This window comes from Pectobacterium versatile, assembly GCF_003932035.1.
In the GTDB taxonomy this organism is placed as follows: Bacteria; Pseudomonadota; Gammaproteobacteria; order Enterobacterales; family Enterobacteriaceae; genus Pectobacterium; species Pectobacterium versatile.
The window spans coordinates 3,456,737-3,918,109 of sequence record NZ_CP034276.1; the positions used below are offsets into that span (position 1 = coordinate 3,456,737).

General features: G+C 52.1%; 387 protein-coding genes, 17 tRNA genes, 7 rRNA genes, 10 pseudogenes, 1 riboswitch and 1 other annotated feature (1 of these 423 running past the window's edge). Of the genes and pseudogenes, 168 read left to right on the top strand and 253 right to left on the bottom strand.

Annotated features, from left to right (window positions below; all coding sequences use genetic code 11):
• Window positions 1-522: 522 nt before the first annotated feature.
• From pstB to EIP93_RS15730, 3 genes are read right to left on the bottom strand one after another with little or no spacing between them, the layout of a single operon-like run.
• Complete coding sequence (gene pstB / locus EIP93_RS15720) at window positions 523-1,338, bottom strand: phosphate ABC transporter ATP-binding protein PstB (RefSeq protein WP_010300948.1); 816 nt, start codon at window positions 1,336-1,338, stop codon at window positions 523-525.
• Between the two features lie 15 nt (window positions 1,339-1,353).
• On the bottom strand, window positions 1,354-3,000 hold the full coding sequence (gene pstA / locus EIP93_RS15725) for a phosphate ABC transporter permease PstA (protein WP_125232952.1): 1,647 nt from the start codon (window positions 2,998-3,000) through the stop codon (window positions 1,354-1,356).
• Entirely contained in the window at window positions 2,997-5,165 is a 2,169-nt protein-coding gene (locus EIP93_RS15730; protein WP_125232953.1) for an ABC transporter permease subunit, read from the bottom strand. Before EIP93_RS15730 ends, pstA begins: the two co-directional genes overlap by 4 nt.
• Before the next feature lie 340 nt (window positions 5,166-5,505).
• Between EIP93_RS15730 and ppk1 the strand changes: the two genes are divergently transcribed.
• The 4 genes from ppk1 to EIP93_RS15750 all read left to right on the top strand — a co-directional run bounded on the left by ppk1 (window position 5,506) and on the right by EIP93_RS15750 (window position 9,967).
• On the top strand, window positions 5,506-7,578 hold the full coding sequence (gene ppk1, locus EIP93_RS15735) for a polyphosphate kinase 1 (protein WP_103862471.1): 2,073 nt from the start codon (window positions 5,506-5,508) through the stop codon (window positions 7,576-7,578).
• A complete protein-coding gene (gene ppx / locus EIP93_RS15740) occupies window positions 7,578-9,113 on the top strand; it encodes an exopolyphosphatase (protein WP_125232954.1) in 1,536 nt (511 codons plus the stop codon). Before ppk1 ends, ppx begins: the two co-directional genes overlap by 1 nt.
• Before the next feature lie 230 nt (window positions 9,114-9,343).
• Window positions 9,344-9,532 (top strand): YjfB family protein, encoded by a 189-nt coding sequence (locus EIP93_RS15745; protein WP_102118896.1) that lies wholly within the window; start codon window positions 9,344-9,346, stop codon window positions 9,530-9,532.
• Window positions 9,533-9,751: 219 nt separating this feature from the next.
• Window positions 9,752-9,967 (top strand): YfgG family protein, encoded by a 216-nt coding sequence (locus EIP93_RS15750; protein WP_103862474.1) that lies wholly within the window; start codon window positions 9,752-9,754, stop codon window positions 9,965-9,967.
• A gap of 295 nt (window positions 9,968-10,262) precedes the next feature.
• Here EIP93_RS15750 and EIP93_RS15755 read toward each other — a convergent pair whose 3' ends face one another.
• Together EIP93_RS15755 and EIP93_RS15760 are read right to left on the bottom strand one after the other, a co-directional pair.
• Entirely contained in the window at window positions 10,263-10,688 is a 426-nt protein-coding gene (locus EIP93_RS15755; protein WP_039486432.1) for an organic hydroperoxide resistance protein, read from the bottom strand.
• 188 nt (window positions 10,689-10,876) lie between these two features.
• Window positions 10,877-11,314 carry a MarR family winged helix-turn-helix transcriptional regulator gene (locus EIP93_RS15760; protein ID WP_170310009.1) on the bottom strand — a complete coding sequence of 146 codons (438 nt, stop codon included), beginning with the start codon at window positions 11,312-11,314 and terminating at the stop codon, window positions 10,877-10,879.
• A gap of 231 nt (window positions 11,315-11,545) precedes the next feature.
• Between EIP93_RS15760 and mgtE the strand changes: the two genes are divergently transcribed.
• The 3 genes from mgtE to EIP93_RS15775 all read left to right on the top strand — a co-directional run bounded on the left by mgtE (window position 11,546) and on the right by EIP93_RS15775 (window position 13,924).
• Window positions 11,546-13,024 (top strand): magnesium transporter, encoded by a 1,479-nt coding sequence (gene mgtE, locus EIP93_RS15765; protein WP_103940895.1) that lies wholly within the window; start codon window positions 11,546-11,548, stop codon window positions 13,022-13,024.
• A gap of 115 nt (window positions 13,025-13,139) precedes the next feature.
• A complete protein-coding gene (locus EIP93_RS15770; protein WP_039515475.1) occupies window positions 13,140-13,322 on the top strand; it encodes a type II toxin-antitoxin system HicA family toxin in 183 nt (60 codons plus the stop codon).
• A 164-nt stretch (window positions 13,323-13,486) separates the two neighbouring features.
• Window positions 13,487-13,924: a type II toxin-antitoxin system HicB family antitoxin gene (locus EIP93_RS15775; RefSeq protein ID WP_102118900.1), complete on the top strand. Its 438-nt coding sequence runs from the start codon at window positions 13,487-13,489 to the stop codon at window positions 13,922-13,924.
• A 41-nt stretch (window positions 13,925-13,965) separates the two neighbouring features.
• On the opposite strand, the gene galK is transcribed toward EIP93_RS15775, so the two are convergent.
• Together galK and galT are read right to left on the bottom strand one after the other, a co-directional pair.
• A complete protein-coding gene (galK, locus tag EIP93_RS15780; protein ID WP_103862477.1) occupies window positions 13,966-15,129 on the bottom strand; it encodes a galactokinase in 1,164 nt (387 codons plus the stop codon).
• 9 nt (window positions 15,130-15,138) lie between these two features.
• Window positions 15,139-16,179 carry a galactose-1-phosphate uridylyltransferase gene (gene galT, locus EIP93_RS15785; protein WP_103971606.1) on the bottom strand — a complete coding sequence of 347 codons (1,041 nt, stop codon included), beginning with the start codon at window positions 16,177-16,179 and terminating at the stop codon, window positions 15,139-15,141.
• 464 nt (window positions 16,180-16,643) lie between these two features.
• Between galT and galR the strand changes: the two genes are divergently transcribed.
• Both galR and EIP93_RS15795 read left to right on the top strand, forming a co-directional pair.
• Window positions 16,644-17,654 carry an HTH-type transcriptional regulator GalR gene (gene galR / locus EIP93_RS15790; protein WP_040031480.1) on the top strand — a complete coding sequence of 337 codons (1,011 nt, stop codon included), beginning with the start codon at window positions 16,644-16,646 and terminating at the stop codon, window positions 17,652-17,654.
• Between the two features lie 484 nt (window positions 17,655-18,138).
• Window positions 18,139-19,446, top strand: a complete 1,308-nt coding sequence (locus EIP93_RS15795; protein WP_103940891.1) for a maltoporin — start codon at window positions 18,139-18,141, stop codon at window positions 19,444-19,446.
• A 511-nt stretch (window positions 19,447-19,957) separates the two neighbouring features.
• Here the strand turns inward: EIP93_RS15795 and EIP93_RS15800 are convergent.
• Window positions 19,958-21,040 carry an ABC transporter ATP-binding protein gene (locus tag EIP93_RS15800; RefSeq protein WP_103862480.1) on the bottom strand — a complete coding sequence of 361 codons (1,083 nt, stop codon included), beginning with the start codon at window positions 21,038-21,040 and terminating at the stop codon, window positions 19,958-19,960.
• Between the two features lie 494 nt (window positions 21,041-21,534).
• Between EIP93_RS15800 and EIP93_RS15805 the strand changes: the two genes are divergently transcribed.
• The 6 genes from EIP93_RS15805 to EIP93_RS15830 all read left to right on the top strand — a co-directional run bounded on the left by EIP93_RS15805 (window position 21,535) and on the right by EIP93_RS15830 (window position 28,882).
• Window positions 21,535-22,767: an extracellular solute-binding protein gene (locus tag EIP93_RS15805; RefSeq protein WP_039486443.1), complete on the top strand. Its 1,233-nt coding sequence runs from the start codon at window positions 21,535-21,537 to the stop codon at window positions 22,765-22,767.
• Between the two features lie 87 nt (window positions 22,768-22,854).
• Window positions 22,855-24,171 carry a carbohydrate ABC transporter permease gene (locus EIP93_RS15810; protein ID WP_052237766.1) on the top strand — a complete coding sequence of 439 codons (1,317 nt, stop codon included), beginning with the start codon at window positions 22,855-22,857 and terminating at the stop codon, window positions 24,169-24,171.
• A 12-nt stretch (window positions 24,172-24,183) separates the two neighbouring features.
• Entirely contained in the window at window positions 24,184-25,032 is an 849-nt protein-coding gene (locus EIP93_RS15815; protein ID WP_039474975.1) for a sugar ABC transporter permease, read from the top strand.
• Between the two features lie 35 nt (window positions 25,033-25,067).
• Window positions 25,068-26,282 (top strand): glycoside hydrolase family 53 protein, encoded by a 1,215-nt coding sequence (locus EIP93_RS15820; protein WP_103160315.1) that lies wholly within the window; start codon window positions 25,068-25,070, stop codon window positions 26,280-26,282.
• A gap of 46 nt (window positions 26,283-26,328) precedes the next feature.
• Entirely contained in the window at window positions 26,329-28,389 is a 2,061-nt protein-coding gene (locus EIP93_RS15825; RefSeq protein ID WP_125232955.1) for a beta-galactosidase, read from the top strand.
• 151 nt (window positions 28,390-28,540) lie between these two features.
• Window positions 28,541-28,882, top strand: a complete 342-nt coding sequence (locus EIP93_RS15830; RefSeq protein ID WP_010301002.1) for a glucose PTS transporter subunit EIIB — start codon at window positions 28,541-28,543, stop codon at window positions 28,880-28,882.
• Window positions 28,883-29,270: 388 nt separating this feature from the next.
• Here EIP93_RS15830 and EIP93_RS15835 read toward each other — a convergent pair whose 3' ends face one another.
• On the bottom strand, window positions 29,271-30,236 hold the full coding sequence (locus EIP93_RS15835; RefSeq protein WP_125232956.1) for an aldo/keto reductase: 966 nt from the start codon (window positions 30,234-30,236) through the stop codon (window positions 29,271-29,273).
• A 264-nt stretch (window positions 30,237-30,500) separates the two neighbouring features.
• Between EIP93_RS15835 and EIP93_RS15840 the strand changes: the two genes are divergently transcribed.
• The 12 genes from EIP93_RS15840 to yegS all read left to right on the top strand — a co-directional run bounded on the left by EIP93_RS15840 (window position 30,501) and on the right by yegS (window position 48,475).
• Window positions 30,501-31,691: a NupC/NupG family nucleoside CNT transporter gene (locus EIP93_RS15840; RefSeq protein ID WP_029368774.1), complete on the top strand. Its 1,191-nt coding sequence runs from the start codon at window positions 30,501-30,503 to the stop codon at window positions 31,689-31,691.
• Window positions 31,692-31,936: 245 nt separating this feature from the next.
• On the top strand, window positions 31,937-33,172 hold the full coding sequence (locus EIP93_RS15845) for an MdtA/MuxA family multidrug efflux RND transporter periplasmic adaptor subunit (RefSeq protein WP_125232957.1): 1,236 nt from the start codon (window positions 31,937-31,939) through the stop codon (window positions 33,170-33,172).
• Window positions 33,172-36,294: an MdtB/MuxB family multidrug efflux RND transporter permease subunit gene (locus EIP93_RS15850; protein WP_125232958.1), complete on the top strand. Its 3,123-nt coding sequence runs from the start codon at window positions 33,172-33,174 to the stop codon at window positions 36,292-36,294. Before EIP93_RS15845 ends, EIP93_RS15850 begins: the two co-directional genes overlap by 1 nt.
• Window positions 36,291-39,371: a multidrug efflux RND transporter permease subunit MdtC gene (gene mdtC / locus EIP93_RS15855; protein ID WP_125232959.1), complete on the top strand. Its 3,081-nt coding sequence runs from the start codon at window positions 36,291-36,293 to the stop codon at window positions 39,369-39,371. The genes EIP93_RS15850 and mdtC overlap by 4 nt, the downstream gene beginning before the upstream one ends.
• Before the next feature lie 283 nt (window positions 39,372-39,654).
• Window positions 39,655-41,055, top strand: a complete 1,401-nt coding sequence (gene mdtD, locus EIP93_RS15860; protein WP_125232960.1) for an MFS transporter — start codon at window positions 39,655-39,657, stop codon at window positions 41,053-41,055.
• Window positions 41,056-41,062: 7 nt separating this feature from the next.
• Entirely contained in the window at window positions 41,063-42,430 is a 1,368-nt protein-coding gene (baeS, locus tag EIP93_RS15865; protein ID WP_125232961.1) for an envelope stress sensor histidine kinase BaeS, read from the top strand.
• Between the two features lie 33 nt (window positions 42,431-42,463).
• A complete protein-coding gene (gene baeR / locus EIP93_RS15870; RefSeq protein WP_116362382.1) occupies window positions 42,464-43,192 on the top strand; it encodes an envelope stress response regulator BaeR in 729 nt (242 codons plus the stop codon).
• Window positions 43,193-43,222: 30 nt separating this feature from the next.
• Window positions 43,223-43,867: a Vat family streptogramin A O-acetyltransferase gene (locus EIP93_RS15875; RefSeq protein ID WP_404826223.1), complete on the top strand. Its 645-nt coding sequence runs from the start codon at window positions 43,223-43,225 to the stop codon at window positions 43,865-43,867.
• A gap of 53 nt (window positions 43,868-43,920) precedes the next feature.
• A complete protein-coding gene (locus EIP93_RS15880) occupies window positions 43,921-44,472 on the top strand; it encodes a GNAT family N-acetyltransferase (RefSeq protein WP_103862490.1) in 552 nt (183 codons plus the stop codon).
• A gap of 171 nt (window positions 44,473-44,643) precedes the next feature.
• Window positions 44,644-45,603: a glutathione S-transferase family protein gene (locus tag EIP93_RS15885; RefSeq protein WP_103862491.1), complete on the top strand. Its 960-nt coding sequence runs from the start codon at window positions 44,644-44,646 to the stop codon at window positions 45,601-45,603.
• A 195-nt stretch (window positions 45,604-45,798) separates the two neighbouring features.
• A complete protein-coding gene (gene trhP / locus EIP93_RS15890; protein WP_103940871.1) occupies window positions 45,799-47,160 on the top strand; it encodes a prephenate-dependent tRNA uridine(34) hydroxylase TrhP in 1,362 nt (453 codons plus the stop codon).
• A gap of 415 nt (window positions 47,161-47,575) precedes the next feature.
• Window positions 47,576-48,475 carry a lipid kinase YegS gene (gene yegS, locus EIP93_RS15895; RefSeq protein ID WP_103940869.1) on the top strand — a complete coding sequence of 300 codons (900 nt, stop codon included), beginning with the start codon at window positions 47,576-47,578 and terminating at the stop codon, window positions 48,473-48,475.
• 28 nt (window positions 48,476-48,503) lie between these two features.
• Here the strand turns inward: yegS and psiE are convergent, their stop codons facing one another.
• The 3 genes from psiE to thiM all read right to left on the bottom strand — a co-directional run bounded on the left by psiE (window position 48,504) and on the right by thiM (window position 50,684).
• On the bottom strand, window positions 48,504-48,911 hold the full coding sequence (gene psiE / locus EIP93_RS15900; protein WP_125232962.1) for a phosphate-starvation-inducible protein PsiE: 408 nt from the start codon (window positions 48,909-48,911) through the stop codon (window positions 48,504-48,506).
• A 178-nt stretch (window positions 48,912-49,089) separates the two neighbouring features.
• Window positions 49,090-49,893, bottom strand: a complete 804-nt coding sequence (thiD, locus tag EIP93_RS15905; RefSeq protein ID WP_103940867.1) for a bifunctional hydroxymethylpyrimidine kinase/phosphomethylpyrimidine kinase — start codon at window positions 49,891-49,893, stop codon at window positions 49,090-49,092.
• Window positions 49,890-50,684 carry a hydroxyethylthiazole kinase gene (gene thiM / locus EIP93_RS15910; RefSeq protein WP_105879448.1) on the bottom strand — a complete coding sequence of 265 codons (795 nt, stop codon included), beginning with the start codon at window positions 50,682-50,684 and terminating at the stop codon, window positions 49,890-49,892. The genes thiD and thiM overlap by 4 nt, the downstream gene beginning before the upstream one ends.
• Before the next feature lie 37 nt (window positions 50,685-50,721).
• Window positions 50,722-50,818: riboswitch (TPP riboswitch) on the bottom strand.
• A gap of 147 nt (window positions 50,819-50,965) precedes the next feature.
• On the opposite strand from thiM, the gene ahr reads away from it, so the two are divergent.
• The 3 genes and pseudogenes from ahr to EIP93_RS23035 all read left to right on the top strand — a co-directional run.
• Window positions 50,966-51,985: an NADPH-dependent aldehyde reductase Ahr gene (ahr, locus tag EIP93_RS15915; RefSeq protein WP_039475016.1), complete on the top strand. Its 1,020-nt coding sequence runs from the start codon at window positions 50,966-50,968 to the stop codon at window positions 51,983-51,985.
• Between the two features lie 153 nt (window positions 51,986-52,138).
• Window positions 52,139-53,062 (top strand): GGDEF domain-containing protein, encoded by a 924-nt coding sequence (locus tag EIP93_RS15920; protein WP_103940861.1) that lies wholly within the window; start codon window positions 52,139-52,141, stop codon window positions 53,060-53,062.
• A gap of 35 nt (window positions 53,063-53,097) precedes the next feature.
• Window positions 53,098-53,190, top strand: a pseudogene (locus EIP93_RS23035) (zinc-binding dehydrogenase); the annotation flags it as partial.
• A gap of 62 nt (window positions 53,191-53,252) precedes the next feature.
• Here EIP93_RS23035 and EIP93_RS15930 read toward each other — a convergent pair.
• The 3 genes from EIP93_RS15930 to EIP93_RS15940 form a co-directional block, all read right to left on the bottom strand.
• On the bottom strand, window positions 53,253-54,071 hold the full coding sequence (locus EIP93_RS15930) for a hypothetical protein (RefSeq protein ID WP_103862500.1): 819 nt from the start codon (window positions 54,069-54,071) through the stop codon (window positions 53,253-53,255).
• A 195-nt stretch (window positions 54,072-54,266) separates the two neighbouring features.
• Window positions 54,267-55,034 (bottom strand): sulfite exporter TauE/SafE family protein, encoded by a 768-nt coding sequence (locus EIP93_RS15935; RefSeq protein WP_164496800.1) that lies wholly within the window; start codon window positions 55,032-55,034, stop codon window positions 54,267-54,269.
• A 73-nt stretch (window positions 55,035-55,107) separates the two neighbouring features.
• Window positions 55,108-55,494 carry a VOC family protein gene (locus tag EIP93_RS15940; RefSeq protein WP_010305519.1) on the bottom strand — a complete coding sequence of 129 codons (387 nt, stop codon included), beginning with the start codon at window positions 55,492-55,494 and terminating at the stop codon, window positions 55,108-55,110.
• 144 nt (window positions 55,495-55,638) lie between these two features.
• Between EIP93_RS15940 and EIP93_RS15945 the strand changes: the two genes are divergently transcribed.
• A complete protein-coding gene (locus EIP93_RS15945) occupies window positions 55,639-56,610 on the top strand; it encodes a LysR family transcriptional regulator (RefSeq protein WP_241229557.1) in 972 nt (323 codons plus the stop codon).
• A gap of 16 nt (window positions 56,611-56,626) precedes the next feature.
• Here the strand turns inward: EIP93_RS15945 and EIP93_RS15950 are convergent, their stop codons facing one another.
• A complete protein-coding gene (locus EIP93_RS15950) occupies window positions 56,627-57,400 on the bottom strand; it encodes a DUF3750 domain-containing protein (RefSeq protein WP_103940855.1) in 774 nt (257 codons plus the stop codon).
• Between the two features lie 409 nt (window positions 57,401-57,809).
• Here EIP93_RS15950 and EIP93_RS15955 point away from each other — a divergent pair, with 409 nt between their 5' ends.
• The gene (locus EIP93_RS15955; protein ID WP_103971620.1) at window positions 57,810-58,940 is read left to right on the top strand and encodes a linear amide C-N hydrolase; all 1,131 of its coding nucleotides are present in this window, start codon (window positions 57,810-57,812) and stop codon (window positions 58,938-58,940) included.
• A 109-nt stretch (window positions 58,941-59,049) separates the two neighbouring features.
• Here the strand turns inward: EIP93_RS15955 and EIP93_RS15960 are convergent, their stop codons facing one another.
• The 3 genes from EIP93_RS15960 to EIP93_RS15970 are packed head-to-tail and all read right to left on the bottom strand — an operon-like array spanning window position 59,050 to window position 60,826.
• Window positions 59,050-59,358, bottom strand: a complete 309-nt coding sequence (locus EIP93_RS15960; RefSeq protein WP_103940851.1) for a YciI family protein — start codon at window positions 59,356-59,358, stop codon at window positions 59,050-59,052.
• Between the two features lie 39 nt (window positions 59,359-59,397).
• Entirely contained in the window at window positions 59,398-60,018 is a 621-nt protein-coding gene (locus EIP93_RS15965) for an FMN-dependent NADH-azoreductase (protein ID WP_103940849.1), read from the bottom strand.
• A 34-nt stretch (window positions 60,019-60,052) separates the two neighbouring features.
• Window positions 60,053-60,826, bottom strand: coding sequence for an alpha/beta fold hydrolase (locus EIP93_RS15970; RefSeq protein ID WP_125232963.1), 774 nt, complete (start codon window positions 60,824-60,826; stop codon window positions 60,053-60,055).
• A 167-nt stretch (window positions 60,827-60,993) separates the two neighbouring features.
• On the opposite strand from EIP93_RS15970, the gene EIP93_RS15975 reads away from it, so the two are divergent.
• The 3 genes from EIP93_RS15975 to EIP93_RS15985 all read left to right on the top strand — a co-directional run bounded on the left by EIP93_RS15975 (window position 60,994) and on the right by EIP93_RS15985 (window position 62,917).
• Complete coding sequence (locus EIP93_RS15975) at window positions 60,994-62,022, top strand: GlxA family transcriptional regulator (protein ID WP_107333256.1); 1,029 nt, start codon at window positions 60,994-60,996, stop codon at window positions 62,020-62,022.
• Between the two features lie 231 nt (window positions 62,023-62,253).
• Window positions 62,254-62,598 (top strand): type II toxin-antitoxin system RelE/ParE family toxin, encoded by a 345-nt coding sequence (locus EIP93_RS15980; RefSeq protein ID WP_103940843.1) that lies wholly within the window; start codon window positions 62,254-62,256, stop codon window positions 62,596-62,598.
• 1 nt (window position 62,599) lies between these two features.
• Complete coding sequence (locus EIP93_RS15985) at window positions 62,600-62,917, top strand: helix-turn-helix domain-containing protein (protein WP_125232964.1); 318 nt, start codon at window positions 62,600-62,602, stop codon at window positions 62,915-62,917.
• A gap of 214 nt (window positions 62,918-63,131) precedes the next feature.
• Here the strand turns inward: EIP93_RS15985 and EIP93_RS15990 are convergent, their stop codons facing one another.
• Window positions 63,132-63,347, bottom strand: coding sequence for a helix-turn-helix domain-containing protein (locus EIP93_RS15990; protein WP_010279992.1), 216 nt, complete (start codon window positions 63,345-63,347; stop codon window positions 63,132-63,134).
• A 585-nt stretch (window positions 63,348-63,932) separates the two neighbouring features.
• A complete protein-coding gene (locus EIP93_RS16000) occupies window positions 63,933-64,511 on the bottom strand; it encodes a hypothetical protein (RefSeq protein ID WP_103183417.1) in 579 nt (192 codons plus the stop codon).
• A gap of 469 nt (window positions 64,512-64,980) precedes the next feature.
• Here EIP93_RS16000 and EIP93_RS16005 point away from each other — a divergent pair, with 469 nt between their 5' ends.
• Both EIP93_RS16005 and EIP93_RS16010 read left to right on the top strand, forming a co-directional pair.
• On the top strand, window positions 64,981-65,307 hold the full coding sequence (locus EIP93_RS16005) for a type II toxin-antitoxin system RelE/ParE family toxin (protein ID WP_164498029.1): 327 nt from the start codon (window positions 64,981-64,983) through the stop codon (window positions 65,305-65,307).
• A gap of 4 nt (window positions 65,308-65,311) precedes the next feature.
• A complete protein-coding gene (locus EIP93_RS16010; RefSeq protein ID WP_010279998.1) occupies window positions 65,312-65,650 on the top strand; it encodes an addiction module antidote protein in 339 nt (112 codons plus the stop codon).
• A gap of 91 nt (window positions 65,651-65,741) precedes the next feature.
• Here EIP93_RS16010 and EIP93_RS16015 read toward each other — a convergent pair whose 3' ends face one another.
• Window positions 65,742-66,344, bottom strand: a complete 603-nt coding sequence (locus EIP93_RS16015; protein ID WP_103941405.1) for a TetR/AcrR family transcriptional regulator — start codon at window positions 66,342-66,344, stop codon at window positions 65,742-65,744.
• A gap of 174 nt (window positions 66,345-66,518) precedes the next feature.
• Between EIP93_RS16015 and EIP93_RS16020 the strand changes: the two genes are divergently transcribed.
• Both EIP93_RS16020 and EIP93_RS16025 read left to right on the top strand, forming a co-directional pair.
• Entirely contained in the window at window positions 66,519-67,385 is an 867-nt protein-coding gene (locus tag EIP93_RS16020) for an NADP-dependent oxidoreductase (RefSeq protein WP_241229558.1), read from the top strand.
• A gap of 29 nt (window positions 67,386-67,414) precedes the next feature.
• Window positions 67,415-68,293, top strand: coding sequence for an aldo/keto reductase family oxidoreductase (locus tag EIP93_RS16025; protein WP_103940835.1), 879 nt, complete (start codon window positions 67,415-67,417; stop codon window positions 68,291-68,293).
• Window positions 68,294-68,429: 136 nt separating this feature from the next.
• Here EIP93_RS16025 and guaA read toward each other — a convergent pair whose 3' ends face one another.
• Both guaA and guaB read right to left on the bottom strand, forming a co-directional pair.
• The gene (gene guaA, locus EIP93_RS16030; RefSeq protein ID WP_107333267.1) at window positions 68,430-70,007 is read right to left on the bottom strand and encodes a glutamine-hydrolyzing GMP synthase; all 1,578 of its coding nucleotides are present in this window, start codon (window positions 70,005-70,007) and stop codon (window positions 68,430-68,432) included.
• 118 nt (window positions 70,008-70,125) lie between these two features.
• Window positions 70,126-71,592 (bottom strand): IMP dehydrogenase, encoded by a 1,467-nt coding sequence (gene guaB, locus EIP93_RS16035; RefSeq protein WP_005970134.1) that lies wholly within the window; start codon window positions 71,590-71,592, stop codon window positions 70,126-70,128.
• A 171-nt stretch (window positions 71,593-71,763) separates the two neighbouring features.
• Between guaB and xseA the strand changes: the two genes are divergently transcribed.
• The 3 genes from xseA to EIP93_RS16050 all read left to right on the top strand — a co-directional run bounded on the left by xseA (window position 71,764) and on the right by EIP93_RS16050 (window position 74,984).
• On the top strand, window positions 71,764-73,158 hold the full coding sequence (gene xseA, locus EIP93_RS16040) for an exodeoxyribonuclease VII large subunit (RefSeq protein WP_125232965.1): 1,395 nt from the start codon (window positions 71,764-71,766) through the stop codon (window positions 73,156-73,158).
• 426 nt (window positions 73,159-73,584) lie between these two features.
• Window positions 73,585-74,628, top strand: coding sequence for a M4 family metallopeptidase (locus EIP93_RS16045; RefSeq protein ID WP_103862528.1), 1,044 nt, complete (start codon window positions 73,585-73,587; stop codon window positions 74,626-74,628).
• Complete coding sequence (locus tag EIP93_RS16050; protein WP_103862529.1) at window positions 74,625-74,984, top strand: protealysin inhibitor emfourin; 360 nt, start codon at window positions 74,625-74,627, stop codon at window positions 74,982-74,984. The genes EIP93_RS16045 and EIP93_RS16050 overlap by 4 nt, the downstream gene beginning before the upstream one ends.
• Before the next feature lie 8 nt (window positions 74,985-74,992).
• On the opposite strand, the gene EIP93_RS16055 is transcribed toward EIP93_RS16050, so the two are convergent.
• From EIP93_RS16055 to ndk, 12 genes are all read right to left on the bottom strand, one after another.
• Window positions 74,993-75,217, bottom strand: a complete 225-nt coding sequence (locus EIP93_RS16055) for a zinc ribbon domain-containing protein (RefSeq protein ID WP_103862530.1) — start codon at window positions 75,215-75,217, stop codon at window positions 74,993-74,995.
• Between the two features lie 2 nt (window positions 75,218-75,219).
• Window positions 75,220-75,663: a cupin domain-containing protein gene (locus tag EIP93_RS16060; protein ID WP_103862531.1), complete on the bottom strand. Its 444-nt coding sequence runs from the start codon at window positions 75,661-75,663 to the stop codon at window positions 75,220-75,222.
• Window positions 75,664-75,877: 214 nt separating this feature from the next.
• A complete protein-coding gene (locus EIP93_RS16065) occupies window positions 75,878-76,837 on the bottom strand; it encodes an AEC family transporter (protein ID WP_040032484.1) in 960 nt (319 codons plus the stop codon).
• 73 nt (window positions 76,838-76,910) lie between these two features.
• Complete coding sequence (gene der / locus EIP93_RS16070; protein ID WP_039486115.1) at window positions 76,911-78,398, bottom strand: ribosome biogenesis GTPase Der; 1,488 nt, start codon at window positions 78,396-78,398, stop codon at window positions 76,911-76,913.
• A 143-nt stretch (window positions 78,399-78,541) separates the two neighbouring features.
• Window positions 78,542-79,723: an outer membrane protein assembly factor BamB gene (gene bamB, locus EIP93_RS16075; RefSeq protein ID WP_010280044.1), complete on the bottom strand. Its 1,182-nt coding sequence runs from the start codon at window positions 79,721-79,723 to the stop codon at window positions 78,542-78,544.
• 10 nt (window positions 79,724-79,733) lie between these two features.
• On the bottom strand, window positions 79,734-80,354 hold the full coding sequence (locus EIP93_RS16080) for a YfgM family protein (protein ID WP_107333271.1): 621 nt from the start codon (window positions 80,352-80,354) through the stop codon (window positions 79,734-79,736).
• A 13-nt stretch (window positions 80,355-80,367) separates the two neighbouring features.
• On the bottom strand, window positions 80,368-81,642 hold the full coding sequence (gene hisS, locus EIP93_RS16085) for a histidine--tRNA ligase (protein ID WP_125232966.1): 1,275 nt from the start codon (window positions 81,640-81,642) through the stop codon (window positions 80,368-80,370).
• A gap of 137 nt (window positions 81,643-81,779) precedes the next feature.
• Complete coding sequence (ispG, locus tag EIP93_RS16090; protein WP_039274788.1) at window positions 81,780-82,901, bottom strand: flavodoxin-dependent (E)-4-hydroxy-3-methylbut-2-enyl-diphosphate synthase; 1,122 nt, start codon at window positions 82,899-82,901, stop codon at window positions 81,780-81,782.
• Between the two features lie 40 nt (window positions 82,902-82,941).
• Window positions 82,942-83,925 (bottom strand): cytoskeleton protein RodZ, encoded by a 984-nt coding sequence (gene rodZ / locus EIP93_RS16095; RefSeq protein ID WP_103971508.1) that lies wholly within the window; start codon window positions 83,923-83,925, stop codon window positions 82,942-82,944.
• Window positions 83,915-84,694: a type IV pilus biogenesis/stability protein PilW gene (gene pilW / locus EIP93_RS16100; RefSeq protein ID WP_103971507.1), complete on the bottom strand. Its 780-nt coding sequence runs from the start codon at window positions 84,692-84,694 to the stop codon at window positions 83,915-83,917. Before pilW ends, rodZ begins: the two co-directional genes overlap by 11 nt.
• A 189-nt stretch (window positions 84,695-84,883) precedes the next feature.
• Window positions 84,884-86,140 (bottom strand): dual-specificity RNA methyltransferase RlmN, encoded by a 1,257-nt coding sequence (rlmN, locus tag EIP93_RS16105; RefSeq protein ID WP_219600596.1) that lies wholly within the window; start codon window positions 86,138-86,140, stop codon window positions 84,884-84,886.
• A 279-nt stretch (window positions 86,141-86,419) separates the two neighbouring features.
• Window positions 86,420-86,848: a nucleoside-diphosphate kinase gene (gene ndk / locus EIP93_RS16110; protein WP_048261474.1), complete on the bottom strand. Its 429-nt coding sequence runs from the start codon at window positions 86,846-86,848 to the stop codon at window positions 86,420-86,422.
• A 555-nt stretch (window positions 86,849-87,403) separates the two neighbouring features.
• Between ndk and EIP93_RS16115 the strand changes: the two genes are divergently transcribed.
• The 4 genes from EIP93_RS16115 (at window position 87,404) to EIP93_RS16130 (ending at window position 92,162) form a co-directional block, all read left to right on the top strand.
• Entirely contained in the window at window positions 87,404-88,984 is a 1,581-nt protein-coding gene (locus EIP93_RS16115) for a PTS transporter subunit EIIC (RefSeq protein ID WP_105879447.1), read from the top strand.
• Between the two features lie 13 nt (window positions 88,985-88,997).
• Complete coding sequence (locus EIP93_RS16120) at window positions 88,998-90,359, top strand: 6-phospho-alpha-glucosidase (protein WP_103862538.1); 1,362 nt, start codon at window positions 88,998-89,000, stop codon at window positions 90,357-90,359.
• Between the two features lie 103 nt (window positions 90,360-90,462).
• Complete coding sequence (gene sseA / locus EIP93_RS16125) at window positions 90,463-91,332, top strand: 3-mercaptopyruvate sulfurtransferase (protein WP_125232967.1); 870 nt, start codon at window positions 90,463-90,465, stop codon at window positions 91,330-91,332.
• A gap of 41 nt (window positions 91,333-91,373) precedes the next feature.
• A complete protein-coding gene (locus EIP93_RS16130) occupies window positions 91,374-92,162 on the top strand; it encodes a MurR/RpiR family transcriptional regulator (protein WP_039486092.1) in 789 nt (262 codons plus the stop codon).
• A 219-nt stretch (window positions 92,163-92,381) separates the two neighbouring features.
• On the opposite strand, the gene sseB is transcribed toward EIP93_RS16130, so the two are convergent.
• From sseB to trmJ, 11 genes are all read right to left on the bottom strand, one after another.
• Window positions 92,382-93,176: an enhanced serine sensitivity protein SseB gene (gene sseB / locus EIP93_RS16135; RefSeq protein ID WP_125232968.1), complete on the bottom strand. Its 795-nt coding sequence runs from the start codon at window positions 93,174-93,176 to the stop codon at window positions 92,382-92,384.
• A gap of 52 nt (window positions 93,177-93,228) precedes the next feature.
• The gene (gene pepB, locus EIP93_RS16140) at window positions 93,229-94,536 is read right to left on the bottom strand and encodes an aminopeptidase PepB (protein ID WP_125232969.1); all 1,308 of its coding nucleotides are present in this window, start codon (window positions 94,534-94,536) and stop codon (window positions 93,229-93,231) included.
• 212 nt (window positions 94,537-94,748) lie between these two features.
• Window positions 94,749-94,949 carry a Fe-S cluster assembly protein IscX gene (iscX, locus tag EIP93_RS16145; protein WP_005970169.1) on the bottom strand — a complete coding sequence of 67 codons (201 nt, stop codon included), beginning with the start codon at window positions 94,947-94,949 and terminating at the stop codon, window positions 94,749-94,751.
• Window positions 94,950-94,970: 21 nt separating this feature from the next.
• Entirely contained in the window at window positions 94,971-95,306 is a 336-nt protein-coding gene (fdx, locus tag EIP93_RS16150; protein WP_039475101.1) for an ISC system 2Fe-2S type ferredoxin, read from the bottom strand.
• A gap of 1 nt (window position 95,307) precedes the next feature.
• A complete protein-coding gene (gene hscA / locus EIP93_RS16155) occupies window positions 95,308-97,158 on the bottom strand; it encodes a Fe-S protein assembly chaperone HscA (RefSeq protein WP_125232970.1) in 1,851 nt (616 codons plus the stop codon).
• Between the two features lie 75 nt (window positions 97,159-97,233).
• Complete coding sequence (gene hscB, locus EIP93_RS16160; RefSeq protein WP_125232971.1) at window positions 97,234-97,752, bottom strand: co-chaperone HscB; 519 nt, start codon at window positions 97,750-97,752, stop codon at window positions 97,234-97,236.
• Window positions 97,753-97,823: 71 nt separating this feature from the next.
• Window positions 97,824-98,147, bottom strand: coding sequence for an iron-sulfur cluster assembly protein IscA (gene iscA, locus EIP93_RS16165; RefSeq protein WP_010307854.1), 324 nt, complete (start codon window positions 98,145-98,147; stop codon window positions 97,824-97,826).
• Window positions 98,148-98,227: 80 nt separating this feature from the next.
• The gene (gene iscU / locus EIP93_RS16170; RefSeq protein WP_005970177.1) at window positions 98,228-98,614 is read right to left on the bottom strand and encodes a Fe-S cluster assembly scaffold IscU; all 387 of its coding nucleotides are present in this window, start codon (window positions 98,612-98,614) and stop codon (window positions 98,228-98,230) included.
• A 24-nt stretch (window positions 98,615-98,638) separates the two neighbouring features.
• A complete protein-coding gene (locus EIP93_RS16175; RefSeq protein WP_039503216.1) occupies window positions 98,639-99,853 on the bottom strand; it encodes an IscS subfamily cysteine desulfurase in 1,215 nt (404 codons plus the stop codon).
• 253 nt (window positions 99,854-100,106) lie between these two features.
• Entirely contained in the window at window positions 100,107-100,601 is a 495-nt protein-coding gene (iscR, locus tag EIP93_RS16180) for a Fe-S cluster assembly transcriptional regulator IscR (RefSeq protein ID WP_039306127.1), read from the bottom strand.
• A gap of 119 nt (window positions 100,602-100,720) precedes the next feature.
• Window positions 100,721-101,446 (bottom strand): tRNA (cytosine(32)/uridine(32)-2'-O)-methyltransferase TrmJ, encoded by a 726-nt coding sequence (gene trmJ, locus EIP93_RS16185; RefSeq protein ID WP_010307858.1) that lies wholly within the window; start codon window positions 101,444-101,446, stop codon window positions 100,721-100,723.
• 135 nt (window positions 101,447-101,581) lie between these two features.
• On the opposite strand from trmJ, the gene suhB reads away from it, so the two are divergent.
• The 4 genes from suhB (at window position 101,582) to EIP93_RS16205 (ending at window position 105,545) form a co-directional block, all read left to right on the top strand.
• The gene (gene suhB, locus EIP93_RS16190; RefSeq protein WP_039486077.1) at window positions 101,582-102,385 is read left to right on the top strand and encodes an inositol-1-monophosphatase; all 804 of its coding nucleotides are present in this window, start codon (window positions 101,582-101,584) and stop codon (window positions 102,383-102,385) included.
• A 155-nt stretch (window positions 102,386-102,540) separates the two neighbouring features.
• Complete coding sequence (locus EIP93_RS16195; RefSeq protein WP_103862545.1) at window positions 102,541-103,659, top strand: ABC transporter substrate-binding protein; 1,119 nt, start codon at window positions 102,541-102,543, stop codon at window positions 103,657-103,659.
• Window positions 103,660-103,764: 105 nt separating this feature from the next.
• Entirely contained in the window at window positions 103,765-104,748 is a 984-nt protein-coding gene (locus EIP93_RS16200) for a FecCD family ABC transporter permease (RefSeq protein WP_370586400.1), read from the top strand.
• Window positions 104,745-105,545, top strand: a complete 801-nt coding sequence (locus EIP93_RS16205) for an ABC transporter ATP-binding protein (RefSeq protein ID WP_105879439.1) — start codon at window positions 104,745-104,747, stop codon at window positions 105,543-105,545. The genes EIP93_RS16200 and EIP93_RS16205 overlap by 4 nt, the downstream gene beginning before the upstream one ends.
• Before the next feature lie 133 nt (window positions 105,546-105,678).
• Here the strand turns inward: EIP93_RS16205 and EIP93_RS16210 are convergent, their stop codons facing one another.
• The 6 genes from EIP93_RS16210 to glyA all read right to left on the bottom strand — a co-directional run bounded on the left by EIP93_RS16210 (window position 105,679) and on the right by glyA (window position 113,470).
• Window positions 105,679-107,346, bottom strand: coding sequence for a methyl-accepting chemotaxis protein (locus tag EIP93_RS16210; RefSeq protein ID WP_125232972.1), 1,668 nt, complete (start codon window positions 107,344-107,346; stop codon window positions 105,679-105,681).
• Between the two features lie 446 nt (window positions 107,347-107,792).
• Window positions 107,793-108,920, bottom strand: coding sequence for an ABC transporter substrate-binding protein (locus EIP93_RS16215; protein ID WP_039493546.1), 1,128 nt, complete (start codon window positions 108,918-108,920; stop codon window positions 107,793-107,795).
• Window positions 108,921-109,038: 118 nt separating this feature from the next.
• Complete coding sequence (locus EIP93_RS16220; RefSeq protein WP_103940803.1) at window positions 109,039-110,142, bottom strand: nickel/cobalt transporter; 1,104 nt, start codon at window positions 110,140-110,142, stop codon at window positions 109,039-109,041.
• Window positions 110,133-110,792 carry a DUF1007 family protein gene (locus EIP93_RS16225; protein WP_029368353.1) on the bottom strand — a complete coding sequence of 220 codons (660 nt, stop codon included), beginning with the start codon at window positions 110,790-110,792 and terminating at the stop codon, window positions 110,133-110,135. Before EIP93_RS16225 ends, EIP93_RS16220 begins: the two co-directional genes overlap by 10 nt.
• 43 nt (window positions 110,793-110,835) lie before the next feature.
• Complete coding sequence (locus EIP93_RS16230) at window positions 110,836-111,996, bottom strand: 3-phenylpropionate MFS transporter (RefSeq protein WP_125232973.1); 1,161 nt, start codon at window positions 111,994-111,996, stop codon at window positions 110,836-110,838.
• A 220-nt stretch (window positions 111,997-112,216) separates the two neighbouring features.
• The gene (gene glyA / locus EIP93_RS16235; RefSeq protein ID WP_039508020.1) at window positions 112,217-113,470 is read right to left on the bottom strand and encodes a serine hydroxymethyltransferase; all 1,254 of its coding nucleotides are present in this window, start codon (window positions 113,468-113,470) and stop codon (window positions 112,217-112,219) included.
• Between the two features lie 360 nt (window positions 113,471-113,830).
• On the opposite strand from glyA, the gene hmpA reads away from it, so the two are divergent.
• The 3 genes from hmpA (at window position 113,831) to pemA (ending at window position 118,243) form a co-directional block, all read left to right on the top strand.
• On the top strand, window positions 113,831-115,021 hold the full coding sequence (gene hmpA / locus EIP93_RS16240; protein ID WP_125232974.1) for an NO-inducible flavohemoprotein: 1,191 nt from the start codon (window positions 113,831-113,833) through the stop codon (window positions 115,019-115,021).
• 358 nt (window positions 115,022-115,379) lie between these two features.
• Window positions 115,380-117,038, top strand: coding sequence for a pectin acetylesterase PaeY (gene paeY, locus EIP93_RS16245; RefSeq protein WP_125232975.1), 1,659 nt, complete (start codon window positions 115,380-115,382; stop codon window positions 117,036-117,038).
• 98 nt (window positions 117,039-117,136) lie between these two features.
• A complete protein-coding gene (gene pemA / locus EIP93_RS16250) occupies window positions 117,137-118,243 on the top strand; it encodes a pectinesterase PemA (RefSeq protein ID WP_109224881.1) in 1,107 nt (368 codons plus the stop codon).
• Between the two features lie 325 nt (window positions 118,244-118,568).
• Here the strand turns inward: pemA and glnB are convergent, their stop codons facing one another.
• The 5 genes from glnB to purL form a co-directional block, all read right to left on the bottom strand.
• On the bottom strand, window positions 118,569-118,907 hold the full coding sequence (glnB, locus tag EIP93_RS16255) for a nitrogen regulatory protein P-II (protein ID WP_005970202.1): 339 nt from the start codon (window positions 118,905-118,907) through the stop codon (window positions 118,569-118,571).
• 136 nt (window positions 118,908-119,043) lie between these two features.
• Complete coding sequence (glrR, locus tag EIP93_RS16260) at window positions 119,044-120,381, bottom strand: two-component system response regulator GlrR (protein ID WP_039360727.1); 1,338 nt, start codon at window positions 120,379-120,381, stop codon at window positions 119,044-119,046.
• Window positions 120,378-121,229 carry a two-component system QseEF-associated lipoprotein QseG gene (gene qseG / locus EIP93_RS16265; protein ID WP_125232976.1) on the bottom strand — a complete coding sequence of 284 codons (852 nt, stop codon included), beginning with the start codon at window positions 121,227-121,229 and terminating at the stop codon, window positions 120,378-120,380. Before qseG ends, glrR begins: the two co-directional genes overlap by 4 nt.
• Before the next feature lie 18 nt (window positions 121,230-121,247).
• Window positions 121,248-122,684: a sensor histidine kinase gene (locus EIP93_RS16270; protein ID WP_039475140.1), complete on the bottom strand. Its 1,437-nt coding sequence runs from the start codon at window positions 122,682-122,684 to the stop codon at window positions 121,248-121,250.
• 720 nt (window positions 122,685-123,404) lie between these two features.
• Window positions 123,405-127,292 carry a phosphoribosylformylglycinamidine synthase gene (gene purL / locus EIP93_RS16275; protein ID WP_125232977.1) on the bottom strand — a complete coding sequence of 1,296 codons (3,888 nt, stop codon included), beginning with the start codon at window positions 127,290-127,292 and terminating at the stop codon, window positions 123,405-123,407.
• A 216-nt stretch (window positions 127,293-127,508) separates the two neighbouring features.
• Here purL and mltF point away from each other — a divergent pair, with 216 nt between their 5' ends.
• Window positions 127,509-129,017 carry a membrane-bound lytic murein transglycosylase MltF gene (mltF, locus tag EIP93_RS16280; protein ID WP_039508032.1) on the top strand — a complete coding sequence of 503 codons (1,509 nt, stop codon included), beginning with the start codon at window positions 127,509-127,511 and terminating at the stop codon, window positions 129,015-129,017.
• 17 nt (window positions 129,018-129,034) lie between these two features.
• Here the strand turns inward: mltF and tadA are convergent, their stop codons facing one another.
• The 3 genes from tadA to murQ all read right to left on the bottom strand — a co-directional run bounded on the left by tadA (window position 129,035) and on the right by murQ (window position 131,231).
• Window positions 129,035-129,568: a tRNA adenosine(34) deaminase TadA gene (gene tadA, locus EIP93_RS16285; RefSeq protein ID WP_103971490.1), complete on the bottom strand. Its 534-nt coding sequence runs from the start codon at window positions 129,566-129,568 to the stop codon at window positions 129,035-129,037.
• A gap of 66 nt (window positions 129,569-129,634) precedes the next feature.
• Entirely contained in the window at window positions 129,635-130,273 is a 639-nt protein-coding gene (gene yfhb / locus EIP93_RS16290; RefSeq protein ID WP_125232978.1) for a phosphatidylglycerophosphatase C, read from the bottom strand.
• A 31-nt stretch (window positions 130,274-130,304) separates the two neighbouring features.
• Window positions 130,305-131,231 carry an N-acetylmuramic acid 6-phosphate etherase gene (gene murQ / locus EIP93_RS16295; RefSeq protein WP_103971489.1) on the bottom strand — a complete coding sequence of 309 codons (927 nt, stop codon included), beginning with the start codon at window positions 131,229-131,231 and terminating at the stop codon, window positions 130,305-130,307.
• Between the two features lie 297 nt (window positions 131,232-131,528).
• Between murQ and lapG the strand changes: the two genes are divergently transcribed.
• Window positions 131,529-132,197, top strand: a complete 669-nt coding sequence (gene lapG, locus EIP93_RS16300; RefSeq protein ID WP_164498030.1) for a cysteine protease LapG — start codon at window positions 131,529-131,531, stop codon at window positions 132,195-132,197.
• Window positions 132,198-132,206: 9 nt separating this feature from the next.
• Window positions 132,207-134,159 carry a cyclic di-GMP receptor LapD gene (gene lapD / locus EIP93_RS16305; protein ID WP_125232980.1) on the top strand — a complete coding sequence of 651 codons (1,953 nt, stop codon included), beginning with the start codon at window positions 132,207-132,209 and terminating at the stop codon, window positions 134,157-134,159.
• A 143-nt stretch (window positions 134,160-134,302) separates the two neighbouring features.
• Here the strand turns inward: lapD and EIP93_RS16310 are convergent, their stop codons facing one another.
• Both EIP93_RS16310 and EIP93_RS16315 read right to left on the bottom strand, forming a co-directional pair.
• Window positions 134,303-134,647, bottom strand: coding sequence for a tryptophan synthase subunit beta (locus tag EIP93_RS16310; protein ID WP_103862561.1), 345 nt, complete (start codon window positions 134,645-134,647; stop codon window positions 134,303-134,305).
• Between the two features lie 65 nt (window positions 134,648-134,712).
• Entirely contained in the window at window positions 134,713-152,778 is an 18,066-nt protein-coding gene (locus EIP93_RS16315; RefSeq protein WP_420899348.1) for an Ig-like domain-containing protein, read from the bottom strand.
• A 382-nt stretch (window positions 152,779-153,160) separates the two neighbouring features.
• On the opposite strand from EIP93_RS16315, the gene EIP93_RS16320 reads away from it, so the two are divergent.
• The 3 genes from EIP93_RS16320 to EIP93_RS16330 all read left to right on the top strand — a co-directional run bounded on the left by EIP93_RS16320 (window position 153,161) and on the right by EIP93_RS16330 (window position 158,243).
• The gene (locus tag EIP93_RS16320; RefSeq protein WP_125232981.1) at window positions 153,161-154,513 is read left to right on the top strand and encodes a TolC family outer membrane protein; all 1,353 of its coding nucleotides are present in this window, start codon (window positions 153,161-153,163) and stop codon (window positions 154,511-154,513) included.
• A 78-nt stretch (window positions 154,514-154,591) separates the two neighbouring features.
• Complete coding sequence (locus tag EIP93_RS16325) at window positions 154,592-156,895, top strand: type I secretion system permease/ATPase (RefSeq protein WP_125232982.1); 2,304 nt, start codon at window positions 154,592-154,594, stop codon at window positions 156,893-156,895.
• On the top strand, window positions 156,882-158,243 hold the full coding sequence (locus EIP93_RS16330) for an HlyD family type I secretion periplasmic adaptor subunit (RefSeq protein ID WP_095700266.1): 1,362 nt from the start codon (window positions 156,882-156,884) through the stop codon (window positions 158,241-158,243). The genes EIP93_RS16325 and EIP93_RS16330 overlap by 14 nt, the downstream gene beginning before the upstream one ends.
• Window positions 158,244-158,284: 41 nt before the next feature.
• On the opposite strand, the gene EIP93_RS16335 is transcribed toward EIP93_RS16330, so the two are convergent.
• Both EIP93_RS16335 and pdeH read right to left on the bottom strand, forming a co-directional pair.
• Window positions 158,285-159,799 carry a sensor domain-containing protein gene (locus EIP93_RS16335; protein WP_095700267.1) on the bottom strand — a complete coding sequence of 505 codons (1,515 nt, stop codon included), beginning with the start codon at window positions 159,797-159,799 and terminating at the stop codon, window positions 158,285-158,287.
• Between the two features lie 788 nt (window positions 159,800-160,587).
• The gene (pdeH, locus tag EIP93_RS16340; RefSeq protein ID WP_146192135.1) at window positions 160,588-161,379 is read right to left on the bottom strand and encodes a cyclic-guanylate-specific phosphodiesterase; all 792 of its coding nucleotides are present in this window, start codon (window positions 161,377-161,379) and stop codon (window positions 160,588-160,590) included.
• A gap of 470 nt (window positions 161,380-161,849) precedes the next feature.
• Here pdeH and EIP93_RS16345 point away from each other — a divergent pair, with 470 nt between their 5' ends.
• Entirely contained in the window at window positions 161,850-162,110 is a 261-nt protein-coding gene (locus EIP93_RS16345; RefSeq protein WP_125232983.1) for a YfhL family 4Fe-4S dicluster ferredoxin, read from the top strand.
• An 18-nt stretch (window positions 162,111-162,128) separates the two neighbouring features.
• Here the strand turns inward: EIP93_RS16345 and acpS are convergent, their stop codons facing one another.
• From acpS to rpoE, 11 genes are all read right to left on the bottom strand, one after another.
• Window positions 162,129-162,509, bottom strand: coding sequence for a holo-ACP synthase (gene acpS / locus EIP93_RS16350; RefSeq protein ID WP_014916247.1), 381 nt, complete (start codon window positions 162,507-162,509; stop codon window positions 162,129-162,131).
• The gene (gene pdxJ / locus EIP93_RS16355) at window positions 162,509-163,240 is read right to left on the bottom strand and encodes a pyridoxine 5'-phosphate synthase (RefSeq protein WP_103940777.1); all 732 of its coding nucleotides are present in this window, start codon (window positions 163,238-163,240) and stop codon (window positions 162,509-162,511) included. Before pdxJ ends, acpS begins: the two co-directional genes overlap by 1 nt.
• A gap of 80 nt (window positions 163,241-163,320) precedes the next feature.
• Window positions 163,321-164,058 (bottom strand): DNA repair protein RecO, encoded by a 738-nt coding sequence (gene recO, locus EIP93_RS16360; protein ID WP_103862567.1) that lies wholly within the window; start codon window positions 164,056-164,058, stop codon window positions 163,321-163,323.
• An 11-nt stretch (window positions 164,059-164,069) separates the two neighbouring features.
• Window positions 164,070-164,975, bottom strand: coding sequence for a GTPase Era (gene era / locus EIP93_RS16365; RefSeq protein WP_012822898.1), 906 nt, complete (start codon window positions 164,973-164,975; stop codon window positions 164,070-164,072).
• Complete coding sequence (gene rnc, locus EIP93_RS16370; RefSeq protein ID WP_010280465.1) at window positions 164,972-165,652, bottom strand: ribonuclease III; 681 nt, start codon at window positions 165,650-165,652, stop codon at window positions 164,972-164,974. The genes era and rnc overlap by 4 nt, the downstream gene beginning before the upstream one ends.
• Window positions 165,653-165,942: 290 nt before the next feature.
• Window positions 165,943-166,908, bottom strand: coding sequence for a signal peptidase I (gene lepB, locus EIP93_RS16375; protein ID WP_039486642.1), 966 nt, complete (start codon window positions 166,906-166,908; stop codon window positions 165,943-165,945).
• Window positions 166,909-166,924: 16 nt separating this feature from the next.
• Window positions 166,925-168,724 carry a translation elongation factor 4 gene (lepA, locus tag EIP93_RS16380; RefSeq protein WP_095700271.1) on the bottom strand — a complete coding sequence of 600 codons (1,800 nt, stop codon included), beginning with the start codon at window positions 168,722-168,724 and terminating at the stop codon, window positions 166,925-166,927.
• Between the two features lie 296 nt (window positions 168,725-169,020).
• Window positions 169,021-169,473 (bottom strand): SoxR-reducing system protein RseC, encoded by a 453-nt coding sequence (rseC, locus tag EIP93_RS16385; RefSeq protein WP_103862568.1) that lies wholly within the window; start codon window positions 169,471-169,473, stop codon window positions 169,021-169,023.
• Window positions 169,470-170,432, bottom strand: a complete 963-nt coding sequence (gene rseB, locus EIP93_RS16390) for a sigma-E factor regulatory protein RseB (protein ID WP_119158359.1) — start codon at window positions 170,430-170,432, stop codon at window positions 169,470-169,472. Before rseB ends, rseC begins: the two co-directional genes overlap by 4 nt.
• Entirely contained in the window at window positions 170,432-171,079 is a 648-nt protein-coding gene (gene rseA / locus EIP93_RS16395) for an anti-sigma-E factor RseA (protein ID WP_039486631.1), read from the bottom strand. The genes rseB and rseA overlap by 1 nt, the downstream gene beginning before the upstream one ends.
• Before the next feature lie 59 nt (window positions 171,080-171,138).
• Entirely contained in the window at window positions 171,139-171,714 is a 576-nt protein-coding gene (gene rpoE / locus EIP93_RS16400; RefSeq protein WP_005973561.1) for an RNA polymerase sigma factor RpoE, read from the bottom strand.
• Window positions 171,715-172,075: 361 nt separating this feature from the next.
• Here rpoE and nadB point away from each other — a divergent pair, with 361 nt between their 5' ends.
• Window positions 172,076-173,677, top strand: a complete 1,602-nt coding sequence (nadB, locus tag EIP93_RS16405; protein ID WP_039476022.1) for an L-aspartate oxidase — start codon at window positions 172,076-172,078, stop codon at window positions 173,675-173,677.
• Between the two features lie 69 nt (window positions 173,678-173,746).
• On the opposite strand, the gene trmN is transcribed toward nadB, so the two are convergent.
• A complete protein-coding gene (gene trmN / locus EIP93_RS16410; protein ID WP_103971481.1) occupies window positions 173,747-174,493 on the bottom strand; it encodes a tRNA(1)(Val) (adenine(37)-N(6))-methyltransferase TrmN in 747 nt (248 codons plus the stop codon).
• A gap of 134 nt (window positions 174,494-174,627) precedes the next feature.
• On the opposite strand from trmN, the gene srmB reads away from it, so the two are divergent.
• On the top strand, window positions 174,628-175,953 hold the full coding sequence (srmB, locus tag EIP93_RS16415; RefSeq protein ID WP_116586597.1) for an ATP-dependent RNA helicase SrmB: 1,326 nt from the start codon (window positions 174,628-174,630) through the stop codon (window positions 175,951-175,953).
• A gap of 62 nt (window positions 175,954-176,015) precedes the next feature.
• Here srmB and grcA read toward each other — a convergent pair whose 3' ends face one another.
• Window positions 176,016-176,399, bottom strand: coding sequence for an autonomous glycyl radical cofactor GrcA (gene grcA, locus EIP93_RS16420; protein ID WP_005973551.1), 384 nt, complete (start codon window positions 176,397-176,399; stop codon window positions 176,016-176,018).
• A gap of 376 nt (window positions 176,400-176,775) precedes the next feature.
• On the opposite strand from grcA, the gene ung reads away from it, so the two are divergent.
• Window positions 176,776-177,462, top strand: a complete 687-nt coding sequence (gene ung, locus EIP93_RS16425) for a uracil-DNA glycosylase (RefSeq protein ID WP_109226114.1) — start codon at window positions 176,776-176,778, stop codon at window positions 177,460-177,462.
• A 174-nt stretch (window positions 177,463-177,636) separates the two neighbouring features.
• On the opposite strand, the gene EIP93_RS16430 is transcribed toward ung, so the two are convergent.
• Window positions 177,637-177,712, bottom strand: a tRNA-Ala gene (locus EIP93_RS16430).
• A gap of 47 nt (window positions 177,713-177,759) precedes the next feature.
• A tRNA-Ala gene (locus EIP93_RS16435) sits at window positions 177,760-177,835 on the bottom strand.
• 268 nt (window positions 177,836-178,103) lie between these two features.
• Between EIP93_RS16435 and EIP93_RS16440 the strand changes: the two genes are divergently transcribed.
• Entirely contained in the window at window positions 178,104-178,973 is an 870-nt protein-coding gene (locus EIP93_RS16440) for an alpha/beta hydrolase (RefSeq protein ID WP_226310366.1), read from the top strand.
• A gap of 81 nt (window positions 178,974-179,054) precedes the next feature.
• Here EIP93_RS16440 and gltX read toward each other — a convergent pair whose 3' ends face one another.
• On the bottom strand, window positions 179,055-180,470 hold the full coding sequence (gene gltX / locus EIP93_RS16445; protein ID WP_103862573.1) for a glutamate--tRNA ligase: 1,416 nt from the start codon (window positions 180,468-180,470) through the stop codon (window positions 179,055-179,057).
• Between the two features lie 291 nt (window positions 180,471-180,761).
• Between gltX and EIP93_RS16450 the strand changes: the two genes are divergently transcribed.
• From EIP93_RS16450 to EIP93_RS16465, 4 genes are all read left to right on the top strand, one after another.
• Window positions 180,762-180,837: transfer RNA gene (locus EIP93_RS16450), tRNA-Val, on the top strand.
• Window positions 180,838-180,890: 53 nt separating this feature from the next.
• A tRNA-Val gene (locus EIP93_RS16455) sits at window positions 180,891-180,966 on the top strand.
• Window positions 180,967-181,033: 67 nt separating this feature from the next.
• Window positions 181,034-181,109, top strand: a tRNA-Val gene (locus tag EIP93_RS16460).
• 7 nt (window positions 181,110-181,116) lie between these two features.
• Window positions 181,117-181,192: transfer RNA gene (locus EIP93_RS16465), tRNA-Lys, on the top strand.
• A gap of 152 nt (window positions 181,193-181,344) precedes the next feature.
• On the opposite strand, the gene EIP93_RS16470 is transcribed toward EIP93_RS16465, so the two are convergent.
• Window positions 181,345-182,451, bottom strand: coding sequence for an NADH:flavin oxidoreductase (locus EIP93_RS16470; RefSeq protein ID WP_109226116.1), 1,107 nt, complete (start codon window positions 182,449-182,451; stop codon window positions 181,345-181,347).
• Window positions 182,452-182,645: 194 nt separating this feature from the next.
• Between EIP93_RS16470 and EIP93_RS16475 the strand changes: the two genes are divergently transcribed.
• The 3 genes from EIP93_RS16475 (at window position 182,646) to EIP93_RS16485 (ending at window position 185,140) form a co-directional block, all read left to right on the top strand.
• On the top strand, window positions 182,646-183,695 hold the full coding sequence (locus EIP93_RS16475) for an aldo/keto reductase (protein WP_107333292.1): 1,050 nt from the start codon (window positions 182,646-182,648) through the stop codon (window positions 183,693-183,695).
• An 84-nt stretch (window positions 183,696-183,779) separates the two neighbouring features.
• Complete coding sequence (locus tag EIP93_RS16480; RefSeq protein ID WP_125232985.1) at window positions 183,780-184,361, top strand: TetR/AcrR family transcriptional regulator; 582 nt, start codon at window positions 183,780-183,782, stop codon at window positions 184,359-184,361.
• A gap of 344 nt (window positions 184,362-184,705) precedes the next feature.
• Window positions 184,706-185,140, top strand: coding sequence for a DoxX family protein (locus tag EIP93_RS16485; RefSeq protein WP_039493355.1), 435 nt, complete (start codon window positions 184,706-184,708; stop codon window positions 185,138-185,140).
• A gap of 81 nt (window positions 185,141-185,221) precedes the next feature.
• Here the strand turns inward: EIP93_RS16485 and EIP93_RS16490 are convergent, their stop codons facing one another.
• The 7 genes from EIP93_RS16490 to dgt all read right to left on the bottom strand — a co-directional run bounded on the left by EIP93_RS16490 (window position 185,222) and on the right by dgt (window position 193,954).
• Window positions 185,222-186,214, bottom strand: coding sequence for a sulfate/molybdate ABC transporter ATP-binding protein (locus EIP93_RS16490; RefSeq protein ID WP_103971475.1), 993 nt, complete (start codon window positions 186,212-186,214; stop codon window positions 185,222-185,224).
• Entirely contained in the window at window positions 186,204-187,085 is an 882-nt protein-coding gene (cysW, locus tag EIP93_RS16495) for a sulfate ABC transporter permease subunit CysW (protein WP_039493359.1), read from the bottom strand. Before cysW ends, EIP93_RS16490 begins: the two co-directional genes overlap by 11 nt.
• A gap of 12 nt (window positions 187,086-187,097) precedes the next feature.
• Window positions 187,098-187,910, bottom strand: a complete 813-nt coding sequence (cysT, locus tag EIP93_RS16500) for a sulfate ABC transporter permease subunit CysT (RefSeq protein ID WP_125232986.1) — start codon at window positions 187,908-187,910, stop codon at window positions 187,098-187,100.
• A 153-nt stretch (window positions 187,911-188,063) separates the two neighbouring features.
• Window positions 188,064-189,068, bottom strand: coding sequence for a sulfate ABC transporter substrate-binding protein (locus EIP93_RS16505; RefSeq protein WP_370529552.1), 1,005 nt, complete (start codon window positions 189,066-189,068; stop codon window positions 188,064-188,066).
• 346 nt (window positions 189,069-189,414) lie between these two features.
• The gene (locus EIP93_RS16510) at window positions 189,415-190,572 is read right to left on the bottom strand and encodes a CdaR family transcriptional regulator (RefSeq protein ID WP_010299502.1); all 1,158 of its coding nucleotides are present in this window, start codon (window positions 190,570-190,572) and stop codon (window positions 189,415-189,417) included.
• A 232-nt stretch (window positions 190,573-190,804) separates the two neighbouring features.
• Window positions 190,805-192,253 (bottom strand): serine endoprotease DegP, encoded by a 1,449-nt coding sequence (gene degP / locus EIP93_RS16515; RefSeq protein WP_103940757.1) that lies wholly within the window; start codon window positions 192,251-192,253, stop codon window positions 190,805-190,807.
• Window positions 192,254-192,442: 189 nt separating this feature from the next.
• The gene (gene dgt, locus EIP93_RS16520; protein ID WP_109226119.1) at window positions 192,443-193,954 is read right to left on the bottom strand and encodes a dGTPase; all 1,512 of its coding nucleotides are present in this window, start codon (window positions 193,952-193,954) and stop codon (window positions 192,443-192,445) included.
• Between the two features lie 246 nt (window positions 193,955-194,200).
• On the opposite strand from dgt, the gene mtnN reads away from it, so the two are divergent.
• The 3 genes from mtnN to EIP93_RS16535 all read left to right on the top strand — a co-directional run bounded on the left by mtnN (window position 194,201) and on the right by EIP93_RS16535 (window position 196,242).
• Window positions 194,201-194,899, top strand: coding sequence for a 5'-methylthioadenosine/S-adenosylhomocysteine nucleosidase (mtnN, locus tag EIP93_RS16525; protein WP_105879426.1), 699 nt, complete (start codon window positions 194,201-194,203; stop codon window positions 194,897-194,899).
• A 2-nt stretch (window positions 194,900-194,901) separates the two neighbouring features.
• Entirely contained in the window at window positions 194,902-195,732 is an 831-nt protein-coding gene (gene btuF / locus EIP93_RS16530) for a vitamin B12 ABC transporter substrate-binding protein BtuF (RefSeq protein WP_107333295.1), read from the top strand.
• A 231-nt stretch (window positions 195,733-195,963) separates the two neighbouring features.
• Entirely contained in the window at window positions 195,964-196,242 is a 279-nt protein-coding gene (locus tag EIP93_RS16535; RefSeq protein WP_103862582.1) for a hypothetical protein, read from the top strand.
• Window positions 196,243-196,391: 149 nt separating this feature from the next.
• Here EIP93_RS16535 and erpA read toward each other — a convergent pair whose 3' ends face one another.
• On the bottom strand, window positions 196,392-196,739 hold the full coding sequence (gene erpA / locus EIP93_RS16540; protein WP_005969047.1) for an iron-sulfur cluster insertion protein ErpA: 348 nt from the start codon (window positions 196,737-196,739) through the stop codon (window positions 196,392-196,394).
• A 392-nt stretch (window positions 196,740-197,131) separates the two neighbouring features.
• On the opposite strand from erpA, the gene hemL reads away from it, so the two are divergent.
• Together hemL and EIP93_RS16550 are read left to right on the top strand one after the other, a co-directional pair.
• Window positions 197,132-198,412, top strand: a complete 1,281-nt coding sequence (hemL, locus tag EIP93_RS16545; RefSeq protein ID WP_103862584.1) for a glutamate-1-semialdehyde 2,1-aminomutase — start codon at window positions 197,132-197,134, stop codon at window positions 198,410-198,412.
• A 202-nt stretch (window positions 198,413-198,614) separates the two neighbouring features.
• Window positions 198,615-199,238: a glutathione S-transferase family protein gene (locus EIP93_RS16550; protein ID WP_103862585.1), complete on the top strand. Its 624-nt coding sequence runs from the start codon at window positions 198,615-198,617 to the stop codon at window positions 199,236-199,238.
• A 14-nt stretch (window positions 199,239-199,252) separates the two neighbouring features.
• Here EIP93_RS16550 and EIP93_RS16555 read toward each other — a convergent pair whose 3' ends face one another.
• Window positions 199,253-200,713, bottom strand: coding sequence for an aminotransferase-like domain-containing protein (locus tag EIP93_RS16555; RefSeq protein ID WP_103971468.1), 1,461 nt, complete (start codon window positions 200,711-200,713; stop codon window positions 199,253-199,255).
• Between the two features lie 136 nt (window positions 200,714-200,849).
• Here EIP93_RS16555 and EIP93_RS16560 point away from each other — a divergent pair, with 136 nt between their 5' ends.
• Window positions 200,850-201,440, top strand: a complete 591-nt coding sequence (locus tag EIP93_RS16560; protein ID WP_039476063.1) for a LysE family translocator — start codon at window positions 200,850-200,852, stop codon at window positions 201,438-201,440.
• 42 nt (window positions 201,441-201,482) lie between these two features.
• Here the strand turns inward: EIP93_RS16560 and fhuB are convergent, their stop codons facing one another.
• From fhuB to hrpB, 5 genes are all read right to left on the bottom strand, one after another.
• Window positions 201,483-203,501 (bottom strand): Fe(3+)-hydroxamate ABC transporter permease FhuB, encoded by a 2,019-nt coding sequence (gene fhuB, locus EIP93_RS16565; RefSeq protein ID WP_125232987.1) that lies wholly within the window; start codon window positions 203,499-203,501, stop codon window positions 201,483-201,485.
• Complete coding sequence (gene fhuD / locus EIP93_RS16570) at window positions 203,494-204,420, bottom strand: Fe(3+)-hydroxamate ABC transporter substrate-binding protein FhuD (RefSeq protein ID WP_109226217.1); 927 nt, start codon at window positions 204,418-204,420, stop codon at window positions 203,494-203,496. The genes fhuB and fhuD overlap by 8 nt, the downstream gene beginning before the upstream one ends.
• Before the next feature lie 16 nt (window positions 204,421-204,436).
• A complete protein-coding gene (gene fhuC / locus EIP93_RS16575; RefSeq protein ID WP_010299547.1) occupies window positions 204,437-205,234 on the bottom strand; it encodes a Fe3+-hydroxamate ABC transporter ATP-binding protein FhuC in 798 nt (265 codons plus the stop codon).
• Window positions 205,235-205,833: 599 nt separating this feature from the next.
• Window positions 205,834-208,314, bottom strand: a complete 2,481-nt coding sequence (gene mrcB, locus EIP93_RS16580; RefSeq protein WP_116362761.1) for a bifunctional glycosyl transferase/transpeptidase — start codon at window positions 208,312-208,314, stop codon at window positions 205,834-205,836.
• A gap of 102 nt (window positions 208,315-208,416) precedes the next feature.
• Complete coding sequence (gene hrpB, locus EIP93_RS16585; RefSeq protein WP_125232988.1) at window positions 208,417-210,879, bottom strand: ATP-dependent helicase HrpB; 2,463 nt, start codon at window positions 210,877-210,879, stop codon at window positions 208,417-208,419.
• A gap of 92 nt (window positions 210,880-210,971) precedes the next feature.
• On the opposite strand from hrpB, the gene thpR reads away from it, so the two are divergent.
• The 9 genes from thpR to panD all read left to right on the top strand — a co-directional run bounded on the left by thpR (window position 210,972) and on the right by panD (window position 218,538).
• Window positions 210,972-211,502, top strand: coding sequence for an RNA 2',3'-cyclic phosphodiesterase (gene thpR, locus EIP93_RS16590; RefSeq protein ID WP_125232989.1), 531 nt, complete (start codon window positions 210,972-210,974; stop codon window positions 211,500-211,502).
• Window positions 211,503-211,537: 35 nt separating this feature from the next.
• Window positions 211,538-212,242 carry a DNA/RNA nuclease SfsA gene (gene sfsA, locus EIP93_RS16595; protein ID WP_039538981.1) on the top strand — a complete coding sequence of 235 codons (705 nt, stop codon included), beginning with the start codon at window positions 211,538-211,540 and terminating at the stop codon, window positions 212,240-212,242.
• 468 nt (window positions 212,243-212,710) lie between these two features.
• Complete coding sequence (dksA, locus tag EIP93_RS16600; RefSeq protein WP_125232990.1) at window positions 212,711-213,160, top strand: RNA polymerase-binding protein DksA; 450 nt, start codon at window positions 212,711-212,713, stop codon at window positions 213,158-213,160.
• Window positions 213,161-213,288: 128 nt separating this feature from the next.
• Complete coding sequence (gene gluQRS, locus EIP93_RS16605; RefSeq protein ID WP_103940745.1) at window positions 213,289-214,221, top strand: tRNA glutamyl-Q(34) synthetase GluQRS; 933 nt, start codon at window positions 213,289-213,291, stop codon at window positions 214,219-214,221.
• 139 nt (window positions 214,222-214,360) lie between these two features.
• Window positions 214,361-215,773: a polynucleotide adenylyltransferase PcnB gene (gene pcnB, locus EIP93_RS16610; protein ID WP_205076422.1), complete on the top strand. Its 1,413-nt coding sequence runs from the start codon at window positions 214,361-214,363 to the stop codon at window positions 215,771-215,773.
• Window positions 215,773-216,315, top strand: coding sequence for a 2-amino-4-hydroxy-6-hydroxymethyldihydropteridine diphosphokinase (gene folK / locus EIP93_RS16615; protein WP_103862594.1), 543 nt, complete (start codon window positions 215,773-215,775; stop codon window positions 216,313-216,315). The genes pcnB and folK overlap by 1 nt, the downstream gene beginning before the upstream one ends.
• 108 nt (window positions 216,316-216,423) lie before the next feature.
• Complete coding sequence (gene panB, locus EIP93_RS16620) at window positions 216,424-217,221, top strand: 3-methyl-2-oxobutanoate hydroxymethyltransferase (RefSeq protein ID WP_103862595.1); 798 nt, start codon at window positions 216,424-216,426, stop codon at window positions 217,219-217,221.
• A gap of 64 nt (window positions 217,222-217,285) precedes the next feature.
• Window positions 217,286-218,140, top strand: coding sequence for a pantoate--beta-alanine ligase (panC, locus tag EIP93_RS16625; protein WP_103862596.1), 855 nt, complete (start codon window positions 217,286-217,288; stop codon window positions 218,138-218,140).
• Window positions 218,141-218,157: 17 nt separating this feature from the next.
• Window positions 218,158-218,538, top strand: coding sequence for an aspartate 1-decarboxylase (gene panD, locus EIP93_RS16630; protein WP_014916285.1), 381 nt, complete (start codon window positions 218,158-218,160; stop codon window positions 218,536-218,538).
• Window positions 218,539-218,598: 60 nt separating this feature from the next.
• Here panD and EIP93_RS16635 read toward each other — a convergent pair whose 3' ends face one another.
• Together EIP93_RS16635 and EIP93_RS16640 are read right to left on the bottom strand one after the other, a co-directional pair.
• On the bottom strand, window positions 218,599-219,369 hold the full coding sequence (locus EIP93_RS16635; RefSeq protein WP_039360891.1) for an ABC transporter permease: 771 nt from the start codon (window positions 219,367-219,369) through the stop codon (window positions 218,599-218,601).
• Window positions 219,366-220,304 carry an ABC transporter ATP-binding protein gene (locus EIP93_RS16640; protein ID WP_103862597.1) on the bottom strand — a complete coding sequence of 313 codons (939 nt, stop codon included), beginning with the start codon at window positions 220,302-220,304 and terminating at the stop codon, window positions 219,366-219,368. Before EIP93_RS16640 ends, EIP93_RS16635 begins: the two co-directional genes overlap by 4 nt.
• A gap of 333 nt (window positions 220,305-220,637) precedes the next feature.
• Between EIP93_RS16640 and can the strand changes: the two genes are divergently transcribed.
• Window positions 220,638-221,279, top strand: a complete 642-nt coding sequence (gene can, locus EIP93_RS16645) for a carbonate dehydratase (RefSeq protein WP_005969011.1) — start codon at window positions 220,638-220,640, stop codon at window positions 221,277-221,279.
• A 59-nt stretch (window positions 221,280-221,338) separates the two neighbouring features.
• On the opposite strand, the gene hpt is transcribed toward can, so the two are convergent.
• Window positions 221,339-221,872 carry a hypoxanthine phosphoribosyltransferase gene (hpt, locus tag EIP93_RS16650; protein ID WP_011094841.1) on the bottom strand — a complete coding sequence of 178 codons (534 nt, stop codon included), beginning with the start codon at window positions 221,870-221,872 and terminating at the stop codon, window positions 221,339-221,341.
• Between the two features lie 152 nt (window positions 221,873-222,024).
• On the opposite strand from hpt, the gene EIP93_RS16655 reads away from it, so the two are divergent.
• Window positions 222,025-222,456, top strand: a complete 432-nt coding sequence (locus EIP93_RS16655) for a GNAT family N-acetyltransferase (protein WP_039486546.1) — start codon at window positions 222,025-222,027, stop codon at window positions 222,454-222,456.
• Here EIP93_RS16655 and EIP93_RS16660 read toward each other — a convergent pair whose 3' ends face one another.
• Both EIP93_RS16660 and EIP93_RS16665 read right to left on the bottom strand, forming a co-directional pair.
• Window positions 222,457-223,542 carry an ABC transporter ATP-binding protein gene (locus tag EIP93_RS16660; protein ID WP_125232991.1) on the bottom strand — a complete coding sequence of 362 codons (1,086 nt, stop codon included), beginning with the start codon at window positions 223,540-223,542 and terminating at the stop codon, window positions 222,457-222,459.
• Between the two features lie 4 nt (window positions 223,543-223,546).
• Window positions 223,547-225,169, bottom strand: coding sequence for an ABC transporter permease (locus EIP93_RS16665; RefSeq protein WP_125232992.1), 1,623 nt, complete (start codon window positions 225,167-225,169; stop codon window positions 223,547-223,549).
• A gap of 490 nt (window positions 225,170-225,659) precedes the next feature.
• On the opposite strand from EIP93_RS16665, the gene EIP93_RS16670 reads away from it, so the two are divergent.
• From EIP93_RS16670 to nrdF, 7 genes are all read left to right on the top strand, one after another.
• Complete coding sequence (locus EIP93_RS16670) at window positions 225,660-226,007, top strand: YacC family pilotin-like protein (protein ID WP_011094845.1); 348 nt, start codon at window positions 225,660-225,662, stop codon at window positions 226,005-226,007.
• 107 nt (window positions 226,008-226,114) lie between these two features.
• Window positions 226,115-226,978 carry a polyamine aminopropyltransferase gene (gene speE / locus EIP93_RS16675; RefSeq protein ID WP_125232993.1) on the top strand — a complete coding sequence of 288 codons (864 nt, stop codon included), beginning with the start codon at window positions 226,115-226,117 and terminating at the stop codon, window positions 226,976-226,978.
• A 42-nt stretch (window positions 226,979-227,020) separates the two neighbouring features.
• Window positions 227,021-227,815 (top strand): adenosylmethionine decarboxylase, encoded by a 795-nt coding sequence (speD, locus tag EIP93_RS16680; RefSeq protein WP_125232994.1) that lies wholly within the window; start codon window positions 227,021-227,023, stop codon window positions 227,813-227,815.
• 516 nt (window positions 227,816-228,331) lie between these two features.
• Window positions 228,332-228,571 carry a glutaredoxin-like protein NrdH gene (gene nrdH, locus EIP93_RS16685; RefSeq protein ID WP_014916295.1) on the top strand — a complete coding sequence of 80 codons (240 nt, stop codon included), beginning with the start codon at window positions 228,332-228,334 and terminating at the stop codon, window positions 228,569-228,571.
• A gap of 10 nt (window positions 228,572-228,581) precedes the next feature.
• On the top strand, window positions 228,582-228,989 hold the full coding sequence (gene nrdI, locus EIP93_RS16690; RefSeq protein WP_103862601.1) for a class Ib ribonucleoside-diphosphate reductase assembly flavoprotein NrdI: 408 nt from the start codon (window positions 228,582-228,584) through the stop codon (window positions 228,987-228,989).
• On the top strand, window positions 228,986-231,148 hold the full coding sequence (nrdE, locus tag EIP93_RS16695; protein WP_161973265.1) for a class 1b ribonucleoside-diphosphate reductase subunit alpha: 2,163 nt from the start codon (window positions 228,986-228,988) through the stop codon (window positions 231,146-231,148). Before nrdI ends, nrdE begins: the two co-directional genes overlap by 4 nt.
• Window positions 231,149-231,172: 24 nt before the next feature.
• A complete protein-coding gene (gene nrdF / locus EIP93_RS16700; RefSeq protein WP_103862603.1) occupies window positions 231,173-232,135 on the top strand; it encodes a class 1b ribonucleoside-diphosphate reductase subunit beta in 963 nt (320 codons plus the stop codon).
• Between the two features lie 110 nt (window positions 232,136-232,245).
• Here nrdF and EIP93_RS16705 read toward each other — a convergent pair.
• Window positions 232,246-232,322 (bottom strand) — tRNA-Asp (locus EIP93_RS16705).
• A gap of 171 nt (window positions 232,323-232,493) precedes the next feature.
• On the bottom strand, window positions 232,494-233,231 hold the full coding sequence (gene dnaQ / locus EIP93_RS16710) for a DNA polymerase III subunit epsilon (protein ID WP_103862604.1): 738 nt from the start codon (window positions 233,229-233,231) through the stop codon (window positions 232,494-232,496).
• Here dnaQ and rnhA point away from each other — a divergent pair.
• Window positions 233,185-233,752 (top strand): annotated as a pseudogene (gene rnhA, locus EIP93_RS16715) (ribonuclease HI). The gene dnaQ and the pseudogene rnhA sit on opposite strands and share 47 nt — an antisense overlap.
• A 19-nt stretch (window positions 233,753-233,771) precedes the next feature.
• Here the strand turns inward: rnhA and EIP93_RS16720 are convergent.
• A complete protein-coding gene (locus tag EIP93_RS16720) occupies window positions 233,772-234,482 on the bottom strand; it encodes a class I SAM-dependent methyltransferase (protein ID WP_103862605.1) in 711 nt (236 codons plus the stop codon).
• Between the two features lie 43 nt (window positions 234,483-234,525).
• Between EIP93_RS16720 and gloB the strand changes: the two genes are divergently transcribed.
• Entirely contained in the window at window positions 234,526-235,281 is a 756-nt protein-coding gene (gene gloB / locus EIP93_RS16725) for a hydroxyacylglutathione hydrolase (protein ID WP_125232995.1), read from the top strand.
• A 70-nt stretch (window positions 235,282-235,351) separates the two neighbouring features.
• The gene (mltD, locus tag EIP93_RS16730; protein WP_103862607.1) at window positions 235,352-236,725 is read left to right on the top strand and encodes a murein transglycosylase D; all 1,374 of its coding nucleotides are present in this window, start codon (window positions 235,352-235,354) and stop codon (window positions 236,723-236,725) included.
• A gap of 70 nt (window positions 236,726-236,795) precedes the next feature.
• Here mltD and EIP93_RS16735 read toward each other — a convergent pair whose 3' ends face one another.
• The 9 genes from EIP93_RS16735 to rluD all read right to left on the bottom strand — a co-directional run bounded on the left by EIP93_RS16735 (window position 236,796) and on the right by rluD (window position 248,014).
• Window positions 236,796-237,584, bottom strand: coding sequence for an endonuclease/exonuclease/phosphatase family protein (locus EIP93_RS16735; RefSeq protein ID WP_103971454.1), 789 nt, complete (start codon window positions 237,582-237,584; stop codon window positions 236,796-236,798).
• 224 nt (window positions 237,585-237,808) lie between these two features.
• Window positions 237,809-237,885: transfer RNA gene (locus EIP93_RS16740), tRNA-Asp, on the bottom strand.
• A 52-nt stretch (window positions 237,886-237,937) separates the two neighbouring features.
• A 5S ribosomal RNA gene (gene rrf, locus EIP93_RS16745) occupies window positions 237,938-238,053 on the bottom strand.
• Window positions 238,054-238,178: 125 nt separating this feature from the next.
• Window positions 238,179-241,088: ribosomal RNA gene (locus tag EIP93_RS16750) — 23S ribosomal RNA — on the bottom strand.
• A 223-nt stretch (window positions 241,089-241,311) separates the two neighbouring features.
• Window positions 241,312-241,387: transfer RNA gene (locus EIP93_RS16755), tRNA-Glu, on the bottom strand.
• A 140-nt stretch (window positions 241,388-241,527) separates the two neighbouring features.
• A 16S ribosomal RNA gene (locus EIP93_RS16760) occupies window positions 241,528-243,069 on the bottom strand.
• Together the 16S, 23S and 5S rRNA genes with 2 tRNA genes alongside form the textbook arrangement of a ribosomal RNA operon.
• 488 nt (window positions 243,070-243,557) lie before the next feature.
• Entirely contained in the window at window positions 243,558-246,134 is a 2,577-nt protein-coding gene (clpB, locus tag EIP93_RS16765; RefSeq protein ID WP_103862874.1) for an ATP-dependent chaperone ClpB, read from the bottom strand.
• A gap of 133 nt (window positions 246,135-246,267) precedes the next feature.
• Window positions 246,268-246,993, bottom strand: coding sequence for a purine nucleoside phosphorylase YfiH (gene yfiH / locus EIP93_RS16770; protein WP_103862875.1), 726 nt, complete (start codon window positions 246,991-246,993; stop codon window positions 246,268-246,270).
• 43 nt (window positions 246,994-247,036) lie between these two features.
• Window positions 247,037-248,014 carry a 23S rRNA pseudouridine(1911/1915/1917) synthase RluD gene (gene rluD, locus EIP93_RS16775; protein ID WP_103943737.1) on the bottom strand — a complete coding sequence of 326 codons (978 nt, stop codon included), beginning with the start codon at window positions 248,012-248,014 and terminating at the stop codon, window positions 247,037-247,039.
• A 134-nt stretch (window positions 248,015-248,148) separates the two neighbouring features.
• On the opposite strand from rluD, the gene bamD reads away from it, so the two are divergent.
• The 3 genes from bamD (at window position 248,149) to pheA (ending at window position 251,057) form a co-directional block, all read left to right on the top strand.
• Complete coding sequence (gene bamD / locus EIP93_RS16785) at window positions 248,149-248,883, top strand: outer membrane protein assembly factor BamD (RefSeq protein ID WP_010306171.1); 735 nt, start codon at window positions 248,149-248,151, stop codon at window positions 248,881-248,883.
• A 326-nt stretch (window positions 248,884-249,209) separates the two neighbouring features.
• On the top strand, window positions 249,210-249,548 hold the full coding sequence (gene raiA / locus EIP93_RS16790) for a ribosome-associated translation inhibitor RaiA (protein WP_010306175.1): 339 nt from the start codon (window positions 249,210-249,212) through the stop codon (window positions 249,546-249,548).
• A 194-nt stretch (window positions 249,549-249,742) separates the two neighbouring features.
• Window positions 249,743-249,868: a sequence feature (Phe leader region), on the top strand.
• Window positions 249,869-249,896: 28 nt separating this feature from the next.
• On the top strand, window positions 249,897-251,057 hold the full coding sequence (gene pheA / locus EIP93_RS16795) for a bifunctional chorismate mutase/prephenate dehydratase (RefSeq protein ID WP_010306181.1): 1,161 nt from the start codon (window positions 249,897-249,899) through the stop codon (window positions 251,055-251,057).
• A gap of 81 nt (window positions 251,058-251,138) precedes the next feature.
• On the opposite strand, the gene tyrA is transcribed toward pheA, so the two are convergent.
• Both tyrA and EIP93_RS16805 read right to left on the bottom strand, forming a co-directional pair.
• Complete coding sequence (tyrA, locus tag EIP93_RS16800) at window positions 251,139-252,260, bottom strand: bifunctional chorismate mutase/prephenate dehydrogenase (protein ID WP_102118997.1); 1,122 nt, start codon at window positions 252,258-252,260, stop codon at window positions 251,139-251,141.
• 6 nt (window positions 252,261-252,266) lie between these two features.
• Entirely contained in the window at window positions 252,267-253,340 is a 1,074-nt protein-coding gene (locus EIP93_RS16805) for a 3-deoxy-7-phosphoheptulonate synthase (protein ID WP_103862877.1), read from the bottom strand.
• Window positions 253,341-253,589: 249 nt separating this feature from the next.
• Here EIP93_RS16805 and btsR point away from each other — a divergent pair, with 249 nt between their 5' ends.
• From btsR to EIP93_RS16820, 3 genes are all read left to right on the top strand, one after another.
• The gene (gene btsR, locus EIP93_RS16810; protein ID WP_103972432.1) at window positions 253,590-254,306 is read left to right on the top strand and encodes a two-component system response regulator BtsR; all 717 of its coding nucleotides are present in this window, start codon (window positions 253,590-253,592) and stop codon (window positions 254,304-254,306) included.
• Between the two features lie 46 nt (window positions 254,307-254,352).
• Window positions 254,353-254,700: a DUF2799 domain-containing protein gene (locus EIP93_RS16815; RefSeq protein WP_103943766.1), complete on the top strand. Its 348-nt coding sequence runs from the start codon at window positions 254,353-254,355 to the stop codon at window positions 254,698-254,700.
• Between the two features lie 262 nt (window positions 254,701-254,962).
• Entirely contained in the window at window positions 254,963-255,901 is a 939-nt protein-coding gene (locus EIP93_RS16820; RefSeq protein WP_125232996.1) for a class I SAM-dependent methyltransferase, read from the top strand.
• Between the two features lie 357 nt (window positions 255,902-256,258).
• Here the strand turns inward: EIP93_RS16820 and rplS are convergent, their stop codons facing one another.
• From rplS to ffh, 5 genes are all read right to left on the bottom strand, one after another.
• Window positions 256,259-256,606 carry a 50S ribosomal protein L19 gene (gene rplS / locus EIP93_RS16825; RefSeq protein WP_039483928.1) on the bottom strand — a complete coding sequence of 116 codons (348 nt, stop codon included), beginning with the start codon at window positions 256,604-256,606 and terminating at the stop codon, window positions 256,259-256,261.
• Between the two features lie 63 nt (window positions 256,607-256,669).
• The gene (gene trmD, locus EIP93_RS16830) at window positions 256,670-257,425 is read right to left on the bottom strand and encodes a tRNA (guanosine(37)-N1)-methyltransferase TrmD (protein WP_039360953.1); all 756 of its coding nucleotides are present in this window, start codon (window positions 257,423-257,425) and stop codon (window positions 256,670-256,672) included.
• A 38-nt stretch (window positions 257,426-257,463) separates the two neighbouring features.
• Window positions 257,464-258,012, bottom strand: a complete 549-nt coding sequence (rimM, locus tag EIP93_RS16835) for a ribosome maturation factor RimM (protein WP_125232997.1) — start codon at window positions 258,010-258,012, stop codon at window positions 257,464-257,466.
• A gap of 18 nt (window positions 258,013-258,030) precedes the next feature.
• The gene (gene rpsP, locus EIP93_RS16840) at window positions 258,031-258,279 is read right to left on the bottom strand and encodes a 30S ribosomal protein S16 (RefSeq protein WP_010285998.1); all 249 of its coding nucleotides are present in this window, start codon (window positions 258,277-258,279) and stop codon (window positions 258,031-258,033) included.
• A 157-nt stretch (window positions 258,280-258,436) separates the two neighbouring features.
• Window positions 258,437-259,798, bottom strand: coding sequence for a signal recognition particle protein (gene ffh / locus EIP93_RS16845; protein WP_095700327.1), 1,362 nt, complete (start codon window positions 259,796-259,798; stop codon window positions 258,437-258,439).
• Between the two features lie 170 nt (window positions 259,799-259,968).
• Between ffh and EIP93_RS16850 the strand changes: the two genes are divergently transcribed.
• Complete coding sequence (locus tag EIP93_RS16850) at window positions 259,969-260,763, top strand: cytochrome C assembly family protein (RefSeq protein ID WP_010286006.1); 795 nt, start codon at window positions 259,969-259,971, stop codon at window positions 260,761-260,763.
• A 69-nt stretch (window positions 260,764-260,832) separates the two neighbouring features.
• Here the strand turns inward: EIP93_RS16850 and luxS are convergent, their stop codons facing one another.
• The 14 genes from luxS to EIP93_RS16920 form a co-directional block, all read right to left on the bottom strand.
• Entirely contained in the window at window positions 260,833-261,348 is a 516-nt protein-coding gene (gene luxS / locus EIP93_RS16855; protein WP_125232998.1) for an S-ribosylhomocysteine lyase, read from the bottom strand.
• A 149-nt stretch (window positions 261,349-261,497) separates the two neighbouring features.
• Entirely contained in the window at window positions 261,498-263,051 is a 1,554-nt protein-coding gene (gene gshA, locus EIP93_RS16860) for a glutamate--cysteine ligase (protein ID WP_125232999.1), read from the bottom strand.
• 82 nt (window positions 263,052-263,133) lie between these two features.
• On the bottom strand, window positions 263,134-263,562 hold the full coding sequence (locus tag EIP93_RS16865) for a YqaA family protein (RefSeq protein ID WP_103862881.1): 429 nt from the start codon (window positions 263,560-263,562) through the stop codon (window positions 263,134-263,136).
• The gene (gene yqaB / locus EIP93_RS16870) at window positions 263,559-264,125 is read right to left on the bottom strand and encodes a fructose-1-phosphate/6-phosphogluconate phosphatase (RefSeq protein WP_103862882.1); all 567 of its coding nucleotides are present in this window, start codon (window positions 264,123-264,125) and stop codon (window positions 263,559-263,561) included. The genes EIP93_RS16865 and yqaB overlap by 4 nt, the downstream gene beginning before the upstream one ends.
• A 389-nt stretch (window positions 264,126-264,514) precedes the next feature.
• Window positions 264,515-264,591 (bottom strand) — tRNA-Arg (locus EIP93_RS16875).
• Between the two features lie 188 nt (window positions 264,592-264,779).
• A tRNA-Arg gene (locus tag EIP93_RS16880) sits at window positions 264,780-264,856 on the bottom strand.
• 71 nt (window positions 264,857-264,927) lie between these two features.
• Window positions 264,928-265,004 (bottom strand) — tRNA-Arg (locus tag EIP93_RS16885).
• Between the two features lie 8 nt (window positions 265,005-265,012).
• Window positions 265,013-265,105 (bottom strand) — tRNA-Ser (locus EIP93_RS16890).
• Between the two features lie 294 nt (window positions 265,106-265,399).
• The gene (gene csrA, locus EIP93_RS16895; protein WP_005972168.1) at window positions 265,400-265,585 is read right to left on the bottom strand and encodes a carbon storage regulator CsrA; all 186 of its coding nucleotides are present in this window, start codon (window positions 265,583-265,585) and stop codon (window positions 265,400-265,402) included.
• Window positions 265,586-265,909: 324 nt separating this feature from the next.
• On the bottom strand, window positions 265,910-268,537 hold the full coding sequence (gene alaS, locus EIP93_RS16900) for an alanine--tRNA ligase (RefSeq protein WP_109226147.1): 2,628 nt from the start codon (window positions 268,535-268,537) through the stop codon (window positions 265,910-265,912).
• Between the two features lie 137 nt (window positions 268,538-268,674).
• Window positions 268,675-269,169 carry a recombination regulator RecX gene (gene recX, locus EIP93_RS16905; RefSeq protein ID WP_119158327.1) on the bottom strand — a complete coding sequence of 165 codons (495 nt, stop codon included), beginning with the start codon at window positions 269,167-269,169 and terminating at the stop codon, window positions 268,675-268,677.
• A gap of 45 nt (window positions 269,170-269,214) precedes the next feature.
• Complete coding sequence (gene recA, locus EIP93_RS16910) at window positions 269,215-270,288, bottom strand: recombinase RecA (protein WP_103862885.1); 1,074 nt, start codon at window positions 270,286-270,288, stop codon at window positions 269,215-269,217.
• A 107-nt stretch (window positions 270,289-270,395) separates the two neighbouring features.
• Window positions 270,396-270,890, bottom strand: coding sequence for a nicotinamide-nucleotide amidase (gene pncC / locus EIP93_RS16915; RefSeq protein ID WP_103862886.1), 495 nt, complete (start codon window positions 270,888-270,890; stop codon window positions 270,396-270,398).
• 235 nt (window positions 270,891-271,125) lie between these two features.
• Window positions 271,126-271,461 carry a hypothetical protein gene (locus EIP93_RS16920; RefSeq protein WP_116362514.1) on the bottom strand — a complete coding sequence of 112 codons (336 nt, stop codon included), beginning with the start codon at window positions 271,459-271,461 and terminating at the stop codon, window positions 271,126-271,128.
• A gap of 481 nt (window positions 271,462-271,942) precedes the next feature.
• Here EIP93_RS16920 and EIP93_RS16925 point away from each other — a divergent pair, with 481 nt between their 5' ends.
• The 3 genes from EIP93_RS16925 (at window position 271,943) to EIP93_RS16935 (ending at window position 274,934) form a co-directional block, all read left to right on the top strand.
• A complete protein-coding gene (locus EIP93_RS16925; RefSeq protein WP_107333318.1) occupies window positions 271,943-272,431 on the top strand; it encodes an SRPBCC family protein in 489 nt (162 codons plus the stop codon).
• 82 nt (window positions 272,432-272,513) lie between these two features.
• Window positions 272,514-273,188 (top strand): MarC family NAAT transporter, encoded by a 675-nt coding sequence (locus tag EIP93_RS16930; protein WP_103972173.1) that lies wholly within the window; start codon window positions 272,514-272,516, stop codon window positions 273,186-273,188.
• 147 nt (window positions 273,189-273,335) lie between these two features.
• On the top strand, window positions 273,336-274,934 hold the full coding sequence (locus EIP93_RS16935) for a sensor domain-containing diguanylate cyclase (protein WP_125233000.1): 1,599 nt from the start codon (window positions 273,336-273,338) through the stop codon (window positions 274,932-274,934).
• A gap of 266 nt (window positions 274,935-275,200) precedes the next feature.
• On the opposite strand, the gene EIP93_RS16940 is transcribed toward EIP93_RS16935, so the two are convergent.
• Both EIP93_RS16940 and EIP93_RS16945 read right to left on the bottom strand, forming a co-directional pair.
• On the bottom strand, window positions 275,201-276,397 hold the full coding sequence (locus EIP93_RS16940; RefSeq protein ID WP_109226149.1) for an MFS transporter: 1,197 nt from the start codon (window positions 276,395-276,397) through the stop codon (window positions 275,201-275,203).
• Window positions 276,398-276,512: 115 nt separating this feature from the next.
• Window positions 276,513-277,394, bottom strand: coding sequence for a LysR family transcriptional regulator (locus EIP93_RS16945; RefSeq protein ID WP_103972170.1), 882 nt, complete (start codon window positions 277,392-277,394; stop codon window positions 276,513-276,515).
• A 216-nt stretch (window positions 277,395-277,610) separates the two neighbouring features.
• Here EIP93_RS16945 and grxB point away from each other — a divergent pair, with 216 nt between their 5' ends.
• The gene (gene grxB / locus EIP93_RS16950; protein WP_039494458.1) at window positions 277,611-278,246 is read left to right on the top strand and encodes a glutaredoxin 2; all 636 of its coding nucleotides are present in this window, start codon (window positions 277,611-277,613) and stop codon (window positions 278,244-278,246) included.
• Between the two features lie 452 nt (window positions 278,247-278,698).
• Here grxB and EIP93_RS22945 read toward each other — a convergent pair whose 3' ends face one another.
• The 3 genes and pseudogenes from EIP93_RS22945 to EIP93_RS23095 form a co-directional block, all read right to left on the bottom strand.
• Complete coding sequence (locus EIP93_RS22945; RefSeq protein ID WP_241229559.1) at window positions 278,699-278,887, bottom strand: hypothetical protein; 189 nt, start codon at window positions 278,885-278,887, stop codon at window positions 278,699-278,701.
• Window positions 278,888-279,173: 286 nt separating this feature from the next.
• Window positions 279,174-280,133: an L-tyrosine isonitrile synthase gene (pvcA, locus tag EIP93_RS16960; RefSeq protein ID WP_420899351.1), complete on the bottom strand. Its 960-nt coding sequence runs from the start codon at window positions 280,131-280,133 to the stop codon at window positions 279,174-279,176.
• Between the two features lie 266 nt (window positions 280,134-280,399).
• Window positions 280,400-280,662: pseudogene (locus EIP93_RS23095) on the bottom strand (hypothetical protein); the annotation flags it as partial.
• Window positions 280,663-280,733: 71 nt separating this feature from the next.
• Here EIP93_RS23095 and EIP93_RS23100 point away from each other — a divergent pair.
• Window positions 280,734-281,077, top strand: a pseudogene (locus tag EIP93_RS23100) (SymE family type I addiction module toxin).
• Window positions 281,078-281,138: 61 nt separating this feature from the next.
• On the opposite strand, the gene EIP93_RS16980 reads toward EIP93_RS23100, so the two are convergent.
• From EIP93_RS16980 to EIP93_RS17000, 5 genes are all read right to left on the bottom strand, one after another.
• Window positions 281,139-281,579, bottom strand: a complete 441-nt coding sequence (locus tag EIP93_RS16980) for a hypothetical protein (RefSeq protein ID WP_125233002.1) — start codon at window positions 281,577-281,579, stop codon at window positions 281,139-281,141.
• Window positions 281,580-281,581: 2 nt separating this feature from the next.
• Window positions 281,582-281,878 carry a toxin C-terminal domain-containing protein gene (locus EIP93_RS16985; RefSeq protein ID WP_206428380.1) on the bottom strand — a complete coding sequence of 99 codons (297 nt, stop codon included), beginning with the start codon at window positions 281,876-281,878 and terminating at the stop codon, window positions 281,582-281,584.
• A gap of 278 nt (window positions 281,879-282,156) precedes the next feature.
• Entirely contained in the window at window positions 282,157-282,528 is a 372-nt protein-coding gene (locus EIP93_RS16990; protein ID WP_125233004.1) for a hypothetical protein, read from the bottom strand.
• Between the two features lie 370 nt (window positions 282,529-282,898).
• Entirely contained in the window at window positions 282,899-283,942 is a 1,044-nt protein-coding gene (xerC, locus tag EIP93_RS16995) for a site-specific tyrosine recombinase XerC (RefSeq protein WP_125233005.1), read from the bottom strand.
• A gap of 33 nt (window positions 283,943-283,975) precedes the next feature.
• A complete protein-coding gene (locus tag EIP93_RS17000; protein ID WP_125233006.1) occupies window positions 283,976-286,861 on the bottom strand; it encodes a DNA primase in 2,886 nt (961 codons plus the stop codon).
• Window positions 286,862-286,973: 112 nt separating this feature from the next.
• Here EIP93_RS17000 and EIP93_RS17005 point away from each other — a divergent pair, with 112 nt between their 5' ends.
• From EIP93_RS17005 to EIP93_RS17015, 3 genes are all read left to right on the top strand, one after another.
• Window positions 286,974-287,369, top strand: coding sequence for a helix-turn-helix domain-containing protein (locus tag EIP93_RS17005; protein WP_011094922.1), 396 nt, complete (start codon window positions 286,974-286,976; stop codon window positions 287,367-287,369).
• Window positions 287,370-287,440: 71 nt separating this feature from the next.
• Window positions 287,441-287,770 (top strand): SymE family type I addiction module toxin, encoded by a 330-nt coding sequence (locus EIP93_RS17010; RefSeq protein WP_011094923.1) that lies wholly within the window; start codon window positions 287,441-287,443, stop codon window positions 287,768-287,770.
• Window positions 287,767-288,111 (top strand): SymE family type I addiction module toxin, encoded by a 345-nt coding sequence (locus tag EIP93_RS17015; RefSeq protein ID WP_011094928.1) that lies wholly within the window; start codon window positions 287,767-287,769, stop codon window positions 288,109-288,111. The genes EIP93_RS17010 and EIP93_RS17015 overlap by 4 nt, the downstream gene beginning before the upstream one ends.
• A 68-nt stretch (window positions 288,112-288,179) precedes the next feature.
• Here the strand turns inward: EIP93_RS17015 and EIP93_RS17020 are convergent, their stop codons facing one another.
• The 3 genes from EIP93_RS17020 to EIP93_RS22780 form a co-directional block, all read right to left on the bottom strand.
• Window positions 288,180-288,611 carry a hypothetical protein gene (locus EIP93_RS17020; protein ID WP_039494437.1) on the bottom strand — a complete coding sequence of 144 codons (432 nt, stop codon included), beginning with the start codon at window positions 288,609-288,611 and terminating at the stop codon, window positions 288,180-288,182.
• A 2-nt stretch (window positions 288,612-288,613) separates the two neighbouring features.
• Window positions 288,614-288,973, bottom strand: coding sequence for a hypothetical protein (locus tag EIP93_RS17025; protein WP_080735477.1), 360 nt, complete (start codon window positions 288,971-288,973; stop codon window positions 288,614-288,616).
• A 284-nt stretch (window positions 288,974-289,257) separates the two neighbouring features.
• On the bottom strand, window positions 289,258-289,629 hold the full coding sequence (locus EIP93_RS22780; RefSeq protein WP_164498002.1) for a hypothetical protein: 372 nt from the start codon (window positions 289,627-289,629) through the stop codon (window positions 289,258-289,260).
• A 233-nt stretch (window positions 289,630-289,862) separates the two neighbouring features.
• Between EIP93_RS22780 and EIP93_RS23000 the strand changes: the two genes are divergently transcribed.
• A complete protein-coding gene (locus EIP93_RS23000) occupies window positions 289,863-289,997 on the top strand; it encodes a hypothetical protein (protein ID WP_257982551.1) in 135 nt (44 codons plus the stop codon).
• Here the strand turns inward: EIP93_RS23000 and xerC (EIP93_RS17030) are convergent, their stop codons facing one another.
• Window positions 289,998-291,032: a site-specific tyrosine recombinase XerC gene (gene xerC / locus EIP93_RS17030; protein ID WP_011094920.1), complete on the bottom strand. Its 1,035-nt coding sequence runs from the start codon at window positions 291,030-291,032 to the stop codon at window positions 289,998-290,000.
• Window positions 291,033-291,065: 33 nt separating this feature from the next.
• Window positions 291,066-293,945, bottom strand: coding sequence for a DNA primase (locus EIP93_RS17035; RefSeq protein WP_125233007.1), 2,880 nt, complete (start codon window positions 293,943-293,945; stop codon window positions 291,066-291,068).
• A 112-nt stretch (window positions 293,946-294,057) separates the two neighbouring features.
• Here EIP93_RS17035 and EIP93_RS17040 point away from each other — a divergent pair, with 112 nt between their 5' ends.
• From EIP93_RS17040 to EIP93_RS17050, 3 genes and pseudogenes are all read left to right on the top strand, one after another.
• Window positions 294,058-294,453, top strand: coding sequence for a helix-turn-helix domain-containing protein (locus EIP93_RS17040; protein WP_011094922.1), 396 nt, complete (start codon window positions 294,058-294,060; stop codon window positions 294,451-294,453).
• A 71-nt stretch (window positions 294,454-294,524) separates the two neighbouring features.
• On the top strand, window positions 294,525-294,854 hold the full coding sequence (locus tag EIP93_RS17045; protein WP_011094923.1) for a SymE family type I addiction module toxin: 330 nt from the start codon (window positions 294,525-294,527) through the stop codon (window positions 294,852-294,854).
• Window positions 294,851-295,197, top strand: a pseudogene (locus EIP93_RS17050) (SymE family type I addiction module toxin). Before EIP93_RS17045 ends, EIP93_RS17050 begins: the two are co-directional and overlap by 4 nt.
• 238 nt (window positions 295,198-295,435) lie before the next feature.
• Here EIP93_RS17050 and EIP93_RS17055 read toward each other — a convergent pair.
• The gene (locus EIP93_RS17055; RefSeq protein WP_125233008.1) at window positions 295,436-295,906 is read right to left on the bottom strand and encodes a hypothetical protein; all 471 of its coding nucleotides are present in this window, start codon (window positions 295,904-295,906) and stop codon (window positions 295,436-295,438) included.
• A gap of 11 nt (window positions 295,907-295,917) precedes the next feature.
• The gene (locus EIP93_RS17060) at window positions 295,918-300,261 is read right to left on the bottom strand and encodes an RHS repeat-associated core domain-containing protein (RefSeq protein ID WP_420899352.1); all 4,344 of its coding nucleotides are present in this window, start codon (window positions 300,259-300,261) and stop codon (window positions 295,918-295,920) included.
• 194 nt (window positions 300,262-300,455) lie between these two features.
• On the opposite strand from EIP93_RS17060, the gene EIP93_RS17065 reads away from it, so the two are divergent.
• The 3 genes from EIP93_RS17065 to EIP93_RS17075 all read left to right on the top strand — a co-directional run bounded on the left by EIP93_RS17065 (window position 300,456) and on the right by EIP93_RS17075 (window position 301,616).
• On the top strand, window positions 300,456-300,869 hold the full coding sequence (locus EIP93_RS17065) for a helix-turn-helix domain-containing protein (RefSeq protein ID WP_125233009.1): 414 nt from the start codon (window positions 300,456-300,458) through the stop codon (window positions 300,867-300,869).
• Window positions 300,870-300,945: 76 nt separating this feature from the next.
• Entirely contained in the window at window positions 300,946-301,275 is a 330-nt protein-coding gene (locus tag EIP93_RS17070; protein ID WP_125233010.1) for a SymE family type I addiction module toxin, read from the top strand.
• Entirely contained in the window at window positions 301,272-301,616 is a 345-nt protein-coding gene (locus EIP93_RS17075; protein WP_125233011.1) for a SymE family type I addiction module toxin, read from the top strand. The genes EIP93_RS17070 and EIP93_RS17075 overlap by 4 nt, the downstream gene beginning before the upstream one ends.
• A 77-nt stretch (window positions 301,617-301,693) precedes the next feature.
• On the opposite strand, the gene EIP93_RS17080 is transcribed toward EIP93_RS17075, so the two are convergent.
• From EIP93_RS17080 to EIP93_RS17205, 26 genes are all read right to left on the bottom strand, one after another.
• On the bottom strand, window positions 301,694-302,158 hold the full coding sequence (locus EIP93_RS17080; RefSeq protein WP_125233012.1) for an SMI1/KNR4 family protein: 465 nt from the start codon (window positions 302,156-302,158) through the stop codon (window positions 301,694-301,696).
• Between the two features lie 9 nt (window positions 302,159-302,167).
• Window positions 302,168-307,306, bottom strand: coding sequence for an HNH/ENDO VII family nuclease (locus EIP93_RS17085; protein ID WP_125233013.1), 5,139 nt, complete (start codon window positions 307,304-307,306; stop codon window positions 302,168-302,170).
• 20 nt (window positions 307,307-307,326) lie between these two features.
• Complete coding sequence (locus EIP93_RS17090; protein WP_125233014.1) at window positions 307,327-308,244, bottom strand: DUF4123 domain-containing protein; 918 nt, start codon at window positions 308,242-308,244, stop codon at window positions 307,327-307,329.
• The gene (locus tag EIP93_RS17095) at window positions 308,241-309,197 is read right to left on the bottom strand and encodes a DUF4123 domain-containing protein (protein ID WP_125233015.1); all 957 of its coding nucleotides are present in this window, start codon (window positions 309,195-309,197) and stop codon (window positions 308,241-308,243) included. Before EIP93_RS17095 ends, EIP93_RS17090 begins: the two co-directional genes overlap by 4 nt.
• A 159-nt stretch (window positions 309,198-309,356) precedes the next feature.
• On the bottom strand, window positions 309,357-310,055 hold the full coding sequence (locus EIP93_RS17100) for an ankyrin repeat domain-containing protein (protein WP_125233356.1): 699 nt from the start codon (window positions 310,053-310,055) through the stop codon (window positions 309,357-309,359).
• An 80-nt stretch (window positions 310,056-310,135) separates the two neighbouring features.
• A complete protein-coding gene (locus EIP93_RS17105; RefSeq protein WP_125233016.1) occupies window positions 310,136-311,509 on the bottom strand; it encodes a PAAR domain-containing protein in 1,374 nt (457 codons plus the stop codon).
• A gap of 9 nt (window positions 311,510-311,518) precedes the next feature.
• Window positions 311,519-313,555, bottom strand: coding sequence for a type VI secretion system Vgr family protein (locus EIP93_RS17110; protein WP_125233017.1), 2,037 nt, complete (start codon window positions 313,553-313,555; stop codon window positions 311,519-311,521).
• Window positions 313,556-313,734: 179 nt separating this feature from the next.
• On the bottom strand, window positions 313,735-314,253 hold the full coding sequence (locus tag EIP93_RS17115; RefSeq protein ID WP_011095744.1) for an Hcp family type VI secretion system effector: 519 nt from the start codon (window positions 314,251-314,253) through the stop codon (window positions 313,735-313,737).
• A 535-nt stretch (window positions 314,254-314,788) separates the two neighbouring features.
• Window positions 314,789-316,144 (bottom strand): tetratricopeptide repeat protein, encoded by a 1,356-nt coding sequence (locus EIP93_RS17120; protein WP_125233018.1) that lies wholly within the window; start codon window positions 316,142-316,144, stop codon window positions 314,789-314,791.
• A 28-nt stretch (window positions 316,145-316,172) separates the two neighbouring features.
• Entirely contained in the window at window positions 316,173-317,606 is a 1,434-nt protein-coding gene (locus EIP93_RS17125) for a VasL domain-containing protein (RefSeq protein WP_125233019.1), read from the bottom strand.
• Window positions 317,607-317,658: 52 nt separating this feature from the next.
• Window positions 317,659-321,156 carry a type VI secretion system membrane subunit TssM gene (gene tssM / locus EIP93_RS17130; protein ID WP_125233020.1) on the bottom strand — a complete coding sequence of 1,166 codons (3,498 nt, stop codon included), beginning with the start codon at window positions 321,154-321,156 and terminating at the stop codon, window positions 317,659-317,661.
• Between the two features lie 24 nt (window positions 321,157-321,180).
• On the bottom strand, window positions 321,181-322,602 hold the full coding sequence (gene tssA / locus EIP93_RS17135; protein ID WP_103862907.1) for a type VI secretion system protein TssA: 1,422 nt from the start codon (window positions 322,600-322,602) through the stop codon (window positions 321,181-321,183).
• Window positions 322,603-322,613: 11 nt separating this feature from the next.
• Entirely contained in the window at window positions 322,614-323,174 is a 561-nt protein-coding gene (gene vasI / locus EIP93_RS17140; protein ID WP_103862908.1) for a type VI secretion system-associated protein VasI, read from the bottom strand.
• Window positions 323,174-324,712 carry a sigma-54 interaction domain-containing protein gene (locus EIP93_RS17145; RefSeq protein ID WP_103972153.1) on the bottom strand — a complete coding sequence of 513 codons (1,539 nt, stop codon included), beginning with the start codon at window positions 324,710-324,712 and terminating at the stop codon, window positions 323,174-323,176. Before EIP93_RS17145 ends, vasI begins: the two co-directional genes overlap by 1 nt.
• A 2-nt stretch (window positions 324,713-324,714) precedes the next feature.
• A complete protein-coding gene (gene tssH / locus EIP93_RS17150) occupies window positions 324,715-327,312 on the bottom strand; it encodes a type VI secretion system ATPase TssH (RefSeq protein ID WP_103943353.1) in 2,598 nt (865 codons plus the stop codon).
• Window positions 327,313-327,325: 13 nt separating this feature from the next.
• Window positions 327,326-328,102 carry a type IVB secretion system protein IcmH/DotU gene (gene icmH, locus EIP93_RS17155; RefSeq protein ID WP_010303138.1) on the bottom strand — a complete coding sequence of 259 codons (777 nt, stop codon included), beginning with the start codon at window positions 328,100-328,102 and terminating at the stop codon, window positions 327,326-327,328.
• A gap of 15 nt (window positions 328,103-328,117) precedes the next feature.
• Window positions 328,118-329,455, bottom strand: coding sequence for a type VI secretion system baseplate subunit TssK (tssK, locus tag EIP93_RS17160; RefSeq protein WP_039547059.1), 1,338 nt, complete (start codon window positions 329,453-329,455; stop codon window positions 328,118-328,120).
• Between the two features lie 2 nt (window positions 329,456-329,457).
• Entirely contained in the window at window positions 329,458-329,979 is a 522-nt protein-coding gene (tssJ, locus tag EIP93_RS17165) for a type VI secretion system lipoprotein TssJ (protein WP_010303144.1), read from the bottom strand.
• A complete protein-coding gene (gene tagH, locus EIP93_RS17170; protein ID WP_103862911.1) occupies window positions 329,979-331,199 on the bottom strand; it encodes a type VI secretion system-associated FHA domain protein TagH in 1,221 nt (406 codons plus the stop codon). The genes tssJ and tagH overlap by 1 nt, the downstream gene beginning before the upstream one ends.
• Before the next feature lie 2 nt (window positions 331,200-331,201).
• Window positions 331,202-332,200, bottom strand: coding sequence for a type VI secretion system baseplate subunit TssG (gene tssG / locus EIP93_RS17175; protein WP_103862912.1), 999 nt, complete (start codon window positions 332,198-332,200; stop codon window positions 331,202-331,204).
• Window positions 332,164-333,930, bottom strand: a complete 1,767-nt coding sequence (gene tssF, locus EIP93_RS17180; protein WP_103862913.1) for a type VI secretion system baseplate subunit TssF — start codon at window positions 333,928-333,930, stop codon at window positions 332,164-332,166. The genes tssG and tssF overlap by 37 nt, the downstream gene beginning before the upstream one ends.
• Before the next feature lie 2 nt (window positions 333,931-333,932).
• Window positions 333,933-334,364 (bottom strand): type VI secretion system baseplate subunit TssE, encoded by a 432-nt coding sequence (gene tssE / locus EIP93_RS17185; RefSeq protein ID WP_010303156.1) that lies wholly within the window; start codon window positions 334,362-334,364, stop codon window positions 333,933-333,935.
• Between the two features lie 5 nt (window positions 334,365-334,369).
• A complete protein-coding gene (gene tssC / locus EIP93_RS17190; RefSeq protein ID WP_095700369.1) occupies window positions 334,370-335,848 on the bottom strand; it encodes a type VI secretion system contractile sheath large subunit in 1,479 nt (492 codons plus the stop codon).
• 32 nt (window positions 335,849-335,880) lie between these two features.
• On the bottom strand, window positions 335,881-336,384 hold the full coding sequence (tssB, locus tag EIP93_RS17195) for a type VI secretion system contractile sheath small subunit (RefSeq protein WP_010282535.1): 504 nt from the start codon (window positions 336,382-336,384) through the stop codon (window positions 335,881-335,883).
• Between the two features lie 935 nt (window positions 336,385-337,319).
• The gene (locus EIP93_RS17200) at window positions 337,320-338,348 is read right to left on the bottom strand and encodes an alpha/beta hydrolase (protein WP_103972369.1); all 1,029 of its coding nucleotides are present in this window, start codon (window positions 338,346-338,348) and stop codon (window positions 337,320-337,322) included.
• 13 nt (window positions 338,349-338,361) lie between these two features.
• On the bottom strand, window positions 338,362-339,558 hold the full coding sequence (locus EIP93_RS17205) for an MFS transporter (protein ID WP_125233021.1): 1,197 nt from the start codon (window positions 339,556-339,558) through the stop codon (window positions 338,362-338,364).
• 236 nt (window positions 339,559-339,794) lie between these two features.
• Here EIP93_RS17205 and EIP93_RS17210 point away from each other — a divergent pair, with 236 nt between their 5' ends.
• A complete protein-coding gene (locus EIP93_RS17210; protein WP_125233022.1) occupies window positions 339,795-340,700 on the top strand; it encodes a LysR family transcriptional regulator in 906 nt (301 codons plus the stop codon).
• Window positions 340,701-340,931: 231 nt separating this feature from the next.
• Here the strand turns inward: EIP93_RS17210 and EIP93_RS17215 are convergent, their stop codons facing one another.
• From EIP93_RS17215 to EIP93_RS22955, 4 genes and pseudogenes are all read right to left on the bottom strand, one after another.
• Window positions 340,932-341,246 carry a PTS sugar transporter subunit IIB gene (locus EIP93_RS17215; RefSeq protein ID WP_039536088.1) on the bottom strand — a complete coding sequence of 105 codons (315 nt, stop codon included), beginning with the start codon at window positions 341,244-341,246 and terminating at the stop codon, window positions 340,932-340,934.
• A 330-nt stretch (window positions 341,247-341,576) separates the two neighbouring features.
• A complete protein-coding gene (locus EIP93_RS17220) occupies window positions 341,577-342,827 on the bottom strand; it encodes a vWA domain-containing protein (RefSeq protein WP_125233023.1) in 1,251 nt (416 codons plus the stop codon).
• An 88-nt stretch (window positions 342,828-342,915) separates the two neighbouring features.
• Window positions 342,916-343,186, bottom strand: a pseudogene (locus EIP93_RS22950) (IS3 family transposase); the annotation flags it as partial.
• A gap of 54 nt (window positions 343,187-343,240) precedes the next feature.
• Window positions 343,241-343,351, bottom strand: a pseudogene (locus EIP93_RS22955) (hypothetical protein); the annotation flags it as partial.
• A 165-nt stretch (window positions 343,352-343,516) separates the two neighbouring features.
• Here EIP93_RS22955 and EIP93_RS17230 point away from each other — a divergent pair.
• A complete protein-coding gene (locus EIP93_RS17230) occupies window positions 343,517-344,008 on the top strand; it encodes a YhfG family protein (protein ID WP_116586571.1) in 492 nt (163 codons plus the stop codon).
• A complete protein-coding gene (locus tag EIP93_RS17235) occupies window positions 344,001-344,585 on the top strand; it encodes a putative adenosine monophosphate-protein transferase Fic (RefSeq protein ID WP_125233024.1) in 585 nt (194 codons plus the stop codon). Before EIP93_RS17230 ends, EIP93_RS17235 begins: the two co-directional genes overlap by 8 nt.
• A 279-nt stretch (window positions 344,586-344,864) precedes the next feature.
• Here EIP93_RS17235 and EIP93_RS17245 read toward each other — a convergent pair whose 3' ends face one another.
• Both EIP93_RS17245 and yafN read right to left on the bottom strand, forming a co-directional pair.
• Window positions 344,865-345,269 carry a type II toxin-antitoxin system YafO family toxin gene (locus EIP93_RS17245; RefSeq protein ID WP_125233025.1) on the bottom strand — a complete coding sequence of 135 codons (405 nt, stop codon included), beginning with the start codon at window positions 345,267-345,269 and terminating at the stop codon, window positions 344,865-344,867.
• Window positions 345,266-345,559, bottom strand: coding sequence for a type I toxin-antitoxin system antitoxin YafN (gene yafN, locus EIP93_RS17250; RefSeq protein WP_027711146.1), 294 nt, complete (start codon window positions 345,557-345,559; stop codon window positions 345,266-345,268). The genes EIP93_RS17245 and yafN overlap by 4 nt, the downstream gene beginning before the upstream one ends.
• 239 nt (window positions 345,560-345,798) lie before the next feature.
• On the opposite strand from yafN, the gene EIP93_RS17255 reads away from it, so the two are divergent.
• Window positions 345,799-346,899, top strand: coding sequence for a hypothetical protein (locus tag EIP93_RS17255; protein ID WP_125233026.1), 1,101 nt, complete (start codon window positions 345,799-345,801; stop codon window positions 346,897-346,899).
• 324 nt (window positions 346,900-347,223) lie between these two features.
• Here the strand turns inward: EIP93_RS17255 and EIP93_RS17260 are convergent, their stop codons facing one another.
• The 5 genes and pseudogenes from EIP93_RS17260 to EIP93_RS17280 all read right to left on the bottom strand — a co-directional run bounded on the left by EIP93_RS17260 (window position 347,224) and on the right by EIP93_RS17280 (window position 351,686).
• Window positions 347,224-347,784: a type 4 pilus major pilin gene (locus EIP93_RS17260; protein ID WP_125233027.1), complete on the bottom strand. Its 561-nt coding sequence runs from the start codon at window positions 347,782-347,784 to the stop codon at window positions 347,224-347,226.
• A gap of 985 nt (window positions 347,785-348,769) precedes the next feature.
• Window positions 348,770-349,465, bottom strand: a pseudogene (locus EIP93_RS23105) (type II secretion system protein); the annotation flags it as partial.
• A 190-nt stretch (window positions 349,466-349,655) separates the two neighbouring features.
• Window positions 349,656-349,940 (bottom strand): conjugal transfer protein TraD, encoded by a 285-nt coding sequence (locus EIP93_RS17270; protein ID WP_125233028.1) that lies wholly within the window; start codon window positions 349,938-349,940, stop codon window positions 349,656-349,658.
• The gene (locus tag EIP93_RS17275) at window positions 349,940-350,194 is read right to left on the bottom strand and encodes a hypothetical protein (protein ID WP_125233029.1); all 255 of its coding nucleotides are present in this window, start codon (window positions 350,192-350,194) and stop codon (window positions 349,940-349,942) included. Before EIP93_RS17275 ends, EIP93_RS17270 begins: the two co-directional genes overlap by 1 nt.
• A gap of 274 nt (window positions 350,195-350,468) precedes the next feature.
• Window positions 350,469-351,686: a hypothetical protein gene (locus EIP93_RS17280; protein ID WP_125233030.1), complete on the bottom strand. Its 1,218-nt coding sequence runs from the start codon at window positions 351,684-351,686 to the stop codon at window positions 350,469-350,471.
• Between the two features lie 751 nt (window positions 351,687-352,437).
• On the opposite strand from EIP93_RS17280, the gene mobQ reads away from it, so the two are divergent.
• Window positions 352,438-353,835, top strand: a complete 1,398-nt coding sequence (gene mobQ / locus EIP93_RS17285; RefSeq protein ID WP_125233031.1) for a MobQ family relaxase — start codon at window positions 352,438-352,440, stop codon at window positions 353,833-353,835.
• Window positions 353,836-353,990: 155 nt separating this feature from the next.
• On the opposite strand, the gene EIP93_RS17290 is transcribed toward mobQ, so the two are convergent.
• From EIP93_RS17290 to EIP93_RS17300, 3 genes are all read right to left on the bottom strand, one after another.
• Window positions 353,991-354,608, bottom strand: coding sequence for a hypothetical protein (locus EIP93_RS17290; protein ID WP_125233032.1), 618 nt, complete (start codon window positions 354,606-354,608; stop codon window positions 353,991-353,993).
• A 162-nt stretch (window positions 354,609-354,770) separates the two neighbouring features.
• On the bottom strand, window positions 354,771-355,430 hold the full coding sequence (locus EIP93_RS17295) for a hypothetical protein (RefSeq protein ID WP_125233033.1): 660 nt from the start codon (window positions 355,428-355,430) through the stop codon (window positions 354,771-354,773).
• A 17-nt stretch (window positions 355,431-355,447) separates the two neighbouring features.
• Window positions 355,448-356,002 (bottom strand): membrane lipoprotein lipid attachment site-containing protein, encoded by a 555-nt coding sequence (locus tag EIP93_RS17300; RefSeq protein ID WP_125233034.1) that lies wholly within the window; start codon window positions 356,000-356,002, stop codon window positions 355,448-355,450.
• Window positions 356,003-356,635: 633 nt separating this feature from the next.
• On the opposite strand from EIP93_RS17300, the gene EIP93_RS17305 reads away from it, so the two are divergent.
• Window positions 356,636-357,013, top strand: coding sequence for a hypothetical protein (locus EIP93_RS17305; protein ID WP_125233035.1), 378 nt, complete (start codon window positions 356,636-356,638; stop codon window positions 357,011-357,013).
• 940 nt (window positions 357,014-357,953) lie between these two features.
• Here the strand turns inward: EIP93_RS17305 and EIP93_RS17310 are convergent.
• The 8 genes from EIP93_RS17310 to EIP93_RS17345 all read right to left on the bottom strand — a co-directional run bounded on the left by EIP93_RS17310 (window position 357,954) and on the right by EIP93_RS17345 (window position 363,158).
• Window positions 357,954-359,492: an RNA-directed DNA polymerase gene (locus EIP93_RS17310; RefSeq protein ID WP_125233036.1), complete on the bottom strand. Its 1,539-nt coding sequence runs from the start codon at window positions 359,490-359,492 to the stop codon at window positions 357,954-357,956.
• A gap of 197 nt (window positions 359,493-359,689) precedes the next feature.
• The gene (locus EIP93_RS17315) at window positions 359,690-359,941 is read right to left on the bottom strand and encodes an H-NS family histone-like protein (RefSeq protein WP_125233037.1); all 252 of its coding nucleotides are present in this window, start codon (window positions 359,939-359,941) and stop codon (window positions 359,690-359,692) included.
• Between the two features lie 63 nt (window positions 359,942-360,004).
• The gene (locus EIP93_RS17320) at window positions 360,005-360,370 is read right to left on the bottom strand and encodes a hypothetical protein (RefSeq protein WP_125233038.1); all 366 of its coding nucleotides are present in this window, start codon (window positions 360,368-360,370) and stop codon (window positions 360,005-360,007) included.
• 54 nt (window positions 360,371-360,424) lie between these two features.
• On the bottom strand, window positions 360,425-360,715 hold the full coding sequence (locus tag EIP93_RS17325; protein WP_125233039.1) for a hypothetical protein: 291 nt from the start codon (window positions 360,713-360,715) through the stop codon (window positions 360,425-360,427).
• A 74-nt stretch (window positions 360,716-360,789) separates the two neighbouring features.
• Window positions 360,790-361,026 carry a hypothetical protein gene (locus EIP93_RS17330; protein WP_125233040.1) on the bottom strand — a complete coding sequence of 79 codons (237 nt, stop codon included), beginning with the start codon at window positions 361,024-361,026 and terminating at the stop codon, window positions 360,790-360,792.
• 136 nt (window positions 361,027-361,162) lie between these two features.
• Complete coding sequence (locus EIP93_RS17335; RefSeq protein WP_037036505.1) at window positions 361,163-361,366, bottom strand: helix-turn-helix transcriptional regulator; 204 nt, start codon at window positions 361,364-361,366, stop codon at window positions 361,163-361,165.
• A gap of 326 nt (window positions 361,367-361,692) precedes the next feature.
• Window positions 361,693-362,907, bottom strand: a complete 1,215-nt coding sequence (locus EIP93_RS17340; protein ID WP_125233041.1) for a tyrosine-type recombinase/integrase — start codon at window positions 362,905-362,907, stop codon at window positions 361,693-361,695.
• Between the two features lie 175 nt (window positions 362,908-363,082).
• Window positions 363,083-363,158 (bottom strand) — tRNA-Thr (locus tag EIP93_RS17345).
• 535 nt (window positions 363,159-363,693) lie between these two features.
• Between EIP93_RS17345 and EIP93_RS17350 the strand changes: the two genes are divergently transcribed.
• The gene (locus EIP93_RS17350) at window positions 363,694-364,113 is read left to right on the top strand and encodes a hypothetical protein (protein WP_125233042.1); all 420 of its coding nucleotides are present in this window, start codon (window positions 363,694-363,696) and stop codon (window positions 364,111-364,113) included.
• 304 nt (window positions 364,114-364,417) lie between these two features.
• On the opposite strand, the gene proA is transcribed toward EIP93_RS17350, so the two are convergent.
• The 3 genes from proA to crl all read right to left on the bottom strand — a co-directional run bounded on the left by proA (window position 364,418) and on the right by crl (window position 367,283).
• On the bottom strand, window positions 364,418-365,671 hold the full coding sequence (gene proA, locus EIP93_RS17355; protein ID WP_125233043.1) for a glutamate-5-semialdehyde dehydrogenase: 1,254 nt from the start codon (window positions 365,669-365,671) through the stop codon (window positions 364,418-364,420).
• Between the two features lie 10 nt (window positions 365,672-365,681).
• Window positions 365,682-366,785 (bottom strand): glutamate 5-kinase, encoded by a 1,104-nt coding sequence (gene proB / locus EIP93_RS17360; protein ID WP_103943372.1) that lies wholly within the window; start codon window positions 366,783-366,785, stop codon window positions 365,682-365,684.
• A 123-nt stretch (window positions 366,786-366,908) separates the two neighbouring features.
• Complete coding sequence (gene crl, locus EIP93_RS17365; protein WP_103943374.1) at window positions 366,909-367,283, bottom strand: sigma factor-binding protein Crl; 375 nt, start codon at window positions 367,281-367,283, stop codon at window positions 366,909-366,911.
• 179 nt (window positions 367,284-367,462) lie between these two features.
• Here crl and EIP93_RS17370 point away from each other — a divergent pair, with 179 nt between their 5' ends.
• Entirely contained in the window at window positions 367,463-367,798 is a 336-nt protein-coding gene (locus EIP93_RS17370) for a 5-carboxymethyl-2-hydroxymuconate Delta-isomerase (RefSeq protein ID WP_125233044.1), read from the top strand.
• An 80-nt stretch (window positions 367,799-367,878) separates the two neighbouring features.
• Here the strand turns inward: EIP93_RS17370 and frsA are convergent, their stop codons facing one another.
• Together frsA and gpt are read right to left on the bottom strand one after the other, a co-directional pair.
• Window positions 367,879-369,126 (bottom strand): esterase FrsA, encoded by a 1,248-nt coding sequence (gene frsA / locus EIP93_RS17375; protein WP_116586564.1) that lies wholly within the window; start codon window positions 369,124-369,126, stop codon window positions 367,879-367,881.
• Window positions 369,127-369,347: 221 nt separating this feature from the next.
• On the bottom strand, window positions 369,348-369,806 hold the full coding sequence (gene gpt, locus EIP93_RS17380; RefSeq protein WP_005975741.1) for a xanthine phosphoribosyltransferase: 459 nt from the start codon (window positions 369,804-369,806) through the stop codon (window positions 369,348-369,350).
• Between the two features lie 331 nt (window positions 369,807-370,137).
• Between gpt and pepD the strand changes: the two genes are divergently transcribed.
• The gene (pepD, locus tag EIP93_RS17385; protein ID WP_107333358.1) at window positions 370,138-371,598 is read left to right on the top strand and encodes a beta-Ala-His dipeptidase; all 1,461 of its coding nucleotides are present in this window, start codon (window positions 370,138-370,140) and stop codon (window positions 371,596-371,598) included.
• Between the two features lie 66 nt (window positions 371,599-371,664).
• Here the strand turns inward: pepD and dinB are convergent, their stop codons facing one another.
• Both dinB and EIP93_RS17395 read right to left on the bottom strand, forming a co-directional pair.
• Entirely contained in the window at window positions 371,665-372,723 is a 1,059-nt protein-coding gene (gene dinB / locus EIP93_RS17390) for a DNA polymerase IV (protein WP_107333359.1), read from the bottom strand.
• 75 nt (window positions 372,724-372,798) lie between these two features.
• Window positions 372,799-373,599, bottom strand: a complete 801-nt coding sequence (locus EIP93_RS17395; protein ID WP_116362530.1) for a helix-turn-helix transcriptional regulator — start codon at window positions 373,597-373,599, stop codon at window positions 372,799-372,801.
• 220 nt (window positions 373,600-373,819) lie between these two features.
• Here EIP93_RS17395 and EIP93_RS17400 point away from each other — a divergent pair.
• Both EIP93_RS17400 and dpaA read left to right on the top strand, forming a co-directional pair.
• Window positions 373,820-374,602: pseudogene (locus EIP93_RS17400) on the top strand (class I SAM-dependent methyltransferase); the annotation flags it as partial.
• A gap of 256 nt (window positions 374,603-374,858) precedes the next feature.
• Complete coding sequence (dpaA, locus tag EIP93_RS17405) at window positions 374,859-375,593, top strand: peptidoglycan meso-diaminopimelic acid protein amidase (RefSeq protein WP_039495133.1); 735 nt, start codon at window positions 374,859-374,861, stop codon at window positions 375,591-375,593.
• Here dpaA and EIP93_RS17410 read toward each other — a convergent pair.
• Window positions 375,564-376,331, bottom strand: a complete 768-nt coding sequence (locus tag EIP93_RS17410) for a class II glutamine amidotransferase (protein ID WP_039361094.1) — start codon at window positions 376,329-376,331, stop codon at window positions 375,564-375,566. The genes dpaA and EIP93_RS17410 overlap by 30 nt on opposite strands.
• 156 nt (window positions 376,332-376,487) lie before the next feature.
• The gene (lpcA, locus tag EIP93_RS17415; RefSeq protein WP_005975726.1) at window positions 376,488-377,069 is read right to left on the bottom strand and encodes a D-sedoheptulose 7-phosphate isomerase; all 582 of its coding nucleotides are present in this window, start codon (window positions 377,067-377,069) and stop codon (window positions 376,488-376,490) included.
• Window positions 377,070-377,423: 354 nt separating this feature from the next.
• Between lpcA and fadE the strand changes: the two genes are divergently transcribed.
• Both fadE and yajD read left to right on the top strand, forming a co-directional pair.
• Window positions 377,424-379,871, top strand: coding sequence for an acyl-CoA dehydrogenase FadE (gene fadE, locus EIP93_RS17420; protein WP_125233045.1), 2,448 nt, complete (start codon window positions 377,424-377,426; stop codon window positions 379,869-379,871).
• 281 nt (window positions 379,872-380,152) lie between these two features.
• Window positions 380,153-380,503, top strand: a complete 351-nt coding sequence (gene yajD / locus EIP93_RS17425) for an HNH nuclease YajD (protein ID WP_010282592.1) — start codon at window positions 380,153-380,155, stop codon at window positions 380,501-380,503.
• Between the two features lie 61 nt (window positions 380,504-380,564).
• Here the strand turns inward: yajD and mtnK are convergent, their stop codons facing one another.
• Window positions 380,565-381,767, bottom strand: a complete 1,203-nt coding sequence (gene mtnK, locus EIP93_RS17430) for an S-methyl-5-thioribose kinase (protein ID WP_119158285.1) — start codon at window positions 381,765-381,767, stop codon at window positions 380,565-380,567.
• Between the two features lie 152 nt (window positions 381,768-381,919).
• Between mtnK and mtnA the strand changes: the two genes are divergently transcribed.
• Complete coding sequence (gene mtnA, locus EIP93_RS17435; RefSeq protein ID WP_125233046.1) at window positions 381,920-382,948, top strand: S-methyl-5-thioribose-1-phosphate isomerase; 1,029 nt, start codon at window positions 381,920-381,922, stop codon at window positions 382,946-382,948.
• Window positions 382,949-383,007: 59 nt separating this feature from the next.
• Here the strand turns inward: mtnA and EIP93_RS17440 are convergent, their stop codons facing one another.
• From EIP93_RS17440 to EIP93_RS17480, 9 genes are all read right to left on the bottom strand, one after another.
• Window positions 383,008-383,274, bottom strand: a complete 267-nt coding sequence (locus tag EIP93_RS17440) for a type VI secretion system PAAR protein (RefSeq protein ID WP_102119147.1) — start codon at window positions 383,272-383,274, stop codon at window positions 383,008-383,010.
• A gap of 42 nt (window positions 383,275-383,316) precedes the next feature.
• Window positions 383,317-385,029, bottom strand: coding sequence for a DUF2235 domain-containing protein (locus tag EIP93_RS17445; RefSeq protein ID WP_228925395.1), 1,713 nt, complete (start codon window positions 385,027-385,029; stop codon window positions 383,317-383,319).
• Window positions 385,030-385,034: 5 nt separating this feature from the next.
• A complete protein-coding gene (locus EIP93_RS17450; RefSeq protein ID WP_125233047.1) occupies window positions 385,035-385,553 on the bottom strand; it encodes a hypothetical protein in 519 nt (172 codons plus the stop codon).
• Between the two features lie 124 nt (window positions 385,554-385,677).
• Window positions 385,678-386,196: a hypothetical protein gene (locus tag EIP93_RS17455; protein ID WP_119158281.1), complete on the bottom strand. Its 519-nt coding sequence runs from the start codon at window positions 386,194-386,196 to the stop codon at window positions 385,678-385,680.
• The gene (locus EIP93_RS17460) at window positions 386,193-386,918 is read right to left on the bottom strand and encodes a DUF4123 domain-containing protein (RefSeq protein WP_103972234.1); all 726 of its coding nucleotides are present in this window, start codon (window positions 386,916-386,918) and stop codon (window positions 386,193-386,195) included. Before EIP93_RS17460 ends, EIP93_RS17455 begins: the two co-directional genes overlap by 4 nt.
• A 1-nt stretch (window position 386,919) precedes the next feature.
• Window positions 386,920-388,947: a type VI secretion system Vgr family protein gene (locus EIP93_RS17465; RefSeq protein WP_125233048.1), complete on the bottom strand. Its 2,028-nt coding sequence runs from the start codon at window positions 388,945-388,947 to the stop codon at window positions 386,920-386,922.
• A gap of 458 nt (window positions 388,948-389,405) precedes the next feature.
• On the bottom strand, window positions 389,406-389,951 hold the full coding sequence (locus EIP93_RS17470) for a 1,2-dihydroxy-3-keto-5-methylthiopentene dioxygenase (protein WP_103972236.1): 546 nt from the start codon (window positions 389,949-389,951) through the stop codon (window positions 389,406-389,408).
• Complete coding sequence (mtnC, locus tag EIP93_RS17475) at window positions 389,948-390,637, bottom strand: acireductone synthase (RefSeq protein ID WP_125233049.1); 690 nt, start codon at window positions 390,635-390,637, stop codon at window positions 389,948-389,950. The genes EIP93_RS17470 and mtnC overlap by 4 nt, the downstream gene beginning before the upstream one ends.
• Complete coding sequence (locus tag EIP93_RS17480; protein ID WP_103972238.1) at window positions 390,634-391,251, bottom strand: methylthioribulose 1-phosphate dehydratase; 618 nt, start codon at window positions 391,249-391,251, stop codon at window positions 390,634-390,636. Before EIP93_RS17480 ends, mtnC begins: the two co-directional genes overlap by 4 nt.
• Before the next feature lie 180 nt (window positions 391,252-391,431).
• On the opposite strand from EIP93_RS17480, the gene EIP93_RS17485 reads away from it, so the two are divergent.
• On the top strand, window positions 391,432-392,589 hold the full coding sequence (locus tag EIP93_RS17485; protein ID WP_125233050.1) for a pyridoxal phosphate-dependent aminotransferase: 1,158 nt from the start codon (window positions 391,432-391,434) through the stop codon (window positions 392,587-392,589).
• Complete coding sequence (locus tag EIP93_RS17490) at window positions 392,577-393,359, top strand: amidohydrolase (RefSeq protein WP_116227103.1); 783 nt, start codon at window positions 392,577-392,579, stop codon at window positions 393,357-393,359. The genes EIP93_RS17485 and EIP93_RS17490 overlap by 13 nt, the downstream gene beginning before the upstream one ends.
• A 35-nt stretch (window positions 393,360-393,394) precedes the next feature.
• Here the strand turns inward: EIP93_RS17490 and hpxK are convergent, their stop codons facing one another.
• The 7 genes from hpxK to EIP93_RS17525 all read right to left on the bottom strand — a co-directional run bounded on the left by hpxK (window position 393,395) and on the right by EIP93_RS17525 (window position 400,356).
• Window positions 393,395-394,657: an allantoate amidohydrolase gene (hpxK, locus tag EIP93_RS17495; RefSeq protein ID WP_125233051.1), complete on the bottom strand. Its 1,263-nt coding sequence runs from the start codon at window positions 394,655-394,657 to the stop codon at window positions 393,395-393,397.
• Window positions 394,654-395,898 (bottom strand): pyridoxal-phosphate-dependent aminotransferase family protein, encoded by a 1,245-nt coding sequence (locus EIP93_RS17500; protein ID WP_039508773.1) that lies wholly within the window; start codon window positions 395,896-395,898, stop codon window positions 394,654-394,656. Before EIP93_RS17500 ends, hpxK begins: the two co-directional genes overlap by 4 nt.
• A gap of 94 nt (window positions 395,899-395,992) precedes the next feature.
• Window positions 395,993-396,736 (bottom strand): amino acid ABC transporter ATP-binding protein, encoded by a 744-nt coding sequence (locus EIP93_RS17505; protein ID WP_103862946.1) that lies wholly within the window; start codon window positions 396,734-396,736, stop codon window positions 395,993-395,995.
• Window positions 396,717-397,370, bottom strand: coding sequence for an amino acid ABC transporter permease (locus tag EIP93_RS17510; RefSeq protein ID WP_029368898.1), 654 nt, complete (start codon window positions 397,368-397,370; stop codon window positions 396,717-396,719). Before EIP93_RS17510 ends, EIP93_RS17505 begins: the two co-directional genes overlap by 20 nt.
• On the bottom strand, window positions 397,370-398,035 hold the full coding sequence (locus tag EIP93_RS17515) for an amino acid ABC transporter permease (protein ID WP_010306971.1): 666 nt from the start codon (window positions 398,033-398,035) through the stop codon (window positions 397,370-397,372). The genes EIP93_RS17510 and EIP93_RS17515 overlap by 1 nt, the downstream gene beginning before the upstream one ends.
• Window positions 398,036-398,047: 12 nt before the next feature.
• Window positions 398,048-398,854 (bottom strand): transporter substrate-binding domain-containing protein, encoded by an 807-nt coding sequence (locus EIP93_RS17520; RefSeq protein WP_102119134.1) that lies wholly within the window; start codon window positions 398,852-398,854, stop codon window positions 398,048-398,050.
• Window positions 398,855-399,516: 662 nt separating this feature from the next.
• The gene (locus EIP93_RS17525) at window positions 399,517-400,356 is read right to left on the bottom strand and encodes a MurR/RpiR family transcriptional regulator (protein WP_125233052.1); all 840 of its coding nucleotides are present in this window, start codon (window positions 400,354-400,356) and stop codon (window positions 399,517-399,519) included.
• 197 nt (window positions 400,357-400,553) lie between these two features.
• Between EIP93_RS17525 and EIP93_RS17530 the strand changes: the two genes are divergently transcribed.
• The 4 genes from EIP93_RS17530 to hpxZ are packed head-to-tail and all read left to right on the top strand — an operon-like array spanning window position 400,554 to window position 404,157.
• Window positions 400,554-402,158, top strand: coding sequence for a gamma-glutamyltransferase family protein (locus EIP93_RS17530; RefSeq protein ID WP_039475482.1), 1,605 nt, complete (start codon window positions 400,554-400,556; stop codon window positions 402,156-402,158).
• A 25-nt stretch (window positions 402,159-402,183) separates the two neighbouring features.
• Complete coding sequence (hpxX, locus tag EIP93_RS17535) at window positions 402,184-402,381, top strand: oxalurate catabolism protein HpxX (RefSeq protein ID WP_103862949.1); 198 nt, start codon at window positions 402,184-402,186, stop codon at window positions 402,379-402,381.
• Window positions 402,378-403,781, top strand: coding sequence for an AtzE family amidohydrolase (locus EIP93_RS17540; RefSeq protein WP_125233053.1), 1,404 nt, complete (start codon window positions 402,378-402,380; stop codon window positions 403,779-403,781). The genes hpxX and EIP93_RS17540 overlap by 4 nt, the downstream gene beginning before the upstream one ends.
• Entirely contained in the window at window positions 403,771-404,157 is a 387-nt protein-coding gene (gene hpxZ / locus EIP93_RS17545; RefSeq protein WP_125233054.1) for an oxalurate catabolism protein HpxZ, read from the top strand. Before EIP93_RS17540 ends, hpxZ begins: the two co-directional genes overlap by 11 nt.
• A 47-nt stretch (window positions 404,158-404,204) precedes the next feature.
• On the opposite strand, the gene EIP93_RS17550 is transcribed toward hpxZ, so the two are convergent.
• Entirely contained in the window at window positions 404,205-404,597 is a 393-nt protein-coding gene (locus tag EIP93_RS17550; protein ID WP_103972245.1) for a VOC family protein, read from the bottom strand.
• Between the two features lie 669 nt (window positions 404,598-405,266).
• Between EIP93_RS17550 and proV the strand changes: the two genes are divergently transcribed.
• The 3 genes from proV to proX all read left to right on the top strand — a co-directional run bounded on the left by proV (window position 405,267) and on the right by proX (window position 408,822).
• Window positions 405,267-406,469 (top strand): glycine betaine/L-proline ABC transporter ATP-binding protein ProV, encoded by a 1,203-nt coding sequence (proV, locus tag EIP93_RS17555; RefSeq protein ID WP_039536056.1) that lies wholly within the window; start codon window positions 405,267-405,269, stop codon window positions 406,467-406,469.
• Entirely contained in the window at window positions 406,462-407,709 is a 1,248-nt protein-coding gene (proW, locus tag EIP93_RS17560) for a glycine betaine/L-proline ABC transporter permease ProW (protein ID WP_107333372.1), read from the top strand. Before proV ends, proW begins: the two co-directional genes overlap by 8 nt.
• A 108-nt stretch (window positions 407,710-407,817) precedes the next feature.
• Window positions 407,818-408,822 (top strand): glycine betaine/L-proline ABC transporter substrate-binding protein ProX, encoded by a 1,005-nt coding sequence (gene proX, locus EIP93_RS17565; protein ID WP_103972247.1) that lies wholly within the window; start codon window positions 407,818-407,820, stop codon window positions 408,820-408,822.
• Between the two features lie 105 nt (window positions 408,823-408,927).
• On the opposite strand, the gene EIP93_RS17570 is transcribed toward proX, so the two are convergent.
• Window positions 408,928-409,818 (bottom strand): alpha/beta fold hydrolase, encoded by an 891-nt coding sequence (locus EIP93_RS17570; RefSeq protein WP_107333373.1) that lies wholly within the window; start codon window positions 409,816-409,818, stop codon window positions 408,928-408,930.
• A gap of 89 nt (window positions 409,819-409,907) precedes the next feature.
• Here EIP93_RS17570 and EIP93_RS17575 point away from each other — a divergent pair, with 89 nt between their 5' ends.
• Complete coding sequence (locus tag EIP93_RS17575) at window positions 409,908-410,489, top strand: CGNR zinc finger domain-containing protein (RefSeq protein ID WP_039508781.1); 582 nt, start codon at window positions 409,908-409,910, stop codon at window positions 410,487-410,489.
• A 136-nt stretch (window positions 410,490-410,625) separates the two neighbouring features.
• On the opposite strand, the gene EIP93_RS17580 is transcribed toward EIP93_RS17575, so the two are convergent.
• Window positions 410,626-411,786, bottom strand: a complete 1,161-nt coding sequence (locus EIP93_RS17580; RefSeq protein WP_103972249.1) for a lactonase family protein — start codon at window positions 411,784-411,786, stop codon at window positions 410,626-410,628.
• Window positions 411,787-411,944: 158 nt separating this feature from the next.
• On the opposite strand from EIP93_RS17580, the gene EIP93_RS17585 reads away from it, so the two are divergent.
• The 7 genes from EIP93_RS17585 (at window position 411,945) to EIP93_RS17615 (ending at window position 419,518) form a co-directional block, all read left to right on the top strand.
• Complete coding sequence (locus EIP93_RS17585) at window positions 411,945-413,165, top strand: MFS transporter (RefSeq protein ID WP_125233055.1); 1,221 nt, start codon at window positions 411,945-411,947, stop codon at window positions 413,163-413,165.
• A 195-nt stretch (window positions 413,166-413,360) separates the two neighbouring features.
• Window positions 413,361-414,092, top strand: coding sequence for an AzlC family ABC transporter permease (locus tag EIP93_RS17590; protein ID WP_103972250.1), 732 nt, complete (start codon window positions 413,361-413,363; stop codon window positions 414,090-414,092).
• On the top strand, window positions 414,089-414,418 hold the full coding sequence (ygaH, locus tag EIP93_RS17595; protein ID WP_103862960.1) for an L-valine transporter subunit YgaH: 330 nt from the start codon (window positions 414,089-414,091) through the stop codon (window positions 414,416-414,418). The genes EIP93_RS17590 and ygaH overlap by 4 nt, the downstream gene beginning before the upstream one ends.
• A gap of 189 nt (window positions 414,419-414,607) precedes the next feature.
• The gene (mprA, locus tag EIP93_RS17600; protein ID WP_039487011.1) at window positions 414,608-415,123 is read left to right on the top strand and encodes a transcriptional repressor MprA; all 516 of its coding nucleotides are present in this window, start codon (window positions 414,608-414,610) and stop codon (window positions 415,121-415,123) included.
• Window positions 415,124-415,397: 274 nt separating this feature from the next.
• Window positions 415,398-416,573, top strand: a complete 1,176-nt coding sequence (emrA, locus tag EIP93_RS17605) for a multidrug efflux MFS transporter periplasmic adaptor subunit EmrA (RefSeq protein WP_103862961.1) — start codon at window positions 415,398-415,400, stop codon at window positions 416,571-416,573.
• 17 nt (window positions 416,574-416,590) lie between these two features.
• A complete protein-coding gene (gene emrB, locus EIP93_RS17610; RefSeq protein ID WP_103862962.1) occupies window positions 416,591-418,126 on the top strand; it encodes a multidrug efflux MFS transporter permease subunit EmrB in 1,536 nt (511 codons plus the stop codon).
• A gap of 207 nt (window positions 418,127-418,333) precedes the next feature.
• On the top strand, window positions 418,334-419,518 hold the full coding sequence (locus EIP93_RS17615) for a NupC/NupG family nucleoside CNT transporter (protein ID WP_103862963.1): 1,185 nt from the start codon (window positions 418,334-418,336) through the stop codon (window positions 419,516-419,518).
• A gap of 270 nt (window positions 419,519-419,788) precedes the next feature.
• On the opposite strand, the gene EIP93_RS17620 is transcribed toward EIP93_RS17615, so the two are convergent.
• Together EIP93_RS17620 and EIP93_RS17625 are read right to left on the bottom strand one after the other, a co-directional pair.
• Entirely contained in the window at window positions 419,789-420,211 is a 423-nt protein-coding gene (locus tag EIP93_RS17620; RefSeq protein WP_109225807.1) for a DUF3574 domain-containing protein, read from the bottom strand.
• A gap of 69 nt (window positions 420,212-420,280) precedes the next feature.
• Window positions 420,281-421,432 (bottom strand): tRNA/rRNA methyltransferase, encoded by a 1,152-nt coding sequence (locus EIP93_RS17625; protein WP_103862965.1) that lies wholly within the window; start codon window positions 421,430-421,432, stop codon window positions 420,281-420,283.
• Between the two features lie 248 nt (window positions 421,433-421,680).
• On the opposite strand from EIP93_RS17625, the gene trxC reads away from it, so the two are divergent.
• From trxC to pssA, 4 genes are all read left to right on the top strand, one after another.
• Window positions 421,681-422,100 (top strand): thioredoxin TrxC, encoded by a 420-nt coding sequence (trxC, locus tag EIP93_RS17630; RefSeq protein ID WP_103862966.1) that lies wholly within the window; start codon window positions 421,681-421,683, stop codon window positions 422,098-422,100.
• Window positions 422,101-422,250: 150 nt separating this feature from the next.
• Entirely contained in the window at window positions 422,251-423,000 is a 750-nt protein-coding gene (locus EIP93_RS17635; RefSeq protein ID WP_370586361.1) for a tRNA-uridine aminocarboxypropyltransferase, read from the top strand.
• 32 nt (window positions 423,001-423,032) lie between these two features.
• Window positions 423,033-425,681 carry a bifunctional acetate--CoA ligase family protein/GNAT family N-acetyltransferase gene (locus tag EIP93_RS17640; RefSeq protein WP_103943420.1) on the top strand — a complete coding sequence of 883 codons (2,649 nt, stop codon included), beginning with the start codon at window positions 423,033-423,035 and terminating at the stop codon, window positions 425,679-425,681.
• Window positions 425,682-425,881: 200 nt separating this feature from the next.
• Window positions 425,882-427,237 (top strand): CDP-diacylglycerol--serine O-phosphatidyltransferase, encoded by a 1,356-nt coding sequence (pssA, locus tag EIP93_RS17645; protein WP_116362540.1) that lies wholly within the window; start codon window positions 425,882-425,884, stop codon window positions 427,235-427,237.
• A gap of 109 nt (window positions 427,238-427,346) precedes the next feature.
• Here the strand turns inward: pssA and EIP93_RS17650 are convergent, their stop codons facing one another.
• From EIP93_RS17650 to gmhB, 9 genes are all read right to left on the bottom strand, one after another.
• Window positions 427,347-428,627 (bottom strand): MFS transporter, encoded by a 1,281-nt coding sequence (locus tag EIP93_RS17650; RefSeq protein ID WP_103862969.1) that lies wholly within the window; start codon window positions 428,625-428,627, stop codon window positions 427,347-427,349.
• A 302-nt stretch (window positions 428,628-428,929) separates the two neighbouring features.
• A 5S ribosomal RNA gene (gene rrf / locus EIP93_RS17655) occupies window positions 428,930-429,045 on the bottom strand.
• A 38-nt stretch (window positions 429,046-429,083) separates the two neighbouring features.
• Window positions 429,084-429,159: transfer RNA gene (locus EIP93_RS17660), tRNA-Thr, on the bottom strand.
• A gap of 18 nt (window positions 429,160-429,177) precedes the next feature.
• Window positions 429,178-429,293: ribosomal RNA gene (gene rrf, locus EIP93_RS17665) — 5S ribosomal RNA — on the bottom strand.
• 125 nt (window positions 429,294-429,418) lie between these two features.
• Window positions 429,419-432,328, bottom strand: a 23S ribosomal RNA gene (locus tag EIP93_RS17670).
• 211 nt (window positions 432,329-432,539) lie between these two features.
• Window positions 432,540-432,615 (bottom strand) — tRNA-Ala (locus EIP93_RS17675).
• A 42-nt stretch (window positions 432,616-432,657) separates the two neighbouring features.
• Window positions 432,658-432,734: transfer RNA gene (locus EIP93_RS17680), tRNA-Ile, on the bottom strand.
• 73 nt (window positions 432,735-432,807) lie between these two features.
• Window positions 432,808-434,349 (bottom strand): 16S ribosomal RNA (locus EIP93_RS17685).
• 382 nt (window positions 434,350-434,731) lie between these two features.
• Complete coding sequence (gmhB, locus tag EIP93_RS17690; RefSeq protein WP_039530687.1) at window positions 434,732-435,295, bottom strand: D-glycero-beta-D-manno-heptose 1,7-bisphosphate 7-phosphatase; 564 nt, start codon at window positions 435,293-435,295, stop codon at window positions 434,732-434,734.
• A gap of 179 nt (window positions 435,296-435,474) precedes the next feature.
• On the opposite strand from gmhB, the gene metN reads away from it, so the two are divergent.
• The 6 genes from metN (at window position 435,475) to proS (ending at window position 441,264) form a co-directional block, all read left to right on the top strand.
• A complete protein-coding gene (metN, locus tag EIP93_RS17695; protein WP_039506985.1) occupies window positions 435,475-436,506 on the top strand; it encodes a methionine ABC transporter ATP-binding protein MetN in 1,032 nt (343 codons plus the stop codon).
• Window positions 436,499-437,152, top strand: coding sequence for a methionine ABC transporter permease MetI (locus EIP93_RS17700; protein WP_039484824.1), 654 nt, complete (start codon window positions 436,499-436,501; stop codon window positions 437,150-437,152). Before metN ends, EIP93_RS17700 begins: the two co-directional genes overlap by 8 nt.
• A 65-nt stretch (window positions 437,153-437,217) precedes the next feature.
• On the top strand, window positions 437,218-438,033 hold the full coding sequence (locus EIP93_RS17705) for a MetQ/NlpA family lipoprotein (protein ID WP_103861707.1): 816 nt from the start codon (window positions 437,218-437,220) through the stop codon (window positions 438,031-438,033).
• 243 nt (window positions 438,034-438,276) lie between these two features.
• A complete protein-coding gene (gene rcsF, locus EIP93_RS17710) occupies window positions 438,277-438,687 on the top strand; it encodes an Rcs stress response system protein RcsF (RefSeq protein WP_103861708.1) in 411 nt (136 codons plus the stop codon).
• Window positions 438,684-439,400 (top strand): tRNA (N6-threonylcarbamoyladenosine(37)-N6)-methyltransferase TrmO, encoded by a 717-nt coding sequence (gene tsaA / locus EIP93_RS17715; RefSeq protein WP_103942467.1) that lies wholly within the window; start codon window positions 438,684-438,686, stop codon window positions 439,398-439,400. The genes rcsF and tsaA overlap by 4 nt, the downstream gene beginning before the upstream one ends.
• 145 nt (window positions 439,401-439,545) lie before the next feature.
• Window positions 439,546-441,264 carry a proline--tRNA ligase gene (gene proS, locus EIP93_RS17720; RefSeq protein WP_103942465.1) on the top strand — a complete coding sequence of 573 codons (1,719 nt, stop codon included), beginning with the start codon at window positions 439,546-439,548 and terminating at the stop codon, window positions 441,262-441,264.
• A gap of 118 nt (window positions 441,265-441,382) precedes the next feature.
• Here the strand turns inward: proS and rpoS are convergent, their stop codons facing one another.
• From rpoS to ftsB, 7 genes are all read right to left on the bottom strand, one after another.
• The gene (gene rpoS, locus EIP93_RS17725) at window positions 441,383-442,375 is read right to left on the bottom strand and encodes an RNA polymerase sigma factor RpoS (protein ID WP_010299820.1); all 993 of its coding nucleotides are present in this window, start codon (window positions 442,373-442,375) and stop codon (window positions 441,383-441,385) included.
• Window positions 442,376-442,428: 53 nt separating this feature from the next.
• On the bottom strand, window positions 442,429-443,451 hold the full coding sequence (gene nlpD, locus EIP93_RS17730; protein WP_162847991.1) for a murein hydrolase activator NlpD: 1,023 nt from the start codon (window positions 443,449-443,451) through the stop codon (window positions 442,429-442,431).
• Between the two features lie 482 nt (window positions 443,452-443,933).
• Entirely contained in the window at window positions 443,934-444,560 is a 627-nt protein-coding gene (locus EIP93_RS17735; protein ID WP_039494667.1) for a protein-L-isoaspartate(D-aspartate) O-methyltransferase, read from the bottom strand.
• 139 nt (window positions 444,561-444,699) lie between these two features.
• Window positions 444,700-445,746, bottom strand: a complete 1,047-nt coding sequence (gene truD, locus EIP93_RS17740) for a tRNA pseudouridine(13) synthase TruD (protein WP_103861712.1) — start codon at window positions 445,744-445,746, stop codon at window positions 444,700-444,702.
• 104 nt (window positions 445,747-445,850) lie between these two features.
• Window positions 445,851-446,348 carry a 2-C-methyl-D-erythritol 2,4-cyclodiphosphate synthase gene (gene ispF / locus EIP93_RS17745; protein ID WP_010299845.1) on the bottom strand — a complete coding sequence of 166 codons (498 nt, stop codon included), beginning with the start codon at window positions 446,346-446,348 and terminating at the stop codon, window positions 445,851-445,853.
• Window positions 446,349-446,401: 53 nt separating this feature from the next.
• On the bottom strand, window positions 446,402-447,115 hold the full coding sequence (gene ispD / locus EIP93_RS17750; RefSeq protein WP_103942461.1) for a 2-C-methyl-D-erythritol 4-phosphate cytidylyltransferase: 714 nt from the start codon (window positions 447,113-447,115) through the stop codon (window positions 446,402-446,404).
• A 3-nt stretch (window positions 447,116-447,118) separates the two neighbouring features.
• Window positions 447,119-447,454, bottom strand: coding sequence for a cell division protein FtsB (gene ftsB, locus EIP93_RS17755; protein WP_039361203.1), 336 nt, complete (start codon window positions 447,452-447,454; stop codon window positions 447,119-447,121).
• A 331-nt stretch (window positions 447,455-447,785) separates the two neighbouring features.
• Here ftsB and EIP93_RS17760 point away from each other — a divergent pair, with 331 nt between their 5' ends.
• The 3 genes from EIP93_RS17760 (at window position 447,786) to EIP93_RS17770 (ending at window position 450,163) form a co-directional block, all read left to right on the top strand.
• Complete coding sequence (locus EIP93_RS17760) at window positions 447,786-448,556, top strand: basic amino acid ABC transporter substrate-binding protein (protein ID WP_103861714.1); 771 nt, start codon at window positions 447,786-447,788, stop codon at window positions 448,554-448,556.
• 133 nt (window positions 448,557-448,689) lie between these two features.
• On the top strand, window positions 448,690-449,454 hold the full coding sequence (locus EIP93_RS17765) for an amino acid ABC transporter permease (RefSeq protein ID WP_005973498.1): 765 nt from the start codon (window positions 448,690-448,692) through the stop codon (window positions 449,452-449,454).
• Window positions 449,441-450,163, top strand: coding sequence for an amino acid ABC transporter ATP-binding protein (locus tag EIP93_RS17770; protein WP_039470994.1), 723 nt, complete (start codon window positions 449,441-449,443; stop codon window positions 450,161-450,163). Before EIP93_RS17765 ends, EIP93_RS17770 begins: the two co-directional genes overlap by 14 nt.
• A 60-nt stretch (window positions 450,164-450,223) precedes the next feature.
• Here EIP93_RS17770 and EIP93_RS17775 read toward each other — a convergent pair whose 3' ends face one another.
• From EIP93_RS17775 to cysG, 5 genes are all read right to left on the bottom strand, one after another.
• Complete coding sequence (locus EIP93_RS17775) at window positions 450,224-450,559, bottom strand: DUF3561 family protein (protein WP_029368162.1); 336 nt, start codon at window positions 450,557-450,559, stop codon at window positions 450,224-450,226.
• A gap of 55 nt (window positions 450,560-450,614) precedes the next feature.
• Window positions 450,615-451,295: an adenylyl-sulfate kinase gene (gene cysC / locus EIP93_RS17780; RefSeq protein ID WP_170310708.1), complete on the bottom strand. Its 681-nt coding sequence runs from the start codon at window positions 451,293-451,295 to the stop codon at window positions 450,615-450,617.
• Window positions 451,234-452,661 carry a sulfate adenylyltransferase subunit CysN gene (gene cysN / locus EIP93_RS17785; protein WP_107333735.1) on the bottom strand — a complete coding sequence of 476 codons (1,428 nt, stop codon included), beginning with the start codon at window positions 452,659-452,661 and terminating at the stop codon, window positions 451,234-451,236. Before cysN ends, cysC begins: the two co-directional genes overlap by 62 nt.
• A 74-nt stretch (window positions 452,662-452,735) precedes the next feature.
• Window positions 452,736-453,644: a sulfate adenylyltransferase subunit CysD gene (gene cysD / locus EIP93_RS17790; protein WP_103861716.1), complete on the bottom strand. Its 909-nt coding sequence runs from the start codon at window positions 453,642-453,644 to the stop codon at window positions 452,736-452,738.
• A 9-nt stretch (window positions 453,645-453,653) separates the two neighbouring features.
• Window positions 453,654-455,096, bottom strand: coding sequence for a siroheme synthase CysG (gene cysG, locus EIP93_RS17795; RefSeq protein WP_125233056.1), 1,443 nt, complete (start codon window positions 455,094-455,096; stop codon window positions 453,654-453,656).
• Between the two features lie 425 nt (window positions 455,097-455,521).
• On the opposite strand from cysG, the gene EIP93_RS17800 reads away from it, so the two are divergent.
• The 4 genes and pseudogenes from EIP93_RS17800 to EIP93_RS17815 form a co-directional block, all read left to right on the top strand.
• Complete coding sequence (locus tag EIP93_RS17800; RefSeq protein WP_119880162.1) at window positions 455,522-456,901, top strand: aldehyde dehydrogenase family protein; 1,380 nt, start codon at window positions 455,522-455,524, stop codon at window positions 456,899-456,901.
• Between the two features lie 125 nt (window positions 456,902-457,026).
• Window positions 457,027-458,067, top strand: a complete 1,041-nt coding sequence (gene eutR / locus EIP93_RS17805; RefSeq protein WP_119880161.1) for an HTH-type transcriptional regulator EutR — start codon at window positions 457,027-457,029, stop codon at window positions 458,065-458,067.
• Window positions 458,068-458,216: 149 nt separating this feature from the next.
• Entirely contained in the window at window positions 458,217-459,254 is a 1,038-nt protein-coding gene (gene adhP / locus EIP93_RS17810) for an alcohol dehydrogenase AdhP (protein WP_125233057.1), read from the top strand.
• A gap of 158 nt (window positions 459,255-459,412) precedes the next feature.
• Window positions 459,413-459,550, top strand: a pseudogene (locus EIP93_RS17815) (phosphate acyltransferase); the annotation flags it as partial.
• 41 nt (window positions 459,551-459,591) lie between these two features.
• On the opposite strand, the gene EIP93_RS17820 reads toward EIP93_RS17815, so the two are convergent.
• Complete coding sequence (locus tag EIP93_RS17820; protein WP_125233058.1) at window positions 459,592-460,326, bottom strand: phosphoadenylyl-sulfate reductase; 735 nt, start codon at window positions 460,324-460,326, stop codon at window positions 459,592-459,594.
• A gap of 12 nt (window positions 460,327-460,338) precedes the next feature.
• A protein-coding gene (gene cysI, locus EIP93_RS17825) for an assimilatory sulfite reductase (NADPH) hemoprotein subunit (protein ID WP_039494689.1) crosses the window boundary here: on the bottom strand, window positions 460,339-461,373 show its 3' portion. The gene runs 699 nt beyond the window's last position; only the last 1,035 of its 1,734 coding nucleotides appear in the window; its start codon lies off the right edge, out of view — the gene reads right to left on this strand; its stop codon occupies window positions 460,339-460,341.

Consider the following 461,373-nt stretch of genomic DNA (forward strand, 5'->3'; position numbering starts at 1 on the left):
TTCAGTGAAGTGCCAAGCGTTCGATAAATTACCATAGCCCACTGACCAACACGGCAATGCCTAGTTGTGTTCAGTTCATTGTAGGATCATATCCTGGATGGGGCGGGTAAATAATTTCATATTCCTGAGAGGAAGGCTTACTTGCAGACGTTAGATTCCCTAGGAAAGGAGCATCCAGCACAGTAATTGTTTCCACGACTGGCTCTTCCTGAGCCTGAGAATAAGCCGGAAACATCACACTAACCAACATACTGAATGCAACGCCAATATATATTTTCTTTCTCATCCTGAGTAATTCCATTTAAATACAGCCAATCGCTGCATATAAACTATGAATCAAAATTTTATTTTTTTTCAGTAAAAAAATCACAAAAAAAATAAAAACCTTTAAATTAAAAAAATAATAATTAATCGGTTATTTATTTTTATGAATAAGTTTAAAAATATTCGCAATATCATTACCATTCATAATAAAATGATACGCATAGAAATGATATTGCATTCTATTATTTAAGTACGGTTCTAACCAAAACGCCCAGTAATATAATCCTCTGTGCGGCGCTGAGTCGGAGAGGTAAATAGATCGTCCGTACGATTGTATTCGATCAGTTTGCCCTGATTGATAAACGCAGTGTAATCCGACACGCGAGCCGCCTGCTGCATGTTGTGCGTCACCAGCACCAGCGTGAAATGCTGCTTTAGCGTTCCCATCAGCTCTTCAACAACCAGCGTAGAAATGGGATCGAGTGCGGAGGTCGGCTCATCCAGCAACAACACTTCCGGCTCAATGGCGATCGCCCGGGCGATCACCAAACGCTGCTGTTGCCCGCTGGATAGCGTCAGCGCGTTGTCGCTCAATCGATCCTTTACCTCATGCCAAAGCGCCGCCGCACGTAGCGCACGCTCAACGGCATCATCCAGAAAACGGCGATCGCGTAATCCCTGTAATCTCAGGCCATAAATCACGTTTTCATAGATCGACTTGGGAAACGGATTCGGTCGTTGAAAAACCATACCCACCCGACGGCGCAATGTAGCAACATCCAGCTGCGGGTCGTTGATAAGCATCCCATTCAGCCTGATATCACCTTCGGTACGGCAGTCGTCCACCAGATCGTTCATACGATTAAAGCAGCGTAACAGCGTGGATTTGCCACAGCCTGACGGGCCAATCAGCGCCGTCACCTGATTCTTCGGAATACGAATCGAAATATCGTTCAGTGCCTGCTTGTCGCCATAGTAAAGATTCAGATGTTCCACGGTTAACGTCGTCTGCTCATCACTCAGTTGATGAACATCAGGCAGCGGTGCCATCTCCTTTTGTGTCATAAATCCCATAACTTCATCCTACTTTCAAAGTGATAACGAACGGTATTTCTCACGCAGAACATGGCGAATCCCAATCGCCGCAAGGTTCAAGCCAACCACAATCAACACCAACAGCAGTGCGGTGATGTACACCAGCGGCCTTGCCGCTTCCACATCCGGGCTTTGGAACGCCAGATCGTAGATTTGGAATCCCAGATGCATAAATTTTCGCTCAAGATGCAGATAAGGGAAAATGTCATCCACCGGTAAAACCGGCACCGACTTCACCACGCCGACCAACATCAGCGGCGCGGTTTCCCCCGCGGCACGCGCCACGGCGAGGATCAAGCCCGTCATCATCGCGGGAACCGCCATCGGCAGCACAACATGCCATAGCGTTTCGGCTTTGGTCGCTCCCAGCGCTAATGAACCGTGGCGCACGGACATTGGGATGCGCGACAGCCCTTCCTCCGTCGCCACAATCACCACTGGCAGCGTCAGCAATGCCAGCGTCAGTGACGCCCACAGCAGCCCCGGCGTCCCAAACGTCGGATTAGGCAGCGCTTCAGAATAGAACAGTTGGTCCAGCGTGCCGCCGATGAGATAAACAAAAAAGCCTAACCCGAATACGCCATAAACAATAGAAGGCACCCCCGCCAGATTGACCACGGCAATCCGCACCCAGCGCGTTAAGCTGTTTTTCCCCGCGTACTCATGCAGATAAACCGCGGCGATCACGCCCAACGGCATCACGACAATAGACATCAGCACCACCATCAGCACCGTGCCAAAAATGGCGGGGAAAAGGTGGCCAGCGCTGTTGCTGTCCGGCGAATAGTGCACCAGCATGAATTTCGCCTGCTCGCCCCAGTGGCTGACTTTTTCCCACAGGTTCATCGCATTAGGGAACCAGGCCTGTTCAATGTCCCTGAGCGGGATAAGATGAACGCTGCCGTTTGCGTCGCGTAGCTGCACGGTATCGCGATTAATCTCCAGATTGAGTGAGGTTAACTGGCGCGACAGCTCATCGAAGCGGCGTTGCAGTTCAATGCGCTCAGCCTGAAGACGGGCTAACGCCTGATTATCCAGCGTCTTGGCCTGCTGGCGCTTTTTCTCTTCCAGCCGCAGCGTCTCAAATTGCTGGTTGATCTTCGCCATCTCTCCCATGCGGATGGCCTGCGTCTTCGCCAGCAACCCCTGCACCTGCTCGACGCGATGTTGCAACGTTGCAGGGAGATCCGTCGCCACCAGCGGCTGCTCGCCCTCCAGCATGCCAGCCAAATAGCCATAGGCCGCGCCATTATTCGTCCGCTTCAACACCAGAATATCGGCAGGTTTATCAAAGCGGACAATATCGCGCGACAGCAGCGAGCGGAAACTCTGCCCATAGATTTCACGCTGACCAATTTTGATCAAATAGCGGGTTTCAGCGTCCCCGGGCGAAGAGGACAAACCGGCCTGTTCTAACTGCTGAGACGAAAGCGTCTGCTCCGCATAAATTTCCCCTATCAGCGCACGCTGCGCACCGTGTTCAGGCTGCAACGTCAGCAACCAAACGGGCTGCGGCCACAGATAGCGCATACCTTGCCCAGCCAGCAGCACGATAATTGCCAGCATCGCCAGCAGGCTAATAGAAATTGACGACGCGGTCAGCCACACCCAGGGCCTTCCCGAACGGAACCAGCGCTTCACGCGTTTTCTCCTTCATCACGATAGCGTTGGCGTAAGCGCTGTCGGATAGTTTCAGCCAGCGTGTTCACGATGAACGTGAAAACAAACAGCGTTAATGCCGTTAAGAACAGCACCCGATAGTGACCGCTGTTCGTCACCGCTTCCGGCATTTCAATGGCAATATTCGCCGCCAGCGAACGCAGCCCCTGAAGCAGACCTTCATCCATAATCGGCGTATTGCCCGTCGCCATGAGCACAATCATGGTTTCCCCCACGGCGCGACCAAAACTCAGCATCAACGCGGCGAAAATCCCAGCGCTGGCGGACGGCAGCACGACACGCCACAGGGTTTGCCACGCCGTCGCCCCCAGCGCTAACGATCCCTGACTTAAGCGAGCTGGTACGCTGAACAGCGCATCTTCCGCTAGCGAAAAAATCAGCGGGATCAGCGCGAAGCCGAGGGCAACGCCCGCTACCAGCGTATTACGTTGGACAAAATCATCGCCTAACCACTGATATAGCGGCTGCCCCAATACTGCAATTTCGATATGTGGCGCAAGCCAGCAGCCGGCCACAAATGTCAGCAAAATGGCAGGGATAAGGAAGAGTGCGTCCCAGCCAGCAGGGAAACGGGTGCGCCAGCGCGTCGGCAGGCACTCAATCAGCCAGCCGCAGCCGAGCACGGCCAGCATCCATAAAATCGGCATGACCAGAATGGCTGACAAATACGTCGCAAAATGCGGGGCCAGCCAGATGGCCGCAATCAGGCCGACAACCACCGTCGGCAGCGCACCCATGATTTCCAGCGTGGGTTTAATCCAGCGCCGCAGCGTCGGCGACATAAAGCAGGCGGTATAAATCGCGGCAGACAGCGCCAGCGGAGTCGCAAATAGCATGGCGTAAATCGCCGCTTTCATCGTGCCCAGCATCAGGGGCATCATGCTGAATTTAGCCTGATAGCTGTCATCCGCAGACGTGGATTGCCAGATATAGGCAGGCTCTGGGTAGTTCTCGTACCACAGCTTTTGCCACAGCCCGCGCCAGCCAATATCGGGATACGGGTTATCAACCTGATAGCGATGCCAGCCCTGCGCCGTTTCAACCAAGATGGCAGAACCGCGTGGCGAAAACGCCAGCGTTTGTGCATGGGCCGGTAGCGTCTGCGTCAGCAGCGCATGAGACTGTTTACTGGCAAACAGCGACAGTTCACCCTGTGCATTCAATGTGGCAAAGACTCGTCGCTGCGCCTCCGTTGCCAACAACACCGATTCGCCCACAACGTGCGGAAACTGGCGCGTCTCTGTCAGCGTCGCCCCCTTTTCGCCCGGAACCTCAAACCATTGGCTAATCCGCCCGTCAGCAGCCTGCACCAGCAGCGATCGTCCACCGGACAACAACGCCAGATGCAGCGGTTCCGCCAGTTGTAACTGTCGCTCTTCCCGCAGCGTCAGCGCGTTCGCCCCCACCTGCCATAGCGTTAATGTCTTACCGCTGAGCAAATACACTTGCTGCCCGTCGGGCGTCAGCAGCAGTTGGCTAATCGTACCCGCCGGAAGCGTAGTCTGCGCCCGTTGCCGCACGCCATTTTTATCAACATCGGCAATAATCAAGGAATTTTCCTGCCCGATCGCCGCAACAACGACATGCTTTTCACCCACCGCAGCCACTGCCAGATGACGCAGCGGCTGCGCGGGTAACCCAAGCGAATACGCCTGCTCACCCAGCGGATAATCCCAGACTGGAGAACGGTTTTCTGTACGCGATAATACAGGCTGTACGAAAATCAGACGGCCATCAGGCTGACTCAGGGCATAAATTTGTCGCTCGCCCTGACTCTGCGCCAGCAAACTCAGCGCGGGAACCAACTGAATACGCGACATAGGCTGGTTTTCCGCAAACGGAATAAACTCGCCATAGCCCTGACTGTCGATGCGAAACCCGATTTGCCCGTTGTCGCTAAGCCCCAGCGCTAGCGACGGCTCCGCACTGTGGCGTTGCACCGTTTTTTGGCCGTTAACAGTGGGGGAAAGGAACAGTGGCGTCACCACATACAGTAGATAGAAGAAGATTAACAACAGCATAGCCAGCACCAGCAGCCCACTGCCCGCAACAATGCGGTGAACCAAACGATCGATCCACGCTCGCCGACGATCCCGATACTGTGATGTGTTGCCTGTGTTTACCATTATTCTCGCCGTTAGAGTGAAGCCGCCAGAGTCGTGTTGCTAACGTATTGCGGGTAGCATATGTTGCCTTTACGCCCATAATATGACAATGGTAAGTCTGTCTATGAATTAGATTTTATACCCTAAATAGTTCCAGTCGTATGAAGGCGGCAACCGAGGGAGTCCTCAGGAGCTTACTTTAGTAAGTGACTGGGGTGAGTGAGGGTAGCCAACGTACAGACGGCTCGAAATATGACGGGTATCGTCATCAACACGCCATAATGTTGTTGTACCCTATACCCACAGAGGAAGGGTATGAATATTGGATGAACCTTCAGTACATGAGTTGAGCGGAGTGACAATGGGTCAGGACAAACTCTACATAGAGAAAGAATTAAGTTGGTTATCCTTTAATGAACGAGTACTTCAGGAAGCAGCAGATAAAAGCAATCCGTTAATCGAACGCATGCGCTTTCTTGGCATTTACTCCAGCAACCTTGATGAATTTTATAAAGTCCGTTTTGCCGATTTGAAAAGACGCATTCTGATTAACGAAGAACAAGGTCTGGACGGCAATCTGCGACACCTTTTAGGTAAAATTCAGGCGCGCGTACTAAAAACCGATCAAATCTTCGATAGCTTGTACAACGAACTGCTGCTGGAGATGGCGCGTAACCAGATTTTTCTGGTCAATGAGCGCCAGGTTTCACCTAATCAGCAAGAGTGGCTGAGGGACTACTTCCGGCAATATCTGCGCCCGCACATCACGCCAATACTCATCTTTAACGAAACCAATCTGGTGGAGTTCCTGAAGGATAACTATACCTATCTTGCCGTCGAAATTATTCGTGGCGATGAAATCAGTTATGCCCTGCTGGAAATTCCTTCGGATAAAATACCGCGCTTCGTCAACCTGCCAGCGGAAGCGCCGCGCCGCCGTAAGACCATGATCCTCATCGATAACATTCTGCGTTACTGTCTGGATGATATCTTCAAGGGCTTCTTTGATTACGATGCGCTGAACGCGTACTCCATGAAGATGACGCGCGATGCAGAATACGATCTGGTGACGGAAATGGAATCCAGCCTGTTGGAATTGATGTCTTCCAGCCTGAAGCAGCGCTTAACCGCCGAGCCGGTAAGATTTGTGTATCAGCGCGACATGCCGGACGCCATGGTTGCGATGCTACAGGAGAAACTGGGGATCTCTTCTTTTGACTCCGTTATCCCCGGTGGGCGTTATCATAATTTCAAAGACTTTATTTCTTTCCCGAACGTCGGACGCGCCAATCTGGTCAACAAGCCCTTGCCCCGCCTACGGCACACCGGGTTCAACAATTTTCGCAATGGGTTTGATGCGATCCGTGAGCGCGACGTTCTGCTCTATTACCCGTACCACACCTTCGAACACGTATTGGAACTGCTGCGACAAGCCTCTTTCGACCCTAACGTGCTGTCCATCAAAATCAATATTTACCGCGTCGCTAAAGACTCACGCATCATTACCTCAATGATCCATGCGGCGCACAACGGTAAGAAAGTGACGGTCGTGGTAGAGCTACAGGCACGCTTTGACGAGGAAGCAAACATCCATTGGGCTAAGCGCCTGACGGAAGCTGGCGTGCACGTCATTTTCTCAGTGCCTGGGCTGAAAATTCACGCCAAACTGTTCCTGATTTCCCGCCGCGAAGGGGAAAACATCGTGCGTTACGCGCACATCGGCACCGGTAACTTCAACGAGAAAACCGCCCGCCTGTATACGGATTACTCGCTGTTAACCGCCGACGAACGCATTACCAACGAAGTCCGTCGCGTTTTCAACTTCATTGAAAACCCCTACCGCCCGGTCAGCTTCGAGCACCTACTGGTGTCACCGCAAAACTCCCGCGACAAGCTCTACCAACTGATCGATACCGAGATCGAAAACGCGCTGGCGAATCGTGATGCAGGCATTACGCTTAAGGTAAATAATCTGGTGGATAAAGGGCTGGCGGAAAAGCTGTATCAGGCTTCGTCTGCGGGCGTGAAAATTAATCTGCTGGTACGCGGCATGTGTTCACTGATCCCTAATTTACCGGGGATCAGCGAAAATATTCAGGTCATCAGTATTCTTGACCGCTATCTGGAACACGATCGGGTGTATGTCTTCAACAACGGCGGAGACAAGAAAGTCTACCTCTCTTCCGCAGACTGGATGACACGCAATATTGATTATCGCATTGAAGTCGCAGTGGAAATTCTGGATCCCATTTTGAAAAACCGCGTGCTGGAAACGCTGGATATTCTGTTCAGCGATACGGTGAAAGCCCGTGTCATTGATAAAGAGTCGAGCAACCGCTATGTCTCACGCGGCAACAAGCGTAAAGTACGCGCGCAAAATGCCATTTACGACTACATCAAGGCGTTGGAGCAACCTGGAGATAAGCCTGAATAATGCCGTTAACGAACAATGAAAAAACCGAGATAAAGCCGCAAGAGTTCGCGGCTATCGACCTGGGCTCCAATAGTTTTCACATGGTGATCGCACGCGTGGTAAACGGTGCGCTTCAGGTATTGGGACGTTTAAAACAGCGGGTGCATCTGGCCGACGGGCTGGACAGCAAAAACATGCTCAGCGAAGAAGCGATTCAACGCGGCCTGAGCTGTCTGGCGCTGTTTGCTGAACGCCTACAAGGCTTCCCAGCAATGAACGTGTCCATCGTCGGAACGCACGCGCTGCGTCAGGCGGCTAACGCGCAGGAATTTTTGCGCCGCGCGGCGGATATCATTCCCTATCCGATAGAGATCATTTCCGGCCATGAAGAAGCCCGTCTGATTTTTATGGGTGTGGAACATACGCAGCCGGAAAAAGGCCGCAAGCTGGTCATCGACATCGGCGGCGGTTCTACAGAGCTGGTTATCGGTGAAGATTTCGAGCCGATGCTGGTGGAAAGCCGTCGTATGGGGTGCGTCAGCTTCGCACAGCAGTTTTTCCCGAATGGTGAAATTAGCGAAGCCAACTTCAAGCGCGCTCGGCTGGCCGCAGCGCAAAAGCTGGAGACGCTGTCCTGGGAATACCGCATATACGGCTGGAAATTCGCCCTCGGTGCGTCTGGAACGATCAAAGCCACGCATGAAATTCTGGTGGAGATGGGAGAGAAAGACGGCCTGATTACGCCCGAGCGACTGGAAATGCTACGCACGCAGATCTTGCAGTTTAAGCACTTCAAAGCGCTGAGTCTGCCGGGTCTGTCCGAAGACCGCCAGTCGGTGCTGGTGCCCGGTCTGGCTATTCTGTGCGGTATTTTCGATGCGCTGGCGATCAAAGAACTACGCCTGTCAGATGGCGCATTGCGCGAAGGCGTGCTGTACGAAATGGAAGGTCGATTCCGCCATCAGGATATTCGTATCCGTACCGCGCAGAGCCTGGCGACCCATTACAATATCGACCGCGAGCAGGCGCGACGCGTGCGGGAAACCACGCAGCAGCTTTATGCGCAGTGGGCAGAGCAAAATCCTAATCTGGTGCATCCACAGCTTGAGGCTATTTTGAACTGGGCTTCCATGTTGCATGAGGTTGGATTGGGCATTAACCATAGTGGCATGCACCGCCATTCCGCTTACATTCTGCAAAACACCAACCTGCCCGGCTTCAATCAGGAACAGCAGCTTGTGCTGTCCATGATCGTGCGGTTGCACCGTAAAGCGATCAAGCTGGAAGAGTTGCCACGTTTGAACCTGTTCAAAAAGAAACAGTATTTGCCCATGATGCAGCTCTTGCGCCTTGCCACGCTGTTGAATAACCAGCGTCAGGCAACGACAACGCCGGAATCGTTACGGCTGCACACCGATGACAACTACTGGATGCTGACGTTCCCACGTGACTTCTTTACCAACAACACGCTGGTACAGCTGGATTTGGAACGGGAACAGGAATATTGGCTGGACGTCACTGGCTGGAAGCTGATGATTGAGGAAGAGAAAGCCTGATTGATGAAAACGTTACGTTGAAAATCGAGCCTACGCCGAACAGTAAAGTAGCGAAAAATGGTGTAACTTGGCTGGCCGGTGAGATCCGGTTAACATAAAGTTTACAGAGATGGGGCCGATACCAAAATGATGGCTGGCGTGAATTTTCGCCAACATCATGCAACCTCGGCGGAAAGATGCGTTTCCTTTCATGCCGGATATCAATCCAACTCAGTATTAAGGAGAGTAAAATGGATGTATCACAGATTGCATCACTCGCTACCGATCTCAGCAACATGCGTACCAGCAGTGAGGCCAGTACACTAGTGATGAAAAAAGCGCTCGATAACCAAGAAGCTGTTGCAGCTGGTATTTTGCAGGCATTACCCCCTCTGCCAGCAAATCCGGCGATTGGGCGTAACGTCAATACCACGGCGTAATCCCCTTGCACTACACAACCCGCTTATCCGTTTTTGAGCGGGTTTTTGGTAGCCCTCTCCGTCCCCTTATTCTTCCCCCAGCTCCCCTTAATCCTTATACCGAACGTGCGAAAACCGGATCGACCATCATCTTTTTCACTGCGGTAGATTGACCTCGCCTACTGCTTGTGCCTAAATAAACAACAGCGAATGTTCGCTTTCACAGAGGATTAACTGGTAATGTCCACGCTTACCCACAAACGACGATTATCGATACGCCCACGACGAAGTGGCTCTCGGATCGCCCGTGCCGTTTTACTCATCAGCTTCATTATTCTTTTAGGCCGTTTTGCTTACTCCACTGTCACCGCGTTTGGTCATCATCAAGACAAACAGCAGCAGCGTGCTGAACAATTACTGCTTCCTGCCAACGCACTCGTCAATCAGAAAGAGTAGCGCTTAGCCAACCCGTTCCTTATATTCTCTTTTTTCTTCATCAGGTTTTGTTGCCTTCGTATTCTCGTGCCCGTCATTCACGCCCGTTGCCTATTGAGATGATGCCGCACCAATAAAAAAACGTCGGGAGCGTTTTTCAACGTTGCGTAGCAACGGCCCGAAGGGTGACGGACGAGGATGTCCGTCATAAAAAAAACGGCAGTGCGAATCTTCGCAGCCACCGTTTTTATTAATCAATTTTGTTCATTAATCAATCGTGTTCACCAATCAATCATGAACTTGCTTCAAGCCGGACTTAGACGATAGTCAGGGTCACGTCGATGTTGCCACGCGTTGCATTGGAGTATGGGCAAACGATATGGGCTTTCTGCACTAAATCTTCAGCCACGGCGCGATCCAGGCCCGGCAGGGAAATTTTCAGTTCGACTTCGATACCAAATCCTGTCGGGATGGCACCGATGCCTACGCTACCGTTTACCGTGGTATCAGCAGGGACAGCGATTTTGTCACGCGCGCCGACAAACTTCATCGCGCCAAGGAAACAGGCAGAATAGCCCGCAGCGAACAGCTGCTCTGGGTTCGTCCCTTCAGCGCCTGCACCGCCCAGCTCACGTGGGGTCGTCAATTTAATATCAACCGCTTTATCGGAAGACACCGCACGACCATCACGACCACCAGTAGCTTGAGCATGAGCAACGTATAATACTTTTTCAATAGACATAATGTGACTCCAGATAGTTAGAGAATAGCCTAAGGCAGTATAGAGGCTGCTCAGGCCTTAATTAAATAGCGAAAAATTAAATCGCGAACTACTTATTTGCGTAAAGAAAATCGCATAAAAGCATACTACTTAACAAATATAGCGCTGTCTGACAGCGCTACGGATGCACAAGGCAACCGCCAGTATTTTCAAAGATGCCCAATCAGATTCTTGCGCAGCGTCTCTAAATCTTTTTTGATCGTCTGTAGCTGGTCAAGATGGCATTCCGTCGCGCAAAACACGCTTTCAGGAATCGCTCGTGCCTGCTGCTGAAGTGCTCGCCCTGCTTCAGTTAACCCGACCAGCACCTGACGCTCATCTTCTGTTCCCCGATTACGCACCACTAAGCCTGCGCTTTGTAACCGCTTGAGCAACGGCGTTAGCGTGGCAGAATCGAGATACAGACGCTCGCCCAACTCAGACACCGTCAAACCATCACGCTCCCACAGCACCAGCATCACCAGATATTGGGGATAGGTCAGATTCAGTTCAGACAGCAAACGACGATACAGTTTATTCATCGCCAGATTGGCTGAATACAGTGCGAAGCACAGTTGTCCATCCAGTTTGTAAGCGTTGTCGTTCATCGTCTCAGCCACCGGTATCGGTTACGTTTCTGGAACTGACTATATATCGCCAAAAACTAAGTAGCAAGCGATTTAATAATCCATTAGATGATTTTTTCATAAAAAATACGTCTGGGTACACTATCGCACACCTTTCAGATGGCGATTCGCCAGTAATCCTATTCTTAATCTACTGATTTTGCGCTACGTTTAATAAAACACGGATAAAAAACAGATCGAGCATAAAACATTATGTCGAGTGTAAAAAAACTTACCGACCTCCGGCGCCGTATCTCCCTTCTGCTATTGGAAAATAAAGAACTGGTTGAAGACATTATCAACCGGCAACCGCGCGTTACAGCAGGCGATGACGCAACGTTGGGCGACAATGCTGCATTAAATAACAACATCAGGCTGCGCGAAAAAAGCATCCTGCTCGATCAAACCGCAGAAATCAGCGAGCTTATCATCGGGCTGCATGCCGCTGACCTTGCCGACCTGCTGGAATCCTTACCACAGGATGAACGGCTGGCGCTCTGGCGGCTTATTCCTGTAGAGAAGCGCGGCCGCGTGTTGATTGAGGCCTCTGATAGCATTTCTGACGATCTGATCGGCGATATGCAGGACAAGGAAATCCTAAGGGCGGCTCGGATACTGGATGTTGATGAGCAGGCTCAGCTGTCTCGCCTCGTCCCCCGTCATCTACTGGGCAGAATACTGACTTCGCTTGAGCCGAAGCAGCGCGCACAGCTACGTGCAGCCATCAATTATGATGAAGACTGCCTCGGCCACATGATGGATTTCAAACTCATCACCGTGCGCGCTGATGTCACGCTCGCGGCCGTACAGCGCTATCTGCGCTATCGCAAAAAGATCCCCAATTCCACCGATAAGCTGTTTGTTACCGATCGCAAGAACACGCTGATCGGCGAGCTATCGCTGGCCAACATTCTGCTCCATTCGCCTAATGCTCTGGTTACTGACGTCATGGACGATCAGCCGTTGCGGTTCCAGCCTGAAGATAAAGTCGAAGAAGCCGCAGGGGCTTTTGAACGTTACGATTTAATTTCCAGCGCCGTGGTCGATAGCAAAGGGAAACTCATGGGACGCCTGACGATTGAGGATATCCTCGACGTCGTGAATCGAGAAAGCGACAGCAATCTGCGGCGTTCGGGGGGCTTAACGCCTTCTGAAGACGTCTACGCGCCCGTGTATAAATCATTTCGCAATCGCTGGGCGTGGCTGGCCATCAATCTTTGTACGGCGCTCATCGCCTCGCGGGTCATCGGCCTGTTTGAGCACACGTTATCCCATTTGGTGGCGCTGGCGACGCTCATGCCGATTGTCGCCGGCATCGGCGGGAATACTGGCAACCAGACGATCACCATGATTGTGCGTGCACTGGCATTGCATCAGCTCGAACACGGCAAGAAATCGTACCTGCTGCTGAAAGAATTAGGCGTTGCGCTGGTAAACGGGGTGATATGGGGCACGATTATGGGCGTGGTGACCTTCCTGCTCTATGGTAACGCCGCGATGGGTGGCGTGATGATGCTGGCGATTCTGTTGAACCTGCTGCTCGCCGCGCTGATGGGCGTCGCTATTCCGTTGGTCATGATGAAACTCGGCCGCGACCCGGCCATCGGCTCCAGCGTAATGATTACGGCGATCACGGATACCGGCGGCTTCTTTATTTTCCTAGGATTAGCAACGCTGTTCCTGCTGCCTTGATAAAAGGGCTAGAGTCAACATTAATGATTCATTAGTTAACATATAAGTTGTCATTTTATACAAATAAGTTAGTGTGGTTATAGGGTGAAAACTGAGCAACGTGGCGGGATGCCAAATGAAATATTCTGAATTCAGACGCTGGCTTCTGCAACAAGGAGCAGAATTGACTAAAGCATCGGGAGGTGGAAGCCACCTTAAAGTTAAATTAAACGGAAAAGCATCCGTTTTGCCTTTTCATGGCGCAAAAGAAATACCTGAGCCTCTTCGTAAGAAAATCATGAAAGATTTGGGGCTATGATACTTAAGGCTTACCAGCCAATTTGGCTATCTCATATACCAAAATTTCTGTAAATTCAGCGAATTGGTTAGAAGAACCACTAATATGATTAAGTCGATACCACTATAATCTATGTAAGTGCGATTCTCGTTACATCGGGGGAAACCCCATTTAGAGGTAAAAGTATGTTCAACTATCCCGTAAAACTGGAACTCGACGAAGCAACCGGACAATACGTGGTTTCTTGCCGCGATTTGCCATTAATGAATTCGGTTGGTGACTCCGTTGACTCAGCCCTTCTGGAATCTGTTGACGGAATTGTTACCGCCATAGCCATCGAAATTGAAGAACGCCGTCCAGTTCCTTACGCTAGCGCACCAATAGCAGGAGAGCACGTTGTCACGATCCCAGTATTAGTGACGATGAAGGCTGCATTACATAATGCAATGATTGAAACAGGAACGCGTAAAGCTGAACTTGCCAGACGCTTAGGCCAAAAAGGTCCGCAAATTGATCGCCTTTTGGATGTTGAACATTCATCAAAAGTTGAAACGATAGAGTTAGCTCTGCGCCAGCTTAACCGCGACGTTAATATTTCTATTTCCCCACAGGCTCGGCAATAAATGGAAAAGGTGAGGTTTCCCTCACCTTTTCCAGCCTGAACTTAACTCACGCGACCCGCACCACCGGATGCCTGACACAGGTAGATGGACGGCTGAAGACCGGTACGCGCCGGATATTCCCGTTCAATCACCTGTTTGACTTCATCCGTCAGCGCCGAAGGGATAAGGGCGACAATGCAGCCACCGAAACCGCCTCCAGTCATACGTACACCGCCCCGCTCACCGACATACTCTTGAATCAGATCCACCAGCGCATCGATCGGTGGCACGGTAATTTCAAAGTCGTCGCGCATGGAAACATGTGATTCCGCCATCAGCGTAAACAAACGGTGCGCATCCTGACGCGCCAGCGCATCGGCCGCTTCCAGCGTACGGCGGTTCTCGGTAATAACGTGTCGCGCACGGCGTACCGCTACTGGATCCAGCCCCTCGATTCCCGCTTCAAACTGTGCGAGGGAAACATCACGCAGCGCCTTGACGTTAAAGTGACGCGCCGCGGCTTCACACTGCTGGCGTCGCGTGTTGTATTCGCTGTCCACCAGCCCACGGCGCACGTTAGAATTCACGATCAGGACGTCAACACCGTCGAGCATACGTACAGAGCGCCCTTCCAGAGAGCGGCAGTCGATCAACAGCGCCTGACCAACACGCCCTTGAGCAGAAATAAACTGATCCATAATGCCGCAGCTACAGCCAACAAAATGGTTTTCTGCCTGCTGACCGTTCAAGGCCACATCCAGCTGGCTGATGTCCAGATCATTCAGCTCCTTGAACGTCTGCCCGATAGCCACTTCCAGCGAGGCCGATGAACTTAGCCCTGCGCCAGAAGGCACGTTACCGGAGACAACCATATCCATGCCAGTGAGCGGCAGGCCACGCGCCAGCAAAAATTTCACCGTTCCACGGATATAGTTCGCCCAGGTATAGTCCGGGTGAGGCACGATCTCTTTGGCGAGATCGAATTCATCCTGCTGGTTGTCAAAGTCCACCGCCACCACCCGCACGATGCCATCCTGACGTACCGCCGCGCTGACCACCGTCTGGTAATCGATAGCACAAGGTAAGACAAAACCATCGTTATAGTCGGTGTGCTCACCAATCAGGTTGACCCGGCCGGGAGCCTGAATAGCCGCGTGCGGCGCATAGCCAAATAATCGGACAAAAACAGACTCGGTTAACTGACGTAGAGAATCAATACGGCTCATAAAATGACCTCAAATTTGCTCACGAAAATGGATATCACTCACGCTGCGTAAACGTTCAGCGGCCTGCTCTGCCGTCAGATCACGCTGTGCCTCAGCCAGCATTTCATAGCCAACCATAAATTTGCGCACGCTGGCAGAACGTAATAACGGGGGATAAAAATGGGCATGCAGCTGCCAGTGTGCGATGTCATCACCCTTGAACGGCGCGCCATGCCACCCCATCGAATAAGGGAATGAACATTGGAACAAGTTGTCGTAACGGCTGGTCAGCTTTTTCAGGAGCAGCGCCAGATCGTCACGCTGAACGTCATGTAGCTGTGGCAACCGCTGTACAGCGAACTTGGGCAGCACCAGCGTTTCAAACGGCCACGACGCCCAGTACGGGACAACCACCAACCAGTGTTCCGTTTCCACCACGATGCGCGAACCGTCAGCCTGCTCGCGGCGAACGTAGTCCAGCAGTAACGGCGAACCGTGACGGGAGAAATAGTCTCGCTGCTGCTCATCCTCACGCTGTACTTCGTTCGGTAGAAAATCATTAGCCCAAACCTGCCCGTGCGGATGGGGATTGGAGCACCCCATCATCGTCCCTTTATTCTCAAAGACCTGAACCCACGGATACCGCTTGCCCAGTTCTTCAGTCTGATCGCTCCACGTATCGATCACCGCTTTCAGCGCCGGTAATGAAAGCTGCGGCAGACTTTTACTGTGATCGGGAGAAAAACAGATGACACGGCTGACGCCACGAGCTTGCTGCACGCGGAAAAGCTCATCATCGCCCGACGGTGCCTCCGGCGTGTCCTCCATCAAAGCCGAAAAGTCATTCGTGAAAACAAAGGTGCCCTGATAGTGCGGGTTGATATCGCCAGTAATACGTTTATTACCCGCACACAGATAGCAGGTCGGATCGTAAGGCGGCGGCGTGGCGCGATCCGGTTCATCCTGCTGCCCTTGCCAGGGGCGTTTGGCGCGATGCGGAGAAACCAGAATCCACTCGCCTTTCAGCGGGTTAAAACGGCGATGCGGATGTTCAGTCGGCTCAAACTGCATAAGCTATTCCTCAATACAAAACACAAATTCGGTACAACCGCGGCACCATCCGCAACCCATTGTATGGCGCTAACAGTCCGTCAGAGATCTGAAAGAGGCATCAGCTCAGTCCGTAAACTCAGCCAGAAAAACCCCTTAATGTAATCAGTTTCACACTATGGCATGGATAAAATAGCTGTAATAATGCTAAAGAAAGATAGTCAGCTATCGTTTAGCCACCACATGAGTGTAATCGGTTACCCTAAATTTAAACCCCGAAATGGTATTTTGGAAGAGAGAAATGACCGATGATTGTTGATAGCGATCACATAAGTACGGTCTGGATCAAAAAGGAAAGGTGGTCGGATAGGTAACATCCTCCAAAAACCTGTACATTTATAAATATAAGTAATCGATTTTTTCTTTTAACGTGTGCGTTAGGCTGCGGTCCGCCTCACCACGCATTTGACCGCTCAGGAATGCCAATGGCCACAATAAAGGATGTTGCTCGTCTATCAGGTGTATCAGTCGCTACGGTTTCGCGCGTGATTAATAACTCGCCCAAAGCCAGTACTGCGTCAAGGGAAGCCGTACACAAGGCCATGGCGGAGCTGCAATATCATCCGAACGCCAATGCCAGAGCGCTCGCGCATCAAAGTGCAGAGACTATGGGGCTGGTTGTCGCGGATGTATCCGATCCCTTTTTCGGGACGATGGTTAAATCTGTCGAACAAATTGCCCAGGCAACCGGCAACTTTCTGCTGATTGGTAACGGCTATCACAATGCCGAGCAGGAAAAGAAAGCCATTGAACAGTTAATTCGCCACCGCTGTTCCGGGCTAGTCGTGCATGCAAAGATGCTTTCAGATGAAGAACTGGCAGCGCTGATGAGCCACATTCCTGACATGGTGCTCATCAATCGCACGTTACCCGGTTATGAAAACCGCTGCGTTGCGCTCGACGATCGCTATGGCTCTTGGCTGGCAACGCGTCATTTAATTCAGGAAGGGCACCAGCGGATCGGTTTTCTCTGTTCTAACCACCAAATTTCCGACTCCGCCGACCGTCTGCAAGGCTATGTGGATGCGCTGCAAGAGCACGGCATCGCACGGGATGAACGCCTCATTGCCCGCGCCTCGCCGGACGAAGTGGGCGGCGAATCTGCCATGATGGAGCTGCTGAGTCGGGGCGGCAACATGACAGCAGTCGTGTGTTACAACGATTCCATGGCCGCAGGCGCGCTTTCCGTCCTGAGTGATAACAGCATCAGCGTACCGCAGGATATGTCGGTGATTGGGTTTGATGACGTATTGATCGCTCGCTACCTTCGCCCTCGCCTGACCACCGTGCACTATCCGGTTTCCGCCATGGCAATTCAGGCCGCAGAATTAGCCATCGCGCTATCTCACGGTAAACAGCTCAGTGAAACCACGAATATGTTTAGCCCGACGCTGGTACGCCGCCATTCGGTGAGTCCCCCGGCCCGTAAGAAGTAGTCGCCTTTCACCAACGTCGCTTGCCTGACGCAATACTCATTTGCATCAGGCAGGTAGCGACATCATTGCCTTCTGACCTCCCCCCTTGTTTGCGCTTTCCTTTTAACTAACCTCCTTTCCCTCTATTCCAAAAATGTTTCCTACTCGGCATCGCATCACTCCTTTTATGTAACGCCACCGATTCTGACATAAAAAAATTTTATGCTGCATTTTAGACGCGCCAGAAAAACGTGTAACCAGTTACACATCATTACGCAGCAAATAACACCGCTCTAGTACTGATAAACAATCAAAATACCACCTGTAACATCGTTACATCAGTGTAAATATTGGTGTAACTCTTTTGTATTTTGTGAGAACAATCATGTCACGCGCCATTTTATTCCCCCATAATCCTTCGCCATGAGTGGAAACGTTTTACCTCCGTTCACGTCATGTTATTTGGAACATCCACATTCTTACCCGAATAAGCGAAAGGTATATTATGAAAAGAAAACTGCTGACGACATCCATTGCGCTGAGTTTGGCAATGCTGGCAACCCCTTCTTATTCTGTTGATTTTTCAGGATACTTCCGTTCTGGCGTGGGTGCATCAAACCACGGAAAACAACAGGCAGCCGATAAAAGTTATGTGGGAAGATTAGGTAACGAAGATGACACCTACGGCGAAATCCAATTAGGGCAGCAGCTGTATAACGAAAATGGGAAAACGTTTTACTTCGATAGCATGATTTCCATGTTCTCCAATGGCTCGAACGATAATGAAACGACAAAAAATGACGATGCCGAGTTTGGTTTGCGCCAGTTAAACCTTCAGGCAAAAGGCTTTGTACCTGGACTGCCGGATGCCACGGTCTGGGCGGGGAAACGCTACTATCAGCGTCATGACTTGCACATCATCGATACCAAATACTGGAATATCTCCGGTGCGGGGGCCGGGATCGAAAACGTCAAAGCCGGTGAAGGTGCATTCTCGTTTGCCTGGATCCGTGCCGATGCTGAAAACATGAAAATTAACTTAGGCTGCGACGCCAATACTGACGAATGTAAAAAAAGAATAGACACCTACGACGATCTGAATATCAACTATCTGGATGCGCGCTATGCAGGCTGGAAGCCGTGGGACGGCGCGTGGACGGAGTTCGGTATCTCCTACGCGATGCCGAATGAGGCGGACACGCAGAAAAATGCGTTTCTCGCAGAAGACCAAAAATTCGATCCTAAAAACTCGATGATGATCACGGGCGAACTCAGCCACTACTTCTCTGGCCTCAAATCCAGCCAGAAACTGGTGCTGCAATATGCCGACAAAGGGCTGGCGCACAACATGGTCGATCAGGGCGGCGGTTGGTATGACGTCTGGAACGTCAACGGCAGCGCCAAAGGCTACCGCGTCATTCAGACCGGTGATCTGCCGATCACGGATACTATTTCTCTTAGCCATGTTCTGACCTACGGTAAAGCGGATGAAATCAGCCGCTGGCGCGATAGCACAGAATTATTGTCTGCGGTAGGTCGCGGCCAATATGTCTGGACCAAGAACCAAAAAACCTATCTGGAAGCCGGCGCATATCAGAAAAAAGATAGCTGGAAAGCGGGTACAGAAACCAAATACAGTGGTGAGAAATACACGCTGGCACACGCCTTCACCGCCGATATTCCCATGATGACACGCCCGGAACTGCGCTTCTTCGTTTCTTACCAAAACCGTGGAAATGAAAACCGCAACACCTTCAACGACGCTCGCAGCAATGCAGTGAACTTCGGTATTCAGGCAGAAGCCTGGTGGTAATACCGCACTAACCCTCAGCCCGACGGGCCCATCATTCCCGTCGGGCGTTTCCCAAAAGGCTTTCTACCGAGAGCCTTTTTCTGTTGCGGATAGTATCCGCTGTAAAATGTTCACTGCATCCTGTGTGGTAGTGCGAAAATTTCGTGCGTGTTAACTACCGAGCAAATCTGTGATTTCATCACACGCCCGACAAGGAGCGCTCAATTGCCGCAGCTCCTTGACCACTGGCTTTTGGCGCTAATTGCGTCGCTACGCGATGCCTTCGGCGTTCGTGGCCGATATTCGGACCGGCAGTGACGCGTTCCCGACGCGGCACTGCCTTTCGCCGCATCCATGCGGCTCACCCGACGGCCACGCCCACCTCAGCGCAATTTTTTACGCCAGAGAAACCCAAAACAGCGGAATATTGAGAGACAGATGATTTTATCAGCAGCAATTAAGGTTGAGCGCCCTTCGCGGGCGCTGTTTAGTAGGGGTTTTGCTATTCAGATCAAGCGATTCAAAAACTTAACTACTCACTGATACGCAGGCCATCAGCGTTGAACACCAGACAGTTATTCGGGGAGAAGAAGACCTCAATATGTTCATAAGGCTTGAAGGCACTGTCGCCCGCCAGCAGAAGTTTGAAGTTATCGATGCCACAGCATTGTCCGAACAGGTAGGTACTGTTACCTAAACGTTCGACGACTTCACAACCGAATGACAGAGATATCCCCTTACCTTCCGGTGACACGTGTTCCGGCCGCAGCCCCAGCGTTATCGTGCTGCCAACGGTCAGTTCGCCAGTGCGAATCGGCAGCTCAAGCTGCAACTGCTCGGCAACATTCACCGTCAGGCTATCCGGCGTCCAATCGATGACCTGCGCAGGCAGGAAATTCATTTTTGGCGAGCCGATAAAGCCCGCGACAAACTGGTTAACCGGATGATAATAAAGCTCCATCGGCGATCCCACTTGCTCGACTTTGCCGTAATTCATGACCACAATTTTGTCGGCCAGCGTCATGGCTTCGACCTGATCGTGCGTCACGTAGATCATCGTCGTTTTCAATTCCTGATGCAGCTTGGCAATGTGCAATCGCATATCCACGCGCAGCTCTGCATCCAGGTTCGACAGCGGCTCATCAAACAGGAACACTTTCGGGTTACGCACGATGGCGCGCCCTATCGCTACACGCTGGCGCTGCCCACCGGATAGCTCCTTCGGCTTGCGCTCCAACAGGTGAGACAGTTGCAGCGTCTTCGCCACCATCTCGATTTGGTGCTTAATCTGGTCTTTCGGAACGCCATTCACGCGCAGGCCGTAGCCCATATTCTCAGCGACGGTCATGTGCGGGTACAGCGCATAAGACTGGAACACCATCGCCACACCACGGTGAGCGGGGGCAACATCATTCACCACTGCCTCATCAATCATGATTTCACCGCCCGTGACATCTTCCAGCCCGGCAATCATTCTCAGCAACGTCGACTTACCACAGCCAGACGGCCCAACAAAAACGGCGAACTCTCCATCCGCAATCGTCAGATTCACATCGTGAAGCGTAATCGTTTTGCCAAAATGCTTACTCACTCTATCCAACTGGATCGACGCCATAACGGTAACCTCTTGATAATTTTGCTTTTCAGGATATAAGCGCTGAGTCACAACGGCCCAGTGGTCGTCTACTCAAAATGGCTAGGTAGCCCTTCCAGACGCATTAGCATCCGGCCAGGTTTTACCTGCACGCTGGTCATAATTGCAATATAACAGCATGGTGTAACCGTTTGCACAAACAGGGGGTTACTTTTGTGCATAAGATCACAGCCTTTACATGTTTCGCTGGCAGACGTGGCGCACTCTGCTTAATGTAATCGCCATTGGTGTAACCGTTATCCTAGTTTGTGGAAAACGCGCAACAAAGCGTCAAGCGCCACACAGCGACGATCGCCAAACAACGTGTACTGTTAGATGCCTCATTCCCTTCGGTGTACTGCCGTGTGATGTAACGTTACACCAACATCGCACAGGGACAGCAAAAACGCTGAAAACGGGAAAGTACGCGACAATTTCCGACCATGATTGGCCCACCAGGGCTTTGAGGACTAATGATGAAAATGAAAACACTGACCACCGTCATTATGATTTCACTGGGTATCACCGGCGTACTCAGCAAATCAGCGCTGGCAGCCGACAAAGAACTTCTGGTGTGGGAAGATATCAAGAAATCTGATGGCATCGCCGACGCGATCAAAGCCTTTGAAAAACAGAATAATGTCAAAATCAAAGTGCTGGAAACGCCCTACGCGCAGCAGATTGAGAAACTCCGTCTGGATGGCCCAGCAGGAATTGGCCCGGATGTGATCGTGATGCCACACGATCAGGTGGGTACCGCCGTGGTTCAGGGATTGATCAGCGAACTGAAGCTGGACCAGACGTTCCTGTCGAGTTTCACCAAACCGGCACTGGAAGCACAAACCTATAACGGTAAGCTGTATGGCGTTCCGAAAGCCGTTGAAACCACCGTGCTGGTGTACAACAAAGACCTGATGCCACAGCCGCCGGAAAAATTCGACGACCTGTTCACCTTCTCCAAACAGCAACGTGCCGAAGGCCGCTATGGCCTGCTGGCGAAATTTGACGAAATTTATTACGCCTATGGCGTCATCGCTGGGATGGGTGGCTACATTTTCGGGCAGAACAGCAACGGTTCACCGAACGTAAAAGACATCGGTCTGGATAAACAAGCCACCATCGATGCCGTCAACTACATCAAGAAATTCTACGCCGATGGCCTGTTCCCGCCGGGCATCGTCGGTGAAACCGGCGCTAACGCCATCGACTCCCTGTTTACCGAGAAAAAAGCCGCTGCCGTGATTACCGGCCCGTGGGCGTTCCAGCCGTACAAAAACGCAGGCGTAAACTATGGCGTCGCCCCACTGCCGCTGCTGCCAAACGGCGAGCATCCACGTTCGCTGCTGGGCGTGAAAGGCTACAGCATCTCCACCTACTCTAAAAACAAAGAGCTAGCGCAGAAATTCATTGAGTTCATCAATCAGCCTGAGTACGCCAAAATTCGCTTCCAGTTAACTGGCGAAATCCCACCGATCGCGGCGCTGGTTGACGATCCGCTGATTAAGGATGACGAAAAATCCCGTGCTGTCGCGATCCAGTCTGGTTATGCCGTTCCTATGCCGAGCGTACCGGAAATGCAGGAAGTCTGGACGCCAGCGAACAGCGCGCTGCAACTGAGCGTAACTGGCAAGCAGGACACCAAAGCGGCGCTGGAATCTGCCGTGAAGATTATCAAAATGCAGATCGAAGCTAACCACAGTAACCAGTAATCCCCCACACCATCGTGGGTCAACATGGGATCCCTTATTTATCCCCAATTGGTTTCGGGATGTGGGGATACCCATGTTTTTAAGAAAATGGAGGTAGATGTGACCGTCAACGCCAGCGGCCTTACGCCACAAGAGAGAGGATGTCGCCACGCCAGAACGGCTGTATTGCTGGCGCTCATCCCCGGACTCGGACAGATTTATAATCGCCAGTTCGTCAAAGGCGCGCTTTTCTTTATCGTCATGGTCTGCTTCATCGGCATATTCCATGATTTCCTGCGAAACGGCGCCTGGGGGCTCATCACGCTGGGCACTGAGCTGCCGCGCGATCACTCTATTTTTCTGCTGGCAAAAGGCATTATCAGCGTGATCGTCGCCGCCTTTGGCGTCGGCGTTTACTATTTGAGCCTGCGCGATGCCTACGCGTGCGGTGCCAGACGCGATAAAGGTCTGCCGTTGAATAGCGTGAAGAAGCAATATCAGATGCTGCTGAGCGAAGGCTTCCCTTATCTGATGATCACCCCCGGCTTCATCTTGCTGGTCTTTGTCGTGGTTTTCCCGATTATTTTCGGTTTTTCCATCGCCTTTACCAATTACAACCTCTACCACACGCCGCCCGCCAAGCTGGTCGACTGGGTAGGGATGACGAACTTTATCAACATCTTCCGGCTCGATCTCTGGCGTTCGACATTCTTTGACGTGCTGCAATGGACGGTGATTTGGACGCTGATTGCGACCACACTCCAGTGCGCCGTGGGCATCCTGCTGGCGATTTTGGTGAACCAGAAAGGGCTGCGTTTCAAACCGCTGATCCGCACCATTCTGATCCTGCCGTGGGCGGTGCCGGGTTTCGTCACTATTCTGGTTTTCGCGGGGATGTTTAACGAAACGTTTGGCGTGATTAATAACGGCATTCTGGCCGCATTGGGGATTGAACCCAAGGCGTGGATGACCGATCCATTCTGGACCAAAACCGCACTGATTTTGATGCAAACCTGGTTAGGCTTCCCGTTTGTATTCGCCATGACCACCGGCGTATTGCAGGCGATTCCTGACGATTTGTACGAAGCCGCAACCATTGACGGCGCCAGCAGTTGGTACAAGCTGACCACCATCACGCTGCCGCTGGTGCTCTACTCCATTGCACCGATCATCATCACGCAGTACACGTTCAACTTTAATAATTTCAACATCATCTATCTGTTCAACAACGGCGGACCGGCGGTGATCGGCTCCAACGCGGGCGGGACGGATATTCTGGTGTCCTGGATTTATAAGCTGACCATGTCTTCTTCCCAATATGCGATCGCAGCCAGCATCACCATTCTGCTGTCGATTTTTGTCGTGGGCGTCGCGCTGTGGCAGTTCCGCGCCACTAATTCCTTCAAACAAGACAACATGGCATAGGAAAGCGCGCAGATGAAAAAGCACAGCGTTAAACGCCAGAATTTTATCAAACTCGGCCTGACCTACCTGCTGCTGACGATCGTGGCAGTCATCATTATTTATCCACTGATCTGGACGGTTGGCGCGTCGCTGAACCCCGGCAACAGCCTGCTCAACACCTCGATCATCCCAGATAACTTCTCCTTTATTCACTATGAGGAGCTGTTTAACGGCCAGATTGACTACGCGGCATGGTACTGGAACTCGATGAAAATCAGCTTCCTGACCATGATTCTGACGCTCGTCAGCGTCAGTTTCACCGCATATTCCTTCTCTCGCTTCCGCTTTCGCGGCCGCCAGAATGGGCTGATGTTGTTTCTGCTGTTGCAGATGATCCCGCAGTTCTCCGCGCTGATCGCCATCTTCGTACTGGCGCAGATGCTGGGGCTGGTGAACAGCCATATTGCGCTGGTGCTGGTTTACGTCGGCGGCATGATCCCGATGAATACCTATCTGATGAAAGGCTATCTGGATGCCATTCCGAAAGATCTGGATGAGTCCGCACGTATGGACGGTGCAGGCAACTTCCGCATCTTTATCGAGATCATCATGCCGCTGTCCAAACCGATCATCGCGGTGATCGCCTTGTTCTCGTTTACCGGCCCGCTGGGCGACTTCATTCTCTCCAGCACCATACTGCGCACGCCGGATCAGTACACGCTGCCCATCGGGCTGTACAACCTGGTCTCGCAGAAGATGGGAGCCAGCTACACCACCTACGCCGCTGGAGCCGTACTGATCGCGGTCCCGGTCGCCATTCTTTATCTTTCATTGCAAAAGTACTTTGTTTCCGGCCTGACCTCAGGCGGAACCAAAGGGTAATAACTCAACATCTGTACCTATTCCAGGAACGTAAAATGAAAATGAAAAAACGCGTACTGATGGCCGCCATGCTGGCAACTGGCCTGTTGACCTTCTCCCTGCCGCAAACCCTGTATGCCGCAGAGAATGTGACGATCAATAAGTTGACGAACGTCCCTGCCGATTTCATTAAAGGCGCGGATATTTCCATGCTGAACGAGGTGGAAAAGCACGGCGGAAAATTTTATGACGAACATGGCAAACAGAAAGATGCCATGCTGATCCTGAAAGAGAACGGCATTAACTATATCCGTCTGCGCATCTGGAACGATCCGAAAGATGCAGCGGGCAACGGTTACGGCGGCGGTAACAACGATCTGGCTACCACGCTGGCACTGGCTAAACGCGCCAAAGCGAACGGAATGAAAGTGCTGCTGGATTTCCACTACAGCGATTTCTGGACCGATCCGGCTCACCAAAACAAGCCTAAAGCCTGGTCTGGCCTAAACGCAGCGCAGCTCACGACTGCCGTACATGACTACACCAAAGCCACCATTAGCGAATTCCAGAAAGCGGGCGTCATGCCGGATATGGTGCAGATCGGTAACGAATTGAACGGCGGAATGCTGTGGCCGGAAGGAAAAAGTTGGGGTCAGGGTGGTGGCGAATTCGATCGCCTCGCGGCGATGCTGAAAGCCGGTATTCAGGGCGTGAAGGACGTACAGGGCGCGAATAACGTCAAGATCATGCTGCATCTGGCGGAAGGCACCAAAAACGACACCTTTATCTGGTGGTTCGATGAAATCGTCAAACGTAACGTCCCGTTTGATGTCATCGGTGCCTCGTTCTACACCTACTGGAACGGCCCCATCAGCGCGTTGCAGTACAACATGAACGACGTCACCAAACGCTACAATAAAGACATCATCGTGGTTGAAGCCGCCTATGCTTACACGTTGGAAAACTGCGATAACGCGGAAAACAGCTTCCAGCAAAAAGAGTTGGATGCCGGCGGTTACCCCGCTTCCGTTCAGGGTCAGGCCAATTACCTGCACGATTTGATGCAAAGCGTCATCAACGTACCCAACCAGCGCGGCAAAGGCGTCTTCTATTGGGAGCCAATCTGGCTGCCTACCCCCGGCGCAACCTGGGCCACGAAAGCGGGTATGAAATACAACAACGACGAATGGAAAGAAGGCAACGCGCGGGAAAATCAGGCGCTGTTCGACTGCAAAGGCAACGTACTACCTTCCATCAAAGCGTTTAAGTAAGTCGTAAACCGTATTCAGAGCGTGACAACCCGTTTAGGAGAGAACGATGTTCAAATTCCCCCCGCTAAGCAGCAAAGTGCCTGTTCTGCTGCACGGCGCAGACTATAACCCTGACCAATGGCTGGACGACCCAGAGGTTCTGGAAAAAGACATTGAGATGATGAAGCAGACCCAGTGCAACGTCATGTCCGTGGGCATTTTCAGCTGGTCTGGGATTGAGCCGGAAGAAGGTCGCTACGAATTTGGCTGGCTGGATGGCATCCTCGACACGCTGTATGCCAACGGTATCTTCGTTTTTCTGGCAACACCGAGCGGCGCACGCCCGGCTTGGCTATCGCAGAAATACCCAGACGTACTGCGTGTAGGCAGCAACCGCGTGCAAGCGCTGCACGGCGGTCGCCACAACCACTGCCTGAGCTCGCCGAACTATCGCGAGAAAGTAAAACAAATCAACACCCAGTTGGCAAAGCGTTACTCGCACCATCCTGCGGTGATCGGCTGGCATATTTCCAACGAATACAGCGGCGAGTGCCATTGCGATACCTGCCGCAGCACCTTCCAGAGCTGGCTGAAAGCGCGCTACGGCACGATAGACGCACTGAATAAAGCGTGGTGGAGTACCTTCTGGAGCCACACCTACACCGACTGGTCACAGTTAGAACCCCCGTCGCCCATCGGTGAAGTATCCATCCACGGCCTGAATCTGGACTGGAAACGCTTTAACACCTCACAGGTCAGCGATTTCTGTGCCGCCGAAATTGCACCGCTAAAAGCCGAAAACCCGTCTCTGCCAACGACGACGAACTTCATGGAATATTTCTATGATTACGACTACTGGCAGTTGGCGAAGGTGATCGACTTCGTATCCTGGGACAGCTACCCGCTGTGGCATAACGCGGAAGATGACTGCACGCTGGGCGCCTACACCGCGATGTATCACGATCTGATGCGTACGCTGAAAGGTGGAAAACCGTTCTACCTGATGGAGTCAACGCCAAGCCTGACCAACTGGCAGCCGATCAGCAAACTGAAAAAGCCGGGCATGCATATCCTGTCTTCGCTTCAGGCCGTCGCGCACGGGTCAGACTCCGTGCAGTATTTCCAGTGGCGTAAGAGCCGCGGTTCCGTTGAAAAATTCCACGGTGCCGTCGTCGATCATGTCGGACATATCGACACCCGCGTTGGCCGTGAAGTGCAGGAATTGGGTGACATACTCAACAAACTCGCACCGGTAGCGGGCAGTCGGGTTGACGCCAAAGTCGCCATCATTTTCGACTGGGAAAGCCGCTGGGCAATGGATAACGCCCAAGGGCCGCGCAACGCGGGGCTGTTCTACGAAAAAACTGTCACCGAGCATTATCGTACGTTCTGGGAACAGGGCGTGGCGGTGGATATCATCAACGCCGATGTCGATCTCAGCGGTTATCAGCTCGTGATCGCACCGATGCTCTACATGGTACGCGATGGCTTTGCCGAACGTGTCGATGCCTTCGTCAAACAAGGCGGTCGCTTCGTCACCACCTACTGGTCTGGCATCGTCAACGAAACCGATCTGTGTCACCAAAACGGTTTCCCTGGCCCGCTGCGTCCGATCATGGGGATCTGGGCAGAGGAAATCGATGGGCTGTACGATCATGAAAGCAACAGCATCAGCGGTCTGGACGGCAACGAGCAACGTCTGGTCGGCCCGTATCAGGTCACTCACCTGTGCGAGCTAATTCATCTGGAAGGCGCGCGGGCGCTGGCAACCTATGACAGCGATTTCTACGCGGGTCGTCCGGCCGTTACAGTCAATGATTACGGCAAAGGGCAGACCTATTACATCGCATCGCGCAACGATCTCGCCTTCCAGCGTGATTTCTTCACCACGCTGATACAGATGCTGGATCTACCGCGTGCGCTGCCGACCGACCTGCCCTACGGCATTGTCGCTCATCGCCGCGATGACGGAGAAAGCGAGTTCATCTTCGTACAGAACTACACGGCAACACCGCAACAGATCGCGCTGCCTGCCACCTACGAGGAAATGACGACGGGCAGCACGCTTTCAGGGGTGCTCGACCTGTCAGGCTACGGCTGCCGGATCCTACGCCGCGCGCTACAGTAAGGCTCATGCTTGTCGGTTAAGCATAACGATACCGGGCGAGCGCGGTGCAGAGGTTCCTACGGAACCTCATCACCGTGTGTCGCCTAACAGTAATGTTACGTGAACGGCATTATCATACGCACGCTGATAAACAAACGAAGAGGTGACTACGATGGGCAAGATTCACAATTTTCGGAAATTGTTCGCATCAATGTTGGGTAAGCAAATTACCGAGATTGAAATCGCTTCACCGCTAGACAAAGAAAACTTGCAGCAACTGGTAACCGCCTTTGGCGGCAAAGAAAATATCGTCAGTCTGGATGCCTGCATCACCCGCCTGCGGGTCGAGGTTCACAGCCTGCGGCTGGTTAACAGCGACAGTCTGCAAAAACTGGGCGCTATCGGCGTGATCATCGTCGGCCATCAGGTGCAGGCCATCTTCGGCACTCAGTCGGATAACCTGCGCCGCGAGTTAGCCGCCTGGTTTGAGGATGATGGTGCAGAAGCGCGATAGTGGTTTTAGGCATGGTCTCTTAGTCACTTTTCATGTCACTATTGAGGCAGTTTCGTGCGCGATAAATGTTGTAAATGTATGAGTATCTTGCCGTTATCTGGCGTAAAAATTATGCAGCGGTGGGCTTGACCGCCGAGTGAGCGACAGGACGTCGCGAAAACCAGTGCCGCGTCGGGAACGCGTCACTGGTGGCTCGATTAGCGGTCATGAACACCGATGGCACCGCGTAAGCGGCATAATTCCCGCCAAAAGCCGGGGTTCATAGGGGGCTGGCGTAGCCCCCTATGTCGGGCGCGTGCTACGAGGTAGCATGAAAATGGCGGTATGATGGCGCACGAAACCATCTTCACGTCCGCATACAAATCACCATTTCAAAGGTATCAATTTCCTAATAGCGACTCGCGCGATTCAACAGTTCGATATCTTCTGCTGGCAGCACTAGTCGCGTGGCACTCGCCAGTTCGGCGACCTGCTCCAGCGACGTCGCACTGGCGATTGGGGCAGTGATGCTCGGACGTGCAATCAGCCAGGCCAGCGCGACCTGCGATGGCGTCGTCTGATGCGCATTCGCCACGCTATCCAGCGCTTCCAAAATGGTGCGACCCCGCTCGTTCAGGTATTTTTCTACAACGCCCTGCCCGCGTGCGCTTTTCGACGCATCCTTCGGCTGACGATACTTGCCCGACAGAAACCCGCTAGCCAGCGAATAGTAGCTAATAACGCCAATCCCCTGCTCACGCACCAGCGGTTCTAGCGCGGCTTCATAACCCTGCCGATCGTACAAATTGTATTCCGGTTGTAGCGTTTCATAACGCGCCAGATGGTTGGCTTTACTGACTTTCAGCGCCTCAGCCAGACGCGCCGCACTGTAGTTAGACGCCCCAATCGCGCGCACTTTGCCCTCTTTAATCAGCGCATCAAACGCGGCCAGCGTTTCTTCCAGCGGTGTATCTTTGTCGTCAGTATGTGCCTGATAGAGATCGATGTAGTCAGTTTGCAAACGCTGTAACGAGGCCTCGACCGCCTGTCGAATATAGCGGGGAGACAGCCCTTTCTTGCCATCGCCTAAATCCATACCCACTTTGGTAGCGAGAATGACCTTGTCACGCTGGCCGCTTTTTTTCAGCCAGTTACCGATGATCGTTTCAGATTCACCGCCCTGATTGCCGGGAGCCCAGCGCGAATAAACATCGGCGGTATCAATGAAATTCAGCCCGTGCGCCAGCAGCGCATCCAACAGGCTGAACGACATCGATTCGTCAACCGTCCAGCCAAAGACATTACCGCCGAAAGAAAAAGGTGGAACCACGATCCCAGAACGTCCAAGCTCACGTGTGGTATCTGATACTGACATAATCACTCTCCTTTTGAATCATGCAGAAAACATCATGAAAAACCTCCGCCTACCTGCAACCTCAAGTAGGGCGACGCCACTTTCTTTGTGGAATAAGAATAATGAATGACCAGAAAAGTGCGAATAACGAGACGTAGCATTTAGTTTAGATAAAATCCCAAGGTATAATTGTTTTTTTGCGTTCTTCCTCTCATTTTTAATGCACGCGTTACATAAAATGACGTGGAAAATTAGGCCTGCCTCATATTTGGAGCACACATGTCCCTGTCCCATATCGCGCAATTTATTCTGGCGCTGGTTGTTGTTGCGGCGCTGGCACTACTCGTCTGCCGCGATCGTAAAAGTATTCGTATTCGTTTTATTATTCAGTTACTCGTCATCGAAATTTTGCTCGCTTATTTCTTCCTGTACTCCGACATTGGGTTAGGCGCAGTCAAAGGGGTCGCAGCGCTGTTCGACAAACTACTCGGATTTGCAGGTCAAGGGACGGACTTCGTATTCGGTGACATGGTTAACAGTGAGAAGAACCTGATTTCCTTCTTCTTTAAAGTGCTCTGTCCTATCGTCTTCATTTCCGCGCTGATCGGTATCCTGCAACACATTAAAGTGCTGCCCATCATCATCCGCGCGATTGGTACGGTTCTGTCCAAAGTGAACGGCATGGGTAAACTGGAATCCTTTAACGCAGTCAGTTCACTGATTCTCGGCCAGTCAGAAAACTTCATTGCCTACAAAGACATTCTGGGCAAGATGTCCGAAAAACGCATGTACACCATGTCCGCGACCGCCATGTCGACCGTTTCGATGTCTATCGTCGGTGCGTACATGTCTATGCTGGATGCCAAATTCGTGGTTGCCGCGCTGATTCTGAACATGTTCAGTACCTTCATCGTGCTGTCGCTGATTAACCCCTACAAAGTCGGTGAAGAGCAGGAATTGCAGTTGGGTAATCTGCATGAAAATCAGAGCTTCTTTGAAATGCTGGGCGAATACATTCTGGCAGGCTTCAAAGTGGCCGTTATCGTTGCAGCGATGCTGATCGGCTTCATTGCACTGATTGCCGCAGTCAACGCGATTTTCAGCGCCATTTTTGGCATCAGCTTCCAGGAAGTCCTCGGCTACGTGTTCTATCCGTTCGCCTGGATCATGGGTATCCCGTCTCACGAAGCCCTTCAGGTTGGTAGCATCATGGCAACCAAACTGGTTTCTAACGAATTTGTGGCGATGCTGGAACTGCAAAAAGTAGCAGGCGAACTGTCTCCACGCAGCGTGGGCATCCTGTCTGTGTTCCTGGTGTCCTTCGCCAACTTCTCGTCCATCGGTATTATTGCTGGCGCGATTAAAGGCCTGAACGAACAACAGGGCAACGTGGTTTCCCGTTTTGGCCTGAAACTGGTTTACGGTTCTACGCTGGTGAGCATCCTTTCCGCCGCTATCGCCGGTCTGGTGCTGTAATCCTTCATCACGTTATAAAATTTTTATCTCTATCCGGCAGCCTTGTGCTGCCGGATTCTTTTTCCTACAAACCCTGACATATCTTCCATAATTCCTTCATTTTTGTCCGGCATCCCTTGTTTAAACTAGTAAAATAAGGCCATTGGTCTAATAACGTGCTGGGTATGACAGCCAACGCACATGCAGCGTGAAGTATGCGGCTACGCCGTGCTTCCCGTGCAACCTGGAGAGAGTAATCCATCACTATGAATGCCAAACGTATCCGAGGCCTGCTGGTACTTGCCGCCGTTATCGCTATTGCCGTACTGATCTGGCGCCATTTTACCCAGACACCACCTGCCGCCTCTGGCACGAGTGAACAGCATGCCGCCCGTACGTCACATTCGGGAAGCAACAGCAATGGCGGTGGACGCCGCGCTGCTATGCGCACGTTGGCCCCTGTGCAGGCTGCGATGACGCAATCCGCTTCCGTGCCCTATTATCTGTCCGGCTTAGGCACCGTGACGGCAGCCAACACCGTGACGCTGCGCAGCCGGGTGAACGGTCAGTTGATGGCGCTCCACTTTCAGGAAGGGCAACAGGTTAAGGCTGGCGAGCTGTTGGCGGAAATCGACCCGCGTCCTTTTCAGGTTGAGCTGACGCAGGCTCAGGGACAGTTGGCAAAAGATCGGGCCGTGCTGGCTAATGCCCAACAGGATTTAGCACGCTATCAGCAACTGGTGAAAACCAACCTGATCTCCCGTCAGGAGCTGGATGCGCAGACCGCCGCCGTTCGTCAGGCGGAGGGCACGCTAAAAGCCGATGAAGGTGCCGTCGCCAGCGCACAGCTCCAGTTGGATTACAGCAAAATCACCGCCCCTATCAGCGGTCGGATCGGCTTAAAACAGGTCGATGTGGGGAATTACATCACCAGCGGCGACACCAATGGGATTGTCGTGATTACACAGACCTATCCTATCGATGTGGTCTTTACCGTACCGGAAGCGGAAATCTCCACGATTCTGAGTGCGCAGAAATCAGGTCAGCCGCCGGTGGTAGAAGCCTGGGATCGCGCTAATCAAACGAAACTCTCACAGGGCATCCTGCTGAGCATGGACAACCAGATCGACACCACCACGGGCACGATCAAGCTCAAGGCGCGTTTTGACAATCTGGACGATGCGCTGTTTCCGAACCAGTTTGTGAATATCCGCATGAAGGTCGACACGCTGAAAAATGCCGTTGTCGCGCCGTCCGCCGCCGTACAAATGGGCAATGAAGGCCGCTTTGTCTGGATTCTGAATGATAAAAATGAAGTGAGTAAGCGTCAGGTTACCACCAGCATTCAGTACGGCCAGTTGGTTGTGGTGACCGCCGGGCTGGACGCCAATGTTCAGGTTGTGACTGACGGTATCGACCGCCTGACCGAAGGCGCGAAAGTGGAAGTCATTCCCTCAGCGTTGACGGAGAAAACGCCCGCAATCGCTGGAGAGAAATCCTGATGCAGGATACCGTTCCAGCCAGCGGCGGTGGCCCGTCGCGCCTGTTTATCCTGCGTCCGGTCGCCACGACGCTGCTGATGATCGCCATTCTGCTCGCCGGTATTATCGGCTATCGGGCACTGCCAGTGTCCGCACTGCCCGAAGTCGATTATCCGACGATTCAGGTCATTACCCTGTATCCCGGTGCCAGCCCCGACGTGGTGACCTCGGCGATTACCGCGCCGCTGGAACGGCAGTTCGGCCAGATGTCTGGACTAAAACAGATGTCGACGCAGAGCGCAGGCGGCGCATCCGTTATCACGCTTCAATTCCAGCTTGAGCTATCGCTGGACGTCGCCGAACAGGATGTGCAGGCCGCTATCAATGCGGCCAGCAACCTGCTACCTAACGATCTGCCCTATCCACCGACCTACAGCAAGGTAAATCCAGCAGATCCGCCGATTATGACGCTGGCCGTCACCTCCAGCACCATGTCGATGACACAGGTGCAGGACATGGTGGACAACCGCATCGCGCAGAAAATCTCACAGGTGGCGGGCGTCGGTCTGGTGTCATTAGCCGGTGGCCAACGTCCGGCAGTGCGGGTAAGGCTGAACGCCCCTGCGCTGGCGGCGTACGGCCTAACCAGCGAAACGATCCGCACCGCCATTACCGCCGCCAACGTGAATTCCGCCAAAGGGAGTCTGGATGGTCCAACGCGCTCGGTCACGCTCTCCGCCAACGATCAAATGAAATCCGTTGATGACTACCGCAAGCTAATTGTTGCGTGGAAAAATGGCGCGCCAGTGCGGCTTCAGGATGTCGCGACTATCGAACAGGCCGCCGAGAATATTCATCTCGGTGCCTGGGCGAATCGGCAGCAGGCGATCATTATCAACGTTCAGCGCCAGCCGGGTGCCAACGTCATCACGACTACGGACAGCATTAGCAAGATGCTGCCTGCGCTAAAAGCCAGCCTGCCGAACTCTGTCGAAGTCACCACGCTGACTGATCGCACCACCAGCATTCGCGCCTCGGTGAAAGACGTCCAGTTTGAGCTGCTGCTGGCTATCGCGCTGGTCGTGATGGTGATTTACCTGTTCTTGCGTAACGCCGTCGCTACGCTGATCCCCAGCATTGCCGTGCCGCTGTCGCTGATTGGCACCTTTGCCGCCATGTACTTTCTCGGTTTCTCCATCAACAACCTGACGCTCATGGCGCTCACCATCGCCACTGGTTTCGTGGTGGATGATGCCATCGTAGTGATTGAAAACATCGCCCGCTATATCGAAAAAGGAGAGAAACCGCTTAACGCAGCGTTGAAAGGCGCGGGAGAAATTGGCTTCACCATTATCTCTCTGACCTTCTCGCTCATCGCGGTGCTGATCCCGCTGCTGTTTATGGGCGATATCGTCGGACGCTTGTTCCGCGAATTCGCCGTCACGCTGGCGGTATCTATTCTGATTTCCGCCGTCGTTTCGCTCACGCTGACGCCCATGATGTGCGCACGAATGCTGAGCCATCAGTCACTGCGTAAACAGAACCGCTTTACCCGCGCCAGCGAACGTTTCTTCACTCGCCTGATTGATGCCTACGGCGTCTGGCTGCGCAAGGTGCTGAATCATCCGTGGCTGACACTCAGCGTCGCACTCGGTACGTTGCTGCTAACAGTTTTGCTCTATATCTGGATCCCGAAAGGCTTCTTCCCGATACAGGATAACGGCATCATTCAGGGCACCGTGCAGGCACCGCAGACGGTCTCGTTCAGCAATATGGCCGACCGCCAGCAGCGCGTCGCATCCATCATCATGAAAGATCCGACGGTGGAAAGCGTGTCCTCGTTCATCGGTGTTGACGGCACAAACGCCGCGCTGAACAGCGGCCGACTGCAAATCAACCTGAAACCGCTCAGTGAACGCAGCGAACGTATTCCAGAGATCATCAGTCGTCTGCAACAGCAAACTGCCCAGATCCCCGGCATTCAGCTGTATCTGCAACCGGTGCAGGATCTCACCATCGACACCCAGATTAGCCGCACGCAATACCAGTTTACGTTGCAGGCGATGTCGCTGGACGAGCTGAGCGAGTGGGTGCCAAAGCTGATGACCGAGTTGAAAAAGCTACCGCAGCTAGAGGATGTCAGTAGCGACTGGCAAGACGGCGCAGCGGTCGCCTACGTCAACGTGAACCGCGACAGCGCCAGCCGTCTGGGTATTACAATGTCACAGGTCGATAGCGCGCTGTACAACGCCTTTGGTCAGCGACTGGTTTCCACCATCTATACGCAGGCCAGCCAGTATCGCGTGGTGCTGGAGCACGATACGACCAACAACACCGGTCTGGACGCGCTGAACGACGTGCGCCTCATCAGCAGCGACGGCGGGACCATTCCGCTCAGCAGCATTGCCACCATTGAAGAACGTCAGGGGCCGTTGGCAATCAACCATATCGATCAGTTCCCGTCGACGACAATCTCCTTCAACGTCGCTAAAGGCTATGCGCTGGGCGAAGCCATTGATGCCATCACGCAGGCCGAGCAGCAGATGAACCTGCCTGCGGATATCACCACTCGTTTTCAGGGCAGTACGCTGGCGTTCCAGTCGGCACTGAGCAGCACCGTGTGGCTCATCGTGGCGGCGATTGTCGCGATGTACATTGTGCTTGGCGTGCTATACGAGAGCTTTATTCACCCGATCACCATCTTGTCTACGCTGCCAACGGCGGGCGTCGGCGCACTACTGGCGCTCATGATGGCGGGGAATGAGCTGGATGTGATCGCCATTATCGGGATCATTTTGCTCATCGGGATCGTGAAGAAAAACGCCATCATGATGATCGACTTCGCGCTGGCGGCGGAGCGAGAACAGGGCATGAAACCGTATGACGCGATTTATCAGGCCTGTCTGCTGCGTTTCCGGCCGATTTTGATGACCACGATGGCGGCGCTGCTGAGTGCGCTGCCGCTGATGCTGAGTACTGGCGTCGGCGCAGAACTGCGCCAGCCGCTGGGGATCTGTATGGTCGGCGGCCTGATCATGAGCCAAGTCCTGACGCTGTTTACCACACCGGTGATCTACCTGCTGTTTGATCGTCTGGCGACGCGATTCCGCCGTGCGCCACGTCAGGAGGAAGAAACCGAGTGAAGTTCTTCGCCCTGTTCATCCACCGCCCCGTCGCCACCCTGCTGCTGACGCTGGCCATCGCGCTCTGTGGCGTATTAGGTTTCCGCCTGTTGCCGGTGTCGCCGCTGCCGCAGGTAGATTTTCCGGTGATCTCGGTCAGCGCCTCGCTGCCCGGTGCCTCACCGGAAACCATGGCCTCTGCCGTCGCCACGCCGCTGGAGCGGGCACTTGGCAGGATAGCGGGCGTCAGCGAAATGACCTCCACCAGCTCGCTCGGCAGCACGCGCGTTATTCTGGTATTTAATCTCGACAGGGATATCAACGGTGCGGCGCGTGATGTGCAGGCAGCCATTAACGCGGCACAGAATCTGTTGCCGTCCGGCATGTCTAGCCGCCCGACCTACCGCAAAGTCAATCCGTCCGATGCCCCCGTCATGATTCTGACGCTGACCTCGGACACCTACAGTCAGGGACAGCTGTACGACTTTGCCTCTACCCAGCTGTCGCAGAAAATTTCGCAGATGGAAGGCGTTGGCGATGTCTCCATCGGCGGGAGTTCGCTGCCTGCCGTGCGCGTCGCGCTGAATCCGGTGGCGCTGTTTAATCAGGGGATTTCCCTCGATGAGGTGCGGCAGGCTATCGCGCAGGCGAACGTGCGCCAGCCGCTAGGGAACGTGGAAAACAGCCAGAAAAGCTGGCAGATACAAACCAACGATGAACTCAAAACCGCCGATGCCTACGCGCCGCTGATTATCCACTACAACAACGGGGCCGCCGTCCGCCTGAGCGACGTCGCCACGGTAGAAGATTCGGTGCAGAACTCCCGTAACGCAGGGATGGCGAACTCGAAGCCTGCGATTCTGGTGATGATTCGCCGCGCGCCGGATGCCAACATTATCACCACGGTAGACAATATCCGCGCCGCGATGCCGGAACTGCGCGCCAGCCTGCCCGCCGAAATACAGCTGGACGTCGCACAGGATCGTTCACCCACCATTCGCGCCTCGCTGGCGGAGGTCGAGCAATCGCTGATTATCGCCGTCGCGCTGGTTATTCTGGTCGTCTTTCTGTTCCTGCGTTCAGCCCGTGCAACCGCCATTCCAGCGCTGGCCGTCCCGGTGTCGCTTATCGGCACTTTCGCGGCCATGTATCTGTGCGGTTTTAGTCTGAACAACCTGTCGCTGATGGCGCTTACCATTGCCACCGGTTTCGTGGTGGATGACGCCATCGTGGTGCTGGAGAATATTTCCCGCCACATCGAAGCCGGCATGAAGCCGCTACAGGCCTCGCTTCAGGGCGTACGCGAAGTGGGATTTACCGTCTTATCGATGAGTCTGTCGCTGGTTGCGGTGTTCATCCCGCTCCTGCTGATGGACGGGCTACCGGGGCGATTATTCCGCGAATTTGCCGTCACGCTGTCGGTAGCGATCATGATTTCGCTGCTGATCTCGCTGACGCTGACGCCGATGCTGTGCGCCCGCCTGCTACGTGCCGTTCCCAAACGCAGTCAGCCGCGCACCCGTGGTTTTAATCGTGTATTGCTCGCCATGCAGCAAGGCTACGGGCGCTCGCTGAAATGGGTGCTCAACCATGCGCGCTGGGTGTTGCTGCTCCTGCTGGGCACCATCGCGCTCAACGTCTGGCTGTACATCAGCATTCCCAAGACCTTCTTCCCAGAGCAGGACACGGGCCGATTGATGGGCTTCATTCAGGCCGACCAGAGCATTTCTTTTCAGGCTATGACGGTGAAACTCCAGAACTTCATGACCATTGTCAGCAGCGATCCTGCGGTGGATAACGTGAACGGGTTTACCGGCGGATCGCGCACCAACAGCGGGTCGATGTTTATCTCACTTAAGCCGCTGTCCGAACGTGATGTATCGGCACAGCAGGTGATCAGTCGCCTGCGCGTCAAGCTGGCAAAAGAACCCGGTGCCAACCTGTTTTTAATGCCGGTGCAGGATATTCGTATCGGCGGGCGGGAATCGAGCGCGGGATACCAGTACACGCTGCTGTCTGACGATTTGAGCGAGCTGCGCACCTGGGAACCCAAGATTCGTGCTGCTTTCAGCAAACTCCCTGAGCTGGCCGACGTGAATTCCGATCAGCAGGATAAAGGCGCGGAAATGGCGCTCACCTACGATCGTGATGCGATGGCGCAGCTCGGCATCAGCGTTTCTGCCGCTAACGCACTGCTCAATAACGCCTTCGGACAGCGTCAGATTTCAACCATTTACCAGCCGCTAAACCAATACAAGGTGGTGATGGAAGTGGACGACGCCTACACGCAGGATGTCAGTTCACTCAACAAGATGTTCGTGATCAATAACGAAGGTAAGCCCATCCCGCTCTCTTATTTCGCCAGTTGGAAGCCGATCAATGCACCGCTGTCGGTGAACCATCAGGGGCTGTCCGCCGCCTCGACGATCTCTTTTAACCTGCCGGAAGGCACCGATCTTTCCAGCGCGACGGCAGCGATAGAAAGAACCATGACGTCGCTGGGCGTGCCGTCAGCGGTACGCGGTCAATTCTCCGGTACCGCACAGGCGTTCCAGCAGTCGCAGTCTTCCCAACTGTTGCTGATTCTGGCGGCGATTATCACCGTGTATATCGTGCTGGGCGTGCTGTATGAGAGCTATGTGCACCCGCTGACGATTCTGTCTACCCTGCCCTCGGCGGGCGTAGGCGCGCTGCTGGCGCTGGAGTGGTTCGGCGCACCGTTTAGTCTGGTGGCGCTAATTGGCATCATGCTGCTGATTGGGATCGTGAAGAAGAACGCGATCATGATGGTGGATTTTGCGCTGGTGGCACAACGCAGCGGCGGGTTGAGCGCACAGGACGCCATTTTTCAGGCCTGCCTACTGCGTTTCCGCCCGATTATGATGACCACGTTAGCCGCGCTGTTTGGCGCCCTGCCGCTGGTGTTGACCAGCGGTGATGGTGCCGAGCTGCGCCAACCGCTCGGCATCACAATTGTCGGCGGGCTGGTGATGAGCCAAATCCTCACGCTGTATACCACTCCGGTGGTGTATCTGTTTTTCGACAAGCTGAGGAATATTCGGCGCAAAGCACCGGAGAAGGATTTGTCACTATCGTGACGGAACATGAGTAACGGTAAAGATCTAATAACATGCTATTTCCGGTGAGGTTTCGTGCGCTTAACTCGCAACGTACTCCCGCCAAACAGCCTGGGTTCACAGGGCGGCGGCGACTGAGCGCCCCTGTGTCGTGCGCATACGGAAAGCATGCAGAGAAAAACAAATGTTAAGCGCACGAAACCTCTCCGAGATAATAATATTCGTGCTTTGAGAGCACCATGCGAAATGTGAGGACACCACCAACTATGCCGAATATATCCAACAATCCAGAGGGTCATGAAAGATGACCCAACCAGCCTCCGTCCGCTGGCAGCTCTGGATTGTTGCCTTTGGCTTTTTTATGCAGACGCTGGATACCACCATCGTGAATACCGCGCTGCCTTCGATGGCCGCGAGTCTGAATGAAAGCCCGCTGCATATGCATTCGGTGATTGTTTCCTATGTGCTGACCGTCGCGGTGATGCTGCCCGCCAGCGGCTGGCTAGCGGACCGCATCGGCGTGAAGAACATCTTTTTCGCCGCAATTCTGCTGTTTACGCTCGGGTCGCTGCTGTGCGCCCGTTCGGAGACGCTGAACGAACTGCTGATTTCACGCGTCATTCAGGGCGTCGGCGGTGCGATGATGGTGCCGGTAGGCCGCCTGACAGTGATGAAGATCGTCCCACGCGATCAGTATATGGCGGCAATGACATTCGTGACGCTACCCGGCCAGATTGGCCCATTAATGGGGCCCGCGCTCGGCGGCTTTCTGGTGGAATATGCCAGTTGGCACTGGATTTTCCTCATCAACCTGCCAGTCGGCATTATCGGCGCGCTGGCAACCTGGTTCCTGATGCCCAATTACACCATGCGCACCCAACGCTTCGATATCAGCGGCTTCCTCTGGCTTGCCGTCGGCATGGCCACACTAACATTGGCGCTGGACGGCAACCGCAGTCTGGGGATTCCGCCGATTGCCATTTTCGCCCTGATCGCCGTCGGGCTGATCGCACTATTGAGCTATTGGCTGCACGCCCGTCACAACAAACGGGCGCTGTTTAACCTGCATCTGTTCGACACATCCACCTTTTCTATCGGCCTGACAGGCGGGCTATTGGCCCGCATCGGCAGCGGCATGTTGCCGTTTATGACGCCGCTGTTTTTACAGTTGGGAATGGGGTTTTCTCCGTTCCACGCCGGGCTGATGATGGTGCCAATGGTGCTAGGCAGCATGGGAATGAAGCGGATCGTGGTGCAGGTCGTCAACCGATTCGGCTACCGCCGCGTGCTGATTACCTCCACGCTGTTGCTGGCGCTGATCACGGCGCTGTTTGCACTGGTTGCGCTAATGAAATGGATCTGGATGATCCCGATTGTGCTGTTCTTCCTCGGCACGGTGAACGCCGTTCGCTTCTCCACCATGAACACGCTGACGTTGAAGGATCTGCCGGATACGCTCGCCAGCGGCGGCAATAGCCTGCTGTCGATGACCATGCAGCTGTCCACCAGCCTCGGCGTCAGCATCGCAGGCATTTTGCTGGGGATGTTTTCTCAGCCGCACATGGCGGCGGGAGGCGCGGAAACACATACAGTGTTTATTTACACCTATCTCAGCATGATCGTTATCATCGCCCTGCCGGTGTTGATTTTTAATCGCGTGCCAATGGACAGCGTCAAGCAGTCAACGCTGCCGCGTAAATCGTGAGGTCGTCATGAAATTCGGAATCACCGCTAAACTGTTTCTCGCGATTTTCGCCACCTGCATGCTGGTGCTGATTACCATGCACTGGGGTGTGCGCGCCAGCTTCGAGCGCGGCTTTATCGACTACATTAAGCGCGGCAACGAACAACGGGTCACGCAACTGCGCGATGCACTGGCGGAGCAATATCAGCAGCACGGCAATTGGTCATTCCTGCGTAACAATGAGCGCATGGTGTTCAAGATGCTGCACTCGATGGATCAGAACAACGATACCGACAACAGCATGCAAGGATGGCGAGTCCGCCTTTGGGTGCTGGATACCGGTAAGCGCAAGCTGTTCGGTTCTCCTGCGCCGATTCCCAATGAAGGCACCTGGCAGCCGATTGAGGTGCAAAACCAAACGGTCGGCTGGATTGTCGCCTCGCCCGTTGAACGCCTGACCCGCAACGCCGATATCAGTTTCGATCAACAGCAACAGCGCACCAGTTGGCTGATTGTCGCACTCTCGACACTGCTCGCGATTATCGCCACCTGGCTCACCGCACGTGGCCTGCTCGCGCCCGTCAAGCGACTGGTCAACGGCGTGCACAGTTTGGCATCGGGGGATTTCAGTACGCGGGTGACGGCAAGCTCGCACGACGAACTGGGCAGGCTGGCACAGGATTTCAACCAGCTTGCCATCACGCTGGAAAAAAATGAGCAGTCCCGTCGCGCGTTTATAGCCGATGTCTCTCACGAGTTGAGAACGCCGCTGGCGGTGCTGCGTGGCGAACTGGAAGCCTTGCAGGATGGCGTACGTAAACCCGACTCGAATTCTCTGCATTCGCTCCAGTCTGAAGTCGCGACGCTGACCAAACTGGTGGACGATCTGCATCAGCTCACCCTGTCCGATCGCGGGGCGCTGGCCTACCGCAAAACGGCAGTGGACGTGGTGCAAATTCTGCATATTGCTATCGCCGCGTTTCATGAGCGTTTCCAGAAAAAGCAGATTACGCTCACCACCACTTTACCGACTCAGGCTAGCGTCTTTGGTGACCCAGACCGGCTCAGCCAGCTATTTAATAACCTGCTGGAAAACAGCCTGCGCTACACGGATGAGCAGGGGCAGTTGACCATTACGGTGGTTCAGCAGCATAAACGCTGGGCGATTATCTGGCAGGACAGCGCCCCCGGCGTGACCGACGAGCAGCTCACGCTGATTTTCGAGCGTTTTTACCGTGCAGAAAGTTCGCGCAACCGCGCCAGCGGCGGCTCTGGGCTGGGGCTGGCTATCTGCAATAATATCGTTGAGGCACATAGCGGACGGCTGTATGCTGAACATTCGCCGTTAGGGGGAGTGATGATTACTATTGAGCTTCCATCTCACCTCCTGGATTAAGCGCCACTCACGACACCAAAAATAAGCAGAGCTATGACAACCGCACCCGATTTCGCTATGGCATCACCGATTCTAATCGTCGAAGATGAGCCCAAATTGGGGCAACTGCTGGTGGATTACCTTCAGGCAGCGGACTATGCCACGCACTGGCTGCCCAACGGCAACGATGTCGTCGAGTGGGTGCGGCAGCATTCTCCTTCCCTCATTTTGCTGGATTTAATGCTGCCGGGCTGCGACGGCCTGACGCTCTGTCGCACCATCCGCCAGTTCTCCAACGTGCCGATTATCATGGTCACCGCCCGCATCGAAGAGATCGATCGCCTGCTGGGTCTGGAAATTGGTGCCGACGACTACATTTGCAAACCCTTCAGTCCGCGCGAAGTGGTCGTGCGCGTCAGAACGCTGCTGCGCCGCTGCGGCTGGCAAAATGACGGGCTGAAAGCCGCAGAGAAAACCGAAACGGCCCTGTTGATTGATAAAAGCGGTTTTCAGGCCAGCTATCTGGGGCAGAATCTCGACCTCACACCAGCAGAGTTTCGCCTGCTCAAGACGCTCTCCACCGAGCCGGGCAAGGTGTTTTCTCGCGAGGCGCTGCTGGATAAGCTCTACGACGATTATCGCGTCGTGACCGACCGCACCATCGATAGCCACATCAAAAACCTGCGTCGCAAGCTGGAACAGCTGGACGAAGAGACCTCATTTATCCGCACGGTATACGGCATCGGCTATCGCTGGGAAGCCGCGCCCTGTAATGAGGTATAACACCAACCGCCTTATGATGTTATGGAGACCATGTTGAACGGACCAGACCCTGATAACCGCTACCCCATGGCCGGTTTCCCCCAAGTGTGTTTCATCAAGAATGTTGTCACCAACCCGAATATTGAAATTGGCGACTACACCTATTATGACGATCCCGATGGTGCGGAAAATTTCGAGCAAAATGTGCTCTACCACTATCCGTTTCTCGGCGATAAATTAATCATCGGTAAGTTTTGTGCTATCGCGCGTGGCGCAAAATTTATCATGAACGGGGCCAATCATCGGCTTTCCGGCTTGTCTACCTACCCGTTTCAGATTTTTGGCAACGGCTGGGAGAAAGTGACGCCCAAGCCCGGCGATCTGCCTTACAAAGGTGATACCCTCATCGGCAATGATGTCTGGATTGGCTATGACGCGCTGATCATGCCCGGCATCCGCATTGGAAATGGCGCCATCATTGCGTCACGCGCCGTGGTCACCGCCGATGTGCCCGCTTATACGGTCGTTGGCGGCAATCCGGCCCAAATCCTTAAATCCCGTTTTGCGCCGGACGTCATCGATGCACTGGAAACGCTGCGCTGGTGGGACTGGCCGATAGAAAAAATCACGCGTCATCTGGAAGCCCTCGCGGCTGGCGATATTGCGGCGCTGCAAGCTGGCCATCTGTCAGAGTAACCGTCTTCCGTTCCACATGAATCATTCCACACGAAGAAGAGGCTTTCACGCTAATGACTGCGCTATTTTCCGAAACCACCCGAATCAAGACGCCTCGCCTGCTGCTACGTCCGCTCTATCGTGATGATGCACCTGCGCTGTTCGCCTTTATGTCCGACCCGGTTGTGATGCGTTTCTGGAACCACCCGCCCTGGCAACACATCGAGCAGGCGCACGACGCGATTGACGAACACTGGAGCGCGCTGTGTGCCGGTCAATACATGAAGCTGGGTCTGGAAGTCAAAGAGAGCGGCGAGCTGATCGGCACCTGCGTGCTGTTCAACCTTGAGATTGAGTCTAAACGCGCCGAAATCGGCTACTGTCTGGCAGCGAGTGCGCAAGGCAAAGGTTATATGGCAGAGGCGCTCTCTGCGCTGCGGGATTTTGCCTTTGAAACGGCGGGCCTAAGCCGACTGGAAGCCGAAATCGATCCCCGCAATGTGGCCTCAGCCCGCTCGCTGGAACGGCTGGGATTCACGCAGGAAGGGCTGTTAAAGCAGCGGTGGATCGTGGACGGCGAGGTGTCCGACTCTGCGCTATACGGCCTGCTGGCGGCTAAGCGTTAGCGACCCCCTTCCTATGCTGGTCAAAAATACTGTCTGACTTAATGAAAATTTTGTCATTTTCTCTTTTTCCAAGGCTGTTACTCTTTTAAGCCTACAATAATAACGGGTATCACCTCGCACACAGTGCGGGACAGGGGTAACCTGCAACAGTACGGATAAGGGGAAAAGTGTATGTCAGGCTTAGTGAATGGCAAATGGGTTAACGGCGATGTCGCGGCGGAAGAGATCAAAAACGGGGCGTTCCACCGCGAAGAAACCAAATTTCGGCAAACCGAGCTGGTGCCAGAGGCCGGGCGTTACCAGCTTTTTGTCTCCTACCTCTGCCCGTGGGCATCGCGCACGCTGATTTTCCGCAAGCTGAAAGGCCTGGAGAACATTATTTCCCTCTCCGTTGCCAACCCGCGTATCGCCGATAACGGCTGGGAATTTGCCACACCACAGGATGCCGGCGAGCATGTGGGGGAGATAAACTATCTGCACCAGTTGTACACCGCCAGCGTGCCCGACTACACCGGAAAGGTATCAGTCCCTGTGCTGTGGGATCGGGTAGAAGGCCGCATCGTGAACAACGAATCGGCGGATATCATCCGTATGTTGAACAGCGAATTTAACGACCTGACCGGCAATCACCTTGATTTCTACCCGTCAGAGCTGCGTAGCGAGATCGACCGCTGGAACGAAACTGTTTACCACAACGTCAACAACGGCGTGTATAAGACCGGGTTCGCCAAAACGCAGGAACACTATAACGATGCCGTCACCACGCTCTTCGCCACGCTGGACGAACTGGACGATCATCTGGGTAGCCATCGTTATATCATCGGCGACACGCTGACCGAGGCCGACTGGCGTCTGTTTGTGACGCTGGTGCGTTTTGACGTGGCCTACCACGGCGCGTTCAAATGTAATCTGAGGCGCATTGCCGACTACCCGAACCTGTCGAACTACCTGCGTGAACTGTACCAGTGGCCGGGCGTCGCAGAAACGGTCAATATCGAGCACATCAAAGCGGGCTATTACGGTATTGCCTGGCTGAACCCGACGCAGATTGTGCCGGTTGGCCCACAGGTCGATTTATATCAGCTCCACAACCGCGAAACGTTCGGAAAATCCCGTATCGCCACGCGTTAATACAGCCTTATCTGGCCTGTTCCATTAATGGCAGGCCATTCTTTATTTAGGTCAAAAAAATTGATTTACGTCAAACAAAGGCCCCACTTTTCGTGTGTCGTCTACTGCAATTTACCCCTATTAGCGCTAGAATCCTCCGCCTTTACTGCTCCCGCCGTGGAGCAGCCTGACTTGTGATCAGAATCGAGAGATACCATGTTTAAACCGGAACTGCTTTCTCCGGCCGGTACGCTGAAAAATATGCGCTACGCCTTTGCCTATGGCGCGGACGCGATTTATGCCGGTCAACCTCGCTACAGCCTGCGCGTGCGCAATAACGAATTCAACCATCAGACGCTGGCGCAAGCCATTAACGAAGCGCATGAGCTGGGCAAGAAATTTTATGTGGTCGTTAACATCGCGCCGCACAATGCCAAACTGAAAACCTTCCTGCGTGACCTGCAACCCGTGATCGAAATGGGGCCGGATGCGTTGATCATGTCCGATCCGGGCCTGATTATGCTGGTGCGCGAAAACTTCCCGCAGATGGATGTTCACCTTTCCGTTCAGGCCAACGCGGTCAACTGGGCGACAGTGAAATTCTGGCAGCAGATGGGGCTGACGCGCGTGATTCTGTCCCGCGAACTGTCGCTGGAAGAGATTGCAGAAATCCGCCAGAACGTCCCGGATATGGAACTGGAAATCTTCGTTCACGGCGCATTGTGCATGGCCTATTCCGGTCGCTGCCTGCTGTCCGGCTACATCAACAAGCGCGATCCGAATCAGGGCACCTGCACCAACGCCTGCCGCTGGGAATATAAGGTTCAGGAAGGCAAAGAGGATGACATCGGGAATATCGTTCATCAGCACGAACCTATCGCGGTGAAAAACGTTGAGCCTGCGCTGGGCATCGGCGAACCGACCGACAAAGTCTTTATGCTGGAAGAAAACCTGCGCCCCGGCGAGTACATGAGCGCATTTGAAGACGAGCACGGCACTTACATCATGAACTCCCGCGATCTGCGTGCCATTCAGCACGTTGAACGCCTGACGCAAATGCAGGTTCATTCGCTGAAAATCGAAGGCCGCACCAAGTCATTCTATTATTGCGCCCGTACCGCACAGGTGTATCGCCGCGCCATTGACGACGCTGTCGCAGGGAAACCGTTCGATCCGACGCTGCTGGAAACGCTGGAAGGCTTGGCGCACCGTGGCTACACCGAAGGCTTCCTGCGTCGCCACGTACATGAAGATTACCAGAATTACGAATACGGCTACTCCGTTTCCGATCGTCAGCAGTTTGTCGGTGAATTCACCGGCGTGCGTCGCGATGGGCTGGCGGAAGTCAATGTGAAGAACAAATTTTCCTGCGGCGACAGCGTGGAGATGATGACGCCAAACGGCAATATTCAATTCACCATCGAATCTATGCAGAATACCAAAGGACAGCCGACCGATGTGGCACCGGGTAACGGCCATATCGTCTATCTGCCCGTGCCGGACGATGTCTCGCTGGATTACGCGCTACTGCTGCGCAATCTGCCGGGCACCACCACGCGCAATCCTAACGCGGAATAAACCGGTAATAACGCCGGATGTCGCGTACATCCGGCAATGCCTCCCACAAGGCAATCCTTCCTTGCAGTATGCTCCCCCCTTATCGACCTTCCCCAACCGCGAATCAGTACGTCAGCCGTCCGAAGGTATCGTTACAAAGCTCAGGTTTTTTTTAACGAATATTAGAAACAGATCACATCAATTAGCTGGTCTTGTGGTTAGTATTGCATCGCTGAGAAAACATAGAACGAAAAATAAGCGTAGTGATACTACTAGGAACCACCTCCTTGGCCAGCTCAATCTCCCTTGAGCTGGCTTTTCTTTTTCTCACGCCCCCCTATTTCCCTACCGCAAACATTCCCTGACTCTTCTGATTTCTACCTACCGATTTAGTGACTATTATTAATTCCACTATCCTGCTTAGGAGAAATAGGCCATGGAAAAAAATCCGGTGACGCTGCTGATTCTGAATGGGAAAAGCGCGGGTAATGAAGAACTTCGCGAGGCCATTGGTGAGCTACGCAAGGACGGCTATACGCTGCATGTCCGCGTGACCTGGGAATACGGCGATGCCAAACGCTATGTGGAAGAGGCGATTCAGCTCAGCGCGGATAACGTGATCGCCGCTGGCGGAGACGGTACCGTCAATGAAGTTGCCGCCGCATTAGCGGTACAGCCGGAAGCGGTTCGCCCATGTCTGGGGATTGTGCCGCTGGGTACAGCCAACGATTTCGCCACCAGCTGTCAGATTCCGATGGAAATGCACAACGCGTTGACGCTGGCGATCAAAGGCCGCGCCACCGCGATTGATATCGCCAAGGTGAACGACAGCCATTACTTCATCAACATGGCGACGGGCGGATTTGCCACGCGCATCACCACCGAGACACCGGCCAAGATGAAGGCCGCACTCGGGAGTGCCTCATACGTGCTGCACGCGCTCTTTCGCATGGATATGCTGCAAGCCGAGCGCTGTGAGATTCGCGGGCCGGATTTTCACTGGTCGGGGGATACGCTGGTTGTCGCGGTGGGTAATGGCCGTCAGGCTGGCGGCGGGCAGCAGCTTTGCCCGGAAGCGCTAATCAACGATGGGCTGCTGGAGCTGAGCGTGCTGTCGGCAACAGAGCTGCTGCCGAATATGCTTCAAGCCTGGTTTACCGGCAGCGAAAACCAGAACATGATTTCCGCTACACTGCCCTGGCTGGAGATCACCGCCCCGGATGACATGACGTTTAATCTGGACGGCGAGCCGCTCACCGCCAAACGTTTCCATATCGAGGTGCTTCCAGCAGCGATTCACTGCCGGCTGCCGCCCCAGTGCTCGCTGCTGGAATAGCGGCGCGTTTCGATTATTCCTGTTTCAACTATTCCCGCTTCAGGCGATTACTGTTTGCCAGATACAGCGTTACCACCAGCAGCAGAATCGCCGCGGAATAAATCAGCGTATCCGATGGGCTTTTGTGATCGACAATAATCAGGCGAATGATGGCCGTAATGCCGATGTAGATAAAATAGCGCAGCGGGAAGTGATAGCCGGACTGGAAATACTTCACGATCAGCGCAATGAACTCAAAATAAAGGAAATAGATCACAATGCCTTCTATCAACTGATAGGAGGAATCTTTCTCGTTGGAGATCAGCAGCACTTTCGCCAGATGAAACGTTTCCTTGACCAAAAAAATCACCAGAATAATTGCCAGCACCAACAGGCCGATATTGAGTATCGTCTGAAGCGCCTTGGCAGCCATCGCACTGCGAGCAGAACCTGCCATATGTTATCCCCACATCCTATTTCACATTAACGCCAAGATTTCACAGCAAAGTAACCGGATGCCCCCGCACTGTCACGCCAAAATACGCTTAATTTAGTTTGAAATTACTGGCAAATATGTCACGCAAAGTACAAGTCAATTTACTTATGCCCGTCATACTTCAGGTTACCTGTGCGTTTTACCACCAGCGGTGGAAATGATGAACAGGGCCGATTCCGTGCCCGACCTCTAGCGTGTCGGCCTGCTGTAACGCCTGCTGTAAATAGTCCTTCGCTACCTTGACCGTCTCGCCCCAGCTATCGTGACGCGGCCGCAGCGCCGCCAGCGCGGCAGACAGCGTGCAGCCGGTGCCGTGTGTATGGCGTGTATTCACGCGCGGGGAACTAAAGCGCAGTGGTTCGGCCTGCCGGCTGAACAGCCAGTCCGGGCTTTCCGCTTCACTGAGGTGACCGCCTTTCATCAGCACCGCCTGACAGCCCATCGCCAGCAGCGCCTCCCCCTGCTCACGCATTTCCCGCTCGTTGGTGGCGGGTGATGTATTCAGCAACGCGGCGGCCTCCGGCAGGTTCGGCGTAATCAGGGAAACCAGCGGCAACAGCTCACGACGGATCGACTCCACCGCCTCGGAAGCCAGTAGCGGATCGCCACTTTTCGCCAGCATCACGGTGTCCAGCACCACGAAAGGCACGGTGTAATGACGCAGGCGCTCGGCAACGGTTTCAACAATATCGGTCTGCGCCAGCATGCCAATCTTGGCGCTGTCGATACGCACATCGCTCAGTACGGAATCCAGCTGCGCCGCGACAAAATCTGGTTCAATCCGGTAGACGGACTGCACGCCGCGCGTATTTTGCGCCACCAGCGCGGTAATGACCGACGTGCCGTAAGCGCCCAGCGCGGAAAAGGCTTTTAAATCCGCCTGAATACCCGCCCCGCCGCTCGGATCGGTGCCTGCAATCGTCAACGCATTGATACGCTTCATGCCAGATCCTCCGCGCGCAGGGTATAAAGCCGATCGAGAAAGTTGGGAATAAAACTCCCCGTACCTTGCGACGCCGAAGCTGCCTGCTGCCCCGCTAACGCCATGACATAGCACGCCGCCGCTACATGGGATAAGCAATCCCCCTCTAAGGAACAGAAACCCGCGACGACCGCCGACAGCGCACAGCCCGTGCCAACCACCCGCGTCATCATGCTATCGCCGACGGTTACCGCGATATCTCGCTCACCGTCCGTGACATAATCCACCACGCCGGTCACCGCAACAATCGTCCCCACTTGCCGAGCCAGCTCGCGGGCGGCAGGGAGCGCCGCCAGCGAATCATTAGCGCTATCCACGCCACGCCCCTGTGCGGCTAAGCCCGCCAGCGCCATAATTTCAGACGCATTGCCGCGAATTGCTGCCGGTTTCCACGCCAGCAGTTCACGACAGAATTCACTCCGAAAGGTCAAACCACCTACGGCAACCGGATCGAGCACCCACGGCGTACCCGCCTGATGTGCACTGTTTACCGCCGCCCGCATCGCCTCAGCGCGCGTACGTTCCAGCGTCCCGACATTAATCAGCAGCGCATCGGCCACCACGCTGAACTGCGCGGCTTCTTCGGGATCGACCACCATTGCTGGCGACGCATTCAGCGCCAGCAGCACATTAGCGGTAAAAGATTGCACCACATCGTTGGTCAAACAGTGCACCAGCGGCGAGGCAGAACGGAATTGGGTTAGTGATGTTGCTGCCTGAGCGGCAGAAAAGTCGGCGGGTCGCGTGTTCATAAATCTCCCAACCGGCGTGGAAGAAGGCGGCAACCGGTGGGGCATACCGTGACTTCCCTACGCTGGCATTATCCAGATCAGGTGGTACGGGTATTTCTCAGCCTTCACAAAGAAGGGCACCCCGAGTCATGTACTACGCTTTGCAGAATAAGTAAGTGACGCCAGTAAAGCAAGCCATCGCCCTCCGACACAAAATGAAAAACCACTGGCACGTTGTGACATAGAGAAAAACGCCATAACCCTTTAGACTGGTTAATCAAACCCATACTGAGGAAATTGTGATGACGATGATAAAGAGTTATGCCGCACCGGAAGCAGGCGCAGCGCTGGAGTTGTATGAGTTTGATGCGGGTGAACTGCAAGCGGAAGACGTCGAAGTCGTAGTTGATTACTGCGGCGTGTGCCATTCCGATCTATCAATGATCGATAACGAATGGGGCATGTCGAGCTATCCGCTGGTTGCCGGGCATGAAGTGATTGGCCGTGTACATGCGCTAGGTGACGCGGCGAAAAGCAAAGGATTAAAGATTGGTCAGCGCGTCGGCATTGGCTGGACGGCTCGCAGCTGTGGGCACTGCGATGCCTGTATCAGCGGCAGTCAAACTAACTGCCAGCAAGGCAGCGTGCCGACCATCCTGAATAAAGGCGGTTTTGCCGATAAGATTCGCGCGAACTGGCAGTGGGCTATCCCGCTTCCTGATTCCATTGATATCGAATCTGCGGGTCCGTTGCTGTGCGGCGGCATCACCGTGTTCAAACCACTGTTAATGCACCATGTCACCGCAACCAGCCGCGTCGGCGTGATCGGTATCGGTGGTCTGGGACATATCGCAATTAAGCTCCTGCACGCGATGGGCTGTGAAGTCACAGCATTCAGTTCGAACCCAGCCAAAGAGCAGGAAGTGCTGGCGATGGGTGCCGATAAGGTCGTCAACAGCCGCGATCCGCAGGCGCTGACCGCACTGGCAGGCCAGTTCGATCTGATCATCAACACCGTGAGCGTCGATCTGGAATGGCAGCCCTACTTCAATGCGCTCGCCTATAACGGGAAGTTCCATACCGTCGGCGCGGTGATGAAGCCATTCAGCGTTCCAGCTTTCACGCTTATCGCGGGTGACCGCAGCGTTTCCGGTTCTTCTACCGGCTCACCGCATGAGCTGCGTTCTCTGATGAAGCTCGCCGCGCGTGCCAACGTGAAGCCGCAGACGGAGCTGTTCCCGATGTCGAAAATCAATGATGCCATCCAGCACGTACGTGACGGCAAAGCCCGCTACCGCGTGGTACTGAAAGCCGATTTTTAATCGGTCAAGACGCCTGAGCAATCAGGCGTCTGCTTTTGCAGAATCAGTCCGCCCTACACCATCCTCTGGAGTACACCTGCGGTTAACATAATACTGAATCTATTCAATCTATTTCATGATAGGATTAAAAGGTGATACAAGAGGAGGTGAGCGATGCCTTTTAAACAATATGATCATGATTTCATTGATAAAAATAAGAAAACGTCTTACCCGGTAAGGCTCGCCCTATTATCGTCAACGCTGATCGTTATATTTAATGTCCTGTTCTTAAAGCATCGAGATTTTCAGGAGCAGTTGCACAACAATCCTGGGTTTTATACCGATGCGATCGCACTGATTTTTCTTTTTTTTATCTTATCGTGTACCAGTAAAATATCACTTAATCACACTTCGGCCTTATCCATTCGCCTCGGGCTACACGTATGGATATGCTCCGCCACGTTTGATTTTATGGATGAGTTTGTTTATCAGACTAAATTTATTGGATACTACGTTGAGGATTTACTGAAAATTATTGGTATGTTTGGCGTCGGATTTGGTGTTTATAACCTGATACAGCAAATCAACAATAAGTATGTTGAAGCCAGGATACAGTCATTTAGCGATGAACTCACCCAGCTTCCTAATCGTCGGTTTTTTATTAACGAATTAAAAAAACTCGAAGCAAAAACACCCTATTTATTTATTATCGACATCGATAATTTCAAAGTCATCAATGACAAATATGGTCATACGAAAGGCGATGAAATATTAAGTAAATTCGGCCATATTCTTTCCCGTTTCGATAATAGTGAAGTTGTCGCAACCCGAATCGGTGGCGAAGAATTCGCGATTATTCTGTATGCCGGGACACAGGCTCGGGCAGAGAAGCTGGCAAGAGAAGTACTAAAAAATGCGAACAAAATCATCATTAAAAATATGCATCATCTTTCTGTCAGCATTGGAGCGGGTAAGAAACAGCCTCAGGAACCCACTGAACACTTTATGAAGCGCGTGGATGTTGCACTTTACCAGGCCAAAAGCACAGGTAAAGGCAAGGTTGAATGGGCTCTGGAACCGAAAGAAAAAAACCTGTAGCCCGCCCCTCTTATCCCCATAACACGGCCGCATGGACGCGCCGTCCGCTGAAAGACATCAACGCCATTTTCGCTGAAATGAAAGACGGGAAAATCACAGACCGTATGGTGATCGATCTGCCACGGTAAGCCGCGATTGATTAATATAAAACGAGATAGCACAGCGCTATCCCGTCTGTTTTCTTTATAGCTTAGCTAAGCGTTTGTGTATTACCGGGACACACGAGCTGCTTACTTTTAATATGGTAAACCTCGACGTCAGGACGCGTAAAAAAGGCAATTTCCCACGGGTTTTTAGTGACGAATTCATGGCGTACTTTTTCATAAAGCGGATTGTCACGCGCGATAATAAACGCTTCCCCTTCAATAATGGTGTAGTTCCATTCAATGGCCCGCTCGAAGGTATAATGGCTGCGTTCATCCATCGCAAAAAAGCAGTGCGGATTACGTTTGAGCAACTGAGATTTAAAGGTCTCAGGGAACGTAATCAGGAAGATATCGTTATCCACGGACGACAGGAATGCCAGCACCGTAGTATGCGGCTGTTCGGCGGCCATAGTAATTAATACACCGACCTTATTGGAGAAATCCTGCTTTTCCGTCGGTGGAAAATCAACCATTGGCGTCAAGGGCACCGGCATCGACGGGCGGTCGTCTTGTGGAAACTGATAGCCCGGTTCGCGGATATCCAGCACAGGCGTGAAACCGTGCAGGAGCTGGCACTCTCTCGGTTCCAGTACGACCCAATCGCCATCGCTGGCGATCACTCGCCCTTTGTAAGAGGCACGATAAACCTGAATATTGGCATCAAATTCATCAACCCCGGAGCGATTATCAAGGTGGATAGTTGCCAGATCGCCAACGGCAAACTCATGCCCGTGTGGGAAAAAAACGCGCAGACTGTTATCCGCATTGGGATAGACGCCGCAAATATGGATGACCATGCCACCCTGCTTATAACCCGCCAGTACACCGAGAGTTTGCTTTCCTAGATAGCTCACGAGACTCATACATCACGCCTTATTCAGATTGGGCTTCAGAGAGGATGCGACCCTGCTTCACTCGGGCCGCTCCAGCAGCGGTCAGGAAACGGAGAAATCATTCACGCTAACCGCATCACTTCCTACCTATCAACGGAGAAAGCGCTGAAAACTTTAGGCTGAATAGGTAGGAATTAAAAGCGATAAGTAGGACGTACCACCCAGTTATTTCAGCACCAGCATAGTGATTCCCACGCCGATCAGCATCAGACAAAACGCCCCACGCAGGTAAACAACTGGCAGCTTGTGTGCTAAAGCCACGCCCCAGGAAACACTAAAGATCCCGCCCAACGCCAGCGGTAAACCAATACCCCAGTCAACGTTACCCGCCTGCGAGTAGGATAGCAGCGCCGCCAGTGCGCCCGGCACAACAAGTATCAACGCCATGCCCTGCGCCTGCGTTTGCGCAAAGGCAAACAGCGTAACCAGCACTGGCACCACAACCAGACCGCCGCCGACGGTAAAAATACCGGACATAAACCCGCTCGCTACCCCAAGCAGCGGCAGGTATTTGGTCGACAGCACAACTTCCGACGTTTGGCTGCGCTTCTTGTTATACCACTGCCACATATAGAACGCCGCCAACACCAGCAGGAAAGTGGCAAAGGCGCGCTGGAGATTGTGAACATCAATCGATGAAGCGATGTGAGCCGCAAGGTAAGCAGACCCCGTCGCGAAAGCACACATGGTCAGCGCCACCCGCGTATCAATGCGGTTACGCTGGCGATAGCGTAGAAAACCAATCAGCACGTTAGGCGTAATCATCACCAGCGCGGTTCCCTGTGCCATATGTTGATCCATCCCGAAGAGCACGCCCAGAATCGGAATCGCGATCAGCCCACCGCCAATTCCCAGCATTCCTCCACAAAATCCCAGTCCAATCCCCAAAAGCAAACACAACAACATATCGCTGAACATCATTAAGCTAAACATAAAAAATGCATGACCTATATATCACAAGACTATCTGGAGAACCGCGTTTCAGGCCGTTAGACAGACAATGGCTTTAGGGTAAATATTCCGCGATTTCGATCAAATTCAGATCGGGATCGCGCAGATAGAGAGAACGGATTGGCTGCGTTGCACCGGTTCGCATCACCGGTCCTTCGCTAATTGGCCAGCGGCAGCGCGCCAGATGATCCATAACCTGTTCCAGCGGCACCGACGCAATAAAGCACAGGTCGAGCGATCCCGGAACGGGCAGATGCGCTTTCGGTTCATGTTCGGCACCGCGCAGGTGCACATTGATTTTTTGATGACCAAAATGAAAAGCAACGCGCCCATTTGCAAACGTTTCCTCCCGCATTTGCAACACATCAACATAAAAATGTCGGGTCGCCGCAAAATCAACGCAGGTCAATACAAGGTGATCGACATGATCGATAAGTGACATTGATAAGTCCTATCCTGAACGATATTTCTCACATCCTAGGAGTAACGCGGTCTTTTGATAATCCCTGAATACTCAATGACCCTTTCCTGTCAGGAAAACCATCCGCTGTGCTAAATTACAGCCTGACATAAGACATGTGCCAACATGCTGCGCGGAATCAAACTGCCAGCGCTTGTGCTGTTTTCCAGCTCTGCTGAGGACTCTCGATACGCCATGATTAACCCGACGCACTTTGACCTCCAGTCGCTCCGCATCTTTTTGCAGGTTGCCCAAACCGGTAGCCTGACCAAAGCCGCAGAAAAGTTCCACATTACGCTTTCAGCCCTGAGCAAGCGTATCGCCGAACTGGAGCCCACCGTGGACTGTGCGCTGTTTATTAGAATGCCGCGCGGCCTGACGTTAACCCCGGCAGGAAAGGAGTTGGTGAATCACGCGCGCAATGTGTTGAGCAACGTGGAGCGCATGGCGAGTGAAATGAACGACTACGCCGTTGGCGTGCGCGGCCACGTACACATGTGGGCGAACACCTCCGCGATTATTCAGTTTCTTCCGCAGGATCTGGCGTCATTCCTTCTGGCCCGTCCGCTCATTCGTATTAACCTGGAGGAAAAGCTCAGTAAGACCGTGGTGACGGCGCTCGCGATGGGAGAAGCCGATATCGGCATCTTCGCTGACAATGTCGGCTCGCAGGGGGTCGAAAAGATTCCTTATCGTCAGGACAAGCTTGTCGTACTCGTTCCGCCACAGCACCCGCTTTCCGCAAGGCCAGAAGTCAGCTTTAACGACACGCTGGGCTACGACTATGTCGGCCTCAACAACGGCAGCTCGTTGCTGAAACAACTGAAAGATGCCTCAGATGAGCTGGGGAGAGTGCTGCGCCTGCGGGTGCAGGTCAGCAGCTTTGACGGCATTTGTCGCATGATCGAAGCGGGACTGGGGATCAGCGTCTTGCCGGAAGGGGCCATTCGCCCAGGGGTGCTCGGCACCGGGTTACGCGCCATCAGTCTCACTGACGAGTGGGCCTCACGCCAGCTCTGGCTGGGCGTGAAATCCGGCGCGACATTGCAACCTGAAGTCGCCAATCTGCTGACACATCTGCGGCAATGCGGCACATAAAAGTGAAGCGCGGGCCTTAGCCTTCTTCGCTACCCGTTTTTTCATAGCCTAGGCGGCCAACAAAGGGTAAACGCAGCGCGGGCGGGTTCATATCCACGCCCATGTTCAGCCCCAGAATGTTGGCCTCAATTCCCTCTTCAATGCCCATAGTTATACCCAGCACGCCCAGCAGCGAGATCTGCACGCCGCTTCCCGATGGCGACAGCCCCACTGGGCGCGTGATCGGGCGGTAATCTTTGCCAATGGCATTAGCGGGCATATCCAGCTTGAGCGCGGGCACTTCGCGGCCAATGTGCGCCAGAAACGTATTACTGTTCGGTCCCGGCCAGGCGTGGTAAGTATTCGGCCACGGATAGCTTTTTATCGCAGCTTCAATCTGTGGGATCATCACTTCCGCCTTGTCGCCACGGTGCTCTACCAAGAGCTTCGGTTTCGCACCGTACCAATACGCATCGGCCACCGAACGGTTAAGACGGACGACGTTATCGCTCCCCCAGCTCACGACCTCATAGCGGCGATATTGGGTTTCCCCTGCTTTCTTGAAAATGATCCACGGGTGTACCGCCACCAGCCCACGCCAGCCGTACGTCGGCGCAGCATAAACCTGCACGATGGCAGTCTGGCGAAACTGCACAGGGTTCGGCGCCAAGCCGGAAGAATCACGTTTGGCAGACCACCAGCTTTGCCCATTAAACGTTTCGCCGTTACGCGTTGATTGCGCCCAGCTTTGCCAAAAAGACAGCAACAGCATACAAATAAACCCAATCCCCAAAAATTTGAGGTACGTCATAGGCCAGATAGCTCACTAAAAAGATGGAACGGAATCGATACGCATGTGAGCGAGTGCCCACAGTGAAAATCGCTCAAAAAATCATTTCGCCAGTTTACTGCCAGTTGGTAGTTAGGTTAAAGCACCAGGTGAAACATTGACCTATTTTTACGTTATGTGGGTACAACGACAACCGTCTCAAAGCGTTTTATGCAACGTTCGTTTTAATTCGAGGATCTATTGAAAATAAACCTAAAATAAACAAACCATCAAAAAATACATTCTAATTGAATAATGAGAAATAAACTAATCAGCACGCATTGTTATATTTATTTTTATAACACCTTCCTGCCATAAATAAATCCCTGACTATAATCATCGGTAAGATTAGTAAACGACTCACCTCTGAGAATAAACATGGAGAAATTAAATGATAAGAAATAATAAGCACCTTAAGTCTACGGTATGCGCATTGTCATTAGCCGCATTAACGCTAGGTTCAGCGGTTTCACTCGCCTGTACGCGGTTCGTTTATATGGATCCACAGAACCCTGATTACCCCGTTACCGCCCGTTCGATGGACTGGGCCGACGATACCGATACTAATCTCTGGATTTTCCCACGAGAATTAAAGCGCTCTGGCGCCGCGGGCCAGTATTCTCTGGAGTGGACATCAAAATACGGCAGCGTTATTGCCTCTGCTTTTGATGGCACCGAAAAAATGGCTTCCACAACCGATGGAGTAAATGAAAAAGGGTTGGCAGCTAACGTGCTCTGGCTGGCTGAGTCTGAATACCCTAAAATCAAGCCGACAGCGAAAAAACCGGGATTAAGTGTTGCCGCGTGGGCGCAATACGTGCTGGATAATTTTGCTACCGTCGATGAAGCCGTGCAATCGCTACAACAGGAAAAATTTATACTGGTTACCAAAGATGTACCGGGACAGAATCGGCTGGCCACGCTGCACCTCTCGTTATCTGATTCGTCTGGCGACAGTGCAATTATTGAATATATCGATGGCAAACAGGTTATTCACCATAATAAAAATTATCAGGTAATGACCAATTCCCCCGCTTTCGATCAGCAGTTGGCGCTGAATGCCTATTGGGATCAGATCGGTGGCAATGTGATGCTGCCGGGAACGAACCGCGCCGCCGATCGATTTGTTCGCGCCTCATTCTATGTGAAAAATGTTGCCCCCAATAAACTCATTCCTGGGGTGGCAGAAAAAAGTAAAATAGAAAAAGATAAAGCGGACTTAGCTACCGCATTTAGTATCATACGTAATGTGTCGGTCCCTTATGGTTATTCCTTACCGGGCATGCCAAATATTGCCTCAACGCGCTGGCGTACCGTTGTCGATCATAAATCGCTACAATACTTTTTTGAGTCTGCCGTATCCCCCAATATTTTTTGGGTTGATCTGAAAAAGATCGATTTTGCTCCGCGTGGAGGTAACGCAGCCAAGCTAGATTTGGGACAAAATCAAAGTACCATTTATTCTGGTCAGGCTTCAGAACACTTTAAGCCGGCTACGCCGTTTAAATTCGCGGGGCTATAAACTGGGAAGTTATTTCCCGATATTCTGTTTATTTCACGATGATGTTAAAGCGCCATGTTCGCATGGCGTTTTCGCGCAATTACAATAAATCAGGATATCTACAGACTAGTTACAATGCCTTCGCATTCCCTGCCCATTCAGCATAGAAATGGCTCGAACAAATTCCAGGTTCAATTTCCTTTATCTCTGTGTTGACTAATCCCAGATTGACAAAGGGATCGTCGGCCAGAATATCTTCCATATCAGAAAGTTCTAACCCGTAGGCTAAAATAAACCCACCTGTTCCATCCTCCAACGGGCCAGCAAAAATAATATTTCCTTTTTTAATATAATCCGCCAGCCATTTTTTGTGGGCGTCAATACTCTTTTCAAGTTCATCTTTCGGGCTGGTGTAATACAGCGTAATGGCATAGAGCATGATTGCTACCTCAATGATTATTGAACGGCTATATCTTATTTACGCTATGGATGTAACCACAGAATGGATAGAGGACTGCGCATTTTGGATTTCACGATGCTTAATTTCATCCCCTTTTGAAGCGCCTTCCGCACGGACGAAATGAATATCGGTAATACCAAGAAACCGGAAAAATCCCTGAAGATAACGTTCCTGAAAATCCATATCTAAAAAAGGCGGCGTAGTATAAAAACCACCACGGGAGGAAACCACAATAACCGTTCTTCCCCCAGATAAACCTACTGGGCCTTTTTCCGTATATTTAAAGGTCTTTCCTGCCTGCGCAAGACGGTCCAGCCACGATTTCAATTGGCTAGAGACAGAAAAGTTATACATCGGCGCGCCAATGACGATAACGTCATTGGCCAGAAATTCCGCCACCAATGCTTCAGAGAGTTGGTGTTCCCGCAGCGTTGCCTCATCCGCTGAAGAAGACGCTATTTGGCGGAAACCCGCCGCAATCGGCCCGGTTAAGTGGCGTATTTCATCTTTAACCACATCCCGATAAGCAACGACGGCATTCGGATGCTGTTTGACTAACTGTTCCACAACGTCAGCAGAAATCTGTCGGGAAACGGAACCGCTCTCAAGAATACTGGAGTCTATATGTAAAATGTTCACAATGACTTCTCCTACATTGAGTTTCAACGCTCACTTATTTAACTGCTTTAGCTGCGCTATCAATAAAATCCGCGACAGCTTCCGGGTGTGACACCAGAGACATATGGCTGGACGAAATAGACTGTGTTTTTGCGCCGATATGGCTCGCGATGTCTTTCTGAATCGATGGATTTAATGCCTTGTCCTTCCCCGTCAACAAATACCAGGTCGGTTTATTTTTCCACGCCGCCTGCTGAACACGGTCGCCAAAGGCTTTTGCCGCAATCGGTTGTTGCACCGCAGCCAGTGCCTGCGCTTTCTTTAGGGGAACATCACCCGCCATCACCTCACGGTACTGTTCGGGGTTATCCAGCCAAATTAACCCATTGGCATCAGGGGCCATGCCTGCCATCGGCGCTTTCAGGCGTTGCAATAAATCAGAGACGGATTCCCCACTGTCTGGCACCAGCGCCGACAAATAGACGATGCCGCGTACGTTAGGAGCATTGCCAGCCTGCGTCACGACGGCCCCCGCCCATGAATGCCCCACCAGCAGCACATCGCCCTGCTGCCTTTGCAGCACGCGCTCCGTCGCTTCAACGTCATCCGCTAAGGAAGTTAGCGGGTTTTGCACCGCCGTCACGTGGTATCCCATTTCCTGTAGTCGCGCTGTGACGGCAGACCAGCTGGAGCCATCGGTAAAGGCACCGTGGACCAAGACGATATTGTTAATTTTTGCCGCCTCCGCAACATTGTGAACGCTGGCAGACAGCACCAGACCTAACGCGATAGCCAGATGGCCGAGCCATTTAATGCGGTGATGCGTCATACGCTTTCCTCTGGAAGGGTGATACGGCTGCCGGTTTCCCCCCGATGCGTTTCATCAGGGGTAGCGAATGGTTGAATGTTAATCGTAGTTGATGCTTGCGGTAAGGTGGCAAACTTGACATAGTTCATGCAAAATTCGCCAAATGTTGTCTGGCAGGCAAAATCACTATGCACATCTCTATTCTGGCGCTGCCGGGCAGTATGCAGTCGGCCATATCTGGGCTTTCCGATATCTTCTGGATGGTTAATCAGACGCTCATAACACAGCCTGATAGCATCGCATCTACCGACTCGCCGCTGTCTTTTGAAACATCCATCGTCAGTGCAGACGGCAAGCCCGTGCGTGATGCTCAGGGCAGGCTGATTCACGTAGACAGTTCGTTTGACGCAGTGGGCAAATCGGATGTCGTGCTGGCAACAGGAATGATGCTCGGGCCCGATAAATTACCGATGTCGATGTCATCCGTTAATGAATCCGCGCTGTGGCTCAGGGAACAATATCGACAGGGCTCACTGATAGGCGGTGCCTGTGCGGGGGGATTTATTCTGGCCGAGGCCGGGCTGCTGGATGGGCGGTTTTGCACCACGACATGGTGGCTCTACCACACGTTCAAGCAGAAATACCCGAAGGCAAAGCCGGTGTGGGGCAAAGCGCTGGAAGAACAAGATGGCATCATTACCACCGGTGGGCCGCTGTCCTGGGTCGAACTTGCCCTGCATATTATTCGCCGCAGTGGCGGACATAAGCTCGCAAAATTAGCGGCAGATATCGCAGTAGCAGATAGCCAGCCCCTTTCTCAACGTATTTATGCTCCGCAGGGGTTCATTAATACCGTACATCCTTTGCTGCTGCGTGCCGAACAGCTCATCCGCTATGAGAACCCATCAATTACCGCGGAAGAATTAGCAAGCGCCCTGAATTTCAGTGACCGAACGCTTCACCGCAAGCTCAAAGATCTCACAGCGGAAAGCCCGAAAAACTTTATTACCCGCGTCAGGATCGAAATGGCCTGTCGACTGCTTGAAAACCCGATGACCCATATCAAGCAGGTCGCCGCCGAATGTGGCTACAGTGAAGACACCGCCTTCCGACGCGCCTTTTCCCAGCAAATGGAGATGACGCCGACCCAGTTCAGGAAATGGGCGCTGTTGAGGAATAATCAGCAGCTCGCGCTGGATCATGAGGATGATGATTAAGGCGATGGCATTTGCCAACATCGGTTATACCAACCAACATGACGAGATACCGGACTAAACTGGGCACGCGATAGCGTTACGGCTTACACAAACAAAGCGTCAGTAAACTCTGGCGCTTTCTCATTTATGTCCTCTGATCCCTGCTCTCATTTCAATCTTACCGCAGCTAGGCATCGTTCATTTCTTATGCTAAATTATACCCATATAGATATAAACGCATGGATCGCGCTAATGAAATCACTCTACTGGGTTGGCAGTAGCAAAAAGGATCTCCAGTCGCTACCTGCAGATGTGCAGGATGTGTTCGGTTATGCACTTCATCTGGCTCAAACTGGTGGTAAACACACTCAAGCTAAGCCGCTGAAAGGTTTTGGTGGTGCGGGCGTATTAGAAGTCGTTGAGGATTATATCGGCGATACTTATCGCGCAGTCTACACCGTCAAATTTGGAGAAGCAGTATACGTTCTACATGCTTTTCAGAAAAAATCGTCATCTGGAATTGCAACACAGAAACCCGATATGAACACCATTCGTGAACGCCTTAAAACCGCAGAGAATCATGCAAAAGGAGCATAATATGAGCCAGGATATTGAAGTCAGCAGCGGTAATGTATACGCCGACCTTGGTAACTTGCATGCTGAAGGTATGTTGGTTAAAGCGCAGCTTGCTACCCTGATTAGCTCAATCATCAAAAGCCGCCGTCTCACACAGGCAGAAGCAGCGAAGCTATTGGGCATGCCCCAACCAAAGCTATCCAACCTATTGCGTGGCCAATTCAGGGGAATCAGCGAAACCAAAATGCTGGAATGCCTTACAAAGCTGGGGCGCGATATACAGATCGTTGTAGGGAAGCCACGCCGCACACCGGGTAGCGTTAAAGTCGTGTTTGCATGATTTCATTGCACGATAAGATTTACGGTTTACATGAAAAAGCGCCATCCATGAATGTAATGCCGATCGTTTAAGGATCGAGATACCGGGGGCTACCACGGTGCGAGGTATCCCTACGGGAACCTCATCACCGTGTTTCCCCCTAAATCCATGTTTAAGTGAACAGCATTACATCGAGGAATAGCGCTTTCACCTTTTTCTACCCTACTCCCTGCCCTCATTTCACGCCTGAATAACGCGACGGCCAAATCTCTTCCGGCCTTTTCCCCATCGCTTCGGCAATCAAGCGTTCGCCTTTCGGCCAGTGTCTGGTGAGCGCATTCGCCAGCGTAGATGACGCCAACCCCGCCGCTCTGGAAACCGCCGCCAGCGTCGTCCCTTTCTTCCGTAATCCCGCGATGATATCCGCCGGGTGCCAGTCAGTGTGATTCATTCCATTTTCCTCCACCTATCAAAAACCCTTTTTGATTTCCGTGTGGGTAGGATCGCTTTTTGTGATGAGTAAGGCCACGGACGATGAGTCACATCTTTAAGGTGTTAGACGAGTGTTATGATTCTGACTATCTATTTATGCGAGTAGATACAAAAGTTTCGTGCGTGCTAACCGCCGTATTTCTCTGTTATTTCATCACGCACCCGACAGCGCTCAATCGCCGCAGCGCCTTGACCACTGGCTTTTTGGCGCTAATTGCGTCGCTACGCTATACCTTCGGCGTTCGTGACCGCTACTCGGACCGCCAGTGACGCGTTTACTCGCCCCATAAATGGGGCTCGCCCTTCGGGCCAGCACAAGTGCTGTTCAAAAACGTCTCGACGTTTTTGTCAGACGCGGCACTGACTTTCGCGGCGTCCATGCCGCTCATCCAGCGGCCACGATCGCCTCAGCGCAATTTTTTACGCCGAGAGGGAAAAATATATATTTACTTCACTCTGAATTTAAAAATCCACTAGGCATCTCATTCAATTTAATTGGATTTTAAAAAACCGATTAAAATTAAAAAACCATCCTTTTAATAAATCATCCCATCCCAACCAGCCATTGTAGTAAAACTATAATAATGTAGGTAGACGCACCTATTCCCATAAGAGATAGAAATATAAAAAACCTAGTAATCAATGGACTAACATATCTCTGAGGAACAATTATAACTTTATTAGCCACACACTCCTTAGACCTCACAAATAGAACATCAGGAGGATTGTCATTTATTGAAAACAACTCTATCCTGATAGAGTCCTTGGGAGATAAGCTTTTAAAAACCATTATATATCGATTATCTTTTTCAATGAATTCATCGTAATGATGGATAGGCCATATATTCAAAAACCTAGGTTTATAATTAAAAATAACACTAACATCCGTTGCACTTTCACGACCATCATTAACTAAAAAAAGAGAACGTGTAAAAACCAACTGTTTTTCTTTTACAAGATTATTACTTTCGTCATACAGTGGTTCATTTAATAGAAAAGTGAACTCATGAAGATCTCCAAAGGATAGCTTAGCCTTTCCTTTTAAATAACTATTCAAACCCCACGTCAGAAAAACGACCAATATAGAAAAAATCTCTTTACTATATGTAACAAGAAGCCCCATATAACCATCCTTTTAGAATAAATCAATACAAACTCCCAGCCCCCCGATTATTACACCAGAATTATTAATTATAAAATGCTTTTACCTTTTTCCTTCCTCAGCATCAAAATTATGCTGAGGTGAGCAAGACCGCCGAGTGAGCCGCATGAATGCTGTGAAAGTGAGTGCCGCGTCGAGAACGCGTCACTCACGGCTCGAAAAACAGGAATGAACACCGAAGGAACCACGCAGCAACATAATTTCTGCCAACAGCCTGGGTTCTCAGGGCAACGGCGACTGAGCGCCCTAAGTTGGGCTTGACACCGTTACAACAGATAAATTCATTATCTATCACGCACGAAACCTCCTCCATCCGTAAATAAAAAACTTAGTTCCAAAGCCTGATGTACCAATACGCTCGAAGGCATCCTTGCAAGGTTGTCGTTTTTAAGTTACAAATATTAAAGGACTAAGGACTTGCGAGGACGCTATCTTGTATACAGTAAAACGTTACCAAAGCAGTGACGGTAAAGTCCCTTACACTGAATGGATACAGAAACTGCGCAAGAAAGATCCTCGCGCTGCTTCAAAAGTAGATATCCGAATAGATCGCGCAGAAAAGGGAAATTTCGGCGACCATAAATTTGAAAGAGACGGTGTCTGGGAGCTCAGAGTTGATTATGGTCCAGGCTATCGAGTGTATTACGCGATAGAAGGCGATAAGATGATTTTGCTCTTCACCGGTGGCGATAAATCAAGCCAAAGCAAGGATTTAGATAAAGCGGTGCAATACTGGCGGGATTATCAAAAGAGGTAACATCATGGCAATCATCACTCAATCAACTAAATTCGAAAAAGCCATTAGCCACGATGATGCAATGGTTGCAGAACTACGAGAAAATCCTGAATACGCAGAAATATACCTCCAGACGGCACTAGAGGATATTTATGAGGAAGGTGGCATCGCTGCATTCCTGACAGCATTACGCCGTGTTGTTGAAGCGCGTGGCGGAGTGGGCGAAATAGCCAAAAAATCGGGACTGTCTCGCCAACAGCTATACAGAACATTGTCTGAAAATGGTAATCCAACGCTAACTACACTTACAGAAATCACCAGAGCCGCAGGCGTTCGGCTTATTCCCCATACTCACAATAACTAAAAATATCAGTAGCTCAAGAGCCCAAAAAGACGTAAAAAAACCCGCAGTTACGCGGGTTTAATAGGCTTTTTGCTCTGAGCTATCCTATCACTCAGCAAGCGCTCAGTTCGGATTTAAGACAAGCAAAATTCGCCTCAAGGTGCTCAACTAGTGACCTCTGACATCCTTCAGCAACCCATGCGTCGATCGAAAGCCGCATTGCACCGACACCAATCATTGCTGCAAGGCGTAGGCCGAATCGTCTCGCAACATCTGGCCAAAGCTCGCACAGAGCCTCGTAGGCGGCTTGCTCCATTCGCAGGAATTTAGCCTGATTACCCAATTGGAGCTGTTCAGTCGACTGCACAATTCTGCCAATCAATACCGCGACATCCGGACGCATATTTACCGTCTGAGTAACCAGCGCCGCTTGGATAGTCGCGATTGGCGATGCAGCCACACCCTTCTTCAGTATCTGGGCATGTAGTTCACCCGGTAGCGCATTTTGCCAAGCCAAAATGATTTCTTCCTTAGAGCGGAAGTAGTGAAAGAAGGTTCGTCGGGCGATGCCTGACGCTTCAGCAATCGCATCGAGTGTCGTGGCCTCATAGCCGTTCTCTGCAAACAACTTCAGGCCTACTTCAGTGATGCGGTGGTGCATCTCGCGGCGCTTCTTTTCGCGAACGCCGTCTTTGTTTTTCAACTCATATTCCATGGCAGGGCTCTCGCAAATTTGGGGCTTGAATATTTGCACCAAGTGCAATATTTTAATTTGCACTCGGTGCATAAATATATCATCGATACCTCATTTTCCCAACTTTGGAAATCGCATATGAGAGCCATACGCATTCACAATTTCACAGAAACGCCTCGCAGAGAGGACATCCCCATGCCTGATATCGGTCAAAACGACGTGCTCGTGCGTGTGGAGGCAACAGCCCTTAACCCTCTTGATGCACTCGTAGCATCAGGGGTCGCCCGCCAGTTCTTCGACATCACCATGCCCATCACACTCGGTACAGATTTCGCAGGGACGATTGAGCGCGTTGGTGCGAGTGTTACAAAATGGAACATCGGCGACAGGGTGATTGCCTGGGTTGATGCCGGATCAGGAGGTGGCCTTGCAGATTTTGCGGTTGCACCCGCCCACGCATGCGTGCAGTTGCCCGAAAGCCTTTCAGCCGCGCAGGGCAGCGCGATTCCGACTGCTGGGATAACCGCATGGCATGCCCTATTCTCCTGTGGCAAGCTGAAAGCTCGTGAGACGGTACTGATTCATGCGGCCGCAGGCGGCGTTGGCAGCTTTGCTGTTCAGTTCGCCCACATGGCTGGGACGCACGTCATTGCGACCGCGTCTGGCAGTGGCCTTACTCTTGCTCTAGGTCTGGGAGCAGACGAGGTCATTGATTATCGATCGCAGGACTTCACTAGCCTAGCAACAAATGTCGATATGGTTCTCGACCTCGTAGGCGGCGAGACCCAAAGCCGATCCTACAAAGTCCTCCGCACGGGAGGCCGTCTTGTTTCCACTGTCATGCCGCCCAACGAGGAAGAGGCACGGGCACACGGGGTAACAGCCAGTATCTTTTACGCCAAGCCCTTCGCCACTCGCTTAGACGATCTCGTCACAACGATCGCTAACCGAAATTTGAAAGTGATCATTGACCATGCAGTTCCCTTCGATCGCTTTGAGGAAGCGTGGGATCACCAGATCTACGGTCACGCACGTGGCAAAACCGTCATTCTTTCACAATGAAACTCACCAACGCACATTAGGATAATTTCATGAACCCCTCTAACCTTGGCGGCACGTTTACCCCTATTGGCACATCGTTGAACCTGAAGCGAATGGGCTATGGCACCATGCAATTGCCCGGCACGCACGTCTGGGGTCCACCACGCGACAAGGACGCTGCTTTGGCAGTACTGCGCGAGGTGATAGCTCTGGGAGCCAATCACATCGACACAGCCGAATTCTATGGTCCAAGCGTATCCAACCAACTCATCCATGAAGCGTTGTCACCTTATTCTGATCGCCTCACGATCGTTACCAAAGTCGGCTTCGTACGTGGTGACGATACATCTTGGGTACCCGATCTTACGCCGGATGGGCTCAAGCGTGCTGTGCATGAAAACCTCACAAGCCTCGGTTTGGAAACACTCGATGTTGTCAATTTGCGGCTAGGTGGCGCATACGGACCAGACGACCGACCGATAGCCGAATCATTGGATGCACTTGTTGAACTTCAGCGGCAAGGCCTGATTCGTCACATTGGATTGAGTAATGTCTCACCCACGCAATTCGCCGAAGCCAAGTCGATAACGACAATCGTGTGCGTCCAGAACCAATATAATTTGGTCAAGCGTGATGACGATGAATTCATCGACACTCTGGCAGCACAAGGGGTGGCCTATGTTCCCTTCTTCCCGTTGGGCGGGTTTTCGCCGCTGCAATCGTCTCTCCTTTCGCAAGTGGCTGACGAAGCCGGAGCAACACCAAAGCAGGTTGCACTAGCATGGCTACTACAGCGATCTCCTAACATTTTGGTCATTGCTGGAACATCATCTACGACGCATCTTCGAGAGAATTTCGCCGCAGCAGAACTCGTATTGTCACGCGAGCAGATCGCTAAGCTTAATAGCATTTCGCAACAGGTAGATTGATTATGCTTAACGTGGTGGGTGTCTTTAGTGAGAAACAACCATACCGATGAACTTCTTCAAAATGTGAAAAGCCCGCAATTACGCGGGCTCCTGGGCATTTCTTGCTAGATGGTGCCGGGCAATGCCGGACGCAGGCTTATTCCCACTCAATCGTCGCTGGTGGCTTGCCCGATACGTCGTAAACAACACGGGAGATACCGTCGACTTCGTTGATGATGCGGTTGGATACGCGACCGAGGAAGTCGTATGGTAGGTGTGCCCAGTGCGCGGTCATAAAGTCGATGGTTTCTACCGCGCGCAGCGCGACAACCCAATCGTATTTACGGCCATCGCCCATCACGCCCACGGAACGAACTGGCAGGAAGACGGTGAATGCCTGACTGACCTTGTTGTACAGGTCGGCTTTGTGCAGCTCTTCGATGAAGATCGCATCCGCACGACGCAGCAGGTCGCAGTATTCTTTCTTCACTTCACCCAGCACGCGCACGCCCAGACCTGGGCCTGGGAACGGGTGACGGTACAGCATGTTGTACGGCAGACCCAGTTCCAGACCGATCTTGCGCACTTCGTCTTTGAACAACTCTTTCAGCGGCTCAACCAGACCCAGCTTCATCTCTTTCGGCAGGCCACCCACGTTGTGGTGTGACTTGATCACGTGCGCTTTGCCAGTGGCAGAAGCCGCAGATTCGATCACGTCTGGGTAGATGGTGCCTTGCGCCAGCCATTTCACATTGGCTTGCTTGCTGGCTTCTTCATCAAACACTTCAACAAACACGCGGCCAATAATTTTGCGCTTGGCTTCCGGCTCATCTTCACCCGCCAGTTCGCTCAGGAAGCGCTCTTCCGCCGCCACGTGAACAATGTTCAGACCAAACTGATCGCCGAACATTTCCAGAACTTGATCGGCTTCGTTCAGGCGCAGCAGGCCGTTATCGACAAACACACAGGTCAGACGATCGCCAATCGCACGGTGCAGCAGCATCGCAGTAACGGAAGAATCCACGCCGCCAGACAGGCCCAAAATCACGTGATCGTTGCCTACCTGCTCACGAATACGGTTCACCGCATCGTCGATAATCTTGGCTGGCGTCCACAACGCTTCACACTGGCAGATATCAAGAACAAAACGCTCCAGCATGCGCTGGCCCTGACGGGTGTGCGTCACTTCAGGGTGGAACTGCACGCCGTAAAAACGCTTCTCTTCGTTAGCCATAATGGCAAACGGGCAGGTATCGGTGCTGGCAACGGTCTCAAACCCTTCTGGGATCGCCGTTACTTTATCGCCGTGGCTCATCCAGACATCCAGCAGCGGTGCGCCAGCGGCGCTCAACGCATCCTGAATATCACGCACCAGCGCGCTATCCGTTTTCACTTCTACCTGCGCATAACCAAACTCACGCTCGTTGGAACCTTCAACGTGGCCACCCAACTGCATCGCCATCGTCTGCATGCCATAGCACACGCCTAATACCGGTACGCCAGCATTGAAAACGTATTCTGGCGCACGCGGGCTGCCAAACTCGGTGGTGCTTTCCGGGCCGCCGGACAGGATGATCCCGTTCGGATTAAATCCACGAATCTGTGCTTCCGTGACATCCCATGCCCACAGTTCACAGTAAACGCCCAGTTCACGCACGCGACGTGCAACCAGTTGCGTGTACTGTGAGCCGAAATCCAGAATAAGAATGCGGTGTTGATGAATGTTTTGAGTCATGAGGAGCATGTTCCAAAAAGCAAAAGACAAAAGCGAAAAGTAAACCCAGCTAACCGCTCCGCCTTATTCAAAGGCAGAGCGGCGCAAAATAGTACAGGGTTTATGGCATTAAATCACCTTATGAACCCATACGGTAGTTCGGTGACTCTTTAGTAATGGTAACGTCGTGAACGTGGCTTTCCTGAATACCCGCGCCGCTGATGCGTACAAACTCAGCCTGCGTGCGCAGTGCATCGATAGTGGCGCAACCGGTCAGGCCCATGCAGGAGCGCAAACCGCCCATCTGCTGGTGAACGATCTCTTTCAGGCGGCCTTTATAGGCTACGCGGCCTTCGATACCTTCTGGCACCAGTTTGTCGGCAGCGTTATCGGTCTGGAAGTAACGGTCTGATGAGCCTTTGGACATTGCGCCCAGTGAACCCATGCCGCGATAAGATTTGAATGAACGGCCCTGATACAGTTCGATTTCGCCCGGGGATTCTTCCGTACCCGCCAGCATAGAACCGACCATGACACAGGCTGCGCCTGCCGCGATGGCTTTAGCGATGTCGCCAGAGAAGCGGATACCGCCGTCGGCGATGACCGGAATGCCCGTGCCTTCCAGCGCTTCAACGGCATCAGAGATAGCCGTAATCTGCGGTACGCCCACGCCAGTCACGATACGCGTCGTACAGATAGAGCCAGGGCCGATACCCACTTTCACCGCGCTCACGCCCGCTTCGACCAGCGCTTTCGCGCCAGAGCCTGTCGCAACGTTACCGCCGATGATTTCGAGGTTCGGGTATTTAGCGCGCGTTTCACGAATACGCTGCAATACGCCTTCGGAATGGCCGTGTGAGGAGTCGATCAGCAGGACGTCAACGCCTGCGGCAACCAGCGCATCAACACGCTCTTCGTTACCTGCACCCGCACCAACCGCTGCGCCTACGCGCAGACGACCGTGTTCGTCTTTACAGGCGTTTGGTTTACGTTCTGCTTTCTGGAAATCTTTTACCGTGATCATGCCGATCAGGTGGAATTGGTCGTCAATCACCAGCGCTTTTTCAACGCGTTTTTCGTGCATTTTTTGCAGCACGACATCACGCGCTTCGCCTTCTTTGACAGTGACCAGACGCTCTTTCGGCGTCATGAACGCACTAACCGGTTTTTCCAAATCGGTAACAAAACGCACGTCACGACCGGTGATGATACCGACCAGTTCGTTGTCTTTTGCCACGACAGGATAGCCAGCGAAGCCATTGCGCTCGGTCAGTTCTTTCATTTCACGCAGTGTGGTTTCTGGCGTCACGGTTTGTGGATCAACCACCACGCCGCTTTCGTGTTTTTTCACGCGGCTAACTTCTTCAGCCTGACGCTCAATGGACATATTTTTGTGAATAAAGCCCAGACCGCCTTCCTGCGCCAGCGCAATAGCCAAGCCGGATTCGGTAACGGTATCCATCGCTGCGGACAGCATAGGAATATTCAGGCGGATGTTTTTCGTCAACTGCGTGGACAGATCGGCAGTGTTAGGCAGAACAGTAGAATGAGCAGGAACCAGGAGGACGTCATCAAACGTCAGTGCTTCTTTAGCGATACGTAGCATGGGCAATATCTCACCAAGGTGGATGTAAGAATAGATAAAATATTGCCGTGGCATTATACAGAGCGTAATCGGTTGCCTCCAGCATTATTTTACTAAAATGCTTGATTACCTGTTTCAGGTAGGTAGTATCGATTAATTAAGTGACTGTTTTAAAATTTGATCTGGCTCACAATGTCTCAATTTCCCTCCTCTGCAATTTTTACCGTTAGCCGCCTGAATCAGACGGTTAGACAACTGTTGGAAATGGAAATGGGCCAGATTTGGCTCTCCGGCGAAATCTCCAACCTTTCTCAGCCCTCATCCGGCCATTGGTATTTCACGCTGAAAGACGAGCGTGCACAGGTGCGCTGCGCGATGTTTCGTACCAGCAACCGTAAAGTAACGTTCCGCCCGCACAACGGTCAGCAGGTGCTGATTCGGGCGAGTATTACGCTCTACGAACCCCGTGGTGACTATCAGTTGCTGGCAGAAAGCATGCAGCCCGCGGGCGATGGCCTGCTACAGCAGCAGTTTGAGCAGCTCAAGCAGCGTCTCGCCGCCGAAGGGCTGTTCGACCAACAGTTTAAGCAAGTACTCCCCTCTCCCGCCAAACAGGTCGGCGTGATTACGTCAGCCAGCGGTGCCGCCCTGCACGATATCTTGCAGGTGTTGCAGCGCCGCGATCCGTCACTGCCGGTGATCGTGTATCCCACGTCGGTGCAAGGTGCGGAAGCGCCGCTACAGATTGTTCGCGCTATTGAGCTGGCTAACCAGCGGGATGAGTGTGATGTGTTAATCGTCGGGCGCGGCGGCGGTTCGCTGGAAGATCTGTGGAGTTTTAATGACGAACGAGTAGCCCGTGCGATTTTCGCCAGCCGTATTCCTATCGTCAGCGCTGTCGGCCACGAAACCGATGTCACCATCGCCGATTTCGTGGGTGACCTGCGCGCGCCCACGCCGTCCGCTGCTGCCGAGTTAGTAAGTCGTAACCAACTTGAGCTATTGCGTCAGATACAGTCCCAGCGCCAGCGTCTGGAAATGGCGATGGATTATTACCTTGCCCAGCGCAATCGGGACTTTACCCGTCTGCACCACCGCTTACAGCAGCAGCATCCGCAACTGCGGCTGGCACGCCAGCAGGCACAGCTGGTTAAACTGCGTCAGCGGTTGGATGACGCCATGCAGCAGCAGCTTCGGCAGACTTCGCGCCGAAGTGAACGCTTACAACAGCGCCTGATGCAACAGCAGCCGCAGACCCGGATTCATCGTGCACAGCAGCGTTTGCAGCAGCTTAGCTATCAGATGCAAAGCGCAGTAGAACGTCAGTTGAATCAGAACAAGCAGAAGCTAGGTATCGCCTGTTCGCGACTGGAAGGCGTTAGCCCGCTGGCGACGCTGGCGCGTGGCTATAACGTCACCACCGCCCCGGACGGTAAAGTGCTGAAAAACGTCGCGCAAATTTCCCCTGGCGAAACGCTGAAAACCCGTTTGCAGGACGGCTGGGTAGAAAGTCAGGTCACGACGCTGGTTCCGAATAAAAGTTCCGTGAAAAAGCCGCGAAAACCCTCATCCTCGACGCCAAAATAACGCGAACGGCATAAAATGCATAAATGGGGATTTGTCCTAAAACAACGGCGATCCCCCATTCTTGCCCCCGGCATCTGAACTATACTCATTCCCAGCTCACTAACTTAATACCCGTTATACTTCAAGCTGCATGTGCGTTGGCAATACTCGACTCATACTTGAGCCTCGCCCTAACGGGCCGCCGCAAACGGCGTTCAAATCGACGCAGTCGATTTGTCCTCGCTCACCCCAGTCACTTACTGATGTAAGCTCCCGGGGACTCCCTGCGTCGCCGCCTTCCTGCAACTTGAATTATTTAGGGTATACATTCACCGTTTTCACTGCATGGGTTACCAGCCTCCACGTGGCGAAATGAAGTGGATAAAGACAGTGAGCTTTGTTGATCGTCTGTGTTACCCCTGATGAGCGTTTTCAAGGAGATGAGGTATGAAGTCCAGACCGATTTGTAGCGTGATCCCCCCTTACATTTTGCATCGTATTATCGCAAACGGCACAGACGAGCAGCGCCACTGCGCGCAACAGACGCTGATGCACGTTCAGTCATTAATGGTCAGCCACCATCCGCGCCCGGAACCCCATGAGAAATTACCCGCCGGGCAGGCAAATCGCAGCATTCATGATGCCGAACAGCAACAACAATTGCCCGGCAAGCTGGTGCGCGCTGAAGGTCAACCCAGCAACGGCGATATCGCCGTCGATGAGGCCTACAGCTACCTAGGCGTCACTTACGACTTCTTCTGGAAGATTTTTCAACGTAACTCACTGGACGCCGAAGGGCTGCCGCTGGCTGGCACAGTCCATTACGGTCAGGATTATCAGAATGCCTTCTGGAACGGGCAGCAGATGGTGTTTGGAGATGGCGACGGCAAAATCTTTAATCGCTTCACGATTGCGCTTGATGTGGTCGCGCATGAACTCACTCATGGCATCACCGAAAACGAAGCGGGTCTGATTTATTTCCGCCAGTCCGGTGCGCTAAATGAATCGCTGTCCGATGTCTTTGGCTCCATGGTCAAGCAGTATCATTTGGGGCAAACCACAGAGCAGGCCGATTGGCTTATCGGTGCCGAGCTTCTGGCTGACGGTATTCACGGCATGGGGCTGCGGTCGATGTCACATCCGGGCACGGCGTATGATGATGAGTTGCTCGGTATCGATCCCCAGCCCTCTCACATGAACGAGTATGTGAATACCCGTGAAGACAACGGCGGCGTACACTTGAATTCAGGCATCCCCAACCGGGCATTCTATCTGGCGGCCATCGCGCTAGGCGGCCATTCATGGGAAAAAGCGGGTCGTATCTGGTACGACACGCTGTGTGATAAAACGCTGCCGCAAAATGCGGATTTCGAAATTTTCGCGCGCCATACCATTCAACATGCCGCTAAGCGTTTTAACCACACGGTTGCTGACATTGTCCAGCAGTCGTGGGAAACCGTGGGCGTGGAGGTTCGGCAGGAGTTCCTATGAAGACGCTGCCGGCGCTCAACGACGATGCCATCATTGAGCTAGCGCGTGAAGGGGGATTTGCCTTTATCCCTAAGCTGGCGGGGCCGCGACGCTTCGCGCTCGCCAGCGTACCGCCATCCGAACGGGAGCGTATTTGTAACGCGATCCGTCATGCCTTTCCTCAGGCTCGCGAACCCAGCGAACCCGACGGCCCAGGGCGCGGCGACCAGTTCTATTACCGTATCCACATCAGCTACAGCCAACCGCAACAGAATCACTATACCGATGTCATCCTGCTAATCCCCGAAGACCGTGCGCCACCGGAGCTGACTGAACTGTGGCGCAACGGCGTACAGGAGTCACCATTGATTAAGTAATAATGGATTTAATCGGCAGGCGCGTAGCTGAACACGACTCGCCGTTTGGAAATCATCCCGTGCTGCTGGCAAAAATAATCCACCGCACCACAGGCTTTCAGTTCCTGAAGCGAGTGCTTACATTCAGGGCACGCGGCCTCACGCAGATAATCCTGCTGGCAGGCAGTACACTGAAACCGCGCACCGCTTTTCCAGGCCAGAGGATGGCCACAGCTCAGGCAATTTGCTTCCATGTTTATCCTTTCTTTTCACCACGTTCAGGGAGCACATTTCTGTCCAATTCCGGCAGCATAACCACACTTTCCTGCTCGTTGGCGTCAGTGCGGGAAATCACCAACACGGCAACCTCATCACTGGGATTATAGGGCAAATGCGGGACGTTCTCAGGGATATAGAGGAAATTGCCTTCGGGTAATTCAATCATGTTTTCAAGCTGTTCCCCGTAATACACACAGGAAATACCGCTCAGCGCATAAATCGCCGTTTCGTGATGTTCGTGCTTATGCGCCTTTCCTTGCGAACGCGGCGGAATCCACGCTAACTGCATATGAAGATGTTGGGCACCTACCGTCTCTCGTGAAATTCCAACCGAGTAAACCAATCCTTGTTTGCCCTGATACTGGGCCTGCGGGGCAATCCGCTGGCAATATACGCCCCGCTCAGAACGATTTGTTTTCATCACCGCGCCTCTGGCAAAAGACTGTTCAAGAGTACGCTAGCAAATTCATGTTCTGTGAGCCAAAAGGCAAGACGTAAGACTCTGTCACTTACTGCAACAGGAGCCACCCAAGCTGAAACATCTCAGGCAGCATGATAAAACCGGCAGGCTTTTGCTTGATTACCGCAGCTCGTCACCATAAGCACTCTCGAACAGGGCACTCTTCACTCTTGCGCTAAATCACGCCCAGTGAGCGTAAAAAATAGAGCCCCAGCGCAATCACAAAGAAAGCTCCCGCCGTCGTCAGCCCGATGATATTGGCCGCCAGCGTAGCGTTTCCGCCCATCGCCCGCGTCATCACGTAGCTACCCGATGCCGTCGGCGTTGAGGAAAACAGGAAGATAATACCGAGTTCAACGCCCCGGAAGCCCACCAGCCATCCCCCAAACGTCAACAGCCCCGGAACGACCAACAGCTTCGCCACAGAAGCAAGCATGGCGACGTTGGACGACCGAAACATACTGCGCCACTCCAGACTAGCTCCGGCGCAGAGTAACGCCAGCGGCAACGCCATTGAGGAAATAAAGCTGCCCGTTTGTTTAATCACGGCAGGCATCGGCAAATGGCTCTGCGCATACGCAGCACCGCAGAGTAAACCGATAATCAGCGGGTTGGTGGCGATTCCTCGTAATAACATGAGAACGCTGATGCGCTGATCGGGTGATTTACGCTGCAAACTGCGCGTGAGGGTAATCACCGACAGCGCGTTGAACATGATCACCGTGACAACCAGATACAGCGACCCCACCGCCACGCCCTCTTCACCATAGGCGCTCACGGCAAACGCAAGCCCCATGATGCCCGTGTTAGAGCGGAAGCCGCCCTGCACGAAGATGCCACGCTCAGTGGGTTCTTTAATGAGGCGGACGGCAGCAATTTCCAGCAGCAGGAATGTCGCCAGCGTGCCTAACGTGCCATACAGCACCAGCGGCCACTGCTCCGAGAACGACTGATGATTGCTTGCCACGCTGAAAAACAGCAGGCAAGGCAAAGAAAGATTGAACACCAAGCGCATCGCTGCATCGCAAAAGGCATCATTTAGCAGGCCGATTTTGCGCAACGCAACACCCATAAACAACATCAGCAAATTGGGCATCGTGACGTTGAACGCAAAACTCCAGGTTTCCCAGGACATGGCTTTCCTTGGTTATTATTGGTTTCTTCTCTGATAAAACGGGGCGAATATCGCTATTCGCCCCGCTAATAAATCACTTACTTTTTTTAAGATGCGACATTAGCCGCTTACGCTTGCGTAGCTGGTTTGGCGTCAGCGTGTTGCGCTTGTCCGCAAAGGGGTTTTCACCTTCTTTAAACTGAATACGAATCGGCGTACCCATCACTTCCAGCGAACGACGGTAGTAGTTCATCAGGTAGCGCTTGTAGGAATCCGGCAGGTCTTTCACCTGATTCCCGTGGATCACCACAATCGGCGGGTTATAACCACCGGCGTGCGCATATTTCAGCTTCACGCGGCGACCGCGCACCAGCGGCGGCTGGTGATCGTCTGCCGCCATTTGCATAACGCGGGTTAACATTGCCGTACTGACGCGACGAGTCGCGCAAGAATAGGCTTCAGTTACCGACTCGAACAGATTACCCACACCGCTGCCGTGTAGCGCAGAAATGAAGTGAATGCGGGCAAAATCGATAAAGCCGAGACGCAGATCCAGCATATCTTTCACCTGATCGCGCACTTCCTGTGACAGGCCATCCCACTTGTTCACCACGATCACCAGTGAGCGCCCACTATTGAGGATAAAGCCCAGTAGCGAGAGATCCTGATCGGAAATGCCTTCACGTGCATCGATAACTAGCAGGACTACGTTGGCATCTTCAATCGCCTGCAACGTCTTGATCACGGAGAATTTCTCTACCGTTTCTGTCACTTTTCCGCGCTTACGCACCCCGGCGGTATCAATCAGAACGTATTCACGTTCGTCACGCACCATCGGGATGTAGATACTGTCACGCGTCGTGCCCGGCATGTCATACACCACCACGCGCTCTTCACCCAGAATACGGTTAGTCAGCGTGGATTTGCCCACGTTAGGACGCCCGACAATCGCTAATTTGATAGGCAAATCTTCAGGATTGAAATCGTCTTCTGCTTCTTCTTCGCTGGCCTTATCTTCCGCTTCTAACGCAGCCCAGTAAGCCGCGTTCTCTTCTTCTTCGGTTAACTCGACCGGTTCTTCTATTTCATCCTGCACGAACGGCAGCAAAACCGTTTCCAGCAGTGACGTCACGCCACGGCCATGAGACGCCGCGATCGCGTACACTTCGCCCATACCGAGCGAATAGAAATCCGCCGTGACCGTATCTGGGTCGAGGCCATCAGTCTTATTGGCGACCAGCACCGTGGTTTTTTTACGGCTGCGCAAATGCTTGGCAATGCCCTCATCCGCAGGCATCAACCCCGCGCGAGCATCCACCATGAACAGCACGATATCCGCCTCTTCAATCGCTACCAGCGATTGGCCAGCCATACGCGTTTCTACACCGTCTTCTGTGCCGTCGATGCCACCGGTATCGACGATAATAAATTCATGCCCTTCCACTTCTGCACGACCATACTTGCGGTCACGAGTCAGCCCAGGAAAATCCGCCACTAATGCATCACGAGTGCGCGTTAAGCGGTTAAATAGCGTGGATTTCCCCACATTCGGGCGCCCGACCAGCGCGACGACAGGTATCATTGTTACAACCTCATTACTTATATTTCAATACGTTACAGCGAAATACTCGCTGACGATAAAAAGACGAAACGGCCCCTGATAATGTCAGGAGCCGTTATACGAGCACACCCAAAAACGCTGTGCTCCAAATCAATACGGGTTACTTAGCGAGTGAACGCGTAGACATCACCGTTTTTCGCCTGAATCAGCAGCTTATCGCTGGCAACCACAGGCTTGCTCAGGAAGCCAGAGCTATCCACTTTTTGCTGCGCCACGAAGCGACCATCCGCCGTATTCAGCCAGTGCAGATACCCTTCGGTATCGCCGACAACCAGATAACCATTATACAGCGCCGGAGCCGTTAAGTTACGGTGCAACAGATCGCTTTGACGCCACAGGCTCACGCCGCCGTTGGTATTCAATGCAACAACGCGATCGTCCTGATCGACCAGATAGATGCGGTCACCATCAATGATGAAATCATGCACTGAACCCAGTTCACGCTTCCACAGAACCTGACCAGAACGCAGATCCAGCGCGGTCATGTTGCCATTGTAACCCAGCGCGTAAACCACTTCGCCCGCGACAACTGGCGTCGTGTCGACATCGTTCAGACGATCGATTTCGGTTGCGCCACTCGGCTGTGAAATACGCTGTTGCCAAATGAGCTGGCCCTGATTGATCATCACGGCGTTTACACGACCGTTATCACCACCCACAATCGCCGCACCAAATGCAGTTGTCGGTGCAGATTCGCCGCGCAGAGACAGCGTCGGCATATCTAAGTTGACGCTCCACTTGATTGCGCCATCTGCTTCATTCAATGCCTGCAACATGCCGTTGCTGGTGTGAATCAGCACTACACCGTCGCTGACGACAGGGCGAGACAACGCTTCGCCAGCCACTTTGGTCTGCCATACTGGCGTCCCATCTTCCGCATTCAGCGCATAAACCTGCGCTCTTTCGCTGCCGACATAGACATGGTTACCAGAAACCGTTACGCCGCCGGACAGCAACGCTGGATTATTGCGGGAGAAGAAATTGGTCTTCTCTGACAGATCCGCGCGCCAAATCTCTTTGCCGTCACTCAGATCCATCGCTTTCACGGTGCCACGACGATCGGCAGCAAAAACGCGATTATCCTGCCATGCGGGGTGAAGATTGGAATAAAACTCACCAATCCCGCTCCCAACCGAGCTGTTCCACACCTTGGTTGGCGTGAACTGGTTTTCCACCTGCGGCAGTGGAGACATAGTGACAACATCTTCTTCGCTGTTAAACAGCGAGCATCCGCTCAGCAGGGCAACAGAAACCAGTCCTACCAAAAGTGTTTTACGCAATTGCATGGAATTCCTCTTAGCTGGACAGGTTATTCAGTTTCATACGCAGTAACGCTTGCTGTGCCTGCGATGGATTGGAAGACAACCCTTTGTTGTAGGCATCGCGCGCAGCCTGATGATCCCCTTTGCTCACCAGGATATCACCACGCACTTCCGCAGCCTGTGACGCCCAACCTTCCAGTTTGATGGCATCCAATGTTTTCAGCGCGTCATCCGCTTTGTTTTCCTGTAGCTGAACCCGCGCCAGACGCAGATTCACTACCGCCAGCAGGTCGGCATCTTTAGTCTGCGACTGCGCCTGTACCAGTTGCTGTGCTGCTTTAGCATAATCTTTCTGATCAACGTAATGACGAGCCAGCTCCAGAGAAGCCAGCGCACCATAGGTATTCTTATTCTCAGCCGTAAATTTCTCAGTTGAAGCAATCGCTTCAGCTTTGCCTTCGGCCAATTGATTCGTCACCTGCTGATAAGATGCCGATGCCGCCTGCACGCTGTCATTTTGATGGCTTTGCCAGAAACGCCAGCCAACCAGTGCGCCAACGCCCAGCACAACACCGACAACTAACGCCTTTCCATTCTCCGCGAGGAAACGACGTAGTGCATCAACCTGTTCATTCTCTGTGGTATAGACTTCCACGGTGTCTCTCTCCTCAATCCAGTAACGTTGCCAGCCGCGATGCGACGTCGGCCTGTGCCAATGTATCCTGCTCGCCATTGCTCAGGTTTTTAACCACAACCTGACCGGCCGCCACTTCATTTTCGCCTAATACCAATGCGACGCGTGCGCCCCATTTATCAGCACGGGCGAATTGTTTCTTAAAGTTGCCACCACCGTAGTTGGTCATCAGTTTCAACTGCGGCAGTGCGTCACGTAATTTCTCCGCCAGTTGCATTGCCGCAACCTGCGTTCCCGCACCGGAAGAAATCAGATAAGCATCTACGCCTGACTGTGCTTTGAAATCTGGATTGACAGACTGCACCAGCAGAACCAGACGCTCCAGACCCATCGCAAAACCGACTGCTGGCGTCGCGTGCCCGCCCAGTTGTTCCACCATACCATCATAACGCCCACCGGCACAGACCGTGCCCTGCGCGCCCAGACTGGTTGTCACCCATTCAAATACGGTGCGGTTATAGTAATCCAAACCACGAACCAGACGCGGATTAACGGTATATGGGATGCCGGACTGCGTTAAAAGTTCACCCAGCGCCTCAAAGTGTGTACGCGATTCATCATCCAGATAGTCCGTCAGCACTGGCGCGTCGTTCAGCAACACCTGAATCTGCGGATTTTTCGTATCCAGAACGCGCAGCGGGTTGGTGTACATCCGGCGCAGGCAGTCTTCATCCAACTGCTCTTTATGCTGTTCGAGGAACGCCACCAGCGCTTCACGATAGCGGGCACGTGCGTCCAATGAACCAATCGAGTTCAATTCCAGCTTCACGTGGTCGGCGATGCCCAGCACACGCCACCAGCGGGCGGTCATCAGGATCAGTTCGGCATCAATATCCGGCCCTTGCAGACCAAACACTTCACAGCCCAACTGATGGAACTGGCGATAGCGCCCTTTCTGCGGACGCTCGTAGCGGAACATCGGACCGACATACCACAGCCGCTGTTCCTGATTATAGAGAATACCGTGCTCAATACCGGCGCGGACGCAGCCTGCCGTCCCTTCCGGGCGCAGAGTCAGACTATCGCCATTGCGATCGTCAAAGGTATACATCTCTTTTTCGACGACATCGGTCACTTCACCGATAGCGCGCTTAAACAGCGGCGTTTGCTCGACAATCGGCAAACGAATTTCATTATAGCCGTAGGCACTGAGCACCTGTTTCAGGCTGTTTTCAATACGCTGCCACAATGCCGTTTCGGCTGGCAGGTAATCGTTCATGCCACGGATGGCTTGAATATTTTTTGCCACGTCAGTTCTCTATGCGTTTTTCAAAAAATAAACCCGATTATAGAGGGATTGTCGTCGCATCTTCAATGCGGGGCATCCCCATCGGGTTCAGGAATCGTGAATTAGGCGGGTAACGGCATACCGTCACGCCGTCAGAGTTACTTATCCACCAGATTGACAGTAATACGCTGATTTTCGTCCATCATGGAGGCTTTCGCGCGGATCTTGGCTTCTAACTGATCGATCATCTGTTCGTTATCGAAGCGCTCTCTCTGCCGCACGCCGTCTTCATAGAAGCCGCTCTTGTTGTGTCCACCCGTAACACCAATCGTCGACACCAGCGCTTCACCGGGACCATTCACCACGCAGCCGATAATCGAAACATCCATCGGCGTGATGAGATCTTCCAGCCGTTGTTCCAGCGCATTCACCGTACCGATCACGTCAAATTCCTGACGAGAGCAGGTCGGGCAAGCAATGAAGTTGATCCCTCGAGCACGAATACGCAGCGATTTCAGGATATCGAAACCGACTTTCACTTCTTCAACTGGATCGGCAGCCAGCGAGATACGCAGCGTGTCGCCAATACCTTCAGACAGCAGTAGACCGAGGCCGATAGCCGATTTCACCGCACCGCTACGTGCACCGCCCGCTTCGGTAATACCGAGGTGCAGTGGCTGATCGATACGCGCAGCCAGCAGACGATAGGATTGCACCGCGAGAAAAACATCCGACGCTTTGACGCTGACTTTAAACTGATCGAAGTTCAGGCGGTCGAGGATATCGACATGGCGCATTGCCGATTCGAGCAGCGCTTCCGGCGTTGGCTCACCGTATTTTTCCTGCAAATCTTTTTCCAACGAGCCACCGTTAACACCAATGCGGATCGGGATATTATTGTAACGCGCACAGTCGACAACCGAGCGAATGCGCTCTTCGTTACCAATATTGCCGGGGTTGATGCGCAGACAGTCGACACCGTATTCCGCGACTTTCAGTGCGATGCGGTAGTCAAAATGGATGTCGGCGACGAGCGGGACATTCACCTGCTGTTTAATAAGCTTAAAAGCTTCCGCCGCGTCCATGGTTGGCACGGAGACGCGGACGATATCGACGCCAACACGTTCCAACGCTCTGATTTGGTTAACGGTAGCTTCAACGTCGGTGGTTCGGGTGTTGGTCATGGATTGCACCGCAATCGGCGCACCATCACCAACAGGCACCTTGCCGACGTAAATCCTTGTTGATTTTCGGCGGGTTATGGGTGCAGCGTTATGCATTACTTCATCTCCAACATTGCAGTCTTACCTGAACAACACGTTATTCTGCGGTCAGCGTCAGACGTGCAACCTGACTGCTACGCACAAATTGGCTTAAATCGACCGGCTTACCTTGAAATTGAATCTGTACCGCAGCAGGCGCACCAATTTTAAGTTTATAGGGTGACTGACCATCCAGATTCAGTGTGCCGCCATTACGCTGCATACCGCTGAACAGTTTCTTACCGCTGGCATCTGTCACTTCCAGCCAGCAATCGGCCTTGAAGGTCATCACCAAGGCATGAGCCGCAGAGACCGGATTACTCTCCGCTACCGTACCCGCAGCGGGTGCAACGGCCCCAGCTCCCAACAGAACATTGCCCGCAGCTTGTGGCTGTGCGGCGTTCGCGTGTGTAGGAGATTGGCTGGACGGTGCAGTTGCAGAAGCTGGCGTTGAAGGTGTCGCCGCGACAGTAGCAGAAAGATCAACTTGCGTAGAAGGTGCCACTACAGAGTCTGGCGTCGCCGTTTCCTGCGCTGCGCTGTTGTCGATCAGTGGAACGGACTGCCCTTCTGTCTGTACCTGCATCGAACTGGCGTGATCAACCATGCTATTGATTTCCGCCTGCTGAGCCTGATGGTTTTGCCACCACCATGCGCCCGTTAGCCCCAGAACAACCAGCACGACCAACCAGGTGATTGTCATCAACCAGCCATCACGCTTTTTGCGGCTTTTTTTGAGCGAAAAACTCTGCATCGGCGAGACTGAGATCGTTTTAGGGATGGCCTGCTTATCTACGATGGGAAGCAGTTCATCTTCGGGTAAATGAACCAACTTGGCATAAGAGCGGATATAGCCGCGCAGAAAGGTCGGCGCTAAATCGGCAGGCGTCGTCCCGTCTTCAATATCGCGAACGGTGGTGACTTTAAGGCACAAACGCTCAGCAATAGTTTGCTGAGTCAGCCCAAGGCGTTCACGCGCCTCACGCAGACGTTCACCGGGTAGTTTTGCTTCTGTTTTATCTTGGGTGGCTTCAGTATTCATTAGCTAAGAAATGCTGGTACTGTTTAGATTGTGGAAAACTTCGCGCCAGCACGTTGCCATAACGTTCTTTATCGCCATCATGGCCCGCTAACGCGGCGAAACGAATCTGTAACCATAAGCTTTCGGCACTGGCCGGAAGAATATGCTGGTAAATATCAAGCAGCAGCTGCGCTTGCTCATTTTTCCCGGCAGCAAACTGTTGGTTTGCTTCCGTCAGCAAAGCACTGCCTTTCGTCGGGTCATACTTCAGCGCCCGACTCAATAAATTGCGTGCGTCTTCAGTCTGTCCGGCATTGAAAAAGCAGTATCCTGCATTTTCCAACGCATCAGCAACCTGACTGTAATCAGGAAGTTGTGCAGCCGCACTAAACTGTCGCTGAGCCGCTACATACTGCCCTAAACTACACAGAAACGCACCGTAATTATTCATGACGCTGCCATTTTCCGGCGCCATGTTCAACACATGCTGATAACGCTGTTCAGCCAGACGATTTTCACCTATCCGCTGCTCGTAAAGCGCCATCCCCAATTGTGTTCGATAATCCTGCGGAGCCATCGCTACCGCCTTCTCAAGATTCTGCCGAGCCGAATCCAGGTTATTGTGCGCCAGATAGGTCAACCCTAGCTGCAAGCGGGTTTGGGCGACCGCGGGATTTGTCGTCTCCTGAGGCGATTTCACACACCCCGCTAGCAACAGCAGCGCAAACAAGCCACTCAGCCAATACGTTCCCTGTAATAAAAAAAGTCCCTGTGATAGTGGCTTTGCCATCCCTGTTCCCTCGCCTTGCCGTCTTTGTCAGACATCCTGACCAGCGAGGTTACCTGAATATAACTAGAGTGACAGTCAGACCTAACAACAACGCGGCGCGCCTCGCAATTTGCTCGCTTTTGCCCTGCAAATTACCTCAGCGAACGACATCGGGTTAACGCTTCCGCATTAACCCGCGCCCATTTGATATCAGACTGCTTTCACCGCGATAGGTTCACCGGCCATTTTCTTCTTCAGCGTACGTTTGGTTCTGTCTACGACTTCACCAGCCAACTGACCGCAGGCAGCATCAATGTCATCCCCACGGGTCTTACGTACGATCGTCGTGAAGCCATACTCCATCAGTACCTTGGAGAAACGGTCAACGCGGCTGTTTGAGCTGCGGCCATACGGCGCGCCCGGGAACGGGTTCCACGGAATCAGGTTGATCTTGCACGGCGTATCTTTCAGGCATTCCGCCAGTTGATGCGCGTGCTCGGTGCCATCATTGATATGATCCAACATCACATACTCAACGGTAACACGTCCCTGATTCGCATTGGATTTTTCCAGATAGCGACGTACCGCGCTCAGGAACATCTCAATATTGTACTTTTTGTTGATCGGCATGATTTCGTTGCGGATGTCGTCAGTCGGCGCATGCAGAGAAATCGCCAGCGCGACATCGATCATATCGCCCAATTTATCCAACGCAGGCACTACGCCTGACGTAGACAGCGTCACACGACGCTTGGATAAACCAAAGCCGAAGTCATCCAGCATGATTTCCATCGCCGGCACCACGTTAGTCAGGTTCAGCAACGGTTCGCCCATGCCCATCATCACGACGTTGGTGATCGGGCGCTGACCGGTGACTTTAAACGCACCGATGATCTTCGCCGCACGCCACACCTGACCGATGATTTCCGATACGCGCAGGTTGCGGTTAAAGCCCTGCTGCGCCGTTGAACAGAATTTGCACTCCAGCGCACAGCCTACCTGAGACGATACACACAGCGTGGCGCGATCTTCTTCTGGAATATAAACCGTTTCAACCCGTTGACCGCCCACCAGAATCGCCCACTTGATGGTGCCGTCGGAAGATCGCTGCTCGTCCACCACTTCAGGGGCGCGAATTTCAGCGATCTCCTGCAATTTGGTGCGGAAGACTTTGTTAATATCCGTCATCTGGTTGAAGTCATCACAGCAGTAGTGATACATCCACTTCATGACCTGATCGGCGCGGAACGGTTTCTCTCCCATCGACATGAAGAGGTCACGCATTTGCTGGCGGTTAAGATCCAACAGATTGATTTTTTCCGCACTGGCTTTGACGGATTGAGAGGCATCAGCGGACGCCGGAGTGAATTCGGACACAGTTTGCTCGGATACGGTAGTTTTAGATGCGGTAGTGTTAGATGCCGTCGTTTCAGACACGACGGTTTCAGACGCGATTTGCTTAGACATTGTCAATCCTGGCCTCGTTATTACACGTTATGGCACTAAAAGAAGGTTGAATTCGATGGTAATGACCAAAGAAACGCCCCGGACAAGTGCAGGCTCATCCGGGGCGCAGCATTGTACAAATTTTAAAACAGGTAAGCTACCATCACCGCTTTTTTTCTGTGTCATTGCTTCGGTGTCGCACACTAACGCAACAAAAAGGAAGCAACATCACAGGCTGACCTGTTATCACGCACAAAAATTTATCGTGCGTAACCTTATTTCATTTACGCACGATTTCATTTACGCACGCGGGCAGATTTCGTCATCGCTGAAGAAATAAGCAATTTCACGCTGAGCAGATTCGATAGAGTCAGAACCATGTACCGCGTTCGCCGTGAAGCTGTCCGCGTAATCAGCACGCAGCGTTCCCGCCAATGCGTTTGCTGGGTTGGTGGCACCCATAATGTCGCGGTTACGTTGAACGGCGTTTTCACCTTCCAGCGCCTGCACCATGATCGGGCCAGACATCATGAATTCGACCAGGCCATCAAAGAACGGCTTGCCTTTATGCTCAGCGTAAAAGCCTTCCGCTTGCTCACGGTTCAGGCGCAGCATTTTAGCAGCAACAATGGTAAAACCAGCGCTTTCAAAGCGTGCGTAAATCGCACCGATGGCATTTTTAGCAACCGCATTAGGTTTTACGATGGAGAAGGTACGTTCTATCGTCATATTGACCTCATTAACTAAACTGTCAGATTACAGCCGGATTATAAGAATTGTATCAACCCTAAATAATTCGAGTTGCAGGCAGGCGGCAACCGCAGGACAAATTCGTCAGGAACGAATTTGACCAGCCACCGGCTGGCCTTCGGTGAGAGACAGGATGTCTCTCATTTCATCCCCGGGAGCTTACACCAGTAAGTGACTGGGGTGAGTAAGAGAAGCCAACGCACATGCAGCTTGAAGTATGACGGGTATACCCGGCCAGTGAAAGTGGCGCAGATTATAAGGGTAGCGGCCTTTGTTGCCTACCAAGGAGGTAACATTTTATTAAAAAAAATATTACCTCTCACCCTCTCTTCATTAACGATTACGCCTCGTGCTTTTTCGCTTCCCACCGCTCAGTACTGGATGTAACAAATCATCGGCGATCACAGTTCTGAAGGTTACTTGTAACGTTATAGGTTATTTGTTTTTAAAACAATAAGATAACTGGAATCTCTTTGTCATTCACTGCTAGCCTTGCTGCTGTACCCACCATAATGGCCAGTAAGAGGGCTGATAATGAAAAGAGCGGTCAATGCATTGCAAAATTTCGGCAAGTCCCTGTATGGGCCGGTGCTGATACTCCCGATTGTCGGGTTATTCATCGCATTTGGGAATGTGTTCGGTAACGGCAATTTAGCGGGCTACGTCCCTTTACTTAATCACCCCTTGATTCAGGATTTTGGTCAACTGGTTTCCAAATCTGCCGTGGCGATTCTGGCTAATTTGGCGCTGGTGTTCGCCGTCGGGATTCCGATCGGACTAGCAAAGCGCGATAAGGGCTACGCTGCGCTGATTGGTCTGGTGATGTTTATCATCTTCATTAATGCCATGAACATCACGCTGCAATTGCAGGGCAAGCTCGTGCCTGCCGCAGAAATGCGCCCTGCCGGGCAAGGCATGGTGCTGGGCGTTCAGGTGCTGGAAATGGGCGTTTTCGCGGGTATCCTGATCGGTGGATTCGCAGGCTATTTGTATAACCGCTATTCCAGTAAACAGTTTAACGGCGTGATGGCGATCTATTCCGGCCACTGCTTCGTCGCCATTCTGGTGATTCCGCTGGCGATTGCGCTGGGCTTTGCGATGAGCACCCTGTGGCCGTTTGCTCAGCACGGCATTACCTGGCTAGCCTTCGCTATCAAAGGTGCGGGCCCTGTTGGCATCGCGATATATGGCTTTCTCGAACGCGTGCTGATCCCCACTGGGCTGCATCATCTGGTCTATACCCCGTTCCTGTACACCGAACTGGGCGGAACCGCAGAGGTATGCGGCAAGCTGTATCAGGGCGCACGCAACATCTATTTTGCCGAAATGGCCTGTCAGGACGTCAAACAGCTGAGTTCCACCGTGGTCTGGGATGCGCGCGGTATCAGTAAAATGTTTGGTCTGACGGCCGCTGCGCTGGCGATGTACGTGACAGCAAAGCCAGAAAAACGGCTGGCCGCCAAAGCCATTCTGATTCCAGCCGCTTTTACCTCTTTCTTACTGGGCGTCACCGAACCGCTGGAGTTTTCCTTCCTGTTCGTCGCACCCATGCTGTTTGCCGTCCACGCCGTACTGACTGGTATAGGGATGATGCTGTTCTCCATCATGGGCGTGCATGCGATTGGTGCCAACGGCGTCATCGACTTCTTGCTTTATAACCTGCCGCTGGGCATCGAGAAATCCAACTGGCCGATGTACATCGTGGTTGGGCTGACTATGTCGGTGATTTACTTCTTCGTCTTCCGCTTCCTGATTCTGTACTTCGACATGCCAACACCAGGGCGTGAAATCGATGAGGAAGAGACGCGGCTTTATTCCAAAACCGAATATCAGTCCAAAACAGAGAATCAGGCAAAAACGCAGGACGCGGCGAAAGGCGATGCCCAACTTGTGGGTGCCACCATCATCGCCGGGTTGGGTGGTAAGCCCAATATCGAAGTGGTGGATAACTGCTACACCCGCCTGCGGGTCACGCTCATCGACCCCGCTTTGGTAGACGAACAACAGCTTAAGAACACCGGTGCGAAAGCCGTTATCCGACAGGGTAACAACGTACAGGTGGTTTACGGACTTCACGTCAAAACTATACGCGAAGCAGTTGAAAACGCGCTTTAACAGGAGACTGACCATGACGACCCCCCCATTTATTCTGACAATTGCTGGTGGCGGCAGCACCTATACCCCGGGCATCGTAAAAAGTCTGATGGTGCGTCTTGCGGATTTCCCGCTGGCAGAGATTCGTTTATATGACATCGACGGCCCGCGGCAGGACATCATCGCACCAGTGGTGGAAAAGGTGATTCGCGACCACAGTGACAGCATTGTCTTTACCGTCACAACCGACGCAGAAACCGCATTTACCGGCGCTCACTTTGTCTTTGCCCAGATGCGCGTCGGCCAGTACAAAATGCGCGAGCAGGATGAAAAAATCCCACTACGCCACGGCGTCGTCGGGCAGGAAACCTGTGGCCCCGGCGGGCTGGCCTACGGCCTGCGTACTATTCTGCCAATGGCCGAATTGATCGATCTGGTTGAGCGCTATGCTCATAAAGAAGCGTGGATCGTCAATTACTCCAACCCTGCCGCGATTGTTGCCGAAGGCGTTCGTCGTCTGCGTCCTAACGCCCGCGTGTTGAATATCTGCGACATGCCGGTTGCCGCGATGCGTAACATCGCCGCCGTGCTGGGCGTCGATCGTCACGACATCACCGTGGACTATTTCGGGCTGAATCACTTTGGCTGGTTTACCCGCGTGCTGGTCGACGGTGTCGATCGTATGCCAGAACTGCGCGAACACATCGCCCGCTACGGCCTGTTGACCGCCGATGCCGCCGATACCGATCCGCAGCACGCCGATCCGTCATGGGTGAAAACCTGGCGCAACATCAAACCGATCATGGATCATTTCCCGGAATTCGTGCCGAATCCATATTTGCAGTACTACCTGATGCCGAACCAGATCGTTGAGCATCAGGATCCTGACTACACGCGCGCCAATGAAGTGATGGACGGGCGTGAGAAGAAGCTGTTTGCGGCGGCGGCCAGCTACAAGGAAACCGGTATTCTGTCGGATGCGTTCCACGTTGGCGTGCACGGCTCGTTCATCGTTGATGTCGCCTGCTCGCTGGCGTTCGATCTCCGTCAGCGCCATCTGGTCATCGTCGAAAACCAAGGCGCTATCGCCAATCTGCCTTACGATGCGATGGTGGAAGTCCCGGCTTATATCACCGCCCAAGGGCCAGAGCCCGTGCGGATGGGGAATGTTCCGCAGTTCCATCGCGCCTTGCTGGAGCAGCAGTTAGCGTCCGAACAATTACTGGTTGAAGCCACGCTGGAAGGCAGCTACGAGAAGGCCTTGCAGGCATTTACCCTGAACCGTACCGTGCCAACCATGCAGCACGCCAAAGCCATTCTGGACGAGATGATTGAAGCCAATCAGGATTACTGGCCGCAATTAAAACAAGCATATAGAGACGGTATCGCCCAATAATCCGCTACTTGTCGGATTAGGGAAAATCGCTGACAATGAATCTATCATTGCACATCAATGATAGATTCGGGGTCGAATTCGTCGGCCCCAACGTGGAGGATCTATGTCAGCATCGTCTTCTGATTTGCCCGTTTCTCATGAACGGTTTGTCTCCGCAGACTGGCTTGCCAGCCACCTGAATGACAGCAGCATCACGCTCATCGATGCCCGCATGTTGCCTCCGGGCAACAGCACCCGTGATATTCACGCTGAATACCGCGCCGGTCATCTGCCTGGCGCGGTTTTTTTTGATATTGAAACGCTATCCGATCACAGCACCGACCTGCCACATATGATGCCAACGCGCGAAGACTTCGCACAAGCAATGGGCAAGTTGGGGATCGATAACCAGCAGCATCTGGTGATTTACGATGAAGGCAACCTCTTCTCCGCGCCGCGTGCGTGGTGGATGCTGCACACCTTCGGCGCGGCATCCCTTTCAATCCTGAGCGGTGGTCTGGCGGGCTGGACAGCACAGAACCTACCGCTGGAACAGGGCGATGTGACACCAAAGCCAACGACGTTCCACGCTACGCTGGATGAGAACGCCATTCGCTCACGCGATGACGTGCTTTCCATCTGTCGGGATAAATCAGAACAGATTGTCGATGCCCGCCCCGCTCCGCGTTTTAATGCTGAAGTGGATGAGCCGCGCCCCGGCCTGCATCGCGGCCATATTCCCAACAGCCTGAACGTGCCGTGGACCGATTTAGTGAGCCATGGTGCGCTAAAACCCAATGCCGAACTGGCAACCATTCTTCATAAGCACGGCGTGGATTTCACTCGTCCCATCGTCGCCAGCTGCGGCTCCGGCGTAACGGCATCTGTCGTCGTGCTGGCGCTGACGCAGTTAAATGTCCCGAATGTGACGCTGTACGATGGTTCGTGGAGCGATTGGGGTAGCCGCGATGATGTCCCCATTGCGCGTGATTAATCTCGCTCGGTGTTTTAGCGCCTGTTGGTCAGGAGTCGTAGGTGGATAATCGGCTGGCATCCTTAATGCAGCACGGTCAGGCGCTGACGCGCGCGGAATACCGCGTGCTGGCTTTTATCGCCGAGCATTCATCACTGATAGGCAAAATCACGGTGCGGGAGCTGGCGCAGAAGACGTATGTGTCCACGGCGACGATCATGCGGCTATGCCAGAAAATCGGCTTTAGCGGCTACAGTGAATTCATTTATCACTGCAAAACGCTGCTCACGGATAATCCGCGTCTTGCCCCCTCACCTGTCGTTACGCCCAATGACGCTTCGCTTCCTGATGCTTTCCAGCATTTTATCGACAATTATCAGCGCACGTTTGCCTACATTAGCCATCAGGATAGAGCCGCTTTCAGCGCTATCCTGCGGCAGGAAAGCCACTTTTTCCTCTATGGCGCAGGGTTTTCTCATCTGTTTGCCGAATATTTGGCGAAGAAACTGCAGGTGCTGGGGAAAGATGCCTTCTCCTCTGGGTTAGGAGACAGCCGAGGCATTTTTCTCAATAACGCGCCGAAATATCAGGTGTTTATCGCCATCTCCCGCAGTGGGGAAACCGAGCAGGTGTTGGATAAGGCGCGTATCGCCAAAAACATTGGCATGAAGGTGATCGCATTTACCCGCGCGTCGTTGAATTCGTTAGGCGAGTTAGCCGATTTGCACTTCCGGCTCTACGATGATGCGGTTCACTATGCGGCGGAAGCCGGTGAGATTAGCTCATTCGAATCGAATCTGGTGATGCTGATCGATTTACTGCTGTTGCAGGCAACAGCGGAAAAATCGTAATCCGCCGTTGCCTGTATCAAACTTATATACCCTAAATAATTCGAGTTGCGTGGCAAAACGTTAACGTTTTGAACAACGCTATGCGTTGGCCCGTTAGGGCAAGGCTCATTTATAGCCTTGTAACGCGGCAACCGCACGAATCCCCAGGAACTTACACAGGTAAGTGACTGGGGTGAGTAAGGGCAGCCAACGCACAAGCAGCTTGAAGTATGACGGGTATCAGGCGTTGCCAGTGGCCTTAAACTCCCTAAGGAAACTCCCCCACTTGCGCTCGTAAAACGGCGTGGTGTGCTTAATCATGTAGTGGCTGATGCCCGGTTCGCCTTCTTTCACCAGACACAGGTCAACAGGACGCTCGTCCGGCAACGTATCGCTGGCGACGCTGCCCGCTTCACGGATGATGGTTTCTTCATCCTGCTCGGCATCAATACCAATCAGCAGGTGCGGTTGCTCTTCACCCGGCTCCTGAATCTGCGCCAGAAACGCCCGTTTTACATGGCGATGTTTGGTAAACAGCTGCGTCAGGGAATCAATCATCTGTGCGGGCATCTCGGCTGGCTGGCTCAGTATGACCTGCATCTCTTCTTCAACAACGCGTTGCTGAACAAAGCCGTTACCTTCGCCAGACAGAATATGTTCAATTTCCTGTGGCAAAAACTCTTTGCCATACGGCAATTTAGGATTGAGGAACAGCGTGACGCCATGCGTCATTTCAAACAGCGAACGCGTCGGTAGCGCCAGAAAAGGCGCTTCTTCCGTAATCACGCTCTGTAATGCTTCCAGAGAAGAGAAGAAAGGAATAGCGGATGAGCCATCGTCTTTTTCCCAGTGTTGGATGTTCACATTACTGCCCGCGTGCAGCACCACCTCACCGGATTCATCCCCGTCATCGGTAGTGCCCAGCACAAACACCGTGGCTTCCATCAGTTCACTGAAAAACTCAGGACGATGCGCGGGTTCCGTTGCAGCCAGAATCAACACTTCTTCCAGTTTATTACGTGGCGAAAACTCCATACTTTCCTCAACATGATTACGTTAAAAACCGACGCTTTAAGACCTGAACCGACTATTTGGCGTTGCTCAGCAGGAGGTTAGCCAGCGTGCGTACGCCGAGCCCCGTTGCACCTGTCGCCCACTGCTCTACCGCGCCTTTACGGTACGTCGCGGAACAGTCAATGTGCAGCCAGCCCTGCTGGTAATTTTTCACAAAGTGCGACAGGAAAGCCGCTGCCGTGCTGGCACCAGCAGTGTGTGCACCACTGGCAATGTTGTTCAGATCCGCAAAGCTGGACGGCAGATGGCTGCGGTGGAACTCTTCCAACGGCAGACGCCAGAACGGTTCGTTTTCTTCTTTCGCACTTTCCTGCAATGCTGCCACCAGCTCATCATCGAAGCTGAACAGCGCGTGATAGTCATTGCCCAGTGCCGTTTTTGCCGCGCCCGTCAGCGTTGCGCAGTCGATGATCCACTGTGGATTCTGCTCAGAAGCATCGATCAGGCCATCCGCCAGCGCCAAACGCCCTTCCGCGTCGGTATTCATTACCTCAACCGTTTTACCGTTGCGGTAGCGAATGATGTCGCCCAGTCGGAATGCATTGCCACTCACCATGTTGTCCGCGCAGCACAGGTACAGCTTCACGCGCTGTTGCAAACCACGCGCCGCCGCCAGCGCCAGCGCGCCCGTCAGGGTGGCCGCACCGCCCATGTCCGATTTCATGGAATCCATAGAGCTGCTGGGTTTCAGGCTGTAGCCACCGGTATCAAACGTAATACCTTTACCTACCAGACAGGCGAGCACTGGCGCATCCGGGTTGCCCGTTGGGTTATAGTCCAGCGCCAGCAGCACCGGCTGACGTTCAGAGCCGCGGCCCACCGTGTGCAGACCGGCATAATTCTGTTCACGCAGATCTTCACCTTTGGTGATGCGGTAGCTAACGGCATCACAGGCTACGTCACACAGCAGATCGACTGCGCGGGTCGCCAGTTGCTCTGGCCCCAAATCCTCAGCAGGCAAGTTGATGGTGTCACGCACCCAGTCAACAATCTTCAGGCGAGCGTTCAGCTCTTTCTTGTCGGCGTCGTTCAGTTCCGCCCATTCAACCGTTCTTTGCCCTTTCGGCCCGCGATATCCCTGCCAGAATGCCCAGCTGTTTGCCAGATCCCAGCCTTCACCCGCTAACTTAACGTGTTTAATCCCCTGCCCATCAATTTTACGGGCAGCACGTTGGATCACCGCCAGTGCAGCTTTACCGTTCAGGGACGCCCCTGCATGAATGGTAAAACCCTGCTCATTCACACTCAGCGTCGCTTTTTCTCCCCAGCGCGCGTCAGCAGGTTGAGTGGAGAGTGAAATCAGCATGGTATTGTTCGTCATAGTGCTTCTCCGATAATAGGTATTCCTGCCACTTTTCATGTTTGCAGGTGATGTTCATATTTGCAGACATTCTGCTTATCAATGCGTGTTTATAAACACTCTCGCTTATAAATACCCGGTTTGCAGATAAATAAACGGTGCATCATGACATGCAAATGTTACGAATTTTGGCACGAAATAAAATGGGCCACCCAAGGCAGCCCGTCATAATGTTAGTCGGCTTCATCTAACCAGACCAGCAGGATCGCTTCCAGAATTTTTTCATTGGAAGCGTCCGGTCGATCGTCAAATTCATCCAGCTCGCAGATCCACTGGTGCATGTCCGTGAAACGCACGGTTTTCGGATCGAGATCGGGAAACTGGTCGTAAAGCGCTTCGCCGATAGCCCGGCTGTCTGTCCATTTTAATCCCATCGCGGTTTCTCCTTATTCAGATCAATGCTCGCGTGCATGGTTGATCGTGTAGCGCGGGATCTCGACAACCAAATCGTCCCCGGCAATACGCGCCTGACAGCCCAGACGGCTTTCCGGCTCCAGACCCCAGGCCTTATCCAGCATGTCGTCTTCTTCTTCCGTACTTTCCACCAACGAATCAAAGCCTTCGCGCACGATGCAGTGGCAAGTGGTGCAGGCACAGGATTTCTCGCAGGCGTGTTCAACATCAATACCGTTACGCAGGGCGACTTCCAAAATGCTTTCACCGCGTTCCGCTTCCAAAACCGCACCTTCAGGGCACAGATCCTGATGCGGTAAAAAAACTATTTTAGGCATGTTACACCTCATCCACAGAATGGCCTGCCAGCGCGCGACGGATAGAGGCATCCATGCGACGAGCGGCGAATTCCTGGGTTTGTTGATCGACTGTTTTAATCGCGGCTTCAATCGCCGCGGGATCGCTTCCCTGCATCATCGTATGCAGGTGTTCAGATGCCGCGACAATGATGCCTTTTTCGTCATGGCTCAATAATTCTGCGTCGGCCACCAGCGCACTTTGCAAGCTTTCCAGCACGCGTGCAGCCTCCACTTTTTGCTCTGCCAGCCGACGTGCGCCGACATCTTCCTTCGCATTCAGCATCGAGTCGGTGATCATCGTGGCAATTTCCGTATCGCTCAAACCGTATGACGGTTTAACCTGAATGGATGCCTCAACGCCCGTCGATTTCTCCATCGCCGTCACGCTCAGCAAGCCATCCGCATCGACCTGAAAGGTCACGCGAATGTGAGCCCCACCAGCAGGCAGCGGTGGCAAACCGCGCAGTGAGAAGCGCGCAAGCGAGCGGCAATCCGCCACCATTTCGCGCTCACCCTGCAAGACGTGGATCATCATGCCGCTCTGGCCATCTTTAAAGGTGGTGAATTCCTGTGCGCGGGCAACCGGGATCGTGGTATTGCGCGGAATGATTTTTTCCACCAGCCCGCCCATCGTCTCCAACCCCAGCGACAAGGGGATCACGTCAAGCAGCAGCATGTCGCTGTCTGGCTTGTTGCCCACCAGAATATCTGCCTGAATCGCCGCGCCGATAGCCACAACCTTGTCTGGATCGATCGACGTCAGCGGCGAGCGGCCAAAAAACGTTCCCACCTGCCCGCGCACCAGCGGAACACGCGTCGATCCGCCCACCATCACGACTTCCAGCACGTCTTCTGCCGTCAGCCCTGCATCTTTCAACGTACGACGGCAGGACAACAGTGTGCGCTTCACCAGCGGAGCAATCAGCGCATCAAGCTGTTCACGGGTGATATCGCCCTGCCAACCCGCGACATCCACGCGTACCGTCTCAGCGCTGCTTAGCGCAATCTTGGCTTTCACCGCCGCATCACGAAAGGCATGATCCAACTGGCGATCGTCGCGATCGTGAATGCCCGCCTGCTCACGCAACCACTCCGCCAGCAGATGATCGAAATCATCACCGCCCAGCGCAGAATCGCCGCCCGTCGCCAGCACTTCAAAGACGCCACGGCTCAGGCGCAGAATGGAAATATCAAAGGTACCGCCGCCCAGATCGTAAATGGCGATCACACCCTCTTTACCGGAATCCAGCCCGTAGGCAATCGCGGCCGCGGTCGGCTCGTTCAGTAGGCGTAAGACGTGTAGCCCAGCCAGACGTGCCGCATCTTTGGTGCCCTGACGCTGTGCGTCATCGAAATAGGCGGGAACGGTAATCACTACGCCATCAGGCACGCCGCCTAACGCCGCTTCCGCACGCGCAGCCAGCGCGGACAAAATATCCGCCGATACCTGTACAGGATTGAGGTTGCCAGCCGACGTCTGAATCAGCGGCAGGCCGTTATCGCTGGCATGAAAGCGATAGGGTAAATGCGGGTAACGCTGCTGAATATCGTCCAGAGAACGCCCCATCAGGCGTTTAACTGAACTGACGGTATTTTCCAGATCGTGGGCAGCATTGTCGCGCGCGTGCCAGCCGACGCTGTGACCATCGTGACGATAGTGGACAACCGACGGCAGCAGGTCGCGTCCGTCGCTATCCGCCAGCGTCTGCGCTTCGCCGCTGCGTACGGTAGCAACAAGAGAATGGGTCGTGCCTAAATCAATACCGACAGCCAGACGGCGCTGGTGCGGTGCGGCGCTAAGGCCGGGCTCACTAATTTGTAATAAGGCCATATTGAGCTTCCATCAATTGGCTGGCGAAAAAACCGATATGGTAATCACCATCGGGTTTCCCGCCGGATTAACCAGTTATCTGTCCAGCAATTGTTCTTCGAATTCTTCAACCTGTTGCTGGAGCTTGTCTAAAAAGCGTAGCTTGCGCACGGTATCCGCGGCGTCTGTCCACGTCTCATTATCGAGTTCATCACGCATATGCGAACGGCGCTTAGCGATCGTTGCCTGCAACCGCTCCGCGAAGGCCGTCAGCGCCTCATCCGCATCGGATCGCTGTGAGATCGTCTCCAACTCTTCACGCAGTTCCAGCTGTTCCATCAGGAATGCCGTGTCTTTCATCGTATGCTGTTCGTTGTTCACATCAAAACCGTGCAGCGACAGCATATACTCCGCGCGTTTCAGCGGATGCTTGAGCGCCTGATAGGCGTTATTGATCGTCGCCGCCTGCTGCACCGCCAGCATGCGCTCGCGCTCTGGGCTGGCCGCATAACGGTCTGGATGGAACTGCCGCTGCAAATCCTGAAAACGGGATGCAAGCAGGCCGCCATCCACATCATACCGAATGGGCAGCCCGAATAACGTAAAGTAATCCATAGTGGTACTCTGGGAGTTCTGGGTAGCAGCGCAGGCCATTAATCGATCGCACGCTCACTACCCAAGAGGGGTCAGACGTTGAAACTTTCGCCGCAACCACATTCGCCGGAAATGTTCGGATTATTGAACTTAAAGCCTTCGTTCAGCCCTTCTTTGACGAAATCCAATTCGGTTCCGTCAAGATAGACCAGACTTTTGCCGTCCACGATGACTTTGACGCCTTTGTCTTCAAAGACCGTATCACCGTCGTTCAAATCATCAACAAACTCCAGCACATACGCCATACCGGAACAGCCGGATGTGCGTACGCCAAGACGCAGCCCAAGGCCTTTGCCCCGGTTTGCGATGAAAGCGCTCACGCGTTGTGCCGCACTTTCGCTCAGAGAAATCGACATACTGTTACCTCGATCGTTCGCCACCTCGACGGAATCAGGCACCGAGAGAAACGGTGCCCCGACGAGTTCAGCCGCAGAGATTACTGCGCGTCGCGTTTACTTTTGTAATCCGCAATCGCTGCCTTGATAGCGTCTTCCGCCAGAATGGAGCAGTGAATCTTCACTGGCGGTAGCTCAAGCTCTTCGGCAATCTGCGTGTTCTTAATCGCTTCAGCTTCATTCAGCGATTTGCCTTTTACCCACTCGGTGACCAGCGAGCTGGAGGCAATGGCAGAACCACAACCGTATGTCTTGAAGCGGGCATCTTCGATGATACCCTCATTGTTGACTTTTATCTGCAACTTCATCACATCGCCGCACGCTGGCGCGCCGACCATGCCGCTGCCGATAGACGGATCGGCGTTGTCAAACGAACCCACATTGCGTGGATTTTCATAGTGATCAATTACTTTTTCGCTGTAAGCCATGATAGTCGTCCCCGCTCTGGTGAATTAATGATGCGCCCACTCGATGCTGCTGATATCCACGCCCTGCTTGAACATTTCCCACAGCGGAGAAAGATCGCGCAGACGACCGATGGATTTACGCACCAACTCGATGGTGTAGTCGATCTCTTCTTCGGTGGTAAAACGCCCCAGCGAGAAACGGATCGAGCTATGCGCCAGCTCATCATTCATGCCCAGCGCACGTAACACGTAGGAGGGCTCCAGACTGGCCGACGTACAGGCAGAACCGGACGATACCGCCAAATCCTTGAGCGCCATAATCAGCGATTCACCTTCAACATAGTTGAAGCTGACGTTCAGGATATTGGGGACGCCCTGCTCGATGTCACCATTCAGGTAGACTTCTTCAATATCATTAATACCGTTCCACAGACGATCGCGCAGCGCACGCAGGCGATCCATTTCTGCAGTCATCTCTTCTTTTGCGATGCGGTAGGCTTCACCCATACCGACAATTTGGTGCACAGGCAAAGTGCCAGAACGCATACCGCGCTCATGGCCGCCGCCGTGCATCTGCGCTTCGAGACGAATACGGGGTTTACGACGAACATACAGTGCCCCGATCCCTTTCGGCCCATAGATTTTATGGCCGGAGAAAGACATCAGATCCACTTTTAACTGGTTGAGATCGATAGGCAGCTTGCCTACGCTCTGCGTGGCATCAACATGGAACACGATGCCCCGGCTACGGCACATTTCACCGATAGCAGCGATATCCTGCACAACGCCGATTTCATTGTTGACGTGCATGATGGAAACCAGAATGGTGTCCTCACGCATTGCCGCTTCGAGTTCAGCCAGATCGATAATGCCGTTGCGCTGCGGGGCTAGATAAGTCACCTCAAAGCCTTCGCGTTCGAGTTGACGACAGGTATCCAGCACGGCTTTGTGTTCGGTCTTACTGGTGATGATGTGCTTACCCTTCTTCTGATAGAAGTTGGCAACACCTTTAATTGCGAGGTTATCGGCTTCGGTCGCGCCTGACGTGAAGACGATCTCACGTGGGTCGGCACCAACCAGTTCAGCAATTTGGTTACGGGCGATATCAACCGCCTCTTCCGCCTGCCAGCCAAAACGGTGGGAACGGGAAGCCGGGTTACCGAACGTACCGTCCAACGTCAAACACTGCATCATTTTCTCAGCGACGCGCGGGTCAACCGGCGTGGTAGCTGAATAATCGAGATAGATAGGTAACTTCATTGCTCATAAACTCCGTACATCACTTCAAAACGTACAATGCGTTTTGTTTTATTGACAGGTTGTTTATACCCGCAACCTCTCGGGCCAATGCAAAAAATCTGACGATGTTATCGTTGGAACAATTTATCGTCGGAACAACACCGTGACAGTCGGATTAACACCAACACCACATTGGGCAATGTGGTCAGGATTATGCGGCTATCAGAAAGGCAAAACGTGACGAGTAAGAGTTACTCGTCACGTTGAAGGTATATTAGGCGCGCAGGTTAACGTTAATCGTTTCCTGGATACGTCCATTGGCAGTGCGGCGCGTGTCAGCATCCTGACGATCCGCAACGTTCAGTACTTCCTTATTGTTCACCAGCTCATCCAGCGTGATGTTATTCAGGAAGTCGGTAATACGGTCGCTCAGATCGCGCCACAGCGTGTGCGTCAGGCAGCGATCGCCACCTTGGCAGCCTTCGCGGCCTTGGCAACGCGTTGCATCAACAGATTCATCGACAGCCGAAATGACCATACCAACAGCGATTTCATTCGCGTTTTTACCCAGCAGGTAACCACCGCCCGGGCCACGAACGCTGGCAACCAGTCCGTTCTTACGCAAGCGTGAAAACAGCTGCTCCAGATAAGACAGTGAAATACCCTGGCGTTCAGAAATATCCGCCAATGGAACCGGTCCTTCCTGGGAGTGCAGAGCCACATCGAGCATGGCGGTAACGGCGTAACGGCCTTTGGATGTCAGTCTCATGATAGTGGTACCTGTAGATAAAACATGTATTATGAAAACATGTATTGGCAGAACATACCGCGAGTCTGACATTCCCGAGTGTTTTAGTCAACTATTTAACCGAGTAAAACACTCAAGTATTATTCGTCGTGTGTTTTTTGTACCGAGCTCAGTATCCCACGCAGGATATTCAGTTCCTGACTTTCAGGCCTGGCGCGGGTAAACAGGCGACGCAGTTTGTTCATCACCTGCCCTTGATGTGCCGGTCGGATAAATCCGGTTTGCAGCAGCGTCTGTTCAAGATGCTGATAAAATCGCTCTAGATCGTCGACCAGCGGGTACGGCGATTCTTCGTGTTCCGGCTGCCCAGCCTGTAAGCGATCCAAATGCGCGATGCGCACTTCATAAGCAATGATCTGTACCGCCATCGCCAGATTGAGCGAGCTGTATTCCGGATTAGCGGGAATTGCCACGTGGTAATGGCATTTCTGAAGCTCCTCATTCGTCAGCCCCACGCGTTCACGACCAAACACCAGCGCGACCGGCGCGTGTTCCGCTTCCTGCGCGCTACGAATGCCGCACTCACGCGGTTCCAGCATCGGCCAGGGTAAGGTTCGAGAACGTGCGCTGGTGCCGACGACCAGACCACACCCTTCGAGCGCCTGATCGAACGAATCCACAATGGTGGCATTGCCGATAACATCGCTGGCACCTGCCGCCAACGCAATTGCCTGCGAATCAGGCTTCACCAATGGGTTGACCAAATAAAGTTTGCTTAATCCCATGGTTTTCATCGCCCTGGCCACTGACCCCATATTGCCAGTGTGCGACGTTTCAACCAGAACAATGCGAATATTGTCTAACATATGTACTCTATTGTGCGAAAGGAAGTCGTGCGAAAAGGAAACCGCCGTACTCTAACACAAACTTCGCTATTTGACTTTTCTCCTGCTATACTCTGCGCCGCTTTCCGTTCTTTAACATTCCAGTGGACCGATACCATGCATCCGATGCTCAACATCGCTATACGCGCTGCGCGTAAAGCCGGTAATTTAATTGCCAAAAACTATGAAACGCCAGACGCCGTCGAAGCTAGCCAGAAAGGCAGCAACGATTTTGTGACCAACGTTGATCGGGATGCAGAACGTCTGATCGTTGAAGTCATCCGTAAGTCTTACCCACAGCACACCATTATTGGTGAAGAATGTGGCGAGCTGGTTGGCGAAGATCCGGCAGTACAATGGGTTATCGATCCTCTGGATGGCACCACCAACTTCATCAAACGTTTACCCCACTTCGCTGTTTCTATCGCGGTCCGCATTAAAGGCCGTACCGAAGTTGCCGTTGTTTACGATCCTATGCGTAATGAACTGTTTACCGCGACCCGTGGTCAAGGCGCACAGCTGAACGGCTACCGTCTGCGCAGCAGCACTGCCCGCGATCTGGACGGTACCGTACTGGCAACAGGTTTCCCTTTCAAATTAAAACAACACAGCAAAAGCTATATCAACGTCATCGGCGCGCTGTTCACCCACTGTGCGGATTTCCGCCGTACGGGTTCTGCTGCACTGGATCTGGCCTATGTAGCCGCGGGTCGCGTTGACGGTTTCTTTGAAATCGGCCTGAAGCCGTGGGATTTTGCTGGTGGCGAGCTGCTGGTACGTGAAGCTGGCGGGATCGTGACAGATTTCGTTGGCGGCCATAACTATCTGGCATCCGGCAATCTGGTTGCAGGTAACCCGCGTGTGGTGAAATCCATTCTGGGCACCATCCGTGAAGAACTGAGCGACGCGCTGAAACGCTAATTCCGACCCACTCCGGCCCACCCTCATAAAAACGAAATTGGGCCGGAGTTGTTATTTTTCTTTACATATGAATCCTGTATACGCATTGTTTATCCTTATACGATAATAATTATCAAACTCATTACACCGATAAATTGTGAATTAGGATCGCCACCATGTTAAGAAAATCAGTAAGATCACTCTTTCTGACCACACTCCTCACCACCCCGCTTTTCAGCTACGCCACCCAATATCCTCTTACCGTCACCGATTTCGACGGGAGAAATGTCACCATTAAACAAGAGCCACAGCGCATCATTCTGCAAGATGGGCGCGATATTATGACGATGGCATTGCTTGACCGCGATAATCCCTTTCAGCGTCTGGTCGCCTGGAACAATCTGGCGAAAAAACAGGACACCGCAACCTGGGATATGCTGAAAGGAAAATGGCCTCAGTCCGTTGGCATTCTGGATATGGGCTTCAGTGACAAAGGCAACGTCGATCTGGAAAGCGTACTGTCAAAGCAGCCGGATCTGATGATTGCCCAGCTGCGTGCGAAAGCAGCGCTGAAGGAAAGCGGTGTGATCGACAAGCTCAGCGCGCTGAATATTCCCGTGCTGTTCGTCGATTATGAAGTGAATCCGGCTAAAGATACCGCTCCCAGCATCGACCTGTTGGGTAAAGTTCTGAACCGTGAAGCCAATGCCAAAGCGTATACCGATTTCTATCGTCAACATTTCGATGCTATTCAGCAGAAAACCGCTGCAATCACCCCGAAACCTAACGTCTTTATTGAACCGATTGCTGGCAACTCAGACTCCTGCTGCTTCACACACAGCAACAGCGGCTGGGGCGGATTGATTGAAGCGGTCGGCGCGAAAAATATTGGTTCGGATTTACTGCCGGGCGCGTCAGGCTTTGTTTCGCTGGAAAAAATTATCAGCATGAAACCTGACGTCTACATTATGACAGGCTCTAAGCGTGGTAACAGTCAGGTACTGCCGTTAGGCTATGGCGCCAGCGTAGAAGACGTTCGTAATCAGGCCACTACGCTACTAAACCGCACTGGAATCAGCCAAGTTCCGGCGGTTCAGGCGAAACACGTTTACGGCGTTTACCACCATTTCTACAACCATCCTTACAACATTGTTGGTATGGAATATCTGGCAAAGGACATTTATCCTCAGGCGTTTTCCAGCCTGAATCCTGATGACACGTATCACCATATCATTCAGAATTTTACCTCGCTGCCTGACAGTGACTTTATCTTTGCCTGGAAACAAGGTGAGTAATTTTTCATGAGTACAACCACTGAACCGGGTATCCGCAATACTGCCGCGGATGCCAACACCATTATGGACAACTATCGCGGCATTATTCGACGCCGCGTGGGTGTTATGGCGATACTGCTGTTGATCATCATCGGCTCGTTGTTGCTGGATTTCACGATGGGGCCTTCAGGGCTGACGCTTGATGTACTTTGGCAGACGCTGACCGATCCGGCCAGCGCCGATGCTGGTACGCGCGTGATCGTCTGGGATATTCGTCTGCCTTACGCGCTGATGGCTATCGTTGTCGGACTGGCGCTTGGTCTGGCCGGTGCAGAAATGCAAACTATCCTGAACAACCCGCTAGCCAGTCCGTTTACGCTCGGCGTTTCTTCCGCCGCCGCATTCGGTGCCGCGCTGGCTATCGTCCTCGGTATCGGCATCCCCGGTATTCCGGCTCAGTGGTTTATCTCTGCAAACGCCTTTATCTTTGCACTGCTGGCAGCGTTGCTGCTTGATGGCATTACGCGCTGGACGCAGGTCGCTACCTCCGGCGTCGTGCTGTTCGGTATCGCGCTGGTGTTCACCTTCAACGCGCTGGTATCCATGCTCCAGTTCATCGCCAACGAAGACACGCTGCAAGGTCTGGTATTCTGGACGATGGGCAGTCTGGCGCGTGCCTCGTGGGAAAAATTGGGCATCCTGCTGCTGGTGCTGGCTATCGTGATGCCAATTTCACTGATGAGCTCATGGAAACTGACCGCGCTGCGGTTGGGTGAAGATCGCGCCGTTAGTTTTGGTATTAACGTCCGCCGCCTGCGTCTGGCTACGCTGCTGCGCATCAGTATTTTGTCCGCCATTTCGGTCGCGTTTGTTGGCCCCATCGGCTTTATCGGTCTGGTTGCTCCGCATATCGCACGTATGATTTTCGGTGAAGACCACCGTTTCTATCTGCCTGCCAGCGCGTTAACTGGCGCGCTGGTGCTGTCGATGGCATCCGTTGCCTCGAAAAACCTCATCCCCGGCGTCATTATACCAGTCGGGATCGTCACATCACTGGTTGGCGTTCCCTTCTTCCTGAGTATCATCCTGCGCCATAGAGGAAACGTATGAACCAGCAAACCGCTTCTGGATTACGCCTTTCCCACTTTCGCGCGGGTTATCCCAAGCGTCAGGTGATTCGCGATCTGTCCGTCCCAGAGCTGCCGCGCGGGAAAATTACCGTGCTGCTCGGCCCCAACGGCAGCGGCAAATCAACGCTGTTGCGTGCAATGGCAGGTCTGAATGCTTCCGAAGGCGAGCTGTGGTTGGATGACACCAACCTGATGGCGTTGCCTTTTGCTCAGCGGGCGGAAAAAGTCGTTTATTTGCCACAATCCCTACCTGCGGGCGTTCACCTGCACGTGCTGGAATCGATTATCGTCGCACAGCGCGCGTCCGGCGGCATGCACAACGCCGAAAAGCAGGATGAAGTGATGAGCCTGCTGCGTCAATTAGGCATTGAACATCTGGCGTTGAGCTATCTCGATCAGCTCTCCGGCGGACAGAAACAGCTGGTGGGGTTAGCGCAATCGCTGATCCGTCAACCTTCGCTGCTCCTGCTGGACGAACCGCTTAGCGCACTCGATCTGAACTATCAGTTCCACGTGATGGATTTGGTACGCAAGGAAACGCGCAAGCGCAACATCATCACCGTCGTGGTAGTGCATGACATTAATATCGCGCTGCGTCATGGCGACCATGTATTGATGCTGCAAAACGGTAATTTGATTGCCAATGGCGCACCGGCCGAGGTGATTAGCCCTGAAAGCCTGTCAGCAGTCTATGGCGTACGTGGACGCATAGAGCGCTGTTCGCAGGGCGTGCCGCAGGTGATTATCGACGGGCTGGTCAGCGAACCGACCATCTAAGCTTTTCTCTGTACGACTAGACGGTGAGTTCCCTCACCGTCTCCGCTTGTTCTCATCTTACTTATAAGACAGCTCTCGATTCACCATGCCCAAAAGCCGTGCTTATCATTTATAGCGCACGCAGTGTGAAGGATTAAAAGCGTTGCCAGTCCGCTTCATCCTGAGCAACGGCACTTTTCTTCCTCACGGGAGCAAGACGCGGCGCGGATATTCCAGGTAGCGCGGATGCAGAAGCGGAAGCCAGCGCCAGAGGAGTAACCTGCCCCACAATAAACTGCCCCACCAGTTGGCTTAACGTACTTGCCTGTTCCTGCAACGACTGCGACGCCGCAGACGCCTCTTCCACCAATGAGGCATTTTGCTGAGTCACATCATCCATCTGGTTAACGGCCTGATGCACCTGGCTGATACCCTGGCTTTGTTCCTCAGTCGCCGCCGCGATTTCATTGACTAAATCCGTCACCTGCTGGATCGCATCCTTCATCGCCGACATGTTTTTCCCTACATCGCTGGCTTGATCAACGCCCGCCGACACCAGCGAGTTTGAGGCATCAATCAAATCCTTGATTTCACGCGCCGCCGTAGACGACCGCTGTGCCAGCGTGCGCACCTCTCCCGCGACCACCGCAAAACCACGCCCCTGCTCACCAGCACGAGCGGCTTCTACTGCCGCATTCAAGGCAAGGATATTGGTCTGAAACGCGATGCCTTCGATGAGCGCAATGATCTCGGTGATCTTGCCAGAGCTGGTGCGAATGTGTTCCATCGTATTCAGCATCGTATTAACGGAATCGGCGCTATTGATGGAGATCTTGCTGGCGTTGCCTGCCAGCAGGCTCGCCTGTTGCGTGTTCTCCGCGTTCTGGCGCACTGTCTCACTGATTTCCGTCATACTGGCCGCCGTTTGTTCCAGTGAAGCAGCCTGTTCCTCAGTGCGGGATGACAGATCTTCATTCCCCGCCGCAATTTGCGTCGCCGCGCTGCTCACCGACTGCGATGAAGCACTCACCGAAGCCAGCGCAGAGGATACCCGCTGCATCAAGCTGTTAAAGGCACGGGCGGTATTTCCCACTTCATCCTTGCGTCGATCGTCCGCTTGAATCGTCAGGTCAAGATGGGTACTCACGTTTTCCATCGTTTGACTCATGTTATTCAAACTTTTTCTAATGCCCAGAATAGTTCTCACCGCAAAAAAGCCGATCAACAACACGATCAGTAACGTACCGGACAACAGGCCAAACCACGTTTGTTCATAGATCTGTTTATTCACCTGACGTAGATCGTCGCCCATTTTAACATTCAGATCGAATTGCTTACGGTAATTGGCGAGCAGATCACGAACGACCTTTCCCGGACCGTCCATTCCCTGAAGCAGGCCGAGTGCGACGTCATTCTGGTTCGCTCTTGATGCGTTCAGAAAAATGGGCAGAGATGCCTGTAGTTTTTTGGTCAGGTCAATCGCCGTATTGGTCAGTTGGCGATCTTCCTCACTGGAAGCATTATTTTTCAGGTAATACTCATTGAGTGCCTGCATCTCTTCGATATTTTTACTAATGTCTTGCTCAATTGCGGGTAATTTACGGTCGTCATCAGCGGTCTGATGACGATACAAAAAAAGCACCAGCGAATTGCTTTTATCTACTAAGTTGTTCAAATCTTTAATGCTTGGAATCGCATTATCCTGAACATATTCGAAACGAGACTGGAACCCTGATAACAATGATAAAGTAACAATAACTAATGAAATAAGCGCCAGCGACATTAGCGAAAACGTCAACAGCAGGCGTTGCGTGATATTCATAACCGCTCCATTTTTTGAATTTTTATACCGTATTTTTTTCCTGATTCCGGTATGCCGAATAACCTGTATTTCCCTCCCTACGTGGCGTTTTGCATAAAAATCAGACATACCTTTACCACGTTCAATTATCGCCACAGAAGCGGACACCTTGATAGAATTGATCATTAAAATCACTTAATAATCTCAAAACAATAGTCAAAATCTATCAAAGTAAGATAATCGATCGTCATAAACATCTAACGATCCTGTAATGAGGTTGTAGGAAGGGAAACGTTTGCTTTATTTTCCGGCAGGACAAAGAATGCGGTGAAATAAACATCGCCAATGCTGCTGTTGATAGACGATAGAATCAGCGAAAAAAGCACAAAAAAAAGCACTGACCGATGAGGTTCAGTGCTTTTCTCTTATCTGGTTTACTGCATTATCTGGTTTACTGTCCGACAGAATTATTTCTTCGCTGGCAGCGTAACCCAATAGCCTGGCTGATAGGGCAGCGGTAGGAACTTCTCATGGAAGGTACGGAACGTTGCATCAGGATCGATATCCTTAAACAGCTCCGGGTGCATCCATTTTGCTAATACCTGAATCGCCACAAACTGATATGGGCTGTCATAGAATTGATGCCAGATGGCATGGGCGTTGCCATCGGTCGCTACTGGCAGCGTTTTGAATGCTGAGCGTTCCATTAGTTTTTGCAAACGTTGCAGCGCTTCCTTCTGATCGGCTCCCGGTCCAACACCAACCCAGCCATTCGCCGTGTTGTAGTTTTTCCAGTTAGCTCCGGTCACCACCACCACATCCGGACGAGAGCTGATAATCTGCTCGGGGTTCAGCGTACCAAAGGTGCCGGGGATGATGTTCTTGGCAATGTTATCACCGCCAGCGGCTTCAACCATGCGGCCAAAGTTCTCATCACCGAATGACATGCAGCACTCTTCATCATAGCCGCCCGCGCGGTCGATCATCACTTTCGGACGTGGACCCTGATAGTTCTTCAACCGATCGGTGACAAGCTCAATCTGCTCACGACGGAACTTAATAATCTCTTCCGCACGCTGTGGTTTGCCAACCAGTTGGCCCATGATGTGAATGCTTTTTTCTGCGTTCTCAAACGGCTTCTCGCGGAAATCGATGAACACCACCGGAATGCCCAGCGAACTGAGCTTCTCAATCAACTTGCCTTCATCCGTCGCCGCTTTTGATTCCAGATTCATCAACACCAAATCCGGCTTCAGCGTCAATGCCTGCTCGACGTTGAAGGTGCCGTCTTTCGCTCCGCCAAAGGTCGGCAGCTTTTTAATTTCTGGGTATTGCTTTTCGTAAGCCAAATAGCCGTCGTAATCGGCTTTCGGCAAATCGTCACGCCAGCCCACTACGCGCTGGAACGGAGCCTCGGTATCAAAGGCAGCCAGCAGATAAATCTGTCGACCTTCCCCTAAGATAATCCGCTTCACTTCGGATTTGATTTCTACCTTCCTGCCACTAACGTCTTCAATAACAATCGGGTTAGCGCTGGCGATAACGCTAGCACTCAGCCCCAACAGAGCAACGACTGAAAACAGCCATTTCTTCATTATTATTCCCTTCTGCGATTATGGTTATAAATGATAATAGTTATCATTATTGAAATAATATCCTGCCGTGATTAACAGAAGCAATGGGTTTTTAACGCAGCGTTAATAAAAGGTAAAATTAACCGGAGAATGGCCGAATGCCGCCCATCATCGCGGGCTGTGCACTGAGATAAAGCAGAACGCCGGAGCCAACTAAAATCAGCCCGCCGGCAAAAGCCAGAAGAGAAAAAGCCGCACGTTGCCACACGGGCGAGGCACGGTTTGCGCCTAAGCGCTCAACCACGCGACGGCAGTAAAAAACCAACACAGCCAGTGCCGAGATCGTAATTGCCGTTCCGGCAGCCATCACCAGCGCAGAGGCTACGCCCCACCAATACACGCCAATCACTTTAGAGAAAAGCAGCACCAGAATAGCGCCTGAGCACGGGCGCATCCCCATCGCCAGCACAATCATCAGACGCGTACGCCAGCTGCTATCGCGCTCAAGTTCCTCATTGCTCGGGAGATGGCGGTGCCCGCAGCCACAGTCGGCATCGTGCTGATGAGGAGAAGAGGAAAGCACAGGCATCGGACGAAGTACCCTACGTGTATCGGTCGGTACGTTGAGCTGGGCTACATTCAAAGAATCTACGTGCAAAGGCGTCACGCGCAAAATCGTCGCGGGCTTAGGCTGCCGAACAAGGGCGATATACAGCTGTTTCAACGCGCGGAAACAGAGCAGTAGCCCCAGCCCCGCAACGAGCACGAAGCTCCCCTTTTCCATCCAGAAACTGCTGTTATGCAACGTTCGACTCGACAGTTGCAAAATCCCTAATACCACGGTCACCAGCGCGACTGCCATCAGCCCCTGAACCAGCGACGCGGCAAGCGTCAACTTCAGGCTGCTTTTCAGCTTCGACGGGTGTGTCGCCAGATAGGTCATGATGACGACTTTACCGTGCCCCGGCCCGACGGCATGAAGCACGCCATAGACCAGGCTGAACATCATCAGACTCAGCCCCGCCTGATGTGGCTGCTGTTCCACCATCTGCAACAGATGCGACATCTGCTGATGCAGCGATTTCTGCCAGATCGCGCTTTGCAGCACGATTTGCGGCCAGTATCCGACGATGTAATGCAACGCTGAGGCCAGAAATACCAAAAACAGCCACAGCGGCCACAGATCGCGCAATCGGCTCAACAACGGGCGCTGACGCGGCAGCGAGCCGAGGTTCACTGACATTGCAACGTCACCCGCTGTGCAAACTGTTTCCCCAGCTCCATGTCTTCATCCGGCGCATCGTTCTTATCCAGCGACAGCGCATAGGATTGCAGTTCAGCGTTAGGTTCCGGCGTGACGAGCGAGGTTTTACAACGTGAAGCCAGCGCAGGTGCGAGCGTAACGGCCTTGTCATTCTGGTAGGACATATCGACAAAGTAGGTAGGATCGTAAGTAGAAATCAGCAAAGGCTTGCCCGCCAGCGGCTGTGGATGCGCCAGCGGCAGCACAAACTCCAGTACTGCCTGATTACCTTTGCGGGAAAGATGATACTCCGTTGGCATCGGTGCATATTTCACGGGCTGACCATCACGATAAATATCGGTGAAATAGTGTTGCCCTAACACATTTGCCATCACTTCCGCCGCCAGCTTTTTCCAGACTTCAGAGTCCTTCTTCGCTTTCCCTGCGTCATACAACAGATCGGCAGACGTGATGGGATCCATCGTCCACAGCATACGTAAACCGGTGATGTTGTCGTTCTTGCTCTCAACTGTCGTCTGCATATCAATAAAACTGTGTGGGTGAGCGAAAACGGGCTGGCCGAATGCCAAACCTGTCATCAGCAACGTTATCCGTCCGCACCACCGTTTCAAAGCGTTATAATGTAACATTATTTTTACCACACTACGTTATCTTGACAGTACACGCCATTTCTTACGCCTTTTCGACAGCAGTATGGTGGCTGACAGAAGGCCGAATAAACAGGGCAGGAACCGCCAGCAGCGCCATCACCCAGAACGTGCCGCCCTGTAGATGTTCAAACAAGAAACCGGACACCATTGTCATCACCGCGATACTCCCGCCCATTGCCAGCGCGGAATACACCGCCTGTAACCGCAATACGTCCCCATCGCTGCGTGCCGCGATAAAGCGCATGGCCGCCAGATGGCAGACGGTGAAGGTTCCACAGTGCAATATCTGTATCACAATCAGCCACGGCAGAGCCACCGTCGCGCCCATCAAGCCCCAGCGCACCACGCCGCATACGGCCGAGAGCAAAAGAAGCTGTCTTGCACTCCAGCGCCGGAACAGGCGCTGACTGAAAGTAAAGATGACAATTTCCGCAACTACGCCTAACGACCAGAGATAGCCGATAATCGAAGCGGAATAGCCCGAATCCTGCCAATAAATGACGCTGAAACCATAGTAAGCCGCGTGCGCACCTTGCAGCAGCGACACGCAAAGCAGGAAGCGCCATACCGCAGGTTCGGCCAGCAATCGTTTCCACGGCGTGACGCTAACCGACTGGGCTGTCGACGTTGCCGCTTGCGGCATCACACTGGGACGAAGCAGCATGCCTAATAGCATCACAACCAGCCCCGCACTGAGGATTGCCAGAATCGTCGGATGTCCCCAAATAGCGACCAATTCACCCGTTGCGGCAGAAGCGATAACAAACGCTATCGAGCCCCAGACGCGCACCTTGCCATAATCCATCACGACCTGCCGCTGCCAGGTCGCGGCTAATGCATCGGTCAGCGGCACCAGCGGTGCGAAAAACAGGTTAAATCCGATCATCACTATCATCAGCCACAGCCAGGCATTCCCCAGCCAGAAACCGATGGCCAGCGCCAGTGACAGCAACGCCAGCCCACGTAATACCGTAATCAATTTGGACGGATCTTTCACGCTGGGCGTGATGACCAGACTGCCAACGAAGCGCGCCACTAGGCCCGCTCCCAACAGCATGCCGATCGACTCAGCGGACAGCCCCTCGCCTTTCAGCCATCCGCCCCAAAACGGCAAAAAAACACCATAGCAAAAAAAGTAGGTGAAATAGCTCAGCGCCAACCAGCGCGTCGATTGCAAAACCATGATTCCTCCCTTTCGGTGACGAACTCCCCTAGCTTCGGCACTTTTTTGCCGGTTACTGTGTCAGAGTGCACACGGCGGCGCAACGCGTTATTCGTCATTAAACGCGAACGGAGATCTCGGCCCGCAGGGTGGCGGCCAGGGATGACCGCCATAAAAAACGCCAGCACTCAGGCTGGCGTTTGGGAAGTGTTCCGACAGTGATGTCAGAGAAAATGCCGAATTATGCGTAAACCGGGAAGCGGGCGCAGATATCCAGAACTTTCTGTTTCACGCGTTCAATGGTCGCTTCGTCGTTGATGTTGTCTAACACATCACAGATCCAGCCAGCCAGTTCACGCACTTCCGCTTCTTTAAAGCCACGACGAGTTGCCGCTGGCGTACCGATACGGATACCGGAAGTCACAAACGGGCTCTTCGGATCGTTAGGCACGCTGTTTTTGTTCACGGTGATGTTTGCACGGCCCAGCGCAGCATCAGCTTCTTTACCGGTCAGGTTTTTGCTCACCAGATCCAGCAGGAACAGGTGGTTGCTGGTTGCACCAGAAACGACGTTAAAACCACGTGACAGGAAAACTTCCACCATTGCTTTGGCGTTTTTCGCGACCTGCTGCTGATAAACCTTGAATTCAGGCTCCATCGCTTCTTTCAGCGCAACCGCTTTACCCGCGATAACGTGCATCAACGGGCCGCCCTGACCGCCAGGGAAAACTGCAGAGTTCAGTTTTTTGTACAGCTCTTCGTCGCCGCCTTTCGCCAGAATCAGGCCACCGCGTGGGCCAGCCAGCGTTTTGTGCGTGGTGGTGGTCACGATGTGAGCATGAGGAACCGGGTTAGGATAAACATCGGCGGCAATCAGACCAGCAACGTGTGCCATATCAACAAACAGGTAAGCACCGATGCTGTCAGCGATTTCGCGCATCTTCGCCCAGTCAACCACGCCAGAGTAAGCAGAGAAACCGCCAACGATCATTTTTGGCTTATGCGTACGCGCCAGTTCAGCCATTTCGTCGTAGTCGATCTTGCCGCTTTCGTCGATGCCGTAAGGAATGACTTTATACAGTTTACCCGACAGGTTAACCGGAGAACCGTGCGTCAGGTGACCACCGTGTGCCAGGTTCATACCCAGAATGGTGTCGCCCGGCTGCAGCAGCGCGGTGTAAACGGCAAAGTTCGCCTGAGAGCCGGAGTGCGGCTGCACGTTGGCATAATCTGCACCGAACAGCGCTTTCGCACGGTCGATCGCCAGTTGCTCAACGATATCAACATACTCACAGCCGCCGTAGTAACGTTTGCCCGGATAACCTTCAGCATACTTGTTCGTCAGCTGAGACCCTTGAGCCTGCATAACGCGTGGGCTGGTGTAGTTTTCTGACGCAATCAGTTCAATGTGCTCTTCCTGACGCACCACTTCTTGCTCCATTGCTTGCCACAGGTCGGCATCATAATCGGCAATGTTCATTTCACGCTTTAACATCCGGATCTCCTGACTCAGCTAACATAAATATACTGGGAATTAATGGCCCATTTGGGAATTGGGCTACCCTTTTGGGGAATGGCGTATAGTGTAAACCGTTTTTCCCTAATGAAGATAGGTCTTGACAGAGGTTTTTACGCAAACGATTAGCTACAGGCAGCACAAGGCTTCAGCAAACATCTGTTGCGCAGTGGTAAACGGATTTTTCTTCATTCTCAACCTGCTATTTCTTCATGTTATTCCGTTTGGCTCCGCCTAAAAACCCCTACCACCAAAAAGGTAATTTACAGCAGCGGACAAACCCAATAAGATGCATATAAAATACAACTTATAAGTCATACCAATAAATAAGGAGTCACCATGCTGGATAACCAAACTATCGCCATCGTTAAGTCAACCATTCCTCTGCTGGCAGAAACCGGTCCAAAACTGACCGCACATTTTTACGATCGCATGTTTACGCATAACCCTGAGCTCAAAGATATTTTTAACATGAGCAACCAGCGCAATGGCGATCAGCGTGAAGCGCTGTTCAATGCCATTTGTGCTTATGCAACGAATATTGAAAACCTGGCCGCGCTGCTGCCTGCGGTTGAGCGCATCGCCCAGAAGCACGCTAGCTTTAACATTCAGGCCGATCAGTATCAGATCGTGGGTAATCACTTATTGGCCACGCTGGATGAACTGTTTAGCCCAGGGCAAGAAGTACTGGATGCCTGGGGTAAAGCCTATGGCGTGCTGGCAAATGTCTTCATTCAGCGCGAAGGCGATATCTACCGCAGCACCGAAGCAAAAAACGGCGGCTGGAGCGGTGTGCGACCTTTCCGTATTGTGAACAAGCAGCCGCAAAGCTCGGTGATTACCAGCTTCACTTTGGAACCCACCGACGGCCAGCCTATTGCTGATTTTCAGCCGGGCCAATATCTGGCGGTTTACATCAAGCATGACAGTTTTGCCAATCAGGAGATTCGCCAATACTCTCTGACTCATGCGCCGAATGGAAAGTCCTACCGAATTGCGGTTAAACGCGAAGCACAAGGTACCGTTTCCGGCTATCTGCATGATACCGCTCGCGAAGGCGATATCATTCATCTGGCGGCTCCACATGGCGATTTCTTCCTTGATATCCCAACCGACACACCCGTTGCCCTGATTTCTGGCGGCGTGGGGCAAACCCCGATGCTGGGCATGCTGCATACGCTCAAACAGCAAAGTCATCAGGCGAAGGTACTATGGCTGCATGCGGCAGAAAACGGCACAGCGCATGCATTTGCGGATGAAATCGAACAAACAGGCCAATCACTACCACAGTTCCAGCATCATATTTGGTATCGCGAACCGCAGCAGGCCGATCGTCCGGGCGAAGATTATCATCACAGCGGGCTGATGCAGTTGGCCTCGTTAAAAGCGGAATTAACCACGCCTGATATGCACTATTACCTGTGCGGCCCTGTGGTTTTCATGCAGTTTATCGCACAGCAGTTGCTGGCTATGGGCATCCCCGCTGAGCAGTTGCATTACGAATGTTTTGGTCCGCATAAAGTTGTCTAACCCTCATTGATAACGGATCAAACCCAAAGGTCGCTTTTGCGGCCTTTTTTTCATCTTTCAGAAAGCCACCGCCTGTAAAACACCTTATTGATCACAAATCTCTATGCCAATACGACAGTGCTCCGCTAAAAAAGAGGTGGGTCACAAAAAATAAGACATTATTAAAATAACATTTCACTTTTAATGAATAGTTATTTCATCAAAGAGACCTCGTTTAGGCATCAGCTTGGGTGCACAATAAAAGCCCGACGTTCTCTCTAAAGGCCGTGACAAGAGCGATAAAAAACAGCGACCTTTCTTTGATAACGCCTGGGTTCATTAACCGTTTTCGACTAACCAACAAGGGATATGTCTGACCATGGCAAAACGTTTTTCAGAAAGTGTAGCTTTAGCCCTGATACTTTCCGCCCCTTTCACACTGGTACACGCTAAAACGCCCGCCGCGGCACACCAGACCGCCGCGTCGGACAGTGTTAACTTACTGCCAGGTTCAACGCTGGGTGAAAAAACCGGCTTATCCGGTCATGTCACGGTACGGGATATTCATCTGCCTGCCACCATCATTATCAGAGACCAACAGGGCCAGAAACGGCAGACACAGACCGATGAGCAAGGAAAATATCACCTTGATATCTCTGGTCTCACACCGCCATTACGTCTTTTAGCCGTCGAATCTGGCGGCAATAACTGTCTGCTGAATAATATCTCCCGTGCAATCTGCCTGTCCGCTGTCGCCCCATCATTGCATGACGGTAAAGAGAATATTGCCAATATCAACCCGCTGACTGACCGCATTACTTCCGATATCGCGGTAACAGCAGGCTACATTGGTCCACAGCAGCTAACAGACGATACGGCATCACCGAAACTGGACGCCGCAGCATGGAAAAAAGCCTACGCTGATTTTCATGCAGGCTTTAATGACGCGCTAAAGCAGGTAGGCGTCAGTGCGCCTAAGAGTTTCGATCCTCTGACTTACCCCGCGACTCAGCAGGATGCGGTCACCAAAATCGTCAGCGTCATTAACCACAACCGCAATTATCACAACAATACGGGTTACTCCGGCCACACCGTGCTGACTGACAGCGCATTTCACCCGATTGTTGGCCTGAACGACAAAGGCGACTATGAACCGCTGGATTATCGCGCTGCACGTCAGAATCTGGATGCGATTAAGAAAGCACAAACTCGAATCTTTATCGTCGGCGACTCAACTGCAGCCACCTATGAAAAGGGGCGCTTCCCACGTATGGGTTGGGGACAGGTTTTTGAACAACAGTTCAGTAAAAATAGCGGCGTAAAAGTCGTCAATGGCGCACGTTCAGGCCGTAGCTCACGCGACTATTTCTACGAAGGCTGGTTCCGCCAGATGCAGCCGCTGATGAAGGAAGGTGATTTCCTGTTTATCCAAATGGGACATAACGATCAAAACTGCAACGGGGCGAAGGCGGTACGTGGCCCAGCCGATGTCGCTAACCTCTGTACTTACCCGAACGATGCGGCAGGGAAAAAACAGGCCCCGCAGGGGAAAGCCGATATGTCGTTCCAGACATCGCTGGAGCGCTACATCACTTTTGCCCGCCAGCACAAACTCACACCGGTTCTGCTTACCCCGACCACCCGAGTGAAAACAGCTGAAGGCAAAGATGGCACGCCTGCCGTACATAGCCACTTCACCAAGCAAAATGCAGATAACGGCTACGCGTTTATCGGCGATTACAGCCAGACCATCAAGAATACGGCAGCAGATAACAAGGTGATTTTGCTGGACGTTGAGCCAGCCACTATCGCGCTGGCGAATCAGGGCAACAGCGACCACTGGAAACAGTACTGGCTGGTGATCGATCCTAAGCAATACCCTTTTTATCGCGATCAGGCGGGTAGCCTGAGCAAACCAGATACCACCCATTTTCAGAAAAAAGGCGCTATCGCCGTGGCAGGGATTGTCGCTGATGCCATTCGGCAGGAACCCGCTTTAGCGTCGCTGGCAGAAAAAACGGCCAGCAAACACAAGTAGTTATCAGTCAGGTAAAACGATAAGACCGAATCGCGCGCGGTGTACTTCACCGCCGCGCGTTATGTACCCTTCCCTATACCAATTAAAGGACTATGGACATGATAGACACTTCACACCTCTGCAAGACGCTGACCTTAGCCATGCTAATTTCCGCCCCTTTATCACTAGCACAGGCAGCCGACTACAATGCATTGGTTTCCGCCAGCTCAGGGGACGCCAAAGCCTACAAAACCATTACTGAAGCGATTGCCAGCGCCCCGGCAGACAGCTCGCCATTTGTTATCTATGTGAAAAATGGCGTCTATCATGAGCGCCTGACGATTACGCGCCCCAACATTCATCTAAAGGGCGAAAGCCGTAACGGCACTGTGATCACCGCGACCACCGCAGCAGGGACGCTCAAACCCGATGGCAGCAAATGGGGAACTTACGGCAGCAACACGGTGAAAGTCGATGCGCCTGATTTCAGTGCCCGTTCGCTGACCATCCGTAATGATTTCGATTACCCCGCCAATCAGGCTAAAGCCAGCGACGATCCGACCAAACTAAAAGACTCGCAGGCCGTTGCGCTGCTGGTTGCCGAAAATAGCGATCGTGCGTGGTTTCATGATGTCAGCCTGGTCGGGTATCAGGACACGTTATATGTGAAAAGCGGACGCAGCTTCTTCTCACAATGTCGAATCAGCGGCACCGTTGACTTCATCTTTGGCGACGGCACTGCATTATTTGACAATTGCGACATCGTCTCACGTAACCGTACCGACGTGAAAGGTCAGCCGCTTGGCTATCTCACCGCACCCAGCACGGATATTAAGCAAAAATATGGATTGGTCATCACCAATAGCCGGGTGATTAAAGAGAAAGGCGTCCCCGCGAAAAGTTATGGCCTGGGTCGACCTTGGCACCCAACAACGACCTTTCCAGATGGACGTTATGCCAACCCTAACGCCATCGGGCAAACGGTGTTCCTGAACACCAGCATGGATGATCACATCTATGGCTGGGACAAAATGTCCGGTAAAGATAAACAAGGTGCGACAATCTGGTTCTATCCACAGGATTCACGCTTTTTCGAGTATAAATCCAAAGGCGCAGGTGCAGAGAAAAACGATCAGCGCCGTCAGCTAAGCAACGCGGAAGCCGCAGAATATACGGCAGACAAGGTGTTGGCGGGTTGGGTTCCCACTGCGCCTAAAGGGAAGTAAGTGTGGAGAAGCCAGCCCTCATCAGGCTGGCTTCTATACTCGTCATATTTCAAGTTGCATGTGCGTTGGCTTCGTTCAAATACTCGGCCCGTCGTGGGCCTCGCCCTAAAGGGCCGCTGAAAGCAGCGTTCAAATCTGCTCCCGGCAGATTTGTCACCCGAATCACTTACCTGAGTAAGCTCATCGGGATTCCTTCTCTTGCCGCGTTACGATGCTCATAAATGAGCACCGCCCTAAAGGGCTAACGCTTCGCATTATTCAAAACGTTAACGTTTTGTCCTGAAACTCGAATTATTTAGAGTATAGAGCGATACTGGCGAAACGATTAAATCGCTTCTTCGTCTTCTTCGCCGGTACGGATACGGACAACGCGTGCCACATCAAAGACAAAGATTTTACCGTCGCCGATTTTACCCGTCTGCGCGGTCTGCGTGATGGTTTCCACACAGGTGTCGACGATGTCATCTGACACAACAATTTCGATTTTTACTTTTGGCAGAAAATCGACCATGTATTCTGCGCCACGATACAGCTCGGTGTGGCCTTTCTGACGACCAAAGCCTTTAACTTCCGTTACCGTCATCCCTGTGATGCCCACTTCAGCTAACGCTTCACGTACATCGTCCAGTTTGAACGGCTTAATAATCGCATCAATTTTCTTCATGGAGGAACCTTTGTGTTATCTATGTTGCGGCCAAAGCCGAGCATCAGCAAGTGAACAGCATGTCAGAACTCAGGCGGACAATCCATCCATATCCACCCGGCATCACGCGGCAGGCGTGCTACCCGCTCTCTCTGCGCTAGTCTTTAAAATCGTTGGCATCCAGCTCATGGCGGCCCAACAGTTTATAAAATTCCGTTCGGTTACGCCCAGCCATTCGCGCGGCCTGCGTCACGTTACCCTTTGCGATCTGTAATAGTTTTCGCAAATAGTTAAGCTCAAACTGATGACGTGCTTCAACAAACGTTGGCAGCGCCGTGTTTTCACCTTCCAACGCTTGTTCAACCAACGCATCGCTGATCACCGGCGCGCTGGTCAGCGCCACACACTGTTCGATGACATTCACCAATTGACGCACGTTACCCGGCCAGCTTGCCGTCATCAAGCGCTTCATCGCATCGGTTGAGAAGGTGCGAACAAAAGGCTTATGGCGATTGGCGGATTCACGCAGCAGATGGTTTGCCAGCATTGGGATATCTTCAGCACGTTCATGCAGCGCTGGCAGCTTCATATTCACCACATTGAGCCGATAATAGAGATCTTCACGAAATTCGTTCTTCTCCATCGCCTTCGGCAAATCACGGTGCGTGGCGGAAATAATCCGCACATCAATGTCCAAATCGCGGTTGCTACCCAGCGGGCGGACTTTTCGTTCCTGCAGAACGCGCAGCAGCTTAACCTGTAAAGACAACGGCATATCGCCGATTTCATCTAAAAACAGCGTGCCACCTTCCGCCGCCTGAAAAAGCCCTTCACGGCTGCTGACCGCACCGGTAAAAGCCCCTTTCGCATGGCCGAACAGCTCCGATTCCAGCAATGGCTCCGGCAGCGCGCCGCAGTTAATCGCAATAAAGGCTTTCTTCGCACGCGGGCTTGCCGCATGAATCGCCTGAGCCAGCACCTCTTTCCCGGTCCCGCTCTGACCATTAATCAGCACGCTGACGTCCGACTGCGCGACCATTCTGGCCTGCTCCAGCAAACGCAGCATAATGGGGCTGCGCGTCACGATGGTTTCACGCCAGCTTTCATCGCCCGCAGGAGCGGACAATGCCAACGCTTCGTCTATCGCTTTGTAGAGCGCATCACGGTCGACGGGCTTCGTCAGAAAGCTAAATACGCCCTGCTGCGTAGCCGCAACCGCATCGGGAATGGAGCCGTGAGCGGTTAAAATGATCACCGGCATCCCCGGCTGATAGCGCTGAATTTCGGAAAACAGCGCCATGCCATCCATTTCGTCCATTCGGAGATCGCTGATCACCAAATCGAACGTCTCGCGCGTTAACAGCCGTAGCGCCTCTTGGCCGCTCTCCGCCGTCATCACGCTAAATCCTTCACTGGTCAGACGCATACCCAACAGTTTCAGCAGGCTGGGGTCGTCATCCACGAGCAACAAACTCGCCGTTTTTCGGGCTGTCATTGTCTTGTTGACTCCTTCTTCCTCGTCGCGTTGTCCGTATGTGATTCCACCGGCGGCGTATAGGTGTCATCCGCATCAACTGGCTCATTTCTGGATTTCGTTGCCGAATTGCGCGAACCGTCTTTGTTTCCGCTACCGCTATTCGCACCGGAACTACCGCGACGATCGCCGTCGCTATCCGGCATTTCCCCCGACAGTTGCTTACGAGACGACAGTTGACGCTCAATATCCGTCAAATTTTCCAGTTTCTGCGTGGTCGTTTCTAACTGATATTGCAGGTGGCTTTGCTGCACACGCAGGGCGTCTAGCTGTTTGTCACTGGATTCTTGCAAGCGCTTATAACGCAGGCGCTCATCTGATAGCGCCAGAAACAGCGTTTGTCTGTCACGCCAGGTTTGCATCAGCGGGCGCAGCGCCGCAGGGAAAGCCAGACGGTATAAATTGATCTGTTCCAGCACCTGACGGCGCTCAGCCTGAGTAATACCAGCGTTATCCAGCAGGATGCCCTGCTTAAACACGCTGTCCCAGCTATCTCCCGCAACCTGCCCGGCTTCCTCACGGGCCTGGAACTGGGTCAAACGCCCGGCACAGTCCATCGCCCGCAGCCAATAAAGCGCGTTGTTCATGGATTCACGATCGTCTATTTGCCACAGATGCTCACATTGCGCGATACGGAAATCGGCAACCTGCTCTTTCGGCGGTGTAGCCTCTGCCTCAAGCAACGCCGTGCCGCTGCTCACATGGCTATTACACGCAGCCAAAACGAGTGGCGACGACACAATCGCCGCCGTCAAAAGGCGGGAAAATACGCTATTCGCAAGCCATCCCTTCATAAACCCTGCATTCATTATTTATTCATTCTCGGACTATTCGTTATCGGACAATAAGGGCAGCTCGATGCGGAAACACACATCAGCATAGTCCACGGTAATTAGGCTAAGCTCACCACGCATACGGCGAATGCAATCACGCGCGATGCTCAACCCCAGCCCACTTCCCTTGACGGCACCACGGCGCTGATGGCTTCCCTGATAAAAGGGCTCAAAAATCATGCTCCGCTCGGCATCGGGAATTGGCGTACCATTGTTGGCGACATCAATCTGAACACGATTGCCAATCTGACGGCTATAAATCCAAATGTTACCGGATTCCTTACCGTAGTGCACCGCATTGGAATAGAGATTATCGATCACTCGCATCAACAGCGTTGTCTCCGCCCAACAGTGCTCAACGGCCAGCGTCACATCGGTATGAATCATTTTGGCGCGGGCAGGCAAGCTGTGAGAGGCCACGACAATATCGACGATTTCTTCGATTTCCACCCGCTCCAGCTCGGTCGGCGTATCCGCCAGCTTGCGATTATAGTCCAACAGTTGATCGATCAGCTGTAGCAGATGGCGGCTGCTGCTATCAAGAATAGTGACCACCTCTTTCTGATCGGCAGTCAGCGGACCGACCACCTCATCGGCCAGCAATTCGGTGCCTTCCCGCAGGCTAGCCAGCGGTGTTTTCAGTTCGTGGGAGATATGGCGTAAAAACTCATGTCGCTGTGATTCGAGCCAGGACAGACGCTCGCTCAGCCAGATAATGCGCTGCGCCAGCGTCCGGATCTCACGCGGCCCTTTAAACGTGCTGGTGTTACCCAACGATCGCCCTTCCCCAAGGCGATTAATCATTCGCTCGACGCCATTAACGGGGCCGATAATCATCCGAGTAAAGAGAACCACCAACAGCACGCTGACCAGAAACAAGAGCAGCGCCTGCCAGCCAAAGAACTGGCCGCGTTCAGAAATAGCCTGCTGGAGCTGTTGCCCGCGGGAGAAAACGACGTCGCGCGTTACCTGTACCATTTGTCCGTTGGCACGGGAGAATCCTTCCAGCAGGCTGGACGCCGTTTGTTCCGGGCCGCTGTTATGGCAGCGAATTTCGCCGAGCTGAGTAAGGAGTTGACGTAACGTCTGGTAATAGCGGGGATCGGGCAGTACCTGCGCATGAGAATCCAGCATTTGCAAATACTGTTTACGTTGGTTCTGATAGAGCGTTGCCAGCGTCTGATCGTCCAATACGCAGTATTGCCGGTAGCTACGCTCCATCGCCAGCGCGACGCTGGTCATTGCCTCACTGCGGCGGGCATCCGTCAGCGTTGTCCGGTTAATCTCCGCAGCCTGTTCGCTCAGCATGTTCAGGCTTTGATAAGCCTGATAGGCCAGCACCAACAGCGGCAGCAACACCAGCAAGAACGCCATAATTACTAATTGCCGCAGGGAACGCGGGAATAAACGCCATCGTTTCAAAGAAATCATCTCGTTACCTATCGAATCCGCTCTGATGCTAACTGAGTCTTATAAAACTTCAACGTTTTCCCTTACGACATGCGCAACGCTTCGCAATACGGCATGAATACCCATGTAACGACGTAAAAAGTAACGTCGTAAAAAGTAGCGCCGTAAAAATCAATCAGGGGGATTCTCTGGGGGAGGTGGCGGGTATGAAACGTCACGCGGCCAGAAGAATCGCTCCCTCTGGCCGCGTAACTGAATAGGCGGTGCCTCACTCAACGTGTCGCCCGATGCTTGATAACGTTCGTTTTCACGCCCGGTTATCGGTCTGGTGGACGATAGGCACCCTTTCTTTTGGCATCATTCCAGATGTTATGAGCGAAAATATTTGCCAGTCAGCAACGCAATCATAACCAGTTGAATGAGCAACTCCAACTAAAATGCACTTAGCATGCCAAGTTTGAAAAATTCAAATCAATACACTGATTACTAATGCTTTTTAATTTAAAGATCACCAGGAAATACATAATTCAGAGTACGAATAACGAAAATACACGCCAAAAAGACGATTTATGTCGCTAAAAACAGACAGCTTTATGACGTCATCACACCACTCATATAAATCAAACAGTTAAATGTCACTAATTAGAGACAGTAAAAAGCCTGTCCGTCGCAAAAAAACGACAAACTGAGAAAGCAGGCGTAAAAAAGGGGCCGAAGCCCCTTTCTCTCACTGACCTTAACTTAGCCCAGCTGTCTACGCGCATTGCGGAACATACGCATCCACGGACCATCCTCGCCCCATTCTTCTGGGTGCCAGGAGTTACTGACGGTACGGAACACACGCTCAGGGTGCGGCATCATGACGGTTGCCCGGCCGCTGGTGCTGGTTACTGCCGTAATACCGTTTGGCGAGCCATTCGGGTTAGCCGGATAGTTCTCGGTTACCTGACCGTAGTGGTTGATATAACGCAGCGCCACCAGACCGTGCTCTTCAATCGCCGCCAGATGCGCACCATCGCGGACTTCAACTTGCCCTTCACCGTGTGAAACCGCAATCGGCATGCGCGATCCTGCCATGTCATTCATGAACAGCGACGGGCTTTTCTCCACTTCGACCAGGCTGAAGCGCGCTTCAAAGCGATCGGATTTATTGCGGACAAAACGCGGCCAGAGATCGGCACCCGGAATCAGTTCACGCAGGTTAGACATCATCTGGCAGCCGTTACACACGCCCAGCGCCAGCGTCTGTGGACGCAGGAAGAATTCAGCGAATTCATCACGCACGCGAGAGTTGAACAGAATAGATTTAGCCCAACCTTCACCCGCGCCCAGCACGTCACCATAAGAGAAGCCGCCACACGCCACCAGCGCCTGGAAATCCTGCAAGTTACGGCGATTTGCCAGCAGGTCACTCATATGGATGTCGATGGCATCAAAGCCTGCACGGTGGAACGCCGCCGCCATTTCTACGTGAGAGTTCACACCCTGCTCACGCAGGACTGCCACTTTAGGGCGGACATTCTTAGCGATATAAGGTGCGGCGATATCTTCCTGCGGCTCGAAGGTCAGAGACACGTTCAGGCCAGGATCGTTATCATCCTGTCTGGCGATGTGTTCCTGATCGGCACACTGCGGGTTATCACGCAGGCGCTGCATCTGCCAGCTGGTTTCAGCCCACCAGCGACGCAGCGTTGAACGGCTTTCCTGATAGACGGCTTTTGCACCCTGATTAATGGTGAAACGCGTGCCTTCTTCAGCATGACCGAGGTAATGCGCACAGTCCGCCAAACCGTGCAGCGCCAGAACCGCTTCCACTTCCGCACGACGGGCAGCAGGAATCTGAATGACTGCGCCAAGCTCTTCGTTAAACAGCGTCGCCAGCGTATCTTCACCCTGAGACGCGATATCAACAGTCACACCGCAATGGCCAGCAAACGCCATTTCTGCCAGCGTAACCAGCAGGCCACCGTCAGAACGGTCGTGGTAGGCCAAAAGCGCTTTGTCCGCGACCAGTTGCTGTATGGCGTTAAAGAAGCCTGCCAGTTGCTCTGGGCTATGAACATCTGCCGTCTTACGACCCAACTGACGATAAACCTGCGCCAGCGCTGTCGCGCCCAGTGCTTTATTACCAGCACCCAGATCGATGAGCAGCAGCGCATTATCCTGTCCGGTACGCAGCTGTGGCGTTACCGTGTTACGCACGTCTTCCACGCGGGCAAACGCAGAAATCACCAACGACATCGGCGAGGTTACCGCGCGATCTTCGCCCTCTTCCTGCCAGCGGGTTTTCATCGACATAGAGTCTTTACCCACCGGAATCGTCAGACCCAGCGCAGGGCACAGTTCTTCACCCACGGCTTTCACCGCATCGTACAGCCCGGCATCTTCGCCCGGGTGCCCTGCTGCTGCCATCCAGTTCGCAGACAGCTTCACGCGAGTCAGCGGGCCGATATGCGTGGCAGCAATGTTCGTCAGCGCCTCGCCCACGGCCAAACGTGCGGAGGCCGCAAAGTTACGCAGCGCAACGGGCGCACGTTCACCGATAGACATCGCCTCGCCGTAATAGCTGTCAAGGCTGGCGGTGGTCACTGCACAGTCAGCCACTGGCACCTGCCACGGACCGACCATCTGATCGCGTGCCACCATACCGGTAACAGAGCGGTCACCAATGGTGATCAGGAAGGTTTTTTCGGCGACAACAGGCAAATGCAGCACGCGCTCGACCGCTTCAGCCAGATAGATTTCATCACGCTGTAGCGGCGTACCTTCAACCTGCTTGCGCTCAACGTCACGCAGCATCTTCGGCGTTTTGCCCAGCAGCACATCCAGCGGTAAGTCGATAGGTTGGTTGTTGAAGTGACGATCGTTCATCGTCAGATGCAGTTCTTCCGTCGCCTCACCAATCACCGCATAAGGCGCACGTTCACGGCGGCAAATTTCATCAAACTGTGCCAACTGCTCTGGCGCAACGGCCAGAACATAGCGCTCTTGCGATTCGTTACACCAGACTTCCAGCGGGCTCATGCCCGGTTCGTCGTTCAGAATATCGCGCAGTTCAAAGCGACCACCGCGACCACCGTCGCTCACCAGTTCCGGCATGGCGTTGGACAGACCGCCGGCGCCAACATCGTGGATAAACAGAATCGGGTTGGCTTCACCCAATTGCCAGCAGCGGTCGATCACTTCCTGACAGCGACGTTCCATTTCCGGGTTATCGCGCTGTACAGAAGCAAAATCCAGATCCGCATCAGACTGACCCGATGCCATAGAAGAAGCTGCACCGCCACCCAGACCGATATTCATGGACGGTCCGCCCAGTACAATCAGTTTGGCACCGACGATAATTTCGCCTTTTTGGACGTGATCGGCGCGGATGTTACCAATACCGCCCGCCAGCATGATCGGTTTATGGTAGCCGCGCAGCTCTGTGCCATTGTGGCTATCAACGCGCTCTTCATAAGTACGGAAATAGCCCGTCAGTGCAGGACGACCGAATTCGTTGTTGAATGCCGCGCCGCCCAATGGGCCTTCGGTCATGATATCCAGCGCACTAACAATACGCTCTGGCTTACCGAACTCTTCTTCTTCCCACGGCTGGACAAAGCCAGGAATGCGCAGGTTCGATACAGAGAAGCCCACCAGACCCGCTTTCGGTTTGGAACCACGGCCTGTCGCGCCTTCATCACGGATTTCACCACCGGATCCTGTTGCTGCGCCCGGCCACGGTGAAATGGCGGTTGGGTGGTTATGCGTTTCAACCTTCATCAGGATATGAGCGTCTTCCTGATGGTAATCATATTGTCCGTTGGTATCGGTATAGAAACGGCCGACGGCGGAGCCTTCCATAACGGCGGCGTTATCTTTATAGGCAGAGAGAACATGATCGGGCGTGTGTTCAAAGGTATTTTTGATCATTTTGAACAGTGACTTCGGCTGAGTGACGCCGTCAATCACCCAATCAGCATTGAAAATCTTGTGCCGGCAGTGCTCAGAGTTCGCCTGTGCGAACATATACAGTTCAATATCGGTTGGATTACGGCCCAGTTTGGTGAAGGCTTCCAGCAGATAATCAATTTCATCTTCTGCCAATGCCAGCCCCAGACGGACGTTCGCCTCTTCCAGTGCCTGACGCCCTTGCAGCAGAATTTCGATGCGCTTGAAAGGTGCAGGTTGATGATGAGAGAACAGCGCTTCGGCCTGTTTCAGGTCGCTAAATACGCTTTCCATCATCCGGTCATGTAGCAGTGCCCCCAGTTGCTGCCACTGTTCATCGCTCAGCGTCGGCGCATGAATATAGAAAGCCAGACCGCGTTCCAGACGCAGTACTTTGCTTAATCCACAGTTATGGGCGATATCCGTTGCTTTGGAAGACCACGGTGAAATCGTGCCGGGACGCGGCGTGACCAGTAACAGATGGCCTTGCGGCTCGTGCTCCGCGAGAGAAGGACCATACTTCAGCAAACGTGTCAGTTTGGCCTGTTCATCGTTGTTCAGCGGGGCGCTGACATCGGCGAAATGTACGTATTCAGCATAGATATCGCTGACCGGCAAAACGTGCTCTTTGCAACGGACCAGCAATTTATTAATACGAAAAGCCGATAAAGCAGGTGAACCACGCAGTATTTCCATAATCTAAAGTTCTCTCGTCTTCGATGCACTGGCTGCGATACAGCCATTGGGCACAACAGGGGGGAAACGCGCATATTATAGAGAATCCTTCCCTCGGACGAAACCGTTTGCGTGGCGATAATTTCACTTCGCGTCCGGCGAATGATTAATCGGTGACCAAATCAATAAAAGTTGCACACTGGCGCTTTGTTAAGCAAAATGCCCCCACTCTGGGAAATGACGTATAAAAAAACTGCCGTTACAGACAGCCTGGCCACACGGCCGCCGAGAGATAACTATTTGAAGCCGTTAAAATTAAATTATTTTTTCATCGGGATTATCACGTTACTGCTGGCGTTAGCGCTATGGCCTAGTATTCCCTGGCGCAGTAGTCAGGATGTACAGCTCAGGCAGATCCTCTCACGCGGTGAGTTGCGTATCAGCACGGTCAACTCACCGCTGACTTATGCAATGAGCAACGGATCCCCGACAGGTCTGGACTATGAACTGGCAAAACGGTTCGCCGATTACCTCGGCGTCAAGCTGGTGGTCTCGTCACGCAAGAACCTTGACGAACTGTTCGACGATCTGGACGGTGACGATGCAGACCTGCTGGCTGCCGGGCTGATCTACAACCACGAGCGTCTGGAACGCTTCCGTGCCGGCCCAACCTACTATTCCATTTCACAACAGATGGTGTACCGCCTCGGTTCACCTCGCCCAAAAACGCTGGATAAACTGCAAGGCCGCCTCGTCGTGACGTCGGGTTCAGCCCATGCTGCTACCCTGCGCGATCTAAAAGCAGAAAAATACCCGCAGCTAAGCTGGGAGTCGGCTTCCGATCAGAGCACGCAGGACTTACTGAAGCAGGTTGCCGACGGCAAACTGGACTATACGTTGGGTGATTCGGTCACCATCGGCTTAATGCAGCGAATTCATCCGCAGCTCGCTGTCGCCTTCGATCTCAGCGACGAAGAACCTGTTACCTGGTATATGCGACGCTCACACGATGACAGCCTGTCCGCCGCGCTGCTGGATTTCTTCAGCCAGATTGTCGAAGACGGGACACTCGCACGTCTGGAGGAGAAGTACCTCGGCCATGTTGGCGAATTTGACTATGTCGATACCACCACGTTCTTGAGTGCGATTGATGAAACGCTGCCAGATCTGCGCCCGCTGTTTGAAAAATACGCCACCGATATCGACTGGAAGCTGCTGGCCGCCATCTCCTATCAGGAATCACACTGGAACCCGCTGGCGACTTCCCCTACCGGCGTGCGCGGGCTGATGATGCTGACGCGTAACACGGCAGAAAGTCTTAACGTCACCGATCGGGTCGACCCAGAGCAAAGTATTCGCGGCGGCGCGCAATATATGTCGCACATGATGCAGAAAATGCCGGACACCATCCCGGAAGATGAAAAAATCTGGTTTGCGCTGGCCTCCTACAACATGGGATACGCCCATCTGCTTGATGCGCGTAAATTGACCGAAAAACAGAAGGGTAACCCCGACAGCTGGGTCGATGTGAAAATGCGCCTGCCGATGCTGAGCCAAAAGCGCTATTACACTCAAACCACCTACGGCTACGCGCGCGGACATGAAGCCTATAACTACGTGGAAAACATTCGGCGTTATATGGTGAGTCTGGAAGGTTATCTGATAGAAAAAGAAACCAAAGCGCAGCAACAAACCCAGATCGCACAAGGCTATCCGGCGGTTCCTATCAATAAGGTGCCGGAATAAACCTGCATAAAACGCCGCTACTCCTGCGCAGTGTTTTTCTCGCTTTTTTCTGCGGCACGCCGGGCTTTATGCTGTTCACGGCGCAGACGGAAGAACGCGCTGAGCGTTGCAGAACATTCATCAGCCAGAATGCCCGATTCAATCACGATCTGATGATTCATGCCGGGGTGGCGCAGAATGTCCACTAGCGAGCCCGCGGCCCCCGTTTTCTCATCTGATGCACCGTAAACCAAACGGCCAATACGGCTGTGTATCATCGCACCCGCACACATGATGCACGGCTCCAGCGTGACATACAGCGTTGTCTCCAGCAGGCGGTAGTTCTGCAACACCTGCCCTCCCTGCCGTAGTGCCATAATCTCAGCATGCGCGGTAGGATCGTGATGCCCAATCGGCCGGTTCCACCCCTCGCCGATCGCTTCATTATCCAGCACCAGCACCGCTCCAACCGGTACTTCGCCTTCATCCTGAGCACGCTGAGCCAGCGTTAATGCATAGCGCATCCAGTATTCATCGTTACGCAGGCTAACCACGTTTCCTCTCTCGAACATTCATATTTTGGCGGCGCATTATACCTATATGAAGAGATGAAAAAATCAGGTGAAAGGGTGAAAAAATCATTCCAGCTGTTGCAGGCTACCTTCGGGGGTGACTCGCCAGCGGTGTTCGCAGAAATAGAGCAGCGGATTGTCCTGTTTGCTGTCGCTGTAACCGCTGTAGAGCTTGAGCGGCGCGCCCAGACGCTGCTCCATCTGCGTCACTTTTTCATGTCCCAGACAGCGCAACGTTAATACCCAGCCGCCATAGCGGTGTGTAATCTGGCTTCCCATCAGGCGCACGCCGGGCAGAAAAGGCGAATCATGATAGACCTGCTCCACCAGCCGCTGCGGCGATCCCGTCACCAGCCAGACCTGCGCCTCGCTGTCTTCAAGATAGGTTTTCAGCCGCTGCTGAACCTGCGGAAACGGTATGACATCATGACGAAACGCGCCGACAAACTGCTTTTCCAATTGAACCAGCTCGTCTTCATCACGGCCAAACGTAATCGCCCACAGCAGCCAGCTCATCGGCCATCGGGCCGCGCGACCACGAATCAATAACCCCAGCCCGATAATCGGTAATAGCGGGATAACCAGAACGAGATTTAACGGCAACCGACGAAGTAAAAAACGCAAAAAGCTGCCAAACATGTCCTGCTGATGCAACGTGCCATCCAGATCAAAAAAAACAATGCGTTGCTCTCGCTTATCACTCAAAACGTTTCTCCCGACTTACACCAAGATAATCTTATCCGCCAATTAGCGCCTCACGCAGATAACCATTGTGCTGCTTCAGACGCTCACGCGCCGCTGCCACGTCAATATTAGCCAGAAGCATCAGAATTGCAGGCTTAACCTCATTATCCGCCTGCACCAGCGCCTGCTGCGCTTGCTCCCGCTCGGCTCCCGTTGCTTCAACGACGATGCGGCAAGCCCGGTCTAACAGCTTCACGTTGGTTGCCTTCACATCCACCATCAAATTCTGGTACACCTTCCCCAGCTTAACCATTGCGCCGGTAGAAATCATATTTAGGACCAATTTTTGCGCTGTTCCTGACTTCAACCGTGTCGACCCCGTTAACGCTTCCGGGCCAACCACCGGAGAAATCGCCACCTGTGCTTCTTGTGCGATGGGAGAATGGGGATTACAGGAGATCGCCGCCGTCCGGCAGCCAACGTCATGCGCATAGCGCAACGCGCCAATCACATATGGCGTCCGGCCTGATGCCGCAAGGCCGACAACCATATCGGCAGCGGTTAAATTCAGCGCTTTTAAGTCCGCCTCACCGAGTGCGGGATCGTCTTCCGCACCTTCAACCGCCTTCAGTAGTGCGCCCGGCCCGCCAGCAATCAGGCCGATAACCAGCCCGTGCGGCACGCCAAACGTCGGCGGGCACTCTGAGGCATCCAACACGCCCAAACGGCCGCTGGTTCCCGCGCCCAGATAGATCAGCCGCCCACCTTCCTGCAACGATGCCGCAGCCAGATCGACAGCCTCGGCAATCGCGGGTAAAACCAGCGCAATGGCTTCAGGCACTTTCCGATCTTCCTGATTAAACGCGTGCATCATCTCCAACGTAGAGAGCTGATCCAGCGCCATCGTTGCTGGATTGCGCGTTTCGGAAACCAGTTTCCCTAAATTAAGATTCTCTCCATCCATCACATCTGAACGCATTCAGCTACCTCATGCTTTATATCAGCGCGCTACACGCTTATGACAAACAATCATTTTCACCACTATACCCTAAATAATTCGAGTTGCAGGAAGGCGGCAACGCAGAGAATCTCAGGAGCTTACTCCAGTAAGTGACTGGGGTGAGCGAGGAAAGCCAACGCACATGCATCTTGAAGTATGACGGGTATATACTGCTTTTGAGACCTATGAAAGTACGCTATTCTGCATCGAATTCACTCTCCACATGCATCTCGCAAGGTAAACAGAGAAACCTCAGTACGGCTCCCCGGGTTCAAAATTTCCAGTTACACGCTTTTCTTTATTAGCTGTCTGCTGTTTCTGCTGGCGGGTTCCCTACGTGCGGACTGGGATTTTATTACCATTAATCAGCGAACCGAGCAGCTTTATGGCCCGGCTACGCCTGATGCTCGCCGCCGAATAGATGAATGGCAGACGCTGTTGGTCAATTCCCGCAATAAAGAGGAAAAGGCGCTGCTGAGCAGCGTGAACCAATTTTTCAATGACCGTATGCTGTTTCGCGATGATATTGTCGTCTGGAATCAGGAAGATTACTGGGCTACGCCGATTGAAGCGCTGCGTAAAGGTGCCGGGGACTGCGAAGATTATGCGCTTGCCAAGTATTTTACGCTGCGCCATTTAGGCGTATCAGCAGACAAATTACGCATTACCTATGTTAAAGCCCTGCGTCTGAATAAAGCGCACATGGTAGTGACCTATTATCCCACGCCAACCTCGATTCCACTGGTGTTGGACAATCTGACCGACAAGATCCAACCTGCGACAGAGCGCAATGATTTAGTTCCGGTGTACGCCTTTAACGGCGGTGGTCTCTGGCTGCCGGGCGCGAGCGGCAGCAACAAACGCGTCGGTGACAGCAAACGACTTTCACGCTGGCAAGATGTATTAACCAAAATGCGTGCCGAAGGGTTTTCAATTGAGGAGTAAAGGTAGGCTATGTCTCTATACAAACAATTACTGATAGCCATCTGCCTGTTTGTGCTAATTATTTTCAGCGGGAGTTTTTTCGTCAGCCTGGAAAATTCGCGTGAACAGTACAATAACCAGCTTCACTCTCACGCGCAGGATGCCGCTACCGCATTAGGGCTTTCCCTGACGCCAAATATTGATGACCCAGCGATGGTGGAGCTGATGGTCAGCTCGATTTTCGACAGCGGCTATTTTTCCAGTATTCGCGTGCGGGATTTAAAAACCAGCAACGTCACGCTGGAACGCACCGCCTCGCCGGATATCCCTGACGTCCCGCTCTGGTTTGTCCGGTTGGTGAACCTGCAACCCGGCGCGGGCGAAGCCATCGTAATGCGCGGCTGGGAGCAGGCGGCAAAAGTGGAAGTTGTCAGCCACCCGATGTTCGCAGTCACCCGTTTGTGGCGCAGCAGCACAGCCACCTTCCTGTGGCTGCTCGGCTGTGGCACGCTGGGCGTGTTCCTCGGTGCGCTGTTCCTGCGCCGCCAGCTACGTCCGCTCGATTATATTGTCGATCAGTCGCTGGCGATTACCCGTCGTGAATTCCTCAGCCAGCCAGATTTACCCAATACGCCCGAATTTCGCCGCGTCGCGCAGGCGATGAATCTGATGGTCAGCAAGCTCAAAACGCTGTTTGAAGAGGAAGCAGAGCGGAGCGAGCGCCTGCGTCAGGAAGCCTATCAGGATCCTCAAACCGGATTGAATAACCGTCGCGCGTTTGACATGCAGTTCAACGATAAACTGGCCGATGAAGAAACCGCCCCCGGTTTTCTTATCATGATTCGCGTTCAGGATCTGGCGGGGATGAACCAACGGTTGGGCGGCCAGCGTACCGATGCGCTATTAGCCTCCGTCGGGCATATTCTGCGTAAAACGCAAAAGCAGCATACGAATGCTGAGAGCCTTCTGGCACGCATCCGTGGCGGGGAATTTGCGCTGTTCTGTCCGGGCCTGGTCGATAAAGAAGCCTATGCGCTGATTGGCGAACTGACGCGCAACATTGAAACTTTGCACCTGACAGGCGAAACCGATGTCTCCCCAGTTGCCCAATTCGGCATGGTGCCTTTCCGCCCCGGCGACACCGCGCAATCCCTGTTTATTCAGGGCGATCAGGCGCTCACGCGGGCCGAAAGCGATACCGATACCACCGCGCCTCACGCGATGCCGTCCGTCAGTGCCGAACAGGTCGAAACCGATCGCCATATGTGGTTTAACCTGCTCGATCCCATTTTGGAGCAGGAACGCTTGCAGCTTTTCCTGCAACCGGTCGTAGCGTGTGACGATCCCAGTCAGGTGCTGCATCACAAGGTACTGGCTCGTATTCAGGATGCGCAAGGGAACAGCATCGCCGCAGGCCGCTTCCTGCCGTGGATTCAACGCTTTGGCTGGGATACCCGTCTGGATCAAACGATGCTGCGTGAAGTGCTGGACTATCTCCGTCAGCACGACGGCAATCTGGCGCTGAGTCTGTCCGGCACCACGGTACTGAATCTTCATCTGCTCGCCGATCTGCTTGCCCCATTGAAGCATCAGCCTGACGTCGCCAGACGACTGATTCTGGAGCTGGATGAGAACCAATTGCCAGACAGCACCCAGTTGGAAGCCTTAATCAAGCTGCTGAATGAACATGGCTGTGCGCTGGGGCTACAACATTTTGGCGGGCGCTTTAATATGATCGGCAACCTGTCCCAATGGGGACTGGCTTACCTGAAAGTCGATGGCAGCTACATCCGCAATATCGATCAGGAAGACGATAAGCAAATGTTTATCGAAGCGCTGTATCGCGCCACCAACAGTATTGCCCTGCCACTTATTGCCGAACGTGTTGAAACCGCAGGTGAGCTGAAAGTGCTTCAGGAGATGGGATTACAGGGCGCGATGGGACGGCTGCTGGGTGAACCAGCACCAGCGGTCAGAGTCTGATGCGACATTATTTTGGCTAACCGCGTTATTTTGGCTAACCGCGTTTAACGGCCCCAGCTTCTCACTACGATATTGAGAAGCTGGGGTTGTATTGAAAAGCGGGGATCGACGTTAAGATATCATCTCTCTACAACATCATTTCTTCAAAACATCGTCTCTTCATCGTCGCCAATCAGCTTGTTTAACCCGCCATTCAGCGCTTCACGCGCCTGCGCACGGTTGATCAACTTCAGCTGTGCCGCCTGAGGGAAATCGGTAATGCTGACCACACCTTTCTGAATCAAAACCTGAATTAAATCCTCCAGCACGCGCACCATTTCCAGATCGCTTTGCCGCAATTGCTGGAGGCTGGACATCGCTGCCTGATGGCTGCGGAACCAGGCCTGCGCCTCGCGCGAATCATCCGTCAGTTCGCCATTCATTTCAGGAAAAGGACTCTTTTCTACCTTCATCAGGTGACCATCACTGTCGCGCTGGATATAAAACATGTTCGGAGACCTTTTAAGTTTTTGATAAAGAAAGGAGCCAGATCGGCTCCTTTTCCCCTTTCCTGTCAGCTAGACGATTCAGGCTTGCTGACCAGACTCTCCAGCGACGGTAATGCGCCGTTATAATGTTCCAACGTAATCGACACTGCAACCGTTCCGCCTTTATCCGCCGTAAAGTTCCCCGCTGTGCTCACTTCAATCGTCGGTGAACCATGATTATCAGTGATACGAATATAGCGGCTGATATCGGTTCCTTCCTCCAATTCGCCCACCAGATCGCTTAAATCAATCCGGTCACCCTCTTTGGCATTGAAGTCTTTGATCACATCGTTGCCGATATCGCCAGCCTGCCACTTGAAGATATCCGCGCCAGCTCCGCCAATGAGCGTATCGCCCCCAGCGCCGCCAATCAGGATGTCGTCTCCGCTACCGCCGTAGAGCAGGTCATTCCCTGCCCCGCCATAGAGGGTGTCATTTCCTCCCTGGCCGAACAGGATATCATCTCCGTCGCCGCCATTGAGTATGTCATTGCCATCTTTCGCCGACGACAGATCGAACTCCGCGCTGTGCGTGGCAATATAGCCATGCATCTCTTTCGCAGTTGGTACACCGGTTTGCATACCTAACTGCTTGCCGATGTAATTCTGCAAGGCGGTGATACCATTGCCGTCGGTATTAGGAAACGACACGACATCGCCGAACAGAATGTCATTCCCTAACCCGCCATTTAGTTGATCATTACCTGCATGCATCGACTCGCTGCTGCCCAGAATCGCTTTATTCAGGTTAGCAGGGTCAATATGATCCTGAACGACGCCGTCGGTGTCATAGTGCTTCAGTGTATCGCTATTTAAATCAGCACCAATGCCAATCGCTTCAATCGTCGACTGCTTCTTCAACAAATTGAAGGCCTGAGTCGCATTGGTGTTGCTGACATCGCGGTTGCCTGAATTATCAATCCAGTACCAATTGCCGCGGTAGTCCTGCGTCCAGTAACTACTGTTATTACCCACGCCGCCCAGAGAGGATATTTCATACGTTCCATCCCCCTGTGCGTGCACTTGTCCAATGACCGTACCTACGACTTTATTGCTCTTATCGCTCCAGGCATACTGATAGACGTTCCCCCTGCTATCAATGACTTCACGGACGGCACCGCGTACATCCATAGAGTAAGACTGCCCCGGTTTGTAGGCGATATTGTCAATATTCAGCGACTGCCACCAGTCGCTCACGCGCACTTCATTCGCTTCATTGGTCTGGTAGTAAGTTGGCTCACCGTCGGTAATGAAATATGTCAGGTTATTACCCACATTTTTTTTCACCGTGTCGCTTTGGAACCAGTTAGCCGTCGTCTTGAATACATCTTCATAGTTGGTTCCACCGCCTGCGGAAGATCCACCCACCATTGAATTTAATACGGCGGTCAGCTTGTTAAGTGCATTCGTGTCGTTCAGATTCACAGATACGGTTTTACCAACCTGCGTATCAAAGTCAGCCAGAAAAACGTTCACCGTACCAGAATTCACGCCGCCAGCACTGTTGATCAGACTTTTGAACACGTTGCTCAACGACGTGCGCGTATTGTCGATATCCGTTGACGACATACTGCCTGATGAGTCGACCATAAATGCAATGTTGTAATTCTGCCCTTCAATGATCTGCAAACCGGATACATCCGCAATCATCACATCATGGCTATGCGTACCAGACATGTTGTCATCGCCGACGGTACCAACGCTCATTCCATACTGTTCAACGCCTCCGGCAGAGTATCCGGTCGCTGTATCGTGGTTGGCGATTTCTGTCGATGTCGCCTGAGCGACCACGTTGAACTTACCGGCATCGACCGACACTTCGAGCGTAATCTTTCCAGCCAACGTCTGAGCATTGTTGGCGTTCTTGATGAGATACGATCCATCATCGCCAACGGTATACTTCACATTGTTAATGTGGTCAGTCAGCACCGTTCCTTTCGGGATTCCCGTGAGCGTAATCCCTGACAGGGTTTCACTACCGTCGCGGTCGGTCAGTGCTGCCGAAACATCAAGCGTATGCGTCTGCGTGCCAGCCTCCGTAGACGTTTTCGTCGTCGTACGACCACTGTTTGCGGCAACTACGACCCCATCGCCATAAATAACGCCATCAAGGTGATTGCTACCTTGAAGTAAAGTTGTGCCTTTATAGGTTACCGACACATTCTCTAGCGTATTGACATTGCTGCTGGCGTTATTATTGGTACCAACCGTACTACCATATCCTTGCGTTTTCGTACCTTGGATAAAGACATAATCGGAATCTGTCCCAGAAGAAATGGTATTCAGATTCCCCTGAACCGCATTGAGAGAACGCCAATTGCCGTCCTGCCAGTAACCGCTACCATCGTGTACCACAAAGATATCGGTATAGTTACCAGTTCCTTGGGGGTTACCATTCCCATTATCTTTACCATAATATTTGATTTGATCGGTAGGATGATCCGATTTCGGCGCCGTATCCCCCGGGCTTAACCAAACGCGGACATCCGAACCAATTTTGACGATTTTGCCATCCTGAACATCAAACCCGTTCGGGTTATTACTGCCCCCATTTACCTGAATAATCGTCGATGTTGGCGTAGTATCACCGGATGTCACCGAAAGCGTCACCGTCGGCGCATCAGCTACTGGCGTAATTCCAATGTGCAGCGCAGCCTTATCGCCCGTGTTCCCTGCGCTATCGACAGGTCGGTAAGCAATGTCCCCCAGCGATGAACCAGAGACATTACTCGCGGGCGTAAAGCGTAGATCGGTGTTGCCAGCCGTAAAGGTTTGGCCAGCGGTGACCGCTTTCCAACTTCCACTATCGTTAAAATAGAGCGTGCCAGCGGCAGCAGGCGGCAGAGACGAAATCACGATGCTTGTGGTATCGCTCGATACACCCAGATCGCTCCAGCCAATGTGCAGCGGTGTATCTTCTGTTCCCGACACCGTGTTGTTGTGTGCGGCTGGCGGCGTAATATCCATGATGGCCTGGCTGTTATCATGCGCCTGATTGCCTGCCGCATCGGTCGCCGTCGCCCCAGCGGTAATCTTGCCTTCCGCTAACGTGCTCAGATCGACATTCGTCTGCCATTTTCCGTTCGTCACGGGCACGTCATGCAGCGTAACCGACTTACCATTCACATCGGTAAAGACCAGATCGACCTTCTTCTCATTGCTGGTGCCGCTGACTACGGTATTTTTCGACTCGCTTTGGCTGACATACCCATCGTTACCAGCGAAATTCGTAATATCAATTTCTGGGGCAGTCGTATCCACACTGTAGGCATGATGAGTATTCGCCGTGGTGGCGTTCCCCGCGTTATCACGTGTGGTCACGCTGGCGCTAATGTCACTATTGGCCGCCAGCACGGTTCCCGGAACGTTGACACTCCAGGTTTTGCCGTCAGTATTCACCGTTGTCTGGTAGGTTTCGGTGCCAATTTTTACCGTAACGCTATCGCCCGCCCTAACCTCATTACCGACCTTGCCGGTAACAGAGATCGTCTGTCTGGATTCATTAGCGTTAATCACGTTATCCGACGTGACATTATCGATAGAGATAGAAGCAATCGGTGCAACGGTATCGACGCCGTAAGCGTGAGTCGTATTGGCGGTGGTGACATTGCCTGCGATATCGCGCGTCGTGACTGTCGCCGAGACATCACTATTCGCGGCAAGAACAGAACCCGGAACATTGACACTCCAGGTCTTGCCATCAGTATTGACGGTCGTCTGGTAGGTTTCGGTACCGACTTTCACCGTCACCGCGTCGCCCGCTTTGACTTCATTGCCGACTTTACCCGTCACGGCAATCGTCTGACCCGATTCGGCCGCGTTAATCACGTTATCGGACGTGACATTATCGATAGAAATAGAAGCGACAGGCGCGACAGTATCGACGCTGTAACCATGAGTCGTATTGGCGGTGGTGACATTACCTGCGGTATCGCGCGTGGTCACGGTGGCGCTCACATCACCGTTCGCGGCCAGAACAGAACCCGGCACATTGACGCTCCAGATCTTGCCGTCGGTATTCACCGTCGTCTGGTAGGTCTCGGTACCGACTTTCACCGTCACCGTATCACCGGCTTTCACATCATTATCGACTTTACCCGTCACCGTAATGGTCTGGCCCAACTCGCTGGCGTTAATCACGTTATCGCTGGTGACGTTATCAATTGAAATTGAAGCCACTGGCGCAACGGTATCGACACCGTAAGCGTGAGTCGTATTGGCGGTGGTGACGTTGCCTGCGGTATCGCGCGTGGTGACAGTCGCACTCACATCACCATTGGCTGCCAGCACCGATCCCGGAACGTTCACGCTCCAGGTTTTGCCATCGGTATTGACGGTCGTCTGGTAAGTCTCGGTACCGACTTTCACGGTAACCGAATCGCCCGCTTTGACTTCATTCCCGACTTTACCGGTCACGGCAATCGTCTGACCGGATTCGCTGGCGTTAATCACGTTATCAGACGTGACATTATCGATAGAAATAGAAGCAATCGGTGCAACGGTATCCACACCGTAAGCGTGGCTGGTATTGGCCGTCGTGACGTTGCCTGCGGTATCGCGCGTGGTCACGGTGGCGCTCACATCACCGTTCGCGGCCAGAACAGAACCCGGCACATTGACGCTCCAGGTCTTACCATCGGTATTCACCGTCGTCTGGTACGTCTCGGTACCGACTTTCACCGTCACCGCATCGCCCGCTTTTACCTCATTCCCGACTTTACCCGTCACGGCAATCGTCTGACCGGACTCGCTGGCGTTGATGACATTATCGGACGTGACGTTGTCGATAGAGATCGACGCCGTTGGCGCAACCGTATCCACACCGTAAGTGTGACTCGTATTCGCAGTGGTCACATTGCCCGCGGTATCGCGCGTGGTCACCGTGGCACTCACATCGCCGTTCGCAGCCAGCACCGCGCCCAGAACATTGACACTCCAGGTTTTACCATCAGTATTCACGGTGGTCTGGTAGGTCTCGGTACCGACTGTCATCGTCACCGCATCGCCTGCTTTGACTTCATTGCCGACTTTACCGGTGACTGCGATCGTCTGGCCTGACTCACTGGCGTTGATGACGTTATCCGACGTGACATTATCGATGGAGATCGACGCCGTTGGCGCAACCGTATCCACGCCGTAAGCGTGGCTGGTGTTCGCGGTGGTGACATTGCCTGCGATATCGCGTGTAGTGACCGTCGCACTCACATCGCCATTGGCGGCAAGCACGGAACCCGGAACGTTGACATTCCAGGTTTTGCCATCGGTATTAACCGTGGTCTGGTAGGTCTCGGTACCGACTGTCACCGTAACCGCATCACCCGCTTTAACTTCATTGCCAACCTGACCCGTCACCGCAATGGTCTGGCCAGACTCAGTAGCGTTAATCACGTTATCGGACGTGACATTGTCGATGGAGATCGACGCGACAGGTGCGACGGTACCCACGCCGTAAGCATGGCTGGTATTGGCGGTAGTGACGTTGCCTGCGGTATCACGAGTGGTAACGGTCGCACTCACATCACCATTTGCAGCCAGCACAGCACCCGGAACATTCACGCTCCAGGTTTTACCGTCGGTATTGACGGTGGTCTGGTAGGTCTCGGTACCGATTTTAACGGTGATGGCATCACCTGCTTTAACATCGTTATCGACGTTACCGGTGACGGCAATGGTCTGGCCGGACTCGCTGGCATTAATCACGTTATCGGACGTGACGTTGTCGATAGAGATAGACGCCGTTGGTGCAACCGTATCCACACCGTAGGCGTGATTGGTATTCGCAGTCGTGACATTTCCTGCGGTATCACGCGTAGTGACCGTCGCAGAAACATCACCATTGGCTGCCAGCACGGACCCCGGAACATTGACGCTCCAGGTCTTACCGTCGGTATTGACTGTTGTCTGGTAAGTCTCAGTGCCGACTTTGACGGTAACCGCGTCGCCTGCTTTGACTTCATTGCCGACTTTACCCGTCACCGCAATCGTCTGACCGGACTCGCTGGCGTTAATCACGTTGTCCGACGTGACGTTGTCGATAGAGATCGACGCGACAGGCGCAACGGTATCCACGCCGTAAGCATGAGAAGTATTGGCCGTGGTGACGTTGCCTGCCGTATCGCGGGTGGTCACGGTCGCACTCACATCGCCGTTTGCAGCAAGCACAGAACCTGGAACATTCACGCTCCAGGTTTTACCGTCGGTATTGACTGTCGTCTGGTAAGTCTCAGTACCAACTTTTACGGTAATCGCGTCGCCCGCTTTGACTTCATTACCGACTTTACCGGTCACTACAATCGTCTGACCGGACTCGGCTGCGTTGATGACGTTATCTGACGTAACATTATCGATAGAGATCGACGCGACTGGCGCAACCGTATCGACACCGTAAGTGTGGCTGGTATTGGCCGTCGTGACGTTGCCTGCAGTATCGCGCGTGGTCACGGTGGCACTCACATCACCATTCGCCGCCAGCACCGATCCCGGAACGTTCACGCTCCAGGTTTTGCCGTCGGTATTCACGGTGGTCTGGTAGGTCTCGGTACCGACTTTAACCGTGATCGCATCACCGGCTTTCACTTCATTACCGACTTTACCGGTAACCGCGATGGTCTGGCCGGATTCGCTGGCATTGATGACGTTATCTGACGTGACGTTATCGATAGAAATCGAAGCGACAGGCGCTACGGTATCGACGCTATAAACGTGGCTGGTGTTCGCGCTGGTGACGTTGCCTGCGGTATCGCGGGTAGTGACCGTCGCACTCACATCGCTGTTTGCAGCCAGCACGGAACCCGGAACGTTCACACTCCAGGACTTACCATCGGTATTTACGGTCGTCTGGTAGGTTTCGGTACCGACTTTCACCGTCACCGCGTCGCCAGCCTGAACTTCATTGCCAACTTTACCTGTCACCGCAATGGTCTGGCCCGATTCGCTGGCGTTGATCACATTATCTGACGTGACATCATCGATAGAGATAGAAGCTGTTGGTGCAACCGTATCCACGCTGTAAGCATGACTGGTATTGGCGGTGGTGACATTGCCTGCCGTATCGCGGGTAGTGACCGTCGCACTCACATCGCTGTTGGCCGCTAACACAGAGCCCGGAACATTAACGCTCCAGGTTTTGCCGTCAGTATTCACCGTCGTTTGATAGGTTTCGGTGCCGACTTTCACCGTCACCGCATCGCCCGCTTTAACTTCATTGCCAACTTTACCGGTCACCGTAATGGTCTGGCCCGATTCGCTAGCATTAATCACGTTGTCCGATGTGACGTTATCGATGGAGATCGAAGCGACAGGCGCTACGGTATCCACGCCGTAAGCATGAGTAGTGTTTGCAGTGGTGACGTTGCCTGCGGTATCACGGGTGGTGACGGTCGCACTCACATCACCATTCGCGGCCAGCACTGATCCCGGAACATTGACGCCCCAGGTCTTACCATCGGTATTCACCGTGGTCTGGTACGTTTCCGTGCCGACTTTAACGGTAATCGCATCCCCGGCTTTCACGTCGTTATCGACTTTACCGGTCACGGCAATCGTCTGGCCGGATTCACTGGCATTAATCACGTTATCGGACGTGACATTGTCGATAGAGATCGACGCCGTTGGCGCAACGGTATCGACACCGTAAGTGTGCGAGGTATTGGCGGTAGTGACGTTGCCTGCGGTATCGCGTGTGGTCACGCTGGCGGAGATATCGCCGTTCGCAGCCAGCACTGAACCCGGAACGCTCACGCTCCAGGTTTTGCCATCGGTATTCACCGTCGTCTGGTAGGTCTCGGTACCGACTTTAACGGTAATCGCATCGCCTGCTCTCACGTCGTTATCGACTTTACCGGTCACCACGATGGTCTGCCCGGATTCGGCGGCATTGATCACATTATCGGACGTGACATTATCGATAGAGATAGAGGCTGTCGGCGCAACCGTATCCACGCTATAAGCGTGACTGGTATTGGCGGTGGTCACGTTACCTGCGGTATCGCGCGTCGTAACAGTCGCAGAGACATCGCCATTGGCTGCCAGCACGGAACCCGGAACATTCACGCTCCAGGTCTTGCCGTCGGTATTGACGGTCGTCTGGTAGGTCTCGATGCCGACTTTTACCGTAACCGCGTCGCCCGCTTTGACTTCATTGCCGACTTTACCCGTCACGGCAATCGTCTGACCCGATTCGGCCGCGTTAATCACGTTATCGGACGTGACATTATCAATAGAGATAGAGGCTGTTGGTGCAACCGTATCCACGCCGTAAGCATGGCTGGTGTTCGCGGTGGTGACATTACCTGCGGTATCACGGGTAGTGACCGTCGCACTCACATCACCGTTTGCAGCCAGAACAGCACCCGGAACATTGACGCTCCAGGTTTTGCCGTCGGTATTCACCGTCGTCTGGTAGGTTTCCGTGCCGACTTTAACGGTAATCGCGTCACCCGCTTTCACGTCGTTATCGACTTTCCCCGTCACGGCAATCGTCTGGCCGGACTCGCTGGCATTGATCACGTTATCTGACGTGACGTTATCGATAGAGATCGAAGCGACAGGCGCTACGGTATCCACGCCGTAAGCGTGACTGGTATTGGCCGTGGTCACGTTGCCTGCCGTATCGCGCGTGGTTACTGTAGCACTCACATCGCCGTTCGCAGCCAGCACTGATCCCGGAACATTGACGCCCCAGGTCTTACCATCGGTATTCACCGTGGTCTGGTACGTTTCCGTGCCGACTTTAACGGTAATCGCATCCCCGGCTTTCACGTCGTTATCGACTTTACCGGTCACGGCAATCGTCTGGCCGGATTCACTGGCATTAATCACGTTATCGGACGTGACGTTATCGATACTGATAGACGCCGTTGGCGCAACGGTATCCACGCCGTAAGCATGAGAAGTATTGGCGGTGGTGACGTTACCTGCCGTATCGCGTGTGGTCACAGTGGCGCTGATATCGCTGTTGGCCGCTAACACGGAGCCCGGAACGCTCACGCTCCAGGTTTTGCCATCGGTATTCACCGTCGTCTGGTAGGTTTCGGTACCGACTTTTACAGTAATCGCGTCGCCTGCTTTAACTTCATTGCCGACTTTACCGGTCACCGCAATCGTCTGGCCGGATTCACTGGCGTTAATCACGTTATCGGACGTGACATTATCGATAGAGATCGACGCGGTTGGTGCAACCGTATCGACGCTATAAGCATGAGTCGTATTGGCGGTGGTAACGTTGCCTGCGGTGTCACGCGTGGTCACCGTGGCACTCACATCACCGTTTGCAGCCAGCACGGAACCCGGAACATTCACACTCCAGGTTTTGCCATCGGTATTGACTGTTGTCTGGTAAGTCTCAGTGCCGACTTTGACGGTAACCGCGTCGCCTGCTTTGACTTCATTACCGACTTTACCCGTCACCGCAATCGTCTGACCGGACTCGCTGGCGTTAATCACGTTGTCCGACGTGACGTTGTCGATAGAGATCGACGCGACAGGCGCAACGGTATCCACGCCGTAAGCATGAGAAGTATTGGCCGTGGTGACGTTGCCTGCCGTATCGCGGGTGGTCACGGTCGCACTCACATCGCCGTTCGCGGCCAGCACCGAACCGGGAACGTTGACGCTCCAGGTTTTGCCGTCGGTATTCACCGTCGTCTGGTACGTTTCGGTGCCGACTTTCACCGTAACCACATCGCCCGCTTTGACTTCATTACCAACTTTACCGGTCACCGTAATGGTCTGACCCGATTCACTGGCATTAATCACGTTATCGGACGTGACGTTGTCGACAGAGATAGAAGCCACAGGCGCGACGGTATCCACGCCATAAGCGTGGCTGGTGTTCGCCGTGGTGACATTACCGGCAGTATCGCGTGTGGTCACGGAGGCAGAGATATCGCCATTGGCTGCCAGCACAGCGCCCGGAACATTCACGCTCCAGGTCTTGCCATCGGCATTCACCGTCGTCTGGTAAGTCTCGGTACCGACTTTAACGGTAACCGCATCGCCCGCTTTCACGTCGTTATCGACTTTACCGGTGACGGCAATCGTCTGGCCGGACTCGGTCGCATTAATCACATTATCGGACGTGACATTGTCGATGGAGATCGACGCCGTTGGCGCAACCGTATCCACGCCGTAAGTGTGCGAGGTATTGGCGGTAGTGACGTTACCTGCGGTATCACGGGTGGTGACCGAAGCAGAGACATCACCGTTAGCAGCAAGTACAGAACCGGGAACATTGACACTCCAGGTCTTGCCGTCCGTATTTACCGTCGTTTGATAGGTTTCGGTGCCGACTTTCACCGTCACCGCATCGCCCGCTTTAACTTCATTGCCAACTATACCGGTCACCGCAATGGTCTGACCCGATTCACTGGCATTAATCACGTTATCGGACGTGACGTTATCGATACTGATAGAGGCCGTTGGCGCGATGGTATCGACACCGTAAGCGTGGCTGGTATTCGCCGTGGTGACGTTGCCCGCCGTATCGCGCGTCGTGACTGTCGCCGAGACATCACTATTCGCGGCCAGCACCGATCCCGGCACGTTCACGCTCCAGGTCTTGCCGTCGGTATTGACGGTCGTCTGATAGGTCTCGGTACCGACTTTCACCGTAACCGCGTCACCTGCTTTGACTTCATTGCCAACTTTACCGCTCACGGCAATGGTCTGGCCGGATTCGCTGGCATTGATCACGTTATCCGACGTGACATTATCGATAGAGATAGACGCGGTTGGCGCAACGGTATCGACACCATAAGTGTGGCTGGTATTGGCGGTGGTGGCGTTACCCGCAGCATCACGGGTGGTGACGGCCGCACTCACATCACCGTTTGCAGCAAGCACCGAACCGGGAACGTTCACGCTCCAGGTTTTACCGTCTGTATTCACCGTGGTCTGGTAGGTCTCGGTACCGACTTTCACCGTCACCGCGTCACCTGCTTTCACGTCATTACCGACTTTACCGGTCACCGCAATCGTCTGGCCCGACTCGCTGGCGTTGATCACGTTATCTGACGTGACATTGTCGATGGAGATCGAAGCCACTGGCGCGACGGTATCGACGCCGTAAGCGTGGCTGGTATTGGCCGTCGTGACGTTGCCTGCAGTATCGCGCGTGGTCACGGAGGCAGAGATATCGCCGTTCGCAGCCAGCACCGAACCCGGAACATTGACACTCCAGGTTTTGCCGTCGGTATTAACGGTCGTCTGGTAGGTTTCGGTACCGACTTTCACCGTAACTGCGTCACCCGCTTTGACTTCATTGCCGACTTTACCCGTCACGGCGATCGTCTGACCAGATTCGCTAGCGTTAATCACGTTATCGGACGTGACGTTGTCGATAGAGATAGACGCGACAGGTGCTACGGTATCCACGCCGTAAACATGAGAAGTATTGGCAGTCGTGACATTACCTGCGGTATCACGGGTGGTCACCGTTGCCGAGATATCGCCATTGGCGGCTAACACGGAGCCCGGAACGTTCACGCTCCAGGTTTTGCCGTCGGTATTCACCGTTGTCTGGTAGGTCTCAGTGCCGACTTTGACGGTAACCGCGTCGCCTGCTTTGACTTCATTACCGACTTGCCCAGTCACGGCAATCGTCTGGCCCGATTCGCTGGCGTTAATCACGTTATCGCTGGTGACATTGTCGATAGAGATCGACGCGACTGGCGCGACGGTATCAACGCCGTAAGCGTGGCTGGTATTCGCCGTGGTGGCGTTGCCCGCGGCATCACGGGTGGTCACCGTGGCACTCACATCGCCGTTCGCGGCCAGCACAGAACCGGGAACATTGACACTCCAGGTCTTGCCGTCGGTATTGACGGTCGTCTGGTACGTTTCGGTACCGACTTTCACCGTCACCGCGTCGCCCGCTTTGACTTCATTGCCGACTTTACCCGTCACGGCGATCGTCTGACCCGATTCGGCCGCGTTAATCACGTTGTCTGACGTGACATTATCGATGGAGATCGAAGCAATCGGTGCAACCGTATCGACACCATAAGCGTGGCTGGTGTTCGCCGTCGTTACGTTGCCTGCAGTATCGCGCGTGGTCACGGTGGCACTCACATCGCCATTGGCTGCCAGCACAGCGCCGGGAACATTGACGCTCCAGGTTTTGCCATCGGTATTGACGGTCGTCTGGTAAGTCTCGGTACCGACTTTAACCGTAATCGCGTCGCCCGCTTTGACTTCATTCCCTACTTTACCCGTCACAGCGATCGTCTGACTCGACTCGCTGGCGTTAATCACGTTATCTGACGTGACGTTATCGATGGAGATCGACGCCGTTGGTGCAACAGTATCAACGCTATAAGTGTGACTGGTATTGGCGGTGGTCACGTTACCTGCGGTATCGCGCGTGGTGACCGTCGCACTCACATCACCATTGGCGGCCAGCACCGATCCCGGAACATTCACGCTCCAGGTCTTGCCATCGGTATTGACGGTCGTCTGGTAGGTCTCGATGCCGACTTTTACGGTAACCGCGTCACCCGCTTTCACTTCATTGCCCACCTGACCGGTGACTGCAATGGTCTGGCCGGACTCGCTGCCGTTAATCACGTTATCTGACGTGACGTTATCAATAGAGATCGATGCGACTGGCGCAACGGTATCCACGCCGTAAGTGTGACTGGTATTCGCAGTGGTCGCATTGCCTGCGGTATCACGGGTAGTGACTGTCGCTGAAACATCGCTATTCGCCGCTAATACAGAGCCCGGAACATTCACACTCCAGGTTTTGCCGTCGGTATTCACCGTCGTCTGATAGGTTTCTGTGCCGACTTTAACGGTAATCGCATCCCCGGCTTTCACGTCGTTATCGACTTTACCGGTCACGGCAATCGTCTGGCCGGATTCACTGGCATTAATCACGTTATCGGACGTGACGTTATCGATACTGATAGACGCCGTTGGCGCAACGGTATCCACGCCGTAAGCATGAGAAGTATTGGCGGTGGTGACGTTACCTGCCGTATCGCGTGTGGTCACAGTGGCGCTGATATCGCTGTTGGCCGCTAACACGGAGCCCGGAACGCTCACGCTCCAGGTTTTGCCATCGGTATTCACCGTCGTCTGGTAGGTCTCGGTACCGACTTTAACGGTAATCGCATCGCCTGCTCTCACGTCGTTATCGACTTTACCGGTGACGGCAATGGTCTGGCCGGACTCGCTGGCATTAATCACGTTATCGGACGTGACATTATCGATAGAAATCGACGCCACAGGTGCTACGGTATCAACACCGTAAGCATGAGTCGTATTCGCGGTAGTGACGTTGCCTGCAGTATCGCGCGTGGTCACGGTGGCACTCACATCACCGTTCGCGGCCAGAACAGAACCCGGCACATTGACGCTCCAGGTCTTACCATCGGTATTCACCGTCGTCTGGTAAGTCTCGGTACCGACTTTTACGGTAATCGCGTCGCCTGCTTTAACTTCATTGCCGACTTTACCGGTCACCGCAATCGTCTGGCCGGATTCACTGGCGTTAATCACGTTATCGGACGTGACATTATCGATAGAGATCGACGCGGTTGGTGCGAAGGTATCGACGCTATAAGCATGAGTCGTATTGGCGGTGGTAACGTTGCCTGCGGTGTCACGCGTGGTCACCGTGGCACTCACATCGCCGTTCGCGGCCAGCACCGTGCCCGGAACATTGACGCTCCAGGTTTTGCCATCGGTATTCACGGTGGTCTGGTACGTCTCAGTACCGACTTTCACCGTCACCGCATCGCCCGCTTTAACTTCATTGCCAACCTGACCGGTCACCGCAATGGTCTGGCCCGATTCGCTAGCATTAATCACGTTGTCCGATGTGACGTTATCGATGGAGATCGAAGCGACAGGCGCTACGGTATCCACGCCGTAAGCATGAGTAGTGTTTGCAGTGGTGACGTTGCCTGCGGTATCACGGGTGGTGACCGTCGCACTCACATCACCATTCGCGGCCAGCACTGATCCCGGAACATTGACGCCCCAGGTCTTACCATCGGTATTCACCGTGGTCTGGTACGTTTCCGTGCCGACTTTAACGGTAATCGCATCCCCGGCTTTCACGTCGTTATCGACTTTACCGGTAACGGCAATCGTCTGGCCGGATTCACTGGCATTAATCACGTTATCGGACGTGACGTTATCGATACTGATAGACGCCACTGGCGCTACGGTATCCACGCCGTAAGCATGAGAAGTATTGGCGGTGGTGACGTTACCTGCCGTATCGCGTGTGGTCACAGTGGCGCTGATATCGCTGTTGGCCGCTAACACGGAGCCCGGAACGCTCACGCTCCAGGTTTTACCGTCGGTATTCACGGTGGTCTGGTAGGTTTCAGTACCGACTTTTACGATAACCGCATCGCCAGCCTGAACCTCATTACCAACCTGACCGGTTACGGCAATGGTCTGGCCGGACTCGCTGGCATTGATCACGTTATCGGACGTGACGTTGTCGATGGAGATCGACGCCGTTGGCGCAACCGTATCCACACCGTAAGTGTGACTGGTGTTCGCGGTAGTGACGTTACCTGCGGTATCGCGCGTGGTGACCGTCGCACTCACATCACCATTGGCGGCCAGTACAGATCCCGGAACGTTGACACTCCAGGTTTTACCGTCGGTATTCACCGTCGTCTGGTACGTTTCCGTGCCGACTTTGACGGTAACCGCATCGCCCGCTTTAACTTCATTGCCAACTTGCCCGGTCACGGCAATGGTCTGGCCGGACTCGCTGGCATTGATCACGTTATCGGACGTGACGTTGTCGATAGAGATCGAAGCGACAGGCGCTACGGTATCAACGCCGTAAGTGTGACTGGTGTTCGCGGTAGTGACGTTACCTGCGGTATCGCGCGTGGTGACCGTCGCACTCACATCACCATTGGCGGCCAGCACCGATCCCGGAACATTCACGCTCCAGGTCTTGCCGTCGGTATTCACCGTGGTCTGGTAGGTTTCCGTGCCGACGGTAACGGTGATCGCATCGCCCGCTTTGACTTCATTGCCGACCTGACCGGTGACGGCAATGGTCTGCCCAGACTCGGCAGCGTTAATGACGTTATCGCTGGTGATGTCATCGATAGAGATTGAGGCGACAGGTGCTACGGTATCCACGCCGTAAGCATGAGAAGTATTGGCAGTGGTGACGTTGCCTGCGATATCACGGGTGGTGACGGTCGCACTCACATCACCATTCGCGGCCAGCACAGAACCGGGAACATTCACGCTCCAGGTTTTGCCGTCGGTATTGACTGTTGTCTGGTACGTCTCAGTACCGACTTTTACGGTAACCGCGTCGCCTGCCTTGACCTCATTGCCGACTTTACCAGTGACCGCGATGGTCTGACCCGATTCGCTGGCATTAATCACGTTGTCTGACGTGACGTTATCGATAGAGATCGACGCAACCGGCGCAACAGTATCAACGCCGTAAGTGTGGCTGGTGTTCGCGGTAGTGACGTTACCTGCGGTATCGCGTGTAGTGACCGTCGCACTCACATCGCCATTGGCGGCAAGCACGGAACCCGGAACGTTGACACTCCAGGTTTTGCCATCGGTATTCACTGTGGTCTGATACGTCTCAGTACCCACTTTCACCGTAACCGCGTCACCTGCTTTCACGTCGTTATCGACTTTACCGGTCACGGCAATCGTCTGACCCGATTCAGTCGCATTAATCACGTTATCGCTGGTGACATTATCGATAGAGATAGAAGCTGTTGGTGCAACCGTATCGACGCCGTAAGTATGAGTCGTATTCGCGGTGGTCACGTTACCTGCCGTATCACGCGTGGTGACCGAAGCAGAGACATCACCGTTAGCAGCCAGCACCGATCCCGGAACATTGACACTCCAGGTTTTGCCATCGGTATTCACCGTCGTCTGGTAGGTTTCAGTACCGACTTTTACGATAACCGCATCGCCAGCCTGAACCTCATTACCAACCTGACCGGTTACGGCAATGGTCTGGCCGGACTCGCTGGCATTGATCACGTTATCGGACGTGACGTTGTCGATGGAGATCGAAGCGACAGGCGCTACGGTATCAACGCCGTAAGTGTGACTGGTGTTCGCGGTAGTGACGTTACCTGCGGTATCGCGCGTGGTGACCGTCGCACTCACATCACCATTGGCGGCCAGCACCGATCCCGGAACATTGACGCCCCAGGTCTTACCATCGGTATTCACCGTGGTCTGGTACGTTTCCGTGCCGACTTTAACGGTAATCGCATCCCCGGCTTTCACGTCGTTATCGACTTTACCGGTAACGGCAATCGTCTGGCCGGATTCACTGGCATTAATCACGTTATCGGACGTGACGTTATCGATACTGATAGACGCCACTGGCGCTACGGTATCCACGCCGTAAGCATGAGAAGTATTGGCGGTGGTGACGTTACCTGCCGTATCGCGTGTGGTCACAGTGGCGCTGATATCGCTGTTGGCCGCTAACACGGAGCCCGGAACGCTCACGCTCCAGGTTTTGCCATCGGTATTCACCGTCGTCTGGTAGGTCTCGGTACCGACTTTAACGGTAATCGCATCGCCTGCTCTCACGTCGTTATCGACTTTACCAGTGACGGCAATGGTCTGGCCGGACTCGCTGGCATTAATCACGTTATCGGACGTGACATTGTCGATAGAGATAGAAGCCACTGGCGCAACCGTATCCACGCTATAAGCGTGACTGGTATTGGCGGTGGTCACGTTACCTGCGGTATCGCGCGTCGTAACAGTCGCAGAGACATCGCCATTGGCTGCCAGCACGGAACCCGGCACATTCACGCTCCAGGTCTTACCATCGCTATTCACCGTCGTCTGGTACGTTTCAGTACCGACCTTAACAGTGATCGCGTCGCCAGCCTGAACTTCATTGCCGACTTTACCGGTGACAGCTATCGTCTGGCCGGATTCTGTCGCATTAATCACGTTATCGCTGGTGACAGCGTCGATGGAAATAGACGCAGTTGGTGCAACCGTATCGACGCTGTAAGCATGAGCCGTATCGGCGGTGGTGACGTTGCCTGCGGTATCGCGTGTAGTGACCGTCGCACTCACATCGCCATTGGCGGCCAGCACGGAACCTGGAACGTTCACGATCCAGGTTTTGCCGTCGGTATTCACCGTCGTCTGGTAGGTCTCGGTGCCGACTTTAACGGTCACCGCATCGCCTGCTTTGACTTCGTTGCCAACTTTACCTGTGACCGCGATGGTCTGACCCGACTCGGCAGCGTTAATGACGTTATCGCTGGTGATGTCATCGATAGAGATTGAGGCGACAGGGGGCAAAGTATCGACCGTTACCGCTTCACTTCCGCCCGTGCCAGGAATGCCCGCAGCATCGGTGTAACTGCCGTCAGCAATACTGACGCGGACTTCTCCCTCAAAATTGGCGGCTGGCGTCAATGTCGCCGTCCAGCGAGTAGGATCGTTAGGATCCTGCACCAGATTCGTTATTGAGCCATTTGTTACGCTGATATCACTGAGGTCAAAACCAATAATCGGTTTTGTGAAGACAAAACTTACGGTGCCATCACTGTTTATGACAATGGTGACAGAAGGCGGAGTGGTATCGGTGGAATCCGTTGCCGCAGCCAGCAACGTCGTGGATGAATCTACGCCATCCAGAACGGACGAGGCGCGGTCAGTAAACGATGCGCCAGCGGTATCATAGCCAATCGGGGTAGTCACGACCTCGGCCGTCAAATTCAGAACGACCGCTGGATTGAAATGCCCACCGCCGCCGTCACCCGCTTCTCCGGTGTTGTCATTACCCGCGGCAGTCGCTTCTAATACTTGCGTTGGGTCGGCACCCTGAGCGATAGCATCTTGTATCGCAGCAACATCATCGGCGACACCCGCACTTGCCTGAGAGGACGCACTGCTAACATCGCTCCAGCGGCTATCACGCCCCAAATCCAATGTTTTGCCATCCGGTAATGTGATTGAAACCGCGCCGTTAGCGCCGGTCACTACCTCTTCACCGCTGTAAACCCGATCGCCAGCAACCAGCAGTCTCTGGCTTCCATCAAGCGCGACGATAAAAACTTGTCCGATAACGAATTTAATAACACCAATCACACCGTTCAAAATACTTTCTCCTTGATATCTATAATTATTTTTATAATGAGGCGATATTGCGGCTATAGATTTTTGCTATCATCCTGATAAGGTTGATTTGCTGTGTGTCGTCCTGACATTTTATGAAAAAAAGCGTTACGATAGTGCTGTCGTTATGCGTCAAACGCTTGACTCAATGACCGATATAATAAAAAATTCGGAATATTCTTTCCAGAACTTTACTCATTTAGAGTAAGCCTTATTTTTTACCGCATTAAGGCACTTCAGGAATGAAATTAACATATTGATATAAAAGGAATAAAATCAAATCAATTCGTTAAGCGTTTATATAACACTCAAACACTTTAATAGGAATAATCACAAATAAAGTTTTTGTGAAGGAAAACTGCTGATGATGCGTAGATACCATTTTGCTTTATTATCTTTTATAACCATTTTTTCCACAGCGACGCATGCCGAGACGATTCAGGAAGCAATAAAAAGCACGCTTTATACGCATCCTGAAGTAAGCGCCTCTATTAATAGTCGTTTTTCTGCCGAACATGATTTACGTGCGGCAAAAGGCGGATATCTCCCCTCCATCACGCTAAGTGCAGGCGTTGGACGCGAAGAGACCGATAGCCCCTCAACACGCGCCAGCACCAATAAGCGCGTTGAGCTCAGCCGTCAGGAATCAAGTATCAATCTAAGCCAGACGGTGTTTGATGGTTTCGCCACTTCCAGCGAAGTGGGCAGACAACGCGCTACGGTCAATTCACGCGCCTATAAAGTATTAAATACCAGTGAGGCGACGGCGTTAGATACCGTTCAGGTCTATCTTAGTGTGCTGCAACGTCAGGAATTTGTCCGTCTGGCGGAAGCCAACCTTGCAAGCCATGAGCGCATTTACGATCAAATCAGGCTGCGCAGCGAACAAGGCGTTGGGCGATTGGCCGACTTGGATCAGGCCGAAGCACGTCTTGCACAGGCCCGTAACAATGTGCTGACAGAAAAAACCAATCTTGACGATGCCAAAATCAACTACATGAGCATTGTGGGTAAGGTACCAGAGAATTTGGTGATGCCCGATGCGTCTGTGATAAAACTCCCCGCCTCGCTGGAAGAAGCGCTGCACATCATGCTGGCTAACAGCCCAGCGCTGAAATCTGCGGAGTCAGATATTGAAGCCACTCAGCAGCAATATGAGACTTCAAAATCAACGTTTTACCCACGCCTCAACGTTGAGCTCTCTCGCACGATGGATAACAACGTTGGCGGAACGCGCGGTCAAAATAATGAGTGGCAGGCGATGCTGCGGATGCGCTACAACCTGTATGAAGGCGGTAGCAGTAAAGCCAACATGGAATCAAAAGCCTATCAGGTAAAAGAAGCACAGGATGTCCGAAATAATGCCCTGCGCCTGCTGAGCGAAGAACTCAAGTTAGCCTGGTCAGCGTTAAATAACTCGCGTCAGCAGTTACCGATTGCTGCTGAATATGCCGACCGCAGTATGAAAGTGCGTACCGCCTATCAAAAGCAATTTGGTCTGGGAGAAAGGACGTTGCTGGACCTGCTGGATAGCGAGAACGAGCTGTTCACCGCACAGCGCCGCCTGGTCGAGGTTCGCTTCACCTCCCTCTATACGGAATACCGGATCGCATCCCGCATGGGAGAGCTATTAAACCGTTTGGCGATCCCAGCGCCTGATGCCGGTACCAGCCTGACCAACGTCACCACCCAAGCAGAGTTGCCGAGCCTTAATTAATATATTTCATTGGTCAGACGGCGATAAATTATGCTTTATATGCGGGGAATTACGTTGCGTAAGGGAACGTTTAGTTAAATGAAGTTGCATTCAGTACAAGAGACAAATGGTTCTGATAAATCAGTTAACCAGGAGTCTATCGTCCAAGAGCCTGTTGTTCATGAATCGCCTGTTATTCATGAATCGACTGTTGTTCACGAATCGACGATTGTTCATGAGCCGTCGATCGTTCATGAACCTATCGTTCATGAACACAGTGACCCTCGCAGCCGCCATGACGATCCCTTATTGGATAGTTTGCTGATCCTCTGCACCTTGCAGGGGAAATCCGTCAGTCGTACCACACTCACCGCGGGGCTCCCCTTAGCCAACCAACGGTTATCGGTAAAATTGCTCCCAAGAGCCGCTGCACGCGCGGGGTTGCAAGGCCGCGTTCTCAAACGTTCTCTGAATAAAATTTCTGAGATGTCGCTCCCCGCGATGTTGCTGTTACGGGAAGGACGTGCGGCGATTCTGTTAGGCTGGAACGCTGACGGCAGCGCGCGTCTGATGCCCAGTGAAACCGAAGGCGGGGAAATTTCCGTTGAGCACAATACGCTGCAACAGAATTACCTCGGTCTGGTGATGTTTGCCCAACCTCGTCATCAGTTCGATCTGCAAAATCCGTCGCTGATCCCCCGAACCAAATCCTGGTTCAAAGATACGCTGAAGCTTTCGCGTTCGCTCTATCTCGATGCGGTCCTCGCCAGTTTGCTGGTGAACATTATCGCGCTTGCCACGCCGCTGTTCGTGATGAATGTCTATGACCGCGTTGTGCCCAATCAGGCAACAGCGACACTGTGGGTGCTGGCTATCGGCGTGACCGGCGCATTTATTTTCGATTTGATACTCAAAACGCTGCGTGGCATTTGCCTCGATATGGCGGGCAAAAAAACCGACCTGATTATTTCTGCCACGTTATTTGAACGAATCACGGGCATGTCGATGAAGGCCCGACCACCGCGGGTTGGTAGCTTTGCACAGAATATTCATGAATTTCAGTCGCTCAGAGATTTCCTTTCTTCACTAACGCTGACGACGCTGATCGATTTTCCTTTTACGCTGCTTCTGCTGCTGGTTATCGGCATCATCGGCGGCCCGCTGGTCTGGGTTTCCATACTAGCCTACCCTATCGCCCTGCTGGCAAGCTGGGCGATGCAAAAACCGCTGTCCGCAACCATTGAAAAAACGATGCACCTTGCCAGTGAACGGCAGGCTACGCTGATCGAAACCTTGAGCTGTCTGGACGCGATCAAGGTTAATAATGCGGAAAGTGAACGGCAGCATCAGTGGGAACAGACCATTGGCAGCCTGAGCAAGCTGGAAATGCGGGCCAAAGCACTATCTTCACTGGCGGTAAACCTGACGCAGTGGTTTCAGCAATTTGCTGGCGTTGCCATGATTGTCGTCGGCGTCTATATGCTGATTAATGGCAAACTCAGTATGGGTGGGCTGATTGCCTGTTATATGCTGAACGGCAGAGCGCTCATGCCGTTGGGCCAGTTGTCTGGGCTGGTCAGCCGTTACCAACAAGCGCGTTTGACGATGCAAACCACCGAACAGATGATGCAGTTACCGCAGGAGCGTAGCGATAACGAACGCCCGCTGAAACGCGAGAGCATCAGGGGCGGTATCGAGTTTCGCGATGTGACATTTAATTACCCGGAACAAAAAACCAGTTCGCTGCAAGGCATCAGCCTGACCATCGCGCCCGGTGAAAAAGTGGGCGTCATTGGCCGTAGCGGCTCGGGAAAAAGCTCGCTGCAAAAACTGATCGTAAACCTCTATCAGCCTAATACGGGCAATATTCTGATCGACGGCGTCGATGCCCGTCAGTTGGATGTCAGTGATTTACGCCACAACATTGGCTATGTTCCTCAGGATATTCAGCTATTTAGTGGTTCGCTGCGCAATAACCTGATTAGCGGCGCACGCTATGTCGAAGACGAAGCCATGTTGCGAGCCGCAGAAATTTCAGGGGTGAACGAATTTGCTCGCCTGCACCCCGATGGCTATAACCTTCAGGTTGGTGAACGTGGTCAACAACTCTCCGGCGGGCAGCGTCAGGCTGTCGCGATAGCCAGAGCGCTGCTGCTCGAACCGCCGATTCTGGTGCTAGATGAACCCACCAGTTCGATGGATAACACTAGCGAAGACCGGCTAAAGCAAGCTCTGGCCCCCGTGATTGCAGAGAAAACGCTCTTGCTGGTCACCCATCGGGTTTCCATGCTGGCGCTGGTCGATCGTTTAGTGATTGTCGACAGAGGTAAAATTATTGCTGATGGGCCGAAAGCAATCGTGATGGATGCGTTGAAGAAGGGGCAAATCAATGCGTCTCGGTAAATATATCAAACGAATCAAACGGTATTTTGTCGGCGGAGATGAAGAGAGCCTGCAAACGATGCCAGAAGTGAGTCGGGCAATGGCAGAGGATTCGCCACGTTCTATTCGCTTCACGCTGTGGGCTATTGGTGCTTTTTTCCTGTTTTTCATCCTGTGGGCCGGGCTCGCGAATATCGATGAAGTCACTCGCGGCGATGGTAAAGCAATCCCGTCTTCCCGGCTGCAAAAAATCCAAAACCTGGAAGGCGGCATTATCACGGAAGTGTTTATTCGTGAGGGACAAGTCGTCAATGCAGGCGATCCTTTGCTACGCCTTGATGATACCCGCTTTGCCTCAAACGTCGGTGAAACCGAAGCCGATCGGCTTGCGCTGCTGTCGCGAATTGAACGCCTAAACGCCGAAATCAGCGGTCAAGAGCTCGTGCTTTCCGAAGAAATCACGACGCAAGCACCTAAAATCGCGGCAGGAGAAAAAGAGCTTTATAACAGCCGCCGCCAGCAACTGCATAATGAGATATCTGGTCTGGAAGAGCAGTTGATCCAGCGCCAGCAGGAACTGCGGGATTTCTCAGCCAAGGAGATTCAGTTCCGCAACAGTCTTGGCCTGCTCCAGCAAGAAATTAAAATGTCAGAACCGCTGATCGCGGAAGGCGCAATTTCTAAAGTGGAAGTTTTACGCTTGCGCCGTGCTGAAGTCGAAACCCGTGGTCAGCTTGATTCAATCAAACTCTCCATTCCGCGGGCGGAGTCTGCGATTAAAGAGGGCGAAAATAAAATAGAGGAAACGCGTAGTCGCTACAAAAGCGAGGCGTTATCTCAACTTAGTGAAGCACAAACCAGCCTGAACAAAATTGCAGCCACGGGTAAAGCGCTCGAAGATCGGGTAAACCGAACGCTAGTCGTCTCCCCTGTTCGCGGTATCGTGCAGCAGGTTCTGGTGAATACCATCGGGGGAGTGATTCAACCGGGTAGCGATCTGGTAGAAATTGTTCCACTGGATGACAAGCTATTGGTCGAAGCTAAAATTCGCCCTCAGGATATTGCGTTTTTACACCCAGGTCAGGATGCCATCATAAAATTGACGGCCTACGACTACACCATCTATGGTGGCCTAAAAGGTCAGTTGGAACAAATCAGTCCGGACACCGTCACTGATAAAGAAGGGAACAGCTTTTATATTATTCGCTTACGGACTGATAAGAATTATTTAGGTTCAGCCGATAAACCACTTCTTATCATTCCAGGCATGGTAGCCTCTGTTGATATAATCACGGGCAAGAAAACTATCCTCAGCTATTTGCTAAAACCGATTATCCGGGCAAAAGCAGAAGCACTACGAGAAAGATAATAAAAAAGGCGCTCGATAGAGCGCCTTTTTTATTTCATTTATCAATGATCGTTCATGCTGTGATAAATCTGAGTCTGACTACGCCCCATAGCTTTAGCTTGGTACATGGCGGAATCGGCATTAATTGCCAGCGTCAGAGAATCGGAGCCATGCTCTGGATACAGCGCAATACCGATACTGCACGATATATCAAGTTTTTTCCCATTGATCTCAAATGGTTTGTTCAGTGCGTTGTGGATTTTATCTGCAACATAGAGTGTATTATCAATTTCCTTAATACCCTGAAGCAGAATAATGAATTCATCGCCGCTACGGCGATATACCGTATCCGAATCCCGAACCGCACCACGCATACGTGCAGCTGCTTCTTTTAATAGCAAATCGCCAACAGCATGCCCAAACGAGTCGTTTATCTGTTTAAATTTATCGAGATCCAAGAACATCAGCGCGATCTTTCTACCCGTTTGTTTCGATAACAGAATCGCCTGCTCCATCTGCTCAGCAAACGTCAGGCCATTAGCCAGTGACGTTAATGAGTCATAGTGCGCCAGCTGCCGATAGTGTTCCTCGCTGCGCCGCAGCATATCAATGGCATGATATCGCTCTATGGCGATCGCAATCAGCTGTGCAGATTTCTCGATAGAGAAAATTTCCTCTTCAGTCGGGACATACACTTTACGGTGGTAAACGCTTAAAACACCTAATATTTCTTTGTTCTGACCAATGATAGGTTCAGACCAGCAGGAACGCAGCCCAGCATATAATGCGAGCCCTTTATATAAAGACCAATGCGGATGAACGGAAATATCATCAGCGATTACGCGTTTTCCGGTATGGGCTGCTGTACCAAAAGAAGCTACACCGTCGGCAATTTTCACGTTGTGAATGGCATTTTTATAAAAACCTGGCAGGCTCGGCGCCGATCCAAGCGTCAAACATTTCTTTTCTTTATCAACGAGCAGTACAGAACAAACAATACGACCTGGGTTTTTTTCCTCAACGCTGAAAATGATCGCATCCAGAATATCCTTCAGCGGCGCGCCGCTTGATAACAGCTCCAACGCACGATTGTATGAATTATCATGATGTTCCTGCGATTTCCGCTCTGTAATATCTAATTTAATGCCGACATACTGGGTCGTGTTACTCGCCTTATTATATATTTTAACGATATTGGCCTTTTCCCAATACAACTGCCCATCTTTACGCCGGTTAACGAACTCACCGCTCCAAACATTACCTTTATTTATGGTAGCCCACAGATCTTCATAGACGCTGGCGTTGGTCATGCCAGAGTTTAATATATTCGTTTTTTTGCCAATAACTTCATCCGGCATATAACCAGACATGGTAATAAACTGGCGATTGACGTAAATAATTTCACAATTTTCATCTGCGATCATAATTGAGGCAGGGCTATATTCCATCGCAAAAAAAGTCATGTTGAGGAAGTCTTGTTTTTTCTGCTCGGTTTTAAACTTTTGTTTAATTTTTCTATTTTTCACAGAAGAAAACAATAACAATAACAACAGTAAGGTTATTATAATTTCATACACAATAACACTCTCCTCAGGCCCGAGTGGTCCTGATCGTACAAATCACAACGCTGATGACGAAAAATCCCGGTAACAAGCCCCTACCCCGTAGATTTTCAGGATGGGTGCATTTCCGGAGAGCAGAAAGGATGAAAGAAAAAACGCTCCATAAAGCAGGAGTGTTTAGAAACATAGCAACGTAAGCATAAAGCCCTCGCATATGGCTGTGCGCAGATAAAAACAACAAATTCAAAAGAGTATCTTAATTTAATAGTAGTAATTGTTCGGGTTATAAGCTTCTCTAATGGAATAAAAGAATATTCCTAAGGGTACATGGCGATATATTCTGAACATCAAATTTTTGTAAGCAAATCAATTATACCAATAAGTATCATTGTTTTAATCAACAAAATCTATCACAAAGTGATTTTTGATCGTTAACAGTAAACATTATATTTTTTTACCATTAAAAATCAAATAATTAAAAGAAAAAAATAAAATCATTAACGTAAGCGTCTGATTATATATGTCATAATTTGATGCAAAATCTGTAGTCCTCCTCCCCATTGTTTCATTGAAATTAAACACCGCCATAACAAATAAAACAAGAATTAAATAACAAAAATAAAACAAAATGCAGCATTATACCTTGAAAATCAGAAAGGAAAGACAGTCAGCCAGGGAGGCGATATTTTGTACAGAAATGAAATATTAGGAAATATAATGAATTACTATGAAGAAAAAAACATGGATGGGCATACAGCAATACTCTACTGTGCAAAGTGATAGCCTAAACAACGGGTTATCACCTAGAGTTCGAGCTTCAACGCCTCAAAATTCTCAAACGGCTGAGGGCGCGAGAGGTAGTATCCTTGAGCGGCATAAGCATGCGATGCCTGAACAATTGCCCACTCTTCCTGTGTTTCTATTCCCTCAATGACCACATAGTTGCAAAAACGCGATAGCAAAGCGATCAGTGCAGGGAAAACGGTTTTCCCTTCACCACTTTGTTGCAGGAGAATGAAGAGCTCACGAGCCACTTTGATACAGTCATACTGGGCCAGCATGAGTGATGAAAAATTCGCCATACCGCAACCGAAATCATCCAACCACAGTGTTTGCGCTTCTGGGAGCTTGGTTAAGATTTCTTTTGGCAACCCTCCCTGATTTTCGACCATTTCAAAACGAATCCAAGGCATTGCTGCGATCAGACGTTTGGCTTCCAGATTATTTTGCAGCGCCAGTAGCGTCATACCATCAATGTTGACTGAGGCAAAAAGATCGTCGCGAATAAATCGAAAATTCCACTGAGATAAAAGTTGCAGTTGTTCTACAATAATTAACAGGCGGGTCTCAACATCGATATTCGCGAAGTATTTTTCAGGAGAGATGAACTTTTGTGGCAGGGTAGGAGAAAAAACGGAAGTCAGTAACTCAATAGCCATTAGTTTACCTGATGTTCGGTAAATGGGCTGAAAAGTATACCGCCGTTGGCATTGAAGCCAGTAATCAGCGCCTAATGACTCCGCGTCTCCCTGTTGGAAAAATCCTACCCCAACCTGATTAAGATGACCTTCCTGCTGCACTATGAGTTCCGCCATTAAACTGACACTATTAGTTATAAAATTATATCATACGGACATGCACCGTCATCGACTCTCCAGATGCAAACGTCATCGGTAATTCCGATTAAATCAATGTCCATGATATTACAAAAATAAGTGGTTCAATATCACAACTAAATTTATTTAAATTGTAAATCAATAAATTAAAACCCAAGAAACACAGTCGCACTGGCTGATTCATACAGTTTAAAGGATAGGTATAAAACCAATTTAACGAACAGATGGTAATTTTACCCTGTAACCTCACTATTTATGCTACCAATAGGTTGCATGCTGAAGGCCTCCGAAAACACGCGAACCCCGCAGCAAACGGTCTCGGAAGAAAAGCACATTGAAGACAGGAGAAGCCGATTTGCCAGTATATTCTCCATCAATGACAGTTACGCGTGTTTAAACGAGCATCAACGGGTATAATCTGCGCCCTGTTTGTAAGGTAGAAGAACATTATGGCGTTACTCATCACCCATAAATGCATCAACTGTGACATGTGTGAGCCCGAGTGTCCTAATCAGGCTATTTCCATGGGCATGGACATTTATGAAATTGACTCAACCCTCTGTACTGAGTGCGTTGGCCACTACGACACGCCTACGTGTCAGAAAGTCTGTCCGATCGACAATACGATCGTCAAAGATCCAAACCATATTGAAGGCAATGAGCAGTTGTGGGAAAAGTACGTGCTTATGCACCATGCCGACAGGATTTAAACATCCGTTTACGAACGATCAGCTTTCGATAATCACCGTCGCACAGGCATAGCGTCTTTCGTCAGCCAGCGTCACATGGACGTGTCTAACGCCCATCTGTTCAGCTAGCTCCGCCGCTTTAGCAAAAAACCGCAGGCAAGGTTTACCCAGCTCGTCATTAAAAACTTCAAACTGGTTGAACGCGAGCCCATTACGGATTCCGGTACCGAAGGCTTTTGCTGCCGCCTCTTTCACGGCAAAGCGCTTGGCGAGGAAACGGACAGGCTGCTGATGCTGCTGATAATGCGCCCATTCAGCATCCGTCAGAATGCGGCGAGCTAATCGCTCGCCTGAACGTTCAATCACTGCGTCAATACGGGCGATTTCGACAATATCTGTTCCGAGCCCAAGAATCGCCATCAGCGGCGTGCTTCTCGCATCAGGTTCTTCATTTCGGCAACGGCATCCTTCAGACCGCTCATTACCGCACGCCCGATAATCGCATGCCCAATATTCAATTCGTGCATTTCTGGCAAGGCGGCAATCGGCAAAACGTTATGGTACGTCAGACCGTGGCCAGCATTGACCTTGAGCCCCTTCGCTGCGGCGTAAGTCGCCGCATCACGAATGCGCTCGAATTCATGCTGGCGCGCTTCATCATCTGGTGCATCGGCATACGCTCCGGTATGGATTTCGATATAGGGTGCACCGCTGGCCACGGCGGCATCAATTTGCCGCTTATCCGCATCAATGAAGAGTGAAACCAAGATGTTAGCCTGGCTAAGTCTGGCTACCGCGTTATCGATTTTTTCCTGCTGCCCTGCGACATCTAGACCGCCTTCGGTCGTCACTTCCTGGCGTTTCTCCGGTACCAGACAGCAGAAATGTGGCTTCACCTCACAGGCAATGTTTAGCATTTCTTCCGTGACAGCCATTTCCAGATTCATGCGGGTTTGGAGCGTGTCTCTCAGGATTCGCACATCACGATCCGTGATATGGCGACGATCTTCGCGCAAATGCACGGTGATGCCATCCGCCCCCGCCTGCTCAGCGATAAAAGCAGCCTGAACGGGATCGGGATACGCCGTTCCACGCGCATTACGCAACGTTGCAATGTGATCGATGTTAACGCCAAGCAGTAATTCAGCCATGATAAATCCTCGGTAAAGTCATGCACGATACGTGGCAGTTTACACCGATGTCACAGCGTCAGGGTACTGAGGAGACGGGATTATTTATCAGGAGACGTGGGTTTGGACAAATTAGCAGCAGGAACGAACTGGCGGAATAGTTCACGACTTTTCAGCGGTTTCCCCCCCAGATACGGCTTTAACGCGATACGGGTGAAACGCTTTGCCGCCTTCAATGTGCCGACATCTGGAAATTCACGCGACGCCAGCGAACGTAACTCATGCCCAGTAAAGCTTTTATTATCAACAACCAGACTGGCAATAAATCCCTTTTCCTCTCGATATTGATAAGTCATGGTATCTGCCACCGGTTCACCACTGCCAGCACAATGCAGAAAATCAACGCCGTATCCCAGGTAGCCCAGTAACGCTAATTCAAAGCGTCTCAATGCTGGTTCGGGAGAGGCGTCCTGTGCAGCAAGATGTTGTAAACAGTGGAGATAATCGAAGAAAAGAGCGGAGTAATTGGTTTCATGTTCCAGCACGCGAGATAGCAGTTCGTTAACGTATAAACCGCTATAAAGCATCGAGCCAGTCAGTGGTAGCGCGAGCGAGACAGGCTCAGCGCTGCGCAATGTTTTCACTTCTCCCCGGCCACTCCAGCGTACCAACAGCGGAGTGAAAGGCTGTAAACAACCTTTCAGGCTAGAGCGTCGGGCTCGCGCGCCTTTGGCAAGCACGCGAACTCGACCATCGCTTTCACTAAACAGATCCAGCAATAAACTCGTTTCACTATAAGGTCGCCCATGTAAGACAAATGCGCGCTGCCAGCCTTCCATCGGCGTGAACCTTACAGATCTTCGCTATAACCCAAGCTGCGCAGGGCACGTTCGTCATCTGCCCAACCGGATTTCACTTTAACCCACAGCTCAAGGTGCACCTTGGCTTCGAACATCTCTTCCATATCCTGACGAGACTCGATACCAATGGTTTTAATTTTGGCACCTTTGTTGCCAATGACCATCTTCTTCTGGCCTTCACGCTCAACCAGAATCAGGCCGTTGATGTCATAACCGCCACGCTCGTTCGTCACGAAACGCTCAATTTCAACCGTTACAGAATACGGCAGCTCTTCACCCAGGAAGCGCATCAGTTTTTCACGGATAATTTCCGATGCCATAAAACGCTGTGAGCGATCGGTGATGTAATCTTCCGGGAAGTGATGCGTTGCCTGCGGTAAGTGTTTACGCACAATGCTGGCAATCGTATCGACATTCGTCCCCTTCTCAGCCGAGATTGGAACAACATCAAGGAAGTCCATCTGTTGGCTGAGGAACTGAATATGCGGCAGCAGCTTAGTTTTATCCGTGACGTTATCGACTTTATTGATCGCCAATAACACTGGGAGTTTCTGATCGCGCAGCTTATTCAATACCATATCGTCGTCGTCGTTCCAGTGTGTACCTTCAACAACGAAAATGATCAGCTCAACGTCACCAATTGAACTGCTGGCGGCACGGTTCATCAGGCGGTTAATCGCCCGTTTTTCTTCAATGTGCAATCCCGGCGTATCCACATAAATAGCCTGATAAGGCCCTTCAGTGTGAATACCCATGATGCGGTGCCGCGTCGTCTGGGGCTTACGTGACGTAATAGAAATCTTCTGCCCCAGTAATTGATTCAGTAACGTCGATTTACCGACGTTTGGTCGACCAACAATCGCGACAAAACCGCAGTGTGTCTGTACTTCGCTCATTCAAGCTCCAGTTTTTTCAACGCTTGTTCAGCCGCAGCCTGTTCGGCTTTACGACGGCTCGATCCTGTACCAATGACCGACTCACTAAAGCCGCTCACCTGACAGTGGATAGTAAACTCCTGATCGTGTGCTTCCCCACGAACCTGCACCACCAGATAGGTCGGCAGAGGTAAGTGACGCCCTTGCAGAAATTCCTGCAACCGCGTTTTCGGATCTTTTTGCTTATCGCCGGGACTGATTTCATCCAGACGCGTCTGATACCAGTTCAGGATCAAACGTTCGATGGTCTGAATGTCGCTGTCGAGGAAAATGCCGCCAATCAGCGCTTCGACCGTATCAGCCAAGATCGATTCACGACGGAAACCACCGCTCTTTAATTCACCGGGACCGAGGCGTAAGCACTCTCCCAGTTCGAATTCACGCGCGATTTCCGCCAGCGTGTTTCCTCGCACCAGCGTCGCTCGCATCCGACTCATGTCCCCTTCATCAACCTTGGGAAAACGATGATACAGCGCATTAGCGATCACAAAACTCAGGATGGAATCACCCAGGAACTCAAGTCTTTCATTATGTTTGCTGCTGGCGCTACGGTGCGTCAACGCCTGTAACAAAAGCTCGTACTGCTGAAAAGTATAGCCCAGCTTTCTTTGTAAACGATTTATCAGAATGGGATTCATGTGTTACCAATAGATCAACGATGCGTCAAAAACAGCAGCATACGGAACAGCCCTGCTTACTAATTCGGTCAAAACTGTTTCGTTTGCATTGGCTCCCATAGGGAGCCTGCCTTTTTGCCCGTCATACTTCGCGTTGCCTGTACGTTAGCATGGTTAAAACGCTAACGTGTTGTCATGCAACTCGTACTATTTAGGGCATGTTCTTTCAAAAAGAGCGTTACAGAAAATATTCTACATCGGACAGCATCAGAATGCTGCCTGTATCTTATTTCGGTTAATGCTTACTTTGGTTAATGGATGCCACCGATGCGACTCAAACGTACGCCGGTAGGCCATTCACCTTCCTGCTTCTCGAAGCTCATCCAGATAGCGGTAGCTTTGCCGACCAGATTTCTCTCTGGTACAAAGCCCCAATAGCGACTATCCAGACTGTTGTCGCGGTTATCACCCATCATGAAGTAGTGCCCGGCAGGGACAACCCATGTCGCAAGCTGCTGCTGCGATTGCTGGTAATAACCACCGAGCTGATCCTGCTGACCCGGCACCAACAGAATATTATGCGTTACATTGCCTAATGACTCTTTTCGTGCGCCCATGCGGGTCCCTTCCACGCTGTTGTCATTAGCAGGCACCTCATAAAATCCGCTGCGCGATTCCAGTCCTGGTTGGTTGAAGGTCTGAACAAAATCGCTAGGCTGTACGTTACTGTATGTGACGGCCAATGCCGTATCGCACGCCTGCTGCCCCTGACAGGATGGACGAATCGTCACCTGCTTGGTTATCGGGTTATAGCTAACGCGATCGCCTGGTACACCAACCACGCGCTTGATGAAGTCCACTTTAGGATCGGACGGGTATTTAAATACCACCACGTCGCCACGCTTCGGGTGACCGGTTTCGATCAGCGTTTTTTGCGTGAAGGGTTCTTTAATGCCGTAGGCAAATTTCTCCACCAGAATAAAATCACCGATCAACAGCGTCGGCATCATCGAACCGGATGGAATTTGAAACGGCTCATAAATGAAGGAGCGCACAACCAATACCAAAGCCACTACTGGGAAAACGGACGCGATTGTTTCAATCCAGCCAGGTTGTTCAATGGCTTTCGATGAAACTGCACCATCGGCCAGATCGGCGCCGCTCATGGCGGCAAATTTCTTCCGGCGAGCAGGTGCCCAGACGAAACGTTCTAAACACCAGACAATCCCAGTGACCAGCGTCACCAATGCCAGAATTACGGCAAACATATTGGCCATGCCAACTCCTCAGAATTTATTTACTGTCTTTGCCGACGTGCAGGATTGCCAGAAACGCCTCTTGCGGCAGTTCAACGTTACCGACCTGCTTCATACGTTTCTTACCGTCTTTCTGTTTCTGCAACAGTTTCTTCTTACGGCTGACGTCGCCACCATAACACTTGGCCAGTACGTTTTTACGCAATTGCTTAACCGTAGAACGCGCAATAATGTGGTTACCAATGGCGGCCTGAATCGCGATATCAAACTGCTGACGCGGAATCAGTTCTTTCATCTTTTCGACGAATTCACGGCCACGGTATTGTGAATTATCACGGTGAGTAATGAGGGCCAATGCATCGACACGCTCGTTGTTGATTAATACATCAACGCGCACCATGTCTGATGTCTGGAAACGTTTGAAGCCATAATCCAGCGATGCATAACCACGAGAGGTTGATTTCAGGCGGTCAAAGAAATCGAGTACCACTTCGGCCATCGGAATCTCATACGTCAACGCAACCTGATTACCGTGGTACACCATGTTCGTCTGCACGCCGCGCTTTTCAATACAAAGCGTAATTACGTTGCCCAAATATTCCTGAGGCATCAGCATGTGACACTCGGCAATTGGTTCGCGCAGTTCCTGAATATTATTCAGCGGCGGCAGTTTAGACGGGCTATCGACATAAATGGTTTCTTTAGCCGTCGTTTCTACTTCATACACTACCGTCGGTGCCGTGGTGATCAGTTCCAGATCGTACTCACGCTCCAGACGCTCCTGAATGATCTCCATGTGCAGCAGACCCAAGAAGCCACAGCGGAAACCAAAGCCCAGCGCAGTGGAGCTTTCTGGTTCATAGAACAGGGAGGCATCATTGAGGCTCAGCTTGCCTAACGCATCACGGAATGCTTCATAGTCGTCGGAGCTAATCGGGAACAGGCCAGCGTAGACCTGAGGTTTGACTTTCTTGAAACCAGGCAACGCTTTTTCAGCTGGCTGGCGCGCCAACGTCAGGGTATCCCCTACTGGCGCACCCAAAATATCTTTGATGGCGCACACCAACCAACCTACTTCGCCGCAGTTCAATACATCACGGTCGATCTGCTTCGGCGTAAAAATACCGAGACGGTCAGCGTTATAAACCTGACCCGTACTCATCACCTTAATTTTATCGCCTTTGCGCATCGTGCCGTTTTTGATACGTACCAGCGACACAACGCCTAAGTAGTTATCAAACCAGGAGTCGATAATCAGCGCCTGCAGCGGCGCATCAGGGCTGCCTTCCGGCGGCGGAATATCACGCACCAGACGATCCAGAATATCCGTCACGCCCACCCCAGTTTTCGCGGAGCAGCGCACGGCATCGGTAGCATCAATGCCGACAATATCTTCAATTTCCTGAGCAACACGATCTGGATCGGCAGCAGGCAGGTCGATCTTATTCAGAACCGGCACCACTTCCAGATTCATATCCAGCGCGGTGTAGCAGTTAGCCAGCGTTTGAGCTTCAACCCCCTGACCAGCATCAACGACAAGCAGCGCGCCTTCACAGGCGGCGAGCGAACGGGAAACTTCATAAGAGAAGTCGACATGCCCAGGCGTATCAATGAAGTTTAACTGGTAGGTTTGGCCGTCCTGCGCTTTATAATCCAGCGTTACGCTTTGCGCTTTAATCGTTATTCCGCGTTCGCGTTCCAGATCCATGGAATCCAGAACCTGCGCAGCCATTTCACGCTCGGTTAAACCGCCGCAAATCTGGATAATACGGTCAGATAACGTCGATTTACCGTGGTCGATATGGGCAATAATGGAGAAATTTCGTATATGCTTCATTATAAAAATTTTTCTACCTTGATATTCCTGAAATTCTTGCCGATGGGCATGCGCATAGGTGAAAACAGCAGCGATGTTATTCCACCTGAATCGCAGCATTCTACATGCGAGAGGCCTGAAAACCTAGTCATGTCCAGTGCATTCCCCTTGATTATGACGGTTTTATTTGGAATAGCAGAACAACGAGAGGAAAGCAGGAAGTAAAGTGTCATTACGTGGCAAATATCGTGTCGAAAGATAACAAGCGAGTAAGCAATGTTTCCGCACCGCGCGCCGCTTACGCTCGGGTGAACAGGTCAATTTTGTAAGAGAGTACCCGGCAGTGCGATTTGCAGGATAACGGGTTCATAACGTTTATTTTTACCTAGCTGCTTCGCCCAGCGCTTCACGCCGATAAACGCCACGCCACCGCCTAACAGCGCGCCAATAACCGCGGCCAGATCGGTGCCGAACAGCGTTTGGCATATCGCTGCCCCGAACAGTAACCCAAACAGCGGGACAACATAAACCAGAGCAGCGGAAAACAATAACCGCCCTTCAGAAATACCCAGCTCCACTTTTTGTCCGACTTCCAAAGGCCGATCGTAAGGAACGTACAGCGTATTTTCGGCAGAGAGCCCAAGCTGACTTAATAAACCCGTTCCACACGACGAGCGGGATTTACAGGTGCCACAGCCCGCGCTCGGCTCACACTGCAGCTCCGCAATTCCATCCCGCCATGAAACCACTGTCGCCCACTCTTTGATCACGGTTGCGCCTTCAAAATAATGCTGTCAGCCACACGTTTAGCCGTAGAAGGGGGAATATCGCCGACAACGGTAATCTCTCGGTTGCCTTTCATGACAGTGTGGATCGAACGTCGTCCCGTGAGCACAGACTGTTCCTCGCTCACGTCAGAAGACGGGCTAATGTTAATCGAAAAGCTGAATAAACCATCGCTATACAGACGTGTTTCAATAGGAATGGACGAACCGGGCAATACTTTTTTGTTGTGCGACAGTTCTTTCATCCCAGCAGGCAGCCATTCTGGCACCCAGGTAAAATCACCTTTTTCCGCAGCAGGCGCGGGTAGCGCAGGAGGAAGTTTGATTCCTTCCAGCGGACGCATCACGCTCACCAGATCATCGTCAACAATCAATGATGTCGTTAAGAATTGCTCCAACCGTTTGTCGCCATTGCGATCCTGTAAATCAATGCGCAGTGGAAGTTTGGAGTCCGCATCAATCCACACCGTATAGCTGTAGCGTGTGCCATCGCGTGAGATGACCCGAATGCCTGATGCCAGACGATCGGCAATGCGTACCCGTCCATCAGCAGGAACAAAATCATAATAGGGCGATAGTTTCTGAAAATCAGCGAAGACCAGAGAAGGGAGAGAATCAACGATATGATCGCTGGTGAGCGTAAACGGCTCAAAACCAGGATCGAAATAGCTGATTTCATTACCACGCTGCACGATCTCGCGTCGCGGTCCGTCCATAAACAGCAACTGCGCTAAGGCACGGTTGTTGACTACAGCATGACGATACCGTACCGACTCAAAACCTTGCAGGGTAATGTTAATAAAGGAAATTTCGTAATTCAGAGAACGAGTAGCGCTATTCATCTGTTGCAGCAACGCGCTCGGCTCAACATTCTGAGCCGAGGCGAAAGTAGAATAAAACAGACTGCCAATCAGAAAACAGGCGGCGGACCAAACACGCTTCATTACCGGGGCTGTGTTCCTAATGATTGAGTACCGGGAACCTGAATTGCCGCTTGCTGATCGTCCTGCGGCAGAGCGTGCTCGGCATGCAGCCGGCGCTGTAATTCGTAGTCCTGCAAAATGGCGTTAAGGCGATTGCGCTGCATATCGGATTTTTGTTGACCGCTGTTAGGGGCAACATTTTCTGACGGCACGCCCAGACTCACTGGAGAGGCGGTGCCCATAGCAGGTAAGGTGCTGAACACGCCGGATTCCACAACATGTTCAGAAGCATTACCCTGCTGGTAATTTTGTACGCCGACAATCACCGCTAAAGATACGCAGGCTGCGACACCGACTTGCGTCAGTTGGCTGCCCCACGGGCGGATTTTGTGCCAGAAAGGCATCTTCGTCCACTCAACAGGTTGTGGCTGAGATTCAGGCTGCGCTTGTGGAACCAAACGAACAGGTTCTTTTTCGATTGCAGCGGCAACGCGAGAAGCGATGTCCAGGTGGATCACGTTTTCACTCACATCACCACGCATCACATCACGAATCAGATGATAACTTTGCCAACTTTGCTGCAACGCGTCATCCCGTGACAGTGCGCCTAACAGTTCGGAATCTACTGCTTCGCCATCCATTAAAGCGGAAAGTTTCTCTTTCTGCATACCGACACCCTTACCTTGTCAAATCCATCATTAGTCATGCGGATAGCTGAAAACGCTCGCTAGCGCTGAATAAGCGGTTGTACTTTATTATCAATCGCTTCCCGAGCCCGGAAAATACGAGAACGAACAGTGCCGACGGGACAATCCATAATCACGGCGATCTCTTCGTAGCTTAAACCGTCCAACTCACGCAGCGTAATCGCTAAACGTAAATCTTCCGGCAAAGACTCGATAGTTCGGAAAACGATGCTTCGTAATTCCTCTGACAACATTAAATTCTCAGGGTTCGATATTTCTTTCAGTGCGCCCGCATTTTCATAGTTTTCCGCGTCATTAGCATCAATGTCGCTGGACGGCGGACGGCGGCCCTGAGCTACCAAATAATTCTTGGCCGTATTCACTGCGATACGATACAGCCATGTATAGAACGCACTATCGCCGCGGAATGACTCTAACGCGCGATAGGCTTTAATAAACGATTCCTGTACCACGTCCGGCACGTCCCCTTGGGGAACATACCGCGATACCAGGCTCGCTACCTTATGCTGATAACGAACGACCAACAAGTTAAACGACTTTTGATCGCCTTTTTGGACTCGCTCGACCAGAACCTGATCTGCCAGTTGCTCGCTCATCCGAGGTAATCTCTACTCAAACCGTTCTCCACGCGTAAAATAGTACTGCCAGCTATATCAATCATATTTAGAGCAAGCTCCTAATTAGAACCAAGACATTCAATAAAGTTCCGGGTCATCATTTTTCTTTTGCTTAGCGCCGTTACTCGTCTTTGTGATGCGAACCTATGACGCATTCTCTTCATCTGAGGCTCTACGCTCCTCCGAGGATGATACGATAAATCCGGGGTCTTCGCACGATTCAGCATGCCCCTTCCTTCGCTTATTTATAGCGTAGAGATGGGGATAAAAACCAATACAGCAATCAGCCGTTGGGTGCTACCATCGGATTTCCTCTTCTTTTTGCATCCACGACACGACCATGCAAACGACCACTGAATACGTCTGTGATGTTTTAATCATTGGCAGCGGTGCTGCCGGGCTTTCACTGGCGCTGCGTCTGGCTTCACAAGCCAACGTGACGGTATTAAGCAAAGGCCCGCTCAACGAAGGCGCAACGTTTTATGCTCAAGGTGGCATCGCCGCCGTTTTCGATGAAACCGACACGATTGACTCTCATATCGAAGATACCCTGATCGCCGGCGATGGCCTGTGTGAACGGGAAGCCGTTGAGTTTATCGCCAGCAATGCCAAACACTGCGTGCAATGGCTTATCGAACAAGGCGTGCTATTCGATACCGAAACCAGCACCAGCGGCGAAGAACGTTACCATCTCACGCGCGAAGGCGGGCACAGCCATCGTCGAATTCTGCACGCGGCGGATGCAACCGGAAAAGAAGTGGAAAACACGCTGGTGCAGAAAGCGCTATCCCATCCGAATATTCGGATTATGGAACGCTGTAACGCCGTCGATTTGATTACCTCGAATAAGCTGGGTTTGCCCGGCACACGCCGCATTGTCGGTGCTTACATATGGAACCGTGAACGGGAGCGCGTAGAATCCTGCCGAGCGAAAACGGTAGTTTTAGCGACCGGTGGCGCATCCAAAGTTTATCAATACACCACGAATCCCGATATTTCCTCTGGTGATGGCATAGCCATGGCCTGGCGCGCGGGTTGCCGCGTGGCAAATCTGGAGTTCAATCAGTTTCACCCGACCTGCCTGTTCCACCCGCAGGCGCGAAATTTCCTGCTAACGGAAGCGCTGCGCGGTGAAGGCGCGTACCTTAAACGTCCTGACGGCACACGCTTTATGCCCGATTTCGATGCCAGAGGCGAATTGGCCCCGCGCGACGTGGTCGCCCGTGCGATTGACCATGAGATGAAACGGCTTGGCGCAGACTGCATGTATCTGGATATCAGCCACAAGCCCGAAGCATTCATCAAACAGCACTTCCCCACTATCGATGAAAAGCTACAGTCTCTCGGCATCGATCTGACGCGTGAACCGATACCTATCGTCCCCGCAGCACACTACACCTGCGGTGGCGTGCTGGTCGATCAGCACGGCCGTACCGATCTTGACGGCCTGTATGCGATTGGCGAAGTCAGCTATACCGGCTTGCATGGCGCAAACCGCATGGCATCCAATTCACTGCTGGAATGTCTGGTTTACGGCTGGTCAGCCGCTGAGGATATTTTGCAGCGCTTACCGCAAATCAAAGCGGTGAAAAAGCTACCAGATTGGGATGAAAGCCAGGTCGACAACTCCGACGAACAAGTGGTGATTCAGCATAACTGGCACGAGCTGCGTCTATTTATGTGGGATTATGTTGGGATCGTGCGGACGACTAAGCGACTGGAGCGGGCACAACGCCGCATCCAACTGCTTCAGCAGGAAATCAATGAATACTACTCCCACTTCCGTATTTCCAACAATTTGCTGGAACTGCGTAATCTGGTGCAGGTTGCCGAACTCATCGTCCGCTGCGCATTGGAAAGAAAAGAAAGCCGCGGGCTGCATTACACTCTGGACTACCCAGAACAGTTCGACGCCCCAACACCAACCATTCTGGTGCCGTAGTTCATAAAAAGTAGCTCATAAAAATAGTTCACTTAGCAAAGGCAGGCGCAGCAACAAGGCGTCTGCCATCTACATAAAGAGATAAAAATCTTTTGTCAGTTGCTGGAAATCCGTCGAATAACACCTTTCTGCATCACGAATTGCCAGTGAGGAATTCACACATTCTCTTTCCTGACGAGACAGCGCCAGCAAAACGCGATGCGCAGGTTTATCTTCCTGCTCCGATACGCGAAGCTGCTGGTGAACATACCAATGGTTCTGCTGCGCCAGCGGAATAAAAGACTCAGCAACCTGAACTGGCAGCACCACGCAGAAAAGACCTTCAGGCATCAGCAGTTGATGAGCACAGCGTAACAGCGCTTCATGGGTTAACAGGGTGGTATAGCGAGCCTGATCGCGCTGAGCCGATCCGCACGCGATCCCCGGCGGGAAGTAAGGCGGGTTACTGATAATCAACGAATAGTCGGCGGCTCGCGTCTCAGCAAAACCGACGATATCCTCAGCATACACCGTGATTCTGTCAGCCCATGGTGAGGCGGCAATGTTCTCCTTCGCCTGCTGGCTGGCGGCACTATCCAGCTCGACGGCATCAATCCGAACATGCGATTCAGAACGTTGCGCCAGCATCAGCGCGAGAAGACCGGAACCGCTACCGATATCCAGGATCCGCGTGGCTGAAGACACCGGTGTCCAGGCTCCCAGCAAAATGCCGTCGGTCCCCACCTTCATGGCACAGCGATCGTGCGCCACAAAGAATTGCTTGAAGGTAAAACCATCCCGACGCAATGTCAGTTTATTATCAGCCTGATGACTCATGAAAATAAGATTCCAAACGCAAACCGCAGTAGCATAGGTGAAACATCAATGCAGGAAAAGTGCCGATGTCTGCTTAAACAGGTGAAGAAACCGGCCAATCCGTCTATAATCGGCGCCCCAAATAGAGGTAGACCATGACTGTAACCAATTTTTCCGAGCTCGATCTTGATGAAAGCCTGTTAGACGCCCTGCGTGACATGGGCTACGAGCGCCCGACCGTGATTCAGGCAGAGGCGATCCCTCCGGCGATGGAAGGCCGCGACGTACTGGGCTCCGCGCCAACAGGTACAGGTAAAACCGCCGCCTATCTGCTGCCGGTTTTGCAGCATCTTATCGATTTCCCTCGTAAAAAATCGGGTCCACCTCGTATTCTGATCCTCACGCCAACCCGTGAACTCGCCATGCAGGTGGCCGATCAGGCGCGAGCGTTTGCTGCACATACGCACCTGGATATCGCCACGATCACTGGCGGCGTGGCCTACATGAACCACGCAGAAGTTTTCAGTGAAAATCAGGATATCGTCGTCGCGACGACGGGCCGTCTGCTGCAATACATTAAAGAAGAAAACTTCGATTGCCGCGCGGTAGAAACGCTGATTCTGGATGAAGCGGACAGAATGCTGGATATGGGCTTCGCCCAGGATATTGAACACATCGCCGGAGAAACCCGCTGGCGCAAGCAAACGCTGCTGTTTTCTGCGACGCTGGAAGGGGACGCGATCAAAGATTTCGCCGAGCGCTTGCTCAATGAACCTGTTGAAATCGAATCCGACCCATCGCGTCGGGAACGTAAAAAAATTCTGCAATGGTATTACCGCGCCGACGATCTCAAACACAAAACGGCGCTGCTCTGCCACCAGTTAAAACAGCCTGACGTAACGCGTTCTATCGTCTTTGTACGCAAGCGTGAGCGTGTGCATGAGCTGGTTGCCTGGCTGCGTGAAGCGGGCATTAACTCCTGCTATCTCGAAGGCGAAATGGTGCAAGCCAAACGTAATGAGGCGATCAAACGTCTCAGTGACGGGCGTGTCAACGTGCTGGTAGCAACGGATATCGCAGCGCGTGGTATTGATATTAACGATGTCAGCCACGTATTTAACTTCGATTTGCCGCGCACCTCGGACACCTATCTTCACCGTATCGGCCGTACCGGTCGCGCCGGTCGTAAAGGCTGTGCTATCTCTTTTGTCGAAGCACACGACCATCTGCTGCTGGGAAAAATCAGTCGCTACTTGAATGAACCGCTAAAACCGCGCGTCATTGATGAACTCCGCCCAGAGACGAAAGCACCAAGCGCCAAAACGACGGGGAAACCGTCGAAAAAAGTACTGGCTAAGCGACAAGAGAAAAAAGAGAAGGAAAAAGAAAAGGTTAAGGTAAAAATTCGCCAGCGCGATGCTAAAAATGTGGGTAAGCGTCGTCAACCAACGCAGAAAACCGACGAACCCTCTGCCAAATAAAATTTATATAAAATAGAGATATAAAAAAGGGAGCCTCGGCTCCCTTTTTGTTAAGACTTGAATTACAGGCTTGCGGTAAAAGTACGAGCGATAACATCGCGCTGCTGTTCTGGCGTCAGTGAGTTGAAACGCACAGCGTAGCCAGATACGCGAATGGTCAGCTGCGGATAGTTTTCCGGATGCTTAACGGCATCTTCCAGCGTCTCACGGCGCAGAACGTTTACGTTCAGGTGTTGACCGCCTTCCACACGCACTTCAGGTTTGATTTCCAGCGGAATTTCACGATACTCGATCTGACCCAGATCGCTCACCGGAACGATTTGATCTTCGCTATAACCTGATTTAGCACACACGCAACGCGCCTGTGATTTTTCTTCATCCAGCAACCAGAAGGAATTGATCAGCGCGCTGTCGTTAGCCTTGGTGATTTGAATACCAGTAACCATAATTGCCTCCGTAAAACGGCGTGTTATTGTCTTAGTTAAAAACTAACTGAGTAAAAATCGCTATCAGCAAAAAACTGCTAAATTTCGTAACGATCGTATAAAACCGTTTGTATCTGCCTCTTATATACCAGCCTGATAACCAGACATCCTTGACTTAAATCAATTTTAAAACCCCACAGCTTAGCGTGCCGATGGCAATATATTGTTTTATATCAATTTTACCAACACACCGAATTGCAAATATTTTTGTAAATTTTCAATTTTTTTTCAAAAAAAGGGCCTTTCATCCCGACAATAGCGGTTACGGTTTTACCTCGGGACGATAGATCGGTAAGCTACCGACAACACCATTCAACCTGTAAAAAAAGAGTGCATGATGGCGACCTCTCTCACCTGGCATGACGTGCTGGCACAAGAAAAGCAGCAGCCTTACTTCATTAATACCCTTGAATTCGTTGGGAAAGAACGTGCAGCGGGTAAAACTATCTATCCCCCGCAGAAGGATGTTTTCAACGCGTTCCGCTTTACTGAACTGCATCAGGTCAAAGTCGTCATTCTCGGGCAAGATCCCTACCACGGCCCGAATCAGGCGCACGGGCTGTCATTTTCTGTACGTCCGGGCGTACCCGCTCCGCCTTCTCTGGGTAACATTTATAAAGAATTGGCGAGCGACATCCCTGGATTTGAAATTCCACGACACGGTTTTCTACAAAGCTGGGCAGAGCAAGGCGTTTTACTGCTCAACACAGTATTAACCGTTGAAGCTGGACAGGCACACTCGCATGCTAATTTGGGCTGGGAAACGTTTACTGACCGCGTCATCGCGGCATTGAATGAACAACGGGAAGGTCTGGTCTTTCTGCTGTGGGGCTCTCATGCACAGAAAAAAGGCAACATCATTGACCAGCAGCGCCACCATATTCTGAAATCGCCGCACCCTTCCCCACTGTCTGCACACCGTGGTTTCTTGGGCTGTAAGCATTTTTCTCAGGCTAATCAGCTTTTGGAACAGCAAGGGCTGTCGCCAATAGACTGGACGCCAAGGCTCCCGGAAGAGGTTTAAGCGATAACAGGTTGGTTGTCTTCAAAAAACGAAGGCGGCCAACTGTCGTTTACAAAGGATGGTTTACAAGGAATTGTTTACAAGAAATAGCTGACTAATGTATTGAGCAAATAAAAACGTTTATTGAATGCAGATATATCGAGAAAGGGATAAATAAGAGTGAATTCGATGATTTGGTGGAGCTAAGCGGGATCGAACCGCTGACCTCTTGCATGCCATGCAAGCGCTCTCCCAGCTGAGCTATAGCCCCACAACGTGTGGAATGTTCGTGATAATCAACCAAACAGAGGGAGTGTTTGGTGGAGCTAAGCGGGATCGAACCGCTGACCTCTTGCATGCCATGCAAGCGCTCTCCCAGCTGAGCTATAGCCCCGTATCTTACAGCATCACCACGAAGGCAAGTACTGTGCGAACGCGTCGCATAATATGAAACCCGATTCGCAGTGTCAACGGCTAAATCCGGTTATCCGATTAACCGCTGAAAAAGACGCCAAAGGTGAGGAAAAACAGGCGGCGATTTCGATGTCATCTCATCATAAGCACAATAAAAAAGCTGCTAACGATAACGCGATTTATTATCATCATTTCACGTTACGCTTCTGCCTCTTAATTATAAGCCTCATCACATGCGCTATTTTCCTATGATTGTATTTTCTCTGATGGTATCTGCCTCTGGCATGTTGCCTGTTCGGGCGCAGCCAACCATTCCTGATATGACCGAACAAGCAAAAGCTCAATTTGAGATCAAGCACGTTGAAATGAAAAGCGATGCACAGCATGTCTATCGGCTTTTCATCGCGCAGCCCCGCCAACCCGCACCTGAAGGCGGTTATCCGGTTCTGTACATGCTGGATGGCAACGCTCAGTTTCCCGTTGCCGTAAACAGCTACAATGCAAAAAATGGCGCAGCACCACTGATTATCGCCATCGGTTATCCAATCAATAAGCCTTACGATGTTCCCGCCAGAACGCGTGACTACACGCCGCCGACAACGCTCACCGATCCAGATTTTGCCGCAGGCGGCGAAGCCGAAGCGTTTTATCAATTCCTGCAATCCACGGTAAAGCCCTGGGTTGAAGCGAACTACGCAGTAAATAAGCAAAAACAAACGCTGGCCGGGCACTCTTTCGGCGGTCTGTTTACGCTCTATACGCTGTTTAACCACACCGAATCTTTCCAGCGCTATGTTGCCGCAAGCCCGTCTATCTGGTGGGGAAATGGCGTTGTGATTCCGGCAAGAACGCCGCTGCTCGCTACACCACCGCTGTCAATAACCGTCACGGCAGGGGCAAATGAAGATGAGCCAGCCAAAACGCAGGCGGATAAACCCGTTGATGAAAAGCGGGCAGAACGGCTCAGCCAAAGAAAAATGGTGGAAAGAGCAACAGCACTGGTCGCACAGCTCAACGAACAAGGCACAAAAGCCGACTTTATTCTGTTCCCCGGTAAAGGGCACGGCGACGTGATTCCCGATGCCATCGGTAAAGCGGTTGCTATTGCTGGTCAATAATTCCCATAGCACGCCATAAAAAAATGAACCCCGGCTTCTGGCCGGGGTTCATTTTATATAACGCTATTCACGCGATAACGATTACTGCTGCGCTTCGCGCTCGGCGATGAACGCCAGTGCTTTATCAATACGCGCCAGCGAACGCTGTTGACCAATCGCGTGTACCGTAACGTCAACACCTGGAGACTGACCCGCGCCCGTTACCGCAACACGCAGCGGCATACCGACTTTACCCATGCCCTGACCCAGCTCATCCGCCGTGCCTTGAATGGCATGATGGATGTTCTCCGGCGTCCAGCTCGTAATCGCAGCCAGTTTCTCGCGAACCAGTTCAAGCGGCTGACGCGCAACCGGACGCAGGTGTTTCTTCGCAGCATCGGCGTCAAACTCAGCAAAATCTTCATAGAAATAACGACAAGAATCCGCCATTTCTTTCAGCGTCTTGCAACGTTCGCCCAGCAAACCAACCAGCTCGCTCAACTGCGGTCCGGTACGAGTATCAATCCCTGCCTGCTCGATATGCCACGACAGATGCGTTGCCACGTATTCTGCGGGTAAATGGTTAATATAGTGATGGTTCAACCATTGCAGCTTCTCGGTATTAAAAGCACTCGCCGATTTGTTCACAGCGTCCAGCGAGAACAGCGATTTCATTTCATCAATAGAGAAGATTTCCTGATCGCCAGAAGACCAGCCTAAACGCACCAGATAGTTCAGCAGTGCTTCCGGCAAATAGCCGTCATCGCGGTATTGCATTACGCCAACAGCGCCGTGACGTTTGGACAATTTCTTACCGTCGTCGCCCAGAATCATCGACACATGCGCATATTCTGGCACAGGTGCGCCCAGCGCTTTCAGGATGTTGATCTGACGCGGCGTGTTGTTGATATGGTCTTCACCACGGATAACGTGCGTGATTTCCATATCCCAGTCATCGATAACGACACAGAAATTGTAGGTCGGTGAACCGTCAGTACGGCGAATAATCAGATCATCGAGTTCCTGATTGCTGAATTCGATCGGCCCGCGAATGCGGTCATTGAAGATGACCGAGCCTTCCTGCGGGTTGAGGAAACGCACAACGTGCGGCTCATTATCAGCATGATGCGCGTGAGAACCACGGCAACAGCCGTCGTAACGTGGCTTATCACCATTTTCCATCTGCTGCTCACGCAGCGCTTCCAGACGCTCTTTAGAACAGTAGCACTTATATGCCGTACCGTTTTCCAGCATCTGGTCAATAACCGCGTTGTAACGGTCAAAGCGTTTAGTCTGGTAGTACGGGCCTTCATCCCAGTTCAGGCTCAGCCAGTTCATACCATCCATAATGGCATCAATCGCGTCCTGAGTTGAACGCTCCAGATCGGTATCTTCAATACGCAGCACAAACTCGCCGTCATGATGACGGGCAAACAACCAAGAGTACAGTGCGGTGCGAGCGCCGCCGACGTGAAGATAGCCAGTAGGACTAGGGGCGAAACGGGTTTTGATTTTCATTTGGGATTACAGCCTTATTACGCAACGGCTGTCGGCATAAACCGACATAAGCTCAGAGAACAAAAGTGGGCAACATTCTATCACTCTGCTTCGATTCCTCAACGCCGTAACATGCCGCACGTGCTTTTATTCTGCTAGCGATAGCAAGATAACAGGCTGAATTGCGCAAGGATGCAGCACCAACGGCGATAAATACGACGCCTTGACTAATTTTGCAACGAACAATCATTTTAGTTTTAAAAAGCGTTGACTCATATTCAAGGATCCCTATAATGCGACTCCACACAGCGGGGGTGATTAGCTCAGCTGGGAGAGCACCTCCCTTACAAGGAGGGGGTCGGCGGTTCGATCCCGTCATCACCCACCACTCTTTACGAAAGTAAAAGTGTCTCGCTGTGTAGAGTAAGAAGATTTGAGATTGGGTGATTAGCTCAGCTGGGAGAGCACCTCCCTTACAAGGAGGGGGTCGGCGGTTCGATCCCGTCATCACCCACCAATCTCATACCAGCTGGTCTTCTTATTAGAAGTTGAAGTAAAGCAAGAAGTAAAAGTAGTTCAGAAGTGGGTGATTAGCTCAGCTGGGAGAGCACCTCCCTTACAAGGAGGGGGTCGGCGGTTCGATCCCGTCATCACCCACCACTTCTGCGGGTCGTTAGCTCAGTCGGTAGAGCAGTTGACTTTTAATCAATTGGTCGCAGGTTCGAATCCTGCACGACCCACCACTTCCGCAAAGTGATTCCTCTCTGAAGTAAATCCACCAAAAAATTATCTATTGCACGTGTCGTGTAGATAAAATCCTGTTCGTTTGCTCTACATTAACTTTCCCAATATTCGATGAAGTACCGCAGCCTTACTCAGCTACGGCACCTAAACATCACGCCAGTACGGCTAAATCTGCTGCGTCAAAACCGCGTAATTTATCAGTCTGTCCAGAACGCACTTTTTGCACCCATTGCGCATCAGAGAGCAGTACCCGACCGACAGCGATCAAATCAAACTCTTCGCGCTCCATCCGTGCATACAGATTGTCCAGCGCTGCCGTACCTGAACCTTCACCGCCAAACGCCGCAAAGAAATCCGAGGCCAAGCCCACCGAACCAACGCTGATTGTCGCCGCACCTGTCACCTTCTTCGCCCAACCGGCGAAGTTCAGCCCTTCAGCCCCATCAATCTCAGGGAACTCCGGCTCCCAGAAACGTCGCTGGGAACAGTGGAGAATATCCACACCCGCCTCAACCAGCGGTGCCAACCAGTCCGTCATCTCCTGTGGGGAGGCGGCAAGCCGTGCGCTGTAATCCTGCTGCTTCCACTGACTCACACGCAGGATCAGCGGGAAATCCTGACCAACAGCGGCCCGAACAGCGCGGATAACTTCTGCGGCAAAGTGGGAACGCTCACGGATCGTTGCTCCACCAAAAGCATCTGTACGCTTGTTCGTCCCCGGCCAGAAGAACTGATCGATCAGGTAGCCATGTGCACCATGCAGTTCCAGCGTGTCAAATCCCAACCGTTTGGCATCGGCTGCCGCACGTGCGAAAGCCGCCACAGTATCGGCAATATCTTCTTCCGTCATCACCACGCCGCGGGGTTCATCTGGGCCAACCAGCCCTGAAGGGCTTTCAACTGGCGCATCCGGTTCCCAGCCGCGACCGCGCGTTGACCCCGTATGCCAAATTTGTGGACCAATGCGACCACCAGCGGCATGTACCGCTTTAGCCACCGCATCCCAGCCAGCCAATGCCGCCTTACCATGGAAAAACGGAATCCCTGGCGTGTTGCGCGAAGCAGGACGATCGACCACTGTCCCCTCCGTCAGAATCAGTCCTACGCCTCCCTCAGCGCGGCGGCGGTAATATTCCGCATTCGCCGGGCCGGGAATCCCCTCTTCCGCCATACTTCGTGTCATGGGTGCCATAACGATGCGATTGGGAAGGGTTAACCCTTTCAACGTGAAGGGACTAAACAGAACATCATCAGACATAAATATTTCCTTTTATGGTTTAACGTCATCGCGGCGTTGGACAATGATTAAAAACTCAATTCATGCAGTTAAGCAACCCCCGTTAGCATCGCATCCCGTAAAGCCCGTAAAGAGAGTGCCACCCTGCTTGCACTTATAGATGATGTATGACATATATAATAAATGTCAATCGACATTTAAAAATGAGGCACGGTATGAAATACACGACTTTTGGGCGCAACACCGGCTTACGCGTTTCCGAGCTGGCCCTCGGAACAGGAAATTTTGGCACCGGTTGGGGCTATGGTTCTGAAAAAGATCAGGCTAAACAGGTATTTGATCGTTATGCCAACGCGGGCGGTAACTTCATTGATACGGCGGATGCTTACCAGTTCGGTCAATCTGAGCAAATGGTTGGAGAATTCATTGCCGCCGACCGCGATCATTTTGTCGTGGCGACAAAATACACCTTAAGCGCGATGCAGGAAGCTGGGATATCTCGAACTGGCAATAGCCGTAAGAATATGATCTCATCAGTAGAAAACAGCCTTAAGAGACTGAATACCGATCGTATCGATGTGCTGTGGGCGCACTTTGATGACCAATTAACCCCGCTTGAAGAGATTGTTCGCGCTTTCGACGATCTCATTCGATCAGGAAAAATCCAGTACGCAGGTTTCTCTAATTTCCCCGCCTGGCGCATTGCCCGAGCGGACACCATAGCGGAACTGCGCGGCTGGTCGCGAATTGCCGGTATTCAGGTGGAATACAGTCTGGTGCAACGCACCGCAGAGCGAGAACTGCTGCCGATGGCAGAAGCAATGGGGCTGGCTGCAACGCTTTGGTCTCCGCTGGGTGGCGGCCTGCTAACGGGGAAATACCGCCAAAGTAAAGAAGGTCGTCTGATCGGTTTTGGCGGAAGATTAGTACACACCGAGCAAGACACAACCTTGCTGGATGAGGTATTTCGCGTTGCAAACGAGGTGAACGTCATGCCAATACAGATTGCCATCGCCTGGTTGCGACATAAATCCGCCCGCGCCAGCACCAGCCTGATCCCCATTCTGGGCTCCCGCACTCTGGCGCAGTTGGATGATACGCTGGTTGCATTAGGTGTGACGCTAAGTGACGAGCAGGTCGCACGACTGGACGAAGTCAGTGCTATTTCACTGGGAACGCCACACGATCAAATCGCAGGTACATTACCTAGGGCTCAGGGAGGTAACAGCGCTCATATCATTACGCCGTGGCCACCACGAGCCTAATCTGGCTATTGATGAAAGGCATCATCTATTGAGTCTGGTTTTTCCATACCCTAAGATGATGCCTGACAGAAAAAGGAGAACAGCATGGCCCGTGTATCAAAACAGCAGATGGAGCGTAACCGAGAGGAAATCATCCAGGTTTCTTCACAGCTCTTTCGTGAACGGGGCCTGAACGGCGTCAGCGTGAACGACTTGATGGCCGCGGCCGGATTAACCCACGGTGGCTTTTATGGTCATTTTGCTTCTAAGGATGAGCTCGCTGCCATCGCCAGCCGAAAAGCGTTTGAGGATTCCGGTGTTCGCTGGCAGGAAATCAGCCAGCGCTCAGATCAACATGACTTGCGAACGATCGTGGAACTCTATCTTTCACCCGCCCATCGTGACGGCGCGAAAGATGGCTGTGCGATCACCGCGTTAGCCAGCGACATCGCCAGAGAAAGTGAAGACAAGCCAGTGCGTGAGGTTTATCTCAGCGGTGTCAGAGCCATGCTGGACAGGCTGGAGTCCCTATCCACGATAGAAGATAAAGAACAGCGCAGGCTGCACACTCTGGCGCAATTCGCCCTGTTATCCGGTGCGCTAACGTTAGCACGCGCAACGGCTGGCAATCCTTTGTCGGACGACTTTCTTATCGCCGCCAAAAAAGCGCTGCTTGGCGAAGCATAAACATGTTAATGAAGGAGCCTATCGCATCCAAGATAGGCTCCAAACCGCCCCTTTCTTAACAATATCCCCTTTGTGCCATTCATTCCTCTGATCATCATCCATTCAGGCTAAGCCCCTTTTTCATAACATCTTGTTATTGCATTATTCCCATCCATCATTAGACCGCCGCAATTGCAGTGTTATGCTTATCTGCGTTTGCCCTGTTCACGTAATTTTTTGACAGAAAATATCAAATTTATTGGTTTTCTATTCTGTCCCTAAATCGACGACACTGCCGCACTATATAAACAAGCATTCCCAGCATTACCAATCAGCATTTTTGCTCACTTATGAGGTTGTCTATTATGATTTCTCAGTTGAATCAGTGGTTCACGCGTTTAACCGATCATCCTGATGCAGGTAAACTTTTACTGCGTTTAACCGTAGGTATTCTGCTGCTGTTTCACGGCGTAGCAAAAGTTGAGCACGGCGTAGGCTGGATCGTACAGATACTGCAAGGCGCAGGCCTGCCAGGTTTTATCGCTTATGGCGTTTATGTAGGCGAAATCGTTGCCCCAATCCTGATTATTTTAGGCGTGTTTACCCGCGTTTCTGGCCTGATTGCCGCACTGACGCTGGTTGTTGCCACGCTGATGGTTGGCACCGGTAAATTCTTCACCCTGACTAACGTGGGTGCCTGGGCGCTGGAAGTTGAAGCACTCTATTTCTTTGCGGGTATTATCATCATGCTGGTTGGCAGCGGTCGCTACTCTGTTGCTTCCAATCCCGCTTATCGCTAATCCCCGCTATCCGGCTGGTATTGACGACAAAAGCAAAAACCCGCGAAATTCGCGGGTTTTTTCATGCCTGAGAGCTGCCGATTAGATTTCCCAATCGTGGCTGTAACGCTTAGGTTTGAACTGAATCACATCGCCTTTCTGTAGCCCATGCAGGCTTGCATCATCTTTTGCGACTTCTGCTTCAATTAGCTCCGACTGCTCGCCCAGTTTCAACGACAGACGCGTTAAGGCACCGAGTGGGCGAATATCTCGCACCGTTACCGCCTGATAGCCGTCCTGAGCCTGAACGGATAACGACACCTCATGCGGACGGAACAGAATCGTCTCTTCCGTTTGCGCCACTTTTAACCGGTTACTGTCGCCAAGGAAATGGTAAACAAACTCGCTGGCCGGGTTGTTATACACCTCCGCCGGTGTGCCGATTTGTTCAATCACACCTTTGTTCATCAGCACGATGCGGTCGGCGACTTCCATCGCTTCTTCCTGATCGTGCGTCACAAATACCGATGTCAGATCGATATCTTCATGTAGCTGAGACAACCAGCGACGCAGCTCTTTACGCACCTTGGCATCCAACGCACCAAAAGGTTCATCCAGCAGCAGAATGCTTGGTTCAACGATCAACGCACGCGCCAGAGCAATACGCTGACGCTGACCGCCGGAAAGCTGTTCAGGATAGCGATCCCCCAGCCAGTCCAACTGCACCAGATTCAGCAATTCGTGCACTTTCTTTTCAATATCACTCTTCGACGGACGGCTATTTTTCGGCTTCATTCGCAGCCCAAACGCGACGTTGTCGAACACCGTCATGTGACGGAACAGCGCGTAGTGCTGGAATACGAATCCCACGTTGCGCTTGCGCACATCGTGGACGGACACATCCTGGCCGTGAAAGATAATGCTGCCGCTATCCGGCTGTTCCAGCCCGGCGATAATACGCAGCAGCGTGGTCTTACCGCAGCCCGATGGCCCCAGCAGCGCCACCAGCTCGCCGCTGTGGATCGACAAATTAATCTCGTTCAGCGCCCGGAACTGACCAAATTGTTTATTAATATTGCGAATCTCAATGCTCATTTTTGGCCAACTCCTGTTGTTTCTCTATTTGCTTCGTCAATCGGCTCTCACTCCACTGGCGCAGCAGCAGTACGACCAGTGACATAATTAGCAGCAGGATCGCCACGCTGAAAGCCGCAACGATGTTGTACTCGTTATAAAGAATTTCGATATGCAGCGGCAGCGTGTTAGTCAGGCCGCGGATATGGCCGGAAATAACGGAAACGGCACCGAATTCCCCCATCGCACGCGCGGTACACAGCACCACGCCGTAGATCAACGCCCATTTCACATTCGGCAGCGTAATGTGCCAGAACATTTGCCAACCGTTCGCCCCTAGCAACCGCGCCGCTTCTTCTTCCTGCGAGCCCTGCTCTTCCATCAGCGGAATCAGCTCACGCGCAACATAGGGCAGCGTGACGAAAATTGTCGCCAGTACGATGCCCGGCACGGCGTAAACAATTTGCAGATCGTGTTCAAGCAGAAAGGGATGGAGCGAGCTTTGTGCCCCAAACAGCAGCACATACACCAGCCCAGCAACCACGGGCGAAACGGAGAACGGCAAATCGATCAGCGCCAGCAGAAAGCTCTTGCCACGAAATTCGAATTTCGTCACGCACCACGCAGTCGCCAGCCCGAACACCACATTTAACGGCACAGAAATGACGGTCGCAAGTAGTGTCAGCTTAAGCGCAGAGATCGCATCCGGTTCGGTAATCGCATCCCAAAATGCACCGATGCCTTTATCCAGCCCCTGAGTCACCACCATCATCAACGGCAGCACCAGAATCAGGAAAAAGACGACCCACGCTAGTGAAACCAGAATGTAATAGGCTGCGGGCTGTTTTTTTCTTTTAGCCGCGCTGGCCTGAGCGGAAATAACCTGTTCCATGACGACCAGCCTTTACAGTTTCGGTTGAATGCGGCGCTGCAACACGTTAATCAGCAGCAGCATAATGAAAGAAACCAGCAGCATGAACACGCCGATCCCGGTTGCACCTTTGTAATCATACTGATCGAGTTTGGAGACGATCAGCAGCGGCAGGATTTCGGTTTTAAACGGAATATTCCCCGCGATAAACACCACGGAACCGTATTCCCCGACGCCGCGGGCAAAGGCCAGTGCAAAGCCCGTCAGCCACGCGGGTAACAGCGCAGGAAGCAGCACATGACGGAAAACCTGAAGCGGGCGTGCGCCAAGGCAGGCGGCGGCTTCTTCCACTTCTTTGGGAATATCGGCCAACACCGGTTGCAACGTTCTGACCACGAAAGGCAGCGTAACGAAGATCAGCGCTAGTGTGATACCAATGCTGGTGTAGGCAATTTTGAACGGAAACAGCGAACCAATCAGGCCATTCGGCGCGTACAACGCCGTCAACGCAATCCCCGCCACGGCGGTTGGCAGCGCGAAGGGCATGTCGATCATGGCATCGATCACTTTACGGCCGGGAAAGGTATAACGCACGAGCACCCACGCCAGCAGCGTCCCGAGAATACCGTTAATAAACGCCGCAGCCAGCACCGTACCAAACGAAAGCCGCAGGGAGAAAAGCACCTGGCGGCTGGTTATCAGATCCCAAAACTGACCGAACGTTAGTTGGCTGGCATACAAAAACATCCCCGCCAACGGAATGAGGACAATTAATCCTAAATAGCTCAGGCTAAACCCTAACGTTAGCCCGAAACCGGGAATCACTGAGGAAGAACGTTGTGACATACCGTGCCTTTAATTTTCATACTCACTATCCAGCCAACAACTGCTTGCCGACGCGCGCTACCTGACAGAATTAAGGCGGCAGGTCCTCTGCCTTCTTAACCTGAAAAAAGCCGCTATGGTGATAGCGGCCTTAATCCGTCAGACATTAGAAACTTATTTATTAATCTCTTTAAAGATGGCGTCGAACACACCGCCATCGTTAAAGTATTTTTCCTGTGCCGCTTTCCAGCCGCCGAAATCCTTATCAATCGTCACCAGATTCACTGGTGCAAACTGATCTTTAAACTCTTCAGCAATCTTGGCATTACGTGGGCGATAGAAGTTTTTACCGATAATACGCTGCGCTTCATCGCTGTAGAGGTATTGCAGATAGGCTTCAGCCTGTTTCTGCGTCCCTTTACGCTCAACCACTTTGTCGACAACGGCAACTGGCGGTTCGGCCAGAATCGACAGAGACGGTGTCACGATCTCAAGCTGATCGCCGCCCTGCTCTTGCAGAGACAGGTACGCTTCGTTTTCCCATGCCAGCAGCACATCGCCTAGCTGACGTTGCACAAAGCTGATGGTTGCCCCACGCGCACCGGTATCCAGTACTGGCGCATGGCGATACAGTTCAGTGACAAATTTCAGTGCGGTTTCATCATTACCACCCGGTTGCGCTTTGGCATAAGCCCATGCAGCCAGGAAGTTCCAACGCGCGCCGCCGGAGGTTTTCGGGTTTGGCGTGATCACTTCAACGCCCGGTTTCACCAGATCGTTCCAGTCTTTGATTTGCTTTGGATTACCTTTACGCACCAGAAAAACGATGGTGGAGGTATAAGGTGTGCTGTTGTCAGGCAAACGCGCCTGCCACTTAGGGTCAATCAGCTGTTGGTTCAGGTTTAATGCATCAATATCACCAGCCAGTGCCAGCGTCACTACGTCAGCCTGCAAGCCGTCAATCACCGAACGTGCCTGTTTTCCAGAACCGCCGTGCGAATTTTTGATGGTGATATCTTCACCCGTGGTCGCTTTCCAATGCTTGATAAACGCCGCATTGTATTGCTGATACAGTTCACGTGTCGGATCGTAAGACACGTTTAATAATTCGGTAGCCGCCGAGGCCACACCGGAAAATAACAGCGCTGCCGTAGCAACAGATAACCCCAGACGACGTATTGACATTCTTATCACTCCCTAAACTTAATGCTTGAAAGTATTTAGATAAAATAATGATGAATGTGGCTGGTTAGGCCGTTTATGCGGTTATCGAACTGACAACGACAATATGGAAGTGACAATAGTGGATATAGAGAAGGGGCAAAAATATTGTTTCGCGATAATTTATGCTATCGCGTTATATTGTTAATGGTTATGTAATAGTTTTCAATCTAAGCAATTTTGTTGCAGCGGAAATTTTTTTACGACTGGATATGAGGTAACCCTGATGCCGTGCGGCATCAGGTGAGTACGGTGGAGGATAAGCTTAGAAGGATAGGCTTAAGTAGGTAGGCACCTTTCTGCTCTACTCTTCTTCATCCAGTTGCAAAGCCACGTACAGCAGCAGGCGGTCGTCGAAATTCCCCAGATCTAACCCCGTCAGTTCAGAGATGCGGTTAAGGCGATATTCCAGCGTATTGCGGTGGATAAACAGCGCTTTTGCCGTCGCACCAGGTTGAACGTTGTTACGAAACCAGGCACCCAGCGTCCGACGCAGCAGGCCATTGCCGTCCATTGCTTTAAGCTTCGAGAGCGGGCGCACCAGCTCGTTTGCCTGCCAGCCACCGCGCAGGCTATCCAGCAGCACGGGCAACATCAAATCCTGATAGTAATAACAGCGCTGAGCGGGCATACGCTGTTTGCCTACGCTCATGGTCGTTCGCGCCGTGCGGTAAGAACGCGCGATGCTGCCGGAGCCCGCAAAATAGTTCCCCAGCGCCAGCCGTACCCGCAGCCGACTGCTTTCCGCCATACGCGACATCAGCGTATCCACACGACGCCGGTGTTCCTCTGCATCCCAGCGCCCGTGGCTGTTCAGCGCCGGTTTTAGCACCACCATTTCCGTCAGGGAAACGATAGCGATCAGGTTGTCACGCTCCGGCGTGGTCAGCAACGTCTGCAACTGCTGTAGCTCTGCCATGGCGGAGTCGACACCGAGCTGCCCGCTGTCGACTTCGATCACCGCAGCGACGCGGGGCTTATTCATATCGATGCCTAAGCGCTGCGCCCACTCCATGAGAGCGGGAGACAGATCGTCGGTGCGAATCAGGTTCAGAACCAGCTCTTCACGCAGGCGGCTATCCTGCGCCAACATATGCAGCAGCCTCGCCTGCTCCAGCATCATTTCCGCCGTCATGCAGACAAGCTCACCATATTGTCGCAGCTGGCTGGGATTCCCCGTCAGACCAATAACACCAACAATTTCGCCATCAATGCGCAGGGGTAAATTGATGCCCGGACGCACGCCGTGCAGGTGACGCGCGACGGCATCATCAATATCGACGACTCGCCCCTGCGAAAGTGCCAGCAGCGCGCCTTCGTGCAGTTCCCCCAATCGTTCCTGATCGCCACTGCCGATAATCTTACCGCGAGCATCCATCACGTTGATATTGCTATCAATGATCTGCATGGTCCGCGCGACAATATCCTGTGCCATCTTGGCATTGAGATGATACGACGCCATTTTTACCTCTGAGAGGAACATTGACAATTGCACCAGCATACCGCCACTCGGTGCGCCACACATTGTGCAAATTAACAAAGAAACGGGAATTAGGTTAAATCTGTGGAAGAACTCACAAAAGCACTTTCAGGAAGAAGCGAGAGGTAGCCGGGCACCCGCGTGCCCGGCCAAAAGACTAACGTAACAAATTGTCTTAAAAGATAATTATTAACTTACGCGCTAAACAGCTCGATTACTGAGCCAGCAGGTAAATCGTGCTGTCACCGCGACGCACATTCAAGGCCAATACAGCCGGTTTGCTGTCCAGAATTTTACGCAACTCGCCAATATTCTGTACCGTCTGTTGGTTAACCCCCAGAATAATGTCATCTTTCTTCAGGCCAATTTTAGCCGCCGCGGAACCGGGTTTAACGTTATCCACCTTGACGCCTTTTTTATCGTCCACCTGAGTATTGCTTAGCTCGGCACCTTCAATGCCAGAGTAGAGATTACCGGAAGCCACCTGAGCCTGATTACTCTGTTGCAGCGTCACCTCAACCGTCAGCGGTTTGCCCTCACGCAGCAGCCCCAGCGCCACTTTACTGCCCACCGGCAGCGACCCAACCTGCGCACGCAGCGCAGAGAAGCTGCTGACCGCTTTACCATTCAGCGTGACAATCACATCGCCCGCCTTGATGCCCGCCTCATCTGCCGCCGACTTCGGCCGCACCTGGCTCACAAACGCACCGCGCTGTGCATCAACTTTCATCGCCTGTGCCAGTTCGGAGTTCAGCTCCGTCCCGGTGATGCCCAGCTCACCGCGCTTTACTTCACCAAATTCGACAATCTGTGCAACGACGCTTTTCACCATATTGCTGGGGATAGCGAAACCAATCCCGATATTGCCGCCATCTGGAGCAAGAATCGCGGTATTCAACCCAACCAGCTCTCCGTTCAGGTTGACCAGCGCACCACCGGAATTCCCCCGGTTGATCGCTGCATCGGTCTGAATAAAGTTCTCATAGTTTTCAATATTCAACCCGCTACGCCCCAGCGCGGACACAATACCCGATGTCGCCGTTTCGCCCAGACCATACGGGTTACCAATCGCTACCGTATAATCACCGACCCGTAGTTGGTCGGAATCCGCGACCTTAATCGCCGTCAGATTTTTAAAATCTTTCAACTGCACCAGCGCGATATCGGAACGTGTGTCTTTGCCTAACACTTTGCCGTCATACTTGCGGCCATCGCTGAGTCGAACCTGAATCTTGTCAGCGTTATCCACCACATGGCTGTTGGTCACCACATAGCCTTTCTCTGCATTAATCACGACGCCCGCGCCCAGCGCCTGGAAATTTTCCTGCTGCGCTGGCTGGCCGTCGTCGTCACCTTCTCCCTGACACATTGGCGATGACTGGAACGGCGATCCCTCCTGACAGAAAGGCGAGTTTTCACCAAAAAACGGCTGAAGCTGCGGTGGGATACCTTCTTTTCCCTCATTGCCCGCATGGGTGGTATGCCCTTCCACGTAGATGCTCACCACAGAAGGCATGACGTTTTCCAGCATCGGGGCCAGGCTGGGTAATTGACCCGATGACGCGGCAGACGCCGCTGACTCTGCGGCATTCGCCGTGGTAGAACCCATCGCCATCGCCAGACTTAACGCCAGCGCACTCAGAACCAGTGATTTTCTTTTCATAGGAGGTTATCTCATAGTAATCAACACGCGAGTCTTACGGCCCGTGTACCCGACACCGGGTACACTCAGTGGTCGTGCTGTATGAGATAAATATGGACCAACAAGGTTCCAAAGGGGAAGATCGTGAAGCGTAAGGAAATATTGAACGGCTTTACAAAAGTCGTGATTTCCGTTGCTGCCTGTTCATCGCTAATCTGCCGCCATCAGCTTACGGTATTCGTCGTAGGCGTACAAATCCGTCATACCGCTGATGTAATCCTGAATCAGGCGCGCCCGATAATAATATTCACGGATGACACGCTCGGTTTCGGGTAATCCCTCCAACTCGGTGACCGCTTCGCAATAGGCCAGACAGTGCTTGCTGGATAGCTTGTGGTAAAGCCGCGTTTCAATCGGATAGCGCTTGTGCGTATCGTCGCTTACAAGCTGGCTGAAATCCTGATAGGGCATTTCTAGCAGCGGGCTATAAATATCCAGCAAGCCGCGAATCACGCGGTCACCCTGTAGCTCCAACTGTTCAACTTCATGATGGTTAAAAACGTGCTTTAAGGCGACGCGTTTGAAAATGCCTAACAGGCGGTTCTGCGGGCTGTCGTCCTCAAGCAATGCCTGATTAAACGATCCAGCATAGACCTCCGGCAGGTTATCGATAAAACGCTTCGCGGCATGCGGCACCATCTGCGCCACGGTATTCACGCGAAGATTCATGAAGAACTGATCGTCGTGGCTGCGCCATTTTAAACGTTCACGTCCTTTGTAGGCATGTTCAATCGTTTTAGCGAAAATGTCTTTCTCTGTTCCTTCACCCCAATTTTCACGTAAAAGGTCGTAAAGTTCTTCGATCGTGAGAATATCTTTCTCGACAGCATCCTCGAGATCGGCGATGCAGTAAGACACATCATCGGCCGCTTCCATAATGTAGCTCAGCGGATGACGATGAAATTCGCCCATATCCAGCTCTTCACGCAGTTTAGCGACAAACGCTTCCTCTGCCAGATAGTAGCCCGGCTTCTTCATCAAATAATGGTAATCAGCCGGAAGCTCGCCGTGCCAATACGCAGGGCGGGTATATTTCAGGATACAAGCGACCTGCCCGTAGGTCAGATTAAGCTTCAGCAACGTATGCACCAGACGGATCGCCTGTGCGTTGCCTTCAAAATGGCTCAGATCCTGCCGGATCTGCCCGCGCAATTCGTCCAGTCCATCTTGCTGCATCCGCAGCGTAGGGACTCTACAGTCATCGACGCGCTCCGGGGATTCACTGTCCAGATAGTGGCTATCCAGCAATTTTCTGAACCATTGATTAATCGCGGATTCGCCAAAATGCCCAAACGGTGGATTGCCGATGTCATGCATCAGACACGCCATTTCAACTAGGCTTTCAAACGGCGTTTCTCTGTCGTTCAGCCCTAGCGATGCCAGCCGCCCGTCGACTTGCAGGCGGTGTAAAATCTCTTTGGCGATATAGCGGCCAACCTGCTGAACTTCCATAGAATGGGTCAGACGGGAGCGGACGGCCGCATTACGTTCTAGCGGAAAGACCTGAGTTTTTTGCTGTAAACGGCGGATGGCAGCGGAGTTAATAATACGACCCCGATCGCTTTCAAACTGGCGCACTATCGTATATTCATCCTCAGCCGTTTTAGTCCGACTGAAATGGCGCTGAAAGCTCATTTTTTTGGCGAAATCGATACCAGACATACGGTTCTCCATGTCATCCCGCTACAGCACAATGATGGACACTCCATCTCATCCCGCTAGCCATGATAGACTAACGTCCGCGATATACACCTAATGCTGGTCATTTAACGATCGAGATACACGGTGCGACCACAGGGGTGAGGCATCCCTGCGGGAACCTCCCCCTGTGTTTCCCCTAAAATGGGACTTCAGTGACCAGCATTAGGTATACGCCTTCCATTTATAACAGAATTTGCGGGGAACCTTATGAAAGTCGGTATTATCGGTGCGATGGAACAAGAAGTAACGCTGCTGCGCGATCGGATTGAAAACCGTCAGACCTTCCAGCGTGCGGGTTGCGAAATCTACACCGGACAAATCAACGGTGTAGAAGTCGCGCTGCTGAAATCCGGTATCGGTAAAGTCTCCGCCGCACTGGGCACCACGCTGCTGCTAGAACACAGCAAGCCAGACGTGGTGATTAACACCGGTTCTGCTGGCGGACTGGCACCCACATTGAACGTCGGTGATATCGTGGTTTCCGATGAAGTGCGCTACCACGATGCTGACGTCACGGCCTTTGGCTATGAACCCGGCCAGATGGCAGGCTGCCCTGCGGCTTTCCTTGCCGATGAAAAACTCATCGCGCTGGCGCAGGAAGCGATTGCCGAGTTACAGCTGAACGCCGTGCGCGGTCTGGTTGTCAGCGGTGATGCCTTTATTAACGGCGCAGAGCCGTTAGCTCGTATCCGCACCACGTTCCCGAAGGCGATTGCCGTAGAAATGGAAGCGACTGCGATCGCCCATGTTTGCCACCAGTTCGCCGTCCCGTTTGTGGTGGTGCGCGCGATTTCTGATGTGGCCGATAAAGCCTCACACCTGAGTTTCGATGAGTTCCTGAGCGTTGCGGCACAGCAATCAACGCGGATGGTAGAAGCGATTCTGGCCAAGCTGGCCGCACGCTAACTGTGACAGTCAGGTTCCTCTGCTGGCTAACTGGGCTACTGCTCTGCACCGCCGCTTATGCCATTCCGCAGCGTGTGATCAGTCTCGCACCACACGCGACGGAAATGGCCTATGCGGCAGGCATGGGTGAACAGCTGATTGCGGTTAGCGCTTGGTCAGATTACCCGCCAGAAGCAAAAAAGCTGGAACAGGTTGCCTCCTGGCAGGGAATCAATCTGGAGCGCATCCTCGCCCTCAAGCCCGATCTGATTCTGGCGTGGCGCGAGGGTAACTCACAGCGTCCGCTGGAACAGCTCGCCAACTTCTCGATTCCCATCGTTTATCTGGATGCGAAGACAGTAGACGATATCCCGGCGTCACTACGACAGTTGGCGACCTATAGCCGCCACCCTGAACAAGCCGAACGAGCAGCAACAAATTTTCAGCAGGAAATAGACAAACTCCAGCACGCTGGCGAGAGGCATAACGCCACGCCATTGCGGGTATTCATTCAATTCGGCACTCAGCCGCTGTTTACCTCGTCGAAAGCAACGCTGCAAAGCCAGATCGTTTCACTGTGTGGTGCCGAAAATGTCTTTAGCGACAGTCCGGTGCCCTGGCCGCAGGTCAGTCGTGAACAGGTGTTAAGACGCCAACCGCAGGCCATTATTGTCGGCGGTGCGCCAGAGAGGATTTCCAGTGTGCAAGCGTTTTGGCAGCCGCAATTAGCGGTTCCGGTAATTACCGTCAATGAAGACTGGTTTAGCCGCAGCGGCCCTCGTTTACTATTGGCAGCCCAGCAAATTTGTTCTCAGTTAGCAGAGTTAAGACCCACGCTTTCGTCAGCGAAGTGATTGTTAATTAACAGAGTGAAACCATTCCGCTAACAATAGCTTCATTAGTATACAAGTTGTAACACTAACAGGCTTTTATTTCGCCAATAGTTGCCGATAATCTGAACGCAACGATGGAATCATAAACAGCATTCATGGTTTTGATTACCATCTGGCGATAAAGCCAAAGCAAGACGAAATGAGAAAACTTTGAACCGATATCGGTTCCTTTGACACCAGGTAGCTTTAAATATGAAAAATGCGTTGCTTTACGCGGGCTTACTTATGGCGGCCTGTAGCACGGCATATGCAGGAAATCAGGGCGGGCAAATTAACGCTCAACTGACGATACTACCGGCGTGCGGCGTAACGCCTCAATCCGGTCAATATCAAATGAATTGTAACGTAGCCTCTGTACCACAACCTAAAATTACTGAGTCACGTATTCAGGTCGATCAGGCAAAATTTTCGACTTCTGCGGCAAAAACCGCACAGGGTACGGAAATGCGTTTGATTACGGTCGAATGGTAATCACAGTAAAAACAGGGGGCGTGTTTTTTTAACGCTTCCTATCATTGGCTTATTGTCTGCGATAAAAAATGTCTGCTATAAAAAAACCGTGTCTCGGCAACAAGACACGGTTTTTATTTTTTTAGTCGGTGAATAACCGCAATGCAGGATCAGACGCTGAAAGAGGAACCACAGCCGCAGGTGGATTTCGCGTTCGGATTCGTCACGATAAAGCGAGAACCTTCCAGCCCTTCGGTATAGTCCACCGCACCGCCAACCAGATATTGCAGGCTCATCGGATCAACCACCAGCGCCACACCTTGTTTCTCAATGGTCATATCGCCGTCGTTGATTTGATCATCAAAGGTAAAACCATACTGGAAACCGCTACAGCCGCCGCCCGTGATGTACACGCGCAGTTTCAGCTCTGGGTTTTCTTCATCAGCAATCAGGTTTTTCACCTTGCTTGCCGCCGCATCGGTAAATTGCAGAGGCAGTGCTGCTATATCATCGCTCATATTTTTACTCCCAACTCAGGGCTTATCAGGTGATAGACCCATATTCATACGCTTATTATCCGGCAGTAAGCGAAAACGTTCAAGATTTGACAGCCCTACCCTAAATAATTCGAGTTTCAGGAAGGCGGCAACCGCACGAATCCCCAGGAGCTTACTCAAGTAAGTGACTGGGGTGAGTAAGGAAAGCCAACACACATGCAACTTGAATTATGACGGGTGGATTGTTGAAATAATCGCCGCATTATGCCGTCTCATACACCACACAGCCAGTACTCTCAGTGGGTATGATGCGGCGCGTTTTCAAGTGAAAACCCGCACAGCGATTTCATAACGGCGGTCAGTTCATTAGAATACCCCTACATTTTACGATCAAGACCAGTCAGGACCGCGTAATGAACAAATCTGAAAGCCTGTATGCTGCGGCACAGCAACTTATTCCCGGCGGAGTGAACTCACCCGTTCGTGCTTTTAACGGCGTCGGCGGTACTCCGCTGTTCATCGAACGGGCTGATGGCGCTTATCTCTACGACGCTGACGAGCAAGCGTACATTGATTACGTGGGATCGTGGGGCCCGATGGTGCTGGGTCACAATCATCCGGCAATTCGTGATGCAGTGATCGCGGCAGCAGAACGCGGCCTGAGCTTTGGCGCACCGACAGAAATGGAAGTGCAGATGGCGCGTCTGGTCACCTCGTTGGTGCCGAGTATGGATATGGTGCGGATGGTCAACTCCGGTACGGAAGCCACCATGAGCGCGATCCGTCTGGCACGTGGTTACACGGGCCGCGATAAAATCATCAAATTTGAAGGCTGCTACCACGGCCACGCCGACTGCCTGCTGGTGAAAGCTGGTTCTGGCGCACTGACGCTGGGCCAACCTAATTCCCCCGGCGTTCCAGCCGATTTCGCCCGCCACACGCTGACCTGTGTCTATAACGATCTGTCATCCGTTCGCGCTGCATTTGAACAATATCCTGACGAGATCGCCGCGATCATTGTCGAACCTGTTGCGGGCAACATGAACTGCGTTCCACCGCTGCCAGATTTCCTTCCCGGCCTGCGTGCCCTCTGCGATGAGTTTGGCGCCCTGTTCATCATCGATGAAGTGATGACCGGCTTCCGTGTCGCACTGGCGGGGGCACAGTCGCACTACGGCGTGGTGCCGGATCTGACCTGCCTGGGGAAAATCATCGGCGGCGGCATGCCAGTCGGCGCATTCGGCGGCAAGCGTGAAGTCATGCAGGCGCTGGCACCGACCGGCCCGGTTTATCAGGCGGGAACGCTGTCCGGCAACCCGATTGCCATGGCTGCAGGCTTTGCCTGTTTGACAGAAGTGGCAAAACCCGGCGTACACCAAAAACTCACCGAGTTGACCAATCAGCTGGCTAATGGCCTGCTGGCTGCCGCGAAAGCCGAAAATATTCCGCTGGTGGTGAATCAGGCGGGCGGTATGTTCGGTCTGTTCTTCACGGATGCCGAGAGCGTCACCTGCTATCAGGATGTGATGAAGTGCGACGTCGAGCGCTTTAAGCTGTTCTTCCACATGATGCTGGAAGAAGGGATTTACCTCGCGCCGTCCGCATTTGAAGCGGGCTTTATGTCTTTGGCACACACACCACAGGACATCGATCGCACTATAGAAGCCGCACAGCTCTGCTTCTCACGGTTGTAAAAGCGAATTTAGTACGCTAAATAACTCAATTACACGGCAGCGTCACTCACCTGACGCTGTCGCTATTTCCTCTGCCGTTTCTGTCTTCATCATCCCCTCTGCTCCGCCTCCAACTTTTTCACCAAGTCTATCGTTCGAGAATGACAAGCCCTCTTAAATTGGTTATGAGTAAGTCTATTTTCCTGAAAATAGCGGAGAGGTCATGTTAAAGGTTCTAGGACGCACGTCGTCGATCAACGTTCGGAAAGTGCTGTGGCTGTGCGATGAGTTGGCGATTCCCTTTCACCGCGAAGACTGGGGCGAAGGCTATAAATCACCGCAGTCACCGGAATTTTTGGCGCTCAATCCCAATGCCATGATACCGGTTATTCAGGACGAGGATTTTGTCATGTGGGAATCGAACGCAATTATACGTTACCTCGCCAACGCGAAGGACGGAGCCTGGCTCTACCCGCAAGATCCGCGTAGCCGTGCTTCGATCGACCAATGGATCGACTGGCAGGCCAACGAGCTCAATCCCTCATGGCGTTACGCCTTTATGTCGCTGGTGCGCCAGTCTCCCGCACATCAGGATCCGACGCTCTTGGCAGCATCCTGCAATCTTTGGTCACGCACCATGGGCATTTTGAATCAGCAGTTGGAGCGAACCGGTCACTACGTTACAGGACAGGCGTTTACGCTGGCCGATATTCCCATCGGGCTATCGGTGAACCGCTGGTATGAAACGCCGCTGGAACACACGGACTATCCCGCCGTCCGCGCCTACTATGAGCGCTTAAGCGCACGCGCGGGCTACCTGACCTGGGGACGCAACGGCACGCCATAAGGCTACTCATAATACTACTCTGCGCTACCCGGTTCGATACCGCTCATCTCACAGGCCAGCGCCCCCGCGCGCTTAAGCGCATACGTGTAGCGTTCATCAAACGGGTAGCAGCACGATAGCCGAAGCGCGTGCTTACAGCGGCCGCTTAGCGTATAGAGCTCACCGGGTGTGACGCAAATTTTCTCTTGCAGCAGACGATGGAATAATTCCACCCCATCGACATTACCCGGCAACTCCAGCCAGAAGACAAAACCGCCCTGCGGCTGCGTCGCACGTGTCCCCTGCGGAAAATGTCGGGCAATCAACCCGCGCGCCTCATCCATCTGCACGGCATAGCGACGACGCAGCGTGCGCAGATGGTGATCGTAACCACCAGACTCCAGAAACTGCGCCAGTGTTTCCGATAGCAGCGCCGATTCCGCCATTGACGAGACCGCTTTCAGCCGCGCCACTTTGGCGCGGAAACGGCCTGACGCCATCCAGCCGATGCGAAAATCGGGCGCCAGCGTTTTCGTGAAGCTGGAGCAGTAAATCACCCAGCCTTCGCGGTCGAAGGCTTTCACCGTCGGCGACAGCGGCCAGGTAAACTGAAGCTCGCTGTATAACCCATCCTCGATCAGCGGCACCTGATAATCGTTCACCAGCTTTGCCAGCCGCTTTTTATCCGCCAGCGTCATGCTGCACCCTAACGGATTTTGCGCGTTCGGCATGGCGATAATCGCCTGTAATCGCTGTTCTGACAGCAGCAGCTCCAGCGCATCCAGCGCGAGACCGCGTTGCGGGTCGGTGGGAATCTCCACCGTTTTCAGTCCCAGACTGGCTAGCAGGGGAAAGAGATAAAAATAGGTTGGCGTTTCCAAACCCACACAGTCGCCCGGCTGCGTGACCGTGCGTAGCGCCAGCTGTAGCGCTTCCATACAGCCGTGGGTGATCGTGATGTCCTCGCGGGTCAATGACATACCCAAATCCATCGCTCGCCGCGCCACTTCACGCCGCAACCGTTCACTGCCTGGCGGCAACGCATAGCGACCAATCAGTTCAGGCTGCCGCCGCAGCAAAGAAGCGGCAATACGGCTGATCTTTTCGGTCGGATAGAAATCGGCATGCTGCGGGCACGCCAGAGAAATGTTGATGTAATCCGGGTGCGTCTGAGCAGCAAAAACGGTATCAATCAGATCCAGTTTCTCACTTCCCGGCACAATCACCTGCGCACGGTGAGGCTTGCTCTCCGTCAGCGACGGCAGACGCCCTCGCACAAAATAGCCGGACTGCGGCCGTGCTTCGATCAACCCACGATCTTCGAGAATACGCCAGGCGTTTAATACCGTGTTCACACTCACCTGGTGCGATCCGGCGACGCGACGAATAGAAGGCAGGCGACTTCCCGGCGCTAACGTCCCTTGATGAATGGCTGTGGCGAAGGTTTCCGCGAGCTGTTGATAGAGCGTACTTTCTTGTGAGTCGATGATGGACACAGTTCCCCCGCCAGCCAATGAGTACAGTTAACGATTAATGCAGTTTGTACCCATTACAATAATCATTTTGTGTATCTGTAACCATTTCTTTTTTCTGCCTACCATAGTGTTCTCACCCCATCATCAGGATAACACCATGCTCGACCCTTCTTTTTTCAGCTACGTCACCGTCATGTCGATCACGCCGGGGCCCAATAATTTGCTGCTGGCGACGTCAGGCGTCAATTTTGGCCTGCGTCGCACCTTGCCGATGCTGATGGGTATTTTAATTGGCTGTGCGCTACAAACGGCGCTGATGGGCGTGGCACTGGAGCTGTTGCTGAGCTGGCTGAGCATGATCCGCCTGCCCCTCACTGTGCTGGGGTGCGTCTATCTACTGTGGCTATCGTGGAAAATCGTGCGTTCATCAGCACCGGAATTACAAGGGCGAGTACAGCCAATGACTGTACTGCAAGGGACGTTATTTCAGGCAGTAAACCCAAAAGCCTGGCTGATGTCCAGCAACATCGCGCTGCTGTATACCGCCAGCAACGGTATTTTCCCCACAATGTTCGCCTTTATGGCGCTCAATCTGCCCTGTATTCTCGTTTGGGCCGTGCTCGGCGATCGCATCGGCAAACATCTTCAGGAACCGTGGAAACTGAAAGCCTTCAACGGCATCATGGCGCTTTCTCTGGTGCTTACTACGTTCTGGATGCTGGCCGAAGCCATCAACGTCACGGGTTAATTACACAACTTCGGCGGGCTAATCTACCCGCCGAAGTTCGCGTTATCTCACCTGCTTGCGTAGCAGATAAACAAAGTAAGGTGCGCCGATAAACGTCGCGAGCAGCCCTGCAGGGATCTGCGCCGGAAAGAGGATCATCCGGCCAAACCAGTCAGCAATCACCATCAGTGCCCCACCAATCAATGCCGAGCTGGCGATTTGCGGCAACACGCGGCTAAAGCCCAGCATCCGCGCCATATGTGGTGCCATTAAGCCCACAAAGCTCATCGGCCCAACCATCAGGGTTGCCATCGCGGTCAGTACCGATGCCAGCAGCAACACCAGCAGACGAACCGGTGTGACAGCTACGCCAAGCGATCTGGCCGTTGTCGTACCCAGTGGCAAAATACGCAGCCAACGCTGACAGAGCGGGACGATCAACAACAGCAGAACCGCAATCACCGCCGTGCGTATCGCGTCAGTCGGTTCAACCGCATAGGTTGAGCCCGACAGCCAGGTCAGCACCGTTCCCATACGCGGATCGCCACTGGCTAACAGCAGCGCTATGACGGTGGTGAACGCCATACTGAGCGCAATCCCCGCCAACAGCATACGCTGCGTGGAGAACCCACCGCGACCAGCGATAATCACCATGACCAGCAGCGTTAACGCCGCGCCCGCGCTACCGGCCGGAAGCAGCCACACCAACGCATTGCCGGGAATAAAAAACAGCAAAATAATGACGCCAAACGAGGCACCGGAGCTAATCCCCAGCACTTCCGGGCTTCCCATCGGGTTGCCCGTCAGCTTTTGTATTAGCGTTCCCGCCACCGCCAGTATCACTCCGGCAGTTAGCGCCGCCAGCACCCGAGGCCAGCGCCATGAGAGCAACTGCGCTAACACATCACCACCGCCCCACTGCCAGCCTTCCGCATCTTTCCCCAACATCAGCGCCGCGATCACCACCATTCCCAGCAGCGTGATACCGAGCACCAGCCACGTTCCCCACAGTCGACGTTCAACCGTCGGCGTGCTATTGCTGTCGACCAGAGCGGGCTGACCACTATTACGCAGACGCGGCAGCAGCCACAGTAGCAGCGGCGCACCAATCAGCGCCGTCGCGGCCCCCGTTGGGACGTCAAGCCACACGCCACTCAGCCAGATAACGCCTTGATCGGCAACGCCGAGCAGCAACGCCCCGAGCAACGGCGCTAATAAAAGACGGTGAAGTAACCGCCGTGCGCCCAGCATTTTCGCCAGCAGCGGCGCAAACAGGCCGATAAAACCGATAATACCTGCCGCATTCACCAACTGGGCACACAGGAAAATACCAAGCCCAAGCGCGCTCAGACGTGCCAGCGACAGCCCAAGCCCCAGATTACGTGCAACGCCGTCATCCAGCCCCAGCAGGGTTAGCGGGCGAATCAACAACAGCGCCAGACAGAAACACACCAGAAGACGCGGGAGAACAAACTGCACATTGCTCCAGTCCTGTTGGTTCAGCACGCCGCTGCTCCACAGGAACAAGCCCTGAAGCTGCTCATGATGGAAAAGCACCAGCAGCTGATTGACCGCGCTACAGTAGAAACTCAGCACCAGCCCCGCCAGTATCAGCGTCACCGGCGATAACCGCTTGCCCCAGGCGACGCCAAACACCAGCGCGCCAACCACCAGCGCCCCAATCATCGCAGCAGCCTGCTGGAGCCATTCGCCACCGGGCAGCGCCCACAGCGTGACCACCGTGATGCCGAGCTGTGCGCCCGTGGCGATCCCCAGCGTTGATGGCTCAGCCAATGGATTACGCAAGACCTGTTGGAACAACACGCCACACAATCCCAGCCCCGCGCCAATCAGCAGCGCCAGTACCATGCGCGGCAACAGGCTGTAGTGAAACAGAAGCTGCTGCATATTGTTCAAGGCGGGCTGTGTCAGCCCCTGAAGCCACTGCGACGCAGGCAATTGCTGCTGCAAGTTGTAGCTGCCCATTCCCAGAATCACGAACAGCAGAAAACCGATTAAAACAACAGGCAGCACCAGCGGGTGCACAGCACGCTTGTGCGCGGCAGACAGAGAATTAGGCATGTGTTCTCGCCTCCAATGCCTGATTCAATACGCGACAGAAGCGCATTGCCGAGAGCGTTCCGCCGTACAGCCAGACGGCTGGCACACGTTGCAAACGCTGGTTACGCACAAACGGCATGGCCTGCCAAAGCGGATTATTATCAAGCTGAGCGCTGATGGCGCTATCACCATGTTCAAAACAGAGTACGTTGGCATCACCGATTTCTGCCAGGCTCTCAATGCCCACAATCGTACTGCCCCAAAAGCTGGTTTCGCTGCGCCAGGCATTCTCTATTCCGATGTGATCCATCACTTCCTGAAAAAGGCTGTTCTTGCCGATCACCAACACATGGCGGCTGTCGACCAGCGTGATGAGCAACAGAGGCCGCTGGGTATAAGGCTGGAGTGTGATTTTTTCCTGCTGGAGAAACTGCGCCAGCTCCGTCAGGTGCCGTTCTCCAGCCGCTTTCATATTTAGCGCATCGGCCAGTTTCATGACCGAGGCCTGTGCCGACGTCAGCGGTTTTCCCTGTTCGTTGCTGAAGCCAAAGCCCAGCAGCGGAGAAATACGGGACATTTTCGCGACCGAAGGGCCGTAGCCTTCAGAGTAAAGAATCAGGGACGGGCGAATCTGCGTGAGCAATTCCAGATTGGGCTCGGTACGCAGCCCCACATCAATCACCGATTCAGGCAGCGCTGGCTCTTTCACCCACAGGTTATAGTTATGTTTATCGGCAATCGCGAAGGGCGTGATGCCCAACGCCAGAAGCAGTTCAACAGGCAACCACTCCAGCGCCACAATGCGGTTTACATCGGGAAATGTGGCAGTGGCTCCCTTGCTCGCCGCTGAATAAACCAGCGGGGACAATAGCAGCGCCGTCAGCAAACGACGGCGTAGCGGATCGGGGGAGGATGGAGAAGAAAAACGTTCAGGCATCATGAGCAGGAAAACCGAGTTAACAAACGAAGCTGACCGGCGCGCCACCCGCCGGATGAGGCAAAATACCCATGGGAATGCCGTAGATATTTTCCAGCACGTCCCCTTGCATGAGCGCGACAGGCTCACCCTGCGCAATCATTTTGCCGCCGCGCAACGCTACCAGATGATCGCAGTAGCGCGCAGCCATGTTGATATCATGCAACACAGCAATAACGGTGATGCCGCGCTCGCGGCTCATGCGCTGAATCAGCGCCAGCACCTCAACCTGATGCGCAATATCCAGTGCGGAGGTCGGTTCATCCAGCAGCAGGCAGCGGCTATCCTGTGCCACCGTCATCGCCAGCCAGGCTCGCTGCCGTTCACCGCCGGACAGGCTATCCACCAGACGGTTAGCAAACGGCTTTAATCCCACCAGCGTGATGGCTTCTTCGACCTTTTCCCGATCGGCGCTGCCGAAACGGCCTAATGCGCCATGCCACGGGTAGCGCCCCACAGCAACCAGCTCACGCACGGTCATCCCTTCGGCAGCGGGAAGCTGCTGCGGTAAATAAGCCACCTGACGGGCGAACAATTTGCTGTCCCAGCTTCCGGTCGCCTGTTCACCCAGCAATGCGGTTCCGCTGCTGGCGGACTGATGGCGACCCAGAATTTTCAGCAATGTCGATTTGCCTGAGCCGTTGTGCCCGATCAGCCCACACACTTTCCCCACGGGAAACGTGATAGATAACGGATGTAGCAGCGTGCGCCCGGCGACGGAAAAGCTGACGTCGTCCAGTCTGAAGGTAGTGTCAGGCAGTACAGTTTGATTTTGCATAGCGCTTTTGGTTTTTTAATGTCACCGAAGGAAAGGGGTGAGCAGAATTCACTATTTCCGTAACCGTCAGTCTAAAAGAGAACGATAATGATTACGATAAAGGCAGCATGATAGGCGCAACGGAATGCCAATCGCAAGACTTTTACCTGTCAGCGCCAGAGTGCTCCGGCAGGAAAAGTGGTATCAGGCAGGATGTGACCATTACCCAAAATAGCAGGTGCAAAAAAATGCCCAGATTAACTCAGCCTCTTAGTCACATTCTTATGCCGACTAAGAGACAGTTTCGTGCGCGATAATGTCGTTATTTTCATGCTACTTCGTAGCACGCGCCCGACATAGGGGGCTACGCCAGCCCCCTATGAACCCCGGCTTTTGGCGGAAATTATGCCGCTAAAGCGGTGCCTTCGTCGGTATCAGGCTTAGAGGACCGCTTGCGACACGTTCCTGACGTGGCGCAAGCTTTCGCCGCGTCCATGCGGCTCATCCTAAGCCTGCTATCTCCTCAGCATAATTTTTTACGCCGGATAACGACAAAACACGTGATACCCCTGTCTTTGTCTATAAGAGACAATAGATTAACCGGGGGCAGTGAGAAGCGTTTATTGACCAAACATTTCTTTGATCCAGTCAGCGACGCCTTCTCCGTTTTGCTGGTCCTGCTGTGCTGAAGGCTGCGGCTGGCTAGCCTGACACAGTGCCTGCGGATTATCCGTCCAGACTGGCAATACGCGTCCGGCGCTGCTGCCGTTGCAGATAAAGTTACCGCTGGCATCCACCGTCATGGTCGTAATGCCTTCCGGCGGCGTCAGCATTAACGGCAGCGGCGTTTGGTTCTCCAGATAGCGACGATAAATCGTCAGCGCACCGTTCGCCCCAGTCAGCTTGGCCGGGCCGTTGTTATCGCGCCCTACCCAGCTAATCGCCACTTCTTTACCGTCGATCCCAGCAAACCAGCTGTCACGCAGGTCGTTAGTCGTACCGGTTTTCGCTGCCAGATGATAATTCGGGAATTTCACCGCCAGCGAACGCGACGTACCGCGTTCAACAACCTGCTGCATGCCATACAGCGTCAGATAGGCAGCCTGCGCCGGAACCGCGCGTTCCGCCTGCGGGAAGCTCTGATAAAGCACCGTGCCATCTTCAGCAATCACCGAACGCAGTGAGGAAAGCGGCGCGCGATTGCCGCCGCTGGCGATCGTCTGATACTCCTGCGCCACTTCCATCGGCGTCAGACTGATCGCTCCCAGTAGCATCGCCGGTACAGGCTGGATCACATTTTCCGGAATCCCTAGCCGCTTCAACGTTTCCGTGATCTGATTCAGCCCCACGGCCATCCCAAGATTGACGGTCGGCACGTTCAGCGAGTTCGCCAGCGCATCGACCAGCATGACGCGACCACGGAACTCACGATCGTAGTTCTTCGGCTGCCATAGCTGTCCATTAGACTGTTTGATCGACAGCGGTTCATCGGCCAGCAGGGTATTCAGACGATAGGTGTCCGGCTGGCTCAGCGCGGTCAGGTAGGTCGGCGGCTTCGCCAGCGATCCGACAGGACGACGCGCCTGTAGCGCACGGTTAAACCCAGCGTACTGCGTTTGAGCACCACCAACCATCGCGCGAACTTCGCCGCTGAAGCGATCGACAATCACCATCGCCGCTTCCAGATCGCTGACGTTACGACCTGCACGCAGTGCCGGAACCCCGACTTCCACCGCTTTTTCCGCCGCATCCTGCGAGACCGGATCAAGCGTGGTAAAGATCTTCACGCCAGAGAGATCGTTAACCTTGTCGCCAAGCCGCTGTTGCAGTTCCTGACGTACCAGTTGCATAAATGCAGGCTGCGGGCTGATGACGCCACCTTTCGGCTGTACGCCCAACGGGCGCGCACTCAGCATGTTGTACAGGTCAGCATCAATAACCTGCTGATTCTGCAACAGACGCAGCACCAGATTGCGTCGTTCTAACGTAATCTGTGGGTTACGCCACGGGTTATACAGCGACGCCCCTTTCACCATGCCCACCAGCAGCGCCTGCTGATCGAGGCTCAGTTCATTCACTGGACGACCAAAGTAATACAGGCTGGCAAGCGGGAAACCGCGGATCTGATCGTTACCGCTCTGACCGAGGTACACTTCGTTCAGATACAGCTCAAGGATACGATCCTTGCTGTAGCGATAATCCATGATCAGCGCCATATAGGCTTCGTTAGCTTTACGCCACAGCGAACGCTCGTTGGTCAGGAACAGGTTCTTAACCAACTGCTGCGTCAGCGTACTACCGCCCTGTACCGCACGCCCCGCAGTGATGTTCGCTAAGAACGCACGGCCAATCGAGTACAGGCTGATACCATCGTGTTCATAAAAATGACGGTCTTCGGTCGCTACTAGTGTATCAACCAGCAGATCGGGGAAACCGGCACGCGGCACGAACAAACGCTGTTCGCCATTCGGCGACTGCATCATGGTGATCAGTTTCGGATCGAGACGGAAAAAGCCGAAGTTACGCTGGTTGTCCAGATTCTGGATCTGCGACAGACGATCGTTGGCAAACGTCAGACGCGCCTGAATCTGCCCTTCTTTTCCATCAGGGAAATCAAACGGACGGCGCAGCATATCGATGCTGTTGCCACGCACGCTGAATTCACCCGGACGGGTAATGCGGCTCACCTGACGGTATTGCATGCCTTCCAGCAGACTGATCATCTCTTTCTGGCTATAGGCCATGCCCGGCTCAAGGTTAACCATGCGGCCATAGACGGCGGCAGGCAGCTGCCAGACTTTGCCTTCAATACGGCTACGGATCTGGCTGTCGAGGTACACGCCATAGATCGCCATCGCCACGGCAAAGATCAGGAACAGCTTGATCGCCAGCCCCAGCCAGCGCCGTCTTCTCTGCGATTTACGCGTCATGGTGTCATCGCCGTCGTAATCATCATCGTCGTCATAGTCGTCCTGATAATCGTCATAGTCTTCATCATCATAGTCGTCATCCCTGCGACGTCGTATGGCCTGCTTGCGTTCAGGCTTACGTTTTGGCGCTCTCCCTTTGCGCCCGATAGGTTCGCGGTCATCCCGAGACATTACAATAACTTCTCCATCAGGTTGTTCACGGCTATCTGCTCTGCGCTCAAGCCGCCTACTCTGTTTCCAGCCCCTTTTTTGGGAAAGCGGAAACGTCTGAAATTAGTGATTCTGATATTTCTTGGTACGTCTCGTCGGAGCCGTATTTGCCGGATCGTCCGGCCAGACATGCTTGGGGTAACGCCCCTTCATCTCTTTTTGCACGTCGCGGTAGGTGCCTTGCCAGAATGCCGCTAAATCTCGCGTAATCTGTAGTGGACGCTGCGCGGGGGACAAAAGTTCCAATACCAGCGCCACACGCCCTTCCGCCAACAGCGGGCTCTGCTGCTCACCGAACATTTCTTGCATCCGCACCGACAGCACCGGTGGCTTATCGTCATAATAGGCGATAGGCAAGCGACTGCCGCCGGGGGCCGTATAGTGCGTGGGCAATGCGCTATCCAGCCGCTGGCGCAGCGACCAGTCCAACAGTCGCAGCAGCGCATCGCTCAAATTAATCTGGTGCAGCGCCCGTAAATCACGCACGCCAGCAAGTGACGGCAGTAACCAGACTTCCAGCGTTGCCAGCAGCGTTTCCTCGTCCACTCGCGGCCAGTCAACTTCCGGCAACCACTGGTGCGCGCACTGTAGCCGGGCGCGTAACTGCAACGCCGCAGCATCCCAGTTTAATGCATCAATCCCCTGCTCCAGAATCCAGGATAACATCGCCTGCTGTAGTGCCTCATCGGAAGGCTTGTTCAGCGGGCGCGTTCGCAGAGTCAGACAACCTATCTGGTCGCGCTGGCTGGCGCGCAGAGTACCCTTTTCTTCGTCCCAGTGCACCACGTTACGTTCATTTATTAATCCAGGTAACCGCCGTTCCAGCCGTTCAATATCCAGCGGCAACGCCAGCAGGATCCGTGCCTCTGCGCTTTGCTTGTTTTGCACTAATCGATCGTTCTGTAGCAACGCCGGGGTCAGCAGCCACTCCGTACCTGACAGTGCTTCATCGGCCGACATCATCGCGCCGCTGCCGTTAGCAAGCTGGTAGCGGCCATCCTGACTACGCCGCCGGGCGATGCGGTCGGGGAAAGCCTGTGCCAACAGCCAGTCGGCGTCGCCGCCGTTAATACGTCCCGAGGTCGTCGATAAACGACGCGTCAGCTGTTTTGCCCGCCGCAACCAGTGTGGCAATGGGCGATGCAGCCAATCAGCCAGATTGATCGACCCGCTACGCGGCGGCTCTTCGAGTATCGCCGCCAGACATCCGGCCGTGGCCAATGCATCTGAACTTTGCTGTGAGGCGGCATACAGCATCGTCGCCAGTCGGGCATCGCAGCCTAACGCGGCTATTTTCCGCCCCTCGGCGGTTAACCTACCCTGCTCATCGGTAATACCAAGCTGGCGCAGCAGTTGACGTGCGGCATAAAGCGCAGGGGCTGGCGGGGTATCCAGCCAGGTTAACTGCGTCACATCAGTGCAGCCCCACTGTAATAAATCCAGCCAGATGCTGCTTAAATCGCTATTCAGTATCTCGGCTTCACTCTGCGCCGCCGCGCGTTCTGCCTGTTCGCGAGAGCATAAATGCCAGCATATACCGGGGCTTAAACGTCCGGCACGTCCAGCGCGTTGCACCATCGACGCCTGACTGATTCGCTGCGTCATCAGTCGGGTGACACCGCTTTTCACATCAAAGCTGGCTACACGCTCAAGGCCGCTATCCATCACCAGCCGGATACCTTCAATCGTCAGGCTGGTTTCGGCAATATTGGTGGCTAACACCACCTTACGGCGGCCCGGTTCCGCGGGCAGAATCGCCTTTTGCTGCTCCGCCAGCGTCAACGCACCATATAAAGGACAAAGATCTGTCTCGCTCGACACGCTATTTTCCAGCAGCGCCTGCACACGGCGAATCTCCGCGACGCCGGGCAAAAACAGCAGCAGCGAACCAGCTTCTTCACTGAGCAAACGCCGTACCTGTCGCGCAACGCCCTCTTCTAAACGCTCCTGATTGTTCAATGGCGCATAACACCGCTCTACCGGATAGCTGCGACCTTCGGAAACCACGCAGACGGCTTCCGGCAGCAGCGCCGCCAGCCGCGCATTGTCGAGCGTGGCGGACATAATCAGCAGCTTTAAGTCTTCACGCAGCCCTTGTTGCACATCGAGCAACAGCGCCAATGCCAAATCGGCCTGCACGCTGCGCTCGTGAAATTCATCAAGGATGATTAGCGCCACGCCTTGCAGTTCCGCATCCTGTTGCAGCAAACGAGTCAGCATGCCTTCGGTGACGACTTCCAGCCTCGTAGCATCACTCACGCAGCTTTCCGACCGCATGCGATAGCCTATGGTTTTCCCCGGTTCTTCCCCTAGCTGCTGCGCCAGCCTCCAAGCCACGCTCTTTGCCGCCAGACGGCGTGGCTCCAGCATGATGATGCGCCCGTTCACATTGCCCTGTTGTAGCAACTGCAACGGCAGCCAGGTCGATTTCCCTGCCCCCGTTGGCGCATTAAGCAGCACCTGGGGCGCGGTATGTAGCGCCGTTATCACATCATCCAGCACGGCGCTAACGGGCGGTAAAATCACAGACATCTCCGTATAAGGTTAACTTTCAGCGGCGAGCATTGTAGCATCTGGATGAATGCAGCATCTGATGGAATCAGAACAGAGAGATCGCCATGTCAGCCACCCGCCGCCTGTTTTTTGCCTTATCACTGCCAGAAGCTACACAGCAAGAGATTATCCGCTGGCGTGCCGAACACTTCCCTCTGGAAGCGGGTCGTCCGGTCGCCTCCGCGAATCTTCATCTGACGCTGGCATTTTTGGGCGATGTCAGCGAGCAAAAAGCGCAGGTCTTACAGACATTGGCGAGCCGCATCCGTCAGCCCGCTTTTTCCCTTACGCTGAATGACGCTGGACACTGGCCGCGTCCCGGCGTGGTCTGGCTGGGCTGCCGTCGTGCACCGCGTGGGCTGTTACAGTTGGCGGAACTGCTGCGTTCTCAGGCCGCGCGCAACGGCTGCTATCAAACAGCCTTGCCGTTTCACCCACACATTACGTTATTACGTGGCGCGACCCGCCCCGTTGCGATTCCCCCCGCCACCTTTAGCTGGCAGGTCGACATGACGCACTTTTCACTTTACGAGTCACTTTTCGATAATGGTAAAACCCGCTATCAGCAGTTGGAAAGCTGGTCATTTATTAAATAAGTAGTCGAGTGGATAAACAAAAAAACAGGATACACATGGACTATACCCCACGCTTACAACCCGCCCGGTTGATTAAACGTTACAAACGTTTTTTGGCCGATGTCGTAACCCCAGAAGGCGAGACGCTCACGCTGCACTGTGCCAATACCGGTGCGATGACAGGCTGTGCAACGCCCGGCGATACCGTCTGGTACTCCACATCGGATAACCCTAAGCGCAAGTACGCCCAGAGCTGGGAACTGACTGAAACACAACAAAATCACTGGATTTGTGTCAATACTCTGCGTGCCAACACATTATTGTACGAAGCCTTATTGGAAAATCGCATAGAAGAGTTGGCGGGCTACCCAGACGTAAAAACGGAAGTAAAATACGGTACGGAAAATAGCCGAGTCGACCTGCTTTTACAGGCGCCGGACAGGATTGACTGCTATATTGAGGTGAAATCTGTCACATTATTGCAACATGAATGTGGTTACTTTCCGGATGCGGTTACACTCAGAGGGCAAAAGCATCTGCGTGAGCTGCAACAGATGGTTTCCAATGGAAAACGCGCAGTCCTTTTTTTCGCCGTGCTCCATTCAGGCATCCAGCAGGTTTCTCCCGCTCGGCATATTGATTCACGCTATGCGGAATTATTTATCGAAGCACAACAGGCTGGGGTTGAAATTTTATGTTACGGCTCCATATTAGGCCCTGACGGTATTAAATTGACGCATAAGCTACCGTTGTTGGGATGACGTACCAACATGGCATAACACGCCGAACGTACCACCAAAGGCGTAACACATTGTTTCTTATTTAATGTATACCCTAAATAATTCGAGTTTCAGGAAGGCGGCAAGAGAAGGAATCTCGATGAGCTTACTCAAGTAAGTGATTCGAGTGACTGACAAATCTGCCAGAGGCAGATTTGAACGCTGCTTGCAGCGGCCCCTACGGGGCGAGGTCCACGCAAGTGGGCCGAGTATCGTAGCCAACGCAGATGCAACTTGAAGTATGACGGGTTAAGCAGGTTGTTCCTCACACTTTATCAGGCCGGTGTCAGGAAGCATTGCCAACCCCATCTTCATCTGCTATTTATAGCGGCCTGTTTTTTCCCCCCTTGGGGGCCGATATACCCAGATAGCTGAAGTTATGGCCAACAACGCCGCAACTTCACTGCATAAAAGGGTATTATGCGTGTCGTGTTATGTAGGAGAAGCAACATGCAAGAAGGGCAAAACCGTAAGACATCTTCTCTGAGCATTCTCGCAATTGCCGGAGTAGAGCCGTACCAGGAGAAGCCGGGCGAAGAGTATATGAACGACGCTCAGCTGGCTCATTTCAAGCGTATTCTTGAAGCATGGCGCAACCAACTCATGGATGAAGTGGATCGTACGGTATCGCACATGCGCGATGAAGCCGCTAATTTCCCCGATCCCGTGGATCGCGCAGCGCAGGAAGAAGAGTTCAGTCTCGAACTGCGTAACCGTGACCGCAAGCTGATCAAGAAAATCGCCAAAACGCTGGTGAAAATCGAAGATGAGGATTTCGGATTCTGTGAATCCTGTGGCGTCGAGATTGGCATCCGCCGTCTGGAAGCCCGTCCGACCGCCGATCTGTGTATCGACTGCAAAACGTTGGCAGAGATACGCGAAAAGCAAATGGCAGGTTAATTTTCCTGTCCAGAATCGGCTCCTGCCCATCGCAGGGGCCGGCTCTAGATACTCTACCGCTGATGAATGATGTTCATCACTCTATCTTCTGTCTGGATAAAACGCTGACGAGATAGCACCAACCTCTTATGTCTGGAACAACTGGTTTCACGGAAACGCATCGTTACGTCGGGCGTTTTGCTCCCTCTCCTTCTGGTGACCTGCATTTTGGCTCACTGATCGCCGCACTGGGTAGTTATCTGCAAGCTCGTTCCCAACAAGGGCGCTGGCTGGTACGTATTGAAGACATCGACCCGCCACGGGAAATTCCCGGCGCCGCCTCCCGTATCCTTGCACAATTAGACCATTACGGCCTGCACTGGGATGGTGAAGTGATTTACCAGTCACAGCGGCATGGGCGTTACCGCGAGATTCTGCAGCAGCTTCAACAGCAGGACATGAGCTACTACTGCACCTGTACGCGTAGCCGTATTCAGCAGCTAGGTGGGCACTATGACAGCTATTGTCGAACGCGTAACCTGCCCTCCGATAACGCCGCACTACGCCTGCGCCAGACAACGCCGGTATTTTACTTTCACGATAAATTGCGTGGCGAGCTGTATGCCGACACGGCACTCGCGCAGGAAGATTTTATTATCCACCGCCGCGATGGGCTGTTTGCCTATAATCTGGCCGTCGTGATCGACGATAACGATCAGGGTATTACGGAGATCGTGCGCGGTGCCGATCTGATCGAACCGACAGTGCGGCAAATTTCGCTCTATCAGCAGTTGGGCTACGCGATTCCTACCTACGTTCATCTGCCGCTGGTGCTAAATACCGAGGGAAATAAACTTTCCAAGCAGAATCATGCACCGGCGCTGCCGAATAGCGATCCGCGTCCCATGCTGCTGGCTGCACTGCAATTCTTGAACCAACCGCTGCCGGAGAACGGTCAGGATATGACGCTTTCCAACCTTCTGGCCTGGTCTGTCGCGCACTGGTCCCTTGATGTTGTCCCGTTACAGGCGGCAATAAACCCGTCCGCGATCACATCGGCATTCTCAAAGGGGCATTGGTGAGCTATGATTAGCCGCTATTTTTAGTGACGCACTATCCTTGGCCGTCACACTTGCAGGCCGTCGCTGGGTCGACGTCAAAAACGTTTCCCAGAAATTTTTTGCTGTGCCGTTGATTTATCCATCACTATCGAGGTGTATTATCTTTTCCCGAGTTGCTAATTTTTGTCGTAAGGTACTGAATCGTGAGAACGAAATGGTCGAATCAGAGGAACCGCGCCAGCATATGACGGTGATTCCGCGTGACCAACATACTATTTCACGCAGCGATATCAGCGATAACGCGCTGAAAGTACTTTATCGCCTGAACAAAGCGGGCTACGAGGCTTATCTGGTTGGCGGCGGCGTACGCGACCTGCTTCTGGGCAAAAAGCCGAAAGATTTTGATATCACCACTAACGCCACTCCCGATCAGGTGCGCAAGTTATTCCGCAACTGTCGTTTGGTCGGGCGTCGTTTCCGTCTCGCCCACATCATGTTCGGGCCAGAGGTGATTGAAGTTGCCACGTTCCGTGGTCACCACGAACAGCATCAGGAACAGCAAGAAGTCAAAAACTCCTCTCAGCAGGCCCAAAGTGGCATGCTGTTACGCGACAATATTTTCGGTTCCGTTGAAGAAGACGCTCAGCGCCGCGATTTCTCGATCAATAGCCTCTATTACAGCATTTCTGATTTCAGCGTACGTGACTATACCGATGGCCTGAACGATCTGCGTCAGGGCGTCATCCGTATGATTGGCGATCCTGAAACGCGCTACCGTGAAGATCCGGTGCGTATGCTGCGCGCCGTTCGTTTCGCCGCTAAGCTGAACATGACGGTCAGCCCGGAAACCGCTGAGCCGATTCCTCGTCTGGCCTCATTGCTGCACGATATCCCTGCGGCGCGCATGTTTGAAGAGTCTCTGAAGCTGCTTCAGTCAGGCTATGGCTACCCAACCTATAAAATGCTGTGTGAATACCAGCTTTTCCAGCCGCTTTTTCCGCTGCTGAGCCGCTATTTCACACCAAACGGTGATTCCACGCTGGAACGCATGGTTGCACAGGTACTGAAAAATACCGATCAGCGTCTGCAAAATGACATGCGGGTCAATCCGGCGTTTTTGTTTTCCGCCATGCTGTGGTATCCGCTGGTTGAGCATGCACAAAAGCTGGCTCAGGAAAGCGGGCTGGCTTACTTCGATGCCTTCTCGCTAGCGATGAACGATGTACTGGATGAACAGTGCCGTTCTCTGGCGATCCCTAAACGCATTACTTCTTTAGTTCGTGATATCTGGCAGTTACAAACGCGGCTGTCTCGCCGTCAAGGTAAACGCGCTTATAAGCTGATGGAACATCCTAAATTCCGCGCCGCGTATGACTTGCTTTGCCTGCGTGCCGAAATCGAAAACCATCAGGAGCTGCTGCGCCTGGCTCAGTGGTGGGGTGAATTTCAGGTAGCCGCACCGCCACGTCAGCAAAATATGCTGAAATCGCTGGATGACGGCCCGACGCCACATCGTCGTTCCCGCCCTCGTCGACCGCGTAAACCGACAACAGCACGTAGAGATCCAGCCTAATGACGCGCGTGTATCTGGCGCTGGGCAGCAATCTTGCCCAGCCTTTGCAACAGGTGCGCGCGGCATTGTCTGCGCTAGATGCGATTCCACATACGCACGTCGTTTGCTGCTCCTCGTTTTATCGTAGCCGCCCGCTTGGCCCACAGGATCAGCCAGACTACCTCAATGCCGTTGTTGAACTGGAAACCGCATTAGCGGCAGAATCGCTGCTCGATCACACACAGGCCATAGAGCTGGAACAAGGTCGCGAACGCAAGGAACATCGCTGGGGTCCACGCACGTTGGATCTGGACATTCTGCTGTTCGGCGATGTCGTCATCCAGACCGAGCGTCTGACCGTGCCGCATTACGACATGAAGAATCGTGAATTCATGCTCTACCCGCTCGCGGAAATCGCCCCTGAACTGGCATTCCCCGACGGCGACACACTCGCCCAGCGGTTAACCCATGTCGACCGCAACGGTCTGACTTTATGGGATAATAGAAAGTGGGATAATCAACGCTGGGATGACGAGAAGCTGACCGGAACACTCGACCACTAATAATTCCCCCCATCTACAACTTGAAGTGCGACGGGTATATCGCTACACGTCGGCTTACATTAGAATGTCCCCCTCAATTCTTCGCCCTATTGACATAGGAAGACCGTCATGAAACCGACGACTATCTCCCACTTGCGCCAATGGAAACAAGAGCAGCGAAAATTCGCTACGATTACTGCTTACGACGCCAGTTTCTCTCGCCTGTTTTTCGAGCAAGGGATCCGCGTGATGCTGGTGGGTGACTCACTGGGAATGACCGTACAGGGTCACGATTCCACCTTGCCCGTGACCACAAACGATATCGTTTACCACACGCAGTGTGTCCGCCGTGGCGCACCGCTGGCTCTGGTTCTCTCCGATATGCCTTTTATGACCTATGCCACGCCGGAACAAACATTCAGTCAGGCCGCAGAACTGATGCGTGCCGGTGCGAATATGGTGAAGCTGGAAGGCGGAAGCTGGCTTGCCCCGACGGTAAAAATGCTGACCGAACGTGCCGTGCCGGTGTGCGGTCATCTGGGTCTGACGCCGCAGTCCGTTAACATCTTCGGCGGCTATAAAATTCAGGGCCGGAGCGAAAGCGATGCCAATCAACTGCTGGCCGATGCCCTTGCGCTTGAAGAAGCCGGAGCGCAACTGCTTGTGCTGGAATGCGTGCCTGTCGCACTGGCGAAACGCGTAACGGAAGCGCTGTCGATTCCGGTGATCGGCATTGGCGCAGGCAACGTGACCGACGGACAAATTCTGGTCATGCATGATGCCTTCGGCATTACCGGCGACAACACGCCTAAGTTTGCCAAGAACTTTCTGGCACCCAGCGGGGGTGATATCCGCGCGGCAGTGCGTTTGTATGCACAAGAAGTCGAACAGGGCATCTACCCAGCCGAAGCGCATTCATTTCATTAAAGAACAATCGTTTCATTAAAAAACGAGCATTCCGTTAATCGGGCTATTTTTTAGGAGTACGAGTGTGTTAATAATCGAAACCCCTCTGCTGCTGCGCCGCGAAATCCGTCGCTGGCGTCAGGAAGGGAAACGCATTGCTTTAGTGCCCACCATGGGTAATTTGCATGACGGGCACATGACGCTAGTCGATGAAGCCAGAGCGCGTGCCGATATCGTTATTGTCAGCGTTTTTGTCAATCCTATGCAGTTTGAGCGGCCAGATGATTTAGCCCGCTACCCCCGGACGTTGCAGGAAGACTGCGAGAAATTGAATCGCCGCGGTGCCGATCTGGTTTTCGCACCGAGCCCGGATGTGATATACCCCAATGGACTGGAGTCGCAAACGTTTGTCGATGTGCCCGGCCTGTCTTCCCTGTTGGAAGGTGCCAGCCGTCCCGGTCATTTCCGGGGCGTTGCGACCATCGTCAGCAAGTTGTTCAATCTGGTACAGCCGGATGTCGCCTGCTTCGGCGAGAAAGATTACCAGCAGCTAGCGCTGATTCGGCAGCTTGTACGCGATATGGGCTATGACATTGATATTATTGGTGTCCCAATCGTACGTGCAAAAGACGGTTTGGCATTGAGTTCACGTAATGGGTATCTCAGTGCGGAAGAACGCCAGCGGGCACCGCATGTTTATCAGGTGATGATGGACATGGCGACACAGTTGGACAACGGCGATCGTCAGATAGACACATTGCTGGAACAGGCGGCAGACAAGCTGCGTGAAGCGGGCTTTACGCCTGATGAACTGTTTATCCGCGATGCTGATACGCTGCAACCGCTGAGCGCGGCCAGCACACGAGCAGTGATTTTGATGGCTGCCTGGTTAGGCAAGGCCAGATTGATTGATAACCACCAGGTCGATTTGACTGTATGAACCGAGGTAACAAAGCGATGATACGTACCATGCTGCAAGGCAAGCTGCACCGGGTCAAAGTGACTCAGGCCGACTTGCATTATGAAGGCTCTTGCGCCATCGATCAGGATTTTATGGATGCCGCTGGCATTCTGGAATACGAAGCGATTGATATCTACAACGTTGATAACGGTCAGCGTTTCTCGACCTACGCCATTGCGGGCGAAAGAGGCTCACGCATTATCTCCGTGAACGGTGCCGCCGCTCGCCTTGCCTGCGTGGGCGACAAACTGATTATTTGCTCCTACGTGCAGATGTCCGACGAACAAGCCAGAAGCCACAGCCCGAAGGTTGCCTATTTCTCTGGCGATAACGAGCTGCAACGTCAGGCAAAAGCGATTCCGGTTCAGGTCGCCTGATCGCTTTAGATAAGCAAAAGGCGGTGTTACCACCGCCTTTTCATTTACAGCGTTTACACACTACGTCCGTAACCCGCGACCGCGTTCAATCAGCCACCAAACCAGCAGATAAAACACCACAATAAAGGCAATCAGCACCGACATTGTGAACAGCAACGGTACATCCTGAATTCCGAGGAAACCGTAGCGGAAGCCGCTAATCATGTACACTACTGGGTTCAGCTTGGAAACGGCCTGCCAGAACGGCGGCAGCAGCGTCAGTGAGTAAAACACCCCACCCAGATAGGTCAGCGGCGTTAACACAAATGTCGGAATCAGGCTGATATCATCAAACGTTTTCGCAAAGACCGCATTCAATAAGCCCGCCAGCGAGAACAGCGTCGCCGTCAGCAACAGCGTTAGAACGATGATCCACCAGGCATGAACATGCAGCGGGACGAAGAACAGCGACACCGCCGTCACCAAAACCCCAACACACAGACCACGCGCGATCCCGCCGCCAATATAACCCGCAATAATCACATGGGTCGGAACAGGCGCGACCAGCAGTTCTTCAATATTGCGTTGAAATTTGGCGCTGAAAAAGGAAGAAGCGACGTTGGCATAGGCGTTGGTAATCACCGCCATCATGATCAGACCCGGCACGATAAACTGCATGTAGGTAAAACCGTGCATTTCCCCAATACGTGAGCCGATCAGGTTGCCAAAAATAATGAAATATAGCGTCATGGTGATCACTGGCGGCACCAGCGTCTGAATCCAGATACGCCCAAATCGAGTGACTTCTTTCACCCAGATACTCTGTAGTGCTACCCAATACAAGTGCATCATGCCTTTTCTCCCTTACCGTTCGTCCCGTCCCCATTAACCAACGTGACAAACAGCTCTTCCAACCGGTTCGCTTTATTACGCATACTTAATATCGTTATCCCCTGCGCACTGAGCTGGCTGAATAACGCGTTCAGACCTTGCTCGCGCATCACATCCACTTCCAGCGTTGACGTATCCATCAGGCGGAACGCATAGCCTTCAAGCTGTGGCAGCGGGCTTTTCGCCGCCAGATCGAAAATAAACGTTTCTGACTTAAGCTGAGCAAGAAGCTGCTTCATCGAGGTGTTCTCCACCAGCTCACCCCGCTGAATGATCCCGATGTTGCGACACAGCATTTCCGCTTCTTCCAGATAGTGCGTCGTCAAGATAATCGTGGTGCCCTGAGCGTTCAGCTCCTTCAAAAAGCCCCACATGGAACGACGTAATTCGATATCCACGCCCGCAGTCGGTTCATCAAGAATCAGCAGCTTAGGCTCATGCATTAACGCACGCGCAATCATCAGGCGACGCTTCATCCCGCCGGACAACATCATCGCTTTTTCGTTACGTTTCTCCCACAGATCCAGCTGTTTCAGGTATTTTTCGGCACGCTGCAACGCGTCCTGACGTTTCACGCCATAATAGCCGGCCTGATTAACCACAATCTGTAATACCGTTTCAAAGGGATTGAAGTTAAATTCCTGCGGGACCAACCCCAGTTGGCGTTTCGCATTCACTTTGTCCAGCTCAAGGTCATAGCCGAAGACGCGAACTTTACCGGCCGTTTTATTCACCAGCGAGCTGATAATCCCAATCGTGGTCGATTTTCCCGCGCCATTTGGTCCCAGAAGCGCATAGAAATCCCCCGCTTCCACGTTCAGGTCGATCCCCCGTAACGCTTTGACGCCTCCCGAATAGGTTTTGGTGAGTTGCGCCAGTTCCAGTGCATATGTCATAAGAAATGGATTGCCTTATTATCAGTGAGTTCTACAGGTTCAAAGTGTGACAAATATATACTCTAAATAATTCAAGTTTCAGGAAGGCGGCAAGAGAAGGACAAATTCGTCGGGAACGAATTTGACCAGCCAACGGCTGGCCTCCGGTGAGAGACAGGATGTCTCTCATTTCATCCCGATGAGCTTACTCAAGTAAGTGATTCGGGTGAGTGAACGCAGCCAACGCACATGCAACTTGAAGTATGACGAGTATAAACTATCGTTTTTCAAACGACGCATGTTGCCTTATATTACTCCTCACTGCCCCTTGTTTGTTACAGGTCATTTACTTTCATGAAAGAAATTGAAACGCTCATCGCGAACAACCAGCTTTGGTCTAAAACGATGGTGGAAGAGGATCCTGGCTATTTTGAACGTCTGGCGCAGGCACAACGTCCCCGTTTTCTATGGATTGGATGCTCGGACAGTCGCGTACCTGCGGAAAGTCTGACCAGCCTTGAGCCTGGTGAACTGTTTGTTCACCGCAACGTCGCCAATCTGGTTATTCACACCGACCTCAATTGCCTGTCTGTCGTGCAATATGCCGTCGAAGTTCTCGAAGTCGAACATATCATTATCTGCGGCCACTACGGCTGCGGCGGTGTTCAGGCTGCGGTGGAAAACCCAGAATTGGGTTTGATTAACAACTGGCTGCTGCATATCCGTGATTTGTGGTACAAGCATAGTTCGCTGCTGGGGGAATTGCCTCCCGAACAGCGGCTGAATACGCTCTGTGAAATCAACGTTGTCGAGCAGGTTTACAACCTCGGCCACTCCACCATCATGCAGTCCGCCTGGAAGCGTGGGCAGAAAGTTACGATCCACGGTTGGGTTTACGGTATTCAGGATGGCCGTCTGCGCGATCTGGAAGTGACCGCGACCAACCGGGAGACGCTGGAACAGCGTTATCGCCGCGCGATTTCTACCCTGTCTTGATTCGCTGCCTGACGCCCACTCGCTGGGCGTCGCTCACGGCATCAGCCTTATCTGGTACGCTATTCCTGTGGAACAACCTTGCCGACGTAAGGTAAATGGCGATAGTGCTGGGCATAGTCGATGCCGTAACCCACAACAAACTCATCAGGGATCGAGAATCCAACCCACTCGACTTTCACCGCCACTTCACGGCGCTCTGGTTTATCCAGCAGCGTACAGATAGCCAGTGATTTCGGCTCACGCAGTTGCAGAATTTCCCGCACCCTGCTCAGCGTATTGCCCGAGTCGATAATATCTTCAACGATCAATACGTCTTTGCCGCGAATATCCTCATCCAGATCTTTCAGGATCTTAACATCGCGCGTACTGTTCATACCGCTGCCATAGCTGGATGCCGTCATGAAATCCACTTCGTGAGGGACATCGATCGCTCGGCATAAATCGGCCATAAAGATAAACGATCCGCGCAATAGCCCCACCAGTACCATATCGCTGCCGCTATCACGGTAGTGTTCGCTAATCTGTTGCCCCAGTTCGGTAACCCGCGCCATCACTTCCTGCTCAGAAATCATGACTTCCACGGTATGTTTCATCATACTGATAACTCTTTGAAGTAAGGTATTCAGCACCATCGGCAAAATGACAAACTCATTATCGATGATGCGCCAATGCTGACGTTTGAATCAGTCTGGGCAATGCCCAAGCGCGCGAAGTATATCAGAAACCACACCATGAAGGAGACACCATGAGTACACCACCAGTGGATGTTTGCTACAAAGTGAATGCCCCGCTTTCCAGCCAGCAGTTCATTGAGCTGTTGGCGAAAACTTCATTGGGGCCGCGCCGCCCGCTGGATGATGAAACAGCAATTGCAGGTATGCTTAAGCACGCCAACCTGCTGGTTTCCGCGTGGCAAGGGGAGACGTTGGTTGGGATCGCGCGCAGCGTGACGGATTTTCATTTTTGCTGTTATCTGTCCGATCTCGCGGTGTCAGAGGACTATCAGCATGCGGGAATAGGTAAGAAGCTGATTCAACAAACCGCTCAACAGCTTGAAAAAGGCTGCAAAATTATTTTGCTGGCCGCGCCGCTGGCGGTGGATTACTACCCGAAGTTAGGGTTTGAAAAGCACAATAGCACCTGGCTCATGCCAGCGGCAGATCTGCACGAGGCGTAATCATTGCTTTTCAGGGCCGTCAGCCGGACCGCTGGCGGCGGGTAAAGCAGGATACAAGACCGGAGGATCCGTCTTAATGCTTAAACGCACCTGCTGTCCTGGCTCAAACCAGTTGCCGGTCTGCACCAGCAGCAGCAGCTCTCCCATCTTCACCCGATACAAGTTTGATGTGCCCATAAATAGCCTATCTTCGATCGACGCCGGGCCATCGGGATCGAGTGCCAACGCCACGTCAGCCGGACGTACCATCCAGTCGCATTGTGAATCCATCGGCTGATTGAGCGGATGTGTCGCCTGATGATCGCCCAATGGGCTTTGCCATTGATGGTCGCTCATAATTTTCACAGGCAAATAGTTTGTATTCCCCATAAAATCAGCGACAAAGCGGCTATTCGGCCGATGGTACAGCTCGGAGGGATAGCCCTGCTGCATAATTTTCCCTTCATCCAGCAGAATCAGATGGTCGGCGCAGGCAAAAGCCTCCTCTCGGCTGTGCGTGGCAAAAACCGCCGCGACATGGCGCTGTTTGAGAACCTGCCGTAATTCGGTGATCAAGCGGTAGCGAGTCTGGCTGTCCAGCCCTGGGAAGGGTTCATCCAGCAACAGTAGTTTCGGTTCACAGGCTAACGCGCGGGCAATCGCCAAACGCTGTTGCTGTTCATTCGATAGCTCGTGTGGATAGCGCGCGGCGACATCATCCAGTTGCAAGAGCGTCAACATCTCGGCACAGATTGGCTTCACCTCGCTTTCCGGGCGGCCATATAAACCAAACGCAATATTGCCTTCCACCGTCAGATGCGGAAAGAGCGCATAGTCCTGAAAAATCAGGCCAACCTGACGCAGCTCAGGCAGGACGTATTCTTGCGGTGAGCTGACAGGCTCACCCTCCAGCAAAACCTTGCCCTGAGTAATCGGCAGCAGGCCTGCGATCACCTGTAATAGTGCCGTTTTACCGCAGCCATTCCTGCCCAGCAGGCAAATCGTCTCATCATCGCGCACAGCAAAGGAGATATTCTCCAACACGGGAGACTGCTGTAGCGTACAACTTACCGCCTGAACGCTCAGAATATCTATCGACGCAGCCATGTCATTATCCTTTTATATTCAGTGCGCGATTCAGCCAGAAAACAGGGATTAGCCCCACCGCCACCAGCACCAATGCAGGAAAGGCAAATGACGCTACTTGCTCACTCGCCGTAAAGCGGAAAACATACGTTGCCAACGTATCAACCCCGAAAGGACGCAGCAGCAGCGACACATTCAGCTCTTTCATACTTTCCGTAAAAATCAACAACGCCCCAATGAACAGGCTGCGGCGTAGCAGCGGGATATGCACACGTGACCAGCGGCTGAGGGGGGAAGCGCCCAGTACAAGGCTCGCGCTGTCCAGCGAACGCGGAATGGCCTCCATACTGCGTTCAAGGCTGTCCAGCATCAGACGCCCAAATTTAACGCTATAGGCGAGGATGAGAATAAACAGCGATCCCGCCAGCAAAGCCTCCGTTGGAGGTAACCCCGCGGCGCTGGCAAACAGATTAATTCCGCTATCCACCAGCGACAGCAAGGTAAACAGTCCGACAGCCAGTACCGCGCCGGGCAAAGCAAAACTCAGGCTGACTAGCCGAACCGGTGTCTGATTGGCAAATATCCCGGCCGTGCGCGTGTAGAAAATAAACGACAGCGCCATCAGCGTAATAACGGCTGTCGCGATGGCGGACGCCAACAGGCTATTCATCACTGCATGGAGGAACGCCATATCCCATACCGACAGCATGTGTCGGAGGACCAGAAATAATAGATACAACAGCGGGAACAGGAACGACAGACAAACGATTCCCCAACAGTAGCCACGTACCACCCTGCTGCGCCACCCGCTCAACACAGGCGGAACTACCTGAGAAGGATTCGCTTGAGCTTGATAAATTCTCTGCTTGCGACGCCAGAAATTAACCAGAAACATCAAGAGGAAGATCGCAGGCAAAATCAACACGCCAAGGCGTGCTGCCGCACCGAGATCGCCCTGCTGCTGCCAGATATCCAGCACCTGTGTTGTCAGGGTTGGGGTATCAAGATAAGACGCCGCGCCATAATCGCCCAATGTTTCGACCACTACTAGCGCACCACCGCAGGCAATCGCAGGCCGTGCAATAGGTAAACATAAGCGGCGGAATACCTGAGCGCGCGTCTGATTCAGTAAACGCGCTGAATGGATAAGGCTCGCGGGTTGTTTCACCAGCGCTTCGCGCACCAACAGGTAAATATAGGGATAGAGCACCAGCGCCAGCACCAGACTTATGCAGCCCAGCGAAACGGGTAGCCCAGCAACGTGGGATTCACTCCACGATGAGGCTATCTGCCACCCGCCTTCCTGCAACAACTGGGACAGATGCCGTAATACATCAGTATAAAGGTAGGCGAGCAGGAACGCGGGCATCGCGAGCGGCAGGCAAAGCGCCCATTGCAGCACGCGATGACCGGGAAAACGGTACATAGCGATAAACCAGGCGGAAGGCAATCCAAACAGTAGGCTGAAGAACAGTGTGCCAACCACGATGACCGCTGAATGTATCAGGTAGGTGGGTAACCCAATTTGCCACAGTTGGGTAAATCCCATCCCATCGGCAAAAAAAGCCTGATAAAAAACCGTTGCTAAAGGAAGCAGCAACAGTCCCGCCAACAACCAACTACTGACGCGCCAGACACCGGAGATCATAGAATAAAAACTGTATTAGATGAGATCGCTGTTATTAATAACAGAGGCTGACGGCGGCGTCATCGTATCAAACAGCGATAAATGGGCCTTAATCCTGCGATTAACCCGAGGTGATTTCCATCATCGACCGTCACTAAAATAAAAGCCAACCATTTCAATAGATTGTGATTATTCGTTTTCCGCCTTTTCGTCACTCGTTTTTTATGGCAATCCCCTAAATAATTCGAGTTGCAGGCAGACGGCGACACAGTGAATCCCCAAGAGCTTACACAAGTAAATGACTGGGGTGAGCGAGGACAAATCGGCTAAGCCGATTTGAACGCCGCTTGCGGCGCCCAGCCAGGGCGAGGCTCATAATGAGCCGAGTATTGCCAACGTACATGCAGCTTGAAGAATGACGGGGATATCAGAGGTTTCCCGTAAGAAAACTTGGAACCTCATGGGATATCTGTGATAACGTCATCTGACAACATTTGGAACAGGTTCAACCATGAAAAACTCTGCGCTGGCTCTGCTCCTGCTAAGCCTGATGAGCTTCTCTTCCGCCAGCAAGGCGCTGAATGAATTTGAAGCGGAAGATCTCGCCGATCTGACCGCGATCTTTGTTTATCTGAAAAACCACTGTGGCTATCAAGATCTGCCAAATGAACAGATTCGTCGGACACTGGTCGCATTCGCTCAGCAAAATCGCTGGGATCTCAGCAATTACAACGCTTACGATATGACGGCGATGGGTGAAGACAGCTATCGCGACCTGAGTAAAATCGCTATCCCGACGCCGAAGAAATGCCAGTCTCTGGCACGTAATTCACTCGGTCTGCTCTCCTACGCACAGTAGTTTCCCCCACCTCCGCGCTGACTGAAATTTGACCGTGCAAGCGGTAAAAGAGTCGGCTATGATGGCGCGCCAATTTTCATGGCTGTTATCGCGGAGGAAGCCCTAACATGTCCCAGAAAGAAATTTGGTATGAAACCCTACATGCCAACTTTGGTCAGTACTTTTCGGTTGATCGCGTGCTGTATCACGAGAAGACCGATCATCAAGATCTCATCATCTTTGAAAACGACGCATTAGGTCGCGTGATGGCGCTTGACGGCGTGGTGCAAACCACCGAGCGCGATGAATTCATCTATCACGAAATGCTCACCCACGTTCCCCTTCTGTCACACGGCAGCGCCAAACGCGTACTGATTATCGGTGGCGGCGATGGCGGTATGCTGCGAGAAGTCAGCCGACACCGCGGCGTCGAACATATCACGATGGTAGAAATCGATGCGGGCGTGGTGGAGTTTTGTCGCCAGTACCTGCCCAATCACAGCGCCGGTAGCTATGACGACCCACGTTTTAATCTGATGATTGATGACGGCGTTAACTTCGTCAGACAGTGCAGCGAAAAATTTGACGTCATCATTTCCGATTGCACCGACCCCATCGGCCCCGGTGAAAGCCTGTTCACCTCCGATTTCTATCAGGGCTGCGCCCGTTGCCTGAACGAAGGCGGGATTTTCGTCGCTCAGAATGGCGTGTGCTTCCTGCAACAGGATGAAGCCGTCGGCAGCCATAAAAAACTCAGCCACTATTTCAACGATGTCAGCTTTTATCAGGCAGCGATCCCGACGTATTACGGCGGCATTATGACGTTCGCTTGGGCCAGCAATAACTCGGCGCTGCGTCAGATAGATGCCACCATGCTGCGCCAACGTTTTGCGCAATCCGCTATCGCCTGTCGCTATTACACGCCTGATGTTCACATCGGCAGCTTTGCCCTGCCACAGTATCTGCTGAGCGCGCTACAGAATGCGCAATAATCCATCACTTAGGGTAATCACACCACAAGGGGGTGACGTAAATTGCACAAGCTGAAACTACACGGCTTCAACAACCTGACGAAAAGCCTGAGTTTTTGTATCTACGATATCTGTTACACCAAAACGGCCGACGATCGCGATGGTTATATCGCCTATATCGACGAACAATATAACGCTAACCGTTTAACAGAAATCCTCACTGAAACCTGCTCAATTATCGGTGCCAACGTCCTTAACATCGCGCGTCAGGACTACGATCCACAAGGCGCCAGCGTGACCATTCTGGTCAGCGAAGAGCCCATCGATCCACGTGACGTGGATACCTCAGAACATCCGGGGCCGTTGCCTCATTCTGTTGTTGCGCACCTGGATAAAAGCCACATCTGTGTTCATACCTACCCAGAAAGCCACCCAGAAGGCGGGCTTTGTACCTTCCGTGCGGATATCGAAGTCTCTACCTGTGGCGTAATTTCGCCGCTGAAGGCGCTGAACTACCTCATCCACCAGCTTGAATCCGATATTGTGACCATCGACTATCGTGTGCGGGGATTTACCCGTGATGTCAACGGCATAAAACATTTCATCGATCATCAGATCAATTCGGTTCAGAACTTCATGTCCGAGGATATGAAAGCGCTCTATCACATGATGGATGTGAACGTGTATCAGGAAAATATCTTCCATACCAAGATGCTATTGAAAGACTTCGACCTGAAACACTACCTGTTCAACGTCAGCCCCGAAGAACTCAGCACTGCTGAACGGAAAAGAATCACCGATCTGCTGTATCACGAAATGCAGGAAATCTATTATGGCAGAAACCTGCCAGTTCTGTAATTGACGGCCTCAGACAGCGATGCTGCACCAGATATTGGTAAGCTTGTTTGCACAACGAAAACGGTGGTAATGGAATAGAAGAGTAAAGCGTTTGCGCCAGGGATGGCGCAAGCCGAGCTTACAGGGAGGTACTTGCAGCGTCTTTACGATCTATCCATTACCACCGCTCGACGCACTTTGTCGGCAATCTTAGGTAACATTTCCATTTCCCCAACTCTCCTTTTTGTTTTTTAGCACACTATTTCGTCAAAAATGATGCGCATCACATTTATTTATTTCTACATTTTTTACTTGCATTCTCTCCCAGCCTTGCTGCATCTGGGTTTGCGTCAATTGGTATAAGGTCAACTAAAAATCATATATCTTGTGTGGTTGAAATTTAAAATACCTACATCTAGTATTCTTTGTGTAGCGCTCGCGTAACGGGTCGCTACACAGTGGATCGGTTCGGGTGCACATGCCCTGAAGATAGCCGCTCCGACATACTTCTTTCACGCCAAAGGGTAAATACGAATCATGCGTATTACTATTTTCACTAAGCCAGATTGTGTTCAATGCAACGCCACATGCCGTGCGCTGGACAAGCAAGGAATTAACTATCAACTGGTGGACTTAACTGAAGATGAACAGGCGTTACAGCAGGTAAGAGCGTTGGGCTATCAACAGGTACCCGTCGTGATGACGGCCGACGATCATTGGAGCGGCTTCCGCCCGGATAAGATCAGTACTCTGAACGCCGCCCTGCAATTGCAGTAAGGGGGGCAATATGAACCCGCTGGTCTATTTCTCCAGCCAGTCGGAAAACACGCATCGCTTCATTTCTCGGGTTGGCTTGCCAGCCCTGAGAATCCCGATAGCGACAGAACAGCCTGCATTGAAAGTTGATCGCCCCTATATTCTGGTTGTCCCCAGCTACGGCGGAGGCAGCACGAAAGGCGCTGTGCCGCGTCAGGTCATCATCTTTCTCAACGATCCACACAATCGCGCTTACTTGCGTGGCGTGATTGCCGCAGGCAATACCAATTTCGGTGCAGCGTACTGCATCGCTGGCGACATCATTGCGCAGAAATGTCAGGTGCCTTACCTGTACCGCTTTGAATTGCTCGGCACGGCAGAAGACGTTGCAAATGTGCGTAAGGGAGTAACTGAATTTTGGCAACAACAGACCATGTGAGTGCAAAGGCAACCAAAGCCGAAGCGGATGCCCACTCGCTCGATTACCATACACTCGACTACCATGCGCTGAACGCGATGCTCAACCTCTACGACGCAGAGGGGAATATCCAGTTCGAGATGGATAAGCTCGCGGCACGCCGTTATTTCCTGCAGCATGTGAACCAGAACACCGTGTTCTTCCACAATCTGGAAGAAAAGCTGCGTTATCTAGTGGAAGAAGGCTACTACGAAGCGGACGTGCTGGATCAGTATCATTTCGATTTCATCAAAAGCCTTTTCCAGCAGGCTTACGCTCACAAGTTCCGCTTTCAAACCTTTCTGGGTGCGTTCAAATACTACACCGGCTATACGCTGAAAACCTTTGATGGCAAACGCTATCTGGAGCGCTACGAAGATCGCGTCTGCCTTGTGGCGCTGACCCTCGCTAAAGGGGATACCGCACTCGCTAGCGCACTGGTCGATGAGATCATTAGCGGGCGCTTCCAGCCTGCCACCCCCACGTTCCTCAATTGCGGTAAAAAGCAGCGCGGCGAGCTGGTCTCCTGCTTCCTGCTGCGCATTGAAGACAATATGGAATCGATTGGTCGCGCGATTAACTCCGCGCTTCAGCTCTCAAAACGCGGCGGCGGCGTGGCCTTCATGCTCAGCAACATCCGCGAAACCGGCGCGCCGATCAAACGCATCGAAAACCAATCGTCCGGCATCATCCCGATCATGAAAATGCTGGAGGATGCGTTCTCCTACGCCAACCAGCTTGGTGCGCGTCAGGGCGCAGGGGCGGTCTACCTCAATGCGCATCACCCAGATATTCTGCGTTTTCTGGATACCAAGCGGGAAAATGCCGATGAGAAAATCCGCATCAAGACGCTGTCTTTAGGTGTGGTCATCCCCGATATCACGTTCCAGCTCGCGAAGAATAATCAGGTGATGTACCTGTTCTCACCTTATGATGTCGAGCAGGTTTATGGCGTGCCGCTGTCGGAAATTAGCGTCACCGAAAAATACCACGAGATGGTAAACGACAAGCGCATCCGTAAATCCCAAATTAAGGCACGCGAATTCTTCCAGATCCTCGCCGAAATCCAGTTCGAGTCCGGTTATCCCTACATGATGTTTGAGGATACGGTGAATCGCGCGAACCCGATTCACGGCCGTATCAATATGAGTAACCTGTGCTCTGAGATTTTGCAGGTCAACGAGGCCAGCCTGTACGACGACGATCTTGGCTACAGCCACATTGGTAAAGACATTTCCTGTAACCTCGGATCGATGAATATCGCCAACGCAATGGCCTCGCCCGATTTCGGCCAGACGGTTGAAATGGCGATCCGCGCGCTGACCGCCGTTTCCGATATGAGCCACATCAGCTCCGTGCCATCTATCGAAAAAGGCAACGATCAATCGCATGCAATTGGTTTAGGTCAGATGAACCTGCACGGCTATCTGGCGAAAGAGCGGATTTTTTACGGTACAGAAGAAGCCGTCGATTTCACCAATATCTATTTCTACACCGTCGCTTTCCACGCAATTCGGGCATCGAATGCGTTAGCGATAGAGCGGGACCAGCGCTTCTCAGGCTTTGAACTCTCAAAATACGCCACAGGTGAGTATTTTGATAAGTACATCGAGCAAATCTGGGAACCCACAACGGCACGCGCACGTGAGCTGTTTGAACAATCTGGCATCCACATTCCCACTCAGCAGGACTGGGCGGCACTGCGCGAATCTGTCATTGCGCACGGCATTTACAACCAGAACTTGCAGGCGGTTCCTCCGACCGGTTCGATTTCATATATCAACCACTCGACGTCCAGCATCCACCCAATTGTGTCACGTATCGAAATTCGTAAAGAGGGCAAGATTGGTCGCGTCTACTACCCTGCCCCTTACATGAACAATGACAATCTGGAGTATTACCAGGATGCCTATGAAATCGGGCCGCAGAAGATTATCGACACCTATGCCGCCGCCACGCAGCACGTCGATCAAGGACTGTCGTTGACGCTGTTTTTCCGCGATACCGCCACCACGCGCGACATCAATAAAGCGCAGATCTACGCCTGGACCAAAGGCATTAAGACTATTTATTACATTCGCATACGGCAGATGGCGCTGGAAGGCACCGAAGTTCAGGGCTGTGTGTCCTGTGCGCTATAAGCCATCGCGGAAGGAAATCGAAGCATGACCGCACTCACTCGCGTCCAGGCGATTAACTGGAACAAAATTGAAGACGACAAAGATTTGGAAGTCTGGAATCGGCTGACGTCTAACTTCTGGCTGCCTGAAAAAGTGCCGCTTTCTAACGATATTCCGTCGTGGAGTACGCTGAATGCCCGCGAGCGTCAGTTGACGATCCGCGTGTTCACCGGCCTAACGCTGTTAGATACCATCCAAAATACGCTAGGCGCGCCGACGCTCATGCCCGATGCGGTGACACCGCATGAAGAAGCCGTGCTGTCTAACATAAGCTTTATGGAAGCGGTGCATGCCCGCTCATACAGCTCTATTTTCTCGACGCTGTGTCTAACCAGCGAAGTTGATGATGCGTATCGCTGGAGCGAAGAGAATACAGCGCTACAGAAGAAGTCCGACATTATTCTGTCGCACTACCGCAGTGACGATCCGCTGATGAAGAAAGTCGCCAGTGTGTTTCTGGAGTCGTTCCTGTTCTACTCTGGCTTCTACCTGCCGATGTACTGGTCAAGCCGTGCCAAATTGACCAACACGGCGGATTTGATCCGGCTTATCATCCGCGACGAAGCGGTACACGGCTACTATATTGGCTACAAATTCCAGCGTGGATTGGCAAAGGCCGATCCTGCTCGTCAGCAGCAGGTGAAAAATTTCGCCTACGATCTGCTACAGGATTTGTATGACAATGAGGTGTTGTATACGCAGGAGCTCTATGACGACGTCGGTTGGACGGAAGACGTGAAGAAATTCCTCCACTACAACGCGAACAAAGCGCTGATGAATCTGGGTTATGAAGCGTTGTTCCCCGCCAGCATGACGGATGTGAATCCCGCGATTCTCTCAGCGCTATCGCCAAACGCTGATGAAAACCACGACTTCTTCTCTGGCTCAGGTTCATCTTATGTGATCGGTAAAGCCGTCAACACCGAAGACGAAGACTGGGACTTCTAAAAAAACGGCCACCGCGTTCTGGGTGGCCATATTTTTTCTACAGCCCTTTTGCTACAGAGCCAGAAATGAAAAAACCCTGAATCATTGCTGATTCAGGGCTTTCATATAAGTGGCGGAACGGACGGGGCTCGAACCCGCGACCCCCTGCGTGACAGGCAGGTATTCTAACCAACTGAACTACCGCTCCACTCGTGCTCACTGAGCGGGATGAATACTAAGATGATGGCACTATTACGTCAATGCTTTTTATAACTAACCGTTTCTGTTTGCTTATAATTTCATCTTACTGACTATTCTCTCACCCGCAGTGCGATCAATCGATTCTTTTTACTGCGCAAAGGACGATATTACGGCGGTGCTATTCAGCCCGCCACAGGCAACTACCGCCTTTTTTAGCAATCAGATCCAGACGTTGTTCATGCGCTAACAGCTCTGCCTCATCAGCGTAAAGCACCTTTAACGCCGATTGAGGGCGGACGATTCTCTGGATCGTTTCGGTATTATCACTCTTCTGCTGCGCTTCACCTTCCATCGAAAAAGTCAGAGAAGTTTGACCGCCAGTCATCGCCAGATAAACTTCTGCCAAAATCTCGGCATCGAGCAATGCGCCGTGCAGCGTACGCTTACTGTTATCTATCAGGTAGCGATCGCAGAGTGCATCCAAACTGTTACGCTTGCCGGGAAAGATCTTCCGCGCCATCAACAGGCTATCAGTGATCTTACAGAACGTTTCGGTCTTGGGTATATCACGATTCAGCAATCGGAATTCGTAATCCATAAAGCCGATGTCAAACGTCGCGTTATGAATGACTAACTCCGCGCCACGGATAAAATCGAGGAAGTCATCCACGACATCCGCATACGTCGGTTTATCAGCCAGAAACTCATCGCTGATACCATGTATGTTATAGGCTTCTGGATCCACTAAACGATCGGGTTTGATGTAGACATGGAAATGACGACCAGTCAGGCGCCGGTTAATCACTTCGACCGCACCGATCTCGATAATTTTATGCCCTTCGTAGTGAACCCCCAGCTTATTCATACCGGTGGTTTCTGTATCCAGGACGATTTGTCGCGTAATTTCAGTGCTCATCGTTTTCGTTTTATGTCAGACTTGCCGTTTTTACCATAAGGGAGAGTCTACCAGAGATGCGCAAACAGGTAGAAATTTTCACCGACGGATCTTGCCTCGGTAATCCCGGCCCCGGTGGCTATGGCGCCCTGCTGCGCTACAAACAGCACGAAAAAGCGTTAAGTGCAGGCTATCGTCTTACGACGAACAACAGAATGGAGCTGATGGCTGCGATTGCAGCGCTTGAAACGCTGACTACCGCGTGCGATGTGGTGCTCTGCACTGACAGCCAATATGTTCGTCAGGGGATAACCAGCTGGATTCATAACTGGAAAAAGCGTGGTTGGAAAACTGCCGATAAAAAACCGGTCAAAAACGTCGATCTCTGGCAAAAACTGGATGCCGCGATTCAACACCACTCCGTGCGCTGGGAATGGGTAAAAGGGCACGCCGGGCATCCGGAAAACGAGCGCTGTGATGAACTCGCGCGCGCTGCCGCAAGTGCACCAACGCTTGAAGACACCGGCTATCAGGCTGAGTAACTCACCGTAGGCGTTCGCCTCATCTCCGATATATCTTTGTTGCGCCCACCGTGCGGCGCACTGGTGCTTTACGCAACCTCGCTCTCATTGGGGTAAATGTCAGTGGAATTGTGCGCTTTCGGGCAATAATCAGCGTCAGACACCCCAGCATCGGAATATGTTTATTCAACTTCCCTTTGTTTCTTCGCCATGGCGTAACGTGAAAATGGGTCTGATGGATAACCTCATAGTTCAATAGCCCCAGCCAGTCCGTAATACGCATTTGAGTAAACATACGGCTGCAATAAGGGTGTTTCTTATTGAGTCTGGGGATCAGTTTGCCAAGGCCAACCAGACTGATCGGATTAAACGAGCTCAATATTAGCCAACCATCGTCGATCAAGACGCGGTCAACCTCCCGCAGAATACGATGCGGGTCCGGTGAATAAGACAGCGTTTGAGCGAGCAGGCAGGCATCAATCGACTTTTCAGAGAAAGGTAATTGATGAGCATCTGCAATAACCTGAAGATTATCACCGTGTGGGGCAACATTAACCTGATGCGCAATTGCGCACTCTGTTATGTGGATTTCCGCGCTCAGCGCCCCTACCTTGATAAGATGAAAACCAAAGAGTTTTGGCCACCATGGCAGCAAGGCCTGTTCAAGCGACTCGCGATAAAATTGCCCGCAGGTGATATCATCCCATGAATCAGGTGCAACAATGGTCTGAGGGATTTGTGCCGATTTCATCTTCTGTTCTCGTCCTCAGGCTACTAGCAAAAAGAGGTGATGAATGAATCTTATCAGTATCCCTGCACTTCAGGACAACTACATTTGGTTATTAAGCAATAAAGAAAACCGCTGTGTGATCGTCGATCCCGGTGAGGCAACTCCGGTGCTTAATGCGCTCGATCAACACTCACTTTTCCCCGAAGCAATTTTGCTCACTCACCACCATAATGATCATGTCGGAGGCGTCAGTGAACTCCTCAAGCATTACCCCAACCTGCCTGTTTTTGGCCCAAAAGAAACCGCTAAGTGCGGCGCAACCTACTTGGTAGAGGAGGGAAATACCGTCTCTTTGTTAAATTCGGAATTTTCTGTAATTGAGGTGCCGGGGCACACATCTGGTCATATTGCCTACTATAATGCGCCATTTTTATTCTGTGGCGACACGCTTTTTTCAGCAGGATGCGGACGTATTTTTGAAGGTACACCAAAACAAATGTATGAATCCATTCAAAAAATATCACAGTTCCCTGATAACACAGTGGTGTGCTGTGCTCATGAATACACACTCTCAAACTTAAAATTTTCTAATGCTATTTGGCCTGAAGATCCAGAAATTGAATCTTATCTCCATAAAATCAGTCAGATACGAGAAAAATCACAGTCTAGTTTGCCTACATCGCTGGGTCTGGAGAGGAGAATTAACCTATTCCTTCGCTGCCATGAAATTGATTTAAAAAGGAAATTATCAAAAGAACCTGAAAATATAGAGAATTGGCAAGTTTTTGAGATGCTACGCAGCAAGAAAGACTGCTTTTGAAGGTTTAGGTTGTGCTATTCCTCTAACCAAAGTATCCTTGCTCGTCTTTTAAGCAACTATTGACCAACATATGAAGGCTAAAGCGATGATTATCGCCTCAGTCTTGCTGGCGGGTTGTCAGGTCTCACCACATGACACCTCGCAACCCAAACAGCATGCACAGAGTTTGTCTTCGGCAAGTCAAAGTGAAGCAGGAAAGTACACAGATGGTCGAGAGGCCTCTGCGCGATGGCTAGATGACGATAGCCTCACGCAGCGAGATCTGTGGAACTTCATTGGCGACGAGCTGAAGATGGAGGTTCCGGAAAACGCCCGGATCCGCGAACAAAAAATGCGTTATTTGAAGAATAAGAGCTATCTCCACGATGTAACATTACGGGCAGAGCCGTACATGTACTGGATAGTCGAGCAGATTAAGCAACGTAAAATGCCGATGGAACTGGTACTGCTACCCATAGTGGAGAGCGCTTTTGATCCAAGTGCCACATCATCCGCCAATGCCGCAGGGCTATGGCAGATTATCCCTGGCACAGGACGTAATTATGGTTTGAAACAGAACCAGTGGTACGACGGACGTCGCGATGTGATTGCGTCTACAACGGCTGCGCTGGATATGATGCAACGGCTTAACACAATGTTTGATGGCGACTGGTTATTGACCGTTGCTGCATATAATAGTGGTGAAGGCCGTGTCATGCAGGCGATGAAGGCGAATAAAGCGAAAGGGAAATCAACCAACTTCTGGGCACTGGCGTTACCGCGTGAAACGTCAATCTATGTCCCCAAAATGCTGGCCTTGAGCGATATTCTTAAAAACAGCAAGAAGTATGGCGTAAGTCTACCGCAGCCCAATGAAAGCCGCGCATTAGCAAAGGTTGAATTGGGTCAGCAGATAGAATTGACACAAGCGGCTGAGATGGCTGGACTGTCGTTGAATAAGCTGAAGAGCTATAACTCGGGCTATAAACGTAATGTTACCGCACCAAATGGGCCACATTACATCATGGTTCCTAAAGCTCACGTCGAGCAGTTGAAAGATTCACTGGCTGATGGTGACATCGCAGCGATTCAACCGACACGCTTAGCGGAAACGCAGCCAACGCCAGCATCACTGCAGTATAAAGTACGCTCAGGTGATACTTTATCAGCCATTGCGGCACGGCTTAATGTCAGCACGAAAGATTTGCAGAGTTGGAACAATCTGCGTAGCGCTGGTGCGCTCAAGGTTGGTCAAACGTTGCAAGTTGCCAAAGCGTCAGGCAATAGCAGCTCTATCACCTATCAAGTTCGGAAGGGTGATTCGCTGGCAAGCATTGCTAAACGCCATGGCGTAAATATCGCTGATGTGATGCGCTGGAATACAGTGATCAACAAGAATGCCAACATTCAGCCAGGTGATCGTCTGACGCTTTATGTTAGCAGCAACATAAAACCTGATTCTTAACGTCATATCAGGATATCAGTAATGAGAAACAGCCCTCCTACAGATGTAGAGGGCTGTTTTTTTATAGCGATTAACTCAGGCTAAATTCAACGAGTAGTGGGTTGTGGTCTGAGGCCTGAGTCACCAATACAGAAGACTGGTTAACGGTCAGCTCACGGTAAAAGACGAAATCTAGTGGTCGACCAAACGCCTTGCGCCGTTGGTCATCAACGAAATATACCTCCTGCAACCCCATCCTTGTCGCAAACCGATTAAGTGCATTGATACGCTGCTGGCTCCATGCATTAAAATCTCCAGCCATAATAGCCGGCCCCTGATGATGTACGAGTTGTTCCCCAATCGCAGCCAACTGCTTGGTATAAACTTCAACACCAAAGCTAAAGTTAACCGCATGGATATTGATAACCATCAGTCTTTGGCCATTCTGAAGCGCGTAGACCGTCACCAAAGAGGACTTAGCCAAACGCAGCAGGGGCTCCCTTTCACGTAAAGGGCAGCAATATACTGGCTGGGCTGCTGATAGCGTCATTACACCGGATGGATGTTGCGGGAGGATAATGGCGGGGACCTGATCGGCTGAGAGGTAGTTGGTGGTTGCAAAACGGATGAGCTCTGGCGTACTTTGCGCTTCCTGCAACAGGACTAGCTGGGTACCTTTACCGAAATTTTGCAACACGGAAAGCCAGTTCATTCGTTGCTGCTTAAAAATATTCCACACCATTACGCGTAAAACATCCCCCTCCAGCAACAATGAGCCTGTCGGTAGCACTTGCCCCGTATAATGCATTTCCCCGGGAGGAAAGATACGTTCAGCTGGTTGGCCAGCAACATACCTCATTGCATAGGTTCTTTTCCGCACGCCTAATCCACTATCAGTTTCAATACTCTAAATACCCTATCAAAAAAGAGCACTCTTCTGTTATAAGAATTTTACCGCAGACTTGCAATGTACGCTCGGCGATAGGATAGGAAAAAATGAAGTGATCGGCAAAAAAAAGGAAGAGACGGATTCATCTAAAAAATTCTAATATTCAAATATGCAAAAAGCCCTAAGCGTTAGCTTAGGGCTTTTTGCATAATAAGTGGCGGAACGGACGGGGCTCGAACCCGCGACCCCCTGCGTGACAGGCAGGTATTCTAACCAACTGAACTACCGCTCCACCGAATTTCTCTACAACCACCAGATCGCTCCGGCTTACTGCTTAATTTGATGCCTGGCAGTTCCCTACTCTCACATGGGGAAGCCCCACACTACCATCGGCGCTACGGCGTTTCACTTCTGAGTTCGGCATGGGGTCAGGTGGGACCACCGCGCTATCGCCGCCAGGCAAATTCTGTTTCATTCCAACCGTCATGCTTCGCTTTCGCTCTCGCACAACCATCAGAACCAATCCTAAAACAAGCTGATTATCAAAATCTCTCTGAGTCACTCTCAAAACACCTTCGGTGTTGTAAGGTTAAGCCTCTCGGGTCATTAGTACTGGTTAGCTCAACGTATCGCTACGCTTACACACCCAGCCTATCTACGTCGTAGTCTTCAACGGCCCTTCAGGGGTATCAAGTACCCAGGGAAGACTCATCTCGAGGCAAGTTTCCCGCTTAGATGCTTTCAGCGGTTATCTCTTCCGCACTTAGCTACCGGGCAATGCAATTGGCATCACAACCCGAACACCAGTGGTGCGTTCACTCCGGTCCTCTCGTACTAGGAGCAACCCCTCTCAATCTTCCAACGCCCACGGCAGATAGGGACCGAACTGTCTCACGACGTTCTAAACCCAGCTCGCGTACCACTTTAAATGGCGAACAGCCATACCCTTGGGACCTACTTCAGCCCCAGGATGTGATGAGCCGACATCGAGGTGCCAAACACCGCCGTCGATATGAACTCTTGGGCGGTATCAGCCTGTTATCCCCGGAGTACCTTTTATCCGTTGAGCGATGGCCCTTCCATTCAGAACCACCGGATCACTAAGACCTGCTTTCGCACCTGCTCGAGCTGTCACTCTCGCAGTCAAGCTAGCTTATGCCTTTGCACTAACCTCCTGATGTCCGACCAGGATTAGCTAACCTTCGTGCTCCTCCGTTACGCTTTGGGAGGAGACCGCCCCAGTCAAACTACCCACCAGACACTGTCCGCAACCCGGATCACGGGCCCACGTTAGAACATCAAACATTAAAGGGTGGTATTTCAAGGTTGGCTCCACGCAGACTGGCGTCCACGCTTCAAAGCCTCCCACCTATCCTACACATCAAGGCTCAAGGTTCAGTGTCAAGCTATAGTAAAGGTTCACGGGGTCTTTCCGTCTTGCCGCGGGTACACTGCATCTTCACAGCGAGTTCAATTTCACTGAGTCTCGGGTGGAGACAGCCTGGCCATCATTACGCCATTCGTGCAGGTCGGAACTTACCCGACAAGGAATTTCGCTACCTTAGGACCGTTATAGTTACGGCCGCCGTTTACCGGGGCTTCGATCAAGAGCTTCGCCTTGCGGCTGACCCCATCAATTAACCTTCCGGCACCGGGCAGGCGTCACACCGTATACGTCCACTTTCGTGTTTGCACAGTGCTGTGTTTTTATTAAACAGTTGCAGCCAGCTGGTATCTTCGACTGATTTCAGCTCCGTGAGCAAGTCACTTCACCTACCATCAGCGTGCCTTCTCCCGAAGTTACGGCACCATTTTGCCTAGTTCCTTCACCCGAGTTCTCTCAAGCGCCTGAGTATTCTCTACCTGACCACCTGTGTCGGTTTGGGGTACGATTTGATGTTACCTGGAGCTTAGAGGCTTTTCCTGGAAGCGTAGCATTGGTTACTTCATCACCGTAGTGACTCGTCATCACGCCTCAGTGTTAATGACGACCCGGATTTACCAAAGTCATCCACCTTCACGCTTAAACCGGGACAACCGTCGCCCGGATAACCTAGCTTTCTCCGTCCCCCCTTCGCAGTAACACCGAGTACAGGAATATTAACCTGTTTCCCATCGACTACGCTTTTCAGCCTCGCCTTAGGGGTCGACTCACCCTGCCCCGATTAACGTTGGACAGGAACCCTTGGTCTTCCGGCGTGCGGGTTTTTCACCCGCATTATCGTTACTTATGTCAGCATTCGCACTTCTGATACCTCCAGCAACCCTCACAGGCCACCTTCGACGGCTTACAGAACGCTCCCCTACCCAACAACACCTGAGTGTCGCTGCCGCAGCTTCGGTGCATGGTTTAGCCCCGTTACATCTTCCGCGCAGGCCGACTCGACCAGTGAGCTATTACGCTTTCTTTAAATGATGGCTGCTTCTAAGCCAACATCCTGGCTGTCTGTGCCTTCCCACATCGTTTCCCACTTAACCATGACTTTGGGACCTTAGCTGGCGGTCTGGGTTGTTTCCCTCTTCACGACGAACGTTAGCACCCGCCGTGTGTCTCCCGTGATAACATTCTTCGGTATTCGTAGTTTGCATCGGGTTGGTAAGTCGGGATGACCCCCTAGCCGAAACAGTGCTCTACCCCCGAAGATGAATTCACGAGGCGCTACCTAAATAGCTTTCGGGGAGAACCAGCTATCTCCCGGTTTGATTGGCCTTTCACCCCCAGCCACAAGTCATCCGCTAATTTTTCAACATTAGTCGGTTCGGTCCTCCAGTTAGTGTTACCCAACCTTCAACCTGCCCATGGCTAGATCACCGGGTTTCGGGTCTATACCCTGCAACTTAACGCCCAGTTAAGACTCGGTTTCCCTGCGGCTCCCCTATACGGTTAACCTTGCTACAGAATATAAGTCGCTGACCCATTATACAAAAGGTACGCAGTCACCCTGATTAATCAAGGCTCCCACTGCTTGTACGTACACGGTTTCAGGTTCTATTTCACTCCCCTCGCCGGGGTTCTTTTCGCCTTTCCCTCACGGTACTGGTTCACTATCGGTCAGTCAGGAGTATTTAGCCTTGGAGGATGGTCCCCCCATATTCAGACAGGATGTCACGTGTCCCGCCCTACTCATCGAACTCACAATTTGTGCATTTTTGTGTACGGGACTATCACCCTTTACTGTGCGACTTTCCAGACGCTTCCACTAACACACAAACTGATTCAGGTTCTGGGCTCCTCCCCGTTCGCTCGCCGCTACTAGGGGAATCTCGGTTGATTTCTTTTCCTCGGGGTACTGAGATGTTTCAGTTCCCCCGGTTCGCCTCATTACGCTATGTATTCACGTAATGATAGTGTGTCGAAACACACTGGGTTTCCCCATTCGGGTATCGTCGGGTATAACGCTTCATATCAGCTTACCGACGCTTATCGCAGATTAGCACGCCCTTCATCGCCTCTGACTGCCTAGGCATCCACCGTGTACGCTTAGTCGCTTAACCTCACAACCCGAAGGTGTCTTAAAGACATCATCGCGCTGCGATTATTTGAGAGACTCATTGACACACTGATACACCATTCATACCCGCAGGTACCAATGCATGTTCAGCTGTCATGTTTCAATTTTCAGCTTGTTCCAGATTGTTAAAGAGCAATATCGTAAACATGACTCCGAAGAATCATCTTTAAGATATTCATGATAATGTCTTTCACTCATTATCGGATTGGCGTCCCCAAGGGGATTCGAACCCCTGTTACAGCCGTGAAAGGGCAGTGTCCTAGGCCTCTAGACGATGGGGACACGAAAAATCCGTACCGAATCAGAAATTCGGCACTATCGCGTCAGCATGAGTTTACACTCATCGCATCAACAGGTGCGCTTGCTCAGTATTTTCATCAGACAATCTGTGTGAGCACTTCACTTAACACACATCTTCTTGGTAAGGAGGTGATCCAACCGCAGGTTCCCCTACGGTTACCTTGTTACGACTTCACCCCAGTCATGAATCACAAAGTGGTAAGCGCCCTCCCGAAGGTTAAGCTACCTACTTCTTTTGCAACCCACTCCCATGGTGTGACGGGCGGTGTGTACAAGGCCCGGGAACGTATTCACCGTAGCATTCTGATCTACGATTACTAGCGATTCCGACTTCATGGAGTCGAGTTGCAGACTCCAATCCGGACTACGACGTACTTTATGAGGTCCGCTTGCTCTCGCGAGGTCGCTTCTCTTTGTATACGCCATTGTAGCACGTGTGTAGCCCTACTCGTAAGGGCCATGATGACTTGACGTCATCCCCACCTTCCTCCGGTTTATCACCGGCAGTCTCCTTTGAGTTCCCGACCGAATCGCTGGCAACAAAGGATAAGGGTTGCGCTCGTTGCGGGACTTAACCCAACATTTCACAACACGAGCTGACGACAGCCATGCAGCACCTGTCTCAGAGTTCCCGAAGGCACTCAGCTATCTCTAGCTAATTCTCTGGATGTCAAGAGTAGGTAAGGTTCTTCGCGTTGCATCGAATTAAACCACATGCTCCACCGCTTGTGCGGGCCCCCGTCAATTCATTTGAGTTTTAACCTTGCGGCCGTACTCCCCAGGCGGTCGATTTAACGCGTTAGCTCCGGAAGCCACGCCTCAAGGGCACAACCTCCAAATCGACATCGTTTACAGCGTGGACTACCAGGGTATCTAATCCTGTTTGCTCCCCACGCTTTCGCACCTGAGCGTCAGTCTTTGTCCAGGGGGCCGCCTTCGCCACCGGTATTCCTCCAGATCTCTACGCATTTCACCGCTACACCTGGAATTCTACCCCCCTCTACAAGACTCTAGCCTGTCAGTTTTGAATGCAGTTCCCAGGTTAAGCCCGGGGATTTCACATCCAACTTAACAGACCGCCTGCGTGCGCTTTACGCCCAGTCATTCCGATTAACGCTTGCACCCTCCGTATTACCGCGGCTGCTGGCACGGAGTTAGCCGGTGCTTCTTCTGCGAGTAACGTCAATCGATAAGGTTATTAACCTTACCGCCTTCCTCCTCGCTGAAAGTGCTTTACAACCCGAAGGCCTTCTTCACACACGCGGCATGGCTGCATCAGGCTTGCGCCCATTGTGCAATATTCCCCACTGCTGCCTCCCGTAGGAGTCTGGACCGTGTCTCAGTTCCAGTGTGGCTGGTCATCCTCTCAGACCAGCTAGGGATCGTCGCCTAGGTGAGCCATTACCTCACCTACTAGCTAATCCCATCTGGGCACATCTGATGGCGAGAGGCCCGAAGGTCCCCCTCTTTGCTCTTGCGAGGTTATGCGGTATTAGCTACCGTTTCCAGTAGTTATCCCCCTCCATCAGGCAGTTTCCCAGACATTACTCACCCGTCCGCCGCTCGTCACCCAAAGAGCAAGCTCTTCTGTGCTACCGCTCGACTTGCATGTGTTAGGCCTGCCGCCAGCGTTCAATCTGAGCCATGATCAAACTCTTCAATTTAAGATTTGTTTGATTTGCTGAACTCGTCAGCGATGCTCAAAGAATTAGTAACTGTTCATTCGTAATGAATTTTACTGTTGTTCACTCTTCAAGACTTTTTATATCGTTTAAGATACGGTCTTGTGAGTGCCCACACAGATTGTCTGATTAAATTGTTAAAGAGCAGTGCCACTTCATCGGTGGCGCGGGCTGCGTATACTATGCTTTTCCGCTGTGAAGTCAAGTCATTACTGACTGCTTCGTTGAATCTTTTTGCTGTCACCACAACCGCGTGTCGCTGTTGCCGTGTCAGTGGATGCGCATTATAGGGACTTCTCGCACGCTGACAAGCGCTAAATGCAAATTATTTCCCAACCGTTCAAAAACAAGACAAGAAACAGTATTTAGCACACTTAACACACAAAAGATGGATATAACCTGAGCTTAACATGTAAAAACGGAGCATCCATTAACGAATGCCCCGTTGCCCGCTTACCATTTCACTCACATTATTCTTGTCGTGCGACTATCTGTTCGCCTTCAACATCTAATGTGATCGGTTTACCAGGTATCAATTTCCCCCCAAGCATCTGCTGAGCGAGTGGGTTTTCTATCAATTGCTGTATCGCTCTTTTAAGCGGACGCGCACCATAGACAGGATCAAACCCAACTTCCCCGAGCATATCTAAAGCCGCATCCGCGATCGTGACACTATATCCGCGCTCTTCAAGACGCTTGTACAGTCTCTGGAGCTGAATTTGTGCGATCGACGTAATATGCGCCCTTCCCAGTGGGTGGAATACCACGACTTCATCGATACGGTTAATAAACTCAGGACGGAAGCTGTGACTAACAACATCAAGCACCATATCTCTCATTTCGGTATAGCTGCGCTCACCAAAACGTTCCTGAATAAGATCAGACCCCAAATTGGACGTCATGATGACCACAGTATTACGGAAGTCGACCGTTCTGCCCTGGCCATCAGTAAGGCGGCCATCATCTAATACCTGAAGTAGGATATTGAATACATCAGGGTGTGCCTTTTCGATCTCATCCAGCAAAATGACCGAATAAGGACGGCGACGCACCGCTTCCGTTAAATAGCCCCCTTCTTCGTAACCGACATATCCCGGAGGCGCACCGACCAAACGTGAAACCGAGTGCTTCTCCATAAACTCAGACATATCGATACGCACCATGGCGTCGTCACTGTCGAAGAGGAAAGTCGCCAGCGTTTTGCAGAGTTCCGTTTTCCCAACACCTGTTGGCCCAAGGAAAAGGAACGAGCCAATAGGACGATTCGGGTCAGATAGCCCAGCCCGACTACGACGGATAGAATTCGCTACCGCTTCAACGGCTTCGTTCTGCCCAATCACACGCTGATGCAGTTCATCTTCCATGCGTAATAATTTTTCTTTCTCGCTTTCCAACATGCGAGAAACAGGAATCCCAGTCCAACGCGCCAGCACATCAGCAATTTCAACATCCGTTACTCGATTACGCAGCAAATGCATCGTTTTCCCTTCCTGCTGCGTTGCTGCTGCCAGTTGTTTCTCCAGCTCAGGGATTTTGCCGTATTGCAGCTCAGACATTATTCCCAGATCGCCCTGACGGCGAGCCTGTTCCAGCGCAATTTTCGCCTGCTCTAAAGACGCTTTAATATTCTGCGTTCCCGTGAGTGATGCTTTTTCTGCTTTCCACTCTTCTTCTTGTTGGGAATACTCACGCTCTTTTTGGTCAAGTTCAGCACTCAGCAATTCAAGCCGCTTTTGGCTGGCTTCATCAGATTCTTTTTTCAACGCCTGCTGCTCCAGCTTTAACTGGATGATTCGGCGTTCAAGCCGATCAAGGGGCTCTGGTTTCGAGTCAATCTGAATACGAATACTGGATGCCGCCTCATCAATCAGGTCAATCGCTTTATCCGGCAACTGACGATCCGCGATATAACGATGAGATAACATGGCTGCCGCAACAATCGCCGGGTCAGTAATTTGTACATGATGGTGCAATTCATAGCGCTCTTTCAGCCCGCGCAGAATCGCAATCGTGTCTTCAACGGTCGGTTCAGCGACAAACACTTTCTGGAAACGACGCTCAAGGGCCGCGTCTTTTTCAATATATTGCCGATACTCATTGAGCGTTGTCGCCCCAACGCAATGCAACTCACCACGAGCCAGCGCGGGTTTTAGCATATTGCCGGCATCCATCGCGCCATCGGCTTTACCAGCCCCCACCATCGTATGGAGTTCATCAATAAACAGAATGACGTTGCCTTCCTGCTTAGACAGATCGTTGAGCACGCCTTTCAAACGTTCTTCAAACTCACCACGATATTTCGCCCCAGCCACCAGCGCGCCCATATCTAGTGAAAGTACTCGCTTGTTTTTCAAGCCTTCAGGCACTTCACCATTAACGATGCGCTGGGCCAGCCCTTCCACTATCGCGGTTTTACCCACACCGGGCTCACCAATTAATACTGGGTTATTTTTGGTTCGACGCTGTAGGACCTGAATAGTACGGCGAATTTCTTCATCACGTCCGATCACCGGATCGAGCTTGCCTTGCTCCGCTCGCTCCGTAAGGTCAATAGTGAATTTTTTTAATGCCTGGCGCTGATCTTCAGCCCCTTGATCGTTCACTTGCTCCCCTCCTCTCACTTGATCGATAGCATTTGTTACACCTTGCTGCGTAACACCCGCCTTTTTCAAAATATCCCCCAGCGTGCCACGAGACTCCAAAGCAGCAAGCACGAAAAGTTCTGAGGAAATAAAGGTATCGCCACGCTTTTGCGCAAGTTTGTCGCACATATTCAATGCGCGGACTAACTCGTTCGAAGGTTGGACATCACCATCAGTGCCTTCAACCTGAGGCAAACGCGTGATTGCCTGGTCGATTTCGGTTTTCAGGTGATTAAGATTGGCTCCGGCAACAGTCAGAAGTGGACCAACAGTTCCACCATCCTGATGAAGCAAGGCACTCATCAAGTGAAGTGGTTCAATAAACTGGTGATCGCGCCCAAGGGCAAGAGACTGGGCATCAGCAAGAGCAAGTTGGAATTTGTTGGTAAGACGATCCAGACGCATAACACCTCCCATACACTGGTCAAAATTGCTACTGGAGATTAAATGAGGTCATCCCTCAAAAATTTCAAGGTTATTTTGCCAGTCGTGACAGGATTTAAATGTTACTTGTCTTGGATCGTCTTAATTCAATAGGTTATATCAGCCAGATTAAACTTGCCATACGGCCAGTCACGCCATCACGCCGATAAGAGAAAAATTTGTGAGGCTCGCTCACAGTACAGGCATTTCCACCAAAAATTTGCGTTACCCCCGCAGCACGTAAACGCAGACGTGCCAGTTGGTAGATATCGGCAAAAAATTTGTTTCCTTCAGGCCGAAATGCTGAGGCCGCCGCCGCATCATGCTGAATAAATGCATCCCTGACTTCAGGGCCGACCTCAAAGGCATCAGGCCCAATAGCAGGCCCCAGCCACGCCATAATTTGCGCGGGTTGCGCACGGAAACAGGCTAACGTGTCTTCCAATACTCCTGCGTGCAATCCCCGCCAGCCAGCATGCGCGGCAGCGACTTCGTCACCGTTGATTGCACAAAAAAGCACGGGCAAACAGTCGGCCGTCATCACCGCACAGACTTTTCCTTTCTTATCGGTATAAGCCGCATCACCGCAAACAGACGTAGGGGACACCTCACCAATACGAATCACATCGGTGCCATGAACCTGTTCCAACCAATGGGGAATAGCAGGAAGACTGGCCATCTCCACCAGCGTTTGCCGATTTGCGGTGACGTGCGCGGGCTCATCGCCCACATGATTCCCCACATTTAGCGAATCATAAGGTGCACGACTACACCCGCCAATACGCGTCGTACTACAAGATTTCACACTTTCTGGCAAAGGCCAGTCGGGGTATATCAGCATAGTCCGTCACCTCTATAAATCGGCACTTATCGTATTGAATACATTACCAGTCGAGCTGATCCTTAAATGCTTCGGTATCGGCTTTCAGTGCATCAATCAGATCGACCATATCCTGTGGTAATTCCGCATGCCATTCCATGTGAATGCCAGTAATAGGATGGTAGAAACGCAACATGGTGGCATGCAGCGCCTGACGATCGAACCCACGTAGCATCTCAATGAAATCCTCCGAAGCGCCTTTTGGCGGGCGAGGACGACCACCGTATAGCTGATCGCCAACCAGAGGATGATTAATATGCGCCATATGCACGCGAATCTGATGGGTGCGCCCCGTTTCCAGACGCAACCGCAAACGGGTATGTGCACGGAAATGTTCCATGATGCGATAATGCGTCACGGCAGGTTTACCCATGGGGTGCACGGCCATATGAGTACGCTTGGTTGAGTGACGAGCGATAGGCTGCTCGACCATGCCACCCGCAGTCATCGAACCAATCGCAACGGCTTCATATTCACGCGTAATTTCACGCGCCTGTAGCGCCTCAACTAAACGCGTCTGTGCGGGGACAGTTTTCGCGACCACCATAAGCCCTGTCGTATCTTTATCAAGTCGGTGCACAATCCCGGCACGGGGCACATCGGCAATCTCAGGATAATGATGTAACAAGGCATTCAGTACCGTGCCATCTGGGTTACCCGCACCGGGGTGAACCACCAGATCTCTGGGTTTATTGATGACCAGGATATCCTCATCTTCGTACACGATATCCAGCTTGATATCCTGTGCTTCCCAGCGTGCTTCTTCTTCAATCAATGCATCAATGGCTACCGATTCGCCGCCAAGTACTTTCTCTTTTGGCTTATTGATGACATTGCCGTTAATCTGTACTCGATTCTCAAGAATCCACTCTTTTATGCGGGATCGTGAATAATCAGGGAACAATTCGGCCAAAGCCTGATCTAAACGTTGTCCGAGTTGAGATTCGGCCACCGTTGCGGTGAGTTGTACTTGTTGTGCCATATTATGCAGCTTCTTCGTTAACGTTGGGTTTTGACGGCGACGCCGTTTAAAATAATGTACTATTGTAGCTGGTCTAAATCGGGAGCTTCACGGACAGTCTCCCGGAATAACATTCTGAGGATAATCAAAACGTCATGACGCGTATGAAATATCTGGTGGCTGCCGCCACGTTGAGCCTGGCGCTGGCTGGTTGCTCCAGCAATTCCAAAGATGCGGTTCCTGATAGTCCGCCATCTGAAATCTATGCCAATGCTCAACAAAAACTGCAAGACGGCAACTTTAAAGCAGCCATCACGCAGTTGGAAGCACTGGATAACCGGTATCCCTTTGGCCCCTACTCGCAGCAAGTACAGTTGGATTTGATCTACGCTTATTACAAATCCGCAGAGCTGCCATTGGCCCAAGCTTCTATTGACCGCTTCCTGCGACTCAACCCGACGCATCCAAACGTGGATTATGTCCTGTACATGCGCGGCCTGACCGACATGGCGCTGGATGATAGTGCGTTACAAGGCTTCTTCGGCGTTGATCGTTCCGATCGCGATCCGCAGTATGCTCGCACCGCATTTCGGGATTTCAGTAAGCTCATTCAGGGATATCCGAACAGCCAATACGCCACCGACGCAAACAAGCGTTTGGTTTACCTCAAAGAGCGCCTGGCCAAGTATGAACTTTCTGTCGCGCAATACTACACGAAACGCGGCGCTTATGTGGCAGTAGTTAATCGCGTTGAGCAAATGCTGCGTGATTACCCAGATACCCAGGCAACGAAAACTGCGTTGCCGTTGATGGAAAATGCCTACCGTGAACTGCAACTGGCCGCACAGGCGGACAAAGTCGCAAAAGTCATCGCGGCGAACCCAGCATAAACGACAAGTGACACACAGTAATAAGACGGCAGCTTCGGTTGCCGTTTTTTTATGGTTCGCTCGGTTGGCTATGCACAGCACAGCTGAGCAGAAAAAACAGGTTGGCGGGAGTCAACAACAGCGCGGTAACGTCAATACATCCTATCAATAATGGCACAGGCCAGATGCCCCCTCAAGTACTTCCCTTCTATTCCCGATGATGCTTCACAAATCGTATTTTCTTGACAAAAAGTGACGAAAAAAAGCGATCAATATCACGCTTTTTGTCACAACTCACTGTATGCTGAAATTATCCAAGACGGACATAGGCAGAGAGGTAAGTTTATATGACTATTAATATTACCAGTAAGCAAATGGATATCACCCCCGCAATTCGTCAACATGTCGAAGACCGTCTTTCTAAGCTGGATAAGTGGCAAACCCAGCTGATTAACCCGCATATCATTCTGTCAAAAGAGCCTCAGGGTTTTGTGGCTGATGGCACTATCAGTACGCCAAATGGCCCACTGGTTGCCAGTGCAAAGCATGACGATATGTATGCCGCCATCAATGAGCTAATTACCAAGCTCGAACGCCAGTTGGACAAACTCCAGCATAAAGGTGAAGCCAGACGCGCGGTAGCTAGCGTCAAAGAAGCGAATCTCCAGCCGACTCAAGAAGAGTAATTCATTATTTTTACCTCAATATAACGCGCCTGAGGGCGCGTTTTTGCATTCCAAGCTCCGCAATCCGCATCCTAAAGAGCCAGCGCTATACCTCGTTTAAGATTGCGCTCGGCGATTTTGTATTGACAGGATGAAAAGCCAACAGTTACCTTACCTACTCAGAATCTGGATATCCTCCTGACGAACCGAGTAAACATGATAAATAAACTGTTCTTCTTCGTATTCTTTTTCACCTTCCCCTGATTTGGGAGGCGATTCGTCGTAAGAGCAAGAATACGAAGACGAACAAAAAAGCCTCCTGACCAGGAGGCTTTTTTTATATAAGAACATAAGACAGGTAACAGCATCATGACAGACAACCCATTACTGGCACTGCGAGAACGCATCAGCACATTGGATCTGCAATTAATTGAATTGTTGGCACAAAGACGAGAACTCGCGTTGGACGTTGCCCGCAGCAAATTGCATTCGCATCGCCCAATCCGTGATAAAGAGCGTGAGCGTGATTTGCTAGATAAACTGACCGCTGCTGGGAAAAAGCATCATCTTGATGGTCACTACATTACCCGCTTATTCCAGCTCATCATTGAAGATTCGGTACTGACGCAGCAGGCACTCTTACAGCATCACCTTAACCAAACAACGTCACACTCTGCCCGTATTGCGTTTCTCGGTCCGAAAGGCTCTTATTCCCATCTTGCCGCTCGCCAATATGCCGCGCGACACTTCGAACAATTTATCGAATGTGGTTGCCAGAAATTTCAGGACATCTTCAACATGGTGGAAACAGGGCAAGCGGACTATGCCGTTCTGCCGATTGAAAACACCAGCTCTGGTTCGATTAACGACGTCTACGATCTGCTGCAACACACGGCTTTATCCATCGTCGGCGAATTAACCAATCCGATAAATCACTGCGTTTTAGTTGCCACCGATACGTCATTGGAACAGATCGAAACGGTTTACAGCCACCCGCAACCGTTCCAGCAGTGCAGCCATTTCATTAACCGTTTTCCACACTGGAAGATTGAATATTGTGAGAGCACGGCTGCGGCGATGGAAAAAGTCGCGGCGCTCAACTCACCAAAAGCAGCAGCGCTCGGCAGCGAAGCCGGTGGTCAGCTTTATCAGCTACAGATGCTGGAACACGATCTGGCCAATCAGTCGCAAAACATCACCCGCTTCATTGTATTAGCACGTAAGCCCATTGACGTGACGGAACAAGTGCCAGCAAAAACCACGCTAATTATGGCAACCGGTCAACAGTCAGGTGCGCTGGTGGAAGCCCTATTGGTATTGCGTGATAACGGCATTGTGATGACCAAGCTGGAATCCAGACCGATCAACGGTAACCCGTGGGAAGAGATGTTCTATCTGGACGTACAGGCCAACCTGCGCAGCGATGCCATGCAGAAAGCGCTAAAAGGATTAGCCCCTATAACCCGCTCGTTAAAAGTGTTGGGCTGCTACCCGAGTGAAAACGTCGTCCCTGTCGATGTGAACGAATAGTCGATGTGAACGAATAATTGAAAAAGCCATCCTGGTATCCCCGGGATGGCGTCTTAAACACAACCAAGATAGCGAACGTACTTATTGACGAATATCGTTTGCCTGGCGTAAAAGCACCCGGCTCTCCGCCTGAAAGCGTTTGGCATAGTCACCAAACCAGTGTTCGACCTTCTTGAAGCTGTTGATAAACTCTGCTTTATCCGTCTGCTCCAGTAGTTCAATCGCCTCGCCAAAACGTTTGTAGTAACGCTTAATCAACGCCAGATTATCCGCTGAAGACATAATAATGTCGGCATAAAGCTGCGGATCCTGCGCAAACAACCGACCAACCATGATCAATTCCAGACGATAGATTGGCGATGACAGCGCTAATAGCTGTTCAAGCTGCACGTTCTCTTCCGCTAAATGCAGGCCATACGCGAATGTCGCAAAGTGACGAAGCGCCTGAATGAACATCATGTTCTGATCGTGTTCGACTGCACTGATACGATGCAGACGCGCGCCCCACACCTGAATCTGTTCCAGTAACCACTGGTAGGCTTCCGGCTGCCGCCCATCACAATAGACGACAACCTGCTTGGCAAGGCTACCGCTGTCTGGCCCAAACATAGGGTGTAACCCAAGTACCGGGCCACTATGCACCGCCAACATCGCCTGAAGCGGGCCATTTTTTACCGATGCCAAATCAACCAAAATACAGTCATCTGGTAAAGCAGGCAGACGGGCAATAACCTGTTCAGTCACGTGAATCGGCACGCTAACAATCACCATACCGGCATCAGACAGCAGCTCGTCCGCACGCGGCCAATCATCTTGCTCCAGGATCCTCACCTGATAGCCCGACAGCGTCAGCATTTTCTCAAACAGGTTGCCCATTTGCCCCCGGCCACCGATGATGACAACCGGGCGTAACTGCGGGCACAGCGTTTTAAAGCCTTTGTCGTTTTCACTGGTATAAGACTCACGCATGGTACGCCGCAGGATATCCTCAATGAGATCCGGCGGAACCCCCATCGACTCCGCTTCTTTACGACGTGAGCTGAGCATGGCCGCTTCACGATCGGGCGCATAGATGGGCAAACCATGGCGGCTTTTCACTTCACCCACTTCCGCCACCAAACGCAACCGACGTGATAACAGCGCGACAAGCTCCTTATCTACCTCATCTATCTGATCACGTAATACGGTCAGTTCAGCTACCATATCTTGTTACTCTCCTGAATGTTTCACACGTGCAGCGCTCAGATCGTGATGAACGGAACGCAGCAACGTCTCTGTACTTTCCCAACTAATACAGGCATCCGTGACCGATACACCGTAGCGCATATCTGAACGCGGCTGTTCTGAAGACTGGCTCCCCTCGTTAAGGTGGCTTTCCAGCATCAAGCCTATAATGGAACGATTTCCCGCCTTGATTTGTTCAATCGCAGATTCAACAACAAGTGGCTGACGGCGATAGTCTTTATTCGAATTACCGTGACTACAATCTATCATCAGCGCCGGTCTCAGTCCCGCTTCCTGCATCTGTTTTTCACATTCGGCGACATCCTGCGCACTGTAGTTTGGTTTTTTACCGCCGCGCAGAATCACATGACCATCAATGTTCCCTTGCGTTTGCAGCAGACAAACTTGCCCAGTTTGATTGATACCAACAAAACGGTGCGGCATCGCGGCGGCTCTCATCGCGTTGATCGCCGTTCCCAGACTACCGTCCGTGCCGTTTTTGAACCCGACAGGCATCGACAGGCCGGAAGCCATCTCACGGTGAGTTTGTGATTCTGTCGTACGTGCACCGATAGCCGACCAGCTGAACAAATCACCCAAGTACTGCGGGCTGTTTGGATCAAGCGCTTCGGTCGCCAGTGGCAGTCCCATATTCACCAGTTCCAGCAGCAGCCCACGCGCGATGTGCAGCCCTGCTTCCACATCAAATGAACCATCCATGAACGGATCGTTGATGAGCCCTTTCCAGCCCACGGTGGTACGCGGTTTTTCAAAATAAACACGCATGACAATGTAGAGGCGATCGTTTAATTCAGCGGCAAGCGACTGCAGGCGGCGCGCGTATTCCAACGCAGCATCCGTGTCATGAATCGAGCAAGGTCCGCAGACGATCAGCAACCGATCGTCACGACCATGAATGATATCCGCAATCGTTGCTCTCGCTTGCGCAATATCGCGCTGCTCTGCGTCGTTAAGCGGAAACTTGGCTTTCAATTCATCGGGAGTAATTAAAATCTGCTCTGCACTGATATTAATATTGTTAAGTGAATCTTTTTGCATGATCCCATTCCTGAAGAGTTCGGTATGTTCGCGATCGCCTGTAAAGACTACTGTCTGTACAACCTGCCTACGCGTGATGTTTACACCATAACACGAACCGTAAAGATTTCAATCCACTTGGTGTAAATAAAAAATTACCACCCTAAATATTGCCAAAAAAATGATATCTGTCTGCCCTATCACTTCCCGACGCAACCATGCTAATCCCTGGCGTGAATAGTGATAGAATCACGCCAACAAGGGGGAAGGATGCTGAAAACCATAATCATCGATGACGAACAGTTGGCACGTGAAGAGCTCAGCCTGCTACTGGAAAATGAGTCTGATATCACCATCATTGCACAATGCAGCAATGCGCTGGAGGCGATACCGGCTATCCATCGGCTACAGCCGGATGTGATTTTTCTGGATATACAGATGCCAAAGATCAGCGGATTAGAGCTGGTTGCCATGTTGGATCCAGAAAATATGCCTTATGTCGTCTTCGTGACAGCCTATGATGAGTACGCAGTGAGGGCATTTGAAGAGCATGCTTTTGACTATTTGCTCAAACCACTAGATGCACAACGGCTAAGCAAAACGCTAAATCGTTTACGTCGCGGCGTTAGTGTAAATAAAAACGTACAGATAATTTCAGAACCCTTGCTTCGCCATATTCCCTGTAACGGACACAACCGTATTTTTTTACTCAAGATTGAGGAAGTCGAGTATCTTTGTTCAGAACTCAGCGGCGTACACGTCGTGGGCGTCAGCCAGTCTGGCTATACCCAACTTTCATTGAAAACGCTGGAAGAGAAAACGCCTTTCGTCCGTTGCCATCGCCAATACATGGTTAATACGGAACAGCTGAAAGAAATCCAGTTAATGGAGAACGGCGCAGCAGAAGTATTGACGCATACGGGAAAACACATCCCCGTCAGTCGCCGCTACCTTAAATTACTGAAAGAAAAATTGGGCATCGCCTGATGCGATGCTTCTGCAGGCCGATGGCCGAAACATTGAAGGTTTGATGATGAAATACAGTTATGTCTTGGCTGTAATTCTTTTAATGACAGCATGCCAAAGCAACGTCCCGTCACTACCCGCTAAAAGTGAGTCAGGCTTCTGGTACGAAACGGGTTATCAGGATGCAATCTCTGGCATGGTCGTAAAGGACGATAGCACTTTGCAGGAATGGTTCGGTAATCCTCAAGTTGACCGTGAAACCTACCTACGTGGCTATCAGGCCGGACAGTCGGCTTTTTGCGGTACAGATAACATGGAAGAATGGGGAAAAGCAGGGAAAAACTTTCCCGCCAGTTGCGATGGCGTAGAGAATGCGGAGGCACTGCGAACTCGCTGGCAACAGAGCCTGCCTTAACATCCTTCCGAAGATAAAACGATGATCCATACTCATCAGCACTTTAGCTGGCAAAGCGCTATGGCTCATCGCATCTGGTAACAATTCCACTCACTTTTGTACTCACACAGAAATACGTCAGACATACCTCCGCTCTATTATCGCTCACATTAAATAGTCACATTAAGTTATTAACAATCTGATGCAGGGATAACGAAAGGCATACCTCACTGATAGTTAAAACCATTATTCCTGATAGCGATTGATATTATGGAGTGCTCATATGTCCGGTTCAAGCAAGCCTCATAACTCGTCTCTAAATAGCAGTTCAAGACTCTTATCACACGCTACCTCATCACAGGAAAGCCATGATGAACGAGTCGCTGCGGTAAAGAACAACATTATCGAGTCCGGCGACCATCCCGGCATTTCTGTAGAGGAACAACTCGCGATTCTGGAGGCGTTCTCCCACCTTGAACTAGGCAAGTTTTTACTAAAACATCACGGGTTAAATGCGTACTGGACGCATAATGTGATAACACATCAGCCAGCTCACTATGTTAATCCACTCGAAGAAATCATCTACACACAGTTACCCAGCGTTTTGGCAACACGTGAACGATTTGGTATTTTCCAACGTCTGCTTCAAGAGCTCTTGCGCCCCGACGCCATCATGGTATCGGTTCCTTGTGGCGTCATGGCCGATTTACTGCTGCTGGACTATACGCGGCATCGAGATGTGAAATTAATCGGAATCGATCTGGATAAACAGGCGCTGGAAGAAGCTTATAAGCTTGCCAGTCAGCAAGGATTAGAAAACCAGATATCGTTGGTGCTTACTGATGCCTGGACAATGGATTTGGCAGCACAAGCAGATGTGATTACCAGCAACGGACTCAACGTCTATGAACAAGATGATGACAAAGTTACCGAGCTTTACCGCGTGTTCTACTCAGGCTTAAAGCCAGGAGGTACGCTGATCACCAGCTTTATGACACCGCCTCCTACGCTGTCACAAGATTCCCCATGGATAAACACCGATCCAAAATTGCTAGCCCTCCAATATGTGCTTTTCTCACGTATTATCGGGGCAACATGGACTGCGTTTCGTACCCACAAAAAAACACAGTCGCAGCTAGAGCAGGCAGGATTCACAGATATTCAATTCATTAACGATCGTATGCATATGTACCCAACAGTCATCGCGAATAAGCCGTTCTGAGCAGAGTAAAAAACGGTATCAACACAATATTTTGATCGCCGTAACCGATCAATATTGAAAAATTGATCTGTATAAACGTTTATAAAATAACCATGTCTGATGTCATCATGGTACTGAAATTCAAACAATAATGATGGCACCAGGGAAAGCTAAGCCCACCAAGATGGTGGGCTTTTTACTGCCAACACGGTCATGCCTTAGACTCGGGCCTTAAACAAAAGACTTATTCCCAGAAAGAGGACGACCACACAGCCATGATCTGCCGCCACTTTGCCGCCATTTAGATAAAAAAAAAGCCTAGCGAATTCGCTAGGCCATTTAAAAATAACAACTTTCGGATGTTGCGAAAGCGCTATCTTAGTTAAGACGCTCTTTGATACGAGCAGACTTACCAGTACGCTCACGCAGGTAGTACAGTTTGGCTTTACGCACGGCACCACGACGTTTAACAGTAATGCTGTCAATAACAGGAGAGTGAGTCTGGAATACACGCTCCACGCCTTCGCCGTTAGAAATTTTGCGAACAGTGAATGCAGAATGCAGACCGCGGTTACGAATAGCGATAACCACGCCCTCGAATGCCTGCAGACGTTTTTTGCTACCTTCAACAACCCATACCTTCACTTCTACGGAATCACCCGGACGAAATGCAGGTACGTCCTGCTTCATTTGTTCGTCTTCGATTTGCTTAATAATGTTGCTCATAATATGTCTCTTACCCTAGGTAAACTGATAGTTGGGTTCGCCAGGTCAAACCGGCGTAACCACCTAATACTCTTGTTGCTCAGACTGATATTCACGTTGGAATTCAGCCAGCAACCTTGTTTGCTCGTCAGTCAGAGCTAGGCTTTTCAGAAGTTCAGGTCTTCTAAGCCAGGTTCGGCCCAGCGACTGCTTCAATCGCCAGCGGCGTATTTCCGCATGGTTGCCAGACAGTAACACTGCCGGAACGTCCATGCCTTCCAGTATTTCAGGGCGAGTGAAATGAGGACAGTCCAGCAATCCATCGGCAAAAGAATCTTCTTCTGCTGAAGCCTGATGTCCCAGAACGCCCGGTATAAAGCGGGCAACGGAGTCAATCAGGGTCATCGCTGGCAGTTCCCCACCGCTGAGTACGTAATCGCCGATCGACCATTCTTCATCGATTTCGGTTTTAATTACACGCTCATCAATCCCTTCGTACCGTCCACAGACCAGAATCATCTTCTGGTTCGTAGCGAGTTGATGTACGCCTTGCTGATCTAATTTACGGCCCTGAGGTGATAAATAAATCACTTTCACGCCTTCGCCTGCCGCTGCTTTTGCTGCGTGGATCGCATCCCGTAAAGGTTGCACCATCATCAGCATTCCGGGGCCGCCGCCATAAGGCCGATCGTCCACGGTGCGATGCCGATCGTAAGTGAAATCGCGAGGACTCCAATACTGTACGTTCAGCAGGCCATTTTTAACTGCCCGGCCAGTGACTCCGTAATCAGTAATCGCACGGAACATCTCTGGAAACAGGCTAATCACCCCAATCCACATAGTCTCGTTCCGCTGGGTACTACTGATCGATTCAGAGTTCAAAAACCAGGATCCCAATCTACTTCAACAATTTGAGCAGAAAGGTCGACGCGCTTAACAACCTGTTCGGTGAGGAACGGAACCAGCCGCTCCTTGACTCCGAAGGCATCTTTCAGGTTGGCCTTTATTACCATCACATCGTTCGAGCCGGTTTCCATCATATCGATGATTTTACCTAACTCGTAACCAGCTACGGTCACGACCTGACAGCCAATAAGATCCTTCCAGTAATAATCACCTTCGCCCAGATCGGGCAGTTGTGACGAATCTACGACAATTTCACAATTGGTCAGTAAATTAGCCGCATCACGGTCATCAGCACCTTTCACTTTGATGATCAGATCCTGATTGTGATACTTCCAGCCTTCAATCTCGACAAGCTGCCAACCGCTTTTACTCTGGATGAACCAAGGTTGATAATCAAAAATGCTCTCGGCATCTTCGGTGGATGAAAACACTCTGAGCCAACCTCGAATGCCATATGCCGATCCTATCTTCCCCATCACAATCGGGTTAACGGGAGCTTTTGGGCTGAGTTGATTGCTCATTATCACCACCGCAACAGGTTATGCTGCTTTTTTAGCGTCTTTGATCAGCGAAGATACGCGATCAGACACAGTTGCACCCAGACCAAGCCAATGCTCGATACGGTCCAGATCCAGACGCAGGGCTTCTGCTTGACCAGATGCGATTGGGTTGAAGAAACCTACGCGCTCGATGAAACGACCATCACGCGCATTGCGGCTATCGGTCACGACTACTTGATAGAAGGGGCGTTTTTTAGCGCCGCCACGTGCCAAACGAATTGTTACCATAACATCCTCTTTAGTGAATAAAACAACCGGGCCCCATCGAGGAACGGAGCCCAGTATGTTATATAAAAAGCCCGAAAATTTTACTCATTTTGGCGCAAAAAGCAATCTAAAGCGTATAATCACGCCAAGAGTTTCTCTACACCATCGATTTCGGTGATTAACGCCCCGGGAATCCAGGTGGCATCATCCCTTTCATACCGCGCATCATTTTCGCCAGACCGCCGTTTTTCATCTTCTTCATCATTCGTTGCATATCATCGAATTGTTTCAGAAGACGGTTCACGTCCTGTACCTGCATGCCGGAACCTTGCGCGATACGACGTTTACGCGATCCTTTAATAATCTCAGGTTTGGCACGCTCCTGACGCGTCATCGAATTAATGATCGCCTCCATACGCACCAACACTTTGTCATCCATTTGTGATTTAACATTATCAGGCAGTTGGCCCATGCCCGGCATTTTGCTCATCATACTTGCCATGCCGCCCATGTTACGCATCTGCTTGAGCTGGTCCAGGAAATCGGTCAAATCAAACCCATCGCCCTTCTTCAACTTATTAGCAAGCTTTTCTGCCTGTGTACGATCGACCTTGCTTTCAATATCTTCAATCAGTGAAAGCACATCGCCCATACCGAGAATTCGCGAGGCAACGCGCTCAGGGTAGAACGGTTCCAGCGCTTCGGTTTTTTCGCCGACACCGAGGAATTTAATGGGCTTGCCAGTAATATGGCGGATAGATAATGCCGCACCGCCACGGGCGTCACCATCAATTTTGGTGAGGATCACACCGGTCAGCGGCAGCGCTTCATTAAAAGCTTTCGCCGTATTCGCCGCATCCTGCCCCGTCATGGCATCAACCACAAACAGCGTTTCAACCGGCTTAATCGCCGCGTGAACCTGCTTGATTTCGTCCATCATCGCGTCGTCAACGTGGAGACGGCCCGCGGTATCGACTAACAAGACATCGTAGAACTTCAGCTTAGCGTGTTGTAACGCACGTTCTACGATAGCAAGTGGCTTTTCCTGCACGTCTGACGGGAAGAAATCGACACCTACCTGCTCTGCCAACGTTTCCAACTGTTTTATCGCCGCAGGGCGATAAACGTCAGCTGAAACCACCAGCACTTTTTTCTTATGCTTTTCGCGCAGGAATTTACCCAGCTTGCCCACGCTGGTCGTTTTACCCGCACCTTGCAGACCGGCCATCAGAACAACCGCAGGTGGTTGTGCGGCAAGATTCAGCTCGGCGTTGATTTCACCCATTGCGCTGACGAGTTCATTCTTAACAATCTTGACGAACTCTTGGCCCGGTGTCAGGCTTTTGTTGACCTCATGCCCAACAGCACGTTCTTTGACACGATTGATAAAATCACGCACCACGGGTAACGCGACGTCGGCTTCCAGCAATGCCATACGCACTTCACGTAGCGTTTCTTTGATGTTGTCTTCAGTCAACCGCCCGCGGCCGCTGATATTGCGCAATGTGCGCGAGAGTCGATCGGTTAAATTTTCAAACATATCTCATGCTCAACGTAAGACAGGCCGCCAGCGCGACACGAATGGAAGAGATTATACACAAAAGCGGGAACGATCTCAGCGCTGCTGACGGAGAACTGTTGGTGCCCGCGACGACTAACGCTATACTGATTCTTCATTTTACCTAGTTGATATTTAATAACCTAATTTGTATGTCTGTTTTCGCTATTGTGGCGCTTGTCGCCTACACACTCAGCCTCGGACTGATTATCCCCAGTCTGCTGCGCAAGAACAGTGCATATCGTCGGCTGGCAATACTCTCGGCCAGCGCTGCGCTAATTTGTCATGCAGTGGCGCTCTATCAACGCATTTTCGATGTTCAGGTCGGCCAAAACCTTAGCTTGCTGAATATCGGTTCGCTGGTCAGCCTCATCATCTGTACGGTGATGACATTTGTCGCCACGCGCGATCGCGGCTGGTTTATTCTTCCTATCGTCTACACCTTTGCGCTGATCAATCTGGCCTTCGCCAGCTTCATGCCGAGTGAATTTATTACGCATCTGGAAGCGTCACCGGGTTTGATGATCCATATCGGCCTGGCACTTTTCTCTTATGCAACCTTGCTGATTGCGGCACTTTATGCGCTCCAGCTTGCCTGGCTTGATTATCTGCTCAAGAATAAAAAGCTGGGGTTTGCCGCTGACATGCCGCCGCTGATGGGCATTGAACGTAAGATGTTTCACATCACGCAGATTGGCGTCATCCTGCTCACGCTAACGCTCTGTACCGGTTTGTTTTATATGGATGACCTGATCGATAACAAAGAGAACCTACACAAAGCCGTGTTCTCCCTGTTTGCCTGGTTCATCTATATTCTGCTGCTCTGGGGACATTACCATGAAGGATGGCGGGGACGGCGCGTCGTCTGGTTCAGCCTGATCGGCGCACTGATGCTGACGCTGTCCTACTTCGGCAGCCGAGTTATACAGCACTTCCTCGCAGTCTGACGCGTTCACTAGCACAAAAAAAGAGAACCCACTTTCGGTTCTCTTTTTTATCTGCGCATATCCAACAAACTAGATATGTAGCTCAGCCAATTTATCTTTCGGCAGTGCCAGATCGTCATTTTGGTTGATACCAATATCGTGATCCACGATGTGCTGAGCAATCTCCTGCGCTTCCTTCAGTGAGTGCATCTCATAGGTGCCACACTGAAATTCGTTCAGCTCAGGGATTTTACGCTGGTCAGTCACTTTCAGGACGTCCGCCATCGCCGCTTTCCAGGAATTGGCAACGCGTTGCTCGTCCGGCGTACCAATCAGGCTCATGTAGAAACCCGTACGGCATCCCATCGGAGAAATGTCGATGATTTCAACACCATCACCGTTTAAATGATCGCGCATAAAGCCTGCAAACAGGTGCTCTAACGTATGGATGCCACGCTCTGGCATGACTTCGATGTTCGGACGACAGAAACGCAGGTCAAATACCGTGATATTGTCGCCATGAGGGGTTTTCATGGTTTTAGCGACCCGAACGGCGGGTGCGGCCATACGAGTATGGTCAACGGTAAAGCTGTCTAGTAACGGCATAATTTCACCTCCTCATAGAAAAAATTCATTTTTTCTCGTTTCCGAGAACTTTTCCTTTTTATGCGAGTCTGACTTACTGAAAGACGCGCATTTATTATCATCCCTATTAGAGATGTTTATTTGGCCACAGTTTCTGTGGCCTTTTCTTTTTAATGCGTCGCCAGATAGTCGTCAAAATTCATCGTATCTTCAGACTCAATCTGACGTTGACGCTGCCAGGAGTTCTCGCTCGCAGCAGCCAATTGTTCTTCCGTCAACACCTGCAGCGGCTCACTGCTGAGCATTTTGCGGTATTCTTCCGCTAAATTCAGCCCCACGCTACCATTGCCTTCTTGCTTCATCAACGTTAATAGTCGACCAGAGAACGTCGTTTCTGGATCGTCAAAACCAACAAGCAGTTCATCGCATACCTGCTGATAGTGCGGTTGATTGTTTTCAGCGTCCAGCACTTCCGCAACGCGACGTAAATCCGCAAACAGAGATTTCCCCACCTCAGCAATCGGCTGCTGGATGGTTTCACACCGCATCCCCACCGTTTGCCCAGGTTTACGCCCTTCCAGGATCACTCGGTTCCAGTTTTTACGCGTACACAGTAGCTCATCCGCACTCATTTCAGGCGCATCTGCCAGCGCACACCAGATCAGGAACAAATCTAGGAAACGCACCTGACTTTCACTCACTCCGGTCGGAGAGAACGGGTTGATATCCAGTGAACGCACTTCGATATATTCGATTCCGCCACGCAGCAAGGCATCAGATGGCGTTTCACCCGCACGCGTCACACGCTTCGGACGAATCGGCGCATAGAGCTCATTCTCAATCTGCAAGACGTTCGTATTCAATTGTAGATAACGACCATCCTTCGTCATACCAACCTGGGCATATTCCTCAGACGGCGTTTTTATCGCGCGCTTTAACGCCGCGACATAGGTATCAAGATCGTTAAACGTAATCCCCAGATTACTCTGTGATTTATTGGTGTAGCCTAAGTCACTAAGCCGGAGAGAGGTTGCATAAGGCAGATAAAGCATGCCTTTTTCCGTACGCTCAAACGGCAGTGCGGTTTCCCGCCCTTTTAGGAAAGAAGAACAGATCGCCGGAGAAGCACCGAACAGATAAGGGATCACCCAGCCAAAGCGGTAATAGTTGCGGATCAGCCTGAAGTATCCCGCAGAAATGGCTTTTTTCCCGCTTTCTGCATCAGCGACACCCTCTCGCGCCTGCCAGAATGACAGCGGAAGGGAGAAGTTATAATGCACGCCAGAAATAGTCTGCATCAACGCGCCATAGCGGTTTTTCAGCCCTTCACGATAAAGCGTTTTGAAGCGCCCAACATTTGATGAGCCATACTGCGCCAGCTCGATATTTTGCTCGCTGTCGATAAAGCACGGCATGCTCAATGGCCACATCCGCTCATCACCCAGATTACGGGAAACGTGACGATGAATATCGCGCAGAAACGTCAGCAGGTGATCGACATCTTTGTCGACTGGCGTAATGAACTCCAACAGCGCTTCAGCAAAGTCTGTCGTGATCCACGGGTGTGCCAACGCCGAGCCCAATATTTCCGGGTGTCCTGTTGTAGCAAGATGTCCGTTTGCTGTTACGCGCAATGTTTCGCGTTCAATTCCACGCTGAATACCCTTCACTGCCAGTGGGTGTTTTTCCAGCCAAGAAAGTGCTTCTGAAATGTCCGGGATCAAATCGACCTCCCGTTGTTAAAATGTAATGGTTGTAAGCATAATTGAAACTCAGCAGCACTCACCAGTTCGCATTGCAATCTGGTTAAGACCACCACGCCATCCCCTGTAACGTTATACCTGCCAATACGATATACCGCAGCGCTTTTCCAATACCGATGAAAACCGCCGATTGCACCCAGGGCATGCGTAGCCAACCCGCTAACACGCACAATAAATCGCCTACTACCGGTACCCAGCTAAATAACAGCGCAGCGCAGCCATAGCGCTGTAACCAGCGCATGGCCACCGTATACCCAGCTTGTTGTTTTGGCTGAGGGAGTAAGCGCCCTATAAAAATATTTGTTAACCCGCCCAGCGTATTTCCTACCGTTGCCACAGCAACCAACAGGTAGGGTTTTGCGCTGTCAGCAAGCAATAACGTTACCAGCAGCACTTCCGAACTGCCAGGCAGCAGTGTTGCACTGAGCAGGCTACTCCAGAAAAGAGAAAAAACAGCCCAGAACTCACTCACAATGTACGGACGTCAACCACGGCCATGTTAGCGCTTTTAGCGGCTTCAATACCGTAGTCTGCATCTTCAAACACAATACAGTGTTCTGGTGCGACAGAAATCAATGCAGCGCAACGCAGAAAGGTATCGGGGAAAGGCTTATGCTGAATAACATCATCAGCCCCAACGATTGCATCAAAATAATCATGCAACCCCAAATGCGTTAGCAATCTATCAGCCATACCATGCGTGCTACCCGTGCCAACTGCCATAGGACGCCGTCCGCGATAGTGCTTAACAACATCAATCAGCGGCAGTGGTTTTACGGTATCCAGCAGCATTTCCTCAACAACAGCGGTTTTTTCGGCCGCGAGTTGGTGAGCATTAATATCAACCTGATGACTGTCGATAATACGCTGTGCAATGCGCCAGGTGGGCGAGCCGTTCAATGCTGTCATGGCACTGGCATCATATTTCATACCATATCGGGCAAGAACCTGATCCCACGCTTTATGGTGCGTTGGTTCAGTATCAAGCAGGGTGCCATCCATATCAAAGATCAGCCCTTGATAGCGATCGTACATCATGACTCCATGAGCACTGAAAAGAGAGCTTACTTTATCGTAAAGTGAAAACGTTGTCGCTTATTCAATAACCTTATAAAAAACAGGTTATTACCTCCATAGTAGTAGGCAGCCTTCATTTACGCTTCAGCGTAATCTCAATACATAGGCAGGGGAGAGGTAAGAATTAATACACGGGAGTGATGAGAAAAATATCGTTCTGATATCAGCAGAATAGGAGCCTGTACCGCTGTAGCGCTAAAAGTATGGTAGAGGGCAGTTGATAAAACAGAAATGGTACATCGGAGAAAATTATCTGGCTTGCTGAGTACTTCAGGACGTTGCTAAAGCAAGATTACTCTACGCTTATCGATTAACACTAAGGTAAGAGTTTTATTTACATGGAAATATGGTGCATCCGGGAGGATTCGAACCTCCGACCGCTCGGTTCGTAGCCGAGTACTCTATCCAGCTGAGCTACGGATGCAGAGTGTGGTGCAGAAATAAAGGGGTGAGCAATTAAACGAGATACGTAAGAATGGTGCATCCGGGAGGATTACTCGGCTTCGCCTCGCCCTTCGGGCCGTTGCTAAAGCAACGTTTTCCTCCCTTGTACTTATAGGCCGCGTAGGCTGATTATAAGAACAAGATAACAACCTTATCCATATCGAAATATGGTGCATCCGGGAGGATTCGAACCTCCGACCGCTCGGTTCGTAGCCGAGTACTCTATCCAGCTGAGCTACGGATGCATTGATAATTCTTCATCTGCGACAAAACTTGCTTTCACTAACACTACTTGCCTTGCAAAGGCAGTATTTAATGGTGCATCCGGGAGGATTCGAACCTCCGACCGCTCGGTTCGTAGCCGAGTACTCTATCCAGCTGAGCTACGGATGCATATTAAATGGCGGTGAGGGAGGGATTCGAACCCTCGATGCAGCTTTTGACCGCATACTCCCTTAGCAGGGGAGCGCCTTCAGCCTCTCGGCCACCTCACCTTACATTACCTGATTTGCTACTAAGAACTTCTTGTTAGTGCTCACCGGTACTGCGTGGCGCACATATTACTTTCCCAGACTTATAAGTCAAACAATTTTTCCCACCTTGTGTTCGTTTGAACAATTCGCATCCAAGACGCACACTTTCACAACAAAAAGTCTATTTTATCGACAGTAAAACAGGCGGTTACCTTGCCAAAGGAAGCGCACAGTAAAAATAGATATATCGATAAATGTGTGGGGGAAAAACCGGAAATAACAATTGCGTCCCGCGAACACGAGACGCATTGTCAATCAATATGACGTTGGTTGAGATTTTTCGGCCTGAATACGCTGATAGATCTCTTCACGGTGGACAGAAACCTCTTTAGGTGCATTAACACCAATACGCACCTGGTTGCCTTTCACTCCTAATACGGTAACCGTTACCTCATCGCCGATCATGAGGGTTTCGCCAACTCGACGAGTCAAAATAAGCATTCTTTGCTCCTTGAAAGATTATAAAGAGTCGGGTCTCTCTGTCTCCCCGCCATTATCCATCATGTGCTGTGAAAACGTAAACCTAGACGATGGTATAACCACACCATCACACTCCGGTTTGTCACTACTTGTTAGTTTAGTCGATATCAGTAGCTTGTGCTTTTGTTATCACAACAACAGAACTGAGCATGTAAAGCTTCAGAATATCTGAAGGTAACACACTTTCTATCCTGCTTGCCGGATCCTTTTCCGCAGACAAAAACGCCACAACCAGAAAGTTATGGCGTTTTGTCGGATAACGCGAATAAAACGTTATCTGTCGTTTTACAGCTTAGCAGCAACCCAAGATTCAACGCTTGCCAGCGCAGCAGGCAGTGAAGACACGTCTGAACCACCAGCCTGAGCCATATCTGGGCGACCACCGCCTTTACCGCCAACCTGCTGGGCAACAAACCCAATAAGTTCACCGGCTTTTACGCGGTCAGTCAGATCTTTCGTTACACCAGAAATCAAGCTAACCCGCCCTTCTGCCGCCGTTCCAAGAACGATAACAGCAGATCCAAGCTGATTCTTCAGGTCATCAACCATCGTGCGCAGCAGTTTAGGATCCACGTTGTCCAGTTGCGTAACCAACAACTTCACACCGTTAACCTCTTTTGCTTTGCCAGACAGCGACGAGCTTTCCTGCGCCGCTTGCTGAGCCTTCAACTGCTGAAGCTCTTTCTCCAACGCGCGGGCACGATCCAGAACAGAGCGTACCTTATCCGTCAGGTTGTGACTATCTCCTTTAAGCAGTTGCGCGATGTCTTGCAAAACATCACTTTGGCGGTGCAGCGCAGACAGCGCATTCTCACCCGTGGTCGCTTCAATACGACGCACGCCGGCAGCAGTGCCTGATTCAGAAATGATCTGGAACAGGCCAATATCACCGGTACGACTTGCGTGCGTGCCGCCACACAGTTCAATGGAGAAATCACCCATCGTCAGAACACGGACATGGTCGTCGTACTTCTCGCCGAACAGCGCCATTGCGCCCTTCGCTCTCGCATCATCCAGCGCCATGACATCCGTTTGCACGGTAAGGTTACGGCGGATTTGCGCGTTAACGATATCTTCAACCTGACGAATCTGCTCAGGTTTCATCGCTTCCGTATGTGAGAAGTCAAAACGCAGATAGCTATCGTTAACCAGAGAGCCTTTCTGCGCGACGTGATCGCCCAGAACCTGACGCAGCGCGGCATGTAGCAGGTGCGTCGCAGAGTGGTTCAGACGAATGCGATCACGGCGTTGGTTATCAACGTTTGCATCGACACTGTCGTTAACACGCAGCGTACCCTGAGTCAGTTTACCGACGTGACCAATTGCCTGACCGTATTTCTGGGTATCCTGAACGGTAAAGCTAACACCCGCATTTTTCAGTTCACCCTGGTCACCAACCTGACCACCGGATTCACCATAGAATGGCGTTTCGTTCAGAATCACAACCGCTTCATCACCTGCCGCAATCTGATCAACCGCGTTTCCATTGTGATAAATCGCAATAACCTTCGCTTGCTGCTGCGTTCTTTCATAGCCGCAGAACGGTGTGTTTTCATCTACACGGATGAGGCTGTTGTAATCTACGCCAAATCCGCTGGCTTCGCGTGCGCGCTGGCGCTGAGCCGTCATCGCAGCTTCAAAACCTTCTTCATCGACTTTCAGGCCGCGCTCGCGGCACACATCGGCAGTGAGGTCGACAGGGAAACCATAGGTGTCATACAGGCGGAAGGCCGTTTCACCATCAAGAGTATCCCCTTTCAGGTTTTTAATTTCTTCGTCCAGCAGAGACAAGCCGCGTTCCAGCGTGCGGGCAAACTGCTCTTCTTCCGTCTTCAGCGCCTGCTCAACCACAGACTGCTGTTTTTTCAATTCTTCAGCCGCTGGCCCCATGACGTGAATCAGCGGCGCAACCAGTTTGTAGAAGAAAGCATCCGTAGCGCCCAGCATATTACCGTGGCGCGCAGCGCGGCGGATAATACGGCGCAGAACATAACCACGGTTTTCATTAGATGGCATCACGCCATCGGCAATCAGGAACGCACAAGAGCGGATATGGTCGGCGATAACACGCAGCGATTTATTGGTTAAATCCGTCGTTCCGACGGCTTTCGCTACCGCATCAATCAGCGTTTTGAACAAATCAATGTCATAGTTTGAATTGACGTGCTGCAAGACAGCAGAAACGCGCTCTAACCCCATGCCAGTATCGACGGAAGGTTTTGGCAGTGGCAACATTGTGCCGTCAACCTGACGGTTGAACTGCATGAACACCAGGTTCCAGATTTCGATATAACGATCGCCGTCTTCATCAGGGCTTCCCGGCGGACCACCTGCGATGTGCTCACCGTGATCGTAGAAAATCTCGGTACATGGACCACACGGCCCCGTTTCGCCCATCTGCCAGAAATTATCAGAGGCGTAAGGTCCGCCTTTGTTATCACCAATACGAATAATTCTTTCGCGCGGTACGCCAACTTCATCAGCCCAAATGTCGTAGGCTTCATCATCTGTTGCGTATACCGTTACCCACAGTTTTTCTTTCGGCAGATTGAACCACTGTGGAGACGTCAGCAATTCCCACGCATAGCGAATCGCATCATGCTTGAAGTAGTCACCGAAGCTGAAGTTACCCAGCATTTCAAAGAAGGTGTGGTGGCGTGCGGTATAACCTACGTTTTCCAGGTCATTATGTTTACCACCGGCACGTACGCAGCGCTGCGAGGTCGTCGCTCGGACATAGCTACGTTTATCCAGACCGAGGAACACATCTTTGAACTGGTTCATACCCGCATTGGTGAATAACAATGTCGGATCGTTGTTCGGCACCAGAGAGCTGCTATCAACAACCTGGTGTCCCTTACTGTGGAAAAAATCGAGAAACGCTTGACGGATCTCAGCGGTGCTCTTGCTCATAATTGTCCTGGAATCAAGCTAGAAGAACAGATCGCGGGCAAGGTTAGTCCAGCATGCTGACGTTACCGAGCAACTCACGAACAAAAAGTGGGAATAAGATAAATTTTCTTCGATGGGAAGTAAAATCCCGTGTGCGTTCAATCTGAAAAATTCGTATAAATTGACTGGATTTCTTCATGAAAGAAGCCACGATAGAGCAGATATCGCTGATGTTTGACTTTGTCTTTCCATTCATCGGACAGAGGATGCCCGAATTTTCGTTCCACAACCGATTTCGCCAGCGCACACCAATCGATATCACTCTCGTTTAATGCTGTGGCTAACGTTGTTTTATCGATTCCTTTCTGGCTTAGCTCCATTTTGATCCGCTGGGCACCATAGCCTTTGCGGCTCCGGCTGCTGATATAGCGGCGAGCATACCGCTCGTCATCCAGCCAACCATGTTCCTTGCAGTACGCAATAGCCGCTTCCACATCTTCTGCAGCAGCTGTGGCTGTGGCTTCATTTGCTTCATCTTCTGCTTTTTCGCTTTCTGACTTATATAAATACGCCGCACATTTGCGGCGTATTTCGGTTTCACTATAATCGCGAACAGAAAGCACATTCATCGCATAGCGTAATGGTTTATTCATCCATCTACCCGCTGAAGTGATCTGTCGGCGATAATTCAGCCACCATTAAAACTCTTCGTTGCCTTCACCAGCGAATTCATCTTCGTCACGGCTATTACTGGCAGCGGCAGGCGTCAGTTCATTGCCTTTATGCAGCAGCATTTCACGCAATTTCTTATCCAGTTCAGCGGCAATCGTCGGGTTCTCTTTCAGGAAATTGCAGGCATTGGCTTTACCCTGACCGATCTTATCGCCGTTGTAGCTATACCAAGCACCGGCTTTTTCGATCAGTTTGTGTTTCACACCCAGGTCAACCAGCTCACCGTGGATATTGATGCCTTCGCCGTACAGAATTTGGAATTCAGCCTGTTTAAACGGTGCTGCTACTTTATTCTTCACCACTTTCACGCGGGTTTCGCTGCCGACAACTTCTTCGCCTTCTTTGATAGCGCCAGTACGACGAATATCCAGACGAACAGAGGCGTAAAACTTCAGTGCGTTACCACCGGTAGTGGTTTCAGGGTTACCGAACATCACACCGATTTTCATACGAATCTGGTTAATGAAGATCAGCAGCGTATTGGCTTGCTTCAGGTTACCCGCCAATTTACGCATCGCCTGGCTCATCATACGTGCAGCCAGCCCCATGTGGGAGTCGCCGATTTCGCCTTCAATTTCGGCTTTCGGCGTCAATGCTGCAACGGAGTCGACGATGATAACGTCAACAGCGCCAGAGCGCGTTAGCGCATCACAGATCTCCAACGCTTGCTCGCCGGTATCCGGCTGAGAACACAGCAAGTTATCGATATCTACGCCAAGCTTTTTCGCATAAATCGGGTCCAGCGCATGCTCAGCATCGATAAACGCACACGTTTTGCCTTCGCGCTGAGCGGCAGCAATAACCTGTAAGGTCAGCGTTGTTTTACCGGAAGATTCCGGGCCATAAATCTCAACGATACGCCCCATCGGTAAACCACCAGCGCCCAGAGCAATATCAAGGGACAAAGAACCAGTAGAAATGGTTTCAACATCCATTGAGCGATCCTCGCCCAACCGCATGATAGAACCTTTACCAAATTGCTTTTCGATTTGGCCCAGTGCTGCCGCAAGTGCCTTTTGTTTGTTCTCATCAATAGCCATTTCTGCTCCTGTCATGCGGCGTAGCACTGCTGTCTCTACGCGGCTGCTTAATCATGAATTGCCGAATAATTACTGACATTATACTGTATACACATACAGCATCAAGGTTATTTTTTCAGAAACGTATCGAGCAACGTTTGTAGCGCAAAATGGACCGATTGCAGACGCACCGCGTTTCTGTCTCCGCTGAACCGCATTGTCCGGGCGAATGCCCCACCCTGTTTGTCTGTGAAGCCAAACCACACCGTGCCGACAGGCTTTTCTTCGGTCCCCCCGTCTGGCCCAGCGACGCCGCTTACCGATATGGCAAAATTGGCATCAGCAGCCTGTAAAGCCCCTGCGGCCATCTCATTAACGACAGCTTCACTCACCGCCCCATGCCGTTCCAGTGTTTCTGCGTTCACATTCACCAGACGCTGCTTGGCCAGATTGCTGTATGTCACAAAGCCGTAGTCAAACCAGCCAGAACTACCTGCGATATCGGTAATAGACTTAGCCAACCAGCCTCCGGTGCAGGATTCTGCACACGTCAACGTGGCACCACGCGCCTTCAATTTTTCACCCACCAAAGCACTTAACCGCAGAATGTCAGCTTCCGTCATTGCCGCCTCATCTTAATCAAGGATTGTTGGCTCAGGGTAACACTTTTCCCCGAAAAAGACGTCCCGCTGCATGGTATGCGAAGCGCATAGCAAAGAAGATGAAAAAGGGATGAAAACCGAAGAAGAGCGAATAAAACGCCGCCGAATAGTCAGAGAGAAAATAGCACTACCCTAATAGATTGTCGGTCGGCAGGGATACAGAGGGAATAAGAGTCATTAATAGTGATGGGACAATTTACATACAGCCAGCGCAACTGGTGCATCGCCAGTCCTGCTTATTTATAGCCTGAAAGAAATATCTAAAATAGCACTCTTCGATAGGGATATTATTTTCTTCAAAGCTATCGGCCAGCCAGTCGATATTTTCCAGAATCCAATCATCCTCATCTAACCCGTCCCGGTACATTTCATCATCAGGATCGATGATAGAGTAAATCCCCATCGTTCCCATATGATTTTCTTTATATTTTTCCGGTAACGTGAGCTCTTTTTCTTTATAAGATATTAACCAGTGGCCGTGGCAAAGCAGGTTGCCATTGCGACTCCACTTAGCAACAAATGGGTTACTCATATTTATTCCTACCAGCATAAAAGCTAGCTATAAACGTATCACGACATATTTATAAAGTATAATCACCTCACAATCAATGTGCTATTTACAAAACAGAATATAGGGATAAACATCTTTTACATCTTAATAGGTATAAACCCATTAGCGATAAATTGATAAATATCAATTCACATGGAAATAAAATATCTAGACAGGAAAGATAAATAAAAAAAAGCCCACTAAAAATAGTGGGCGGGGTACTGCTATTATCGTTATGTAAAAACCCTGGTGTTTTGCGGCGCGTCATTCGGCTTCTGTCTGATACTTACAGTACCGAATGAACATTAACGCAACATTAGGCGTGGAAAAATTCTGACGATTGCTGTGATAGCCTGCGCCAACACTACCGCCACCGTCTCCGCTTTGCTTCGTTGGTCGAGATCGGTCAGAATGGCGTGCATATGCCCATAAAGGGGTAATAATCCATTAGGGAGGATGACGGGTGTTTCCCTCTTTCTTAAAAAGAACCGCAGCGAAAAACGGCAGTTATGCCAATAAAATCAGCAGCAGCATTACGATCAATCGCCCGGCAGAACGCTTGTTTGATCTCTGGCGCAAACCGGAAACATTGCCGATCCTGATGGGCCATTTCGCCAGTATCGAGATACTGAACTATACCGATTCCAACTGGCGGATTAACACGCCGATTGGCGCGCTCATTGAGTGGCAGGCTCGTATTATTGATGAAAAACCGGGGGAGTATATCCACTGGCGTTCGCTGGCAGGGGCTCGGGTTCCCAATGAAGGCAGGCTTTCTTTTCAACCTGCCACATCGGAAGCGGGTACAACCGTAACGCTGACGATTCGCTACAATCCACCGGGGGGCTTGATTGGGAAAAAGATCGGCCAAATGTTTGATATGTTTTCCCGCGATATGCTGACGAAAACGCTCTATCGTTTCAAAAAATTAGCGGAGGATGAGCTGGCGTAAGCTGCATCAGACACCATAGCAACAGGTCATCATTGACCATTTTTCTGAACTGACGAAAGCGCCCCACTAAAAGGAACGTAGAATGCTGGAATTGATTCAAACCATTGGTCTTGGTCTGGTGTTAATCCTGCCACTCGCGAACCCACTGACAACGGTAGCGGTATTTTTAGCGATGTCCGGCAACATGAGCCAGGGGGAACGAAATCGTCAGATCTTTCAGGCCTCGATCTACGTTTTCATCATTATGACCGTCGCGTACTACGCGGGTCAGGTCGTGATGAATACCTTCGGAATTTCCATTCCTGGGTTGCGCATTGCCGGTGGACTCATCGTGGCATTTATCGGTTTTCGCATGCTTTTTCCTCAGCAAAAGCCAGAACATGCACCTGAAGTCAAAAGCAAAAAAGAAGAAATTAACGACAGTTTCTCTGCCAATGACGTCAATATCGCCTTCGTTCCACTGGCGATGCCAAGCACCGCGGGGCCAGGAACTATTGCCCTCATCATCAGTTCTGCCTCACAAATCAAGAGCGGCGTCGATATCACGCCATGGGTGATTACCGTTGCCCCCGTACTCACGTTTATGTTGATCAGCTTGATCGTCTGGCTCAGCCTGAAAAGTTCTGGCCTGATTATGCGGCTGATCGGGAAAAGCGGTATTGAAGCCATTTCACGGCTGATGGGATTCCTGCTGGTTTGCATGGGCGTGCAGTTCATCATAAACGGTACGCTGGAGATCGTGCATTCCCTCCATTAAGTTGAAACGTTGCCAGATAGCCCAATTAGCGTCTATAACTTTGAATAGCGGGGTTTATTTAACGGCCGTAAGAGATGTTCAGCCTGTGTTACATAACAACAATAAAGATTAATTTTGCTTACCTAGCGGAAAGTAGGTGCGGCCACCATGAAAATAAGAAAACGGTTCCCAATCAATTTACGTTCACTCATTTTATCGCTCGCTATTGTCAGCATGATCATCACGCTGACCAACGCCTATGTGGCCGTTTATAACGTACAGAAGAAACTCATTACCGATCAGATACTGAGTTCAAACCTTAACTATTCGTCCAAATTAGCGGCTACCACAGAAAGTTTTTTATCTTCGGCACAGCAGGAGCTGGCTTACAGCGCGACATCAGTCGCCGAGAGTTTTAGTGACGATGCCGCGCTACTGGAGAAAAGTGAACAGACATACCGCATGAGCCAAAGTTTCAATTCTATTTTCATTGCGGATACCCAGAATAAGATACAAGCGGTTTATCCAACCTCGCTGAACCTGAAAGGAAATACACTGACTTCAGAGGCTAGCAAGCTGGCGTTGGAGGAACAGAAACCGTTAATCAGCCAGCCTTATGTCTCTATGACAGGGAATTTAATCGTACTGGTGTCTTCCCCGATAAAAGACAAACAGGGGAATTATCTCGGTTACATCGGCGGGACGATTTATTTAAAGAGTGAAAGCGTCTTAAACGAATTCATGAATACCCATTTCTATAACGATTACTCCAGCGTTTACGTGATCGATAAAAATGGGGTTGTTCTCTACCATCAGGATAAGCAGTGGGTCGGTAAGCCCGTCAGCGACGAAAGAATCAAAGAAGTGTTTCGGGACAAGAAGAGTGGCACCGCCGCCATGCCCGATATGCAGGGCATGCCGTCTCTGGCGGGTTTTGATACGGTCAATTCATCCGGCTGGATCATCATTACCTTGCACCCTTCTCAAACCGTTATCGATTTGCTCGACAGCGTGATGCGCTCCGTCTTATATGAAGGTGCGCCAGTGATGATATTAACGCTTATTGCTCTCACCCTACTCGCTTTCTCTATTGCCAACCCTCTGCGCTTACTGGCCGTTTCTGCCAGTAAAATGGAGGAATCTGACGTCATTGAAAAAATTAAGAAAGTCCCCTCCTGGTATTTTGAGGTTGACCAACTAAAACGCGTCATTCTTTTCGGTACTCTGCTGCTACACAAACGAATTGGCAAACTGAGTTTGCAAGCCCACACCGATCCGCTCACCGGGTTACTCAACCGCCGTGGTATCTATGAAAACATCGAACTCATTCTGTCGAAGAGTCATCAGGTTGCCGCTATCGTGATTGATATCGACCACTTCAAACACATGAATGATACCTATGGGCACAATGTTGGCGACGATGTCATCAGGATACTGGCTAAAAACATAAAACAGGGTTCACGCGAATCCGATCTGATCGGCCGTACCGGAGGGGAGGAGTTCCTCGCGCTCTTGCCCGATACGGACATAGAGCAAGCCGCCGAAATTGCCGAACGGCTGCGTAAAAAAGTCGAAAAAATGCCGCTGCCCATTCCTGAAAACATCACAATTTCATTAGGCGTCACCTGTTTTATTCCGGGAGAGGAGCAGATCGATAGCGTTTTGAAAATCGCGGATGATGCCCTTTATCAGGCTAAGCATGAAGGCAGAAACCGAGTCGTTACCAAAACCGTTCCCGACAGTTCAATCAAGAGCGAGACAGAATAAGCACACTCAGCACCAATCCAGCTCGCTGAAAATCAGGCAAAAAAAACCCGCACGAGGCGGGTAAGGTCATTCTAATGACAGGGATGGTTAACTACACAACACTCACAGAGATGTGAGGTACTGACAAGGGATGCAAGGACTATAGCAAGCCAAATGTATAGTATTGTCATCGGCAAGTAAGGTTAATCTACCGGTTGTAAAACAACATTGGCGATACTTACTAGCCGCCATATCTGGCTATTTCAACCTGCTTTCCCCGATAGCAATTAGGCTTTTTGGGGGTTCATCATCGCAGCCAGCAGCGCCACGATGGCCAGAACGCTGGCAAGCCCCCCAACCATCAACCATCCTCCCTGATGCCATGCGGCCATCGCAACCGAAGACCCCGCTGCGCCCCCCAGAAACATGCCGCCCATGAATACGGTATTGATCCGGCCTCTGGCGGCTTCACCGAGTCCATAAATCACATGTTGATTGGCAATTAACGCACTTTGCACGCCGAGATCGAGCAGGACAACGCCGATAATCAGGCCAATGATGGAATCGAAACCGATGAATATTCCCCATGAGAGCAGCGTTAACAGCGATCCGGCAATCACAACCGGGCGACTGCCGGCTCTATCGGCCAGTCTTCCAGCTAGTGGAGCCGCAAAAATGCCCACGACACCAATCACGCCGAACAGACCCGCAGCGGCAGCGCCCATGTGAAAGCGTCCACTTTCCAGATACAGAGCAAGCACGCTCCAGAACGCGCTGAACGATGCAAACAGCAGCGCCTGAATCAGTGTGGCTTTACGCAATGCACGCTCCCCCTGCCACAGCGTTACCAGTGAACGCATCAGCTCACGGTAACGAACGGTTTGGTTCGATAGTGAAGCTGGTAACATTCTTCCCATTGCCCACGCGCCCGCCAGCGCCAGCGGCACGCTCAGCCAGAACATCTCCCGCCAGCCTGCGCTTTCCGCCACCAGGCCCGCAATCGTACGGCTAAGCAGGATGCCACTGAGCAATCCACTCATCACCGTTCCGACAATCGCGCCGCGCTGCTTCGCATCGGCAAGTGCCGCCGCAGCCGGAACAATCTGCTGTGCGGCGGTGGCACCAAAGCCAATAAGCAATGAGGCACTTAACAAGGCAAAAGCCGATGTCGACAATGCAGCAAACGCAGAGGCCAACGCCAGCAGCAAAAATTGCCACACGATCAGCCGACGCCGATCGAACTTATCACCGAGCGGAACCAGCAGTAGCAGTCCCAAGGCGTAGCCCAACTGCGTCACGGTTGGGATCAGAGAAACCACCCCGCTTGACGTAAAACTTTCGCCGATCACGCCTAGCATCGGTTGGTTGTAATAGATATTGGCAACAGAAATACCGCTGGCTGCGGCCATCGAGAAAATCAATACTTTGCTGGGAACCTGCTGCGTTCTGACATCGGCTTCACTGGATAATGTGCTCATCATCATACCTGTCTGTGTGTTTCCTGCCGGAAATCGGCAAGCAATGAGTAGAGCATAAGACGTCGTACTCATTCCCAGTAGAGAGGTAAAATGGATATCAGCTATTCCGAGTAGGAATGAATCAGGAGAAAAGACGCTGAACGAAATCGGTAAAAATTCTAGCGCGAGCTGATGTCATGCGGCCTCCGGGATAGACAGCCCACAGGTCCATCTTACCCAGCGACCATGAATCCAGCGCGGTGACGGCCTGTCCGCTCTCCAGTTCTGGTGCAAACATCCATTCGGAAGCGACGGCCAACCCTACGCCGGATAGCACCGCAGCACGCACGCCTTCCGCCGCAGAAACACGGATACGCCCATTGGGGAATACCGTGGTCTGTGTTCCATCCCGAGAAAAAATCCAGCGATCGGTTCTCTCTCCCTGCAAATAAATGACGGCAGGATGCGCAGCCAGTGCATCAGGAGAAGCTGGCATGCCATGAACGGCAAAATAATCGGGTGTCGCTAAGAGCCGCATGGAACACGAGGCCAACCGCTGGGCGATCAGGCTTGAATCCTTCATTTCACCCAAACGCAGTGCCACATCAATTCCTTCAGCAATCAGATCGATCGGACGATCGTCCAGAATGACATCAATATTCAGTTGCGGATGTTCTGCCATGAATTCATAGAGTCGCGGCATAATGTGCAGTCTGGCAAAGGTGACGGGCGCGCAGATGCGTAGCCGCCCAGACAGCGCAGCGCTCCCGCTAACCACATGCTCTTGGGCATCCCTCAGTACCTTTAACGCGGGGGAGATTTGCTCATAAAAATTCTGCCCAGCTTCTGTCGGTGTCAGCCCTCGGGTAGAACGGAGCAGCAGCGGCGTTGCCAGCTGATTTTCAAGCTGCATAATCGCTTTGGAAACCGCAGGCTGCCCAATACCGAGCCTGCGAGACGCAGCGGAAAACGAACCCGTTTCAAAAACGCAGATAAAAGTTTCCAGCGCGCTCAGGCGATCCATGATTTCTCTTCAGCAAAAGGGGTTTCACTGCATCATACCGTAATCCGGCGAGGATAAGGCGGCTCCACACCGCGCCCTTCTTTTCCCTGTTATCACCATCGTCAGGCACATTCACTTTACCGCCGACCGTATCAGGTATTACTCTGATGGCATGACTTGTCATGACCGAGCCGGCAAATTTTTGCTGCCTTTTTTCAAAATCTTACGAGGCGATGCATGAAACTTTTCATTTACGAACACTGCCCATTCTGTGTCAGAGCCAGAATGATTTTTGGTCTGAAAAATCTGCCTGTTGAGCAATCCGTCATTATGGAAGGCGACATCGACACGCCAACGCGCATGGTGGGCCGCAAAGTGGTGCCTATCTTGCAGAAAGAAGATGGCAGTTTCATGCCGGAAAGCATGGATATCGTCCACTATGTCGACAGCAAACAAGCGCCATTAATCGCCGACAAGCCGGTTGATGCTGAGATTGAAGCCTGGTGTAAATCCGTTTCCAGCGCGGTGTTTAACCTTGCGATCCCTCGCTTCACAAAAGCCGACTTCAAAGAACTTTCCACGCCAGAGGCGCGTCATGCCTACATTCTGCGTGAAGAGAAAGCCTTCGGCGATCTGGATGCACTAATAGCAAAAACGCCGGAGCTGATTGCGGAAGTGGAGCAGAAACTCGACGCGCTGGAGCCGCGTTTGGCAAACGTCAGCGCCATTTCCACCACCGATTTTATTCTGTTCCCAATCTTACTGTCGCTCACGATCGTGAAAGGCGTGCAGTTTGGCCCTAACGTTCACGCATACCTTGAGCGTGTCTCAACAGCCAGCAAGGTTGCCTTGCTGACCGATAAGGCGCTGTAAAATAAAAATATATACCCTAAATAATTCGAGTTTCAGGAAGGCGGTAAGGGAAGGAATCCCGATGAGCTTACTCAAGTAAGTGATTCGGGTGACTGAACGCAGCCGACGCACATGCAACTTGAAGTATAACGGGTATAGAAACAACAAAGGAGCGGCTTATAGCAGCTCCTTATTTTTAGCAACGTTCGGATAACGTTGTTCATTTACCGAAATCAGGATTATTGATCCTTGGGATTGAGCTCACATCCTTCTACATCGTGATCAGGCTCGATCACGGAATACGCCTGAGTATTTTTCGTTTTCTTTATCAGGAAAGGCTTCCTTGAAAAGTAACTCCCAATGTGAGCATCATCCACGAAACAGGCAATGATCTCTTTTTCATTTTCCGAGATAATACGCAGTGAATACGTCCAACTGCCATCTTTTCGCGCTGCGTCTGCCCAGTCTTTTTCCTAGCTAAACACATAGTCACCGGTATCCTTCAGCAGCGTTCCCTTAGGGAAATGCTTCGGCCCAAAAGAACTGCGGAAAGTAGTCACATCTAAATGCTTCAGCATCGTCAGCGCATCCGTTTTGGTTGCCGAAAAACCGGTCTGGGGAATCATCAATAATGAAAAAATCACGGCCAAAAATAGCTTCATTTACTGCAACCCTGCGATAGAACATCCGTGCGCGTATTCTATTTTAAAAACATGATCCGCAATAGCGTTATGGGGCACGGTTTCACCCCATAACGCGTGACCAATTTCAGCACGTTACTACGATGAAACTGCGACATAAAATCATTCAAGTGACACAAGGATAACCCGACTCCAGCGGCCTCCGCCTGCTCACGGAACAATGCGCCGCTAAACAGCGTGACATCGTTCCCCTACTCAACCAAATAGCGAGCGTGTCTCAGTGAACGATAAGACGAGGACAGTACGCTTACGCCATATCAGGCTGTTTAACTAAGTAATGGCTAGGCGTACCGCGGATCTCCACAACCTCACCGTCCAACTGCTGTGCATCTGCATTCTTCATCAGCACAAACTGCCCATTAACATTGGCGGCCACACCATGCCAGGGCGTCAACCAATCGTCCTTAGTCGGCATCATATGAATACCCAGCTTCAGGCTGTCCGAAGGCTGAGGGTGAATAGATAATCGGATGGCATCTGGGAATTGTTCAGCAAGCAGGTTGCCCCACGCCCAGCTGCGTTGAATAACGCCACACGCGCGCTTTTTGGCATCCTTCTGTAAGGCCGCATTAGAGCCGGTATAGTCAGGCCGCAGGCTATCCTCATAGAGAAAGCGGGTTATTGAACGATAAAGCTGCAAGCCTTCTTCGCTCTGCATGAGCTGCGCCTTGATCTCCTCTTCTGACTCGGCGTAATCCTCAACCAACTGCTGGCGAAGATGATCATAGTCAGCAGTGAGTGGCGCCATATTCTCTACGTCCTTAAGATTAAAGACACTGAGATGAATAGCCCCCAACTCATGCAGTAAATTTTCAATCTCATCCTGATAGGTGTTAATCGTTTCGTCACTAGTCCCAATCAGGTCACCGAATACATGTCCATCCGAGCAAATACGGATGTGCGCGCCTGCCGGGTAATAAAGCTGAATGCGCTGACATAGTGAATTCAGAAAGATCAGGGACAAACGTTCCGCCATATCCGGTACTCTACCCAGCACTTTATAAGGGTTCGGAGATTTAACTGGAAACGCAGGCAGAATAAGTTCAATTTGACGCCCCTCTTCAACAAATGCTCGAATCCTGGGTAATTGAACCAGAGTCACCTGAGATTCTTCTTCACTAATTGATTTCGTCGACTGGGTAAATCTACGCCGATATTGAATTAACTCACTTAATATTAGCGATAAAACTAATTCATTATTCATCATATACAAAAAACCTTATTGCTTTACATTAATTTAAAAAAATGAATAAACTACATAGCAGTGGCGTAGAAACAATAGAATAAAATCCTTACGCGAATACAATAAAAATACTGAATAACATATTCAGTATTTTTATTTACGCTGCTAATAATTAAATTAGATCATAAATAGATATAATAAGGATTAAGGACGTAATTATTAAAAACGAGGATAAGTAACGGTACAGATTGATCTCTTTCATTTTTTCAGTATCGTACGTCGCGCCTCTAATTATTTGCCACCCCGGCGAACTCCGCTTCCGCATTGTAGTGGACGCGCACCGTCGCCCCAGCGGGTCCGTCGCTTCCAGCAGATTATCGAACGCGCAGCGGAACTGGTAACGCTGACCCAACGCATCCATCACTGCCGTCAGGTTACCTTCCACATCGTAACCAAACCGCGTCTCGCTGCCGTCTTCGTACACCACTTTCGACGGTGACTCGCGCACGCCGTCATATTCCCAGCGCCGCACCTGCAAGCCCTCAGCATAGCCCCGTTTGATGAACGAGCCGCCGCAAGCTGGCTCAACCGCTTTCCCGGCGGGTTGAACATGGAGAGTGCGCGATGAGCATCAGATACGCTTTCCACCACGGCAACCTGCCGGAGCTGACGTTAACGGGCGATGAACTGGCGCTGGCAGGCTTTACCGCAAATACCCTGTTCCGTATTCAGCTTTACCGAACGGGCTGCTACTGACACGGCTGGATGAAGATACCGATATCGCGATACGGATGGCTGAACTGGGTGGTAGCGAGACGGAAGGCGCAGACTGGATGAGTGACAACGGCGAACTGACACTGGCAGGCGACTGGCTCACCCTGAGCGGGTTGCTCGGCCAGCCATTAAGGATTAACGTGCTGCCCGGTAAAATAACCATTCGGGCAGAGGTGGAAAATATGCTGGCGTAATAATACAAACAGATAAAAATAAAAAGCCGGAAGGATCGTCAGATCTCTTCCGGCATCAAACTTATGAATATGGTGAGTTGTATACTTGCACTGTTAGTGGTGAATTTAGCTCTTTAAGAAAACAGTCAGGATTTTTATTTGATAAAAAATACATATAAAAATCATACCCAAAATGGAATTCAATATCATCACTCACTAATTTACACCAGACATCTTCCCTTAATATACTTTTTACAACATTCTTAACTGATTCAACACTAACTTCTTGTTCATTTGAATAATGAACACCACCATTTAACTCAACATCTTTAAGTTGAAAATTATCGACAGAGAAAAATAAAGAAGCATTCACTATAAAATCAATATATTGATTTTCTACTTTCTCATATTCATCAATATCAACTTTATCACCAACATCAAAAAAACTAGTCCATTCATCTGGAAGTGAATAAATTTCACCATCGATATTTTGATATTTAGTAACTCTGTAAGAATATCTCATAACTAATCCCCTATCCTATTTAGATTAGCATCGTATGTTCCAGACCTAGTTTTTCTACTTCCTAAATTCTTCACGCTATCAGCACCTTTCCAAAAACCACCATTATGCCCATCGACATCAGGTGTGATATACCTTACGTCTCTTGGTGCTTTTTTATTCACATAAACAGGTTGACCATGAGAACGCTCATTTGTTTTTGAGTAGCCAAGTTCTGCTGCTTGTTCCTTATGGCTCTTAGGAGGAGTTTTTGAATTCTCTGGGCTATTTTCCCCATCACAACCTTCTTTAGTCAACCCCAACGGGTCAACCCACTCTAACGGATTGTGAACATATCCCTGCGGTCTGCGGCCTCCAAGCCGCCCTATAGGGTCATAGGGACGATCCCGACACGGTCGTACTTTTTAGCGTACTTAACCTATTGATGCAACGTGCTTTTTAAGTCACGTTTTTCGCCAGTTTAACACCGTCTTAACCCGAACACCCCGACGCGCACTTTTAGCCCCGGACACGCTACCGCCATGCTGTGACGTCCCTGTCTGCCTGCGCCACATCATAGCAGCGGCGTCAGCCGCTGCCATTAGTCGTTTTGTCTTTTGGGGTTTACCACGGCAACCCGCGCGACTTCCGCAACTCGTTTGGGGAAGCCGGGCGGGTTCTGCGGGTGCGGGCGGCAAAGAGTCCGCAAGCGTCGCCCCGAGACGCTCTGGTGCACCGTGCCGGAGGGAGCGGCAGGTTTGCATGACCACGCCACACCGGGGCGGGGAGCGGAAGCTGGCGAGCGGGGAAGGAGCAAGGAGCCTGCCGACTGCGACCCCGCGCAGCCAGACGCAGCCGGGCGGGCATAAAGCCCTTCAGCGGAGGCCGCAGGCCGACAACCCTTGCTCTGTTGACGTTGATGTTTGCTGAAGGCTGACGCCGGAGCCTGCGCCGCCAGGGAAGGCGGCCACACCGTCAGAGCCAGGGAAGCACGCTGAGGTTCGCAGCAGAGCGAGCTGGCGAGCTGTGCGCCACACCGCGCCAAGAACCCAACCCCGGCGGCCAGCCGCTCACCGATATGGAAGAAGACCGCAGCGCGCCCTTGTGGTAGACGGCGCCGACATAATGTTCGTTACGCGTTGGCCGCGTTCAGCGGCTTTCGCGTAATGCCACATTATGTTGAATGACGTTCGGCCAGCAACGATTGTGGCAGAGAACAACTGAGGTGAGCGCTGGCCGGGCGACATTTACCGCCGGAGCGCCTTAGCTGAACAAGGCAAGAGGTGCGCCACGGACGGCGCGCCTTTTGCCAGACACCGTACCGCGATATTGAAGGGAACCAGCTACTTTTTCGGGCTGTCCGGCGATACCGTGGCGTCCGGCTTGCGTTTCTTTCTGCGCCTCGCTTTCGGCTTGCGCTCTGCCGGATGCGTCTTCTCATGCACCTGTTTCAGATGACCGATAGCCACACGGGTGTATATCTGCGTGGTTTCCAGCTTCTCATGGCCGAGTATCGCTTGTATGTGTCGTGTGTCCGCGCCCCGCTCCAGCATCTGCGTTGCCATCGAGTGCCGGAACAGGTGACACGCGCCCGCTTTCTTCAGGTGTGCATCATCCCGTATCGCCCGGCCTGCCAGTATCGTCAGCGTTGACCGTGCCAGCCGCTTGCCCCATATCGTGACGAACAGGTAGCCACTGTCGTGTTTCGTCGTCAGTCTCGGCCTTACCGCATCCAGATAGCGCTGTACCCAGACCAGCGCACGCAGGCCAACCGGCACCACTCTGTCTTTATTCCCCTTTCCCTGTCTGACGACAAGCACTCCGCGCCCCACATCCACATCGGCCAGCATCAGCCCGGACAGCTCTGACCGCCGTAGCCCCGTACTCCACAGCATTTCCAGCACGGCGCGATTGCGTAACCCCGTCAGCGTGTCGGTGTCCTGCGCATCCATCACCGCCTCGGTTTCTTCTTCGCTCAGTATCTGCGCAGGAAGCCGTTTCTCCGCTTTCGGTAATGTCATCTGCTCTGCTGGGTTGTACAGGATATAGTGCCGTTGCAGCAGCCACCGGAACAGCCCACGGATTGCGGACAGGCGGTTAAGCTGACCACCCTGTGCCAGCGGTTTCCCATCCGCTTTGCGGTAACCACCGAGATAGCGCTGATAGCCTTCCAGCACCGACAGGCTCACCTGTGCCGCCTGCGTCATGCCACGCTCTTCGCACCACGTCACGAACGGGCGCAACCGTTCACCGTACCCTTCCACCGTGCGCGGGCTGTGGTTCGTCGCGTTCAGGTGTTCGAGATAAGCCGTAGCGTACTGGCGCAGCGTCTGTGACAGGCTGCTAAGGTAAAGGGCTTGCGGTGTCGGGGCTTTCGGCTTGGTCATGGCGGCGCGTCCTGCGAAGTGAGAAGAAGGGAACTACGATGTGATGCGGCGACTTTTCTTTACCGGAACAGTGCTTTTCACCTTATCGCCACTTGCGACTAACGACCCCTTATCCGGCGTGGCTTGGCGGGATTCTCCTCCTTCCAACTTGGCACCAACTTGGGGGCAACTTGAGGCCAACTTGCTTTCCTTAACCCCCAACTTGCATGAGTCGTACTGCTTGCCTGTATCGTTTTCTGGCGGATCGATAAGGCCGCACAGGTGCGTGTTCTCATCGCTGCCGTTCCCATCCCACAGCAACTCGTATTGCAGCAGGTGTCCCCGACTGCCGCCGTGGATAAGCAGGTATTCCATTTCGACCAGCCGCAGACAGTGGACTTTCAACTGGTTATCGCTCCACTGGGTCGCCTCGCGGATATCCCGCCGCGTAAAGCGCACCTCGCCCGGCTTCCGGCTCTGCGCGTGCGCTAACTGGTTCACCATCCCTTGTATCAGCAGCAACAACTTTCTCGTCTGCGGCGGCATTTCATCCAGTGTGCGACCAAGGATTTCATGCGCCAGTTTGTTGGCCAGCACGATATCCGAGCGCTCGACCTCGATATACTCGATAACCTGACCTCGATGCTCAACCTGCTTTACCTCCCGCTGATACTGGTGCAGCAGCGCGATACTTTGTATCAGCGTCAGGTATTTCATATGGTCGCGGCGGGTTCTTGTTTTGTCGCTCAGGAACGTAAGCTGTGAGGCGAACGGATTCACCACCTTGAGCGGGCGTAACAGTCGCTGCGCATTCTGGTGAAGCTCCGTCAGATAACCTTTCTCGTTCTCCATCAGCAACCCTTCCAGCGTTTGTTTATGCCGCTGCAACGCGTGGATAGCCTCGGTCTGTTCGCGGGATTCGTTCACGGTGAGAACCAGACAGCGGTTCAGCAGCTCTTCATCCACATCGATGGCCGTGGTCGTTAACATCAGCATCACCGGGCCTTTCACCGTGTACTGTTTCGTCACCAGATTGCCTGTGGCATCATCTTTGCCTGTGCTGGCGATGGTTAACTCACCATCCGACTGCAACAGCTTCAGCGCATACGCCGCCTGCCGTACCCCTTCCTCTTCCGCGATGGCGAGGATTTTATGCTGGAGATTGGTTTCACCCAGATAGAACAGGCTCTGGCCTGTCATCGCGCTGTACTGTAAGCGCTCTTCCGGCGGGATAAGATTAAGCACCGCGTCCATCAGGCTGGATTTCCCCGCCGCACTGGATGACTGGATTAACACCGCTAACGGCCTGTCCAGCTTGCGCGACACCGCCGCTAAGTAACCCGCCACTAAGTTAGTGGACTCCCCCACCACGCCACAGGCGGCAAGGTCATCCGTCAGCCTGCCGATAAGATTCGGGTCACGCAGCAACGCCAGCGCCGCATCCCGCTGTTCATCGGTCATATCCTGTGTGGCTTCGCTGTGGGTTTCCGGCTGGCTCAGGTGCGCTTCCAGTGCCAGCAGCACCCGACCCAGACTGCGTTTAACATCACTTTCGGCCAGCCCTAACTCACTGGCCGCTAACCGCGCATACCCCGCACGGCTCCGGGCGCTCATCATGTCCACGCTGTCCGCGAACACCACACCGCTGGCCGTGTCGATGACCTGCGCGTTCACCTTCATCACGCCACTGCCCGCTTTCACCGACGCCATCCCCCGGATGCGCCACTGCTGACCGGATAACGCTATCTCAAGCTCACCGTTCGGCAACGCTTCAACCACAACCCCCGCAGCTAAGGAAGAGGCTGATTGAGACGGTTTTTCAGGCTGTGGCACAGATTCAGGTTCAGCGTTCACCGCTTCCCCCATCGCCATTGCGCCTTCTACCACCGCACGGAACGCCTGCTCCGGCTCGGAGACTTTGCACAGGTACTCGTTCGCATCCATGCCGGACGGGAACACCACACGGAACGGCGTGATGCCCTCAGCAACCAGAGACGAGGCCAGTTTCACCGCGCCGTCATCCCCTGCCGTATCGTTATCGAACGCGATCAACACCTGTTTTACGCCGTGCCCGATAAAGGCTTTGCGCATCTCATCAGTAAAGCCATTCACGCCATACGCTGCCGTCACGTTGCGGTAGCCTGCCACCCAGAACGACATCGCATCGATTAACGACTCACATAAGATGACTGATTTACTCGCTACCAGTGCCTGCTCGTTCCACACCCCGCCGTGTGGCCCCGGCAGATACAGGTGGTTCGGCGTACCCGCACGCAGACGGTCGCCCACCTTGCGCCCGTACAGCTCCCGCACCTGACCGCTCATATCGATAACCGGCACCACTAATGAACCCGCCAGATGCTCATGGCCGGATGAACGCAGCACGCCGATGGCCTGCAACTGGCTGCGAACGGTTGCTCCGTCTTTCAGTTTGCTCGATGGCAGGCGATAGCCCAGCGTCCGGTTAGCGAACCCCAAGCGGAACTGCGCCACTAACTCAGGATGATTGAGGCGGCGCTTTTCCAGATAGGCGATGGCCTCCGGCGCATTAAGCAGCGTATGGTGATAGAACGCGGTAACGCGATGCAGTAACGCCTGCCTTTCCTGTTCATTAGCGATATCGCTAACGGGCGGCAACGGCTCAGCGGCGGGCACACTGCCCAGTTCACCCCGCAGCTTATCGACCGCATGCGGCAGGCTTAACCCTTCCGTCTTCATCACCCAGTCCAGCACCGAGCCGCCGGCATCACAGCCGAAGCAGTGATAAAGGTTCTTCTCCGGGCTGATAACACACGATGGCGTGTTTTCCTGATGGAACGGGCACAGCACCACGAAGTCTTTACCGCGCTTCACCACCTTGCGCCCTTGAGCACGCACCACCTCCACTAACGGCACGGCGGCTTTCAGGTGCTGCAACTCAGATTCGGGGATGCGTGCCATATGCGTTTCCTCTAAAAGCCTGTCAATAGTAAAAGAGTATAAATAACTCCGTTGCAGAGTACTCCATTATAGAGTATTGTCAACTGAGTTATCAAAAACACGAGGTACTCTCATGGCAATGTTAACCAGACAACAGCTACAAGCCATGAACACTAAAGACGAGACATTCTTTAAGGAACTCGGTACGCGGATTGCGCTGGCTCGTAAAGCCCAGCAACTGACTCAGCAGCAACTGGCTGAACAGTTAGGCATTGCCCAGCAGACAATGGCGCACTATGAAGGCGGGAGGCTCAAGGTTTCTGCGGCGTTATTACCGCAACTCGCGCAGATCCTTAGCCTGTCACTGGATGAACTGCTCGGATTGCCTGCAACCCGGCAGGGCAGCAAGCGCGGGCCAGTTTCGCGTCTTGAGCAACAGATAGACGTTATCAGCCGATTACCCAGGGCAAAGCAAAAACTGGTGTCGGAGATTCTGGATAACGTGATTGGTAAGACAGAAGAGTCGTAAACGATAACGCGACTGCTACAGGAGGCAACCTGTAACAGCCGCTCACCACAACCAACTGGAAGGAGTTGACCATGGCTGACACGCATTCTACGCCAGATACCACCGTTTTTAAAATCGCTCAGGCCGAACGCTTTACCCGCGTTGGCTATCGCCCCATCAAGGGCAACCACGCTACCCCCGCCATCAACATCGCCGGGCAGTGGCTCAAGGACGCCGGATTTACCACCGGGCAACCGCTCCGGCTGCGCATCATGCCCGGCTGCATCGTCATCACCACGCAGGATATCCATGAACTGTGGGGCAACCTGCAAGCCCTCAGCATCGCCCCGTTTGATGAACGCGCAGCAACCCAATGGCTGAACCGCTTTCCCGGCGGCCTGAACGTGGAGACGGCACGATGAGTATGGGTTATGCATTGCAGAACGGTGACCTGCCGGAGCTGACGCTAACGGGCGATGAACTGGCGCAGGCGGGCTTTACCGCCTACACCCTGTTCCGTATCCGTCTCTACCGTAACGGGCTGGTACTGACGCGACTGGACGAGAACACCGATATCGCCGCCCTGATGGCTGAACTCGACGGCAACGAAGCGGAAGGCGCGGATTGGGTGAGCGATAACGGCGAACTGACTCTGGCAGGCGACTGGCTTACCCTGAGCGGGTTACTCGACCAGCCGTTAATCGTTGAGGTGCTGCCCGGTAAGATAACCCTTCAGGCAGAAGTGGGGGCTATGCTGGCGTAATAACACAAGCTGCTAAAAATAAAATAGCCGGAAGGATCGTTAGATCTCTTCCGGCTATTATCAAAAAATCAAAATTTAAAAACACTAGGTAAAAAAACAGCTATTTCACCCACCTTAGCATCAATTAACTCGTCTGGAAGCGGATCATCAATATCAGTCTGGATAATAACTCCATCCATACTTTTATCCATATACCCTTCATCACAATCATCATAGAAAAAAGAATCCGGTATTTTCTCAGTAGAGTCTCCAATATATATCCCTTGCATCCCCCCCTGATATCCAGGATGGGCAGTAACCTTATAAATCTCACCATTACGCACATCTACAGATATTGAAATATAGTGACTAGGGATTTTATATTTCACTGAGAACAATGCATCCTGAACATATTTAACAACATACCGTTCAAAAAATTGTTCATAAGATCCAATATTATCACCTAGGGTTATACCACCTAATGATTTTGATGGAATAATTTCCGCATTAACATCTATCATAATCAATCGATCTCCGCAGGGAATCTAACTGTACCATTTTTACCAGAAGACACTTTCCAATATGGTGCTCCGTCATAATGTCTTCGCGACCCTGGGTGATACTGAATATATCTATCAGTAACATCATTACCCCGTTCATTTAACTCGCGAAGTGTAAAGCCATCTTCTGTTCTGGATTTATTCATTGTCCCAGCCTTCCAACCTTCTGGAATACCACCTAGTTCTTCTTTTAATGATTCTGGTGTATGTCCTTTAAGAACATCCGGGTTATCAAAGATATCCTCGATATTATTTATTTTTGCTCTTGAGTTTTTTTTATCAGGGCCTTTATCAGAACCATTTTTTCCCTCTTTGGGCGTCAACCCAAGAGGATCTACCCAACTGAGCGGATTTTTTACATAACCATATGCCCTTTTGCCTCCCGCTAACCCTATCGGGTCATAGGGACGATCCCGACACGGTCGTACTTTTTAGCGTACTTAACCTATTGATGCAACGTGCTTTTTAAGTCACGTTTTTCGCCAGTTTAACACCGTCTTAACCCGAACACCCCGACGCGCACTTTTAGCCCCGGACACGCTACCGCTATGCTGTGACGTCCCTGTCTGCCTGCGCCACATCATAGCAGCGGCGTCAGCCGCTGCCATTAGTCGTTTTGTCTTTTGGGGTTTACCACGGCAACCCGCGCGACTTCCGCAACTCGTTTGGGGAAGCCGGGCGGGTTCTGCGGGTGCGGGCGGCAAAGAGTCCGCAAGCGTCGCCCCGAGACGCTCTGGTGCACCGTGCCGGAGGGAGCGGCAGGTTTGCATGACCACGCCACACCGGGGCGGGGAGCGGAAGCTGGCGAGCGGGGAAGGAGCAAGGAGCCTGCCGACTGCGACCCCGCGCAGCCAGACGCAGCCGGGCGGGCATAAAGCCCTTTAGCGGAGGCCGCAGGCCGACAACCCTTGCTCTGTTGACGTTGATGTTTGCTGAAGGCTGACGCCGGAGCCTGCGCCGCCAGGGAAGGCGGCCACACCGTCAGAGCCAGGGAAGCACGCTGAGGTTCGCAGCAGAGCGAGCCTGCGAGCTGTGCGCCACACCGCGCCAAGAACCCACCCCCGGCGGCCAGCCGCTCACCGATATGGAAGAAGACCGCAGCGCGCCCTTGTGGTAGACGGCGCCGACATAATGTTCGTTACGCGTTGGCCGCGTTCAGCGGCTTTCGCGTAATGCCACATTATGTTGAATGACGACTGGCCAGCAACGTTAATGACAGAGAACGCCGTTGTCTGGCGCTGGCCGGGCGACATTTACCGCCGGAGTGCCGATGCTGAACAAGGCAGTAAGCCCGCAGGGACGAGGGCTTTCTGCCCTGCACCGCCCTGCGGCTTTGAAGGGAGTTAGCTACTTTTCTTTTGCGTCCGGCTTAGGTTCGTCCGGTTTGCGTTTCTTCCGGCGTCGGGGCTTGCGCTCTGCCGGATGCGTCTTCTCATGCACCTGTTTCAGATGACCGATAGCCACACGGGTATATATCTGCGTCGTCTCCAGCTTCTCATGGCCTAAGATGGCTTGTATGTGCCGCGTGTCCGCGCCCCGCTCCAGCATCTGTGTTGCCATCGAGTGCCGGAACACATGACACGCCCCGGCCTTTTTCAGATGCGCATCATCCCGTATTGCCCGGCCTGCCAGTATCGTCAGCGTTGACCGTGCCAGCCGCTTGCCCCATATCGTCACGAACAGGTAGCCACTGTCGTGCTTGGTCGTCAGTCGCGGCCTTACCGCGTCCAGATAGCGCTGTACCCAGACCAGCGCCCGCAGGCCAACCGGCACCACCCGGTCTTTGTTCCCCTTACCCTGTCTGACCACCAGAACCCCGCGCCCCACATCCACATCGGCCAGCATTAGCCCGGACAGCTCTGACCGCCTTAGCCCCGTGCTCCACAGCATTTCCAGTACCGCGCGGTTACGTAACCCGGTCAGCGTGTCGGTGTCCTGCGCCTCCATCACCGCTTCCGTTTCTTCCTCGCTCAGTATCTGCGCTGGCAACCGTTTCTCCGCTTTCGGCAGTGTTATCTGCTCGGCGGGGTTGTACAGGATATGGTGCCGTTGCAGCAGCCAGCGGAACAGCCCGCGTATCGCTGACAGGCGGTTAAGCTGACCACCCTGTGCCAGCGGTTTACCATCTGCTTTGCGGTAGCCATGAAGGTGTCGCTGATACGCTTCCAGCACCGACAGGCTCACCTGTGCCGCCTGTGTCAGTCCCCTTTCCTCGCACCACGTCACGAACGGTCGCAGCCGTTCACTGTACGCCTCCACTGTGCGCGGGCTGTGGTTCGTGGCGGTCAGGTGTTCGAGGTAAGCGGTAGTGTACTGGCGTAACGTCTGCGACAGGCAGCTAAGGTAAAGGGCTTGCGGTGTCGGGGCTTTCGGCTTGGTCATGGCGGCGCGTCCTGCGGGATAAGAAGAAGGGAACTACGATGTGATGCGGCGATTTTTCTTTACCGGAACAGTGCTTTTGCCGTTAACCCGACTTGCGACAGCTGAACCCTTATCGGCTGCGGCTTTGCGCGGTTTTTCTGACCCAGACTTAGCCCCGACTTGAGGCAGACTTGACCCCGACTTGCTTCCATCAGACCCAGACTTGCGTGAGTCGTACTCATCCTTTTTACTGGTTTCTGGCTCGATTAACCCGCACAGGTGCGCCCCTTCCGGCACCGCGCCATCCCACAACAACTCGTATTGCAGTAGGTGTCCCCGGCTGCCGCCATGAACCAACAGGTACTCCATTTCCGCCAGTCGCAGGCAATGCAGCTTTAGCTGGCTGTCACTCCACTGGGTCGCGTTGCGGATATCCCGCCGCGTAAAGCGCACCTCGCCCGGCTTTTTGTTCTGCGTATGTGCTAACTGGTTCACCATCCCCTGTATCAACAGCAACAGCTTCCTTGTCTGCGGCGGCATCTCATCCAGTGTGCGGCCTAATATCTCGTGCGCTAACCGATTCGCCAACACGATATCCGACCGTTCCACCTCGATGTACTCGATAACCGTGCCGCGATGCTCTACCGTCTTCACCTCTCGCTGATACTGGTGCAGCAGCGCGATAGACTGGATTAACGTCAGGTACTTCATATGGTCGCGCCGGGTTCTTGTTTTGTCGCTCAGGAAGGTAAGCTGTGAGGCGAACGGATTCACCACCTTGAGCGGGCGTAACAGTCGCTGCGCATTCTGGTGAAGCTCCGTCAGATAACCTTTCTCGTTCTCCATCAGCAACCCTTCCAGCGTTTGTTTATGCCGCTGCAACGCGTGGATAGCCTCGGTCTGTTCGCGGGATTCGTTCACGGTGAGAACCAGACAGCGGTTCAGCAGCTCCTCATCCACATCGATGGCCGTGGTCGTTAACATCAGCATCACCGGGCCTTTCACCGTGTACTGTTTCGTCACCAGATTGCCTGTGGCATCATCTTTGCCTGTGCTGGCGATGGTTAACTCACCATCCGACTGCAACAGCTTCAGCGCATACGCCGCCTGCCGTACCCCTTCCTCTTCCGCGATGGCGAGGATTTTATGCTGGAGATTGGTTTCACCCAGATAGAACAGGCTCTGGCCTGTCATCGCGCTGTACTGTAAGCGCTCTTCCGGCGGGATAAGATTAAGCACCGCGTCCATCAGGCTGGATTTCCCCGCCGCACTGGATGACTGGATTAACACCGCTAACGGCCTGTCCAGCTTGCGCGACACCGCCGCTAAGTAACCCGCCACTAAGTTAGTGGACTCCCCCACCACGCCACAGGCGGCAAGGTCATCCGTCAGCCTGCCGATAAGATTCGGGTCACGCAGCAACGCCAGCGCCGCATCCCGCTGTTCATCGGTCATATCCTGTGTGGCTTCGCTGTGGGTTTCCGGCTGGCTCAGGTGCGCTTCCAGTGCCAGCAGCACCCGACCCAGACTGCGTTTAACATCACTTTCGGCCAGCCCTAACTCACTGGCCGCTAACCGCGCATACCCCGCACGGCTCCGGGCGCTCATCATGTCCACGCTGTCCGCGAACACCACACCGCTGGCCGTGTCGATGACCTGCGCGTTCACCTTCATCACGCCACTGCCCGCTTTCACCGACGCCATCCCCCGGATGCGCCACTGCTGACCGGATAACGCTATCTCAAGCTCACCGTTCGGCAACGCTTCAACCACAACCCCCGCAGCTAAGGAAGAGGCTGATTGAGACGGTTTTTCAGGCTGTGGCACAGATTCAGGTTCAGCGTTCACCGCTTCCCCCATCGCCATTGCGCCTTCTACCACCGCACGGAACGCCTGCTCCGGCTCGGAGACTTTGCACAGGTACTCGTTCGCATCCATGCCGGACGGGAACACCACACGGAACGGCGTGATGCCCTCAGCAACCAGAGACGAGGCCAGTTTCACCGCGCCGTCATCCCCTGCCGTATCGTTATCGAACGCGATCAACACCTGTTTTACGCCGTGCCCGATAAAGGCTTTGCGCATCTCATCAGTAAAGCCATTCACGCCATACGCTGCCGTCACGTTGCGGTAGCCTGCCACCCAGAACGACATCGCATCGATTAACGACTCACATAAGATGACTGATTTACTCGCTACCAGTGCCTGCTCGTTCCACACCCCGCCGTGTGGCCCCGGCAGATACAGGTGGTTCGGCGTACCCGCACGCAGACGGTCGCCCACCTTGCGCCCGTACAGCTCCCGCACCTGACCGCTCATATCGATAACCGGCACCACTAATGAACCCGCCAGATGCTCATGGCCGGATGAACGCAGCACGCCGATGGCCTGCAACTGGCTGCGAACGGTTGCTCCGTCTTTCAGTTTGCTCGATGGCAGGCGATAGCCCAGCGTCCGGTTAGCGAACCCCAAGCGGAACTGCGCCACTAACTCAGGATGATTGAGGCGGCGCTTTTCCAGATAGGCGATGGCCTCCGGCGCATTAAGCAGCGTATGGTGATAGAACGCGGTAACGCGATGCAGTAACGCCTGCCTTTCCTGTTCATTAGCGATATCGCTAACGGGCGGCAACGGCTCAGCGGCGGGCACACTGCCCAGTTCACCCCGCAGCTTATCGACCGCATGCGGCAGGCTTAACCCTTCCGTCTTCATCACCCAGTCCAGCACCGAGCCGCCGGCATCACAGCCGAAGCAGTGATAAAGGTTCTTCTCCGGGCTGATAACACACGATGGCGTGTTTTCCTGATGGAACGGGCACAGCACCACGAAGTCTTTACCGCGCTTCACCACCTTGCGCCCTTGAGCACGCACCACCTCCACTAACGGCACGGCGGCTTTCAGGTGCTGCAACTCAGATTCGGGGATGCGTGCCATATGCGTTTCCTCTAAAAGCCTGTCAATAGTAAAAGAGTATAAATAACTCCGTTGCAGAGTACTCCATTATAGAGTATTGTCAACTGAGTTATCAAAAACACGAGGTACTCTCATGGCAATGTTAACCAGACAACAGCTACAAGCCATGAACACTAAAGACGAGACATTCTTTAAGGAACTCGGTACGCGGATTGCGCTGGCTCGTAAAGCCCAGCAACTGACTCAGCAGCAACTGGCTGAACAGTTAGGCATTGCCCAGCAGACAATGGCGCACTATGAAGGCGGGAGGCTCAAGGTTTCTGCGGCGTTATTACCGCAACTCGCGCAGATCCTTAGCCTGTCACTGGATGAACTGCTCGGATTGCCTGCAACCCGGCAGGGCAGCAAGCGCGGGCCAGTTTCGCGTCTTGAGCAACAGATAGACGTTATCAGCCGATTACCCAGGGCAAAGCAAAAACTGGTGTCGGAGATTCTGGATAACGTGATTGGTAAGACAGAAGAGTCGTAAACGATAACGCGACTGCTACAGGAGGCAACCTGTAACAGCCGCTCACCACAACCAACTGGAAGGAGTTGACCATGGCTGACACGCATTCTACGCCAGATACCACCGTTTTTAAAATCGCTCAGGCCGAACGCTTTACCCGCGTTGGCTATCGCCCCATCAAGGGCAACCACGCTACCCCCGCCATCAACATCGCCGGGCAGTGGCTCAAGGACGCCGGATTTACCACCGGGCAACCGCTCCGGCTGCGCATCATGCCCGGCTGCATCGTCATCACCACGCAGGATATCCATGAACTGTGGGGCAACCTGCAAGCCCTCAGCATCGCCCCGTTTGATGAACGCGCAGCAACCCAATGGCTGAACCGCTTTCCCGGCGGCCTGAACGTGGAGACGGCACGATGAGTATGGGTTATGCATTGCAGAACGGTGACCTGCCGGAGCTGACGCTAACGGGCGATGAACTGGCGCAGGCGGGCTTTACCGCCTACACCCTGTTCCGTATCCGTCTCTACCGTAACGGGCTGGTACTGACGCGACTGGACGAGAACACCGATATCGCCGCCCTGATGGCTGAACTCGACGGCAACGAGACGGAAGGGGTGCTGACTGGGTAAGTGACAACGTAGAACTGACCCTGGCGGGCGACTGGCTCACCCAAAGCGGGTTACTCGGCCAGCCGTTAAGTATTGAGGTGCTGCCCGGTAAAATTACCATTCGGGCAGAGGTGGGGAATATGCTGGCGTAATAACACTGACAGCTAAAAATAAAATACTGCCTAATCAGGCATCGATCGAAAAATGATGTGCCTCCCCTTTTCCATCCATCTTGGCCCTCATAATTAAAAATATACTGGCCCGGTAAGATAACCCTTCAGGCAGAACATGGCACTATGCTGGCGTAATAGGACAAGCCGATAAAAATAAAAAGCCGGAAGGATCGTGTGATCGCTTCCGGCTTTTTTATATTAATTTTCACATAATTTATTAACACACGATCTCATAAAGAGTATCCGGTGGTTCTTGATAGATTTCAAAATCACCACCAATAACATCATATATTTCCGATGATCTTATTTTTTTAATCCTTTCTATCTGGCTACTATCAGTCAAGGCTACAAGCATCCTATCGGGATTAACTATTAGAAAAAAATCGACCAACACATTGAGAAGTATATTTAACCTATCTTTCGGATTACTAGGAAAACCAATGGTTGATGAGTCAGGATCATATTCACAATAGTCAATTAGATATGTAGCATTACGATAATCAGGCCTATCTCCAATTAAAAACGCAAAAACATCGTCTTCAGGAATCATTTCAAGAGGAATATTATAAAGCTCATCCTTACTAATTCTAAACACTCCTATATCAAGATTAGATATATAGTCAGTTAGTTTTTTATAATCATCCCCAATAGGGGATGGATATATATACCCAAACACATCGTTTGACATACCACCTCCTATTATTTATCTAGAATCCATGGACCTACAGCCTTTCCGTCTTTATCAAGCTCACGATAATGTTTTTTATCCACATACCCTCTATCATTATAAGTAATTCTATGTTCATGAGGTGGAACCTTACCATTCGCATCATATCCTAAAAGGTCATGTGTACGCTGCTGCCCATAATCTTCGCGAGAAAATGTTCTTCCCTTATCATCGTAGTAAGTAATACTCCTTGAGCCATCAGCTCGGGAAACCTCATAAATAGAATTAGGGGTTGATGTTTTAGGAGCTTTTCCTGAAGAGACTACGGTATGTTCAGTTTCAAAACACCCAGCCTTGGCCAACCCCAGCGGATCAACCCATTCCAGCGGGTTATGAACATAACCCTGTGGCCTTATCCCCCCAGCGATCCCCAAGGGATCAGGCGAAATGTACTGCGCAGTCTCAGGATCAAAATAGCGGTGGCGATTATAATATAATCCCGTCTCCGTATCAAACAACTGCCCCTGATAGCGCAGCTCACAGTACACCTCTTCGTTCGCCGCATCACCCAGGTAGCGCCGCAGCGGGATAGGCCGTCGCTCTTCGCGGTGGGTGCCCCACAGCCCCTGTTCCCCGCGCCAGCGGATTTCCCCCTCTTCGCTGCACAGCTCTCTCGCCGTCCCTGTCAGGTCGGTCACGATGTAGTGCAGCTGTGTGCTGTCGCCCTGCGCCTCCACCTGCGCCAGCGGCCGGAAGCTTCCCGGCTCATATACCCACTGCACTTCCCGCGCCGCACTGCCATCTGCATAGTATTGCTGCTGACCAATCAACTGGTCGCCATCCCAGCGGTACGCCACCCGTGCCACCGCCTGCGCCGACGTTACCTGGCCCTCGCGCACCTTGCTGACTCTGCGACCAAACGCATCGTAACGATAGCGCCACCGCGCCCCGTCCGGCAAACTCACCCGTACCAGACGGTCCTGCACGTCCCAGTCAAAGTACGTTTCCTTCGGCCTGAACCCCGGTCGCGTTTCCCGCTTCATCGCCAGACGTCCGCAGTCGTCATACCGGTACTGCGTATGGCCCCGCTCCACCACCCGGCCTGCCGTATCGTACCGCGCCGATGCCTGCACCACCGCATCCTGCACCTTCAGCGTCTCACCCAGACCCGGTGCTATCTGCGACACCTCGCACAGGTTCTGTTCGCTGTCGTAGCCAAACAGCCGCGCCTGACGCCGCCGTCCCTCATCGCGACGCTCTGCCGTCACCTGACCTGCCCCGTTCAGCCGGAACGCCTGCTCGCCCCAGTGGCTGTCGCTGATGCCCGTCAGACGGTCCAGCACATCGTACTGGTAGCGCCGCTCCAGCACGTCATTCACCCGGCCGTCCGCCCCTTCGAGCGCCTGACGCTGTAGCAGCCCCGTCGGACTCCACTCGTGGCGTAATGCAAACCCGCTGCCGTTACTGCGCCGCTGCTCTTCCCCCGCCGCCGTATGGCTGAACTGCAGCGGCTGGTGTGAGCCAATCCCCAGCGACGACAGCCGACCCGACTGCCACGCCAGTTGCAGCGGTGCCAGTATCCCCTCCACGACAGCACGCTGACCGCCCGCATCATAACCGCTCTGTACCGCCTCGCCGTTCACCGTTTCCGACGTCACCTGCCCCGCACGGTTATAGGCGTATTCCACCACTGCATCCGGGCTGGCGGCTTTGGTCAGCCGGCCGGCCACGTCATACGCCAGTTCGGTAATGCCGTCGGTTTCCCCGTCCGCTTTCTGTGCGGTGATGCGCGTTATCCGCCCTGCCACATCATGCTCGTAGTGCAGTGCGCTGCCATCCGGCGCGGTGCGCTGCACCAGACGGTCTGCCACATCGTACTGATACCGGTACACCCGCCCGTCGTAATGTCGCTCCTCGCTCAGCCGACCGCTGGGGTCAAAGCCGTACGTCCAGTCCCGTCCCTGACTGTTCGTTACTCCGGCGAACTCGGCTTCCGCATTGTAGTGGTAGCGCACCGTCGCCCCCAGCGGGTCCGTCGCTTCCAGCAGGTTATCGAACGCCCCGTAGCGGAACTGGTAACGCTGCCCCAGCGCATCCGTCACCGCCGTCAGGTTACCTTCCACATCGTAACCAAACTGCGTCTCGCTGCCGTCTTCGTACACCACTTTCGACGGAGACTCGCGCACGCCGTCATACTCCCAGCGTCGCACCTGCACACCCGCCTCATGCCCGATATGCCGCTCCGTCAGGCGGTCAAGGTCGTCATACCGGAACATCACCGCTGGCGCATTATCCCGCTCAAGGCGGCTCAGCAGGCCACGGCGGTTATAGTGGTAACGCTGCAACACGCCATCCGGGCCTATCACGGTTGACAGTTGCCCTGTTTCACCGTAACGATACAGCCACTCTCGCCCTTCCGGGTCGTTCACTTCCACAACCTGCCCGGCAGCATTACGCTGGTAATGCCATTCGCTGCCCAGCGGGTCGGTATAGGCCAGCAGTTGCCCGTTATCGTCATACGCATAGTGATGCGTCGCGCCGTCGGGCAGCGTAATCTCGGTCACCTGCCCCCAGTCATTGCGCTGATACGCCGTGCGGCCGCCCAGCGGGTCGGTCTCCGCCACCAGTTGGTTATCCACCCACTCGTAGCGGGTCTCCCCGCCATCAGGCGTGCGCTGGAGCAGAATATTATTGCGCTCATCGCGCACATAGCTGAATACGCCGCCAAACCCGCTGTGGTAATGGCTGGTCAGGGTGTCATCGTCGTAGTCAAAGTGACCCGGCCAGTAGCCTTCCGAGGTTCTGTCCCGGATGGCGCGGCCTTTTTTATCGTAATCGTGCTCAACCCAGGTCGAACCTAAATCCGACCAGCGCAGCAGCCAGCCTTCTGGTGAGTAGCGATAGTCAAAATTGCGCCCCTCATCCGCCCGAACACTCAGTAAATGCCCGTGTTCGTCATAGGTATAGCTGGCCAGCGTTTTTAAGGGCTGACGCTGCGGGGTACACAGCGTCAGTGCCGTTATCCTGCGGCGCTCCGTTGTGACGTGAATCAAGCGCCCGTCGGACAATACAACCCAGCACAGGTCGCTCAGCATCCACTCGAACGTCACCCGATTGCCGGCTGTATCTTCAATCGACGTCAGACAAAGCTGGAGACCGAGTGCATGCTCAAACCGATAGCGCAGGCCATCAACATGATGAAGGACGAGTTCACCCTGCTGGCGAGTCAGCCGCCATTGCAGGTTGGACGGCGAACGGCTGACTTCTCCCTCATTGGGCAAGGTGAAGAAGGCCTGATTGAACTCGCCATCCGTTAGCGTTGCTACCCCGTTGTTGAGCGTCAGGCTGATATCCCAGTTGGTGCGCCACAGTGTCCCCAGCAAACCGGCGTACCGCTCGCCCGTCGAGCGATAGTCGCGTTGCAGTGACAGTGGCAACGACCCCGCCAGTTGAATATCGGTACGTTTCTCCACCACGGCACCGGTTGCCATATCGACCGGGTCGCCTTTCTCTTTGCTGTTTTTGGAATCTGCTGGGGTCTTGCCATCATTCGACTGCGCCTCCGCCTCCGCCCCCTTTTTCCCTGATGGCTTGTCAGTATTTTTGCCCGCATTAATGTTTTCAGCTTCTGCCGGCGCGGATTGACTTTTTTTCTCTACGGGCGCTTTCGGTTTGGGTTTTTCTTCAATGGCATCAGCCGGTTTTGACGCTTCTGATTTGTGTGGCGTATTTTCTTCTGGAGATTGTTTTTTAGGCCGCTGATCTTTTCCTTTGTCACCATCAGGCTTGGCATCACTTTGTGATGTTGCGGTTGGTGAATCGGCAGACTCAGACTTTGAACCAGAGGATGGACTGGCCGCCCTGCTTTCCGCCGTCGTATGGCTTGGTGGGGCATCGGCCTTTTTCGCAAAGGAACCTTTAGGCCGCGGGCTACCGGAAACCCGTGTCACAATCAGAGGAATAAACTTATCGAATTCTTTCTCAAGGGTCGCAATGGCCTCATCGTAACGTTTAACTAACTGATCTAAATAGTCGAGCATCTTGCTGAACCGATCTTTCATCAGCGCAACAATCCAGCCATCCTTCTCCGAGGCCTTCATTGCCGTCACCAAAGCCTGCTGCATGGTCAACAGCATCGCTTTGCCTTTCTGTCCGTATTCTTTCAGCAACCCACGCAGTTCGGTGACACCTTTCACCAGATTACCGTTGGACAGGCTGCGGATCGTTTTGATGGCAAACTGCACAGCCGCCGGTGAGGAGGCATTTCTCAGCGCTTTAATGATCGCCCGCCCGCTCACCTTAATGGCGTCACCCAGCCCGGGAATTACCCCAATCACACACAGGACACCACCGGCCACATGCAGTGGGTCGTCCATCAGTTTAGGATCTTCATGGGTTTGCCAGCACCACTCGCCAATGGAGTACACGTCCAGCGCACGACATCTCGGTCATTGTTAAAGCAGTTGTGTTTCCTGATTCGTTATAATTCGATGAGTGATGCATTTTAATATCGTATTACGAAATCAAAAAACACCATTCTCAGAACACACATTACACTTATCGTTCCTTTATGGCTGACGTGATAAACGAGACTATGCAGACAGAAGAACAGCGCCGGGCGTTTGGTCAACGACTTAAAGCATTGCGTAACCAGCAACGCAAGACACAGAAGGAAGTCGCCGCCCTGATTGGGTTACAGCTTTCCCAATACAACAAGTATGAGTCGGGGATGCACATTCCTCCGGCAGACAAGCTCATTCAACTGGCCGAGTTGTTCACCACAACCATTGATTACCTGCTGCTTGGTTCGTATGACGAGCAGACACCGATTAGGAACACGCGATTAATGGAACGGTTTAAGGCACTGGCTCAGTGCCAGCCAGAAGAGCAGGAGACGGTGATTAAGCTGATTGATGCGGTAATTGTGAAGCACCGGGTTGAATCGGCGATTCGTCCTGTTGACCAAGAAGAGCGGCTAACGTAAACGATTTTTTAACGCGGGGTTGACGTGCGCTAACACGGCAACCCCGCTCACCACAACCAACTGGAAGGAGTTGACTATGGCTGACGCGCATTCTACGCCAGATACCACCGTTTTTAAAATCTCTCAGGCCGAACGCTTTACCCGCGTTGGCTATCGTCCCATCAAGGGCAACCACGACACCCCCGCCATCAATATCGCCGGGCAGTGGCTGAAGGATGCCGGATTTTCCACCGGGCAACCGCTCCGGCTGCGCATCATGCCCGGCTGCATTGTCATCACCACACAGGATATCCATGAACTTTGGGGCAACCTGCAAGCGCTGAGCATCGCCCCGTTTGATGAACGCGCAGCAACCCAATGGCTCAACCGCTTTCCCGGCGGCCTGAACGTGGAGAGTGCGCGATGAGTATCAAGACCGCTTTCCACCACGGCGGCCTGCCGGAGCTGACGTTAACAGGCGACGAACTGGCACAGGCAGGCTTTACCGCCAATACCCTGTTCCGTATCAGTCTCTACCGCAACGGGCTGATGCTGACACGACTGGATGAGGATACCGATATCGCCGCGCTGATGGCTGAACTGGACGGCAACGAAGCGGAAGGCGCGGACTGGGTCAGTGACAACGGCGAACTGACACTGGTGGGCGACTGGCTTACCCTGAGCGGGTTGCTCGGCCAGCCGTTAATCGTTGAGGTGTTGCCTGGTAAAATAATCATTCGGGCAGAGATAGAGACTATGCTGGCGTAATACACAAGCCACTAAAAATAAAATAGCCGGAAGGATCGTGTGATCGCTTCCGGCGTTAATTACATAGCAACAAGCAATTAAGCTAGTGACTCTTCTATTTGATTAAGGAAAAACTCACTAAAGTTATCAGCAATAATAGTTTTTTCGCCATGCATTTTAAAAGCTAAAGATGTTTCTACTACCACTGGCTCACCTGCCTTCCCTGTAACATCAGTATCTATAGAATAAGAAGGACCATAACCCGATGATTTTATTTTTATCATCGCACCACTGATATCACCCTGTTCTCTCGCATCTTTTGTTGAAAAATAAACACAAGGAACTTCATTGGCATCTCTACCATCTTGGGTAATTCCATAATACGTATCACCACAAAAAGATAATGCCCCATATTTTTTCAAAAAAAGCTTATAGGATTCAGGAAAAGAAACTCCAAGCAAAGCTTCAAACTCTTTTATTTCTTCTTCACCAACACCACCGGTAAACCGAATTCGCTCACCGCTCACTTTCATTTTTTCTTCTGCTTCATCAAGAAAACTCATATATTCCTCCTAAAAATCAAGTGACCTTGTTTTCCAGTATGATTTCTTCCATTGATTAAAAGGACCCCGATTCATTGACGGAGGAGCACTGTTATATGTCCGCCTTACTCCGTCAGGACCGACCCACGTTTTATCCCACTGATTTGAATACATATGAAGGGTTCGATCGTTTTTGCTATGGAAAGTGCTAGATACTTCGGCCATCGGTCCCGGTTCATCTTGCGTAAGGTGGTGCAAGTTTATTTCTTTACCGTCATGTCCTATTGGTGCGTTACCCTGCCGCATTCTTTCGACATTACTATCACCAAATTTATCAACACGGTCTGGATCAAAAAGATCGTCACGCTGATAAACTTTGCGACCATTAACCTCTTTCGCCGTCCAGCGTTTATTTTTCTTATCCAACCCGAACGGATCGACCCATTCTAACGGGTTATGGACGTATCCTTGTGGTCTCAGGCCACCCAGCAGCCCTATCGGGTCTGGCGACAGGTACTGTCCGCTATCCGCATCATAGTAACGATGCCGGTTGTAGTAAAGCCCCGTTTCCGCATCGTACAGTTGTCCCTGATAGCGCAGCTCGCAGTACACTTCCTCGTTCGCTGCATCACCCAGGTAGCGCCGCAGCGGGATAGGCCGTCGCTCTTCGCGGTGGGCGCCCCACAGCCCCTGTTCGCCGCGCCAGCGGATTTCCCCTTCCTCGCTGCACAGCTCTCTCGCCGTTCCCGCCAGGTCGGTCACGATGTAGTGCAGTTGCGTGCTGTCGCCCTGTGCCTCCACCTGCGCCAGCGGCCGGAAGCTTCCCGGCTCATACACCCACTGCACTTCCCGCGCCGCACTGCCATCTGCATAGTACTGCTGCTGACCAATCAACTGGTCGCCGTCCCAGCGATACGCCACCCGCGCGACCGCCTGTGCTGACGGGAGTTGTCCCTCGCGCACCTTGCTGACTCTGCGCCCAAACGCATCGTAACGATACCGCCACCGCGCCCCGTCCGGCAGGCTCACCCGTACCAGACGGTCCTGCACGTCCCAGTCGAAATACGTTTCCTTCGGCCTGAACCCCGGCCGCGTTTCCCGCTTCATCGCCAGACGTCCACAATCGTCATACCGGTATTGCGTATGGCCACGCTCCACCACCCGGCCCGCCGCATCGTACCGTGCCGACGCCTGCACCACCGCATCCTGCACTTTAAGCGACTCACCCAGCCCCGGCGCTATCTGCGACACCTCGCACAGGTTCTGTTCGCTGTCGTAGCCAAACAGCCGTGCCTGACGTCGCCGTCCCTCATCACGGCGCTCCGCCGTCACCTGGCCTGCCCCGTTCAGCCGGAACGCCTGCTCGCCCCAGTGGCTGTCGCTGATGCCCGTCAGGCGGTCCAGCACATCGTACTGATAACGACGCTCCAGCACGTCATTCACCCGGCCGTCCGCCCCTTCCAGCGCCTGGCGCTGTAGCAGCCCCGTCGGGCTCCATTCATGGCGTAGCGCAAATCCGCTGCCGTTAGTGCGCCGCTGCTCTTCCCCCGCCGCCGTGTGGCTGAACTGCAGCGGCTGATGGGAACCAATCCCCAGCGACGACAGCCGCCCCGACTGCCATGCCAGCTGCAGCGGCGCCAGAATCCCTTCGACCACGGCACGCTGACCGCCCGCATCGTAACCGCTCTGCACCGCCTCGCCGTTCACCGTTTCCGACGTCACCTGCCCCGCACGGTTATAGGCGTATTCCACCACTGCATCCGGGCTGGCAGCTTTGGTCAGCCGGCCGGCCACGTCATACGCCAGTTCGGTAATGCCGTCGGTTTCCCCGTCCGCTTTCTGTGCGGTGATGCGCGTTATCCGCCCTGCCACATCATGCTCGTAGTGCAGTGCGCTGCCATCCGGCGCGGTGCGCTGCACCAGACGGTCTGCCACATCGTACTGATACCGGTACACCCGCCCGTCGTAATGTCGCTCCTCGCTCAGCCGACCGCTGGGGTCAAAGCCGTACGTCCAGTCCCGTCCCTGACTGTTCGTTACTCCGGCGAACTCCGCTTCCGCGTTATAGTGATAGCGCACCGTCGTCCCCAGTGGGTCGGTCGCTTCCAGCAGGTTATCGAACGCCCCGTAGCGGAACTGGTAACGCTGCCCCAGCGCATCCGTCACCGCCGTCAGGTTACCTTCCACATCGTAACCAAACTGCGTCTCGCTGCCGTCTTCGTACACCACTTTCGACGGAGACTCGCGCACGCCGTCATACTCCCAGCGTCGCACCTGCACACCCGCCTCATGCCCGATATGCCGCTCCGTCAGGCGGTCAAGGTCGTCATACCGGAACATCACCGCTGGCGCATTATCCCGCTCAAGGCGGCTCAGCAGGCCACGGCGGTTATAGTGGTAACGCTGCAACACACCATCCGGGCCTATCACGGTTGACAGTTGCCCTGTTTCACCGTAACGATACAGCCACTCTCGCCCTTCCGGGTCGTTCACTTCCACAACCTGCCCGGCAGCATTACGCTGGTAATGCCATTCACTGCCCAGCGGGTCGATATAGGCCAGCAGTTGCCCGTTATCGTCATACGCGTAGTGGTGCGTCGCGCCGTCGGGCAGCGTAATCTCGGTCACCTGCCCCCAGTCATTGCGCTGATACGCCGTGCGGCCGCCCAGCGGGTCGGTCTCCGCCACCAGTTGGTTATCCACCCACTCGTAGCGGGTCTCCCCGCCATCAGGCGTGCGCTGGAGCAGAATATTATTGCGCTCATCGCGCACATAGCTGAATACGCCGCCAAACCCGCTGTGGTAATGGCTGGTCAGGGTGTCATCGTCGTAGTCAAAGTGACCCGGCCAGTAGCCTTCCGAGGTTCTGTCCCGGATGGCGCGGCCTTTTTTATCGTAATCGTGCTCAACCCAGGTCGAGCCTAAATCCGACCAGCGCAGCAGCCAGCCTTCTGGTGAGTAGCGATAGTCAAAATTGCGCCCCTCATCCGCCCGAACACTCAGTAAATGCCCGTGTTCGTCATAGGTATAGCTGGCCAGCGTTTTTAAGGGCTGACGCTGCGGGGTACACAGCGTCAGTGCCGTTATCCTGCGGCGCTCCGTTGTGACGTGAATCAAGCGCCCGTCGGACAATACAACCCAGCACAGGTCGCTCAGCATCCACTCGAACGTCACCCGATTGCCGGCTGTATCTTCAATCGACGTCAGACAAAGCTGGAGACCGAGTGCATGCTCAAACCGATAGCGCAGGCCATCAACATGATGAAGGACGAGTTCACCCTGCTGGCGAGTCAGCCGCCATTGCAGGTTGGACGGCGAACGGCTGACTTCTCCCTCATTGGGCAAGGTGAAGAAGGCCTGATTGAACTCGCCATCCGTTAGCGTTGCTACCCCGTTGTTGAGCGTCAGGCTGATATCCCAGTTGGTGCGCCACAGTGTCCCCAGCAAACCGGCGTACCGCTCGCCCGTCGAGCGATAGTCGCGTTGCAGTGACAGTGGCAACGACCCCGCCAGTTGAATATCGGTACGTTTCTCCACCACGGCACCGGTTGCCATATCGACCGGGTCGCCTTTCTCTTTGCTGTTTTTGGAATCTGCTGGGGTCTTGCCATCATTCGACTGCGCCTCCGCCTCCGCCCCCTTTTTCCCTGATGGCTTGTCAGTATTTTTGCCCGCATTAATGTTTTCAGCTTCTGCCGGCGCGGATTGACTTTTTTTCTCTACGGGCGCTTTCGGTTTGGGTTTTTCTTCAATGGCATCAGCCGGTTTTGACGCTTCTGATTTGTGTGGCGTATTTTCTTCTGGAGATTGTTTTTTAGGCCGCTGATCTTTTCCTTTGTCACCATCAGGCTTGGCATCACTTTGTGATGTTGCGGTTGGTGAATCGGCAGACTCAGACTTTGAACCAGAGGATGGACTGGCCGCCCTGCTTTCCGCCGTCGTATGGCTTGGTGGGGCATCGGCCTTTTTCGCAAAGGAACCTTTAGGCCGCGGACTACCGGAAACCCGTGTCACAATCAGAGGAATAAACTTATCGAATTCTTTCTCAAGGGTCGCAATGGCCTCATCGTAACGTTTAACTAACTGCTCCAGATAGTCGAGCATCTTGCTGAACCGATCTTTCATCAGCGCAACAATCCAGCCATCCTTCTCCGAGGCCTTCATTGCCGTCACCAAAGCCTGCTGCATAGTCAACAGCATCGCTTTGCCTTTCTGCCCGTACTCTTTCAGCAACCCACGCAGCTCGGTGACGCCTTTCACCAGGTTACCGTTGGACAGGCTGCGGATCGTTTTGATGGCAAACTGCACAGCCGCAGGTGAGGAGGCATTTCTCAGTGCTTTAATAATCGCCCGCCCGCTCACCTTAATGGCGTCACCCAGTCCGGGAATTACCCCAATCACACACAGGACACCACCGGCCACATGCAACGGATCCTTCATCAAATCGGAATCTTCATGAGTTTGCCAGCACCACTCACCAATGGAGTACACGTCCAGCGCTTGCCCCACGACAGGAATACAACCCAGAATAATCTCGCAGAACATCATGAGCGCGGCGTTATCATCCCCACTAGCATCCGCCGTTTCTGCCGCGAGGCTATGGTGGATCTTGTTGATGGCCTGCTTCAGTTGGCGATTACCGCGGTTAATCTTTTTATCCAGTTCCCAGAAACGCTTGTAAGCCTTTTTATAGTCATCTGGGATAGACGTTAATATTCCCGCACCATCAATATCAATATGTCGGTCACTGCTGTCATCGGCGTCATACGTCACCAACCCCTGTTTACGCAGGAGAAGGAACAGCGTGAAATACTCACCTGCTAGTGCGGCATAACCTGGAGTTGACTGTAATACAGGGTTGTTCTGGATGGTTTCCTGCGGTGTAAACTCATCCTCACCTTCCTCAAGCATCAACTCAAACGTGCCGCCCCCCATGTCATAAATAAAGCAGAGTCCATTGGCATCCGTCTGCCCGTGGATTTCCGTTTTATTACTGTCGATGAGGACAAATGGCGCATTGGGAACCGGCTCCCCAGAGTCATAATGGTAATAAATCAGGACTTCATAACCACACTTGGCACAGCCTCCTGATATTTTTTTATCCGTGCTAAAACCCCGACTCGCTGCATCCTCGCTGGAAAGCAACGTTGCCTGTTTATCCTGACTCATGAAATGACGTCCTTTTTATTTTATGCTTCGTCCAGATGGTCAATGGCTGCCTGATACAGGCGATCCATACGGCTTTGCGTGCCAATGTATTCAGGCTGTACCAGAATGTTTTTTGCCCAGGGCTGATGAATAAATTCCGGCGAGAGTTCTGTCGCCAATGCCAGCCAGCGCACGATATCGCGATCGTTGTTAAAGCCGTTGTTTTTCGCCTGTTCCGTCTGCTGATGAGTAAACGCCTGTAGTTCATCATCAGGCGCGTTTTGCCAATCGGCATGGTAAGCACGTAGATGCTCCCTATAGCGCGCCAGATTGTGATGTCCGTAAGGCACCATGATGGCTTGCCATTGTTCGTCACTCAGTTGGCGCGGCAGGATGTCTGGAATGGAGTGTGGTTCGCGGACGGTGAGATTTAAGGCATGTACCGCGCCGTCAGGGGAAATGTCGCAGAAGCTGACTATCGGGCCATAGAGTGCGCAGGCTTCTTGTGCGGAACTGGCGGATAACAGCTGATTCACCACCTGCCAGTCACCTACACGCAGGATGGCATTCTCCCCGGAAGGGGAAGTCACCAGGCTCCACTGTCGCAGATGCTTCGTCACCTCAAGCAGTTGATCGAGCGGTGAATACGCCAGCATAAACCATTCCAGTTGCAGGCCCATTCCCCAGCCCGGCTGAGTGATAATGTGTTCTTTCACTTGCGACCAGTTAGCGGCGTGAAGCGGGATGCAGTAGGGTGCGACAGAAGCATGAACGCGCCCCGTTTCCCCCCAGTACAAACGCGTCTGTTCCAGGCTGCCCCCCCAGCGTTCGGCCAGCCACGGCACGGCATCGTTCATCGACGCTTCGGCGATAACAAAACAGCCGCCCTGAGCGATACGCGCTTGCCAGGCGGCGTCATCTTCCGGCATCAGTTCAAGGAAAGGTTGCGATACACTCACAGCGTGACCTCCGGTATGTCAGGTAATTCTCCCCGCATCCAACCGGGGCGATGGTAATTAAGCTGCACACTCTCAATACGTTCAGGCTCAGATTTAAAAATCCGAATACTGTCCGCGATCGAATAACGTTCAGTCAGATGAATAAAGATTGGGTGCAAATAGAATTCACTACCGAGCACCCAGCGATGAGCAGACCAGGCTTCACATTCCGCTTCGCTGGCTTTCGGATAATAGTTCCCGGCTAATACAATACCGCTAATAAAGCATGATTTTACTATTTCAATATCCAGAGGAAAAACACACTGCGCGCTAACAAAAAGAAACAGTTCATTCGCTAATCGGTGCAGGCGATTATCATTAGCGAGAAGATAATATTGATAACGTGTTAAATTAATCTGGTATGTACTATTAATATCGTTCTTATTTTCTTTATTAATATCCTGTTGTGCGAATAGCTGATACTCCCCACGTTCGCTATTCACGATGGGCAAATACAGATCATTCAGCGGGCCGAGAAAATCCGTTTGCGCAGCAAGATCCAGAGTGGACCACCAGGCCGATAACACCTCTGGTGCATAGCTACGAAATAGTGCTCGAGTGCCATCAGGCCAGAGACAGGAAATGCGCTGCTGCCAGAAATCAGCCACCTGCTGCAATGTCAGTTCACCATGCATGAGAATTACGCCACTATGCCGATCCGGCGGTGTCTCAAGCAGCCAGTGCAGCAGTGTTTCTCCTGGTTTGCCTTCTTCTATTTTCACCACAATAGGCGCCCACATCTGCCAGTTTTCGGCATCCTTGCCAAAATGCAGCTGCTGCCATATATCCGACGCCGCAGGTTGAAAAGCCTGCCAATATTCAGGTAATTTGGGATAATTCAACGGCGAGATAATAGCGAACAAAGGTGCATTAAACTGGCTGATTTCAAACAGGGTATAACCGTTTGCCATTATCGTTATTTGCCTGTAAATAAATGAGATAATTTTTAATACGATGAGCGTGTATTAAGCATGACAGCAACGACCAGATAATCAGCATGATTATCTGGTCGGGAAGTGCAGTTTATTTTTATGACGTAGGACGAATAATACAAACCGTGAATCTAAAGGAAATTACAACGGCAGTCCTTTTTCCCAGCGCTCCCGAACTTCAGTAGGAGACAGCGGTGGAAATTTAACACCGCGATCCAGCAACAGCTGTTTTACCTTTAATGCCCAAGGGTAGTGAGGGGATTTAGGCGACATAATGGATAAGCTGTCGTGTACACGCCACGCCAGACTACTGCCAGTTGAAGAATAGGTATCGAAACTTGCGCCCTGCTCAATCAACCAATAAACAATTTCGTATTCATTTACATAAGCGGCGTAAAGCGCACTATTTCTTTTATTTTGATCTTCTAAATTCAGATCAGCCCCTTTCTCAACGAGTAGCTTAATATCAGCCCATCGTTGCTCATTAATAGCACTAAATATTGCAGGCTGACCACGACGCCCAATTGCATTCGGGTCGCCTCCCGCATCCAGAATAATACGAAGCCAGTCTGGATCTTTTGCGCCCGCAACAGAATTGACGGCGCTGTCGCCAAAGCCGTCTTTATAGTTTGGATCGACACCCAGTTTAAGCGCCAGCGTAACGGCCTTTTTATCCTTCGTCTCATAAATCAGCCACAGCAGCGGCGTGACGCCTTCTTTTCCCTGAATATTCAGGTTAACGCCCTGCGACAGCTGATGACGAGCTGCTGATTCGTCACCTTTTTGAATACTTTCCAGTACCGCCACCACAGGGGGCTCAAAAAGTTCACTCGCCCGCATACTGTGTCCTCCTGCCTGACAAGCGGTTAATAATCCCAGAACAATGACGCCTACCCATTTTATACGTGCCAACCATTGCATTATATTCCCCTGAATGTATTGGTTATCTTCCCGATATCTTCCTTTTTCTGGCTTTCAATACCCGCAATCACCTGATCCATACCGTGACGCGCAATCGGTGAACCGCCAACAGCGGGAAGTGCCATCATATCACCGCTGGCTTTCGGCAGACCCCCTCCCAGTAATTTTGCAACACCGATGACTCCCCCAAGCACTGCACCGGCGGTTCCACCAATCAATGCGCCAGCGCCAGACAGTAAACCTGGAACCAAAGCCTTACCGTAGGTTTGTGCCATGGTTAATATCTCGCCATCGACCGCTTGTGTTTTAATCAATGACGCTGTTTCTGCCAATGTCGCACCACCACCTCGCAAGGCAGTATTCTCATGTAATCCTGCGGCATTGAACGTATAGCCAGGAAGTTTTGTCACACTGACCGCAGCAGAGGCTAACCCGCCCCCCAGAGAATGACCAACAATAACAGGTGGAGGATTTGGCATCAGATCTTTGACTTGAGTCGCGAGATCCATTGCTTGTTTGTACTGCGCTGATTCAAATCCCATACCCTGAGTGGCGTTAGTCAACCAGTCTTTAACGCCTGTCACCGCATTATTGGTGCCCCGGTAGGTCAACATCGTTTCGCCATTAATTGCTGATTTGAACAGGGCAGAACCAAACCCTGTTTTCTTATCCATAAAATCATTGTCTGTCAGGCCAGGAAGCTGACTCGTATCCAGAATATCCAGTCCAACCGGTGCCTTAGGCAGTTTATCCAGCACGCCTCGTCGGAATTCATCGACCGAATAAACATACTGGGCCGCTTCGGCGCGTAAGATACTGTCGTTATTAAACGCCAGCCGCTTTGCCGCATCGGCTAACCCCGGCAGCGTCGCTGCTTCAGTCGCCAACTTGGCACGCGCCAGATAGCGATCTTTACGCTGGGCGATAGTGAGCAGGTCGTCAAGAATGGGCAACTCGGCGACCGAAGCCCACTCCATTAACGTCGGCAATAACATCGGCGTCAATGCCAGCAGAGGCGCACGGCTTTTTGCCGATTGCTCAGCGCAGGGTTTCACCGGAGATTGATAGGGCGAGTCGCCAATAATGACATTCCCACTCCCCGCAGCGACCGAGCCACCGCAGCCAATGGCATCACCGATACGCGCCGCCAGCTTTCCATTGATGATGACCGAACCGGACCCCGCGGATATGGCACGATTGTGCACACCGTGAGGCATATTTGGGCAAGGGCAGGCATGGAGCAAAACTCCATCGCCTTTACGGGCCGCCGGTTTGCCATTGATGATGACATCACCGCTGCCTTCGATAATTGGGGTGGCAGGGAAACAACCGTGACCCGCACAGCTGTCCCCTAAACGTGCAGCACCTGGCATAGTTCCTCCTTAACGTCTGTCTGGCGCATCCGGCAGCGTCGGCTTCGTCGGGTCTTCTGGCGTAATCGACACCGGCGCAGTCCCTACACCCGCCGCACCGCCATCATTGATCTTCACAATCGTCCCAGAAATCGTGACGCCCGCGCTATCAATCTTGATAAAGCCGCCAGGCGCTTTAATGGTTAGAGCCTGCCCCGCTTCCAGCACGATATCTGCGGCTTTCAGATAGCTGTCCGTATTGACCAGAACACGCTGGTGCGCGCCGATCAGCGTCTCTTCAGAGCCTGACATCGTGGTCTGACGGCTCCCTTCAATATGGGTAATCTCTCCCCCGCCGATGAAACGTTTGAACGAAGCACCAATCTTCTGAATAAAACTCCGACCAATTTCCTGATGATGATCCTGACCGATGTTTTCAAAATCATCCTTACCTATCGTTCGATGGCGGTGACGCGTGACCCGTTGGAACTGATCCTGATCCACGCTGAGGTGCTGATCGCGCCCTACGCTCTGTCGCTGGATGTTGTTGATAACACCATCCATATCTTTCTGGGCGTGGTAATAAATTTGCTCACGCGTCGCCTCATCCTCAAAACGCAGTTCGTTGAAGCCACTACCTTTATGGGTATCGGTACGCAGCGTCGTGCGCGTTTTATGTGCCGGTAAAACGTACGGCGTCGGGTTGGTCGCGTGAAAGGTTCGCCCGGTCACAATCGGCTGATCCGGATCGCCTTCAAGGAAGCTGACGATCACTTCATGGCCGATACGTGGGATGGCGATCATGCCGTACTGGCCGCCTGCCCAGCCCTGACTGACACGCACCCAGCAGGAACTCTGGTCATTGCTCGCGCCGTAGCGATCCCACGGGAATTGCAGTTTTACCCGACCATACTGGTCGCAGTAAATCTCTTCACCTGCTGGGCCAACCACCGTCGCGATTTGCGGGCCATCCACCATCGGTTTGTATGGCATGGCTGCACGCCATGTCGTCGTGCCTTTCACCACGGCAAAACTGTTGCTCATGGTGGTCGGTTCGCCACCGCTTTCCTCTTCCAGCGCCTGCGGCTGTTGCCCGACATGCGTTACGCTCACCGTCTGCCACACTGCGTTCAGCATCGTATTCGGATGCTCCGTCAGCGTGAAGGTATTGCCCGGCATCAGCCCCGCGCAGTTGGATTCCCCTTCGCTCGTTACCGCCCCTGAGCGCAGCGCATCCAGCCGGTAACCGCTGAACGCCTTGCCGCTCGGGTCTTGCTTATAGCGACCCGGATAGTCGTAATGCTGATAGCTTTCGCGCTGGTGCGCCAGCTCACTGCTCATCTTCTTGTGCGACAGCCCGTAAGCCGGCGTCTTGAAGTTGTAGTCCTTCAGCTCGACGTCCGAGGTGCTTACCCGCTCTGCGTAGTGGAAACGCCTGACATATTCCCCCTCGCTCAGCCCCTGCGTCGCCAGATTGAAGAACAGCGCGGGGCCTTTGGTCAGTGCACCCGCATCGTCGGCAAACACCACGCGGTGTTTTCCCTCTTCGTATTCGTGGAAGAAATACATTCCCTCCTCGGCGGCCAGCCGGGTGATAAAGGCTAAATCGCTTTCCCGATACTGCACGCAGTATTCGCGTGGCGCGTGCTCATGGCGCAGCGCAAAGGCGTAGTCGGTGATGCCCGCTTCTTCCAGCAGCGCCCCGATAATCGCTTCCGGCTTCTGTGCCTGAAAGAGACGGGCGTTGGTGCGTAATCCCAGTCGCCACAGAGCCGGACGGACCTCCATCTGATAGCGCGTGCGCCGGAATCCGGTGTCGCCCTGCGTGAAGCCACTGACAATCCCGCTGACCCGACGCTTCAGTTCGCCTTCATACCAAATCATCAGCTCACACGGCTGGTCCAGCACCGCGCCGAAATCGACATCCGGCAACGCGCTCGCCAGACTCAGCGACAGGCTGAAAGGCCGGTTGAGCCCTTCATCCAGCCTGAAATCCACCACCGCAAAGGTGCCTGCCTCCAGAGCGCCGACCTTTACGGTGAACTGCAATCCTGTGCTATTTGCCACCTGCCTTCTCCTTTTTCCTTCGCCATGGCTACCGCACGCCCCCGCTCCCGTTGGAGCGGTACGTCGCTATCCTAATTAAAATGAAAACCTGCGTTGTGGTCTGAGCCTGCTCACATCACAACTCACGCCAAAGAAAAAAACAGAAAACCCGGGACAAGCCCGGGTTAGAAACAGAAAGATTACGCTTCGACCGGCGCACGCCAGTCATCAGAGCCGGAGGTACCGGCAACGGTGTGCTCCCAGTCAATTTTGCGGTAGGCCAGCGACACTTCAATCAGTTGGGTGTAGTCCAGCTTGGACGGGTCCTGACAGTGTGGCATTTTGCAGTCGATATCCACGATGGTGGCATCGGTCAGGATGGTAGAGAAAAAGTGCTCCTGCTTACCTTCCACCGAGGTGCGATACCACTTCAGGGTCGTGGTTGGCAACATTTCACCAGTAGACAGTGCGTTGTACAGCAGCGGGACCGCTTTGTTCAGTGCGACGGTGAATTTGAACGGCTTGTGCACACGCTGGCCGGATGGCTGACCGGACTGCGGGTCGGTGGGTACGGTAACCACGTGTTTGAATTCCTGCACCAGCATTTCGTCTTCGTGGCCTTCCACATAGATGTTGCCGACAGAGTCAGAGGTGAAAGCACCCGCGGTGATGTTGCCCTGAGTTTTACCTTCGATGCTGATATAGCATGGAGTTGGCATAGTCTTGCTCCTTGTTGTTGAACGAGTTGAATAACTTCACGTTCTGTATAGCAATCCACATGCCAACTTTTATCTTGTTGTTTTTAATAAGAAATGACTTAACTAAAATTTTCCTTAAGTAAAATTTGAGCAAAAAGTTGCGCAGACCTCGTGAAAAAACGGCATCCATTGCGCAAAAAGTGATTTCCACTGGGAAGTGAGCAAGAAGTTGCGCAGAATGCGCAGTTATGCTGAAAGTTTGAGTTAGGTATTAATTAATTAAATATCTTGCCTATTAATAAAGCTATAATTAATAGAGATCAGTCTATTTTAGGTGATAAATAAATCACATGATTATTATGTGTATGCAAGCACTCACTCACATCAGGGCAAAAAACGCACACCTGAAAATTGAAATTATCGTAAAAAAACGGGCGTTGCTATCACGCAACACCCGCCTGTTTATTGCCACTATAATCCGACCAGAACGCAACGATCTGCCAGTACTGCTTTAGCTATTTCTCACCAGCGAGTTACCATCGATGAGCCACCACCGTTATTCTGCTTTTCCCGATGACCAGTGCATCGCCAAGCGCTGCCCAGCTTTGATTTCATCAGGCTGCATCGTCGCTTCCAGATCGTTACGCGCATGAATGGCTTCGCTCATCCCCTCCGTCGCCGCCATCGCGTACCAGGCGTAAGCATGAATACGATTGCGGGAGGCACCCAGCCCATCCTGACGCATCATGCCCATACGATATTGAGCCATACGGTTACCGTCATTCGCCGCCAGATGGTACTGCTTCATCGCCTCAACATAATCCTCTTTGCCGCCTTGCCCCAGCCGCAGCATCTCGCCATAGGCCAGATGGGATTCGGTGTCTCCTGCTGATGCCGCTTTGGCATATTCTTCACGCGCACGCGCGAATTCGCTCGCTTTAAATAACCGCTCACCCAGCTCGCGTTGCGCCCGGATATAGCCCGCAGAGGAAGCCTGAACCAGATACTGTTCGCGCTTTTCATGCGTTGTCTGGCTCTGACTGAGCAGATAATCGGCCTCGCCCGATCCACCAGACGCGGCACGCTCCAGCCAATAACGCGCCTTTTGCTCATCCCAAGGTAAGCGCTTACCTTCGCGGTATGCCTTGCCCAGCCAAAGCTGTGCTTCGGCATCACCTGATGACGCGGATTTTTGATACCAGTTCAACGCATTCTCGCCATCTTCGTGTCGCGCCATCCACAGCTGCGCCTGTGCCTGACCTAGCGTCGCCGCGCGGAAATACCAGCGTTCGGCCAGATCGCGACGGATCACCACGCCTTTACCTTGCTCATAGCGCTGCGCTAACTGGTATTGCGCATCCCGATTACCCAGTTCGGAGGCCTTCAGCAACCACGACACGGCATCTTTTTCGCCGCCCGCATGCGTTGCGTGCCACTGGGCGACAATCAACTGCGCGGGGGGATAACCATTTGCCGCAGCGGATTCAAAAGCATTCAGGCAGGCCGCCACCAGCTTTCCCTGATGCTGAACCTGACAGTCCATACCAAGTCGATGCCCCGCTTCGCCATTTCCGAGACGTGAGGACGTTGTCCACCACTGGCGAGCAGACGGGCTGTTCTTGGGCGCACCCAGCCCAGCCTGATACCAATCACCCACCTGAAGTGCAGCGGCAGCACGCAGTTCCTGATTGCCCGGAAGTTCAGACAGGCCAGACGCCTTCTGCATCCACTGCATCGCTTCGGTGTACTGCGAGCGCGCGGCTAGCGTCTTTGCCAACTGATATTGCGCCTCACCGTTTCCCCGATTCGCTGACGCCACGAGTTCCGATTCAGACAGCGATGTGACGGGCGCCTGACATGACGCCAGCCAACAGGCCGACAGGACTATCACTAATTTTTTGTATTTCATCATGTGCTCAGCGTTTTTCCCTTCACGACAATCAGCTGGCAGAATTACTCTGCTGCAAACGGTACAAGCGAACGTTGAAGGCGCGCAGTTCGTCTTCCATCGCGCGTAGCTCCGCTGGCGTTAGAGACTGGCTCTTGGTTTTACGCGCCTCAAGCTCCCGCAGCCGTATCCCGAAGGGAACGTCCGACATCAGGTCTTTTTGCATATCGTAGAGCTTTGATTTCAGGTAGGAAATCGTCACCGTCCGGCGCTGCCGCTCCAGTTCCAGCAGTTGCTGCAACGTATCGTTGACGCGGGCCTGAACCTGTTCGTACCCGCGCGTTTTCGGTTCGTCGCCCTGCTGACGTTCAAGCGCAATCTGCCACTGGCGTTCCATCTCCTTCACCGCCAGCGAATCGGGATAGAGCTGCTGCATCACGTTTTTCAAGCCGTTACCGTATTGATACAGGTAGAAAGGCGAGGCATTTTTCACCTGTTCCAGCTGTGCCTGATAGCGGTTGATCAGCTCGCCTTCCATGCCCTGCAATTTCTGCTCGCCCAGCACAATACGCACCCGACGAATGTCATTATGATCGGGGGCGGCGGGTAACGCGTAGGCTGGCTGTTGCAGTAACGCCAGCGCATCAGCTTTCTGCTCCTGCCAATACTGCCAGCCTGTAATGGCCGCGACAGGCAGCGCGCAGGTCAGCAGCCCGGAGACAAACCAGAACCAGGCTGGCTTCTGCTTTTTATGCGCCTCAATTTTCAATACCGTCGGTTTCATTTGCCCTTTCTCCCGTCCGATGAGAATGCTGCCCGCAGGCAGAGCAGCCTGACCTGAGCCTGATGAACCGCTTTGCACCGTCGCGCCGGGTTCCATGTCTGAGTGAAAGAACACCATGGGTGGAATCTGCATATCCTGCTTTTTCAGTTCTTGATCGTCCGACACAATGACAATCTCGGTTTCATCAAACAAATGGGTATAGCCTTCGACGAAGTGCAGCAGATTCTCGACGCGAGGAATGCGGCTCAGCCCCGAGTTGTGCAGCTTTTCACTCATCAATTGCAGCGCGCGTTCGCAACGGTAAACCAGCCGCTTGTGTTCATGGCTGATGGCGTACTGCCGCACCACTTCGCTGATGCGGGCAATAAACCAGTCCAGCATCTCGATACGCGCCCGTTCCTGATGCACCGGCGGCCAGAAGTTATCCCACTGCGTCACGATCAAATTCGCCAGAAACTCACAGCTTTCCGTGAAACCCGTCAACCCAGCCAGCCGCGAACGCGCCAGCGTAAAGTAGATTGCGGTCTGGAGATCCACGCCCTGCTTTTCAAAGATGGTGGTGGCCATATCGTGCACCAGCATCCAGTCCACGTCAGGGCGAGACGCGTGACTCAACTTGTTAATTTCCGCCCGAAGTGCGTCAAACTCCGGCAGCATCCGTGGATCGCGGCCGACTTTCAGGGCCTGTTGTGCATCTTGCATATCACATCATCCAGCAATAGGGAGCCTGAGCAGCAGGCTCCCGAGAGTTAAATTAATAAAGCGAGTCAGGCAGCGTGAACTGGCTGAACAGACCACCGGCAAACGGGTTATGGCTGGCATCGGTATACACGCGATACGTCATCGCGCCGTTTTCCAGCGAGAAGCGCACGTCAAAGGTGTTCTCATTCACCTGAGTCAACTGATCGCTATTGATTAAGCGGAACATCGCCCACGGCCCGCTAAAGCTCAGGCTGCGCGGTGAACGTTCACGATCGTCCGGCACCAGCGTCAGCTTGCTTTCGGCACCGTCACGCATACTGTTTGGCCACACCAACGGCGTTTTCTGGCGACGACCGTGGCTGTATTCCAGCAACTGTCCGTCCAGATTCAGTACGCTGCGGCGCTTGTTCGCCGTCAGTTCCAGCGGTTCCAGAACAAAATGCACTTCCAGGCTGCCCTGCGCATTAAACAGGGTCTGGCGAATGCGGGTCGCGCGTTCAAGCTGTTTCACCAGCTCTGCCTGTAGGGGCGATGCCATGCCTTCTTCCAGCATGCCGCTTTCCATCATCGCCTTGAGGTTGGTTTGATAGAAGCTGTCCAACGTCCCGCCAGTCATGAAGAACATTTCCATTTCCGATAGCGGCACATCCTTGTTCGATGACGGGTCGAAGGGGTAACGATCCGCCAGCTTCTCATTGAATGGCGTCACGACTTTATCCAGCCATTCCTGATTCAGCGACGACATCGCCAGCCCGGTCACCAGACTCGCGCTCTCTCCGGCTAATTGCCCTACCCAACGATCCAGCGGCGCGGGAAGGCTGCGGGCGTATTGCTGTAAAGCAAATACCGGATCGGCAAATTTATTTCCCTGCCGCGCCTGCACCGCTTTCAAGGCTGCCTGTCCTGGATCGGTCGCGTTGACGATCTGATCGAGATAGTGATAGAGATCGGTCAGCTTCTGATTGACCTCTTGCACCAGCGGCCCCTGCTCACCGCGCCCGCTCAGCGCCGCATTGATGGTCATAAACGGACGACCAGTACGCGTGTTAATGCTCTGCGCCGTGTCGTTATCATCATCGGCCAGCTTGCGGATACGGGTGTTATCACTCACCGTGGTCAGCACGCGCTGGAAGGGCTGATCGTTGCCGGTAATATCCGTGAGGATATCGAGCGCCTGCTCCGGCGTATCGAGCGTCTGCACATCAATATTCGCCAGCACTTTCTGCCACTGGTTGATGTAATCCGTAATGTAGCGGTCATTCACCTGACGCAAAATTTCCCGCCGATCGGCCTCGCTGAACTGTGCACGTTCACGCTGTCCCAGCACCCAGGCATCCAGCGCCGTCAGCTCTAACAGCGCTTTGTCCTGCTTGAGGTAATAGTCGCTAAAGCCGGGATACGTCAGCAGTCGAGGCACGCTTCCCGCTTTGTCATTGCGCAGGGAAAACACCGGATCAAACGTCGGCCCGACTTCATCACGAATCGCTAAATCTGGCGGGAGCACCTGCGTCGCCTTCATCACCAGACTCTGATAAACGCGCTGATACATCGGCAGCTTGCTCAGTTCCTGCTGGGCCAGCGTAATCGGCTGACTAAAGGGTGCAAAAGTGCTGATCGCTACCGCATCTTTTTGCTCACGCGCCTTGTGCCAATCGGTGTGCTCAAGGGCGTAATCCAGATGCTGCATCAGCTGTTCCTGCACGTTGCCCTGTCCGGGAAATGCCTTCTGCCAACGCTGCGCCATAAACTGTTCAACCAGCGATTTATTGCGCCCTGACGCATCATCCAGCATCCGCATCACACGCAGAATCGTCAGCTTTTGCTCACTATTGGCCGGTGCCTGATTCAGATCTTCCAGCAGCCCTTGCATCACCGCAGGGAGAAAGCGCTGATTCAGCATTTGCAGATAGGTGCCTTCAACATGAGGCCCAATCTTGTCGCCCTGATACAGGCCAAGGTCGGCCAGCAGCGGCGTGCGCTCATGGTAATTACCAAAGGATAAGGTCGCATCGCGAATCAAATTCAGACGCGGCAGTTGCTGATAGCCGTAGCCCTGCTGGCCTTCCAGCTCATTGGTACCGATAAAAGCCTGTGCTTTCGTCAGGACGTTACGTCCGGCTTCTTCATTGACCCGGTAGAAATGGTGCCAGCTACCAATCAGCGCCAGACTGGCGAGCAGCATGCAGCCCACTCCGATACTCAGCCGACGTCGGCGATACAGGCTATGCAGCCGGTTTTCGCCCGCCAGACTGGCCTCAGGAAAAATGACGTCAGGGAAAAGGCGCTGTACAAAGAACGTATTGGATTCACCGCGCAGCGCAGGGTTAATCGGCTCGGGCAGTTGGTAACGTCGGGAAGCCGACTGCGCAAAGGCATCGAACGGCACCCCTTGTTGATAGACAGAGCTAACGTAGACACCGCGAATCAGGAACGCGCGATCCTCGCCCGTCGCTAACGTCTCCGTCAGCACTTCCATCACGTAATCTTTCACGCCGGCCAGTTGGCGAACGAACGAGAACAGCGAATTGCGCACGCTTCTGTCGGATTGCGTCAGCAGCATGTCCGGCAAATTGTCATTCAGGTGCGTGACCCACTCGTCCCAGAAGCGCTCCAGCTCTTCCAGCCAGCCTTTGCTGTTGCTTGCCTGCGGAGTAAACGTCACCCCTAATACGGCCTGACGCGCTTCACGGTTTAACTGGCGATAGACCTTATCGAAGCCGCTCAGCATATCCAACCGGGTCAGTGCGATATACACCGGTAAGCGCGTATTAATGTTGACGGAAATTTCCTGCAAGCGGGCGCGCATGACCTGCGCGTAGGCTTTGCGATCGGCGACCCCAGCCTGTGCCAGCCAGGAGATATCCAGCGTAAGCACCAGACCGTTGAGCGGCTGGCGGCGGCGGTTTTCGCTGAGCCACTGTAACAAGTGCTGCCACAGTCGGGCATGACGCTGTCCGAGCGAATCGCCCTCCAGTTCAGGCTGGGCAAGTAGCTGTCCGCTGGGATCCCAAATCACCGCGGATTCACCAACCCAACTGCTCACCTGCTGGCCTGCCGCCACGTCTCGCAGCTCCGCATCCAGCTTCGGATTCATTTTGTTTGCCGGATTAGCGCGATGGATCAGGCTACTTTTCCCGCTGCCAGCCAGACCAATCGTCAGATACCACGGCATCGCATACAGCGCTCTTTTACCCAACTGGGTCTGAAACGCTTCCAGCCAGCGATCGAGAAACGTCTGCTGGCTGTCGACATACACCTGCAAGGGATCCTGCTCAATCACCTGCTGTTCATGACGCTCCGCACGCATCTGCTGCACACGACGCCAGACCATCCAGGCACTGTAGGAGAACGCCAGCCATAGCCAAACCAGCGTAAACACCACGCGGCCCCAGATTCCCTGCAACGGACGGGACTCGCCCACCGTCAAAAGCGGCCCCAGCCACCAGGCCAGAACCAACACGACGACCCACAGTAGCACGCCTAAAAGCAGCCAAGAGGGTTTCAGTTTAGGCAACTGCTTGCGTAGAAAGGTTATGATTGTTTTAAACATAAGTGACCATTCACTCCGAATGTCTTATTTTTTGCGGGATGCCGCCAACCGCTCCACGCGGCTAACCAGTCCCGGTTCCCATTGCATCAGGCCCAATTGTTGGCTTTCCTGCCACATGTGCTGATAGTGCTGTGCTGCCAGTGATTTCATCCCTTCTTCGGCGAGTAAATCCGCTAGTACCAACTCGGCATAAAAGCGGTCGCGAGGCTCTTTCAGGCGACGCATGCGTTCATCCAATAGCTGCATCGCCGCCCCAATGCCTTTCTCATCTCGACAGGCCGCCGCCTCCGTCGCCAGATCGTCCTGCCGCGCACCACCGCCGCGAACAGGCTGGCTGGACTGCAACCACTGGCTACATTTCCCGGTCAAAAAAGGTGCGCCATCGCTGAACGCCAGTTCACGCAGCTCCGGCACACGCTGAATAAACGCAGACAGCTCCTCGGCAATCGCCGTCGCGACGGAAGCATGCCCCAGACGTGAGGCCACCGAGGCCGACAACATATGGCCATCAAACCAGTAAGGTGCCAGCACCAGACTTTGTTCTATGCGTTCCCACAGCGCCAAATCGGCCTGAGCCAGCGCACTTTGGTATTCATCCACGCGGTCTGACGAGACGGGTGCCAGCTGGGTTTTATTCCCCTTGGACGACATTGGCGGTGTGGCAATACCAGACCAGATAGCGTGACGGCGCAGACGGTAACCCATCGGTGAATCGGAATGGCGCTCAACCAGCAGCGCCGCGACGTTCAACTGGGTCTGTCGCCAGCTGCGCTCGTCGGATGAATTAATCTCCACCGAACTGACGGGCGTCGATGCCGCGCTGGCGATGGTTTCACTTCCGCCCGCGCCTCCACTGCTGCTGGCTGCCGGGGCAGGCTTCGCCGTCTGATTCGCCTGTTCCTGCGCCTGCTGTCGCTGTCTGGCGCGCTTAACGCCCTGCACCAGTTCATCCATCAACGCCGCTTTGTCGCTGGCCAATTCGCCCCAGCGAGTCGCCACCTGATCCGTTAACTGCTGTAATTGCTCCAGCTCTGCGCTGGATGCACTTTCTGCAATACGGGGCAGCGCGCTCTCAAAACGCCGAACAATCTGAATCATTAACTTTTGTTTCTGAACCAGACTGGCAGGCCACGCGGGCACCCAGTAGCTCTCCAGCCAGCTGTCCAGCAACATCAGCGCAGTAGAAAACGGTGTCGCTTTGGCCGGATGCTGCAAGCAGCGCAATAGCTGCACCAGTACCCGCATGTCTTTGGTTTTGCTTTCCAGCAAGGCCAGGCAGTAACCCGCCACCACGTTAAGGTCGACCTGGTTATGCGCCAGCGATCCCAGCTTGACCAACTCCGTTTCGACCTTTTCCCAGAGCGGATCGTCAGGCAATACCGCCGCGCGCAACCGCTCATCCGGCAACGAGGTTTGCAGGCGTTTACACCAGGGATGTGCATGCATGAACGCCTCCTTTACCAGTGACACTGCTGACGCAGCGGCGCGAGTGCTTCGCCCAGCCCGGCGAGTTCGATACGCAGCGTATGACCGTCCGCGCCGTTAAGCACCAGTTCGCGATGCCCAATCCAGCGCTTTAACGCATCAATCGCCGGCAGGCCGCGTCCCGACTCCAGCAGCAGCCCGCGATTGCGGATAAACCAGCTGTCGGAGACCGTCACGCCATCAAGTTGCGACGTGACGGACTCTCCTGCCCAGGGTTCGCTGAGCGTTAAGCGCAAGTGCGTAATATTGCTGGCGCAGCTAATCACCAGCGTATTGCCATCGGCCAGCACGCGGGTGAGCGTCATATCGCCGCTGTCTGCTTCACGTCCCAGTTGAAAGGTTCCGCCCGTCGCGGCGTTATCACTCTGTGGGGACAGCGTGCCGCTGCGTTCCGCTTCCCGACCCAGCGCGTCATAACAGGCCAGCCGGAGCTCTGAAGCCGTCTCATTGCGGCACTGTTCCCATAACGACTGCCAGGCGGGATCGGGGGTCGCAGCGGTTGCCAACAGTAAGGGTGCCATCGTCAGAAACATCAATTTACCTCCAGCTTCTGGCATTTGTGGTCAAGAGTGCGTTTAGGGATATTGAGGCTATCGGCCACCAGCAGGCGGTTGCCCTGAAACTGGCGCAGACGTGCTTCAATGACAGCCGCTTCATACAGCTGTGTGGCAATACGCAAATCGTGGATGTGTTGATAGCGATCCTGTTCTTCAGGCGGGCTGCTCGTCAGCCGCTCGCGCAGTTCCGGCGGCAGCGATGCCAGAGACAACGTCTCACCGTCCGGCGTATGCGCGCAGGCGACTTCCAGCAAATTACGCAGTTCCCGCACATTACCGGGAAAGTCATATGCGACTAGCTGGCGAAGGAAGGCTCGGTTCAACGGCCCCACGTGTTTTTGCTGTTTATCTGCAAATTGACCGATGAAGTGCTCACACAGCAGACGAATATCATCCGGCCGCTCGCGTAGCGGCGCGACCTGCAACAGGCACTGGCAAAGGCGATGATAGAGATCCTGTCGAAATACGCCGTCAGACACCTGCTGTTCCAGCGGCTGATGGGTCGCGGCAATCAGGCGGAAATCGGAATGCACCTCTTTCTCTGCACCGAGGGGACGGAAACTATGCGTTTCCAACACCCTTAACAGCTTGGCCTGCATGGACTGCGGCATATCGCCGACTTCATCCAAAAACAGGGTTCCGCCGTTAGCCTGCTCGACCAGACCAATCTTGTTGCTCTGTGCGCCGGAGAACGCGCCTTTCTGGTAGCCAAACAGCTCGCTTTCAATCAGATTTTCCGGGATCGCCGCGCAGTTGATGGCGATAAAAGGTTTGTCGGCACGTTCGGAACACTGATGCAGCAGACGCGCAACCACATCTTTCCCTGAACCGGTTTCGCCCTGAATCAGCACCGAAAGTCGGTGTTTTGCCGCCTGATAAATTTGCTGATGCAGCTCTTTAATGACGACAGAACGGCCAATCAGCGTGGCCTCCACCCGCTTTTCCTGCTCGCGACGGCTCTGCCCTTCATCCTTAATCTGGCGGAGTGAATCTCTCAGCGCGACCTGCTCCCGCCGGGTATGCGCCAGCTCACGCAGCAACATAAGCTGACGACAAAACACCTGCGCCAGCCGTTCGCACTCGCCTCGTTGATGCAGCGTTTGCAGACGCGTCGGCGTATCCAACAGCGCCAACACCGCCAGCGGTTTGCCGCTATCCGACAGCAGCGGCAACGCGTGCAGCCCGCAATTCGTCCCGACAGAGACCAGCATCTGCCGAAATTCACGGTGCTCAATGCGGGCACCGCCATAGAGAGAATCCCAAGTGCGCGCCTGATTCTTATGCAGCGCATAAGCCAGCGGGTGGCTAAAGTCATCCACGCCCAAACTCAGCGCTACCGGCGTTTCATGCACTCGCCCCTGGCAGGTCAGTTGCCTGCCGCTGACATCCACCATACCCAGCAGCATCCCTTGAGGCTGCCAGACGGCCTGCATCGTCTCCAGCAGCCAGTCGCACAGACCGGCCTCATCATGCTGTCGGGTAAGTGCAAGCGTCAGTTCGAGGGCACATTGCATACTCAGCCCTCAACCTCAGTCTGGAACTGACCGGCTTCGACGCGGAAATGAATACGGCTGACAGGTTCACCCGCAGACATGCGTTGCAGCAGCTGTAGCGAGACTGGAGGCAGCAAGGCGCCATCAATCACCGATTCGAGCATACGCGCGCCGTTTTCGCTGCGATTCGCCAACCGCAGAATCTCTTCCGGCACCTCGTCCTCAATAATGACTTCCGCGCCAAAGCGCTGTTGCAGCAGAGACACCAGACGCGACAGTTTGCCCTGCACGATCTCAACCATGGTGTCATGCGCCAGCGGCAGGTAAGGAATGACTTCCATACGTGCCAAGAGTGCGGGTTTGAAGAAGGCCGCCAGCTCAGGGTAGAGCGCATCCAGCAACACATCCGACTGCTCGGCGTAGTTCACGATTGTCTGGAACCCGAGGTTGGACGTCAGGAAGAACACCACGTTGCGGCAGTCGATCACCCGGCCTTCACCATCAGCCAGTTCACCTTTATCAAACGCCTGATAGAACAGGTTCAGGACATCCGGGTGCGCCTTCTCCACCTCATCCAGCAGCACCACGGAATACGGTTTCTGGCGGATGGCTTCGGTCAATACGCCGCCTTCACCAAACCCGACGTAGCCCGGTGGCGAACCGATCAGGCGTGAAACCGTATGCTTTTCCTGATACTCGGACATATTGATGGTGGTCAGATAGTTGCGTCCGCCAAACATCAGGTCGGCAATCTGGAGCACGGTTTCCGTTTTACCCACGCCGCTCGGCCCCACCAGCAGGAAAGCCCCCAGTGGACGCCCCGGACGACGAAGATCCGCACGCGCGGTCAGCAGGTGTTTATGCAATTGAGCAATTGCCAACTGCTGCCCTTTAATTAAATCCCCCAGGAATTCAGGCAGGCGCGTGACGACATCCATTTCACTCTGTGAGATGCGGTTCAGCGGCACGCCCGTCCACTCGGCAATAACGGCCGCAATCTGCGTTTTATCAACGTGAGGAGAGACCAGCACGGAAGCGTGTTGCAGCGCTTCCAGCGCCTGTTCACAGGCAGCCAGTTCCGCCGCCGCCGACACCGTATCAAAATCGACAGACTGCTCTTCATCCAGCAGCGCCGTGCGCAGTTCAATCACGCGCTGAACCTGTGTTTTCTGCTGCTGCCAATCGGCTTCCAGCTGTGCCAGTTGCACCGCACCAGCTTCGCGGGCGTCACGCAGCTCGGCTAACCGTTCTTCGGTATTGCCCAGACCAATACGCGCCTGACGCTCAAGCTGGGTGATTTCCATTTCCTGCTGATGCAGGCGGGTTTGTAGCTGGCTGACCGCACGCGGTGGCGTCGTCAGGTTAATGGCGACACGCGCGCTGGCAGTATCCAACACATCGATTGCCTTATCGGGCAGTTGGCGACCGGAGATGTAACGCGCCGACAGCTGCGCGGCCGCCTGAAGCGCGTCTTCATCAATCAGGACGCCGTGCGCTTTTTCATAGATGCCGCGCAGCCCACGCAGGATAACCGTGGCTTCTTCCGCATTTGGCTCGCCGACTTTGACGAGCTGGAAACGACGGGAGAGCGCGGCGTCTTTCTCGACGTATTTTTTGTACTCACTCCAGGTCGTGGCTGCGATGGTACGCAGTTCACCGCGCGCCAGCGCAGGCTTGAGCAGGTTGGAAACGTCCAACCCGCCCGCCTGATTCCCTGCCCCGATGAGCGTATGCGCTTCATCGATAAACAGAATGATCGGGCGCGGGGAATCTTTCACTTCCTGCATCACGCCCTTAAAGCGTTTCTCAAATTCACCTTTAACCGAGGCACCGGCCTGCATCGCCCCCAGGTCGAGCGTGAGCAGTTCCACATCCCGTAATCTTTCCGGTACGGCACCCGCAACAATACGCAGCGCCAGCCCTTCGATCAGCGCACTTTTACCGACGCCCGCTTCCCCGACCACAATCGGGTTGTTTTTACGACGGCGGGACAGAATGTCGATCATCAGATCGATTTCATGGTCGCGGCACAGCACCGGATCCAGTTGCCCTTGTCGGGCAGACTCCGTCACGTTTTGGGTATAGCGAGAGAGTTGCGTGTTCGCCGCAGCAGCCTGTTCGGCCGTGGCGGATTGCACCGCGACTTCCGTTTCCACCGAATCCTTTACCCACTCATCAAACTGCTGGCGTAAAAGCTCACGGTTAATCTGCGCCAGCGGGCGGGATACCGCACCTGCCACATAGCGATTGGGCGTCAGCAGCAGGACCAGCAGCAAGATGCCGCTGCGCAGGCGTACGTGTTGAAACTCAGCCGAGGCCAGCAGCCAGCTATCCTGTAACCACTCAACCAGCAGAGGAGAGAATGAGGGATAGCCCGCGTCAAATTCTTTATCCATGGAGGAAGGCAGCAGCAGCGAAGACAGCTCGTCCGCATCCACGCCCGCACGCTTGAGGATCTGACGTACATCGCACAGCGGCGTTTCCAGCATTTTCATCAACAGGTGCTCAATACGGATTTCCGCACCCTGATGTTGAATACAGAGTGCCGCCGCTTCTTCCAGCATATGACGGCACACAGGGTTGAGTCGTTCAACCAGTGTCGGCAGTTCAATTCGAATCACGGTGTAGCTCCTGTTATTGTAATAATTCTCCCAGCTGACGCAGTACGTCCTGGGTTTGATGAGTTAGCTGATAGCGGTACAGGCCGAAGGCGGCCACCAGAACCACGCACACGCCGACAAACAGCGTGCGCAATGACACCTGTCTGCGCAGTTGGTAGCGCGAAGCCTGCTGTCCCAGATTCAGGTGGAACACCGTCGGTGAATTCGCAGGCTCGGGGCGCAGGGTGTCATGCAACTTGCTCACGACGCGGTTCAGTTCTTCACGCCCCTGTGTCATCACCCGATAGCGCCCTTCAAAACCCAGACAGAGGCAGAGGTAGATAAACTCCAGAATGTCGCGATAGCGGGTGGGGTCATCCAGCAGCTTCTCCAGCAGGACAAACACCTTTTCGCCCCCCCAGGTCTCATTGTGAAAACGCGTCAGCAGGGAATGTGCCGACCACATGCTTTGGCCGCCCCACTCCCGCCCCATCACGGCTTCATCAATGAAGGTGCAGAGGATGTAGCGGAACGACAAAATCACGCCGTTTTCGTAGCCATGAGAATGCAATTCCTGTTCGATAGCCTGAATTTCAGACACCACACGCTGATACAGATCTTCCACGCCCTCATAGGCAGAGAGCTGGCGCACCCGTTCGACCATGCCCAACAGCGGCGTGACTGCATCCACCATCGGGTTAATACTTTGTCCACGCAGGCGGAACCAGTAATCGGAGTCCATATCCAGCTGTCGGGCGTGGTCAAAAAGCAGATCGCCCAGTTGATCGTTTTTAATAACCTCGATGCTCATCTCTTTCTCTCCTTACTACTGGCCGCGGATGGCCCAAAGCTGCATATCCAGCTCTGGGAATTCGCCAGCAATGTGGAACGCCAGCGTGTTGCCAGACACCAGCATCTGCCAGGCAGGGCTTTGTCTATCCAGTTGAAAATAGCTGTAACCCGCGTGATAAGGCAGCTGGCGCGGCGCAACCGGCAGCGGCAGCAGCGGGATGCCCGGCAGTTGCAGGCTGATCAGTTCACGGATCTTCTCGCTGGAGGCGATCTTCGTTTGTTGCAGCAGCTGTTTACGCAGATGCTCCTGCGGCATACGCGCACGTACCGCCAGCACAAACTCAGCGCTAGACATCAATTCCGCATCGCCAACCATTGCCACCATCACGCCATACGGCTGTTTCTTCAGTTGGATGGAGACGGCTCGCGGCGACAGCACGGTGCTCAGAGCCTGACGCAACGCCATCATCAGCGGCTCAAAACTGGCCTGCTGGTGTTCGTGGCGATAGGCGGGGAATTCCGGCGGCAGGCGCGACTCATCGGTAAACGTCATCAGCTCGCCACACAGTTCAACCAGCGTTTCGTGCAGGCGTTCAGGGTGCAACGTGCCAAGACGCGCCAGATGCGACAGTTTAGGCTGAGCGCGGTTAAGCAATTGCAGCATCATAAATTCAGCCACGTCTGCTACGCCCTGCTGCCCCGGGGCGGCAATACGCTGCGCCAGACTGCGTGCGCGCTCTGCAACCAGACCGGCGGATTCACCCAGAAAGCGTTTTAAAGTGGGGATCGCAGTGACGCTGATGCTGCACGGCATAAAGTTAGGATCCAGAATCAAGCCGCCGTCAGGGCGCTTATCCAGAATGTTGGCAATCGCCAGCGAGGCATAGGCGCTGCGATCGTCACGATCGAGCATCAGGCGCAGGCTGACCTTGCCGACTTCCAGAGAAACGATGTCGCCGCCGTCGCTGTGCAGATCGCGCACATCATGCCGATGCGATTGCAGGCGGCTGGCGATCCCCTGTCCCGGTTGACCGACTTCACTGACGCCATTCACCGCCAGCGGCAGCGCCAGATACACTTTCTGGTTTGCCAGCGCGACGTCGGTAATCTCCAGCGGCAGCGGCAGAGCGTCATCACCCGGAATATTGAACACGGTGCCGTCAGGCATCACACCGCTGGCGTTAACCAGCGCGATGCGGCCAAAATTGAGGTATTCCTCATTAATCGCCAGCGACTGCAAGCCATAGAAATAGTCACTGAGGGCGCTGAGACGCGCGTGCAGTGCGTAATCGGTGTGTCGTTGCTGTTGTTGAAAATGCTGCGGTTTAATGAACAGACCTTCCCGCCAGATAATGCGATTGCGACTCGACATAATTATTCTTCTTCTTGGTCTTTTTTGATTTCGACTTCATCCCTGCGCAGGTGCACGAGGATCTGATACGTCTGCCCGGTATTCTTTAGCTTGATGACTTTGCGCCATTCGGCGCTTTCCGAATCCGCATAGCGCGCCACCACGCCGAGGTAGTGCACCTTTTCATCCAGCGCTTCGGGCGGCAGGTATTTGAACTGCCCCGGCAACAGCGTGTAGTCCTGATGGCTGAGGTAATTCTTGGCTAACGCCTTTTCGATATCCGTCGTGATCTGGTCGTAATCGGTGGCTAACAGACGCGAATCTTCCGCTAACAGAACCAGCTGGAATTCGATAGGGGCAGCTTCACCGCTGTCGTTCGGGTTAACATCCGGTTCCGCCAGCAGGCTGAAACCCACGGTAGAAGGCTGATGATTGTTGCTGCCCACCTGGATATCGGGATTCGCCGCAACCTGCGCCATTTTGCCCAGCGTGGTACACCCCGACAGCAGGAACATCAGGGAACATAAGCACAGAGCCCGCAGCATTATTTTTGCTCCTGCTGTTGACGCACGGAGCGGTCATACGCCTGCACATACACCTGATGGAACAGTTTCTGGAATCCCTGCTGGCGCGGCGACGTTAATTCACGGTAGTAGTGCTGATACATCTGCCACGCCCAGCCGTCATCCGCTGCCAGCGGTTCGCCGCTGCGGCGATAGTGCTCAAAACGGTTAAGCAACGCGACAGGTGAAAAGGCCTGAAGAATATTTTCCAACGCCACGGCAATCGCTTGCTGATTCGCGATGTGATGCACCCGCACATTGTTCAACACTTCTTCCACGGCGGCGGGCGCAGACAGGTGTACCGGGCTTTTCCCTTCGGCAAACAGCACCGACAGCGTATCCGCATAGCCCAACCCCAGACGCAGCGGGTTATCTTCAATCGGGCGTAAATGCGTGTCCGCCATTGCCGCCTGTTCCGTCTGTAATGCCAGCAGGCCTTCAACCATCGCGCGCAGGCTTTTCCCCATCTCTTCCAGCATTTCGCGCAATCGTGCATCATCGCCCGGCTGAAGCGACAGCCCCAGCCCACGCATCAGCGGAGCCAGAGAAGTGCCATCGCTGTACCCTTCCAGCCCGTCTCCCGCGTACGGTGTGTTGATGGTCGGTAATTCCACAAATTTCTGATCCATGGTGTCCTCAGCAGAAGAAAAAGAAGAAAGAGAGGTCGTGAGCGAGGCTCCGACCGTCTCACTGTCTGATGGCAAGAGTGGCTGGCTCTGCTCTTTCTGTAGCGCCCACAGCGGGTCATTCAGCACGACCGTGGTGTCAGCCAGATCTGTTGAGCGCCTTTTTTTATCTTCACTTAGCCAACCGCCCAGCACATCGACCGTGCCCTGCCCTAATACCTGATCGATATCCTGTTCCGTGGTGGGATCGCCGATGTAAACACCTAGCCGGAAAGGCCCGATAACCAGCTCATCGCCATGCGACAGAATGACTTTGCGATCGCGCCCAATCGGCGACAGCGATCCGTTAATAAAAGACTGACCGCTCAGATCGCACAGGCTGAAATAACCATCGGTCATTTCGATACGGGCATGCTCCGGCACGACAGAGCCCAGCCTATCCCGCAGTTGCCATTGGTCTTTTTCCGACGCGCCCAGCGTGCCACCACGATGATCGAACTGGTGCTGCACCTGAGAATTGATATCGAGTTGCTCACTGTTGAGCACAACTAACGTGAGTGGATGGGTTACGTTCACATTTACTCCTGCACACAAATCGTCACATAGGGATCCGCGGGCGGCTGCCCGAGAAAGCTGCTCCATCCCAATCGGCTGCTTTGCTCACTGCCCAGGCTTAAGCCCTTGGCTTCACCTTCCGCAAAACCCAGACGCAGATCCCAGGCCAACTGATCGCGAAGAATGAAAGAGACAAAACGCACCAGCGGCTGAAAATGCTCGCCGTTGGGCAAGAAGCTGAGAAAGCGGCTAAAGCTGAGATTGCCGACCTTGAGCAAAAACTTGCCGGCGCAGTCATTCACTTTGTCGCCGATAACAAAATCACCGCCCAGCATCATGTTTGCTTTGCCCAGACGGTTCTGCTGCCCTTCGTGAATCGGCACGCGACGGTGCTGCCAGGCCAGAACGGCCACGTCATCCAGGTCAAAACAGTGAATAACCAAGCCCGCGACCACTTCCGGGGAACGGCTGGGGCTGGCGAGTACCCCGGCGTAGGAGAGCATCTTGGCGCGGTTAACCGGCAGGCTGTCACGTACGGCGTCATTCCCTAACCCCACGAGCGCAAACATCAGGCGGGAGAATCCATCCTCACCCTCATTCTGAAAGCGGACGTGATAACGGTATTTACGCCATGCACGGTGCAGCAGCGTGAGTAAGCGGTGGTGAAAGAAGTCGAGAAACACGCCCAGCTTCTGTTCGCCCTGCGCGTATTCCCAGGCCAGCTCTTCGAGGTAATAACCGGGCATCGGTGACTGGCTGCCGTGCAGGCCAAGAAACGCGACTTCCAGCTCCTGACGGCCATCTTCATCGCATCCCACCTGCAAGACATCGCTGGGATGAAAACCGATGGACGCCGTAGAGCGAAAGCGCAGGCGTTCTTGTTCAGGTCGGAAATCCAGCTCTTGTTCCAGATCCACGCCTTCCAGCTGGTTAAGCAACTCCACCAATTGGAAAAAATTAAAGCGTGAGACATCCTGGCGGAACGTCACATCATTGAGTGTTGACCTATCTGTACCGGCCATCGGTAGCGCTCCTTGTTATCGATGTTGACGACTTCCAACAGGTGGAAGGCGTTGACGCTGGCGTATAACGAGAAGAAGTGCGCCAGCACCGTACTAAACAGATAGAGTTCTCCTTCACTGGAAAACGCGGATTGCCGTACTGACAGGATGGATTTCAAGCCGCGAACCGGCATCCCCTGAACCAAACGGTCGATCGGTGTAGTTTCAATAGATTCGATCCCTGCCAGACGCTTACGCGAGGCTTGTTCCGCCTGCTTGTCGTGCAGCGCCGGGAAATCGTAAGTACGCAGGATCTGCACCAATGCATCGCGCTGCAGCAGCGACACATAGTTCAGAGACAAGTTGGAGATCAGCGTCCAATGCAGGCTGCCATCCATTGCAGGGCGCAGCGGTCGCGTCGGCCGCACCAGATTGCGAAACGTCGCGAAAGATGGCGAATTTCCGGTGGGTACGCAGATCGACCCAACGGGCAGTTTCGCCGCACGCGATCGGTTGGTACAGGTCAGCGTGACCGAGATGGATTCATCCAAATCAATCACTTCCTGCTCATCACCACGGACAAAAGAGAGCATGTGGTCAAACCCGTTGCCGTTCACCGCTTCTCTTACCCGAATACGGTAATAGAGCGCCAGCCGTCCTTTGGCACGTTCGATTTGGTGCTGAAAGCTCTCAAAAGGCTGATAGGTGCGTGGAATGCCCCGCGAACGGCCGGAATTCCCCTCAACCCAGCCTTCAACCTTATCCACAGAGAAGATTTCAAAGCTATCGGCGTTGCGGTAGCTGGCCTTCAGCGGGTAATCCGTCTGACGTCCGCTGAGGTTGATCGGTTCGCTATCATGCTGGAAGAGATTGATTGCCGGCACGCAGTTGAGCATGAACGAATCAGGGCGAATCTTCAGTTCCGCTGGCAGCGGGCGGTCAAAGCAAAAATGCAGACGGAATTCCGTTACCGTCAGCGGGAGATCTGGCCATACCGCGCCAGCGAGTTGGAAAAAGAGAAAACTTTCAGGAAAACAAAAATATTCCTGCAGGATACGGTAGCCAGAATAGACGTTGCCGGGATACGGCAATAGCGCATCTTCCCGCTCAAAGCCGACCGTCTTCAGCACGCTAGCTTCCTGACGGAAGCGTTGACCATCGACTTCCAGCTCAATGTGCGACAGCTGGCTGGCAATCCAGAAGTAGAGTTCGTAGGCCGTATAGGTATCACCGCCCAGATAAAAGCGCAGTTTGTCGAGTTGCAGATCGCTTAGTGATAGCGGGCCATGCAGCCCAATATCCAGCGTAATGGTGGACAGATCGTTGCCGCTCTGTACCTTGATATCACGGATATCCGCCGGATAAATCCAGGCATCGTGGCAGGTCTGAAAATGGCAAACCACATCATCAATCGGCAGGCTATCAAGCTCACAGCCGCGTTCAACAAACGCGGGCTGGGCAATCGCACCGGGGAGTACCGAAAACTGCATAATCGTCATGCTCGGTACGGGGCGCAGGTAATTAGGCCACAGCATACCCAGCAGACCGTGTGTCAGTTCCGGAAATTCATCCTCGATCTTCGCCCGCAGGCTCCCTGTCAAAAAGGCGAACCCTTCCAGCAGACGCTCGACGTCTGGATCCGTGGTTTGTTCTGACAAAAATCGGGTAAGCTCAGGGTGCGCCTTGGCGAATTCACGCCCTTGCAGGCGCAAGTAGGTCAGCTCATCCCTGAAAAAATGTTCCAGTGACATAATCAGATCATTCTGTAGTGGCGGTGGCTATCCATATGGATATTGAAAGAGGCAACCTGCTCCAGATCTTCCAATCTGACCCGAGCGGTAACCTGAAACGACATCTCCATCGGATTCGATAAATAGTCCGATGTGTTGACATCCACATGAACAATTCGAGGTTCAAAGCGACAGATACACTGTCGGATCGCCTCCCGGATTTTCCCCCGAATGTCCGCACCACCCTGCGTCGCGTCATTAAAATCAATCACGCCAAGCTCAGGTGCGCTGCGGCAATTTCCGGGCCGGGTGTTGAGCACATTGTCCAGTTGACGCTTAACGGACTCGATCAGTGCTTCAACTTCCGTTTCAGGGGAGGAGCGACGCTCCTCCCCACGGATACGATCAAACAGACTTGCCGCGTTTCCCCTTTCCCAGGCAGAAAGAGACGGCATAAGTCTTATTCCTTATCCAAACGCCCTACCAGCGACAGCTCAAAGTTCGCCCCCATGTACTTGAAGTGCGGGCGCACAGACATGGTGACCTGATACCAACCTGGTTCTCCTTCTACATCCAGCACTTTGATTTGTGCGGCACGCAGAGGACGACGGCTACGAACATCTGCCGGCGGGTTTTCCTGATCGGCGATGTACTGTTTAATCCAGGTATTCAACTCACGCTCAAGATCCTGACGCTCTTTCCATGAGCCAATCTGTTCACGCTGCAGCACTTTGATGTAGTGCGCCAGACGGTTGATGATGAACATGTACGGCAGTTGCGTACCCAGCTTGTAGTTGGTTTCCGCTTCTTTGCCTTCTTTGGTGTTTGGGAACACCTTCGGCTTCTGCACCGAGTTAGCCGAGAAGAAGGCCGCATTGTCGCTGTCTTTACGCATCGTCAGCGTGATAAAGCCTTCTTCGGCCATTTCATATTCACGACGATCGGTGATCAGGACTTCAGTCGGGATCTTGGCCTGAAGTTGGCCCATGGCTTCATAAACATGCACGGGCAGGTCAGTAATCGCACCGCCGCTCTGCGGACCAATGATGTTCGGACACCAGCGGTATTTCGCGAAGCTGTCCGTCAGCGCCGTTCCCATCAGATAGGCGGTGTTGCCCCACAGATAGTGTTCGTGATTGGTGCTGATATCTTCCTTGTAGTTGAAGCCCTTAATCGGGTTCTCTACTGGGTCATAAGGCAGGCGAGCCAGGAAGCGCGGTGCCGTCAGCCCCAGGTAGCGACCATCTTCGGACTCACGCAGTGAACGCCATTTCGTGTAGGCCGGGCCTTCGAAAACGGACTTCAGATCTTTGATGGAAGGTAGATCGGTGAAGCGATCCACGCCAAAGAAGGTCGGAGCAACGGAAGAGATGAACGGCGCATGCGCCATCGCGCCAACGGCGCTGACATACTGCATTAGCTTGATGTCTGGTGAGCTTTGCGTCAGCGCATAGTCACCGATTACGCCCCCGATAGGCTGACCACCAAACTGGCCGTAACCGCTGGAATACACGTGCTTATAGAAGCCAGACTGTGAGATTTCAGGAGCAAATTCGAAATCTTCCAACAGCTCTTCTTTCGTCGCATGCAACACCAACAGTTTGATGTTTTCACGGAAATCGGTGCGATCGATAAGCAGTTTCATAGAACGCCAGGAAGATTCCAGTTCCTGTAATTCTTTAGCATGCAGAATCACGTCAATCTGCTTGCTGAGCTTTTTATCCAGTTCGACGATCATGCTATCGACCAGCGCTTTGTTCACGGGTTCTGCTGCGTTACCGCTATCAAGAATGTTAGCAACCAGCGCGGCAATGCCCTGTTTAGCCACGCTGTAGCCTTCATCAACTGGGCTGATACGCGCTTGAGCCATGATGTCATCAAGCAGCGATCCAGAAGCACTGGCGGCTCCTGCCTGAACCTGTTCTTCAACTATTGACATATTCGTTTCCCTATTTCGTCAATAAACATCAATTATTCGGCGGGTTTTACCAGATCGAGCTCTTTCAAAAGCTGCTCTCTGGCTTCTTCGCTGGACAACAGATCCTGCAAACGATTACGGAATGAGGGAATATTGCCGAGGGGGCCTTTCAGCGCGACCAGCGCTTCACGTAAATCAAGCAACTTACGTAATTCAGGCACCTGCTGGGCAATGCGGTCAGGGGAGAAATCATTCAGACCGCCGATGCTCAGTTTCACTGGCAGGTCGTCCTGACTTTCTTCTTCAAGGCGGTTTGGCACACTGAAATTCAATTCCAGATTTGCTTCTTTCATCACCGAGGTAAAGTTGTTCTTATCGATCGATACGGTCTGACGTTCTTCGATCGGCGTTTCCTCTGTGCGGCCTTTCATATTTCCCACGATCATCAGCGTCAACGGCAATTCTATTTCCGCCTGCTGACCACCAGTGGCCGGAACATATTTGATATTAATACGTTCCTTTGGTGCGACAGATGCACCATCAGTTCCTTTTGCCATGTGTCTATACCAACGTAAGGGCACTCGGGCCCGGAGAAGTAAAGTCGATTCCTACCAAAAGCCCGCCGTAATCCATAAGAACGGCAGCGATTCGGCAAACAAATAACGCATTTGTTTTTCGACCAGCGAGATGAAATAAATTAAAACCGAATTAAAAATCATAATAAAACCGTAACGTTACGGCTTATATCGGCGTAAAAAGAATCACACCAAGAAGGAATTAAATACATTTATATTTTGAGTTTAGATCATACACACAACACAAACGCACGGTCAATGCTTATATAGCAGAGCAAGTAAATGGAACCACTAAAACAAAAATAACATTAAAAACAACAAATTAAATTAACCTTAAGCAAAAATAAATAGAAGAAAAAAGAATATACCTGTGATTTTCAATTAGCGGAAAAGGAATATATTTTGTGCCTTTTAATTTCGTTAAAAACGAAATACTTAATGCGCTAATAAAAATTAGCACTTACAAATAGCCCATTAATTTTAATTTAGTAAAACTATTTACCCTCTATTTTTTACTTTTGACAGAACAAACACCTCCATTACCTCAATGAACTATTTCCACGTTAAGAAATAAATATTAGATAGTTTAGCAATCATTTATTATTTAATGAAAATTATTAGGTTTTTATACTACCAAAAAACACCAATGCAGCACTAATGACTTAACATTGTATTTTTTCGTTATTTCATAACAAAAACTACAGATAGACATAGTGAAATGATCTTTTTAACGTCATTTTCAGGCTAAAAAATGGCAGCTATCCCGCAGAAGACGATTCCAGACTGAACGTGATTCTCGGCATGCGACGGAAAGGGGAAAATGAGGGAAAAAGCATTAAGCCATCAAAAGATATCGTGAAGCGGATTATCCGCAATATCGTGGAATAAGGGCGCCCGACAGAACGCCCTTATTTTCATTACTTCAGGTTATTTTTGAAGAACGATGTCAGCTTAGCAAACGGAATCAGATCGGTACGATCGTAGAGATCCACGTGGCCTGCATTTGGAACGAGGTACAACTCTTTAGGCTGCCCAGCACGTTTGTACGCATCTTCGCTAAACTCTTTCGAATGCGCCTGGTCGCCGGTGATAAACAGCATCGGACGTGGTGAAATCGTTTCGATATCGTTGAACGGATAGAAGTTCATGAACTTACCCATGCTGCTCAGCATCGGTTTGGTCGTCAGCGCTTCTTTCTCGCCCTGTGGCGTATAACCACCACGCTCTGTACGGTAGAAATCGAAGAATTCACGCTGGATTGCAGGCGTTGATTCATCAAGCTTGTTGACCGTGCCTGGAATATAGGCAATCTCACCGCCCTTAAACTCGACAAGACGTTGTTCCGCTGCTGATTTAATCAGCGCTTTACGTTGTTCAAGGGTGAAAGTGTGGTTCAGGCCATTTCGGGCAGCAGATCCCATGTCATACATGCTAACCGTGGCTATCGCTTTCATGCGTGGATCAATTTTAGCCGCGCTGATAACGAAGCTGCCGCTGCCACAGATGCCCAATACGCCAATTTTCTCAGCATCAACGTACCGCTGTGTACTCAGATAATCAACGGCGGCGCTAAAGTCGTCGGAATAGATTTCCGGCGCAATCAGATGACCTGGCTTACCTTCACTTTCTCCCCAAAAAGAGAGATCGATCGCCAGCGTCACAAAGCCCTGCTCTGCCAGTTTCTGCGCGTACAGATTTGAGCTCTGTTCTTTCACCGCGCCCATAGGATGACCGACGACAATCGCTGGGTTTTTGGCGTTCTGATTTATGCCTTTCGGTATAAACAAATTACCGGTGACATTCATCTGATATTGGTTTTTAAAAGTCACCTTTTGCTGGGTAACGTTATCACTCTTATAGAAATTATCGGCACCGTTAGACAGATCAGCGCCTATTGCCGCAAACGAGCTGATTAACAGCCCTAATAGCATGGTTAACTTTCTCATTGGAGAATCATCCTCAGTGGGTTGGGTGGATATCTTTACGTGACGTCAATAAAGTCAGGGTGGCGGCCATCACCAATAACAGGCCGCTAATAGTGAAAGTGCTTTGGTAACCGCTGTGGTCAAACGCGAGCCCGCCGAGGGTGGAGCCCAGCGCAATGGACAATTGCACCACGGCAACCATCAGCCCGCCGCCCGCTTCGGCGTCGTTAGGCAGCGTTCTGGCAACCCACGTCCACCAACCGACCGGTGCGGCAGTAGCAACCAGACCCCAGATGCCAAGCAGCGGTATCGCCATCTCGGTACGATGGCCAAACGCCATCAGCGCTACGGCAATCATCGTCATCAACAGCGGAATAACGATGAGCGTCTGGTAAAAACCATGACGTAGGAAAAAACCAATCAGCAGCGTACCGATAAACCCCGCGACGCCAATGGTGAGCAGCGCGATCGACAGCGTAGCAACGCTGGCATGAGTGACCGTTTCAAGGAACGGACGTAGATAGGTAAAGAGCGTGAACTGGCCCATAAAAAAGAGGCCGCAGGCAGCCATACCCACGACGACGAGTGGATGACGGAACAGACGAAAAACGCTGCCAACACGACGGGTATCACGGTCGGCTGGCATTGGAGGCAAACTGATCCATTGCCATATAAAAGCGATGAGCGCGACGGGCACCAGACAAAAGAACGCACCGCGCCACCCCATTGTCGCGCCGAGGTAGCTACCCAGCGGCGCAGCCACCACCGTCGCCAACGCATTGCCGCCGTTAAAAATAGCCAGCGCGCGCGGCACCTGATGCACAGGAACCAGACGAATCGCGCTTGCCGCCGACATCGACCAAAATCCCCCAATGGCGATCCCAATCAACGCACGACCAGCCATGTAGATCATGTAGTTGGGTGCCAGCGCGATGATCGCGCTGGAGATCGCCATCAACAGCGTCAACCCCAGCAGCAGAGCCTTGCGGTTAAGATTTCTGGCAACGCGCGCGATCGACAGGCTGGTCAGCACGGCCAGCGCTCCTGAAATCGCAATTCCCTGCCCTGCCAGACCTTCACTGACGCCTAAATCCTGTGAAACGGGCGTGAGCAGACTGACAGGCATAAACTCCGATGCCACCAGAGCAAACGCGCACAGCGTCATTGCCAGAACCCCGTTCCAGTATGCGATGGGCTGTCTGGCCGATGTCTCATTGACGAATGTGGTCATAACGCTTTACCTCTTTCCGTCGGCTGGCTGAATTTAGGCAAGCCGACGGCGTGTCTTTATTCATGGGAATAAAAACGAAAATAGTGAGAATGAATGGAGCCGCGCGGGTGGAGAATACATAATTCGCCAGCGCGATTGGTTGATGAAAATTCTACACGCGTAGCGTATTCTGACTAGCTAATGAAAGCTTAATAGGCTTATAAGTAGAATTTATAAATCAAGACTGGGTGGATGTAATGAAGCGCAATTTCAATGATCTACTCTCGTTTGTTACTGTCGCCCGCGAAGGCAGCTTTACCCGTGCAGCCGCCCAGCTTGGCGTCACTCAGCCCGCCCTCAGCCAGGCCATCACCGGTCTGGAAAACCGCATGCAGATTCGCCTGCTCACCCGAACCACGCGGAGCGTTTCCCCCACCGTTGCCGGAGAAAGATTGCTACAGGCCATTGGCAATCGTTTTGATGAGATAGAAGCCGAGCTGGATAACCTGACAGAACTCCGCGACAAGCCTGCTGGCACAGTGCGAATCACCTGCGGGCCCAACGTGTTGCGCACCACGCTGTTACCCAAGCTGCTCCCGCTACTGCGCGAGTATCCGGATATCAAACTGGAGTTCGATGCGAACCACGGTTTTCGTAATATCGTGGCCGACAGATTCGATGCCGGCGTTCGCCTTGGCGAGGCCATAGATAAAGACATGATTGCGGTACCGATTGGTCAGCCGTTGCGGATGGCGGCGGTGGGATCACCCGATTACTTCGCTAAACACCCCATTCCGGACACGCCGCACGAACTCACTCAACATCAATGCATTAACCAACGCATGGTCACGTCCGGCGGGCTGTATGTCTGGGATTTCGATCAAGATGGCGGCGACCTGAACGTGCGCGTTGACGGCCAGCTCACCTTTAACACTTCCGAGCATATTGTTGAAGCCGCGCTGGCAGGCTTCGGCATCGCCTTCTTGCCGGAAGAGGAATTCTCACCGCATATTGAGGAAGGACGCCTGATTAGAGTGCTGGAACCCTGGTGCGCCCCATTTTCAGGCTACTACCTTTACTATCCCAGCAGAAAACAGCCCTCCCCAGCATTCTCGCTGGTGGTGGATGCATTACGGGAAAGTAGTTCGGGATATGGGGGATAGGGTCATCAGGGTCTCTAGGGACTGGGGAAACTGAGCAAACCTACAGGCTATCTTCTCAGATGGCCTCAGGGGTAGTCCGGCCTCCCCATGAGGAAGGGTTAACATCTAAAAGAACAGTTTATTTTTTAACACTGTTAACCATTCCGTTATTATATTGTTCGATATTTCAAACGTTGCCATCCAGAAGTCAACCAGCTGTTATTTACCTAAATAGCCAGACCGTTCCTCAACTCAATGACTCAGTTCAGGCATATGATTCAGAGCAAAATGTAATACTTTTTCTCCATCAAACGATGCGTATTGTAGACTATCGATAACAGCCATGGACTGCGAGCCACCAACAAGTTTCCTGAGTTCGGGGAGCTTATATTGAATGTGTGGCGCAACGAGAAAACAGTCAAAAGCAGGCGCAATGCTGGGGAAATTATCAAGGCCTACTGCGCTGATCGTAATTTGACAATCTTGAGCATCGGCTATTTTCTGCATTTTTTTTGCTAAAGTATTGGCCGTATTTCCAAATAAGCAACATATCAGCAATCTTTTCATGAGTGTGTCCTCCAGAGAACCACTCAAACACTATTCCTTGCAATCATAAGAAAATGCGCACTGGCTCATGTTTATATAATAAAGATGACGAGTGAAGGTGTTCCGATCTTACCCAACAACAGTGAGCACGCGACTAAGTGAGTAAACTCTCGAGCAGGTGACATCACCTACTTTTACGAACCGGAGAAAGCTGGCCGATTTTTCATCGTGCTTGGGGGAGACGTAATCTCCCCCCAATTACCAAAATCAAAGACATTCTGAAATAGCGCCGTATGACGCAATTTCAATTCGGGCTTTAAAATAAGAAGCTCCCGGCAATGGGGCTTCTAGTTAAGCGATAATGCCTTCTTTTCTTGCAACCTGATTCCAGTCATTAAATTCTTCGAGCAATAGGTCATAGAGCTTTTCATCGCTCATTTTTGCAAAGTCATCAATCGGAAAAAAGTTAGTGTTATCAACTCGGCGATCGGTGAAATCATCCAGCCGCTCAAGAATGCCGTAGTTGCTGCCGCCCAGACCGACAAACTTCCAGAAGATGGCATGATTTGCAGAACGGCGGATCGCATCTTTAATGGCTTTGGTTTTACTGATACCACCATCGGTAATAAAAACAACATAGACTGGCAACTCGCTGTCTTCAAAGAAATCAACGATTTCCGTCATACATGGCGGTTCGTTATTCGTCCCCCCTAATCCCGGCAACAGCTCCCACATGCCGCGCTTACCTGTTTTCTGGATTCGCTCGATATAACCATCAAGATTATCCAGCGTCACATCTTCATACTTACGATGCTTCTCAGCAAAACCCCAGACGTCCATGGACCCGTCATCATCAAATTGAACAGCCAGTACGGCAATACGATCCAGTACAGCCTGAACATGACCTTTCTTAAACTCTCTGGTCATAGAACCCGAGGCATCCAGCACGAATGCTACCTTCGCTTTAACAGATTGGAGGTTATGTTTTATCAGGCTAACGCTAGCATTTTTAGCCAAACTGACAAGACGTGGCGCTTTTTCCTGGATGCGTTTTTCCAGGCTGACCGTTGGCTTGGCCGGAGCAGGCGTTGGTGCAGGAGATGACACGTCAACACCATAATTGATCGCCAGCGGCTCGAGACCACCATTAAAGCCCTGTCCCAGAGCCCTGAATTTCCAGCCGCTGTTGTGCCGGTAGACCTCACCAAGAATCAGCGCCTTCTCAGTTCGTCCAGCAAGAGGAGGCACATTGAACGTCGCCACGCCTTCAACATTCAGTTGAATATGGTGTAAGCCTGAGACTGAATCAGCGCCGTCGATCACCAAAGTAATTGCAATCTTCACGATGTCGCTGTCAATCCGATTCAGGTCTAGTGTAAAGAGGCTACTTTCTCCTGATGAAGAAAGATTAAGGCTTCCGTTCGGTGCGGAGGGCTGATTGAAGAAAATAAAATCATTATCTCCTCTCACTTTATTCTGAGCCGAGAGCATAAAGGCAGAAGCATCGATATCACTACGAAATGTTGCTGTTTTTGGATACATCACAGAGATGCGTAATGCACTTTGGTTTAACGCAATATTTTGCCCAGATTGTAATTCCATATAAGACATTCCTGTTTATTCAGTGAAAGTGCAGATAAACCACCCGCAACGCTCTGATTGATTTCACCCACGTAAAATGAACACGGCCCTAAGCGAGGTTCTGGTTTCCAAATAGTTCTGGGCTAAGACCGCTACAAGCACTGTGGCGATACCAGCAATTGTAATCTCACTCGATATAATTAAACATCACCGTTCTCATCTCTTCTCGACTGACAATGTACTCGCAGCGGATACATTCCATTTTCAGAAAATGAAAAAATTTCCAGGCAGACCTCATCATAACAACACTTTTTGACTCTCATGCAGCCACGCAAAACATGCCACCTCAGCAACACCTGATAATTCCCTGAAGAATACTGATCTTACCCAACAATAGTGATCACGCGACTAAAAGAGCGATAACGGAAGCGCTAGCTTTTGTTGCCACTTGATTCAATGAGCAAACACAGCCCTAAACCGTCACCGAGTATATAAGGCTTTTCCTCAGGCTTCGCACTGCGAACCTGCATATCGTTGAGTGGCATGTGTATAGGAATCCTTTATCTAACCTGTCTATACACATTGATAGCCGGATATGACTAGATAACATCGGACACATACGGACACAGCACCAATGCACGTAAGATACTGCCAGGCTGCAATTGTGGTACTCTTTATCGCATATATATGCGGATTAAAGGTGAAAGCACATGCGCTATGAAATGGCGGTACTCGCGGCTCTGGTACAAGAGGATTCCCCTAATACGCACTCTATCGTAACCGCTACAGGTATCTCTGAAAGAAAAGTACAGGACGTGTTAAACACGCTCCAGTCAACGATGGATATCAGCATATCACGCGTAAAAAATGGCAAACGCCAAGCCTTGTCTATCTCGTCATGGGGCGTGTTTGGTGACGGAGAAAGGTTGATCGAGAAACTGAAAAACACCGACCTGTTGATATTCAAACAGCACAGGAAAATCACGACAAAAGCGTTGCCAGACAAAACGCAATCTCCACGTATGGTAACGCTGGAAGAAAAGCGTGATTACTACAATCAGGTGAAGCTCAAAAACTATCGGGACAGCATGCGGCTTGAGGGATTCAATGTTGAAGATACGCCGCTTCCCGCTGACAAGCAGGAAAGGGATGCGCTGAGAAAAAATCTGATTGTCATGTATAAAGCGGGTGGTTATGTCTGATAAATACGGCTCAGAGCAAGATCCTTATACCTATCCTGATAGCGATGTTCTGATAAATAAGCTCGGCATAAACGATGACAGTAAATTTGACGATGCGGAGCGTCAGTTATCCGAATTGGCCGTTCTCGATATTGAATTTGAAGAACCGCCTTACGACCTGCATTACTGGTGTGGGTTGCACGGAAAAATATTCGGGGATTTATTCGATTGGGCAGGAGAAATACGGCGTATCGATATCTCTAAAGGCCAGACACGTTTTTGCACCGTATCCCGCATTGGAATTGAAGCCAATAAAATTTTTACTCAGCTATCCAACGATAATTTTTTACAAAGCCTTGAACGCCCGACTCTGATAACTCAGTTAGCAGAATACTATTCAGATTTGAATGTGATTCACCCGTTTAGGGAAGGCAATGGGCGTTCTCAGCGTTTATTGTTCGAGCATATGATTATCAATTGTGGCTATGGCGTCTCTTTCGAAGAGATCGGCGTTCAGGAATGGTTAGCGGCTAACGTGGCCGGATACCACGGCAACACTCAACCATTAGCCGATATTTTTGAGAAAAGTATTCTCTGATTTCCAGATATGCGCATCTTGCACCGAATCAGTTAACGGAACATACGCGACAAATCGATGCAGTTTTTGGTGTTTGTGTCCCAAATTTGTCCCACGCACTAGCAGGAACTGATCGGGATGATTCTAATTTATTGATTTTATGGTGCGATAATAGGAACAATACCTGACGCATATCACATTGATAACATTATCTAATATTCTGTTTCAACTGCCTACATGCCCCCAATGATGCCCCCATATGTTTTTCTGCCCTAAATGACAGGGTATTTTTTGACCTACTTAATGTTTCATCCTGAACGCTTCGGCTATCATCCCGATCTTGTGCATATGGCTATTGTTGCGTGCCATTTTATGCGCTTCGGGTTTAAGGATGATAATCAACAGATAGGCATCGGGATCCATCGCACCTTGGCAGTATACCAAATGCGCCTGATCGCTGGTTCGTTTGAACTGACGCAAGAACTTAGGGAAAGGGGCATCCGCATCGGCAAGATGAATGTGTGCCACCTGCTCCTCTTTTACCAAGGGATAGGTGCGGTCATCATCATAGGGTGCATCACGACCAAAGGTATCTGGCAACACGCCATCTTTTTTATAGGACAGAAAATCCGCAACCAAATCATCAAGCTCTTGCTGGCTTAATTGCTGGCGAATCAGTGCTGACTTGAAAATCCTGATGCTCATTCCGTGAACTCGGTCAGATCCTTGTCGGAGGCGTTTTGCAGCAGTTTCTGCCCGCTATCCGCAATATCGCTTAAACGTTCAGCAGATGGCCTGAATCGCGCAGCGGTATGAACCCTGCCCTGCTTCTCTTCCAACAGGTCGATCAGCTCTTCAAACACTTTGGCACTGACCATGTAGCCAGCGGGACGGTTGTTCGAGAGAACAGCAACCGGCTCATCAATGAAATATTTCGCCGGGTTCTTTCTTAACTCGGTGATGTTGATAGATTTTTCTGCGAGGATGCGTTCCATAAATCACCTATTTATGTATGCTAGAGAATACGTGATAATGCACATTATAATACACATCCACTTTTGGGGCTATAAGTAGTATAATTACTTTTAACTCTGTATATCATGGCACTAATTTATACCCAACACCTACAAGCCAAACCGGTAGAAAATGATGTATTCTCCACAATGCTATCAAATAAACTAGAATTAAAAGTTAAATAAATCAATTTCAATGACAGCTAGCTAAAGGATTATTGATGGACCTGAAAATTTTTTCCGAAAATATTAAGTCAACAGGATTTATATTGGAAAACATGATATCATCAACATTATCCAATAATAAATGGAATGTTATAAATAATAAATATTATATTGACGACGTTGCAAAAACAGCGAGAGAAATAGATATAATCGCCTATAAAGCGACTAAAGTTGAGGATGTTTTTGTTTATACCACACTTATAATTAGCTGCAAAAAAAATGAAGAAAAAGTATGGGCGTTATTATCAAGGGAGTTAAACAAAAATGATCCAAATATCGATCTTGAACCACAGCACAATTGGTCTAACCATCCTCTGATAATCTATCAATTGTCAAAAAACAATATTGATAAAAAAAACATCCCTACTGGAAAATTATATTTAAACTTATTCGAACCGAATAGGCAGGTTTTTGCCTTTCAAGAAATGTTCAAAAAAAACGGAAGGCCTGACAACGATAAAAATATTTTTAACTCAATTAGTTCACTAATGAAATCACAATCATATGAGATAGATTCGCTTCCTAAAAGGAAAAAGGACAGATGTGTATACTTTTTTTATTTGATATCAATAATTGATAGTGAGCTTATACTCATTGACTGTTCTTCTGATGATCTTCACACAAAGGAAATTGATTCCCAGATATATATAAGTAATTATATTATAAATGGGGAGTCGGTATCCTCCAAAATAAACTTCATGACAACTACAGGATTTAATAGACTAATAACTGACTATAGTAAATTACACAATCACAATTGTAATCATATTGAGGTGTGTTATAAGGATTTTTTAGATGACGCAATTAAAAGCCATGAAAAAAGAGAAATACTAACTAACGAGTTAAAAAATAAATATAACAGCAAAATTAGAAGGCTTATTTATAAAAACCTAAAAATATATGACAGGTATGAGATAACGGGTATTTGGGAATGTGATGGAAAGATTGAAATTAATGTCGAGTCAGAGAATAATGAACTAATAGACACCCTTAATGGGAATGATGAAATAATATCTAAAGTCACTGAGATGATTGAAGATATATTTAAAATAAAAGTTGATGACAAGATATCATTTGGCTTTGATATACCTTTCTAAATATAACTTAAGAATTGAGGGGTGTAGATACCCCCTTAAAACCAAAAAGTATCATTTTGGTCATCAACCAACTAAGCCCATGCTGACCTATAGCCCAGCTTTTTAGCTGACTATGAGAAATATACTTTAATGATGATATATCGGCCACTGCAGGTTTTAACACGCTGTATTTTTATATATTATCCCAAATGCTAAAATCAAGCACGAGGTTGTTAACCTGATTTGGTAAAGAATAAGAAATATGCAACTGAAGAAAAACACCATCAGGAAACTCGACATAATATATTGCTCTTCTCAGTTGTAAAATTGATACTAATTTTATATTTATAATGAAGTCAGAACAAACGTATTGCTGTTTCCACTATTGCTGCAGGCTTCAGTCATGGCCTCAACATCAATATTACTTTCCACATCCTTAACTGTTGTTGTCCCAACTTGTACCAGATAGAAATTACCCGCTACTGCTGAGATTATTTTTGAACACTCAGCAGCAGGAACACCAGTATAAGTGATAGTAAATGCGCTTCCCGCAGTTCCCGATGGGCCAGAGGCAGCAGGAGCAAGCGTAACATATCCCTTCCACGTATTAACTATATTGGTCCCTGCTCCTGCAATTTTAATCATATTGGCAGGGAATGCCCCGGCTTTGTTTGCAGCACTATTAGTTAACCCCGTATAGGTAGCAGAAGCGGCATAGAGTGATTTTATCCCTGCTTGAATAGTCGCAATGTTTTTGGATTCAGCCTCCGCTCGTTGTGCCGCCTGAACCTTTGTATACACGATAAATGCGCCAATAATTAAAACAGCAACAGTGCCAAACACGAGAAGCAGTTCTAGCAAAGAGAACCCTTGCTGGATTTTCTGGTTTACATTATTTGTTTTCATTGATTATCTCCATATTTGTTATTGATAAATACAGAGATAAGACATTGAGAAAATTAATCAACACGCAAAGGACTTTGTTGATTATTTTCGTGATGAATGGATTACCTTAAAAAAACATTCAGATACAATGAGATTCAAACATTAAAAATATCAATTTACACGCCCACACAAGAATAACTCACCTTCACAAGGTTATCGCTTGTTGCCGCAACTGAAAAGGTATAATCACTACCCGATGGCGTTTCTACGGTGTGGAATAGTGTCACGCTTGAACCTGATGCCCTGCCATGATCATATTCAAAGGCAGCGGTTTTATCAGATTCAACAAGTAGACCATTGGCATAAAGAGATGCATTCATCCAATATACACCCCAACCTACAAGCCAATTAGCATATGCATGGACCAATATTTTACCGGAAGCACCGCTTCTACAAGTAAACGCCGTATTATTACCAATAGAGCCTGATGACACTATCGTGTTCCCTTCATTCCCCTTCCATACACCATCAACACACCACACAGGAGAACCATTAGCAGCTTTGCTGATAAGTCCGTTAGGTGCGCATGTTTCACCAGTAATCGCTGTTGATGTGGGTTGAATGTATCTGCCGGCTATGTTTCCTGACGCGGAGATACCCCCTGACGCTTTGCCATTACCAGACGCCGTGATTTTAAGGTCTCCACGGATTTTTTGGCTTCCCACCACATCCAGTTTTACGGAATCATTGATAAAAGGGTTAACATCCATCAAGAGCATATACCCGTCAGCATTACCGCCTTCTAACCTGACTGACAGCGCGTTGGCGTCTGTTGAGGAGCTACCGCCACCAATGGTCATTCGGGTGTTGTTGGTGTTTGCTACAAACTCTTTTGATCTGATGGTGTTGCTGTTAATTACGTTAAGGGAATTGATGACGCCATCAAAAACAGCGCTGTTCTTAACATAGAGATCGGTAGAACTCACTTTCTGTGCATATACCATGTTGGCATTAGTGATATTCTTTCCTCCCATATTCAGATCCCCTGTCATTGGCAGTGTCCCATCACGACGTAGGTAAACCGAATACATGGAGGAATCATATCCTACACGGTAGGCCAACAACCCCGCAGCATTAATCCCGGTGTAATTGCTTGCGTTCTCGGTCCATTGACCACCCATACCCGCTGCCACCGTTGCGGATTGCGTCATACCGCTATCGATACCCGCAGCTTGCATAGCACGGCCTAACAAGTCATAACGCACACGGTTCCTCTCTAACCAAGGCACCGTTGTTACTATCAGTCCATTGATAACGTAGTTAGGTGTGGTTCCAGCGCGTTTTAATAGGATTTTATAAGCGGATTTTTGCGCATTTATTCCGGTATAGCTGGCAGGCAATAGGCCCTCATTTACCAACGTCTGATAGGTAATTTCACAGCCATTAGCCGAACAGGTTCTTGGTCCCGGATCGCTGGTTTGGCTGCTACTGGAAGACAGCGTTGAAAGCTTGTCAAACGAATACTGATATAACGATTAACCGCTTCTCCCATTTGTTTCATTTGAGCACCGACGGTATTCGCCATGATGTTTTCCTGATCGCTTTTCATGTCCTGAAACTTCATAAAAGCCATCGCTGTTCCAATGCCTAAAACCAATGTTATTTCCAATAAGGAAAAACCTTTATTGCTTTTTGTTTTCATTTTTATCGTCCTTTTTTATTTTCACGTACTATTTAATTAACAAAAATAAAAAAGTGGTCAATAGAGGATTGATATTTATAATGAGGGCATTTTCAAAATTGACTACCGCGCCCTCTGGGGCTTGCTCAACAGTTCACCGACCTAAAAGCAAGTTTTAGGTCGGTTCACCGTTCGGACGTGAAAAACATGATTAGGACTTAGTTCTGTTTATAACAGTATCGATATAGGTTTGGCCCTGTGCTCGGTAGGATTTGATATCACTTTCATGAAGATTTTGGATATCAAGCAGAACCCCAAAGACTAATTCTTTATCTACATAACCAATATCACATCCTAAGACTTTGGCAACCTCTGCACCGAAAATAATTTTCTGGCGTGTATTTTCTTTTTTCGTTTGTTGTTTCTTTTTTGCTTCCAAGAAGTATAAGCGTTCCTGTGCTGAAGCAATTTGTTGTTTAATCGTCTTTGTTGTCATTATTCATCTCCCCAATATTTTTTCTTGTTGGCATAAGGGACATTCGCATAATCATAACCATTACCAATTTGTTTCTTGACTGATTTTATTTTCATCTTGAACTGTTGCTTTATCTGGCGCTGCTTTGCTTGTTCCCTAATATTTATTACTATCTTTTCTGCTTCTAAATAGGCTTGTTCTGTATCGGTATAAATACCATCATCAAGAAGTCTCTTGGTTTCCCAATCAATGGCTTCATCATTATTTTTATACATTGAACCTCCTTGTGTTTGTTGTTAATTATCCTTTATCATATTTTTGATAATTATCAATACAGCAAGGTATTTTTATTTAAAAAAATACAAACTTATAAGACTCACATTGATTTCCTACATCACGGGATTGATTGTCTTTAAAATTAACACTACCTCATCCAAATCGCTAAGCTTTATGTCATTCTTCTTTTTCACGTTTAATTTTATTTAATTTATATCACCCATGCTTGCAAATTTTTTTATTATCCACTCATATACAATTTCACTTAACCGCTTATAAAGAAAACACTTTACCCAATATATAATTTTTTATTTCATCGTCAATATTGACTGTGAATTTACCATCAATATATTGAATACTAACATAACAATCAGTGATTGTAGGATTAACAAACCCTTTGCAAAACGTACTCTCCCCGCAATTGACAAACAACCTAATCCTCTTGACGTCAACAAGAGAACTAAACATTCGCTCAGCTAACTGCCCTCGAATTGGACCTGATAGACGTGGGATAAATTTTGGATTTCCTTCATAACCAGAAAATGTAGAATCAATATAAGTCCCATACACTTCACTAAAAGACAATGAAATCTTTTCATTCAAAAGTGAGGTATAGTCTATATATTCAAAATCAGAAATAAGGTTAACAACAGAGATAGGATATTTAAATGAATAAACAGAGGAATTACTCGATGGAGGGAACATATATTGCTCTGAAAAATATAACCTAGTTATAACTATGCCATCTTCAGTTAAACTGACAGACATATCAATTCTAGGCTGTAAGACATTGACTCCTTCATCCTTAATTCCATACCATTCATAAAAACCGCCACAATAACAATCTAGCGGAGTTCCTTTTTTCAATCCATTTTTTAAATCAGACTCACTGTATAACATCTCCGCAGAAATGTATTCAGCAAGATCTTCCGTATGCGAAATTTTGGTAGGTCTATTATGATTATCAATAGTCTTATCCCGCTCAAGAATTATCTTTTTGAGTAAATCCGATCCTGAACCAGCTATATAACATACACCATAACTCTTTGTTTCAATAACTGCATCTGGCCTGTGAATTAATGGAAGAAATTTTCCATGATTATTTCTCACCATACCGAGCAAAGAAAAACGGTAAGCATTTTTATTACTACTCAGGATGCTTTCAACGATATCATTAGTGATGCTATAGTTTGGATCATATGCTTGTCGGCTGTAGAAATGAGTAGATAGCTCATCCCAAAAATTGAAAGCACTTGAACAGTGCCCAGCAAACGCCAAAAAACCTGAAGAAACAGGAACGGCGAAGGTTTTTCTGCCCAATCTGGGAATATGCCATTTCCCGTCCTTGTTTTCCCATTCGCTATGGATTTTGCCCAAGGCCGGAAGCCAAATACTTTTATCTTTGTTTGGATCTGACCCTGCAGCACTTAGTAATGTATCAGCTACTACATGCGGATCGTTTTCACTATTTAAAAGTGCGATAGCTGTCATAGAGTATCCTAGACATTATTTGGATAGAAGTTAGCTAAATATCCATTAAGTGTATAACAAAAACAATCAAAAAACACTATGAAAAACGATGTTCTAAAAAATGTTTAAATCCTTCGTTTTTCCCTCAACAATCAACTACCCCCCTGTTTTTGTATAAGGCCATAAATCGCCGACAATTTAGCATCTATTATATTTTTCCTTATCAAAATAAAATCAGGTTGAAAACGAAGTTTACAAACAGGGTATACAAATTCACCCTATACTTAAAACCCCGACCTCTCCGCGTTACTTATTTTTGTTTATTAATGTTTTCCATTCCACTTTTAAATTTTTTATTTCGACCCTTATCTAACCTATAAATTGTGCAACTGGGAAAACTGCTGATAAACTCAGCTATTTTATTTTTTAGTGCTTTCCCGCCTTACGGCGGGATAAATTAACACGTCCCTTGACCTTCGAACGCCATCTAAAACCCATACGGGTAATCTCTCGGAATACTTCGCCCTTTCATCCAGATTGCGCCGCTTAATTCGGCGTTTTGTTTTACAGGCATTAATATATTTCGTATTAATTAAGTAGGGGTTTTACATTGTTAGAAAAAACAATGCCCACTTATACACTCACTTCGTGAGCGTGTGGGGTCTACCGACGGTTGCCTGCCGCAGGCTAAAAACAAAACCGAGGTCAACACATTGAGTTTTTCTTGCGAAAAACTAACAGCAGCATAGTTATATTTGAGGTTATTTATTATATGGCGATTTTTCATCTGGAGTTTAAAATTGTGAAACGTTCTGAAGGTATGTCTTCCTGTAGGAAAGCTGCCTACCATGCGCGTTGCAGAATAACAGATGATCGTACAGGTAATACATATGATTTCAGCCACAGAACAGATTTATTCCATCATCAGATATTAGCCCCTGTTTCAGCACCTGCTCATATTGTTGAAAGCTCAACAGCACTATGGAATGAAGTTGAGAGAGTTGAGCGTCAGAAAGATGGTCAAACAGCCCGTTATTTTGATGTAGCTATTCCCTGTGAACTGAGCAATCAAGACAAGATAAAACTGGTTGTTGAATACTGCCAAAAAATTTTCGTTGATAAGGGCATGATTGCTGATATCGCTTTTCATGATCTTGACAGTAATAATCCTCATGCGCATGTGATGTTGACATTAAAACCGATCACCGCTGATGGCTTCGGCAAAAAAGAAAGAAGCTGGAATGACAAGAAAAACGTAATCCTTTGGCGTGAATCATGGTCTGTGATTGCCAATCACTATCTTGCCACTGCTGGCAGTAATGAGCGTATTGATCACCGTTCTATTGATGCTCAACACAGTGAAGCACTCGAAAATGCCACTATTACCTTAGATGTAGAAGAAAAAGCGTTATGGCTTGCCAAGGCAACACTGACCAGCCGTTCACCAATGCAGCGTGTTCATCGTGCCAAGTGGAACAGTAAGCACGTTCAGGAGAATCGTGCTGCTGAACAGGCTGTTCGTGATGAGATGAAACAAGAAGCTCAGGCCACATACAACACCTTCAAAGATTTGGATCTGCAGATCGTTGTTGACCTTAGAAGTTTCACCGTGTCCGAACTGTCTGAGCCTGTTGAAATCGTATTACCGGAAACGGGTTCGCAGTCAGCATCATCAGATGACCAAAAGCCTGTTCTGGTTGCCCCTGCGCCTCATACACGTACCAAATTGAAAACCCTATCCTCTTCAACTGCCAGAGCGGTCAAACGCGCTCCTGTTAAAAGCATGAGGAAACAGGCTAAACCTCGTCAGGACGGTATTTTTAAACGTTTCACTTTACTGGTAGTGGAATATATAAAGGAAAAATTTGTCTGGGCAAGAAAGAAACCGGCCCCGGTTTCTGTTGAAGCTGATCACGATAAACGTATTGCCGAAAACTATGTGTTTGATGAGGTTCAGGGTATCTATGTTCCACACGTTGAGTATGAAAAACGAGCCAGATTTAACAGTGACAACTATAAACCAACCAAAGACGAGATCAGCCGTTTCCCAAGTCGTCCGGTTAAACCAGCGCAGCCTGATAGCAATCTTGACTACATACCAACACTAGCCGCTGATAGGAAACCGCAAATACGCAAACTGAGACCATATAATATCTATAAAGACAGGTAATAACTGTATTGGAAAAAATAAGTTGAACAACTATTAGTTTGTTAACTCACTGTAATATCAGTAAAGTCATATACTGGTATATCCCCATCATCAGAAGAAATTTATCTGAGATAAATTATATGCTGAGATAAAAAGCCAATAATCAACCAATTTATTTATGTGCTTTTATGGGTTTTAAAAACCTCTTGCTTCTTAACATTAGAATAATGTTTAAATAATTTATCATATTCAGAAAATATCTTTTTATTAAAAAAAAGCCTTTGTTTGCTCTCAATATTAGCAAGCCAATAATAGAGAACTACTCCCGATGTTGCTGCCAAAACCAGTGCGGTTGATTGCACCCAAACACTTGGATTACTTTCATACTTCATTGACATAAAAATCAGTATAACAAAAACAAAAAAATGCAAAAAACTGGATATTGAATCACGTATTTCTCTCATGTATCTATACCCCATCTTCTCCTTCTTTATTGAGATATAATAAGGGTGGTTTAATATTAACTTATCATTCAATTTCGAAAAATAGCCAATTGGCTTGTGATACTTAGCCATAATGTCCAAAAGTATTTCATGAAATTGAGTATCTTTAACTCCGGTAAGATAAGTGTTAATATCATTTTGTATTATTTTTAACTGCGGTGATGCATCAACATCATCCTTACTGAATTTTGCAAAGTCAATAACCTCTTTGGTTCGGCTCTCTTTATTTTTAAAGATAACTGCAGCTAATGCAGCTGCAGCGCCAATTAATGCTATTGATGATAGTGCCAATTTCTATAATCTTCTTAGAATATCGATATAGGTGTTGCTAATTTGCCACAGCTATTCAGAGTTGAAAAGCTTTTTGTATATCATTATTTAGCACGCTAATATTTATATTCCTATTACATGACACATCACCCATACAATTTATTAACACATCCGCAAAGTTATTTACATGCTGTCAGCTTTGTTTTTAGCAATCCTGTCTCTATAACGCTGTTGCTCAACAATGCTCAGATTGGGATCAGACAGAACACTCCACCCCTTAACAGCAATATCATAATCGATTTGTGATTGTATTTCGTACTCTTTGGTCGGTTTGAAATAATCGGAGTGCGGTGCAGATAACGGCGCAGAATAACCTGAATATGTTTTACTCCCAGCACAACCGAGATAAGCCAGCAGACAGGCAAACAAGAAAAAAAATGTCCATGCGGCGTTGTATCCATTAAGCGTATATCCACTACCGCTCCCAACTGAGAACACGCCGTGAAACCTAATGGCATAGGCAATCAGGAATGATGAAAGGATAACCGCACGGCTTTTACCTACAGTTAAATGCTTACGTATGAATTTTACCGTTGGCACCAGCATGACCAGAAACAGCGCGATAGCAGTAAACACCAGCCATACAGGAAACAGCCCGTATTTTTGCGTAGTGTTTTGCGAGACCATCACCAGCGATAGCACCAAAAAGGCGTTAAGTAGAAAAAGCCTCAACGCCAGCGATACCTTAATCTTCTTAACTGCTTTCCTGAGAAACAGCATCGGAGCCAGTGATGGTATGTTCATCAGCAGACCGATGGAAATCGCCCAATAGATAGAGTTCATAGCGTCTTTTCCTGTAATTACCGAGCTGTCCAGCCGTTATTGGTCTTCACCAGAACAATTTTGGCTTCTTCTGGTTCAGCCATCCCCTTGACGCCAGAGAACGCATTTTTATCAACCCAGCCCGGAACGCCATCGAGCTTCCACGTATAAGTCACTTGCGTGGTTTTAACGCCAACGCCTTCACTCGGTTCAGTCCAACTGGTGATCTCAGCAACAGCACGATGGCCCACGCAGGCACCTTCCTCACGGTTCCAAAAATCAACCTCTTGTCCTTTGTCTGTAACCTCCAGAACATCAACACTGCTAAAGCCATTTGCCTGTTGTGAAACAGTGAGCAGCTCCTGTTCAACAATCCCATTCAGGATTTCATCACCCGCATTGTATCCGGCAGAACGGTAGCCATGATTAACCTTTACTGGAAAACCTTTGTTGAACGCAAAGTCATTGTTTTGCAGTGAGTAGCACACCTTTGATTTTGAAATTTTCGCGTTAATAGCCTTCTCAAAGTCGCCTTTCTCACCACATCCCGCCAGAACAAGAGCTGTGCAAGTAACGAGTAAAATCTTCTTCATCTTCCTATCCATCCTGATAATCAACAATGCTGTTATGTAGAGGTAGTCTGCTGCGCATCTGTAATCGTTGAACCTTGTTCTTACTGGCATAACACGGCAAAACCACCTGATTAACCAATTGATAGGATTCAATTATTTTTGTGGGCCGTCATATCGTTTGTAACGATCAAAATCAAAATAATGATAGTTATTAACTATCATTAAATGCATATCGATCGATTAAAGCAATTAACTTACCGATCGAAAAAGCGTTATTAATAGTTATAAACTATCAATATCAGTTTATCGATCTGAGTTACCGATCATTTTCTTGCTAGATGAATCGTTACTGGATAAAGTGAGCGGAAGGACCTCAGGACCGTTTACACGCTGGTTCATGGGGATAGAACATCAAACCCTATAACCAACAGCCAGCACTGTTCTATGGCCTTGGCGTAGGTTTTATTAATGCAACATCAGGGAAAACAACAGTGAAGGATGCCGCTAGCTGATTAGATAAAAAAACTCACAGGCTTTTAATAAGCGGCTTTCTTCACTATTGATTAACACAAACTTTAATAGCCAGATGCGGCACAACGCTGGCCCCGGATTCTTTGCGCCTATTTTTACGTTTACTGTATATATGGAGTTAACATGAAAAAACTGTTTATCGCTGCGTTGGTGATCCTGCCTCTTACCGCTTGCACTACCTATGGCAACAAATCCCTTAAAGATGAATCCCAACAAACCGTAAAAAACAAAATCGTTAAAGGGAAAACAACCCAGCAAGATGTTATTAATGCATTCGGGGAACCACAAACACGGGCAACCAATGATGGTCAGGAAATGTGGTCCTACTCTAGCATGTCAGGCGAAAGCCAGATCTCGAACTACATCCCCGGTCTGGCCCTGCTGAAGAACAGCAACACCGCTCACATGAAATCCTTAGAGATCTGGTTCAAGGGAAATGTTGTTGACCGATATAATTTCAGTCAGACGGCGAGTAAGGTTTCGAAAGGATTGTTGGATTAACGAATAACAACCAAATATATTTTTTCCCAGTTTTACTTTTAATTTATTGGTGCCTTTAAAATGGCACCTGTCTATTTTATTATCTCATGGCATAACTTATTATAAATGAGTTTACCTTGCGTGTGCCCCCCGAAAGGGGACTTCACCCAAGGTTTCACCTCCTGAAATTTCTGACGATAAAGTCAAAAATCGATCAGGATTGGCGAGAACCAAGATGAAAATAGTTGACTTCACCCAAGTTGATCTGGCTTAGAGTTCTGGATCGTTTCCAACACAGGACACCCTACGACACTCCCAGATTCGCCCATGCAGATAAAATGTATTGCTATCCCCTATTTATGCGGTTAAGCAAAGGTAGGGCTTTCTCATAGCCATTCCATTACAATTTCATTTATCTGTTTAGAGCTTCGCTTCGAGTTGGTATTTCGTCGCTCCCCCTTCTATACCTACAATCAACAAACATACGGACAACTCCTGTAAGCGACTCGCGCTCAATGACTCCACATATGCAGACCTGATACAAAGGCGATTAATTTGATTGCTTTCGAGGACTGCGAAGCTTTTAGAAATGGTATTTGAAGTTTGTAAAAAGTTGCGATTTAGATTTGACAAATATAAGTTGATTAGGTAATAGTTTATTTATATTTGTAATCAGTTCTCGATTAACTCGATTACAAGACTTCAAAAGTCGGCAAAACTTTTTTAGTCCTTAAAAAGTCAAACATCATAGTCTGACTTTTTTTGTATCTTTATTCTATTTAACCGATATATATTATTCGTCAAGAGAAAGTCAAAAATATTTAGCATTTTTAAAATAACAAACTTAGCGTGACAATATTATCATTTTCCAAGCTCTTTAATAAAACCAAGTAAAGGGTGGGTATTCCACCATTTACTTGATAGGATTTTGATCTCTATAAATGTTTTTTCGGTAAGGGAACTACTCTTCTTCCTCATAATCATATTCACTATCATAAGGATATAGCACAACTTCATCTTCAGGTATTACTGGCTCGCAGTCTTCAAGCTTTTCAGAATCAATAAAATTGGTAGCCATCACTTTGTTCTTAAAATTATTGTCAGTGATCCACTCAGAATTCCAAACATGCTCATGTGGTTTATCGTGTGCGCCAGATACGATAGAACAAAGGGTCTCTTCATATTCTATATCGCTGTCAATGTGATAAGAGATACGTTGTAGCCAGATATCTAAAATCCCAGTACCCAAGATAGGTTCAAATTTATATTTAATCTGTTCAATCAACTCTACTTTCTCATCATCATCTTCTAAAAATTTTAGTACATTACTTAATACTAATGCACAAGATGGAAATGTGCGCGGATTATTAACCATAATGTCAGCAATGATACTAACGATCGGTCGAACATCCTCTTTCAGCTTGTTCATGCGTTCTAAACGCTTATTTATCTTGGCTAGATATCTTTCAAGCTGACCTGAGTTCTTATATTTACGGGAGAAAATAACAAGCTTCAAAAGAGTCTTTTGAATATTCGTAGTATTAACACTTTTGCCAAAGAGTATTAAAGCTTCTTGCTTGTCGGGTTTCATCGAGCTGAGGACTATATCTTCAGAAAGAGATGTTTTAGACGCATTAAGCTGTAATCCTAATTTTTGCAGAATAACAGTAAGATATCTCGCTATTGCCTCAGCATCCTCTTTACTATTTGTAAAGATTCTATAGTCATCACGGTATCGAATAACATGATAGTCATCAATATCTTCTTCTTCGAGCTTCTCCCCTAGCAATTCATCGGCATAGCCTAGGACTATTTCAGCAAGAAAATCCATAAGTGCAGAACCCTGAGGAATACCGTTTGTCTGTCCCCAACGCATCTGTCGTAAGGCGTAATCTATTCGGTTTCCAAGATTTGTATTATCTCCTCTTACCTCCTTCGCTTCTTCTTTAGTATGAATTGCCCAAGGAATAGAGTGGGTATAAATCGATGGATAGAAATTTGCTATATCTGTAGTGAACAGATATTTGAATTGAAGAGATTTATTGATAGATTCTTGTTCGACATCACGCCACCATCCCGATACGGTCTCAGCGGTATCAGAAATATCATTATCTTCAGATTCTCTTGGCAGACTTGCACACACTATTTTTTCATTTATTTGAAAAGTATCAAATCTAGCGACTAAGAGATCCCATTCCTCTTCTTCGGTTATTTTATGAACGATGTGAGCATAAATAGCAGGATGAATCAAATCGAATGGTCGCCAAGAGTAATGACCATCTTTGTTTGTTTGCAATATATAGTTTACGTTTTCATAATTGCATGCTTTTCTGTAGCCGATATCGTTAATACCGTTTTGCTTCTGATCCAGCGCATCACTCACTGCGTGCAGAAGAGGCGAAAAGTCAAAGTAAATAGGAAGTGGAAAACTGCAATAACTATTGTGTTTTAAAAAAAAATCCCTTGCGTCCTCTGCTGCCATTTCGGTAATTAATGTCATATATCCCCCCACAAGTATAACTTTCAGAGGTATATTAAACACTCCTTTTGTCTCAATGTCTTATGCTGCATCATTAAAATGAGTCAAAGATCAATGATTTTGTGGACTACATCCAGTTAATAATAAAGATGTTAGTTCTGTTTGCTTCTGAAACAAATCAGCCTGTCAGATTGAGGATAGCACTCAACCACAAACGTTCAGCGCATGCCTGAGCCAAAAGAGCATAGTTCCTCTGGTGATACCCTATCCTTTTCCATCAGTTTGAGGAGTCTCTTCATCCTCAGCTTACGCGCCTTTTCCTCACCGATTTCCTGATAGTATTCTTCCCGGCGCTCCTCTACCACTTTTCTGAACTTCTTCAACAGTTGGTTCAATGTCTTTATATCAGTAGTAGCAGCTTCAGCTTGGATTTTTCTATACATAAACATAACATTGAATTCATCAATCATTTTTAACCTCTCAGTTATCTTATATGGATTATTTCCCTCTCTGCGAGGGAATATATTCATTACTCAATGCCGGTTCACTGTCATTTTGAGCTTCCAATAAATAGGGCCGTCAGTTTCATCTTGTTTTATGTTTTTTAATACAAGCTCAATGATATGCTCTTGGTGCCAATATAATATCTTTTCCTTTAACTCATCAAAGTTAATGCCTATTAAATCTCTATATCTGCCATTCTTCACACACACTTCAACTTCATGTGCAATCAGAACATCATAAAGAATCTCTGAATGCATTTTCGCTAATAAAATATTGATTGCGGCATCAGGTTCATTTTCAAATATGTTATAAGTCATTTCACAATACCCCTGTAATACATTTGCGATAAGACATACTGCCGTTTCATTCTTTTCATTTAATACAATTTCTTTCATATTGAATCCTTTTATTAGGTTGATTATTAGCCCCTTGCGGGGCAATATTAAAACTTACTTTCTAAAACCATTCGAATACCGCACCAACATTTCCGTAACTTGCTCAACGTTAACCGCACCAATATAACCACTATTCCCTTCTTGGGTTGTGAATCTCTCAAAGTTATTCTGGATATGGTCAATAATATACATAATGAATAAACTCATAAAATCAGGATCATCAAGCAACTCGATACTCTCTCCATTCACTTCCTGAAAAAACTCCCAACTTGCTTCAAAAGATCTCATAGCAAGATCAAGGAACAACTCAGTAGATTTATTTTCAACACCATTTTTTTTAGACATAATTAAACCTCACTTTTATATGATTATTTGGAATTCATTTTTTTTAACCCCCGAACAGGGGGTAAATAAGGAAACTACTTTTTATAAACTAGATTTATGATTACAGATCCATACTCTAACTCCATCTCGTCAACTAAATCATTATTCACATGCCTGTTTAAAGCGTCTAACAAGCTTTTATCCTTCATGATCTCCTCGATGGAATAACCACTCAGCGCAACAAATACATTGAAGCTTTCTTGGATCACGCTAAGTGTTTTAGGCGTTTTTTCACATACCATGCTTACTAATATTGATATATCATTATTCATTTTGTTTATCCTTTTTTTGGTAATAAGATTCCCTGCATAAAAGTGCATTATGCTTTTCAATGTAGGGATATGATTAATAAAGTGTGTTATTTAACGTCTTACATAAAACCTCCTCATCGTATTAATAGTGTATTTTTCATGAATCAGCGTGTTTACGTGAAAACTGAATAATATTCTCAATCCATTCATCGATTTCACTTTCAACAAAAGCTCTGGCTCTTATGCCAATCTTTATCGGTTCTGGGAATACGCCCCTGCTAATAAGTCGATAAATCCATGCTTTGCTATATCCTGTTTTATTCATCACTTCCGGCAGGCGAATAAGTCTTCTTGTTGTCATATATTTCTCCGTTGTTGTTTTGATGAATGTAGTATCTGCAGATCGCTTATGACGTTCAACCCTCGAAAAATCAGAATTGAACCTGAATTGAATGTTTTTTAAACAAAAACGGATGAAATGGCGGGAGAGCTGTCACTGGGCGGGGTGTAGAGCTATTTGGCAAAAAGTGCTATTTATTTTCCTGTTTCAAGGTATTTTACAATTTATCTATTAATCAATTGGTTAAGTGTTATCAGTTTAAATTCTGACTTAATTCTTATCTGCTTTAGCCAAGAAAAAGGGCTATGCCCGTTAAGACATAGCCCTTCATTCATCAGCAGTTATCCCTACCCACGCCGATTAAACGTTCCCTGCTTCACATTGAAGCCTTTCTCAAGGCTATCCATATAATCGGCATACCATTGCAGCATCTCACGTCTGCCATCGAGATATTGCGCGTGGTTGTAGGTGCCACGGATAGCATTCTTATCCACATGCGCCAGTTGGGTTTCAATCCATGCGGTGTTGTAGCCCTGTTCATGAAGAACGGTGCTCATGGTATGACGGAAGCCATGACCCGTAACCCGGCCTGTATAGCCAATTCGCTTAAATACCTGATTGATACTGGCTTCGCTCATGGTCTTGCTGGGATCATTGCGTCCGGGAAATAGTAAAGGAAATTGCCCCGTCATCGCTCTGATCTGTTCGATGATGGCTAACGCTTGGGTAGATAGCGGGATGATATGAGGACGGCGCATTTTCATGCGTTCAGCGGAAATTTCCCATAGCGCTTTCTTGGTATCGATTTCTGACCATAACGCACCGCGCAATTCACCTGTTCTCAGGCCAGTAATGATCAGCAATCTTGCTGCCAGCACCATCAGTTCACTACCAGAGTAGCCCGCAAGGGCTTTAAAGAAAGCAGGAAGCTCTTCAGTGGTCAGGAATGGGTAATGTGTAGATTCATGCCCCTGCATGGCACTGGTGAGATCTGGTGCGGGGTTATACTCAGCCCTTCCTGTCACGATGGCGTAGCGAAACACTTCGCCGCAGCGTTGACGTACTTTTTTGGCTTTCTCGGTCGCCCCTCGGTCTTCCATCTTTTTAAGCACATTTAGCAGTTCCAACGGCTTAATGTCTGCAACAGGGCGTTGACCAATGAACGGGAAGACGTCTTTGTTGAAGGCTTCAAGAATGTCAGAGGCATATCCCGCAGACCATTTCTTCACTTTCATGTTGTGCCATTCGAGCGCAATTTCTTGAAAGGTGTTTTTCACTTCTTCGATGTGGGCTTGTTTGCTTTCTTGCTTAAACGCACTCGGATCAACGCCATTAACCAGCAGCTTTTTAGCATCATCTCTTTTGCTTCTGGCATCGGCTAAGGTAATGGTCGGATAGACACCAAACACCACACGTTTTTCTTTACCTGCGATACGGTATTTCATGCGCCAGCTTTTGGTGCCGTTAGGGAACACCTCCAGATACATGCCCCCACCATCTGCTAACTTGTAGGGTTTATCTTTGGGCTTTGCAGTCTCTACCTGTCTGGCATTGAGCTTCACTTGGGGGCATCTCCTTTAGACCGAACACGATATGCCCCCACTGATGCCCCCAACTCACCGTAGATTTCTGTGAACGTGAGTAGACGAGCAGAGACAATAAGGGCCGTGAAACCGCGTATTATAAGGGTTTAAAGGGTGTTTGAGTAGACTTAGGGAGACGTTAAAATAGGTAGGATGGTGCCGATAATAGGAGTCGAACCTACGACCTTCGCATTACGAATGCGCTGCTCTACCAACTGAGCTATATCGGCTTTGGGATCGTCGTGGCGAGAGCCAGACGTGAACTACGGGGTGACAAATTAGTGATAATGGTACATCAAGTCAAGCGTTTGGCGATCGTCTGCCGATTTTATCATCACCCTTATGTTGATAAGGCAGTTCTGATAATTTTCCGTACTAATAACACCATACGCTATAGCTTTTCGGCTTAACGGACGCACTGTACGCCACGTACCCTAGCCCACCATCTTCTTCGCATGAAGTACCAGAAAGACTGTGCCTCATGAAAGGAAAACGCCATCTCTCTTTAAGGTAAATATTCTGTTTTATAGAAAGTGATATTTACAATAAAAATATCTTTTTACCTTTCTGATATAAATGCAATACATAACAAAACCCAAGTGTACCGTTTAGGATAATTCCCTATTCTTTTTATTTTCTATTTTGCTCTACTTGAATGACCAGGACGACAAGGAGGCGGTCTTAACGTGAAGCTTTCAATAATACGTTGTCGACGGCAAGGTTATTGTTAGCGTAGTCATTAAGCGCTGTAAGAGGAAATAGACCATGAATATGAAACCACTTTTTTTAGGCTTAATTCTGGGAACCAGTTACATTGGCATGGCGGCAGCAGATGATCTGGATTCTGCCCGAGCTTCAGCGGAATCGGCCTTCAGTCACGATCGCGCTGAAGCGAGAGAAAAAGCGTCAGAGGCGCGAACCAAGGCGCATGAGCACGACGCTCAAGCGCGGGAAAAAGCGAATGACTTCAAAGCGGATCTCAAATCAAGGGAACCAGAAGCCAGAGAAAAGGCAGATAAAGTCAAAGCTGATGTGAAATCCAGAGAATCCGAAGCCAGAAAAGACGCCGAAAAAGGCTGGGCCGACGTCAAATCGAAAGCGGATAATTTTAACAGTCGCGCGGAAAAGAATACTCGTGAAACCGCCGACTCAATCCATAACGCCGCAGAGAAGCATCAGCGTTAATATGAAATAACGCGTTACTGTAATAAAGGATAAGTCATTACTACCCTTTATCCTCCGGTAGCAAGACAGGCTATGTATTTGTGAAACGCCGCACAAAGCATAGCCTGTTGCTATTGGAGGATATTTTTCTGATGCGGTTAATTCATTGGTTTTTTATTACTGTATTAAATTTTAAATTAAATGAATACAACACAGTAAAGCATTACAGTTGGAATGAGATGTCTTATTTAGAAAAAACTGAAGTAAAAAACGGAGTAAAAATAATGCTGCGCATATCACTTTGATATACGCAGCCATTAAGCGATTAGGCGCGAATCAAATCGTCGCCATAACCAATCCACTTATAAGTGGTCAGCGCTTCCAGCCCCATTGGGCCGCGAGCATGCAGTTTCTGGGTACTGACGGCCACTTCCGCCCCCAGACCGAACTGGCCGCCGTCGGTGAAGCGCGTACTCGCGTTGACATACACCGCGGAGGAATCCACTTCACGCACGAAGCGTTCCGCATTGCTCAAGGAGCGCGTCAGAATCGCATCAGAGTGCTGTGTACCGTGTTCGCGAATATGGGCAACCGCTGCATCCAGATCGTCCACTAGCGTGACGTTCAGGTCGTTAGAGAGCCATTCATCATTGTAGTTGGCCTCTTCCACGGCAACGACGCTTGCCGGGCCAGCGCTAAGATAAGGCATCGCTGAAGGGCTGGCGTGGAGCGTAACGCCAGCCGCCGCCATTTTCTTGCTCAGCGCTGGCAGGAAACGGTCGGCGATATGTTGATTGACCAGCAGAGTTTCCAGACTGTTGCAGGCGCTAGGACGCTGCACTTTGGCGCTTTCAATGACCGTCAACGCTTTGTCGAAATCAATACTGTCGTCAGCATAGATGTGACAAACGCCGATACCACCGGTGATGACCGGAATCGTCGATTGTTCGCGACACAGCTTATGCAGACCGGCACCACCGCGCGGAATCAGCATATCCACGTAGCGATCGAGCTTCAGCAGTTGATTGACCAATTCACGATCCGGACTTTCAATCGCCTGCACAGCAGCAGCAGGCAGGCCGCACTGCGACAGCGCCTGCTGAATCACTTTTACCGTCGCCGCATTGGTGCGGTACGTCTCTTTGCCACCGCGCAGAATCACCGCGTTACCGGTTTTCAGGCACAGAGACGCCACATCAATGGTGACGTTCGGGCGCGCTTCATAAATCACCCCGACCACGCCGAGCGGCACACGACGACGCTCCAGCTTAAGCCCGTTATCCAGCATGCTGCCGTCAATCACCTGCCCTACCGGATCGGTCAGGCGACAGACCTGACGCACATCGCTGGCGATCGCACTCAGTCTTTCCTGCGTTAAGAGCAGACGATCCTGCAACGCCTCACTCATGCCATTTTGGCGCGCATCGGCTAAATCCAGCGCGTTAGCCGCGAGAATTGTCGCGCTTTCGGCTTCCAGCAAATCCGCAATCGTCAGCAGCGCGCGATCTTTCTGAGCCGTGCTCAAAACCGCTAGCTGATAAGAGGCCGCTTTTGCCGCTTTACCCATTTGTTCAAGCATCGCGAACTCCTTAATTGATAATCATATCGTCGCGGTGGATAGCAACCGGACCATATTCGTAGCCAAGAATATCGGCAATCTGTTGAGAATGGTGTCCGGCAATCATACGCAGCGCATCACTGTTATAGCGCGTCACGGCATGCGCCACATCGCGGCCCGCTAGACTACGCACGCGGATCACTTCACCACGAGAAAAATTGCCTTCCACGGTGCGGATACCTTTAGGCAGCAGCGAACTGCCGCGCTCGAGGATCGCCGAGAGCGCGCCGTCATCAACGGTGATTTCCCCCGCCGGCGGTGCGCCAAAAATCCAGTGTTTACGGCTTTCCAGCGGCGCGTCCAGTGCATGAAAACGCGTTCCGACAGAAAGATCGGCAATCACATCACCAATCACACCCGGTTTGCTGCCTGCGGCAATCACCACGTCGATACCGGCGCGGCAGGCCACATCGGCAGCCTGCAATTTGGTCGACATGCCACCCGTTCCGAGACCAGACACACTGTCGCCCGCAATGCTGCGCAGCGCATCGTTGATACCGGTGACTTCACGGATCAATTCAGCATCAGGATTATTGCGCGGATCGGCGGTAAACAGCCCAGCCTGATCGGTCAGCAGCAGCAGCTTATCCGCATCGGCCAGAATCGCCACCAGCGCAGACAGGTTGTCGTTGTCACCGACCTTGATTTCGGCGGTCGCAACGGCGTCGTTTTCATTAATGACCGGGACGATATTGTTATCCAGCAGCGCTCGCATGGTGTCGCGCGCGTTGAGGAAACGCTCACGATCTTCCATATCCGCACGCGTCAACAGCATTTGTCCGACGTGGATACCGTAGATAGAAAACAGCTGTTCCCACAGTTGAATCAGGCGACTTTGACCCACGGCGGCCAGCAGTTGTTTGGTCGCAATCGTAGCCGGGAGTTCAGGGTAACCCAAATGTTCACGCCCGGCGGCAATCGCCCCAGAGGTAACAATAACAATCCGATGCCCTGCCGCATGTTGCTGCGCACACTGGCGCACCAGTTCAACAATGTGGGCGCGGTTAAGACGGCGCGAACCGCCAGTTAGCACGCTGGTGCCCAGTTTCACAACCAAAGTCTGGCTGCCGCTCATAATTTTTCTGCCGTTGAATGTCAAAAAATAAGAATAAGGAAAACGTTGTAGCAGGACAGACGCGTTATGCCAACAGGCACAACGCGAAAACCTGCGAATAAATCGGGGATCGTCGGGGAAGTATCACGGTCGAGCGACGAGGGTACAGGCGGGTTCCAGCGCGTTAACTTGCTTCTCCAATCGAACATGGAAAGCCTTTCTGGCATTTTCCACCTGTTCCATCACGGCTTTGTCCTTGATTTTTTCCTCACGCCAGTGGCCTTGTTTATCAAACAGACCGTAGTGATACTCATAGGCAAAACCTTTGCCGGTATCTTCCAAATTCAGCCACCAGCCCCAGAACTCCCGCTGTTCTGGCGCGGGCTTGATGTTGACACAGACCGCCAGGCAATCAAAGAAGAACGCAGTATCCTCGCACTGCGCTTCACGGATATAAGGCCCCAACGACGTAAAATTTTTCATGAGTCGGCTTTTGGGGTGTCCACTCGGTAACATCATCTACGATCTCCTCTGGTTGAACATTCTTTTTAGCAGAGAATGGCAATTTATCAACCACCTGCATAACAACTTACGTATCCACTTTGTCCGCGCAGGCTTTCCTGAAAAAGCATTGCCGATCGACACAGGGTATTTAATACTCTGGTTTCTTCGTTTTCGTTAATTGGGAAGTGACGCTCATGCCCCATTGTATCGCCGAACATTCGTCAGACATTGATGTAAATGCCCTACTCCCTGCGATCTATCGCGGTGCGCTCGAATCTGGTTTGTTTGCCAGTGACGGCAGTGACATCAAAGCCAGATCCCTCGCTTACGATAACTACACGACAGGTGGCGAACGAGCCAGCTTTATTCATGTGGCAATCAAGGTGCTTTCTGGGCGGACGGAGGAACAGAAAAGCAGTCTCTCCAATCGGGTACTTCAGAAGATTGAAGCGCTTGGATTGAAGAATCTGTCAGTTACGGTTGAAGTGATTGATATGGAGAGGCTTTGCTATGCCAAAAAGATCCTGTGATCGACGGTTATCGTCTAGCAGGAACAACGGTCCGTGTAGCGAGGATTCGCCTGCACAGACCGTGCGTTACGCCCGCTCTTCTACACTTTATCCTGCAACCATCTGCTGATTTGCTGTAGTGCGCGGTGGAAATTCTGGTACACCGGCGAGAAATTAACCGCCATCAGCTTCCCTTGTGCAGATGAATTCACAATCAGGCTGGCCTCTTCTTTCGGGCATAGCGGATCGTTATCCCAGTAGCCTGCCAGCATCGGCGTCGGGCAGCGGCGCCCTAACAGCCCCTGCGTTTTCAGCGAATAGCGCCCCAGCTCGGTTTTCAGTGACGCATCCGTCGAGAACGGCATACCCAGCCGACTCGCCAGCACATCCATAAACATATCCGGCACCTGCTGCTGGCGATTCGGATCGCTTAACAGATGGTGTACTACTGGCCCGAGACAGGCCACGCCGCATAAGCGTTGCGATTCCAGATACGCCAGCCGAACGGCAATATTGGCACCAAAGCGGAAGCCAAACGCCACAACGCGGGTGTGATCGATCCACGGGACATCCGGCAGCGCACGCAAGACCTGCTGATGCAGGAAACTGGAATCCTGAGTCAGCTTCCAGCGGGAAGAAAATCCAACGGAGGGGACATCAATCGTCAGCATTGCCATGCCCGCTGGCGCAAAATAGTCCTGAAACAGGCGGTGATAATCACTCTGCAACATTTCCAAGCTGCCGCACATAAGCACAGTAGGGAAAGGCGCTTTCGCCTGCGCTGGCATATGCAGAAAACCGGTCAGCGTACCGCCGCCAGCAATCGGGAAGGTCAGTTCTTTGAGTTCGTAAGGCAGGTACTTGGCGGCTTCTTCATAGGCGCGGTTTGCCAGCGTTTGCGCCTGTTCCGCCAGTTCATCGCCTTTAATATGCGGATAAGCAGCAATGCTGTAGAGGTTGGCAGCATTCAACCAGAGTTGCCCGGTTTGCGCGTCATCTTCACTTTCCGCGGCCCGCTGCTGCCAGTCTGCGCCCTGCTTCGCCCATTCATAAATCCAGTTACCGCCTCGGTAGCCGATCACCGTATCGAGCAGTTGCTCGTTGCTTCTGTCGGCCTTACTGGCAGCAATGCGCGACAGCACGTCTTCGATTTCCCACGGATCGACACCACGCCAAATCCACATCAGTCGGTTAATCATCCGATACCAACTGCGGGTCTTCTCCCCTTCCAGCGTAGAATGCAGCCCCTGCACGTCCTGACTATTCCGCGCACGTCTGACCAACGTCGAGGTTTCGGGATGTTTAAAGGATGGTTTGAATAGCGTTTCAGACAGGTTAGCTTGCGCCACAGCAGCCTCCGTTAATGTAAACCGCTGTTAGCGGACATCAGACGACTTCTTCGTCACCCACTAAAGTGTAACGAACTCAGGCCAGAGAAGACAAATATCAACGGCAGAAACACACGATCGGATCAAATCCTGTGGCAGAAATGATGACAGTTCAGAAACAACCGTCGCCATAAACAACAATGCCCGGCTAAACCGGGCATTGGGGGAAATCACTGAGGCAATTAACGGCCAGACAAAGGCGGAACAAACACCACGCCCATATCCCACGGCTGTTCAATCCAGGTGTCCTGCGGGATATCAATCACGTAGTCATCGACCAGCGGTTGACCAGCAGGTTTCGCGAAAATGGTCACAAAGTGCGCTTTCGGGTACATATCACGAATCGCCTTCGCCGTACCGCCGGTATCAACCAGATCGTCAACTACGATGAACCCTTCGCCATCTCCCTCGGCACGCTTGATTACTTTCATTTCGCGTTGGTTGTCATGGTCATAGCTGGAGATGCAAACGGTATCAACGTGACGAATGCCCAGCTCACGCGCCAGCAGCGCGCCAGGAACCAGACCACCACGACTAACAGCAATGATGCCTTTCCATTGATCGGCAGGCAGTAAACGCTGTGCCAGTTTGCGGGCATGAATTTGCAACATATCCCAGGTTACGACGTACTTTTCGCTCATAAAATATATCCCAGCCGAATAAAAAACGGCTTAAGTTGAGTCTGAGGGGGGAAAAAGGTTGCGCGAGATTATAGATAGCCAACAACATAAAAACCAGTTTTTCTCAACGTGAGAATCGAGTTTTTCCTGACAACCAGCGCCCTGCCGAGCCCGTTGGTTCATATTGCAGCAGGAAAAGTAAGACGGGGCCGACGGCAATTCCCCTGCTTTGATGGAAAATGATATTCTGCGTTGACGCGCCATGTTCCGTGGCTAACTGCGATTAATTTTTAACCTGTAGCGCCTGCACGCCAGAGTGCGAAGATAGGTGGCTAAAAAGGAGACTCAAATAGTGTCTGAATTATCTCAACTTTCCCCCCAGCCTCTGTGGGATATTTTCGCCAAGATCTGTTCCATCCCGCACCCTTCTTATCATGAAGAAGCGCTGGCCGCGCACATTCTGGAATGGGCTAAAGAGAAAGGCATCTATACCGAGCGCGATCAGGTCGGCAATATTCTGCTGCGCAAAGCGGCAACCGCAGGCATGGAAAATCGCAAACCTGTCGTGTTGCAGGCGCATCTGGACATGGTGCCGCAGAAAAACAACGACACCGTACACGATTTCACTACCGATCCGATCCAGCCTTACGTTGACGGTGAGTGGCTGAAAGCACGCGGCACCACGCTGGGCGCGGATAACGGTATTGGTATGGCTTCTGCGCTGGCGGTGTTGGCCGATCCAAGCGTTGAGCACGGCCCGCTGGAAGTGCTGCTGACGATGACGGAAGAAGCCGGTATGGATGGCGCGTTTGGCCTGCAACCTAACTGGCTTCAGGGCGAAATCCTGATCAATACCGATTCGGAAGAAGAAGGCGAGATCTACATGGGTTGCGCCGGCGGTATTGACTTCATCACCCGCCTGCCGCTGGTGCGCGAACTGCCACCTGCCGGTTACCACACGCTGAAGCTGACGATTAAAGGGCTGAAAGGCGGCCACTCTGGCGGTGACATCCATTTGGGGCTGGGCAACGCCAACAAACTGCTGGCTCGTTTCCTGTTCGAGCAAGCGCAAGCGCTGGATATCCGCATTCTCGATCTGAACGGTGGGACGCTGCGTAACGCGATTCCACGTGAAGCCTTCGCCACGCTGTCACTGCCTGCCGCTAACGTCGAGCAGTTGAAAGCGCTGAGCCAAGACTATCTGGCCGTGCTGAAAAATGAACTGTCCGCCGTTGAGAAAAACGTGACCGTACTGGTGGAAGCCAGCGACAGCAACGAGCACCCGCTGACGCAGGACAGCCGCGATCGTCTGCTGGCGCTGCTCAACGCTACGCCGAACGGCGTGATCCGCATGAGCGACGAAGTCAAAGGCGTGGTAGAAACGTCACTGAACCTCGGCGTTGTCACGATGGAAGACGATCACGCGGAAATCATCTGCCTGATTCGTTCCCTGATCGACAGCGGTAAAGACGCCGTCGTCGGTACGCTGACGGCGCTGGGCCAGTTAGCTGGCGCGAAAACATCACCGAAAGGCGGCTACCCTGGCTGGCAGCCGGATGCCCATTCGCCGGTCATGGCGCTGGTGCGTGAAACGTATCAGAAGCTGTTCAACAAGACGCCGAACATCATGGTGATTCACGCCGGTCTGGAATGTGGTCTGTTCAAAAAACCGTACCCAGACATGGATATGGTTTCCATCGGGCCGACCATCACCGGGCCACACTCCCCGGATGAGCAAGTGCATATCGGCAGCGTCGATCTGTACTGGAAATTGCTGACAGCGCTGCTGAAAGCAATTCCGCCACGCGCTTAATCGCGTAGTCGTAAAAATCAGGGCGGCGCATAGACGTCGTCCTTTTTTATCCTCAACTGAACAGCGTTATCCCCAATCAAACACCAGCTGTCGCTCAATTTGCGGGTCGAGCAGCGTCACATGTAGCCCAACCAGCCGGACGCCTCTGGATTTACGCCGCTCCAGCCAGGTTTGCTGCGCAATCTTCAACAGATCCTGTTTATTCAACATCGGCCACACATGCTCCTGCGTGGTTTGCTGAAAATCATCAAACTTGAGTTTGACGCCCTGACGCGCAATATGCAGATCGGGCTTCACCCGTTTCAGGCGGACTTCCAGCTCCTCATAGAGCTGTTCGATCAGGTTTTCACACTGTTCCCAGTCGTGAATATCCTGCGCCAGCGTCTTCTCCACGCCGACCGACTTCCTCAGCCGATCGGGTGAAATCCGTCGCTCATCGATCCCCTGACATCGCTCCCACAGCACACGGCCAAATTTACCGAATTCTTTAAGCAGATCCGCCAACGCATACACCCGAACATCAGCACAGGTATGCAGGCCACGTTCCTCCAGCCGCTTCGCCGTCACCTTCCCGACGCCGGGTATCTTCTCCAGCGGTAGCGTCAGCAGGAAATCATCCACCTGCTCCGGTGTAATCACATATTGTCCATTCGGCTTATTTAATTCAGACGCGATCTTCGCCAAAAACTTGATGGGTGCAATCCCCGCCGAGGCCGTCAGATTCAATTCATCGGCGATGGTTCGACGGATTTCTTCGGCGATGCGCGTCGCCGAACCGTTGCAGTGTGGGCTATCAGTGACATCCAGATAGGCTTCATCCAGAGAAAGGGGTTCGATCAGCGACGTGTAGCGGGAGAAGATCTCACGGATTTGGCGCGAGGTGGACTTATACACCTCCATGCGACCCGGCAACAACGTGAGGTGTGGACACAGGCGCAAGGCGGTTGCCGTTGCCATCGCGCTGCGGACGCCGTAGCGTCGGGCAGGATAGTTCGCGGTGCTAATGACGCCACGGCGATCGGCGCTTCCACCAATCGCCAAAGGAATATCGCGCAGGCGCGGGTTATCACGCATCTCAATTGCTGCGTAGAAGCAGTCCATATCAACATGAATGATTTTGCGCATACTGGCCCTCTGATAATACTGTATAAATATACATATCAAAATCAGTATAGACAAGCTGCGCGATGCCTGCCGCGTTTACTGCGCGATCAGCATAACCAGCTTAAATTCGTTCTGCACAGCTGGATGGAAAGTCTGTTGATGATAGGCCACATCGCCAAGCAAAGGATGGTGGAAACGTCGCTCGCCGCCTTCACGCGCGGTTACTGCCTGCTGCGACCACCAGAGAGCAAACTCGCGGCTTTCTTCACACAGCGACATCACGATGTGCCGAACGGCGTCAGTAGGCGCGTAATGGCTTGATTCCGCACGGAACTCCGCCACTACCCGCTTCGCTCGTTCCGGCCAATTGACCACCAGCGATTGAGCCAGCGGATTCAGAAACATGAAACGCAGCAGGTTTGGTTCGGGATCGTGTCCCAGCCACCCGGCAAACAGCTGTTCCGACGGCGCATTCCACGCCAGCATATTCCAGCTACCATCCAGAAGATACGCAGGGCAAGTGATGTGATGCAGGCTGGCGGCAACCTGCGCATCCGGCGACATTGCCCTATTCTGCTTCTGAGGATCCTTCACGCCAGCAAGACTAAAAAGATAATCGTGCTCTGCGGGTTCCAGTTTTAACGCCTGCGACACACGGAGCAAAGCCGATGCCGAAGCGGACACATCACGCCCCTGCTCAAGCCAGGTATACCAGGTGGTGCTGATTCGGGCGATTTGCGCCAGCTCTTCGCGGCGTAACCCACTGGTGCGCCGCCGCCCGGACGCTGGCAACCCCACCATTTCCGGCGTAGTCCGCTCACGCAGCGCCCGTAAGAAAGCCCCCAGCGCTTTTGGGCCGCTCAGAGAATTGGCAGACATAAACGAATGTGTAGACATAGTCAGGTGTCCTTTTCATCCCGCTCGTCAAGGCGAGTTCGTGATGACAACAGCATGAGTGAAAGAGGTGTTAATCAAACAGGGAGTATTTTATACCCGTATAAATACTCATATTGTACCCGTATTTTTCCCTCATTATAGTGTGTTCAGACCGACGTCTTCTTTAGTGGCTGGCGCGCCGCCGTTTACCCCATGATGAAACGAAAGCAATTCAGATAAAGCGAGAGCAATGATGGAAGAAAAACAGAACCATAATCATCGCGTCGAACATCAGTTCGGCTCACAGGCGCAGAACTACCTGACCAGTGCAGTGCATGCACAGGGCAAAGATTTAACCCGGCTGGCTGCTTTATTAGCGCCCTTCCCGCAGGCGCGCGTGATCGACATCGGCTGCGGTGCCGGCCATGCCAGCTTCACTGCCGCACAGGCCGTCGCGGAGGTTGTCGCCTACGATTTGTCTTCCCAAATGCTGGACGTGGTGAGTCAGGCTGCCGTAGAAAAAGAACTGAATAATATCCGCGTTCAGCAAGGTGTAGCCGAGTCTTTGCCGTTCGACGATAACAGCGCAGATATCATCATTAGCCGTTACTCTGCGCATCACTGGCATGATGTCGGACAGGCGTTACGGGAAATGCGGCGCGTTCTGAAACCGGGTGGGCGCGTTATCATGATGGATGTCGTTTCGCCCGGTCATCCGCTGCTGGACAGCTATTTGCAGACGGTAGAGAAGCTGCGTGACACCTCACACGTGCGCAATTACGCACCGGGCGAATGGCTGAGCCTGTTTACCGACGCTGGGTTTATCGTGCGTAACGTCACCAGCGACAGGCTGACACTGGAGTTCAGCAGTTGGATCGCACGTATGCGCACGCCAGAACATTTCGCTGTTGCGATTCGTGAACTGCAAAAAACGTTGCCGGATGAGGTGGTACAGCATTTTGACGTACAGGCAGACGGTTCCTTTGTCACCGACATTATGATGATAGAAGCCAGCCGCGCCTGACGCACTTTCCCGCAATTAACGACCTCAAATTTGAGCGGCCCGCATCCTTTCGGGCCGTTTTTTGTAAATGTTATTTTTTAGCGCTTTTCAACGCTTGATTAATACGAAACCAATGATAATGTGATTTCGTTTTCGTCGCTGCCTATTCGCCGGCGAAATAGATACCGATAACGGCAGTCCCAACGCTTTCGCTAAAACACCAGTCGCGCGACGCGGATGCCGCATGTAGCAGGCAATTTTATTATCAGGAACCATAATGCAAAAAATCGCGCTGTCGTTTGCGATGTTGTTTTTTTTGCCTTCTCTTGTTGTTACCAGCGCAGCCAGCGAGACCGCACCACCGCTAGCGCCGATAGCAAAAGAATTAAAACAGCAATTATTAGGCTCTCCGATCTATATTCAGATCTTTAAAGAAGAGCGAATATTCGAACTTTATGCGAAAGTCGGTAACGAATACCGTTTATTGGAACAATACCCCATCTGTAAATATTCGGGTGGATTAGGGCCAAAACGCGTTGAGGGGGATTTAAAAAGCCCGGAAGGTTTTTATCAGGTTGACCTGCGTCAGCTTAAGCCAGACAGCCAATATTACCGCGCGATCAATATCGGTTTCCCCAACGACTATGATAAATCACAGGGATATTCCGGTCGTTATTTGATGATCCACGGTGAGTGTGTGTCGGTTGGCTGCTATGCCATGACCAACACCTATATGGATGAGATTTATCGCTATGCCGAAGCGGCGCTACGCAACGGGCAAGCGAAGATTGATATCGCCATCTACCCGTTCCGTATGACGGAACAGAACATGCAGCGCCACCGTAATTCCACCTACGCCAGCTTCTGGAAACAGCTTCAGCCGGGGTACACCTATTTTAATCAGCATAATCAGCCACCGGCCGTCACGGTGTTTAACGGGCAATACGTCGTTAACCCACCATTGATGACCAGCCAGCCGACCTTAAAGTATGCGCTCGCCGAAACAAAATAGAACGAATTCACCTGGCATAATCTGATGCCAGGTTTCGTTGCCCGTTAGCGGCTGCGTTGCCAGCACGGTGACGACATCATTGGGTGTCGTCTGCTGCTGGAAATCAATCTCCACATCCTGATCCAACAGCGTCGCTTTACCAAACGGCGCGCGGCGAGTGATCCAGTAGAGTTTGGTTGAGCAATACCCCATCACAAAGCGCCCGTCCGACAGCAGCATGTTAAACACGCCTTTCTCCCGCAAGACATCTGCCTGCTTGGCGATATAGCGGAATACCGCTGGCCAGTTGCCTGGCGTACGCGGGTAGCGTTCAGCCAGTTGGGACAGCAGCCAGCAGAAAGCAAATTCGCTGTCCGTCTGGCCAACAGGGCGAAACATGCCCGTTTTCAGGGTGTTGTAGCCTTTCAGTTGCCCATTGTGGGCGTACGTCCAGTTCCGCCCCCATAGCTCACGCGTAAAGGGATGGGTATTTTCCAGCGACACCGCGCCGCGATTGGCTTGCCGGATGTGTGAAACCACTGCACACGATTTGATAGGGTAATCCTGTACCAATCGCGCAATCGGCGAGTTATAGCTTGGCAGCGGATCTTTGAACGTACGACAGCCGTTCCCTTCATAAAAGGTAATTCCCCAGCCATCCCGATGCGGTCCGGTTTTCCCACCGCGCTGTATCAGCCCGGTAAAGCTAAAGCAGATATCCGTCGGCACATTCGCGCTCATCCCCAGCAGTTCACACATCTGACTTCCTACCCTTCCCTTCTCGTCATATTTCAAGTTGCATGTGCGTTGGCTACGCTCACTCACCCGAATCACTTACCTGAGTAAGCTCATCGGGATTCCTTCCCTTGCCGCCTTCCTGAAACTCGAACTATTTAGAGTCTATTATTAAGCGGCTTACTGATCCGCCATCTCTTTTTCAATCAGCTGAATCAGGATGTGAATCGCTTTGATATGGATTTCCTGAATACGGTCGGCATAACCGAAGTGCGGAACACGAATTTCCACGTCGGCCGAACCTGCCATTTTACCGCCGTCTTTCCCAGTTAGCGTAATGACCTTCATGCCTTTCGCTTTTGCCGCCGCAATGGCTTTAATAATGTTGCCGGAGTTACCCGAAGTGGAAATCCCCAACAGCACATCGCCTTCACGCCCCAGCGATTCAACATAGCGAGAGAAGACAAAGTCATAGCCAAAATCGTTGCTGACGCAGGACAGGTGGCTCGGATCGGAAATCGCAATGGCCGGATAGCCCGGTCGATTCTCGCGGTAGCGGCCCGTCAGCTCTTCGGCAAAGTGCATGGCATCACAGTGTGAGCCACCGTTACCGCAGGAGATCACTTTACCGCCCGCTTTAAACGCGTTAGCCAGCAGTACCGCAGCATTTTGAATCGACTGAATGTTCGCGTCATCACTCAAGAAATTATTCAGTGTTTCTGCCGCTTCTTTCAGTTCACTACGGATTAAATCCTGATACATGGAATCCTCTCATTTTGTCGGGTGACAACATTCTATTCTCTATTGTTCAGCAGTGTAGCGGATAGTACCAACAGCGAGAAGCGCGTAATCACGGGATCGAGAGGATCGCTGATGCCCGTCAGAAAACGTACGACTGCCGCTCGGTTTGTGAAGTGAGTTGTAATTATGATGTAAACGAATTGATAAAAATAATCAGATAAACTACAACGAATATAAGTAACAGGTCAGACCTCTTATGATATTGACCTACTACGCCTTATTTCACTGATGACACGGTTCTCGCTTTCTACTGCCACGCAACGCTCGGTGGAAAGCTGAAAACGCTCAACTCGATCACAATGCTGGAGACACGTTATGGTTGCTGTCAGTATCCTCCTCCTACTGATTATCATCGGAGCGATGTTTTATCATCGGCTCAGTCTGCTGCTCGGCAGTGCCATCCTACTGGCCTACTTCGCGGCCATGTCCGCCATGTTGCTGTGGCCCGTCTGGTTAATGATTCCGCTCGTGATTCTGCTGGTTCCGATTACGGTTCCCGCCCTGCGCCAAAAGCTGGTTTCTGCTTCCGCGCTGCGCATGTTCCAGAAGGTCATGCCGCCGATGTCGAACACGGAGAAAGAAGCGATTGATGCTGGGACAACCTGGTGGGAAGGCGACCTGTTCCGCGGCGCGCCGGACTGGAAAAAGTTGCATAACTATCCACGTCCGCAGTTGACCGCCGAAGAGCAGGCGTTTATCGACGGGCCGGTTGCTGAAGCCTGCCGAATGGCAAACGACTTTGAAATCACCCACGAACGTGCCGATATCCCGCCAGAACTGTGGGAATATTTAAAAGAACATCGCTTCTTTGCCATGATCATCAAGAAGCAGTACGGCGGGCTGGAATTCTCGGCCTATGCACAGGCACAGGTGCTGCAAAAACTGGCGGGCGTTTCCAGCATTGTGGCGATCACCGTCGGCGTGCCTAACTCACTCGGCCCCGGTGAACTGCTGCAACATTACGGTACGGAAGCGCAAAAAGATCACTACCTGCCACGTCTGGCACGCGGTCAGGAAGTCCCCTGCTTTGCGCTAACCAGCCCGGAAGCGGGCTCTGATGCAGGCTCGATTCCCGATACTGGCATAGTCTGCTACGGCAACTGGCACGGCGAACAGGTCGTGGGCATGCGCCTGACCTGGAATAAACGCTATATCACACTCGCACCGGTCGCCACCGTGCTGGGACTGGCCTTTAAGCTGTACGATCCTGACCATTTGTTAGGCGATCAAGACGACGTAGGCATTACCTGTGCGTTGATTCCGACGGACACCGACGGCGTTAAAATCGGCCGCCGCCATTTCCCACTGAACGTGCCGTTCCAGAACGGCCCGACGCAGGGTGAGAACATTTTTGTTCCGCTGGATTACATCATCGGCGGTGCGAAGATGGCGGGTCAGGGCTGGCGTATGCTGATGGAGTGTCTGTCGGTCGGACGCGGCATTACGCTGCCGTCCAACTCTACCGGTGGACTGAAGTCGATTGCCCTCGGTATCGGTGCTTACGCCCACATTCGCCGCCAGTTCAAAATCTCCATCGGTAAGATGGAAGGCATCGAAGAACCGCTGGCACGCATTGCGGGTAACGCTTACGTGATGGACGCCGCTGCGACGCTGATTACCAGCGGCATCATGCAGGGTGAAAAACCGGCGGTGCTCTCCGCTATCGTGAAATATCACTGTACCCACCGCGGTCAGCGCAGCGTACTGGATGCGATGGATATCGCCGGCGGTAAAGGCATCTGTCTTGGCCCGTCCAACTTCCTGGCGCGCAGCTATCAGGGCGCACCGATTGCGATCACCGTGGAAGGGGCGAATATCCTGACGCGCAGTATGATCATCTTCGGGCAAGGTGCCATCCGCTGTCACCCTTATGTGCTGGAAGAGATGGCAGCCGCGCAGGATAACGACGTATCACGCTTTGACCGTTCGCTGGTGGGTCACATCGGCCACGTCGGCAGCAACAAAGTGCGCAGCTTCTGGCTTGGGTTGACCAACGGCCGCCTGAGCAGTGCACCAGTCAATGACAAAACACGTCGCTACTATCAGCAACTCAACCGACTCAGCGCGAACCTGGCGCTGCTGGCGGATGTGTCGATGGCGGTACTCGGCGGCAGCCTGAAACGTCGTGAGCGTATCTCCGCGCGTCTCGGGGATATTCTCAGCCAGCTTTATTTAGCTTCCGCGACGCTGAAACGCTATGAGGATGAAGGGCGTCAGAAAGCAGATTTACCGCTGGTGCACTGGGGCGTTCAGGACAGTCTGCATCAGGCGGAGCAGGCGCTGGACGATCTGCTGCGTAACTTCCCGAATCGTGCCGTGGCAGGACTGCTGACCTTTATTATCTTCCCGCTGGGTCTGCGCTGCGCTGCGCCGTCTGACCGCCTCGACCATGAGGTCGCGAAGATTCTGCAAACACCATCGGAAACGCGCAGCCGTCTGGGACGCGGCCAATATCTGGTTGCCAGTGAGCACAACCCTGTGGGGCTGTTGGAAGAGGCGCTGTTGGATATCATCGCCGCCGAGCCGATTTACCAACGCCTGTCGAAGGCTAGCGACAAACCGCTGCCGTTCATGCGATTGGATCAGTTGGCAGAACAGGCGCTGATCGAAGGTCAGATTACCGCAGAAGAAGCGGATATTCTGACCAAGGCGGAAGCCAGCCGCTTACGTTCAATCAACGTGGATGACTTTGCGTTCGACGCACTGGCCGCCAACAAGCCCGCGCCCGTACCGCAGCCGGAAAGAAAAACCGAAGCAGCATAAACAGAATCAGGCCGCCAATATGGCGGCCTGAGATCGTTGACAAACTTATTTGCGAAATGGGAACGGTGATAATGGAATAGAAGAGTAAAGCGTCCGCGCCATGGATGGCGCGGCTCGAGCTTACAGGGATGTACTCGCAGCGTCTTTACGATCTATCCATTATCACCGCTCAACAAGCTTTGTCAGTAAACTCAGTTCGGTTATACCGGCCTGTTCTTTCCTTTAAAGGCACATCAGTTGTAAAATCTACGCCATCTTTTCTTCTGAATGAAACCTGACACATGGCTTACATCCCCAAGAACTATGCCAGACTTGAAAGCGGCTACCGCGAAAAAGCGCTCAAACTTTTCCCGTGGGTATGTGGTCGCTGTTCACGCGAATTCGTCTATTCCAACCTGCGTGAATTAACCGTTCACCACATCGATCACGATCACAGCAATAACCCAGAAGATGGCAGTAATTGGGAAATGCTGTGCCTCTACTGCCACGACCATGAGCATTCAAAATATACCGATGCGGATATGTACGGTTCGACCGTCGTTGCAGGCGAAGATGCACAGAAGGATGTCGGAGTTGCCACCCATAATCCTTTCGCGAATTTGCAGGCCATGATGAATAAAGGGAAGAAATAGTCTGTTTGCCGCTCCCACCGATTCGTTGGCGGGAGCGGTTATCGCATACGTAATTAACGAGTTAGGCGCCGCTCTGTCGCACACGCGCCAGCAGCGCATCCACATCAGCAATATGCGGAGCCGCCAGCACTAACGTTCTGCCCAGCGAAATAGCATGTCGCTGGCACGCTAAACGCGCTTCCGTCTCCTGAATGCTGTCCAGATCGGCGACGTGCGCCAGCCCAATCGTGCGGCGAATCAATTCGGTGCCGCAGTAGCCAACGGCATCCAGCCAAACCTGCTGTAAAAACAGCGCGGCATAACCTGATTCAGCCAGCGCAGGATCGCGGCTTTCGCTTTCGCTCAATGCCAGAAAACGGGCGGAAAAGGTCTGCCACAGCGTACGAATATCTTCCAAACGTCGTTCGCGTCCAGCCGCCGCCTCACGCGGTGCGAGTAGCCCCGGTAGACCGCAATAATTCAGCAACAGATTGCCGATTGCGGTGCCGGCATCAAAGCCGATCGGCCCGTAGAAACCGAATTCAGCATCAATCGCCTTTAAGCGCCCTTCTGCCACAAAGATCGATCCACTGTGAATGTCACCGTGCAGCAGCGCCTCCGCTTTGCTCAAGAAGCCATGCTTCAGTCCGGCAACCGCCAGCTTCAGCGCCCGATCGTCACGTAAGGCCAGCACATCCGGCGTCAGCGCAGCGTCAAATTGGTTTCTTTCGTGATCGATATAGGGGTCGGTAAAGAAAAGATCTTCGGTGATCTGACACAGTTCAGGGTTAGTGAACTGGCTTACCGCCGCTTTCTTCTCATGCGGGTGCTGATAGAAATCAGAGGTATGGAATAACGTCTGCGCCAGATATTCCCCCAGCTGTGCCGCCGCCTGAGGATAATCCGCGCCGTTAACCAACTCGCTACGCCAGATACGATGATCGGAGAGATCTTCCTGCACCATCACCGCCAGTTCGGGATCGTGATATAACACGGTCACGGTATGTTGCGGACAAAAACGCGCGTGCGTCAGCAACGTTTCAGCTTCAATGCGGGCGCGGTCAAGCGTCAGCGGCCAGGATTCCCCGACGCAGCGCACGTAGGGCAGCGCCTGTTTAACGATTACCCGACTGACGCCCGCTTCGTCTTTAATTTTAAACACCAGATTCAGATTGCCATCGCCGATCTCTTCTGCGGCTACCAGCGTTTGCGGCTGACTGACACCACCGTACTGGCGGGCATATTCAACAGCGTCATCCGCCGTAAAAGTGCGGTAAAGTGACATTCCAACTCCTCGCTATTCTGAAATCAAAACTGTTCTTAAATTAAAACTATTTTTGAAATAAATATATGGACATAAAAACGTTCGGACGTCTATACATCTATTAGGCATCTTGGCAGAATAAGAATATCGATGCAACATGGATTTAACGACCTATGCAGACACTTAACACAACCAGCCTGAAAATCGTTGATAACCAACTGTGGATCCTCGACCAACAGGCGCTACCGCAAGAAAAACGCTGGAGCCCGTGTCCAGATGTCGCGTCACTGGTTGAGCATATCCAGACGCTACGAGTACGCGGCGCACCGCTCATTGGCCTATCCGCCAGCCTGCTGCTCGCGCTGCTGGCCGAGAAAGGGTTATCACAGGCCGAACTGGTGCAGGCACTGGAGACGCTGCGGGCATCGCGTCCTACCGCCGTGAACCTAATGAACAATCTGGATCGCATGAAGCTGGCGTTAGCAAAGCCGCAGTTTGTCGATGCATTGGTGCAGGAAGCCCTGCGCCTGGTAGAAGAAGATCGCGCCCTGTGTGAGCGCATTGCCGATCGCGGCGCTGCGCTGGTCAACCCCAACAGCCGCTTGCTAACCCACTGCAACACCGGTGGGCTGGCAACTGCGGGCATCGGCACCGCTATCGGCGTGCTGCTGCGTGCGCATCAGCAGGGGAAAGTCGCGCAGGTGTGGGTCGATGAAACACGTCCACTTTTGCAGGGCGGACGCCTCACGGCGTGGGAGCTGGGCGAGCTGAGCATCCCTTATCAACTGATTTGTGATTCGATGGCCGCCAGCCTGATGGCGCAGGGTCAGGTCGATGCAATTTGGGTCGGTGCAGACCGCATTGCGGCTAATGGCGACGTCGCCAACAAGATCGGCACTTACAGCCTCGCGGTACTGGCGCACTATCACCAGATTCCGTTTTACGTCGCGGCACCGCACACCACGCACGATCCCGCGTGCCCAGATGGTCGAGCCATCCCTATCGAACAGCGTGCCGCCGCCGAAGTCACCGGCGTCTCCGGCAGCTTCGGCCACTGCCAGTGGGCCCCGCAGAACGCCGCCGTCTACAACCCGGCATTCGACGTCACCCCCGCCGCCTTAATCAGCGGCTGGGTACTCGACACCGGCGTGGTCACCCCACAAGACGTCAAAGAAGGGATATTTCAGAAGGCGTTGAATTGATAACAAACCCAAACATTTCCAAGAGCCTCAGGATACGCCGCACGGACGCGGCAAAGCCATCACCCAATAGTGACCGTTCCTCCACCAATCAATACACCACCGCAGCTTACTGCATCACCCGTTCGCGCCGCGGGTTTACCGTCAACGAGTACGCTGGATAAACCGCTGCTAATGCTCCGGTCATGGCCGTGAGGAACCAGCGGATCGCCTTGTCGGGCCAACGGTAGGCCGTCAACCTTAACCGTTGATGAACCCGCCGCGACGGGCGTCGGCGGATGGCTACCGTGCCCGGTATCGCTATCACCTAATTTAACGGCATTACCCATTTTTTAGTCCTTTTAACTAAATAGTCAGCCTTGTTGCAACGATCATGCGGCAGCTTCATCATCGGCAGCGACTACCTCTATTCCACGTGGGACGAAGAAATTATTGTTCCTCAACATCGTACCCGCCTGATCGTTCAGCGTAGCGAACTTGAGTTCCTCAGACGCAAAGTCGTGCATAAAATAATTGAAGAAAATATCTGCCTCATGCGGCACTCGTTTAGTTTCATTAAAGAACTTCACCAAATCGGCCCCTTGGTACATCTGCCGGCGCAGCCCCCTGCTTCTCCGCACATTATCTGCATCGTACTCGACCTGCTTCAGCCAGCCCCACTGCACGTTGAGTTTATCCCGTTCGCTTCCTGTCGCGTTTTTGAAAAGTATCTTGTAATCATGCAGTTTTTCCCCTAGCCAGACGCAATAGTGGATCATGTGCAGTTCAAACGCTTCCGGTGTCGGGTTCATTTTCCCCACCCATTTGCTGTAAAACTCGCTGTATACCTTCGCCGAGTAGCCCAGCCGGCTGTCCTGCATGATGAAGTAGCTTGCCACGTAGGGGTCTTTCTGATTAAGCGTTTTAAAGTTGGGAAAAGGCACCTGCGCCCTGCGCGCCGTTTCGAACATCTGTCGCAACGGCACCCGACACAGCTCGGCGCTGGGGCGCTGTTCGTTGGGTAGCAGCCCGCCCGTCACGTCTTCACTGATGCCGGGGCAAAGCACTTCACGCCAGCCTGATTTGAGCGGCCCCAACGGCAACAGAGGACGGGATTCTCGTCGTTCATGTGCCGCTATCAGGTGCAAGGCACTTTTTACCGCGGGATGAAGGGGTTTATCAAACGCAATCACTTTCGCGCCAAAAGCCGTGGTGATCATGCCAACAACAGGGTGCCGGGCAACCAGTCCGGCCCCATCAGAGACGGTTGCCACGGTATCCCCCATGTCCAGCGAGCTGCGGCGCGTGCAGTCGAACAGGCCAGCAAAAATGACCTCGACTTTACTGTCTTCGTAGCGATACTCGTTCCCTACTTTGGTGCAGACCGACTCCAATAACTCGTCGATAAAACGCCGGGCCAACGCGGCTCCCAGATCGGCACCGAACACCGAAATCTGGATCAATTTGATGGGCAGTTGATTAATTTTTTTTACATCAGCCACGTTTAGCTTGAATTGGTTCTTTGCTGAATCCACCCGCGCATCGACGCCGGTCATCATCAACTCAGCCACTATCGGGTTATCTCGGATAGGTTCAGCAGCTTCGAGCAGAGCACGGGTCGCCGCCGTTTTGGCAGCGGACGTGGCGGCGTCGAGGCCACTCTTCATGGTGCGCAGGTCGTCCAGTTTATTGGAGAGCACCTGACTCCAGTCGCCTTTGAAAGCCCCCTTGACCGTATCTACCGCCGCTTCTTTACCCTGTTCAACCAGCGCATCGGCATAATCCTCTGGCAGCGCCTTCTGTCTGGCGTCCATAATGCTGTCCAGCCTTTCGGACGGCGTATCGTCAAGGGTTGTACCTAAACCAGGAATATAAACTTTAGCGTAAGCGTACGAGGATGTGAGGCTGGCTTTAATCTCTAAAGGATGAGATCGAAACAAGCGCCCTACATTAGTCAGACGCTGGCTCTCTTCATCCACATTGATATTTCGTTTCAGACCATCAAAGAAGAAGCCTATCTGTAACGCTAGTGAGCAAGTACCTATCCCTGCCTGATGACGACTCTCTTCACGCGCAACACGACATTCCATATCATCCCAATCCACTTTATTTATCTCCTTGTTCTATAGGTATCGACGATACTATCCATTTCAACGGCACAGCTTTCAGCCCACCTTACCATCGGTTTATTATCAGGTAACATCAGCACACAGAAACCATTCTGACCTTTCTCTCGTTTAGGCATAGGTAAGGTGATAGTATGTTTCTCAGGCTGAAATCCCTGTTCTTCTTGTTGCTTTAGAGTGGCGCTTAGTAGCCAATCTATTTTGACCGTATCTCCGTCTATCCGATAGGGGCCAGCACTTCCTCCTCCCCCGGCATGAAATCCATCAAACGCAAAGGTATTGCTACCCATATTACCGTTGACATAAACGTAACTAATGGGACGATCGATCACCGAATGGACAACGATTGACGCCCCGCCATGCCGCTCCTGTATCAGGAACGTCCAGCCTAGCCAGAGCACCAGCAGAATGCTTGCCACCCACCGCCCCCAGCGCGGCAATATCTGCCATATCGCCGTGATCAGCCCCGAGACTGCTCTCGCCAAACCGCTTGCCGCGCTCATGCTTGTTCCCTTTGTTCTTGCTGGTTCAATTCCCTTATTACTGGCTGAGTAGCCGTCACGCCCGCCAGATGACGGCTCTCTTCACGAGCAATTCGACACTCCATATCATCCCAATCCACTTTATTTATCTCCTCGTTCTATAGGTATCGACGATACTATCCATTTCAACGACACAGCTTTCAGCCCACCTTACCATCGGTTTATTATCAGGTAACATCAGCACACAGAAACCATTCTGCCCCTTATCTCGTTTAGGCATCGGTAAGACCACAGAGTGGATCTCTGGACGATATCCAAGCTCATCATATTGTTTACGAGTCATCGCAAGTTCCCATTTAATATTGACCTTGTCCCCATCTATCCGATAGGGGCCAGCGCTTCCTCCTCCTCCTGCATGAAATCCATCAAACGCATCAGTATTGCTACCCATATTGCCATTGACGTACACATAGCTAATCGGGCGATTGATCACTGAATGCACGACGATTGACGCCCCGCCATGACGCTCCTGTATCAAGAACGTCCAGCCCAGCCAGAGCGCCAGCAGGATGCTTGCCACCCACCGCCCCCAGCGCGGCAATATCTGCCATATCGCCGTGATTAACCCCGAGATTGCCCTCGTTAAACCGCTTGCCGCACTCATGTTCGTCCCTTTTGTTCTTCTAAAGCCTGACGGCCACCTTCCAGATAGGCTAATGCCCACAACCGACGTTGACCGTCTACCGCTCCGGCCTGCTCCGCTTTTCTCAGCGCCTTTCGAACCATACTCATCCTTTCACAGGGCGGGAAATGCCCACAGCGCTCTCCCCCTTGCCAAAGGGCTAGTACGCGATGTTCATCAGGTGAACCTTGCAATGCCCGGTATAACTCAGGTGTCAGTTTCACCGGAACAGGGTCATCTGGGGGGATCGATAGGCTCAGTTCGCGCCAACTGCCGTCGCATTCTCGCAACCACCAGCGCTCGATTCCCCCAAAAAGCCCACCGAACCACGGGGCATCGTGTTGTTCGACAAGCAGAGGCAGCGCGTGGGGGGTATAGAATCGCAGCAGTTGGCTAAATTGCCCTTCGGGCTCAATCACCCTCACCCCCAAAGCCAACTGCTTTTGCAAGGCGCTAAGAGGTTGGCTGCTCTCAAGCAGGCCAACCACATGCCCTTGCTGAACGAGCGTAGCCAATAATCTTTCTTCCTCATGCGGACACAGCCAGAGCCAGGGGCCGAGATTAATCAGTTCAAACAAGTCATCATGAAAATAGAGCGGCAAAAACGGCCTTTCGCTCAACCGTTCACGCTGTTCAGTGGTGAGGTAAGCCCCTTCCAACAGGACGATACAGGCACCCTGATGCCAGATTGATTCGGGTAGCATCTTATTCTCCCTGTATCAACGCATCGCCCTGCGCCATGGCACGCAGCAGACAAGGAATACAGACCGGCTTTTCAAGAGGCGGTATTTTGGGCAATTTGGGTGGAGCAATAATCTCAACGTCTCCCGGTAAGGTGGGCATGTGGCCCGCCCAGCCAGAGCCAAAGCCCGGGCTGCCACCTGAATTCATCTTGATGCTGGGGCCGACCAGCGTCACACCGCTGGGGTCAATCTTCACGAAGCTTCCCCCGACCTTCAGCGTCAACTCCGCGCCCGCTTCAAGAACCACCTTAGCCCCCGCTTTTACATGCACTTCCTCACCGGCCTCGACCAGCAAAGCCTGCCCCAGTTTCTGATGCATCGAAGTATCAACGGTCAACGAGAAGCCTCCTTTCACGTGGTCACGTTTCTCGTTCTCAACCGTCAGGTGATCGTTGGATTTGATTCTCGTCACCCGCTCATTATCAATCTCCGTGTGGGCATCATGTTTGATATGCCAGACCACGTCATTCTCAACGAGCGCGTTGAGATCTTTCTGCCCGTGAATATAAATCTCTTCCTGTCCTGCCTGATCTTCAAAGCGCAGCTCGTTAAACCCTTCTCCCTGATGCGTCTCCGTGCGCAGTACGGTACGTGTCTTATGGGCTGGCAGGTCGTAAGGAGGGCGGTTAGTGGCATGGAAAGTACGCCCGGTCACAATCGGCTGATCCGGATCGCCCTCAAGGAAGCTCACAATGACTTCATGGCCGATGCGCGGGATGGCGATCATGCCGTACTGGCCGCCCGCCCAGCCCTGACTGACGCGCACCCAGCAGGAGCTCTGGTCATTGCTAGCACCGTAGCGATCCCACGGGAATTGCAGTTTTACCCGACCATACTGGTCACAGTAGATTTCTTCCCCCGTCGGGCCGACGACAGTCGCGATTTGCGGGCCATCCACCATCGGTTTGTACGGCATAGCAGCACGCCACGTCGTCGTGCCTTTCACCACGGCAAAACTGTTGCTCATGGTGGTCGGTTCGCCGCCGCTTTCCTCTTCCAGCGCCTGCGGTTGCTGCCCGACGTGCGTCACGCTCACCGTCTGCCACACCGCATTCAGCGTCGCATTCGGGTGCTCCGTCAGCATGAAGGTGTTACCCGGCATCAGCCCCGCGCAGTTAGATTCCCCTTCGCTCGTCACCGCCCCTGAGCGCAGTGCATCCAGCCGGTAGCCGCTGAACGCCTTGCCGCTCGGGTCTTGCTTATAGCGACCCGGATAGTCGTAATGCTGATAGCTTTCGCGCTGGTGCTCCAGCTCGCCGCTCATTTTCTTGTGCGACAGCCCGTAAGCCGGCGTTTTGAAGCTGTAATCTTTCAGCTCGACGTCCGATGTGCTTACCCGCTCCGCGTAGTGGAAGCGCCGGACGTATTCGCCCTCGCTCAGCCCTTGTGTCGCCAAATTGAAGAACAGCTCGGGGCCTTTGGTCAGTGCACCCGCATCGTCGGCAAACACTAATCGATGTTTGCCCTCTTCGTATTCGTGGAAGAAATACATCCCTTCCTCGGCGGCCAGTCGGGTGACAAACGCCAAATCGCTTTCCCGATACTGCACGCAGTATTCCCGCACCGCGTGCTCGTTACGCAGCGCAAAGGCGTAGTCAGTGATACCGGCGTCTTCCAGCAGTGCACCGATAATCGCTTCCGGCTTCTGCGCCTGAAAGATGCGGGCGTTGGTGCGTAATCCCAGCCGCCACAGCGCCGGACGGACTTCCATCTGATAGCGCGTGCGCCGGAATCCGGTGTCGCCCTGCGTGAAGCCACTGACAATCCCGCTGACCCGACGCTTTAGCTCACCCTCATACCAAATCATCAGCTCGCACGGTTGGTCCAGCACCGCGCCGAAATCCACATCCGGCAACGCGCTCGCCAGACTCAGCGACAGGCTGAAAGGCCGGTTCAGCCCTTCATCCAGCCTGAAATCTACCACCGCAAAGGTGCCTGCCTCCAGGGCGCCGACCTTTACGGTGAACTGTAATCCTGTACTGTTTGCCATCGGCTTTCTCCTTATTTTTATGTTTGTACTACTGCCACGGCTACCGCATGCACGCCATTCTGGCTAAACGCCATATGAGCAAAAACGCCACGCAGGTGAAAAGCGCAGAGCATTTAAATCGAGCAGCGATTCGGTATGTTCACGTCGTGGGAAACAAGAAGGTCGCGGGGTTGAAACGGTGTGAAGAGTGATGAAAACGTTCCATGTGGCATCCTTGACGCTATTCCTTTTAAAAAAATACGCGTAAAGAATAACAAGATGTTCGCAGAGCCAATAGCACAAAAAAAGGACTAAAACGAAGCAAGTCCATTGATTAATATTAAAATAATATCATTAAGAATAAATTAGATAACTAACTAAAAGACTCAATCATCATCTAAGAACAGAGCATCTACCCTGTTCTTAGACTATTGATAAACCATTTTCGTCCGTGGAATAAGGGCATAAAACCCTACAAGCTATCGCTCCAACTTCGGATACGCATCCGCGATCTTATCGCCGGTGAAATGCGCTATCCACCCTTCCGGATTATCAAACAGGCGGATGGCGGTGAAGTGCGGCTCCGGTCCCATATCAAACCAGTGCGCCGTGCCTGCGGGTACGGATAGCAGATCGTTCTTCTCACACAGAATCTGGTAAATCTTGCCGTTCAGGTGCAGGCAGAACAGCCCCGCGCCTTCCACGAAAAAGCGCACTTCGTCTTCATGGTGGACATGCTCGGATAAAAACTTGGTGCGTAGTTCCGCACGCTGCGGATTATCGGAACGCATGCTGATAACGTCCCAGCTCTGATAGCCTTTCTCTGCCACCAGCTTATCGATTTCATGCTGATAAACCGCAAGCACTTCTTCAGACGACGGCGCATCGCTCAGCTTCTGGCTGGCTTCCCAGCGTTCAAAACGCACGCCGATTTCGTTCAGCTGTTTCTGAATCGCCTCGGCATCCTGACTTTGCCAAATCGGCTGGCTTGCATCGCTGTCGCTAAAAATGGTTAATCCACTCATTGGGCGTACTCCGGTAAGTCGATCTGGTCAAAACGTGCCACCTGACGGTGACGGCTTACGCTATCCGCATCATCACGGATAAGCTGACAGGTGTGCCAACCGGCCTCCTGCGCGGCATCCAGCTCCTGACGAATGTCCGACAGGAACAACAGTTGCTCAGCAGGTAGTCCGATGGCTTGCGCAATCGTGCGATAAGAATCGGTCTCCCGCTTCGCGCCGACGCGAGTATCAAAATAGTCGCTGAACAGCGGACGCAGGTCACCCGCGTTGCTGTAGCCGAACAGCAACTGCTGCGCTTCTACCGACCCTGATGAATACACATACAGGCGCAGGCCCTGCTGCTGCCATGCGGTGAGCTGCGCGGCCACTTCGGGGTACAGATGTCCCTGAAAATCGCCGTTGCGGTAGCCCGCACGCCAGATAATGCCTTGCAACTGCTTCAGCGCGGTGGATTTACGATCTTCATCCATAAACTGATTCAGCGCGGTAATCAGTGCATCATTATCCGCATCGGGCTGACCCAGTTCCTGACGCAACGCGTCCAGCGCCTGCGCGATCTCAGGATCGCTACCCTGCTGCCGCACCGTGTCGGCCAGTCGTTCACGGGCATAAGGGAACAACACGGTGTGAACAAAACGGATGTCGCTGGTGGTGCCTTCAATGTCGGTCACGATCGCGTTAATCATGCTTTCGCCTCCAGCAGTCGCCGCTGCAATTCACATTGGAACAGGAACTCTAGTCCTTCCAGATGACGACGTGCTTCTTTCACCGTCGCGCCCCAGCAGTAAAGGCCGTGGCCGCGCACCAGAAAGCCGTAGCGTAGCGGCGTGTGGCTGGCGTACTCGGTCACCCGCTGCGCCAGCGCCGGAATATCCTGATCGTTATCGAAAATCGGGATCGCCACGCGATCCAAATGGGTAGTTTGCCCCGCCAGCGACTTTTGCATTTCGTAACCGTGCAGTACTAGTTCAGCGCCCTTCTCTACCCGAGACAGCACCGTCGCGTTCACCGAGTGCGTGTGCAGCACCGCACCGATAGTCGGCTCACGGCGATACAGCAGCGTATGCAGCCCCGTTTCCGCCGACGGCGTACGGCCGCTCGGCACATGGTTAGTGGCAATATCCACCAGCAGGAAATCCTCTGCCTGAAGACTGCCTTTATCTTTACCCGATTCGGTAATCAGGCACTGCGCTTCATCAAGGCGCACGGACATATTGCCGCCCGTCGCTGGACACCAGCCCTTCTCACCTATCCAGTGGCAGGCCGCAAGCAGCGCCGTCAATTGTTGATTTTCAGTCATGAGGCTTCCCGTTTTTGGTCTCTCTGTTTCAAAGCATGCAGTTGCAGGTTTAGATTTTTTCATTATGTCTTAGCACGCAAAGGCATTTAGCCGTTTAAACGTCCAAGCGTCTTGATTGCCAAATACTAACAGCATGTTATATTACCAAGCAATACAGGCTTGCAGGAGTTCCACCCCGCTATGAGCGCCGCTCTGATCCCCGACAGTAAACTGCCTTCGCTGGGCACCACCATCTTTACCCAGATGAGCGCACTGGCCCAACAGCATCAGGCCATCAATCTATCACAAGGTTTCCCTGATTTTGACGGCCCGGATTATTTACAACAGCGGCTGGCGCATCATGTCAGTCAGGGCGCAAACCAATATGCGCCGATGACCGGTGTTGCACCGCTGCGTCAGGTGATTGCTGAAAAAACCGAAGAGCTGTACGGCTGGCGACCGGATGCCGATAGCGAAGTGACCATCACTGCGGGGGCAACAGAAGCGCTGTTTGCCGCCATTGCGGCGCTGGTGCGACCCGGTGACGAAGTGATTTGTTTCGATCCCAGCTATGACAGCTATGCGCCTGCCGTTACGCTGGCTGGCGGCGTACTCAAACGCATCGCCTTGCAGCCGCCTGCATTTCGCGTGGACTGGTCGCATTTTGCCGGTTTGCTGAGCGACCGTACTCGTTTGGTCATCCTGAATACACCGCACAACCCGTCCGCTACCGTCTGGCAGAAGGCCGATTTTGAGCAACTGTGGCAGGCAATTGCCGCACATAACATCTTCGTACTGAGCGATGAAGTCTACGAACACATCTGCTTCGACAGTGAAGGACACGCCAGCGTGCTGGCGCACCCGTCGCTGCGTCAACGCGCTATCGCCGTTTCATCGTTTGGCAAAACGTTCCACATGACCGGCTGGAAAGTCGGCTACTGCGTCGCGCCAGCCGCATTGAGTGCGGAAGTCCGTAAGGTTCACCAGTATCTGACGTTCTCCGTGAACACGCCTGCGCAGTTCGCCATCGCCGATATGCTGCGTGAACAGCCGCAACACTGGCGCGAACTACCTGATTTTTACCGTGCCAAGCGCGATCGTTTCATCAAGGCGCTGGCAGGCAGCCGTTTTGAAATTCTGCCCTGCGAAGGCACCTACTTCTTGCTGGCGGACTATCGGGCGATTTCCGCTCTGGACGATGTCAGCTTCTGCCGCTGGCTGACCGAGCACGTTGGCGTCGCGGCCATTCCGCTGTCCGTCTTTTGTGCCGATCCGTTCCCACATACGTTGATTCGACTATGCTTTGCTAAACAGGAAGCAACGTTGGATGCCGCTGCGGAGCGTTTATGTCGACTTTAAAGATTTCATTGCTGCAACAGCCGCTGGTCTGGCGCGATGGCGAAGCCAACCTGCGCCACTTCGATACCTTATTAGCGGAGATGAGCGGGCGTGATGTGGCAGGACGCGATCTGATCGTGCTGCCGGAGATGTTCACCACTGGCTTTGCGATGGAGGCCGCCAAAGGCAGCCTGGATCAGTCAGTCGTAGAAGCCTGGCTGCACCAGTGGGCGCAGAAGACCAATGCGCTGATCGGCGGCAGCGTCGCGGTAAATACGCCAAAAGGTGCGGTGAACCGGTTCCTGCTGGTCGATCCGCACGGCGAGGTGTATCACTACGATAAACGTCACCTGTTCCGCATGGCGGATGAACATCACCACTATCAGGCAGGCACAGAGCGAGTCACCATTGAATGGCGCGGCTGGCGCATCTGCCCGATGATCTGCTACGACCTGCGTTTCCCAGTCTGGTCACGCAATCGACAGGATTACGATCTGGCGCTGTATGTCGCCAACTGGCCTGCGCCTCGCGCGGCACACTGGCAGACGCTGCTAGCAGCGCGCGCCATTGAGAATCAGGCCTACGTTGCAGGCTGTAACCGCGTCGGTACCGACGGCAACGGCCACAGCTACCGTGGCGATAGCCTGATTATTAATTCTCAAGGGGAAATTCTGGCCTCTGCCGCGCCCAATCAGCCTGCCCGTCTGGACGCCGAACTGTCGCTGGAAGCGCTGCAAAGCTACCGGGAATCCTTCCCCGCCTGGCGCGATGCCGATCGCTTTACGCTGTAGTGGTTGTGCTGTAGCTGTAATAGATGTAGCTGTCGTTACTGTGCAGAGGCGTGGTAGAACACCGCCTGATAGAACGCCTGTAGCGCCAGCGCCACATCTGCCGTGGTAACAGATTCGTCAGGATGGTGGCTGATGCCGCCGCGGCAGCGGACGAATAACATCGCTACCGGCCAGCGTTCGGCGATGGCGATGGCGTCGTGCCCCGCACCGCTTGGTAGCATCAGCGTTTTCCCCTGCACCTGCGTCACCGCGTCGTTTAATACCGACTGCAACGCGGGATCGCAGCGGGTTGCCGCAATACGGTAATACTCTTCGGCGCTGAACTGGCAGCCGCGCTGGTGCGCGATAGCCTGTCCCAGTATCAGGAGTTTTTCCAGCAACGCATCCAGCGGCGCATCCTCCGGCCCACGAATATCCAGCGTCATCTTCACCTCGCCGGGAATGACGTTCGCCGCGCCCGGTAAACACTGCAACGTACCAAACGTGGCGACCAGATGGGGATCGCTTTCTCGCGTTACCCGTTCTGCCTGCGCCATCCAGTCAGCCGCCGCCGCCAGCGCATCCTGCCGCTGCGTCATCGGTACCGTGCCCGCATGCCCCGCCAGACCGAGGAACGTGCAGTTGAGCCGCCGCGCCCCGTTAATCGCGGTGACCACGCCCAGCGCCAGATCCTGCTGTTCCAGACACGGCCCTTGTTCGATGTGCAACTCCAGATAGGCGGTGATATCACTGACCGGACGTGCCGCCAGCGCCACCTCAAGCGGATCCAGCCCCGCAATGGTCAACGCCTGCGCCACGCTGGTGCCTTCTGCATCCTGACAATCCAGCCAGTTCTCCGGCCAGGTGCCCGTTAACCCTCGGCTGCCCAGCAGCGTAATACCAAAACGCGTACCTTCCTCATCGCCGAAGCCGATGATTTCCAGCGCCACGGGCAAACGCGTCCCCTGCTGATGGAAGGCACGCACGACTTCAATCGCCGTCAATACGCCCAGCATGCCGTCATACCGTCCAGCATTGCGCACCGTATCCAGATGCGAACCGAGCAGCAGCGCTGGCGCATCCGGTGTTAATCCTTCATAGCGACCACAAATGTTGCCAACGCTATCCTGCCAGACGTTCATGCCCGCTTCGCGCATCCATTCCCCCACCTGCGCATTGGCACGCAGGTGTTCCAGCGACAGATAAACGCGGGTCAGCTGGCCGGGCGTTTCGCTAATTTCAGCCAGCGCATCGCAGCGCAACATAATCTGCTCAGCGGCGGCCTGTGCGGCAGCGGGCAACATCAACATTTCACTCATGCACGTCCCTCATCCGCCGCGTAGCAATTCCAGGCGGCCTGCAAGGCTTCACCCTGCACGGTACGGAAGCCAAGTCGATTCAGCACCGCCTCCAGCGCCGTCAGCGTTTGCATCACGCAGTCTTTACGCGCGTTGTAGCCCATCGTACCGATGCGCCATATCTTGCCCTGAAGCGGGCCAAACGAGGTGCCGATCTCGATGGCAAAATCTTCCAGCAGCAGCTTACGCACCTGCTCGCCGTGAACGCCGTCAGGAATCACCACGCCCAGCACGTTATTCATTTTGTGGGTCAGCGAACCAAAGGTGTCCAGCCCCATTCCCTGAATCCCCGCCACCAGTGCACTACCGTGCAGCGCATGGCGAGCAATACTGCGATCCAGCCCTTCTTCGAGGATCGTTCGGGCACATTCGCGTGCGGCGAACAGCATGCTCGTCGCCTCGGTATGGTGGTTCAGGCGCTCCGGCCCCCAGTAATCCATCACCATGCCCAGATCGAAATAGTTGGAATAGATCATCTCGTCGTCGCCGTCCTGATGCGCGTCCGTTCTGATCCCCTGTTCGACGCATTTACGCCGGCGGATCACCGCTTCCATCTGCGGACTAAGCGTGATCGGTGAACTGCCGGACGGCCCGCCGAGGCATTTCTGCAACCCTGCGGAAACCGCATCCAGTCCCCATTTATCCGTTTCCAGCGGGTTGCCGCCAAAAGAGGCGGTAGCATCGGTATAGAACAGTACGCCGTGACGGCGGCAAATCTCGCCCAGTTCCTCCAGCGGTTGCAGCATGGTGGTCGATGTATCTCCCTGCACCGTCAGCAGTAAACGCGGGCGTACCGCTTTGATCGCATCTTCGATCTGGTCTGGCGAGAACACCTCACCCCACGGCACTTCGATGGTATGAACGTCAGCACGGCAGCGGCGGGCAATCTCGCACAGCAGATGACCAAAACGGCCAAACACCGGCACCAGCACCTTGTCACCGGGGCGGATCGCCGATAGCAGAATCGCTTCGATCCCCGCTCGCGAGGTGCCGTCTACCAGCATCGTCCAGCGGTTTTCCGTGCGGAAAAGTTGACGATAGAGCGCCATGACCTGATTCATGTAGTTCGTCATCGCGGGGTCATACTGCCCCACCAACTGGCTGGCCATTGCCCGTAATACGCGCGGATCGGCATTGATCGGCCCCGGCCCCATCAGCAGGCGATGAGGGGGATTAATTTGCGCGTACAGTTCGCTGTTCATGGTTATGTGCTCCAGATTCTTTACGTTACTGGTCTGCTAATCGAATGATTTTATGCGCGTTTCCGTGCGTGATTAGCTCAAAAAGAGAGAAGCCTTACGCTTCCGATAGTCCCCGGACGGAGGCGATAAACTGTTTCAGTTCGCGGGTCTGCGGGTTAGCAAACAGCGTTTTGCTGTCGCCCTGTTCCCAGACGGTGCCCTGATGCATAAACACCACGCGGTCGCCCACTTCACGGGCAAAATTCATTTCATGCGTCACCAGAATCAGCGTCATGCCTTCGGCGGCCAGCTGTTCCAGTACCTTCAGCACTTCACCGACTAATTCAGGATCGAGTGCCGAGGTAATTTCGTCGCACAGCAGGACTTTTGGGCTCATCGCCAATGCGCGGGCAATCGCGACGCGCTGCTGCTGACCACCCGACAGATTGCCGGGATAGTAGTGAAGACGCTCGCCCAGCCCGACCTTATTGAGCATCTGTTCACCCAGTTCATGGCATTCCGCCGCGCTTTTTCCCAGCACGCGGCGCGGTGCCAGCATCACGTTTTCCAGCGCTGTCATATGCGGGAACAGATTGAAGTTCTGGAACACCATTCCAACCGAGCGGCTGATTTCCCGCGCCTGCGAATCCCTGTCGGTAACCGTCATCCCACCCAGCTTGATGCTGCCGTCCTGATAGCCTTCCAGACCGTTCATGCAGCGCAATAGCGTGCTCTTACCGGAGCCGCTGCGCCCGATGATCGAAATGACTTCGCCCATTTCGATATCCAAATCCACGCCTTTCAGGACATGGTTCTGGCCGTAATATTTTTGAACCTGATTAATGGTGATGAGCGGCATTGAATTTCTTCTCCAGATAGCGGCTGTAGTAAGAGAGCGGATAGCACATCAGGAAATAGCCCAGCGCCACCAATCCGAACACTTTAAACGGCTGATAGGTCACGTTATTCAACATGGTTCCCGCCTTGGTCAGCTCGATGAATCCGATGATCGACGCCAGCGCGGTGCCTTTAATCACCTGCACGGAAAAACCAACGGTAGGCGCAATGGCGATACGCATCGCCTGCGGCGCAATCACCCGATAGAGCGTCTGGCCGAAATCCAGTCCGAGACAGCGCGATGCTTCCCACTGCCCTTTCGGCAAGGCTTCCACGCTGCCACACCAGATATCCACCAGAAAGGCGCTAGTAAAGAGCGTCAGCGCTAGGGCTGCCGCCGTCCATGGGCTCACATCAATGCCGAACAGCGCCAGTCCGAAAAAGGCGAGAAATAGCTGCATCAGCAGCGGTGTCCCCTGAAACAGCTCGGAGTACAGGTGGACAAGGCGCGTCGGCCATTTGCGTTTAGTCAACCGCAGCAGCATCAGCGGAAAGGTCACTATCGCGCCGCCGATGAAAGCCGTCAGCGACAGCAGTAGCGTCCAACGTGCCGCCAGCAGCAGGTTGCGAACAATATCCCAGTCGGTAAATGTCATCATGACTGATTCCCCAGAAAGCGCCGACCCGCCAGCAGTAAGAGTTGTCGCATCAGAACAGACAGCATCAGGTAACACAGTGTGGTTGCCAGATACACTTCAAAGCTCAAAAACGTACGGGATTGAATCAGGTTGGCAGCAAAAGTCAGTTCTTCGTAAGACACCTGCGACACCACCGACGATCCCAGCATGACGATGATGCATTGGCTGACCAGCGCCGGATAAATCCGCTGGAGCGCAGGCGGCAGAATCACACGCAGGAAGGTCTGCATCCGCGTCAACCCCAACACGCGGGCGGCTTCCCACTGGCCTTTCGGCGTTACCTGAATCCCCGCGCGGATAATCTCGGTGCTGTACGCTCCCAGATTAATCAGCATCGCCAACAGCGCGGCCTGTCCGGCGGTGAGCTTCAAGCCCAGACTCGGCAAGCCGAAAACGATGAAGAACAGCTGAACCACAAACGGCGTATTGCGGATCAGCTCGACGTAGACTCCCCATAGCCGACTCAGCAGGGTAGGCTTGCCGCTGCGCAAAGCCGCACCGAAGATGCCGATGGCAATGCCGCCGAGGGTTGCCATGACCGTCAGCTCAATGGTGACCCACAACCCCTCCAGCAACTCAGGCCAGAACGGAAACAGCGCGGAAAAATTAAGCTGATAGGTCATGGCGTGCTCCCGTTAAGCCTTGATGCTGGCTGGCAGCGGCGCTTTCAGCCATTTTTCCGACAGGGTATTGAGCGTGTTGTCTTTCAGTGCTTGCTCAATCAACGCATCGACTTTCGCTTTCAGTGCGGGTTCATCTTTCTTCAGCCCGATGTAGCACGGCGAATCTTTCAGCATAAACTTCGCTACTGGTGCTTTCGTCGGATTCTGCTCGGCGATAGCGGCTACAACCAGGTTACCCGTTGCAACATATTCCACCTGCCCGGATAGGTACGCCGACAGCGTGGTGTTGTTATCTTCGTAGCGCTTAATCTGTGCGGCCTTCGGCGCGATATCCGTCAGCACCATGTCTTCTACTGCACCGCGCGTGACGCCGATGCTCTTGCCTTCCAGCGCGTCTGACGATGTCAGCGTGCTGTCTTTCGGCCCAAATACGCCGAGGAAAAACGGCGCATAGGCGCGGCTGAAATCGATCACTTTTTCACGCTCGGCGTTTTTGCCCAGACTGGAGATCACCAGGTCAACTTTGTTAGTTTGCAGATACGGTACGCGGTTAGCACTGGTTACCGGAACCAACTGCAACTTTAGTTTCATCTCTTTCGCCAGATAGCGAGCGATATCGATGTCATACCCCTGCGGTTGCAGATCCGTCCCCACCGATCCAAACGGCGGGAAATCCTGCGGGACAGCGACACGCAGCACGCCGCGCTTCTCGATATCCTGCAACTGATCGGCCATCGCGCTACCGGCCTGAACCAGTAACATTGCCGCGCCCATCACTGCCAGTAACCCTTTTTTGACGCCCAGTTTATTGATCAACATCGTCTCTGCCCCCGGTTAGTATAATTGAAACGAAAGATTCTTTAAAAACAAAAATTGAAACCATCGTTGCAGAAATTAAGCAAGGAGCATGCCAGATTAGATTAACGCCTTCTGTGCTATTGAGTGCGGGGGTCAGAAAGTTCGGCTAAAACATGGGATAGCGATGGAGATGATTATGGTATGGGTATGTAATATCTGTGAAAGGTTTCGTGCGTGATTGCAGCAAGATTATTTATGCAACTCATGCACCACGCCCGACGTAGGGCAGCTCAGTCGCCGCAGCCCTACGAACCCTGGCTTTCGGCGTGAATTATGCCGCTACGCGGTACATTCGAAACGCGTGTCATCCTGTCGAACCGCCTGTGACGCGCTCCCGGCGCGGCACAGGCTTTCGCAGCGTCCATGCTGCTCATTCGGGATGGCCCACATTTCTCATCATAATTTTTTACGCCGATGAACAGATAACAACGAGAAACAATCCACAGCGCTACGTCACAAAAATAATCCGGTGCTATCACGCCCGAAACGATCTGCATGACTATATGACAGATCCACATGACGGCATGACGGCATGACGGCATGACACATAAGGGCATCAGAATAGCACCAAACATCAACCATACCGCACTACATTGGTGCATTAGCACCATCCCAACGCACCATTAGCGTTGCTCTAGCTCATCCAATTCACCATAAAGATCCACGATCTGGTGGATGCGCTGGCGTCCGTCACGCAGCATTTCATGTAGCAGCGCATTGCTGATCACATTCACCAAACTCATCGCGGAGGAATAACTGTCAAACGCCGAGACGCTGTCCAGCGGAACGCACAGCGACCAGGTTGCCAGCGACATTAGCGTACTGGCCTGTGGTTCGCACAGCAGCAGCACGGGTACACCGCGCTTTTGCAACTGTGCCAACAGTGGCTGAATCAGGCGCGGACGGCGGCGAAACGCCACCACAATCACGACATCCTGCGCAGTGAGATCCACCAGCTCTTCGGATAACGTCTGCCCTGGCTGCGTCAGCAGCGTGACCTGTTGGCGGATCTGGAGCAGCTGTTGGCGCAGGTGCAGCGCCACCGGATAGCTATTGCGCAGCCCAATCAGACACAGGCGCTGCGCCTGCATCAGCGCCTGAATCACTGCGCCAAACTGCACGGGGTCAATCTGGTTTATCCACTGCGTCAGGTTCGCCATTTCCTGCTTGTAATGCCGCGCCAGCAGCGTATTCCCCTGCACGGCATCCCGGTTATCCGCCAGCGGCATCCCGCTCTGGCGCAGCGTTCTGAGCTCATTGCGCATATCGCGGTAGCTAGGATAGCCCAGCCGTTTGAACAACCGGCTGACGGTCGCTTTGGAAACGCCGCTCAGCCGCGCCAGCTCGGCGCTGTTGTAGCTGATTAAATCGTCAAAGTGATCGAAGATGAAATCCGCGACGCGCTGTTCCTGCGGTGAAAGCTCGCCGTAGCGATCCCGTAATCGTTCATCTATTTGCATCATCGTCTCTCATCCATTGCGCTTGCTGTAACGTTTGTTTCATGTCGCAGAACATAGCACAGGATTGTCAGGATGATATAGATACCCCTTCCGGCACCGCATACGGACTTTCCACCGCACCGAAAAACTGGAACGCCGTTTGCTTATAACTAAGGTTAATAACTCTTACCCTACATAATATTTAAACAAGGAATCCTGAAATGATGCAAAGCAACACCGCCCCGCTGGGTATGGCGGTAGCCCCTCATCATTTAGCCAGTGCCAGCGCGTTGGCCGTTCTGCGTGAAGGTGGAAACGCCATTGAAGCCATGGTCGCGGCGGCAGCAACCATTGCCGTGGTATACCCACATATGAACGGGATCGGCGGCGACGGCTTCTGGCTGATTGTGCCCCCACACGGCGAACCCGTTGCTATTGATGCCAGCGGGGCAGCGGGGTCGCTGGCCTGCCGTGAGTGGTATCAAGGTGAAAGTCGCATTCCACACCGTGGCCCCAAAGCGGCGCTAACAGTCGCGGGCACCGTCGGCGGCTGGCAGGAAGCGCTAACCTATTCGCAAGAACTGGCCTATTCACAAGAAATAGACGGCACACCGATGCCGCTGGCTCGCCTGTTATCTGACGCGATTCGCTATGCGGCTGACGGCATTCCCGTCACACAATCTCAGGAGGATGCGCTCACCCAGCGCTACCACGAACTGAGCGATTTTCCGGCCTTTAGCCAGCTGTTTATGCCGCAGGGGAATATCCCGCGCGCGGGCAGCCGTTTCACGCAGCCGGATTTAGCCGATACCCTGACAACGCTGAGCCTTGAAGGGCTGGACAGCTTTTATCGCGGATCCGTCGCCGCTCGGCTGTCGGCACAAATGGCGCAGCTTGGTATGCCGCTGACGGCGGACGATCTGGCAAATTACCGCGCCAAACGAACCACGCCGCTGGTGCTGAAGCACAGTAAAGGCGATATCTACAACCTCGCGCCGCCGACGCAGGGTCTGGTGTCGCTCGCGATTCTCGGCCTGACCGATCATTTAGACATGGAAGATCTGAACGATAGCCAGACGATCCATCGCATTGTCGAATCGACCAAACTGGCGTTTGGCCTGCGTGACCGCTTCATTACCGATCCTAAGCAAATGACGCAGGACGTTCAGGCGTTGCTGGAAAACGATGCGCTCGGCGTGCTGGCTCGGCAGGTCGATACCCGCAAAGCCGCGCCGTGGGGAGAAGGCAAAGGCCCCGGCGACACCGTCTGGATGGGCGTCTGCGACAGCAGCGGCCTGTGTGTGTCTTTCATTCAAAGCATTTACCACGAGTTTGGCAGCGGCGTGGTCTTGCCGGGAACCGGCGTGCTCTGGCAGAACCGTGGTGCCTCGTTCAGCCTCGATCCGGCACACTTACTGGCGTTAGAGCCCGGTAAACAGCCGTTTCATACCTTAAATCCTGCCGCTGCACGCCTGTCCGACGGTCGAACCATGGTCTACGGCTCGATGGGCGGAGACGGACAACCACAGACGCAAGCGGCCATCTTTATCCGTCATATCCAGCAAGGGCTACCGCTGCAACAGGCGATTACCGCCCCGCGCTGGCTGCTGGGCCGTACCTGGGGACAAGCTTCCGATACGCTGAAAATCGAAGATCGCTTTAAACCCGCGACCGTGGATGCCCTGCGCCAGCTCGGTCACGACGTCGAGCTGTTGAGCAGCTTTAGCGAAACGGTCGGCCACGCCGGTGCCATCGTACGCCACACCAACGGCATGCTGGAAGGTGCCTTCGATCCGCGCAGCAACGGCAGCGCGGCTGGCTTCTAATCATGAATCAACCGGGAGAATATGTATGACGACCCACTCAATCGATAGCGACACGTTGGCCGCTTATCTTCAACACATGGAAACGCTGCTAGCGCTGCAACTGAGTCAGGAGCGGCGTCAGGAGCTGTTAGTTCAGTTCAGCCGCATTCACGCCATGGCGCAGCCGTTAATGGAATTCCCTCTTGATGAACATCAGGAAATTGCCGGGGTTTATACGCTATGAATAGACCTTCAGCGTTATCTATCCGGCAGATTCAGCAAGGTTTGCAGGCTGGCACGTTCTCCGCCAAGGAGCTTGCACAGCAGGCATTGGGCGCCATTGAGCAGACCAACCCCACTATTAATGCCTATACCCACGTTACCGGTACTCGCATGTTGGCAGAAGCAGAGCGCATCGACTCAAGCCGTCAACGCGGGGAAGCCTTGCCCACGCTGGCCGGCGTGCCTTACGCCGTCAAGAACCTGTTTGACGTCAGCGGAGCAACCACGTTGGCGGGTGCCGAACTTTTCAGCCAGCGACCACCCGCGGCACAGGACGCCTTTGCCATCCGTCAGCTTGCCAGTCAGGGCGCACTGCTGTCTGGCATGTTGAATATGGATGCCTATGCTTACGGCTTTACCACCGAAAACAGCCATTACGGCCCCACGCGCAACCCGCTCGATACACAGCGCATCGCGGGTGGATCGTCTGGCGGATCGGCCGCCGCCGTCGCAGCAGGCTTGGTTAACTTCACGCTGGGCAGCGACACCAATGGCTCGATCCGCGTACCGTCGTCGCTCTGCGGCATTTTCGGGCTAAAGCCGACGTTTGGCCGTTTATCACGCCACGGCAGCCACCCGTTTGTCGCCAGCCTCGACCATATCGGTCCGCTGGCGCGCAGCGCAGACGATCTGGCACTGGTGTTCGACGCCTTACAAGGTCGCGATGAACATGATCGTTTTCAGGCCAAGCGGGAAACGCAGCATACCGCTGCACAATTGGAAGCGGGCAGCGACGGATTACGCTACGCGGTGCTCGATGGCTATTTCTCCACCTGGGCCAGCGAGGAAGCCAACACCGCCGTCCGCCAGATCGCACAGGCGCTGGGCGCACAGGACAGCCTGACGCTAACCGATGCCGCACTGGCGCGTAGCGCCGCCTTTATTCTGTCGGCCAGCGAAGGGGGCAACCAGTATTTGCCAGCCTTACGTTCGCAGCCTGAGTGCTTCGAGCCCCTGTCACGCGAGCGCCTGCTGGCTGGCGCCATGATCCCCGCCGCTTGGTATGTGCAGGCTCAGCGTTTCCGTAATTATTTCCGTCAACAGACGCTGGCGCTGTTTGAGCACACCGACCTGCTGATCGCCCCGGCGACGCCCTGCTCCGCCACGCTCATCGGGCAGGAAACTATGCGCATTAATGATACCGACCTGCCCGTCCGCGCCAGTATGGGCATGCTAACGCAGCCGATCTCTTTTGTCGGGCTACCCGTCGTGACGGTACCGATGGCGACCGCGAGCGGCCTGCCGATAGGCGTGCAGATTATTGCCGCACCGTGGCGTGAGGATCTTTGCCTGCGGACGGCATGGGCGCTGGAGCAGCAAGGACTAACTTATACCGTAGAGGAAAGAAAATATGTTACCTGACGATATCAATCAGCCGGATGTGCTGGCTGACGTGACTGACGCGTTCTATCGCTATGAGAAAGCCTTAACGGGTAATGACATTGCGGTGCTGGATGAACTGTTCTGGCACGATGAAAAAACGGTGCGCTACGGTGCGGGAGAAAATCTGTACGGGATAGAGGAAATCCGAGCCTTTCGTCTCGCTCGCCCTTCTGCAGGTCTGGACAGAACGCTGCGTAATACGGTCATCACCGCTTATGGTCATGATATGGCCGTCGCCAGCACGGAATTCACCCGCGCAGGCAGCGCGAAGATCGGTCGCCAAATGCAAACCTGGGTAAAAATGCCAGAAGGCTGGCGCATTGTCGCCGCCCACGTCAGCCTGATGAGTGAATGACAACGGGGGATTTTCCCCCCGATTACCCCATCTAACCACCCCGAGCGTTAAGGCTGGCGGTGATACACCGCTTCAATGTTGTACCCATCGGGGTCGTGCACAAATGCGGCGTAATAATCCTGATGGTAATTCGGGCGCAGCCCCGGAGCACCATTATCTTCGCCTCCCGCTGCAATAGCAGCAGCAAAAAAAGCATCAACACGCTCTCGCGAGGCGGCGCTGAAGGCAAAATGCACGGCTGGGCAGGGCTCGCCCTTTGACTGATAAATCCAGAATTCACCACCGGGATCGCTTGACTGCCCATAGCCTTCCCGCACAGCAAAACTGACGGCAAATGACATGTCCTTAATCAGGCAGTAACCCAACGGCTTGAGCGCCGCTTCATAGAATTGTCGGCTACGGGCAATATCCCGTACCGGGATGCTCAGGTGATCTAACACGATGGCCTCTTTCGAATATCACTATGGATGATATTTGACCATCATAACCCTGTACTTTGTCAGGATAATGCGATCGCGATCGGCAAAATAGAAATGCACGATAGCGCACGAAGCCTCTCACCACATTGGTACAGCTCCTCACTTTTATTACTCTGCAAAAATGACAAATATATTATTCAGAACACTCTCATTTATTGGTAAGAATTAATGCAATCATTTTGCCCATTATATCTTTGCTATACTGTATAAAATACCGACAGATAGCCTAAGTAAAAAATGTACTTACGTCGGCCTATTCGGGTGTCTATAAGACAAAAAACGTGATTTATTTACCCTATTATTCGATTAGTGGAATTCACTATAAATGGTGATGTATTCACAATCAGAAAAGGTTATATCAGCCACTAATCCAATACATAAGAACTAACAGGTAACGCACTGTTATAAAAAGAATTACCCTTCAAACCAAAAATCATAAAGATCACATAAATCATGAAGATAACGTAGCGATAATCGTGTTGTCACTCTCGCTTATATTGACCTAATGAGAGACATCGCTGAGGGAATAAAGGGTTGTCTCAGAATCTGAGTATGGTAGGGTAGATTATGTTTAATCATTATCAGGGTTACGTTATAGAATTATAAACGACACAGGAAAACAATAATTTCATGGCAATTAAACTTGAAGTAAAGAATCTTTATAAGATATTTGGCGAGCACCCAGACAGAGCATTTAAACTGATTGATAAAGGCCTGAGCAAAGATCAGGTATTTGAAAAAACAGGGCTTACTGTCGGGGTAAAAGATGCCAGTCTGGCCATTGAAGAAGGCGAGATATTTGTCATCATGGGATTATCCGGTTCCGGCAAATCAACCATGGTACGCCTTCTCAATCGTCTGATAGAACCCACTCGGGGTCAGGTACTGATCGATGGCGAAGATATCTCCAGGATATCCGATACCGCGCTGCGCGACGTGCGCCGCAAGAAGATCAGTATGGTGTTCCAATCCTTTGCGCTCATGCCGCATCTGAACATCCTCAACAATACCGCGTTTGGTATGGAACTGGCTGGCGTACCGAAAGCGGAACGTGAGCAAAAAGCGTTGGATGCCTTGCAACAGGTAGGGCTTGAAGCCTACGCGGCGTCTTACCCGGATGAGCTGTCCGGCGGGATGCGACAGCGTGTCGGTCTGGCTCGTGCGTTAGCAAACGACCCCGATATCCTGCTGATGGATGAAGCGTTCTCCGCGCTCGATCCGCTGATCCGTACTGAAATGCAGGATGAGTTGATCAAGCTCCAGTCTCGTCATCAACGCACTATCGTCTTTATCTCGCACGATCTGGATGAAGCGATGCGCATCGGTGACCGGATTGCCATCATGCACGGTGGTGAAGTGATTCAGGTCGGTACACCCGATGAAATCCTGAATAACCCCGCCAATGACTATGTGCGCACCTTTTTCCGCGGTGTCGATATCAGCCACGTGTTTAGCGCCAAAGATATCGCCCGTCGTCGCCCGGTCACCTTGATTCGTAAAACCCCCGGCGTGGGGCCGCGTTCCGCGCTGAAGATCCTTCAGGATGAAGACCGCGATTACGGCTACGTGCTGGAAGGTGGGAAACGTTTCATTGGCATCGTGTCTATTGATTCACTGAAGCAGGCGCTGAAAGAACAGCAGCCGCTGGAACAGGCGTTACTGCCCGAACCTGTTCCCGTGCCCGCAGATATGTCACTCAACGAGCTGATTTCTCAGGTCGCACAGGCTCCCTGTGCCGTCCCTGTCGTCGGCGAGAACAATGAGTACATAGGCATCATTTCCAAAGGAATGCTGCTACAGGCACTGGATAAGGAAGGAGTGACCAATGAGTAAATCAACATCGAATCCGTGGGATGCGACCACGGCACAAAACCAGACGGCCGATCAAGGTACAACCCCTGAGCAGGCTAATGGCGCACAGCAAAACGATCCGTGGGCGGCCAGCTCGCAAAACGCTCCAGCCGATTCTGCACCAGCGAGTGCAGCACAGAGCGACCCTTGGTCCACTGGCGCACCCGCTCAGGATACCCCCGCCAACGGCAGCGATGCATGGAGCAGTGCTCCGGCACCCGATGGTTCTGTCGATGCCGCGCATCAGGCTACGCAATCCGGCAGTGACTGGTTAAACAGCGCTGCCCCGGCGACGCCCGAGCATTTCAACCTGCTCGATCCGTTTAAAGACACGTTGATCCCGCTGGACAGTTGGGTCACCCACGGCATCGACTGGGTTGTACTGCACTTCAGACCGATCTTCCAGGGCGTTCGCGTCCCGGTTGACTTTATTCTGGGCGGCTTTCAACAATTCCTGCTGGGTATGCCAGCGCCGATTGCCATTCTGGTGTTTTCGCTGATTGCCTGGCAGATGTCCAGCCTCGGCATGGGCGTGGCTACCCTGTTGTCTCTCATTGCGATTGGCGCGATTGGTGCCTGGTCGCAGGCTATGATCACGTTAGCGCTGGTACTGACTGCGCTGTTCTTCTGCGTGCTCATCGGGCTCCCCGTCGGGATCTGGCTGGCACGTAGCGAACGGGCTGCGAAGTTCATCCGGCCGCTGTTGGATGCCATGCAGACGACGCCCGCGTTCGTTTATTTGGTGCCTATCGTCATGCTGTTCGGTATCGGTAATGTGCCGGGCGTGGTGGTGACCATTATCTTTGCTCTGCCGCCGATTATTCGCTTAACGATTCTGGGTATTCGTCAGGTGCCAGCCGACCTGATTGAAGCCGCCGAGTCATTCGGTGCCAGCCCGCGCCAGATGCTGTTTAAGGTCCAGCTCCCGCTGGCCATGCCAACCATCATGGCAGGCGTTAACCAGACGCTGATGCTAGCGCTGTCGATGGTCGTTATCGCCTCGATGATCGCCGTAGGCGGTCTGGGTCAGATGGTACTGCGCGGCATTGGCCGTCTGGATATGGGTCTGGCTGCCGTCGGTGGTGTCGGGATCGTCATTCTGGCCATTATTCTTGACCGCCTTACCCAGTCTCTGGGACGCGATCGCCGCAGCAAAGGCAACAAAAGCTGGTACGCCAGCGGCCCGATTGGCCTGCTGACCCGTCCTTTCATCAAGCAATAACGCTCGTCCCGCTTGTCTGGCACACGTCAGACAAGCGGCGACATTCACTATTCGTTTTATCAGCAATATTTACGATATCAACGCACGATAAAAACAGAGGGAATCATGATGCGTAACACCAAACTTTGGGCCGCCGCCCTGACCACCGCCCTGTTGAGTACACAGGTTTACGCCGCCGATACCGCACAACCCGGCAAAGGCATTTCCGTTATTCCAGTGCAAAGCACCATCTCCGAGGAAACGTTCCAGACGCTGCTGGTCAGCCGCGCGTTGGAAAAGCTGGGCTATGACGTGCAGTCCCCCCGTGAAGTGGACTACAACGTGGCCTACACCTCGATCGCCTCCGGCGATGCAACGTTTATCGCCGTGAACTGGGACCCGCTGCACGCCGATCAGTACAAAGCCGCTGGCGGGGATGCGAAATTCTACCGTCAGGGTGAATATGTCTCCGGTGCCGCTCAGGGTTACCTGATCGACAAGAAAACGGCTGAAAAATATAAAATCACTAATATTGCGCAGCTAAAAGATCCGAAAATCGCCAAGCTGTTTGATACCAACGGCAACGGTAAAGCCGATCTGACGGGCTGTACGCCGGGCTGGGGATGTGAAGCCGCCATCAACCACCACCTTCCTGCCTATGGCTTAACCGACACGGTAGAACATAATCAGGGCAACTATGCGGCGATGATCGCCGATACCATCACCCGCTACAAAGAAGGCAAGCCGATTCTGTACTACACGTGGACGCCGTACTGGGTAAGTGATGTGCTGGTTCCGGGACGTGATGTGGTCTGGTTGCAGGTACCTTTCTCTTCTCAACCGGGAGAAATGAAAGATGTCAGCACCAAGCTGCCAAACGGTGCTGACTATGGCTTCCCCGTCAACACGATGAAGATTGCCGCGAATAAAGCGTGGGCCGAGAAAAACCCAGCAGCGGCGAAGCTGTTCGCCATCATGAAATTGCCGATTGCGGATGTGAATGCACAGAACCTGCGCATGCATGAAGGGCAGGGCTCACAGAAGGATATCGAACGTCATGTTGATGGCTGGATCAAAGCCCACCAACAACTGTTTGACGGCTGGGTGAAAACCGCTGCCGATGCTGCGAAATAATCACCTGTAAGCGAACGCCCCTTTCCAACGAAAGGGGCGTTCGTTTTCTCATTTCTCGCAACAACAGTTCACAACCCCGACGCCTTACCAAGCCCAATCAGAAAATCATTTTATATTTTCGTCCAAGAATGCATGGATGACGGGGATGATTTCACTTCCATGTGTTTCTAAAGCAAAGTGTCCGGTATCGTAGAAACGGATATCGGCATGGGGAATATCCCTCTTCCACGCTTCAGCGCCGGCTGGCAAAAAATAAGGGTCATGGCGGCCCCAGACAGCAAGCAGCGGCGGTTGCTTCTCACGGAAATAAGCCTGAAATTCAGGATAACGCTGAACATTGGAGGCGTAATCCAACACCAGATCCAATTGAATATCAGCATTACCTGAGCGGGACACATGCAGCCCTTCAAGGGTATATCCATCAGGGGAGACAAGACTGGTATCACTCACGCCTTCTAAGTATTGCCATTTAACGGAAGCGGCTGTCGGAAAATCATGAAGAGCCGCACGATTCTCTGCCGTCGGTGATTGCCAATATCGTCTGATTCCATCCCATCCTTGCGCCAAACCTTCTTCATAAGCATTACCGTTCTGCGAAATAATTGCCGTGATGCGTTCAGGATGAGCCGTAGCGAGACGCCATCCAACCGGTGCGCCATAGTCATGAACCATGATCGCATAACGCTCAAGCTTCAGGTGTTCAGTGAAGCGTTCGATCGTTTTCGCCAGATTGTCAAACGTATAGTCATACTCATCGCTTCCCGGCGATTCAGTGAAGCCGAAGGACGGCAGATCGGGAGCAATCACGTGATAATTCTCAGCAAGTGCGGGAATCAGTTCTCGAAACATGTACGAGGATGCAGCGAATCCATGCAGTAGCAAAATGCTGGGCGAGGATAGTTTTCCTGCTTCGCGATAGAAAATGTTTACGTTACCCACCTGCTCATAGCGGTAATGGACTTGGGTCTCGGATGTCGTTGCTATATCAGTATTCACAGTCTTTTCCTTTGTAACCCTTAAAGTGATAATTTGAAGGTTACTTAAATCTAGTGTAACCTGTCAATATCATTTTAAGGGTTACGTCAATGAACACATCACCGACAACTCAGCCTCACTTTCTCGCGAACAATCTAGCGTTGGACCTCATCAACAGTGCATTTGGAACAGGAAACGAATACCACGACTGTTTGACCGATGACGAAAGTGTCATCGCCTGGCTTAAAGCAGCTAAGCAACTACCTGAAAATTTTACAGACACGCCGACAGGCCTGATTAATGAAGCTCTGGCATTGCGTCAGGCAATGGTCCAGACAATAGATGCCATCCGATCGGGTAAGGAATATAACCCTGAACAAATAAACCAAATCCTTGATAGTGGACGGCCAGTAAGAATGCTGGAGTGGAATAGCCAGCAGGCTGGTTTTAGCGTAGTTGAATGCAGGAGGGATAATAGCAGTGCCAGCTTACTTGAACCGGTAGCAATGGCTCTCACTGCACTGGTCTCTGGGCCTGAGATAAAATATCTTCGCCAGTGTGAGGCGCACGACTGTACTCTGTTCTTTCTGGATACCACTAAATCACATCGTCGGCGATGGTGCAGCATGGCGCTCTGTGGCAATAGGATGAAAGTCGCGGCATTCCGCTCGCGTAAGCAGGAAGCAGACTGACGGCGGGAACAATGAACGTTAACGCTGGCCATGAGAAAACGTCAAAAGTACGCCGTTATAGATCAGTTAGAGGCATCCCCCTTTTTGTACTACGCCCCTTTTTTCAGAAAGGGGCGTTCTTTATTGCTGACGGATATTAAGGCAGTTTGACGATTTCGACCCAGTTCGCCCCTTTTCCGGTCGGGAATTGCCCTACTCGCACTAAATCCCCGTTATCCTGATTGATGCGATACACCGACAGCGACGTCGATTTTTCACCGCTGGCGATCAGGAATTTCCCGCTTGGATCGATCTGAATGCCGCGCGGCTGCGTTTCCGTCGGGTAGCGCGTGATGTATTGCAGCTGTCCGGTTTTCGGTTCTACCCGCAGCAGCGTAATCGTGCTTTTAGTACGTTCCGATACGTACAGGAATTGTCCATTTGGCGTCAGACGTAAATCAGCGCTCCATATCTGTGGACGGCTGTCGGTGCTATTTTTATCCGGCGTAATCGTTCCCGCTCGCATTCCTGCATCGGCTGGCACAGTGTCCGTGTAGTCCAACAGCGTGAGCTGCCCTGTATTTTCATTCAGCGCCAAACGCGCGACTTTGCCAGACAGTTCATTGCTCACATAGAGCGTTTTATTATCTGGTGATAACACCAGATGGCGCGGCCCGTTTCCTTTAGGCAGCGTAATTTCTGCCGGTTCATTTGGCGTCAGCGTGCCGGTTTTCGCATCAAACCGGAACTGTACGATTTGGTCGCTGCCCAGGTTGCTGGCAAAAACGAACTTATTTTTGCGATCGGCAATAATACTGTGTGCCTTCTCACCTGTCGGCACCACGGTGACGACACTCGCGTTCACTTTGCCGTCTTTATCAATGCCATTAACGGCGACTTTATTACCGCCGTACGAGGCGCTGAACAGCCACTTTCCAGTTCGGTCCGTCGAGATGTAGGCCATGCTGTCCGGCAATTCCGCTTTGCCTAACGGGCTCAGCACGCCGCTTTTAGGATCGATTTTATAGCTAACCGCCGAGTAAGGAATACCGCGCGTCGCGGCATAGAGGAAAGATTTATCTGGGCTAATAGCCATCGGCATCACTTTCGCGCCAGCGGCTGTTTTCCCAATAGCGGTTAATTCGCCGCTTTGCGTGTTGAGTGTGTAGGCATCGATTGCACCGTCAGTGGCAGCAGAGACGTAGACGGCCGTAACCGCCTGCGCGCCCATCGACCACAGCGCTGCTGCGGGCAGAAGTGCACATCCCATTAACACTGCAACGCTTTTTTTCTTAAATATCTGATAATGCTTAAACATAATGTCCCCTGTCGATAATGTTATGACGCTGGCGATAAGCTAAATCAATCTCAGGAAAAACAAAACAAACTTAAGAAGCGTAAAGATATTCTGGTATCTCATTAGGCTCTGCCGGATACTATACCTTCTGCTTTTAACATCATATTAACGTTCACACTATGTCTCCTCAGCAACAATCTGTATCACCCCAGCCGCAACCGGGGCTTAGCCTGTCTTTGACCCTGATTATGTCTGTCGCGACCGGCCTTGCCGTCGCCAGTAACTATTATGCCCAACCGCTGCTGGAGACCATTGCCAGAGTCTTTGCGCTTTCCGTTAATCAGGCAGGGTTCATTGTCACCGCCGCACAGTTGGGTTATGCCGTCGGCCTGCTATTTTTGGTTCCACTGGGAGACATGTTTGAACGCCGGACGCTGATTGTCGGCATGACGCTACTCGCAGCAGGTGGGATGCTGATCACCGCCTCTGCCCCCACGCTCTGGATCATGATTGCCGGTACAGCATTAACCGGGCTGTTCTCCGTTGTCGCACAGCTCTTGGTGCCTCTCGCCGCGACGCTGGCAACGCCGGAAACGCGCGGTAAAGTCGTCGGCACGATTATGAGTGGCCTGCTGCTGGGGATTCTGCTGGCGCGTACCGTCGCGGGTGCACTTGCTTCACTCGGCGACTGGCGCACTGTGTACTGGGTTGCCAGCACGCTGATGGTCATCATGGCGCTGGTTCTGTGGCGGGCATTACCGCGTATTCCTCAGCAAAACACGCTGAACTATCCGCAGTTACTCGTCTCAATCTTCCGCCTGTTCTCTGCCACTCCGCTGCTGCGCACCCGTGCCATCCTGGGCTGTTTGTCCTTTGCCAATTTCAGCATTCTGTGGACATCAATGGCCTTCCTGCTGGCCTCTCCGCCATACGGTTATTCCGAAGGCGTTATCGGCCTGTTTGGACTGGTCGGTGCCGCCGGAGCCTTAGCAGCATCACGCGCCGGGCGTTTAGTCGATCAGGGCAAGGCCAAGCCGACCACCAGCGTGGGGATTATCCTGCTTTTGCTGTCATGGGGCTTTATCGCGCTCGGTATTCATTCCGTAGCGGCGCTGCTCATTGGTATTATCGTGCTGGATCTGGCGGTTCAGGGCGTACACGTGACCAACCAGAGCGTGATCTACCGTATGATGCCCGAAGCACGTAATCGCCTGACGGCAGGCTATATGACCAGCTATTTTATCGGCGGCGCACTAGGCTCGCTCCTTTCAGCCTCGGCTTATCAGCAGTGGGGCTGGCTGGGCGTCTGTGCCGTAGGCGGCATTATCAGCCTGTTGAACCTGCTGGTGTGGTGGCGAAGCCATCATCATGAAACGCAGGAAGCGATGGCGGCACTATAGTGCCTTCATAGACTTTCGTATTTGTAACACGCTCGCTTGAGATCGTCTCATTTGAGACAATTTCTCGCGAGAAAATTACACCCGATACCATTTCGTCAAAAACCATCACGCCAGTTACGCAATAACGTGAAATTCCGGTGATGCTTTGCTAGTGTTATCGGTTAATTTCCTTTAAGAACAAAACATATCAAGCCAGTGAAGACATCAACCCCATCTGCACCGACAAAATCGGCATCTTTTAGCGAAGGCGTATTTGATAGCCTGCCGATTGTTATCGGCTACATGCCCGTGGCATTCGCGTTTGGCATGAACGCCGTCAAGCTAGGGTTTACCCCGCTGGAAGGTATTTTCCTTTCCTGCATCATTTACGCTGGGGCCAGCCAGTTCGTCATCACTGCCTTGCTCAGCGCGGGCATGTCCATCTGGGTGGCAGCATTGACCGTCATGGCGATGGATGTCCGCCATGTGCTGTATGGGCCCGCGTTACGGCATCGCATTGCACAACGGCTGCCGACGAGGAAAACCGCACTGTGGGCGTTCGGCCTGACGGATGAAGTCTTTGCTGCGGCAGCGACCCGATTGGCGAAAGATAACCGACGCTGGTCAGAAGACTGGATGATGGGTGTATCGCTGCTCGCCTGGCTCTCATGGGTGCTCGGCACGGTGATCGGAGCCGTGTTCGGTAACGGCCCGCTGAATGATTACCCTGCCGTCGAAGCGGCGCTGTCTTTCATGCTTCCTGCTCTTTTCCTGAGCTTTTTACTCGCATCCTTCAGGCGGAAACAGAGTCTGGTCGTCGCCTGCGCACTCGGCGGCGCACTGCTTGGTCTGCTGCTTTCCTCCATCCCAGCCGCAATACTGTTCGGCATTCTCAGCGGCTGCCTGGCTTCACTGGTTAACCCTGCCACGCCACAGGTGAACGTATGAGTACAGAAGTCATTCTTATCGGGCTGATTGTCGGGCTGGTGAACTACCTCTTCCGCTATCTGCCTCTGCGGCTGAGCGCCTCACGCGCTTCCGGTTCGCTGCAACGCGGCAAAAAAGCACTGTTGCTTGATAGCATCGGCATTGCTTCTATCTGTGCGCTGCTGATTGTTTCCAGCGTGCCAGATATCCTCGCGCATCACGAAAAGCTGCTGCCAACACTGATAGGCTTTATTACGCTGACCGCCTGTTTTTATAAAACCCGCAGTATCGTCTTATCGACGTTACTGGGCGCGCTCTGCTACGGCGTAGCCTTTAAACTGCTTTGAATCCGCAGTGCGAATTATCAACTAACATTTTGATTTAAATAAAGTAATCGGCGAATAATCTTCATTTTCAGCGATTCTCCGCTTACTTTCTGTCACAGAAATAAGCACAATTTCCCACCTTAATGCCGTTTACCCAGTTAGTAACATTAGTTACTATGCACTCCGTGATTAATGAGGTTTATATAAAAAATGGACAGTTCATTCACTCCTATAGAACAAATGCTCGACCTGCGTGCTTCGCGTAAGCCCGACTTCCCGCGTCAGGAAGTGCTATTGCTGCGTTTATTCATGCACGTACAGGGCAAAATCCTGGAACACAGAAACAGAATGCTGAAAGAACAGGGCATCAATGAAACCCTCTTCATGGCATTGCTGACGCTGGAATCTCAAGAATCTTATAGCATTCAGCCCTCTGAACTCAGTGCCGCACTGGGATCGTCACGCACTAACGCAACGCGCATTGCCGACGATCTGGAGAAAAGAGGCTGGATTGAACGACGCGAGAGCAGTAGCGACAGACGCTGCCTGCATCTGCATCTGACGGAAGAAGGTAAAGCATTTCTTGGTCAACTGATTCCACCGCAGCACCATAGCCTCCATGTGCTTTGCTCAGTGCTTGAATCTGGTGAGCAAAAGCAGCTCGAAAGCCTGATGAGAAAGATGCTGGTCCGACTGGATGAGATGGACGAGTCAGTCAACGAATAACAGAAAAAACAACAACAAAAAACAATAGTCAGCACCTTTCCACCCGGAATGACCCGATGCTTATGTATCGGGCGGAGGTGTTTTGCTGCAAAAAATAGGCATGACTTCTCCGCAACCGCGGTATGCGGCTTAGCAAAACGGCAATTTCACGCGCCGGGCGGGCGACCTTAAGCCCCCCGGGCCGCACAGCAAAATGAATTCATTACGACTATCACCAGACGGCTCTGTCTGGTGCGATAGCCGATACAAAGAAAATAAAAAGAGAGAGAACAGCATGAGTGAAAGTGTGGAAAATCAGGTGCCGCAGACGCCACAGAAAAACAAAAAACAGCAACGCAAACGCGTGTTATCACTGCTGACGTTTATTTTCGTCGTGCTGGGCTGTGCCTGGCTGGTTTACTGGTTCCTGGTGCTCAGACACCACCAAAGCACCGACGACGCCTACGTCGCAGGCAATCAGATTCAGATCATGGCGCAGGTCAGCGGCAGCGTCACTCATGTTAACGTCGATAATACCGATTTTGTTAAGCAGGGACAGGTGCTGGTGGAGTTAGATCCGACCGATGCCCAGCAGACGTTTGAGCGTGCGAAAACCGGGCTGGCCAACAGCGTGCGCCAGACGCACCAGTTGATCATCAACAGTAAGCAGTATCAGGCCAATATTGAGTTGCGCCAGACTGAGCTGAACAAGGCACAAAGTGACTTGAGCCGCCGGGAAGCGCTGGGCAGCGCCAATGCTATCGGGCGTGAAGAAGTGCAGCATGCTCGCGATGCCGTCGCGACCGCCAAAGCCGCGCTGGAAGTCGCCAGACAGCAATATCAAGCGAATCAGGCAATGATTCTGGATACGCCGCTTGAGAAGCAACCCGCCATACAGCAAGCCTCCGTAGAAATGCGCGATGCCTGGCTGGCGCTACAGCGCACCAAAATCGTCAGCCCGATTGACGGCTATGTCTCACGCCGTAGCGTGCAAATTGGCGCGCGTATCTCTTCGACTTCAGCACTGATGGCCGTGGTTCCAGCCAATCACCTGTGGGTCGATGCGAACTTCAAAGAGACGCAGTTAGCCAATATGCGCATCGGCCAACCAGCTACCGTGATCGCGGATATCTACGGTGACGATGTCGTGTACCAAGGAAAAGTGGTCGGTCTGGATATGGGTACCGGTAGCGCGTTCTCTCTGCTGCCCGCCCAGAACGCGACTGGCAACTGGATCAAGGTCGTTCAGCGCCTGCCCGTGCGTATTGAGATCGATCCGAAGCAGATTGCCGAACATCCGTTGCGTATCGGTCTGTCCGCACTGGTTAATGTCGATACCGCCAATACGGAAGGCAGCGCGTTAGCAGAAACCTCACGCACCACGCCAGCCTACCAAAGTGATGCTTTGACGTTGGATCTCACGCCTGTTAATCAGGAAATCAGCGCCATTATTCAGGCGAACGCCGGTTAATCGGGCAGGAGAGAAACGTGCAGAGAGAACCGCTTAAAGGTGCCAGTCTGGCCTGGATGACCGTTGCTCTGTCGCTGGCAACGTTTATGCAGGTGCTGGACTCCACCATCGCCAACGTCGCTATTCCGACTATCGCCGGTAATCTGGGTGCGTCCAACTCACAGGGAACGTGGGTCATCACCTCGTTCGGAGTCGCTAATGCGATCTCTATTCCTATTACCGGCTGGCTGGCCAAACGGTTTGGGGAAGTCCGCCTGTTTTTATGGTCAACGGCACTCTTCGCCCTGACATCCTGGCTGTGCGGAATGTCCACCAGCCTGGAAATGCTGATTTTCTCCCGCGTCTTGCAGGGGATTGTCGCCGGGCCGCTGATCCCGCTGTCACAGAGTCTGTTGCTAAGTAATTATCCCCCCGCAAAACGCAGCATCGCCCTGGCGCTGTGGTCGATGACCGTGGTCGTCGCGCCGATCTGTGGCCCGATTCTGGGCGGCTGGATTAGCGACAACTATCACTGGGGCTGGATATTCTTCATCAACGTTCCGTTGGGCATCGCCGTGGTGTTTATTGCCATGCAAACGCTGCGCGGACGGGAAACCAAAACCGAGATCAGGCCCATCGATACCATCGGGCTGGCATTGTTGGTTGTCGGTATCGGTAGCCTTCAGATGATGCTCGACCGGGGCAAAGAGCTGGATTGGTTTAACTCGACAGAAATCATCACCCTGACCGTGGTGGCGGTGATTGCAATCGCCTTCCTGATTGTCTGGGAGCTGACGGACGACCATCCGGTGGTAGATTTATCCCTGTTTAAATCGCGCAACTTCACCATTGGCTGTCTGTGTATCAGCCTCGCCTACATGTTTTACTTCGGGGCGATCGTGCTCTTGCCGCAGCTGTTGCAGGAGGTGTATGGCTATACCGCCACCTGGGCCGGGCTCGCATCCGCACCGGTTGGGCTGATGCCGGTGTTACTGTCGCCGATTATCGGTCGATTCGCACCGCGTCTGGACATGCGCAAACTGGTGACGTTCAGCTTCATCATGTATGCCGTCTGTTTTTACTGGCGCGCGTACACCTTTGAGCCGGGTATGGATTTCGGCGCATCGGCTTGGCCGCAGTTCGTTCAGGGGTTTGCCGTCGCCTGCTTCTTCATGCCGCTGACCACCATCACGCTGTCGGGGCTTCCGCCGGAACGTTTGGCGGCAGCATCAAGTCTGTCGAACTTTACCCGAACGCTGGCGGGATCGATCGGGACGTCGCTGACCACCACGCTCTGGACACAGCGCGAATCGCTGCACCATGCGCACCTGACGGAATCTATCACGCCCTATAATCCGATAGCGCAGGAAACGTACCAGCAGCTTCAGGCGATGGGAATGAGCCAAACGCAGGCCTCAGCCTACATCGCAGAGCAGATTACCGCACAGGGACTGATTATTTCTGCCAACGAAATATTCTGGGCCGCAGCGGCCGTATTTCTGGTCCTTCTGGTGCTGGTCTGGTTCGCTAAACCGCCCTTTACCACTGGCGGTGGAGGCGGTGGCGCGCACTAACTCGCCGTAATCTTTCTGTCCCCTTCCGCCAGCAACTGGCCGAAGGGGAACCCTCTTTTACTCTTCCCACCGTCCCCTGATGACTCGAATACGTCTCGCCATCCTTATAGCGCGGTAGCGAATAAGGATTTACAGATTCGGGATAAACATATTTTCACATTCCGATTACAATGCGCCTCTTTTATTCAGGGATTAAGTGGTTCTTTTATGTCACAGGTTTTACATTTCATTTTGGCAACAGCAGCCATTTTTTTGCTGGCACTGCTCGTCAGTCACGACAGAAAACGCATCCGACTGCGCTTTATTGTGCAACTGCTGGTGATTGAAATTTTGCTGGCCTATTTCCTTTTACATTCCAGCATCGGGCTTAACGCGATTAGCGCCTTTGCCGGTTTGTTTGAAAAGCTATTATCTTTCGCTAATCAAGGCACCGATTTTGTGTTCGGCGGGATGAACGCGCAGGGACTTTCCTTTATCTTCCTCAATGTGCTCTGCCCTATCGTCTTTATTTCTGCGCTGATCGGCATTTTGCAGCACTGGCGCATTTTACCGTTTATTATCAAAGGGATCGGCACACTGCTGTCCAAAGTAAACGGGATGGGGAAACTGGAGTCGTTTAACGCCGTGAGTACGCTGATGCTCGGGCAGTCAGAGAATTTTATCGTCTATAAGGGCATCCTCGCCGACATGTCGCCACGGCGGATGTACACGATGGCGGCAACAGCAATGTCGACCGTATCCATGTCGATTATCAGCGCCTACATGACCATGCTGGACGCTAAATACGTCGTTGCTGCGCTGATTCTGAATATGTTCAGCACCTTTATCATTCTGTCGATTATCAACCCTTATCAGCCTGACGACGAACCAGAACTGAAACTGGAAAAGCTGCATGAAGACCAAAGCTTCTTTGAAATGCTGGGGGAATACATTCTTGCCGGTTTTAAAGTGGCGATGATTATTATGGCGATGCTAATCGGCTTCGTGGCGTTAATTGCCGCCGTGAATGCACTGTTCAGCACCGTCTTCGGCATTAGCTTCCAGGCGATTATGGGCTATGTCTTTTCACCGCTGGCGTGGCTTATCGGCATTCCGTCTTCCGATATTCTGAACGCAGGCAGCATCATGGCGACCAAGTTGGTGGCGAATGAATTTGTTGCCATGATCGAATTGAAGAAGATCGCAGCAGAGATGTCGCCACGCGGACTGGGCATTTTGTCCGTGTTCCTGATTTCCTTCGCTAACTTCGCGTCAATCGGCATTATCGCGGGTGCCATCAAAGGGCTGAATGAAGCACAGGGCAACGTGGTATCGCGCTTCGGCCTGAAGCTGGTTTATGGTTCTACGCTGGTGAGTTTACTGTCTGCGGCAGTGGCGGGACTGGTGCTATAGTTCGTGATAAAAGTCAGTCGAGCGGTGATAATGGGTAGATCGTAAAGACGCTGTGAATACATCCCTGTACGCTCGGATTGCGCAGATATGAATCTCATCCCTGAGATTCACCCTTGCAGGGCCATCGCAAGCGACGTTCAAAAACGTTCCTGACGTTTTTGTCCATGGCGCAAACGCTTTACTCTTCTATCCCATTATCACCGTTCTTGTTCTGTCGATGGGATTACAAACGATATGAATCAGCCCCTGAAACGGGGCTGATGAAAAAAATCAGAACGCGACGCAGACGGGTGCATCAATCCGCATGACGGATTCCTGCGCGAAACGTGATTTGTAGGTAGTGCGCAGCGCTTCAATATCACGCTCCCGATCGGGGCCGTGAATCAACATCAGCGCCTTGCTGTTCTCTCGGGCAACCACGCCATCATTCCCCAGCCATTGTCCTTTGGCATCAAACACCGTCAGCCCATCTTTAAAACGTGGCGTAACGTCACCATCCAAAAACGCTTTCCACTCGGCATCTGAAATCACCGGGCCAGCGGGACGATTCAAACCAAAATAAAGCGTGGTCTGCACCTGTTTATCGCCAATCTGACACGCATCAGCGGCAGCGGACGAGCGCGGCAGCGAGTTGCAACCGCTTACCAGCAATGTACCCAACAGTAACGATACCGCGATAATTTTCTGCTTCATTAATCGTTCTCTCATCCGTGGTTACACCTACTCAGGGAGCCCATTCTCCCTGAGAGTCGACGCGCGATATCAGGCCTGGTTCTGTCGCCACCACTCGGACAGCAAAATGCCCGTAGCGACTGAAATATTCAGACTTTCAACCTTACCGGTACCGCCGATAGAGACTTTTACGTCCCCCTGCTGCCAAGCGCTATCCGACAGACCATCACCTTCCTGACCCAGCACGATCACGGTTTTCGCCGGAAGCGTTGCTTGCGACAATGCCGTGCCTTTATGGCTGGACGTAGTCACGATGGTATAGCCTGCGTTACGGAACTCCGTCAGCACGGACAGGAAATCGTCAGCGTTAATCGCTTTAACGTGTTCTGCACCGCCTTCTGCCGTGCGCACGGCAGCGCCAGATTCCAGCAGCGCAGCATCCTGCACCAGCACACCTTTCACGCCGAAATGCGCGCAGCTGCGCATAATGCCGCCGAGGTTGTGCGGGTTACCCACATCTTCCAGCGCCAGTACACAGTCTTGCTCGCCAGCCGTTTTCAGGTACTCACGCACATCCATTCCCTGACGCTTTTTAATCAGGAAACACACGCCGCCGTGGTGCTCGGTGCCCGAAGCCTTAATCAGCTCGTCCTCTTCCACAACGTGGTAAGCCTTGCGGTTTGCCGCCATCCAGCGCAGTGCATCGCGGAAACGCGGTGTCACTTCTTGCAGGAACCAGGCACGAACGATCACTTCAGAACGGTTTTTAAACAGTGCCTGACAGGCATTTTCGCCGTAGACACGTGTTTCTTCCTGACGCTGGCGACGCAGTTGCTCAGGATCGATATGGCTCTTGCCTGTGATACCGCCATGGTCCGGCGTTTCGCTATCGCTTGGCGCACGAGACACGGTTTTCCACGGTGATTCATAGCCACCGGTATCGTCACCACGCGGCCGGCGAGGCTTATCACCGCTGCGTTCATTACGATCTTTATTGCCCCACGGCGACTTAGCATTGCTATCGCCGTCACGGGACGGATTTTCCCGGGCATAGCGCGGGTTAACATCACGTGGATGCTTCGGCTTTTCGCGTTGATCGCGAGAGCCACTGCCGTCACGCCGATCGCCACGGCGATCTTTGTCAGCAGGGCGCTTGTTTTTATTCTCTTTCTCGCCCTCATCATCACTACGGACGTACATCACACGGACTTTGCCGCTTTTACTATTGAATGAATCGCTCATTGTTTTCTCCACCTACGCGCTGGGCGCGAAGATTACCTTATGTACACCCGCTTAGCCACACGCTTGTGGTAAAAGAGCGCTAACAGTCAGAAGCTATTGTAGCTATTGGGCAAACCACGTTGTTGCCATCATGTCTCCCCACCATAATTTATTCACACTTAAGCAACATGCCGCTGACTTCCAATGCCGCATTGCGAACATTTTATCAGCGACATCTTTATTTTAGCCCTTTTATCTGAGGCCCTGTTATGAATACGGTATGTGGATCTTGCCAAACAACCAATCGCCTGCCAGAAGAGCGTGTTGATGACCATGCAAAGTGTGGTCGTTGCGGAGAAACCTTATTCAGCGGTGACGTTACCAATGCCACAGAAGCGACGCTCGATAAGCTGTTACAGGACGATCTTCCCGTCGTGGTCGATTTCTGGGCGCCCTGGTGCGGCCCCTGCGTCAACTTCGCCCCGGTGTTTGAAAACGTCGCGCAGGAGCGTAGCGGGAAAATCCGCTTTATTAAGGTCAATACCGAAGCCGAACCGGCACTCAGCGCACGTTTCCGTATCCGCAGTATTCCAACCCTCATGATCTTTAAACAGGGCCAGATGGTCGATATCCTCAACGGCGCACTGCCAAAAGCACAATTTGAGAGCTGGCTGGACGAATCACTGTAGAGAATTAATTAGGGTAGGAACGCAGGTATTATTGCCTCCTACCCTTTTGGTCAACTCGCCTGTCGATTAGAATGTCGCCTTTCTGAATCGGCTTCTCAATAATGAGAAAGAAGCTGGTTCGTTGCAGAATCTCATGGCGTCATCTATTTCATGATCAACCATCCTTTAATGGTTAACCGTCCCCTCACGGACAATGCCGTACTCCGCCTGCGCCAGCAACGTCTTGAGCAGTCAACCAAACCGTTCCGTGCCCGCGGCTGCCGCGTAGTACGCTGCCAGCAGTGTTTACTACCTGCAACCAACTGCCTGTGTCACACCATTCAGGCGCAGGAGTCCCGCAGCCGCGTCTGTCTGATCATGTTTGATACCGAACCGTTAAAGCCGAGCAATACCGGACGTCTTATCGCCGATATTCTTCCCGAGACGCAGGCGTTTCGCTGGTCACGCACCGAGCCAGATCCCGAATTGCTGGCTACGCTGCAAAACCCAGACGTTCAGCCCTATCTGGTCTTCCTTGCCGATGCAGCGGAAGAAGGACGTCAGGTGTTTCAACAGCTTCCCGCAGCGGAAAAGCCCGCCCTATTTGTTTTGCTCGACGGGACCTGGCCGGAAGCGCGTAAAATGTTCCGTAAAAGCCCTTATCTGGACAATTTGCCGATCCTGTCGCTGAATGTAGAGGCACTGTCCCGCTATCAACTGCGTGAAGCCAGCAACGCAGGGCAACACTGCACCGCCGAAATTGCCATCGCCCTGCTCGCACAGGCGGGGGATATCGTCGCGGCCGACGCGCTATCCCAGCATTTTGATCGTTTCAGGCGACACTATCTGGCGGGAAAATCACACCACAGCTTGAGAGAAAGTTTACCCACCGTCACAGCACAACCGGCAGAAAGCGTTTAGTATCAAAGGGGATTGATGTGAAGGAGTGACGCATGAGCCAGCGCGGATTGGAAGCACTGTTACGCCCTAAGTCTATCGCCGTTCTCGGCGCGTCCGAAAAACCGGGAAGAGCCGGTTTTCTGATGATGAAAAATTTGTTGGACGGCCATTTCAGCGGCCCCGTGCTGCCTGTTACACCGAAATATCGTGCCGTCTGCGGCGTGCTGGCCTACCCGACGGTCGCCAGCCTGCCCATGACGCCCGACCTTGCCGTGATTTGCACCAACGCCAGCCGTAATCTCACGCTGTTAGACGATCTGGGCCAGAAAGGCTGCAAAACGGTCATCATCCTCTCCGCACCGCCGACCCAGTTCAGCGAATTAAAGGCCTGCGCTGCACGCTACCACATGCGTCTGCTTGGCCCTAATAGCCTTGGGCTACTCGCGCCCTGGCAAGGTCTGAATGCCAGTTTCTCCCCTGTACCGATTATGAAAGGCAAGCTGGCATTCATTTCGCAGTCGGCCGCTGTGTCCAACACGATACTGGACTGGGCGCAGCAGCGCGGTATTGGTTTTTCCTATTTTATCGCTCTGGGTGACAGTCTGGATATCGATGTCGACGACCTGTTAGATTTTCTGGCACGCGATGGCAAAACCAGTGCGATTCTGCTGCATCTGGAACACATCAGCGATGCGCGCCGCTTTCTTTCCGCTTCTCGTAGCGCATCCCGAAATAAACCGATACTGGTGATCAAAAGCGGGCGCAGCCAGCAGGCACAGCAGTTGCTGAATGACCAGCGCCACGGTCTGGATGCCGCCTATGACGCGGCAATTCAACGCGCAGGCTTACTGCGGGTACGGGATACGCATGAGCTTTTTTCCGCGGTGGAAACCTTAAGCCACCTGCGGCCGCTGCGCGGTGAACGCCTGATGCTAGTAAGCAATGGCGCATCGCCCGCCGCACAGGCGCTGGATCAGCTCCTCAGCCGACAAGGCAAGCTAGCACAGCTCAGCGAGGCGACCCGACAAGCGCTACAGGAAGCGCTACCGCCAACCGTCACGATCGGCAATCCACTCGATCTGCGTGATGATGCGACCGCGGCTCGCTATCTGGCAGCGGTTTCAGTATTACTGGACAGCGATGAAGTCGATGCACTCTTAATCATTCACGCGCCCAGCGCCGCGGCTCCCGGCACCGATAGCGCATCTCAGTTGATCACGCTCTTCCAACAGCATCCGCGTGGGAAAAGAATTACGCTACTGACCAACTGGTGCGGCGAATTCTCCTCGCAAGAAGCACGACGTTTGTTTAACGACGCTGGCATTCCAACCTATCGCACACCGGAAGGCGCGGTTACAGCATTTATGCATACCGTCGAATATCGACGTAATCAGAAACAGCTAAAGGAAACCCCGGCGCTGCCGCTGAATTTAGGCATCAACGCCAGTCAGGCACATGCGCTGATTCATCAAGCGCTGTCAGACGGCGTGACGCAGCTCGACACGCATGAAGTTCAGCCGATCCTGCAAGCCTACGGCTTGGATACGTTACCCACTTGGATTGCTGGCGACAGCGCAGAAGCCGTACATATCGCCGAACAAATTGGCTATCCGGTCGCGATTAAGCTGAGATCGCCAGATATTCCGCATAAATCGGAAGTTCAGGGCGTCATGCTATACCTGCGAACCGCCAGAGAAGTCCAGCAGGCGGCAGATGCCATTCTTGACCGAGTGAAGCGCACCTATCCACAGGCGCGCATCTACGGCCTGCTGGTGCAGAGCATGGCAAATCGCGCCGGTGCGCAGGAGCTCAGGATTGCCGTCGAGCAAGACCCCGTTTTCGGCCCACTGATTATGCTAGGGGAAGGTGGCGTTGAGTGGCGAGAAAAACAGGCTGCCGTCGCCCTGCCTCCGCTGAATATGACGCTAGCCCGCTATTTGGTGCTGCAAGCGGTGAAAGGCGGCAAAATTCGGGAGTACAGCGCGCTGCATCCGCTGGACATTCCCGCGCTCAGCCGCTTGCTGGTTCAGGTCTCCAACCTGATTCTCGACTGCCCTGAAATTTCCCGGCTAGATATTCATCCTCTGCTGGCATCCGGGGATACGTTTACGCTGCTGGATGTCACGCTACATCTGACGCCGTTCAGTGGCGATCCGCAATCAAGGCTGGCAATTCGCCCTTATCCGCATGAGCTGGAAGAAACCGTTACCCTCAAAAATGGTGATAGCTGTCTATTCCGGCCAATTTTGCCGGAAGATGAACCGCTGCTCAGTTCGTTCATTGCAAGAGTGACGAAAGAAGACCTGTATTACCGTTATTTCAGCGAAATTAATGAATTTACTCACGAAGACTTAGCCAATATGACACAAATTGACTACGATCGTGAGATGGCATTCGTTGCCGTTCGCCAGTTCGGTGAGGAGACGGAGATTATTGGCGTGACGCGTGCGATTTCCGATCCGGATAATACGGATGCGGAATTCGCCGTGCTGGTTCGCTCCGATCTAAAAGGGCTGGGCCTTGGCAGACGCCTGTTGGAAAAGCTGATTGATTACGCCAAAGCGCATGGTCTCTCTCGTTTGACCGGCATCACCATGCCGCATAATCAAGGCATGATACAGCTGTCCAAAAAGCTCGGTTTTCACATCGACGTACAATTAGAAGAGGGAATTGTGACACTGGAATTGCCGCTGAAGAATTGATAGCACGACGTGACATGGCTCGTGCAACGGGAATTGTGATACCCATTCAATGGCAAAACAGACTCACAACAGCTGGAAAGTAATGGTATTATCGCCCATTCGGCTACTCCTTAACTTTTGATAATGACCAGAAGGTCATATACCCTAGTACAGCTCGAAGTATGGTGGGTATAAACTAATGAGAGAAGAATCGCACTGTGATGCTGTCAAATTTTAAACGCAATAAATACCAACAGCACCTTGCACAACTGCCCAGAATTCCTCAGAACGCAGATGATGTTCAGACGTTGCACTCGCCTGAGCTTTTCCGCACGACGCTGATTAACGCCATTCTGAGTGCTAAAAAACGCATCTATATCGTGGCGTTGTATCTTGAGCGCGATGATGGCGGCATGGGGATTCTATCCGCAATTTATGAAGCCAAACGGCAGTGCCCAGAGTTGGATGTCCGTGTTCTGGTAGACTGGCATCGTGCTCAGCGCGGCAGGATCGGCGCAGCGGCAGAAAATACCAATGCTGATTGGTATTGCGATATGGCGAAAAAACATCCAGACACGCATTTCCCTATCTATGGCATTCCTGTCAACACGCGCGAAGCCTTGGGCGTGTTGCACCTAAAAGGGTTCATTGTCGATGACACAGTTATCTACAGCGGGGCCAGCCTGAATGATGTTTATCTGCACCAACATCAGAAATACCGTTATGACCGCTACCAGCTGATTCATAATCCGGCATTGGCCGATACGATGGTGCAATATATCCAGACCATGCTATCGGCTCCGGCAATACAGCGGTTGGATCATACCGATCGCCCCAAGAGTCTGGAAATCAAAAATGATATTAAGCAGTTCCGCCAAACGTTGCGTACTGCCAATTATCAAGCCCCGGAACACAGCGCGGACGCAAACGAATTAACCGTCACGCCACTGGTCGGGCTAGGGAAACAAAGCCCGCTGAATAAGACCATACATCACCTGATGTATTGCGCTGATGAGCATGTGGTTATCTGTACCCCCTATTTCAACCTGCCAGCGCTACTGGTGAGAAATATCATCCGGCTATTGAGAGACGGTAAAAAAGTAGAAATTATTATCGGAGATAAAACCGCTAACGACTTCTATATTCCAGAAGACCAGCCTTTCAAAATCATCGGTGCGTTACCGTATCTCTATGAGATCAACCTTCGCCGTTTTCTGAGTCGTCTGGAGCGCTACATTGAGAATCAGCAGCTTGTTGTGCGGCTATGGAAAGACGGTGATAACAGCTTCCACCTGAAAGGCATGTGGGTAGATGACAAGTGGCAACTGTTGACGGGGAATAACCTTAACCCGCGCGCATGGCGTCTGGATCTGGAAAATGCCATCCTAATTCACGATCCTCAGAAGGTTCTATTGCAGCAACGTCTGGACGAACTGGACACAATCAGGACGCATACTCACGTTGTACAAAGCTATACGGAACTGGAGAGCATTGCGCAATATCCAGTGAAAGTCCGCAAGCTGATACGACGTCTGCGCCGTATCCGTATCGATCGACTCATCAGTCGTATTCTCTAAGACCTGTGATCTGCTTTAAAAAAACCTCGGAAGCCGAGGTTTTTTTATTGTCATTTGGGAACCTGGCCAGTGCAACTACCGACCAGGCGTTATGACAGCGATCTGAAAACTAAAGCTTCATTCCCTTGCCTCTGCGATGCAGCGTCAATGACACAATAAACGCAATCGCCCCCATCACTGATACGTACCAGAAAAAAGCCGTTTCCATACCAAATGATTTCAGCGAAAGTGCAACATACTCAGCCGAACCACCAAACAACGCATTAGCAACCGCGTAAGATAAGCCTACGCCCAATGCCCGGACTTCAGGTGGGAACATTTCTGCTTTTAAAATGCCGCTGATGGACGTGTAGAAACTGACAATAATCAGTGAAAGCATGACCAGTGAGAAGGCAATGACAGGGCTAGTCACACTCTGTAGCACCGTCAGAATGGGAACCGTCAGCAATGCCGCAAGTCCGCCGAAACAGAGCATTGAGCTACGACGGCCAATCCTATCTGACATCGCACCAAAGAACGGCTGTAGCAGCATAAAAATAAACAGTGCGAGGGTCATTAACCCGCTAGCCGTTTTCGCATCCATTCCTGCCGTATTCACCAGATACTTTTGCATGTAAGTGGTAAACGTATAAAAAGCTAAAGAACCACCGGCCGTAAAACCCAGTACGGTAATAAAGGCGCGACGATGTTTCCACAAACCCGCAAGCGAGCCAGCATCTTTATGTCCGCGAGTTGTTTTATCAGAGGTTTCATTCAGAGAACGGCGTAAATAAAGTGCAACAATCGCCAAAACAGCGCCGAGAGCAAAAGGAATACGCCATCCCCACGCACGCAAATCCTCATCACTCAGAACCTGTTGTAATATCACAACGACTAACAACGCCAGTAGCTGACCGCCGATCAGCGTGACATATTGGAAAGAAGCATAGAATCCCTTTCTTCCCTCAACGGCAACTTCACTCATATACGTCGCGCTAGTGCCGTATTCTCCACCGACAGAAAGTCCCTGAAATAAACGGGCTAATAACAGCAAAAAGGGAGCCCAGGTGCCAATGGTTTCATATCCCGGTAAGCATGCAATAACCAGAGATCCAAAACACATCATGCAGACCGAAATTAGCATTGAATTTTTACGACCATGCTTGTCTGCAATGTAACCGAAAAGCCAACCGCCTATCGGTCTCATTAAAAAGCCTGCTGCAAAAACCCCTGCGGTTTGTAGTAATTGAGTGGTGGTATTTCCCGAAGGGAAAAAGATATGGGCAAAATAGATTGAGCAAAAGGAATAAACATAAAAATCAAACCACTCAACCAAATTACCCGATGAAGCGCCAACTATAGCTCGGATACGCTGACGCGTATCTTTCGCATTTTCCGTTAGATCAGTCATCCTATTTTATTCTCCTGTTTTTCCGAGCATAAAACGATGCCCGCTATAGTAAAGCAGCACTTAAACCCTGAGGCAAAAAGTTCCTGATTGTAATAATTTATTAATGTAACAACGCAAGCAGTGCCTTTATTATCCTTAACAGAAACATGGATAAATAAAGTAGTAACAAACAGGATGTTATTATGAGATGGGTTAATAAGAAGATAAGTGAATCTATTCAGGTAAAAGGAAGAGTTTACTATCCTGAAATACAAATAAACAAAAGGCCATCCTTAACAGGATGGCCTTTTATCTTAATTGAAACCTGGCAGTTCCCTACTCTCACATGGGGAAACCCCACACTACCATCGGCGCTACGGTGTTTCACTTCTGAGTTCGGCATGGGGTCAGGTGGGACCACCGCGCTATCGCCGCCAGGTAAATTCTTTTTTTAAGCCGAACATTAACCCAAATAACTGGTGCTGATACCCAGAGTCGAACTGGGGACCTCACCCTTACCAAGGGTGCGCTCTACCAACTGAGCCATATCAGCGCACCTGTATAAATTGATGCCTGGCAGTTCCCTACTCTCACATGGGGAAGCCCCACACTACCATCGGCGCTACGGCGTTTCACTTCTGAGTTCGGCATGGGGTCAGGTGGGACCACCGCGCTATCGCCGCCAGGCAAATTCTGTTTCATTCCAACCGTCATGCTTCGCTTTCGCTCTCGCACAACCATCAGAACCAATCCTAAAACAAGCTGATTATCAAAATCTCTCTGAGTCACTCTCAAAACACCTTCGGTGTTGTAAGGTTAAGCCTCTCGGGTCATTAGTACTGGTTAGCTCAACGTATCGCTACGCTTACACACCCAGCCTATCTACGTCGTAGTCTTCAACGGCCCTTCAGGGGTATCAAGTACCCAGGGAAGACTCATCTCGAGGCAAGTTTCCCGCTTAGATGCTTTCAGCGGTTATCTCTTCCGCACTTAGCTACCGGGCAATGCAATTGGCATCACAACCCGAACACCAGTGGTGCGTTCACTCCGGTCCTCTCGTACTAGGAGCAACCCCTCTCAATCTTCCAACGCCCACGGCAGATAGGGACCGAACTGTCTCACGACGTTCTAAACCCAGCTCGCGTACCACTTTAAATGGCGAACAGCCATACCCTTGGGACCTACTTCAGCCCCAGGATGTGATGAGCCGACATCGAGGTGCCAAACACCGCCGTCGATATGAACTCTTGGGCGGTATCAGCCTGTTATCCCCGGAGTACCTTTTATCCGTTGAGCGATGGCCCTTCCATTCAGAACCACCGGATCACTAAGACCTGCTTTCGCACCTGCTCGAGCTGTCACTCTCGCAGTCAAGCTAGCTTATGCCTTTGCACTAACCTCCTGATGTCCGACCAGGATTAGCTAACCTTCGTGCTCCTCCGTTACGCTTTGGGAGGAGACCGCCCCAGTCAAACTACCCACCAGACACTGTCCGCAACCCGGATCACGGGCCCACGTTAGAACATCAAACATTAAAGGGTGGTATTTCAAGGTTGGCTCCACGCAGACTGGCGTCCACGCTTCAAAGCCTCCCACCTATCCTACACATCAAGGCTCAAGGTTCAGTGTCAAGCTATAGTAAAGGTTCACGGGGTCTTTCCGTCTTGCCGCGGGTACACTGCATCTTCACAGCGAGTTCAATTTCACTGAGTCTCGGGTGGAGACAGCCTGGCCATCATTACGCCATTCGTGCAGGTCGGAACTTACCCGACAAGGAATTTCGCTACCTTAGGACCGTTATAGTTACGGCCGCCGTTTACCGGGGCTTCGATCAAGAGCTTCGCCTTGCGGCTGACCCCATCAATTAACCTTCCGGCACCGGGCAGGCGTCACACCGTATACGTCCACTTTCGTGTTTGCACAGTGCTGTGTTTTTATTAAACAGTTGCAGCCAGCTGGTATCTTCGACTGATTTCAGCTCCATGAGCAAGTCACTTCACCTACCATCAGCGTGCCTTCTCCCGAAGTTACGGCACCATTTTGCCTAGTTCCTTCACCCGAGTTCTCTCAAGCGCCTGAGTATTCTCTACCTGACCACCTGTGTCGGTTTGGGGTACGATTTGATGTTACCTGGAGCTTAGAGGCTTTTCCTGGAAGCGTAGCATTGGTTACTTCATCACCGTAGTGACTCGTCATCACGCCTCAGTGTTAATGACGACCCGGATTTACCAAAGTCATCCACCTTCACGCTTAAACCGGGACAACCGTCGCCCGGATAACCTAGCTTTCTCCGTCCCCCCTTCGCAGTAACACCGAGTACAGGAATATTAACCTGTTTCCCATCGACTACGCTTTTCAGCCTCGCCTTAGGGGTCGACTCACCCTGCCCCGATTAACGTTGGACAGGAACCCTTGGTCTTCCGGCGTGCGGGTTTTTCACCCGCATTATCGTTACTTATGTCAGCATTCGCACTTCTGATACCTCCAGCAACCCTCACAGGCCACCTTCGACGGCTTACAGAACGCTCCCCTACCCAACAACACCTGAGTGTCGCTGCCGCAGCTTCGGTGCATGGTTTAGCCCCGTTACATCTTCCGCGCAGGCCGACTCGACCAGTGAGCTATTACGCTTTCTTTAAATGATGGCTGCTTCTAAGCCAACATCCTGGCTGTCTGTGCCTTCCCACATCGTTTCCCACTTAACCATGACTTTGGGACCTTAGCTGGCGGTCTGGGTTGTTTCCCTCTTCACGACGAACGTTAGCACCCGCCGTGTGTCTCCCGTGATAACATTCTTCGGTATTCGTAGTTTGCATCGGGTTGGTAAGTCGGGATGACCCCCTAGCCGAAACAGTGCTCTACCCCCGAAGATGAATTCACGAGGCGCTACCTAAATAGCTTTCGGGGAGAACCAGCTATCTCCCGGTTTGATTGGCCTTTCACCCCCAGCCACAAGTCATCCGCTAATTTTTCAACATTAGTCGGTTCGGTCCTCCAGTTAGTGTTACCCAACCTTCAACCTGCCCATGGCTAGATCACCGGGTTTCGGGTCTATACCCTGCAACTTAACGCCCAGTTAAGACTCGGTTTCCCTGCGGCTCCCCTATACGGTTAACCTTGCTACAGAATATAAGTCGCTGACCCATTATACAAAAGGTACGCAGTCACCCTGATTAATCAAGGCTCCCACTGCTTGTACGTACACGGTTTCAGGTTCTATTTCACTCCCCTCGCCGGGGTTCTTTTCGCCTTTCCCTCACGGTACTGGTTCACTATCGGTCAGTCAGGAGTATTTAGCCTTGGAGGATGGTCCCCCCATATTCAGACAGGATGTCACGTGTCCCGCCCTACTCATCGAACTCACAATTTGTGCATTTTTGTGTACGGGACTATCACCCTTTACTGTGCGACTTTCCAGACGCTTCCACTAACACACAAACTGATTCAGGTTCTGGGCTCCTCCCCGTTCGCTCGCCGCTACTAGGGGAATCTCGGTTGATTTCTTTTCCTCGGGGTACTGAGATGTTTCAGTTCCCCCGGTTCGCCTCATTACGCTATGTATTCACGTAATGATAGTGTGTCGAAACACACTGGGTTTCCCCATTCGGGTATCGTCGGGTATAACGCTTCATATCAGCTTACCGACGCTTATCGCAGATTAGCACGCCCTTCATCGCCTCTGACTGCCTAGGCATCCACCGTGTACGCTTAGTCGCTTAACCTCACAACCCGAAGGTGTCTTAAAGACATCATCGCGCTGCGATTATTTGAGAGACTCATTGACGCACTGATACACCATTCATACCCGCAGGTATCAATGCATGTTCAGCTGTCATGTTTCAATTTTCAGCTTGTTCCAGATTGTTAAAGAGCAAAACTTCGCAGTGTACCCAAACAGGTACACTCTGAAGTTTTCTATATAGCGAGTAGTGATGGTGGAGCTATGCGGGATCGAACCGCAGACCTCCTGCGTGCAAGGCAGGCGCTCTCCCAGCTGAGCTATAACCCCATCGTTGCTTACAGATACCTTAGATACCACTCATGGAAGAGTTGGTAGGCCTGAGTGGACTTGAACCACCGACCTCACCCTTATCAGGGGTGCGCTCTAACCACCTGAGCTACAAGCCTATTAAGGTATTTCTGCTCGTTATTTTCATCAGACAATCTGTGTGAGCACTTCACTTAACACACATCTTCTTGGTAAGGAGGTGATCCAACCGCAGGTTCCCCTACGGTTACCTTGTTACGACTTCACCCCAGTCATGAATCACAAAGTGGTAAGCGCCCTCCCGAAGGTTAAGCTACCTACTTCTTTTGCAACCCACTCCCATGGTGTGACGGGCGGTGTGTACAAGGCCCGGGAACGTATTCACCGTAGCATTCTGATCTACGATTACTAGCGATTCCGACTTCATGGAGTCGAGTTGCAGACTCCAATCCGGACTACGACGTACTTTATGAGGTCCGCTTGCTCTCGCGAGGTCGCTTCTCTTTGTATACGCCATTGTAGCACGTGTGTAGCCCTACTCGTAAGGGCCATGATGACTTGACGTCATCCCCACCTTCCTCCGGTTTATCACCGGCAGTCTCCTTTGAGTTCCCGACCGAATCGCTGGCAACAAAGGATAAGGGTTGCGCTCGTTGCGGGACTTAACCCAACATTTCACAACACGAGCTGACGACAGCCATGCAGCACCTGTCTCAGAGTTCCCGAAGGCACTCAGCTATCTCTAGCTAATTCTCTGGATGTCAAGAGTAGGTAAGGTTCTTCGCGTTGCATCGAATTAAACCACATGCTCCACCGCTTGTGCGGGCCCCCGTCAATTCATTTGAGTTTTAACCTTGCGGCCGTACTCCCCAGGCGGTCGATTTAACGCGTTAGCTCCGGAAGCCACGCCTCAAGGGCACAACCTCCAAATCGACATCGTTTACAGCGTGGACTACCAGGGTATCTAATCCTGTTTGCTCCCCACGCTTTCGCACCTGAGCGTCAGTCTTTGTCCAGGGGGCCGCCTTCGCCACCGGTATTCCTCCAGATCTCTACGCATTTCACCGCTACACCTGGAATTCTACCCCCCTCTACAAGACTCTAGCCTGTCAGTTTTGAATGCAGTTCCCAGGTTAAGCCCGGGGATTTCACATCCAACTTAACAGACCGCCTGCGTGCGCTTTACGCCCAGTCATTCCGATTAACGCTTGCACCCTCCGTATTACCGCGGCTGCTGGCACGGAGTTAGCCGGTGCTTCTTCTGCGAGTAACGTCAATCGATAAGGTTATTAACCTTACCGCCTTCCTCCTCGCTGAAAGTGCTTTACAACCCGAAGGCCTTCTTCACACACGCGGCATGGCTGCATCAGGCTTGCGCCCATTGTGCAATATTCCCCACTGCTGCCTCCCGTAGGAGTCTGGACCGTGTCTCAGTTCCAGTGTGGCTGGTCATCCTCTCAGACCAGCTAGGGATCGTCGCCTAGGTGAGCCATTACCTCACCTACTAGCTAATCCCATCTGGGCACATCTGATGGCGAGAGGCCCGAAGGTCCCCCTCTTTGCTCTTGCGAGGTTATGCGGTATTAGCTACCGTTTCCAGTAGTTATCCCCCTCCATCAGGCAGTTTCCCAGACATTACTCACCCGTCCGCCGCTCGTCACCCAAAGAGCAAGCTCTTCTGTGCTACCGCTCGACTTGCATGTGTTAGGCCTGCCGCCAGCGTTCAATCTGAGCCATGATCAAACTCTTCAATTTAAGATTTGTTTGATTTGCTGAACTCGTCAGCGATGCTCAAAGAATTAGTAACTGTTCATTCGTAATGAATTTTACTGTTGTTCACTCTTCAAGACTTTTTATATCGTTAAGATACGGTCTTGTGAGTGCCCACACAGATTGTCTGATTAAATTGTTAAAGAGCAGTGCGTTGTGGCCTTAACCACTTCGCGAGGTGGCGTATATTACGCTTTTCACCTTTAGAGTCAACGCTTATTTTAAAGCGTTTTCTCTTTCTTTATCGACCCGGTTGTGTGTTCACAGCGCCGTGTCGATGGAGGCGCATTATAGGGAGCCGATTCAGAAGCGCAAGCAAATCTCGTAAACTTTTTTCTGTTTGCGCATCTTTCATTCGTTCCGCTTGTTAACTGCGCGTTTTTATCCATTTTGGCAGGTCTGCGAGGCTTTCCAGCACACCATCAGCCAGTGCTTCGCCTTGCTCAGTGACGGGTTTACCAGTACGAACCAGCAGTTTTTTTCCTATACCAGCACCCATTGCAGCCTGAATATCCTCTAATTTGTCTCCCACCATATAAGAAGCCGCCATATCAATGTTCAACTCACGCTGTGCAGAAAGCAGCATGCCCGGCTCAGGTTTACGGCAATCACAACTCTGGCGATACTCACCTTCCCCAGCTTCAGGGTGATGCGGACAAAAATAGATGCCATCCAGATCAACACCACGATCGGCCAGCGACCAGTCCATCCATTCCGTCAGTTGCATAAACTGATCTTCTGTAAACTTACCGCGGGCGATGCCGGACTGATTCGTCACAACAACCAGCGCGAACCCCATGCTTTTCAACTCACGCATGGCATCAATGACGCCGTCAATAAATTGAAAATGGTCAATGTCATGAACATAACCGTGATCGACATTGATCGTGCCGTCACGATCAAGAAAAACTGCTGGAACGCTTTGTGCCACTGACTTTGCTCCTGAATGCCTAAATTACGCGGTAGTATCGCATGTTTTCGCCGAGAGGGAGAATGCAGAGCCATGACAATCCCGATTGACTTAGACGTCTAGACGCCCTAACATCCATTTCATATTCTGTTAATTCAGAAACTGATTTATCCAGCCATAGGCACTCACGATAAAAACATATGATTGAACTTTCTAATATTACTAAGGTTTTCCAGCAGAACGGGCGGACAATTACCGCGCTTGCTGATGTCAGCCTTCATGTTCCCACTGGGCAAATTTATGGCGTTATCGGCGCATCGGGCGCGGGTAAAAGTACATTGATCCGCTGCGTCAATTTATTGGAGCGACCGACAGAAGGGAAAGTTCTGGTAGATGGGCAAGAATTGACTCAACTGTCTGATAGCCAGTTGACGCGCGCACGCCGTCAAATCGGCATGATTTTCCAACATTTCAACCTGCTCGCTTCGCGCACCGTTTTTGGCAACATTTCACTACCGCTGGAATTGGATAACACGCCGAAAGCCGACATCACCAAACGAGTCAACGAGTTGTTGGAGCTGGTTGGTCTGGCAGATAAGCACGATGTCTATCCAGCCAATTTGTCTGGCGGACAAAAACAGCGCGTCGCTATTGCCCGTGCGTTGGCGAGCAATCCTAAAGTTCTGCTGTGTGACGAAGCAACCAGTGCATTAGATCCTGCAACAACGCGCTCGATTCTCGAATTACTGAAAGACATCAATCGCCGTCTCGGCCTAACCATCCTTCTTATTACCCATGAGATGGACGTGGTGAAACGCATTTGCGATCAGGTTGCGGTGATCAGCGACGGACGACTCATTGAGCAAGACACCGTAAGCGAAGTCTTCTCACACCCGAAAACGCCGCTGGCGCAGAAATTCATTCAGTCAACGTTGCACCTGGACATCCCTGACGATTACCTCGCCCGTCTGTCCCCTGACTATCGCCCGGATACCACGCCATTATTACGGATGGAATTTACGGGTAAGTCGGTGGATGCTCCTCTGCTGTCCGAGGTTGCCCGACGCTTTAACATCAACAACAACATTATCAGTGCCCAGATGGATTACGCCGGTGGCGTCAAGTTCGGCATCATGCTGGCAGAAATGCACGGCAACGATGCGGATATCAAAGCCGCAATCCAATTCCTGCAGGAAAGTCACGTTACAATTGAGGTTCTGGGTTATGTCTGAAGCAATGATGTGGTTAATGGCTAAGGGAGTATGGGAAACCGTCGCGATGACGTTCGTTTCTGGTTTCTTTGGCTTTGTGCTTGGCTTACCTGTGGGCGTTTTGTTGTATACCACGCGTCCGGGGCAAATCATCGCCAATCCCAAGATCTATCGGACCGTTTCTGCACTGGTAAACATTTTCCGTTCGATTCCGTTCATTATTTTGCTGGTGTGGATGATTCCTTTTACTCGCATCATTGTCGGAACCTCTATTGGCCTGCAAGCGGCGATCGTTCCTCTTACCGTCGGTGCGGCACCTTTTATTGCCCGTATGGTGGAAAATGCGTTGCTTGAAATTCCTACTGGTCTGATCGAAGCCGCCCGTGCGATGGGCGCGACACCGATGCAGATCATCAGAAAGATATTGCTGCCGGAAGCATTACCGGGGCTAATTAATGCCGCAACCATCACGCTAATTACTCTCGTAGGCTATTCTGCTATGGGTGGAGCCGTGGGCGCAGGCGGCTTAGGTCAAATTGGTTATCAGTATGGTTATATTGGTTATAACGCGACGGTCATGAATACGGTATTAATATTACTGGTTGTTTTGGTTTACCTGATTCAATTCTGCGGCGACAGGGCAGTAAAAGCTGTCACACACAAGTAATTTCACCACAATACGCATTTGCCTGAAGGCATCTGCCAAGAAAATAGTTAATTAGGGGTAAGGATATGGCGATTAAACTGAAATCTATTGCGACCATTGGCGCACTCATTGGTGCTCTGGCACTTGCGGGATGTGGTCAGGAAGAAAAAAATCCTAATCATATTAAAGTTGGCGTTATCGTTGGCGCAGAACAACAAGTTGCAGAAGTTGCGCAGAAAGTGGCAAAAGACAAATACGGTCTGGACGTTGAGTTAGTCACATTTAACGATTACGTCTTGCCAAACGAAGCCCTGAGCAAAGGTGACATCGATCTGAATGCCTTCCAGCACAAACCTTATCTGGATCAACAGATCAAAGATCGTGGCTATAAACTGCTTTCTGTCGGCAACAGCTTTGTTTACCCAATTGCGGGTTATTCCAAAAAAATCAAATCGCTGAATGAACTGCAAGATGGCGCTCAAGTCGCTATTCCAAATGACCCAACCAACCTGGGCCGTTCCCTGCTGCTGCTGCAGAAAGTCGGTTTGATTAAACTGAAAGACAACGTCGGCTTGCTGCCAACCGTACTGGATGTGACCGAAAACCCGAAAAACATCAAACTGGTTGAGCTGGAAGCGCCACAGCTGCCACGTTCTTTAGATGACGCACAAATCGCGCTGGCGGTAATCAACACCACTTACGCCAGCCAGATTAACCTGACGCCGACCAAAGATGGCCTGTTTGTTGAAGAGAAAGACTCTCCGTATGTAAACCTGCTGGTTTCACGCGAAGACAACAAAGACGCTGAAAACGTGAAGAAATTCGTTCAGGCTTATCAGTCTGACGAAGTAAACGACGCAGCAAATAAAATCTTTAATGGCGGCGCAGTGAAAGGCTGGTAATCCAGCAATTATACGCTAAATAATTCAAGTTTCAGAAAGACGGCAAGAGAAGGAATCCCGATGAGCTTACCCAAGTAAGTGATTCGGGTGACTGAACGTAGCCAACACACATGCAACTTGAAGTATGACGAGTATACGCGTTTAATTAAAAGATATTGTTAAGACGGGCTACGGCCCGTCTTGTTATTTGTGCAATTGCTTGCTTCAATACCCGCTCTTTGAGAAAAAGCAGAGGAATCCTTAATGCGTGCTGTTCCCTTTATATTGTTGGCCATGTCGCTGACAGGCTGTTCTTTATTTCAGAAGCCACCGGCACCGGCACCTCAACCCGCTATTGAAACCAAAACCGTAGAACCTGCGCCTAAACCGAAGCCAGCGGCTCGTCCGACGCCAGCGGTGTTATATAAAAGTGCAGAAGAATTAGTCGGTAAACCTTTCCGTGATATGGGCGAAGTTTCAGGGTCCTCATGTCAGGTCAGCGCTCAGGATTCTCCCCCTAACGCGGCAAATGCGCGTAAAAGAATGCAAAACCGCGCAACCGCAATGAAAGCCAATGCAGTTTTACTGCATGAATGCCAGACCGTCAGTGGCGTAGCAGGTTGCTACAGCCAGGTCGTTTGCCAAGGCACTGCGCTGAAAGTCTCTGCACAATGAGTCAATTTGTTTTCAATCAGATCGGGATTATCCGCTCACCGTATAAAGAAAAGTTTGCCATTCCGCGGCAACCGGGTCTGATTGAAGACGGAGGCGGAGAGCTTCAGCTATTACCGCCGTACAATCAGGCGGAATGTGTGCGGGGACTGGAAGACTTCAGTCATATTTGGATATTGTTCATTTTTCATCAAACGATGGACGGCGGCTGGCGTCCGACAGTTCGACCACCACGTCTGGGAGGAAACACCCGTACGGGCGTTTTCGCTACGCGTTCTACCTTCCGCCCCAACCCTGTTGGTATGTCGCTGGTTGAGCTAAAAGGGATCAGTGCAAAAGGCGATGCCATTACGCTCGAACTAGGCAGTCTTGATCTGGTCGATGGCACACCGGTCGTCGATATCAAACCTTACCTACCCTTTGCAGAAAGCCATCCTCAGGCGCGAGCGGGTTTTGCCCAAATGGCACCCGATGCCGCGATGCCGGTAGTTTTTTCCGCCCTCGCGGAAAGCCAGATCGCAGAACACCACAAGAAATATCCCCAGTTGAAACGCTTTATCTCGCAGGTATTGGCACAGGATCCGCGCCCCGCCTACCGTAAAGGGGAAAGTACCACGCGGGAATACGCCGTTTTGCTATTGGAATTCAATGTGCGCTGGCGCGTCTGCGAAGAACAAACCGAAGTGTTGAGCCTCGACCCGTCACTCGCGTGTTAATACACGAACCACAGCAATATATTCTAAAATTGTCCCTGCTCTCTTTTGACACGTCGCCCACGCTGGTAAACTAAGCCACTTTTTATGTGCCTTCGGCTGCGCGACAGCCCTATGCTACTTATCGTTCTAACGGAACTAAAACCCCATGCGTACTAGCCAATACATGCTCTCCACACTCAAGGAGACGCCAGCCGATGCAGAAGTCATCAGCCATCAGTTGATGCTCCGGGCAGGAATGATTCGTAAACTGGCCTCTGGCCTTTACACCTGGTTGCCGACCGGTTTACGTGTTTTGAGAAAAGTTGAAAATATCGTGCGCGAAGAAATGAACAACGCTGGCGCGATTGAAGTTTCCATGCCCGTTGTTCAGCCTGCCGATTTATGGGTGGAAAGTGGACGTTGGGATCAATATGGCCCAGAACTGCTGCGTTTTGTCGATCGTGGTGAGCGCCCATTTGTGCTCGGCCCAACACACGAAGAAGTCATTACTGACCTGATTCGTAATGAAGTCAGTTCTTACAAGCAGCTGCCGCTGAATTTCTTCCAGATTCAAACCAAATTCCGCGATGAAGTGCGCCCGCGTTTCGGCGTAATGCGCTCGCGTGAATTCCTGATGAAAGACGCCTACTCTTTCCACACTTCACAGGAATCGTTGCAGGTCACTTACGACGCGATGTACGCCGCTTACAGCAAGATTTTCAGCCGTATGGATCTGGATTTCAGAGCTGTTCAGGCAGACACCGGTTCTATCGGGGGCAATGCGTCCCATGAGTTTCAGGTACTGGCGACCAGCGGTGAAGACGATATCGTTTTCTCAACGGAATCCGACTACGCAGCAAACATTGAACTGGCAGAAGCGGTTGCGCCGAAGTTAGGCCGTGCTGAAGCGACAGAAGAGCTGCGTCTGGTTGATACGCCAAACGCCAAGACCATCGCCGAGCTGGTTGAGCAGTTTACACTGCCAGTAGAAAAAACCGTGAAGACGCTGCTGGTTAAAGCAACAGAAGAAAGCGGCCATAAACTGGTTGCATTACTGGTTCGCGGCGATCACGAATTGAACGAAATCAAGGCTGAGAAAATTGCTCAGGTAGCCAGCCCACTGACGTTCGCAACGGAAGAAGAGATTCGTGCAACTATCGGCGCAGGCCCGGGTTCACTGGGTCCGGTCAAGCTGTCAATTCCTGTCGTTGTCGATCGTACCGTAGCGGCCATGAGTGACTTCAGCGCTGGCGCGAACATCGATGGCAAACACTATTTTGGCATCAACTGGGAACGTGACGTTACGCTGCCGCAGGTTGCAGATATCCGTAATGTGGTTGAAGGCGATATCAGCCCAGACGGTAAAGGTACACTGCAAATTAAACGCGGTATCGAAGTAGGCCATATTTTCCAACTGGGCAGTAAGTATTCTGAAGCGCTGAAAGCCACAGTTCAAGGTGAAGACGGCCGTAACCAGACGCTGACGATGGGTTGCTACGGCATTGGCGTGACGCGCGTTGTCGCAGCGGCGATTGAGCAAAATCATGACGAACGCGGTATCATCTGGCCAGACGCGATTGCACCTTTCCATGTTGCTATTCTGCCAATGAACATGCACAAGTCTTTCCGCGTGAAGGAAGTGGCTGAAGATATCTACCAGCAACTGCGCGCTAAAGGCATTGAAGTTCTGCTTGATGATCGTAAAGAACGTCCGGGCGTGATGTTCGCCGATATGGAGTTGATTGGCGTACCGCATACCATCGTAATTGGCGATCGCAATCTGGATAGCGAAGAGATTGAATATAAGAACCGTCGGGTCGGTGAAAAGCAAATGATTAAAACCAGCGAAATCATCGATTTCCTGCTGGCGAATATCATCCGCTAATTGCCGTCGAACCGCCCTTTCACACGAAAGGGCGAATACAGGCATAAAAAAATGGTGGGTTTCCCCACCATTTTTATTTCAAGACGTTTATTTCAAAACATCAGTAACTCGTCACGAATTATTCACGAAACAGTTCTTCAATGCTCAACCCCTGAACCTGCAAAATTTCACGCAGGCGGCGTAAGCCTTCAACCTGAATCTGGCGAACACGTTCACGCGTTAAGCCGATTTCACGACCCACATCTTCCAACGTAGCCGCTTCGTACCCTAGCAGGCCGAAACGACGCGCCAACACCTCACGCTGTTTGGCATTAAGCTCAAACAACCATTTAACGATATTCTGCTTCATATCGTTATCCTGAGTGGTGTCTTCAGGTCCGTTATCTTTTTCGTCTGCCAGAATATCCAGCAGCGCTTTTTCCGAATCACCACCCAGCGGGGTATCGACGGAAGTAATACGCTCATTCAGGCGCAGCATGCGGTTGACGTCATCAACGGGCTTATCAAGCTGTTCGGCAATTTCTTCCGCACTCGGCTCGTGATCCAGTTTGTGAGACAGTTCGCGCGCGGTGCGCAGATAAACGTTGAGTTCTTTGACAATGTGAATCGGCAAACGGATGGTACGGGTTTGATTCATAATCGCCCGTTCTATCGTTTGTCGAATCCACCAGGTTGCGTAGGTTGAAAAACGGAATCCTCTTTCTGGATCGAATTTTTCAACCGCACGGATCAGGCCGAGGTTCCCCTCTTCAATCAGGTCCAGCAGCGCCAGACCACGATTGTTGTAACGGCGGGCAATTTTCACCACCAGCCGCAGGTTACTCTCGATCATCCGGCGGCGCGATGGGACATCGCCACGCAACGCGCGTCGGGCAAAATAGACTTCTTCTTCTGCGGTTAAAAGCGGCGAATAGCCGATCTCTCCTAAATAGAGCTGTGTTGCGTCAAGGACACGCTGTGGGACCCCTTGCGATAACAGCTCGTCTTCCGCCGAGTCATTATCATTGGTATCTTCCTCTGCCAGCGCCTTATCGTCAAAAACGTCAAGTCCATTTTCTTCGAAATCGGTATCTTCATGTAACTCGTTAACTTTCAGCGTACTTTGGCTCATAAGTGGCTCCTACCCGTGATCCCTTGGCAGAATACCGAAATACTCTGCCCGATTTATCGCTGCGGCAGAAAACGCAGCGGGTTTACGGATTTCCCCTTGTAACGAATTTCAAAGTGCAAGCGAACTGAGCTGGTGCCCGTACTGCCCATCGTAGCGATTTTTTGTCCTGCCGTGACATCTTGTTGCTCACGGACTAGCATCGTATCGTTATGGGCATAGGCACTGAGGTAGTCATCATTATGTTTGATGATTATCAGATTTCCGTAACCACGTAGCGCATTACCCGCATACACCACGCGCCCACTGGCGGTTGCGGTGATCGGTTGCCCACGTGAGCCGGCGATATCAATCCCTTTATTTCCCCCTTCGGAATCGGAGAAACTATCTATGACTTTCCCATCGGTAGGCCAACGCCAACTGCCGACAGCAGCTGTATTGCTGCTGGCAACAGCCGCTGGTGCGGAAACAGGAGCAGTTGTTGGTGCCCCTGTCGTAGGTAACATCTTACCTACATTCTGTTTACCCTGATTACCAGAATACGCATTAGTTGACTGAGAATCAACCGATGTAGTTTGTATTTGCGCACTTGATGGCGGCGTTGGTACACCACCGCGTGTGGCATCGGTTGTTGCCAGCATTCCACCACCGCTCGTCAGGCCGCCGCCCGATGCGTTGTTGCCGGAACCGCTCCCTAAGCTCAGTGATTGCCCCACATTCAGGCTGTACGGCTCAGGGATATTGTTGCGCTGCGCCAGATCCCGGTAGTCATTACCGGTAATCCACGCGATATAAAACAGAGTATCGCCCCGTTTAACTGTGTAAGAACTGCCGCCGCTGTAGCTGCCTTTTGGAATATTGCCGTAGCTGCGGTTGTAAACAATTCGGCCGTCGGACGTTGTTGAAACGCTTTCACCCGCTGTTGAAATGCGTGATGGTGGCGCAGATAACATCCCCCCTCGGCTGCCCGTATTTCCGTCAACGCTGCTGATCGGTGCGGATTTGGAATTATTGTTGGTACATCCCGCCAATCCTAGGACAATCACCGTACAAGCAGCAATGTGACGCAAATTCATCATTCGGCTTCCCATGCGCCTTACTCCCCTATAACTATAGCGTTCAAAAAAGTAACTATATCCGTCATATTTCAAGCTGCATGTACGTTGGCTTCTCTTACTCACCCAGTCACTTACTGATGTAAGCTCCTGAGGATTCGTGCGCTTGCCGCCTGCCTGCAACTCGAACTATTTAGGCTACATAACGTTCAAAAAACAGTAGTATCCAGAACTCAATTCGGACATATCTGCCTCGCATCTGCTCTCGCTTAACTGGCCGTAGCTCAACTGCCTATCGCGTAAGTGATTGTAGCATAACCGGTATCCGGTGATTTATTCGTTAATTGGAACGAGAAAGATCGCTACTTCACCATCGCTGGCGCATAAGCAAAACGGGAAAGGCACCGCGATGATTAGATGCTAACAATATCAACAAGTTCGCACTATAAAACAGTTATGTTGAAATTTTAAAGACTTAACAACAAATGCATGCCAACGCCACGGTATCAGGCTAATTCCCCTTTGACCAGCGGAACAAACCGAACAGCTTCAACCGTTTGAATAATAAATTCGCCAGCGTGGCGTTGCACAACTTGTAAGTATTGTGACTGTTCACCGACGGGCAATACCATCACACCGCCTTCATCAAGTTGCTCCATCAGCGCCCGGGGAATTTCCGGCGGTGCAGCAGTCACGATGATGGCATCAAACGGCCCGCGCGACGCCCAGCCCTGCCACCCATCGCCATGACGGGTAGAAACATTATGCAAATCAAGCTGCTTTAAGCGACGTTTAGCCTGCCATTGCAGCCCTTTGATGCGCTCAACCGACCAAACGTGCCGAACCAAATGCGCTAAAATTGCCGTTTGATAACCCGACCCTGTGCCAATTTCCAGCACGCGGGATACGGGCGTCAGGCTGAGCAGCTCCGTCATCTTCGCGACCATGTAAGGCTGCGAAATCGTCTGGCCGGAACCAATAGGCAGAGCGGTATTTTCATACGCTTTATGTTCGAAAGCCTCATCAACAAAACGTTCTCTGGGTACGGCTTCTATCGCCTTCAGCAGACGCTCGTCCTGAATGCCCTGCAGGCGCAGCTGCGCCAACAACGTTTCTATACGCTTGTTTACCATTCCCCGCCGACCTCAGCTCTGGTTAACCTCGTCACCAATACAGCAATTTTCCCGCACAGGGGTAAGCCAGCCGCCGCTATCGTACGGTTACCAGCATTATTCTTTTCAACTATGTTCTGCAAAAACGTATCGCAGCACATCAGGCACCGAGATCGGTATCCTGCTGTGAATGCAGCAATTCACGCACCACGCTGGTCGCAAAACTGCCCGCAGGTAGCCAGAACTTCAATTCCACAGTCGCATCGTCCTGCCATTCCCAGTGCATCTGCTGCGGATACAGCAGTACCGCACGCCGAGCTGGTTCGACCCGCTCACGCTTAACCAAAGACCACAGCGCGTCTTGTCCGACCAAAGCCTGCTTTTCAAATAGCTGCGCGTCATCCTGCGTACCCAGTTCGCCATCTCCGGGCAGCGGCGCAGTAATCTGGAGTTCACCCGCATCAAGGCGCGTCTGTAAAACGTCCAATTCGTCAGGCTTAGCAACAAACCAGCTGCCGCGCCCTGTCAGCTGCAATGCATCACCACACAAGACGGTTTTCGCCTGCTGCCCCGCGAGTCGTGCACTGGCAACCTGATTAAACATCGCACTGCGGCTGGCAGAAAGATAAAAACTCCGCTTACTGCGTTCTTTTACCCGAATCTCGTTATTTGCCCAAAGACGAGCCTGCTCAAGGTTATTTCCGTTGCGCCCGAAACGCTGGCTGCCGAAATAATTAGGCGCGCCTTTCGCGGCAATCAGCGCCAAACGAGCATCAACCTCGTTTCGGTCGCTGACCTGACGCAGCACCAGCGTAAAATGGTTACCCCGCAGCGTCCCGATCCGCAGCTTGCGACGATGGCGAATCACCTCAAGCACATCACAGCCTTCCAGTTCCAGCGAGGAGAAATCGGGCGTCTCTTTTCCCGGCATATGCAGGCAAAACCACTGTTCGGTGACAGCATGACGATCTTTCAGGCCCGCATAGCTGACGGCACGCAGCGGTAGACGAACAAATTTCGCCAGCATCTCAGCCACAAATTGCGTATTGCAGCCGCGCTTGCGTACACGCACCAATACCTGTTCACCGTCACCATCCGGCTGAAACCCCAGATCTTCCACCACCAGAAAATCTTCCGCAGTGGATTTCAATGAGCCAGTAGCCTGTGGTTCACCGTGCAGCCAGACGAGTTGTTCGCTATTTTCCATCGTTATCCTACAAAGTGCATAATCGGGCGAAGCACGATCATGACATTGTTTTTTATACTGTTAATTTTCTATTCTTAATAAAGTATTGTCGATAAACCAACGGCTTACCACGCGACAATTTCGCCCGTTTCTTTTTTCACCAGCAGGGCAACGGCTTCGCAGGCAATACCTTCGCCGCGACCTGTAAAGCCCAGCTGTTCTGTCGTGGTCGCTTTCACATTGACGTCGTCCATGTGGCACTGCAAATCTTCCGCCAGATTCACACGCATTTGCGGGATGTGTGGTGCCATTTTCGGTGCCTGCGCAATAATCGTGACGTCCAGATTTCCCAACTGATAACCTTTATCGTTGATACGACGCCAGGCTTCGCGCAGCAGGCCACGGCTGTCCGCACCTTTAAAGGCCGGATCGGTATCAGGAAACAGCTTGCCAATGTCGCCCAGCGCAGCAGCGCCCAACAGGGCATCGGTCACGGCGTGCAGCACCACATCCCCATCGGAATGCGCCAGCAGGCCTTGAGTATAAGGAATTCGCACGCCACCGATCACCAGCGGACCTTCTCCACCGAACTTATGGACATCAAAACCGTGACCGATACGCATCGCGCGTTCTCCTTATATGTATTTAACAAATAAATTTAACGAATAAAATGAGGTTACTGCAAACTGGTTAAATAGAATTCGGCTAATGCCAAATCCTCTGGACGCGTGACTTTGATATTATCCGAACGTCCGCTGATAATTTGCGGGCGATAGCCACAATATTCCAGCGCAGAGGCTTCATCTGTGACGGCAACGCCATCCTGAAGCGCCCGTTGCAGACACTGTTTCAACAGCGCCGCAGGAAAAAGCTGTGGCGTCAGCGCATGCCACAAATCGTTACGTTCTACCGTGCGATCGATAAACCCGTCCGTGCTGCGCTTCATGGTATCACGAACCGGTGCGGCCAGAATTCCACCAACGTCACTCTGCTCGACAATCGCCAGCAGGCGCGTCAGATCGTCCTGATGCAGACACGGACGCGCCGCATCGTGCACCAACGCCCACGCGCTATCGTCAACGGCAGCCAGCCCGGCCAGTACGGAATCCGCACGCTGCTGCCCGCCCGTCACGGCACAAATACGGGGATCGTTGGCAATCGCCAGAGTATGAAAGAATACGTCATCTGGACTGATAACGACGACGACACGCTGTACGCGTGAATGGCGTAAAAGCGCGTCGATGGTATGTTCGAGAATGGTTTTATGACCGGTCGCATCATTGCCAATCGTCAGATACTGCTTAGGACGATCGTTTTGCATCCGGCTGCCGTTACCCGCAGCGGGCAAAACAGCAACAATTTCAGGCGGGGAAAGGCGTGGTATCTGCATGCGTCAACGTTGTGTATTGTTGGATGAAGCGTTATTAGATGACGTCGTATTCGCGTTACGGTGGCTCGATTCTGGCACCAGACGATAGAAGCTTTCACCGGGTTTGATCATACCCAGTTCATTGCGTGCGCGCTCTTCAATCGCTTCCTGACCGCCATTGAGGTCATCAATTTCAGCAAACAGCTGTTCGTTACGGTCTTTTAATTTGGCATTGTTCCCCTGCTGGACAACAACATCATCCTTCACCCGAACATAATCATGAATGCCATTCTTGCCCAGCCACAGTGAGTACTGAAGCCAGCCAAGCAATATCAATAATAACAGCGTAAGCTTTCCCATCCCGCCCCCTGAAAAACCGCCTAATCATCCCATAACTTTTGTTTCGACTCCACTGTGTCCAGCAGTGGGAGGCAATATTCACCCTGCCACATGCCCAAATGGGGATATTTCGGGCAAAAGAGCACGCCAAACGCACGCCCACGTCACACTCATTTCATCCATTCATCCTCTCGTACTTTCTATTCATCAGAAGACGCAAGTGCGCAGGAGCCATGTGAATAAAACCGCCCATAGGAAAAACGTCAGTTGAACCATTAATGCTATCTGTGTATTTTTATGCATACAAAGTGCATAAAAAAAGAAAATGTTACATTTAAACCAGGAGAAAACCATGTTCAAAAAAATGTTATTCGTTGGTGCGCTCTTCGCAACCGCACTCTCTACTAGCGCCTTCGCCGCTGAACCCACTTACGTTGTCGGCTCTGGCGGCACCTATCGTCCCTTTGAGTTTGAAAACGCGCAGAAAGAGCTGGAAGGCTTTGATATTGATATTATTAAAGCGATCGCCAAGGCGGAGAATTTTAATATCAAGCTGATCAATACGCCGTGGGAAGGGATCTTCGCGACCCTTAACTCCGGCGACCGCGACATTATCATTTCCGGTATCACGATTACCGACAAACGTAAGCAAATGGTCGATTTCTCCACACCTTATTTCCCTGCTGAGCAGTCCATTGTGGTGCCTAAAGGCTCGACGATTGACTCGATTGCTGCGCTGAAAGATCACAAAGTTGGTGTCGTGAACTCCAGCACCGCCGATATCGTGGTGTCCGACGTATTAGGCAAAAACAGTACATCGATTAAGCGCTTTGATAACACCCCGTTAATGTTACAAGAGCTGTATGAAGATGGTGTGGGCGCAGCGGTTGGCGACGTGGGCGTGGTGAAGTTTTACATTAAGACTCACCCTGAAAAACAGTTCAATCTGGTTTCCGACGCCAAATTCGAACGCCAGTATTTCGGGATCGCCGTCGCGAAAGGCAACGATCAGCTGCGTGCGAAGATTAACTCAGGGCTGAAAAAAATCGTTGCTGATGGCACCTACGCCAAGATCTATCAAACCTGGTTTGATAACAACGTTCCGACCTTACCCGCAGAATAAAGCCTGCAAGACACTGCGCACCTCTCCAGATCTCCATCGCTTCACGCGAGACGTCGCATAAACCGGACAGCCAGCCTGTCCGGTTTAATTTAGAATAATCATTACGTTAGCCTATTCAAAAAAGGAAACGATCTTGACGGGATTTCGTTGGGAGATCATTCAGGAATATGCCCCGCTATTTATGGAAGGCACCTGGATGACCATCAAATGCACCATTATCTGTGTCATTCTTGGCACCTGCTGGGGATTAACGCTCGGATTGGGCCGCTTAGCGCAAGCGCCGCACGGGCCGTGGAAATATATCCTGCACTACGGCGTTCAATGGCCAGTACGCATCTACATCAGCGCCTTCCGGGGCACGCCGCTGTTTGTGCAAATCATGGTGGTGCACTTCGCACTGGTGCCGCTGTTCATCAATCCGCGTGATGGATTGCTGGTGACCAGCAATATTATGTCGGTCGATTTTGCCCGTACGCTGCGCTCAGATTACGGTGCGTTCCTCTCTTGCGTCGTGGCAATTACGCTGAATGCGGGTGCCTATGTCTCCGAGATATTCCGCGCTGGCATTCAGTCGATCGATCGCGGCCAGATGGAAGCGTCACGCTCTCTCGGAATGAGCTATGGCCGTACCATGCGGAAAGTCATTCTGCCACAGGCTTTTCGCCGCATGCTGCCACCGCTGGGCAACAACGCCATCGCGATTGTGAAGGATTCATCGCTGGCTTCAGCAATCGGATTGGCGGATCTCGCCTATGCCGCTCGTACGGTGTCAGGGGCTTACGCCACGTACTGGGAACCCTACCTAGCGATCTCTATCGTTTATTGGGTTATTACTTTCCTGCTCTCGCTGCTGGTGCGGCACATGGAAATGAGGTTTGGCAAAAGTGATTCACGTTAAAAACCTGCAAAAACAGTTTGGCGATACGCATGTCCTGCGTGGTATTTCCTGTGATATCGCGCCTCAGGAAGTGCTCTGTCTGATTGGCCCATCCGGTTCAGGAAAAAGTACCTTTCTGCGCTGTATCAACGCACTGGAGACGCTGTCAGCAGGCGAGATTACGGTCAACGGTTTTGCCATTCACGATCAGAAAACCAATATCAATCGCGTGCGTGAAAGCGTGGGGATGGTCTTCCAGCGCTTTAATCTATTTCCGCACATGACAGTGTTGGAAAACGTGATTATGGCGCCGATGGATGTGAAAAAATTATCCCGTGCGCAGGCCGTTGAGCGGGCGAAAGCGTTGCTCAGCAAGGTCGGCCTGCTGGATAAAATCGATGCCTGGCCGAACAGCCTGTCCGGTGGACAACAGCAGCGTGTCGCGATTGCTCGCGCGTTAGCGATGGAACCCGCGATCATGTTGTTCGATGAACCGACATCCGCGCTGGATCCAGAGCTAGTTGGTGAAGTGTTGGCAGTCATGAAAACGCTAGCGAACGAAGGCATGACGATGGTCATCGTGACCCATGAAATGGCATTTGCGAGAGAAGTGGCCGATAGAGTGATCTTTATCGATCAGGGAGTTATTCAGGAAGAGGGGACGCCAGAGGCGATCTTTACACATCCGAGTAACCCGCGCACGCAGGCTTTCCTGAGCAAAATACTGTAAATACGTTAAAACGGTAAACCGTAGGCTGTCAGCGTCTTCCGCGCTGGCAGCCTTTTTCTTTTACCACCCCGTCAGAAAAGAAAATACCAACCAGAACAGGCAGACCACCGTCAGCCCTGTCGCAAAAAGCGTATAAAAAAGATAGCCTCTCAGCAAAAAGCTAAACCCGACGCCAACCAACACTGAAAACGGCATCAGCGCCAGAAAAAACGGCCAGGTGTAGAGCATGAAGAAAAACGTGGTATTGGAGCCGTATACCAAAAAAGGGATAGTGAAGGCCAACCAATAAAAAGAGAACCCCGTGACCGCCCCCATAAACAGGTAGGAAACGCCGTCATCCTCTTCTTGTTGCGCTGGCCGAGTCTTGCTAATCGTTAACTGCGTGGCATTTTGCATAATCTTTCCCATTCGTCCCCTTATCACCCACTGGCGCGGTGAAAAAAGCGGGATATCAGAGCTTGATAATAGCTCGCTTGCCCAGCAGATCTAACAATTGGTCTGTCAAATGTGTTACTAATTGTTCGCCATCCAGATGACTATCCGGCGCTTCCGGCGCTTCATATGCCGAGTCGATCCCGGTGAAATTACGCAGCTCTCCCGCACGGGCTTTTTTATACAAACCCTTGGGATCGCGCGCTTCACAGGTCGCTAACGGCGTATCCACGAAGACCTCGATGAACTGCCCTTCGCCCAGTAAATCCTGCACCATTTTACGCTCGGCGCGGTGCGGCGAGATAAACGCGGTCAGGACCACCAGGCCCGCATCAACCATCAGTTTGGCAACTTCACCCACGCGGCGAATATTTTCGCGCCGATCGTCGTCGGTGAAGCCTAAATCGCGGCACAAACCGTGCCGCACGTTATCGCCATCCAGCAGGTAGGTGCTGACGCCACGCTGATGTAGCACCTGTTCCAACGCCCCCGCCAGCGTGGATTTACCGGATCCAGACAATCCGGTAAACCAGATAACGACGCCCTGATGACCATGCAGCGTTTCGCGCGACTCTCGGGTGACATCGTGCGCATGCCAGACGACGTTATCGTCAGTCGGTTCATCGCGTAAAGACACGTTATTTGCCTCCCAGCAGATCGCGCGCACCCCAATGTGGGAAGTGGCGACGCACCAGCGCATTCAGTTCCAGTTCAAACGCACTGTACGCGCCCGGCTCCTGATACACCTGCTCGATAGGTTCCCGCACCAGACCCGCGCCCACCGTGACGTTGCTCAGACGATCGATGAAGATCATCCCGCCCGTCACCGCGTTGTGCTGATAGTTGTCCAGCACCAGCGGCTCATCAAAAATCAGTTCAACCGAACCGATACCATTCAGCGGCAGGTTCTCCGCTACGCGCTGCGTCAGCGTATTGATCTCAACCTGATACTGAATATTCTCAACCCGAGCGCGCGTTTTCTTGCCGCCAATCTTGATGTCGTAGCTCTGTCCCGGCACCAGCGGTTGCTCCGCCATCCAGACAACATCCACCAGCGCATGCTGCACCGCTTTCAGCGACTCGCTGCTGTCGACCAGCAGGTCACCGCGGCTGATATCTACTTCATCCGCCAGCACCAGCGTAATCGCTTCACCCGCCTGCGCCTGCGGTAAATCACCGTCAAAGGTCACAATACGGCTGACGGTAGATTCTACGCCGGACGGCAGCACTTTAATCCGTTGCCCAACGCGGATAATGCCGGATGCCAGCGTTCCTGCATAGCCACGGAAATCCAGATTCGGGCGGTTCACATATTGCACCGGGAAGCGCATCGGCTGTTCCAGCGTGCGCTGTGCCACATTGACCGTTTCCAGCACGTCCAGCAGCGTCGGCCCGGTATACCAGCCCATCGTTGTACTCGGCGTCGCGACATTGTCGCCATCCAGTGCGGAAATCGGCACAAAGGTGATATTCAGGTCGGCAGGCAGCTGCTGAGCAAAATCCAGATAATCCTGCTTAAACTGCTCAAACACCGTTTGCTGATAATCCACTAAGTCCATTTTGTTCACCGCCACCACCAGATCGCGAATCCCCAGCAGGGTCGCAATAAAGCTGTGACGACGGGTTTGATCCAATACGCCTTTGCGAGCGTCAATCAGCAGAATCGCCAGCTCGCAGGTTGATGCGCCAGTCGCCATGTTGCGGGTGTACTGCTCATGCCCCGGCGTATCGGCGATGATGAATTTGCGCTTTTCCGTAGAAAAATAGCGGTAAGCCACGTCAATCGTGATGCCCTGCTCACGCTCGGCCTGAAGCCCATCGACCAACAGTGCCAGATCCAGCTTTTCGCCCTGCGTTCCAATACGCTTGCTGTCATTGTGCAGCGTACTGAGCTGATCTTCATAAATTTGGCGCGTATCGTGCAGCAACCGGCCAATCAACGTACTTTTTCCGTCATCGACGCTACCGCAGGTCAGGAAACGCAGCAGCGTTTTATCCTGCTGCGCGTGTAAATAAGCTTCCACACCGCCCTGCTCGGCGATCTGCTGTGCAATCGCATTGTTGATGACGACTGCATCTTTCTCAGCCGCATTTTCTGCCGCTGTGTCTTTTAACGAAATTTGGCTCATTCGACGATTCCTCAGAAATACCCTTGACGCTTTTTCAGCTCCATTGAACCGGCCTGATCGCGGTCAATTACCCTTCCCTGACGCTCACTGGTCGTGGAAATCAGCATCTCTTCGATGATTTCCGGCAGCGTCTGCGCCTCCGATGCTACCGCCCCCGTCAGCGGCCAGCAGCCCAGCGTGCGGAATCGCACCATGCGTTGCTCGATCACTTCGCCCGGTTGCAGATCGATGCGATCGTCATCCACCATCAACAGCATGCCATCGCGTTCCACCACCGGACGCGGCGCGGCCAGATACAGCGGAACAATATCGATGTTTTCCAGATAGATGTATTGCCAGATATCCAGCTCGGTCCAGTTGGAGAGCGGGAAAACGCGGATGCTCTCACCTTTGTTGATCTGGCCGTTATAGTTATGCCACAGCTCTGGGCGCTGGTTCTTCGGATCCCAGCGGTGGAAGCGGTCGCGGAAGGAGTAAATACGCTCTTTAGCACGCGATTTTTCTTCATCGCGGCGCGCCCCGCCAAACGCGGCATCAAAACCGTATTTATCCAGCGCCTGCTTCAGCCCTTCCGTTTTCATGATGTCGGTGTGCTTGGCGCTGCCGTGCACAAAGGGGTTAATTCCCAGCGCTTCACCCTGCGGGTTGCGGTGCACCAGCAGTTCACAACCGTAGGCCTTTGCCGTCTGGTCGCGGAATTCGTACATTTCACGAAATTTCCAGCCGGTATCAACGTGCAGCAGCGGGAAAGGCAGCGCTCCCGGATAGAACGCCTTGCGCGCCAGATGCAGCATCACCGAAGAGTCTTTGCCGATGGAGTACATCATCACCGGATTACTGAACTCGGCCGCCACTTCGCGGATGATGTGAATGCTTTCAGCTTCAAGCTGCCGTAAATGCGTGAGTCGTTTCTCGTCCATACCCTTTCCTTAAGCCAAGTTTACTACCGCTGGGCGGCTGTCTTGCGGCACCGTCGGCGTTGTCTGACCAAACCAGGCAATCTGATGATGTAGATCCACCACCTCGCCAATCACCAGCAACGCCGGTGTCGGCGCTTGCCGTGCCAAATGTTCTAACTCTTGCAGCGTACCGATTTGTACCTGCTGATCGTGTCGGGTGCCGCGACTGATCACGGCAACGGGCGTCTGCGATGAACGGCCATGCGCGATCAGCTGCTGCGAAATCTCGGCTGCCTTCATCGTTCCCATGTAAATCGCCAGCGTCTGGCGGCCACGCGCCAGCGTTGACCAGTCCAACTCGTCGCCATCCGGGCGACAGTGTCCGGTAATAAAAAGCACGCTCTGCGCGTAGTCACGGTGCGTTAACGGAATCCCCGCATACGCCGTGACGCCCGCCGCCGCCGTCACGCCGGGCACGACCTGAAATGTGATACCCGCCTGCGCGACCGCTTGTAACTCTTCGCCGCCGCGGCCGAAAATGAAGGGATCGCCGCCTTTCAGGCGTACTACCCGCTTCCCTTCCTGCGCCAGCTTCACCAGTAGTTGATTAATCTCATCCTGCGGCAACGAATGCGCGCTAGCACGTTTTCCAACGCAGATGCGTTCTGCGTCGCGGCGCACCAGATCCAACACGTCAGCGCTGACCAAATGGTCATGCAGCACCACGTCCGCCTGCTGCATCACCTGTAATCCACGCAGTGTCAGCAGTCCGGCATCGCCGGGGCCTGCGCCAACCAGTGCGACTTCACCGCGTGCGGCCGCTGGTTGCTGCTGTTCCTCTTGCTGATGAACCAGTTGCTGCTGCAATTCGTCTTCGGCCTGCACCAGCTGACCAGCGGACACCAGCGACGCAAAGCGTCCAACAAACAGCCGTTCCCAAAAACGACGACGTGCTGGCATCGAATGCAGTCGGGTTTTAATTCTGTCGCGCCAGCTTCCGGCGATGTCCGCCATCGTGCCCAAACTGGCAGGCAGTAATGATTCCAGTTTTTCACGCAGCAGACGCGCCAGCACTGGCGCTTGTCCACCCGAGGAAATCGCCACCACCAGCGGAGAGCGATCGACAATCGAGGGGAAAATAAACGAGCACTTTGGCTGATCGTCCACCACGTTCACCAGCAAATGACGCTGATTCGCCGCCTCAAATACCGCGGCATTCAGCTCGGCGTCATCCGTTGCGGCAATCACCAGAAACACGCCGGATAACAGCTCTGGCGTAAAAGTATGCGCCAGCCATTCAACCTGCCCAGCCTGATGCTGCACCGCCAACGGTTCCGCCAGCGCTTGTGCGACAATTTTTATCTCCGCCCCCGCGCGTTGCAGCAGATCGATTTTGCGCGTAGCAACCTCATCGCCGCCCACAACCAGTACCGGACGCTGACGAAGATCGGCAAATAAAGGGAGATAGTTCACAGTCGCCTTAACTAAGCAAAAAAATAGATAATGCGACTATACGGTGCGGACAGAACACTTATGAAATGCCGAATTGGAATGACAAGTTCCGTAATGGAATAACAGTAAAACAAATCCGGCTACTCACCTATCAGCACCGGTCACCTCCCCTACGACGCACTTTGCTCAACAGAGTTTATGACGTACGTCAAAGTTGCAGACAGTTTGCCGATTTTTGATATTTGCTTTTCCAGATTCATTGCAACATGCCACTAGCCCCGCGGGCAGCCAAAAAACCATTAACGAGAGAGGTTCACGCGATTCGTTCAGCCGTTAATTGAACAGAAAGAATCAGGGTTCCTCATGGTATGGGCGCGAATCTGTTGTGGTCATGCCATGACGCGTTGCATGCCAGATTAGCTTATTAATAAAAGAGGATCGCGCGTATGGAACAATCAACACTTGATCTAAATGCCCCGGCACGTCCTGTTGCTGATTTTGATACACAATACGGGATCTTTGCCTCTTTGGACGACGCCGTCTCTGCCGCAACACTGGCACAAAAACGGTTGGATAACGTCATCGTGCGACAAAACGTTATTGCAGCCATCCGCCAGGCTGGCGAACGCTATGCACAAGTTCTGGCAGAAATGGCCGTGGAAGAAACGGGCATGGGACGTGTAGCGGATAAATATGCCAAAAATGTCTCGCAAGCACGCAGTACACCGGGGACTGAGAGTCTGTCTGCGAAAGTGGTGACCGGAGATAACGGCCTCACGCTGATTGAAAATGCGCCGTGGGGCGTAGTGGCATCCGTCACGCCGTCAACCAATCCGGCCGCCACCGTGATCAATAACGCGATCAGTATGATTGCCGCAGGCAACAGCATCGTTTTTGCTCCACATCCTTCGGCAAAGAAAGTATCGCTCTACACGATCAGTCTGTTGAATAAAGCGATTGTTGCCGTAGGCGGACCAGAGAACCTATTAGTAACCGTGGCCGATCCCAATATTGAAACCGCACAGCGGTTGTTCCGGCATCCGGGTATCAGCCTGCTGGTTGTTACCGGAGGCGAAGCCGTCGTGGAGGCCGCCCGCAAACATACGGACAAACGTCTGATTGCCGCCGGCGCGGGAAATCCGCCGGTCGTTGTCGATGAGACGGCAAATATCGAGCGTGCCGCGCGTGATATTGTTCGCGGCGCTTCTTTTGATAACAACATTATCTGTGTCGATGAGAAAGTGGCAATCGTGGTCAACAGTGTCGCCGATGAATTATTGTCGGAAATGCAATACCACCAGGCGATATTACTTACTCGTCAACAAATCGAGCAACTTCAGTCATTGCTGCTCACCGACATTGATGAACATGGCAGAGGTCGTCCACACCGCGACTGGGTAGGACGCGACGCCGCCAAAATTGCGGCAGCCATCGGCTTGAATGTCAGCGAACACACTCGTTTGTTACTGGCGGAAACGGATGCAAATCACCCGTTTGCCGTAACCGAAATGATGATGCCTGTGCTGCCCATTGTTCGTGTACGGGATGTAGAGGAAGCCATCGAGCTTGCCATCCATCTGGAAGGCGGACGCCGTCATACCGCGGCAATGCATTCGACAAATATTAATAATCTGCACAAGATGGCAAATGCGATCAACACCAGCATCTTTGTGAAAAATGGCCCCTGTATCGCAGGGTTAGGGCTGGGCGGCGAAGGTTGTACGTCCATGACCATTTCAACGCCGACGGGTGAAGGCGTGACATCAGCACGTACTTTTGTACGAATTCGACGCTGTGTCATGGTAGATATGTTCAGAATCGTTTAATTTTTTATCGGTACTACAGCTATCGCCGTTAATAACATGCAGGAGCGCTTTATAACGGCGATGGTTATGCAAACACACAGGGTATAACGATCTGACGTCAGGCTTTTTCTGGGAGGAAAATGCACATGAGAACCGAGAACCTCACTCCATTACATCAGCTTGATGTCAGGGTTACACCTCCAGAAAACTTATTACCTTCTAAAGGGCAGAATCAGTACATACATCAGCATTCCACACAGGATGCCTACACCCAGTCCTGCACCATTACAGCCTGGCAACAGCTTTACGATCAGGTTTCACCCGGCCATTTCCGTGGCGAGCTTCAGGAATTACTGCTGGATGGTATTCAGCTTTGTCACGAGTACACGAACCTCGCACTACGCCAATCCTGCATGGTATGGCCCGGTTCATTCTGGTTTGGCGTCCCTTCTACGCAGGAAAGTATGGGGTTTATTGATGCACAACCGCTGGATGAATACAGCATTGCCGTGAGTCCCGGCGGCAAAGAGTTTGAATTAAGCACACCCGATGAATTTTCCATTTTAGGCGTTGTTATCTCTCATGACGTGCTCAATCAGTATATTGGCGCACTCAACGATCCAGAATGGCTGACTCGGCGGTTGAATCAGGGCGCAACGCTGCAAATGGAACACGACAAAAAGGCCACACTGTGTTCATTTATCCGTCAGGCTCTGTGGTATAGCTGTCATTTCCCACACGTGATGAAAACACGTAATGCAGAAAAAGTACTGAAGCATAACCTGCTGACCACGCTGATCTCTTTTCTGGAAAACGTTCAGCCTTCTTCTGAACACGCGCAAACTCACCATCATCGCAAATTGATTTCTTTTGTACGGGAGTATGTGTTGAGCCAGACATCAGAACCGGTCACCGTGCTCGACCTCTGCCGCCAGTTACACGTTAGCCGCCGAACATTACAGAACGCCTTCCACAGCGTGATAGGCATCAGCCCAAATGCGTGGCTAAAAATCATCCGTCTCAACGCGGTTCGTCGCGAACTCATCAGTCCGATATCGCCGCATCGCACGGTTCAGGATGCGGCGATGCAATGGGGATTCTGGCATCTAAGTCAGTTCGCCAGAGATTATCAAAAGCTCTTTAACGAGAAACCGTCATTGACGCTCCGACGGCGTTTACAGCACTAGCCACTTATCTTTTACCCATGTAACGAGTCTTCCTGTGACGCCCATCCGGCATCACTGACCCAGACTCACCTTAATTTTGAGTCATCGCCAACGCACGGCACGTTTCGCCGTCAGCTTATTTACACATTAAAAAAGAACAGGAGTCAGTTATGAAAGCAGTAGTAGCCGCTAAAGGTGGAAAAGCTGAAATTATTGAAAAAGCATTACGCGAGCCCGGCCACGGCGAAGCGCTGCTCGTCATGGAATACTGCGGCGTCTGTCATACGGATCTACACGTCAAGAATGGTGATTATGGCGATAAAACCGGGGTCGTTCTCGGCCATGAAGGCATTGGTATCGTCAAAGCAATTGGGCCTGGCGTCACCTCACTAAAACCGGGCGATCGTGCCAGCGTAGCCTGGTTCTATCAAGGGTGTGGGCACTGCGAGTACTGCGTCGGCGGTAATGAAACACTCTGTCGTGGCGTCAAAAATGCTGGCTACACCGTAGACGGCGGCATGGCTGAGGAATGTATTGTCGTTGCAGATTATGCGGTCAAAGTTCCCGATGGGCTGGATCCGGCGGCAGCCAGCAGTATTACCTGCGCTGGCGTAACAACCTACAAAGCAGTCAAGGTTTCCACCATTAAGCCCGGACAGTGGATTGCGATTTATGGACTCGGCGGGTTGGGGAACCTGGCACTGCAATACGCAAAAAATGTCTTTAACGCCAACGTTATCGCAGTGGATGTCAACGATGCTCAACTGGCCTTTGCAAAAGAGATGGGCGCCGATTTAGTCATCAATCCCGCGAAAGAAAACGCGGCAGAAATCATTCAGGAAAAAGTGGGCGGCGCGCATGCTGCCGTCGTCACCGCCGTCGCGCGTGCGGCGTTTAATTCAGCGATTGATGCGGTACGAGCCGGAGCTCGAGTCGTTGCCATTGGCCTGCCCCCCGAAAGTATGGATCTGTACATTCCGCGTCTGGTGTTAGATGGCATTCAGGTCATCGGTTCACTGGTTGGTACGCGTCAGGACTTACTGGAAGCATTCCAGTTTGCTCAGGAAGGGAAAGTCATCCCTAAAGTGACGCTACGCCCGATGACCGACGTCAACGCTATCTTTGAAGAAATGGAGCAGGGGAAAATTAAAGGCCGGATGGTGATTGATTTACGTAGCAGCAGTCTGGCTTCACTACATCACGCATAGCCCTCCTCAACATCATTCACGCTCAGGGCTGAACGTTGGTGAGTTCCACCACGCACAGGCAACGTGAAGAATGACGAGTCTATATCGCCAGGGAAAATAAGAAGGATAAGACATGTCTCGTACCATTATGCTCATTCCTACTGGCGCAGGCAAAACGGCCAGACCTGATCATTGATGGCCCGATGCTGCAAGGGATGAGCAAACCAGTGAACGACCTTTCACGCGGTGCGCTGGTTGACGACATCGTCTATACCGTTGCACTCACCGCGATTCAGGGCGCACAGAACCCCCATTAAGCCCCAGAATGTAAAAACCGGGCGATGCCCGGTTTTTGTTTTTACCCTTCGTGCAGCCCGCATTCGCGTTTCAGGCCAAAGAAGCGTGTTTCTTCTTCGGCCATACCCGGTTCCCATTTTCGGGTGGTGTGCGTATCACCAACTGACAGATAGCCCTGCTCCCACAGAGGATGGTAACTCAAGCCATTTTCTTTCAGGTATTGATACACCGTCCGGTTATCCCAATCGATAATCGGCAGGAATTTGAAGACACCGCGCTGAATCGCCAACACGGGTAATTCACCCCGGCTGCCGGACTGCTCGCGGCGCAGGCCAGCAAACCAGGTTTTCGCTTTTAGCTCACTCAGCGCACGGTTCATCGGCTCGACTTTATTCAGCAGGTTATAGCATTCGATGCCTTCCACGCCCTGCTCCCACAGCTTACCGTAGCGCGCCTCTTGCCAGGCCGGAGACTCCGTTGCGCGATACACTTGCAGATTCAGCGTTAACTGCTCTGTCAGCGCATCAATAAACTGATAGGTTTCAGGAAACAGATAGCCCGTATCCGTGAGGATAACCGGAATATCCGGCCGCTGTTGCGTCACCAGATGCAGCGATACCGCCGCCTGAATGCCGAAGCTGGACGACAAAACATAGTCGCCCGGCAGATTCTCCAGCGCCCAGCTCACTCTTTCCTGCGCAGACAGCGATTCAAGCTGACTGTTCACCGTAGCCAACTCAGCTGTCTGTTCCGCTTTCGGTAACGCGTTGAGCGCCTCAAGATTAAATTCGGCCATCAGACTCTCCTGTCAGTCATAAAAATCGCGAGCGGGATCCAGCACCGGTTTAATGATGTTGGTACGAATCACGAAATCACCGAAGCCTTCATTCGGCTGGCGATCTTGCGCCCACAGCCCGATAAGCCGATCGATTTCCGCGAGGATCTCGGTTTCATTAATATTTTCGCGATACATACGGGGAATGCGTGTCCCCTCGCGATTCCCGCCAAGGTGCACGTTATAACGCCCCATCGCTTTACCCACCAGGCCGATTTCTGCCAGCATCGCACGGCCGCAGCCGTTCGGGCAGCCCGTCACACGCAGAACGATATGTTCATCGCCCACGCCGTGCTGCTGCATGATGCCTTCCACTTTCGTGACGAACTCCGGCAGGAAACGCTCGGCTTCCGCCATTGCCAGTGGACAGGTCGGGAATGACACACAGGCCATCGAATTCTTACGCTGCTCGCTGACGCCGTCATCAATCAGGCCGTGCTCACGTGCCAGCGCATCAATTTTCGCTTTGCTACGCGCAGGAACGCCCGCGATGATCAAATTCTGGTTCGCCGTTAACCGGAAATCCCCTTTGTGGATCTTGGCAATTTCCGCCAGACCGGTTTTCAGCGGACGCCCCGGATAATCCAGAACACGACCGTTTTCGATAAACAGCGTCAGATGCCATTTATTGTCGATGCCTTTTACCCAGCCAATGCGATCGCCACGTCCAGTGAATTCATAAGGGCGCACCGCTTCAAATTTCACACCGGCACGCGCTTCCACTTCCTGCTTGAAGTTGTCTACGCCCACACGCTCCAGCGTGTATTTGGTTTTCGCGTTTTTACGGTTGGTCCGGTTACCCCAATCGCGCTGCGTGGTCACCACCGCTTCCGCGATGGCCAGCGTATGCTCAATGGAAATGTAGCCCAGTTCACTGGCGGTACGCGGATAGGTTTCTTTATCGCCGTGCGCAATAGAAAGCCCACCGCCCACCAGCACGTTGAAGCCCACCAGACGGCCGTTATCGGCAATTGCAACGAAGTTGAGATCGTTCGCATGCAGATCGAT

What these genes read in the sequence shown, in the direction of transcription:
- pstB (WP_010300948.1), bottom strand. Translation starts at nt 1,338, where the DNA reads ATGGGATTTATGACACAAAAGGAGATGGCACCGCTGCCTGATGTTCAT.
- EIP93_RS15730 (WP_125232953.1), bottom strand. Translation starts at nt 5,165, where the DNA reads ATGGTAAACACAGGCAACACATCACAGTATCGGGATCGTCGGCGAGCG.
- ppk1 (WP_103862471.1), top strand. Translation starts at nt 5,506, where the DNA reads ATGGGTCAGGACAAACTCTACATAGAGAAAGAATTAAGTTGGTTATCC.
- ppx (WP_125232954.1), top strand. Translation starts at nt 7,578, where the DNA reads ATGCCGTTAACGAACAATGAAAAAACCGAGATAAAGCCGCAAGAGTTC.
- EIP93_RS15745 (WP_102118896.1), top strand. Translation starts at nt 9,344, where the DNA reads ATGGATGTATCACAGATTGCATCACTCGCTACCGATCTCAGCAACATG.
- EIP93_RS15750 (WP_103862474.1), top strand. Translation starts at nt 9,752, where the DNA reads ATGTCCACGCTTACCCACAAACGACGATTATCGATACGCCCACGACGA.
- EIP93_RS15755 (WP_039486432.1), bottom strand. Translation starts at nt 10,688, where the DNA reads ATGTCTATTGAAAAAGTATTATACGTTGCTCATGCTCAAGCTACTGGT.
- EIP93_RS15760 (WP_170310009.1), bottom strand. Translation starts at nt 11,314, where the DNA reads ATGAACGACAACGCTTACAAACTGGATGGACAACTGTGCTTCGCACTG.
- mgtE (WP_103940895.1), top strand. Translation starts at nt 11,546, where the DNA reads ATGTCGAGTGTAAAAAAACTTACCGACCTCCGGCGCCGTATCTCCCTT.
- EIP93_RS15770 (WP_039515475.1), top strand. Translation starts at nt 13,140, where the DNA reads ATGAAATATTCTGAATTCAGACGCTGGCTTCTGCAACAAGGAGCAGAA.
- EIP93_RS15775 (WP_102118900.1), top strand. Translation starts at nt 13,487, where the DNA reads ATGTTCAACTATCCCGTAAAACTGGAACTCGACGAAGCAACCGGACAA.
- galK (WP_103862477.1), bottom strand. Translation starts at nt 15,129, where the DNA reads ATGAGCCGTATTGATTCTCTACGTCAGTTAACCGAGTCTGTTTTTGTC.
- galT (WP_103971606.1), bottom strand. Translation starts at nt 16,179, where the DNA reads ATGCAGTTTGAGCCGACTGAACATCCGCATCGCCGTTTTAACCCGCTG.
- galR (WP_040031480.1), top strand. Translation starts at nt 16,644, where the DNA reads ATGGCCACAATAAAGGATGTTGCTCGTCTATCAGGTGTATCAGTCGCT.
- EIP93_RS15795 (WP_103940891.1), top strand. Translation starts at nt 18,139, where the DNA reads ATGAAAAGAAAACTGCTGACGACATCCATTGCGCTGAGTTTGGCAATG.
- EIP93_RS15800 (WP_103862480.1), bottom strand. Translation starts at nt 21,040, where the DNA reads ATGGCGTCGATCCAGTTGGATAGAGTGAGTAAGCATTTTGGCAAAACG.
- EIP93_RS15805 (WP_039486443.1), top strand. Translation starts at nt 21,535, where the DNA reads ATGAAAATGAAAACACTGACCACCGTCATTATGATTTCACTGGGTATC.
- EIP93_RS15810 (WP_052237766.1), top strand. Translation starts at nt 22,855, where the DNA reads ATGGAGGTAGATGTGACCGTCAACGCCAGCGGCCTTACGCCACAAGAG.
- EIP93_RS15815 (WP_039474975.1), top strand. Translation starts at nt 24,184, where the DNA reads ATGAAAAAGCACAGCGTTAAACGCCAGAATTTTATCAAACTCGGCCTG.
- EIP93_RS15820 (WP_103160315.1), top strand. Translation starts at nt 25,068, where the DNA reads ATGAAAATGAAAAAACGCGTACTGATGGCCGCCATGCTGGCAACTGGC.
- EIP93_RS15825 (WP_125232955.1), top strand. Translation starts at nt 26,329, where the DNA reads ATGTTCAAATTCCCCCCGCTAAGCAGCAAAGTGCCTGTTCTGCTGCAC.
- EIP93_RS15830 (WP_010301002.1), top strand. Translation starts at nt 28,541, where the DNA reads ATGGGCAAGATTCACAATTTTCGGAAATTGTTCGCATCAATGTTGGGT.
- EIP93_RS15835 (WP_125232956.1), bottom strand. Translation starts at nt 30,236, where the DNA reads ATGTCAGTATCAGATACCACACGTGAGCTTGGACGTTCTGGGATCGTG.
- EIP93_RS15845 (WP_125232957.1), top strand. Translation starts at nt 31,937, where the DNA reads ATGAATGCCAAACGTATCCGAGGCCTGCTGGTACTTGCCGCCGTTATC.
- EIP93_RS15850 (WP_125232958.1), top strand. Translation starts at nt 33,172, where the DNA reads ATGCAGGATACCGTTCCAGCCAGCGGCGGTGGCCCGTCGCGCCTGTTT.
- mdtD (WP_125232960.1), top strand. Translation starts at nt 39,655, where the DNA reads ATGACCCAACCAGCCTCCGTCCGCTGGCAGCTCTGGATTGTTGCCTTT.
- baeS (WP_125232961.1), top strand. Translation starts at nt 41,063, where the DNA reads ATGAAATTCGGAATCACCGCTAAACTGTTTCTCGCGATTTTCGCCACC.
- baeR (WP_116362382.1), top strand. Translation starts at nt 42,464, where the DNA reads ATGACAACCGCACCCGATTTCGCTATGGCATCACCGATTCTAATCGTC.
- EIP93_RS15875 (WP_404826223.1), top strand. Translation starts at nt 43,223, where the DNA reads ATGTTGAACGGACCAGACCCTGATAACCGCTACCCCATGGCCGGTTTC.
- EIP93_RS15880 (WP_103862490.1), top strand. Translation starts at nt 43,921, where the DNA reads ATGACTGCGCTATTTTCCGAAACCACCCGAATCAAGACGCCTCGCCTG.
- EIP93_RS15885 (WP_103862491.1), top strand. Translation starts at nt 44,644, where the DNA reads ATGTCAGGCTTAGTGAATGGCAAATGGGTTAACGGCGATGTCGCGGCG.
- trhP (WP_103940871.1), top strand. Translation starts at nt 45,799, where the DNA reads ATGTTTAAACCGGAACTGCTTTCTCCGGCCGGTACGCTGAAAAATATG.
- yegS (WP_103940869.1), top strand. Translation starts at nt 47,576, where the DNA reads ATGGAAAAAAATCCGGTGACGCTGCTGATTCTGAATGGGAAAAGCGCG.
- psiE (WP_125232962.1), bottom strand. Translation starts at nt 48,911, where the DNA reads ATGGCAGGTTCTGCTCGCAGTGCGATGGCTGCCAAGGCGCTTCAGACG.
- thiD (WP_103940867.1), bottom strand. Translation starts at nt 49,893, where the DNA reads ATGAAGCGTATCAATGCGTTGACGATTGCAGGCACCGATCCGAGCGGC.
- thiM (WP_105879448.1), bottom strand. Translation starts at nt 50,684, where the DNA reads ATGAACACGCGACCCGCCGACTTTTCTGCCGCTCAGGCAGCAACATCA.
- ahr (WP_039475016.1), top strand. Translation starts at nt 50,966, where the DNA reads ATGACGATGATAAAGAGTTATGCCGCACCGGAAGCAGGCGCAGCGCTG.
- EIP93_RS15920 (WP_103940861.1), top strand. Translation starts at nt 52,139, where the DNA reads ATGCCTTTTAAACAATATGATCATGATTTCATTGATAAAAATAAGAAA.
- EIP93_RS15930 (WP_103862500.1), bottom strand. Translation starts at nt 54,071, where the DNA reads ATGAGTCTCGTGAGCTATCTAGGAAAGCAAACTCTCGGTGTACTGGCG.
- EIP93_RS15935 (WP_164496800.1), bottom strand. Translation starts at nt 55,034, where the DNA reads ATGTTTAGCTTAATGATGTTCAGCGATATGTTGTTGTGTTTGCTTTTG.
- EIP93_RS15940 (WP_010305519.1), bottom strand. Translation starts at nt 55,494, where the DNA reads ATGTCACTTATCGATCATGTCGATCACCTTGTATTGACCTGCGTTGAT.
- EIP93_RS15945 (WP_241229557.1), top strand. Translation starts at nt 55,639, where the DNA reads ATGCTGCGCGGAATCAAACTGCCAGCGCTTGTGCTGTTTTCCAGCTCT.
- EIP93_RS15950 (WP_103940855.1), bottom strand. Translation starts at nt 57,400, where the DNA reads ATGACGTACCTCAAATTTTTGGGGATTGGGTTTATTTGTATGCTGTTG.
- EIP93_RS15955 (WP_103971620.1), top strand. Translation starts at nt 57,810, where the DNA reads ATGATAAGAAATAATAAGCACCTTAAGTCTACGGTATGCGCATTGTCA.
- EIP93_RS15960 (WP_103940851.1), bottom strand. Translation starts at nt 59,358, where the DNA reads ATGCTCTATGCCATTACGCTGTATTACACCAGCCCGAAAGATGAACTT.
- EIP93_RS15970 (WP_125232963.1), bottom strand. Translation starts at nt 60,826, where the DNA reads ATGACGCATCACCGCATTAAATGGCTCGGCCATCTGGCTATCGCGTTA.
- EIP93_RS15975 (WP_107333256.1), top strand. Translation starts at nt 60,994, where the DNA reads ATGCACATCTCTATTCTGGCGCTGCCGGGCAGTATGCAGTCGGCCATA.
- EIP93_RS15980 (WP_103940843.1), top strand. Translation starts at nt 62,254, where the DNA reads ATGAAATCACTCTACTGGGTTGGCAGTAGCAAAAAGGATCTCCAGTCG.
- EIP93_RS15985 (WP_125232964.1), top strand. Translation starts at nt 62,600, where the DNA reads ATGAGCCAGGATATTGAAGTCAGCAGCGGTAATGTATACGCCGACCTT.
- EIP93_RS15990 (WP_010279992.1), bottom strand. Translation starts at nt 63,347, where the DNA reads ATGAATCACACTGACTGGCACCCGGCGGATATCATCGCGGGATTACGG.
- EIP93_RS16000 (WP_103183417.1), bottom strand. Translation starts at nt 64,511, where the DNA reads ATGGGGCTTCTTGTTACATATAGTAAAGAGATTTTTTCTATATTGGTC.
- EIP93_RS16010 (WP_010279998.1), top strand. Translation starts at nt 65,312, where the DNA reads ATGGCAATCATCACTCAATCAACTAAATTCGAAAAAGCCATTAGCCAC.
- EIP93_RS16015 (WP_103941405.1), bottom strand. Translation starts at nt 66,344, where the DNA reads ATGGAATATGAGTTGAAAAACAAAGACGGCGTTCGCGAAAAGAAGCGC.
- EIP93_RS16020 (WP_241229558.1), top strand. Translation starts at nt 66,519, where the DNA reads ATGCCTGATATCGGTCAAAACGACGTGCTCGTGCGTGTGGAGGCAACA.
- EIP93_RS16025 (WP_103940835.1), top strand. Translation starts at nt 67,415, where the DNA reads ATGAACCCCTCTAACCTTGGCGGCACGTTTACCCCTATTGGCACATCG.
- guaA (WP_107333267.1), bottom strand. Translation starts at nt 70,007, where the DNA reads ATGACTCAAAACATTCATCAACACCGCATTCTTATTCTGGATTTCGGC.
- guaB (WP_005970134.1), bottom strand. Translation starts at nt 71,592, where the DNA reads ATGCTACGTATCGCTAAAGAAGCACTGACGTTTGATGACGTCCTCCTG.
- xseA (WP_125232965.1), top strand. Translation starts at nt 71,764, where the DNA reads ATGTCTCAATTTCCCTCCTCTGCAATTTTTACCGTTAGCCGCCTGAAT.
- EIP93_RS16045 (WP_103862528.1), top strand. Translation starts at nt 73,585, where the DNA reads ATGAAGTCCAGACCGATTTGTAGCGTGATCCCCCCTTACATTTTGCAT.
- EIP93_RS16050 (WP_103862529.1), top strand. Translation starts at nt 74,625, where the DNA reads ATGAAGACGCTGCCGGCGCTCAACGACGATGCCATCATTGAGCTAGCG.
- EIP93_RS16055 (WP_103862530.1), bottom strand. Translation starts at nt 75,217, where the DNA reads ATGGAAGCAAATTGCCTGAGCTGTGGCCATCCTCTGGCCTGGAAAAGC.
- EIP93_RS16060 (WP_103862531.1), bottom strand. Translation starts at nt 75,663, where the DNA reads ATGAAAACAAATCGTTCTGAGCGGGGCGTATATTGCCAGCGGATTGCC.
- EIP93_RS16065 (WP_040032484.1), bottom strand. Translation starts at nt 76,837, where the DNA reads ATGTCCTGGGAAACCTGGAGTTTTGCGTTCAACGTCACGATGCCCAAT.
- der (WP_039486115.1), bottom strand. Translation starts at nt 78,398, where the DNA reads ATGATACCTGTCGTCGCGCTGGTCGGGCGCCCGAATGTGGGGAAATCC.
- bamB (WP_010280044.1), bottom strand. Translation starts at nt 79,723, where the DNA reads ATGCAATTGCGTAAAACACTTTTGGTAGGACTGGTTTCTGTTGCCCTG.
- ispG (WP_039274788.1), bottom strand. Translation starts at nt 82,901, where the DNA reads ATGCATAACGCTGCACCCATAACCCGCCGAAAATCAACAAGGATTTAC.
- rodZ (WP_103971508.1), bottom strand. Translation starts at nt 83,925, where the DNA reads ATGAATACTGAAGCCACCCAAGATAAAACAGAAGCAAAACTACCCGGT.
- pilW (WP_103971507.1), bottom strand. Translation starts at nt 84,694, where the DNA reads ATGGCAAAGCCACTATCACAGGGACTTTTTTTATTACAGGGAACGTAT.
- rlmN (WP_219600596.1), bottom strand. Translation starts at nt 86,140, where the DNA reads ATGTCTAAGCAAATCGCGTCTGAAACCGTCGTGTCTGAAACGACGGCA.
- ndk (WP_048261474.1), bottom strand. Translation starts at nt 86,848, where the DNA reads ATGACGATAGAACGTACCTTCTCCATCGTAAAACCTAATGCGGTTGCT.
- EIP93_RS16115 (WP_105879447.1), top strand. Translation starts at nt 87,404, where the DNA reads ATGAAAAGAGCGGTCAATGCATTGCAAAATTTCGGCAAGTCCCTGTAT.
- EIP93_RS16120 (WP_103862538.1), top strand. Translation starts at nt 88,998, where the DNA reads ATGACGACCCCCCCATTTATTCTGACAATTGCTGGTGGCGGCAGCACC.
- sseA (WP_125232967.1), top strand. Translation starts at nt 90,463, where the DNA reads ATGTCAGCATCGTCTTCTGATTTGCCCGTTTCTCATGAACGGTTTGTC.
- sseB (WP_125232968.1), bottom strand. Translation starts at nt 93,176, where the DNA reads ATGGAGTTTTCGCCACGTAATAAACTGGAAGAAGTGTTGATTCTGGCT.
- pepB (WP_125232969.1), bottom strand. Translation starts at nt 94,536, where the DNA reads ATGACGAACAATACCATGCTGATTTCACTCTCCACTCAACCTGCTGAC.
- iscX (WP_005970169.1), bottom strand. Translation starts at nt 94,949, where the DNA reads ATGGGATTAAAATGGACAGACAGCCGGGCTATCGGCGAAGCGCTTTAC.
- fdx (WP_039475101.1), bottom strand. Translation starts at nt 95,306, where the DNA reads ATGCCTAAAATAGTTTTTTTACCGCATCAGGATCTGTGCCCTGAAGGT.
- hscA (WP_125232970.1), bottom strand. Translation starts at nt 97,158, where the DNA reads ATGGCCTTATTACAAATTAGTGAGCCCGGCCTTAGCGCCGCACCGCAC.
- hscB (WP_125232971.1), bottom strand. Translation starts at nt 97,752, where the DNA reads ATGGATTACTTTACGTTATTCGGGCTGCCCATTCGGTATGATGTGGAT.
- iscA (WP_010307854.1), bottom strand. Translation starts at nt 98,147, where the DNA reads ATGTCGATTTCTCTGAGCGAAAGTGCGGCACAACGCGTGAGCGCTTTC.
- iscU (WP_005970177.1), bottom strand. Translation starts at nt 98,614, where the DNA reads ATGGCTTACAGCGAAAAAGTAATTGATCACTATGAAAATCCACGCAAT.
- EIP93_RS16175 (WP_039503216.1), bottom strand. Translation starts at nt 99,853, where the DNA reads ATGAAGTTACCTATCTATCTCGATTATTCAGCTACCACGCCGGTTGAC.
- iscR (WP_039306127.1), bottom strand. Translation starts at nt 100,601, where the DNA reads ATGAGACTGACATCCAAAGGCCGTTACGCCGTTACCGCCATGCTCGAT.
- trmJ (WP_010307858.1), bottom strand. Translation starts at nt 101,446, where the DNA reads ATGTTAGACAATATTCGCATTGTTCTGGTTGAAACGTCGCACACTGGC.
- suhB (WP_039486077.1), top strand. Translation starts at nt 101,582, where the DNA reads ATGCATCCGATGCTCAACATCGCTATACGCGCTGCGCGTAAAGCCGGT.
- EIP93_RS16195 (WP_103862545.1), top strand. Translation starts at nt 102,541, where the DNA reads ATGTTAAGAAAATCAGTAAGATCACTCTTTCTGACCACACTCCTCACC.
- EIP93_RS16200 (WP_370586400.1), top strand. Translation starts at nt 103,765, where the DNA reads ATGGCGATACTGCTGTTGATCATCATCGGCTCGTTGTTGCTGGATTTC.
- EIP93_RS16205 (WP_105879439.1), top strand. Translation starts at nt 104,745, where the DNA reads ATGAACCAGCAAACCGCTTCTGGATTACGCCTTTCCCACTTTCGCGCG.
- EIP93_RS16210 (WP_125232972.1), bottom strand. Translation starts at nt 107,346, where the DNA reads ATGAATATCACGCAACGCCTGCTGTTGACGTTTTCGCTAATGTCGCTG.
- EIP93_RS16215 (WP_039493546.1), bottom strand. Translation starts at nt 108,920, where the DNA reads ATGAAGAAATGGCTGTTTTCAGTCGTTGCTCTGTTGGGGCTGAGTGCT.
- EIP93_RS16220 (WP_103940803.1), bottom strand. Translation starts at nt 110,142, where the DNA reads ATGTCAGTGAACCTCGGCTCGCTGCCGCGTCAGCGCCCGTTGTTGAGC.
- EIP93_RS16225 (WP_029368353.1), bottom strand. Translation starts at nt 110,792, where the DNA reads ATGTTACATTATAACGCTTTGAAACGGTGGTGCGGACGGATAACGTTG.
- EIP93_RS16230 (WP_125232973.1), bottom strand. Translation starts at nt 111,996, where the DNA reads ATGGTTTTGCAATCGACGCGCTGGTTGGCGCTGAGCTATTTCACCTAC.
- glyA (WP_039508020.1), bottom strand. Translation starts at nt 113,470, where the DNA reads ATGTTAAAGCGTGAAATGAACATTGCCGATTATGATGCCGACCTGTGG.
- hmpA (WP_125232974.1), top strand. Translation starts at nt 113,831, where the DNA reads ATGCTGGATAACCAAACTATCGCCATCGTTAAGTCAACCATTCCTCTG.
- paeY (WP_125232975.1), top strand. Translation starts at nt 115,380, where the DNA reads ATGGCAAAACGTTTTTCAGAAAGTGTAGCTTTAGCCCTGATACTTTCC.
- pemA (WP_109224881.1), top strand. Translation starts at nt 117,137, where the DNA reads ATGATAGACACTTCACACCTCTGCAAGACGCTGACCTTAGCCATGCTA.
- glnB (WP_005970202.1), bottom strand. Translation starts at nt 118,907, where the DNA reads ATGAAGAAAATTGATGCGATTATTAAGCCGTTCAAACTGGACGATGTA.
- glrR (WP_039360727.1), bottom strand. Translation starts at nt 120,381, where the DNA reads ATGACAGCCCGAAAAACGGCGAGTTTGTTGCTCGTGGATGACGACCCC.
- qseG (WP_125232976.1), bottom strand. Translation starts at nt 121,229, where the DNA reads ATGAATGCAGGGTTTATGAAGGGATGGCTTGCGAATAGCGTATTTTCC.
- EIP93_RS16270 (WP_039475140.1), bottom strand. Translation starts at nt 122,684, where the DNA reads ATGATTTCTTTGAAACGATGGCGTTTATTCCCGCGTTCCCTGCGGCAA.
- purL (WP_125232977.1), bottom strand. Translation starts at nt 127,292, where the DNA reads ATGGAAATACTGCGTGGTTCACCTGCTTTATCGGCTTTTCGTATTAAT.
- mltF (WP_039508032.1), top strand. Translation starts at nt 127,509, where the DNA reads ATGACGTATAAAAAAACTGCCGTTACAGACAGCCTGGCCACACGGCCG.
- tadA (WP_103971490.1), bottom strand. Translation starts at nt 129,568, where the DNA reads ATGTTCGAGAGAGGAAACGTGGTTAGCCTGCGTAACGATGAATACTGG.
- murQ (WP_103971489.1), bottom strand. Translation starts at nt 131,231, where the DNA reads ATGCGTTCAGATGTGATGGATGGAGAGAATCTTAATTTAGGGAAACTG.
- lapD (WP_125232980.1), top strand. Translation starts at nt 132,207, where the DNA reads ATGTCTCTATACAAACAATTACTGATAGCCATCTGCCTGTTTGTGCTA.
- EIP93_RS16310 (WP_103862561.1), bottom strand. Translation starts at nt 134,647, where the DNA reads ATGTTTTATATCCAGCGCGACAGTGATGGTCACCTGATGAAGGTAGAA.
- EIP93_RS16320 (WP_125232981.1), top strand. Translation starts at nt 153,161, where the DNA reads ATGATGCGTAGATACCATTTTGCTTTATTATCTTTTATAACCATTTTT.
- EIP93_RS16325 (WP_125232982.1), top strand. Translation starts at nt 154,592, where the DNA reads ATGAAGTTGCATTCAGTACAAGAGACAAATGGTTCTGATAAATCAGTT.
- EIP93_RS16330 (WP_095700266.1), top strand. Translation starts at nt 156,882, where the DNA reads ATGCGTCTCGGTAAATATATCAAACGAATCAAACGGTATTTTGTCGGC.
- pdeH (WP_146192135.1), bottom strand. Translation starts at nt 161,379, where the DNA reads ATGGCGGAACTCATAGTGCAGCAGGAAGGTCATCTTAATCAGGTTGGG.
- EIP93_RS16345 (WP_125232983.1), top strand. Translation starts at nt 161,850, where the DNA reads ATGGCGTTACTCATCACCCATAAATGCATCAACTGTGACATGTGTGAG.
- acpS (WP_014916247.1), bottom strand. Translation starts at nt 162,509, where the DNA reads ATGGCGATTCTTGGGCTCGGAACAGATATTGTCGAAATCGCCCGTATT.
- pdxJ (WP_103940777.1), bottom strand. Translation starts at nt 163,240, where the DNA reads ATGGCTGAATTACTGCTTGGCGTTAACATCGATCACATTGCAACGTTG.
- recO (WP_103862567.1), bottom strand. Translation starts at nt 164,058, where the DNA reads ATGGAAGGCTGGCAGCGCGCATTTGTCTTACATGGGCGACCTTATAGT.
- era (WP_012822898.1), bottom strand. Translation starts at nt 164,975, where the DNA reads ATGAGCGAAGTACAGACACACTGCGGTTTTGTCGCGATTGTTGGTCGA.
- rnc (WP_010280465.1), bottom strand. Translation starts at nt 165,652, where the DNA reads ATGAATCCCATTCTGATAAATCGTTTACAAAGAAAGCTGGGCTATACT.
- lepB (WP_039486642.1), bottom strand. Translation starts at nt 166,908, where the DNA reads ATGGCCAATATGTTTGCCGTAATTCTGGCATTGGTGACGCTGGTCACT.
- lepA (WP_095700271.1), bottom strand. Translation starts at nt 168,724, where the DNA reads ATGAAGCATATACGAAATTTCTCCATTATTGCCCATATCGACCACGGT.
- rseB (WP_119158359.1), bottom strand. Translation starts at nt 170,432, where the DNA reads ATGAAGCGTGTTTGGTCCGCCGCCTGTTTTCTGATTGGCAGTCTGTTT.
- rseA (WP_039486631.1), bottom strand. Translation starts at nt 171,079, where the DNA reads ATGCAGAAAGAGAAACTTTCCGCTTTAATGGATGGCGAAGCAGTAGAT.
- rpoE (WP_005973561.1), bottom strand. Translation starts at nt 171,714, where the DNA reads ATGAGCGAGCAACTGGCAGATCAGGTTCTGGTCGAGCGAGTCCAAAAA.
- nadB (WP_039476022.1), top strand. Translation starts at nt 172,076, where the DNA reads ATGCAAACGACCACTGAATACGTCTGTGATGTTTTAATCATTGGCAGC.
- trmN (WP_103971481.1), bottom strand. Translation starts at nt 174,493, where the DNA reads ATGAGTCATCAGGCTGATAATAAACTGACATTGCGTCGGGATGGTTTT.
- srmB (WP_116586597.1), top strand. Translation starts at nt 174,628, where the DNA reads ATGACTGTAACCAATTTTTCCGAGCTCGATCTTGATGAAAGCCTGTTA.
- grcA (WP_005973551.1), bottom strand. Translation starts at nt 176,399, where the DNA reads ATGGTTACTGGTATTCAAATCACCAAGGCTAACGACAGCGCGCTGATC.
- ung (WP_109226114.1), top strand. Translation starts at nt 176,776, where the DNA reads ATGGCGACCTCTCTCACCTGGCATGACGTGCTGGCACAAGAAAAGCAG.
- EIP93_RS16440 (WP_226310366.1), top strand. Translation starts at nt 178,104, where the DNA reads ATGATTGTATTTTCTCTGATGGTATCTGCCTCTGGCATGTTGCCTGTT.
- gltX (WP_103862573.1), bottom strand. Translation starts at nt 180,470, where the DNA reads ATGAAAATCAAAACCCGTTTCGCCCCTAGTCCTACTGGCTATCTTCAC.
- EIP93_RS16470 (WP_109226116.1), bottom strand. Translation starts at nt 182,451, where the DNA reads ATGTCTGATGATGTTCTGTTTAGTCCCTTCACGTTGAAAGGGTTAACC.
- EIP93_RS16475 (WP_107333292.1), top strand. Translation starts at nt 182,646, where the DNA reads ATGAAATACACGACTTTTGGGCGCAACACCGGCTTACGCGTTTCCGAG.
- EIP93_RS16480 (WP_125232985.1), top strand. Translation starts at nt 183,780, where the DNA reads ATGGCCCGTGTATCAAAACAGCAGATGGAGCGTAACCGAGAGGAAATC.
- EIP93_RS16485 (WP_039493355.1), top strand. Translation starts at nt 184,706, where the DNA reads ATGATTTCTCAGTTGAATCAGTGGTTCACGCGTTTAACCGATCATCCT.
- EIP93_RS16490 (WP_103971475.1), bottom strand. Translation starts at nt 186,214, where the DNA reads ATGAGCATTGAGATTCGCAATATTAATAAACAATTTGGTCAGTTCCGG.
- cysW (WP_039493359.1), bottom strand. Translation starts at nt 187,085, where the DNA reads ATGGAACAGGTTATTTCCGCTCAGGCCAGCGCGGCTAAAAGAAAAAAA.
- cysT (WP_125232986.1), bottom strand. Translation starts at nt 187,910, where the DNA reads ATGTCACAACGTTCTTCCTCAGTGATTCCCGGTTTCGGGCTAACGTTA.
- EIP93_RS16510 (WP_010299502.1), bottom strand. Translation starts at nt 190,572, where the DNA reads ATGGCGTCGTATCATCTCAATGCCAAGATGGCACAGGATATTGTCGCG.
- degP (WP_103940757.1), bottom strand. Translation starts at nt 192,253, where the DNA reads ATGAAAAGAAAATCACTGGTTCTGAGTGCGCTGGCGTTAAGTCTGGCG.
- dgt (WP_109226119.1), bottom strand. Translation starts at nt 193,954, where the DNA reads ATGTCTGGTATCGATTTCGCCAAAAAAATGAGCTTTCAGCGCCATTTC.
- mtnN (WP_105879426.1), top strand. Translation starts at nt 194,201, where the DNA reads ATGAAAGTCGGTATTATCGGTGCGATGGAACAAGAAGTAACGCTGCTG.
- EIP93_RS16535 (WP_103862582.1), top strand. Translation starts at nt 195,964, where the DNA reads ATGAAAAATGCGTTGCTTTACGCGGGCTTACTTATGGCGGCCTGTAGC.
- erpA (WP_005969047.1), bottom strand. Translation starts at nt 196,739, where the DNA reads ATGAGCGATGATATAGCAGCACTGCCTCTGCAATTTACCGATGCGGCG.
- hemL (WP_103862584.1), top strand. Translation starts at nt 197,132, where the DNA reads ATGAACAAATCTGAAAGCCTGTATGCTGCGGCACAGCAACTTATTCCC.
- EIP93_RS16550 (WP_103862585.1), top strand. Translation starts at nt 198,615, where the DNA reads ATGTTAAAGGTTCTAGGACGCACGTCGTCGATCAACGTTCGGAAAGTG.
- EIP93_RS16560 (WP_039476063.1), top strand. Translation starts at nt 200,850, where the DNA reads ATGCTCGACCCTTCTTTTTTCAGCTACGTCACCGTCATGTCGATCACG.
- fhuB (WP_125232987.1), bottom strand. Translation starts at nt 203,501, where the DNA reads ATGCCTAATTCTCTGTCTGCCGCGCACAAGCGTGCTGTGCACCCGCTG.
- fhuD (WP_109226217.1), bottom strand. Translation starts at nt 204,420, where the DNA reads ATGATGCCTGAACGTTTTTCTTCTCCATCCTCCCCCGATCCGCTACGC.
- fhuC (WP_010299547.1), bottom strand. Translation starts at nt 205,234, where the DNA reads ATGCAAAATCAAACTGTACTGCCTGACACTACCTTCAGACTGGACGAC.
- mrcB (WP_116362761.1), bottom strand. Translation starts at nt 208,314, where the DNA reads ATGTCTCGGGATGACCGCGAACCTATCGGGCGCAAAGGGAGAGCGCCA.
- thpR (WP_125232989.1), top strand. Translation starts at nt 210,972, where the DNA reads ATGTCAGCCACCCGCCGCCTGTTTTTTGCCTTATCACTGCCAGAAGCT.
- sfsA (WP_039538981.1), top strand. Translation starts at nt 211,538, where the DNA reads ATGGACTATACCCCACGCTTACAACCCGCCCGGTTGATTAAACGTTAC.
- dksA (WP_125232990.1), top strand. Translation starts at nt 212,711, where the DNA reads ATGCAAGAAGGGCAAAACCGTAAGACATCTTCTCTGAGCATTCTCGCA.
- gluQRS (WP_103940745.1), top strand. Translation starts at nt 213,289, where the DNA reads ATGTCTGGAACAACTGGTTTCACGGAAACGCATCGTTACGTCGGGCGT.
- folK (WP_103862594.1), top strand. Translation starts at nt 215,773, where the DNA reads ATGACGCGCGTGTATCTGGCGCTGGGCAGCAATCTTGCCCAGCCTTTG.
- panB (WP_103862595.1), top strand. Translation starts at nt 216,424, where the DNA reads ATGAAACCGACGACTATCTCCCACTTGCGCCAATGGAAACAAGAGCAG.
- panD (WP_014916285.1), top strand. Translation starts at nt 218,158, where the DNA reads ATGATACGTACCATGCTGCAAGGCAAGCTGCACCGGGTCAAAGTGACT.
- EIP93_RS16635 (WP_039360891.1), bottom strand. Translation starts at nt 219,369, where the DNA reads ATGATGCACTTGTATTGGGTAGCACTACAGAGTATCTGGGTGAAAGAA.
- EIP93_RS16640 (WP_103862597.1), bottom strand. Translation starts at nt 220,304, where the DNA reads ATGACATATGCACTGGAACTGGCGCAACTCACCAAAACCTATTCGGGA.
- can (WP_005969011.1), top strand. Translation starts at nt 220,638, where the DNA reads ATGAAAGAAATTGAAACGCTCATCGCGAACAACCAGCTTTGGTCTAAA.
- hpt (WP_011094841.1), bottom strand. Translation starts at nt 221,872, where the DNA reads ATGAAACATACCGTGGAAGTCATGATTTCTGAGCAGGAAGTGATGGCG.
- EIP93_RS16655 (WP_039486546.1), top strand. Translation starts at nt 222,025, where the DNA reads ATGAGTACACCACCAGTGGATGTTTGCTACAAAGTGAATGCCCCGCTT.
- EIP93_RS16660 (WP_125232991.1), bottom strand. Translation starts at nt 223,542, where the DNA reads ATGGCTGCGTCGATAGATATTCTGAGCGTTCAGGCGGTAAGTTGTACG.
- EIP93_RS16665 (WP_125232992.1), bottom strand. Translation starts at nt 225,169, where the DNA reads ATGATCTCCGGTGTCTGGCGCGTCAGTAGTTGGTTGTTGGCGGGACTG.
- EIP93_RS16670 (WP_011094845.1), top strand. Translation starts at nt 225,660, where the DNA reads ATGAAAAACTCTGCGCTGGCTCTGCTCCTGCTAAGCCTGATGAGCTTC.
- speE (WP_125232993.1), top strand. Translation starts at nt 226,115, where the DNA reads ATGTCCCAGAAAGAAATTTGGTATGAAACCCTACATGCCAACTTTGGT.
- nrdH (WP_014916295.1), top strand. Translation starts at nt 228,332, where the DNA reads ATGCGTATTACTATTTTCACTAAGCCAGATTGTGTTCAATGCAACGCC.
- nrdI (WP_103862601.1), top strand. Translation starts at nt 228,582, where the DNA reads ATGAACCCGCTGGTCTATTTCTCCAGCCAGTCGGAAAACACGCATCGC.
- nrdF (WP_103862603.1), top strand. Translation starts at nt 231,173, where the DNA reads ATGACCGCACTCACTCGCGTCCAGGCGATTAACTGGAACAAAATTGAA.
- dnaQ (WP_103862604.1), bottom strand. Translation starts at nt 233,231, where the DNA reads ATGAGCACTGAAATTACGCGACAAATCGTCCTGGATACAGAAACCACC.
- EIP93_RS16720 (WP_103862605.1), bottom strand. Translation starts at nt 234,482, where the DNA reads ATGAAATCGGCACAAATCCCTCAGACCATTGTTGCACCTGATTCATGG.
- gloB (WP_125232995.1), top strand. Translation starts at nt 234,526, where the DNA reads ATGAATCTTATCAGTATCCCTGCACTTCAGGACAACTACATTTGGTTA.
- mltD (WP_103862607.1), top strand. Translation starts at nt 235,352, where the DNA reads ATGAAGGCTAAAGCGATGATTATCGCCTCAGTCTTGCTGGCGGGTTGT.
- clpB (WP_103862874.1), bottom strand. Translation starts at nt 246,134, where the DNA reads ATGCGTCTGGATCGTCTTACCAACAAATTCCAACTTGCTCTTGCTGAT.
- yfiH (WP_103862875.1), bottom strand. Translation starts at nt 246,993, where the DNA reads ATGCTGATATACCCCGACTGGCCTTTGCCAGAAAGTGTGAAATCTTGT.
- rluD (WP_103943737.1), bottom strand. Translation starts at nt 248,014, where the DNA reads ATGGCACAACAAGTACAACTCACCGCAACGGTGGCCGAATCTCAACTC.
- bamD (WP_010306171.1), top strand. Translation starts at nt 248,149, where the DNA reads ATGACGCGTATGAAATATCTGGTGGCTGCCGCCACGTTGAGCCTGGCG.
- raiA (WP_010306175.1), top strand. Translation starts at nt 249,210, where the DNA reads ATGACTATTAATATTACCAGTAAGCAAATGGATATCACCCCCGCAATT.
- pheA (WP_010306181.1), top strand. Translation starts at nt 249,897, where the DNA reads ATGACAGACAACCCATTACTGGCACTGCGAGAACGCATCAGCACATTG.
- tyrA (WP_102118997.1), bottom strand. Translation starts at nt 252,260, where the DNA reads ATGGTAGCTGAACTGACCGTATTACGTGATCAGATAGATGAGGTAGAT.
- EIP93_RS16805 (WP_103862877.1), bottom strand. Translation starts at nt 253,340, where the DNA reads ATGCAAAAAGATTCACTTAACAATATTAATATCAGTGCAGAGCAGATT.
- btsR (WP_103972432.1), top strand. Translation starts at nt 253,590, where the DNA reads ATGCTGAAAACCATAATCATCGATGACGAACAGTTGGCACGTGAAGAG.
- EIP93_RS16815 (WP_103943766.1), top strand. Translation starts at nt 254,353, where the DNA reads ATGAAATACAGTTATGTCTTGGCTGTAATTCTTTTAATGACAGCATGC.
- EIP93_RS16820 (WP_125232996.1), top strand. Translation starts at nt 254,963, where the DNA reads ATGTCCGGTTCAAGCAAGCCTCATAACTCGTCTCTAAATAGCAGTTCA.
- rplS (WP_039483928.1), bottom strand. Translation starts at nt 256,606, where the DNA reads ATGAGCAACATTATTAAGCAAATCGAAGACGAACAAATGAAGCAGGAC.
- trmD (WP_039360953.1), bottom strand. Translation starts at nt 257,425, where the DNA reads ATGTGGATTGGGGTGATTAGCCTGTTTCCAGAGATGTTCCGTGCGATT.
- rimM (WP_125232997.1), bottom strand. Translation starts at nt 258,012, where the DNA reads ATGAGCAATCAACTCAGCCCAAAAGCTCCCGTTAACCCGATTGTGATG.
- rpsP (WP_010285998.1), bottom strand. Translation starts at nt 258,279, where the DNA reads ATGGTAACAATTCGTTTGGCACGTGGCGGCGCTAAAAAACGCCCCTTC.
- ffh (WP_095700327.1), bottom strand. Translation starts at nt 259,798, where the DNA reads ATGTTTGAAAATTTAACCGATCGACTCTCGCGCACATTGCGCAATATC.
- EIP93_RS16850 (WP_010286006.1), top strand. Translation starts at nt 259,969, where the DNA reads ATGTCTGTTTTCGCTATTGTGGCGCTTGTCGCCTACACACTCAGCCTC.
- luxS (WP_125232998.1), bottom strand. Translation starts at nt 261,348, where the DNA reads ATGCCGTTACTAGACAGCTTTACCGTTGACCATACTCGTATGGCCGCA.
- yqaB (WP_103862882.1), bottom strand. Translation starts at nt 264,125, where the DNA reads ATGTACGATCGCTATCAAGGGCTGATCTTTGATATGGATGGCACCCTG.
- csrA (WP_005972168.1), bottom strand. Translation starts at nt 265,585, where the DNA reads ATGCTTATTTTGACTCGTCGAGTTGGCGAAACCCTCATGATCGGCGAT.
- alaS (WP_109226147.1), bottom strand. Translation starts at nt 268,537, where the DNA reads ATGAGCAAGAGCACCGCTGAGATCCGTCAAGCGTTTCTCGATTTTTTC.
- recX (WP_119158327.1), bottom strand. Translation starts at nt 269,169, where the DNA reads ATGAATAAACCATTACGCTATGCGATGAATGTGCTTTCTGTTCGCGAT.
- recA (WP_103862885.1), bottom strand. Translation starts at nt 270,288, where the DNA reads ATGGCTATTGATGAGAACAAACAAAAGGCACTTGCGGCAGCACTGGGC.
- pncC (WP_103862886.1), bottom strand. Translation starts at nt 270,890, where the DNA reads ATGACGGAAGCTGACATTCTGCGGTTAAGTGCTTTGGTGGGTGAAAAA.
- EIP93_RS16920 (WP_116362514.1), bottom strand. Translation starts at nt 271,461, where the DNA reads ATGAGTAACCCATTTGTTGCTAAGTGGAGTCGCAATGGCAACCTGCTT.
- EIP93_RS16930 (WP_103972173.1), top strand. Translation starts at nt 272,514, where the DNA reads ATGCTGGAATTGATTCAAACCATTGGTCTTGGTCTGGTGTTAATCCTG.
- EIP93_RS16935 (WP_125233000.1), top strand. Translation starts at nt 273,336, where the DNA reads ATGAAAATAAGAAAACGGTTCCCAATCAATTTACGTTCACTCATTTTA.
- EIP93_RS16940 (WP_109226149.1), bottom strand. Translation starts at nt 276,397, where the DNA reads ATGATGATGAGCACATTATCCAGTGAAGCCGATGTCAGAACGCAGCAG.
- EIP93_RS16945 (WP_103972170.1), bottom strand. Translation starts at nt 277,394, where the DNA reads ATGGATCGCCTGAGCGCGCTGGAAACTTTTATCTGCGTTTTTGAAACG.
- grxB (WP_039494458.1), top strand. Translation starts at nt 277,611, where the DNA reads ATGAAACTTTTCATTTACGAACACTGCCCATTCTGTGTCAGAGCCAGA.
- EIP93_RS22945 (WP_241229559.1), bottom strand. Translation starts at nt 278,887, where the DNA reads ATGAAGCTATTTTTGGCCGTGATTTTTTCATTATTGATGATTCCCCAG.
- pvcA (WP_420899351.1), bottom strand. Translation starts at nt 280,133, where the DNA reads ATGATGAATAATGAATTAGTTTTATCGCTAATATTAAGTGAGTTAATT.
- EIP93_RS16980 (WP_125233002.1), bottom strand. Translation starts at nt 281,579, where the DNA reads ATGAGATATTCTTACAGAGTTACTAAATATCAAAATATCGATGGTGAA.
- xerC (WP_125233005.1), bottom strand. Translation starts at nt 283,942, where the DNA reads ATGACCAAGCCGAAAGCCCCGACACCGCAAGCCCTTTACCTTAGCAGC.
- EIP93_RS17000 (WP_125233006.1), bottom strand. Translation starts at nt 286,861, where the DNA reads ATGGCACGCATCCCCGAATCTGAGTTGCAGCACCTGAAAGCCGCCGTG.
- EIP93_RS17005 (WP_011094922.1), top strand. Translation starts at nt 286,974, where the DNA reads ATGGCAATGTTAACCAGACAACAGCTACAAGCCATGAACACTAAAGAC.
- EIP93_RS17010 (WP_011094923.1), top strand. Translation starts at nt 287,441, where the DNA reads ATGGCTGACACGCATTCTACGCCAGATACCACCGTTTTTAAAATCGCT.
- EIP93_RS17015 (WP_011094928.1), top strand. Translation starts at nt 287,767, where the DNA reads ATGAGTATGGGTTATGCATTGCAGAACGGTGACCTGCCGGAGCTGACG.
- EIP93_RS17020 (WP_039494437.1), bottom strand. Translation starts at nt 288,611, where the DNA reads ATGATAGATGTTAATGCGGAAATTATTCCATCAAAATCATTAGGTGGT.
- EIP93_RS23000 (WP_257982551.1), top strand. Translation starts at nt 289,863, where the DNA reads ATGACAGAGAACGCCGTTGTCTGGCGCTGGCCGGGCGACATTTACCGC.
- xerC (WP_011094920.1), bottom strand. Translation starts at nt 291,032, where the DNA reads ATGACCAAGCCGAAAGCCCCGACACCGCAAGCCCTTTACCTTAGCTGC.
- EIP93_RS17035 (WP_125233007.1), bottom strand. Translation starts at nt 293,945, where the DNA reads ATGGCACGCATCCCCGAATCTGAGTTGCAGCACCTGAAAGCCGCCGTG.
- EIP93_RS17040 (WP_011094922.1), top strand. Translation starts at nt 294,058, where the DNA reads ATGGCAATGTTAACCAGACAACAGCTACAAGCCATGAACACTAAAGAC.
- EIP93_RS17045 (WP_011094923.1), top strand. Translation starts at nt 294,525, where the DNA reads ATGGCTGACACGCATTCTACGCCAGATACCACCGTTTTTAAAATCGCT.
- EIP93_RS17055 (WP_125233008.1), bottom strand. Translation starts at nt 295,906, where the DNA reads ATGTCAAACGATGTGTTTGGGTATATATATCCATCCCCTATTGGGGAT.
- EIP93_RS17060 (WP_420899352.1), bottom strand. Translation starts at nt 300,261, where the DNA reads ATGGACGACCCACTGCATGTGGCCGGTGGTGTCCTGTGTGTGATTGGG.
- EIP93_RS17065 (WP_125233009.1), top strand. Translation starts at nt 300,456, where the DNA reads ATGGCTGACGTGATAAACGAGACTATGCAGACAGAAGAACAGCGCCGG.
- EIP93_RS17070 (WP_125233010.1), top strand. Translation starts at nt 300,946, where the DNA reads ATGGCTGACGCGCATTCTACGCCAGATACCACCGTTTTTAAAATCTCT.
- EIP93_RS17075 (WP_125233011.1), top strand. Translation starts at nt 301,272, where the DNA reads ATGAGTATCAAGACCGCTTTCCACCACGGCGGCCTGCCGGAGCTGACG.
- EIP93_RS17080 (WP_125233012.1), bottom strand. Translation starts at nt 302,158, where the DNA reads ATGAGTTTTCTTGATGAAGCAGAAGAAAAAATGAAAGTGAGCGGTGAG.
- EIP93_RS17085 (WP_125233013.1), bottom strand. Translation starts at nt 307,306, where the DNA reads ATGAGTCAGGATAAACAGGCAACGTTGCTTTCCAGCGAGGATGCAGCG.
- EIP93_RS17100 (WP_125233356.1), bottom strand. Translation starts at nt 310,055, where the DNA reads ATGCGGGCGAGTGAACTTTTTGAGCCCCCTGTGGTGGCGGTACTGGAA.
- EIP93_RS17105 (WP_125233016.1), bottom strand. Translation starts at nt 311,509, where the DNA reads ATGCCAGGTGCTGCACGTTTAGGGGACAGCTGTGCGGGTCACGGTTGT.
- EIP93_RS17115 (WP_011095744.1), bottom strand. Translation starts at nt 314,253, where the DNA reads ATGCCAACTCCATGCTATATCAGCATCGAAGGTAAAACTCAGGGCAAC.
- EIP93_RS17120 (WP_125233018.1), bottom strand. Translation starts at nt 316,144, where the DNA reads ATGATGAAATACAAAAAATTAGTGATAGTCCTGTCGGCCTGTTGGCTG.
- EIP93_RS17125 (WP_125233019.1), bottom strand. Translation starts at nt 317,606, where the DNA reads ATGCAAGATGCACAACAGGCCCTGAAAGTCGGCCGCGATCCACGGATG.
- tssM (WP_125233020.1), bottom strand. Translation starts at nt 321,156, where the DNA reads ATGTTTAAAACAATCATAACCTTTCTACGCAAGCAGTTGCCTAAACTG.
- tssA (WP_103862907.1), bottom strand. Translation starts at nt 322,602, where the DNA reads ATGCATGCACATCCCTGGTGTAAACGCCTGCAAACCTCGTTGCCGGAT.
- vasI (WP_103862908.1), bottom strand. Translation starts at nt 323,174, where the DNA reads ATGTTTCTGACGATGGCACCCTTACTGTTGGCAACCGCTGCGACCCCC.
- EIP93_RS17145 (WP_103972153.1), bottom strand. Translation starts at nt 324,712, where the DNA reads ATGCAATGTGCCCTCGAACTGACGCTTGCACTTACCCGACAGCATGAT.
- icmH (WP_010303138.1), bottom strand. Translation starts at nt 328,102, where the DNA reads ATGAGCATCGAGGTTATTAAAAACGATCAACTGGGCGATCTGCTTTTT.
- tssK (WP_039547059.1), bottom strand. Translation starts at nt 329,455, where the DNA reads ATGTCGAGTCGCAATCGCATTATCTGGCGGGAAGGTCTGTTCATTAAA.
- tssJ (WP_010303144.1), bottom strand. Translation starts at nt 329,979, where the DNA reads ATGCTGCGGGCTCTGTGCTTATGTTCCCTGATGTTCCTGCTGTCGGGG.
- tssG (WP_103862912.1), bottom strand. Translation starts at nt 332,200, where the DNA reads ATGGCCGGTACAGATAGGTCAACACTCAATGATGTGACGTTCCGCCAG.
- tssF (WP_103862913.1), bottom strand. Translation starts at nt 333,930, where the DNA reads ATGTCACTGGAACATTTTTTCAGGGATGAGCTGACCTACTTGCGCCTG.
- tssE (WP_010303156.1), bottom strand. Translation starts at nt 334,364, where the DNA reads ATGCCGTCTCTTTCTGCCTGGGAAAGGGGAAACGCGGCAAGTCTGTTT.
- tssC (WP_095700369.1), bottom strand. Translation starts at nt 335,848, where the DNA reads ATGTCAATAGTTGAAGAACAGGTTCAGGCAGGAGCCGCCAGTGCTTCT.
- tssB (WP_010282535.1), bottom strand. Translation starts at nt 336,384, where the DNA reads ATGGCAAAAGGAACTGATGGTGCATCTGTCGCACCAAAGGAACGTATT.
- EIP93_RS17200 (WP_103972369.1), bottom strand. Translation starts at nt 338,348, where the DNA reads ATGAGAAAGTTAACCATGCTATTAGGGCTGTTAATCAGCTCGTTTGCG.
- EIP93_RS17205 (WP_125233021.1), bottom strand. Translation starts at nt 339,558, where the DNA reads ATGACCACATTCGTCAATGAGACATCGGCCAGACAGCCCATCGCATAC.
- EIP93_RS17210 (WP_125233022.1), top strand. Translation starts at nt 339,795, where the DNA reads ATGAAGCGCAATTTCAATGATCTACTCTCGTTTGTTACTGTCGCCCGC.
- EIP93_RS17215 (WP_039536088.1), bottom strand. Translation starts at nt 341,246, where the DNA reads ATGAAAAGATTGCTGATATGTTGCTTATTTGGAAATACGGCCAATACT.
- EIP93_RS17220 (WP_125233023.1), bottom strand. Translation starts at nt 342,827, where the DNA reads ATGGAATTACAATCTGGGCAAAATATTGCGTTAAACCAAAGTGCATTA.
- EIP93_RS17230 (WP_116586571.1), top strand. Translation starts at nt 343,517, where the DNA reads ATGCGCTATGAAATGGCGGTACTCGCGGCTCTGGTACAAGAGGATTCC.
- EIP93_RS17235 (WP_125233024.1), top strand. Translation starts at nt 344,001, where the DNA reads ATGTCTGATAAATACGGCTCAGAGCAAGATCCTTATACCTATCCTGAT.
- EIP93_RS17245 (WP_125233025.1), bottom strand. Translation starts at nt 345,269, where the DNA reads ATGAGCATCAGGATTTTCAAGTCAGCACTGATTCGCCAGCAATTAAGC.
- yafN (WP_027711146.1), bottom strand. Translation starts at nt 345,559, where the DNA reads ATGGAACGCATCCTCGCAGAAAAATCTATCAACATCACCGAGTTAAGA.
- EIP93_RS17255 (WP_125233026.1), top strand. Translation starts at nt 345,799, where the DNA reads ATGGACCTGAAAATTTTTTCCGAAAATATTAAGTCAACAGGATTTATA.
- EIP93_RS17260 (WP_125233027.1), bottom strand. Translation starts at nt 347,784, where the DNA reads ATGAAAACAAATAATGTAAACCAGAAAATCCAGCAAGGGTTCTCTTTG.
- EIP93_RS17270 (WP_125233028.1), bottom strand. Translation starts at nt 349,940, where the DNA reads ATGACAACAAAGACGATTAAACAACAAATTGCTTCAGCACAGGAACGC.
- EIP93_RS17275 (WP_125233029.1), bottom strand. Translation starts at nt 350,194, where the DNA reads ATGTATAAAAATAATGATGAAGCCATTGATTGGGAAACCAAGAGACTT.
- EIP93_RS17280 (WP_125233030.1), bottom strand. Translation starts at nt 351,686, where the DNA reads ATGACAGCTATCGCACTTTTAAATAGTGAAAACGATCCGCATGTAGTA.
- mobQ (WP_125233031.1), top strand. Translation starts at nt 352,438, where the DNA reads ATGGCGATTTTTCATCTGGAGTTTAAAATTGTGAAACGTTCTGAAGGT.
- EIP93_RS17295 (WP_125233033.1), bottom strand. Translation starts at nt 355,430, where the DNA reads ATGAACTCTATCTATTGGGCGATTTCCATCGGTCTGCTGATGAACATA.
- EIP93_RS17300 (WP_125233034.1), bottom strand. Translation starts at nt 356,002, where the DNA reads ATGAAGAAGATTTTACTCGTTACTTGCACAGCTCTTGTTCTGGCGGGA.
- EIP93_RS17305 (WP_125233035.1), top strand. Translation starts at nt 356,636, where the DNA reads ATGAAAAAACTGTTTATCGCTGCGTTGGTGATCCTGCCTCTTACCGCT.
- EIP93_RS17310 (WP_125233036.1), bottom strand. Translation starts at nt 359,492, where the DNA reads ATGACATTAATTACCGAAATGGCAGCAGAGGACGCAAGGGATTTTTTT.
- EIP93_RS17315 (WP_125233037.1), bottom strand. Translation starts at nt 359,941, where the DNA reads ATGATTGATGAATTCAATGTTATGTTTATGTATAGAAAAATCCAAGCT.
- EIP93_RS17320 (WP_125233038.1), bottom strand. Translation starts at nt 360,370, where the DNA reads ATGAAAGAAATTGTATTAAATGAAAAGAATGAAACGGCAGTATGTCTT.
- EIP93_RS17325 (WP_125233039.1), bottom strand. Translation starts at nt 360,715, where the DNA reads ATGTCTAAAAAAAATGGTGTTGAAAATAAATCTACTGAGTTGTTCCTT.
- EIP93_RS17330 (WP_125233040.1), bottom strand. Translation starts at nt 361,026, where the DNA reads ATGAATAATGATATATCAATATTAGTAAGCATGGTATGTGAAAAAACG.
- EIP93_RS17335 (WP_037036505.1), bottom strand. Translation starts at nt 361,366, where the DNA reads ATGACAACAAGAAGACTTATTCGCCTGCCGGAAGTGATGAATAAAACA.
- EIP93_RS17350 (WP_125233042.1), top strand. Translation starts at nt 363,694, where the DNA reads ATGAATATGAAACCACTTTTTTTAGGCTTAATTCTGGGAACCAGTTAC.
- proA (WP_125233043.1), bottom strand. Translation starts at nt 365,671, where the DNA reads ATGCTTGAACAAATGGGTAAAGCGGCAAAAGCGGCCTCTTATCAGCTA.
- proB (WP_103943372.1), bottom strand. Translation starts at nt 366,785, where the DNA reads ATGAGCGGCAGCCAGACTTTGGTTGTGAAACTGGGCACCAGCGTGCTA.
- crl (WP_103943374.1), bottom strand. Translation starts at nt 367,283, where the DNA reads ATGATGTTACCGAGTGGACACCCCAAAAGCCGACTCATGAAAAATTTT.
- EIP93_RS17370 (WP_125233044.1), top strand. Translation starts at nt 367,463, where the DNA reads ATGCCCCATTGTATCGCCGAACATTCGTCAGACATTGATGTAAATGCC.
- gpt (WP_005975741.1), bottom strand. Translation starts at nt 369,806, where the DNA reads ATGAGCGAAAAGTACGTCGTAACCTGGGATATGTTGCAAATTCATGCC.
- dinB (WP_107333359.1), bottom strand. Translation starts at nt 372,723, where the DNA reads ATGCGCAAAATCATTCATGTTGATATGGACTGCTTCTACGCAGCAATT.
- EIP93_RS17395 (WP_116362530.1), bottom strand. Translation starts at nt 373,599, where the DNA reads ATGTCTACACATTCGTTTATGTCTGCCAATTCTCTGAGCGGCCCAAAA.
- dpaA (WP_039495133.1), top strand. Translation starts at nt 374,859, where the DNA reads ATGCAAAAAATCGCGCTGTCGTTTGCGATGTTGTTTTTTTTGCCTTCT.
- EIP93_RS17410 (WP_039361094.1), bottom strand. Translation starts at nt 376,331, where the DNA reads ATGTGTGAACTGCTGGGGATGAGCGCGAATGTGCCGACGGATATCTGC.
- lpcA (WP_005975726.1), bottom strand. Translation starts at nt 377,069, where the DNA reads ATGTATCAGGATTTAATCCGTAGTGAACTGAAAGAAGCGGCAGAAACA.
- fadE (WP_125233045.1), top strand. Translation starts at nt 377,424, where the DNA reads ATGGTTGCTGTCAGTATCCTCCTCCTACTGATTATCATCGGAGCGATG.
- yajD (WP_010282592.1), top strand. Translation starts at nt 380,153, where the DNA reads ATGGCTTACATCCCCAAGAACTATGCCAGACTTGAAAGCGGCTACCGC.
- mtnK (WP_119158285.1), bottom strand. Translation starts at nt 381,767, where the DNA reads ATGTCACTTTACCGCACTTTTACGGCGGATGACGCTGTTGAATATGCC.
- mtnA (WP_125233046.1), top strand. Translation starts at nt 381,920, where the DNA reads ATGCAGACACTTAACACAACCAGCCTGAAAATCGTTGATAACCAACTG.
- EIP93_RS17440 (WP_102119147.1), bottom strand. Translation starts at nt 383,274, where the DNA reads ATGGGTAATGCCGTTAAATTAGGTGATAGCGATACCGGGCACGGTAGC.
- EIP93_RS17450 (WP_125233047.1), bottom strand. Translation starts at nt 385,553, where the DNA reads ATGAGCGCGGCAAGCGGTTTGGCGAGAGCAGTCTCGGGGCTGATCACG.
- EIP93_RS17455 (WP_119158281.1), bottom strand. Translation starts at nt 386,196, where the DNA reads ATGAGTGCGGCAAGCGGTTTAACGAGGGCAATCTCGGGGTTAATCACG.
- EIP93_RS17460 (WP_103972234.1), bottom strand. Translation starts at nt 386,918, where the DNA reads ATGCTACCCGAATCAATCTGGCATCAGGGTGCCTGTATCGTCCTGTTG.
- EIP93_RS17465 (WP_125233048.1), bottom strand. Translation starts at nt 388,947, where the DNA reads ATGGCAAACAGTACAGGATTACAGTTCACCGTAAAGGTCGGCGCCCTG.
- EIP93_RS17470 (WP_103972236.1), bottom strand. Translation starts at nt 389,951, where the DNA reads ATGAGTGGATTAACCATTTTTAGCGACAGCGATGCAAGCCAGCCGATT.
- mtnC (WP_125233049.1), bottom strand. Translation starts at nt 390,637, where the DNA reads ATGATTAACGCGATCGTGACCGACATTGAAGGCACCACCAGCGACATC.
- EIP93_RS17480 (WP_103972238.1), bottom strand. Translation starts at nt 391,251, where the DNA reads ATGACTGAAAATCAACAATTGACGGCGCTGCTTGCGGCCTGCCACTGG.
- EIP93_RS17485 (WP_125233050.1), top strand. Translation starts at nt 391,432, where the DNA reads ATGAGCGCCGCTCTGATCCCCGACAGTAAACTGCCTTCGCTGGGCACC.
- EIP93_RS17490 (WP_116227103.1), top strand. Translation starts at nt 392,577, where the DNA reads ATGTCGACTTTAAAGATTTCATTGCTGCAACAGCCGCTGGTCTGGCGC.
- hpxK (WP_125233051.1), bottom strand. Translation starts at nt 394,657, where the DNA reads ATGAGTGAAATGTTGATGTTGCCCGCTGCCGCACAGGCCGCCGCTGAG.
- EIP93_RS17500 (WP_039508773.1), bottom strand. Translation starts at nt 395,898, where the DNA reads ATGAACAGCGAACTGTACGCGCAAATTAATCCCCCTCATCGCCTGCTG.
- EIP93_RS17505 (WP_103862946.1), bottom strand. Translation starts at nt 396,736, where the DNA reads ATGCCGCTCATCACCATTAATCAGGTTCAAAAATATTACGGCCAGAAC.
- EIP93_RS17510 (WP_029368898.1), bottom strand. Translation starts at nt 397,370, where the DNA reads ATGACATTTACCGACTGGGATATTGTTCGCAACCTGCTGCTGGCGGCA.
- EIP93_RS17515 (WP_010306971.1), bottom strand. Translation starts at nt 398,035, where the DNA reads ATGACCTATCAGCTTAATTTTTCCGCGCTGTTTCCGTTCTGGCCTGAG.
- EIP93_RS17520 (WP_102119134.1), bottom strand. Translation starts at nt 398,854, where the DNA reads ATGTTGATCAATAAACTGGGCGTCAAAAAAGGGTTACTGGCAGTGATG.
- EIP93_RS17525 (WP_125233052.1), bottom strand. Translation starts at nt 400,356, where the DNA reads ATGATGCAAATAGATGAACGATTACGGGATCGCTACGGCGAGCTTTCA.
- EIP93_RS17530 (WP_039475482.1), top strand. Translation starts at nt 400,554, where the DNA reads ATGATGCAAAGCAACACCGCCCCGCTGGGTATGGCGGTAGCCCCTCAT.
- hpxX (WP_103862949.1), top strand. Translation starts at nt 402,184, where the DNA reads ATGACGACCCACTCAATCGATAGCGACACGTTGGCCGCTTATCTTCAA.
- EIP93_RS17540 (WP_125233053.1), top strand. Translation starts at nt 402,378, where the DNA reads ATGAATAGACCTTCAGCGTTATCTATCCGGCAGATTCAGCAAGGTTTG.
- hpxZ (WP_125233054.1), top strand. Translation starts at nt 403,771, where the DNA reads ATGTTACCTGACGATATCAATCAGCCGGATGTGCTGGCTGACGTGACT.
- proV (WP_039536056.1), top strand. Translation starts at nt 405,267, where the DNA reads ATGGCAATTAAACTTGAAGTAAAGAATCTTTATAAGATATTTGGCGAG.
- proW (WP_107333372.1), top strand. Translation starts at nt 406,462, where the DNA reads ATGAGTAAATCAACATCGAATCCGTGGGATGCGACCACGGCACAAAAC.
- proX (WP_103972247.1), top strand. Translation starts at nt 407,818, where the DNA reads ATGCGTAACACCAAACTTTGGGCCGCCGCCCTGACCACCGCCCTGTTG.
- EIP93_RS17575 (WP_039508781.1), top strand. Translation starts at nt 409,908, where the DNA reads ATGAACACATCACCGACAACTCAGCCTCACTTTCTCGCGAACAATCTA.
- EIP93_RS17580 (WP_103972249.1), bottom strand. Translation starts at nt 411,786, where the DNA reads ATGTTTAAGCATTATCAGATATTTAAGAAAAAAAGCGTTGCAGTGTTA.
- EIP93_RS17585 (WP_125233055.1), top strand. Translation starts at nt 411,945, where the DNA reads ATGTCTCCTCAGCAACAATCTGTATCACCCCAGCCGCAACCGGGGCTT.
- ygaH (WP_103862960.1), top strand. Translation starts at nt 414,089, where the DNA reads ATGAGTACAGAAGTCATTCTTATCGGGCTGATTGTCGGGCTGGTGAAC.
- mprA (WP_039487011.1), top strand. Translation starts at nt 414,608, where the DNA reads ATGGACAGTTCATTCACTCCTATAGAACAAATGCTCGACCTGCGTGCT.
- emrA (WP_103862961.1), top strand. Translation starts at nt 415,398, where the DNA reads ATGAGTGAAAGTGTGGAAAATCAGGTGCCGCAGACGCCACAGAAAAAC.
- EIP93_RS17615 (WP_103862963.1), top strand. Translation starts at nt 418,334, where the DNA reads ATGTCACAGGTTTTACATTTCATTTTGGCAACAGCAGCCATTTTTTTG.
- EIP93_RS17620 (WP_109225807.1), bottom strand. Translation starts at nt 420,211, where the DNA reads ATGAAGCAGAAAATTATCGCGGTATCGTTACTGTTGGGTACATTGCTG.
- EIP93_RS17625 (WP_103862965.1), bottom strand. Translation starts at nt 421,432, where the DNA reads ATGAGCGATTCATTCAATAGTAAAAGCGGCAAAGTCCGTGTGATGTAC.
- trxC (WP_103862966.1), top strand. Translation starts at nt 421,681, where the DNA reads ATGAATACGGTATGTGGATCTTGCCAAACAACCAATCGCCTGCCAGAA.
- EIP93_RS17635 (WP_370586361.1), top strand. Translation starts at nt 422,251, where the DNA reads ATGATCAACCATCCTTTAATGGTTAACCGTCCCCTCACGGACAATGCC.
- EIP93_RS17640 (WP_103943420.1), top strand. Translation starts at nt 423,033, where the DNA reads ATGAGCCAGCGCGGATTGGAAGCACTGTTACGCCCTAAGTCTATCGCC.
- pssA (WP_116362540.1), top strand. Translation starts at nt 425,882, where the DNA reads ATGCTGTCAAATTTTAAACGCAATAAATACCAACAGCACCTTGCACAA.
- EIP93_RS17650 (WP_103862969.1), bottom strand. Translation starts at nt 428,627, where the DNA reads ATGACTGATCTAACGGAAAATGCGAAAGATACGCGTCAGCGTATCCGA.
- metN (WP_039506985.1), top strand. Translation starts at nt 435,475, where the DNA reads ATGATTGAACTTTCTAATATTACTAAGGTTTTCCAGCAGAACGGGCGG.
- EIP93_RS17700 (WP_039484824.1), top strand. Translation starts at nt 436,499, where the DNA reads ATGTCTGAAGCAATGATGTGGTTAATGGCTAAGGGAGTATGGGAAACC.
- EIP93_RS17705 (WP_103861707.1), top strand. Translation starts at nt 437,218, where the DNA reads ATGGCGATTAAACTGAAATCTATTGCGACCATTGGCGCACTCATTGGT.
- rcsF (WP_103861708.1), top strand. Translation starts at nt 438,277, where the DNA reads ATGCGTGCTGTTCCCTTTATATTGTTGGCCATGTCGCTGACAGGCTGT.
- tsaA (WP_103942467.1), top strand. Translation starts at nt 438,684, where the DNA reads ATGAGTCAATTTGTTTTCAATCAGATCGGGATTATCCGCTCACCGTAT.
- proS (WP_103942465.1), top strand. Translation starts at nt 439,546, where the DNA reads ATGCGTACTAGCCAATACATGCTCTCCACACTCAAGGAGACGCCAGCC.
- rpoS (WP_010299820.1), bottom strand. Translation starts at nt 442,375, where the DNA reads ATGAGCCAAAGTACGCTGAAAGTTAACGAGTTACATGAAGATACCGAT.
- nlpD (WP_162847991.1), bottom strand. Translation starts at nt 443,451, where the DNA reads ATGATGAATTTGCGTCACATTGCTGCTTGTACGGTGATTGTCCTAGGA.
- EIP93_RS17735 (WP_039494667.1), bottom strand. Translation starts at nt 444,560, where the DNA reads ATGGTAAACAAGCGTATAGAAACGTTGTTGGCGCAGCTGCGCCTGCAG.
- truD (WP_103861712.1), bottom strand. Translation starts at nt 445,746, where the DNA reads ATGGAAAATAGCGAACAACTCGTCTGGCTGCACGGTGAACCACAGGCT.
- ispF (WP_010299845.1), bottom strand. Translation starts at nt 446,348, where the DNA reads ATGCGTATCGGTCACGGTTTTGATGTCCATAAGTTCGGTGGAGAAGGT.
- ispD (WP_103942461.1), bottom strand. Translation starts at nt 447,115, where the DNA reads ATGCAGATACCACGCCTTTCCCCGCCTGAAATTGTTGCTGTTTTGCCC.
- ftsB (WP_039361203.1), bottom strand. Translation starts at nt 447,454, where the DNA reads ATGGGAAAGCTTACGCTGTTATTATTGATATTGCTTGGCTGGCTTCAG.
- EIP93_RS17760 (WP_103861714.1), top strand. Translation starts at nt 447,786, where the DNA reads ATGTTCAAAAAAATGTTATTCGTTGGTGCGCTCTTCGCAACCGCACTC.
- EIP93_RS17775 (WP_029368162.1), bottom strand. Translation starts at nt 450,559, where the DNA reads ATGCAAAATGCCACGCAGTTAACGATTAGCAAGACTCGGCCAGCGCAA.
- cysC (WP_170310708.1), bottom strand. Translation starts at nt 451,295, where the DNA reads ATGCGCTGGTGCGTCGCCACTTCCCACATTGGGGTGCGCGCGATCTGC.
- cysD (WP_103861716.1), bottom strand. Translation starts at nt 453,644, where the DNA reads ATGGACGAGAAACGACTCACGCATTTACGGCAGCTTGAAGCTGAAAGC.
- EIP93_RS17800 (WP_119880162.1), top strand. Translation starts at nt 455,522, where the DNA reads ATGGAACAATCAACACTTGATCTAAATGCCCCGGCACGTCCTGTTGCT.
- eutR (WP_119880161.1), top strand. Translation starts at nt 457,027, where the DNA reads ATGAGAACCGAGAACCTCACTCCATTACATCAGCTTGATGTCAGGGTT.
- adhP (WP_125233057.1), top strand. Translation starts at nt 458,217, where the DNA reads ATGAAAGCAGTAGTAGCCGCTAAAGGTGGAAAAGCTGAAATTATTGAA.
- EIP93_RS17820 (WP_125233058.1), bottom strand. Translation starts at nt 460,326, where the DNA reads ATGGCCGAATTTAATCTTGAGGCGCTCAACGCGTTACCGAAAGCGGAA.